This is a genomic window from Nocardia sp. CNS-044 (genome assembly GCF_059570515.1).
Genome location: NZ_JCANSX010000006.1, coordinates 403,701 through 865,073, shown reverse-complemented (window position 1 = coordinate 865,073; position 461,373 = coordinate 403,701). Strand labels below are relative to the sequence as shown.

The window sequence follows — 461,373 nt, the reverse complement described above, 5'->3', positions numbered from 1 at the left end:
CGATCCGAGCGAAGGGCAGTACACCCCGTGGGCGCTGCCGGACGCAGTCCGCCGTCAGTCCGCGCGTGGCGGAGCGAAGGCGGAGTACATACCGTCCGTTTCCGAGTACGCCGGTATGCGATCCCCGCCCGCGGTCCGGCAGCGACGAGGTGTGATTCGGGCGGTGTCCGGGTCACCGATGCGGGACCTCGGGGCGTGTACCTAATACGATCGGGGCGTGACCCAGGTGACCTCCCGCGCGACCGTACCCGGGGCCGTGCCCACCTGGTCGAGCCCCGCGCCGCTTCGGCCGTCGCCCGATTTCGGGCCCGTCGACACCCTGCGCGGCTGGCTGGTCACCGCCTTCCTGACCGCGATCGCGGCGGTGACTCGGTTCACCATGCTGAACTACCCGACCGACGCGGGCACCCCCGTCTTCGACGAGAAGCACTACGCGCCGCAGGCCTGGCAGATGCTGACCGGCGGCGGCGTGGAGGACAACCCCGGCTACGGGCTCGTGGTGCATCCGCCGGTCGGCAAGCAGATGATCGCCCTCGGCGAATTCCTGTTCGGCTACAACGGCTGGGGCTGGCGGTTCACCGCCGCGCTCGCCGGAACCGTGCTGGTCTTGCTCGTCATCCGGATAACGCGCAGGCTCGCCCGATCGACGCTGATCGGCGCCATCGCGGGCATCCTGGTGATCGCCGACGGGCTGCTCTTCGTCTCCTCCCGCATCGGCATGCTCGACATCTTCATGGCGCTGTTCATCACCGCGGCCTTCGGCTGCCTGGTGCTGGACCGGGACGACGTGCGGGCCAGAATGGCGCGGGTCGACCTCGAAGGACGCATCGGCGCGACGCCGTGGGGTCCGCGACTAGGCGTGCGCTGGTGGCGTTTCGGCGCGGGCGTGCTGCTCGGCCTCGCGTGCGGCACCAAGTGGTCCGGCATCTATTTCATCGCCGCGTTCGGCATCCTGAGCGTCTGCTTCGACGTGGCGGCGCGCCGCGCGTACGGGGTCCGCAAGCCTTGGGTGGGCACGGCGCTGCGCGACGTGGGTCCCGCGCTCTACGCGCTGGTGCTGATCCCGCTCGGCGTCTATCTGGCCACCTACTGGGCCTGGTTCGTGAGCGAGACCGGCGTGTACCGGTACGCGGTCGGCAATCAGATCGGATCGGACGGCCCGTGGTCGTTCCTGCCCGAGCCGTTGCGCGCGCTGTGGTTCTACAGCGGCGAATCGCTGCACTTCCACGAGGGACTGACGAATTCCGCGGGCAACCACCACCCGTGGGAGTCCAAGCCGTGGACGTGGCCGATGGGGCTGCGGCCGATGCTGTACTACTACGCCGACACCAATGTCACCGGTTGCGGGCAGGCGCAGTGCGTGAAAGCCGTGATGCTGATCGGCACCCCGGCGATCTGGTGGATCGCCCTTCCGGTGGTCGGCTGGCTGCTGTGGCGCAGTATCGTCCGGCGCGACTGGCGCTACGCCGCGGTGCTGACCGGCTACGGCGCGGCACTGCTGCCCTGGTTCCTGACCCTGGACCGGCAGATGTACTACTTCTACGCGGTGCCGCTCGCGCCCTTCCTGATGATGGGCGTCGCGCTGGCGCTCGGCGACGTCCTGGGACCGGCGCGCTCGTCGCCGCTACCGCGCAGCCCGCTGGGCACCTTCCTTCCCGAGATGCCCAGCGAGCGGCACAGTCTCGGCCTGCTCGCGGTCTGCCTGTATCTGGGCTTGGTGGTCGCGAACTTCATCTGGCTGTGGCCGATCCTGACCGCGCTGCCGATCACGCCCGCCAGCTGGCACGACCATCTCTGGCTGCCCAGCTGGCGTTAGGGCGTACCTCAATACTCGAGCGCGGATTTCACGTAGCGCAGCGCGGTTTCGTCGTCCAGGCCGAGCCGCCGGATGGCCGAGACGTACGCTGTCGCGGCGCGTCCGGCCGCGTCGCGGGTCGGGTCGCCGGAGGACGCGATGAACGAACCCTGCCTGCCTCTGGTCTCCAGCACGCCGTCGGCCTCCAGCTCGCGGTAGGCGCGCGCGACGGTGTTGGGCGCCAGGTTCAGCTGGGCGGCCAACGCTCGCACGGTGGGTATCTTCGTGCCCGCGGTCAGCTCGCCGGAGCGCACCTGCGCGATGACCGCGAGCCGCAGCTGCTCGTACGGCGGGATGGGCGAATCGTGGCTGATCGTGAGTGTGAACATGGGCGGCTCACACGTCGTCCCTGGACAGCGGACAGGACAGACACCGCGGGCCGCCGCGCCCCGAACCCAGCTCCGAGCCGGGGATCGGCAGCACCTCGATGCCCGCGTCCAGCAGCCGAGCGTTGGTCATCTCGTTGCGTTCGTAGGCGATCACGACGCCGGGGGCGACGGCGAGGGTGTTGTTGCCGTCGTCCCACTGTTCGCGTTCGGCGGTGACGCCGTCGAGTCCGGTGTCGATCACCCGCAGCTTGCCGATGCCCATCGCCTCGGCCGCCGCGGGCAGGAACGGATCGGGTCCGCGCATCGTCACCCCGCCGCCGCCCTCGTGGCTCACGTAGTCGTCCTCGCGGTGAATCGTGAACGCGCGCAGCTCGTCTCGGACGGCCGGGTACATCACCACGGCGTCGGTGTCGACCATCGTGCACACCGTGTCCAGGTGCATGGTCGCCCGCGTCTGCGCGATCGGGATGACCAGCACGGTGTGCGCGAGTCCGTCGTCGAACAGGCTGCGCGCCAACGCTTCCGCCCCGGCGGGCGTGGTCCGCTCGCCGACGCCGACGGCGACCACGCCCGGCGCGAGCAGCAGCACGTCGCCGCCTTCGATCGGCGCGGTGTGCGATTCGTAGGCTCGCCGCACCCCGAGGAAGCGCGGGTGGAAGGCGTAGATGAGATCGGTCAGCGAGGTCTCGCGGATCCGGGCGGGCAGGGCGAGCGAGGTGATCGCCACGCGCGGTCCGACCCAGAACGAGGAATCCCTGGTGAACAACAGGTTGGGCAGCGGGTCGATGACGAAGTCGTGGCCGTGGTGCATCCGCCGCACCAGCGAGGCCGCGTCGGGGCCGAACGGCAGTTCGTCGAAGGTCATGCCCGCCATCAGGATCTCGGCCAGCTCCTCGGCGGGCACCCCGCGCAGGTAGGCGGCCAGCTCGTCGGCGAGCACGTGACCGAGCCTGCGCGCGTCGACGGCGGCCGAGATGCCCTGGATGCGCGCCGCGCCGCTGGCCGCGATGGTCTCGGCGAGCAGATCCGCCAGCAGCAGCACCTCGACGCCGCGGTCGCGTAGCACGTCGGCGAAGGTGTCGTGCTCCTGTTGCGCCCGCTCTACCCAGGGGATGCCGTCGAACAGCAGCTGGTCGTTGTTGCGCGGGGTGAGTCTGCGCAGTTCGGCGCCGGGCCGGTGTAGCAACACCGTGCGCAGGGCGCCCACCTCGGAAGTAACCCCGTAACGCGGTTCGCCGGCGCGGTCGGGCCCGCCCCCGCGCCAGTCCTTTGCATCGTCGACGGGCACAGCGTCTGCTCCCATCCTCCGACCGTAGTTCGCGATCGGCGTAACAGGATGGAAATCGGCCTCCCAATGCCGTGGGGTGTCCGAATTCGTCCCGAGCACCTCTAACCTGAAGTATTGTTCAGGTGAATGGAGGAGTGTGATGTCGACAGCCGATTGGCGAGCAAAGGAACTGACCCCCGGGCAGCTGTCCGAGCGTAGCGGCGTGGCCGTGTCCGCGCTGCATTTCTACGAACGCGAAGGGCTCATCTCGAGCCGTCGTACCAGCGGGAATCAGCGCAGATACCACCGCGAGACGCTGCGCAGGGTCGCGTTCATCCGCATCTCGCAACGGGTCGGCATACCGCTCAGCGAGATCCGCGAGGCGCTGGACAAACTGCCCGAGAGCCGCACCCCGACCCGGCGCGACTGGGAGACCCTGTCCACCGCGTGGCGGGAGGATCTCGACGACCGCATCAGTCAGCTGATCCGGCTGCGCGACAACCTCACCGGCTGTATCGGTTGCGGCTGCCTCTCGCTCGGCAGCTGCAAACTCGTCAACGAGCGCGACCGGCTCGGCGAGGAAGGTCCCGGCGCCAGGGTGCTCGACACGCACCTCAACTGCCCGACGAAGCCAGCAGCCTGTTGAACTGGGCGCTGGCCCGGCGGATCACGAACTCGTACGGGAACGCGAACTTGCGCGCCCACCAGTAGCCGAAGCGGATGTCGAACGAGCTGTAGATCAGGAACCGGTTTCGTTCGACACCGCGCAGGATCGCCGCGGCCACCCGCTCGGGCGGCACGGCGTGCTTGGTGAACGCCTTGGTCATCCTGCGCACCCTTGGATCGTCCCGGTCCACCCCGACCAGCTCGACGGTGTGCACGAGCGGGGTGTTCACCGCGCCCGGCGCCACCAGGTGCACCGAGATGCCGTGCCGTGCGAGGTCGAAGCGCAGCACCTCGGAGACGCCGCGGATACCGAACTTGCCCGCGCTGTAGGCGGCGTGCCAGGGCAGCGCGAGCAGCCCGGCCGCCGAGGACACGTTCACCAGCGCGCCGCCGCGGCCCGCGCGCACCATGGCGGGCACGAAGCTCTCGATGACGTGGATCGGCCCCATCAGATTGATGTCCACCATGCGCTTCCAGTGCCGGTGCTCGAGGTTCTCCACGGTGCCCCACGCCGACGTGCCCGCCACGTTCATCACCACGTCCATGCTGCCGTGGGTGTCGTGGACGTCCGCGGCGAAGGCGGCCACGACGTCGTAGTCGGTGATGTCGAAGGGCCGCGAGTCGAGCACGGTCCCGCCCGCGCGCCGGATCTCCTCGACCGTGGCGCTCAGTCCCTCGGCATTGATGTCGGTGAGCACCAGCTCGGCGCCCTGCTCGGCGGCCGCGATCGCTGTCGCCTTGCCGATGCCGCTCGCCGCGCCCGTCACCAAGACCTTCGCGCCGCGTACCGTCTTGCGGCGTCCTCGCCCCACTGTTCGCACTTCGGATCCCATCTCGCTAGCCCGACTCGGCCCATGCAGGCTACTTCGCCCGCCGCGCAGGCTACGGCAGCTTGCCGATTCCAGGGATGGGGTGTGTCACACTGCGACGGGCTCGGGCGGGGTCCATGATCGGTGTATGACCACTGTGGAAAGCAAGGCCAAAGAACTGCTCGCGCTGCACCGTCCGGGCGACCCGGTCGTCCTGCCCACCGTGTGGGACGCGTGGTCGGCGAATCTCGCTGTCGCCGCGGGCTTTTCGGCCCTCACGCTGGGCAGCCACCCGGTCGCGGACTCGATCGGGCGCAGCGACAACGAGGGCATGACCTTCACCGAACTGCTCACCAGGGTCCGCCAGATCACCGACGCGGTCGACGTGCCGGTCTCCGTCGACATCGAGGCCGGATACGGCCTCGAGCCCGCCCAGCTGATCGAGGGACTGCTCGACGCGGGCGCGGTCGGCCTGAACATCGAGGACACCGTGCACAGCGAGAACGGACGCCTGCGTGGCGACCAAGAGCACGCCGACTTCGTGCACGGGCTACGGGAATTCGCCGACGCCGCCGGGGTGCACGTCGTGGTCAACGCCCGCACCGACCTGTTCATCAAGCAGGTCGGCGACGAGTCCGATCGTCTGGACCGCGCCATCGCCCGGCTGACGCTGGCCGCCGCCGCGGGCGCCGACGTGCTGTACCCGGTCGGCAGGCACTCCGACGCCGACATGCGCCGCCTGACCTCGGAACTGCCGCGGCCCGTCAACGCGATCGGCCTGCCGGACAAGTCGGATCGCGCGGAACTCGCCGCGCAAGGCGTGGCCAGGATCAGCTTCGGACCCTACCTCCAGTTCGCGCTGGCGACCGAGGCCAACCGGCTGCTCGAGCGGTGGAAGTAGAGCCCGCGCGGCACGAAAAACGCGGAACGGCACGGTGATTCCTCCGGGAATCGCCGTGCCGTTCCGGTTTCGTCAGTCCTTCTTCTCCAGGTAGCGCGGGTACACCGGCTCCGGCGCGGGCAGCGCGACACCCGGCGTGAGCGGAGTCGCGATGTCGGCGAAGGTGCGGCCCTGCTGGGCGAGCAGGTCGAGGATCTTGGCCGACGACCCGGGCAGCACCGGCTGCACCAGGATCGCGACGATGCGGACCACCTCGAGCGTCACGTACAGCACCGTCGCCATGCGGGCGAGGTCCTCTTCGGTGCCCGACTTGCGCAGCGCCCACGGCGCCTGGGCCGAGAAGTACTTGTTGGTCTCGCCGAGCGTCAGCCAGATCGCCTCGAGCGCGAGATGCATCTGCTGGGCGTCGAATTCGGCGCGGCAGCGTTCCAGCAGACCGTTCGCGCGGTCGAGCAGTTCGCGGTCCTCCGCGGTGAACTCGCCCGGCGTCGGCACGGCCGCGTCGCAGTTCTTGTTCACCATCGTCAGGCTGCGCTGCACCAGGTTGCCGAACTCGTTGGCCAGGTCGCTGTTGATCCGGCCGACGATGGCGTCGTGGCTGTAGCTGCCGTCCTGGCCGTAGGAGATCTCGCGCAGCAGGAAGAACCGCACCGCGTCGACGCCGTATTCGTCGACGAGCTCGAGCGGGTCGACGACGTTGCCGACCGACTTCGACATCTTCTCGCCCTTGTTGTACAGGAAGCCGTGCACGAACACGCGTTTCGGCAGCTCGACCCCGGCCGACATGAGGAACGCGGGCCAGTACACCGTGTGGAAACGGGTGATGTCCTTGCCGATGATGTGCACGTCGGCGGGCCAGAACTTCTGGAAGGCAGCGGATTCGGTGTCCGGGAAGCCGACGCCGGTGATGTAGTTGGTGAGCGCGTCCACCCAGACGTACATCACGTGGTCGGGGTGGCCGGGCACCGGCACGCCCCAGTCGAAGGTGGTGCGCGAGATGGACAGGTCCTTCAGGCCCGCCTTCACGTAGCTGACGATCTCGTTGCGACGCGTTGCGGGCGCGATGAATTCGGGATGCTCCTCGTAGAGCGCGAGCAGCCGGTCCTGGTACTTCGACAGCCGGAAGAAGTAGTTGGACTCCTCGGTCCACTCCACCGGCGTCTTGGTGTCGGTGGAGACGCGGCTGCCGTCGTCGAGCAGCGTCGTCTCCTCCTCGGTGTAGAAGGCCTCGTCGCGCACCGAGTACCAGCCCGAGTAGTTGTCCAGGTAGATGTCGCCGTTGGCGAGCATCCGTTCCCAGATCGCGATGCTGGCCGTCTGGTGGTCGGCGTCGGTGGTGCGGATGAACCGGTCGTAGGAGACGTCGAGCGTCTTGTCGAGCTGCTCGAAGACGTCGGAGTTGCGCGCCGCGAGCTCTTCCACCGGAATGCCCTCGGCGGCCGCGGCCTGCTGCATCTTCTGGCCGTGCTCGTCGGTGCCGGTCATGAAGAACACGTCGTAGCCGTCGAGTCGCTTGAATCGGGCGATGGCGTCCGCCGAGATGTACTCGTAGGCATGCCCGATGTGCGGCGCACCGTTCGGGTAGGCGATGGCCGTTGTGATGTAGAAGGCGGGGCGTTCAGCTGCGCTCATGGTGTGTCTACTGTAATGCGCGTGCTTTCCGTCGCCCACGTGAATATCCCCGCAGGACCCGGTCGTCGCCCGGCGGCGATCCCGGGTGGAAGCGAATGCCGATGAGCGAGCGTCGGCGAGCGAACCATCGACACAGCGCCCCGCAGCGCACGACGCAGCCGAGCGCTGGCGAGGCGGAGTCGTGAGCAGCAAGCGCCCCGCGCCCGATCTGCCCGAGCCGCTCGCGCCGCTGGTGGACGCGCATACCCATCTGGATGCCTGCGGCGCCACCGACGCCGAGTCCACCGCCGCCATCGTGGACCGCGCCGAATCGGTGGGCGTCGGCAAGGTGGTCACGGTCGCCGACGATCTCGCCGCCGCGCAGTGGGCGGCGCGGGCCGCGCACTGGGACTCGCGCGTCTACGCCGCGATCGCGCTGCACCCCACCAGGGCCAACGCGCTGGACGACGCGGCGAAGGCCGAGTTGGAGCGGCTGGCGGTCGACCCGAGAGTCGTCGCCATCGGCGAGACGGGTCTGGACTACTACTGGCCGGGCAAGCTCGACGGTTGCGCCGACATCGAGACCCAGGTCGAGGGGTTCCGCTGGCACATCGAGCTGGCCAAGCGGGTGCGCAAGCCGCTGATGATCCACAACCGCGAGGCCGATCACGACCTGCTGACCGTCCTGCTGGACGAGGGCGCGCCGTCGACGGTGATCTTCCACTGCTTCTCCTCGGACGCCAACATGGCGCTGTCCTGCGTCGCCGAGGGCTATGTGCTGAGTTTCTCCGGGACGGTCAGCTTCAAGAACGCCCACGAGCTGCGCGAGGCAGCGAAGGTGGTGCCGGATGAGCAGATTCTGGTGGAGACCGACGCGCCGTATCTGACGCCGCACCCGTTCCGTGGCGCGCCGAACGAGTCGTACTGCCTGCCCTACACGGTGCGTGCGCTCGCCGAACTGCGCGAACAGGATCCGCGCGAACTGGCCGAGATCACCACCGCGAACGCACGGCGCGTCTACGGAATCTGAAGGCGAGTGCGCGTACCCGCGTAAGGGGACTGGAAACCCGTTGTGTGGCTCAGGTCACTTCGTGTCTCGAGGCTGTTATCTACCTGCGGCGTCGATATCTCCCCGTGATCTGAGCTTCTCCAGCTCGCCCAGATGCGGTTGTCGGGGCAAGGTCGCTTCGTTATCGTACTGTGACCATGTCGCCCTTCACGAGGATCAACCAGTCGCGGTCGCCACTGCTGTACGCGGCCGTCGCGGCGCTGCTGCTGACGCTGATCGTCGGCGCCTCGCTGGCGATCGTGAACCGCAAGACGGTGACGGTGGTCGTGGACGGCGAACGGTCCATTCTGAGCACCATGTCCCGCAACGTCGACGGCGTGCTGCGGGCGGCCGGGTTCGACCTGACCGAACGTGATCTGGTCCGCCCGGGCCGCGGCTCCACGGTGACCGATGGCGCGACGATCGTGCTGAACCGGGCGCGTCAGGTGGCGCTGACCGTGGACGGCAGGGCCGAGACGGTGTGGACCACCGGCCTCACCGCGGGCGAGGCGCTCGCCCAGCTGAACCTCCCCGCCGACACCTACGTCTGGCCCGCCCGCGACGAGCGGCTGCCGCTGGACGGCGCGGCGCTGCGCATCTCCAGCCCGCGCTCGGTGTCGCTGCTCGACGGCATCGGCAACGCGGTCGACGTGCGGCTCGCCGCGCCGACCGTCGGCGAATTCCTCTCCGTCGCTGGCATCCCGCTGATCGAGCAGGACACCGTCGAGCCCGCGCCGAGCACTCCGCTGACCGACGGCCTGCGAATCGTGGTGACCCGCAAGCGCGTCGAGCACCACACCGAGACGCTGCCGCTGGATCCGCCGGAGAACGTCATCGAAGACCCCGAGATGAACATGAGCCGCACCGTCGTCGAGAACCCCGGTGTGCCGGGCGTGCACGACGTGACCTTCGCGGTGACCAGGGTCAACGGCGAGGAAGTCGAGCGCAAGCAGGTCGAGTCGGTGGTCTCCGTGCCCGCCCAGCCCAAGACCGTGCGCAAGGGGACCAAGCCGGGCACCGAGGTGCCGCCGGTGCGCGACGGTCAGATCTGGGACGCGCTCGCGCGCTGCGAGTCCAACGGCAACTGGGCCATCAACACCGGCAACGGCTACTACGGCGGCATCCAGTTCGACCAGAGCACCTGGGAGCGGCAGGGCGGCCTGCGCTACGCGCCGCGCGCCGACCTGGCCACCCGTGAGGAGCAGATCGCCATCGCCGAGGTGACCAGGGCCCGGCAGGGCTGGGGCGCCTGGCCCGCGTGCACCAGCAGGCTCGGGCTCGGCTGACTTTCGGATCGTCGCGCGGCCGGGTGGGTCCGGTGGGCGTGGCGGATTGGTAGGTTCTTCGCGTGTCCGATGCCGATGTTTCCGCCAGGGGGAGTGCCGCGCTGCTCGGGCCCGCCGAGGTGCGGGTCCTCGCCGAGCGGTTCGGTGTGCGGCCGACCAAGCAGCTCGGGCAGAACTTCGTCCACGACGCCAACACCGTGCGCCGGATCGTCGCGGCGGCGCGGGTCGGTCGCGCCGACACCGTGCTCGAGGTGGGACCCGGCCTCGGCTCGCTGACGCTCGCCCTGCTGGACGTGGTGGACTCGGTGATCGCGGTCGAGATCGATCCGGTGCTCGCCGAGCACCTCCCGGTGACGGTCGCCGACCGTGCGCCGGACCTGGCCGACCGGCTGCGCGTGGTACGTGCCGACGCGCTGCGGGTCGCCGCCGCCGACCTGCCCGCCGCCCCGACGGCACTGGTCGCCAACCTGCCGTACAACGTCGCGGTGCCGGTGCTGCTCCACCTGCTCGCCGAATTGCCCAGCATCACAACCTCTTTGGTGATGGTGCAGGCGGAGGTCGCCGACCGTCTGGCCGCCGAGCCCGGCAGCCGCGTCTACGGCGTGCCCAGTGTGAAGGCCGGTTTCTTCGGCAAGGTGAGCCGCGCGGGCGCGGTCGGCACCCAGGTGTTCTGGCCGGTGCCGCGCGTGGAATCGGGGTTGGTGCGCGTGCAGCGCTTCGCCGAGCCCCCGTGGTCCATGGACGACGAACACCGCCGCCGCGTCTTCGAGGTCGTCGACGCCGCCTTCGCCCAGCGCCGGAAGACGCTGCGCGCCGCGCTGTCCGGCTGGGCGGGATCACCCGCCGAGGCCGAGCGCCGACTGACCGCGGCGGGCATCGATCCGACCGCGCGCGGGGAGACCTTGGATACCGCGGCCTTCGTCCGGCTCGCCGCGCAGGCGTAGCGTCGCCGCACCAGGAGCTGGCGGCCCGTTGCACCAGGGCATGCGCCGACTCCGCTCGCGCACGGAACTCTGGACACCGCGGCCTCGCTCGCCCCGCCGGGCTAGCGGCCGCCGTCACGCACAGGTAGTGCGACTGCACCGTCGTGGCGCACGCCGAGTCGGTTCGTGTAGCTCGGTTCGGCCAGCGTGCGGCACTAGCGGTGATGGCCGCCCGAATGGTCCGGCTGGGAAACCGCTACGAACTCGCGGGTGAACTCGGCCGTGTGCACCGAACCGCCGTGGGCGAACTCGAAATACAACCGGTAGGCCCCCGGCATCGGCGGCTCGGCGTGGAACGACACCTCCGGTCCCGGATTCGTCCGGCCGACCTCACCCTGTGGGTGCGCGTGCAGATAGGCGAGCGATGGTGAGTGCAGGCCGACCAGGTGCGCGTAGGCGCCGAGGTACGGCTCGAGATCGGTGACGGGGCGGCCGTCGCGGGTCACGGTGAAACGCAGGTCGTCGGAATCGCCCTGCAAGCGGACCTGGTAACCGTCCACCGACGCGGTCTCGGCGGCGGGCGGCAGCGGCCGGGCGGTCACGTCTCCGGCGACCGTGACGGTGCCGCTCAGCACCAGGTCGTCCGATCCGTCGCCCGGCGCGAAGTCGGCGAACACTCGATAGGTACCGGGCGCGGCCCAGGTCCAGTCGACGGACCAGGTGCCGTCGGCCGCCATCGTCGGGTGCGCGTGCCGGTACTCGGCCGTGTCCGTGCGGGCGACGACGAGATGCAACGGCTTCTCGTGCCGGATGGCGAACCGGGTGACCGGCGCGCCGTCCGGACCGGTGATGCGAAAGCGCAGGGGACCGGCGCGGTTCGGCGAGGTGGGCGCGCTCAGGTCGGCCAGGACATAGCCGGACTCGGAGTCCGACAACCCGGTCGACCGGTGTTGTGCGGTGTCGAGGACCCGGGTCTGCCCGCCCGGATCGCCCACCAGGGCGCCGATGCCGAGCGCGGCTCCGAGCAGCACGACGAGCCCGCCACCGAACGCGGCGAACCGCAGCCGATCCCGCATCAGACAGCTACCTCGTACCCCGCCTCGTCGACGGCGGCGACGACGTCGGCCTCGGCGAGCGGCGCGGCGCTGTCCACCCGAACGGCCCCGGTCGCCAGGTCGACGTCGACGCTGGTGACGCCGTCGATCTTGCCGATCTCCGTCTTCACCGAGCTGACGCAGTGCCCGCAGGTCATTCCCTTGACGGTGTAAGTGGTGGTAGCCATCTCCAACTCCTTCGGTCGCTGCGATCGTACGGTGCCGGGGTATCCGACGAATGTGAACATACCCCCCAAGGGTATATGGACGCAAGTGGCCAACGGCGCGGCGCCGTGGTAATCGCACGCAGCGCTGTTGTGACCGAACGGATCACAGCGGGTGAATGGCGGATATCGAGCCCCGCGGTTGTCGGACCCACCCACTAGGCTTGAACACCGTGTTGTCAGTTGTGCCCAGTCCCGTCACCGTGCGCGCGCCGTCGAAGGTGAATCTGCACCTCGGCGTCGGCGACCTGCGCGCGGACGGGTACCACGACCTGACCACGGTCTTCCAGGCGCTCTCGCTCAGCGACGACATCGAGCTGGCGCCCTCGGCCGCGCTGACCGTCCGGGTGACCGGCGAGGGCGCGGCCGAGGTGCCCACCGATCGCAACAACTTGGTGTGGAAGGCCGCCGTGCGCCTCGCGCATCTCGCGGGCCGGGCGCCGCTGGTGGAAATCACCATCAGCAAGGGCATTCCGGTCGCGGGCGGCATGGCGGGCGGCAGCGCGGACGCGGCCGCCGCGCTGGTCGGCCTGAACGAGCTCTGGGACATCGGCCTGTCCCGCGACGAATTGGCCTCGGTCGCAGCGGAACTCGGCAGCGACGTCCCTTTCGCGCTGCACGGCGGCACCGCGCTCGGCACCGGTCGCGGCGAACGGCTACTTCCTGTGTTGTCCCGCAATACGTTTCACTGGGTGCTCGCGCTCGCCAAGGGCGGGCTTTCGACGCCCTCGGTCTTCGCCGAGCTGGACCGGCTCCGCGAGCACGGCGACCCGCCGCGGCTCGGCGAGCCCCAGCGGCTGATGCAGGCGCTGGCCTCCGGCGACCCGCATCAGCTCGCCCCGCTGCTCGGCAACGACTTACAGGCGGCCGCGGTCTCGCTGAAGCCGGAGCTGCGGCGAACCTTGCGCGCGGGAGTCGGCGCGGGCGCGCTGGCCGGGTTGGTGTCCGGCTCCGGGCCCACCTGCGCGTTCCTCTGCGAGAGCGAAGACGCGGCCGTCGCGGTCGCCGCTGAGCTGGCCGGGGCGGGCGTCGCCCGCAGTGTTCGCACGGCGAGCGGACCGGTGCCCGGCGCGCGCATCCTCGACACCGACACCTCGGGCAAGCGCTGATCGCATCGCCGCCGACGCGCGCGCGGGCGCGCGACGCCGGGTGAGTAGGCTCGTACGGTCGGTAAATCACCCGGAGAGGCGGGCTAGCAGCGTCCATGTCCAACCTGATCAACCTCGAGCAGGTCTCCAAGAGCTTCGGGATCAAGCCCCTCCTGGACAACGTCTCGCTCGGCGTGCACGCGGGCGAACGCATCGGTGTCGTCGGTCTGAACGGCGGCGGCAAGACCACGTTGCTCGAGGTGCTCACCGGCATCGAGGAGCCCGACAGCGGCCGGGTCAGCAGGCTCGGCGGGTTGCGCCTCGCCGTGGTGACCCAGCGCGGCACGCTGCCCGAGGGCGCGACCATCGGCGAAGTGGTGCTCGCCGGTCTGGCCGACGACCAGATGACCGACGGCGTCGCCGAACACGAATGGGCGGCGAACCCGCGGATCCGCTCCGTCCTGGACGGCATCGGCATCCAGGGCCTCGGCATGGACACCCCGGTGACGAACCTGTCCGGCGGTGAGCGCCGCCGCGTCGCGCTGGCCGCGGCGCTGGTGCGCGAGCTCGACCTGCTCGTCCTCGACGAGCCGACCAACCACCTCGACGTCGAGGGCGTGCAGTGGCTGGCCGAGCACCTGCTGAGCCGCCGCTCCGCCCTGGTCGTCGTCACCCACGACCGCTGGTTCCTCGACACCGTCGCCACCAACACCTGGGAGGTCGTCGGCGGCAAGGTCGAGAGCTACGAGGGTGGTTACGGCGACTGGATTTTCGCGCGCGCGGAACGGGCGCGGCAGGCCGACGCCAGCGAGGCGCGGCGACGCAATCTGGCCCGCAAGGAACTGGCCTGGCTGCGGCGCGGCCCGCAGGCGCGCACGTCCAAGCCGCGCTACCGGGTGGAGGCCGCCGAGGCGCTGATCGCCGACGTGCCGCCGCCGCGCGACAGCGTGTCGCTGGCCGCGTTCGCCAGGAAGCGGCTGGGACGGGTCGTCATCGAGCTGGAGGACACCACCCTCACCACGCCGGACAACCGCGAACTCGTGCGCGATCTGACCTGGCGCCTCGCGCCGGGCGAGCGGGTCGGCCTGGTCGGCGTCAACGGATCGGGCAAGACCACCCTGCTGCGCGCGCTGGCGGGTGACGTCGAGCCCGCGGCGGGCAAGCGCGTCCAGGGCCAGACGGTGCAGATCGGCTGGCTGCGCCAGGAACTCGACGACCTGCCGACCGAAATGCGCGTGCTCGAAGCGGTGCAGCAGGTCGCGCAGCGAATCATGCTGGGCGACAAGGAGATATCCGCCGGGCAGCTGGCCGAGCGGCTCGGTTTCACCCCGGCCCGCCAGCGCACCCCGGTCGGCGATCTCTCCGGCGGCGAGCGGCGCAGGCTGCAACTCACCCGCATTCTGATGTCCGAGCCCAACGTCCTGTTGCTCGACGAGCCGACCAACGACCTGGACATCGACACCCTGCAACAGCTCGAGGACCTGCTCGACAACTGGGCGGGCACCCTGGTGGTCATCAGCCACGACCGCTACCTGATCGAACGCATCTGCGACTCCACCTGGGCGCTGTTCGGCGACGGAAAACTCACCAACCTGCCGGGCGGTATCGAGGAATACCTGAAGAAGCGAGCCGCGCTGAGCGCACCCGCGCCCGCCCGCGCGTCCGCCGACAAGCCCGCCGCCGCGGCCACCGATTCCGCGGCCTACCGTGCGGCGCGCAAGGAACTCGCCAAGCTCGAGCGTGCCATCGACAAGCTGAGCGAGCGCGAGGAGCGCCTGCACGCCGCCCTCGCCGACGCGGCCACCGAACCGGACAAGCTCGTCACCCTCGGCGCCGAACTCAAGCAAGTCCTCGCCGACAAGGAAACCGCCGAGGAGCGCTGGCTCGAACTCGCCGAAGGCGTCTGACCGCCGCGGCTGTCCCACACACCGTTCGCGCGCCTCACATAGTCGATGCCTATGTGAGGCGTGTGCGAGATGTGTGGCACCTGAGCCGCGCGGCGGGGGTGGTCAGCTGGATTCGGCGCGGCCTTCGGTGACCACCGGCAGGCAGGTCTGGACGAAGTCCGCGCCGAAGGTGGTGAGCACGATGCTGCGGTAGTGCACCTTGGTGCCGAACCCGGAGCGCTTCAGCAACTCTCGCACCGGCGACTGCGCTTCGAGCAACTGGTAGCGGTTCGGGTTGTCGACCGGTTCCTTGGCGAACTCGATCAGCCCGAGCCTGCGCAGGTTGGTCAGGTATTGCGGCACCCGGTTCGGGAAACGCAGCCCCGCCTGGTCGCCGATCAGCGTGAGCCCGGACAGGTAGCGCTCCGCGCCGAGCGCCCTCGGCCGTCCGACGCGGATGTCGATCGACGGCTGCGGGCCGTCCACGTGCAGGAAGCGCAGGATGCGCGCCTCGTCGGGCGTCAGTTCGGCGAGCATTCCGGCGAACGCCGGGTGGATCTCGGACGCTTCGGCGTGCGTGCTCGCCGAGAGGCGTAGTAGTGCGGCGCCCTGTTCGCGCAGCGTGGGCACTGCCGGGTCGGTGCGTTCGGGTGTCGCGGGAGGCAGACCGAGGGCCCGGCGCACCGCGTCGCGGACCTCGGCTTCGGCCTCGGCGAGCACCTCGCGCGGCGGTACACCGGCGATGCTGCCCTTGACCACGGTTCCGGTGACGCCGAGCGCGGTGTCCACGGTCCATGCCGTGACCTCGGACGCGGCCGTGAACGCGACCTTGGCCACCCCGCCCGCCGCGCGCACGGTCTGGCGCGGGGTCGGCACGCGCCGCCGGGCGGGCTTCTCGGTCACGGGTTCGATATCGGATAGCGGCCACCGGGCGAGTTCCGTCGACGGCGCGACGGACTCGGAATGCTCGGTGGCCTGGATATCGTCGCCGACCGCGTCGGCGTCCGATCCCGCGTTGTTCTCGCCCGAGCCCGTCATACCCATGTCGTCGCCACTCCCGTTCCGAAGATCAGAATGTGAGCGTATCCGGCCAAGAGGCCCAGCGCGCCGCCATGGACGAAAAGCAACCATTCATCCTGTTTGATGGCCGAGCGCAGCATTTCCACGAAGTCCGGAGGCTGCAGAGCGGACATCTGTTTGGCGATGTAATCGTTGATCTGTTTGCCCTGCTGGAGGTTGAAGTCCGGATCGGCGAACGCGATCGGCGCGATGGACATCGCCTCGGTGGTCAGCGTCGCCTGCAACGAGTCGTACTCGCGGCTGCCGAGCATGAATTTCACCGCGGGCCGCGCCGGGCCGAGCGCCCGGTCGGCGGCGGGTCGCAGGGTGTCCTCCAGCATCTGCATGGTGCGATCCGAACGCGGACCGTTGAGCAGTTCGTCGCCGATGTTGGCCACCGTCATCACCTGGCTCGACACGAGTTCGGCGTAGCCGTCGGTGATCTCGGACTGGCGCTTGATCAACAAACCCTGCCGCCACGGGCACCACCACTTCGGGTAGGCCGGGGCGAAGATCATGTTGATGCCGATCCAGTTGACCACCCACCCGATGATCACACCGCCGATCGGCAGCACCACCCAGGTCGACCACCCGGTGACGTGCAGGACGAGCACGAGCAGCGCACCCATCGGCGCGCCGAAGTAGAAACCGAAGTTCTGCATGAACCGAAGCTCTTTGGCGCCGAGCACCTGGAACAGCGTGTTGAGCAGATGCGGCCGGGCCTGGAAGTAACGGATCACCATCTGCTTGACGTCGATCAACTGATCGATGTTCGCGCCGAGTTCCTGGGTCAGTTCGCGCAGGATGTCGGGCAGCTGCTGACGCACCCGCGCGTGCACCATGTCGCGCACCTGACTGGGCAGGTTGTACCAGAGCTGCGGATGCTCGCGGCGCAGGATCTCCTCGACGATGTCGGTGATCTGCGCGTCGGCGATGCTGGCCAAATGTTCGGCGAGCTTGTCGGGTTCGAGCTCGCGATAGAAATCGGAGACGCTACCGAGCTTGGCGAGCCCTTTGTCGACGGCGATGCTGGCCATTTTGTCGGCGCGTGAGGGGACGATGCCCTGCCAGCCCATCCTGCCGTCGTAGCTCAGCAGCGGGAGGACCTGGATTCGCTTGGGCAGGAAAGGATAGAGCGCCCGGAGGCCGGGTACTCGGACGCCGTGAAAGGCGATGGGCTGGAACAGCATGAGCACGCCGGTCCAGTTGGTGATATAGCCGATCACTCCTGTGAAAAGCGGAATGGTCAAAAGCTCGAGGAGGATCGTGGGGTGAACTCCGAAAACACTCTCTAACAACGACACCCTCCTGCCGAAAAACCGGTGATCGCCGCCTCACCGGCACCCCAAACTAGCACCCTGTCGGCAGCTGGACCCTATTGTGAGACGCGACGCCGCGTCCACCGGAGGACGCGGTAGTGTCTGAGACATCAGTCACAGTACGTGCCTCGAATGCCGCATTGTCTCGGTCGGGGCGAGAGAATGGCGTCCGCCACATCCGTTTCGCGGAATGAAACATGCTGGGGTGCTGGCGATCGGGTCCAACGGTTGGGTCGGCAGGGACGCGCGAACGGTCGGGGTTCGCTATACCTGAAAGCCCATCGGGCAATAATCTGTGGGCGGATTCGTTCACTTGGCGACACTTCGGAGTAGGACGTGGCAGACGAAAGGACCGGACAGGACGTGGCCCGGGCCGGTTCCCGCGCGGTAGAGCGCAGCTCGGATGTCGAACAGCGGCAGATCAGCAACGAGGCGAGGCTGATCCGCGGTGTGTTCCGAGCCGCCGGGCTGGCGGCGGGCACCGCCGTGCGCGGCGGCCAGTGGGCGGTGAACACCTCGTACGAGGTCACCAAGGAGATCGCCCAGGCCGCGCTGGACGGCGAGTCCTCGGCCGAGATCGCCGAGCGGACCGGCAACGCGCTGCGTTCGATCGCGCGCAGCGCCCTCGGCGTGACCGAGGGTTCGGTGCGCGAAATCGTCAGTTACGTACCGACTCCCACGAACGGCCCACAGCAGGCCATCGCGGTGGGTTCGTACCTGCGCTCGGCGACCACCGAGGAACTGCGCCGCCGCGGTGACGCGCTGCTCGCGCGTTCGGCCGACGTCTACTTCACCGAGGACGTGCACCCGGCCTACGACCGGATCCTCGACGAACTGGCTCCCGACGAGGCGCGCATCCTGCGCTTCATGTCGCTGAACGGGCCGCAGCCCGCGGTGGACGTGCGTACCAACCGTCCGCTCGGCATCGGCTCCGAGCTCGTCCAGGGCGACCTGACCTCGGTGCCGGAGCAGGCCGGCGTGCGCTATCCGGACCGGGCGCGGTCGTACCTGATCAACCTCAACCGGCTCGGCCTGACGCTGACCTCCGACGATCCGGTGGTGCTCAGCCGCTACATGGTGCTCGAGGTGCAGCCGGTGGTCGAGGCCGCGCTGAAGAAGGCCGGTCGCGCGCCGAAAATCGTGCGCAAGAGTCTGCGGCTCACCGAATTCGGCGAGGATTTCTGCCGTACCTGCTTTACGATCGGTAGTTGATCTTCCCGGGCGGCAGGCCCGACCGTTGATAGCAATCTGATACAGATCTCCCAAACCGTGAAGCTCGGCGGCTTCGGATGGGATTGTTGAGGTATGGATCAGGGAAGCGGCGAGCAGGGGCGCGGCGACTCGACCGTCGACGCGGCCGAGGAGACCGCGGAGCGCACGGAGCAGACCGCCGAGCGCGCCGATCCGGGCAACGGCGCGCAAGCGGAGGAGGGTGACCTCCTGGATCCGCGGCGCGTCATCCGGCCGCCCGCCGATCGGCCGGGCATGGACGACGTCGCGGCCATCAGCCGCCTGAAGTTCCGCTACCTGCGCGCGCTGGACACGAAGTCCTGGGAAGAATTCGCCGACACCATGATTCCCGAGGCCACCGCGACCTACAGCGAATACCTCCAGTTCGAATCGCGGGACGCCTTCCTCGCCTTCATGCGCAACACGCTCGGCCCGCACGTCATCACCGAGCACCGCTGCGACCATCCCGAGGTCGACGTGGACGGCGACACCGCAACGGGCACTTGGTATCTCGCCGACACGGTGCTGATCCCCGCGCACAACATGCTGCTGCGCGGCGCGGCCTTCTACACCGACCGCTACGTGCGCTGCGACGACGGCCACTGGCGGATCGCGCACACGGGCTACGAGCGCACCTACGAGGTGGTGGTCTCGCTGAGCGACCTGCCGAGCCTGCGCCTGACCTCGAGCCGCTGGGGTCTGATCGCCAGGGAAGACGGCATCGCGCCGGTGGAGCGTGATCCGGGCAGCGGGCCGCCGCCGCGGGAACCCGAAGAAGAATGACGGCGGGTTCCGTGCGGACGGCCGAAGCGGAGTTCGAACGGCTGGTCGCCCCGCTGCGCGCGGAGCTGCGCGTGCACTGCTACCGCATGCTCGGTTCGGTGCACGACGCCGACGACGCGGTGCAGGAGTCGCTGGTGCGAGCCTGGCGCAACCTCGACAAGCTGACCGACCCCGCCGGGCTGCGGCCTTGGCTCTACCGAATCGCCACCAACCGCTGCCTGACTCTGCTCGAGACTCGTCGCCGCCGCGAACTGCCGGTGGACCTGAGCCCCGGCGCGCCGCTGACCGATATCGCCTGGCTGGAGCCCTATCCCGATGCCGATGTGCGCGGCAGGGCGCCCGAGGCCAGATACGAGGCGCGCGAGGCGGTGGAGCTGGCGTTCGTCGCCGCACTGCAATATCTGCCCGGGCTCCAGCGGGCCGCGCTGGTGCTGCGCGACGTGCTCGGTTTCTCCGCCCGCGAGACCGCCGAACTGCTGGAGATCAGCGTGGCTTCGGCCAACAGCGCGTTGCAGCGCGCGCGGGCCGGGGTCGAGGCGCGGCTGCCCGCGCAGTCTCAGCAGCGCGCGCTGCACACCATGGCCGACCACGAGATCCGCGACTTGGCGGTGCGATACGCCGCCGCGTGGGAGTCGGGCGACGTGACGGCGATCGTCGCGTTGCTCAGCGCGGACGCGAAGTACTCCATGCCGCCGCTGCCCGAGTGGTACGCCGGGCAGGCCGCCATTCGCGGGTTCCTGCTCGACGGTCCGCTGCGGTACCGCTGGCGTTTTGTGCTCGCCTCCGCCAACGGCCAGCTCGCGTTCGGCACCTATCTCTGGGAGGAGCAGCGCGCGGTGTTCGCGGCGATGGCGCTGGACGTGGTCGCGGTGCGCGAGGGCCGGATCGCGGAGGTGGTCTCGTTCCTCGAGCCCGGGCTCTTTCCGTCTTTCGGCCTGCCGGTCGAACTGCCTTGAACTTTCGCGCGCACCGATGAGTTCGGCGCGGCGCCCGGGTTGTACGGACGACGGGATGGACCCGCACGCCGCCGCACCCGGCGGCCGTACCGAAGGGAATGCCGACCATGAACGACGAAGCGCGGATTCGTGAGCTGATCGAACGATGGGCCGCCGCCGTGCGCGCGGGCGATCTCGCCGGAGTGCTCGCCGACCACGCCGACGACATCGTCATGTACGACGTGCCCCCGCCGAACGACGGCGTGCGCGGCATCGACGCTTATCGGGAGACCTGGCCGCCGTTCTTCCGGTGGCTCGCCGAGGGCGCGGTGTTCGAGATCGTATCGCTGGACGTCACCGCGGGCAGCGACGTGGCGTTCGCGTACGCGCTGCTGCGCTGTGGCAAGCCCGAGGAGTTCCGCGTCGACCCGGCCAACCGGTTACGGCTGACCATCGGCCTGCGCGAGTCCGGCGGCCGCTGGCAGGTCACCCACGAACACCATTCGTTCCCGCTGCCGATCGGCGCGTCGGCCGCCGCCGAAGCGTAAATCCTTGCGCCGCACCGGGATCGCTACGCGAGCAGGTCTGGGCGGTTCCACTTGAAGCGGGCGCCGCCGTCAGTTGTCGGCGGCGGCGACCAGCGGTTCCAGCGTCAGCTTCGGGTGTTCCTTCTCGATGTACTGCAACCGCCACTTGTCGCTGAACAGGGCGAGCAGCGCGCCGTCGCTGCGGGTGAACACCTCGACGCCGCGCTGACGGCCGAGTTCCTCCGCCGAGGCGGCGTCGGTGCGCCTGGCCAGCGAGTAGCCGAGGTGCTCCATGTTCGTCTCGACGTTGAACTCCGCGAGCATGCGCGCGGTGACCACCTCGAACTGCATCGGGCCGACGGCCGCGAGCACGGGGGCGGCGTCACCGCGGATGTCGTTGCGCAGCACCTGCACCACGCCCTCGGAATCGAGCTGGTCGATGGCCTTGCGGAACTGCTTGTACTTGCCAGCGGTCCGCGCGCGCAGCACCGCGAAGTGTTCCGGCGCGAAGGACGGGATCGGCGGGAACTCCACCTTCTTGTCCACGAAGAGGGTGTGTCCGGGCGCCAGCGCGGTCGCGTTCACCAGGCCGACCACGTCGCCGGGGTAGGCGGTGTCGACGGTGGCGCGCTCACGACCGAACACGGTCAGCGCGTACTTGGTGGCGAACGGTCGCCCGGTCTGCGCGTGCGTCACGACCATGCCGCGCTCGAACTCGCCCGACACGATCCGCATGAACGCCAGCCGGTCCCGGTGCGCGGTGTCCATGCCCGCCTGCACCTTGAACACCACGGCGCTGAACGGGTCGGTGGTGGCGCGCGGCGTGCCGTCGACGGCCTTGCGCGATCCGGGCGCGGGAGCCAGCGCCACCAGCGTCTCCAGCAGCTGGCGCACGCCGAAGTTCAGCATCGCGGAGGCGTAGATGACCGGCGAGGTCTGCCCGGCGAGGAACAGCTCCTGATCGTGGTCCTGTCCGGTGGCGGAGAGCAGTTCGCTCTCCTCGACCGCCGTCGTCCACGCCTCGCCCTCGCGGACCTCGGCCGACTCCGGGGTGATCGAGTCCTCCGGCGCGATCGTCGCGCCGCCCGCGGTGCGGGTGAAGTGGATGTATTCGAGCGCCGCGCCGTCGGCGCCGCGGCGCAGCAGACCACGGAAGTCACCGGCGATGCCGACCGGAAGGAACAGCGGCGTGGGGGTGAGGCCGATGCGCTCCTCGATCTCGTCGAGCAGCTCGAGCGGCGCGCGGCCGGGCCGGTCCCACTTGTTGATCACGGTGATCACCGGGATGCCGCGGTGGCGGCAGACCTGGAACAACTTCAGCGTCTGCGGCTCGAGGCCCTTGGCGGCGTCGATGAGCATCACGGCCGCGTCCACCGCCGTGAGCACCCGGTAGGTGTCCTCGGAGAAGTCGGAGTGGCCGGGGGTGTCGACCAGGTTGATGACGCTGTCGACATCGGAGCCCGCGGCGCGGTAGTTGAACTGCAACGCGGTGGAGCTGACCGAGATGCCGCGCGCCTTCTCCATCTCCATCCAGTCGGAGACCGTCGACTTGCGGCCCGCCTTGCCGTGGATCGCGCCCGCCTCGGAAATCATCCTGGCGTGCAGCGCCAGCGCCTCGGTGAGCGTCGATTTGCCCGCGTCCGGGTGGGAGATCACGGCGAAAGTGCGGCGCCGGGCGACCTCGGCGGGCAGTCCGCGCGGGGTGGGCGCGACGACGTCCTCAGGGGCGGTCAACGTGAGCAACCTTTCGCAGGCTCGGCGAATAGACAACCGGTCCAGATTACGCGACCAGGGTTGCGACCCGCCGAACCGCGTCTGACCACCCGATTCATCTGCCGCACGTGAGCTGGGGTATGGTGTTCGGGTTGTCTCGGCGAGGGTGTCCGCAGACGTTTTTGCGACACCGTGATCGACGCGGCGCGGCTTCCGGCCGTCCTCGTTCGGTCTTCGCCCCGACGAGTAGACCAGAACCCCAGCCCAGGGCGCCACCCTCCCTGGCGGGCACCTTTGACAGCCCGGAAGAGCCGTAGGAGTAGATCCAGTCATGTCCGACGTCAACCTTCTCGAAGCCGCCGTACGCACCGAGTTCGGCAAGGGAGCCGCGCGTCGCACCCGTCGTGCGGGCAACGTCCCCGCCGTGCTGTACGGCCACCAGGCCGACCCGCAGCACCTCGCCCTCAACGCCCAGGCCTTCGCCGCCATCCTGCGCGAGCACGGCACCAACGCGGTGCTGAACCTCGTCATCGACGGCAAGCAGCAGCTGGCGCTGACCAAATCCGTTGTGGTGCACCCGATTCGCCGCTACATCGAGCACGCCGACCTGCTCATCGTCAAGCGTGGCGAGAAGGTCACCGCCGACGTCGCCGTGACCGTCACCGGTGACGCCGCCGCGGGCACCCTGGTCACCCAGGAAGCCACCACCATCTCCATCGAGGCCGAGGCGCTGAACCTGCCCGAGGCCATCGAGGTCTCCGTCGAGGGCGTCGAGGCGGGCACCCAGATCACCGCGGGCGAGATCCAGCTGCCCTCCGGTGTCGCCCTGGCCGCCGACGCCGAGACCCTGGTCGTCAACGTGATCGCCGCGCCCGCCGCCGAGCCGGAGGCCGGCGAGGGCGAAGCCGAGGCCGAGAGCGCCGAGTAAGGACGCCCGGAACCGGTTCGTAGATGACCGAATCCACGACCGGGCCCGCGCTCGTCATCGGACTTGGCAATCCGGGTCCGGAGTACGAGCGCACCCGGCACAATGTCGGTTTCCTGGTCGCCGACGTGCTCGCCGAGCGCGTCGGCGGCCGTTTCGCCGTGCACAAGAAGTCCGGAGCCGACCTGCTGCAGGCCCGCCTCGACGGTCGCCAGGTCCTGATCGCCAAGCCGCGGTCCTACATGAATCTCTCCGGCAGGCCGGTGGCCGCGCTCGCCAGGTTCTTCTCGGTGCCGCCCACCGAGGTGATCGTCGTGCACGACGAACTGGATCTGCCCTTCGGCGCGGTCAAGCTCAAGCGCGGCGGCGGGGAGGGTGGTCACAACGGCCTCCGATCCATCTCCAGCGCGCTGACCACCAAGGATTACGTGCGCACCCGGATCGGCATCGGGCGGCCGCCCGGCAGGCAGGACCCGGCCGATTTCGTGCTCAAGCCGTTCTCGGCGCCCGAGCGCAAGGAAGTGCCGGTGATCGTCGAGCAGGCCGCCGACGCGGTCGAGCTGTTGCTGCGCGTCGGGCTGGAGACGGCGCAGAACCAATTGCACTGAGGCACAGGGCTTTCCTGGTCGCTGCCCGCGATCGTGCGGAACCGCCGTGCCACACCGCGTGCAGCTGAGTGGCGTGCTGGGCTCGGTGCGGCGCACGGTGCTGATTCGGAAGATCCGCGGCGTCGACCTCCGCCCGAGGCACGAGGGGGTGTCTCTGGCGCGTTCAGTGCAAATGAACCGCCGTGGCGGAGCGGCGCAGTTTGCCCGACGAGGTCTTCGGCAGGGCGCCGGGGCCGAGAATGGCCACCGTGCGCGGGCGGACGCCGACCTCGGAGAAGACCGCGTGCACGATGTCGTGCTCGATGCGCTTGACCTCGGCCGGATTCTGGTGGTCGTTGGATTCGACGACCACGGCGAAACTCTCGCGCTTCTGTCCCGCGTCCAGCCGGACCGCGACCGCATTGCCGGGGCGCACGCCAGGCACCCGCATGGCGGCGCGCTCGATGTCGGTCGGGAAGATATTGCGCCCGCCCATGATGATGACGTCCTTCTTGCGGCCGCAGACCACCACCAGTCCGTCTTCGGTGAAGTAACCGATATCGCCGGTGTCGAGCCAGCCGTCCGCGTCCTGGGCCGGACGGAAGCCGTCGACCGTCACGTATCCGGAAGTCACTGCGGGACCACGCAATTCGATGACGCCGACCGAGCGGGTCGGCAGCGGTTGGCGTTCGCCGTCCACCACCCGGCCCTCCAGGTGATCGACCAGGTAGCCGAGGGTCGGCAGGCGGCGCACGTTGGCGTGGCCGATGTGCTGCTCCGGCACCGGAACCGCCTTGCCGAGCGCCTCCAGCAGATCGGCGTCGATGACGTCGAGCACTTGGCCGAGGCCGGGGTCCGGGACGGAAACGGCCAGCGTCGTCTCGGCCATGCCGTATACGGGGGTGAGCGCCATCGGGTTGAGCCCGAAGCGCTTTCCCGCCTCGGCCAGCGTGTCCATGGTGTCGGGGTCCACCGGTTCGGCGCCGTTCCACATGTACCGGACGCTGCTCAGGTCGAGCGCGCCGTCCTCGGCCTGCCGCAGCCTGCGGGCCAGCAAGGAATACGCGAAATTCGGTGCGGCGGTGACGGTTCCGCGGTACTTGTCGATCAGCTCGGCCCACAGCAGCGGCCGCGTCAGGAAGTCGAGCGGCGTCACGCACACCACCTCGGCGCCGAATTGCATCGGGACGCTGAGGAATCCGACCATGCCCATGTCGTGGAACAGCGGCAGCCAGCTGATCATCACATCGTTGTCGAGCTGGAACTTCACCCGATCGAACATCGCGTAGGCGTTGACGTAGAAGTTGCCGTGCGTGATCCGCACCGCCTTCGGCGATCCGGTGGAGCCGGAGGTCAATTGCTGAAGGGCCACATCGGATTCGGTGGTCGGCACCGGTTCGATCTCGGGACCCTCCGCCAACTGGTCGATCCGCACGACGGTGATGCCGCGCTCGCGCAGCAGCGGTTCCGCCGCCTCGAACGGCGCACCGAGCACCACCGCGCGCGCCTCGATCATGCCGAGTACGGTCTCGGTGTCGCGGGCCCACACCGCGAGGTCGGTGCGCGGGGTCGGCTGGTGCAGCATGGTGATGGACGCGCCGCGCATCCAGATCGCCTGGCACGCCGGTGCGATGTCGACCGGCATGCCCGCGAGCACGCCCACCGCGTCGCCGTAATCGATGCCCGCCTCCGCGAGTCCGCCCGCCATCCGGCGCGCGATTCGATGGACCTCGCTCCAGGTCTGCCGCAGCGGAGCACCCGGCTCCCCGGTCACCAGGCCGCGTCCGGAGGACCGCCCCGTCGCGTACATCTCATCGGTGAACCTGCTCATTTGTCGATCTCCTCGTCACAGCTCGACCGAGCATCCGGCCTCCTCCCACTATCCCGCCGAATCGCCGCGACGTTAACCCCTCGGCGGTGGTTCATCCCCCTGCCGTGGCAGGCACGGCGGTACTCATGCCCGCGCGACGGTGATTCCGGCGGATCGCCGTGACGTCGATGCCTCAGCGGGGTCGCGAGCGCTGACCTAGCGGCGCATCAGTGGTGGTCGCGAGACCTCAGGTCCGCTCGTGCGGACGACCGGCGCGCGGTCGTGCCGTGGAACGTGGCCGCATAGGAGTCGACGTACTGCCGACCGGATCGCCGCGCCAGCTCCCGCATCAGCGCGTCGGTCTCGGTGCGCGCGTCCGCGCGCGCCTCGGCGGGCGGGTAGTAGCGCGGCGCGCCGAAGTGGACGCGCACCTTGGCGAATCGCCACATCCGGCTGCCCCGCGGATTGACCCGGTCGGTCCCGGACAGCACCACGGGGACCACCGGGGCGCCGGTCGCGATGGCGACCCGCAGCGCGCCGGTGCGCCCGCGATAGACCCGGCCGTCCGGCGATCGGGTGCCCTCCGGGTGGATTGCCCAGACGCCGCCCGCCCCCAGGATTCGGGTCGCGGCCGCCAGGGCGTCAGCGGCCGCGGTGCCGCCGGTCCGGTCGACCGGCACTTGGCCCGCGGCGGAGAAGAACCACCGGTTGAAGCGCCCCTTCCACCCGGTGCCCGTGAAGTACTCCTGCTTGGCCAGGAAGGTGACCCGGCGCGGCAGGACGAGCGCCAGGTACAGCGAGTCGATCACGGCCAAGTGGTTGGCGGCGATGATCACCGGCCCGCTGCGCGGCACGTGCTCCAGGCCGACCACCTCGGGTCGGCCGATGATCCGCAGCAGCGGACCGAGCAGGACGTGCTTGAACAGGCGATACCACACGGGGAACCTTCCGTCGACAAACGTGTAGACAATGTCTACCGGAGTGCGTAGACATTGTCTACCCTGCGTTCGCCGGCCGACGGACCGACGTGCACAATGTCTGCGTGACCGGGAACGAACCCCTGAGCGAACGACTGATCGCCGTCGGCGTCGAACTGCTGGAACAGGAAGGTCCGGATCGGCTCGGGTTGCGCGCGATCACTCGCGCCGCGGGCGTCTCGCACGGCGCGCCGCGTCGGCATTTCCCCACCCACAAGGCGCTGCTCGCGGCCATCGCGGCGCGCGGCTTCGCCGATCTCGCCGCGCGCTTCGCCGCGACCGACGACTCCGGCGCCCCGTCCCGAGATCGCCTGCGCCGCATGGCCATCGGCTATGTCGACTTCGCGGCCACCCGCCCGCAGATGTTCACCCTCATGTTCCGCCACGACCTGCTCGAGGGCTCCGGCGCCAACCTCCGCGCCACCACCCTCCCGCTCTTCGACCGCTTCGCCGACCTCGTCAGCCAGGCAAGCCCCACGGCCCCCGACCGCCCCCTCCTCCTCTGGACCGCCCTACACGGCCTCGCCACCCTCCGCGCCAACCAGAGCCTCACCCTCATCGCCCCCACCGCCGACGACCCGACCCTCGTCGACCAAATCCTCGAACTACACCTTCTCTGAACGCCTTCCGCGCGGCGGTGGCCGAGATCGCCGACGATCTGTTCGTGGATCAGCGGCGCGGGGGGAAGGGGATGCGGGCGAGGTCTTCGGCGATGAAAAGCTCGCCGGTGAAATACTTCTCGGCTTCGGCGCGGTGGCCGTCGAGGGTGCGGTAGCGCTGGGAGAAATGGGTGAGGACGAGGGTGTGGGCGCCGGCTTCGGCGGCGACGCGGGCGGCTTGGCCCGCGGTGAGGTGGCCGTATTCGTCGGCGAGGTGGGCGTCGGCGTCGAGGAAGGTCGCCTCGATCACCAGAACGTCCACGCCGGAAGCCAATTGGTGCACGCCCGCGCACAGGCGGGTGTCCATGACGAAGGCGAAACTCTGCCCTGGCCGTGGTTCGCTGACTTCATCGACCGTGACGGTCACGCCGTCGACGACGAGTGAACCCTCGCGTTGCAGCCGACCGACATCAGGTCCGCGCACGCCGCGGGCACGCAGCCGTTCCGGCAGCATCCGATGCCCGGAAGGCTCGGTCAGCCGGTAGCCGAACGCCTCGACCGGATGCGACAGCGGCACCGCTTCGATCCCGAACGGCGCGTCGGGGGCGGGCAACGCACCGGGCCCCGCGATCGGCCGCGCCCGCAGCTCGACGGTTCGGTAGAACGCCGTCGCATTGCACAACCGCTCGAAATACACCTCGCCGGACGCGGGGTAGTACACGTCCACGGGGTGTGCGACCCGATCCAGATTGATCCGCTGCACGATGCCGGGCAGCCCGAGGCAGTGATCGCCGTGGAAGTGCGTTACCGCGATGCGCGTGATGTCGCCCGCCGCCAGCCCGGCGAACGCCATCTGCCGCTGGGTCCCCTCGCCGGGATCGAACAGCACACCCTCCGCACCCCAGCGCAGCAGATAACCGTTGTGATTGCGGTGTTTGGTCGGCACCTGACTGGCGGTGCCGAGGACGACGAGCTCGCGCTGCGACATCAGAGGGCGGCGACGGCGGCCACGAACCGGTCGAGTTCCTCGAAGGAGACGAAGCAGTGCGGCGACGCGCGCACCACCGAGTCCAGCCCGCGCGCGGTCATGTCCAGCAGGGTGGAACTGGCGAAACTGACCGTCACCGTGATGTTCTGCGCCGCGAGCCGGTCGCGCACCTCGGCGGGGGACACGCCGTCGACCGTGAACGAGACGATGCCGCTGTGCCGAACGCCATTGTCGCGCACGGTGACTCCGTCGATCTCGGGCAGCGCCTTGCGCAGGTACTCCGCCCGCGCGCCGATCGCCGCGTAGACGTCCTCCGGCCCGAGGTCGAGCAGGTATCGAACGGCCGCGCCGAGCCCGAGCCGAGCGGCCACGTCGCACTCCCAGAACTCGAAGCGGCTGGCGTCCGGCGCGAGCCGGTACTCCTCGGGACCGGTCCACTCCGCGCTGTGCAGGTCCAGCCGCTGCGGTTCCATCGTGGCGGCCAATTCCGGTCGCACATAGAGGAATCCGGTGCCGCGCGGCCCGCGCAGCCACTTGCGCCCGGTGACCGAGAGCGCGTCGACGCCGAGCTCGGCCACGTCGATCGGGATCTGGCCCGCCGACTGGCAGGCGTCGAGCAACACCAGCGCTCCCACCGAGTGCGCGATTCTGGTCGCCTCGGCGGCCGGATTCACCAGCCCGCCGTTGGTCGGCGCGTGCGACAACGACACCAGCTCGACCCGTTCGTCGACCAGCTCGGCCATCGCGTCCAGATCGAGCTGTCCGCTGCCGTCGTTGGGGATCTGCTCGACCGTGGCGCCGACCGCGCGGGCCCGCTGGATCGCCGCGATGGCGTTGCTGGCGTAGTCCGAACCGGAGATGAGCACGCGGTCGCCCGGTCCGAGCGGGACGGAATAGAAGAAGTCGGCCCAGGAGCGCGTCGCGCTGTCGCTGAGGGCGATGGCGCTCGGGTCGGCGTTGATCAGCGCGCCGATCGCGGTCTTGACCGCGGCGAGGTCGTCGAGGCGTTCGTTGGCGGCGCGGTAGCCGCCGATCTCGGCCTCCCTGCGCAGATGGTCGACGACGGTGTCCAGAACGATCTCGGGCGGGAGCGAGGAACCCGCGCTGTCGAGGAAGACCAGCCCGGAATCGGACCGGCAGCCCGGTGTGTCTTCGCGTACCCGCGTCTCGTCCAGCATGCCGACGACATTATCGGTACCGAAGTCCCAGCGCAGGCGCTCGGCAGCGCCCCAGGTCGGACCGTCTGTTCGACTGCTGGACGGATATTTGTCGGTATCCGTGGCTACCCTGGTTTGAACGGAACCACGGTGAGAGCGCGTTCGGATCGGTGTTCGGGCGCGGAGACAGCGACACGAACAACGATCATGGTGTTCGGACGGATGTCCGGCCCCGCGCACGAACTCAGGTGGAGGTTGGCATGGCGATCACGCTCGAACATCCGGAATCGGCCAGGCAAGCCATCGAGCCCGGCGAGCTGTCCTCGCGCGCGGTCGCCGAGGCCTACGTCGGCGGCGTCTGCTTCAAGCTGGGGCCACCGACGCTGATCGGCGCCGAGCTCGAGTGGCTCACCGTGCAGGGTGAGTGTTCGGCGTCCGGGTCCGCCGCGGCCCCCCGTCCGCAGCTGTCTGCCTTCGCAGCCGCGCTCGGACCGCACGCACCGCGGTCCATCGCCCCCGATTCTCCGGCGCTTCCGTTGCCAGGGGGCAGCCGGGTCACCCTCGAACCCGGCGGTCAGATCGAACTCTCCAGCGCACCGTATGCCACCGCCGCCGAGCTGTGCGAGCGTCTGATCGGCGACGCCCGCCTGCTGCGCGAGCTGCTCGAAACCCGGTGCATCCGAACACTTTCCCTCTCCGCCGATGCCGACCGCCGCCCGAAGCGGGTGTTGCGGTTGCCCCGCTACCGCGCCATGGAGCAGTCCTTCGGCGGAATCGGCCCCTTCGGCAAGCTGATGATGTGCAATACCGCGGCGACCCAGGTCAGCGTCGACGCGGGCGCCGACCGCGCCGAGGTCACCGCCAGGTGGACCGCGTTGTACGCCATGGGTCCGGCCCTGGTCGCCGCCTTCGCCTGTTCGCCCGCGCTCCGCGGCGCGCCCGAAGGCGCGTGGGCCTCCCAGCGGATGCGCGCCTGGCTGCGCCTGGACAACTCCAGGACCCGCCCGCCGGTGCAGGAATGGTCCGACCCGGTGACCGCCTACGCCCGCTGGGCGCTGGACGTGCCGCTGCTGTGCGTCCGAAGACCCGACGCGCCCTCGGACGGCAATGGCGCAGGGTGGACGGCCCCGCCGGGCGCGACCTTCGCCGACTGGCTGTCCGGCGCGCTGGACGACGAGATCGGCCGCCGCCCCGACACCGCCGACCTCGACTACCACCTGACGACCTTGTTCCCGCAGGTCCGAGCCTCGGGCCACCTGGAGGTCCGCTACCTGGACGCGCAGCCGGGCGACACCTGGACGGTCCCGGTCCACGCGTTCGACGCGCTGCTGTCCGCGCCCGCCGTCGTCGCCGAAGCGACCGCGCTCGCGGCGCCCGTCGCGGGCCGGTGGTTGCAGGCGGCCCGCTACGGCCTCGTGGACACGGAGATCAGGAAGGCCGCCGTCGACCTGCTCGACCTCGCCGCCGCGCACGCCCGCACGCCGTCGGCGGCCCGCGAACTAGGCGACGCCTCGCAACGATGTCGCGGCGGCCGCACTCCGGCCCGCACCCGGGTGGAGGCCGCGTCGTGACAGCGCGAATCAGACACGCGTACAGCATCATTCGACGAGGACGCGGCACGTCCCGCCGCACGACTACCGCCCGGAGAGCGTTACCGTGACAACTTTCGCCCCCACCGACCATTCCGGCACCGAGCGGCTCCGTGAGCGGATCGCCGAGGTGCTCACCACCGCGCGCGCCAGGACGCACGGCCTGACCGACGTCGTGGACGAGGCCGAGCTCGTCGCCCAGCATTCCCGTCTGATGAGCCCGTTGGTCTGGGACCTCGCGCACATCGGCAACCAGGAGGAGTTGTGGCTGGTGCGCGACGTGGGCGGACGCGATCCCGTCCGAGCCGACATCGATGAACTCTACGACGCGTTCAAACACGCGCGGTCCAATCGCCCTGGGCTGCCGCTGCTCGATCCCACCGAGGCGCGCGGCTACGTCGGCACCGTTCGCGACAAGGTGCTCGACGTGCTCGACAGCAGTGCGCTGCGCGGAAATCGTCTGGTAGACGGCGGTTTCGCGTTCGGCATGATCGCCCAGCACGAACAGCAGCACGACGAGACCATGCTGGCCACCCACCAGTTGCGCACGGGCGCCGCAGTGCTCGCCGCGCCGAGCGCGCCCGCCGCGGCGATCCCGGTCTCCGGCGAGGTGATCATCCCGGCGGGCGAGTTCACCATGGGCACCTCCACCGATCCGTGGGCGCTGGACAACGAACGCCCCGCGCACCGGGTTCATTTGCCCGCCTTCGCGATCGACGCCGCACCGGTCACCAACGAACAGTACCTGGCCTTCGTCGAGGACGGCGGCTACGAACGCCCCGAACTGTGGTCCGAGCGCGGCTGGGCGCACCGCACCGCAGCGGGGCTGGTGGCGCCGCAGTTCTGGGACCGCGATCCGGCCGGACACTGGTGGCGGCGGGTCTTCGGCGTGATGACCCCGCTGCGTCCGCGCCAGCCGGTGCTGCACGTCTGCTGGTTCGAGGCCGAGGCCTACGCCAACTGGGCGGGCAAGCGACTGCCCACCGAAGCCGAGTGGGAGAAGGCCGCACGGTACGACCCGGACACCGGCGCCGAACGCCGCTACCCGTGGGGCGATGCCGAACCCGACTCCGCCACAGCGAATCTCGGACAACGCCATCTCGAACCGGCCGAGGTCGGCGCGTACCCGGCGGGCGCGTCGCCCGCGGGTGTGCACCAGCTGATCGGCGATGTCTGGGAGTGGACGTCGTCGGGCTTCGATGCCTACCCCGGCTTCCGCGCGTTCCCGTACAAGGAGTACTCCGAGGTGTTCTTCGGCGGCGACTATCGCGTGCTGCGCGGCGGTTCGTTCGGCACCGATCCGGTGGCCTGCCGCGGCACCTTCCGCAACTGGGACCACCCGATCCGCCGCCAGATCTTCTCCGGTTTCCGCCTCGCCCGCGACCTGGGGCGGGACGAAATCTGATGTGCCGGCATCTGGGTTACGTCGGCCCGCCGACGGCGGTCGGCGAATTGTTGACGCGCGGAACGCATTCCCTGCGCACGCAGGCGTGGGCGCCGAAGGAGATGCGCGGCGGCGGCACCATCAACGCCGACGGTTTCGGTGTCGCGTGGTGGCGAAACGGCGCGGGCGGCGCGCCGGAGGCGAGCCGCTATCGCAATCCCGACCCCATCTGGACCGATCCCGCGGTGGAAGAGGTACTGCCCCAGCTGGTTTCGGGCGCGGTGCTCGGCTCGATCCGCTCGGCCACCGTCGGGATGCCCGTCGAACGGGCCGCGTGCGCGCCCTTCATCGATGGACGCTGGGCCTTCAGCCACAACGGCGCGATACCGGAGTGGCGACGGGTGCTCACCGCGGTCACCTCGGACCTCGACGTGGCCGCGACCCGCGCGGGCGCGACCCGCCTCTTCGAGACCGCCCGGCTGCTCGAGGCCGAAGCGGCGACCGACTCTGCGGCCCTGTGGGTGCTGCTGCGAGACCTGTTGCGCTCCACCGAATCCGCCGACTACGCGAAGACCCCGGCGACCGCGTTGCGTCTGCTTGTCGACGCCGTGCTCCGGCACATGCCGACGGCCCGGCTCAACCTGCTGATCGGCGACGGCGAACAGGTGTGGGCCACCACGGTGCACCACGCGCTGTCCGCGCTCGTCACCGACGACGTCGCCATCCTCTCCTCAGAACCGTACGACGACGATCCGCGCTGGCAGCCGATTCCCGACCGGAAGCTGGTGATCGCCAGGCCCGGGGTGCTCTCGATCGAGGAGCTGATCCCGCCCGATACCGAAAGGTCCACGCCATGACCGCACCGACGCTGGAAGTCCATCTCTCCGACGAGGATCTCACGACGGCACTGCGGACCGACGCCAGGCGCGGGCTCACCGCCGACCCGAAGTGGTTGCCGCCCAAGTGGTTCTACGACGCCCGTGGCAGCGAATTGTTCGAGCGCATCACCGAACTGCCCGAGTACTACCCGACGCGCACCGAACGCGCCCTGCTGGAACGGGTGGTCGGCGAGATCGCGCGGATCGCGCAAGCCGAGGTCCTCGTCGAACTCGGCGCGGGCTCGGCGCACAAGACCCGCCTGCTGCTCTCCGCGCTGACCGCCGAAGGGCCGCTGAAGACCTATGTGCCGCAGGATGTCTCGTCGGCGGCGCTGCGGGCGGCGGCCGAGCAGGTCGCCGCGGAGTTCCCCGCGCTCGGCGTGCACGGCGTGGTCAGCGATTTCACCGACACTCTGCGCAACCTCCCGCGCGGCGGCCGCCGGATGATCGCCTTCCTCGGCGGCACCATCGGCAATCTGGTGCCCGACGAGCGCGCCGAATTCCTCGCGGGCATCCGGGAGGTGCTCGAGCCGGGCGAGCGGCTGTTGCTCGGCGCCGGGCTGGTCATCGATCCGGACGTGCTCGTCCCCGCCTACGACGACGCGGCCGGGGTCACCGCGGAGTTCAACCGGAACGTCCTGCACGTGCTCAACCACCGCCTGCGGGCCGACTTCGATCCGGAGAAGTTCGCGCACGTCGCGCTGTGGGACGCCGAGCGCGAGTGGATCGAGATGCGCCTCGCGGCGACCGAGGACATGACGGTCACCGTCGCCGACCTCGACCTCACGGTGCACTTCGCGCGCGGCGAGCAGTTGCGCACGGAGATCTCCGCGAAGTTCCGCGTCGACGGGCTGGATGACGAACTCGCCGCCGCTGGTTTCCGCACCGAGCGGGTGTGGACCGACGACGACGATCGCTTCGCCTTGGTGCTCGCCGCGCGGATCTAGCGGTGGGAGTCCCCGGAGGCCTCCTCGCGCCGTGCCTCGCCCGGCAGCGCCGACTGCACGTCTGCCGGGCGGTGAGCGTCGTACCGCGCTCGGCGGTGCAGGACTCCACCTACGCGTTGGCCGGTCCGACGATCGAGGTCAGTCGATCGATGAACGGGCGCATCGTCTCCCAGGCCTTGCGGACCTCCTTGGCGGCGCGTGGCGTCTCCAGCCATTCGGGCGCACCGAACTGGCGGCTCGCGGTCAGGGATCTGTGTCGTAGCAAGTCGATGCGCGGGTGGTCGGCGTCGAAGCCCTTGGGCTTGGTCTTGAGCTTGTCGCCGCCGATGGTGAACCCCGCCTTGGTCAGCTTGGCGAGGATCTTCTCGAGCTCCGGGCCGCGCACGTCGTCATCGATCGTGGCGCGCAGCTGGGCGACCTGGGCGGGTGTCCCGGAGTAGAAGCCGCCGCCGACGAACAGCCCGGCGGCGCTGATCTGCACGTACCAGCCGACGCCCGGCGCGGTGCCGATCACCGCGCCCTGCGCCGTCTTGTACGGGGACTTGTCCTTGGCGAAGCGCACGTCGCGATAGGGACGGAAGATCTTCGCGGTGCCGAAGTCGGCTTCCAGCTCCGCGGTCAGCGCGACCATCGGCGCTTTCACCGCGTCCTCGTACACCGACTTGTGCGCGTTCCAGAACGCCTTGGAGTTGTCGGCCTCCAAGTCCTCGTAGAAATCGAGTCCGGCCAACGGAAATCCACCGAAACCACTCATGACCGAGAACTTACGGCGGGCCACCGACTCAATTCTGGTCGGGGACGAAATCGGTGTTGAGTACCGCGAAACTGAGGATGAGCCCGACGATCAGCGCCACGCCCGCGGCGATGGCGGCCCACCGGCCGAGCGGCTCGCCCTTGTTGTGGCCGAGGATGCCGAACACGATGCCCGCGGGGCCGAACAGGATCGGGCACAGGAACAGCGCGAGCGCCGCGCAGACGAAACCGATGATCGACATCGTCTGGGTGCCCGGCTTCCTCGGCTGCTCGGCGCCGAAGGGCTGGCCCTGCTGCGGATAGGAGGGATAGCCGCCTTGGCCTTGCGGATACGCGCCGCCGTGCTGCGGCTGTCCATAAGGCTGCGCCGCCGGGTAGTCGGCCTGATCGGAAGTGGAGTACGAGGACGGGCCTCCGGGCGGATAACCCTGTCCGCCGGGGTATTGGCCGCCGGGATACGACTGCTCGCCCGGCTTCTCGCCGCCGGGATAGCCGTATTGCCCACCCGTCGCATAGCCGGGCTGTCCCGGTGCGCCGGGCTGCTCGCTCGAGGGATAGCTGGCCGGCCCCGCACCGGGGTAGCCGGGCTGCCCGCCGAACGGATACTCGGGCTGACCCGCCCCCGGCTGATTCCATCCCTCCGGCCCGGTCGACTGCGGCGCCGAGCCGGTCACCGGCGGTTCCGTCGCGCTACCGGACGCCGAGGACGGCCCACCGCCCGAGGTCGCCGAGGGTTCGCTCGCCGCCTCGGTCCCACCGGAGACCGACGGCGGCTGCGTCGACTCGCCTGGGACCGGCTGTGCGGACGCGGGAGTCGCCCATTCGGTGCCCGTCGGCTCGGGTTCTTCCGGCTTCTTCGACAGCGACGCCCCCGATTCTTGCCCCGACTGCGGTGCGCTGCCGGTCAGCGGTTTGTCCTCGGACGACTCGTCGGGATTCTTGGGTGTGCTCATCAGCGGCCTCCTGGTCGTATGCGCCTAGCAACCCCCGGGTACCACGTGGTTCGAGCTTTAACGTTCCAAGTCGGATTCGTCGATGATTCCCATCGCCGCCTCTTCGGCGGGCAGGGTCGAGTCGTCCACGTCCTCGGCGCGCTGGCCGCGCCGGGTCCAGCGCTCGTCCAGGTCCTCGCCGATGCCGAGCCTGCCGTCGTCCTCGCTCTCCCGATCGCGGATGGTGAGGTTCTCCGGCGGATTCTCGATGTAGCGCTCGTACTCGCGGATCTCGTCTTCCTGCTCGTCGTCTCCCATGTCCATGTCCAGCGGGTCACGGTTCATGGGTCCCAGTATCGTCCCGCCGATGCCGGGACGGGGGTAACTCGACGCCGCGAATTCGCGGATCCGTCGAGTCCGTGACTAATACGAGTAGCTCGCTATTCCGAAGGCGAAGACGACCAGCAGGACCGCCAGCACCAACACCACGGCGTTGGCGATGGCCGCCCATTTGCCGAGCGATTCGTTCTTGGTGTGCCCGACGAAACCGAGGATGATGCCCGCGGGTCCGGTGAGCAGGATGGGGAAGAAGCAGAAACCGACACCCAGCACGCTGAGGCCGAGGCAGACGAAGCTGATGATCGACAGCGTCTGCGTCTGAGTCGGCCGGTAGGGCCCCGCCGGGTACGGCGAGTAGCCGCCGCCCGGCGCCGCCGGATAACCCGGTGCGGCAGGGTAACCCGGCGCGGCCGGATAGCCCGATGCGGGCGGATAGCCCGGTGCGGAAGGGTGAGCGGGCGCCGCCGGGTACGCGGGCGGGTAGGCGGGCGCGGCGGGGTAGGCGGGCGGCGCGTCGTACGGGCTCGGCTGCTGCGGGTAGCCTCCGGCCGGCGTGCCCGCCGGAGCGCCGTCGAGCGGCGGATACCCGTACACGCCACCGGCCGGATACTGCGGGGCCGCGGGCGGCTCCGGCGGCTGATAGACCGGCGCTTCCGGGAGACTGGGCGAACCGGGTTGGTACACCTTCGTTTCCGGCGCGGTGCCGGAACCGTGCGCCTGCCCGGGCTGGTAGACCTGCGTCTCCGGCGCCGTGCTCGGCGGCTGGTACACCTGGGTCTCCGCCGTCCGGCGGTCGTCCTGCGCCCCCGACTTGCCGATGTCGATGCCAGGTCGCGGTTCCTGCGGCGTGGTCATGACGGCGCCCCCCTCTACGTGTTCGATTGCCCCACATGGGTATCACGTTCGCCCGGCCAACTCCAGCGCGGGCTTGCAGGCGCTATCGGACATAGTCCGTGGGCGGCCTCGCGCGCGGCCGGAGCGAATGCGGCGGTACACCCGGAGGACGCTGCCGGACGGGGGTTGTCAGTAGCCCGCGCAAGGCCGGAGCGAACGCGCAGGACGCGTACCCGGCCGACGAAACGACAGCGGCCCGGGCGCGAAGCCCGGGCCGCTGTGTTGCTAGGGAAGCGTCACGCGTTGCCGTTGAACAGGCCGGTGACCGAACCGTTCTCGAAGACCTCGCGGATCGTGCGGGCCAGCAGCGGCGCGATGGACAGCACCGTCAGCTGCGGGAACTTCTTGTCCTCGGTGATCGGCAGGGTGTTGGTCACCACGACCTCGCGCGCGCCGCAGGCGGCGAGACGCTCGGCGGCCGGGTTGGAGAGCACGCCGTGCGTCGCCGCGATGACGACGTCGCCCGCGCCCGCCTCGCGCAGCACGCGCACGGCCTCGGCGATGGTGCCACCGGTGTCGATCATGTCGTCGATCAGGATGCAGGTGCGGCCGTCGACGTCACCCACCGGACGATGCGACTTCACCTGGTTCGGGACCAGCGGATCGCGGGTCTTGTGGATGAACGCCACCGGCGCGCCGTCCAGCGCGTCGGCCCACTTCTCGGCGACCTTCACGCGGCCCGCGTCGGGCGAGACGACGGTGATGTTCTCCAGGCTGTAGTTGGCGCGCACGTGCTCGGAGAGCTGGAACAGCGCGTGCATGTGGTCGACCGGGCCGTCGAAGAAGCCCTGGATCTGATCGGTGTGCAGGTCGACGGTGATGATGCGGTCGGCGCCCGCGGTCTTCAGCATGTCGGCGACCAGGCGGGCCGAGATCGGCTCACGGCCGCGGTGCTTCTTGTCCTGCCGCGCGTACGGGTAGAACGGCAGCACCGCGGTGATCCGCTTGGCCGAACCGCGCTTGAGCGCGTCGATCATGATGAGCTGTTCCATCAGCCACTGGTTCACCGGCGCCGGGAAGCTCTGCAGCACGAAGGCGTCCGAACCGCGGACGGATTCCTCGAAGCGAACGAAGGTCTCACCGTTGGCGAAGTCGCGCGCGATCTGGGGCGTGACATGGACGTCGAGTTCCTTGGCGACCTGCTCGGCCAGCTCAGGATGGGAGCGTCCCGCGAAGAGCATCAGGTTCTTCTGGTTATCGATCCATGACGCGGTCACTGCTGTTTGCCATCCTTTTGCTCGATTGCCTGACCCGACATCTCGTCGGCCGCGATGGCTGCCGCCGCCGCGATCGCCGCCGCGGTCCCCGGCCGGTACCGCTGCACCCAGTTCTCAATATTGCGCTGTGCTCCACCCGACACCGCGAGCGCCCCCGGTGGAACGTTTCTGCGCAGTACAGTACCCGCCGCCGTATACGCGCCGTCACCCACGGTCACCGGTGCGACGAACATGGTGTCGCTGCCGGTGCGGACATGCGAGCCGACCACGGTGTGATGCTTGCGCACGCCGTCGTAGTTGACGAAGACGCTGGAAGCGCCGATGTTGCTGTGTTCGCCGATCGTCGCGTCACCGACGTAGGTGAGGTGCGGCACCTTGGAGTGCGCGCCGATGGTGGCGTTCTTGGTCTCGACGAAGGCGCCGAGCTTGCCGGAATCGCCGACCACGGTGCCCGGTCGCAGGTAGCTGAACGGTCCGATGGCCGCGCCCGGTCCGACGGTGGACTGCTCGCCGTGCGTGCGCACCACCTTCGCGCCGTCGCCGACCAGCACGTCGGTCAGCGTGCTGTCGGGCCCGATCTCGGCGTCCTCGCCGATGACCGTCGCGCCGAGCAGCTGCACGCCGGGCCGCAGCACCGCGTCCCTGCCGATCCGCACGCTCGCGTCCACCCAGGTGGTGGCCGGATCCATGATGGTGACACCGGCCCGCATGTGGCGTTCCAGGATGTAGCGGTTCAGGGTTCGGGCGGCTTGCGAGAGCTGCACCCGATCGTTGACGCCGGTGACCTTGGCCGCGTCGACCAGGCGGGCGCCGTGCACCGGATGCCCGGCCTCGCGGGCCAGGCGCAGCACGTCGGTGAGATACAGCTCGTGCTGGGCGTTGGCGGTGGACAGCCTGCCGATCATCGTGCGCAGCACGGCGGCGTCGAACGCGTACACGCCGGAGTTGACCTCGCTGATCGCGGCCTGCTCGGGGGTGGCGTCGGCGTGCTCGACGATCTCGACGACCTGACCGTCCTTGTCCCGGATGATCCGGCCGTAGCCGTTCGGGTCGTCCGGGACGAAGGTCAGGACGGTGACCGCGGAGCGCTCGGTGTAGCTGCGGTGCTCGTCGAGCAGCGCGGCCAGCGTGTGTCCGTCGAGCAGCGGCACGTCGGCGGAGGTGACCAGCAGATCGCCGGTGAAGTCCTCGGGCAGCGAGCGCAGCGCGCACTGGACGGCATGGCCGGTGCCGAGCTGCTCCTCCTGCAGAGCTGGGGTGATGTCGCGGCCGAGTTCGGCGGCCACTTCGGCGACCGCGGCGCCGACTTGCTCTCTGTCGTGGCCCACCACCGTGATGAGGTGCGCGGGGTCGATCTCGTTCGCCGCATGCAGCGCGTGCGCGAGCATGCTTCGGCCGGCCAGCGAATGCAGAACTTTGGGGGTCTTCGACCGCATTCGCGTCCCGGCTCCGGCGGCGAGAACGACGACGGCGGTCTGCTGTGGCATGGATCTCCCTCGGCTGCCTGTCATCGTGCTGGCTATGAGTGCTTGGTCAGCGATGTGCGGGGCCAACGATAGTCACCGTGCCGGTGTGCTCCGCCGCCAGGACTCGAACCTGAACTATCTGAACCAAAATCAGAGGTGCTGCCATTACACTACGGCGGATCGCCACACCGGCGGATCAACGGAACCGCCGCTGTGCCTCGGCACGGGTTGAATCCTCGCACGAAGACCCGTCTCACGTCGAACCGATCCCGTCCCACGCGCGCGTTAGCACGTTCGCCGGCCCCGGGGGACTCCGCTGTCTGGAACAGTTGCCGTTTGACGGTAAGGTTCTGCCCGAGGGCGAGGTATCTGCCGGACGCCCCGACACAACGACTGATTTCGCAAGAACATGGACAACTCGCCCGGAACGCCCGGACCCGAGCACGGCCCGCTCGGTGGCTCGGTGCGGAACCGGCGAGGCGCTCAGGACCGGCGACATGACACGGAGAGGCGGAACAGCGTGTCTCGGCCGCGGATGACGGGAACCCAACGGCGCCAGCAGTTGATCGAGATCGGCCGGGCGCTGTTCGCGGAACGCGGGTACGACGCGACCTCGATCGAGGAGATCGCGCAGCGCGCCCAGGTCTCCAAACCTGTGGTGTACGAACACTTCGGCGGCAAAGAGGGGCTCTACGCGGTGGTCGTCGACCGCGAGATGTCGATGCTGCTGGACATGATCACGTCCTCGCTCACACAGAACCGTTCGCGGGTGCGGCTCGAGCAGGTCGCGCTCGCGCTGCTCACCTATATCGAGGAGCGCACCGACGGGTTCCGGATCCTGGTGCGCGACCAGGTCGCGACCACCGACGACGGTCGCTACTCCAGCCTGCTCAACGAGGCGGTCAACCAGGTCGCGCACATCCTCGCCGGTGATTTCGAGCGGCGCGATTTCGACACGAGCCTGGCGACTCTCTACGCGCAGGGGTTGGTGGGTATGGTCTCCACAGCCGCGACGTGGTGGCTGGACGTGCGGGAACCACCCAAAGAGGTTGTGGCAGCGCATCTGGTGAATCTCTGTTGGAACGGCCTGAGTCACTTGGAGGCCGATCCGCGGCTGGTTTCGGAATGGCGCGCGGGCACGTCGGATTGACCGGTTGTTAACCAGCGAATTGCGATGGAGGCTCGGCCGAATGCTCGAATTGACTGTCGTGCGCCCACCTGGTGGTACGGTTCACCCATCCTCTGGGTGCTGTTCGGGCGGTATGTCGGTCTTACTTCGGGATGTCGGTCTACTTCAGGATGGCTGGTTTTAGGGATGACAGGCGGATCTGATGGCTAGGCAAGCGCGCGCGGAGATCACCCGCGATTCCGTCCTTGCGGGCGCTGCCGATGTCTTTCTGCGCTTGGGATATGCGAACGCGAGCCTGAGCGAGATCATCGCGCAGTCCAACGTGACCAAGGGCGCCTTGTACTTTCACTTCGGTTCGAAGGAAGAACTGGCGCGCGCCGTCGTCGATCAGGGCAACGAGAGATTGATCAGCTCGTGCCAGGGCTTCTTCGATCCGCGAGTGCCCGCGCTGGAGGCGTGCATCGGCATCACCTATGTGGTGGCCGACCTGTCGATGAACGACCCGATGGTCGGCGCCATGCTCAAGCTCACCCACCAGATCGGCGACTACCGCGGCGCTCAGGGCGACAACATCGCCAAGACCTGGGGCGATACCTATCGCCTCCTGGCCGAACGTGCCATCGCCCAAGGCGATCTGGAATCCGACCTGGATCCCGAGATCGTCGGCCTGCTGCTGCAGGAGGTCACCGCGGGCGTGCACATCGTCGCGGTCGGGACCGAGTCGATCGACCAGATGGCCACCCGCATGGAACGTGCCTGGTACTTCCTGCTGCCGTCCATCGTCCCGACGGAAAAGCTCTCGTACTTCCGCGAATTCGCCGCGCGACGGTTGCGCCGCTACGTGCCGTAGGGGCGGGAAGCGGCGTAGCGCAACATCTTCGGCGCTCCTGAAAGCCAATGACCGCCTGCGCCAAGGTATGACCGTGATTGGCTTCGCATGGAAGGCGGCGACGTGACCCCCACACTGCCCCTGCTGCACCGCCTGTCCATCGCTCTGGAAGCCGAACTGAACCTCGCGTTCGAAGGCGAGCAACTGGCGGTCGGCTTCAACCACCACGCCGCCTGACCCTCGTCCGACATAGAGGTGATGGCTGGGCGAGGTGCTGTCGGACGACCGGCAGGGGCCGACCCACCGATCCTGGGACAATCCCTCGCGGGTAGTGGTCTGTCCCGTGATCGCGAGGGTGGTCAACGTGGCCCGCGTCCGGAATGGAACCCCTGCGGACTTGCGCGTGTCGGCGCGCCAATAGACTCGGTTCGCCGCTCGAAACGCCCGCTTGAGCTCAGGAGTTGTCGATGTCCACCCACCGTCCACCACTGGCAGGACTGGTCGCGGCGGCCGGGGCGGATGCCGCGCTGCGCACGGTCACCGAGCTGATCGGGAAATCGTCGGTCGAGTTGGTGGCGCCGTCGGCGGTGCGGCCGTTCGTCGCGGCGACGGTGGCGGCCAAGCGTCCGCTGGTCGTGGTGACCGCGACCGGCCGCGAAGCCGACGATCTGACCGTCGAGTTGCAGGAGATGCTGGGCGAGACGGTCGCGCAGTTCCCCTCCTGGGAGACCCTGCCGCACGAGCGGCTGTCGCCGGGCGCGGACACGGTCGGGCGCAGGCTGGAGGTGCTGCGCAGGCTCGCGCTGGACTACGGCAACGCGAAGCGTTTCGATGAGGGGCGGGGGTCGGGCGACGGGCGGGCGGATTCGGTGTTCCCGGAGCCGCTGCGCGTGGTGGTGACGACCGTGCGTTCGCTGATGCAGCCGATGGCGGCCGGTCTCGGCGACATCGAGCCGATCGTGCTGCGGGTCGGCGCGGAGTTCGATTTCGACGAATTGCTCGTTCGCCTGGTGGAATTCGCCTATACCCGGGTGGACATGGTGGGCAAGCGCGGGGAGTTCGCGGTGCGCGGCGGCATCCTCGATCTGTTCCCGCCGACCGCCGACCATCCGGTGCGCGTCGAGTTCTGGGGCGACGAGGTGACCGAGCTGCGGCCGTTCGCGGTCGCCGATCAGCGGTCGATCGGCGAACTCGAGGTGGACGTCGTCGTCGCGCCGCCCTGTCGCGAGCTGCTGCTCACCCCCGAGGTGCGGGCGCGGGCGGCGGAGGTCGCCGAGGCGAACGCCGCCGACGCCGCGCTGGTGGAGATGCTGGAGAAGCTGGCCGAGGGCATCCCGGTGGACGGCATGGAGGCGCTGCTTCCGGTGTTGCAGCCCGGTGAGCTGCGGCTGCTGACCGAACAGCTCGCCGAGGGCACGCACGTGCTGCTGTGCGATCCGGAGAAGATCCGCACCCGCGCCGCCGACCTGGTGCGCACCGGCGAGGAGTTCCTGGAGGCGTCGTGGACGGCGGCCTCGTTCGGCGGCGCCGCGCCGCTCGGCGGGAACGGCCTCGACCTGGCGGCTTCCTCGTACCGCGCGCTGCCGGTGATCCACGAGAGCGCCGATCGGCACGGGCTGCCGTGGTGGAGCCTGAGCCCGCTGGAGTCGGGCGATCCGGCCGAGGTCGTGCTTCCGGTGCTGGCCGGTCCCGCGGCACGCGGCTCCGACGAGCTGGTCGCCACGATCTTCGCCTCGTTGCGCGCGCACGTGGCCACCGGTGGTCGCGCCGTTGTCGTCGTGGCCGGTCACGGCACCGCGCAGCGCGTGCTGGAGCGACTGGCCGACGCGGAGGTGCCCGCTGCGGCGCTGGACGCGGGCGCCGAACCCAACCCGGGCGTGGTCGGCGTGCTGTGCGGCTCCCTGCACGACGGTCTCGTGTTCGACGGCGCCGGGCTGGTCGTGGTCGCCGAGTCCGATCTGACCGGTAACCGCGTCACCGCGCCCGCCGAGGGCAAGCGGCTGCCCGCCAAACGGCGCAACCAGGTGGACCCGCTCGCCCTCACCGCGGGCGACATGGTGGTGCACGATCAGCACGGCATCGGCCGGTTCGTGGAGATGATCGAGCGCACCGTCGGCGGCGCGCGCCGGGAGTACCTGGTCATCGAGTACGCGCCGAGCAAGCGCGGCCAGCCAGGCGACCGGTTGTTCGTGCCGATGGAGTCGCTGGATCAGCTGTCCCGCTACGTCGGCGGCGAGATGCCGAGCCTGTCCAAGCTGGGCGGCTCCGACTGGGCGAACACGAAACGCAAGGCGCGCAAGGCCGTTCGCGAGATCGCGGGCGAGCTGGTGCAGCTCTACGCCGCGCGGCAGGCGGCGCCGGGTCACGCGTTCGGGCCGGATACGCCGTGGCAGCAGGAGATGGAGGACGCGTTCGCGTTCACCGAGACCGTCGACCAGATGACCGCCATCGCCGAGGTCAAGTCGGATATGGAGAAGCCGGTTCCGATGGACCGGGTGGTGTGCGGCGACGTCGGCTACGGCAAGACCGAGATCGCGGTGCGCGCGGCGTTCAAGGCGGTACAGGACGGCAAGCAGGTGGTCGTGCTGGTGCCGACGACGCTGCTCGCCCAGCAGCACCTGCAGACGTTCACCGAGCGCGTCGCCGGATTCCCGGTCACCGTGAAGGGCCTGTCCCGGTTCACCGATCCGGCCGAATCGCGGGCGGTGCTCGAGGGCATGGCCGACGGCGCGGTCGACATCGTGGTCGGCACCCACCGCCTGCTCCAGACGGGCGTGCGGTGGAAGGATCTCGGCCTGGTGGTGGTCGACGAGGAGCAGCGCTTCGGCGTCGAGCACAAGGAGCACATCAAGGCGCTGCGCACGCACGTCGACGTGCTGACCATGTCGGCGACCCCGATCCCGCGCACCCTGGAGATGAGCCTGGCGGGCATCCGCGAGATGTCGACCATCCTCACCCCGCCCGAGGAACGACACCCGGTGCTCACCTACGTGGGCGGCTACAACGACAAGCAGGTCACCGCCGCCATCCGGCGCGAGCTGCTGCGCGACGGCCAGGTGTTCTACGTGCACAACCGAGTGTCCTCGATCGACAAGGCGGCCAAGCGGATTCGCGATCTGGTCCCCGAGGCGCGGGTGGTGGTCGCGCACGGTCAGATGAACGAGGACATGCTCGAGCAGACCGTGCAGGGCTTCTGGCAGCGCGAGTTCGACGTGCTGGTCTGCACCACCATCATCGAGACCGGCCTGGACATCTCCAACGCCAACACCCTGATCGTGGAACGCGCCGACGCCCTTGGTCTTTCGCAGCTGCACCAGTTGCGCGGTCGCGTCGGGCGCAGCCGGGAGCGCGGCTACGCCTACTTCCTGTATCCGCCGGAGAAGCCGCTCACCGAGACCGCCTACGACCGGCTGGCCACCATCGCGCAGAACTCCGATCTCGGCGCGGGCATGGCGGTGGCCATGAAGGACCTGGAGATTCGCGGCGCGGGTAACGTGCTCGGCGCCGAACAGTCGGGTCACGTCGCGGGCGTCGGCTTCGACTTGTACGTGCGCCTGGTCGGCGAGGCTGTGGAGGCGTATCGCGCCGCCGCGGACGGCAAGCCGATCACCACCGAAGAGGTCAAGGAAGTGCGCATCGACCTGCCCGTCGACGCGCACATCCCGCCCGACTACATCGCCAGCGATCGGCTGCGCTTGGAGGCGTACCGCAAACTGGCTGCCGCCCAAGACGATCCGGCTCTCGCCGCGGTGGTGGAGGAGCTGGTCGACCGCTACGGCCCGCTGCCTGTCGAGGTGGGGCGTCTGGTGTCGGTGGCGAAGCTGCGTTTGGTCGCGCGGGAATACGGTGTGACCGAGATCGCCGTCACCGGAACGACTTTGAAGGTCTCGCCGCTGCTGAACCTGCCCGACTCCAAGCAGTTGCGGTTGAAGCGGCTCTATCCGAGCGCGGGCTACAAGGCGGCGAGCGGTGTCGTGCAGCTGCCGCTGCCCAGGGTCGAGGACAGTGTCGGCGCGGAGCGGGTGCGCGACGTGCGGCTGTTGCAGTTCGTCGCCGATCTGCTGCTCGCGCTGGACGGAAAGGCCCAGGGGGCAGTGGATCTCACGGTGGACACCGAGGCGACGGCGGCTCGATGAGTACTCCGGACGGTGCCGCGGGAGGTGGTTCAGGGCGATCCGAGGGTTCCGCCTCGCGCAACGGCACATCGGAAAGCCCGAACGCGTCATCGGCCAGCGACGAGGAACCCGCTGTGGCGGGCCGCGCTGGTTCGGGGAGCAAGGGCGCGTCATCGGCCGGAGTCGAGGAATCCGCTGTGGCGGGCGGCGCCGAATCGGGGACATGTGGTGCGCAGCCAGGGGCCGACGTTGCACTGGTGGCCGCGGGTTTGACCGGGGCCGTCGAGGTCATGGACCGGCTGTGGCACTTCGGCGGCTGGGAGGTCACCCAGACCCACGACTCGCTGCGTCCCTACCTGCTGGAAGAAACCTACGAACTGCTCGACGCCATCCAGCACGAGGACGCCGACACCATCAAGGAAGAACTCGGCGACCTGCTGCTCCAGGTGCTCTTCCACTCCCGGATCGCCGAAGCCGCAGGCGAATTCACCGTCGACGACGTCGCGGCGGCCTTGGTCGCCAAGCTCGTCAACCGCAGCCCGCACCTGATCGATGCCGGCATCGCGCCCGACGCCACCGTCGAGGAGAAGATCGCCGCCCAGGAACGCGCCTGGGAGGAACGCAAGTCCGCCGAGAAGGCGCGCCGCTCCTGCCTCGACGGTATCGCGATGGCCCAGCCCGCCCTCGCCCTCGCCGAGAAGATCGTCTCCCGCAGCACCCGCGCGGGCCTTCCCGACGACCTGATCCCCGCCGACCTGCGCGTCGTCCACCTCGGCGGCCCCGACAGCGCCGAAGAACGGCTCCGCAAAGCCACCCTCGCCTTCGCCGCCACCATTCGCGCCGCGGAAGACGCCGCCGAATCCGCCCGTGGCACCCGCACCGCCCTCACGCCCGCCGACTGGCGCCACTTCTGGACGTGCTGAGGAACTGATTCGGTCCGAATCGGCGGTTCGCCGCCCGGACGCGCCCGCGGTGGCGTTCCTGCCCAGGTTCTGAAGCGCTGAACTGAGCGCCGCGCGCGGCTGAATTCGCGGTGAGGCGGGGGCTCGGCGCGTAGCGTTGGGCGGGTCGATGGCGGCTGGTTGGGGTGCGCCGGTGCCCCTCGAGCGGGAGGTGTCGGATGCTGAGTGTGTTCTCGTCGCCTGGTCACTATGTGCAGGGGCGCGATGCCTCGGCGGCATTGGGGGAGGAATTGCGCCGGTTGGGGATCGAGGGGCCGGTGTTGATCGTCGCGGGGAGCAGTGCGCGGCGGTTGCTGTCCGCGACGTGGGAGCGGTCGTTGGGGGAGGCGAAGATCGAGTATTCGGTGCATCCCTCCGGCGGGGAGTGCAGCAGGGCGGAGATCGCGCGGATCACCGACGCCGTGCGGGCCGGTGGCAGTGCGGCGGTGCTCGGCGCCGGTGGCGGGAAGGTGATCGATTCGGCGCGGGCGGTGGCCGACGATCTGGGGCTGCCGATGATCAGCTGTCCGACCACCGCGTCGAGTGACGCGCCGTGCAGCGCGCTGTCGGTGATCTATACGGACGCAGGGGAATTCGAGGCGTATCAGCTGGTGCGCCGCAATCCCGCTCTGGTGCTGGTGGATACCTCCGCCATCGCGCAGGCTCCCGCGCGGCTGCTCGTCGCTGGTATGGGCGACGCGCTCGCCACCTGGTTCGAGGCGCGCACCTGCCTCGCCGGGCACGTGCGCAACATGCGCGGCGGCGCGTCCACCCGCAGTGCCGGTTCGCTCGCCGAATTGTGTTACCGCACGTTGCTCTCCGACGGACCGCAGGCGTTGGCCGCGGTGCACACAAAGACCGTCACCCCGGCGCTGGAACGCATCGTCGAGGCCAACACCTTGCTCTCCGGCCTCGGCTTCGAATCCTCCGGCCTCGCGGCCGCGCACGCGGTGCACAACGGACTCACCGCCGCACCGCAGACCCACCCGTACCTGCACGGCGAGAAGGTCGCCTTCGGCGTACTCACCCAACTGGTGTTGGAAGGCGCGCCCGCCAACGAGATCGACACCGTCCTGGATTTCTGCGACCACGTCGGCTTGCCGACCTCCCTCGCCGACCTCGGCCTCGCCGACGCCGACCGGGAAACCCTGTCCGCCATAGCGACTCGCGCCACCGCCCCGGGCGAGACGATCCACAACGAGCCGTTCACGGTGGACGCGCCGATGGTGCTCGACGCCCTACTCGCTGCGGACGCCCTCGGCGGTCGCTGATTCGGCGACACTCGTCGGCTGACGATTCGAAAACGCTCGGCGGCCGCTGGTCCGAACGGGCTCGATGGGCTGCTGGTCCGAATGGCCTCGGCGGCTGCTGATCTGGACAAGGTCGGCGGCTGCTGATCTGGACGGGGTTGGCGGCCGCTGGTCCGAATGGGGCTCGGCGCTGCTGATCTGGACGGGGTTGGCGGCTGCTGGTCCGAACGAGCTCGGCGGCCGCGATGCTCCCGCGCCCGGGCACATCCGGGCGGACGAAGCCCTACTTGCGCGGCAACCCCCGCGCCGTGGTGAACGCCCCCACCGTGATCACTTTGTCGCAGACGCGAAACCTCTCCACGGGCCCGGTGCGCAGATCGACGAGCGGAGTGGTCAACGCCACGGTCTCGTCCGGCGGGACGACCCGGATGGCACGCATATCGGCGCAGGTCCCACCCGGTTCGCCGCGGAAAACGAACTCCGCCGCGGTCGATTCGCCGGGGTCGAGCGTCTGCACCGCGCGGGGCGCCGCCGCGGTCGGCGGCACCGGCTCGGTTCGCGCACCGAAGAGTGTGTCATTGTTCACAAAATCCACGCCCGGATGGCCGAACACCGTGCAGGTGCGTCCCGACGCGTTGGTCAGCACCAGGTAGGCGCGGACGGTCCCGCCGCCGCCCTGCGGCCCCGCCACCGAGCGCAGCGAGAGCTCGGCGCTTCGGCACCGCAGCGGGTCGTCCGGCACCCCCGTCGTGGACTGCGCACCCGCCGCCTTCGCGGTCGTGGTCGACGCCCAGATCGCGTCGTCGGCGCCGTATTCGCGCGGACTCGCGCACGCCGCGCAACCGACCAGCGCCCCCACGCAGGCAACGCCGATCGCGACCGTCCGCATGCCCATCAGAACCCCCTCCGAACACCGGCGCGCACCGGCCGTCTCGAGTCGCCCGCAGCGTATCCGACGCGCGGCCTGTACACCGAAACCTCACCTTCCCGCAAGCTTGTCGTCACAACTTGGCGGGAAAGCCGTTGGTAGGGGTTCGCTATCCTGGCTGGAACCCGAAGCCGATGGCGGACCATCCGCCGGGAGGGACGTTCGGTCCGGTGCGCATCAGCAGAGTCGCGGAGCATCCGCGACCGGATCACGTGTTGTTCCATTTCAGTGACACCCACCTCATCGCCGGTGACGGCGAGCTGTACGGGGATGTGGATGCCGAGCAGCGTTTACGTAGGCTGCTCGGTCAGGCAGCGGCCAGCCGCATCCGCCCGACGGCACTGGTGTTCACCGGCGATCTCGCCGACCGCGGCGAGCCTGGCGCGTACGAGAAGCTACGCGCGCTGGTCGAGCCGTTCGCGCGGCACGTCGGCGCGCCGGTGGTCTGGGTGATGGGAAACCACGACGATCGCGGGGTGCTGCGGCACACGTTGCTCGACGAGGCGCCATCGACGAAGCCGTTCGATCGCGTGCACATGATCGACGGATTGCGCATCATCGCGCTGGACACCTCGGTGCCGGGACACCACCACGGCGAGATCTCCGACGAGCAGCTGGCCTGGCTGAGCGACGTGCTCGCCGAGCCCGCGCCGTTCGGCACCATCCTGGCCATGCACCACCCGCCGGTGCCGTGCGTGGTCGACCTGGCCGTCACGGTGGAGCTGCGCGACCAGCGCAGGCTCGCCGACGTGCTGGACGGCACCGACGTGCGCGCGATCCTCGCCGGTCACGTGCACTTCTCCACCTACGCGACGTTCGCGGGCATCCCGGTCTCGGTCGCCTCGTCCACCTGCTACACGCAGGATCTGGCCGCCGCGACGGGCGGACTGCGCGGCCGCGACGGCGCCCAGGCCTTCAACTTCGTGCACGTCTATCCGGACACGGTCGTGCATTCGGTGGTCCCGATCGACGTGGGCGCGACCGTCGGCGAGCCCGCCACCCCCGAGGAGGCGGCGGCGAAACTCGCCGAGGCGGGCATCGCGATTCCACCCGCGGGCCGCATCCCGCACGTCATGCGGCGCCGGGAGCCGACTCCGGAAGCGGACGACGAGGCGGTGCACTGAGCCGTTCCCATGGCGCCGGATCCGGGAACCAGTCCGCGAGGAATTCCGAAACTCGTTGGACTCGTTCGGATTCCGGCACCTCGGGGAAGCTGCCGTCGTTGAGGCAGAAGAAGTCGACGTCCCGCACGGCGGCCAAGTGGTCGAGCAGCGCGAGCCCGTCGCGGCTCGTGGTGTCGACGTAGCGCATGCGCGCCGCCTCCTGCGGTACCGCGCGACCGGTCAGCAGCGCGTAGTAGTGGTACAGCGAGTTGGTGACGGAAATGTCGGTGGCCGAACGGAATCGGCTGGCCATGGTGCGCGCGAAGTCGGCGCCGAACTCCGCCTCCATCTCCAGCAGCACGCTGCGCCGCAACGGCGCGGGGGTGTGCTCGAGGTGCCGGGTGATGACGTGCCCCAAGCGATCGGCGAGCAACGCGCGGTTCACCCGCGCCGCGTTCTCGAATCCGCTGCGGCGCTCGTTGTTCCGGCCCGGCCCGATGCGGGTGTCCGCCTCGATGAACCGGCTGATGCCGCCCGGCGTGAAGAACATCTCGGGCCGCACCGGCCTGGCGAAGAACATGTCGTCGTTGGAGTACAGGAAGTGCTCGCTGAGCCCCTCGATGTGCTGCAACTGGCATTCCACCGCGTGCGAGTTGAAGGTCGGCAGCGCCGCGGGCTCGCTGAAGTGCTCGATCGCGGGCACGATAGTGACCTTCGGGTGCTCGCTCAGCCAGTCGGGGACCGCCGAATCGGTGGCGACGAAGATGCGGCGGATCCACGGCGCGTTCTTGTGCACCGAACGCATGGCGTACTTCAGTTCATCGATCTGGCGGATCCTGGCGTCCGCGTCGTCGCCCTCACCGACGACGACCTGTGTCATCAGGCCCGCGCGCCGGGCGCGGAATTCCGGATCCGAGCCGTCCACCCAGGAGAAGACGATGTCGATGTCGAAGGCGACATCGGTGGCCTGCGGCGCGAACATGTCGGCCAGGGTCGGCCACGTCCGGTCGAACAGCCGGATCTGGGTGAACTCCACGTCGGCGAGGTCGAAGACGCTGCGGGTCAACGCGTTGGGCCGCGGGCATTCGACGGTGTCGCCGTGGTACTCCCACAGCTCCAGCTCGACGTGATGCGCCGGATCGGCGTCGCGGCCGAGCCGGAAAACCTGGTGACCGACCTCCGCGACCGCGAAGCCCGCGGCGCGCGCGGCGTCCGTCACGCGGTGCACCATGCCGCGGTGCGCGGCGTCGGCGGCCAGGATCAGCCGGTGCCCGCTGTCCTTGATCAGCAGAAACGGCACCTCCGCCGCGGCGAGCTGGCCGCGCAGGTAACCGAGATCCGCGATCGCGGCCTCCGAGACCGCCAGATTGCTCGCCGCGATCGCGACGGTGTCGTATCCCACCCGAGCCGTGCCGGGATCCCAACCCCCTGGATTCACTGCCCTGTCCATATCCGCCTCCCTTTGGGCCGTTTCCGACGATGCGCCCGTACTTTCACCCGCACCGCACCGGGAGCCGAGCGAGGTCCCGGCGACGCCGACGCGTCGCAGGACGTGCCCGATGCGGTGCGGAGTCAGAAATGCGGAGCCCTGCCGTAGTGCAGGAACGCGGTGATTCGCGGAAGTCCTGACGATCGGTACACCATCGTTCTCACCTCACTCACGGCCGGACGCGGGAAGCGTTCGTATGGATGGGGAAGTGTTGACCGGGCTCGCGGGGCGATGGGACCTAGCGCGGCCGGGAGCAACACGCAAGGCCGGACAGTCATCGGCCGGCTGATCGGAGAACCCCCGCTGAACAGGGGGTTGCTACTGAATGATGCATCCGTGGCGGCGGTCCGTCAATCGAAAACCGGCACGGATACCGGACAGGGCCGCGACGATGTCCATCCGCCCAGGAATTAGGGTAGCCTTGCCAAATCAAAAGCGGCTATCGGCGCGAGCCGGGAAGGAGCGGGCGCGGTGCGCGTAGTCATTCTGTTCGGGTCGGAGATGGGCACTTCCGAAACCGCGGCCGGGTGCGTCGCGGACGAGCTGGCGGGCGCGCACGACGTCTCGGTCTACGACATGACCGACTTCGACGTCGACGATCTGGACGTCGCCGCCTTCCACGTCGTCGTCTGCTCGACCTACGGCGACGGTGATCTGCCGACCGGCGCGGAGCCGTTCTTCGACGCCCTCGACGCGCGCACGCCCGATCTGACCGGTTTGCGCTTCGCGGTGTTCGGCCTCGGCGATTCCGTCTACGGCGACACCTTCAACCGCGGTGGCGAGATCGCGGCCGAGAAGCTGACCGCTCGCGGCGCGACCCAGGTCGGCGAGCACGCGCGCCACGACGCGTCCACCGAGGTGCGCGTGCGCGACATGGCGCGTGAGTGGGCGCGGTCGCTGCCCGTTCTCGAATTCGCTTCGGCCTGAACGAACTCGCCGCTTCATCGATTCACCGGGGCGTTGCGCGGAGTGTGCCGGAATTAGGTTTGCCTACCCCAGCGTGCAAGTGACACAACGCAAGCGGACGACAGCAACCGCTTCGGTGAAAGAACCCAAGGTCCCGCCGGACAAACGGCACAGCGCCAGCGCGCATGTGTCCCAGCACCTTAGACTGCTATCAGTGCGACACAGCCCGTCGCGCGCGACGATCCATGAGGTGACGAAGATGGCAGCCGGAGCGAGCCCTGCGCAACGACAAGACCACTCGACCGATCATCCCGAACTGGACGTGTTGCCGGAATGGCCGCAGGAAACGATCGCCGTGTTGGTCACCACCGACCCGGCGCCGCATGCGATTCCGGTCTCCTGGCCGGTGCGCGCCGGTGACCGGCGGATTCTGATCAGCCTGAAGTTCGACCGTGGTTCGCTGGCCCGGCTGCGGGAACGGCCCGAGGTCGCGTTGCTGATCCTCGGCGGCGGCAATGTCGCGCTGTGCGCGCGTGGCACGGCCAAGGTGATCGCCGAACAGATGCCCGACGCCGAGGATTACGTCGCGGTGCAGATCGATGTCGCGGTGATCGACGATCACCGCCAGTCCGCGTTCACGGTGGACAAGAGCATCCAGCGCACCGTGCTCGACGCGAGCGAATTGCACGCGTTGCAGGGCCGCGTCGCCACGCTGCGCGGCTGGTCCGACGACCAGAACTGAACCGGTACAACGAGAAAGGCGGCGCCCGCGCGCCGTACGGGAAGGGATCATGAGCGTCACACTCGCCAAGGGCGGAAACGTTTCGCTGTCCAAGCAGGCGCCGAACCTGACCAAGGTCGCGGTGGGACTCGGCTGGGACGTGCGCACCACGACCGGTGCGGACTACGACCTCGACGCGAGCGCACTGGCCACCGGCCCGAACCTGAAGGTGCTCTCCGATCAGCACTTCGTGTTCTACAACAACCTGCGTTCGCCCGAGGGCACCATCGAGCACACCGGCGACAACCTCACCGGTGAGGGCGAGGGTGACGACGAGGTGATCAACGTCGATCTCGCGGCGACGCCGCCGGCGATCACCAACATCTTCTTCCCGGTGTCCATCCACGACGCCGACGCGCGGGGGCAGTCGTTCGGTCAGATCCGCAACGCCTTCATCCGCGTCGTCGACGCCACCACCGGCGCCGAACTGGCCCGCTACGACCTCACCGAGGACGCGTCCACCGAGACCGCCATGGTGTTCGGCGAGCTGTACCGGCACAGCGGCGAGTGGAAGTTCCGCGCCATCGGCCAGGGCTACGCGTCCGGTCTCGCGGGCATCGCCCGCGATTACGGCGTCAACATCTGAGCGGTCGGCCCCGGCGAGATCAGCTGGGGCTCGACAGCTTCTCCGGCAGGCGTTGCGGGTACGCGTGCGCCATGTCGTCGAGTAGACCGAAGTAGCGCCGCACCATGAGGACAGCGGTGGCGGCCAACCCCGCGGTGAGCCCCCACCAGACGCCCGCGGCGCCGAGGTGCAACGGGAAAGCCAGCAGCAGGGCGGTGGGCAGGCCGACCATCCAGTAGCCGATCAGCGATAGTCGGAAACCCGCTTTGGTGTCCTTCAGCCCGCGCAGCAAGCCGGTGCCGATGTTCTGCGCGGCGTCGAAGAACTGCAACACGATGCCGATCAGCAGCAGAGTTCGAGCGATCTCGATCGTCGCGGTGTCGCCTGGCTCCAGGAACGGGCGCAGCACCGCGCCCGGCGCGAGCACGTACACCGCGCCGGTGATCGCGGCGACGATGCCCGCGTAGCGCAGCGCCAGCCAGGCCAGCGCCTTGGCGTGCTGGTATTCGCCGCGCGCCTCCGCGTGACTGACCAGGATGGACGCGCCGTGCGAGAGCCCGATCGCCACCTGGAACACGATGTAGATGATCTGGTAGACGACGTTGTGCGCGGCCAGCGCGGCCGGTCCGATGCTGCCCATCACGAGCGCGAGCACCGAGAACATGCCCGCCTCGGACCCGTAGGTGAGCGCGATCGGGGTGCCGAGCTTCAGCTCCGAGACGACCGTCGCACGGTGCACCGGCCACGGCCGGATCGACAGGGTGGGACCGAGTCGCGAATCGTGGCGCACCATCGCCCAGAACACGCCGAAGGTGATCAGGAAGACCAGCGAGGTCGCCACGCCGATGCCGGTCAGGCCGAGCGCGGGCAGCCCGGCCCAGCCGTGGATGAAGGCGAGAGCCAGCCCCAGATTCAGCGCGACCGAACCCAGCGTCACCAGCAGCAGAGCCTGCGGACGCTGCATGCCCACCGTGTACTGGCGAAGCACCTGGAACCAGAGGCAGGGCAGCAGCCCGGGAGCCAGCGCGACCATGAGCGGCCGCGCGTCGGCGAGCACCCCGGCGTCCTGGCCGAGCCACTGCAACGACCAGCCGAGCCCGATGAGCACCGCGCCGCCGAGCAGACCGGCCACCGTCGCGATGAGGAAACTCGACCGGACCACCTCGCGCACCTCGCGGTCGGCGGAATCGCCGCGCTTGTCCGCCGCGCTCACCGCCGACGCGATCTGGTTGCCGGTGCCGGTGATCAATCCGACGCACATCGTCCGGATCTGGTTGAACAGCACGATCGCCAGGCCGCCCGCCGCCACCTGGCGCACCCCGAGGGTGCCCATCAGCGCGATGTTGGTCGTGGAGACCGCGATCTGGGCCAGCTGGGTCAGTGCGATCGGCGTCGCGAGGGCGGCGAGCCGACGACCGTCTGCGCGGAACTCACCCAGGTTCACCGCGCCTCCACCAACTGCTTTCGGCGGGCGGGGGAGTAGCGATCGAGCAGACCGAGCACCTCGCGCTCGGAGTCGGCGTCGAGCAGATCGCGTTCGTTCATCCAGTCGTCGTCGAAGACGGTGTCCAGGTACTTCTCGCCGCCGTCGCAGACGATGGTGACCACCGTCGAGCCCGCCGGGAACTGCTCGAGCCTGGTCAGCCCCGCGTACACCGAGCCGCCCGCCGAACCGCCCAGCATCAGGCCGAGCTTCTTGGCGACGGCGCGGGCGGTGGCGAAGGCCGCCACATCGGACACCTTCACGCCTTCGTCGAGCAGCGAGTAGTCGACCGCGGTGCCGATGGTGGCGCCGGGCGGCGTGCCCGTGCCGGATTGCCAATACGGTCCGCCAGGCCCGCCGAAGGCGATGGAACCCACCGGTTCCACCCCGATCACGTGCGGCGGACAGCCCAGCTGGCGCAGCCGGGTCGCGGTGCCGAACAGCGAACCGCCGGTGCCGACCGCCGAGAGCAGGATGTCGACCCGCTCCACGTCCTCGAGCAACTCCTCGGCGACGGCGTAGTAGCCGACCGCGTTGGCGTCGTTGTTGTGCTGTTCGGTGAAGTAGGCGTCGTCCTGCGCGGCGGCCATCGCCTCGGCGAGGTCCTCCCGCGCCGAAGTGGCCAGGTTGTCGTCGCCCTCGTCGGCGACGTACACCAACTCCGCACCCATCGCTCGCATCGCGCGCAGCTTGTCCTTACATGCGTGGTGGTCGACCACGGCGGTGAAGCGGTACCCGCGTTCGGCAGCAACCACCGCCAAGCCGAGCCCGGTGTTACCGGACGTGGATTCGATGATATGCCCGCCACTCGGCAGCAAACCGCGCCGCTCGGCGTCGAGCACCATCTCGCGCGCCATCCTGATCTTGGCCGCGCCCGTCGGATTGAACTGTTCGAGTTTGAGCAGCAATCGGGTGCCGGTCGCGGTGGTGGCCAGCTCGAAGAGCGGTGTGCGACCGATCAGGTCCGTCACGCGCGTGACGACAGGCATGAAAGTCTCCTATCCAGGGGCGACCCGGCTCAGGGATCGCCTGCCCGCGCTGCGAGGTTGCGGTGAGCGCGGTGCGATGGTGAGTTGTCGTTCTCGTTGTTGATTACCCGGCGTCGAGCGTCCAGCGCAGCCGATCTTCCCGGCCGTCGGAGAGCACGACCTTCGGCGGGATCGGCAGTTCGTGGAAGGCGGACTCGTTCGAATCCATCTGATAGCCGGCGGTGTTCGGATAGACGAGCAGATCGCCCTCCTCGGCTCGCCTCGGCAGCGGGACGCGCCGCCAGCTGAGCATGTCGGATTCCAGACAGCTCGCCGCGCCGACGCTGGTCGGCGTCGGTTCGCCGGAGCTCGATGGCCAGAGCACCGGATCGGGCAGGTACTCGCTGTCGAACCACTGCTCGGACAGGCTGAGGCTGGTGCCGTCGACGGTGAGCAGCTGGTACGGCTGCCCGTCGGCGTGCCGGATCTTGCTGCCCTGCACACGGAAGACGGTGCTGCCCGCGCGATCGAGCAGCGCCCGGCCGGGCTCGACGGCCAGGCGAATATCTTTGTCGCGCAGGCGGCGAGCCAGGTCACCGTGGGCAAGGATCTCCGCGAGCATGGCGGGCCCCGGCGCGGGGAAGTGGTACGGGTAGTACGAACCGAACGACTTCCCGGCGTGGAACCACGACCGGTCGACGCCGTCGGTGAACTCGCGCCACGCGCGCTCCGGCACGTAGTCGACGCCGAATCCGCCGCCGATCGAGATCGTGCCGACCGGATGCCCGAGCTCGCGCGCCGCCGCGCAGCGGTCGATCAGGTCGGCGGCCTGCTCGGCTCGGGCGATCGCGTCGTAGCCGGAGAGGTGAAAGCTGAAGCCTTCCAGTTGAATCGGCTCCAGTCCGCGCGGTCCGGCCGCTGCGATCACCGACTGCGCCCGGTCCAGCTCGTCCTCGGTCATCCCGAACCGGCTGGCCGAGCCCGCGGGCAGCACCCGGAGCAGCACCCTCGCCGGATTCGCGGCGGAGGCGATCGCGCCGAGGCGGTCGAGCTCGCCGAGGCTGTCCACCGCGATCAGCGCACCGTGGCGCACGGCGAGCCACAGCAGGTCGTCGGACTTCGCCGGGCCGGTGACCATCAGTTCGCCACCGCGCACACCCGCCGCGAGCGCCGCCGTCAGCTCGCCGACGCTGGACACGTCGACGCCAGCGCCGTTCTCCGCGCAGGCCCGCGCCACGCACGCTGCCTTGTTCGCCTTCTTGCCGTAGTAGACGAGCCCGTCGACGCCCGCCCGCGCGAACGCGTCGCGGAAGCCGCGGATGTTCTCCGCCACCCGCGCGGGATACATCAGATGGAACGGTCCGCCGACCGCGAACGCGATATCGGCGAGCAGGTGCGGGTCGGCGAGCACCCGGCGCTCCCAGTCGTCGATGTGCGCGGGCATCGCGGGAGCCACGATGCCCGGTGCGCGCTCGGCCGGTTCGTCGGCGATCTCCTCGACGAGCAGCTCGAGGAAGACGTCGTCGGAATCGGTGTCGTCCCAGTCCGGTTCGGGGTAGTCGTCGAACTCGTCGGGGTCCGAGGTGTGCGCTTCGCCGGTCGACTCCGCTTCGGCGTCCGCGGTGAATGGGACGTCTCCTTGCGGCGACATCGTGCCGTCCTCGAGCGCTGTCGCTTCGGTACCGAGTGCTGACGCACCCTCGTCGAGCGGACTCGCCTCGGCGTCCGCGGGGGACGGCGTTTCCGCTTGCGGCGATGTGGTGGTGGCCTCCAGCGCCGTCGCTGCGGTATCGAGCGGCGACGTGTCTGCCTCGGGCGCCGCCGCCTCGGTATCGAATGGCGGCCTGTCACGGCCGAGCGTCTGCGCCCCGGTATCGAGCGACGTCGTCTCCGCGTCGGACGGTGAGGAGGCGGCGCCGGCCGGTGACGTGTCCGTGTCGGGTGGTGAGGAGGCGGCGCCGACCGGTGACGTGTCCGCTTCGGGCGGCGTCGTGCCGTTGCGGCGAAGGGCCGTGCCGGTCTCGGGCGGCGTGATCTGGTCGGACGTCTGCGGGTCGGACAAGATTGGCGGCGTGCCGAAGTCGGTTGGCGCCACGGTGTCCGCGAGGGCGTCGGCCGGGCGGGGCGTGGCATGTTCGCGGGTTCGGCTCCCGCGGGCACCGCCTCTCGCCTTGCGGGGCGCGGCGATGTCGAACAGCACCATGGCGTCCGGGTCGACGACCTCCGGCTCGACGGCGGCCTCTAATCCCACAGGGGCACCTCCGTGCCGCGGCCTTCGGCGATGGCGCGTTCGGCGAGCGCGTGCGCGACGGCGACGTCGGTGAGGACGAGGCCGCTGTTGTAGACGAAGATCTTCTCCTCGTCCGAGCGACGCGCCACGGCCCTGCGATTGAGGATCTGCGGCAGTTCGGCGTCGACCGCGCGAAGCGTGCCGTCCGGGCCGACCATGTCGGTGCCGGTGAGCTGCATCTGTTCGGCGCTCGTCGCCACCACCCGGTCCGCCTCGACCAGCGCCGACGGCGCGAGGCCGTACCCGACCAGCACGGCGGTCGAGCCGGGCGCGAGATCCTCGGCCTCCAAGGCCACTTCGGTGCCGTGGCCCGCGGTCGCCAGCACCACGTCGGCGTGGGCCGCGGCGGCGCGCGGATCGGCGACGGTTTCCAGCAGCGCCTGCGGATTGTGCTCGGCGAGCTGCTGATGCACCGCGGCGAGACCGTCCGGGTGCGTTCCGTACACCATCAGCTTGCGCAGCTGCGGATTCGCGGCGAGCAGATGCGGCAGCGCGTTGCGGCCCTGGGTTCCGGTGCCGATCAGCAGCACGCTCTCCGCACCGCGGCGCACGGTCTCGCGCACCAGCAGCGCGGAGACGGCCGGTGTGCGCAGCGCGCCGACCCGCGCGCAATCCATCATGGCGATGGGCGCGCCGGTGCTGTCGTCGTAGAGCGTGATGGTCGTGTAGTACCGCTTGGTGCTGCGGTCGTGGCCCGGATCGAACTTGTACGAGGTCTTCATGGCGACCACGCGCCGCCTGCCGTCGCGGCCGAGCATGGCGTAGGCCACCGACCAGCCGTCCGGATTGGCGACGCTCAATTTGCGCGGATTGTCCGAATCTCCCGCCGCGAAAGCCAGATACGCGTCTTCGACCGCACGCACCACGTCGCCCGGCGTGATGGGGACGTCGGCGAGGTCGCTACGGCTCAGCACGCGCAGCGGCGTGCTCCGATCACGAGTGTTCAACGGTTCCTCGATCATCTGGTGTTGTGTCCCGCTCTGCATCCGCTCGGCCAGTTCCCATTCGGAACGGGGCGACTGTTCGTTGCCCGTAACCATTCTCATGGGCCTCGGCGGCTCGGCGCCGACGTTCGGGCAGGCGGATGTTGACCCGCTTGAGCCAGCGGTCGGTGCCGTCGTAACGCGCGGTGAACGGTACCCGACCGTGCACGGCTACGTCATTGTCCACCAGCAACAATTCGCCGGGTGCCAGGGCGGCGGTGTGGCACACCCGTTCGAGTTCCGCGGTGAGCCGGGCGTAGGCGGCGCGAAAATCGGGGTCCGCGTCGTCGAGCGGGGTGTAGGCCGGGTCGTAGCGCAGAGTCGGATTCGTTGTTCCCGAACCGATTTCGAACTCGGACCATACCGTGGGGATAGGCGGCGGAGTGAACCGTTCGTGGCCGCTGCCGTAGGAGACGTCGGGCAGGATCGGCAGTGTCGGGGTGCTGAGCAGCCGGTACTCGTCCTCGGTCAGTTCGACCTGCCGCACCGAGGACACCGTGGTGCCCACCATGTCCGGATTGCGCAGGCAGGCGAGCACGAGCAGGTTCGCGCGGTCGGGGTGGAAGGCGTCTTCGGTGTGCGGGCTGAGCAGCGTCTTGCTGCTCGCGCCGGACTGCTCGTCTTCGTGGCCCGGCGTGGGCACGATGTTGTTGACCAAGCGTCCGTCTTGCTGCCCGGACCAGCCGAACGGTTCTCCCGCGCAGCGCGCGAGCAGCAGCATGGCGACGTCGAGCTGAAAGGAGTTGCCGCGCTGCGGATCGCCGCTCCACCGGGCGGCTTCGCGCCAGCTCGGCGGCGTCGGACCGAACTCGTCGTCGGTCAACGGCAGCCCGCGCACGATGGTCGCGCCCGCGCGGCCCGCGGGCGGGCGCATGGCGAGCCGGACCGAGTCGGGCAGTTCGTGCGCGCCCGCTTCGACCAGCGCGATGAGCGCCGGATCGACCAACGTCCGCGTCATCGTGGCCGCGCCGCCGGGACGGCGGTGGACTGTGCTACAAATCTCACGCGCGAGTTCACGCACCGCACGCCCGGCGTGCGGGGGCAGCTCGCGTCGTTCGATGTCCTGCGGGTGAAGCGTCTTACGTTCGGAGAGAACGCTTTTCACCGGGGATTCCCTTCTTCGCATCGGGTCGAAAAGCGGGTGGGGACGATTCGATCTGCGAAGCTAGTGGTTCTCGCGCGCTTAAGCAAGGCTTACCTAAGCGAGTCGCGGAAAAATAGCGAAGACGCATCAAAAGCCTAAATCTCATGGGAACCGCGCGTCGGGTATTCGTCGGCAACCCGGGTTCGGTGGTCGAGCCGGTCCACTCATTTGGCGGATACGCACTGGTAGACAACGTATTTAGGCTAGCCTGTCCTAGCCTTGTAGTGTCGGGTTTCGGGCCCGCAGTGAACGATGAGGGAAGGCGACACCGATGGGTTTCAACCGACGGCAACTTCTGCGCTCGAGCGTCGGGGTGGGGGCGATACTTTTCGTCGCGTCCTGTACCGACAGCGCCGATCCGAGTGGCCCCGCGAAGCGCGGCGGCACCCTCCGCGTCGGCGCGCTCGGCACCGCGGCGCGCATCGAACGCGATCCGCACGCGAACCTCAGCAACGACAGCGATTTTCTGATCACATCGCTTGTCTACGACGCATTGACCGTGCCGTCCGCCGAGCCGAATACCGCTGCGCGCCTTGCGACTTCGTGGGAGCCGGATGCTGCGCAGCGACGCTGGGCGTTCACCATCGCGGAGGGCGCCACCTTCCACGACGGAGCGCCGGTTACCGCCGAGGACGTGGTGTGGTCGCTGCGCAGATTGCGCTCGGTGGGCGGCGCGTCGAAGATGCCCGTCGCGGCCGAGGACATCGCCGCCGACGGCCCGAACCGGGTCGTGCTCACCGTCCCGGAGCCGAATACCCAACTGCCACTGCTGGTTCGGCTGATGACGTTCACTGTGAGAAAGGACACTACGGACTTCACCAAGGCGAACGGCACCGGTCCGTTCCGGCTCGAGTCCTTCCAAGGCGGCAACGCCCGGCTGGTGCGCAACGAGAACTGGCACGGCGCGGGCGCGGAACCGCGACTGCCGTTGCTCGACGCCATCGAGGTGACGATGTTCGAAAGCGTGACGGCACTGGGTAATGCGGTGCTCGGCGGGCAGATCGATCTGGCGTCCAACGTCGGCGCGATCGCGGGGCGCACCGCGGAGGGTCGCGGTGATCTTCGAGTGGTGCGGCGCGCGAACGACACCATGCTCGGCGTGGCGATGCGCACCGCCGACGGTCCGTTCGCCGATCCGCGGGTGCGCACCGCGGTGCGGCTCGGCGTCGATCGAAAGGCGTTGGTGGATCAGGTGCATTCGGGCTACGGCACGATCGCCAACGACATCCTGGGTACGGCGGACCCGACGTACGACGCGAGCATCCCGCAGCGCACGCGCGATATCGAGCGCGCGAAAACCCTGCTGCGCGAAGCGAATTTCGACACCGGACGCAGTTACCCGCTGGTGACCAAGCCGGAGGCGCCTGGCGAGGTCGAGTCGGCGAAGGTGATCGCCACCCAGCTCGCCGAGATCGGTCTCCGGTTGGACGTGGTCGAGCAGGAGTCCAACGCCTTCTACGACCGCACCTGGTTGCAGGCCCCGCTCTACACCGTCTCCTGGGGCACCAACGATTCGACGATGTTCTACGCGAGCAAACTCATGTCCAGCGGCTCCAATCGCAACGAAACCGCCTTCAAGGACACCGAATTCGATGCGGCGACGGCCGCGGCGCTGGCCGCCGCCGACCCGGCCGAGCTCGAAAAGGCCAGTCGCCGTGTGCAAGCCATCCAGCACGAGCGCGGCGGCTACCTGGTGTGGGGCATGGCCGACGGCATCGATATCGCCACCAGCGCGGTGCGTGACCTGCCGACGCTCGGTGGCTTCGGGCGGGTGCAGCTCGAACGGGTCTGGCTGGCGTGACGACCTTCGCCCGACTTCTGCTCCGGCGCGTCGCCTTGCTGCTCGCGCTGCTCGCCGCGGTGTTCGTGGCCGTGGATCTGTTGCCGGGCAATACCGCCCGCGCGGTCCTCGGCAGGGAGGCGACGCCGGAGCAGGTCGCGGCGAAGGAGCGCGAGCTCGGACTCGACCGGCCGATCGTCGTACGGTTCCTGGACTGGATATCCGGTGTCGCGACCGGCGATTTCGGCCGTACCGCGCGCGGCAGGTCGATCAACGAACTGCTCGCGGCCAAGTTTCCGCCGACCCTGCTGCTCGGCGGCATAGCGCTGACGGTGACGGTCCTGGCCTCGGTGCTGCTCGGCGCTTGGTGGGCGACGCGCTCCCGAGGCGTCGCCGCGCGGGTGTTGCAGCCGGGCAGCACGGTCGCGGCGGCCGTTCCCGAGTTCGTGCTGGCGACCTTGCTGATCATGGTGTTCTCGTTGGCGACGGGCTGGCTGCCCGCGGTCACCCTCACCGGCCGCTCCGGCTTCCCGGTGAGCGCGGACATGCTGGTGCTGCCGGTGCTCGCGCTGGCCATCCCGCAGATCGGCTGGAACACCCGGGTGGTGCGCGCCGCGCTGGCCGACGCCGCCCGCGCTCCGCACGTCGAAAGCGCGGTGCTGGACGGACTTTCGACACCGCACGTGCTGTCCCGCTACCTGCTGCCGTTCGCCGCGCCGACCATCGTCGCCAGCTTCGCCACCACCGTCGGCATGCTGCTGGGCGGCGCGCTGGTGGTCGAGACCATCTTCAACTACCCGGGTCTCGGCGCGGTGCTCGCCGGGTCGGTGGCCGATCGCGACACGTCGGTGGTCGCGGCGGTGGTCGCGCTGTCGGGAGTGGTCATCATGCTGATGCTGGCGGTGGCCGACGGAATTCGCGCCTGGTCGTTGCGGGGGCGGCGATGAGTTGGAGCGGGAATGCGATGACGCGGCTACGACTGCTGATGGTGCTGCCCGGTCTGCTGGTGATCCTGATCGCCGCGGTCGGCCCCGCGCTCGCGCCGCGGCCCGCCGAGGAGGCAATGGGCATACCGTTCGCCGACCCGAGCGCCGACGCCCCGCTCGGCACCGATCGGCTCGGCCGCGATGTGCTGAGCCATCTGCTGTACGGGGGTTGGGGTCTGCTGCTGCTCGCCGCCGTGATCGCCGTGCTGGTGACGGCGGTGTCGAGCGTGCTCGGCGCGGTCGCCGCACTGCGGACGCGGGTCGGTGCGGTGATCGAGACCGCGACCGATCTCGCGATGCTGGTCCCGGCGGTGCTCGGCATCCTGCTCGTCCTCACGACCTGGCCGGACGCGGGTGTTTACGGACTGATCGCGGTCGCGCTGCTGTTCGGAGCGCCGTACTGCGCACGGGTCTTCGCCGCCGCCGCGGCGGGCGTCGCGGCCACCGGCTACGTCGAAGCGGCGCGCGCGAGCGGAGAAACCCTCGCCCACTTGGTCTTTCGTGAGGTCCTGCCGAATCTGCGCGAAGTGCTCGCCGCCCAACTCGGCCTGCGCTTCGTCGCCGCCGTCTACCTGGTCAGCACCGCCTCCTTCCTGCACCTGCCCACCACCCTCGGCGCGAGCAACTGGGCGGTCATGGTCCGCGACAACGCCTCCGGCATGCTGCTCAACCCATGGTCGGTCCTCGCGCCGAGCCTCGCCATCGCCGTCGTCGCCGTGAGCGTGAACCTCGCGGTCACCGAATTCGGGCGCGGCAGACGGGTATCGGCGATGATCGATACGGCGGGTGTCCGGCAGGGTGACGGCCCCGGCCCGGCTGCGAGCACGGTGTTCGACGAGGGGACCGATGTCGCCGTGGGTTCGGCGGCCGCGAAGCTGTCTGAGGTCACGGGCAAGGACAACGGTCGATTTGCCGTGCCGGACGATGTCAGGGTTGACGGCGTGTCCGCTGTATCGGACGACGGTGGCAACTCGCACGACGGCGGCAGCGAACCGGACGCGCTCGTGATCGTCGACGGCCTCTTCGTGCGAGGGCCGGCCGGGCAGGAGTTGGTCGAGCCTGTTTCCCTGCGGATGCGGCCGGGCACGGTAACCGCGCTGACCGGTCCGTCGGGATCGGGCAAGACGACCCTGATGCGGGCGCTGCTGGGCCACTTGCCGCCCGGAGCGGTCCTGACCGCGGGCACGGTCACGGTGGCCGAACAGAAGGTGTTCGCACTGGATCCGGCCGAGCTGCGGCATTTTCGGCGTACGCGCATCACCTACGTCGGCCAAGATCCCGGCTCCGCGCTGAATCCGCTCATGCGCGTGCGAACCCTGCTCGCCGAAGTCGCGCAGGATCGCTCCGAATCCGCCCTTGTCGAAGCCTTGGCGGCGGTCGGCCTCTCCGCCGAGCACCTGCGCCGCCGCCCGGCCGAACTATCAGGCGGTCAGCAACGCCGGGTCGCCCTGGCCAGAGCCCTGGTCCGCCGCACCGACGTTCTGGTGCTCGATGAACCGCTGGCGGGTCTGCACGGCGCACTACGCTCCGAAATCGGCACCCTCCTGGGCGATCTCGCGAACCGCGGAACCACGATCCTCCTCTCCGGCCACGACACCGCCGCCATCCACGCCATCGCCGACCAGGTGATCGAGATCGGCACGCCTCCGCGCCGCACCGCCGCGCCGGATTCCCTTGCGGACCGCCATTTTCCGCCGTCGCCCACCGCCGCGCCGCAAACCGACGCAGGTCCACTGTTCGAAGGCATCGCCGAGGTGCCGAACCGCACCGGCTCCGCGGCGCACGATAGGGGTTTCACCGCCCGCGCCCACACGGATGCCGACACCACCGCGGCCGACAACGAGACCGCCGATGCCGATTCGTCGGCACGCCCGGACGCAGGCACTGCCTCCGCCGCTGCCGCGACAGGGCCGAACCTGCCGCGCGCAGACGGCAACGAGACCGGATCGGATGCCCGCCCGCTCGAGGCATCCACCGAGCGGCCGGACGCAGCGGCGACACAGTCGGCCGAACCGGAGACTGCCGCGCTCCGCGACTCACAGCCCCCGATCGCCCTGCGCGCCAGCGGAATCAGCGCCACGATCGGCGAACACCAGGTACTCGCCGACATCGACCTCGCGCTCACCGCGGGCTCCGCGCTCGCGGTGGTCGGAGCTTCCGGCGCGGGCAAGACCACCCTCGCCAGGGTGATCGCCGGTCTCCGCGCGGCCGAGGGCGGTTCGCTCCTCGTGGCGGAGAATCCGATCGAGATCGGCGGTAAGCGGCGAATCGGGCGCGGCGGCAACGGCATTCAACTCGTTCCGCAGAACCCGATGTCCGCGCTGAACCCGCGTCGCACCGTCGCCCAAACCCTCGGCAGGCCGCTGCGCCGTGTCGCGCGCGTCCGGAAAAGCGCGGCACCGCAACGGATCACCGAACTCCTCGACGCGATGGAGCTGCCTGCGGCATTGGCGGCGCGGTACCCGCACGAACTGTCCGGCGGCCAACGTCAGCGGGTGGCGCTCGCCCGTGCCCTCGCCGCCGAGCCCTCGGTGCTGATCTGCGACGAGATCACCTCGGCCCTCGATCACGCGACCGCGGCCTCGATCATGGCCCTGCTGGACCGGATTCGCGCCGACCGCGGCACCGCCCTGCTGGTGATCACTCACGACATGAATCTGGTGGCCGGACACTGCGCCGAACTGGTCGTGCTCGATCAGGGTCGCATCGTCGAATCCGGTCGCACCGCCGAAGTACTCGCCAATCCCGTCGAACAGGCCACCCATGATCTGCTGGTTTGAGCGGTGACGCGCGCCTCACCGCCGTCCGCGAACGATCGCGGGTGATCTTCGCGACCGGCGAAACGGGAGCACCGCCGCGGATCTGGATGATGGAAGAGTGCTCCCGAAGAAGACCGGCGCTGTCGCCGCCGCACTGCTGGCCCTGGTGCTCGCCGGTTGCGGCATCGGCCCCGATCTGCCGCCCATCCCGGAAGGTATTCCGCCCGGCCCCGGCTCCCCGCTGCCGCTGATCGACGTGGACGGACCCGGCCGCACCGCACTGCAATTGCGCGGCTGGGCGGGAGATCAGGCCGACACGCTCGGCATCCCGCATGTCGCCCTGGAGGCGTACGGCTATGCCGCCGCGGTGATGGCCAGGTCGCGGCCCGGCTGCGGCATCGCGTGGACCACTCTCGCGGGCATCGCCAGCGTGGAGAGTAAACACGGCACGCACCGCGGTTCCGACGTCGACGATCACGGCACCGTCGTTCCGCCGATCATCGGCATCCCGCTGGACGGCTCACCGGGCGTTGCGCTGATCCGCGACACCGACGGCGGAAGACTGGACGGTGACCAGACCTACGATCGCGCGGTCGGTCCGTTGCAGTTCATCCCGGAAACCTGGAAGCGCTGGGGCGTCGACGCCAACGGCGACGGCGTGATCGACCCGCAGAACATCGATGACGCCGCGCTCACCGCCGCGCGCTACCTGTGCGCCAGCGGCGGTGATCTCACCTCCGAGCGCGGTTGGCAGCAGGCGCTGATGACCTACAACCAGTCCACCCGCTACCTGCTGACCGTTCGTGATCGTGCCGCCGCCTACAGCGTCGGCCGCCGGGTGTGAGCGCCTGACCGCACCGGTGCCCCGGAGTGCCGGTTACCTCGTACGCGGCGGGGGCGCTAGGCTCGGCACCGCACGGCCCATCCGTGAGACCTACCGTGCCAGCAGCCGAAGGAGTGTCGTTTTCGTGGCCATCATCGAACAGGTCGGAGCACGCGAAATCCTGGATTCGCGCGGTAACCCCACTGTCGAGGTCGAGATCGCCCTCGACGACGGCACGCTGACCCGCGCCGCTGTGCCGTCCGGCGCCTCCACCGGTGAGCACGAGGCCGTCGAGCTGCGCGACGGCGGCGACCGCTACCTGGGCAAGGGCGTGCAGAAGGCCGTCGAGGGCGTCCTCGACGAGATCGCGCCCGCCGTCATCGGCCTGGACGCGGTCGAGCAGCGCACCGTCGACCAGGCGCTGCTGGACCTGGACGGCACCCCGGACAAGTCCCGCCTCGGCGCGAACGCCCTGCTCGGCGTCTCGCTCGCGGTGGCGCGCGCCGCCGCCGAGTCCTCGGGCCTGGAGCTGTTCCGCTACCTGGGCGGTCCGAACGCGCACGTGCTGCCGGTCCCGATGATGAACATCCTCAACGGTGGCGCGCACGCCGACACCGGCGTCGACGTCCAGGAGTTCATGGTCGCCCCGATCGGCGCGCCGACCTTCAAGGAGTCGCTGCGCTGGGGCGCCGAGGTCTACCACGCGCTGAAGTCGGTGCTGAAGGCCAAGGGCCTGGCCACCGGCCTGGGTGACGAGGGCGGCTTCGCCCCCGACGTGGCGGGCACCCGCGAGGCGCTCGACCTGATCAGCACCGCGATCGCCAAGACCGGCCTGAAGCTGGGCAGCGATGTCGCGCTGGCGCTGGACGTCGCGGCCACCGAGTTCTACACCGCGGGCAGCGGTTACAAGTTCGAGGGCGCGGTGCGCACGGCCGCCGAGATGGCCCAGTTCTACGCCGACCTGCTCACCGCCTACCCGCTGGTCTCCATCGAGGACCCGCTGTCGGAGGACGACTGGGACGGCTGGGTCGCGCTGACCGACCAGATCGGCGACAAGATCCAGCTCGTCGGCGACGACCTGTTCGTCACCAACCCGGAGCGCCTGGAAGAGGGCATCACCAAGGGCGCGGCCAACGCGCTGCTGGTGAAGGTCAACCAGATCGGCACTCTGACCGAGACGCTGGACGCGGTCGAGCTGGCCCACCGCAACGGCTACAAGACGATGATGTCGCACCGGTCCGGCGAGACCGAGGACACCACCATCGCCGATCTCGCCGTCGCGGTCGGCAGCGGCCAGATCAAGACCGGCGCGCCCGCGCGTAGCGAGCGGGTCGCCAAGTACAACCAGCTGTTGCGCATCGAGGACGCACTGGGCGACTCCGCCCGTTACGCGGGTGACGTGGCGTTCCCGCGCTTCGCGTTCGAGGGCTGACAGCCGCGGTGCGAGCGACGGGCCCGGAGGGAGCAACCCGCGTGAGCACCGCAATTTGATACAGGGAGCGGCATGACCGAGCGACGTGCGCGTGGGACCAGTCCGGCCGGACGCGGGGACCGCCGCACGTCGCGCGCCGCTCGATCACGCCCGAGGGCGGGCGCGGACACCGAGACCGCGGCCCGCCCCGCCGCGGTCAAGCGCACGCGCAGGCGCGGCGAGACCGCGGAGAAGAAGGCGCGGCCGCGCAAGATAGCCCCGCGCGCGGGGTCGGACAAGCACGAGCGCACCGTCCTCGGCTTGTCCACCGGCAAGGCGGTGATTCTCGCGGTCGTGGTGTGCGCGCTGGCGCTGACGCTGTCCGTGCCGATGCGCACCTACTTCAGCCAGCGCGCCGAGGCCGCGCAGCTGGCCCAGGAGCGCAGGGAGCTGGAGGCCGATCTGGCCCGGCTGCGGGATCGCCGTGCGCAGCAACAGGATCCGGCCTACATCCGTTCGGAGGCCAGGGACCGGTTGCGGCTGGTGATGCCGGGGGAGACGCCCTACATCGTGCAGGTGCCCGGTATCGAAGCGCCGCCGCGTCCGGCCGCGCCGCCGCGGTCGAAGGCGCCCGACCCGTGGTACACGGATCTGTGGCGCACCCTCTCCGAACCGCAGCCCGCGCCCGCAGCCGAATCGACGACGCCCGCCCCGCCAGGACCGGAAGGACCCAGGTGACCGCACCGACAGACCGCGATCTCGAGATCATCGCCGAACAGCTCGGCCGTGCGCCGCGCGGCGTGCTCGCCGTCGCCTACCGCACACCGGACGGGCTGCCCGCGGTGGTCAAGACCGCGCCGCGGCTGCCGGACGGCACTCCCTTCCCGACGCTGTACTACCTGACCGATCCCCGGCTGACCGCCGAGGCGAGCAGGCAGGAATCGGCGGGCGTGATGCGCGAGATGACCGAGCGCCTCGGCCGCGATCCGGAACTGGCCGCGGCCTACCGCGCCGCCCACGAGAGCTACCTGGCCGAGCGGAACGCGATCGAATCCCTCGGCACCGATTTCACCGGCGGCGGCATGCCCGAACGGGTCAAGTGCCTGCACGTGCTCATCGCGCACAGCCTGGCCAAGGGGCCCGGCGTCAACCCGTTCGGCGACGAGGCGGTGGCGCTGGCCGCCGATCACGGACTGCGCGGCACCGCCATCCCGGCCGACTGGCCGACATATCAGCCCGAGGACGGAGCACACCATGAGTGACCGGGTCGCCGCCATCGACTGCGGGACGAACTCCATCCGACTATTGATCGCCGACGTGCTCGAGAACGGCCGCCTCGCCGACGTGCACCGTGAGATGCGGATCGTGCGGCTCGGCCAGGGCGTGGACGCGACGGGTTCGCTGGCGCCCGAGGCGATCGAACGCACCAGGGTCGCGCTCGCGGATTACGCCGCGATGATGCGGGAGGCCGGTGTCGCGCGGGTGCGGATGGTCGCCACCTCCGCGACCCGCGACGCGTCCAACCGCGGGGACTTCTTCGCCATGGCCCGCGCGGAACTGGGCACCGTGGTGCCTGGCGCGGAGGCCGAGGTGATCACCGGCGATGAAGAGGCGCGTCTGTCGTTCACCGGCGCGATCGGCGAATTGTCCAGCGCGGCAGGTCCGTTCGTCGTCGTCGATCTGGGCGGGGGCTCCACCGAGCTGGTCTTCGGCGACGCGGACGGCGTGCACGCCGCGTTCTCCGCCGACATCGGCTGCGTCCGCATCACCGAGCGCTGCCTGCCCGGCGACCCGCCCACCGCCGACCAGGTCACCGCCGCCCGCGAATTCGCCACCGAGCGGCTCGCCGAGGCGTTCGCCAAGGTGCCCGTCGAGAACGCGCACACCTGGGTCGGCGTCGCGGGCACCATGACCACGATCGCGGCCGTCGCCCTCGACCTGCCCGAATACGATTCGGAGCGGGTGCATTTGACCGCGCTCACGCTGGACCAGGTCCGCGAGGTCTGCGACCGGCTGATCGGGATGAACCACGACCAGCGCGCCGCGCTCGGCCCGATGCACCCCGGGCGGGTCGACGTGATCGGCGGTGGCGCCGTCATCACCGAGGTGCTCGCCTACGAACTGTCTCGGCGCGCCAACATCACCGAACTGATCGTCAGCGAGCACGACATTCTGGACGGCATCGCGCTGTCCATCGCCTGACCGGCGTCGGACAACCGCCCGCCTGATCGGCTCGACCGCTCACCCACCCGAAGCGCCGCAGCCGTGAGCCGAGTCCTGCGCAGCTGCGGGCTGGCGGCGAAAGCTTTGGACGGGCGCCTATTCGGCTCGTGCGCGCGGTGATTCGATCAGCAGCAGCGCGGCCGAGCGGAGGTCGGCGCGCGGTCCCTCGCCGTACAACTCGCTGAGCGCGATCTCCGCGACCATCGCGACCAACAGGTGGGCGACGGCCCCGGGATCGGGCCAGCCGATCGCGACGAGGTCGGGTTCGATCGATGCCGCGACGAGCTGGTTGCGGGCGTGCACCTCGTCGAGCAGGTCGGTGTCGGTGCGGGATTGGGCGAGAAAGGCTTTCGTCCCCTTGGTGGCGAGGCATGCGTCCAGGTAGGCGACAACGCCGACGCGCAACCGCTCCGGTCCGGGTGGCAGATCGGCGATCGCGGCGGCGACGGTCTGCGTCAGCTCGTCGTGATAACGGCGATGCAGCGCGACGACGTAGCTCCGCCGATCCGAAAAGTGATGATAGAACGTGCCTTTCGCCATTCCGGCGAGCTCCACGACCGCGTTGATCGATAGTCCGCGCAGCCCCTTGTTCTCGGCGACGCTGGCTCCCGCGGTCAGCAGGGCGGTGCGACCTGGCTCGGCCGGACGTGGCATACGGGTCCCTTTCGTCGTCCCTCTATCGCAGATCCTACCGACCCGCTACGGTGTGACCGACCGGTCGGTCACGACGGATCGACGGTACCTCACGAGGAGATCGACCATGCGAATTTCCCGACGATGGATCGCGGTGCTCGCGGCCGCGGTGGCCATGGTGACAGGCTGGCCCGCGGGTCCGGCCGCGGCCGAGGAACTACCGACCTACAGCTATCTGTCCGGACTCGCCGCCCAGCTCACCGGACCGAACCAGGCCCCGCCGGGCGCCAACGACTGGTCCTGCCGACCGAGCGACGCGCACCCGAATCCGGTGGTGCTGCTGCACGGGCTGAGCAACGACACCATCACCTGGAACACCCTCTCCCCGGTGCTCGCCGCCGCCGGATACTGCGTCTTCTCCACCACCTACGGCACCGGCCCGCTCGGCCCGATCGGCGCCGTCGCGCCGGTCGCGGACAGCGCGCGGCAGATCGCGGACTTCGTCGACCGGGTACTGGCCGCGACCGGCGCGCGGCAGATCGATCTCGTCGGCCACTCGATGGGCGGCGCGATCCCGTTCTACTACCTCAATCACCTCGGCGGCGTGCCGACCATCGATGACTACATCGCGTTGGCCGCGCCGCTGCACGGATCGACGCTCAGCGGCACCGACGCGCTGTTCTCCTCGGTGCTGGACGCGTTCGGGCTGCGCGAGGAGGTCGCCGAGCGGTGCGGCCCTTGTCAGATGTCGCCGGGATCGCCGTTCCTGGACGTGCTCAATCCCGACCCCGCGATCGCCCCGGACATCGACTTCACGACCATCGTCACCCGATACGACCAGATCGCCACGCCGTACACCACCGGCCTGCTCGACGGCCCCAATGTCCGCAACATCGTCCTGCAGGACCTGTGCGCCACGGATTACACCGAGCACTACGAACTGACGGCCGACCCGGTGGCCGTGCGCGAGGTGTTGAACGCGCTCGACCCGGCCGCCGCGCGACCCGCCGATTGCGCGGTGGTGCTGCCCTACGTCGGGCCCGTCGGCCGATAGCGCTCGTCGGCGCGCCCGACGATGAGCGCGGCCAGCCGGTGCAGCGACTCCTGGTTGCGCGGCCGCAGCGCCGCCCGTTGCAATTGGCTCGGCAGCAGCTTGCCCGGCCCGCTCATGGCGTGCTCGGTCATCCGAATGTGCGTGGTGCCGGGCTGAATCTCGGAGAGTTCCAGCAAGATTCGGGCGGATCCGACCGGCCACAGGCGGGCCTCCAGCTCGATCATCCGCGGTGGGTCGACGTCGCGGACGGTGGTGTGGTCGCGCACGTTCAGCGGCCACAGACCGACGCTGTGGTGAATCCGGGTGCCCACATCGGGCCAGCCGGGGTCGACCTGCCTGATGTGGGAGGCCCCCACCACCCAGCTGGAATACAACCAGCCGTCGGCTAGGACGGCGAAGGCCTGCTCGGGGTCGACCGGCACGGTCAGTTCGGCATCCAACATGTGCGCATCGCTTCCTTCCGGCTCCGACTGTCGCGTTGCTGGGATCTCGCTCGTCCGTCTCTTCAGGGTAGGCGGGAACCTCTGCCGTCGCCCGGCAATGCGCCTCCGCTATCCCTGCCGTGGGCAAACGCCGCCCCAACGTGTCGGGACGGGTGAGTTGCTGCACAGTTGCAATTTGTGTCAAGGTGCTGGGCATGTCCCAAGTAGTGGAATCCGAGCGGCCGATCCCGGCTCGGACTCTGTTCGGCCATCCGATCGGGTTGGCGAGCCTGTTCGGCGTGGAGCTGTGGGAGCGTTTCTCCTTCTACGGCATGCTCACGATCCTCGGCTACTACCTGTATTACTCGGTGACCGACGGCGGCCTCGGGCTGGCGCAGAGCACCGGCGTCGGCATCGTCGGCGCGTACGGCGGTCTGGTGTACCTGTCCACCGTGCTCGGCGGCTGGATCGCCGACCGGCTGCTCGGGATGGAACGAACCGTCTTCTACGGCGGCGTGGTCGTCATGGCCGGGCACATCGCCCTCGCCGTGCTGCCGGGGCTGACCGGGGTCGGGATAGGTCTGGTCTTGGTCGCGCTGGGCAGCGGCGCGCTCAAGGCGAACGCCTCCTCGCTGCTCGGCACGCTCTACCCGAAAGACGACGCCCGCATCGACGGCGGTTTCACGCTCTTCTACCTCGGCATCAACATCGGCGCGTTCACCGGACCGCTGCTGACCGGCCTGTTGCAGACCCACCTCGGCTTCCACTACGGCTTCGGCGCCGCCGCCCTCGGCATGGCGCTCGGCCTCACCCAGTACGTGGTCTTCCGGCGCAACCTCGGCAGCGCGGGCCGCGAGGTGCCGAACCCGCTGCCGCGCAGTGCGATCTGGCCCGCCGTCGGTGTGGCGCTCGGTGTCGCGGTGATCGTCGTCGTGGTCTTCGCGACCGGGCTGGTCACGCTGGAGACCCTGCCCGAGGCGACGACGGTGGTGATTGCCGTGGCCTCGCTCGGGTATTTCGCCGTCATGCTCACCAGCGCCAAGGTCGCACCCGTCGAGCGCAGCAGGGTGCGGGCGTTCATCCCGCTGTTCCTCGCCAACGCGGTGTTCTGGTCCTTGTTCCAGCAGATCTTCACGGTGCTGGCCGTCTACTCCGACGAGCGGATGGACTGGACCATCTTCGGCTGGACCGCCCCCTCCAGCTGGATCGGCTCGGTGGAGCCGGTGTGGATCATCACGCTCTCGCCGTTGTTCGCGCTGCTGTGGACCAAGCTCGGCAACCGCGCGCCGAGCACGCCGCGCAAGTTCGCGCTGGGCGTCGTCGGCATGGGTCTGTCGTTCCTGCTGTTCGTGCCGCTCGCCGGATTCGACGACAAGTCCGTGCCCGCGTTGGCGGTTCTGGTGATCATGGCCGGGTTCGCTATCTCCGAGCTGTTGCTCTCACCGATCGGGCTCGCGGTCACCACCCAGCTCGCCCCCGAGGCGTTCCGGGCGCAAATGATGGCGTTGTACTTCTTTTCCGTCGGTATTGGTACGTCGATGTCGGGCGTTCTTGCTCGTTTTTACGCCCCTGAGCACGAAGTCGCCTACTTTGGCATCACCGGGGCCGTGGCGATAGCGGTGGGACTGATCGTCGCGGCACTGGGACCGTGGATCAGTCGCTACATGGCCGGCGTCCACTAGCAAACCGGCGGCACCCGGCAACCCCGGCGTCCTGCCTCATCATGTTTAAGGAGAACACGTGGCGATTTCGAGCTCGTCTCGGCGAGATGGCCTATTCCGAACCAAATCCGTCGAGCAATCGATTCGCGATACCGACGAGCCAGACTCGAAACTACGCAAAGATCTGACCGCCTGGGACCTCACCATCTTCGGTGTCGCCGTCGTCGTCGGCGCGGGCATCTTCACCCTCACCGCTCGCACCGCGGGAAACGTTGCGGGACCGTCGGTTTCGCTGGCCTTCGTGTTCGCCGCCATCGCGTGCGGCCTCACCGCGCTGTGCTACGCCGAGTTCGCCTCCACCGTGCCGGTGGCGGGCAGCGCCTACACCTACTCCTACGCCACTTTCGGTGAGCTCGCCGCGTGGATCATCGGCTGGGACCTGATCCTCGAGTTCGCGCTCGCGGCCGCGGTGGTGGCCAAGGGCTGGTCGCAGTACCTCGGGCAGGTGATGGGTACCGGGCCCGCGGTCGTGGACCTCGGGCCGGTCACCTTCGACTGGGGCGCGGTCAGCCTGATCACGGTGCTCGGCGTGCTGCTCGCCGTCGGCACCAAGCTGTCGTCCAGGGTGTCGGCGATCGCGGTCGCCATCAAGCTCGGCGTCATCGCCGTGGTGCTCGTCGTCGGCGTGACCTACTTCGACAAGTCGAACCTCTCGCCCTACATCCCGCCGTCCGAGTCGGGCGCGGGCGGCGAGGGCATCCGCCAGTCGCTGTTCTCCTTCCTGACCGGCGCCGGGAACAGCAACTTCGGCTGGTACGGCCTGCTCGCGGCGGCCAGCCTGGTGTTCTTCGCGTTCATCGGGTTCGACGTGGTCGCCACCACCGCGGAAGAGACCAAGGACCCGCAGCGCAACGTGCCGCGCGGCATCCTCGGCTCGCTGCTGATCGTCACGGTGCTCTACGTCGCCGTCTCGCTGGTGCTCACCGGCATGGTTCCCTACACCGAACTGTCCGGCGATGACGCGACGCTGGCGACGGCCTTCGCGCTGCACGGAGCGGACTGGGCGAAGAACATCATCTCCATCGGCGCGCTCGCCGGCCTGACCACCGTCGTCATGGTGATGTACCTGGGGCAGACCCGCGTGCTGTTCGCCATGGCGCGCGACGGGCTGCTGCCCAAGCCGCTCGCGCACACCGGGTCCAAGGGCACGCCCGTCCGGCTGACCGTCATCGTCGGCGTGGCCTGCGCGGTGCTCGCCGGTTTCGTGGACTTCGGCACCCTGGAGGAAATGGTCAACATCGGCACGCTGTTCGCCTTCGTGCTGGTCTCGCTCGGCGTGCTCGTCCTGCGTCGCACCCGCCCCGACCTGCCGCGCGGCTTCCGCGTCCCGCTGGTGCCGCTCGTCCCGATCCTCGGTGTGCTGTCCTGCCTGTGGCTCATGCTCAACCTCTCGGTCGAGACCTGGCTGCGCTTCATCGTCTGGATGCTCCTCGGCTTCGTGGTCTACTTCGCCTACAGCCGCAGGAACTCCGTACTCGGCAAGAGTCTCGCCGAATAACCCGATCGCCGTGCCCCGCCCATTCGGCGGGGCACGGCGTATCCTGAACCCCCGCCGATCCCACAACCCGAGACCCGCCGCGCCACCAATTCCGGTACAGCCGTACGAGTCGGTAGGCTGACCACACGCCCCTATAGCCCAATTGGCAGAGGCAGTGGACTTAAAATCCATTCAGTGTCGGTTCGAGTCCGACTGGGGGCACGAGACAACTCCCGCATTGACACAGCTCGGGGCACGTATGACGAATACCGCCGGATACACTATGAGCCCGCCGCGCGAGGCGGGCGTCCTGGACGCAGGGGTGGGCCGGATCAGGTTGCAACAAAGGAACATCTCACGAAGAACGAGGGTGTTCAGGAGGTCGAGAACGTAAATCTGGGCGGCAAGTTCCCAGACGGGGTTAGTACTCCAGCCGGACTTCGTGATCGATGATGTTGCTGGTCAGCGGGTTGGATGTGGAGCGGCCACTGCGTGATCATGTCGTGTTTGTGTGTGACACAACTGAATTGTCGGTGGCCGTGGCTGTCATCGTAGACCCTGAGCGGTGGCAGCGGGAGTTCGAGGAGTTGACCGGGCGTATCGGTGCCCGATTCGCGCGGGTGGAAACCCGCCGGACCGGCGCGAGGATGCTGGCGGGGATGATGTCGGAGTTGCCGAACAAGAACTGCTGGACGCTGGCCGAACACGCCGGCGACACAAGCCCGGACGCGATGCAGCGTCTGCTGGCGGCAGCGGTGGTCGATTACGACGGTTTGCGAGATGACCTGCGCGACTACGTGATCGAGCATCTCGGCGACGTCGGGGCGGATCCTGGTGGTCGATGAGAGCGGTGGTGTGAAGAAGGGCACCAAGCCAGGCGATGGTGCGTTCGATGACCCACCGGTGACGCCCGAGGTGCTGGCTGGGCTCGAGTCCTTTGGTTGAAACCTCGTCTGTTGCAGCCCCACGCTGCCGCGACTAGGCTGGCCCGTTGGCCTGAGATTGGGGGACGCGTGGCGGGTGAAAATAATACGCCTGGAACAGTTTTCACGATGGTACCGGGCGAGGTGACCGATGCCGGTGTCTATATCCAGCAGGTCGCGGAGTCCCTGATCAACGGGCTCGGCACGCTCGACCGCGAGGTATCGACTGTCCTCGACAATTGGAGCGGTGCGGCCGCAGAGGCGTTCGGGGACGGCTGGACTGAAACCAAGAAGGGTGCCGCAGACGTACTGAACGCCCTTGCGACGATGGGCGAACTTCTGGGCATCGCAAGCAAAGCTGTTGTCGGTCAGGATATCTCGAACTCCGATGCTTTGAGCTCGCTCGACCTACCGCAGTTGAACATGTGATGGACGACTCCCGCGACTTCACCTTCGACATCGATGAGTTGGACCAGCTCATCAGCCGCGCCAATGGATTCATCGGCTTCCTCACCGAAAGCCTCGACGGCATCAACAACCGAATCGCATCCATCCAGCAAAACTGGCAGGGGGCCGCTGCCGACGCTCAAGAGCAAGCCTACCGAGAATGGGCTGCCGGGGCTGCCACGGTAATCGAAGGACTCACCCAGATGTACAACGCCGCCGTCACCGCCCGCGACGCCTACAGCGCGGCAGGGAAGGCCAACTTGAGAATGAGCGGTGGCTGACGCCTATGGCCGCAGTCTCGCCACAGTCCTATGAAAGCGCGGCCACGGCATGCTACGACTTGTCGGAGAAGTTTCAAACCGTTTACGAAACGCCGCAAACCGTACTCTTAGAAACAAATTCGATGGCCGGCGGCTATGAAGCAGTCAAGTCGTGGTCGAAGCCCTACGACGACCGTGCCGCCGCATTGACAATGGTCGCGACCAACTTCGCGCGAGCCCTGCAACACTACGGGGACATACTGACTGCGTCCAGTTACAACTGGAAGGCCGCAGAATACACAGCCAACCGCAATTCCAACAAAGGCGACCCACCGTCATTGCCCACCGGCATCCCGTCCGAGCTACCCTACGGCACGGGCACGGTCGTCGGAATTGCGTCGTCAGGAGCCTATACCAACGGACTTCAGACAGATTGGATCGAACTGCAGGACAAGGTCACCACGCTTGTGGCCGGTGGCCAAGTCCCCGACGGAGATACCGACAAACTCGCACGCGCCGCAACCATGTGGAAGACCTTCGCCAATTCAGACCCTCTCGAATACGGCGTGGCACGACTACTAACCGTTGCCTCCGGGCTGGAACAAGGCTTCGGACCTAAAGTCCCGGACGACATCCCGAACCACACAGCCAACCTCCGCAAGCTCGCAGACAAACTCCGCGAAATCCGCACCGCCGCGCACGACATCGCCAATTCAGTCGAGGCCCACAACACGGCGTTGGCGAAAATGCGCGCGGACATCAATACCCAGTTCGCAGCGGTAGTTGCCGTCACCGCCATATCGATCGGGCGTTCGATGGTGAATGTCAAAGAGCAACCAGCGAAGGAAAAGGCGCCGAGCAAGCAGCAGTCGCCCAACGACAACAAAGTCGAGATAGATATCGACTTCCTCAACGACGCGGCTTGGGCCATAGCCGGGCCCGCCAATACATTCCTCACCACCCTTAGCGCCCTCACTTTCACCACACCCACGCTGACAAACGGCGACCTCCTGGCCATCGTCGAGCTGCCGATAGTTGTCACCACGGTGGACTCGCCAAGACCTGGCCAGCCAGGAACGGACCCAGCATTCAACGGCAAGCAGGAAGCTCAGGAGGTACGTGACCGGCTTGCTGCGAGCGGTCAAACCATAGCGGCTACCCGAAATGTCGCAGTGATCCGCGGTCAGGTCGACGGACAGAGTGTTTCGCTGGACGCGGTGAGCGGAAAGAATTCCCCCGCCGGGACAGTAGGCGTTCCTGACAAAACGATGTTCACACCCGTGTCCGAGGATGGTGATGTTGTACGACCAACTGATTCCGAGTACAAGCTTCTGGAGACTCTCGCTCAGCAACTCAGTCCCGATTCGAAGGGTACCATCGAACTGTATACTGAACGGAAACCATGTAATGCCTGCTTAAGTGTAATAAAACAGTTCGAAGAACAATTTCCCGGAGTGAAGGTAAACGTAACCAGTGAGTAATGACAGGAACTTCGAAGGCATGAAGCACCTGCGTCAAGAATTGTTGGCTTCTGGAGTCGCGTCAGAAGATGAGATCGTGGGATGTTCGGTCAGCGAAATAGAAGATGTATCTTCCAGGGCCGGTTCATTTCGCCTACCGGACCAGTATCTTGCATTCTTACAGGTAATGGGCAGGAGGGCCGGAGAGCTGTTCGAAGGCACCGACATTTTCTATCCCAGATCGCTGGAAGCCCGAGAAGCTGCGATCGATGTCGCCAGTGGGGACGGCGAGTCGCTGTCCCTTGAGAATCGTTTCTTCTTTGGCCATCACCAAGGTTACAAGGTATATTTCTTCGAACCTGAATCCCCGGCAGTATTTACGTATCAAGAAGGTAACCCGGAGGTCAGGATGCTTGCAAAGTCATTGCTGGCGTTTCTCCAACACGCACTGGAGGTGCGGATGTCAGCAGACAAGTGAGAGTCACTTGCCGGTGGGCCGTCACAATTGATGAGACCGCCGTAAATGGCACTTGACTACATGGTGGCAGTCGCAACAGATCGAAGCGTGTCAGAAATCGCCACATTGGTGAACTCGATCCCCCTCTCGGGCGAAATTTCTGATCGGACAACTGCGGATAGCCTCATCGATGGTATTTCGGTTCAACGTGGGTTGTATATTCGCGTAAGCACCACCCGATCTCCAGCCTGGGGAGACCCCATAGAGGAGCGATTCGGATTCAAGCCGACAGTATCGATCTTTTTCAGATTGAATAAGACCGAAAGCCTAGATGCTCAAGTCACCGATATGTTGTTCATCGCGACCAAACTGCTTGCCGCGACATCCGATGACATGATCGTATACTTCTTGGAATCCGGCGATGTTTGGGCGATTCGCCGTGCGGGCAGCCTCGAAATAAATTCAGCGCCCTATATGTGGACACCTGAGCGCACCGATATGCTACACCAATCGTACACCCGTATGTCGTACGCTCTATGAAGCCGAGCGCCAGTGCTGCTTCGTCGGATAGTTGATCACGAGCCGCGGCCCGGTCGTCGCGCCGGTCTGCCACCCTTCCAGCCCTGATCAGGGCCACAAGGACTCTAAAACCGAGCGGTCTCATTCACTGGGGATGGGCCACTCCGACTACCGCGCCTGGGTGTCGGTAACGCGACTCGAGTTTGGATCATGAGTGATCGGGCGGTTGCGGGCATGCAACGGACGATGTGCTTCTGGCTGGAGCCGGCCTGGGGGCACCAGGGTCACCGTGTTCGCCCGGTGCAAATGGGCCGAGGGGTGCCCATGGAAGTTTCGCCCAGGGAATTCGGGGCGCTGAGCAGGGGTGTTTTCGCGTAACGGGGTTCGGTGGACGCCGATGTCACAACCGGATCTCGGGGAGCGAAAGGCGGGCCATGCGGATTTCCCTGAAAAGTGTTGTGGCACTGGCTATCACATTCGGAATGGGAGTGGTAGCCGGTGGTTTCGGTGGCACTGCCGCGGCGGAGCCCGGCGGGTTGAAGTACTGCGCGGTGAGTCAGGGGCGGCAGTTTCAGACGGCGACGCCCGAGGAGGTCGGACTGGACTCGGCGGCGTTGGGCCGGGCGATCGCGGCGGCCGATTCGCCGAATCGGCTGAATTTCAAGGTATTTCGGAACAATTGTCTGATCGCCTCGGGGCCGCGGAACGGGCGGACCGGTGCGGTGCCGTGGAATCTGTGGAGTGCGACCAAGAGCGTGGTTTCGCTGGTCGCGGGCGTCGCCGTGGACGAAGGGCTGCTACGGCTCGACGACCCCATCGACAACTATCTGCCGCCCGGCCTCGGCGATGCGGAACATCGGGCGATCCTCGTTCGGAATCTGCTCACCGAGTCCTCGGGCATCGATGTCGCGGTGGTGTCCGAGGGGGTGACCGGGCTGGTGGAGCTCGATCCCAACGTGGTTGCCCAGGCCTTGGCGATGCCGATCGAGCATCCGCAAGGCACGAAGTGGCAGTACAGCCAGCGGGCCGTCGATCTCATCGCCTACGTGGTGCAGCAGGCGGTCGGCGAGGATTTCCAAGCCTACGCGCAGCGTAAACTCTTCGACCCGTTGGGCATTCGATCCAGCGACTATTACTGGGCGCGCGACCGGAGCGGAAACACCTACGGCTACGCGCATCTGGTGATGGCGCCCGACGATTTCGCGAAACTCGGTCTGCTGGTCGCCGATCGGGGAAATTGGGGTAGCACTCGGGTCGTCTCGGCGGATTACCTGGCGAAGGCTTCGATGCCTTCGCCGTCGCACGAGTGCTACGGCTTCTTGATCGTGGTCAACGGCCCCGGATGCGCGCCGGAATTCCCCGCTTTACCGACCGACGCGGTGAAGATGAGCGGCATGATGCGCCAGGACAACTACATCGTCCCGAGCCTGAACTTGCTGGTCAGCTGGACCGGGTTGACCATCCCCGGCGAGGTCGGCTTCGCGTACGACGTGCTGCGCGCCGTCGCAGGTGCGTTTCGGGAACCGCCGCTGCCCGACCCCGGACCGTACGTCCCGCTGCCCGACGTCAGCATCACCGACCCGATGATGACCAACCCGGACGCCACCCTCGCCGCACTCGGACTGGGTCCCTACGCCTACCCGGGCTGCGACCCGGTCACCTGCCTGGGGAAGCCGTTGCCGCCGCCGTTCGCCGACTGGCCCGCGGGGTGCTTCATCGTCGGCTGCGTTACGCCCACGCCCGGTCGGCGGTAGATATCGGCCGACAACGCGATCCCGAGCCGTCGCACCTCCCGAGTGGGTGAGATGCCGAGCAGGCACGGTCTCCGGGGTTGGCCTTGCCGTGACCACCGGCACTCGGCGGCGGGGGAACACCCCCGATTGTCGCGGCGTTGCTCCCAACCGGGGCGGCGACGAAAGCGAGGACGACCGTGCGGGTCGAGATCTGGACCGATATCAACTGCCCGTTCTGCTACCTGGGCAAGGCGCGGTTCGAGCGGGCGCTGGGGGAGTTTCCGCAGCGCGACGAGGTCGAGGTGGTGCACCGCTCGTTCGAGTTGGATCCGACGTTGCCCGCGGGCGAGACCGGTCCCGTCGTCGCGAAGATCGCGCGTAAGTACGGCATCAGCGAGGCGCAGGCCGCCGCCAACGAACGCGGCATCGGCGCACAAGCCGCGGAGCTGGGCCTGCCGTATCTGACCGAGGGCCGCGACTACGGCAACTCCTTCGACATGCACCGTCTCCTGCACTTCGCGCTGGCCAAGGGCCGCCAGGACGAGCTGCTCGACGCCCTCTATCGCGCCAACTTCGCCGAAGCGGCGTCCCTGTTCGGCGATCCCGAGCGACTGGTCCGGATCGCCGTCGCGACGGGCTTCGACGAAGCCGAGGTTCGTGGCGTGCTCGCCGATCCCACCGCCTACGCCGACGCCGTCCGCGCCGACGAACGCGAGGCGGCTCGGCTCGGCGCCACCGGTGTGCCGTTCTTCGTGTTCGACAACAAGTACGGAGTGTCGGGCGCGCAACCGTCGGCGGTTTTCGCGCAGGCGCTGGAGCGCGCATGGGCCGATCGCGATCCGGCGTTGCAGATTGTGGGTGACGCGGAGGCGTGCGGTCCCGAGGGATGCGCGGTGCCTGCTCGGGAGTGAATCTTCCGAAGCGGCCTGGTGATCAGCTGCCGCGGTAGTTGCGCAACACGAGCGCCAAGCACCCCGCCGCCGCAACCGCGAGCCCGGCGTACATCGACGGATAACTCCACTCCACGTTCTGATGCAGGAACGAAAGTGCCGCGGGCACACCGAATCCCACGTAACTGACCGAGTAGAAGACCGCCGTGAGCCCCGCGAGGTCATCCGGCCGGGCAATGCGCTCGATCTCCTGCAACCCGGCGACGAGTCCGATCCCATATCCCGCACCGAGAACGGCGGCGGTGCAGATGGTCGCGCCGAGCGTGAGAACACCGGAAGCCCATGTCGCGGCGAGCATTCCGCAGGTGACCAACGAAAGCCCGACCGCTGCGGCGCGCGCGGTGCCGGGGCGGTCGATGCGCCGAGCCACCGACTGGATCGCGAATCCGCAACCCAGCGTGATGACGGTGATCAACGCCGAGAACGCGATGGGCGCGCCACTCACGTGCGGCAGCATCAAGGTCGGCATCACCGCGTAAGCCGTTGCCGCGGAGGTGAACAACCACAATGCCGCGGGCACGGCGATGCACAGGAACCGGCGGTGGCCCGCGGCGGGGATCTTCAGATCGTCGATGAGCCGCTTCGAATCATCCTGAGACAGAACCGTTTCCGGCGCACGCGACATCCAAGCGGCGGCGAGAACGCACAGCGCCGCATTGATCAGATAGGTGAGCGAGCCGGGGAGCGGCCCCCACTGCGCGAGCACCCCGGCCACACCCGCCCCGACGGCGAACCCGCCGGTCAAGCTCATCGCCGATCGTCGCGCACCGGTTCCCGCGGGCAGCACCGGCCCATGCGGCGGCTGGGAAAGCTCCTTGAGCCAGCTGCTGCCCACCGCCATCGCCAGGCCCAGCGCGACACCGCACAGCACCCGTCCCGCCGCGAGCGCGGGCACCGAATCGGAGCCGACGGCCAGCAGCAAGGAGCCGCCGGCCGCGATCAGCGGCGCGGGCAGCATGAGGCGTCGGCGGCCGTAGCGGTCGGAAAGCGGGCCGCCGATCAGCAGCGCGGGGACGATGCCGAGGACGTAGTAGAAGAGCAGCAGGTCCACCGTCGTCAGCGGAAGGCCGTGGCTCTTGTACATGACCAGCAGCGGAGTGAACTCGTTCCCGCCCCAGGCGATGGCGAACACGGCGGCGGCGACGCCCCACCACCGTCTGGTCGAGGTGGGAGATTCGGTGGGACGTAGACCGGTCAGGGTCGCCATCACAGACCCTGTAGTTCCAGCTGGTGCACACCGGCGAGGTGTTCGACCAGCGTCGTGGCGAAACCGTCGACGTCACCGCCGATCAGCAGCTCCGTGAGGCGGACGTGCTGGTCGATGATCCGGTCGATGTCGAGCGGACCGCGGCGCAGGGCGACGCTGTTCATCCGGCGCTGCCGCTCCCGGAGCGAGTCGTAGAAGCCGGTCAGCAGCGGATTGCCCGCCGCGACGACGTAGCTGCGGTGGAAGTCGGTGTCCTCGACGGCGAAAGAGTCCAGGTCGCGACCCGCGGCGAGGACGCGTTGCCGATCCAGCGAAGCGCGCAACGACGCCTCCACGGCGCCGGGGCCGGTCGCCACCAGCGTGCGAACGGCCGCGGTCTCGACGACGTACCTGGCGTGCGCGACATGCTCGGCTTCGTCGGGCGGTATCGGCACCACCAGCGCGCCGCGCTTGGGGTAGAGCCGCATCCACCCCTCGGTCTCCAGCCGGAGAAACGCCTCGCGGACAGGCGTGCGCGAGGTGCCGAGCGCGGCGGCGATCTCGCCCTCGCTGATCAGCTCGCCACCGGGCAGCGCACCCGACAGGATGCGCTCTTTCACCTCGCGATAGGCGTGCTCGGCCGATGAGTACGTCTTAGACACAAGTTGTATCTTAGGTACGCACGCGGCGCACCTGACCGGCCGCCCTTGGTCAGATCAGCGACACGATTATCGCGATGGCGACCACGGCGAAAACGACCACCAAGGCGATCGTGACCGCCATCGCGGCCACACCCGTTCCGGGGAACCGGTGCCTGGTGCGCGGCTCCGGTGCGGAGAGGCCTGAGGTCTGTGCCGTTTCCGGCGGGGTCGAGCCGGGTGCGACGCCGCCGCCGGGTTCCAGATCGGGGGTGCGCGCGGGATCGGGGTCCATTGCCGACATGGGAATCACTTCCCGTCGTTGCCGGGGGTTTCCGGCGACTCGGGTCGCCGTCCGGACATCTTTCGATAGAGGACCACCGCGCCGACGAGCACGGCGATCCCGATGATCACCAGTAGCTCCATGTCCGCCGGTTACCCGCGATCGCATCCGCCAATCACGTCGCAGGGCGTTGTGGGATCTCCAGGGCGCCGCGCGCCGCACTGGTGATTTCCCCAGCGATCGCCGAACGCGTTGCCGGGGCCCGACCCGCGCAGCGAATATCGAAAGGGATCGCGATGTGGCGGGACGATGTCGCCGCGATCGATTCCACAAGCCTGCCGATCCGTGGAAGGTGGATGGCGACGATGACATTGCGGCAGACCTTCGTGACCTATCGGGAGATGTACCGATTCCCCGTCGCGATCATGGGCACCCAGGTGGTCCTGCGGGTGGGCGTTGCGGGGGTCGTGACGATGCCCGAGCCGCTAGGCGCGCGCCTACAGACCTTGTTGCAGCCCGCGCAGCACGCCGGGCCCGTGTTCGTCGACCCGGACACCGGACGGTGGGTCTTCCTCACCGCGGGCATCCCCACCGGCGAGCAGGCGCACCGGCCCGTGCTCGCCGAGGCCGACGTGCGGATCGTGGAGTGGGGTGAACAGGTCGCGCTGCCGCTGCTCAGCGAAGCCAGCCGGCCCACCTCGGACGAGCGCCGCTGGCTGTGGCCGCCAGGCTACGAGCTGCCGCAGCCGGGTCCGTTTCTCAACGAATTGATCGGCGCTGTATCGAGATTCGGTCACCACGGTGACCTGCGTGGTCGCGCGCTAGCTGGCTGAGCGACCACCCTGCGCCGAAGTGGTTGTCATGCGGACAGTTTCGGCGCGAGAAGGCTGGGCATCCAGCCAGCGACACTATCGATCCGCTGAACGAGGTGGTCGCATCATGGCATCCGACGGAGCGTGGGAGATTCCCCCGCTCGACGACGCACCGGATATCGCTCGCACGGCCGAACCGCGACCCGGGGAGACGGTGGCCGACGCCAGGAACGGGGTCGGTCTCGTGCTGGTCGGGGTTGGGTTGTTCACCGTGGTCGTCACCATTGCCATCGCGGCCCTCGGCGCGGAGGGATGGGCGTTGTTCGCGGCCGTCGTCGCGGGCGCCGCGTTGCTGGCGGGTACGGGGTTGCTCTTGTTCGAGCGACGGAATCGGCTTGCGCAACAAGAACGTTCGAGCTACGAGCAGCAGCCTGCGGCGTGGTGAGGGGGCGGATCAGTGGGCTCGGCAGACCTCGCGTGCGGCGTTCTTGGTCCCGTTGAACTGGTCGATGGCGTCGTTGAGCGTGTCGACGTCGACGCGGCGTTCGAGTAGATCGGCGAGGTTGTTGGTGTCGTCGCGGTAGGAGCGCAGGCTGCTCGCGACGTCCGGGGGCACGTCCCTGGTCAACTTCTGGTCTACGTTGCGCGCGTTGGTACGCAAGGTGTTCACGGCGTCGTTGGCCTTGGCCTCCGCGTCGGGCGCGTTGTTGTTGCTGGCGTCGATGTAGGCGTTGAACGAGTCCACCGAGCTCTCGTTCGCGGCGGCGAAGGCGTCGCAGGCCGCCCCTGCCGCGCGTTCGGCGGCGGCGGCCCGCGACGAGGACGCGGCGGCCGAGGAGGCGGCGACTTCGGAGGTGTAGGCGGCCAACTCGGTCTGGTTGACCTGTGGATTGCCGGTGACCTGCGTGGAGCAGGCGCCGATGAAGATGATGCCGCTCGCGGTCGCCGCCGCCGCGGCGGCCAGGCCCGCGCGTTCCAGTCGTCGCATGTCCGTTCGCCTTCCCCTCGGTGCGTCCAGCCGCGGACGAGACCGGACCTTACGACGTTACTGTGCGCGACCGGGCCGAACAGCTGGCCGTGCTGATATCGATGGCCAACCGATATCGCAGGGGCCGAACCGGTCCGACCGGTCCGCATCGCACCCGGGTCGGCGGCGATGCGGACCGGTCGCACGGTCAGTTCTGGTCGAGCATGGCGCGCATGGTGGCGATCTCCGCTTCCTGCGCGGCGATCACCGTGCGGGCCAGCGCCTGCGCGTCGGGATTGACGCCGTCGGCCAGTTCGGTCTTCGCCATATCGATCGCGCCGGTGTGGTGTTCGATCATCATTTCCAGCCACATCTCGTCGAACGCGGGGCCGGAAGCGGCCTGCAGCGCGGTCATCTGCTCGGCCGACATCATCCCCGGCATGCCGTGACCCTCATGCCCGCCGCCCGCGGTCGGCGCTGGCTTGCCGAAGCTCTGCAATAGGGCACTGATCTGCTCCATCTCGGGCGCCTGCGCCTTCTCGACCTCCGCGGCCAAGGCGCGCAGCTGCGGGTTCTCGGTGTGGCCGGGCACCAGCTTCGCCATCTCGACCGCCTGCGCGTGGTGCGGGTACATCATCTGCAGGAACGTCACATCGGCGTTGTCGAAATCGGTCCGTGCGGCGGAGGTGGCCGCCGCGGTGGTGCTCGACGATGCGCCGTGGTCGGTGCCGGACGTCGAATCGGAATCGTCGCCGCATCCGGCGGCGAACAGCAGGGCGGCCGACGCGACGGCGGCGATCGTGATGCGGGTACGGGTGATGAACATGGTCGAACTCCTTGGGAATTGCGAAAAGCACGGTTTACGAGGGCAGGACGGAACCACGGCCGTGGTTGATCACGGACGCGGTGGACCTGTCAGATCCGCAGAATCGACAATTCGGCCAGGGACAACACGGTCCAGGGCGGTGGGCGTTCACGTCTGGGCCGCCGGTGCCGCGGCTTCGGGCCACCCACGAGGTGATCGCCCGCGATCCGGTACAGCAGAACGAGCAGGACCGCCAGGGCGAGCGCGGTCAGGATGAAGACGCAGGCGTGCAGACCGGCGTGGCCGTCGCCGCACTCGGCGCACCCGGGTTGGGCGGCGGCGCCCGCCGAAGATTCGCTCCGGGCAACCGCGTGGGCCTGGTCGGCGGACCCGGAACGGTGGTCGCTGTCAGAGATCCGCGCGGCCGGGGGCGAGGCAATGGGGGCGGTCGAGGTGGCGGCACCGTGGTGCGCCGAGCCGGAGGCAGCATGGCGGGCCGGTGTGGAGGCGACGGCGGCGGCAGACGCGACCGCAGGCGATCCGGCTGCCGCACTGGTCGAGTGGTGCATGGCAGCGGCGGGGGTGGTGAAGATGCCGACGTGCATGGCCGCGATTCCTGCGATGAGGGCGACCACACCCAGCAGCCGGGTGAACCCGGATGCCTGCTTGGCGGCGTGCGGCGCGGTCACATCGAACAGGGTAGCGGGCGACCGGAGAGGTTACCTGTACCCCCTGTGCGTATGGGTGAGTCGCCGCTGCTCGTATCCGCTTTCCGGCGATTCAGGACGTGGCGATGTCGATCACAAGGCGGGTCGGGTCGGACAGCGTGGTGACCGCGAAGGCAGGGCGATCGGCGTTGACCCCGATGAAGGATTGGGTCGTGCCCTCGAAGACAGTGGTGCGGTAGACGCCCGCGATGCCCGGGGCGCTCGGGTCGGTGGCGGGATCGGGGCCGGAGTAGGGGGTGACGCCGCTGTCGAAGGGGTAGGCCGATCCGGTGATCTGGACTTCGAGCACGGACTGTCCGGCCACCTCGAGGACATTGCCGCTGCCGTCCTGCACCGCCTGATCGGTGTACTGCACGATCCAGCCGGGGGTTCCGGTGCCGCCGAGGTCGTAGACGACGCGGTCGAAGCCGGAATGGTGGCCGATGCGCAGATCGGTGACGGTGAGCGCGGCATTGCCGGACGGGGTGCCGCGCTTGGGACCCGCGTCGCCCGGCGGCTGCACGGGCGCCTCGACGAGCGAGCCGGTCGTCGTCGGCGGCGGAGTCGAGGTGGCCGAGACCGATTCGCCGTCGTCACAGCCCGCGATCAGGGCCGCCGTGACGGCGACCGCCAACACCATCCTGTTGCGCATGGGGCTGATGCTACGCAGCGGCTTCGCCGGATCGGGGGACAATGACGGACCTGGCGTGTGCCCTCCGCGTGTCGCGCGGATTGCTTGTTCGGACGGTGACGACGAAGCCGCCCGGTCCCTACCGCAGCGGCCGGGTGGCCGGTCCCGGCCGGGACAATTGTCGGGAACGTTCAGGATGGTTGCGCGCGGACAGCGGCACGTCGCAGCCGCACGGCCCCGGGTGATCGGTTGCTGGGCAGTAGTTTTGGAGCGCGAACCTGGCTCGGCACCGGAGCTCCGGATACTTGCCGCCGGTAAAGGTCTCTTTCCCGTCGCGTGTCCGCAGCCCGCGTCGCACCCCGACCCTGCGCGAGTTTCCTTGCGACACAGGGTCTCGTACCGAGCAACGAGCCGCGGTGCGACACCGGAATCTCTATTTGCCGGGCCGCGCGCGACTATGCGGCAACGATCTAGCACACTTGACGTGTGGACGATCTCGAGGACGTGTTTGGCCGACTGCGGCGGTATCCGGATGTGGAGGCGCTGAACCTCTATGCCGTCGATGCCGCCGACCGGTTGATCCTCGACGCGGCCGCGGACGCGATCGAGACAGCCGGTAGCGGAAAGATAGCCGTTATCGGTGACAACTACGGCGCGCTGACGCTCGGCGCGATCGCCAGGCACGACCTGCGCGAGGTCCGGGTGCACCAAGATCTGCTCACCGGCGAGCTGGCGCTGGCCAACAACGCCCGCACGCTCGGCCTGGCCGACCGCTATACCGCGCACGCGCTCACCGAGGAACTGCTGAGCGGCGTCGAAGTGGTGCTGCTCCGGCTGCCCAGGGTGCTCGCGGGTCTCGCGGAGGTGGCCGACGCGATCGCGCGGTACGCCGCCCCCGGTGTGAGCGTGATCGCGGGCGGGCGCGACAAGTATCTGACCAAGTCGATGAACGACGTACTCGCCGAGTCGTTTTCGACCGTCCTGGCCAGCCGGGGCAGGCAGAAGTCGCGCACGCTTCTCGTCGAGGGTCCGAAACCCGTTGGCGACTTGCGGTTTCCGGTGCGCGAATGCCTCGACGAGGTCGGCATCGAAGTCGTCGCCCACGGCGCGGCGTTCTCGGGTCCGCGTCTGGACATCGGAACCAGGTTCCTGTTGCAGCACTTGAAGTGGATGAAGCCGGACGCCCGCGACGCCATCGACCTCGGCTGCGGCACCGGCATCCTCGCGGTGGCGCTCGCCAAGGCGCGCCCGGCGCTGCGGGTGGTCGGCACGGATCAGTCGGCTGCCGCGGTGGCCTCGGCGCGGGCTACGGCATCGGCCAACGAGGTCGCCGACCGGGTGACGGTGGTGCGCGACGACGCGATGTCCTCGGCCGCCGACAACAGCGCCGATCTCGTGCTGTGCAACCCGCCGTTCCACGTCGGCGCGGCGGTGCACACCGGCTCGGCCATCAAGATGTTCGCCGAAACCGGTCGCGTGCTGCGCCCCGGCGGCGAACTGTGGACGGTGTACAACACCCATCTCAACTATCGCGGTGTGGTCGAGCGGATGGTCGGGCGCACCGAGGTGATCGGCCGAAACCGGAAGTTCACGGTGACACGGTCGGTGCGTGGCTTGCACGACGTCCGGCAACGGTAGAGTCCGAATTGTCCGCCTCGGCGAACGGCTCGGGAACTCGACGCGAGTGCCGAACGTTGGACCAGGCAGTTGGATATCGAGCGACGGCTCGGCAGACAGCGGCAACGACTCCAGAAAGGCACTCACGGTGCGCACCACAAGCAATCCGGTCTTCAAGAATCTGCCCAAGCAAGAGGGCGGCGGCTACGCCAACTTCGGTTCGGGTGTAGCGGGTGCCGGGCAGTTCGGGCAGCAGTTCGGTAACCAGTACCCCAACCAGTACCAGCAGCAGCCCTATCAGCAGGCCCCGCCCACCCACCGGGCCATGACGATCGACGACGTGGTGACCAAGACCGGCATCACGCTGGGCGTGCTCGCCCTGTCGGCGATCATCGCCTACGGCCTCACCACGGCCAACACCAGCCTCGCGCCGCTGTTCGTCATCGTCGGCGGTCTGGTCGGCCTGGTGCTCGTGCTGATCGCCAGCTTCGCCAACAAGATGGACAACCCGGCGATCGTGCTGGGTTACGCGGTCGCCGAGGGCTTGTTCCTGGGTGCGCTGTCGTTCATGTTCACCGACATCACCTTCGGTGGTGCGGGCGGTAGCACGCTGATCGTGCAGGCCGTGCTGGGCACCTTCGGTGTGTTCGCGGGCATGCTCGTCGTCTACAAGACGGGCGCGATTCGGGTGACGCCACGATTCACCCGCATGATCGTCGGCGCTCTCATCGGCGTCGTCGTGCTCATGCTCGGCAACCTGATCGCGAGCTTCTTCATCGACGGCGGCCTCGGCCTGCGCGACGGTGGCCCGCTCGCCATCGTGTTCAGCCTGGTCTGCATCGCGATCGCCGCGTTCAGCTTCCTGCTCGACTTCGACGCCGCCGATCAGCTGATCCGCGCGCAGGCGCCGGAGAAGGCGGCCTGGGGCGTGGCGCTCGGCCTGACCGTCACCCTGGTCTGGCTCTACGTCGAGATCTTGCGACTGCTGAGCTACTTCCAGAACGACTGACGACCGGCCGCGGGCTGAATCCGCGGCCTCACCGACTGAAGTCGTCCAGCCTGACGGCTGCGGTCGAAATACAGACAAAGGGCGGCCACCGGGTAAACCTGGTGGCCGCCCTTGTCGTCGGCGAAACGAACTATCAGCTCAGCCGCTCGATGACCATCGCCATACCCTGGCCGCCACCGACGCACATGGTCTCCACACCGAACTGCTTGTCGTAGGTCTGGAGGTTGTTGAGGAGCGTGGTGGTGATGCGGGCGCCGGTCATGCCGAACGGGTGGCCGAGGGCGATGGCGCCACCGGAGACGTTCAGCTTGTCCTCGTCGATCTTCAGCTCACGAGCCGAGCCGAGCACCTGCACGGCGAAGGCCTCGTTGATCTCGAACAGATCGATGTCGCCGACCGTCTTGCCCGCAAGCGCCAGCGCGCGCTTGACGGCCTCGATCGGGCCGAGGCCCATGATCTCCGGCGACAGGCCCGAGACGCCGGTGGACACGATGCGCGCCAGCGGGGTCAGGCCGAGTTCCTTGGCCTTGGTGTCGCTCATGATGACCAGCGCGGCGGCGCCGTCGTTGAGCGGACAACAGTTACCGGCGGTGATGGTGCCGTCGGGACGGAAGACCGGCTTCAGCTGGGAGACGGCTTCGTAGGTGACGCCGGCGCGCGGGCCGTCGTCGGTGGAGACCACGGTGCCGTCCGGCAGCGTGATCGGGGTGATCTCGCGCTCGAAGAAGCCGTTCTTGATGGCCTCCTCCGCGCGGTTCTGCGAGCGCACGCCCCAGCGGTCCTGGTCCTCGCGGCTGATGCCGGTGGAGGTGGCGACGTTCTCGGCGGTCTGGCCCATCGCGATGTAGGCGTCGGGGATCAGGCCGTCCTCGCGCGGGTCGTGCCACACGCCCGCGCCGCCCTCGGCGGTCTTCGCGGTCCGGGCCTGCGCCTCGTCGAACAGCGGGTTCTGGGTGTTCGGCCAGCTGTCGGCCGAGCCGCTGACGTAGCGCGAGACGGTCTCGACGCCCGCGGAGATGAATACGTCGCCCTCGCCCGCCTTGATGGCGTGGAAGGCCATCCGGGTGGACTGCAGCGAGGAAGCGCAGTAGCGGTGCACGGTGGTGCCGGGGAGGGTGTCGAATCCCAGCTGCACCGCGACGATGCGAGCGATGTTGAAGCCCTGCTCGCCGCCCGGGGAGCCGCAGCCCAGGATCAGGTCATCGATCTGGGTCGGGTCGAGCGCAGGAACCTTGTCGAGCGCCGCGCGCACGATCTGGGTGGTCAGGTCGTCGGGCCGCATGTCGACCAGCGAACCCTTGCGGGCCCGGCCGATGGGGGAGCGGGCGGTCGAAACGATAACTGCCTCTGGCATGAGGGCTCCTTCGTACTTGCTGCTCAGTTTTGTACTGGCACCTCTATGTGTACCGAACCTGTCGAGCGCCGGGAACGTCGCCCCGGCCATTGCGCGCTTCGGCGTCGTCCGCTGCGACCGCGCCGGATTTCTGGGCAACCAGCCCGCGCAGCCGGGCCGCGAGTCCGCGGCGCAGGCCGTGCGCGCCACGGTCGGTGTTCAGCCCCCGCTGTTCCAGGGCCGCGAGCAGCGCGGGAAGCACCCGCGCCGCGGCGAGTTCGTAGCCGGCGGCCGAGGGATGGAAGCCGTCGGCGGAGAACATCTGCTCGGGCGCGGTGCGAAATTCCCGGCCCAGCTCGCCCAGCGCTACCGGGTGTCCGCCGGCTGCGATGGTGACCGCGAACTGCGCCCTGGCCAGTCGCACGCTCCAGTTCCACACGATGGTGCGCAGCGGCTGCGGAATCGCGGACACCGTCCCCAGATCGGGACAGGTGCCGACCACGACGACGCTGCCCGACAGGTGCAGCCGGGCCACCGCGGCGCCGAGCCTGCGCGCCGAGGCGCCGATGGAGTGCTTCTTGGTGATGTCGTTGGCGCCGATGAAGATCACCGCGGCGTCCGGCGGCGGTCCCGCCACGAACATGGCGTCCACCTGTCCGGCGAGACCTTTGGAGGTGGCGCCGGAGATCGCCTTGGTGCTCAACCGGATTCGTTTCCCGCTGGCCTCGGCGAGCGCGCGGGCGATGCGCACGCCGGGCACGCCGTCGGCGGTCAGGCAGCCGACACCGGCCGCGGTGGAGTCGCCGAAGATCATCAGGTGCAGGTCGGCGTGCTTGCCGGTACGCCACGGCTCGGGCGCGACGCAACCCGCGGTGTAGATGCCGTCCGCCTCCGGCGGCTTGGAGGTGTCGCGGCCGATCACGCCGCGCGCGGCGCCGGCCTGCGCCATGAGCAGCCGATACGCGGCCCACGACGCGGTGCCCGCCCCGGAACCCGCGAGCAACGTCGCAGCACCGGTGACGACGGCCGTTCGCCAGCTGATCCGAGGTGCTCCCACGCCCGAAATTTTACGGGCTCGGCGCGACGAAGTCGGGAGGCCGAGTAACGCCTCAGATCACGTCGAACGTGCCGCGCGCGGGAATGCTCAGCGCATCGGTGGTGACGGTGACTTCGATGCGGCCCGGGCCGGTGTCCTGGAACAGCGCGTACTGGATGCTGCCGTAGATACCGGTGACCACCGTGTTCTCGTAGGCGCCGGTCGCACCGGTGTTCAGGTTGCGCCATGCCACGGTGGTGCGCACCTCGCACAGCGGCGCGAGCGGGTACAGGCCGGGCCCGATACCCGCGACCGGCAGCGCGCGGACGTTGAGAATGGCGCGGCCCGGCCACTCGGGACTGGTGTCGGCCCAGGTTTGAATGGTGGTCCAGCAGAGTCCGCCGTGCGCTGTGGTCGGCACGGGCGGGAACGACACCGTGCCCGCGCTGGCCTGCGCGGTCCCGAGCAGCGCGGCCGTCGCCGTCGCGGCGAGGACGGTTGCGGCGCGAGCGATAGTGGGCTGCCTCATGTTTCCCGATCTTAAGGGCGCTCGGCCGACCATGTGGCGTGTCGCCGAGGGGACGCTCCGGGCTCACGTGCGCGAACTCATAGTGTTTCCTATCCCCGGCGTTCCCGGGCCCCTGCGTGGTCACGGTGCGCTACCGCCTCCGGGACCGTCGCTCATGCCGCGGTGTTGGTTTGGGCGGCATTCCCGGGCCCCTGCGTGGTCACGCTGCGCTGCCGCCTCCGGGACCGTCGCTCATGCCGCTGGGGCCTTCTGCAACGATAGGGCTATGCGCATCGCGGATCACGTCGTGGACCTCATCGGCAACACGCCTCTGGTCCGGTTGAACAATGTCGTCGGCCCGACCGACGGGCTCGTGGCGGCCAAGATCGAATATCTGAACCCGGGCGGCAGTGCCAAGGACCGCATCGCGGTGAAGATGATCGACGCCGCCGAACAGGCGGGGCTGCTGAAGCCGGGCGGAACCATTGTCGAGCCAACCTCCGGCAACACCGGCGTCGGACTGGCGCTCGTCGCGCAGCAGCGCGGCTACAAGTGCGTGTTCGTCTGCCCGGACAAGGTCTCCGAGGACAAGCGCAACGTGCTGCGCGCGTACGGCGCCGAGGTCGTGGTCTGCCCGACCGCCGTGCCGCCGGACCACCCGGACAGCTACTACAGCGTCTCCGACCGCCTGGTCCGCGAGATCGACGGCGCGTGGAAGCCGGATCAGTACTCCAACCCCGGCGGCCCCCAGAGCCACTACGAGACCACCGGCCCGGAGATCTGGCGCGACACCGAAGGCAAGGTCACCCACTTCGTCGCGGGCGTCGGAACCGGCGGCACCATCACCGGCGCCGGTCGCTACCTCAAGGAGGTTTCCGGCGGCAAGGTCAAGGTCATCGGCGCCGACCCGGAGGGTTCGGTCTACTCCGGCGGCACCGGCCGTCCGTATCTGGTGGAGGGCGTCGGCGAGGACTTCTGGCCGTCGGCGTACGACCCCGCCGTGCCGGACGAGATCATCGCGGTCTCCGACGCCGATTCCTTCGACATGACCCGCAGGCTGGCCCGCGAGGAGGGTCTACTGGTCGGCGGCTCCTGCGGCATGGCCGTCGTCGCCGCCATCGAGGTGGCGCGGCGCGACCCGGACGCGGTCGTCGTCGTGCTGCTGCCGGACGGCGGTCGCGGCTACCTCTCCAAGATCTTCAACGACCGTTGGATGAGCTCCTACGGCTTCCTGCGCACCCGCCTCGACGGCAGCCCCGAGCCGCTGGTCGGCGACGTGCTGCGTGGCAAGTCCGGCGAGCTGCCCGATCTGGTGCACACTCACCCGTCGGAGACGGTGCGCGACGCCATCGAGATCCTGCGCGAGTACGGCGTCTCCCAGATGCCGGTCGTCGGTGCGGAGCCGCCGGTGATGGCCGGTGAGGTCGCGGGCAGCGTCACCGAACGCGACCTGCTCTCCGCGGTCTTCGAAGGACGCGCGCAGCTCACCGATTCGGTGGCCGAGCACATGAGCCCGTCGTTCCCGCTGATCGGTTCCGGCGAGCTCATCTCCGCCGCGACCAAGGCGCTGTCGGACACCGACGCGCTGATGGTCGTCGAGGACGGCAAGCCGGTCGGCGTCATCACCCGCCACGACCTGCTCGGCTTCCTGAGCACCGGCCGCATCGGTCACTGACCAGCCACGCCGCGCACGCAGTCCGGGGGCTGTGCGCTCGGTGTTACCGCTAGGCCGTGTCACGAAGTCCGGCCGGTGCGCCGGATGGGACTTCGAGACAGGGCCTGGTCCGCGGTGACGAGGGCCTCGGCGTCCGTGCCCGTATGGTCGGCGTCGGTGCCCGTATGGTCGGCTTCGTCGCGATTTCGCCGTGACGCGAAATTTTCTGGTGCGCAGTCCATTTCGCGCGGCCCATGGGCTTCGATCAGCCCCCGGCGGCGAGTTCGGCCGCGTCGTACGCGCGCCTACTTCGAGGGGTATGTCGAAACGGGCAATTTCTTCGCAAATTCGGGATTTCCGCCGATTTTCAGGGGTATAACCGGCCTGGAAAGTCGCCTCGGCAATCGCCCTGGCGTAATCGGATAGCGAAGGGAAGGGCGCGGTGTATACCTCCAGTTTGGCTATCGATTTCCAGCAAGGGCTTTCGGACGCGTGGAGTTCCATCGCGACGTTCGTGCCCAAGCTCGCGGGCTTCCTTGTCATCCTGCTGATCGGCTGGATCGTCGCGAAGGCGGTGGCGACGATCGTCGACAAAGTGCTGGAGCGGGTCGGTTTCGATCGACTCGTCGAGCGCGGCGGGGTGAGAAAGATGCTCGAGCGCAGTAAATACGACGCGTCGGACCTGCTCGCCAAGCTCGCCTACTACGCGATCCTGCTGATCGCGCTGCAACTCGGCTTCGGTGTGTTCGGGCCGAACCCGGTCAGCGACTTGCTCGACGGCATCGTGTCCTGGCTGCCCAAGGCCGCGGTCGCGATCGTCATCATCGTCGTCGCGGGCGCCATCGCGCACGCGGTCCGCGAACTGGTCACCAATGCCCTCGGCGGCCTGTCCTACGGCCGCATGCTCGGCACGTTGGCCTCGGTGTTCGTCTGGGGTGTCGGCATCATCGCGGCGCTGAACCAGATCGGCGTCGCCACCACGGTCACCACGCCCATCCTGATCGCCGTGCTCGCCACCATCGGCGGCATCCTGGTGGTCGGTGTCGGCGGCGGTCTCGTCCGGCCGATGCAGCGGCGCTGGGACAGCTGGCTGCGCAACCTCGAGCAGGAGGTGCCGGCGATGCGCGGCCATGCGGAGGCGTACCAGCGCGGCCGCGAGGACGCGTCCCGCGAACAGCAGTGGGCGACTCAGCCCGCGAGTGCTCAGCAGTTGGCGCCGGAGGAGGCCATGGCGGGCGGGCGCCAGCAGGGTTACCCGCAGCAGCAGGGCGGTTACGTCGAGGGCCAGGGCGCGGGGTACGGCCAGGGTCCCGGCGGCTACCCGCAGGGTGGTCAGGGTGGTGCCTATCCGCAGGGCGGCCAGCGCGGCGGATATCCCGAGGGCGGTGGTTACCGCGAGGGCGGCAGGCACGGCTACCCGGAGGGCGGTCAGGGGGGCGCCTATCCGCAGCAGGGTGGTCAGGGTGGCGCCTATCCACAGCAGGGCGGTCAGGGAGGCGGTTATCCGCAGGGTGGTCAGGGTGGCACGTATCCGCAGGGTGGCCAGGGCGGCTACCCGCAGGGCGGCAGCGAGTACACCGAGTACGGCGGGGAATCGCCCGAGCCGCGGTAAATGCGGGAATATCGAGACGTCCGCCCCGGGTCCGCCCGGGGCGGACGTTCGTTCTGTGGGTCTCAGCCGGGGCCGCGATTGCCCGTCGCCGAAGGTGTGCCTAGCGTGGGCCGCGATGGACCGAGCTGGTCAGGTGGCGAAGTAGCCCGGTGTCGCCGAGTTCGACGTGCCGAGGCGACAACGCCTACCGGGGAGGCTGATTACCCGCGAATTGGCAGACGCCCGCGAGTCGCATCTGCAACCAGTCGGCCTGGACCCAGCCCGGGGCGTCCACGGGCGCGTCGCTCGTCATGGGCACGGCGTCCGGCTCGCCGACGTGGTCGAGCAACCCGCGGACGTATCCGGCGAGCAGCACCTCGGCGGGCACCGAGGAAGCGTCGTCGACACCGAAGTCGAGGATGTCGCGGACGGCGGCGGCGTGCTGATCGAGCGCCGCCGAGACCGCGGGAAATTCCGCGGCGGCGGTACGCGCCGGCGCCCCGTGCGTCGTGTGCAGGCGGTTCAGCATTCGGCGCGCCGACACTTCGAGCAGCGCGGGTCCAAGCAAAAACACCCGGCAATGCTAGCAATCGGCGGAGGTATATCAAAATGTGATATTCGACCAATTGCCGATCGACGCACGGTAATTGATCCAGCAAATTACTCGCGTGTAATTCAGCGGAACGCGTTGGCGTCGGTGAGCGCCTTGCCGAGCACGAGCTGGTGCACCTCCGCGGTCCCTTCGTAGGTGAGCACCGACTCGAGGTTGTTGGCGTGCCGCAGCACCGGGTAGTCGAGGGTGATGCCGTTGGCACCGAGGATGGTGCGGCACTCGCGCGCGATGGCGATGGCCTCCCGCGTGCTGTTCAGCTTGCCCGCGCTGATCTGCTCGGCGCTGATCTCGCCGCGATCCTTGAGCCTGCCGAGATGCACCGCGAGCAGCTGGCCCTTGCCGAGTTCCAGCGCCATGTCGGCGAGCTTGCCCTGGGTGAGCTGGTAGCCGGCCAGCGGCTTGTCGAACACCTCGCGGGACCTCGCGTAGTCGATAGCGGCGCTGAGGCAGTCGCGGGCCGCGCCGAGTGCGCCGAAGATGATGCCGAAGCGGGCCTCGCTCAGGCAGGCCAGCGGCGAGCTCAGTCCGCTCGATTCCGGAAGTACGGCGTCGGCGGGCAGCCGCACGTCGTCGAAGTCGAGTTCGGCGGTGATCGACGCGCGCAGCGAGAGCTTGCGGTGCATCTCGCGCGCGGTGAAGCCGGGCGTTCCCGCGGGCACCAGGAAACCGCGCACCACGGGCTTGGCGTCGCCGTTTTCGGCGTAGGCCCAGACCACCGCGACATCGGCCACCGAGCCGTTGGTGATCCACATCTTCGATCCGTTGAGCACCCAGTCGTCGCCGTCGCGCTTGGCCCTGGTGCGCATGCCGCCGGGGTTGGAGCCGAAGTCGGGTTCGGTCAGTCCGAAACAGCCGAGCGCGGCGCCCGCGGCCATATCCGGCAGCCACCGCTGCTTCTGCTCCTCGGAGCCGAACTTGTGGATCGCGGTCATCGCCAGCGAGCCCTGCACCGACACCATGCTGCGCACGCCGGAATCGACCGCCTCCAGTTCCTGGCAGGCCAGGCCGTAGGCCGTCGCCGACATCCCGGCGCATCCGTAGCCCTCGAGGTGCATGCCGAGCAGGCCGAGTTTGCCCAGTTCCGGGGCGATTTCGCGAGCCGGGAAGGTGCCCGCCTCGAACCAGTCGGCGATGTGCGGGCGCAGCCGCTGCGCCGCGAAGGCCGCGACGGTATCCCGGATTTCGCGCTCCTCCGCGGAGAGCAGGGCATCGATCGCGAACAGTTCTTCGACAGTAACCATGGCCTCAGCGTAATTGGCCGCCGTGGCGATGAGACCCGCGTCACGGCGCGCCCCGGGCGGATAGCCCGGGAGTGGCTTCTCTACGCTGTCCCCATGAGTGAGCTGGGATTCTCCACACGCGCCGTGCACGCCGGATTCGATCCCGATCCCCAGACCGGCGCGGTCAACGTGCCCATCTACGCGAGCTCGACCTTCGCCCAGGACGGTGTGGGCGGGCTGCGCGGCGGCTACGAGTACGCCCGCACCGGCAACCCGACCCGGACGGCGCTGGAAGCGAACCTCGCCGCGCTCGAATCGGGCCGCTACGGAAGGGCTTTCGCGTCCGGCATGGCCGCGACCGACTGCGCGCTGCGCGCGACGCTGCGGCCCGGCGATCACATCGTCATCCCGGACGACGCCTACGGCGGCACCTTCCGGCTGATCGACAAAGTGTTCAGCCAGTGGGGCATCGAGCACTCGCCCGCGCACGTGTTCAACACCGACGAGATGCGCGCGGCGATCCGCCCGAACACCAAGCTCATCTGGGTCGAGACCCCGACCAACCCGCTGCTCAGCATCGGCGACATCCCCGCGCTCGCCGACATCGCGCACGCCGCGGGCGCGAAGCTGGTGGTGGACAACACCTTCGCCACCCCCTACCTGCAGCAGCCGCTGCTGCTGGGCGCCGACATCGTGGTGCACTCGACCACCAAGTACCTCGGCGGCCACTCCGACGTGGTCGGCGGCGCGTTGATCACCAACGACAAGGAACTCGACGCGGCCTTCGCCTTCCTGCAGAACGGCGCGGGCGCGGTGCCCGGCCCGTTCGACGCGTACCTCACGATGCGCGGCGCCAAGACGCTCGCGGTGCGCATGGAGCGCCACTGCGACAACGCGGAAACCCTCGCCGAGTTCCTCGCCAAGCATCCGGCCATCTCCCAGGTCATCTACCCCGGCCTGCCCGAGCACCCCGGACACGTGGTGGCCGACAAGCAGATGCGCCGGTTCGGCGGCATGATCTCGGTGCGCCTGCACGGCGGCAAGGAAGCCGCGCTGGACTTCTGCTCGCGCACCAAGATCTTCACCCTGGCCGAGTCGCTCGGCGGCATCGAATCGCTGATCGAGCACCCCGGCGCCATGACGCACGCGTCCACCGAGGGCTCGCTGCTGGAGGTGCCCGCCGATCTGGTGCGGCTCTCGGTCGGCATCGAGGACATCAGCGACCTGCTGGCCGACGTCGAGCAGGCGCTCGCGAAGTAAGGACAGAGACAGGGATGGATACGACGAAGCGGCCGCATTCGGGATCGAGTGCGGCCGCTCGCGTATCTGTCGGGTTTTCTCGTGGCGGACCCGGTCGGCGACCGGGCCGGTGTCTGCGCGCCGACGGCGGACGCGCGGCGCGATCAGCTGTGGTACGGCTCGGCGCTGACCAGCGTCACCTTCATGGTGTTGCCGTTCGGCAGCGTGTACTCGCGGGTCTCGCCGACCTTCGCGTCGATGAGCGCGCCGCCGAGCGGGGAGTTCGGCGAGTAGGTCTCCAGGTTGGAATTGCCGCGCAGGCCCTCTTCGCGGGTCGCGATGAGGAAGGTCTCGGTGTCGGACTCGTCGCCGTCGTAGTAGACCTTCACGACCGAGCCCGGCAGCGCGACGCCGGACTTGGTCGGCGCGACGCCGACCTTGGCGGTGTTCAGCAACTCCTGGAGCTGGCGAATGCGGGCTTCCTGCTGGCCCTGCTCCTCGCGCGCGGCGTGGTATCCGCCGTTCTCCTTGAGGTCGCCCTCTTCCCGACGTTCGTTGATCTCCGCGGCGATGACCGGACGGTTGGCGATGAGCGCGTCGAGTTCGCCCTTGAGCCTGTCGTGCGACTCCTGGGTCAGCCAGGTCACGTTCGTCTCGGTCATCTCGATCACTCCCTAGTAGTTGTTCCCGGCGGGCCGGGATTCCCTGATGCACTGCTGCATTACCCACCTTGGGGCGGGCATGCACCAGCCGACGGCTAGAGCGATCCCCGGGGGTTGGTTCCTCGGACCCCAACAGGACGTTCCGGGCAAACCCGAAAACCCGGAACGTGCAGCGCTGGCCGCCAATGCAGCAAACACGGCTCCGGGGTGCGGAACCGTGTATCACGCCATTTTAGCATGAATCACAAACATGCAGGTCGGAGTTTGTTTTGTCGGCGTCGCGCCGCCGATTCGCTTCCGAATGGTCCGATCTGGGCGGGCGATCAGCCCGCGCGGAGGTATTCCGGAACGTGGTCGCTGCACCCGTAGACGTTGCCCGCGGCGGGTCGCGCGGAGGAGCGAACCGTGGTGGTGAGTTCGACGGTTCCGCTCGGCGACGCAGCGATCAGCACCTCGCGGCGGCCCACCTCGGCGCCGTCGCGGTCCATCGCGCGGACGAAGCAGACGACCGGTTCGCCGGGCTCGTCGCGGGTGACCTTCAGCCGGATCGTCATGGTCGAGTCGTCGACGATCGTGTAGCCGAGCTGCTCGGCGTCGATGTCCTTCGGCCCGAACTTCTGGAATCCGAGGAAGGCGACGCCCATGCCCGCGGCGATCACGACGACGCCCAAGGCCAGCGCCAGTGTGCGGCGCGGCGTCCGCGGTTTCGTCCCGTAGCGGTCGGCGTGTCGCGCCGCCTGGTCGGCGGCCGAGTCGCCGCTGCTCGCGGGCGTCGGATCGCTCGTCACTGGTCGCTCCCGGGGGGTACGTCGGAACAAAAGACGGTCGAATGGAACTATAGGGAACGAAGACCCGACACCCGCGACCGAGAGCGACGGTGAACAGACGTGAGTGGCCTTCGCCTCATGGCGGTGCACGCCCACCCAGACGACGAATCCAGCAAGGGTGCCGCGACGACCGCCCGATACGCCGACGAGGGCCACGAGGTCCTCGTCGTGACGTTGACCGGCGGCGAACGCGGCAGCATCCTCAACCCCGCGATGGACACACCCGGGGTGCTGGAGCGCATCGATGAGATCCGTCGCGAGGAGATGGCGGCCGCGGCCCGCGCGCTCGGCGTGCGCCAGACCTGGCTCGGTTTCGTCGACTCCGGCCTGCCGGAGGGCGACCCGCTGCCGCCGCTGCCCGAGGGCTGCTTCGCGCTGGTTCCGCTGGAGGAGGCGACCGAGGCGCTGGTCCGGGTGGTCCGCGAGTTCCGGCCGCACGTGATCACCACCTACGACGAGACCGGCGGCTATCCGCACCCCGACCACATCCGCTGCCACCAGGTGTCGGTCGCCGCGTTCGAGGCGGCGGGCGATCCGGAGCGCTTCCCCGACGCGGGCGAGCCGTGGACGCCGCTCAAGCTCTACTACGACCACGGGTTCAGCATGAAGCGGCTGGAGCTGTTCGCCGCCGAGTACGAGCAGATGGGTGAGCCCTTCCCGTTGCAGGAGTGGCTGGACCGCATCCGCGCCTACGCGGTGGAGCGCGGCGACGTGATGTCCAGGGTCACCACCCAGATCGAGTGCGGCAAGTACTTCCCGCAGCGGGACGACGCGCTGCGCGCGCACGCCACCCAGATCGATCCGAACGGCGCGTTCTTCGCGATCCCGCTGGAGATGCAGCAGCGGCTGTGGCCGACCGAGGAGTTCGAGCTGGCCAAGACCCGCGTGCGCACCGCCATCCCGGAGAACGACCTGTTCGCGGGCATCGAGGACGCGACCCGGTGATGTTGGTCCTACTCGCGCAAACCCCGAACACTCCGACGGGTCCCGAATTCGGCAAGGCCTCGCCGCTGGGTCTGGCCATCATCCTGCTGCTGCTCGCTGGCACCTTCCTGCTGGTGCGCTCGATGAACCGGCACCTGAAGAATCTGCCGCCGACCTTCGAACCCGAGCATCCGGAACCGGATCAGGAGGCCGACGAGGGGACCGACCACGGCGCCGTGCAGCGCGCCGACGGGCCCGACGACGCGGGTGCGGAGGGGCGACCGCAAACCGGTTGAGCGCCGTTGCCGCGGTAGCGTTGTCGCGCTCACCGGCCGGGGATTTCGAGTCCCCCGTGGCACGTTGTCGAGTGGGCTGACACTCGGCGCGAGTGCCGAGTTGGTCACAGCTCGTGCCGGAACCGGTTCCAGAACCGCTCTTTCGAGCGGTCACCGCAGCGATCGCCAATTCTCTTGACGCACAACGCTTTCACCAGCGCAGGTGAATGCTTTCGTCGCCGTGGATTCCCGATTTTCCGCCGGGCACAAGCGTTTTCGCCGTGACGCGGGGCAGGTGTGGTCCCCGCTGCGTCGGCCGACACGTGTCAGCCGGTCGTGCTATCAATGCTCCAACTCCGCTCGACCGAAGGATGCCCATGGACACTCTGATCGGCCACATCGACCGCGCGCTCGACATGACCGGCGCCATCGTCGCCGCAGTCGACGACGACCTGCTCGCCGCGCCGACGCCGTGCAGCGACTGGGATGTGCGGGCGGTGCTGAACCACACGGTGGGTGGGATGCATACGTACGCGGCCGCGCTGAGTGGGAACGATCCGCGCAGCGCGCGCGGCGACGACTGGCTGGGCGGCGACCCGCAGGGCGCCTACGCGGCCGCCGCGGAGGTGGACCGCGCCGCGTGGCGCAGGCCCGACGTGCCGACCGCGACGGTGCATCTCGGTCTCGGTCCGACGCCGGGACCGGCCGCCGCGATGATCCACCTCACCGAGATCGTGGTGCACGGCGTGGACATCGCCTTGGCGATCGACCGCCCCGATCTGGCCGACGACGCGCTGTGCGCCGAGATGCTGGAGACGATGCGGGGCATGGGCGGCATCGACGTCTACCGCACCCCGGGGATCTACGAGGCCGAGGTGCCGATTCCGGCCGACGCGCCGCCGCACCGCAAGCTACTGGCCTACACCGGTCGCAAGTGGTGAATCCGGCCTGATCGGCTGATCAAGCCGAGCGCCGCACCGGGTGCCGCAGGATCGTCCTGGTGCGGTCGCCCGCGCTCTTGCGCGGGTCGGTCAGATAGATCTCGTGATGGCGGCCGCTCACCGCCAGCCCCTCGGCCGCCATGAAGGCTTCCATCCGTGCCAGAGTCTCCGGTTCCGTCGCGTATGGCCCGACGTGCAGCGCTTGGACCGCCTCGCCCTCGACTAGCCGCTCGAAACGCACGGGCCCCTCGCCGATCATCGCCGCGGTGACCCCTTCCGGCATCCGGATCATCATCGTCCAGTGCCACTCCTCGCGCGGCACCGACAGCGGCGGCTCGTCGGATTCGACCCACCACAGGCCCTCGAGCTTGGGCACCACGAAATCTCGTCCGTCCGCCTTGGCGAGCTTCTTGGCCCGGTAGGCGGACCGATAGAGCAGCGCGACGGCCTCGGTGTACTCGGGGCCGGTGGGTGCGCCCTTGCCGGTGATGGCGGCGTAGTCGTAGCCCTCGAAAGTGCGCAGAACCGGGTCGGTCGGCGCGGTGTAGTACTGCTTGTCGCTCTTGGCCAGATCGAGTTTCACGGTGTCTCCTTCTGTAGGGCTTCGATCGAGCCTCGGATTTCCAGCTACGGGAGAGTCAAGCGGTACGCGCCCATGCGTTTCAGAAGACGAAGCCGCGCAGCGCCAGGAACCGCATACCGCCGACCGCCGCCATGATGGCGATCACGGCGCCCGCCTGCGCGAACTCGCCTAGGCCGGGCGCCGAGAACTCGAGCCCGGCCAGCGCCGCCGTGGAGATCAGCAGGCCGATCAGCGCCAGCCCACCGCCTTCCCACTGCGCGGTGAACCAGTCGACCCGTCCGGCCGCGTGGAAGGTGAGCCGCCGGTGCAGTTCGTTCGCGATCACCGTGCTGACGATCGAGCCCGCGATATTGGCGACCAGCGGGCCGAACCCGCTCATGGCCATGAACAGCAGCACGTAGGCGATATTGCTGGAACCGCCGACCAAGGCGAAGCGGATCAGCTGGGCGAAGACGTGCTCCCCGCGCAAGAACCGCGTCCCGCGGGCGAGCCATTCCGTACCGAGCGCCGGGTAGCGGCCGGTGCCGATCCGCAGATCCATACCCGCGTGGATCATCTTGTCCCCGTACACGTTTCGCAGCCCGGAAGCCGCAACTGCTGTGCTGTTCACAGGAATACTGTCGCCAGCGCGGCTGATACCGACCTGACACCCGACTGACACGGCCACTGACACGGGCTTCGGCCTGGAAGACGCCGCCCGACGCCGTGACAGCGGCACGTCGTGGCCACGCCCGACGCCGGGTCGGCGGTCAGGCTTCGTCGATTTCGAGCGCCCCGGACGGGCAGGCGTCCAAGGCCTCCCGCAGTGCCGAGTGGCCGTGCCGCGGGTTCGAATCGAGCAACCGCACCCTGCCGTCGGTGTCGTCTTGGTCGAAGACCGCGGGCGCGAGGAGAGCGCACATGCCCGCGCCGATACAGCGCTCCCGATCCACTGAGATTCGCAACTCTTGTCCTCTCCTTTCGTGACCGACGGCTACGAGGCCGTCCAGGTGACCGGCAGCTCGTGGACGCCGTAGATGTTCATGTCGGTCCGCAGCCGCACCTCGTCGGCGGGGATGGCGAGCTCGAGCGTCGGGAAGCGACGCAACAGTCCCGCGAAACCGGCGCGCATCTCGATGCGGGCGAGTTGCTGGCCGAGGCAGGTGTGGATGCCGTGACCGAAAGCGAGGCGACCGCGGGCCTCGCGGCGGATGTCCAGGGTGTCGGGGTCGTCGAAGCGCTCGGGGTCGCGGTTGGCGGCGAGCAGCGAGACGACGACGGTCGATCCCTTGGCGATCGTTTCGCCGCCGATCTCGATGTCGTCGGTGGCGTAGCGGTAGAAGATGTCGGCGACGGACAGGTAGCGCAGGAGTTCCTCGACGGCATCGGGCAGCAGGTCCGGGTTCGCGCGCAGCTCGGCCAGCTGCTCGGGGTGTTCGAGGAGCGCGAAGGTGCCGAGTCCGAGCATGTTCGCGGTGGTCTCGTGACCCGCGAGCAGCAGCAGGAAGGCGATGCCGGTCAGCTCCTCGACGCTGAGCTCGTCGTGGCGCGCCAGGTCGGACAGTATGTCGTCGCCGGGTTCGGCGCGCTTGCGGACGACCAGTTCGGCGAGGTAGGTGGTCATCGCGCCGTACGCGGCCATCTTCTCCTCGAGCGCCTGATCCTTGACCAAGAACTTGGCGGAGTTGACCTGGAAGGTCGCCCGGTCCGCGTAGGGGACGCCGAGCATTTCGCAGATCACCAGGGACGGCACCGGCAGCGCGAATTCCTTGACCAGGTCGACCGGAGGCGCCATCCGCGCAATCGCGTCCAATTGCCGCTCGGCGACGTCGATGATGTGCTCTTCGAGCTGCTTCATGCGTTTGACGGTGAAGGCGCCGGTGAGCATGCGCCGCAGCCGGGTGTGGTCCGGCGGGTCCATGGCGATGAACAAGCCGGGAATCTGCGGGGACGGTTCGGTGGGGACGGGCATGCCTGGTGTCTCGTACGGCACGTGCAGGACGCCGATGTCCTGGCGCGAGCTGAAGCGGGTGTCGGCCATGACTTGGCGGACCGCGTCGTATCCGGTGACGAGCCAGCCCTCGTGGCCGTCGGGGAACATCAAGGGGCTGACCGGGCGAGCGTCGCGCAGCCGGGTGATCTCGCTGGGCGGGGCGAAGGGGCCCGCATCGCGTTCCATGGGGAGGCCGTGCGGGATGGGAACCGTTCCACTCATCGGATTGCCTTTCGTATCGGTTGTAGCGACCACGGTCGCCGACCGACCTGTCATGCGACTGACACGGCTCTGACACCGGAGACGTGGTCGACAGGCCCCAGACCGCTGTCCGAGCGACGCGTGAATCGTGCGGTGACGAGGCGAAATTCGACGGCGTACCGGCCTTCCGCGCCACATCGGCGGCCGGACGTCCGCCGATGGACCATGGCAAGATCAGCCGGGTGCAGATCGGGATTCTTGGACCATTCGAGGTGCGCACGGACGACGGTGTTCTCGCCGACGTGCCGGGCGCGCGGTTGCGCGGGCTGTTGATCGCGCTCGCGCTCGAACCGGGTCACGCGGTCCCGAAAGCCACGCTCGTCGACTGGATCTGGGGTGAGAACCCACCCGCTGACGCGGCGAATGCCCTGCAACGCTTGGTTTCCCGGCTGCGGAAGGCGCTGCCGGACGGGGCGATCGAGGGCCAGCCGGACGGCTACCGGCTACGGGTGGAACCCGATGCCGTCGACGCGGTGCGGTTCGAACGCCTCCTCGCCAAGGCCCGCAACGACGAGGATTCAGTGCGGCGGCTGCGCGAGGCCCTCGCACTGTGGCGCGGCGCGGCCATGCAGGACATCGGTTTGCGGGAGAGCGCGGCGTTCGACGCGGCGATCACTCGTCTCGAGGGGCTGCGGCTGACCGCCATGGAGGATCGGTTCGATGCGGAGATCGGCCTCGGCCACGGCGCGGAGCTGGTCACGGAGCTGACCGACTTGGTGGCCGCGCATCCGGTGCGCGAACGGCTCGTCGCCGCGTTGATGCGCGCCCTCGTCGCGAGCGGTCGTGACACCGAGGCGCTGCTCGTGTTCGAGCGCACCAGAGAGACCCTGGCCGACGAGCTCGGTGTCGACCCCGCACCGGAGCTGTCCGCATTGCACGTGGCACTGCTGCGTGGCGAGTTGGGACGGCGGGAGGACAACCGCAAGACCAACTTGCGCGCCGAGCTGACCAGTTTCGTCGGCAAGAACGCCGATGTCGCCGCGGTCCGCGAACTCAACGCCGAACATCGGCTCACCACGCTGATCGGACCCGGCGGCTCGGGAAAGACCAGGCTGGCCACCGAAACCGCACGCACGTTGCTCGGTGATCTGCCGGACGGTGTCTGGCTCGTCGAGCTCGCGGCCATCGGCGCCGATGGTGACCCGGGCGGCGGCAACAACGTCGCGCAAGCGACCCTCGCCGCGCTCAAAATGCGCGATGCGCTGCTCGGCGAGGCGCCGGACGCCGAGCCGACCGACCGGGTCGTCGCGGCGATCCGTGAGCGGTCGATGTTGCTGATTCTGGACAACTGCGAGCACGTGATCGAGTCGGCGGCGGCGTTCGCCCATCGAGTGCTCGGGGAGTGCAGGCAGCTCCGGATTCTGGCGACGAGCAGGGAACCGCTCGGCATCACCGGTGAAGCGCTATGGCCGGTCGTGCCATTGGCCCTGCCCGCGGAGGACGCCGACCCCGGCGAGATCGAGTCCGCCCCGGCCATCCGGCTGCTGGTGGACCGAGCGGGTGCGGTGAACAAGGACCTCGCGACCGACGCGGGCACCTTGTCGACCGCGGCGCGCGTCTGCCGGGCGCTGGACGGGATGCCGCTGGCCATCGAACTCGCCGCGGCCAGGTTGCGCACCATGTCCCTCGATCAGCTCGCCCATCGGCTCGACGACCGGTTCCGCCTGCTGACCGGCGGAAGCCGCACCGCGCTGCCGCGGCACAAGACGCTGCGCGCCGTGGTCGACTGGAGCTGGGAGCTGCTCAGCGACGCCGAGCGAGCCGTGCTGCGTAGGCTCGCCGTGTTCTCGGGCGGCGCGAGTTTGGAAGCAGCCGAGCGGGTTTGCGCTGGCGATGCGGTCGACACGGGTGACGTGCTCGAATTGCTGACCGCGCTGACCGAGAAATCGCTTGTGCTCACCGTGGACGACCGGGCGCCGCGCTACCGGATGCTCGGCACGATCAAGGAGTACGCCGAGCAACGTCTCGCGGAGGCGGGGGAGTCGGATCGGGCACGGCGTGCGCATCTCGCGTATTGCACCGAACTCGCCGAAATCGCGGATCCCCATCTGCGCCGCGCCGAGCAACTGACATGGCTGGCCACGCTCGAGGCCGAGCACGACAACATCGCCGCCGCGATGCGCGGCGCGCTGGCCGCCGGTGACGCGGACGGGGCAATGCGGCTCGCCGCCGCCGCGGGCTGGTACTGGTGGCTCGCCGGGCACAAGGCCGAGGCCAACGAACTGATCATGGCGGCAGCGGCGATGCCCGGCGAGGTGGCGGACGAGACAAGGGCCATGGTGTACGCGTTCGTCGTGCAGTTCGTCACCTCCGGGCCGCAGAGCGACCAGTATCAGGCGGAGGAGTGGATCCGCAAAGGCTACGAACTGAGCAGGAAGATTCGGACCCATCACCCGGTGCTGAGGGTGCTCACCCCGCTGGAACGCCTGTTGCACGGGCCGGACGCTTTCTTGCCCGCGTGGGAAGCGCTGCTGGACGACGAGGACCCTTGGGTGCGCGCCCTCGGCAGGCTGCAACTCGGCAAGACGCGCATCCAGCTGGGGCAGGGCGGCCGGGAGGCGGACACATGTCTCGAGAACGCGCTCGACGAGTTTCGCGCGCTCGGCGAACGGTGGGGGATTTCGTTCGCCCAGACCGAGCTGGCGAATCGAATCGCCGTGCGCGGCGAGTTCGCCGCCGCGTGCGAGCACTACGAACAGGCGATCGCGATCGTCGCCGAGATCGGCGCCGTCGAGGACGTCGTGCCGATGCGGTCGCGGCAAGCCCAGTTGTACTGGCTGTCCGGCGATGTGGAGTCGAGCGCGGCGGCGATGGCGGAGGCACAGCGGTTCGCGGAACGAGTCTCCTGGCCGATCGTGCTCGCCGAGCTGGCGCTGTCGAAGGCGGAGCTCGCACGCTGGAGCGGCGACGCCGAACAGCTACACCGGCAACTCGACGTCGCGACCGCGATACTGGGCGATGACGCCGAGCGGGCGAATATCCGCGCGCTGAAACACGATCTGCTCGGTTACCTTGCGGCGGATTTCGACGAGACCCGTGCGCATCGCGTCGCGGCTTTCCGCGCGGCATCCGAGGTGGGGTACCCACTCCTGATCGCCCAGGTGCTCGTCGGGATCGCGGATCTGGCGCTGCGTTCCGAACAATACGAACAAGCCGCACGGCTGCTGGCGGCGAGCGCCGACCTGCGCGGCCTGCCGGATCGTTCCCACCCGGACGTGGCCCGGATCGAGCAGGCAGCGCGAAACCGCCTCGGCGACAAGGGTTTCGCCGAGGCGGTGCGGGAGGGTTCGGAGACGAGCTGGAGCGAGCTGGTCGCGGTCACGCTCGCTTCGTGAATGTGGAACGCGCCCACAGGTATCCGACGACAGCGATACCGACGCACCAGGCGACCGCGGTGAGCGCGTCGCCGGTGTCCGGCGCGCCGACGAGCAGCCCGCGCATGGTTTCGATGATCGGCGTGAACGGCTGATACTCCGCGAACTGCCGCAGACCCGGGCCCATCTTCTCCGCGGGCACGATCGCGCTGCTGAAGAACGGCAGCATGACCAGCGGCACGGACGCCATACCCGCCGTCTCCGGAGACTTCGCCGCCAAACCCAGGGCGATCGTGAGCCAGCCCGCCGCGAAACCGAGCAGCACGACCATGCCGACGACGCCGAGCCAATCGAGGACATTCGCCGACGGATCGAATCCCAGCAGGAACGCCACGCCGAGGAGCGCGGCGATGGCGACCAGGTTGGTCAACACGGTGGCGACGACGTGGCCGGTCAGCACCGCGCCACGGGAGACGTCCATGACCTTGAACCGGTTGATGATGCCTGTCGTCATGTCGGAGTTCACCGCGGTCGCGGTGGCTCCCAGCCCGTAGCAGACGGCCAGCAGGATCAGTCCCGGCGTCGCGTAGTCGATGTAGTCGACGCCGACGTCGAACGCGTCGCCGAACATGTACACGAACATCAACATGATGATGATCGGCATCAGGACCGCGTTGAACACCGAAGTCGGGTTTCGGGCGATGTGTTTGAAGTTGCGGCGCAGCATGACCATCGAGTGGGACTGGGTGCTCATTTCGCGAAAACCTCCGTGGTGTGGCCGGTCAGGGTGAGGAAGACGTCGTCGAGGTCGGGGGTGTGCACGGAGAACTCCTCGGCGCTGAGCGAGTACTCGTCGAGCCGGTCCAGCAGGGCGCGGAGCGACCTCGTCCCGCCATCGCTGGGAACCCGCAGGGTCAGCGCCTCGTCGTCGCGCGCGGAGTCGGGGAAGAGACGCGCGGCCGCGTCGAGCTGGGCGGCCTCGGTGAACCGGAGCCGGACGTGGGTTCCCGGGATCTGGCGCTTGAGTTCGTCGGGAGTGCCCTCGGCGACCAAGCGGCCGTTGTCGAGCACCGCGATGCGGTCGGCGAGCTGATCCGCCTCCTCGAGGTACTGCGTGGTGAGGAAGATGGTCACGCCGTCGGCCACCAGGTCACGGATGTTCGACCACATGGTGCGGCGGCTGCGCGGGTCCAGTCCCGTCGTCGGCTCGTCCAGGAAGATGATCCGCGGGCTGCCGACGAGCGTCATCGCCAGGTCGAGCTTTCGGCGCATACCGCCGGAGTAGGTCGACGCGGGCTTCTGCGCCGCCTCGCTCAGCTCGAAGCGTTCCAGCAGCTCGGTGACGATCCGCTTGCCCTCTTTGGCCGGGGTTCCGGTGAGGTCCACCATCAGTTGCAGGTTCTCCTGCCCCGTCAGCAGCTCGTCCACCGCCGCGAACTGACCGGTGACCCCGATCGCCGCGCGCACGGCCTTCGCCTCGGTCGCGATGTCGTGGCCCGCGACCCGTATCGACCCGCCGTCCGCCGCGATCAGCGTGCTCAGCACGTTCACCGTCGTCGTCTTACCCGCCCCGTTCGGGCCGAGCAGGGAAAAGATCGTGCCCGCACGGACATCCAGATCGATGCCGTCGAGCACGACCTTGTCCCCGTAAGCCTTTCGCAGTCCGGAGACCGCAATCGCTGAATTCGTCATGCGACAACCATCGGCGCCCGACCTGACACCCACCTGTCACGCCGCTGTCACGACCACTGACACGACGATTACTCGTTTCGCCCGGGCTGCGGTGGTGTCGCGAGCATCGACGGGGCTCGTGTCGAACGGTTCCGCGTCCAGGTCAGCTCATGGGCATACGCGGGCCTGACATTTCGCCGCTTCGTGTCGTCGTTCTGGTGAGGCGGTCGAAACCCGGTGTTCCGGTGACTGCCGAATCGCACGCAACCGGGACGTCACGCCGCCCCACCAACGAGGCAGGTCGGGAGTCCCTGCCAGTGAGGAGAAGAACATGTCGTACGAGAGGTCCGCCATCAGCAGGATGGTCAGCGCAATGGCCGGCGCCCTGCTGGTCGGAGGTGGGCTGACCGCCTGCGGCGCGGACACCGCCGAGACGGCCGCGCCGCAGAAGCGGATCGAGATCATCGAGGCAGCCGCTCTGACCGATCAGCTCGCGGGCGCGGACCTCGACAAGCCCGGCGCGAGTCTCGGTGATCTGACTGTCTACTCGGGCGGTATCCACCAAGATGGTCGCCAGATCGGGCACGGTGGTGGAGCATGCCAGAACGTCCATATCGAGGGTGCCGAGATCACCATGCAATGCGTGCTGACCGCTCAGCTCGAACGGGGATCGCTGACCATGCAGGCGGTGTGGGTCCAGGGTACGAGCCCGCTCGATCTGGCGATTACCGGTGGTACCGGCGCATACCGCAACGCGACCGGCATCGCTCGGTTCTGGGAAATCGGGACACCGAACGAGCGGATGCGTGCCGAGATCACGCTTCCCGCGGAGGAGTGACCGGCCGACGAGGGTGACCCTCGCCTTCGCGAGTCGAGTGCGCCACAGGATGATTCAGGGCTCGACAGGGCGTTTCAGGATTCTCGGTGTGGTGCGGCCCAGACCAATCCAGCGGCTTCCGCCGCCTCACCGAGACGTTTGTCGTAGGCGACGAGCGCGGTCAGGTCTGCGGCCAACTCGAGGGCCGTGGCCAGGTGGATCGCGTCCAGACTGCGCACGGTTGCCGGTGATACCGCGGCGGCGTTCGCCCGGACGATTCCATCGATCTCCACCATGTCGACTCGCGCCAGCACTGTGGGAACGTGCACGAGATCTGCGGGTTCGGCGGCCCGCACGGCACGGACCAGTTCGACTTCTACGAGCGCCGACGCGACCCAGGGGAGGTCCGAGTGTTCTTGGAGCCAGCGCACGAGTGCAGCGGTCTCGGCTTCCGGGTGGACCAGCTTGACCAGTGCGCTGGTGTCGAGATACAGCATCAATACCGCTCGTCGTCGCGCAGTTCCTGCAACGTAGCACTGGCGCGGCCCGCATTGTCCACGGGTGCTCGATCGATCCGACGGCGAAGGTCGGCGAGCAAGTCGGCGCGGCCCCTCGACGCGGGCCGCATCCGGCCTTCGGCCGTCAGACGAGCCCGCACATCGCGGGTCGGGTCCACCGGAACGATTCGGCCGATGACAGTGCCACGCTCGGTGATATCGACTGTCTCGCCTGCCTTGACCAGCGCCAATGTCCGTGCGGTGTGATGTGACAGTTCACGGATCGGAATGGCGGTCATGCCATGAGTGTGACACAAAAATGTGTCACAAGTGCGGGGATTGATCGTTCCGGATAGACCCGCGACACGCTGTCGAAGGAGCCGTTTCGGGTCGTCAGTCGAGCACCGGATCTTCGGCGGGAGAGCAGGAGCGGGCCGTGCTGGAGGAGCGGCGCGAGTGGCTGGAATTGTGAGACCGTGGAAGATATGAACCGGCTCGGGAAAGCGACCTCACCGTATCTGCGCCAACACGCGGACAACCCGGTGCACTGGTGGGAGTGGGATGCCGAGGCGCTCGCGGAGGCTCGCAGACGCGATGTGCCGATCCTGCTCTCCATCGGCTACGCCTCCTGTCACTGGTGCCACGTGATGGCGCACGAGTCGTTCGAGGACGAGGCGACCGCGGCGCTGATGAACGACCACTTCGTCTGCGTGAAGGTGGACCGCGAGGAACGACCGGATCTCGACGCGATCTACATGAACGCCACCGTCGCCATGACGGGACAGGGCGGCTGGCCGATGACCAGCTTCCTGACCCCGGACGGCGAGCCGTTCTACTGCGGCACCTACTTCCCGAAGCATCCGCGCGGCGGGATGCCCTCGTTCGGTCAGCTGCTCACCGCCGTCAGTGATACGTGGCGCAACCGGCGCGAGGAGGTCGACAAGGCATCGGCCCAGGTCGTCGAGGCCCTGCGCGCGCAGGCCGCCGGTCTGCCCGACGCCGACCTGAACGTTTCACCCGAACTGCTCGACCACGCGGTGGCCGCGGTGCTGCGCGACGAGGACGCTGAGCACGGCGGCTTCGGCAGGGCGCCGAAGTTCCCGCCGTCCGCCCTGATGGAGGGGCTGCTGCGCAGTTGGGAGCGCACCGGCGACGCGACTGTGCGCGACGTCGTGCACCGCGCGGCCGACGCGATGGCGCGCGGCGGCATCTACGACCAGCTGCGCGGCGGCTTTGCTCGCTACTCGGTCGACAATCGTTGGCTGATACCGCATTTCGAGAAGATGCTGTACGACAACGCGCAATTGCTGCGCGCCTACGCGCATCTGGCACGCCGCACACCGCACGCGCAGGATTCGCTCGCGCTGCGCGTCACCTGCGAGACCGCGCACTTCATCCTCGATGATCTCGGCACTCAGCACGGCGGGTTCGCCTCCGCGCTGGACGCCGACACCCATCTGGAGCCGGGCGGCCCCGGTGTCGAGGGCGCGACCTACGTGTGGACGCCCGCCGAACTGATCGGCGCGCTCGGTCCAATCGAGGGGGCTTGGGCCGCAGACTTTTTCGGCGTGACGACGGCGGGGAACTTCGAGCAGGGCACCTCGGTGCTCACCCGCTACCGCGATCCGCGGGACGCGGGCGAACAAGAGCGGTTCGATCGGGCGAAGGAGGCGCTGCGCGACGAGCGCGACAAGCGCCCGCAGCCCGCCCGCGACGACAAGGTGGTCACCGCGTGGAACGGCATGGCGATCACGGCGCTCACCGAGGCGGGTTCGGCGCTGGGGCGGCCCGATTGGGTGGCCGCGGCGGATCGCTGCGCGCGGTTCCTGCTCGCCGAGCACGTGATCGACGGACGGGTGCGCCGCGCGTCGCTGGGCGGTGCGGTCGGCGCTTCGGCGGGCGTACTGGAGGACTACGCGTGGCTGGTCACCGGCCTGCTCGCGCTGTATCAGGCGACCGGCGACCCGGAACGGCTGGAGCAGGCGCAGCGGCTGCTGGACACCGCCATCGAACGCTTCGCCGATCCCGAAGCGTCCGGCAGCTGGTTCGACACCGCCGACGACGCCGAAACCCTGGTCGCCCGTCCGCGCGACCCGATCGACGGCGCGACTCCCGCGGGCGCGTCCTCGCTGGCCGAGGCGCTGCTCACCGCCGCGGCGGTGAGCGACGTCGAGCGCGCGGTGCGCTATCGGGAACTCGCCGAAGCGACGTTGCTGCGCGGCGCGGTCGTGCTCGCCCGCGCCCCGCGCTCGGCGGGTCAGTGGCTCACGGTCGCGGAGGCGGCCGTGCGCGGCCCGCTACAGATCGCGGTCGCCTCTTCGGCCGAGAATGCCGACACCGCAACGGAATTGCTCGCCGTGGCGCGGGAGCTCGCGCCGGGTGGATCGGTGATCCTCGCGGGAGCGCCGGATTCCGCGCCGCTGCTCGTCGACCGTCCGCTGGTGTCGGGTGCCGCCGCGGCGTACGTGTGCCGCGGGTCGGTGTGCGATCTGCCGGTGACGACGGAGAAGGATCTGCGGGAGTCGTTGGGCGGCAGCTGAAGTCGCGTCCGCGCCGCGGTAGTGCTCGCACAGGCATCGAGCCCCTCGGTCCGGGTGCTAATCCGCTTCCGATGCAGCGCTTCGTATTTCGGTGATCGCGCTGACCGGTGGCTGGTCGTCGGTGGTGTCGGCAGCCGGGGTCGAGGTATCGGCTGACACAGGGCGGTCGGTGGTGTCGGCGATCGAGTCCAGGTTGTTCACGGGCAGCGGGCCGTTGTCGGAGGTTTCCGCGGTCGAAGCCGGGGCGTTGGCGGGCAGCGGGCGGTTGTCGGTGGTGTCGGCGATCGAACCCGGGTTGTTGGCGGGCAGCGGGCGGTTGTCGGTGGTGTCGGCGATCGAGCCCGGGTTGTTGGCGGGCAGCGGGCCGTTGTCGGAGGTTTCCGCGGTCGAAGCCGGGGCGCTCGCGAGCAGCGGGCGGTCGGCGGTGGTTTCGGCCGCGGTGTCAGGGCCGTCGGCCGGTGGCGGGCGGTGGTCGGCGCCGTCTGTCGCGGGCTCCGGGTCGCCTTGCGTCGCAGCCTGTTCGGTGTCGGTCCAACAGGCCGTCGGTTCCCGCATGCCGCGCAACAGGATGTTGTCGTAGAGCGTCCACTGCTCGCGCTCGTGCGGGGCCGCGGCTTCGATCACCGCGCCGCTCACCAGGATTCGGCGGGGCGCGTCCTTGGCTTCGGCCGTCAGGCGGGCGGCTTCGTTGACGGCGTCGCCGATGACGGTGAACTCCAGGCGGGTGTCGGTGCCGACGTCCCCGGCGAACACCTGTCCGCGCGCTACACCGATGCCGATGTCCAGCTCGCCGTTCGCGGTCACCTCGTCGCGGATCCGGCGGGCCGCGCGCAGTGCCGGAGTCGCGTTGTCGCGCAGCGCGATCGGCGCGCCGAAGATGCACAGCGCCGCGTCGCCCTCGAATTTGTTGACCAGCCCGTCGTTGTCCTCGGTCGCCGCGACCACGATCGAGAGCAGGCGGTTCAGCTTGGCGACGAACTCCTGCGGCGGCAGGCCGGTGGACAGCGCGACCGAGCCGGTCACGTCGACGAACAAGGCGGAGACGACGCGCACGTCACCGGTCAGGTCCATGCCGCCGGTGAGCGCCCGCTCGGCCACTTGCGCGCCGACATGCCTGCCGAACACGTCGCGCATCCGTTCGCGTTCGCGCAGATTCGCGGCCAGCTCGTTGACCGAGTGTTCGAGCCGCCCGATCTCGCTGCTGCTGCCGACCGGCACCCGGACGTTCGTCTCGCCCCTGCTGATCAAATCCAGCGCCAGCCGCAGCGTCCGCATCGGGCTGGCCACCGCGCGGGCCAGGATGGCGGTCGCCAGCGCGCCGACGCCGATGCCCACCGCGGACAGGTAGATGGCGGTGCGGATGCGGTCCGACGCGGCCGCTGCGGGGTCGGCGAGCACCACGATCAGCATGGCGAGCGGCATGGCGCCCGCGACGCCCCAGGTGACGATCACCCGAACCAGCACCGACGAGCTCCAGTGCATGGTGCCGCCCAGCACCGCCGACACCACCGGAATGGTCGGTCGGATCAGCCGGTCCACGATCAGGAAGGTCACCGCCGCTGACTGCAACGCGCCGAGCGTGAACAGCGCCGCCGTCACTCCGGGAGTGTCGATTTCGGTCAGGTGGGTGAACGTGGCGGACACGATGATCACGCCCGGTATCCACAGCGCCAGTGCCCGGATTGTGATCGCGATCGGCAGCCGCAGCAGTCTGCGTGCTTCCTCCGCCGTCGGCTTGCGCATCTGATCCAGCCAGCCGAAGTACCTGCCGCGGTCACGCATGGCCAAGCCGACGCCCGCGAGAAGTCCGACGGCCGGGTAGATCGCGACGAGCCCCATGGTGCGCATCCAGTCCTCGCCGAGCCTGCCGAAGAACCCGCTCAACCACAGGCCGGTGCCGATGACCGCCAGACCACTGAGATTCGCGGTGATGACCACGGCCGACAGGCCCCAGCGGGCCTCGAGCGCCCGCACGACGAGCTTGGCGATCACGACGCGCGACCACCCGCCGGAGACGGTGACCGCCGGTGCGGCCGGGGACGGGCGGCGACAAGTGACACGAAAGAGCAGCTTATCCGGCCCGATGGCGCCGAGAGGCGGCAACGGATATCTCGTCTGTCAGCCGCTCCACACGGCGGTCACCCAGCTTTTCGAAAGCTCAACGCAGCACCACCAACCAGATCGCGATGTAGTGACTCAACGCCGCGAGCACCGTCGCCGCGTGAAAGAACTCGTGGTGCCCGAACACCTCCGGCCACGGGTTGGGCCACTTGGTGGCATAGAGAATGGCGCCGCCGCTGTAGATCAGTCCACCGATCACCAGCAGGATCAGCGGCGCGATGCCGATCTGATTGTTCAACTGTCCGGCCACCGGCACGATCGCCCAGCCGAGCAACAGATACAGCGGCACGCCGACCCATCGCGGCGCGGTCGGCCACAGCAGCTTGAGCGCGACACCGGCGAGCGCGCCCGCCCAGACCACCGCGAGCAGCGTCTGCCCGGTGCTTCCCGGCAGGCCGAGCAGCGCGAACGGGGTGTAGCTGCCCGCGATGAACAGGAAGATCATCGAATGGTCGGCGCGCTTCATCCGGATTCGGGTGCGGGGGGTCTGCCAGGTGATGCGATGGTAGACCGCGCTGATGCCGAACAGCCCGCACACGGTGAGCCCGTAGACCAGGGTCGACCAGCCCGCCGTCGCGGAGACGGTGGCCGCCTCGGCGACCAACGCGATCACCGCCAGCGCGGCGATGCCGACCGCCCAGGTGTGGATCCAGCCGCGCATTCTGGGCTTGACCAGCGCGGCGAGCGCCTCGGCCGGGGAGGTGCCGACCAACTCCGCGTCGGCCGCACCGACAGTTTCGGACACGAGCGTGACCTCCTAGTTAACCGATGAGTAACCTACGCCACCGTAGGTTAGCGCCGGATGCCACTGTACCGGGGAAACGCGGCCGATGCCGGAATCGCGCCGCCAAGGCGTACTGTTGGACGCCGTGGAGCTTCGGAGTCGGGTGCGTGGTCTGCCATACCGCATCTACGAGGCCCGGCTGTCCAAGCAGCTGGCCGGTAAACAACACCCACGCCACGTCGCGGTCATGTGCGACGGCAATCGCCGCTGGGCCAGGGAGAACGGGTTCACCGATGTGAGCCACGGCCATCGCGTCGGCGCGCTGAAGATCGCCGAGCTGGTCGGCTGGTGTTCGGACGAGGGCATCGAGATGGTCACCGTCTACCTGCTCTCGACCGAGAATCTGCAGCGCGATCCCGACGAGCTGGAGACGCTGTTCGAAGTGATCACCGACGTCGTCGAGGAGCTCTCCGCGCCCGAACGGGATTGGAGCGTGCGCATCGTCGGTTCGCTGGACGGGTTTCCCGAGCTGATCGCCAAGCGGTTGCGCACCGCGGCGGAACGCACCGAGGGGCGCCAAGGCGTGCACGTCAACGTGGCGGTCGGGTACGGCGGACGCCAGGAGATCACCGACGCGGTGCGCTCGCTGGTGCGCCAGGAGATGGCCGCGGGGGAGACCGGCGAGGATCTGGTGCAGTCGATCACCGTCAACGCCATCGGCCAGCACCTCTACACCTCGGGTCAGCCCGATCCGGACCTGGTCATCCGCACTTCGGGCGAGCAGCGACTTTCGGGCTTCCTGCTCTGGCAGAGCGCATACTCGGAAATATGGTTCACCGAGGTCTACTGGCCGGAGTTCCGCAGGGTGGATTTCCTCCGCGCCTTGCGCGATTACGCGGCCCGACATCGCCGTTTCGGGGTCTGAAACGGCCACACTCCAGTACCGTCCGGTCTGTGCATGTTCTGACGCAGACCCCGCAGGCGCCCGCTCCCGCCGCGCGCGGTGACGGACCGGTCAGGCGCCTCAGCTACGAGGAGTTCGGCCGCCGTTTCCTCGAGTACGCCGTGTCCGAAGAGCGCGTCGCCGCCGCGTTCGGCGAATTGACCGGAGCGGCCTTCGACGTCGGCCCGATCAGGGTCGGGCCCGCCAGGCTGGCCAAGGTCGTCGCCCATGTGCGCCTTGGTATTCCGCGCGTGCACCGGCGCGTCGGCGAGGTCATCGATTTCGAACTGGTCCTGCCATTGCGTGTCGGCATGCTCGTCGATCTCGGCATCGACCGACACCGCTTCGAGGTGGACGGCACGGTCCACCTGCACCTCACCGCCCGCACCGCCGAACCACTCCGGGTCCTCATCGAGATCGCCGAACCCCGTCAGCGCGACGTCCGCGTCAACGTGGCGGCCGGCACCATGCGCGCCCAACTCCTGCGCGTCCTCGTCGGCGTAGACCACGAGATCCGCCGCTTCGTCGCCCGCTACATAGCCACCGAAATCCGCAAACCGCACATCGCCTCGGTACTCGACATCGACGTAGCGACGCGCTTGGACCAAGCCTGGCGGTTGTAGTCGGAGTTCACAAACCGCCTGCGGCGCCGCCGTGCGACTCGTGGATCGCGCGCTCAGGGAGACGGCGGCCCGACACTGCAACGCTCAGGTGCCGCGAGCTTGCGCGGGGCCGAGGAGGGGGACGACCCGTCCCGCTATCCGTGCTGCTTCTGAGCATCGTCGAAAACGTTGCGCGGTAAGTGATTACAACTTCCGCAACCGGAGGCGGTTGATGCTGTGGTCGGCGTCCTTGCGGAGGACGAGGGTGGCGCGGGGGCGGGTGGGGAGGATGTTCTCGACGAGGTTGGGGCGGTTGGTGGAGTTCCAGATCTCCTTGGCCGTGGCGGTGGCCTGCTCGTCGGTGAAGCCCGAGTAGTGGTGGAAGTGGGCGGCGGGGTCGGCGAAGGCGGTCTCGCGCAAGGTGAGAAACCTTTGCACGTACCAGTTTTCGATGTCCTCGATGCGGGCGTCGACGTAGATGGAGAAATCGAACAGATCCGAAACCATAAGGCGCGGACCGGTTTGCAGCACATTCAGTCCCTCGACGATGAGGATGTCGGGCTGGCGCACACAGTGCAATTTGCCTGGCACGATGTCGTAGGAATTGTGCGAATACACCGGCGCGCACACCTCGGTCGCGCCGGATTTCACCTCGGTGACGAAGCGCAGCAGTTTGCGCCGGTCGTAGCTCTCCGGAAAACCCTTGCGGTGCATGATGCCGCGCCGGGTGAGTTCGGCGGTGGGATACAGGAACCCGTCGGTTGTGACCAAATCCACACGCGGATGGTGATCCCAGCGGGCCAGCAACGCCTGCAGCACACGCGCGGTGGTCGATTTTCCGACCGCGACGCTGCCCGCGACACCGATCACGAACGGCACCTGCTGGTCCGGATGCTTCTCCCCGAGGAAGGTCGCGGTGGCGGCGAACAAGCGCTGACGCGCGGCCACCTGCAGGTGGATGAGACGAGCGAGCGGCAGATAGACCTCCGCGACTTCCTCGAGGTCGATCTGTTCGCCGAGACCACGCAGCCCGATCAGTTCTTCCTCGGTGAGCACCAGTGGAGTCGATTTGCGCAGCGTTCGCCACTGCTTACGGTCGAATTCCACATAGGGGCTCGGCTCGCTCATTCGTGCCACTTACCCGACGCTCCGTTTCGGCAAACACGCACACAAGCCGGCTCGGCCCGGTGAGATTCGATCTAGCTTTCGCCGCATGGTCGAATTCTCCTCTGTACCGGCACTGTGTGAAACGGGGGGTGTCGCTACTCGCTGGTAACCACCTCGATACCTCGGCCGGTTGCGGCTACTGTCGGCTGGCATGGAAGCGCACCCGCTCGTCACCGAGTACCTGCGACTCGGCCTGGCTTTCGACCGGCTCGAGGAAGGTTTCGTCGACGCCTACACCGGCGACCCGCAGCTGCGCAGGGAGGTGCAGAACGCCCCCGCGCCGCAGCCGCGAGATCTCGCGAAGCGCGCCGCCGAATTGCGCGCGGCGCTGCCAGACGCGGGCCTGTCGTCCGAGCGCGCGGAGTTCCTCGACGTGCACCTGCGAGCGCTGGAGTGCTCGGGCCGCAAGTTCGCGGGCGACGACATCGGCTTCGTCGACGAGGTGCGCGCCTATTTCGACGTCGACATCGCTCCGGGGGACGTCGAGGACTACCGCGACGCGCACCGCCAGATGGACGAGGTGCTCGCGGGCGACGGACCGCTCGCCGAACGGGTCGCCGCGCACCGCAAGGCGGACGAGATTCCGCCGGAACGGCTGCGCGCCTGCGTCGAGGCGTTCTCCGGTGCGTTGCGCGAACTGGTGCGCGAGCGCTACCCGCTGCCCGACCACGAGCACGTCACCTACGAGGTGGTCGGCGACAAGCCGTGGTCCGGATTCAACTACTACCTCGGAAACTACCGCTCCACGGTCGCGATCAACTCCGATCTGCGACAGCACATGTCGAACTTGCCGCACCTGATCGCGCACGAGTCCTATCCCGGCCACCACACCGAACACTGCCGCAAGGAGGCCGGTCTGGTGGCGGCCGGTCAGGCGGAGCAGACGTTGTTCCTGGTCAACACGCCGCAGTGCCTGATGGCCGAGGGCCTCGCCGATCTGGCGTTGCGTTCGATCGTGGGACCCGGCTGGGGAAAGTGGGCGCAGGAGATCTACGCCGATCTGGGTCTGCGTTTCGACGGCGACCGCGCCGAGCGCCTGTCCACGGCCTCGGCGAAACTGCTCGCCGTGCGCCAGGACGCGGCTCTGCTGCTGCACGATCGCCGTCGCGACGAGACCGAGGTGGCGGAGTTCTTGCAGCAGTGGAATCTGACGACACCGGAGCGGGCGCGGCAGTCGCTGCGTTTCCTCTCCTCGCCGCTGTGGCGCGCCTACATCAGCACCTACGTCGAGGGGTATCGCCTGCTCGGCGGCTGGCTGGACCGGGCCGCCGACGCCGACGAGCGCGCCGACCGATTCCGGCGGCTGCTCGACGAGCCGCTCACCCCCGGCGCGCTGCGCGTCATGTGAACGCACGACCGTCGGCGCGGGCGCGCGCTCGGCTACTAATCAGTGCGGCACGACGTGCCGCCGATCGAAGTGCCGTGCCTGCTCGCCGCGGCCGTCGCTACTGAATGACAGCGCACCCTTCTCCGGAGGACAGCGAACACATCAGCAGGGACAACGTCCGCAGCAGAGCGTCGATCGGATTGTTCGGCACGGAGACGAAATGCGGCATGGTGATTTCCTCGGGTTCGACGGGGACAACGTCACCTGTGAAACCGGTTCGCGCCGTACATGTCGTTACGGTCCGCGCGGCCCCCAAAACTGGTGGCAGGTCCGTCCAGCCGAGCGGTTTTCGATCGCCGTGAAGCGGGCCGTCCCGAACCCCTCAGGCGGCCGAGAAGGTGACGCGCACCGAGATCGGCTCCGTCTCCAGCGCCTTGATCGTCCACGCGAGGACCGGTCGCGCGATCCTGCCCGTGGCGAAGCCGCGTGCCCTTGCCACGACGTCGTCGTCGGGGACGAACGCCGCGGTGCCGGTGTACCAGCGGTCGCCGCGGCGCAGCCGGACCCGCGGGTCGGCGGTGATGTTGCGCGCCCAGCCCGCGCGGGGACCGTGCTGGCAGATGATCCAGGCGCCCTGGTCGTCGAACGAGGCGGTCACCGGAACCCGGCGTGGCAGCCCGGTTTTCGCGCCGGTGGTCTCCAGCTCGGAGACCAGTGCTGTGCGGATGCCGAGCCGATCCAGCGCCGCTACCGCCGGATTCGCGATGTAGCGGCCGATCAGCCTTTCGCGCTTGAACTTTCGCAGTGTGTCGCGTTCGGTCACGGTGGTGCTCCTCAGCGGAAGATGACGCAGGTGGTGGTGGCGTGGGCGACCAGGCGGCCCTGGTCGTCGACGACGCGGCCCTCGGCCGTCGCGGTGGTGCGCCCGACGTGGATGGTGGTTCCGGTGGCGGTGAGCTTGCGCCCGTCGGTGGGCACCGAGCGGATGTAGTTGATCTTCAGCTCCAGCGTGGTGTAGCCGACGCCTGCTTCCAGGGTGGTGTGCACCGCGCAGCCCATCACGGAGTCGAGCAGCGTCGCGCAGATGCCGCCGTGCGTGCTGCCGAGCGGATTGGCGAACTCGGGGCGGGTCGTCAGGCTGAAGACCACTTTGCCGTGCTCGAGCGCCTCGGTCTCCAGGCCGAGCAGGTCGCCGATGAACGGTGGGCGGTCCTCGAGCGACATCGCGGTCTTCAGCAATTCGAGGCCCGAGAGCTGGGCCGGATCGATCTGCGCGGGCGAACTCATGGATTTCCATCCTTTCGATGAACCGATCGGTCCACATCTGTCATGATTGGAGCATGGACCGATCGGTTCACGCAAGGTGACGGAGAAAGGACGGCCATGACGCAGGGCCCACGCGCCCGGTTGATCGAGGGCGCCATCGAGCTGGTGCGCGAGCACGGCGTGCACGGCGCTGGGCTTGCCGCGCTGCTCGACCGGAGCAATGCCTCGCGCAATTCGCTCTACCAGCACTTTCCGGCGGGCAAGAGCGAGTTGGTCGCCGCGGCGACCGAGGTGGCGGGCCGCAGGATGTCGGCGGTCATCGAAACGGTGACCCGCTCGGGGGAGCCCGCGGACTGGGTCGGCGCGCTCGTCGGATGGTGGAAACAGGCCTTGGAGACCAGCGCGTATACCGCGGGATGCCCGATCGTCGGCGCCGCGCTCGCCGAGTCGGAACCGAACGTGCAGGCCGCCGCGGGGAGCGCTTTCGCCGACTGGACCGAGCAGCTGACCGCCGGGCTGACCGGTCGCGGCGTCGATGCCGCGCGGGCACGGTCGCTGGCGAGCTTCGTGATCAGTGCGGTCGAGGGCGCCATCGTCCAGGCGCGCGCGACGAAATCGACCCACCCGCTCGACGACGTCCAGGACAACCTCGCGACCTTGCTGCAGATCCGCTGACCGGCCCGCTGCCGGAAGCTCGACCCTGCCCCAATAGACTGAGGCCCGTGACGCAGACGACCGCCTCTGTCAATACCCAGTCCCTCGGTGAGCTCGATCCGGAGCTCGCTGCCGCGATGGCAGGCGAGCTCGCCCGCGAGCGCGACACCCTGGAAATGATCGCCTCGGAGAACTTCGTGCCGCGCGCGGTGCTGCAGGCGCAGGGCAGCGTGCTGACCAACAAGTACGCCGAGGGCTACCCGGGCCGTCGCTACTACGGCGGCTGCGAGCACGTCGACGTCGTCGAGACCCTCGCCCGCGAGCGCGTCAAGGAACTGTTCGGCGCCGAATTCGCGAACGTGCAGCCGCATTCCGGCGCACAGGCCAACGCGGCGGTGCTGATGGCGCTGATGAACCCGGGCGAGAGGCTGCTCGGCCTCGACCTCGCGCACGGCGGTCACCTGACCCACGGCATGCGGCTGAACTTCTCCGGCAAGCTCTACGAGGTGCACTCGTACGGGGTGAGCAAGGAAGACCACCGCATCGACATGGACGAGGTGCGCAAGATCGCGAAGGAGGCGCAGCCGAAGGTCATCGTGGCCGGCTGGTCGGCCTACCCGCGGCACCAGGACTTCGCCGCGTTCCGCGAGATCGCGGACGAGGTGGGCGCCTACCTGTGGGTGGACATGGCGCACTTCGCCGGTCTGGTCGCCGCCGGTCTGCACCCCTCCCCGGTGCCCTACGCCGACGTCGTCTCCTCGACCGTGCACAAGACCCTCGGCGGTCCGCGTTCCGGTCTGATCCTGGCCAAGCAGGAGTTCGCCAAGAAGCTGAACAGCTCGGTGTTCCCTGGCCAGCAGGGCGGTCCGCTCATGCACGCCATCGCCGCCAAGGCCGCCGCGTTCAAGATCGCCGCGACCGACGAGTTCCGTGACCGCCAGCAGCGCACCCTCTCCGGCGCCAAGATCCTGGCCGAGCGCCTCAACGGCGCCGACGTCAAGGACAAGGGCATCAGCGTGCTCACCGGCGGCACCGACGTGCACTTGGTGCTCGTCGACCTGCGCAACTCGCAGCTGGACGGCCAGCAGGGTGAGGACCTCCTGCACGAGATCGGTATCACGGTGAACCGCAACGCCGTTCCGTTCGACCCGCGCCCGCCGATGGTCACCTCCGGTCTGCGCATCGGCACCGCCGCCCTGGCCACCCGCGGCTTCGGCGACGCGGAGTTCACCGAGGTCGCCGACATCATCGCCACCGCGCTCGTCGGCGGCTCCGATGTGGAGACCCTGCGCGGCCGCGTCACCAAGCTGGCCCAGAGCGTTCCGCTCTACCAGGGCCTGGAGGACTGGCGCCTGCTCGGCTGAGCCGTAGATTTCGCGAACGCCCCTGCGGAATACCGTGGGGGCGTTCGCTTTCGGTGCGCCGCACAGCCGCGCCCAAATGGGTGCTGCCCGTCGGTGTCGATCCGTGTAATTCGCCGAGCTCATCGACCGTCGCACTCACGGTCGACGCTGATTTGCTCAGGCGTCGAACGGCAGCAATGTGAAGTGAGGGACTCCCCACAACGGCTTCAGTGTGCGAAAGTGGCGCTGATCGAGCGTCATCACATTCGTGGTCCGGTACCGGTCGGCGAGCACGACGATGGATGCGTCGGCCATGCCGATGTAGTCGTCGTCGCCGAAATTGGAGGCGACGGCCAGGGCTGCGGCATGGTAATCCTGAGTCCATTCGGCCAGTTCGAAAGCACCCACGGAAATATCTTCGGCGAACTGGCGGGCCGCCGCAGCACCCAGTCGTGTGGCGAGCATGTAGTCGGCTTCTGCCACGATGAGCGGCGAGACGATCAGTAGTCCGGTCGCCGCGGTCGCGATCTGGGTCAGAGGCGCGTGCTCAGGATAGGTTTCGTCGTACATCGCGAGGACCGCGCTGGTGTCGACGACGATGTTCTCACCACTCACCGAAGCCGCCGGCGAGCTCACGATCGATCTCCTCCGCCGACAACGGCCTGTCACTGCGGAACCCGCCGAACTTCGGCTTCGGACGTGGAGCATGCTCGTCCAGCAGCTTCTCGATCGTTTGTGACAGTGTGAGGCCCTCTGCGGCGGCCAACCGGTGCAGCCGGTCTCTGGTCGGCTTCGGGACCTTGATGGTCGTTGAAGTCATACTCGCAAGTATACCGACGGTTGGATGCGGGCTCCATGTACTTTGCATGGCCGGAGCGACGGCGGAGTGGGGCTAGCCCGCCGATAGATCGATGCCCTTCTGCGCGGCGAGTTTCGTGAGCTTCTCCATTTCATCGATGGCCACCGCGACGTAGGCGTGCAGGGCGTTGTCGTCGCGCCGCAGCAGGTACTCGTAGTCGCCGTCAGTGAGCAGGTTGTCGTTGTCGTCGTAGAAGTGCCAGCGGACCCGGACCCGCGTGATGAGCGACGTCAGATCGACGTGCTCGAGCAGTGTGTGGCCGACGCGGCTGAGGCCGAGCCGCTGGTAGAAGGGATAGGACTGTGCGAGGCCCTGCGCCATCTCGGCGTTGCTGGACAGCGAGCCCACGAATGCGTCACTGAGAATGGTGCCAGGCGTGCCCCAGAGGGCCGCGGACCGTTCGGCGTCGAACGCGCTCAACGCGGCCTGATACTCGTCGAGGAACGACTCGATTTCATCCCGTGTTGTCATTTCTCCAACCTACGGCGAACCTCCGCCTTCGCTGCGGACCTCGACCTCATCCATCCATGCGGGCACGGGCTCGGATGATCGATTCGTCCAAGTAGCGGGCAATGTCGGCGGTGGTGGCGGGGCGGATCATGAGGGCACGGTTGGCGGGGACTTCGCAGTAGCGGCCGTCGTCGGTGTCGATCCAGCGGAGTTTGCCGGTGCGCAGTGCATCGGCGTTGCGTGGTCCGAGCAGGACGGTGACGGTGCCCCGGGTCGTGCACGGCTGGCGCCAGAAGCGGCGGTAGCGGTCCCGGGTCGTGGCGGCCGGGGTGGTGCCGAACGGGTCGGGGCGTTCATCCGCGAGATCGTCCAGGAGATAGGTCCTTTCGGCGACGGTGCCCGGCTTGTGGTCGGGGAGCAAGCGGACGAGTTCGGTGGCGAGCTGGTCGGTTCGGCAGCGGCGCAAGCGGATTCGGCCGCCATCGGGCGCCGAGTTCTGCACCGCGACGACTCCGGAGCCACCCCGGTGAGCGCACCCGATGGCGCGCAGCTCCGCGCCGCCGCGCCGGTTATCGATGCCGAGAAGCTCGATGCGCCAATCCGGTCGGGCCAGCACTCGAGCGGCGCGTCGCAGCGGCATGTGCTCGTCGTGTTCCAGCTCGGTGCGGAAATCGCGCTGGTACGCCTGGTATTCGCGGAGGCCGGGGAAGCGGCTGGTGAAGCGGAACGGGAACGGCATCCGATCGAGTCCGGTGCCGAACCACACCGCGGCGAACTGTTCGGCCGAGAGTATCCACTGCGCCATCAGTCGGCTCCCAACGCGGGCGGGACGGTCTTGGGCGTCTCGCCGATCAATTCCCGGCCGTGCTCCTCGGAGCGCAGGTACTTCGCCGACCGGTGCTCGCCGTCCTCCTCGGCGCGGGTTCGCGGGGCGGATGGCATGAGGCTCGCGTAGCCGGTGGAGCCGGGGACACCCGGGCGGGCCGGAACACCCGGTGGCGGTGCGGGATTCGGGGTTGCCGCGGGCTGGGCGGGTACCGAGGAGCCGGGGCTCGGTGGTGGCGCGGGAGCGCTGGGTGGTGGGGTAGGCGCGGACGGACGCGCGGGGTCGTTCAGCGCGGCGGACGCGAGTGGGGGTGGTGGACCCGAGATGGGGGATGGGCCGCTGGGCGCGTTCGGTGCCGAGAATGTGGGTTGTGACGCGGCAAGGGGCGGGAAAGCCGTGGACGGTGCGGCGGGCGCGGGGCCCACCGACGTCGGAGGTGGTGCTGCAGGCGTGGGGCCCACGGACGGTGGATGTGGTGCGGTGGGCGGGGAAGTCGGAGACAGGGCGGATGAGCTCGGCGGCGAGGCTGGTGCGGATTGTGCGGAAACCGACTGTGCCGCAACGGCATCCGTATCGGCATCGGTTGGCTTCGGGGGACGCGCGCCGTTCTCCCCGGATGACAGGTCGTGATTCGACGCTGCCCCCTGACCGGTAGACGCTTCCGACTGTGTCGCCGCCGCGCCTTGTGCGCCGCTCAGGTCCCCGACGAGGTGATCGGGGTCAGACCCGGGTTGTCCCTCGGTCCCCGGTTTCGCGCCGTTCTCGGATTGTGCGCCGGTCTCCGGCTGCGCACCGCTATCGGGGCGATCGCCGGTCTCCGACTCCGCACCATGCCCGGCTTGTCCTTCGGCACCCGACTGCGCCTCGCCGCCCGGCTGTTCCCTGTCTCCGGACCCGGGCTGCCCTTCGGCGCCTTGCTGCGCACCGCCTTCCGGCTGCGCACCGGACCCCGGCCGTTCGCCGTCCTCGGGCTGGGCGCCGTTCCCAGTCTGTGCGCCGGTTCCAGGCTGAGCCCCGCTTCCCTGCTGGGTACCGGTCCCGGACTGCCCTTCGGTATCCGGCTGCGCGCCGCTTCCGAGATGAGCTCCGGACCCCAGGTACGCGCCGTTCTCGGACTGGGCTTCGGCACCCGCCGAATGCGGCTGCGCCAGGTACTCCGCCCCATTCCCGGAGTGCGCTCCGGTTCCGGCCGGTCCTTCGGCGCCCAACGCTCCAGCCTCGCTTTGCGAGTCGTCCCCGGCCTGCGTTCCCGCCCCGGGGCGCGTCTCTGGTCCGGTGTCGGTCGTGGAGGTCGGCGACCGGACCGATTCGTCGCGGCCCGGATCCGAAACCTGGTCTCCCGCAACGGACTCGGTTTCCAGATCCGTACCCGGCAGTGCTTCGACGCCACCGAGCCCACCGCTCCCGAGGAGCCCGTCAACCGCCGAACCACCCGGCACCACCGGCGACGGCAACATCGGAATTCGCGACGCCGTCGCACCGTACGGCTGGATGTACAGCCTGTTCATATCGTCGCGCGCCTGGTCCTCTCGCGCGTTGCGCTCCTCCGGCGCGACCGAACCCCCGCTTCCCGCAGTCACATCCGGTATAGCCGCCTTGAATTGCGCGGCCGCGCTCGCCGCCGCCGCGATCGGCTCCGATTGCCGCCCCAGCGCCGCCCCGAGTTCCCCCAATCGGCCGAGGAAGTCGCGGACACCGCGCACCGCAGCATCGGCCGCCGCACCTTCCCACCGCTGGTCGACCGCCCGCTGTAGCGCCGAGCCGAACTGCTCACCCGCGGCGATCACCACCGCGGACAGCGCGGCCCATGCGTCCTGGGCGGCGACGGATCCGCCCGGATTCATCCCGTCGGCGGCCGCTTTGATCTCCGCGTGGGAAAAGCTCTGCGCGTTCTCGGGATTGGTGATCGCGCGGCCGTCGGTTCCGTGCACTGCCATCGCGGTGGCCCCTTCCGTCAGTGCCGTTTGAACCTAATAGACGCACCCGCGCGCGGAGCGGTTCCACCGAATCTCGGGAAATCCGTTCAGCGTGTGGCCAACAGGGCGGGGTAGTCGCGCAGGTCGATGTCGTTGGCGGCGTTGTCGCCGTATTTCGTCATCAGCGTGAAGAGGCGGGAGCCGAGGAACCAGTTGCGCAGCCGGATGCCCAGCGTGGTGGTCGGGGCGAGGAACCGGCCCGCGTTGGAGTTGCCCGCGATCTTGGCGTACCGGCGCATGATCTCGTCGTAGCGGGCGAAGGCGACGGCGTGGTCGCCGTTCGCGAGCGCGAGTTCGCCCGCCAGCACGTACGCGCCGACCACCGCGAGCCCGGTTCCGAAGCCGCCCAGAGTGTTTCCGTACGCCGAATCGCCAACCAAAGCAACCCGGCCCGCGGTGTAGCGGTCCATCCGCACCTGCCCCATCGAGTCGAGGTAGACGTCGTCGAACTCGGCGAGCTCGGCGAGCATCCGCGGCACCTCCCAGCCGAGCCCCGCGTAGTGCTCGGCGACGATCTGCCGCGGGGCGTCCATGTCCTCCCGCGCGTACTCCAGTTCCGCTGCGGCGAACAGGTACAGCTGCTGGGCCTTCGAGCCGCCGCTGATCGCGAGCCGACCAGGAGCGTTGTAACCGTAGGCGACGGCCCGCTCGCGCGGCGTCGACGAATCGCTCCATGGGCTGGCACCGGCGACGCAGTAGTAGTGCCCGAGGTGCCGCACGAACTCGCGCTCCGGCCCGAACGCCAAACGCCGCACCCGGGAATGCATTCCGTCGGCGCCGACGACGAGGTCGAAGGTGCGCTCCGGTCCGCGCTCGAAGGTGGCATGCATGCCCTCGGCGGTCTCGGTGAGCCCGGTGATCGAATCCCCGAAGACGTATTCGCAGTCGCCCGCCGTGCGGCGGTACAGGATCTCGGCGAGATCGCCGCGCAGGATCTCCACGTCGCCGCCGGTGAAATCGCCGGACATGAGTGCGAGCCGGGAGCCGCGTTCGTCGACGAACACCACGTCCGATGCGCCGGTGCGTCGCTCCCAGACCGCTTCCCACACGCCCATCCGCTCGAGCACGGTGCGGTGCGTGCGGCCCTTGAAATCGACGGCCTGCCCGCCGGGGCGCGGCGCCGCGGCGCGCTCGACGACGGTGACGTCGAACCCGTACCGGTCCAGCCAGTACACGAGGGCGGTGCCCGCGATACCGGCGCCGGAGACGAGAACGGACTGGTGGCGCATGGTTTCTCCCGAGAATCGAATTGCGTCCGCCGTATTCTGTTTCCACCGGACGCAAATCAGCGTATGGTAGACACAATTCAGGGGTCAAGCCGTTAGTCCTGGAGGATTCGCCGATGTCGTCACCCACCACCGTGGAACTGCTGTGGGGCACCAGGCAGCCGCCGCGGCGCGGACCGAAGCCCTCGCTCACGCTGGCCGGGATCGTCGCGGAAGCAGTCGTGCTCGCCGACGCCGAGGGCCTGGTCAACCTGTCCATGCAGCGCCTCGCCGAACGGCTCGGCTACACCAAGATGTCGCTCTACCGCTACGTGCCCGGCAAGGAACAGCTCATCGCGCTGATGCTCGACACGGCGCTGGGCGAGCCGCCGGAACCGCCCGAACCGGCTGGCTGGCGGGAAGCCCTGCGGGGCTGGGCGCTAGCCATCTTCGAGCGCTACCGGGCGCACCCGTGGACGCTCGAGCTCGCCATCGGAGCGCGCCCGATCGGCCCCAACGAGATGGGCTGGCTGGAGGCCGCGGTGGTCGCGATGGACGGCATGGGGCTGACCGGACCCGAGCGGCTGGACACGGTCGTCCTGCTCAACGGCCATGTGCGCAGCCTCGCACAGCAGGTCGGCGCGGCGGGCAACTCCGACATGGGCGAGCAGATACTGCGGCAGTTCACCGACACGATGGCCGCCGCGGCCGATCGCTATCCCGCGCTCGAGGCGGCCTTCGCGGAGGAGGCGGCCCGCTCGGCGAACCCGCCCTACGCAGGCGAACCCGGCGACGCGCTGTCCTTCGGCATCGAGCGCGTCCTCGACGGCCTCGCCGTCCTCGTCGCGCGCCGTGCCGCCGAAAACGACACCCCATCGAGCGGCCCGGCGGCATAAAGTCGAAGCATGTCCGACGAACTCCAACTTCAGCAGGACGCGATCACCACGGTGCGAGAATTCTTCGCCGCGCTGGAGCTCGGTGCGGTCGGCGAAGCGCTGGAACTGCTCGATCCCGACATCGTCTGGAAGAACACCTCGCTACCGGACGTGCGCGGCATCCGGCGCGTCGGCGGTGTGTTCCGTGGGCTCGATCGCCCGATGTTCGGCTTCCGCGTCGATATGCACCACATCGCGGGCAACGGCGACATGGTGCTCACCGACCGCACCGACTACTTACGGTTCGGTCCGGTGGAGATCGGGTTCTGGGTGACCGGCACCTTCGAACTGCGTGACGGCCGAATCGTGCTGTGGCACGACCACTTCAGCTGGGAGAACTTCCTGCGCGGCACTGCCGTCGGACTCTTCCGCGCGGCCTTCGCCCGCCGCTGAAGCCCGGCTGCCGATCGCCGTCGCAACCAACGACCTTCGCTGGCGCGAACCCGCGACCGTCACCGCCGACCGGCCCGGCGCTGGTTCGCCGTCGCGGTTCGCGCTCCGCCGCCTGTTTGCCCACCACGTGCAATCAGCCCGGCGCGCACCACCTTTCGGCGCTGTCGCCGCCGGTCGCGGCCGCGTTGCCGCGACCACGCGGTGATCACGAATGCGCCACCAGGTAGTCCAGGTAGAAGGGCCGTAGCTGCTCGGCCACCGCGCCGTCGCCCGCGTGGATGTAGTCGTCGATCAACGGCAGCACGAACTTGATGTCCGCCTCGCTCTCGCCGACGTTCCCGGCGGCCGCCTCGGCGGCGGGAATGCGGGTGAGCAGCTGCCACAGGTATTTGATGTCCCCGCGGCGCACGGCCAGCTTCACCGCCCGGTCGTGCAGCTCCTTGGACGACAGGTTCTCGAATTCCTCGTTACCGGCCATGATCCGACTCTAGTCGCGCTGCCGGACGAAGTCCGTCGAAAGTCCGCGCACGGCCGGAGCGACGGCGGAAGTACCCGTAACTGCCCCGGTGAGCTGCGGCGACAACCACTTCGGCGACTCCGCTGAGCCGCGCGTTAACGGGATCTTCACCGACACGACGGACCGTCCCCGAGCGCAGACCGGCCAGTCGGCGGTAACTTCGGAGATGCGGACCGCGTCGGTGTGGTTCGTACGGGAGGTCCTGACCGTGACTGAGCTACTCAGTACGAGGGGGCCGGCACCCGGCCCTCGTGGCATCTGACGCAAGTCGGATCCAGAAGGACGGACCGGTCCAGCGAGATCGTCCACGCGGGTGCCGTGTGGACACAAAAGGAGCCCACCGTGACTGCTGCACGCTCCGTTTCCGCCCCCTCGGCGCACTCCCGTTCTGCTGGCACAGGAAAGCGCGCCGCTGTCTCTTCGGACACCAAGGGGGCCCGCCCCTCGCTCTCCCACACTCCCGGTGCCAAGACCTTCGTCATCGACACCTCGGTCCTGCTCTCCGATCCCTGGGCGTTCACCAGGTTCGGCGAGCACGATGTCGTCCTCCCGCTGGTCGTCATCAGTGAACTCGAGGCCAAGCGGCACCACCACGAACTGGGCTGGTTCGCCAGGGAAGCCCTGCGCAACCTGGACGACCTCCGCCTGCGGCACGGCAGGCTGGACGAGCAGGTGCCGATCGGCACCGAGGGCGGAACGCTGCAGGTGGAACTCAATCACACCGACCCCACGGTTCTGCCGGTGGGCTTCCGCACGGAAAGCAACGATTCCCGGATCCTGGCCTGCGCCTTGAATCTCGCGGCCGAAGGTCGCGAGGTCGTCATGGTGTCCAAGGACATTCCGCTGCGCGTCAAGGCGAGCGCGGTGGGTCTGCACGCCGACGAGTATCATGCGCAGGACGTGGTGACCTCCGGCTGGTCCGGGATGGTCGAGGTCGACGTCGCCTCCTCCCAGATCGACCAGCTCTACGCCGAGTCCGTGATCGACCTGGATCAGGCGCGGGAACTGCCCTGTCACACCGGAATCCGGTTGCTGGGCACCAGCTCCAGCGCGCTCGGCCGGGTGACGCCGGACAAGCGCGTGCAGCTGGTGCGTGAGCGCGAGGCGTTCGGGCTGCACGGGCGTTCGGCCGAACAGCGCATCGCGCTGGATCTGCTGTTGGACGAGAGCGTCGGCATCGTCTCGCTCGGCGGCAAGGCGGGCACCGGTAAGTCGGCGCTGGCGTTGACCGCGGGCCTGGAGGCCGTGCTGGAACGGCGCACGCAGCGCAAGGTCGTGGTGTTCCGTCCGCTCTACGCGGTCGGCGGCCAGGATCTCGGCTATCTGCCGGGCAGCGAGAGCGAGAAGATGGGGCCGTGGGCGCAGGCCGTCTTCGACACCCTCGACGGCCTCGCCTCGCCGGAGGTGATGGAGGAGGTGCTCAGCCGCGACATGCTGGAGGTGCTGCCGCTCACCCACATTCGCGGTCGCTCGCTGCACGACTCCTTCGTGATCGTGGACGAGGCGCAGTCGCTGGAACGCAACGTGCTGCTCACGGTGCTCAGCAGGCTGGGCACCGGCTCGCGGGTCGTGCTCACCCACGACGTCGCCCAGCGCGACAACCTGCGCGTGGGCCGGCACGACGGCGTGGCGGCGGTGATCGAAAAGCTGAAGGGACACCCGCTTTTCGCGCACATCACGCTGACACGCAGCGAGCGCTCGCCGATCGCGGCGCTGGTCACCGAGATGCTCGAGGAGTACGGACCGAACTCCTGAGCTGAGATCGAGGTGCACCCGAGCTAACGTTCAGGGTGTGTTTCACCTCACATCGAGTGGGTAATATCCGCCGAGTTACCAGTTGGGCGACGGTCCGGCGCGTCGTATTCGATTCGCCGGGTCGTTGCCGAACATCGGCCTAGGCTGCGCGCGGCGCCGGTGTCAGGGCGCCGTCGGAGCCACACTCGAGAGGGGACGACATATGCACCACGCTCGACGCACGGCTGGATTCACGGTGGCGCTCGCGGCCGCCGCGCTGCTCATCGCGGGATGCGGTGACGACGACACGAACGACTCGGACACCGTCCTCACCACCCCGACCCTCGGCATGACGCCCAGCCCGATGGCGACCACGCACACCGAGGCGCACGGCACCGACAATCCCGATACCGATGACCGCGACACCGGGGATATGACCCCCGACGCCGCGGACCAGACCAGGATTCCGGCCCAGGGCGGCGGCGAAGAGGTGACCGTCTCCGGCGACATCTACGACAAGTACATGGAGGCGGGCGGCCCCACCGGCCCGCTGGGCGCGCCGCTCGAGGCCCAGGAGAGCGCCCCGAACAACGGCAAGTACCAGGACTTCGTCGGCGGCACGATCTACGAGCCCGAGGACGGCGAGCCGCACATCGTCTGGGGGGAGATCCGCAAGGCGTGGGAGGAGAACGGCGGCGCGGCGGGCGAGCTCGGCTACCCGATCAGCGACGAGACCGACATCCCCGGCGGCAAGCAGAGCGAGTTCAGCGGTGGCACCATCACTTGGGTGAACGGGCAGACCACCGTCACCATGAAGTAGTCGAACCCCCTGCGACGCCCGAGACAGCGCACCCGGCGCGTCTCGGGCGTCGTCGGCGATTCCCACCGGTAGAGTCCCGCGCCGCGGGCCGAACAGCTAGGTTGTGAGCGTGCAAAATCTCTTGACCGACCGCGAACTGCTCGAGGCGCTCGCGGATGAGGTGGAATCGAATCTGCGACGCCACATCGACGTGGCCGACGGTTGGCAGCCGCACGATTACGTGCCGTGGGACGACGGCCGCAACTTCGCCTTCCTCGGCGGTGACGACTGGACCCCGGAACAGTCCGAGCTCGGCGACGTCGCCAAGCTGGCGCTGACCGTGAGCGTGCTCATCGCGGACAACCTGCCCTCCTACCACCGCGAGATCGGCAAGTACTTGCGCACCGGTGCGTGGTGGCGCTGGGTCGGCCGCTGGACGGCCGAGGAGAACCGGCACGAGATCCTGATCCGCAACTACCTGATGGTCACCAGGTCGGTGGATCCGGTCGACCTGGAACGCCAGCGGATGGCGCACATGACGGCCGGATTCCGCCGTCCCGCCCTGCACCTGCTCGACGTTCTCGCCAACGCCGCGTTCGAGGAGGCGGCGTCGGCGATCCGGCACCGCAACACCGCCGCGCTGAACGAGAACCCGATGGTCACCGCCATCGCCGCGCGCATCGCGGCCGACGACGAGCTGCAGTCGGTGTTCTTCGCCGACCTGGTCGCCGCGGCGTTCGCGATCGCGCCCGACCAGACCATGCGCGCCATCGCCGACCGGGTCGCCGGTTTCGAGGTGCCGAGCGTGGCCCTGCCGGACGGTCGCAGCAGCGACGAGGTGCTGGCCGAGGCGGGCATCTACGACCGCGCCAAGGAAGGCGAGCTGGTCTTCGCGCCGCTGCTGCGCCGCTGGAACGTCTTCGACCGGACCGATCTCGGTCCCGAGGGCGAGCAGGCCCGCGCGGAGCTGGAGCACCTGCGCGCGTTCTCGCCCGCCTGATCGCTCAGGAGATTCTCCAAAGCGCACTGAATCGCCGAGGGCGCCGGACGAATTCGCTTCGTCCGGCGCCCTCGTGCGTTACTTCGTGTCTTCCACCTTCGCCATGGACAGCACGTCGAGGCGGCGGTCCAGCTCGGCCTCGGTGAGCTGGTCGCCGAGCAAGCCGCGATCGATCACCGTCTGCCGGATGGTCTTCTTCTCCTTCAGCGCCTCCTTGGCCACCGCGGCCGCTTCCTCGTAGCCGATCGCCGAGTTCAGCGGGGTGACGATGGACGGCGAGGACTCGGCCAGTGTGCGCAGCCGCTCCACGTCGGCGGTCAGCCCGCGCACGCACTTGTCGGCGAAGAGCCGGGACACGTTGGCCAGCAGGCGGATCGACTCGAGCACGTTGCGCGCCATCACCGGGATGTAGACGTTCAGCTCGAAGTGGCCGTTCGCGCCGGCGAAGGCGACCGCGGCGTCGTTGCCGATGACCTGCGCCGCCACCTGGGTGACCGCCTCGGGCAGCACGGGATTCACCTTGCCCGGCATGATCGAGCTGCCCGGCTGCAGGTCCGGCAGCTGGAGTTCGGCCAGACCCGTGAGCGGGCCGGAACCCATCCAGCGGATGTCGTTGGCGATCTTGGTGAGGCTCACCGCGACGGTGCGCAGCGCGCCGGAGAGCTCGACGAGACCGTCGCGCGCCGCCTGTGCCTCGAAGTGGTCGATCGCCTCGGAGAGCGCGTCGATGTCGGTCGACTTCACCAGTTCCGCAACGACTTTCGCACCGAAACCGGCGGGCGCGTTGAGGCCGGTGCCCACCGCGGTGCCGCCGATCGGCAGCTCGCCGAGGCGCGGCAGCGTCACCATCAACCGGTCGATGCTCGCGGCGACCTGGCGGGTGTAGCCGCCGAACTCCTGGCCCAGGGTCACCGGGACGGCGTCCATCAGGTGGGTGCGGCCCGACTTGACCACGGTGCGCCATTCCTCGGACTTGTCCAGCAGCGCGAGCCGCAGGTGCTCGAGCGCGGGAACCAGGTCCTTGATGACGCCCTCGGTCGCCGCGACGTGCGTGGCGGTGGGGAAGGTGTCGTTGGACGACTGCGACATGTTCACGTCGTCGTTGGGGTGCACGTCGACGCCGTTGGCCTTGGCGATCGAGGCGATCACCTCGTTGGCGTTCATGTTGGAGCTGGTGCCCGAGCCGGTCTGGAAGACATCGATCGGGAACTGGTCGTCGTGCTCGCCCGCGGCGATCTCGTTCGCGGCGGCGACGATGGCGTCCGCCTTCACGGCGTCGAGCAGGCCGAGATCCTTGTTCACCTTGGCGCACGCGGCCTTGAGCAGTCCGAGCGCGCGGATCTGCGCGCGCTCCAAGCCGCGCCCGCTGATCGGGAAGTTCTCCACGGCCCGCTGGGTCTGCGCACGCCACAAAGCCTGCGCCGGGACCCGTACCTCGCCCATGGTGTCGTGCTCGATGCGGTACTGCGTCTCCTCGGTCATGATTTCGACCCTATGCCGCACGAGGTCCGCGTGGGGCAGCCACGCCTGAGCGGAATCCCACACCGATCCGGCGGAATACCGTCCACCGGACCGGTGCCGCCGACACTCAGGAGGAGAACAGGACCTTGCCGAACGAACGGTGCTTGTGGTGGTGACCGTGCCCGTAGTGCGGAGCGGGCGCTCCCCACGCGGGCGCGGGGGCGGCCGGTGGTGGCGGCGGTGCCGCGTAGCCGGACTCGAGCCGGGTGAGGTTCTCGAGCTCGCCGTAGTCCAGGAAGATCCCCCGGCAGTTACCGCACTGCTCGATGTGCACACCGCTGCGGTTGTACGTCTGCATCAATCCACGACATTTCGGACACTGCATTTCCGCCACGCTAGTCGATTTCCGGCATGTATGCGGGCATCACGATATGACGGATGCGGTGGCTATCCGTCGGCACGCGTCCACCAAAGCCGTGTCCAGATCATCGAGTTCGCGGTTCTCGCGTGCGGCGGCGACCAGTGCCAGAGCGGCTGCTTGGACGGCGACGGCGCGCGCCGGAGTATCGAGCGCGGTCCACTCGTCTCCCTCCCGCGGCACCGCGACACCGTCGGCTGCGCGATAGGCGTCGAGAAAACGGAGCCAGGTCACGGGCTCGAGAATGCCCGCGGCGAAGAGGGCGGCGGGGCGGGCCAGATCCCACGCGGGATCGCCGGAGCCGAGGTCGTCGATGTCGATGAGCCGCCAGGAGCCGGTGTTCTCGTGGGGGTCGCGCACGAGCTGACCGAGGTGGAAGTCGCCGTGCACGAGCGTGCGTCGCGGCGCTGCCGGTTCGGGGAGCCGGGCCGATCCGGCTGGTACGGCGAACAGGTCGGGCAAGGCAGCGAATGCCTGGCACACGGTTGCCGCGGCAGCTCGGTCCGCTGCCGCGCCGGCCGCGCGCAGCCGGCGCATCGCCCGATGGACCCGGGCCGGGCCGCCTGCGGCCGGCAGGTCTCGCCCCGGTTCCGGTCGGTCGCGTCCTGGTTCCGGTAGGTCGCGTCCTGGTTCCGGTAGCGCGTGCAGCCGGGCGAGCAGCGTCGCGGCCGCTTCCCACGGCGCGGCGTCGGGGTCGTCGGGGTCGACCGGTTCGCCGTAAGGCCAGGCGGTGATCGTGTGGCTGCCGCGGTGTACCAGGAGCGCGTCGCCGATCGGCAAGGGCGGCAGCAGGATTCCGCGCCACCGCGGCGCGCTCGCCAAGCAAAGGCGGGAGAGTAGTGCCGCCGCATCGGTTTCCGCCGGGTGAGCTTTGACGACGACCGCGCCGATCCGGAGCACGAGCACGTCGGCGCGTTCGGTCAGCACGACAGGCGTTTGGCGCTGCGCACCCACCCGCGCGGCAATCTCGGCCATCGCATCGATGAGTTCGGGTGTGCTCGACCGTGATTCCCGGCTGGTATCGATCCCCACCTAGTCATCGTCCTGGGTAATCTGCCGCCGGGCCACGGCTCACCGATGTGTTCATCCTGGCGCTGACCGGAACCATCGCCCGTCGACCAGGACCGCGACCGGCGTACAGCCGCCGCCATAGTGCCCAACCCCGCGCGCCGAGAGTCCCTCTATGTCAGCGGCCGCACCCGGCGGTACCGGATGCGGCCGCGAGGCGAAAGCCGATCAGGGCATCGGAGGAACCGCGTGCTCGTCGCCGTGGAAGTCGACCGAGGAGTACTCGCGCAGCTTGGTCAGACGGTGGTAGGCGTCGATCATGCGGACGGTGCCCGACTTCGAGCGCATGACGATCGACTGAGTCGAGGCGCCGCCACCGTAGTAGCGAACGCCGCGTAGTAGGTCGCCGTCGGTGACGCCGGTGGCGCAGAAGAAGACGTTGTCGCCCGACACCAGGTCCTCGGTGGTGAGCACCCGGTCCAGGTCGTGGCCCGCGTCGATGGCCTGCTGGCGCTCCGCGTCGTCCTTCGGCGCCAGCATGCCCTGCAGCGCGCCGCCCATACAGCGCATGGCCGCCGCGGCGATGATGCCCTCGGGAGTACCGCCGATGCCGACCAGGATGTCGGTGCCGGAATCGGGGCGGGCCGCCGCGATCGCGCCGGCGACGTCGCCGTCGGAGATCAGGCGGATGCGGGCGCCCGCGTCGCGGACCTGCTGGATGAGGTCGGCGTGCCGGGGCCGGTCCAGGATGCAGACGGTCAGATCGGACACCGCGGACTTCTTCGCTTTGGCCACCTTGCGGATGTTCTCGCCGATCGGCGCCGAGATATCGATCACGTCGGCGGCGTCGGGGCCGACCGCGATCTTGTGCATGTAGAACACCGCGGACGGGTCGAACATCGCGCCGCGCTCGGCGACCGCGAGCACCGAGATCGCGCCGGGGGAGCCCTTCGACATCAGCGTGGTGCCGTCGATCGGGTCGACGGCGAAGTCGACGTCCGGGCCGGTGCCGTCGCCGACCTCCTCGCCGTTGTACAGCATGGGCGCTTCGTCCTTCTCGCCCTCGCCGATCACCACGATGCCGCGCATGGAAACCGAGCTGACCAGCTGCCGCATCGCGTCCACGGCGGCGCCGTCGCCACCCTCCTTGTCACCGCGGCCGACCCACCGCCCAGCGGCCATGGCACCCGCCTCGGTCACCCGGACCAGCTCGAGTGCAAGGTTGCGGTCCGGCGCCTCGCGGCGGCTTGGTGCGGGCGAAGATGCCGTCATGGCGGGGTGCCTCCCTCGGGTTGTACGTACGGGACGATTGTCTCATTTCGCGGTCGACCTCCCGTACACACCTGGTCGGGGCGGGTGGGGGTGCCTGGCCGCGCACCCGGCCCGCGAGTGGATACTGGGAGCGTGTCCTACCAAAAGCCACGCATCCTGCACGACTACAAGGATCTGTTCTTCTCGCTGATCCCCCTGGTGCTGATCGCCGTGGTCTTCGCCGGACTGGCCAGCCAGTGCAGCTTCGCCGCCAAGGGGCCGACGCCCGGTCGGATCCCCGCCTTCGATGTGAAGGCGGCGCTCGAGACCGACGCGCGCACGCTGACGTTCCCGATCCGCAACCCGAGCGTGCCCGCCGACTGGACCCCCAACTCCGGCAGCCGCGACACCGTCACCGGCCAGGGCGGCGGTCCGGTCAGCACGGTCGGCTACATCACCGCCCAGGGCACCTACATGCAGCTGACCCAGAGCAGCGCCACCGAGGAGTCGCTGGCCCGCTTCGTGCTCGGCTCTCGCTACGCCAGCGGCGCGCAGCAGATCGGTGACCAGAAGTGGATCGTCTACGCCGAGCCGACCGAGGAGACGGCGTGGATCGCCGACCTCGGCGGCGTCCGGGTGCTGATCAAGGGAGCCGGGAACGAGGCCGCGTTCACGACGCTGGCCCAGGCGGTGACCGCCGCCCAGCCGATCAGCCGCTGAATTCGATTGCCGCCCGTTCGGTTCCCGATTAGGGTTGGCGCGACGCGAGATACGCGGATTCGAGGGTGCGGAGGTCGATGAATATGGCTGTCAACAGCCGTATTTCGCATGCCTTCCCTCCGGTCCGCTGAGTACGAGACGCGGGCCGGTCCTTTCGATGACCAGGAGTGTCACGTGTCTTCCCACATTTCCACCGGTGAGCACATTTCTACCGGTGAACTGAGCACCGAGAGCCTGATCCTGCGCCGCTGGACCCCCGACGACGTGTCCGCCGTACTGGCCGGACGCCGCCTCGCGCACTGGGCCGAGGACTTCCCCGCCGCCGGCGATCGGGCGATCGCCGGGCTGTTCGCCGACCATCCGCAGTGGTACGGCGAGTACGGTCACCGATTGATCATCGAGCGCGAGACCGGTCTCGTGGTCGGTTCGATCGGCCTGTTCTGGCCGCCCGGTGCCGATGGTCTCGAGATCGGCTACGGCACGATCCCGTCTCGGCGTGGGCGCGGGTACGCCAGTGCGGCGACCAGAGCGCTGACCGAATTCGCGCTGGGCGCCGGTGTGCACGCGGTGTACGCGGACGTGGAGCCGTCGAATCCCGGATCGGTGCGGGTGCTCGAGAAAGCCGGGTTTCGTCGCACCGGTGCGGCCGACGGCTTGATCCGCTTCGAGATGACGACGAACAGGCTCGGCTGACGCCCAGCCGACGGTCCGCGGCGGTGGTGTGCTCTCAGTAGCGCGCGCCGTCGCGGGCCACGACGTCGACGATCCGTCCGCTCGGGTCAGTCCTCGTCGGCCGCGCCGCGCGCGAGCGCGTCCTCGACCCGCTTGCGCGCACCGGCCAGGTGTTCCTCGCACCGGTTGGCCAGCGCCTCGCCGCGCTCCCACAGGGCGAGCGAATCATCGAGATCCATGCCGCCCTGCTCGAGCATCTTGACGACGTTCACCAGTTCGTCGCGGGCGCGTTCGTAGCCGAAGTCCGCGATCTCGGCCAGCTCGTCCTTGCCGGCGTCGGCCAAGGTCAGTTCCCTCCTGTGCGTTCCTCGTCGTCCCGGCGGGCGCCGGAATCGCGGGTGTTCGGCTTCCGAGCGCCGAGCGCCTGGGTGCCGAGCGCCGCCGCGGTCACGGCGCCGTCGGCGACCCGGATGCGCAACTGGCTGCCCGCGGGCGCGTCCTCGATGCTGCGTACGACGTGCCGTTCGGAACCGGTCACGCGCTGCACGACAGCGTAACCGCGAGACAACGTCGCGGCCGGGCCCACCGCCGTGAGCTTTTCGCGCAGGTGTCGCGTCGCGGTGGCTTCGGTGCGGACCGCGTGCTCGGCGCAGCGCCGCGCGGACACCCGCAGCCGTTCGATCTCCTCGGCGCGCCGGTCGACCTCGCGCAGCGGATCGGCGAGCACCGGACGCGAACGGAGCTGGGCCAGCGCCCTGGTCTCGCGGTCCACCCAACCGCGCAGTGCGGCGGCCGAACGGCCGCGCAGCTCGCGCACGCAGGCCAGCTCCGCGGCGGCATCGGGCACGACGCGCTTGGCGGCGTCGGTCGGCGTCGCGGCGCGCAGGTCGGCGACGTAGTCGGCGAGCGGGTTGTCGGGTTCGTGGCCGATCGCGCTGACGATCGGCGTCGTCGCGGCCACGATGGCGCGGCACAGCGCCTCGTCGGAGAAGGGCAGCAGGTCCTCGACGCTGCCGCCCCCGCGGGCCAGCACGATCACCTCGACGGCGGGGTCGCGGTCGAGTTCGGCCAGCGCGTCCAGGATCTGCGGCACCGCCGTCGGCCCCTGCACCGCGGTGTTGCGCACTTCGAAACGTACTGCGGGCCACCGATTTCTGGCGACGGTGCGGACGTCGCGTTCGGCGGCGCTCGCGCGGCCGGTGATCAGGCCGACGGTGCCGGGCAGGAACGGGAGCGGCCGCTTGAGCCGGGGATCGAAAAGGCCTTCCGCGGCGAGCAGCGCTTTGAGCCGCTCGATGCGGGCGAGCAGTTCGCCGACACCGACGGGCCGAATCTCGATGACCCGCAACGACAGCGTCCCGCGCCCGGTGAAGTACGTGAGTTTGCCGTAGACCACCACCCGGCTGCCTTCTTGCAGCGGGATCGGGGAGCGGCGCAAGAGATCGGGGTCGCAGGTCACCTGCAACGACATGTCGGCCGACGGGTCACGAAGCACGAGGAACGCGGTGCGCGCTCCCGGGCGCGCGTTGATCTGGGTGATCTGCCCCTCCACCCAGATGGAGCCGAGGCGGTCGATCCACTGCATGACCTTCACGGCGACGGAGCGCACCGGCCACGGGTGTTCGGCGGAGTTGGCGGGGGCCGCGCCTGCCTCGGCGGACGGCTGGGGACCGCTCTGTGTCATACGGACAGGTATACGCGGCGGGGTTGGCCGGACCGTGCCCGGCCAACCACCGGCGAGGTCGTCGCGGGTGCGATCACTGGGCCCGGACGGTGGCGATCCGGTTCGTCAGCATGGTCACGAACGGGGCGCGCGCGAGGGTCCGCTGCTCGTAGTCCAGCAGCGCGGTGAGGTCCTCGACGGTCAGCATGCGCAGGCGGGCGCGGAGCTGGGCGAGGGTCATGTTGGCGTAGTCGTAGCGGGTCGCGACCTCGGGCTCGGCGATCTCGGCGGGCTCGTCCTCGACAGAGGCCGTCTCGTCGGAAGCGGGTTCCGCGACGGGCTCGGGGTCGGTGATTTCCGGCACAGTGATGGTCTGCACCGGGGCGACGTGCCCGTTGGTCGAGCTCGCGGTCGATTCTTCGGCGGTGTAGAGGTCGAAGCGGCTGGTGCGGCCCGCGGTCGCGAAATCGTCGCCCGAGGATTGCTCGTCGCCGAGATCCTCGTCGAAGGTCGCCCACTCCGGCTGTTCCACCGGGCTGTTGGACAGCCGCTCGAACACCGCGTCGCCCTTGAGCGCGAGGCTGGTCACGAACTGCTGGACGTGCATGGTGGTCTGCAACATCTGGCTGATCGCGGTGATCGGGAAGTTCATCGCGGCCGTGGGTAACCGACGGGTTTCTTCGAGGGCGTAGACGGCGGCTCCGGCGGCGACCCGGGCCAGAAACGGTGGTCGAAACATGCTCATAGCCTGCCCGATACGCCATGATCTGCAAAGAACTAGTGTCACAGACACTATTGTCCAGGGCCTGGATCACATTCGATGACCCGGCCGATCCGGTCGATGCGACCATTCGGCGGTCCCCAGGTGCACGTACTCTGGGGGACATGTCTTCGGCCATCCCTTTGAACGTCGGAATCGCCCGCTCGGCGGGCGCCGGAACAGTCGATGCCGACGGTGGTAAGCGCGTGCTGCTAGCCGAGCCGCGCGGATACTGCGCGGGCGTCGACCGCGCGGTGGAAACGGTGGAGAAGGCGCTGGAGAAGCACGGTGCGCCCATCTATGTGCGCAAGGAGATCGTGCACAACAGGCACGTGGTGGAGACGCTGCGCGATCGCGGCGTCGTCTTCGTGGACGAGACCGACGAGGTGCCGAACGGCGCGGTCGTGGTCTTCTCCGCGCACGGCGTCTCCCCGGCGGTGCACGAGGCGGCCGCGGCGCGCGACCTGCACACCATCGACGCCACCTGCCCGCTGGTCACCAAGGTGCACCAGGAGGCCAAGCGCTTCGCGCGCGACGATTTCGACATCCTGCTGATCGGCCACGAGGGCCACGAGGAAGTCGAGGGCACCGCGGGCGAGGCGCCCGATCACGTGCAACTCGTCGACGGTCCGGACGCGGTCGACCGGGTCACCGTGCGCGACGAGAACAAGGTGATCTGGCTGTCGCAGACCACGCTCAGCGTCGACGAGACGATGGAGACGGTGCAGCGGCTACGCGAGCGTTTCCCCGCGCTGCAGGATCCGCCGAGCGACGACATCTGCTACGCCACCCAGAACCGCCAGGTCGCGGTGAAGGCGATGGCGCCGGAATGCGACCTGGTCATCGTGGTCGGCTCGCGCAATTCCTCGAACTCGGTGCGGCTGGTCGAGGTCGCGCTCGGCGCGGGCGCGCGGGCCGCGCACCTGGTCGACTTCGCTCGCGAGGTCGACCCGGCCTGGCTGGACGGCGCGCGCACGATCGGCATCACCTCCGGCGCGTCGGTGCCCGAGATCCTGGTGCGCGGCGTGCTCGACATGCTCGCCGAGCACGGTTACGCCGACGTGCAGCCGGTGACCACCGCCAACGAGACGCTGGTCTTCGCGCTGCCCAGGGAACTGCGCACCGCACGGAGCTGAGCCGCGGTCGCCGGTGCGGGGCTGCTCTCGGACGATTGTTCGCGCTCGTCGGCGCTGTCTTCGGACCGCCGTCGATTACTCGGCGAAGGTGCGTTGTGTGAGGCCGCGCGGTGGGTGGGCATGTCGTCTGCCGCTGGTCTTTCGGCGGTGCCGGTAGGCGCTGTCTTCGGACGACCGCCGATCTCTCGGCGAAGGGCGCTGTCCGAGGCCGCCCGGTCGGTGAGCGTCGGTGTCGATCGCCGCTGATCTTCCGGCGCGGCGCTGTCTGATACCGCGCGGTGGGCGGCGTCGCTGTCGTCTGCCGCTGGTCTTTCGGCGGTGCTCGTCGGCGCTGTCTTCAGACCGCCGCCGATTACTCGGCGAAGGTGCGCTGTCCGGGGCCGCCCGGTCGGTGAGCGTCGGTGTCGACCGCCGCTGATCTTCCAGCGGCGCTGCGTTGTCTGATGCCGCGCGCTGGGTCGGTGTCGCCGTCGACCGACGCTGATCTTTCAGCGGTGCTGCGCTGTTCGGGCTGTGTGCGTCGGCGCCCGTATTAGTCGGCCCGGCGTCGAAGGTCGACGGTGTCAGAGACTTTCCGGCTTGCGCCGCTGGGTGCGGCTCGAATCGCGCTCGCGATACCGCACATTCGGCTGCGGATGCGGCGGCACCTCGGCGCGTCCGCGCGCGCCGCGTGGCGGTTCGCCCTCCGTGCGCGGCACCGGCGCGGGACGCGCGCCACGCGCCGCCGGTCGGCCGCGACCCGACGTGCCGACCCGGGGCGGGGCGTCGGCCACGGTCTTCGATGGGCGGCGGCCGGGACGCGGCGGTTCGTACTTGTCGGTGACCGGATCCTCGTCCACTTCCGGCTGCGGTCGGCGCGGGCGGCGGCGCGCCGATTCCGCGGGCGCGTCTTCCTCGCCGCGCTTGACGCTGCTGCGTCCCCAGCTCGAGCCGCGACGCGACTCCTTGGAGCGCTCGGCGGCCGACTCGCGCCTGTCCATGAAGATGCGGGCGCCGCCGATGGCCAGCACCAGCGCGGTGGCGAGCATCATCGTCGGGAACCGGTTCACCAGCGGGATGGCCAGGTTCAGCAGGATGTCCTTGAGGCCGGTCGAGACGCGGCCGGTCAGGTGCTGGTAGGCCAGCGGAACCGCGAGGAAGAGCAGCAGCGGCGGCAACACCATGGCGGTGAACAGCCCGCGGAAGCGCACGGCGAGCACCGCGGCGACACAGCCGACGATATACAGCGTGGCGAAGCTGGCGGTGAGTTCGGCGTTGTCGCCGCTGGCATCGATCAGGAATCCCAGCAACGTGCACGCGACCGCGATCAGGACAGCCGCCCAGGCCGGGATTCCCGGCACCGAGGGCAGGACCGAACGTTGCGGCGCGGGCACCCGGGAACGCACACGTTGGGTAGCAGCCACGATATGAACAGTAACTGCCATACCGTTCGGTGGGGTTACGGCGGGGCCGTTGCCGACTCGACCGGATCGACTCGGGCTGCGTCGGCTAGGCCGAATCGTCGGCGTCGGCGAAGCCGACGACCCGCGGGCGGCTGTCCACCCGCTGGATCACCGGAGCCTCCTGCTCGGCTATCTCGAGCTCGTGCAATTTGCGCGCGGTGACCATGACCCGCGACTCGACCGACGCGACCGCGTAATTGAAAGCGTCGACCGCCTTGCCGAGTTGGTTGCCGAGCCGGTCCAAATGCCGTCCGGTCATGCCGAGGCGCGCCGAGAGCTCCCGACCCAATTGCTGGACCATTGCCATATCCCGGGACACGGCCTCCTGGCGCCACCCGAACGCCACCGTGCGCAGCAGCGCGATCAGCGTCGTCGGCGTGGCCAAGATCACGTTGCGGCCGAACGCGTACTCCAAAAGCCCGGAGTCCGTGGTCAGCGCGGCGTCCAGGAACGGGTCGCCGGGCACGAACAGCACGACGAATTCCGGAGCGGGATCGAAAGCCGCCCAGTACGCCTTGTCGGCCAACTGGTCGACGTGCGCGCGCAACTGCTTGGCGTGCCGCACCAGCAGATCGGCGCGCACGTCGGGGTCCTCGGCGGTGCTCGCGTCGAGGTAGGCGGTGAACGGGACTTTGGCGTCGACCACTATGTGCCGACCCCCGGCCAGGTACACCACCAGATCGGGCCGCACCGAACCGATGCGGTCCGGTCCGCCGTCGCCGCGCACCGCCCTGCTCACCTGCGTGGAGAAGTCGCAGTGTTTGGTCATCCCGGCGAGTTCCACCACGCGCTCCAACTGGATCTCGCCCCAGCGCCCGCGCACCTGCGGCGCCCGCAGCGCGGCGACCAGCTGACCGGTCTGACTGGAGAGCTGATGGGAGGTGCGCTGCATGTTGGCGACCTGTTCGCGCAGACCCGAGTACGCGTTGATGCGATGGTGCTCGACCTGCTGGATGTGCTGGTTCAGCGCGCCGACCGCCTCGCGCAGCGGTTCCACCATGGCGCCGACCGCGCTCGAATGCCTGCGCGCCGCATCCTCGTTCGCCGCGTTGAGCGATTGCCGTAGCAAACGCTCGTTGTCAGCGGCGGCCGCCAGTCTCGCCTCCGCGACCGCCGCCCGCTGCCCGGCCCGGGCACTGTGGCCCAGCCAGCCCACTCCGACCCCAGCGGCGAACACCAGCAGCAGCGCGAACAGCATCGGTGCGGTCATAGCCCAGATAGTGCCGCACCCCACCGACATCCGAGCAACCAGCCAGCGGCCGTGCGGCCGCGCCGGGTGTCAGCGCTACGAATCACACCGCATCCGACGCATTTCCCAGCCAGCTCGAGGGCGAGTCTTACGAACAGACGCGCGCCAGCGCGCCGACAACACAGCCGCGAACACGCCGTGCCGCGGGCGCGGCAAATTGAACTCTGTCGGTGGGTGGCTCTACGGTTTCGGGCCATGCGGATGTTGCACACCTCGGATTGGCACATCGGGCGTACCTTCCACGGCGTCGATCTGCTTGCCGACCAGGCACGTTCGCTGGCCGCCATCGCGGAGCTCGTGGCGGCCGAGTCGGTGGACGTGGTCGTCGTACCGGGCGACGTGTACGACAGGTCGATTCCGAGCGCCGACGCGATCGCGGTGTGCAACCGAGGTTTCGAGGCCATCCGCGCCGCGGGCGCGGTGATCGTCGCGACCTCGGGAAATCACGATTCGCCCGCCCGGCTCGGCGCGGGCGCGAGTTTCGCCGCGGCGGGCGGGCTGCACCTGCGCACCACCGTCGCGGACTCCGATCGGCCGGTCCTGCTGACCGACGAGCACGGCGAAGTGGCTGTCTACGGCATCCCGTATCTGGAACCGGAGATCACCCGAGCCGAACTCGGTGTCCCGCAGGCGCGTTCGCACGCCGAGATCCTGGCGGCGGCGATGGGCCGGATTCGCGCTGACGTCGCGACGCGGCCGGGAGCGCGCACCGTGGTGCTCGCGCACGCGTTCGTGGTCGGCGGCGCGGCGACCGGCTCGGAGCGCTCCATCTCGGTCGGCGGGGTGGAGACGGTGCCCCTCGCGGAGTTCGACGGCATCGACTACGTGGCACTCGGCCACCTGCATTCGCCGCAGACGCTGTCCGAGTCGGTGCGCTATTCCGGCTCGCCGCTGCCGTACTCGTTCGCCGAGAGTTCGCATCGCAAGGCCGTGTGGATCGTCGACCTGGATGCCGACGGCCTCTCGTCCGTGCAGCGCCGTGACCTGCCGGTGGTGCGCGGTCTCAGCCGCCTCACCGGGACGCTGGACGAGCTGCTCGCCGACCCGGCGCACGAGGTGGCCGTCGACCACTACGTGTCCGCGACCCTCGTCGACCAGGCCCGTCCGATCGACGCGCTGCGCAAACTGCGCGAGCGCTTCCCGCACGCCGTGCACGTGGAATGGATACGCCCCGAAGGCAACCCGGAACTGCGTTACCGTGAGCGGGTGCACGGCCGCCGCGACACCGAAGTAGCGCAAAGCTTCCTCACCGACGTGCGCGGTGCGCCGAGCGCGGGAGAGATGAAGTGGATCGAGCGGGCGCTGGCCGCCGCCGTGGCCGAGCCCGAGCGGGTGTCCGCAGCGCCCGCGCAGCTTCCGCTCTCCGGCGAGCTGACCGCATGATCACGGAGAACGGAAGGCGCTTGTCCGAGCTGAGTGATCGGCGTGCGGCTGCGTCGAGTGGATGGCGCATGACCGCGCGGAGTGAATGGCGCGGGGGCGTGCGGACCGAAAGGCGCGGGGGCGCACGGAGTGAATGGCGCGGGGGCGCACGGAGTGAATGGCACGGGCGTGTGCGGACCGAGTGGCGCGGGCGGTCGCGGAGGGTGTGGCGCGAGGCCGCCGCATGAGACTGCATCGGTTGGAGATGACCGCCTTCGGCCCGTTCGCCGACACCACGGTCGTCGACTTCGACGCGCTCGGCGCGGACGGGCTCTTCCTCCTGCACGGGCAGACCGGCGCGGGCAAGACGACAGTGCTGGACGCGATCGCCTTCGCCCTCTACGGCCGGGTGCCCGGCGCACGCGGTGAAAGCAAGCGCCTGCATTCCGATCACGCGCCGGAACAGACGCCGCCGCAGGTCGTGTTGGAGGCGACGCTGGGCGGACGACGCTTGCGGCTCACCAGGATTCCCGAATTCGAGCGCCCCAAGCTGCGCGGCACCGGCACCCGCACCGATCCGCCCAAGGCCACGCTGACCTGGTTGGACGGGCGCGGCGAGAACCTCTCCCGCATCCCGGACATCGGCGACGAGATCATCCGTCTGCTCGGCATGAGCGCCGACCAGTTCTTCCAGGTGGTGTTGCTGCCCCAGGGCGACTTCGCGCGTTTCCTGCGTGCCGACAACGAGGATCGCGAGAAGCTGCTCGAAAAGCTCTTCGACACCGAGCGTTTCGGCACCGCCGAACAGTGGCTCGCCGACAAGCGACGCGCCTCGGCGGCCGAACTGGAGTCCCGCAGGCAGGGCATCGAACGGCTGATCGCGCAGATCCGCGGTGCGGCGGGTCTGAGCGTGACGGAGTCGGTCGGCGCGTTGGAGGCGGTGGCGTGGTCGCAGGATCTGCTCGCGACGGCTCGCACCGATCTGGCGCAGGCGAGTACGGAAGCCGAACGTTGCCAGCAGAATTCGGTCGAGCTGCGGAAGTTCGCCGACGAGCAGCGGCGGCTGGCGGAGTTGCGGCGCCGGATGGAGTCCGCGCGGGCTGACCTCGACGAGTACGCGGCGCGTGCCGAGCACCGTACCGCGCTGCGTGCGGAACTCGAAGCTGCCCGTCGCGCCCAGCCGGTCGCGGAGGCGATCGACGAGGCGCGCGCCGCCGTCATGACCTCGCGTCGTCGCGAGAACGAGGCGAGCGCCGCCGCGGCGCGATTGGCTTCCGCGCTGCTGGATCCGGCCGCGGCCGACATCGGTGGGTCCGAGCTGGTCGGCTCGGAAGACATCGAAGCGGAAGATGATTCGGACGCGGTCGCGACCGGTCCGACGATTCGGTCCGACGCGGACCTCGACGACGTGGTCCGTCGCTGGAGCGCCCAGATCGGCGCGCTCGAAGAGGTGCGGGCCGACGCGTCGGCGGCCGACCGGCTTCGTCGCGAAATAGATGATCTGCGTACCGAATCCGCCGCCCTGACCAAACGGATGACCGAGCTGACCGGTCGGCGCGAGCGCCTGCCCGCGACGATCGCCGCGGCGGAGGCGCGGGTGCGCGAGACGACCGAAGCCGCCGCGACTTTGCCGTCGCTGATCGCCGAATGCGAACGCCTCCAGGCCGCCGCCACGGCTGCCGTCGAATTGGCCGGTCGTAGAACGGATCTCGATCGCACGCGGATCGAGTTCGAGACCGCGCGCACCGCGCACAACGACGCGAAGGAGCGGGTGCTCGACCTGCGCGAGCGCCGCTTGGCAGGCATGGCCGCGGAACTGGCGGGTCAGTTGGTCGAGGGGGAGCCGTGCGCGGTGTGCGGCGCGGCGGACCATCCGGCCCCGGCTCGGCCCGCGCCGAGCGCCGTCTCCAAGGAAACGGAGGATGCGGCGGTGGCCGCCGAGCGCACCGCCGAGGAGAACCGCGACCGCGTCCACGCCCGAATCACCGGACTGGAACGCGAGATCGAGGCGCTGACCGCCCGCGGCGGCGACGCCGACCGCGTGGAACTCGCCGCCGCACTGCGCTCGGCGACCCACCGCTACGAGGACGCCGCCGAACTCGCCGCGCTGGCCGACGGATCGACGGCCGAACTCTCCCGGTTGCGCACCGAGGAAACGCGCCTGCACGACGACTTGCGCGCGGCCGAAGCCGGGGCCAGCACCGTCATCGCCCGCATCACGGCGTCGATCGCCCGCCTCGACGAACTCTCCGAACGTCTGCGCGCCGCCGCTGGCGCCGACGAGACCATCGACCGTCGCCGCGCCCGCCTGAACGGACTGGTCACCGACGCCACCGCGCTGCGCGCCGCACGCACCGCCGCGGCGTCCGCTCGCGAGCAGGTCACCGCGGTCGCGGATCGCGTCGAAAGTCTGGCGCGCGCCGCCGGTTTCATTCCGCAAGAATGGAACCACGACGCCGCCCGCGACGATGTCGCCCTGCTCACCGCCTACGCACGCGTCGTCACCGCCGCCTCGCGAACCCCGCAGCGGCAGCAGGAGATCGACGCGGAACTCCTCGCCGCCGAGAACGCCCGCGCGCACGCCGAGAAGGTGCTCGCCGAGCCCGAGATCCAAGCCGCCGCCACCGCCGAACTCGGCGACTTCGCCGAGCTGGAGCGCGGACTCGCCGACGCGCAGACCAGGCTCAACACCGCCGTCGCCGCGCAGGCCGAGGCGGGACGGCGGGTGCAACTGCTGGAAGAACTCGGCGGCCAGCTGTGGGCCGAGGTGGACCGGATCGCGCCCCTCCAGCGCACCCACGAAGAGCTGGCCGGGCTCGCGGAAGTGGTCGCGGGCCGCGGCGAGAACAACCGGCGCATGTCGCTGCGCTCCTATGTGCTCGCCGCCCGCCTAGAGGAAGTGGCGCTCGCCGGTTCGGTGCGGTTGCGCCGAATGTCCGGCGGCCGTTACGAATTCGTGCACTCCGACAAGGCGGGACCGCGCGGCAGGCGCGGCGGTCTCGGCCTCGACATCCGCGACGACTACACCGGCGCCGTGCGCCCCGCCAAAACCCTCTCCGGCGGCGAGACATTCATGGCGTCCCTCTCGCTGGCCCTCGGCCTGGCCGACACCGTCGCCGCCGAATCCGGCGGCCTCGTCCTGGACACCCTCTTCATCGACGAAGGTTTCGGCGGCCTCGACGCCGACACCCTCGACGCCGTCATGGGCGTCCTCGACGAACTCCGCGCAGGCGGCCGCGTCGTCGGCCTGGTCAGCCACGTCGACGAGATGCGCCAACGCATCCCCAGCCGCCTACACGTCATCCGCGGCCGCACCGGCTCCCACCTCCAAACCACCGTCGCCTGAATTACCGGCGAAGGTCGTCGGGGTGCGTTACGGGGTGAACGTCGATCAGGCCGCTCAGGCCCTCGAAATCGGCTGGGTTGACGGTGAAGAGTGGCAGGTGGTGGACCGATGCGATCGCGGCGATCATCAGGTCTACCCTGCGCGGCTTGGGGTTTCGTCCCGCGGCGAGGACCGCCGCGATGACGTGGCCGTAGCGGCGCGCCGCACGCGTGTCGAAGGGCAGCGGCTCGAAGATGGCTTCGGCGTTCTGCAGCCGTTCGATCCGCCGAGCTCGTTCGGCGGGGTCGCGGGCATAGTGCGGGCCGGAGGCGAGTTCCGCCATCGTCGGGGCGCTCACCACCAGCTCGGCGGGGAGTTCAGCGGGTGCCAATGCGTCGATGAGTACGAGGACATTGGTGTCGACCAGTCCTCGCTCCGGGACAGATGTCATTCGCTCTCGCCAGGCGCGAACTGTCCGAGCCGGTGGGCGCGGTCGTACGGATCGAAGATCGAGTCGTCCACTACCTCGGCCGCTTCGGCTGCCCAGTCGTGCGCGGCGGGAGAAAGTCCGACGAAGGCCGCGAGCACTTCGTCCCGTGGCACCGCGGTCCGCCGACGGGTGCGGCGGTGCGGGATGAGATCGGCGACCGGGGTGCCGTCGACCGTGATGGTGTACGAGTGCCCGGAACGAACTTCCCGGAGCACCCCGCTGACATTGTTCCGGAGTTCGCGCTGGGGTATCTCGGATTGCGGCTCGGGCAGTTCGGCGGGGGCGGACATATCACCAGGTTAGCCGCCCCTCGGTCGAACTGCTACGGGTTTTCTACAGACTTGCTACACGGCTCACCGGTCAGTCTGCTGCGCTCGACGCCGCATCGTCGGCTGCGGTGGTTGCCGCAGCGGTAGCCGCTGTGCCGCTGCTGCGAGTGTTCGCGTCGGCCGTGGCCGCGCCGCCGCTCGGTGTGTCCGCCGTGGCGCCTTCTTCGTCGACCGCGGCTGTGGTTCTGGAACGACTGGCCGTCGTGTCCTCGGTTGCACTCTCCGGCGCCGCACTCCTCGACCGCAGTAGAACCACCGTGAGTGCCACGCCGAGCGCGGCCAGGGCGGCGGCGGTGGCGAAGGCTGTGGTGAGGCCGGTGCGGTAGGCGGTGTCGGGGGAGGTGGTGGCGCGGGTGCCGATCAGGTCGGCGAGCAGGAGGAGGGCGGTGACGCCGAGGCCGGAGCCGACGCGCTGGGCGGTGTTGACGATGCCAGCGGCGATGCCCGCGTCGGCGTTGTCCACGGAGGTGACGGCGGGTGCGGTGACGCCGACGAAGGCGGCGGGGAGGCCGATGCCGAGGAGGATCGCGCCGGGGAGGACGTCGATCGGGTAGTCGGCGTGCGCGGGGAGGCGGGCGAACCAGCCCATGGCGACGGCTTGCAGCGCGAGGCCGATCGCCAGCACGCGGGCCGGGCCGAGGCGGTCCATGAGGTAGGGGATGAGGGTGCGGGAGGCCAGGATGTTCACCGCCGCGACCGGGAGCACCGCGAGACCGGAGCGGGTCGGACTGTAGTCCTGGGTGTTCTGTAGGTAGAGCGCGAGCAGCGCGAAGGTGGGCACGTGCGCCGCGCCGACCAGTGCGTTCACCACCGCCGAGCCGCTCACTTGGCGAATCCTGAAGAGCCGCAACGGCATCAGCGGATGCGGGCTGTGTGCTTCGACCACCACGAAGACGGCGAGCAAGGCCAGTCCGAGCGCGAGCAGCCCGGCCGCGAACCCGCGGGTGCCCGCGTCGCCGAGCGCCCCGATCGCGTAGCCGACGAGCAGCAGCGCCGTCGTGCCGGTGAGCGCACCGGGAACGTCGAGCCTGCGCACCCCCTCGCCCGCCCGCGCGGTGTCGGGCGGCAGCAGCCGAATCCCGGCGAGCGCGACGAGTCCGACCGGAACGTTGACGAGGAAGATCGACGGCCAGCCGAACGCATCCGTCAGCGGCCCACCCACCGCGGTGCCGATCGCCGCGCCCGCCGCACCCATCGCGCTCCACACCCCGAACGCCCGGTTCCTGGCCGCCTCAGCGGTGAAACTCGCGGTGAGCAGGGCCAATTGGGCCGGGATCAGCACCGCGGCGCCGACGCCTTGCAGGGCGCGCGCGGCGATCAGCAGCGCGGCGGAGTCGGCGAAGCCCGCCAGCGCGGAAGCCGCGGTGAACACGATCAACCCGCCCGTGAACACCCTGCGCGGTCCGAGCAGGTCGGCGGCCCGCCCACCGAGCAGCATGAACCCGCCGAACGCCAGCAGGTAAGCGTTGGTCACCCAGCCGAGCCCGGCCTCGCCGAGATCGAGGTCCGCGCCGATGGCGGGCAGCGCCACGTTCACCGCGGTGGTGTCGAGAAAGACCACCAGTTCCACGACGGTGATCAGCAACAGGACCAACCGTTCCCGGCGGTCGAAGACTTTCGCGGCCATGAGCCGTCCTCTCGCTAGAGCTTAACTCTAGCGAGAATGTCATTAGAGTTGAACTCTAGTCAAGTGGGCGATCCCAACTCTGGAACGCAAACGCGCCGGTCACCCGATGGATAACCGGCGCATGCGAATCCGCGAATCTCACCCCTCGTGATCGAGCAACCACCGCTTCGCGTCCAACCCCCACCGGAACCCGCCGAGCGCCCCACCGATCCGCAGCACCCGATGGCACGGCACGAACAACGCCGCCGCGTTCCGCGCGCACGCGTTGGCCGCGGCACGGGTCGCTTCCGGCCGCCCGGCGATGGCGGCGAACGCCGTATAGGTCACCGGATCTCCCGCGGGCACCTTCCGCAGCACGTCCCAGGCGTGCATGAGGAACTCCCCGGACCGCTGGCGCACCGGAACGTCGTCGATGGCGTGCACCTCCCCGCGGTGATACGCGACGATGGCCTCGGTGACGGCGCCGAGCGAATCTTGTTGGCGCAGAACGGGTGGACGCAGCAGCGGGTGGATCAGCAAGCGCAAGTTCTCCGCGTCGGCGGTCCAGCCGGAGGCCAGCACCGCGCCCTCGTCGTCGGCGATCGCCGTGAACGGGCCGATGGGGGTGTCGACGACGGCGAAGTCGGCGGCGCGGGTCGATTCGATGCTCATGGTGTGCTCGCTTTCGAGGGTGCGGCAGGAATGTTCAGTCGGTCTTGCTTGCCGAGCGGGCAGGCCGCTTGGGTGCGGCCGCGCGCCTGCTCAGCGCGGTCTTCCACAGGTGCATGGACAGATAGGAGCGCCACGGCGCCCAGCGTGCGGTATCGCTCAGGTCGATGCCGAGCAGGTCCGCGCCCTGCCGGACGACCAAGTCGGTGTCGAGCAAGATATCGGGATCGGCCAGCAGCCGCATCGTCACGTAGTCGGCGGTCCACGGCCCGACGCCGTCCAGCGCCAGCAGGTCCCGGCGCAGGTCCGTCGCGGTGCGACCGGCGTGCAGTGGCAGATCTCCCGCGGCGAGCGCGGCGGCGGCGCCGATGATCGAGCGAACGCGCCGCGCCGGACCGGTCAGCACCTCGGCGCCCCGTTCGGCGATGACGGCCGGTGTTGGGAACAACCGCGGCACGGGCCCGTCGACCGGTTCGCCCAACGCCGCCACCAGCCGTGCGGTGTGGGTAGCCGCCGCCGAGACCGAGATCTGCTGCCCGATCATGGTGCGCAACAACAGTTCCGGGCCGTCCAGGCAACCAGGCACCCGGATGCCGGGGGTGAACAGCAGCCGTCCGCGACCGTTGCGCGCGGCGGGTCCGTCGGACGCCGGGGCGCTGCCGATATCGGGCAGGGTGTCGGTGGCCAGGCGCCGCGCGTCCTCGGTGTCGAACGCGTCGGCCGGTGCGCCGAGCGGCGTCGCGCCGAGCACCTCGTCGATGCCGACCGGATCGGCGTCCAGGTCGAGCAGGTGCCGCAGCCGCGCCACGGTCGGCGCCAGATCGCGCATGTCGTGCAGCGCGAGTTCGGCGCGCACGTGGTCGCCACGGAAGCCGATCCGTGCCGTCGCGTGGCCGTGTGGGGTGCGCAAATTCCTGGTGTAGACGCGGTCTTCCCACGACTCCATGCCTGGCACGACATGCGCGGAAAGGAACCACTCCAGCCACGCGCGATCCAGCGGCTCACGGAACGGAAGACGAAGCGACAGTGTGCCGTTCGCCGACGGAGAAGCCTGCGCCGGATCTTTGCGCGCGCGCTGCGCTTCGGTGCGCATGGTTGTCGGGCTGACCGCGAACACCTCGCGCACGGTGTCGTTGAACTGCCGGATGCTGGCGAAACCCGCCGCGAAGGCGATATCCGACATCGGCATGGCGGTGGTCTGGATGAGCAGCCGCGCCGTGTGCGCGCGGTGCGCCCTGGCCAGCGCCAGCGGTCCGGCCCCGAGCTCGGTGGTCAGCACCCGGGTGAGCTGGCGCTGGGAGTAGCCGAGCGTGGCGGCCAGCGCGGGCACCCCGCCCCGTTCGATGACGCCGTCGCCGATCAGCCGCATGGCGCGGGCGGCCAGATCGGCCCTGGTGTTCCACAGCGGTGAGCCGGGCGCCGCATCCGGCAGGCAACGGCGGCACGCGCGGTATCCCGCGTGCTGCGCGGCGGCCGCCGTCGGGAGGAAGCTGACATTGGCCCGCTTCGGCGTGATCGCCGGACACGAAGGGCGGCAATAGATTCCGGTGGTGCGCACCGCCGTGAAGAACTGACCGTCGAAGCGCGAGTCGCGCGTCGACACCGCCCGATAGCACTGCTCGAAGTCCAACGCCGTGATCGTCACGCAATCCACAATGGCAGTTCCCACCGCGCCGTGCTAGCGGAAATCGGCCACCATCCCGGCCATCGCCCCCCACCCTCGCCGCCCCCCACAGCCCACGACCACAAAGCCCACGCGGGCCTTCCCACACGTCTCGCACACGCCTCACACAGCCGGTGCCTATGTGCGGCGTGTGGAAAGTGTGTGGCACGGGTGCCCGCGAGGTCAGCAGCAGCGATTGGTGGGGCTGCGGTCGGCTTCGGCGTGCCGGTCGCGCCAGTATTGGCGCTCGCTGGGGATGGGGCGGTCAGGGTGGTTGCGCTGGAGGTGTGCGACGTAGCGCTGGTAGTCCTGGCCGCCGAGGATCGAGTCGAACCACCAGACGACCGCGCGCACCGCGTCGAGCGCACGCCGCGGGAGGGCCGGTCGCGCTGACCTGCCCTCCCGCGGCGCGAGCGATTCGCCCATTACGCGGGCGCTTCCGCCTTGGCCGCGTGGGCCGCGCCCGGTGCGCGCACCTTGCCCGTCGCGATCAGCTCGTCCCATTCCTTCTGCACGGCCTTCTCCGTCGCGGTGGCGAGGAACCCGCTCGGCGCGAAGATCTTCGACGGCTCCTCCGGGGACTCGGTCGTCTCGCCGCCACCGGAACGCCAAGCACGGAAGCACACCAGCGCGCCGACCACCGCGACGATCAGCACCAGCACCGCGAACACGATCGAGAGCGTGCCTTGGATGAAGGTGTTGCGAATCACGGTGTCCACGTCCTCCGGCGTCTTCGCCGTCAGGCAGAGCTTGCCCGCCTCCTGCGCCTGCTGGCAGAGGCTGTGCTGCTTCCAGTAACCCACCTTCGGGTCGGCGGAGAAGATCTTCTGCCAGGACGCGGTCATCGTCACCAGCAGATCCCAGGCCAGCGGGATGCCCGGAATCCAGGCCCACTTCGCCAGGCCCTTCTTCACGATGATGGTCATCACGACGGTCAGCGCGACGGCGGCGAGCAGCTGGTTGGCGATGCCGAACAGCGGGTAGAGCGCGTTGATGCCGCCGAGCGGATCGGTGACGCCCATGAGCAGGATGGAACCCCACGCCGCGACCACGACGAACGAGCACAGCCACGCGCCGACCCGCCAGGACGGATCCTTGAACTTGCGCAGCGGGCCGCCGAAGTTGCCCAGCGCGTCCGAGGTCATGAACCGCGCGACGCGGGTGCCCGCGTCGATCGTGGTCAGGATGAACAGCGCCTCGAACATGATCGCGAAGTGGTACCAGAACGACTTCATGCTCTCGCCGCCGAGGAACTGGTGGAACACCTCGGAGATGCCGACCGCCAGGGTCGGCGCGCCACCGGTGCGCGAGATGATGCTGTTCTCGCCGACGTCCGCGGCGGCGCCGGAGAAGGTCTCCGGCGTGGCGGGCGGTCCGGCCAAGCCGAGCGAATTGGTGTACGCGGCGGCCTTTTCCGGAGTGCCGCCGGTCAGGCCGAGCGGCGCGTTCATGCCGAAGTACAGGTGCTGATCGATGATCGAGGCGGTGATGATGGCCATCACGGCGACGAACGACTCCATCAGCATGCCGCCGTAGCCGATCATCCGCGCGTGCGATTCCTTCTCCAGCAGCTTGGGCGTGGTGCCGGAGGAGACCAGCGCGTGGAAACCGGAGAGCGCGCCGCACGCGATGGTGATGAACAGGAACGGGAACAGGCTGCCCGCGAAGGCCGGACCGGTGCCGGTGGAGGCGAAATCGGAGATCGCGGGGGCCTTCAGCACCGGCATGGTGATCAGGATGCCGACCGCGAGCAGGCCGATGGTGCCGATCTTCATGAACGTCGACAAGTAGTCGCGCGGCGCGAGCAGCAGCCACACCGGCAGCACCGACGCGAGGAAGCCGTAGGCGATCAGCAGCCAGGCGATGGTGGTCCGTGACAGCGTGAACCAGTCGGCGCCCCATTCGGTTTCGGACACCCAGCCGCCGGAGACGATGGCGAGCAGCAGCAGCGCGATGCCGATCGCCGACACTTCGCCGACCTTGCCGGGCCGCAGGAACCGCAGGTAGACGCCCATGAACAGGGCGATCGGAATGGTCATCGCGATGGAGAACACACCCCACGGGCTTTCGCCGAGCGCGTTCACCACGACCAGCGCGAGCACCGCGAGCAGGATCATCATGATCACGAGGATCGCCACGATCGCCGCGACGCCGCCGACCGCGCCGAGCTCGTCACGCGCCATTTGGCCGAGACTGCGCCCGCGCCGCTTGGTGGAGGCCCACAGCACCAGGTAGTCCTGCACCGCGCCCGCGAAGCAGACGCCGACCACGATCCAGATGGTGCCCGGCAGATAACCCATCTGCGCGGCGAGCACCGGACCGACCAGCGGACCCGCGCCCGCGATGGCGGCGAAGTGGTGCCCGTAGAGCACCCGCCGGTCCATCGGCATGAAATCCTTGCCGTTCTCCAGGATTTCGGCCGGAGTCGCGACGTCGTCGCGCGGCTTGGTGATCTTCCATTCGATGAATCGCGCGTAGAAGCGGTACGCGATGATGTATGTACACACCGCCGCGATCACGATCCACACCGCGTTGACGTTCTCACCGCGCGCGATGGCGAGGATGGCCCAGGCGACCGCGCCGAGTATCGCGATCCCGGCGAAAACAGCCTTCTTGGCCGGGGTTATCGGGGACCGATCGACGACACCGACCGGTGGCAGGTCGGGATCGGTCCGCAGATATTCGATTGTCGCCATCTGCCTACTCTCCTGTGAAACGCGCAGGATCTCGACGTGCGGGATCTTGCTGAAACACGAGACAAAGTAGCTGATCGCCGATCGCCACTGCGCGGATTCCGGCCATCGATGGACGACCGTTAAATATTGTTCGTGTGTCGGCCGTCACCTGAGTGATAGCCGGACGTATGCTGCGATGCTGTTCGTCACACTCCATGTCCGCCCGAGGAGGGCTGTGCTGGATTCGACTTCGCCTGCGCCCGCCGCGCGTTCACCGGTTGTCGCCCCGCGCGGGATTCGCAGGCGCACCCTGCTCGGCTCCGCGCTCGCCGCGCCCTTGCTCGCGAACGCGTGCGGCTCCGACGACGACGCGCTGACCTTCTTCTTCCAGGCCCGTCCCGAGGAGGCGCGCGTCCGGCTGCGCATCATCGACGAGTTCCGCAAGCGGCACCCCGACATCCCCGTGCGCACCATCATGTCGGGCCCCGACCCGTTGCAGCAGATGCTCACCTACTGCGCGGGCGGCAAATGCCCCGACGTGCTGATGGCCTGGGAACTGCTCTACGCGGGGCTGGCCGAGCGCGGTGTGCTGCTCGATCTCGGCACGCTGCTCGACCGGGATCCGAGCTATGCCGCCGAACTGCGGCGCGACAGCTTTCCCACGCTGTACGACACCTTCAGCTACGGCGGCGGCCAGTACGCGCTGCCCGAACAGTGGTCCGGCGTCTTCCTCTACTACAACCGCGCGATGTTCGCCGAAGCCGGGCTGACGCCGCCCGCCCGGTGGCGTGACGCGTGGAGCTTCGAAAAGTTCCTGGACGCCGCCCGCGCGCTCACCCGCCGCGACGGCGACGGGCGCACCACGCAGTGGGGTTTCGCCGACGCCTGGGTGCCGTACTTCTCGGCTGCCTGCTTCGGGATGAACAACGGCGCCGAATGGTTCACGCCCTCGGTGAATCCGACCCGCACCAATCTCGGCGATCCCCGCTTCGCGGAAGGCTTTCAGTTCTACGCCGATCTCGCGGTGCGGCATCGGGTCGCGCCGAGAGTCGCCGACCAGCAATCGGTTTCGGCTCCGGATCTGTTCCGGCATGGACGCGCGGCCATGGCGCTCGGCGGGCACTGGCTGTACTCCGAATTCGCGGGCAACGAAGGGGTTCCCCTCGATCTGACCGTGTTGCCGGTCGGCCCGCACGGTGGCCCCGGGGCGATCACGGACGTCGGCTGCACCGGACTGTCCATCGCCGCCGACAGCCCGCGTATCGAACAAGCCTGGGAATTCGTGAAATTCGCGACGGGACCGGTCGGTCAGGCCATCGTGGCAGCGTCCGGCTTGTTCGTTCCGGTGCTGAAATCCGCAATGGCCACACCGGGATTCGCGGCGGCGCACCGCGAAATCCGCAATCTGGACGTGATGACCGATGGTCCCGCCAGTTCCCGTCCGCTGCCCGTGACGCCGATGTGGGGCAAGGTGTCGGCGCTGCTCGAACGCGGCGGGAACCGGGTGCTGCGCGGTGCGGCGACGGCGCAGTCGCTCGGTGGACGGCTCGCCGCGGATGTCGACGCGTTGCTGGGGGCGCAATGAGGGAACGCAGTGAGCGAATCGTGTGCCAGCGCGCTTCGCGCATGCTGGAGTCGAGCGTCAGCGAGGCGCAAGCATGAGCGAACGCAGTGAGCGAATCGTGCGCCAGCGCGCCTCGCGCATGGTGGAGCCGAGCCTCGGCGAGGCGCAGGCATGAGCGAACGTAGCGAGGGAATCATGTGCCCGTTGCGCATGCTGGAGCCGAGCGTCGGCGAGGTGCGGGCATGAGCACTTCCGTCGACGACACTGTGGTGGAAGCAGCCGACGACGCGCCGCCGCCGCGCTCACGAGGTACGGCGCGTCCCGGTCGGCTGGCGCGCCGACGTGAGCGCGCCGGATGGTTGTTCATCGCGCCGAATCTGTTGGCGGTTCTGGTATTCCTGCTGTTCCCGCTGGGCTTCTCGCTGTATCTGAGCTTCCACTCCTGGGATCTGTTCAGCCCGCCGCGGTTTGTCGGGATGGCGAACTTTCGGCGGCTCTTCACCTCCGATCCGCTGTTCCTCATCGCGCTGCGCAACACCGCGGTGTTCACCGTGCTGACCTTGGTGCCGACGGTGGTGATCGGGCTGGTCGTCGCGGCCGTGCTGAACCGGAAAGTGTTCGGAATAGGCCTGTTTCGCACCGTGGCGTTCCTGCCGCTGGTGGCTTCGACGGTGGCGATGGCGGTCGTGTGGCGGTTCATCTTCACCACCGACGACGGGTTGCTCAACATCGTGCTCGGCTGGTTCGGCGTCGACCCGGTGCCGTGGTTGACCGACCCGGACTGGGCTCTGGTCTCGCTCAGCATCGTGACCGTGTGGAAGAGCGTGCCGTTCGCCACCGTCATCCTGCTCGCCGCCATGCAGGGCGTGCCGCAGACGCTGTACGAGGCGGCCGAGATCGATGGCGCGGGGGCCGTCCGCCGCTTCCGTTCGGTGACGCTGCCGCTGATCCGCGGGCCGCTGTCGTTCGTCTTCGTGATCACCGTCATCAACTCGGTGCAGGCCTTCGACCAGGCGTACGCGCTCACCGGCGGCAACGGCGGGCCGGAGACGGGCACCTATCTGCTCGGGATCATGCTGTTCCAGCACGCGTTCGGGTTCTACGAGGTGGGCTACGCCTCGGCGCTGGCCTGGGTGATCTTCGCGATTCTGTTGGTGCTGACGGTTCTTCAGTTGCGTCTGTCTCGGCGAGAGGAGACGGAATCATGAAGAAACACAAGGTCCTGCCCAGGCCCCGCCTGCGCGGCGGCAACGCGACCAAAGGTCACCTGCACCGCGTCGGACGCGGCGGTGGTTACCTTCAGTCGGTTGGAATCGTTGAGCGGGGGCGTGATTCAGTCGGCCCGGACGATCGCGCGCGACGGGCGGCCGTGCGCAGGCTGGTGCGCGGCATCGGGATCTACGCCGCGCTCGCCGGTGTCGCGTGGTGCGCGCTGGCGCCGATCCTCTGGGCACTGTCGGGTTCGCTGAAGCGCGACGGCGAGATCACCGAACCGGCCTTGCTGCCGGAGGATCCGCAGTGGTCGAACTTCGGCCGGGTTTTCGAGCTGTTGCCGATGGGGCGCATGCTGCTCAACACCACCGTCTACGCCGTGTGCGTGACCGCCGGGCAGGTGTTCTTCTGCTCGCTGGCCGGATACGCGTTCGCGCGCTTACGTTTTCGCGGCAGCGAGGCGTTGTTCCTCGCGTATCTCGCGACGCTGATGGTGCCGCTCACCGTCACGGTCATCCCGCAGTTCCTGCTCATGCGCGCCTTCGGCTGGGTGGACACCGCGTGGTCGATGATCGTGCCCGGCCTGTTCGGCAGCGCCTTCGGCACCTACCTGATGCGGCAGTTCTTCCGCACGCTGCCAATCGAATTGGAGGAAGCGGCCATCCTCGACGGCTGCTCGACCTGGCAGGTGTACTGGCGCGTGCTGCTCCCGCACACCCGCCCGGCCCTCATGGTGCTCGCGGTGCTCACCTGGATCACCGTGTGGAACGACTTCCTCTGGCCGCTGGTGATGATCCAGCGCAACGAGCTGGCGACGGTCACCCTCGGATTGGTCCGCTTGCAGGGGCAGTACTACTCCCAGTGGCCGCTGCTGATGGCGGCCGCGGTCGTCATCCTGCTGCCCCTGCTCGCGGTTTACGCGATCGGTCAGCGGGCGTTCATCCGAGGCATCACGCTGTCCGGTCTCGGCGGTCGGTGAATGCTGGGGCGCTCATTCACCCCAGTACGTGCCGAAGCTCCAGAGATTGCCCTCGGGATCGCGGACCGTGAACCCGCGCGACCCGTAGTCCTCGTCGCGCAGTCCGCGCACCACCTCGGCCCCGGCGGCGGTGGCGCGCTCGAAGAGCTCGTCGGGCTTGTCGCAGACCACGTAGATCGAATCGTTGCCGGGCTTGCGCTGGCCGAACGGGGTGTCGTCCTTGCCCGCGGAACCGAACATGATGCCGCCGCCGAGCGGCCAGCGCAGCTCGCCGTGCTCGACGATCGACGGATCGTCCTCGCGGGCGTAGACGCCCGAGACCTGGAAACCGAAGGCGTTCACCAGGAAATCGGTCATCGCCCGTGCGTCGCGGAAGGCGAGGCAGGGCCAGATAGCGGTGCGGGTGGTGGTGTCTGTCGTCGTGGGATTCGTCATGCGTCCAGCCTCATCCTCCGAGACCCGGCTCGTCTTGGACGGATGGAATCTCCTCGGCCAGCCAGGTGGTCGGGCTGCATCCGGCGAGGTCGAGGAAATCGCGGTTCAGGTGTGCTTGGTCGTAGTAGCCGCAGGTCGCGGCGACCTGGGCGATGGAGACGAACGACGGCGTGTGCTCGAGCATCCGCCTGGCCCGCTCGAAACGGGTGACGCGGGCGGCGAGCTTCGGGCTCAGTCCGAACTCCGCGCCGAACTTGCGGGTCAGATGCTGGCGGGTCCAGCCGATGCGTTCGGCGAGCGGGCCGATGCTCGCGGTGCCGCCGCTGGCCACCACGGCACGCCAGGCCCAGGTGAGCTCGGGGATGACGAGGCGATCCGGGCAGGCGAGGCGCGTCAGAATCTCGTCGCAGACGGCGAACCGACGCGACCACGGGGCATCGCCCTGTAGGCGCTCCCACAGCTCGTCACCGGTCGGTCCCGCGACCTCGGCGCATTCGAGCGAAATGTTCCAGATCTCCGCGGCGGGCAGGCCGAACAGCGTCCGGCAGCCGAGCGGAGTGAGCGCGATGGCCACGCCCTCCTGGGTCCCGTTGTGCGCGATGGCGGCCGAACTTGCCTGCAAGCCGCTGAGCACGCAGCGATAGTCGCGTGGATCCTGGGACGGATCGGTCTGCGCCACAACGTCGATGGTCGGTCCGATGGCGACGATGAACGTGAGGTGGCGCGACGGCAGGCCCCGGTGCGTGCCGGGTCGGTATCCCGTCATCCGGTAGCCGAGGTAGTGATCGATGAACGCCGCCAGCGCGGGCGCGGGGCGGGCCGTCACCACCTCCGTGGTCGGCTCCATACGGGTCACGGTACGCCCGCGCGGGCAATTCGCGTACCGATCGCCCGCCGTGTGAACGTGGCGCACACCTCGGCGCGGGGTGCGGTGAGATCGCGCACACGGGGCGCCTCGAGTGTGTGAGTTCGGGTTGCTACCCGGTTACCGTTACGCCTTCAGACGAGGAGTGGAGGTGTCATGCGTCGAATCCGATACGAGCGCAGTGGTGGTCCCGAGGTGCTCGAGGTGGAATCGGCCGAGACACCGACACCCGGGCCCGGCGAACTTCTGGTGAAGGTCCACGCGATCGGCGTGACCCTGCCGGTGGTGCGCAAGGTGCGCGAACAGCGCGAGCCGATCCCGCTCGGCGGTGAGATCGCGGGCGAGGTGATCGCCGTGGGCGAGGGCGTCACCGACTTCGCGCCCGGCTACCGCGTCACCGGTCTGTGCTTCGGCCACGGCTACGCCGAGTACGCCCTGCTGCGCCAGGAGATGGCGTCGCCGATTCCCGACGGGGCCTCCGCCGTCGACGCGGTCGCGCTGGTGCGCAGCGGACTGGTCGCGCTCGGTGCGCTGGACGCCGCGAAGCCGCAGTCCGGTGAATCGGCGCTGGTCACCGCGGCAGCGAGCGGCGTCGGTCATCTCGCCGTGCAGCTGGCGCGGGTGCGCGGGGCCAAGCGGGTGGTCGCCGCCGTCTCCGACCCCGCCAAGGGTGAGTTCCTGCGCGAACTCGGCGCCGACGAGGTCGTCGTCTACGGGGAGCCGTGGGGTGAGCCCGTCGATTACGTGCTCGACGCCGTCGGCGGCGAACTGCTCGGACCCGCTCTCGCGGCCGTCGCTCCGGGCGGACGTCTCGTCGCCTACAGCTCCGGCGGCGGCACCATCCAGGCCTACGACCTGCTGTCCGGCGCCAAAGCGGTGATCGGTTTCCAGATGGCGCGGGTCGCGCGCGAGACGCCGGAGGTGTACGAGCACTGGCGGCAGGAGCTGTGGCAGTACTTCGCGTCCGGCCAGGTGCGGCCGGTGGTGCACGGGGAGTTCGCGCTGGAAGACGCGGCCGCCGCGCACGCGCTGATCGAAAGCCGCGGCAACCTCGGCAAAGTCGTGCTGATTCCTTGATCGACGCCGACCGCCTGTCGGCCGCGCCGCAAATGTGCGGCCGACAGGTGATCGCTGCCCCCGATCGGCATGGCCGCACCGCCCATGCCGGGCCGACGCGCGCCGTCGGCTCGCGACGTTGACGTGCCGGTGAATCGTCCGCGAGTCGGTCGCCAGATCGAGCACGATCAGCGGCGTGGGTCCGGCGGCCGCCGGGACGATGCGGCAGGCGCGAGGAGGGCAAAGGTCCGCGGCGCGTAGACTCTGTACCTCGTGAGTCTCACCCTCGGAATCGTCGGCCTGCCCAACGTCGGAAAGTCGACGCTGTTCAACGCGCTGACCAAGAACGACGTGCTTGCCGCGAACTACCCGTTCGCGACCATCGAGCCGAACGTCGGCGTGGTCCCGCTGCCCGATCCGCGGCTGGACAAGCTGGCCGAGATCTTCGGTTCCGAGCGCATCGTGCCCGCCACCGTGTCCTTCGTCGACATCGCGGGCATCGTGAAGGGCGCGTCCGAGGGCGCGGGCCTCGGCAACAAATTCCTCGCCAACATCCGCGAGGCCGACGCCATCTGCCAGGTGGTGCGCGTCTTCGCCGACGACGACGTGGTGCACGTCGACGGCCGGGTCGACCCCTCCGCCGACATCGAGGTCATCGAGACCGAGCTCATCCTCGCCGACCTGCAGACCCTGGAGAAGGCGGTCGTGCGGCTGGAGAAGGAAGCCAAGGTCAAGAAGGACCGCAAGCCGGTCGCCGACGCGGCCAAGGCGGCCCAGGAGATCCTGAACAGCGGCAAGACCCTCTTCGCCGCGCAGGATCAGGTGGACACCGAACTGCTCAAAGAGCTTTCGCTGCTCACCATCAAGCCGTTCCTCTACGTCTTCAACGCCGACGAGTCCGTCCTCACCGACGAAGCCAAGGTCGCCGAGCTGAAGGCCTCCGTCGCCCCCGCCGACGCCGTCTTCCTCGACGCCAAGGTCGAAGCCGAACTCCTCGAGCTCGACACCGAATCCGCCATGGAACTCCTCGAATCCATCGGCCAGACCGAACCCGGCCTGCACGCCCTCGCCCGCGCCGGCTTCCACACCCTGGGCCTCCAGACCTACCTCACCGCAGGCCCCAAGGAATCCCGCGCCTGGACCATCCACCAGGGCGACACCGCCCCCAAGGCCGCCGGCGTCATCCACACCGACTTCGAACGCGGTTTCATCAAGGCCGAAATCGTCGCCTTCGACGACCTGGTCGCCGCGGGTTCCATGGCGGCCGCCAAGTCCGCGGGCAAGGTGCGCATGGAGGGCAAGGACTACATCATGTCCGACGGCGACGTCGTCGAATTCCGCTTCAACGTGTAGCTGATCGAAGAGTCCAGCGCCGCGGCGCAGCCAGCTGGCATCAACTGAGCCCATCCGGAGATTCGGGTGGGAACTCACCGAGCTGCACAGGACGCCCGCCTCATCCGGATAACCTTTGACCCCCAACAGCGATTCAGGACGTGTCGACTGCCGCGAACCGTGAATGGCGGCATTACCGGAGAGCCGCGAGCGAACGTTCGTCCAGGTCGTTTCCGAAGAGGCCCGCGAGTTCGCCGAACCCGGATCGTACTTGCGTGGGCCTGGTGGTCGGTGAACGATTGACCTGGCGACGGCGGCGTTCGCGGGCCGCGCGGTGGCACACGCTCGGTGGACCGCGACGCTTCGGCCTCGCGACCTTCGCGGAGCGATCGCTCCACCACGAGGAGGACAGATGTTCATCCAAGTGATTCAAGGCAAGGTGTCCGACGTCGACCAATTGCGTCGGTGCATGGATCGGTGGACGACGGAACTCGAACCCGGGGCCGTCGGCTATCTCGGCACGACATACGGACTGTCCGATGACGGCACATTCATCGCGCTGGCCCGTTTCGAATCCGAGGAGGCGGCGCGACGCAACAGTGCGCGCCCAGAACAGGGTGCCTGGTGGGCCGAAACCGAACGGTGCTTCGACGGGCCGGTCACCTTCATGGACTGCCCCGAGGTGACGCAGTGGATGGGCGGCGGCTCCGACGAAGCCGGCTTCGTACAGGTCATGGAGGGTCACACGACCGATACGCGACGGATGCGCGAGCTGCTGGCGCAGACCGGTGATCGCGTGCACGAGCTGCGCCCGGAGATTCTCGGCGGCACCTTGTCGACCTATGGCACCGACGGGTACGTCGAGGCGGTGTACTTCCGGTCCGAAGCGGAGGCCCGCGAACACGAGAAGGTCGAGATTCCGGATGATCTGCGGCCTCTGTTCGAGGAGGAGCGCAGGCTCATGGGTGAGGTCACCTACTTCGACCTGCACGAGCCGATGCTGCTGTCGGCGCGGACGTAGGGGCGCGGCCGCCTTGGACGTGCGTGCGCGTGGGCCGCGCGTTTGCGGCCGGGAATCGCAACGATGGCTGCGACGCCAACCGAGACGGCGTCGAATCGCGCTTCAGCGCATCACCGCCTGTGAAGAAGTAACGCAGCTCGTTATCGCTGTTGGTAGAGGTTCTCGTGAGCCCCCATCCGGACAGCCGGTGGGGGCTTACTCGATGGCATTTAATTCTCTCGGTCTTCCTTGAATTTCGCCTCCATTTCCGCGGCGATCTGCGGCTCCTCGACCTCCATCTTCTGGACGTAGGCAACCGCGTCGCCGACGGTTCGCAGGCTCGCCAAGTCCTCGTCGGGGACCTTCACGGCGTACTTGTCCTCCAGTTGCACGGCGATCTCCACCAGCGACAGCGAGTCGATTTCCAGGTCGTCGACGAAGGACTTCTCGATCACCACCTCCGAAGCGTCGATGCCGGTCACCTCCTCGACGATCTCCGCGATGCCTGCGACGATTTCTTCCCGCGTGGTAGCCACGAATCAACCTCCTCGGTGTAATCACATATCCGCACAACGCCTCTCGCCTTCCAGCACGGCATTGGTTCCTCCGTGTGGGGCCGAACGGCGGTACCAGTACGCTAAAAGCTCCACCGGGGTGGAGGTTCAACAGGTTGTGACGGACGACACACAGGCCGGCGTGCTGGTGAGCATTGGGGAATTGGCGCGCAGCACCGGGCTCGCGGTGCGCACAATCCGGTTCTACTGCGACGAGGGCATTCTGGAATCCCGCCGCAGCGCCGGCGGGCATCGGATGTTCGACGCCGACAGCGCCACCGAACGACTGCTGTTGGTCCGGCGGTTGCGCGCGCTCGGTCTCGGGCTGAGCTCGATCACCGCAGTGCTGCAAGAAGAGCGGTCGATCACTGAGGTCGTCGCCGCCGAAAGTGCCCGACTCGACATCGAATTCAGGTCGCTGGCGTGGCGGCGGGCGTCACTGCGGGCAGTCGAGACGGCCACCCCACCGCAGCGGGCCGAGCGACTCGCGTTGCTGGCCGCCGCACAGGACGGTAGCGCGGCGCACGATTCCCTCGTACGGTTCTGGCGGCGCGTCCTCGCACGGATACCTCGGCGCGACGTCGATATCTACGTGGGCTGGAATGTCCCGGAGCCGCCCGCCGACCCGTCCGCTGACGAGGTTGTCGCGTACGCCGAGTTGGCCAGGCTTGTCGCCGATCCCAAGATGAAGAGTGTTGTGCAGCAGCAACTTTTGCGGAATCGCCCAGAGCTGATCCGCGATCATCGAGGTCTGTATGCCGACGTGGACCACGCACTGCGGGAGGTGGTGCCGCTTGTCGCGGACGGTGTGCGGCCGCGTGGTGGCAGCGAACTCGATCGGTTCGTCAACGCCCATGCCCTCGCGCGAGGGGAACGCGATTCCCCGCGGTTCCGCGAGCAATTACTGATCGACGCAACCGATACCGACTGCCGGATTCATCGTTATTGGGCGCTGACGGGCCAGTTGCTCGGAACTCGTATCACTGTGGGGCGAGCGCACAACTGGCTGTACACCGCATTGGCCCACTCCACCGACGTGGCCGAGGCCCCGGCGGCCCAGCGGCAGGGCAACGAGCGATCACGCCGAAATCGGCGAGTCAGTGCCCCCGAGTAGGTCCGTCCGAGTGTGGAGGATCAGTGGCATCGGTGGGGGCGCTGTCCTGAGAATCGTCGGTGCTGGACCTGGTTCCAATGCGGCGCGGTCTGGCGATGCGCCGAATGCCGGCGGCCGGAGCGTCCTCGCCAGCTCGTTTCCGCCGCATCGCGCCGAGATCGATGACACTCCCATGGTGGTCGGCGCTGCCCGGATCATCCTCCGCAGCGGCGTGCCGCGCGGCACTCGGGTCGACCGGCCACCGTCCTGTCTCGGCTTGCAGTTCCGAGCGCAGCACGGGCCTGGTCGGAGCCGGATCGTAGACGGAGCCGCCTTCCGAACGCCAAGGTTGGTTGGGACGCTCACCGGATTCTGAAACGCGCCGCGGTCGACGTGGGAGCCGGGTGACTTTCGACGTGCCGTCTCCCGCCTCGGCGGAACCGGTCTCGGCAGCCCTCAGGCCTTCGAGCCTTCTGCGCAACCGTTCCACCGCGTCGAACCTCGTCCCGCCGGGCTCCGGAGGGGATCCGCGTCCCGGTTCTTCCCGGTCCGACATCGAGCTAGCAGCCGACGAGTGCCGTCGCACCCGTCGGAGTCACGATCGACGGCACCCCGGGTCGATCTCTCAACTTCTTCCTGATTGCATCGATCACGTCCGAATTCTCCCTCAACCGCGACACTCGTTTCCTGATCGGTCACACTGAGCGCCGGAGCCAGGCTTGCGGGCCGTCGCTCACGTGATGAATCAACGATAACCGGCTCTATCGCTCTACCCTCAGCCGCTTCGCTGCGCCGCATTTTCGGAACTCCGCTCAGCACCTGAACCTCACCATAGGATCTTCGCAACCTCAGTCATGCGCTGGCTTGTCACGTATGGGAAACGCAGTCGGCCTCGGTCGATCGAATCGGCGCACGCGGCGCGGCGCGGCGCCGCCGAGGCCCACGAGCTGATCGATCCGGATGTCTGATCGCAAATTGGTCTTCACCGCCTATGGGTGGGGTGGAAGACCTACACCTCATGGTTGGCCCGCGACCGCACGATCCTGAAGGCGGCGAACAAGGTCATGAACGCTGCGCTTGCGGACCGTTCGTCGGCATTGGCAAGCCCGAGCCGCTGAGCATCACTTGGCGGGGCACTCGTCGCGGCGAGTCACCCGCGAACATCGGCTGATCTACTACGTCACGGACAGTGAGTTGGTTGTGATTGGAGTCGGCGGGCGCTACGACGACTGACCTCGGCGGTTTCCGACAGTGTCTGCCCGACCGAACGCGAGCACCCGCGTCTTCAGGCCACGATGTCGAACAGGGTGAGCTCGCGCGCTGCGGCGGCGCGCTGTTCGGCCCGCTCGCGGATGGCGCACGTCGGACCGATGCCCTGCGCGACCGATTCCGCCGACACCAGCCAGCCGTGACAGCGGCGGCAATGGGCTACCAGCCTGATCTCGGGACGATCGTCGGTCTCGGCCATTTCGCGCTCCTTCGGCCGCTGCTGCTCCGACCTCGAGAGTGACACAGGGGGCCGACACCTTTTGGGCGATCACGGCCGCTGGATATCAGGAAAGGACGCTTGTAGGAGGCGTTTTCGTTCGGACACCTTCGGTGATCGCGTGAGCAGTCTGCTCCTATCTCGATATAGCGTTGTGCTGCAACGTAAACCATCGCCGCACGGACACGGATGGTCCGATTCAGGTGTCGTCGAGTGGGTTCGGGATCGCGTGGTGTCGCTAGAAGTGACGTCGCCGACTCGGCGTGCCTCAGGCTTTGAACGAGTGCAGGCTTGCCAGGCAGAGGGTCTGCTCGGCGTCGAACCATTCGAAGGTGCGGACCGGCTGGGACCTAAGGCGGGCCGCGAGTCTGAGCGAGCGTTCGTTGGCGGTCTGGGTCGCGATGAGGACCGGCTGGTCGGGGAGCTCGTCTGCGGCTGCGCGTAACGCGGCGGTGGCGGCTTCGAACGCCAGTCCCGCGCCCCAGGCGTGGCGCCGCATCAGGTAACCCAGTCCCTGACCGTCGTCGGTGACGTGGCCGGGCTCGTCGGCGGCGCGCCGTTTGAGCTCGAATGTTCCGATCAGTGTTGTCGGTGGCCTTATCTGTCTTGCTTGGACGTTGATCCATCAGATCATGGCATCGCCGCGTGGACGCCTTCGACGATGCGGTTGCTGCGGACCGGTGGTCGTCCACTGATCGGGACGCGGGCCAGTGGACGACCACGGACCGGAGCGATCAGAGCCGGAAGATGCGCGAGCCCACGGCCCATCCGGCGCTGGACCAGTTCGGGCCGAAGCAAGCGACCGTGCCCGGCTGTCCGACGGGCAAGTCGACGCGCGTGGTGTACGGGCCGATGGCCGGAGGGAAGGCCGCGAAGTTGTATCCGACGCAATCGATTTCGAGGCGGTAGGTGCCTTCTCCGCCTCGGCACACGCCGTTGTACGCCCATGAACCGTTCATCGACCCCTCGCAGCCGGACGAGTCGGCGGCGGCGGTTCCGGCGATCGCTGCTGTCGCGGTGAGTGCGAGAACGGGGGCGGTCAGGCACATCGCTACTGCCCGTGGCGAGATCTTCACGAAGTCTCCGATCGTGTAGTGGTCGATTTCATAGGATGTATCCGCCGCTGTGTCGTGGGATGTTACATGCGACCGCGACTCCTGCTGCCGGACAGTCCAATTCGTGCAATGGGTCGGCCCGCGCATCGCACTGTCGACAGAGGCGAACCGCGGTACGTGAGGTGCGCACCTGTTATCGGCGCCGAAAGGGGCAGCAGGGCGCGGTGATGGCGGCCAGCTGGTCGTCGGCGAGGGTGCGCTTCGAGGCAGACGGAAGCGGAACTCGAGTCCCGCCAACGTCATTGCCCATTTCTGGTCGCTCAGCGGGAAGCCGGGGGCTAGTCACTGCCGGAACTTTCGGAAGCGTTCGGCGGTGGGCCGTATGACTCTCCGTAGCAGGTGGCGACCGCGGCGGCGCGATCGCGCAGGGAGGTACGCAGCCATTGCGGGGCAAGGACTTCCGCGTCGGCGGCGAGCTGCCACAGCGCCCATTCCGCATGTCTCGAATCTTGGAATGTCGCTTCCAGTCGCAGTCGGCCGTCTGCGTCGGCTTCTTCGGAGCGGACGGCCAGCGCGGTGCCCACCAGCTCCTCCCTCCGCGCCGGGGCCACCCGTGCCAGCACGCTGACCTGGTCGCCGCCGGTCCGAAACCGCGTGCTGCGTTCCTGCCAGGCCCGGTCCAGGTCGACCCGGTCCGGTCGCTGTGCGGGTTCGGGGAGTTCCTCGGCGGCCAAGATTCGAGACAGTCGGTAGGTGCGGTCCGCGCCGGACCGCGTGGCCAGCAAGTAGCCGTGCCCGCGGGCGGTGACCAGGCCGATCGGGTCCACCGTGCGCCATTTCGGGGTCTGGTTCACGGCCGCGTAGTGGATGCGCAGCTTGCGTCCGGCGAACACCGCGCGCCGAACCTCGGTCACTACGGCGTCGGGCGCCTCCTCGGTGACCAGCCGGCGCGAGAGGAGATCGGTCTCGGGATCGATGAGCAATCGCTGGGCCGCACCGGCCGCGGTGGCCCGATAACTTTCGGGCAGCGCGTCGACCACCTTGCGCATGGCCGACGCTAGCGCCGAGCCGAGGCCGAATGCCTGTGCGCCACGCCGGGATCCGGCCACCAGCAGGGCAAGTGCCTCGTCGTGGTTCAGTCCGGTGAGCTCGGTCTGGAAGCCGGGCAACAACGCGAAACCGCCGTGCCTGCCGCGTTCGGCGTAGACCGGGACACCGGCCGCGGACAGCGCCTCGATATCGCGCAGCACGGTGCGGGTGGACACCTCCAGCTCGCGGGCCAGCGCGGTCGCGGACAGTCGACCGTGCTGGCGCAGCAGCAGCACCAGCGAGACCAACCGGTCAGCGCGCATACGAAAATTATGTCAGCAATACACGACACAAGATGTCGTGTATTGGCTGAGAGGCTGTCCAGCATGACAAAGAAGATGGTTACCGAGCCGATGGACGTACGGACTCTCGAGGACTCGACCGGCGCTGACGAGGCGATGGAGCGGACGGCGATCAATCCGTGGCCGTGGTCGGTGAAGTTGGGGTACAACCAGGGTGAGATCGTCTCGGGGCACACCCGGACCCTGTATTGCGCCGGACAGACCGCGATGAGCGGTGACGGCGAGCCGCAACACGCCGGTGACATGGCGGCGCAGTTGGCGCTGAGCCTCGACAACCTGGAGGCCGTTCTGGGTGAGGCGGGCATGTCCCTCGCGAACCTCGTCCGGCTCAACGTCTACACCACCGACGTCGATCTGCTTTTCCAGCACTACGGAGTGCTGGCGTCGCGATTGGGCGCCGCCGGGGTGGCGCCGGCCACCACGATGCTCGGGGTGACACGGTTGGCGATCCCTGTCCTGATGGTGGAGCTCGAGGGGACCGCCGTCGCCTGAGGCGATCGCGCCACCTCGGCGGGACAAGCGGAACCGGCACGATAGCAGGCAGGTGGGTGATATCCGGTGGTCGGAATGGTGACGATCGGCGTCTACGGCTTTACCGCCGAAACCTTCCTCGACGAGCTCACCGGCGCAGGCGTGGGGTTGCTACTCGACCTCCGCCAGCGCCGGGGGGTGCGGGGCCCCGACTACTCCTGGGCGAACTCGGCACGGCTCCAGAGCATGCTCGCCGCGGCGGGCATCGGCTACCGGCATGTGAAGGGGCTGGCGCCGACTACCGAGCTGCGTCAGCTCCAATATCGCGAGGACGACCGGCAAGGCGTGGGCAAGCGCAACCGCATCGCGCTCGCGCCCGAGTACGCCGAGCGCTACACCCGTGAGATCCTCGACCCGTTCGACCTCGGCGCGCTCGTGGCCGAGCTTCCGAGCGACGCGGTGACCGCGCTTCTCTGTGTCGAGTGCGATCCGGAGGCATGTCACCGCTCGCTCGTGGCCGAGCGTCTGCGTGTCGAGCACGGGCTGCCGATTACGGACCTTCGCCCGGGTTGAGCCAGGCCTGTCACCGGTCGTCAGATCCGACGACGCCGAACCCGCCGCCGAGCCGGAGGCGAACCCGCTGCCGAACCCGCCGCCGAGTCGAGGCCGCCGCCGCGTCGGGGCCGAGCCCGCCGCCGAGCCGGAGGCGAACCCGCTGCCGAGTCGGGGCCGAACAACCGCTGCCGAGTCGGGGCCGAACACCGCCGCCGAGTCGGGGCCGAACAACCGCCGCCGAGTCGGGGCTGACCCCGCCGCCGAGCTGACGCCGAGCGCGCCGTTTCGCGACGCATGACGGCGTCCAACTGCCCAAGTCCGAAGAGGAGGCGCGGCGTAGAGGGGGCTGATCAGATCCCAATGCCTGATGCGCAAGCAGGTCGGAGCGGCCGGTTGACGAAGCTGGGCGGAATGGATTCGAGTCGGCTCCGTGTCCCTGGTCGAGGGCAGCGACAAAACCGACGAAGTGGTCGCTCCGCGTGATTGGTGAGATTGCTGTCGGTCGAGACCGTTGCACCGCGCCAGCCGAATTCGACCGTTCGGAAACTCGCCGAGTCTGGTCGAGAACGGCGTACTCGCTCTTCTGTTCGCCCTCGCGCCATGCGCGGACCACGCCACCTCAGGCTGCGCGGCGCAATTGTGCCATCGTCACGGCGAGTCCGCGTCCGCTGCGCAGCACTCGCCCCAAAAACACTGGGCGGCAACAAAGTTTGCGAGCACGAGCGCGCATGGATAGCTGTGTAGAGCCTACCGGTACGAAATGAATCCTGCAGCGCGAGTCTTCCGCATTGTGGGCAACCTAATTTCGCAAAGCGAGATGACAAAAGTCCCTTAACTACCGGTAGGTTTCAAATACCGGAGGGTATTCTTTTCTCGTTTCCATGGGAAATGCGTTGTGTGCTGAGAAATTTCCCGGCGATAGCTGTACATCGGTCACTGGGCGTGTGTAGCGTCGGGACTCGCTGAATCCCTCACAGACAAGCGGTGGCACGGTGATCGGAATTGAGGGCTGCCTGAAACGCATCATGGACATTCCGGGTGCGCGCAGCGTGACGATGGTGGACGGCGCGAGTGGTCTGGCGATCGCCGCTGCCGGGGAGCACGACCTGGTCGACGAGCACGAAGATGCCGCGGCCACAACGGATGTGGTGCGCGCCGTGCTCGGCTGCTCGGCGCTGGCCACCGGTCGCGACGGTGACGATCTCACCGAGATCATCGTGTGCGGTACCCGCGGATTTCACTTGCTGAATCTGGTGGACGGCGATTTCGACGGACGGCTTTTCGTGCACCTCCTGTGCGACGACGACACCGGGAATCTGGCTATGGCGCGATTCCAGCTGCGAGCAATTCTGGCGGAATTCGCCGAGGACGGTCATGGGCGTTGAACTCGCGGTCGAGCTGCGGCGGCTGGAAAAGGAAGGGAGTACGGGTGTGTTGCGCGCGGGCGATGGCGCGTTTCATCTCACCGGCGGCGTGATCGCCTCCGCCGATTGCCGCAGGGCGACCGGATTGGACCGGCTCGTGGTGGAGGCGGGCGTGGCCACCGCGGAGGATTGGCGGCAAGCGGGTTCGGGCGACCCGGGTCAGGTGCTGAACCGCCCGCGACTGGAAACCCTTGCACTGCTTTCGGTTTTCGATGCGGCGTATTTTCTGCTCGCGTCGTCCGCCGTCCCCGAGTTCCGGCCCGCTCCGCCGCACTGGCTCGCCCCGGTCTGTCACATCACGCCGCGCGCACTGGTGCAGGAATGCGCGCGGCGCGGTGATCCGGAGTCCGGACCCTGGCCTGCCGAGCTGGTCGACCGGGCTCCGGTAGTTCCGGTGCGGCGCGTCCGGCGGCGGCAGGTGGTGCTCACGGCGGGCCAGGCCGAGGTGCTCGCGGCGGCGGATACCCAGCGCAGTATCACCGGAATCGCGCGCGACCTCGGCCGCACCACGTACGGATGTCTGGAGGCGGTGCGGGAATTGACCGCGGCGGGCTTGATCAAGCCGCCCAGTCCAGTCGTCGATCGAGGAAGGCACACTGCCCACTGGGGTGCGGGGTTCGAGCCGTACAGCGGATCGCAGGGTGCTCGCACCGACACGCGAAATGGCAAGCACGCCAAGATGACCGGGCCGGGCGTTACCGAATTGGCCACGCGTACCGGGGCGCCCGCCGGAGGGCGCGTCATCGAGATCGAGTCGCCGGCTGGAGATTTCGGCCGTGCGCGAGAAGACGAGCCGTCCGCGCCGATACCTCGGATCAGCGACCCCACCGCCCCACCACTACGCCGCCGGGTGCGGTCGGCCCTGCCGCCGACCGCGGAACAGTGGGAGCCCGTGGACCGCGATGTGCTGGTTCGCCTGCGGGCGGCGTTGGAGGAGCTTGCGTGACCGCGCGAAAGAAATTGCTCGGCGATTGGATGGGAAGGTTTACCAAGGTGGCGATGTCCGGACCCGAACCGAACGCGGCGGTGCTCGCGGAACTGAAGATGCTGCGGGATCGGGTGCCGCAATCGACCGGCGCGCTGGTCTCCTCCGGCGATGGATTGCTGATCGCCCACGACCTGCCCGCACACATCGAACCCGACGGAATGGCAGCGCTGTCGGCTTCGCATCTGGCGCTGTCGTACCGGCTGTCCGCCACCGCCAACGGCGGCGGCTTCCACGAGGTCGTGGTGCGCGGCACCGAGGGACACGTGGTGATCTACGCGGCGGGCTGGGCCTCGCTGACCGTACTGGCCGGACCCGAAGTGAACGTCGGCCGGCTCCACCTGGAGTCGCGTCCGGTGGCCCGCGCGATCGTCGATCATCTGGCGGCGCTGGCGACAAAGCCCGGAAAGGACCGGGCAGTGCACACCCATCGAAAGGAATGAAATGACGAATCTCGATCTGGCGCTCAAGGACATGATGGTGATCGACGGTGCGGTCGGTGCCGCCGTCGTGGACTACAACAGTGGCATGGCGCTCGGAATGCTCGGGAGCTCGAAGTCGTTGGACCTGCAGGTCGCCGCGGCGGGTAACACCGAAGTGGTGCGCGCCAAGCTGCGGACCATGGAGCAGCTCGGTCTCAATGACGACATCGAGGACATCCTCATCACCCTCTCCGGCCAGTACCACATCATCCGCCCGATGACCGGCCGCAAATCCAAAGGCCTCTTCCTCTATCTCGCCCTCGACCGCGGACGGGCCAACCTGGCGCTCGCCAGGCACCACCTGCGCGGCATCGAAGAGGACCTGGAGGTCTGACCCGCTCGCGGCGGTCAGTGCGCCGCCGCCGCGGCCGGGAACCATTGGGGGTTTTCAGGGTTGGGCAAGGCGGCGGCCGTGTGGAAGTGGACGAAGCATGTCGTCCAGGTCGTTCCGCCACAACCGGTCACGCGCAGGGCACACCAGGTAGCCCGAAGCGGCCGAGTCAGCGATGTTTCCGGGCCACAAGCACGGCGTCGCGAAGCTCGATTTGGTGACTGCCGTGCGTCACCGTTCGAGATCTGTTCTCCGCCACCATGATTTCCCAGCGGGTGGGATCCAGCTCCGCCGCCAGGCTTTCCGCCGTGACGTGCACTCCGGAGGCGTGCGCTGTCGAATGCGCGTCCGTCGGATGATGGCCGACGATGAGGAGTGTGCCGCCGGGCGCGACCGCGGGGGCCAGTCGGCGCAGCAAGGTTTCGGCTCCGGTGACGGGGTGGGCGTAGTGGGAGCAGACCAAGTCGAAGCTGCTCTCCGGCGGCGTCCATTCGGTCAGATCCGCTGTGAGCCAATCGATTCGATCGGCCACCTCGGGACCGCGGATATCGGCGCGCTCGCGGGCGCGCTCGAGTGCCGCGGTGGCGAAGTCGACGGCCGTCACCCGCCAGCCGTGCGCGGCGAGCCAAACCGCTTCCGCGCCTTCGCCGCAGCCCGCATCCAGAGCGCGCCCCGGCGGCAGTTCCGCCGCCTCCACCGTCAGGTGTGGGTTGGGTTGGACGTGCGGAGTCGTCGTGCGGTAGCGGTTCTCCCAGAAGGCGTGGTCGAGTTGTTCGGACACGGTGCTCCTTTCGTCGTTCACAGGCCGTGGCGGCTGGCGCCGGAGTTCGCCTCGCTCAGGCGCGCTTCGGTGTCGGCCGAGAACGGTTCCGCGTACCTCGGCCACGTGCGGTGGTCCGGTGCCGGACCGCGTCCGTCGGCGCTCGAGTAGGCGGCGACCGCGTTTCGGGTCTCTTCGGCGACCAGGTCGGCGTTGATCTGCGCGCCCGCTGTGGCACCCGCGGCGGCCGCAGCACCGACTTGGGCGGCCAAGTCGGTGATATTGCCCGCTGCCCACACGCCGGGCACCTCGGTGCGGCCGGTTGGATCTGCCGCGATGAACTCGCCCATCGGGTGCTCGCTGGTGCGCAATCCGAGCGTCGCGAGGAACTGGGCCCGCGCCACCATGCGCGACCCGACCGCGACGACCTCGCGTTCGATCACCGTGCCGTCGCTCAGCCGCACGCCGGTGATGCGATCGTCGGCGATGACCAGGTCGGTGATCCCGCCCTCGACCAACCGGATGCCGCGCGCGGCGAGCTGCACCGTCTCCTCGTGTGTCGGTGTGGTCGTGTCGGTGAAGAACACCACGTCGGTGCTCAGCTGCCGGAACAGCAGCGCCTGGTGGACCGACATCGGACCGGTGGCGAGCACGCCGATCGCTCGGTCGCGCACTTCCCAACCGTGGCAGTAGGGGCAGTGCAGCACGTCGCGACCCCAACGTTCGCGCAGGCCTGGGACGTCGGGCAACTCGTCGACCAAGCCGGTGGCGAGCAGCAACCTGCGGGCGCGGACCGTCCGGCCGTCGGCCGTCGTGAGCGTGAATCCGTCGCCGTCCCGGCTCGCGTCGCGCACCTCGCCGGAAACGAGCTGAACGCCGAACTGCCGGACCTCAGTGCGGCCGCGTTCGAGCAGCTCGGCGGGCGGCATGCCCTCCCGCGCGAGCAGGCCGTGCACGCCGTCGGCCGGTGCGTTGCGCGGCGCGCCCGCGTCGATCACCAGCACCGAGCGTCGCGATCGGCCGAGCATGAGCGCGCCGCTCAGTCCCGCGGCGCCGCCGCCGATCACTACCACGTCATAGCTGTCTCTCAGTTGATCGGTCACGTGACCACCTCCTGCGACGACTATGCGAGCCCCGCCGCCGAACTGGCAACTTTGTTTGCCACTCTGGCAAACTGGTCCCATGGACGACGGCCTCGACCGAGCACTCGACGCGGTCGGTCCCCGACTGCGTGCCCTGCGTCGCCAGCGCGAAACCACGCTGGCCGATCTTTCGGCGACCACCGGGATATCCGTGAGCACCCTCTCCCGACTGGAGTCCGGCGCGCGGCGGCCCACTCTGGAACTGCTGCTGCCGCTCGCCAAGGCGCACGGCGTCACGCTGGACGAGCTCGTCGACGCGCCGCCCACCGGCGATCCGCGCATCCACCTGCGACCGGTCACGCAGCACGGCATGACCATGGTTCCGCTGACCCGTCGCGCGGGCGGCATCCAGGCATACAAGATCGTCCTGCCGCCCGCCGACCCCCGCGTGCAACCTCGGCCCCAGACCCACGAAGGGTACGAATGGGTCTACGTCCTGAACGGACGCCTCCGCGTCATCCTCGGCGAGCACGATCTGAAACTGGTCCCTGGCGAAGCGGCCGAATTCGACACCCACATACCCCACTGGTTCGGCGCCGCCGACGCCGAACCAGTCGAATTCCTCAGCCTCTTCGGCAAACAGGGCGAACGTGCTCACTTCCGCGTCCGACCGAAGTCGAAACGCGGAGAGTGACAATTCGATTCAGGGCAGGAGTTGGTTGAAGAAGGTGCGGTAGGCGCGGAGGGTGTTGCGGAGGTCCTCGGTGTCGGGGTCCTGGGACCAGCGGGTGGTGAGGCCGCGGCGGTGTTCGGAGTAGGCCGCGGTGAGGTGGTCGATGGTGTTGGCGACGAGGTTGTCGGCGCGGGAGACCGCGTCGCGGGGGTTGTCGATGAAAGAGCCTTGGACCGTGCGCCATTCGGTGCGGAGGCGTTCGATCTCGGCTTCGGTGAAGAGGGGGATGGGTTCGTCGTGGGCAGCGGTGGATTTGCCGTTCGGGGTCGCGGCGGTGGTGTTGTCGTGGGCTCGGTCGCCGCCCACGGCCTCCGCGGTGCTGGCATCGCGTGTGCCGGTGCTCGGGGCTGCGTGGTCGCTGTTCGGGATGTCGCCCGACGTGTTCAGGTGCGCGTCGGTGGGCGTGAGGTGGGCGGCGGTGCGCGCCTCGCGGTCCGTGCTCGATGCCGAGTCGGTGGTGCCGGGCGCATCGATGGCGTTGCCCGGCGCGGGGTTGGCGCCGTGTGCTTCGTTGTCGCCCAGCGCGGAAGTGGCGCCGCGTGCCTCGTTGTTGTTGCCCGGCGCGGGGCTGGCGCTGCGTGCTTCGTTGTTGTCGCCGGGCGCGGGGTTGGCGCTGCGTGCTTCGATGTTGTCGCCGGGCGCGGGGTTGGCGCTGCGTGCTTCGATGTTGTCGCCGGGCGCGGAGTTGGCGCCGCCAGCTTCGATGTCGCGCGGCGCGGAGCTGGCGCCGCGCGCGTCGCGGTGGTCACCCGGCGTGGGATCGTTTGGAGCGGTGCGCGATTCGGTGGTAGCGCGGCGGGTTTCGGTGTGATCGGTGTTCATGAGAGGGCGTCCTTGGTCTGGCGGGTCCGGCCGTTGAGGAGGTCGTGGAAGAGTTCGCGGTAATGCACGATGGCGGTGCGCATGTCCTCGGTGTTGGTGTCGCCATTGCTGCGGGTCGCGATGGCGTGAGCGCTGCGGTAGTGGCCGAGGGCGGGGGCGTGCTCGACGGAGAGGTCGGCCAGCTGCTGGTCGTAGCTTTCCGCGGGGTAGCCGCGATCGGACATGACGCTGGTGACGAGGCGGTCGGCGTCGGCGAGCGCCGCGGCGGGGTCGTCTACGAAGCGTTCCTGCACGTCGGCCCACCGAGCGGTGTACTGCTTCCGCTGGTCCTCCGAGAGGTCCCGTAGCTCGAGTTCGGCGTGGCGGAGCTCGCGTTCGCGTAGTTCGCGTTCGGCGGCGCGGCGGCCGTCCCGCTGCTCGACGGCCCGGTCGTATTCGGGTCCGAATCGTTTGCGCAAGCGGCGAGTTCGCAGCAAAGGCCAGGACAAGAGCAGTACGGCCGTGAGCGCGACGAGCACCGCCACGATCGCCACGGCCACCATTGCGGATGACACGGGTTTCTCCTTCGACGAGTCTGTCGAAGCGGTAGTGCCTCGTTCCGCCGCATCCAAACCTCCGACCTTCGAACCGACCGGTCTCGAATGCTGTTCGATCGCGGCGATTCTCAGCCGCGCCGCCGCTTGCGACCACCCGGAGGAGCGAAGCGCCGACGGCCGCGATCAGCTGCTCGGCAACGGTGTCCGGCGCGGTCAGTGCCAGGTGATGACCGGAGTACTCGATGGCTGGTTGTCCAGCAGCCCGCACCACCGCGGCCCGCTCCCCCTCCTCAGTGCGGCGGCAACGAGACGCCAGGAAATCCGTCCGATGAGCGGGATGTGCACGGGGTCGAGCAAGGATGATCCACGCGATCACCACCCTGCACCGGACCGGTTCGATCCATCCGATGAATCTAGTTCGGCCGCACGGAATCGGCCGCCGCCGAGACGGAGTCGTCCGCCGCCGAGACGGAATCGTCCGCCGCCGAGACGGAGTCGGCCGCCGCCGAAGCGGGATCGACCGCCGAGGCGCAACGCTCGTCCGACCGCGTCCCGGAACTCGCCGCCACACAATCGTCTTCGACGACGACTCGGCCAGGATCCGCCGTCGTGTGCACCGAATCATCGATCGCCGGACGCGTATTCACCCACGCCCCAACGAACATCAACCCGGCCCCGATCCCCTGCAACGGAGCAATGGACTCCCCGAGTACCACCCATGCGCACGTCAACCCGAAGGCCGGGACGAGGAACATCGCGGAGGTGGCGGTGGTCGGCCCGACCTGGCCGACCGCACGGTAGTACAGGACGTACGCGAGCGCCGTCGGCAGCGCGCCGAGATACGCCTGGTTGAGCCAGAATCCGGGGCCCAGTTCCGACCATCGCACGTCACCGAAGGCGGGTATGGCGAGCAGCCCGAGGGCGGCGGTTCCCGCTGCGGTCGCGTAGACGGTGACGGTGGCCGCGGGCATTCGGCTCAGTAGCGGCGCGCCGAGCAGCGTGTAGGCCGACCAACAGGCCGCTGCGCCGAGAAAGGTCAGGTCGCCGAGCAGGCGGGTGTTTCCGGTATCCGGAATGCCGAGGAAGAACACGAACCCGCCGCTTACCGCGAGAACCAGCCCGAGCAACCGCATCCCGGACAGTCGGACGCGCCCGAGCAGGACGCCGACCGCGACCGTGAAGATGGGCGCGGCCATCGGCACGATCACACTCCCGTCGGCCGCGGGCGCCAAGGAAAGGCCGAGGAAGAACAGCGCGTTGTAGCCGAACACGCCGACCATGCCGACGCCCGCGACGCGCGGCACTTCGCCGGCGGGCAGCCGGGGCGCGCGCAGGACGGCCAGCAGCACGAGGGTGCCGCCGAGGAACCGCAGGAACCCCGCCACCTCGTGCGGGACTTCGCCGACGGCGGCTTTGGACGAGGCGAAAGCGCTGCCCCACAGGGCCATGACCAGGATCAACAGCAGACGGATACGCACGTCTCGATACTCGGCGCGGACCGCCCGGGCGTCTTGAACGCTGGTGCGGGGAGAATGGGGCGGTGAGCGAATGGGTCGAATATCGGCGGATGCCGGACCGGCCGGTGGAGGTGATGCGCGCCCACTTCGAGCGGCACGTCTACCACCCGCACGCGCACGAGACCTACTCGTTCGGCCTCACCGACTTCGGCGCGCAGAGTTTCGACTGTCGCGGCGCTGCCCGGGTCAGCGCGGCGGGCATGGTGATGGCGTTCAACCCGGACGAACCGCACGACGGGCACAGCGCCACCGAGGCGGGTTTCACCTATCGAATCGTGCACATCGGCACCGAGCTGATCACCGACCTGCTGTCCGACCGGGCCGGTCGCCCCGCTGGCCTGCCGCTGTTCGCCGAACCGGTCCTGCACGATCCGTTGCTCGCTGGCGCGCTCGGCAGGCTGTACGCGAGCCTGACCTCGCCCGCCACCGAATTGGCGAGGGACGAAGCGCTTTCCGCCACGGTGGCGGCGCTGGTGCAGCGCGGCGCACGTACTCCGCGCACCAGAACAGTGATCGGCGGCGGCAACGGCGCGATCGCGCGCCGCGTGCGCGATGTGCTGGACGAGCGCTATCTGGAGACGCTGTCGATGGACGATCTCGTCACCGCGACGGGCGCCAGCCGCTTCGCGCTCTACCGCGCCTTCCGCGCGAATTACGGTCTGGCGCCGAGCGATTACCAGCGCATCCTGCGGCTGCGGGCGGCGCGGCGGTTGATCGCGGCGGGCCGCCCGGTCGCCGAGGCCGCGGTGGCCGCTGGCTTCGCCGATCAAGCGCACCTGACCCGCTGGTTCCGCCGCTGCTACGGCATCACGCCCGGCGTGTATTCGCGCGCGGGCTGAACGCTCAGGCCGTGGCCCGCGCCCAGCGCCGCTTCGCCCAGCGGCGCACGGCCGGGCTGACCAACAGCGCGGGCAGTAGCACGATCGAACCGAGCAGCATGCCCACCAGCATCAGTCCCGAGAGCAGTTCCCCGATCGCCTGCACCGCGGCGGGTGCGGCGAACAGCGCCGCGAACGCCGCGACCGCGAAGGCGGGCGGATAGTGCCCCGCTTGGGCGAGGATCGCGGCGGCCGTGCCGAAAGCGACGGCGAAGGCGAGACCGACGACGCCGATCAGGTAGTTGTCCCAGGCGAACCAGCTCGGTCGGACCGTGCCGTGGCGCCGGGAATGCCGAAGTTCTCCCATCGTCGGGAGCATAGTGCGCCCCTGCTGCGCCGCAGGGGATTCGGCGAAGTCGAGCTCAGCGCGCCGCGGGCGGCCGCGGCCACGGGTTGTGCTCGAGGTGTTCGATGGACTCGTTGAAACGCGCGACCAGCGCGCTGAGCTGACCGATATCGGACTCGGACCACTCGGCGACCACGGCGCCGATGCCGTCGCGGCTCTGGGCGCGGTCGGCGGCGAGCAGCTCCATGCCCTTGGCGCTGGCTCGGATCTTGCGCGCGATACCGCCTTCGGGATCCGGAACCCGTTCCACCAGACCGTGTTTGAGCATGGCGCCGACCTGCCGGTTGATGGTGGAGATGTCGAGGCGGAAGGCGTCGGCGAGTTCGCGAAGGGTGAGCGGGTTGTCGATCTCCAATCTGGTCAGGATCAGAAAGGCCGAGCGGTCCAGCTGAAATCCTGGTCGGCGCAACACCGAGGCGGGGAAGTGCCGGGAGAGCAGCGCGAGCTCGAAGGCGAGGCGCGTCAGCGCCGCGGGGTCGGCGGGTTCCCGGTCTGGCATGGCACTCACTATGTCGCCTGGATCACTTCTATGACAAATTGTGCAGCATACACACGATGTGTACCGTACACATGCATGTCCATTGCCGCGTCCTCGCCCGCCACCGAGGCCGATACCCGCCGCCCGGCCCCCGGCCTGCTCATCGCCACGCTCGGTGCGGTCGGTGTGGTCGTCTCGCTGATGCAGACGCTGGTCATCCCGATCATTCCCGCGCTGCCGACATTGCTCGACACCTCCGCTTCGAACGCGTCCTGGGTGATCACCTCGACGCTGCTGGCGGGCGCGGTGTTCACGCCGATCGCGGGTCGTCTCGGCGACATGTTCGGCAAGCGCCGCGTGCTGTTCGCGAATCTGCTCGCTCTCATCGCCGGTTCGGTGGTCTGCGCGAGCTTCTCCTCGTTGGTGCCGGAGATCATCGGGCGCTCGCTGCAAGGCGCCGCCGTCGGCGCTATTCCGTTGGGGATCAGCATCATGCGCGACGAACTGCCGGTCGAGCGGGTCGGTTCGGCGATGGCGATCATGAGCGCGACGCTCGGCGTCGGCGGTGCGATCGGCCTGCCGGTGGCCGCGGCGATCGCGCAGAACGCGGACTGGCACGTGCTGTTCTGGAGCTCCGCGGCGCTCGGCGTGCTGTGCCTGGTTCTGGTCTTCCTTTTCGTGCCGGAATCGCCGGTGCGTACTCCGGCCCGCTTCGATTTCGGTGGGGCCGTGGGTCTTTCGGTGGCGCTGTTGGCGCTGCTCGTCGCGATCACCAAGGGCGCGGACTGGGGTTGGTCCAGCGCCTCGATCCTGACGCTGTTCGCGGTGTCGGTGGTGGTCTTCCTCGGCTGGGGCTACTACGAACTTCGGCAGGGCGCGCCGCTGGTCGACCTGCGGGTCTCGGCACGACCGCGGGTGCTGTTCACCAATCTGGCCTCGATCGCCGTCGGCTTCTCGCTGTACGGCATGTCGCTGACCTTCCCGCAGCTGCTGATGGCTCCGAAGGAGACCGGCTACGGCTTCGGTCTCTCCATGGTGAGCGCCGGATTGGCGCTGGCCCCAACCGGTTTGGTGATGATGGCGCTCTCGCCGGTGTCGGCGCGTTTGTCGGCGGCGCGCGGACCCAAGGTGACCCTGATGCTCGGCTCGGCCGTGATCGGCGTCGGCTACCTGTGCGCGGTGCTGTTGATGAACAACGTCTGGGAGATCATGCTCGCCGCCGTGATCGTCGCGGGCGGTGTGGGTTTGGCCTACGCCGCGATGCCCGCGTTGATCATGGGCGCGGTGCCGATCACCGAGACCGCCGCCGCCAACGGGCTCAACTCGCTGATGCGCTCGATCGGCACCTCCACCTCCTCCGCGGTGATGAGCGTGGTGCTCGCGCACATGACGATGTCGCTCGGCGCGCACCTGCTGCCCTCCCGCGAGGGCTTCCACACCACCTTCTTCATCGCCATGGCGGCGGCGGTGGTGGCCATCGCGCTGACGGCTTGCGTTCCGATGGGCAAGAAGGACTGACCGATCAGTCCGGCGCCTCCCGGACCGAGTCGGTGTAGCGGCGGGCCAGCGTACGCAGGTGCGCGACGAGTTCCGGTGGGCCGTCTACCCGAAAGTCCATCATCAGCATGCTGAGGTAGATGGCGATGGTCTCGAGCGCGTCGGCGCCGGTGTAGAGGACGCAGGTGTCCGCGTCGACCGCCTCGACCACGCCGACCGCGGGGTTGATCCTGGCGATGACGCGCTCGGCCGGAGCGAGCACTGTGACCCGCGCGTGCACGCGCCAGCCGGTGCTCGCGACATGGCGCATGACGAAGGCGACGAGATCGTCGTCGGGCAGCGCGCGGGCGGCGAAGCGGCGTGTGCCCGCGGCCGCGCGGCGCACCCTGGCGACGGGTATCGCGCGCCAGGTGTGGCTGTCGAGGACGTAGGCGACGAGGTACCAGCGGCGCTGCCAGTTGATCAGCCGGTACGGCTCGACCTCCGTCGGATCGCCGAATTCGTCCGCCGCCGTGTCGATGTCGAGCCGCACCGTGGCGCGGTCGCGGATCGCTCCCGCCAGGGTGGTGAGCACCTCGGCCGGTATGGGGGCGTCCGGCTCGCGCGAGCCGGTGGTCGCCGGACCGACGGCGGTGGCGCTGCGCAGCGCGGTGACCTTGCGCTGCAAGCGTTTCGGCAGGATCTGCTCGAGTTTGGCCAGCGCGCGGCCGACGTGCTCGGTGATGTCGGCGATGCCGGTCGCGCCGTCCTCGGCCAGTCCGACCGCCACGGCCACCGCGACGGCCTCGTCGTCGTCGAGCAGCAGCGGCGGCATGGTGGAGCCGCGCCCGAGCCGGTAGCCGCCGATGGCGCCGCGCTCGGCATGCACGGGATAGCCCAGGTCGCGCAATCTGCGAATGTCGTTGCGCAGCGTGCGATCCGTGACGCCGAGCTTTTCGGCCAGCTCACGGCCGGAATAGGCGCGGTCCTGGAGGAGCGAGAGCAGGCGCAGGACGCGGGTGGTTGTCTCGGCCATGCACATCTTCCGATCTATTAGGAACGAAAGCAGCCTAATGGACTCATAGGCTCGGTATCAGCACCGAGAAACCCGAAAGGCCAGCCATGCATACCGATGTCGCCCTCACCTCCGTCTGGCGCGAGACCCTCGCCGCCGCCCACCGCGCGCTCGCCGACACCGTCGCCGGTATTCGCGACGACCAGTGGCACCTGCCGACACCGTGCTCGGAATGGAATGTGACACAGGTGATTCAGCACGCCGCGGGCGATCAGCTCGCGTACGCGAAATTCCTCGGCATCGGAAACGGCCCGGCCGAGAACCCCTTCGAGCCATCGGGCACCATCGATGGCTCGCCGACCGCGCTGGTGCGCGACGCGATCGAGCAGACCGCCGCCGCGTGGGACACCGTCGCCGAGCACACGCCGACGGTGCCGACGCCGTTGCCGCACGGCGAACTTCCGACACCGGTCGCCGCAGTGCTGTGCGCGTTGGACGCGGCCGTGCACGCCTGGGATCTCGCCGTCGCCACCGGTCAGGCCTCGCCGCTCGACGAGGAACTGGCCGCGGCTCTACTGACGGCGGCCCGCACGGCGAATCCCGCGCCCGGCGGCGGGCCGGAGACGGCGATCGTGGAACCGCTGCGGCAGTGGGGCGCTTATGCCGCGGTCGTCGACGGAGCGCCGAACGACGACGCGGTCGCGGAACTGTTGCGCTATCTGGGGCGCGATCCGGGAACCGAGAGCCGCGTCCGTTCGTCTTAAGGATGAATGGTCGTAAAAGCGATTGGGGGGCGAATGTCCGCACCGCAGAGAACCCGGGGGCGGCTCGGTCTGTTGCTGGCGCTGGGGCTGACCGTGGTCGCGGCCGTCGCCGCGGGCACGGTCTGGTGGTGGACCGGCTCGGATCGCCCCGCCGTGGTCGGCGAGAGTCCCGCCGCCTTCCCCGCCATCGACCGCTCCGCGCTCGACCCGGCGCAGATCCGGCTGGTCGAGGTGTTGGAGCGCGAGTTCGCCGAGCCGGGCGGGGGCCCGAAGTACGCCGAGGGAGTGATCGAGCCCTGGTGCGCCGACTTCGTGAGCTGGGCGATGCGGGAGGCCGGGCGTCCGCTCTCGAATCCGAACTCCGGATCGTGGCGGATCCCCGGTGTCTACACCCTCCAGGAGTACTACGAGGACGCGGACCGGTTCGCGCCCATCGGCAGCGGCTATCGCCCGCGTACCGGTGACGTGCTGCTCTACGGCCCGGAGAGCCAGTTCACCCAGCACACCAACATCGTGCTCACGGCGGCGAACGGCGAGGTGACCACGATCGGCGGCAACGAGTTCGGCGAGGTGCGTATCCACCGATTCCGGGTTGCCGACGTGAAGGACGTCGTCGGGTATGGGCGATTCTGAGAATCATTGCCGCTCAGGGCGTCCCGTTCGGCGAGCGCGTTGCTCGGCGCGTCCCTTCCGGAGCCTTAGTATGGAGTCGGCGGCGCCCGGCAGCGCTGCCATCGCGGACCCTGTCCTGCTACCCCCTCATCAGCAGGACAGGGTTCCCTGACGTTCCGATCTCCGGAAACTTTCGTCGCGTACCGTGTCGGTTGTCCGTTGAAAGGTGAGGGTTTCGGAATCTCTGATGCAGCCGACCGAGGAAACGACGAACGACCCGTCCTGGATCGACTACGCCGCCTTCGGCGAACGCTTCGTCACCCACGCGGTGACCGAGGAACGCATCGTGGCCGCGGTGTCCTCCATGGCGGGGCGCGGCATGGCCATCGGACCCCTCAACATCGGTCCCCCCGGACTCGCCGGATTCATCGCCGAGGGCAAGGTCGGCGAACCCACGGTTCTGCGCCATGATCCGCACGTCGTCTTCCAGGTGACGGTGCCGCTCACTCTCGCGGTCAAGGTCCGGCTCGGCGGCCGGAAGCTGCGGCTGGAAGCGGTCGTCGAAATCGACCTCACACTGCACGCCCGCACCGCCGACCCGCTGCTGATCGTCATCGACATCCCGCCCATCACCACCCGCGACGTGAGTTTCGTGCTGCGCGCCCAGACGGTCGAGTCGGCCTGGGAGTGGCTGCTCGACCCGATCGCCGGACTGGTGCAGCGCGAGGTCGCCAACCGGGTCAACAGCATGCTGGCCGAACCGCAGGCCAAGAGCGGGCGAGTCTTCGACGTCGAGGCCATGGTCGCGGGCACGCCGTCGCGGCACCGCGCGCAGGAGGAGTTCGACTGGATCGATTACGGCGAGTTCGGCCACCGATTCTTCTCCCGCATCGTGACCAGGGACCGGGTCTTCGAGGTGGTGGACAAGATGGCGGGGCGTCCGATCGAGGTCGGGCCGCTGAAAACCGGGCCTAGAGACCGGGCGACCGTCACGGTGCGTGGCGCGATCCGCCAGCCGCGTCTGGTCGATCGGCCCGAAGGGCCGGACGATCTCGTCTCGTTCGATCTCACGCTGCCGGTCGGCCTGGACATCACCGTGCAGGTCTTCAAGGCGAACGAGTACCGCGCCGATGTCGAGATTCCGCTGGTACTGATCGCCAGGGCGGCCGATCCGCTGCTGATCGTCATCGACGTGCCGCCGCCCGCGACCGGGGACATCCGGATGGACTTCAAGGCGAAGGGCGTGCGCGCGGCGACCCTCGGCGCGCTGGCCGGAATCAAGAAGCAGGTCGTCGCGCAGGTGGCCGGGGTGGTGCGCGAGCAGCTCGGCGACAGCTCCGGCCGCACCATCGACGTCGCGGCTCGAATCGACGGCGTCGCGTAACTCCTGTGACAAGTGGGGTAACTGGGTCGAATGGGTCTAGCGGTTCGAATGTGAAATGTGGTGGAATGAGTGCACGTTCGAGGCTCCCGGCGCGCGTGTGAGCCTTGGGGAAGGTGCGCCGGGCCCGCTGCCAGCCAATGGGGGTTGCGCGAAGGAGTCCTGCGATGCGTTCTCTCGATCTGTCCCGCCGCAAGCTTTTCGCCTATACCGCCGCGGCCGCCGCGCTGGGGGTAACCGGCACCGCCGCGTCCGCCTCCGCGACGGGATCACTCGGCACGCTGATCGACTATTCCGGTGGCGTGCCCTCGGCCGACGCGATTCTCGAAGCCGGTCATGTCGGCGTCATTCGTTATGTCTCGGATCGGCGGCCCGGCGCGGAATGGATGGTGGGCAAGCCACTGCTCGCACGCGAGGCCGAGGCGCTCACCGAGGCCGGACTGAAGATCGTGTCCTGCTATCAGTTCGGCAAGGGGCCGACCGCCGACTGGCGCGGCGGACTCGAGGCGGGCAAGGAGCACGCCGAGCGCGGGCTGGAGCTGCACCTGGCCGCGGGTGGCCCCGAGGGCAGACCCATCTACGCCTCGATCGACGACAATCCGACCCCGGTCGACTTCGCGACCATGATCGCGCCGTACCTGCTCGGCTGGGAAGCGGTGCTCGGCAAGCAGAACGTCGGCGTCTACGCCAACTCGCCGACGATTGATCTCGCGCGGGCGGCAGGCCTGGGTTCTTGGTACTGGCAGCACAATTGGGGCACCCCGAAGGGGTATGTGCACCCCGCCGCGCACCTGCACCAGTTCGAGATCGACAAGCGCGCCATCGACGGCGTCGGCATCGATCTCAACAACATCCTGAAGCCCGAATACGGGCAGTGGTGAGCGCGGGGCGGAGGTACGCCTAGGTCTGGCAGTGGCAGACCGGGGCGACGCGCAGATCCGGTTCGTCGTCGGGCACCACGCGCAGATTCGGCCGCGTCTCCGGCGCCTCGTGATCACCCATCCAGGACAGCAGCGACCAGCGGGACAGGCCCGACAGCGCCGAGCCGAGGCTGGCGAAGGAGCCGGAGGAGATCACGGACGCGAACGATCCGACCGATCCGACCGAGAGCACCGAACCGACGCTGCCGATGGACAGGATCGAATAGGCCGATCCGATGGACAGTATCGAGCCTTCGGACCGGATGGACAGGATCGACCGGCGTGAGCGCCTGCTCCGGATCGAGCGGGGTCGTACCGTTCCTTCGACAGTCGGCATGCCTTCGGTCTACCACACCCCGGACCCGGCCGGGGACTATCGCCGCGATTGCCGCGGTGTGTCGGCCGGACATGCCGAAGCCCGGCGGTCGCGTACGACCGGCCGGGCTTCGAAACATCAAGCGACGGTGAAGAAACCGAGCGTCGGCAGGAACGAGCAGGTGCGCGGCGCGGCGTCGGGAGCCTGGGTGGTGAGCGAGCCGCCGACCACCGCGACGATCCGGCCGCGGCCGGTGTTCACGATGGCGGACAGGGTAGCGGGGCCGTCCGGGTTGATCTTCGACTCGCCCGTCAGCGCCTGCACGCCGGACTGCCGGGTGTCGAGGTTCAGCCACTGCACGGTCATCGGCGGGTTCTGCTGCGCGGTCGGCGCCTTGGTGCCGAGCGCGGTGAACACGAAGCCGGTCTGGCCGGACTCCGGTCCGGGCGGGGGCAGCGTGGCCGGGCCGGGCACGGCTAGGGCGGTGCCGACCGAGTCGGCGGTCGGGCTGATGCAGCCCTTGCCGATGGTCGGGTAGAGGAACTGCGCGATGACGGGGCCGTCCTGCGGCAGTTCGGGACCGCCGCCGCCGCTGCCGTCGAGGAACGTGATGATCCGTTCCAGGGTCGACTTGATCTGCGGCGGCAGATTCAGGGTGTTGAGCAGGATGCGCGCCTGATCGAGGATCGCGGACTGCGGCCCGTTGGCGATATCGGCCGGGCCTGCGATGGCGCCGACGATGGCGGGGGTGAGCGCGGCGATCGCGTCCACCGGGACGCCCTCGGGCACCATCGGAACGCTGTTCGAAACCGCGGCGTGGGCGGGCGCCGGTGCCGCTATTGCGGTCGGCGCGGCGAGCGAAGCGCTCGCCGCCAGGGCGAGTGCGGTCAATGCGATCCGCGATCCTCGGGTGCGAAGCACTGGTCTAGCCGTCCTTACCTCGGGTACATCTGGGTCAACGGGGGAAAACCCATTGTTTCGGGGGTCACTCTAAGGACACGACCACCGAGTTGTACAGCCGTGGTCGTTATCACGTTGTGCTGTGGACGATCAGTGTTATCGGAACGTAGCGCGGCGGGGCGTTACCAGTGTGAAAGGTGATGCAAATGTTATCCCTTGTGCATAGCGTGCACAGAGAAGAGCAGCGCTCCGGTTAATCTAGTCGCAGCCTTCGGCATTTGTCGCCGACACACCGGACACCGGCGGGTCGCGTTTTCGCGACCGCCCCCCGACCCGAAAGCCCGCGATTTGAACCGAGACAGCGCTCGGTCGGACCAGCGTCCGGCCGCTGCCCACCTGCGACTGGCGGTGTTGCTGCTCGGTCTATCCGTTCTGGCCAGGCTGCTGTGGATGCTGGTGTCGCCCAACGGAATGAACCTGGTCGACCTGCACGTCTACGTGGACGGTTCGGCGGCGCTGCTCACCGACCGGCTCTACGACTTCACCTACGCGGAGAAGACCCCGGATTTCCCGCTGCCGTTCACCTATCCGCCGTTCGCCGCGCTGGTCTTCTTCCCGTTGCATTTCCTGCCGTTCAAGGTGATCGCGGTGGGCTGGCTGCTGGCCACGGTGGCGGCGCTGTACGGCGTCGTCTGGATCGCGCTGGAATTGATCGTCGGCGCCCGACGGCTGCGCGAACCCGGTTGGCGAGCGGCGGCGATCGGCTGGACGACGGTCGGCGTGTGGCTCGAGCCCGTCCGCACCACGATCGACTACGGACAGGTCAACGTCTTCCTGGTGCTCGGCGCGATGCTCGCGGTGCGCAGTTCGCGATGGTGGGTCTCGGGCGGGTTGGTCGGCATCATCGCGGGCATCAAGCTGACGCCCGCGATCACCGGCCTCTACTTCGTCGCGCGGCGGCGCTGGGGGACCGCGCTGTGGTCGGCGGTGGTGTTCGGCGCGACGGTCGGCATCAGCTACCTCATCAACAACCACGAGGCGACCCGCTACTTCGGCACGCTGCTCGGTGACGCGGACCGGATCGGCCCGGTCGGCTCGGTGTGGAACCAGTCGCTGCGCGGGACGCTGAGCCGCATCCTCGGTCACGACGTGGAGTCCGGCCCGGTGTGGATCGCGGCGGTGCTCGCGTTCGCGGTGCTGGCCTTCTTCGCCTGGCGGGCGCTGGAACCGGACGACCGGATGGGCACGCTGCTGATGGTGCAGCTGTTCGGGTTGCTGATCTCGCCGATCTCGTGGTCGCACCACTGGGTCTGGCTGCTGCCCACGGTGCTGTGGCTGGTCTACGGTCCGCTGCGGCGATCGCCGGGCGCGCGAATCCTGGCCGGTTATTGGCTGGTGACGATGTTGATCGGCGTGCCGTGGGTGCTGTCGTTCGCCCAGCCGACGATCTGGGAGATCTCCCGGCCCGGCGTGCTGTCCTGGCTGGGTGCGGTGGATGTGCTCGGCGTGCTCGTCCTGTTCGCGTGGATCATCTGGTCGGGTGCGCGGCGCGAGCGGTCGGGTGAGCCCGCGGCGAGCGAGATGGTGGCGGAGGATTCCGCGCGGGCGTAGTCCGGCCCCGCCCGGGGTCGGCGCGCGCGGGCGATCGGGGTGAGCTGGGCAGCGGTGGCCCGGTCTCAGCCGATCGGAGGTGAGCCCGGCGGCGGTGGTCCAGCGCGCGTAGTTCGGCCGCCTCCCGGGTCGGCGGTTGTCCGGGTGCGCGGCGGTCAGGGGACCGTTCGGTGCGGGGCTGTCCCCCGCGGCTAGTCGGACTGCGACGCGAGCAGATCGATCTCGCGGGCCAGGCCCAGATCCAGGGCGGTGAGTCCGCCCGCCGAATGGGTGGACAGCGTGAAGGTCACATTTCGCCACCGGATATCGATGTCGGGGTGATGGTTCGCGGCCTCGGCCGCGTCGGCGACCCGGCGCACCAGATCGATGCCCGCCGGAAACGAGGCGGCCTTGATGGTGCGGGTGATGTTGTCGCCGGACCGGCTCCAATTCGGCAGTCCGGCCAGCGCGTCCGCGATCTCGGCTTCGGATAGCAGTGGAGTGCTCATATGCCGGTTGTACCCCCGTTTGCCGGAGGTGCACCGGGATCGGTGAAACTCAGGCCGCGCGAGCCTGTTTCAGCGCCTTCTTCAAATCCTTGCCGGTCAGGCCCGCTGCCTCGGCCTTCTTCATCCGCATGATGACAACGGGGCATTTGAAGCAGCGCGTCTTCTTACGACAGCACTTCTTCTTCGGTTTCAGACTCGAAACCTTCTTCGCTTTGACCTTGCCCACGACGGTTAGCATACCCTTACTCGAGCGCCTGAATCGGAGGGGTCACCCGGTTGCCGGTACTGTGTAGCTGGCCGAGATGCCCGGTGAGTTTCCATTCTCCACCTGTTTGCAGGGGGCCCGGCGTGTGAGTCAGGACCCGGAGGCAGCAGCCTGCGTAACCACGGAGGGTCCCGCACACGCCGGACACCGAGCACCGTCGGCACCAACACCAACAGCAGGAGGATTCAGGCGTGTCGTCTGCACGCGATTTTCGCAACGTCGCCATCGTGGCCCACGTCGACCACGGCAAGACGACGCTGGTCGACGCCATGCTGCGCCAGTCGGGCGCCTTCGCCGAGCGGGCCGAACCGGTCGACCGGGTGATGGACTCCGGCGACCTGGAACGCGAGAAGGGCATCACCATTCTCGCCAAGAACACCGCGGTGCACCGGCACAACGCGGACGGTTCGGTCACCGTCATCAACGTCATCGACACCCCCGGCCACGCCGACTTCGGCGGTGAGGTCGAGCGCGGTCTGTCCATGGTGGACGGCGTCGTGCTGCTGGTGGACGCCTCCGAGGGGCCGTTGCCGCAGACCCGGTTCGTGCTGCGCAAGGCGCTGGCCGCGTCGCTGCCGGTGATCCTGGTCGTCAACAAGACCGACCGTCCCGACGCCCGCATCGAAGAGGTCGTCGAGGAGAGCCACGACCTGCTGCTCGATCTGGCCTCCGACCTGGACGACGCCGCCGCCGAGGCCGCGGAGCTGGCACTCGACCTGCCGGTGCTCTACGCCTCCGGTCGCGAGGGCAAGGCCTCCAAGGAGCGCCCCGAGAACGGCAGCGCCCCCGACGCGGAGAATCTCGACGCGCTGTTCGACGTGCTGATGGAGTGCATCCCGGCGCCCAAGGGCGATGCCGCCGCGCCGCTGCAGGCGCACGTCACCAACCTCGACGCCTCGGCCTTCCTCGGCCGCCTCGCGCTGGTGCGCGTGCACAACGGCGAGCTGCGCAAGGGCCAGAATGTGGCGTGGATGCACGCCGACGGCGTCAAGCAGGTCAAGATCACCGAGCTGCTCCAGACCATCGGCGTCGAGCGTCAGCCCGGCGAGGTGGCCGTCGCGGGCGACATCGTCGCCATCGCGGGCATCCCGGAGATCATGATCGGCGACACCCTCGCCGACATCGACAACCCGGTCGCGCTGCCTCGCATCACCGTGGACGAACCCGCGATCTCGGTCACCATCGGCACCAACACCTCGCCGCTGGTCGGCCGGGTTCAGGGCCACAAGCTGACCGCCCGCATGGTGAAGTCGCGCCTGGACCAGGAGCTGGTCGGCAACGTGTCGCTGCGGGTGCTCGACATCGGCCGCCCGGACGCCTGGGAGGTGCAGGGCCGCGGTGAGCTGGCGCTGGCCATCCTGGTCGAGACCATGCGCCGCGAGGGCTTCGAGCTGACCGTCGGCAAGCCGCAGGTGGTGACCAAGCAGGTCGACGGCAAGGTGCACGAGCCCTACGAAGAGCTGACCATCGACTGCCCCGAGGAGTACCTCGGCGCGATCACCCAGCTGCTGGCCGCCCGCAAGGGCAAGATGGTCCAGATGAACAACCACGCCGCGGGCTGGGTGCGGATGGAATTCATCGTTCCCTCGCGCGGCCTGATCGGCTTCCGCACCGACTTCCTCACCGAGACTCGCGGCACCGGCATCGCCAACGCCGTCTCGCACGGCTACGCGCCGTGGGCGGGCGAGATCCGGGCGCGCCACACCGGTTCGCTGGTCTCCGACCGCGCGGGGTCGGTGACGCCGTTCGCGATGATCCAGCTCGCAGACCGCGGCCAGTTCTTCGTCGAGCCGGGCGCGGACACCTACGAGGGCCACGTGGTGGGCATCAACCCGCGCGCGGAGGATCTGGACATCAACGTCACCCGCGAGAAGAAGCTGACCAACATGCGCAGCTCCACCGCCGACGTCATCGAGACCCTGGCCAAGCCGTTGCAGCTGGACCTGGAAGGCGCGATGGAGTTCTGCGCCGCCGACGAGTGCGTCGAGGTCACCCCCGAGGTGGTCCGGGTGCGCAAGGTCATCCTCGGCCAGAACGAGCGGGCCCGCGAGCTGTCCAGGCGGAAGGCGCGGGACCGGGCCGCGCTGTAGAGTGCCGAACGTGAGCTCGGGGGCAAGACGACGCGCGATGCTGCGCGCACTGACGGTTCTGCTGGCGGCCTCCGCGACGGTGCTCGCCGGATGCACCGCGAACCCGCCCCCGCCCATCGAGAGCACGGACAGCCCGAAGACGACGCCCGCCAAGCCGGGCAAGAACACCGTCGTGGTGGCGATCGACGACATCGGTATCGGGTTCAACCCGCACCTGCGTTCCGATCAGTCGCCCGCCACCTCGGCGGTGAGTTCGATGGTGTTGCCGAGCCCGTTCCGTCCGGTGCCGAGTCCGTCGGTGCCGGGCGGCACGGACTGGGTGCCGGACACCGCGCTGGTGACCGCCGCGGAGGTCACCAGCCAGGAGCCGTTCACCATCACCTACACGCTGCGCAACCAGGCCAACTGGTCCGACGGAGCGCCCATCGCCGCCGAGGACTTCCGTTTCCTGTGGCAGCAGATGCTGACGCAGCCCGGTGTCGCGGATTCCGCCGCTTACCGGTTGATCTCGGATGTGAACTCCTCCGGCGGCGGCAAGACGGTCACCGTGGTGCTGACTCAGCCGTACCCCGCGTGGCGCGAACTGTTCGCGAATCTGCTTCCCTCCCATCTGATCAAGGATCAGCCGGGTGGTTTCGCCAACGGACTCGCGGAGGGAATCCCGGTGTCCGGCGGCAACTTCGCGATCAAGTCGGTGGATCCCGGTCGCGACGAGATCCTGCTGGAACGCAACGACCGCTACTGGGGCACCCCGGCCGCGCCGGATCAGATCCTGTTGCGCCGCGGCGGAACTCCCGCGCAGCTGGCCGAGTCGCTGCGCACCGGTGACGCGCAGATGGCGCTCGTGCACGGCGGCGTCGCGACCCAGGCGCAGCTGGCCGCGATCCCCTCGGTGCGCACCGTGATCATGCCGCAGTCGCGCGAACTGCAATTCGTCCTGAACGGGCGCACGACCGAACTCGCCGACCCGCGGGTGCGGCGCGGGCTGCTCGCGCTGCTCGATCCCGCGCTGCTCGCCACCGTCGGCGCGCAGACCGGCGGGTGGGTCGAACCGGTGCGCGCGCAGATCCTGACGCCGTCGGATCCCGGTTACGCGCCGACCGCGCCGCCGCGACCCACCGCCGACGAGGCGTTCGCGCTGCTCGCCGAGGCGGGTTTCGCGCGCGCACCCGAGCCGCCGCCGGTGATCTCGCCGACCTCGCCCGCGCCGCAACCGCGCCCGATCGCGAAGAACGGCAAGACCCTCGCGCTGCGGATCGGCGCGGTGACCGGTGACGCGACCGCGCTCGCGGTGGCCAGCACCGCCGCCGACCAATTGCGCAGCGCCGGAATCGATGCCAGCGTCCGCAGCCTCGCCGCCGACGAGCTGTACGGCAAGGAACTGGTCGAGGGCGGCGTGGACGCGATCGTCGGCTGGGAGGTCGCGGGCGCCGATCCGGCCACCGTGCTGGCGTCCCGCTACAGCTGCCTGCCGCCGGATCCCGGTCTCGGGGACGGTGAAGCGCAGGCCGCGGTCGAGGCGGCGCGGCGTGCGCCGAGCAACCTGTCCGGGGTGTGCGATCCCGTGCTGCAACCCGCGATCGACGTCGCGCTGCGCGGTATCGACGTGCCCAAGGTGCTCGCCGATGCCGAGCCCGCGCTGTGGGGACTTGCCACCGTGCTGCCGATCGTGCAGGACAACGTGGTCGCCGCCGCGGGTCCCCGGGTGGACGGCGCGTCGCTGAGCGGGGCCATCCAGGTGGGCATCTTCGGTGATGCCTCGATGTGGCGCAGGATCCCGTGACCAAACCGGACGGGCCCGGCGGCATCGTGCTGGTGCACGCGCACCCGGACGACGAATCCATCACCACCGGCGGCACCATCGCGCACTACCGCCGCCGCGGCGTTCCGGTCACCGTGGTGACCTGCACCCTCGGCGAGGAGGGCGAGGTGATCGGCGAGCAGTGGGCGCAGCTGACCGCCGCGCACGCCGATCAACTCGGGGGCTACCGCGTTCTCGAATTGACAAGGGCGCTGGCCGCTTTGGACGCCGCGCCGCCGCGCTTCCTCGGCGGGGCGGGCCGCTGGCGGGATTCCGGCATGGCGGGGACGCCCTCGGCCGAACACCCCAGGGCGTTCGTGAGTTCCGGCGCCGAGGCGGTGGACGCGCTCGTCGGGATCCTGCTCGAGCTGCGACCGCGGGTGGTGATCGGCTACGACCCGCGCGGCGGATACGGCCACCCCGATCACATCCGGGCTCACGAGGTCGCCACAGCCGCGGTCGAGGCGGCGGCCGAGCGCGGCTGGGACGTGCCCAAGTTCTATTGGACGGTGACCGACGCCGACATGCTGCGGCTGCACACCGAGGCACTGGCCCGCCGCACCGTCGAAGGCTTGCCCGGCGCGCTGCCGCGCGGGTGGCGGCTGCCAGGGGCGGGGGAGTTGGCGAGCGTGCCGAGTCACACCGTCACCACCACCGTCGAGGTGTCGGACGCGTTGGCCGCCAAGCGGGCGGCGTTGCGGGCGCACGCGACGCAGGTGACGGTCGCGCCTTCGGGGCGAGAGTTCGCGCTGTCCAACAACATCGCCCAGCCGGTGCTGCCCGAGGAGCACTACGTGCTGGTTCGTGGCACGCGCGGGCCGGTCGGGCCGGATGGGCGCGAACACGACCTGTTTGCCGGGATTGTCTGAATCCGCTGTCTGCACCGGCCGGGTTCGACTGATCGGTCGGCGGCTGGACCATCGCGCTGATCGTCCCGGCGCTGATCGACGACTGGTTCGCCGCGGCTGTACGGGGTAGTTCCGGGTGGTCACGAACATCCCGGTCGATGGTGCGTGATCCGAGCCGAGCCGCCGGGCATAGACTCCTGGACGTGTACAACTGGGACCTCCAGAACGCCATCTCGGCCTTCGTGGACAGCTTGCGCCCCGGCGCGGAGCACCAGCACGAGCTGTACATGTCGGTGCTGTACGCCTTCGTCGACATGCAGAGCCACCTGCTGACGCTCCTCGGCTACCCGCCGGTGCCGTGACGGCGCTCGACAAGCGCGTGGACGCGCCACGTACCGATGATCGAGGGTGGATCGCCGAACCCCTGCGGCTGGCGCTGATGGCCGTGCTCACCCTGAGCGGGTTGTTCACCCTCGCCTTCGAGGTCCTCTATCTGCCGGTGTACCTGGGCACCTCGCATTTGCCGCCCGACGAGGAGCCTACCCTGGTGGCCGCGCCGCTGGCCGCGGTCGCGAGTTCGGGCACGTTCGCTCTACCGGTGACGGCTCTGCTCGCCGCCGGTTTGAACGTCCTGCTGATCGCGGCTATGCGCACCCTCACCGACAGCACCCGCGTCGCGTTGCTCCCGGTCATCGTCTGGACCTTCGGCTTCCTGGCGTGCACCTTCGCCGGGCCGGGCGGCGACCTCATGCTGTTGAGCGACTGGCCCACCCTGCTCCTGCTCCTCTGCGGTTTGGTCCCACCGCTGGCCTACATCTACCTCCGCCCCGCCCACGACTGACTCCGCAGACCTTCGCGCGCCTCGCATGGGTCGCGAGGCACGCCGCGGATCGGGCGGGCCCGATGCATCTGGCCGCGGACCCCGGTGGTCGATAGCCGAACGGTCGACGACCGCAGCCTTTGTGTGCCGCGCAGCAGGGCCGCGGGCGTGTTGTGACTCTGCGACGACGGGCCGAGGTCGCAGACCTTTGCGCGCCTCGTGGTGATGACCTGGGCTGCGGGGCGCGCGGTGGCTCGGTGAGGACGCTGGGTGGGCGCGGCCAGCGGGTCGGTTCAGTCGACGCGGATCGGGAGGGTGGCGATGACGGCGTCGGTGCGGGCGCGCAGGGCGGCGCCGAGGACGGGGCCGCGCGGGTTGTGCAGGGGGCGGTGCCACCAGTGGCGGGCTTCCACGTGGGCGAGGAGGACGGTGACGTCGCGGCCCGCGGCGGATTGTTTGCGCACATAGCCGACGAGGGTGGCGATCAGGCTGCGATGCGGGCACGGCAGCACGGTGAGCGGGACGCCCGGATCCCATTCCTTCCATCGCGCGCTCAGGCGTTTGGTGGCGGCCGGGTCGATTTCCGCTGCCACGGCGACGATTTCGCCGCGCATGCGCAGGGCGGCGGCGAGGGCGCGAGCGGTCGCCTCGCTGACGGCCACCACCGGGACGATGACGAGAGCCGCTGTCTCGGAGCCCTTTTCGGGTCGCGCCGGTATCTCGCCGAGGCGCAGTTCCGCCGCCACCGTGCGGTAGTAGTTCTCGGTCCGCGCGAACAAGGTGATCAACAGCGGGATGATCACCAGCAGCAGCCACGCGCCCTCGGTGAACTTCTCGCCGAGCAGCACCACGGCGGCGACGGCGGTGAGACACGCGCCGAATCCGTTGAGCGCGGCGCGCGGCGCCCATCCCGGATCGCGCTGCCGCTTCCAGTGCCGGACGAGTCCCCATTGGCTCAGGGTGAATCCGATGAAGACGCCGATCGCGTAGAGAGGAAGCAGGTCGTGCGTCTCCGCGTCCACCACGATCAAAATCGTGCCCGCCGCGATGGCGAGGGCGGTCACGCCGTATCGGAAGACCGGCCGCTCGGAACGCAGCGTGAACAGCGAGGGCATCCGGCGGTCCTTGGCCAGCAGCGCGAGCAACACCGGCAGTCCGCCGAAACTGGTGTTGGCCGCCAACCCGAGCGTTATCGCGACGGCCACGTTCACGATGTAGAACGGCCACCCCGTGCCGAACGCGCCCGCCGCGAGCTGGGCCAGGATCGTCACTCCTTCCCGTGGCACCACGTGATGTAGGCGGATGAGGAGCGCCAGGCCCAGCAGCATGACGCACAGCAGTACGCCGAGCGCGACCTCGGTGTGCTGGGCGCGCCGGACGGCGGGCGTGCGGAACGAGGGCACCGCGTTAGCGATCGCCTCCACACCGGTCAACGCCGCACAGCCCGCGGCGAAAGCCTTGAGCAGCAACCACACTCCGAGCGCCTCGTACGGAACCAGTGGCCCGGGAGCGTCGCCGACCACGGCCACCGGCTCCGGGCGCAGCAGGCCGACCGCGATCACGCCGAGGACGCAGCCGACGAACAGCAGCATCGGCGCCATCAGCACCCTGGCGGATTCGGCGACACCGATCAGATTCACCACGGCGATGAGCGTGAGCGCCGCGAGCGCGACCGCCAGCTCCTGGTCGCGCAACGCGGGAAACGCACTGGCCAAGCTCGCCGCGCCCGCCGAAAGGCTGACCGCGACCGTCAGCACGTAGTCGACCACCAGACTGGCCGCGGCCAGCAGGCTGGCCCCCCGGCCGAGATCCTTCTTCGCCACCGCGTACGCCCCGCCGCCGTCCGGGTGCGCCGCGATCACCTGGCGGTAGGACAGGACGAGCACCAGCAACAGGGCCGCGATCGCCAGCGCGACCGGGAACGTCCACTGCACCGCCGCCGCGCCCGCCGCGACGAGCACCAGGACGATGGCCTCCGGCCCGTAGGCGACGCTGGACAGTGCGTCCAGCGACAACGCCGCCAGACCTCCGAACGCGGTGAGCCGGTAGGCGTCGCCGCGCTGCATCCGGCGCATCCGCCGATCGGCGATCCGTGACTCGTCCCGCGCTACGGTCTCGACCACACCCACATTCAACGCCGCACCCTTGCGCCCACCGTCGAACGACACGTCCCCGCACCGGGGTGTGCCTCATCGGCCGCGCCGCAAACTTCTGGAACGCCGCGCCTCGGCAGCGACGCGTGCGGCGAGGTTTCAGCGGGAGCCGAGCGCCCCGGGAGTGACGGATTCGATGAGCGTCCAGGCCTGGGCGATCGGAATGTCGATGACGAGGTAGCGCTTCTTGCCCGCCGCGGTGGCCGCGATGACGGTGGCCAGACCGGCGCGGCGCTGCCAGAAGGATTGGCGGACGGTCCAGCCGATGACGCCGGGGGCTTCGAGGCAGTCGCGGTCGCGGTCGAGGCTTCCGGAACGGGTGATGAGCCACGCGGGGGAGGTGGCGGTGCGGGGGAGGACGACGTGGCCGAGGCCCCGGTAGCGGTCTTCGGCCAGGGCGATCGCGATGATCGCGGCAATGCCGGGCAGCAGCCACCACAACGGCGGGACCGGGCCTTCGAGGGCGAAGGCGAGCACCGCGAAGGTCAGCAGAACGACGGGCGACAGCGCCCGGAAGTAGCGGCGACGGCGCGCGGCGGGACCGTGGCGGGTGAGCCGCGCGGACATCTGCGCCAGGGGTTCGCCCGCGGAAGTGCGGCCCGACGCGTCGCCGGTGCTCAGCGCAGGAGCAACGGGCGCACCGGTGGCACTCGGGCTCGCCGCAGCATCGTGGAGCTCTGGCGTCGCCGGTCCACTCGGAAGCGGCAGCCCGACAGCGGCCGCACCTGGCTCGGCGCTCGGTGGCGTGCGATCGGGCTTCGCGCCCCCATCCAGCAACTCCCCCAACGTCCGTTCGACCGCGGCGCGCGGGGCTTGCGGGAGGATCTTCTGGCGCGGGTTCTCCCCGACCATGATCGCCTCGAGTTCGGCTGCGCCCGAAAGACGAAGCAGCAGTGGCTCGTTCACCGTGGCGCCGCGGAACCGGGCCAGGTCGAGGGTGATCTGTCTGGTGGTGAACAGGCCGTGGCGCACGTGCAGGGTGCGGCCGTTGTGCAGGACGCGGAGGCCGAAATAGGTTGTCAGGTACCGCGTGCAGGCCGCCAGGCTGACCACGAGCACGATCGCGGCGAACAAGCCGAGCACGACGAGTGCGATGGCGAGGGCGGTGCCTTCCCCGATGTCGTGCGCGGCGTCGGATTCGAACAGCCGCTGGCCCAACCCGTATTGGAACGCCGCGCCCACGATCGGCGCCATGACGGCGAATCCGGTGAGCGAGAGTGGCGCGTACCGCACCCACTGCGGCCGCCAGTGGCCGATCTCGCGCTCGGCCGAATGTTCTTGTGCCGCTTTGTCTTCCGATAGGCCGACGGCGGGAGTAGTCGGCGCCGGTCGGTCTGTGTGCGCGAGCAGTTCCGCGCGCAACGCGGGTACCACCCGCGCGTCGAGCGAGTCCAGCTTGAACTTCTCACCGCTGTCGGCCTGCTGCCCGGTGCCGATGACCACGACGGAAAGTCCGAGCGCTCGGTGCAGCAGGTCGGATTCGATGTCGACGGACCTGATCCGGCTGCGCGGCACCGAAAGCTCCCTGCGCTGCAACAATCCGGTGCGCAATTCGACATGTGTCGGGCCGACCCGGTAGGTCGTGGTGAACCACCGGGTCAACGCGAACCCGACGATCAGCGCCAGCGGGATGATGCTCCAGGCGGGGTTGCCGCTGCTCGTGCCGAGGATGATCGAACCGATCAGCACCGGGATGAACTTGACCACCTCGGTGACCGGATGCACCAACAGCATTCGCCGATCCAGGCGCGCCCACGGTGGTCCGGCGTCGGCGGGCAGGCGCTCGGTCACGTCGCGTCCCCGCGATGCCGCGCGGCGATCTCGGTCAGCCGCGTGACGGTCTGTTCGGCGACCGGCAGATCCAGCGCCGAGATCTGCACCGCGCCCGCCGACGAGGCGGTGGTGACCGTCACCGTCGCCAGGCCGAGCAGCCGCTCCAGCGGACCGCGTTCGGTGTCGACCGTCTGTACCCGCGAGATCGGCGCGACCCGGCTCTCCTGGGCCAGCCAGCCGACCCTGGTGTACACGGCCTCGTCGGTGACCTCCCACCGGTGCACGGCGTAGCGCCACCACGGCACGACGGCGATGCTGAACACCGCGCACACCAGCCCGATCGCCAGCGCGGTCAGCTGCAAGCCGCGGTGGCCCGAGTCCACCGCCATCCACACGAGCAGCGCGAGGAACGGCAGCACCCAAGCCAGCCCCGCCTGCACCGTCCACAGCAGTTTCGCCTTGGGGCTTGGACGCCAGGCCGGGTCGGCCATGATCGTGCGCGGCTGCGACATGGTTGTCATGGTTGCACGAACATTCACCGCCCCGCGCCACGCCGGTGGAATAACGGTGAGGCGCGGTGAGGTTGTGAACGCTCACGACGGGCTTCGCGGAACTCGCCGTCGCGGTGAGCTGACTACGCTCACACACGAGCACTGGAGGGAGACAGTCCAGGATGGGTAGCGCATGATCGAGGGCGTGACCGAGCTAGCGACACCGAGCGTCCCGCCAGTCCCGCCCAGCCCGTCGGCCATGCGCCGCGCGCTGCGCAGGGCCCGAGACGGGGTGACACTGAACGTGGACGAGGCCGCCGTGCTGCTGCACGCGCGCGGCGAGGACCTGGTCGAGTTGTGTCGCAGCGCGGCGCGGGTGCGCGACGCCGGTCTGGAATCGGCGGGCAGGTCGAAGACCATCACCTATTCGCGCAACGTGTTCATTCCGCTGACCCGCTTGTGTCGGGACAAGTGTCATTACTGCACGTTCGTCACCGTGCCGGGCAAGTTGCGGGCCGAGGGCAAGGGCATGTTCCTGGAGCCCGACGAGGTACTAGACATCGCTCGCCGCGGCGCCGCGCTCGGCTGCAAGGAGGCGCTGTTCACCCTCGGCGACCGGCCCGAGGCGCGCTGGCCGGAAGCGGCCCAGTGGCTCGACGAGCGTGGCTACGACTCCACGCTGGACTACCTGCGCGCCGTCTCGATCATGGTGCTGGAGGAGACCGGTCTGCTGCCGCACCTCAACCCCGGCGTCATGAGCTGGGAGGAGATCGCGCGGCTCAAGCCGGTGGCGCAGTCCATGGGCATGATGCTGGAGACCACCTCGACGCGGCTGTTCACCGAGAAGGGGGAGTGCCACTACGGCAGCCCCGACAAGGACCCCGCGGTCCGGCTGCGCGCCATCACCGACGCCGGTCGGCTCTCGGTGCCGTACACCACCGGCATCCTGGTCGGCATCGGCGAGACGCTGACCGAGCGCGCCGAGTCCATCATGGCGATCCGCAAGCAGCACAAGGCTTTCGGACACATCCAGGAAGTGATCATCCAGAACTTCCGCGCCAAGGACGACACCGCCATGCGCGACGCGCCCGACGCCGGTCTGGAGGAGTTCCGCGCGACCATCGCGGTGACCCGCCTGCTGCTCGGCCCGGATGTGCCGGTGCAGGCCCCGCCGAACCTGGTGTCGCTGGAGGAATGCCTCGCGCTGATCGACGCGGGCATCGATGACTGGGGCGGCGTTTCGCCGGTGACCCCGGATCACGTGAATCCCGAACGGCCGTGGCCGAATTTGGACACGTTGCGCGAGATCACCGAGGCGGCGGGCTACCAGCTCGTCGAAAGGACTTCGGCGCACCCCAAATACGTGCGTGCGGGCAACCCGTGGGTGGATCCGCGGATCGGCGCGCACGTGGCCGCGCTGACCGATCCCGCGACCGGACTGGCGAACCCGGACGCGCTGCCGGTCGGCCTGCCGTGGCAGGAGCCGGACGAATCGTGGGAGTCGGCGGGCCGGATCGACCTGAACACCTCGATCGACACCGAGGGCCGCAACACCGAGAGCCGCAGCGACTCCGCGCTGGGCCAGGACGTGGTCGGCGCCTTCGGCGACTGGGACACCATTCGCGAACAGGCGCGCGACCTGGCCGCCCCCGAACGGCTCGACGGGGACGTGCTCGCCGCGCTGCGCGCCGCCGAACGCGATCCCGCGGCGCTGTCCGACGCCGACTACTTGGCGCTGGCCACCGCCGAGGGCGTCGATCTGGAGGCGGTCACGGCGCTGGCCGACCAACTGCGCCGCGACACCGTCGGCGACGACGTCACCTACGTGGTGAACCGGAACATCAACTTCACCAACATCTGCTACACCGGCTGCCGCTTCTGCGCGTTCGCCCAGCGCAAGGGCGACGCCGACGCGTTCACGCTGAGCACCGACGAGGTCGCCGACCGGGCCTGGGAGGCGCACGTCGACGGTGCCACCGAGGTCTGCATGCAGGGCGGCATCGATCCGGACCTGCCGGTCACCGGCTACGCCGACCTGGTGCGCGCGGTGAAGCAGCGGGTGCCGTCCATGCACGTGCACGCCTTCAGCCCGATGGAGATCGTCAACGGGGCCTCGCGCGGCGGGCAGAGCATCCGCGACTGGCTGGTGGCGCTGAAGGAGGCCGGGCTCGACACCATTCCCGGCACCGCCGCCGAGATCCTGGACGACGAGGTGCGCTGGGTGCTCACCAAGGGCAAGCTGCCGACCTCCGCGTGGATCGAGGTGATCACCACGGCGCATCAGGTCGGGCTGCGCTCCAGTTCGACGATGATGTACGGACACGTCGACAACCCGAAGCACTGGGTCGGCCACCTGCGCGTCCTCCGCGGAATCCAGGACGAGACAGGCGGTTTCACCGAATTCGTGCTGCTGCCCTTCGTGCACCAGAGCGCGCCGCTGTACCTGGCGGGCGCGGCACGTCCCGGCCCGACGATCCGCGACAACCGCGCCGCCCACGCGCTGGCACGGATCATGCTGCACGGCCGGATCGACAACATCCAGACCAGCTGGGTCAAGCTCGGCACGGCGGGCACCAGGATGATGCTCAACGGCGGCGCGAACGACCTCGGCGGCACGCTGATGGAGGAGACCATCTCCCGCATGGCCGGCTCCCAGCACGGCTCCGCGAAGACGGTCGCCGAGCTCACCGAGATCGCCACCGGCATCGGCCGCCCGGCCCGGGAGCGCACGACGACCTACGGGCGGGTAGAGCGCAAGCCGCACACGTTGTCGCTGTCGGTGAGGTAGGCCCCCGCCGCGCGCGGGTGCGAAACTCGCACTCGCGCGACGGAAGGGTCGATGGGCGATTACCATCGTCCACTGGACGTCGGTGCGGATGCGAAGGCTCGGCACACCGGCCGCGACCGGGGGCGGAGCCGGTGAAGTTAGGGCAGGCTGACCAGTAGTAACGTGGGGTGGTCGGGATAGGGTTTCGCGTGGCGGACCATCCCCGCAGGTGAGGACAGACTAGGAGAGCGGCAGTGCCGTACATCATCGCTGAACCGTGCGTTGACGTGAAGGACAAGGCATGCATCGAGGAATGCCCCGTGGACTGCATCTACGAGGGTGGTCGCATGCTGTACATCCATCCGGACGAGTGCGTGGACTGTGGTGCATGTGAGCCGGTGTGCCCGGTGGAGGCGATCTTCTACGAAGACGACACGCCGGACCAGTGGAGCGGGTACGTGAACGCCAACGTCGACTTCTTCGACGAGCTGGGCTCGCCGGGCGGCGCGACCAAGGTCGGCAAGGTGGACTACGACCCGCCGTTCATCAAAGAACTTCCTCCGATGGGCGAGTGAGACCGTAAGTGAGTTCGCGTGGCCGGGTCAGCGCTTTGCTACCCGATTTTCCTTGGGACACCATCGCGTCGGTGAAGGCGAGAGCCGCGGCGCATCCCGACGGGATCGTCGATCTTTCGGTCGGCACCCCGGTAGACCCCGTCGCCCCGCTGATCAGGGCGGCATTGAACGCGGTCGCGGAGGTGCCCGGCTACCCGACCACGCACGGCACGCCCGAGCTGCGCGCCGCCGCGGTCGACGCGCTCAAGCGTCGGTACGGAATCACCGGCCTCGATCCGGCGGCAGTGCTGCCGGTGATCGGCACCAAGGAACTGATCGCGGGTCTGCCGCGGCTGCTCGGCCTCGGCTCCGGCGATCTGGTGGTCATTCCCGAGATCGCCTACCCGACCTATGAGGTCGGCGCGCTGCTGGCGGGCGCCCAGGTGCTGCGTGCGGACGGGCTCACCCGGCTCGGCCCGCAGTCGCCCGCGCTGATCTACCTCAACTCGCCGTCCAACCCGACCGGCCGGGTGCTCGGGCTCGAGCACTTGCGCAAGGTGGTGGCCTTCGCGCGGGAGCGCGGCGCGATCGTCGCTTCCGACGAGTGCTACCTGGGCCTGTCCTGGGACAGCCGCCCCCTCTCGATCCTCGATCCCGAAGTGTGCGACGGCGACCACACCGGTCTGCTGGCGGTGCACTCGCTCTCGAAGACCTCGAACCTGGCCAGCTACCGCGCCGGTTTCGTGGCGGGCGATCCCGAACTGGTCGCCGAGCTGCTGGAGGTGCGCAAGCACTCGGGCATGATGGTGCCCTACCCGATCCAAGCCGCGATGACGGCCGCGCTCGGCGACGACGCGCACGAGGGCCAGCAGCGCGAACGCTACCGCGCCCGCCGCGAGCAGCTGCGAAACGCCTTGCAGGGCGCGGGTTTCCGCATCGACCACTCCGAGGCGGGGCTGTACCTGTGGTCCACGCGCGGCGAGAACTGCCGGACCACCCTGGACTGGCTGGCCGAGCGCGGCATCCTCGCCGCGCCCGGCGACTTCTACGGACCGACGGCCCGTGAACACGTGCGGATCGCGCTGACCGCGTCCGACGAACGCATCGCCGCCGCCGCGGAGCGCTTGCGCGCGAACTGATTTCGCCCGGTCGAGCTGGCTCCGGTGCGCTTACACTCGAGGCGCTCGATCGGCTCGGCGAAAGGTTTGCGATGCAGGGGGTGGGGCTCGCCGTCGGCGAGGTGTTCGCCGGATACCGGATCGAGCGGGTGCTCGGTCGCGGCGGGATGGGCACCGTCTACCTGGCCGGTCATCCCCGGCTGCCGCGACTGATCGCACTGAAGCTGCTCGACCGCGAGCTCTACGCCGACGAGGAGGCGCGGCGGCGGTTCGAACGCGAGGCCGATGTGGTCGCGCGGCTGGATCATCCGAACATCGTGTCGGTGCTCGATCGCGGCGCCGACGACGGTGTGCTGTGGATTTCCATGCAGTACGTCGACGGCGGCGACGCGGCCGCGTTTCGCGGCAGGCCGATGGACCCGGCGCGGGCCGCCGGGATCGTCGCGCAGACCGCGGCGGCACTGGACTACGCGCACGACCGCGGCGTGCTGCACCGCGACGTGAAACCCGCCAACATCCTGTTGAGCGCCGCGCACGGCGGCGGCGACCGGGTACTGCTCAGCGATTTCGGCATCGCGAGGATGCGCGAGGACACCCGCCAGCTGACCAAGACCGGCGAACTGCTCGCCACGCTGGCTTATGCCGCGCCGGAACAGCTTTCGGACGAGGCGGTCGATCAGCGCGCGGATCAGTACGCGCTCGGCTGCACGCTGTTCGCCTTGCTGACCGGACAGGCGCCGTTCACCGCGACCAACCCCGGCGCGATCATCGCTGCCCACTTGACTCGACCGGTGCCGAATGCCAGTGCGCTCGTGCCGGGTCTGCCGCCCGCGGTGGACGAGGTCATCGCCAGGGCGATGGACAAGGACCCGGCGCGCCGGTTCGCGGGCTGCGGTGAATTCGCCGACGCGGCGGCACGGGCGTTGGCTGGGCGCGCGGCTGCCGCAGTGTCGCAAAGTCCAGCCGACTGCTCGCCGCCCGCGCCCGCGTCAGTGTCGAACTCGGCTGACGCTCCGGGGTGGCAGGACGCGTCAGTTGCGAGTACGCCGCCCGCGGTTCCGCATCCCGCCGACGCGGTTGTCGCCCGCCGGCCTGCGTCCGCGCACAACTGGGCGAGCGATGCCGTGAGCCGAGCGCCAGGACGGCAGGTCTCCTCCGGCTGGCGGACGTTCTCCGTGCTGCTGCTCGTCTCGGCACTGATGCTCGGGGTGGGCGGGGTCGCGGCTGTCGGCGTGTACTGGAAGTTCGTGCGCCCGAACCGGCCGCAGCCCCTGCCGTGGGGCGCGCAGCATTCCATCGCGATCGCCTTTCCCGAGCTCATCCCGGCGAGCCCGGAGGGAACGGGCTGGCGTGGCGCACGCTGTCACGCGGCCGCGACGGTGGTGACCCAGCCCGGCGACCCGGTGCCGCTGCGCCAGATCGTCTGCACCGATCCGGACGGCGTCACGGCGTGGTACACCGAGTACGCGGGATTCCGCGATGTCCAGGCGTACCTGACGGCGCACGCCACGCTGACGGGTGAGCGCGAATTCAGCAGGCCGGGCGGGCTCCAGGTCTTCCGGCCGACCGATCCCGCCGCGCCGTTCGCGCTGGCCACGCACGGCTGGGTGGCCCCCATGGTCTCGTCGGTCTTGGTCGAGGTCGCCTGGCCGGGGCACACCTTCGACGAGGTCCGCGACCTGTGGTGGGCGCAGGCTCCGTTCTGATCGACTCCGACACGCGGAAGGGCTGGCGTCCGGACGTCGATTTGGGGCTAGCCTGAGTTATGGACGCTGTCACGGTTGTCCCTACGCCAGGCAACGAGCCGGTGCACACGTACGCGCCGGGGAGTCGCGAGCGCGAGCTGCTGGTGGCCGAGCTGGCCGAGATCTCCGCCGAATCCGTCGACGTGCCGCTGGTCATCGGCGGCAAGCACCGGCCGGGCATCGGCGAGCGGCACGAGATCGTCGCACCGCATCGGCATCGGCACGTACTGGGGACCTACACCGATACCACTCATTCCGAAGCACACGGCGCCATCGAGGCCGCCATCGCGGCCGCCCCGGGGTGGCGCACCATGCCCTTCGACGATCGCGCCGCGATCTTCCTGCGCGCGGCCGATCTGCTGGCCGGGCCGTGGCGGGAGACGCTGGCTGCCGCGACGATGCTCGGCCAGTCCAAGTCGGTCGCGCAGGCGGAGATCGACGCGCCCTGCGAACTGGTCGACTTCTGGCGGTTCAACGTGGCGTTCGCGCGCGACATCCTGGCCCAGCAGCCGCAGTCGAGTCCCGGCGTGTGGAACCGGATGGACTATCGGCCGCTGGAGGGGTTCGTCTACGCGATCACGCCGTTCAACTTCACCGCCATCGCGGGCAACCTGCCGACCGCGCCCGCGCTGATGGGCAACACGGTGGTGTGGAAGCCCTCGCCGACGCAGACGCTCGCCGCGTTCTACACCATGCGGCTGCTGGAGGCGGCGGGCCTGCCGCCCGGCGTCATCAACATGGTCACCGGCGACGGGATCCAGCTCTCGGAGGTGGCGCTGACCGATTCGCGCTTGGCGGGTATCCACTTCACCGGTTCCACCCGGACCTTCCAGTCGCTGTGGCAGCAGGTCGGCGCGAATATCGGCCGCTACCAAGGCTATCCGCGGCTGGTCGGGGAGACGGGTGGCAAGGACTTCATCGTCGCGCACCCGTCGGCCGATCCGGACGCCCTGCGCACCGCGCTGATTCGCGGAGCCTACGAGTATCAGGGCCAGAAGTGCTCGGCGGCCTCGCGCGCCTACATCGCGCGTTCGGTGTGGCGGACCATCGGCGACGACTTTCTCACCGCGACCGCCGAGCTGAGCTACGGCGACGTGGCCGATCTGTCGAATTTCGGTGGGGCGCTGATCGATCGGCGTGCCTACGACAAGAACGTCGCTGCCATCGAACGGGCCAGAGCCGCGGGCGTCACCATCCCGGTCGGCGGCACCTACGACGACAGCGAAGGCTGGTTCGTCCGCCCGACGGTGCTGCTCTCCGACGACCCGCGCGACGAGTCGTTCACCACCGAGTACTTCGGCCCGATCCTCTCGGTGCACGTCTACGACGACGCCGAACCCGGTTCGTACGCGGCGATTCTCGCCGAGGTGGAGTCGGCCGCGCCCTACGCCCTGACCGGCGCGATCTTCGCCGACGACCGCAACGCCGCCGAACAAGCGGGCGCCGCACTGCGTTTCGCGGCGGGCAATTTCTACATCAACGACAAACCCACCGGCGCCGTCGTCGGTCAGCAGCCGTTCGGCGGTGCGCGCGCCTCCGGTACCGACGACAAGGCGGGCTCGCCGCTGAACCTGCTGCGCTGGACGGCGCCGCGCACCATCAAGGAGACATTCGTGCCACCGGTACAGCACCGGTACCCGCACATGGACTCGTGAGACCGGCGGCGCCGACACGTCGGCCGGAAGAGGGAGGCGTGATGCGTGACATTCTCGAGGACCGATGAACCCGCTGCGCCCGGCGATTCTCGCGGCGGCCGCTTCGCCGCGGATGAAGCGCGCGCTCACCGGGACCAAGCTCACCGCCGATATCGTCCGCCGGTTCGTGCCGGGTGAATCTCGGGCGGAATTGGCGCCGGTGGTGCGGGCGCTGCTCGGCAGCGGCAGGCTGATCAGCGTCGACTACCTCGGCGAGAACACCACCGATCGGTCCCGCGCCGATGCGACCGTCGCGGAATATCTTTCGCTGATCAACGAGCTCGCCGCGGCCGACCGGCCCGTCGAGCCGGAGGGCGTCGCGGTGCCGGTGGAGGTGTCGGTCAAGCTGTCCGCGCTCGGGCAGGCCTTGCCAGGCGACGGTCCCGCCATCGCCACCGACAACCTGCGCATCGTGTGCACCAAGGCCGCCGAGGCGGGGGTGTGGGTCACGGTCGACGCGGAGGACCACACGACGACCGACGCCACGCTGGCCACCGTGCGCGAGCTGCGGCCGGAATTCCCGTTGCTCGGCGCGGTTCTTCAGGCGTACCTGCACCGCACCAGGGACGACTGCGCCGAATTCGCGGGTCCCGGTTCGCGAATCCGGTTGTGCAAGGGCGCGTATCGCGAACCCGCGGCGGTGGCGTATCAGCGGGATGTCGAGGTGACCGATTCGTACCTGCGCTGTTTGGAGATCCTCATGCGCGGCGCGGGTTACCCGATGGTGGCCACCCACGACCCGGCACTCGTGCTGGCCGCCGAACACCTGGCCGCCGAAACGGTCCGGAGCGCAGGGACATTCGAGCATCAGATGCTGTACGGAGTGCGCGACGCCGAGCAGCTGCGGCTGGCGGCGGCTGGGCACGCGGTGCGGGTGTACGTCCCGTACGGCGACGAGTGGTACGGCTACCTGACCCGCAGGCTGGCCGAGCGACCGGCCAACATGCGGTTCTTCCTGCGCGCGCTGGTGGCGGGCCGTTCGGACACAGCCTGAGGGACCGGTACGCCTCAGACGAGCGGCTTGCCCAACCTGCGCCGTCTGCGCAGATCCCACAGGTAGAAGTTCATCGGAAAGAGCCTGAGCCGCTGGGGAAGTCGGCGGTGCACCGCGCCGATCGCGCGCAGCAGCAGAGCCAGCGCGCGATCCTGGCGCGGCGTCCAGCGCATCCCCATCTCGGCGCGCAGGTGCGGCGGCAGCAGGCCCGCGACGATGAATCGCTGCACCGGTGCGAACAGGCGCAGCGGCGGCGCGACCATCTTCAGCTCGACGAGACCGGTGAAGTATTCGCGGGTGCGGGCGTCGATGGTCTTGGTGGCCAGGTTGGTGGTCCAGTACTCGTCGAACGCGGCGCGGTCGGCGGGCCACAGCTCCCCGCGCATTTGCAAGGTGGTGCCGAGCCGGGCGGCGTACTGGTAGAACGCGTCCGCGCTCGCCGCGTCGAGCGGGCCGTGCAGCCGTTCCTCCAGGTCCACGATGCCCCAGTACAGGCAGGCGGCCACCCACAGCTGGAGCTTGGGATCGAAGGCGTTGTACTTCACCGGACTCTCGGCGCTGGACCGAATGCTGCGGTGTGAGGTGTCGACCGCCTCGCGGTACGCGGCGCGCTCCTCCTCGGTGCCCATCAGGGCGACGGCGAGATAGGTGAGCGTGGTGCGCAGCCGCTTCCACGGGTGCAGGGTGACCTTGCCGGAATCCACGGTGCTCTCCAGCACGCCGTAGGCGACCGGGGTCAGGCTCAGCTGCATGATCACGTTCGCGGTGCCGCCGAGGAAGGCGGCGACGCCGCTCCAGTACTTCTCGATGTCGAAGTCCTCGGCGGTGCCGTAGCGGCTGCCGGGCACCGGCTCGGGCGTCGTCGCACGAAGGGGCGCGGTCATCGTCGTCCTCGTCTTTCCGTTCACCGGAGTGAAGTGATGAGAAGGTCAGGGGCTCACCTTGTCATCTGAGGGCGGACGCTGTCAATTGCGGACCTCCGCATTCGCACCGCCAAGGCGCGTGCCACTCGGGTCCGGTGCGGTGAAGGTATGCGATGCTGACGTTGTCATCGTTTCGCCGGACGATAGGGTGGGAGACATGGCGAGCTTCACCAAATTGCTGCCGCTGGTGCGCAACTCCGGCCCGGAAGATCGCAATCAGGCGCGGGTGCTGGACGCCGCGCTGGTGGCCTTCCTGGATTTCGGCATCAAGCGCACGAGCATGGTGGAAGTGGCCCGGCGGTGCGGTCTCTCGCTGGCCACGCTGTATCGGCGCTTCGCCAGCAAATCCGATCTCATCCAGGGCGTCGCGCTACGTCAGACGCGCGAGTTCATCGATGAGGTGGACGGCGTGCTCCAGGGTCAGGTGGACCGGGACGCCAGCGCCGAAGATCAGATCGTCGCGCTGTTCGTCGCGTTCGTGAACGGCCTGCGCGGCAACCAGCTGGTGCACCGGCTGCTCGCCACCGAACCCGAGCTGGTGCTTCCGTTCCTCACCGTGAAGGGCGCGCCGATCATCGAACTCGGGCGCGACTACGTCGCCGAATTCGTCACGCGTCTTCAAGAGGAGGGCAAACTCCCCGCGTACGATCCAGCTCCGCTGGCCGAGATGATCGCGCGGACCGCGGTGTCGCTGGCGCTGACACCGCAGACCGTCATCCCGTTCGGCGACGACGCCGCCCTGCGCGAGTTCGCCCGCGACCACGTGGTCGTCTCGTTCCGGGTGCGCTGACGCCCGGAACCCAGCGATTCGAGCCGCGCCGACTCAGCGCGGAACGAGCCAGACTGGCACGCCGAGCACATCGGCCACCACGCTCGGCAGTGCGCCGAGTACGTCGGCGGTCTGGTCGGCGGACGTGCCCCAGGTGAGCGCCGCCACGGTGAACCCGGTTCCGTAGGAGGCCGAAGCCACCTCGGGCGCACCGACATCCGACCATCCCCACTTGGTGCCGAGCACGCCGGGCAGCTGCGCGGTGCCCCAGTTCTGCGCGGTGCCGTCGGCGGCGGTGTCGCCCGCCGTGGCCATCCACTGGAAGATCGGCGAGCTGGGATCCTGGAGTTGCTTGGCGTGCAGGAAGTCCGCGACATCGGCGCTGGTCGTGGTCGCGGTACTCCAGTCGCCCGCGCCGGAACGGGTGTTGGCGAGGCCGTACTCGGCGGCGATGGCATCGATGGCCTGCGGGTACTTGCCTTCCATGGCTCCGGCCGCTCCGTCGTCGGAGAAGCGGATCATGCGCTCGCCCCATTCGCGATCGGTCGCGGAACCGTCGCCGTGGCGCAGCGCGTAGTCGACGAGGAAGAGCTTGGACAGCGAAAGGGCGCCGCGAATCTCGTGCTGGTTCGCGGTTCCCCACGACGCGCCGACGCTCGATCGCACGGCGATCGAGGTGCGCGACGGGGTCTCCTCCCCATTTGGCTGAGCGTTTGCGGGCGATGTGCCCGATGCTGCGGCGCCCAGGGCGTACAGCGCTCCCGCGGCGAGTGACGCGACGATCATCCGATGGATCACGATTGCCTCCCGGCGTTCGACCTCCGATGTCGTGCCTTCATTCAGGAGGCAAAGCGTACGCGGGCGCTCGGTTCCGGCGTGGCGTAATGGGGATGCTGTGTATTAACTGATATAAGCGCGCGCCCACGCACGGCCGGAGCGAAGGCGGCGGTTCGCTCAGACGAGCGGAAGTCCGAGGCGGCGGCGCAGGCGCATGTCCCAGAGGAAGGCGTTCACCGGGAAAGCCTTGACGGCCTTGGGCATCCGGCCCTCCACCGCGCCGACGGCGGTGAGCAGCGTGGCGAGGAGTCGGTCGTCGCGCTCGGTCCAGGTCATGCCCATCTGGTCGCGCAAATGCTCCGGCAGCAGCCCCGCGGTCACCCAGCGGTGCAGGCCGCCGAAGGCGAGCTGAACCGGACGCGGGAACATCCGCAGGTTCACCAGGTCCCAGAAGTAGTCGCGGACCGGCGGATCGATGACGGTCGCCGCGAGATGCTCGGCCCAGTACCGAGCGAACGCGGCGCGGTCGGCGGGCCACTGGCCGGGGCGCATCTGCAACGTGGTGCCGAGACGTTCGGCGTTGCGGTAGAACGCGTCCGCCGTGGCGTCGTCCATCGGTCCGTGCATGCGCTCGTGCAGATCCCGCGCGCCCCAATACAGGCAAGCCGCAACCCAGAGCTGCAACCGGGAGTCGAAGGCGTTGTACTTCACCGGACTGGTCGGGCCGGACCGAACGGTGTGGTGCGCGCGATCGACGGCCGCCCGGTACGCCGCGCGTTCGTCGTCGGTGCCGAGCATCGCCACGGCCAGGTAGGTCAGCGTGGTGCGGGTGCGCTTCACCGGGTGCAGCGTGATCTTGCCGCTGTCGACCGTGCTCTCCAGCACGCCGTAGCCGACGGGACGGGCGCTGAGCTGCATGATGACGTTCGCGGCGGCGCCGAAGAAGGCGGCGGAGCCGTCGAGGTGGCCGCGGATGTCGAAATCGTCGTCGGACTTGGTGAGCGCGGGTGCGCGAAGGGGGCTGGTCATCGTTCGACCCCGTTCTCCTCGTTGAGAAGGATGTACTATGACCTTCTCACCGTCTCTTCGGTGTGTCAACGGTCACAACGCGTCGAAGCCGAGCTGTGACGCGCTGACGGTCCGCGGCGCGCACGCAGTAGGTTGGGCGAATGTCGTTCGGTCCCTCCCTGCTGCTCCGTTCCCTGAATTCGGCCGCGGTCGCTGCGGGCGCGGACATTCCGGACGCGGTCACCATCGATGGCGTGACGCTCTCGCGCAGCGACCTGCTCGGCGCGGCGACCTCGGTGGCCGAGCGCATCGCGCGCGCCGACCGGGTCGCGGTGCTGGCCCGGCCGACCGCGCGCACCGTCCTCGCGGTGGTCGGCTGCCTCATCGCGGGCGTCACGGTGGTGCCGGTACCGCCGGATTCCGGGGCCGCGGAACTCGCGCACATCCTGGCCGACTCCGGCGCGCAGGCATGGCTGGGTGACGCGCCCGAGGGCACCGATCTGCCGGTGGTTCCGGTCCGCATGCACGCGAGGTCGTGGCACACCTATCCCGAACCCGACCCGGCGACAACGGCTTTCGTGCTCTACACGTCCGGGACCACCGGTGCGCCGAAAGGTGTCGTGCTGACTCGCGGCGCGATCGCCGCCGGACTGGACGCACTCGCCGAAGCCTGGGGCTGGACCGCGAAAGACGTTCTGGTGCACGGTCTTCCGCTGTTCCATGTGCACGGGCTCATCCTCGGCGTGCTCGGCGCGCTGCGCGTCGGCAGCCCGCTGATCCACACCGGGAAGCCGACACCGCAGGCCTACGCCGAGGCGAACGGCACGCTGTACTTCGGCGTGCCGACGGTCTGGTCGCGCGTCGTCGAAAACCCCGATGCCGCACGCGAACTGGCCAGCGCTCGATTGCTCGTGTCGGGCAGCGCGCCGCTGCCGGTGCCGGTGTTCGAGCGGCTGCGTGAACTCACCGGGCACGCACCGATCGAGCGCTACGGCATGAGCGAAACCATGATCACGCTGTCCACCCGCGCCGACGGCGAACGTCGTCCGGGGTGGGTCGGCACGCCGGTACGCGGCGTGGAGACGAGGCTGCGCGACGAGACCGGAGCGCCCGTGCCGCACGACGGCGAGAGCATCGGCGGGTTGCAGGTGCGCGGGCCGATGCTGTTCGGCGGATATCTGAACCGGCCCGACGCCACGGCCGAAAGCTGGACCGAGGACGGGTGGTTCAAGACCGGCGACGTGGCCGCCATCGACGACGGCGGCTTCCATCGCATCGTCGGCCGGGAATCGGTCGACCTGATCAAGTCCGGCGGCTACCGGATCGGCGCGGGCGAGGTCGAGACGGCCCTGCTCGGGCATTCGGCGGTCGCCGAGGCGGCGGTGGTCGGTCTGCCCGACGACGATCTCGGGCAGCGGGTGGTCGCGTTCGTCGTGTTACGGGGCGAGGCGGAGGCGTCGATCGAGAAAGAGCTGATCGATCACGTGGCCGAGCAGCTTTCGGCGCACAAGCGGCCGCGCGAGGTCCGCGTTGTCGCGGCGTTGCCGCGGAACGCGATGGGGAAGGTGCAGAAGAAGCAGCTCGGCTGATGGTCGTTGTCGCCAGCAGCTGATTCAGATAATCTGATTCTATGACCACGATGACTGCAGCCGAAGCCTCCCGTAACTTCTCGGCTGTCCTGAATCGGGCAGAGCACGGCGAAACGATCACGATCGTCCGGCACGGAAGGACGGTGGCGACCATCGCGCCGCCCACGAAGAAGACCGGCAGAACCCTGCGGCATTCGTTGGAGAATTCCGAGGTGCCGCCTTTCGACGACGACTTCGCGGCCGATATAGCCGCGGGCGTGTCGATGGTCATTGATGACATGGGGGACCCGTGGGCCGACGCCTGATCCTCGACACTGGCGTGCTGATCGCCTATGAACGGGGAACTGTCGACCGCGCAGCTCTCGACGACGACGAACTGGCGGTCGCCGCGGTGACAGTCGCCGAGTTTCGCGTGGGTATCGAGCTGGCTGATACGGCCGAACGGGCGGCTGCCCGAGCACGACGACTGGACCTACTCCTCAGTGAAATCGAGGTGCTCGAATACCACGAGCGCACGGCTACCTACCACGCGCAGCTGTTGGCCCAGGTCCGGCGATCCGGTAGACCGCGCGGTGCGCACGATCTCATCATCGCCGCCCACGCGGTCGAGACCGCACGCACCGTCGTATCCCTTGATGTCAAGGCGAAGTTCGATGATCTGCCAGGAGTTACCGCCATCACCCCTTAAGGCCGCAACCGTCCTTAATCGTTGGCGTGCAAGTCCGCGTTGAGCTCGATGCCGGTGCCCTTGCGGTGGACGACCTCGACCGCGCCGGTCTGGGAGTTGCGGCGGAACAGCAGGTTGTTCTGGCCGCTCAGCTGGGCGGCCTTCACGACGGTGCCGTCGGGGGTGGCGACCTTGGTGCCCGCGGTCAGGTAGAGACCGGCCTCGAGCACGCAGTCGTCGCCCAGCGGGATGCCGAGACCCGCGTTGGCGCCGAGCAGGGAGCGCTGGCCGATGGAGATGACGGTGGTGCCGCCGCCCGAGAGGGTGCCCATGGTGGACGCGCCGCCGCCGATGTCGGAACCGTCGCCGACCACGACGCCCGCGGAGATCCGGCCCTCGACCATGGAGGCGCCGAGGGTGCCCGCGTTGAAGTTGACGAAGCCCTCGTGCATCACGGTGGTGCCGGAGGCCAGGTGCGCGCCGAGGCGGACCCGGTCGGCGTCGCCGATGCGCACGCCGGAGGGCACCACGTAGTCGACCATGCGCGGGAACTTGTCGATGCTGTAGACGGTCACCGGGCCGCGGGCGCGCAGCTTGGCGCGGGTCGCCTCGAAGCCCTCGACGGCGGCCGGGCCGTGGTTGGTCCACACCACGTTGCTGAGCAGGCCGAACTGGCCGTCGAGGCTCACCTGGTGCGGCTCGACCAGCCGGTGCGAGAGCAGGTGCAGGCGCAGGTAGACGTCGTGCGCGTCGACCGGGGCGGCGGACAGGTCGGCGATGACGGTGCGCACCGCGACCACGTCGACGCCGCGCGCCTCGTCGAAGCCGAGCAGCGCGGCGTATTCGGCGGGCGCCTCGTCCAGGCGCTTGGTGCCGGTGTCGCCGAACTCACCGAGCTCCGGGTTCGGGTACCAGGTGTCCAGGACGGTTCCGTCCGCGGTCACGTTGGCGATACCGATTGCTGCTGCTCCCTGAATGCTCACGTCATGAAAGGTTACCGACCGATCGCTCCCAGCGGTGCGCCACCTCCGGGCTGGGGAGCCGCGGTACCTCGCTCGTAGGCTGAGAGCGTGACCATCGACCTGTCTGCCGATCCCATCGCTCTCACCGCCGCGCTCGTCGACATCCCGAGCGTGTCACTGGACGAGAAGGCGATCACCGATGTCGTCGAGCGGGCGTTGCGCGAGCAGACCAAGGGCTTCGAGGTCGTGCGGCACGGGAATGTGGTGCTGGCCAGGACCGATCGGGGCCTGCCGACGCGGGTGATCCTGGCCGGGCACCTGGACACCGTGCCGATCGCGGACAACGTGCCCAGCCGGTTCGACAAGGACGAGAACGGCCAGGAGCTGCTCTACGGTTGCGGCACCGTCGACATGAAATCCGGTGACGCGGTGTTCCTGCATCTCGCCGCGACGATCGCCGAGCCGGTGCACGACCTGACACTGATCTTCTACGACGGCGAGGAGATCGCCGCCGAACACAACGGCCTCGGCCACATCGAGCGCGACCTGCCCGAATGGCTCGAGGGCGACCTGGCGATCCTGGGCGAACCTTCGGGCGGCTGGGTCGAGGCGGGCTGCCAGGGCACCCTGCGTGCCAGGCTGGCCACCACGGGCGTGCGCGCGCACTCGGCGCGTTCGTGGATGGGCGACAACGCGATTCACCGACTGGCCCCCGTTCTGCAACGGCTGGCCGCCTACCAGCCGCGGCAGGTCGACATCGATGGCTGTCTCTACCGCGAGGGCCTCTCGGCGACCAGCATGTTCGCGGGTGTGGCGGGCAATGTCATTCCCGACGCCGCCGAGATGGAATTGAACTTCCGCTTCGCGCCCGACCGCGATATCGACCAGGCCATCGGCCACGTGCGCGAGGTCTTCGACGGTATCGACGCCACGATCGACCTCGTCGACGCGGCGCCCGGCGCGCTCCCGGGTCTCACCGCGCCCGCCGCCGCCGATCTGATCGCCTCGGTGAACGGCCACGGCGGCGGCGGGGTGCGCGCGAAGTACGGCTGGACCGACGTGTCCCGCTTCGCCGCCCGCGGCATCCCCGCTGTCAACTTCGGCCCCGGTGACCCCAACCTCGCGCACAAGCGCGACGAGCACCTGCCGACCGCCCAGATCACCGCGGTCGCCGCCATGCTGCGCAACTACCTGACAGGCGCAGCCTGATCCTTCGCGAGCTGTTCGGCGAGGAATTCCGCCCAGGTGCGCTTGCCCTGTTCGGCGGTGTCCAGGTTCAAGTTCGCGCCCGCACGATAGAGACGGCCGACCTTCCCCGGAACGCGCACCGGCAGCAGCGCGCGACGCTTGCCCGTGGCACGCAGGTAGTCGCGGATCATGTCGCTCAGCGTGCGCACCTCTGGCCCGGCCAGATCGGCGACGCGTCCGGCGGGCTCGTCGAGGGTCAGGTCGACCAGCCGCGCCGCCACTTCGCGCGAATCCACCGACTGCCACCGCAACCCGCCCGGCGCCGGAACGACCGGTAGCTTCGCCATGGCGCGCACGGTCTTCAGCGCCAAGTCGTGGAACTGGGCCGCGCGCAGGACGGTGTACGGCACACCCGAGCCGATGACGGCCTGTTCCGCCTCGTACTTGGCGCGGAAATAGCCGAGCGGCAACTCTTCCGCGGCGATGACGCCGATGTACACGAGGTGCCGCACCCCTTGCGCGGCCTGGACCAGATTGTGGGTTGCCACATCGTCGCCCTTGGGCCCGCCCGCCAGGTGCAGGATGGTGTCCACGCCCGCGACTGCCGCGGTGATGCCCGCGCCGGTCAGCAGATCGCCGGTCACGTACTCGATGCCCGCGGCGGCCGGACGCGGTGCGCGGCTGAGCACCCGGACATCGCGGCCCGCGGCGCGGAGCAGCGGGACGACGTGCTTGCCGAGGGTGCCGGTGCCGCCGGTAACGAGAATGGTCATGGTGATCTCCCATCGTCGGATTCGCTGCGCCGGTGTCGTTCCGACTCACCAAGACGACGACGCGGGACCCCGGAGTGTGACACCGGTATCCGACACCGCGGGTGTGCCGCACGTTCACCGACTCGCACCGCCCGCGGCGCGTACGGCCCGGTAGCGTGGAGCGCATGTCCACCGACGCCGCCGATCACGAGGTCGCCAGTAAGCCGAAGTCGACAGCGAAATTCCGCGGACCGATAATGTTCCGCCGCGATCGCAAACCCGGGGGTACCGCCGACCGGAACCTCCTCGATCAGCGCGGGGACAGCGACTGGGTGCACACCGACCCCTGGCGGGTGCTGCGCATCCAGGCCGAGTTCGTCGAGGGTTTCGGCGCGCTGGCCGAGGTGCCGCGCGCGGTCACGGTCTTCGGTTCCGCGCGCACGCCGATCGACCACCCCGAATACCAGGCGGGCATGGCCATCGGCGGCGCGCTCGCCAGGGCCGGTTTCGCGGTGATCACCGGCGGCGGCCCCGGTGCGATGGAGGCCGCCAACCGCGGCGCGTGCGAGGCGGGCGGCTACTCGATCGGCCTCGGCATCGAGCTGCCGTTCGAGCAGAGCCTCAACGAATGGGTCGATCTCGGCATCAACTTCCGCTACTTCTTCGTCCGCAAGACGATGTTCGTGAAGTATTCCGAGGCCTTCATCTGCCTGCCCGGCGGTTTCGGCACTCTGGACGAGTTGTTCGAAGCGCTCACGCTGGTACAGACCCGCAAGATCACCCGCTTCCCGATCATCCTCTTCGGCACCAAATACTGGTCGGGACTGGTGGATTGGCTGCGCGGTTCGCTGCAAGGGTCGGGCAAGATCGCACCGGCCGATCTCGACCTGATCCACGTCACCGATCACGTGGACGAGGTCGTCGAGATCATCATGCGGGCGGCCGCCGAACGCTCCGACATCGACACCCTCGGCACGGAGGACAAGTGGTGACCGAGGTTCCGCTCGAGGTCACCGTCCCGTATGCCGTCTGCGTCTACTGCTCGGCGAGCACCGCCGACTCCGGTGCACTGGCGCTCGCCGCCCGGGTCGGCACCGAGATCGCCCGGCGCGGTTGGCAATTGGTGTCCGGTGGCGGCCACGTCTCGATGATGGGCGCCGTCGCCACCGCGGCACGGGCGGGCGGCGCGAACACCATCGGCGTGATCCCGAAACCTCTGGTGCACAAGGAAGTCGCGGACGTCGACGCCGACGAACTGGTGGTCACCGACACCATGCGCCAGCGCAAACAGGTCATGGAGGACCGCGCCGACGCCTTCCTCACACTGCCCGGCGGGATCGGCACGCTCGAGGAGTTCTTCGAGACCTGGACCGGCGGCTATCTCGGCCAGCACGCCAAGCCGGTGGTCGTGCTCGATCCGAACGGCTTCTACGACGGCCTTTTCCGGTGGATCGACGAACTCTACGAGCGAAAGTTCGTCTCCCGCTTCGCCATGGAGCGGATCACCGTGGCCAACGACCTGTCCGCCGCGTTCGCGGCGCTGAAACCGGAACCTATGCCGGGCCTGAGCTAGCGCGTCGAGGACGAGACGCGCAGACGGCGCGACGGTCGGCTGCTCGACTATCACCACCGTGACCAGGTGCTTGTGCGTACTGCTGGACAGTGTGGTGAACGCCGTGGCCACCCGCCGAGGTCGAGGGCGCGCTCGGCGGGCACGAGGCCGTCGAGCGCACTGGTGTTCGGCGTCGACGGCACGACGAAAAGCGGTGCGGCGATCGTGCTGCGTACGACGACTGCGCCGCGGGCCGCGTGCCGAAGAGCCGAGCCGCTACAGTCGAGGGCATGTTCAGCCCGCCCGCCGTACCGCCTCCCACGCTGTGCGGCAAACCGGTGGCGACGGATCGGGCGCTGGTCATGGCGATCGTCAACCGGACCCCCGACTCGTTCTACGACCGCGGAGCGACCTTCACCGACGCGGCGGCCATGGACGCGGTCGCCCGCGCCGTCGACGAAGGCGCCGATCTCGTCGACATCGGGGGAGTGAAGGCGGGACCAGGCACCGTGGTCGACGCCGCCGAGGAGACGCGCCGGGTGGTGCCGTTCGTCGCGGCGATCCGCGCCGCCTTTCCCGAGCTGCTGATCAGCGTCGACACCTGGCGGTCGGAGGTGGCGCGGGCCGCGGTGGCCGAAGGCGCGGACCTGATCAACGACACCTGGGCGGGCGCGGATCCCGATCTGGTCGCGGTGGCCGCCGACCTCGGTGTCGGCATCGTGTGCAGCCACACCGGCGGCGCGGTGCCGCGTACCCGCCCGCATCGGGTCCGCTACACCGATGTGGTGAGCGAAGTCACCGACACTGTGGTCCGGGCCGCCGAGGACGCGCTCGCGGCGGGGGTGCGCAAGGATTCGATCCTGATCGATCCCACCCACGATTTCGGCAAGAACACCTATCACGGGCTCGAACTGTTGCGGGGAGTAGACGTTCTCGTAAATACCGGATGGCCGGTCTTGATGGCGCTGAGCAACAAGGATTTCATCGGGGAGACTCTTGGTGTCGGGCTCTCCGAGCGGCTGGAGGGCACCTTGGCGGCGACAGCGTGGTCCGCCGCCGTCGGCGCCCGAGTCTTCCGCGTCCACGAGGTCGCCGAAACCCGGCGTGTCGTGGACATGATCGCCGCGATCCAGGGCATCCGGCCCCCCGCACGAACCCTGCGAGGTCTGGTATGAAAATCCAACACCGCGAGTCCGCCTGGGTAAGCACGAATACCTGGGACACCCCCGAGTGGACGGTCGACGAGCTGGTCGACGCGAAGGACGGGCGCACCGTGTCGGTGGTGCTGCCCGCGCTGAACGAGGAGCGCACGGTCGCCGAGGTGGTGGCCAGTATCCGGCCGCTGCTCGGCACGCTGGTCGACGAACTGGTCGTGCTCGACTCCGGCTCCACCGACGCCACCGCCGAACGAGCCCGCGCTGCGGGCGCCGAGGTCATCAGCCGTGAGCAGGCGGTGCCCGAATTGGATCCGCTGCCCGGCAAGGGCGAGGTGCTGTGGCGCTCGCTCGCGGTCACCGGCGGCGACCTGATCGCGTTCGTCGACTCCGATCTCATCGACCCCGACCCGGCCTTCGTGCCGAAACTGCTCGGCCCGCTGCTGCTGAACGACGACATGCACCTGGTGAAGGCCTACTACCGCCGCCCGCTGCGGCAGGGCGGCGCGGTGGACGCGCACGGCGGCGGACGCGTCACCGAGCTCGTCGCGCGTCCGCTGCTCGCCGCGCTGCGCCCGGAACTCTGCGCGGTCCTGCAACCGCTCAGCGGCGAATACGCTGGTACTCGCGAACTACTCACCTCGGTGCCCTTCGCCCCCGGCTACGGCGTCGAGATCGGCCTGCTGCTCGACACCTACGACCGCGTCGGCATGTCGGCCATCGGCCAGGTCAACCTGGGTGTGCGGACCCACCGCAACCGCCCGCTCGGCGACCTCGGCGTGATGAGCCGCCAGATCCTCGGCACCGTTCTCGGCCGCAGCGGAATCGCCGACTCCGGCGCCGCCCTCACCCAATTCCCTCTCGTCGGTGACGCGTTCACGGCGCACAGCACGGAGGTCTGCCTGACCGACCGGCCGCCGATGAACACGCTGCGCCCGTCGCGAGCAGCGGCGTAAGTCAGGACTCGCTGCGAGACTCCCCGCCGGACACCTCGGCCGCCGCCAGCTCGCCTTCGGCCTGCGAGTCGGCCGCCTCTCCGCAGTCCCGCCCCTTCTCGTCGGCGAGCCGAGCTTGAATCGCCGCGACGGTCAACTGCTCCGAAGAATTCGGCCGCCGCAGCACCGCGACGAGCACGCCGACGGTGATGGCGACGAAGACGGCCAGACCGACGATCACGATGGTGTTCATCGCGTCCTCCCCGAACGAGCGCCCGGATCAGCCTCGCGCGCAACCGATCCCCGGAATGCGCGGCTTTCGATAGTGGAAGACATTGGGCACTCACCTACTCGAACAAATAGTTATCTACTAGCTATCTAAACATCGAGCGGGTATCTGTAACCCACAGGGTCGCGTGACATGCGACACACTGCGGAAATAGCCGGTCATTCCGCGCAAACCCGGCACGCGACAAGGGAAACGGCGGTCCTCGGTTATCGATTCGCATCACCGCCGCGGCCGGGCGTTGATCGGCCGGGGATCGGCGTCGTGCCGGTACACGGGCGTGAGCAGGTCGACGTCCACGGGCTCGCCGGTGGTTCGGTCGTAGCGCACCGCGATGAGGACCGAGAAGAGGTGGTTGGCCGCCCGCTCGTGCAGCGTGGCCAGCCGGGTGGCGAGCAGCCGCACCGCGCCGAGTGATCCGGGCGGATGCAGTCCGTCGATGATCAGACACGTTCCGCGACCGTCGGGCCGGGGCAGGCGGGCCAGGTACGCGATGTCGTGCGGGTCGGGGCCGCCCGGGCGGTACACGCGCCGAGCGGCCCTGTCCTCGATGCCGCGGCGCGCGTCGCCCGCCCTGGCCACCGCACGGCGCAGCCGAGGATCGGCGGCGATGAGTTGTCGCACGCTGGGGGACAATTCGGGTCCGCCGACGACGATCAGCCCGTCCCGGTTCAGGTCCACCGGCCTGCCCGGGAGGAACCGTTCGATCGAGGCGGCGAACCCGAGCTCGTGCAGTAGTTCGACAAGCCGGTGTGCCGCACCGGGATCCGGCGCGCCGAGCACCCGGCCCGCGCGCACCTCCGGTACCAGCACGGTGAGCGTCCCGTGGCCGAAGAACAGCCCTTCCGGGGCCGGGCCCTGGGTGCTCACCTGATGGATGCGGGCACGGGAAAGACCCGCCGCCGCACCGATTCTGGCGAAGGTCCAGCCCTCGGCGTGAAGTTCCCGGATGACCGCCCTGCGGATCCTGGTGAGTTCGTTGATCGTCTGCTGCGCCGCCGCCACCCCGTCGGTGGCCGCCTTGAGTCTCTCGACCTTGTCCTCGATTGCGAAGACTCGCGCCACGTCATCGGCCGACATGTGCGAAGTCTAGACAGCTCGACAGCCTCGCGGGTCTAGTCTCGTTGACATCGCGTACTACCAGACGGCTCAGTCTGTTTCGGCTCGACGGCGTTTCGCGCGGACTCGCCGGGCGAAACGCCGATCAGGTGGCGTCGGAGTCGATCGGCGGACGTTCGTTGCGCTCCAACGGTTTTTCCAGCTTCGGCATCGGATAGTCCGGCATGCCACTGCTCGTGCCGTACAGATCGTCCTTGGTCGGCACGGCCTTCTCCAGGTTGCGCAGCACCGAATCGTCGCCGTTCAGCAGGTGCTTGGTGACCATCGAGCGCGGCGTCATCCCGCGCAGTTCGTTCAGGTCGGCCAGTGGCTTGCGCAGATCCTCGAAATCCGGACCGAGTTCGTCCTTCAGCTGCGCTGTCGCCCCGCTGGCGTAGTCGCGGACCTTACGCAGACTGTCGATGGTCCAGCGCACGGCGCCGGGCAGACGCTCCGGGCCGAGGATGACGAGGGCGGCGACGAGCAGAATCATCATCTCGGGCCAGCCGATGTTGCTGAACACGAATCCAGGCTACCTGTGCGTCGGACCAGCGGTTCAGTCGGATTCCAACGTCACAGGCACGTCCACCTGCCTGCCATCGCGGATCAACTGCACGTTCACCGTCTCACCGATCTCGCGGGACTGCACCGCGACGGTCAGCTCCTCCGGCCCGGTGACCTCCCGATCGCCGACCCGCACGATCACGTCGCCCTCGACGATGCCCGCCTTCGCCGCAGGACCGTTCGGCGCGACATCGGCCACCGCCGCGCCGCTCATCACTTCGTTGGCGACGGTCTTGGTGCGCGCCGAGATGCCGATCACGGGGTGGTTCATCTTGCCGGTCCGGATCAGGTTCTGCGCGACCTCGGTCATGGTGTCGACCGGGATGGCGAAGCCGAGGCCGACCGAGCCGCCCGTCTCGCTGCGGATGGCGGTGTTGATGCCGACGACCCGGCCGTCCATGTCGACCAGCGCGCCGCCGGAGTTGCCCGGGTTGATCGCGGCGTCGGTCTGCACGGCGTCGATTACCGCGTTGGTGTCGCTGCCCTCGCCGGACAGCTTCACCGGACGGTGCAGCGCGCTGACGATGCCAGAGGTGACGGTCTTGCTCAGGCCGAGCGGTGAACCGACGGCCAGCACGTCGTCGCCCACCTGCACGTCTTCGGACTTGCCCAGCTTGGCGACCGTGAGGTTCTTCACGTCGACCCTGAGCACGGCGAGATCGGTCTTGGGATCGCGGCCGACGATGTCGGCGGGCACCCGGCTGCCGTCGGAGAAGGTGACCTGGATCGCGGCGCGGTCGCTCTTGTCCTGGGCGGCCATCGAGATGACGTGGTTGTTGGTCACCACATAGCCCGCGCCGTCGATGACGACGCCCGAGCCGGTCGCGCCGTTGTCACCGACGGTGACGCGGATGGAGACCACCGAGGGCAGCACCGCGTTGGCGACCTGCGCGATCTGACCGTGCGGACGTTCGATGTCGTCGGTCTGCTCCAGCGTGACCTTGCGCGAGGTGAGATTGGTGGTCTGCTCGGCGGTGAGCCTGCCGACCAGCCCGCCGAGCACGCCGATGCCGAGCGCGATAGCGGCGAGCAGGGCCAGCGCCTTGGGCGCGACCCTGGACCCGAAGAGCACCTCGCGCACGCTCAGCTTGCGGGACCGGGGCAGCGGCTCCGGCCGCGGCGTCGGCACCGCGGGCGCGCCGAGGCGGGCGCCCGCGGTCGGATCGCGCCAGGGGTCGGCGGGGCCCGCGGGCGCGGGAGCGTTCTCGACCGCGTCGGGATCGCGCTGGAGCAGCTCGTCGGAGCCCTCCGGCCTGCCGAACGCCTCGGCGAGCACCGCGTCGGGCGGACGGTTCTGCAACTCGGGGCCGAGCGCGGGCGCGCCGGCACCCGCGCGCGGCGCGGTGTACTCGGCGAAGGAACCGGACGTGCCCGTCGGGCGCCGGAAGGCGCGAGCGGTATGCGTGTCGACATGGGGCCGGACGACCGGCCGCGGACCGAGCACGGGCGCGTCCGACGGCCTCAGGTTCCCCCTGCTGGCCGCCGAATCGGAGGTGTCACTGGCGGTGGGGCGCGAGTCCGACACAGATCCGGTGTTCGTCGATTCGGTGGTCACGCGGCAAACTCTACTTGCGCCACCACGTGGTCCACCGGGTCGCGGTGAACGAATCCGGCAGAAAACCGAAAACTGCCTCGTTGCGGGCGTTCCCGGACGGATGACCCTGGTTGTTCGACGCGCCGCCGGGCAACTCGGCGAGCGGAATCCGGGTCAAGCTGTCGTGCAACCCGGTGGGGACCGCGATGGGTCCGGACTGGCGCAGCGCGAACCGCGCCTGCTGCTGCGCGTCCACCTCGGCGGCGCACTCCGGGCAGACCGAAAGATGCTGGGCGGCGCGCAAATAGGCGTTCATGCGCAGCTCGCCGTCGACGTAGGCGACGATGGCCTCGCTGGCCAGATGTTCGGTGGGCGCGAAGCGCGGTGACCTGCCTGGCGTCCGTCGGTCCCCGCGAGCGGGACGACCGGACGTGCTGGACTCGCCACTCATGCGGTGCTCACCCTTCCAACGACATCCTTCGGCCCGGGCGTCGCCGGTGCCCGGCGAATCACCCGATGTTCGTGTCAGCGGCCAACCGCTGCTGAGATCCATTATGCGCAAGATGCTCGCGCAGTGCCTGACGCCCGCGGTGGATCCGGCTGCGCACGGTGCCCAGCTTCACACCGAGCGTAGCGCCGATCTCCTCGTACGACAGACCCTCGATGTCACACAGCACGACGGCGGCGCGGAACTCCGGCGCCAGCGCGTCCAGAGCGGATTGCAGGTCGGGATCCAGGCGCGCGTCGTGATAGGCCTGCTCGGGGCCGGGGCCCTCGGCGGGCACGCGGTCGTAGTCCTCGGGCAGCGCCTCCATGCGGATGCGGTTACGACGGCGCACCATGTCCAGGAACAGGTTGGTCGTGATGCGGTGCAGCCAGCCCTCGAAGGTGCCCGGCTGATAGTTCGACAGCGAGCGGAACACGCGGATGAAGGTCTCCTGGGTGAGATCCTCGGCGTCCTGCGCGTCGCCGGAAAGACGGTAGGCCAGCCGGTAGACCCGGTCGGCGTGTTCGCGGACCAGATCGTCCCAGGACGGCATGACCGAGCGATCGCCCGTCGCGTCGAACGCGGCCGTTCCGGTCAGTTCGACATCGAGGTCCTCGGCCTGCTCGGCCTCGAACGGCATGATGTGGTCGGGGAGGGTGGCGTACTCGGAGTGCCCATGCGGAGCCGCAAACGAACCTTTGACCATGTGGATGGGGCTACCTCCTGCTCGGGACCGTAAACTCGGGACTCCCGTTTCGGTCCGGATCTCGAACCGTCGCGTACGGAATACAACCGACTACCCGTATGTCGTTGTTCCCGCGTCCCGCGTATCGCGGTCGGCTGGTCTTGCGTGCCCTTACTCTTTCCTGTCCCGATATGGCGGGGATATGGAGATCCTGAGGGACACCTGAGAAAACCGATCCGCCGCGAAAGCGCGTTGTCGGAACGCCGAGACAACGCGCGCCGCATTAGCCTCTTAGGCGTGGCATCGAACCTGGAGCGAAATCTCTCCTACGTGGAGGAATCCGTCGTGGAGGACGAGATCCTCGTCAGCGCGCGCGAGCGGGCCACCGAGCTGGGCGCGGCACCGGTGCCGCCGTCGGTCGGGGCCCTGCTGAGCATGTACGCCCAGCTGCTCGGTGCGCGCGCGGTCGTCGAGGTCGGGACCGGCGCGGGCATCAGCGGCCTGTGGCTGCTCGACGGCATGCGCGAGGACGGCACGCTGACCACGATCGATTCCGAGCCGGAGCATCAGCGCGCGGCCAAGGAGGCGTTCCGCACCGCCGACATCCCGCCCGCCCGCACCAGGCTGATCAACGGGCGCGCACTCGACGTGCTGCCCCGCCTCGCCGACGGCGCCTACGATCTGGTCTTCATCGATGCCGCTCCACTGGAGCACCCGCAGTACGTCGCCCAGGCGGTGCGGCTGCTGCGCGACGGCGGCGCCATCATCCTGCACAACGCGCTGCTCGGCGGCCGCGTTCCCGACCCGAGTCAGCGCGATGCCGCCACCCAGGCGGTGCGCGCCGCGACCCGCGCCATCGCCGAGGATCCCGAACTCACCTGCGTGCTGATCCCCGTCGGCGACGGATTGCTCTGCGCCTCACGCGGTTAGGCAGGGCCGGGGCCTACCTCCGCTCGGATTTCCGCGGTGATCCATCCGATACGACCGCTGACCGGATCGGGAAAGCGCCTCGGCGGTAGGGCAGTTGACATTCCGCTGATTCGGCGCGCCCGCTCCGGGTAACCGACGACCAGCCGGGGTGCGGGCGACCCCGTGCGACAGTCGTGCGAATCGTGCCGTAAAAACCCCGGCGCCGCAAGCGAATTCGGAGGTGTGCGGTGACTTGGGAACGGGCGGAGGATATCGTCCATTACGGCCATGTCGGACATGTGGTCGAGGAAAAGGGTTCACTGAATTGGGTGGTCGCCGGGTTGGGCTTTTTCGCCGCGGCGATTCTGCTCGTCGTGCTCGTGCTGCTCGTGGTGAGCAATGCCGATTTCGACACGGGGCCCGCGAAGGTGGTGCCGACCACCGGACCGTGTGAGCCCTTCTGCACCGGAACGCCCCCACCGCCCGCGCCCTGATTCCGGGCCGGAATTCTGGTAGGGCGCCACACTATTGGCGGTTTCGGTAACCGGGTGTCCCGTGGTGTGCTTGGGTGGGCCGGGGCCGTGCGGAGGACGAGCCGATGTTCTGGAACGACGACGATGACCGATCGAGGAACCGCGCACAAGACTGGGCGGGCGCGACTGTCGTGTTCGCCGTCCTGCTCGTGCTGGCGATCATGCTCGCGATTCTGGTCAGCACCGCCGATTTCGGCGAGGGCTCACGGTCGACGGTTCCGCGCACGCCGGGCTCCTGCCAGCCGTTCTGCACCGCGCCGCCGAGCGAGCCTTGATCAGCGGACGCGTCACACCCAAACGCCCTTGCCGACGGTCACCACACCGCGTTTGCTCACCGCGAACCGGTCGCGGTCGCGCTCCAAGTCGACGCCGATGATCTCGCCCTCGCCGACCACCACGTTCTTGTCCAGAATGGCGTGGCGCACCACCGCGCCCCTGCCGATGCGCACGCCGGGCATCAGCACGCTGCCCTCGACGGTGGCGCCGTCGTCGACCATCACGTTGGAACTCAGCACGGAATTGCGCACCGTCGCGGCGGACAGGATGCTGCCGGCGCCCACGATGCACTCCTGGGCGAGGCCGCCCTGGGCGAACTTGGCGGGCGGCAGGTTCTCGGCGGCGCCGCGGATCGGCCAGTGCTTGTTGTAGAGGTTGAACACCGGGTGCACCGAGACCAGATCCATGTGCGCGTCGTAGAAGGCGTCGATGGTCCCGACGTCGCGCCAGTAGCCGCGGTCGCGCTCGGTCGCGCCGGGCACCTCGTTGTCGGCGAAGTCGTATACCGCGGCCTGACCCGCCGCGACCAGCGCGGGAATGATGTCGCCGCCCATGTCGTGGTCGGAATCGGAGTTGTCCGCGTCGGCGCGGATCGAGTCGACGAGCACCTTGGTGGTGAAGACGTAGTTGCCCATCGACGCGAAGGTCACGTTCGGGTCGTCCGGCGTGCCCGGCGGATGGGCGGGCTTCTCCAGGAACTGGGTGATGCGGCCGGACTCGTCGGAATCGATGCAGCCGAACGCGCTCGCCTCGCTGCGCGGCACCCGGATGCCCGCCACGGTGACGCCCGCGCCGGAATCGATGTGGTGGGAGACCATCTGCTCCGGGTCCATCCGGTACACGTGGTCGGCGCCGAAGACCACGATGTAGTCCGGGTCCTCGTCGTAGATCAGGTTCAGCGACTGCATGATCGCGTCGGCGCTGCCGGTGTACCAGCGCGGGCCGAGGCGCTGCTGGGCGGGCACCGGCGTGATGTACTCGCCGGCGAAACCCGAGAGCCGCCAGGTCTGCGAGATGTGCCGGTCCAGCGAATGCGACTTGTATTGGGTGAGTACGCACAGGCGAAGGAAGCCCGCGTTCACCAGGTTGCTGAGCACGAAGTCGATGAGCCGGTACGCGCCCCCGAACGGGACCGCCGGCTTGGCGCGGTCGGCGGTGAGTGGAAACAGGCGCTTGCCCTCGCCACCGGCGAGCACGATCCCGAGTACGTGCGGCTGGCTCCTCACAGTGCCCAAACTACCGTGTCGTCAGGCCGCGGGTGGCCCCTGCCGAGCCGAGCGTCTAGTTTGGATCGGTGAGTTTCGGCACGGACGACGGGCACTCGGCAACGGGATCCGGCGAGCCGGGGGGCTTCCAGGACCGGTTGCGTGTCGCGATGTTGACCCGCGAATACCCACCCGAGGTGTACGGCGGCGCGGGCGTACACGTGACCCAGTTGACCGCCGAATTGCGGCGGCTCTGCGAGGTGACCGTGCACTGCATGGGCGCCGAGCGCGCCGATGCCGTGGTGCACCAATCGGATCCGACGCTCTACGCCGCCAACGCCGCGCTGCAGATGATGTCGGCGCAGCTGCGGATGGCCGACGCGGCGGGCGAGGTCGACGTGGTGCACTCGCACACCTGGTACACCGGCCTGGCCGGGCACCTGGCCGGTACCCTCTACGGCATCCCGCACATCCTCACCGCGCACTCGCTGGAGCCGCGGCGGCCGTGGAAGGCCGAGCAGCTCGGCGGCGGCTACCGCATCTCCTCGTGGTCGGAGCGCAACGCCATGGAGCACGCCGACGCCGTCATCGCGGTGAGCGAGGGCATGCGCCACGACGTGCTCGACGCCTACCCGGCGATCGACCCGAGCCGGGTCCACGTGGTGCACAACGGCATCGACGCCTCGCTGTGGCGGCCCGGCCCGCCCGCCGAGGGCGACCGGCAGATCCTGGACGAACTCGGCGTACGGACCGACCGTCCGATCGTCGCCTTCGTCGGCCGCATCACCCGGCAGAAGGGCGTCGGTCATCTGCTCGCCGCCGCGCGCGAGTTCGAGCCGGAGATCCAGCTGGTGCTCTGCGCGGGCGCGCCCGACACCAAGGAGCTGGAGGCCGAGACGGCCGCGGCGGTCGCCGAATTGCGGCGGCGGCGCGGGAACGTCCACTGGGTTCGGGAAATGCTGCCCACCGAGCAGATCCGGCAGATCCTCGCGGCGGCGAGCGTGTTCGTCTGCCCGTCGGTGTACGAGCCACTCGGCATCGTGAACCTGGAGGCCATGGCGTGCGCGACCGCCGTGGTCGCCTCCGATGTCGGCGGCATCCCCGAGGTGGTCGCCGACGGCGGCAATGGCAGACTCGTGCACTACGACGCGGGCGCGGCCGAGGAGTACGAGCGCGGCCTCGCGGCGGCGGTCAACGAGATCGCGGGCGATCCGATCCTGGCGGCCGAGTTCGGTGCGGCGGGCCGGGCGCGGGCGATCGCGGAATTCGACTGGTCGCGGATCGCCGAGCGGACCGTCGAGGTGTACGAGTACGTCCGCAAACCCTGAACGCCGCGCCCGGGTCGTTGCCGGGGTGACTATGTGCGAGCACGTGCGCAAACCGTGCATCCTCGGGCGTGACCGGCGCTGAACGATGCGTGCTGGCAGGGGCCGAACCGTGAATGATTCCCGCGTGGTCGGCACCGAAGTCGACATGTGCGAGCACGACGACAAGCTCTGAATGCTCCGTGCGTGGTCAGCCGGGGCCGATACGTGCGAGCCCGTGCGCAATGCGGGCCCGGACGCGGTCAGCGGCGGGGACGATACGTCGACACGGTGACCGAAGCGGTGACCTCGAGCTGCTCCGGCAGCGCGGCGAGACGCGGATCGCGCGCGTTCTCCGCGTGGTGCGCGGACGGACCCATGCCGACCACCTGCGCCACCGCCGCGTGGTCGAGTTTCATCGAATACTCCACGGCGACTCGCTCGACCGGCTCGAACAGCCCGGACATCGCCTCGGTGATGCGGCGGTCCTTGTCCGGGTCGACGGTCACCATGCCGAGCGGATCGATCAGCTCGCCGAGATGACGCGCGGTCGGCGCGGCGACGACGAAGCGGCCGTCCGCGTCGAGCACCCTGGCCACCTCGGCGGGATTGCGCGGCGCGAACACCGAGAGCACTCCCGTGAGTACGCCGTCGCGGACCGGCAGGCCGCGCCAGGCGTCGGCGAGCACCGCGGCGGCGCGAGGATGGGCGCGCGCGCAGCGGCGGGCGGCGGGTTTCGCCACGTCGATGGCGACGCCGCGGGCGTTCGGTGCGGCGTCCAGGGCCGCGGCCAGGTAATAGCCGGTGCCCGCGCCGATTTCCAGCAGACTCGCGGACCGGTCGTCGACCGGACCGACGGCGGTGGCGACCGCGTCGGCGATCGGGGCGAAATGCCCCTCGCCCTGGAAAGCGGCGCGGGCGTCCAGCATTGCCGCGGTGTCACCGGTCATTTTGGTCGACGCACCGGTCAGCAAGCTGACATAGCCCTGTTTGGCGATGTCGAAATTGTGGCCGCGGTCGCAGCGCAGCGCCCGATCCACCGCCTCGAGCCCGAGGCGGCATTCCGGGCAGGCCAGCAGACCCGCCACGTCAGCGAGTGCCGAGGGACTAGCTGGTGACACTCTTCAATTCGTCACCAAGCGCCGCTGCCTCATCCGGCGTGAGTTCGACGACCAGACGCCCGCCACCCTCGAGTGGAACCCGCATAACGATTCCACGCCCTTCCTTGGTTGCCTCGAGGGGACCGTCCCCGGTGCGGGGCTTCATGGCCGCCATCCTCTGCTCCCTCCAGATCTGCGCGGTTTTCTGCGCACTTTCTTGGAACTACAGTTGTCACCAACCAGGTAGCTCACCGGTATTTGGCGAGCTACACCGGTCCTATTCTTCCCTATCGCCGATGTGGACGGATACCTGAGTTCGAAATGTGATCGCTCGGGCGGTGTTGTGCGGGTCACTTCCGACCCAGCAATCGGCCAGGTGATCGTCCACCATTCCCGTTGCTTGCATCAGCGCGTAGGCGGTGGTCGGTCCGACGAAACGGAACCCGCGCCGCTTCAATTCTTTTGCCAGAGCGATGGATTCGGGACTGGTCGCGGGAACGTCGGCGATGATCTTCGGACGCGGTCGAGGCGGCGGCGCGAACGACCAGATCAACTCGTCGAGGCCGCGGTCGAGCGCGCGGGCAGCGCGCGCGTTGGCGATGGCGGCTTCGATCTTGGCGCGGTTGCGGACGATGCCGGGATCGTCGAGCAGGCGGGCCACATCGGCGTCGTCGAACGCGGCGACCCTCTCGATGGCGAAGTCGGCGAACGCGGCACGGAAGGCCGGGCGCTTGCGCAGGATCGTGATCCACGCCAGACCCGATTGGAACGCCTCGAGGCAGACCCGCTCGAACATCGCGTCGGGGCCGCGCAGCGGCTCGCCCCATTCGAAGTCGTGATAGTCGCGGTAGAGCTGAGAGGACTCCGCCCACGGGCAGCGGATCCTGCCGTCGGCGGCGAGCGGGGCGGTCACGGCTGTTCGCGGGTGCTCGGCGCGGGCCACGGCGTCGCCGTGCGCTCGGTGTCGTCGCGGGAGGTGACCATCGCGTCGGGACGCGCGGAATTCCCGGCGTCGAGACGCGCGGAACCCCCGGCGTCGGGGCGCGCCGAATTCCCAGGGTCGGGACGCGCCGAATCCGCGGTGTCGCGATGCGGTGCCGGGGTCTCCTGACGGGACGCCGCCGCTTCCGCGCTCGCCTTGCTCATCCGCGGCGTCTCACCGCGGGCATGGGCCAGTTGCAACTGGAGTTCGTCGATGCGCGCGGCGAGCCTCGCCAACGCCCAGTCCACCTCGCCCGCCTTGTAGCCGCGCACCACCTGCTGGAACCGCAGCGCGCGCACGTCCGCGCCGGTGATGCCCTCGGCGGGCAACACGGTGGCCGTCGTGCCCTCGGGCAGCGGACCGAGTTCCTCCCCGCGCCCGAAGACCGCACTCGCGAGCAGGAACAGCACCGCGGCCACCAGGCCGACGATCAGCACGTACAACAGCAGCGTGAGCATGACACGAGCTTATTCCGCCGCTCCGACATGCTTGTTCACGACCGAGCGCTAACCCGCGGACGCAACCGACGCGGCGCCCGAGGCGCGTTTACAGGTGCCGCGTGGTGTCGATGCCGAGCGACATGCCCGCCAGCCCACGGCGGCGCACCGCGAGCTTGTCGGCGACCTCGATCAGCGCCTTGGCCGACGCGCTGTCCGGATCGCTCAGCACGATCGGCGTGCCTTCGTCCCCCGCCTCGCGCAGCTTCTGTTCGATCGGGATCTGACCGAGCAGCGGGACGGTCGCGCCGACCGCGCGGGACAGGCTGTCGGCGACGGTCTGCCCGCCGCCGGAGCCGTAGAGCTCCATGCGGCTGCCGTCCGGCAGGTCCAGCCAGGACATGTTCTCCACCACGCCCGCGATCCGCTGCCGGGTCTGCAGCGCGATCGAGCCCGCCCGCTCGGCGACCTCGGCGGCCGCGAGCTGCGGGGTGGTGACGACCAGGATCTCCGCGTTCGGGATCAGCTGGGCGATGGAGATGGCCACGTCACCGGTGCCCGGCGGCAGGTCGAGCAGCAGGATGTCCAGATCGCCCCAGAAAACGTCGGCGAGGAACTGTTGCAGCGCGCGGTGCAGCATCGGGCCGCGCCACACCACGGGCGTGTTGCCCTGGGTGAACATGGCGATCGAGATGACCTTCACGTCGTGCGCGACCGGCGGCATGATCATCCGCTCGACCTGGGTCGGCCGGGAGTCGGTGCCGAGCATGCGCGGCACGGAGTGTCCGTAGATGTCGGCGTCGAGCACGCCGACGGAAAGGCCGCGCGCGGCCATGGCGGCCGCGAGATTGACCGTCACCGAGGACTTGCCGACGCCGCCCTTGCCGGACGCGACCGCGTACACGCGGGTCAGCGAGCCCGGCTGGGCGAACGGGATGACCGGATCGGCGGAGTCGCCGCGCAGCTGCTTGCGCAGGGTGGTGCGCTGCTCGTCGTTCATCACGTCGAGGTCGACGGAGATCGCGCCGACGCCGGGGACGTCGGCCACCGCCTTGGTGACCCGCTGGGTGATCTCCGTACGCAGCGGGCAGCCCGCCGTCGTCAAGTAGACCTCGACATGGACATTGCTTTCGGCGTCGATGGCGACGCTTTTCACCATGCCCAGTTCGGTGATCGGTTTGCGGATCTCCGGGTCGTCGACCTTCGCGAGCGCACCCCGTACATCCGTTTCCGTTACCACTGGCATAACGGAAATTTTAGGCGGGTCAGATCCGAGGCAACTGCGCGGGCTTCGGTGCGACCCCCGAGCCGTACGAATTCGCCCACGCCATGACGTTGGCGACGTAGGCCATCGAGTTGTTGTAGCGCAGGATGGCGCGGGACTGCTGGGCCGGGTCGCTCATGTTCAAGCCGCCTGCGCACAGGTACTTGCCCGCCGTGAGCGCGGCGTCGTAGAGGTTCTGCGGGTCGGCGATGCCGTCGCCGTTGCCGTCGGCGGCGTAACGCTTCCAGGTCTCGGGCAGGAACTGCATCGGGCCGACCGCGCGGTCGTAGCCGCCGAGTCCGTCGAGCGCGCCGTCGTCGCTGTCGTGGATGACGTTGTTGCCCGCGAGCGAGCCGTCCAGCACGGGGCCGTAGACCGGGCTGAGCGGATTGCCGTCGGTGTCGGCCTTGCCGCCGAACGCGTGGGTGGACTCGACGCGGCCGATGCCGGCGAGCAGGTTCCACGGCATGTTGCACGTGGGGTTCTCCGCGTCCAGCGTGCGCTCGGCGTTCTGGTAGGCGGCGATCGCGACGCCCGGCACGCCGAGCGCTCCGGCGGGCAGATCGGCCTTCGTCCGATCGGCGGACAGCGCAACGGTTTTCACGACTGGCGGGGCGACGGAACGCTGCTCGGCCATGGCGTGCGCGACCAACTCGATCGAGTCGACGGGCTTGGCGGCGAGCGCGTCCTGGTCGTCGGGGATCTGCTGAACGGCGGCCTGATCGGAGTCCAGATCGGATGCGGCGGCGCAGGCCACGAATCCGGCGGGAACCAATCCGGTCAGTGCGATTACGGAGCCGCGCCTGACGGTGTTAGGCGATTGCTTGCGGTGACGCCCCACGGTGTGGTGACCCTCCTCGGTTACACAAAGGCTCGCTGACGAGCCCTTCGTGGACGAAGGAGAGGCTACCGTATTCGAGATCTTTTTGTTACTGCTTCGTGATCTGGATTCGGGTTTGGTCTCAGCCCTGCGGCGGAGCGGGCGGCAGCGGGATCACGATGCCGAACGGCAGTGTGATGCCGGGCTGTTCGGTCGGGGCGGGCGCGGCGGGCGCGGGCTCGGGGGTCGTGGCGACCTCCGGCTCCGGGTTCGGCTGCTGCGGGGTGTTCGGCTGCTCGGGGGCGTTCGGCTGGACGGGTGGATTCGGCTGCGCCGGGTTGGGCGCGGGAGCGGGAGCATCCGGCATGGGCGCGGGCAGGGCCTGCACCTGCGGTGCGCACGCCGGATACGGCTGCGGTTGCCGAGCCTCGGCCCGGGCGGGATCCTCGGCACGTGCAGGGTCCTCGGCCAGCGCGGAGTCGTTCGGATCGAGTGGATCGGCGCCGAATTCCTGTCGCGGGCCGAGCGGACGTCCCGACTCGCCGGGGCGTGGCATCGGCGCGGGCACCGCGACCGGCGAGCACGGGTTGGCGGGCGGCGGCGGTGGCGGGCAGAAGATTCCGCACGGGATCGGCGGCAGGCCGGGGATCGTGATCATCATCTGGGCCGGCGCCGGGGCGGGCGCGGCGGGCGCCGTCGACGGGGGCTGGTCCGCGGGCGAGGTGGGGGTCGGCAGGGTCCTCTCGACCGCGCTCATGTCCGGGTTCGCGGCGATGATCGGCGCCGAGCCGGGCGGAACCAGCTCCGGCGAGATGGTGACCTGGCTCGGTCGGCCACCGGTGCGGTAGGCCGTCGACCAGCTCAACACGTTGGCCGCGTAGGACATCGAGTTGTTGTAGCGCAGCACCGCCCGTAGCTCTTGCGCGGGATCGCGTAGGTCCAGCCCGCCCGAGCACAGGTACTTGCCCGCGCCAAGCGAGGCGTCGAAGACGTTGTGCGGGTCGGAGACTCCGTCACCGTTGCCGTCGGCGGCGTACAGACTCCAAGTCCCTGGCAGGAATTGCATGGGGCCGATCGCCCGCACGTATCCGCCGTCCGTGGCCTTGATGACTTCGTTGCCCGGCAACGTGCCGTCCAGCGCCGGTCCGAAGATCGGGGTCACCGTCGTGCCCGCCGCGTCGGTGCGACCGCTTCCGGCGTGTCCGGACTCGATCCGCCCGATCCCCGCGAGCAGGTTCCACGACAACCCGCATCCCGGCATCGAGGACTGTATCGCCAGTTCCGCGTTCCGGTACGCGGCGAGCACGATCTCCGGAATGCCCAGTGCCCCACCGACCGCGGGCAGCGTGACGTCGTGCAAGGGGATCGTGCCACCGAACATCGGCAGCCCGTCCTTCAGCGGAGTCATTGCTCGAAGTTTGCGGGGCGTCTCCGGTGTGACCGGCAACAGACCTACTGTCCGAGACAGAGGGCCTTCTGGGTCGGTGTCCGTGCCGTTGCCGGCGCCGCCCTGACCGCTGGACGCGGCGAGCCGCGCCTCCGGCGCCTGCGGCGGCGCACTCGCGGTCGTGTTGTGGGGCGCCGAGCCGGAGGCGACCAGACCTGCGACAACGAGGGCCGACATGGTTATCGGAGCGGAAACTCGCATTCGGCCACACCAATCCTCTACGTCATGGGTGCGGTGTCCGGGACATCCCACACCCCGGCCCGCTCAGGACAACGTTGTCCAGGTTACCCAGCGGTCAGAAGGTTGTTGAGCATTTCCGGTCAATCATCAGCAACGGGCGGCGAAACCTGAACCTGGGACTGCTTTCCACCGGAGGTTTTCTTGCGATTCGCCTTGCCGGACTTCAACTCACGCGGCGTGTTGCCGTCCTGGCCCGACGCCTCCTCGATGCGGTCGAGAACCTCACGCATCTCCTCCAATTCGCGGCGCAGATAGTCACGAGTCGCCACCTCGCCCACCGCGATACGGAGCGCTGCGAGTTCGCGGGCGAGGAATTCGGTGTCCGCCTTGGTCTGTGCGGCGCGCATCCGGTCCTCTTCCAGCGCCACCCGATCGCGGTTGTCCTGACGGTTCTGCGCCAACAGGATCAGCGGCGCCGCGTAGGCGGCCTGCGTGGAGAACGCGAGATTCAACAGGATGAACGGGTACGGATCCCAGCGCAGCGCGACGACGAAGACGTTGAGCAGGATCCAGATGATCACCACGATCGTCTGCAGCGCGAGATAGCGTCCGGTGCCTAGGAATCGGGCCACCCGCTCGGAGCTGCGCGCCAATGCCTCGGCGTCCCAGTCGAATCGGAAACGGGACTCGACCGGCGTCTCCAAGCGCTGCCGCGCCGAGCCCGGCCCCACTCTCCCGACGCCCGCCGCCGGGTTCTTCTCACTCATGCGCCGCGACTCCTTCGTGCTGCTCTTCCTCGCGCCAGTCCTCCGGCAGCAGATGGTCGAGCACGTCGTCGACGCTGACGGCGCCGAGCAGATGGTTCTCGTCGTCCACCACCGGACCGCAGACCAGGTTGTAGGTGGCGAAATACCGGGTCACCGCGGAGAGCGGCACCTCGGCGCGCAGCGGAGCGAGATCGGCATCGATGATGCCCCCGACCAGATGCGCGGGCGGTTCGCGCAGCAATTGCTGGATGTGCACGCAGCCGAGGTAGGGCCCGGTGGGCGTGGCGGTCGGCGGGCGGACCACGAAAACCATCGAGGCGAGCGCGGGCGTCAGGTCCGGATTGCGCACCCTGGCCAGCGCCTCCGCGACCGTGGTCGAGGGCGTCAGCACCACGGGCTTGGTCGTCATCAGACCGCCCGCGGTGTCGGGGGAGTGCGCGAGCAGCCTGCGCACCGGCTCGGATTCCTCGGGATCCATCATCGCCAGCAGCGATTCACGTTCCCCCGTCGGCAGTTCGCCGAGCAGGTCGGCCGCGTCGTCCGGGTCCATCGCCTCGAGCACGTCGGCGGCGCGGCGCACCTCGAGGTGGCCGAGCAGGTCGACCTGATCGTCGTCGGGCAGTTCCTGCACCACGTCGGCCAGTCGCTCGTCGTCCAGCGCCTCGGCCACCTCGATGCGGCGCTTCTCCGGCAGCTCGCGCAGCAGGTGCGCGACGTCGGCGGGCCGCAAGCCCTCGAACTGTTCGAGCAACTGGGTGACGTCCTGGCCCGGCCTGCCGATCTCGTACGGGGTCAGACCCGACACCGTCGTCCAGTCGACGACGTGCACGGTGCGCCGCCGTCCGATGCGCCGGTGTCCGCGCACCGCGACCCGGGAGACCCGCCAATCCCTGGTCCTGGTCAGTTCGATGCCGAGATCGACGACGAAGACGTCGACGCCCGCGAGGTCGGGCAGATCCGGATCGTCCACCCGCACCTTGGAATCCACGATCTGCGCCAGCGCCAGCATCTCGCCAGGTCGTTGCTGGAAACGGCGCAGGCTGACGGTGCCGGTATTGAGCGTGACATTGCCCGGTTCGATCGTGGTCACCCGCAACATCGGCACGAAAATCCGGCGCCTGCTCGGCAATTCGACGACCAGTCCGTGTACGCGCGGTACCTGACGGTCGTAGCGGATCGCCACGACCGCGTCGCGGACCCGGCCGATAGACTCCCCGTCCGGTCCCAGCACCGCCAGGCCGGCAAGCCTGGCGACGTACACCCTGGTAGCTGCCATGCTTGCCAGACTAGACAGGAGGCTCCATGAAGCCGCGCCGATCGGTGCTCGCCGTGCCGGGCAGCAACCCCAAGATGATCGAGAAGGCCAAGGGGCTGCCGGTCGATGAAGTCTTCCTGGATCTGGAGGACGCGGTCGCGCCGGTCGCCAAGGCCGCCGCCCGCGCCAATATCGTGGCCGCGCTGAATCAGCCGGGCTGGGGCACGCAGCTGCGCGTGGTGCGGGTCAACGACTGGACGACCGAATGGACCTACTCCGACGTGATCACGGTCGTCGAGGGCGCGGGCCGGGCCATCGACGCGATCCTGCTGCCGAAGGTCACCGACGCGGGCCAGGTGCGCGCGCTGGATCTGCTGCTCACCCAGGTGGAGAAGGCCAACGGGTTGGAGGTCGGGCGGATCGGCATCGAACCGCAGCTGGAAAACGCGATGGGCCTGCGCAATATCGATGAGATCGCGACCGCGAGCCCGCGCGTCCAGGCGCTGGTCTTCGGCCCGGCCGACTTCATGGCGAGCATCAACATGCGCACCCTGGTGGTCGGTGAACAGCCCGAGGGTTACGACACCGGCGACGCCTACCACCACATCCTGATGACCATCTTGCTCGCCGCGCGCGCCCACGGCCTCCAGGCGATCGATGGCCCCTACTTGCAGATTCGCGACGTCGACGGTTTCCGCAGGGCCGCCGCGCGCACCGCCGCGCTCGGCTTCGACGGCAAGTGGGTGCTGCACCCCGGCCAGATCGACGCGGCCAATGAGATCTTCAGCCCGCGTCAGGCCGACTACGACCGGGCCGAGGAAATCCTGGACGCCTACGCCTTCCACACCTCCGCCGCGGGCGGCGCGCGCGGCGCTGTCATGCTCGGCGACGAGATGATCGACGAGGCCAGCGCCAAGATGGCCCAGGTGATCGCCGAGAAGGGGCGCGCCGCCGGAATGACGCGCACCACGCGTTTCACATCACCGAACGGCCGCTCGGAATAGCAGAATGGAGCCATGACGAATCCCTTGGGGAACACGAACCGCGCCCGCCAGGGGTTGCCGACCCCGCCGTCGGGCTGGCCGGTGGGCTCCTATCCGACCTACGCCGAGGCGCAGCGCGCGGTCGACTATCTGGCCGACAACCAGTTCCCGGTGCAGGACGTGACGATCGTCGGCGTCGACCTGATGCAGGTCGAACGGGTTCTCTACCGCCTGAACTGGGGCAAGGTGATCGGCGGCGGCGTGGTCTCCGGCGCGTGGCTCGGCCTCTTCCTCGGCCTGCTGCTGAGCCTGTTCACCACCAGCGGCGCGTTCGGCCCGCTGCTGGTCGGCTTGGTCGGCGGCATCATCTTCGGCGTCATCTCGACCTCGATTCCGTACGCGGCCACCAAGGGTCAGCGCGATTTCGCCTCCACCATGCAGTTGGTGGCCGGTCGCTACGACGTGCTGTGCGACCCGAAGTCGGCCGAGCAGGCGCGGGACATGCTCGCGCGGTTGGCGATCTGAACGCATGAACGTGATGGACAGGGTCCGCACCGGCGTGCTCGACCACTACGGCGTGCCCGAAAGTGGCGTGGATTCGGCCTCGGTGACGTTCCTGGGGCTTGAGCCGATCGAGATCCTGCGCATCGTCGACGGTGACGTCGTGCACTACGCGACGCTCGGCGGCTCGCGCCACCCGATGGGCGATCCCGGTGACCTGCACGCCGATCCGATACGCGGCCCGCGCGCGGAGCTGGTGCTGACGCTGCGCTCCGGCACTGCGATGCCTGGGCTGCCCAAGGCACTCGGCATCCTGGTCGCCACGCCCTCCGTGGAAGGCGTTGTGCTGCAAGCCGACGCGCTGCTCGATCTCGGGGAGCCGATGTGGCAGGGCTCGACGTTCACCGCGGCGCTGCTCGGCGACAGCGAGATACCGCAGATCGTGCTGCCCGAGCCCGCCGAGCCGGTCAGGTACCTGACGGTGACGCCGGTGACCGCGACCGAGGCGGCCTGGGTGCGGGTGCGCGGTGCGCAGGCACTGCGCGACGCGTGGACCGAAGCGGGCATCGACGTGCGCGATCCGGGTCGCGGTGCGGCGACGCTGTAGCGGCGGTCAGAGCCAGTTGTTGCGGCGGAACGTGATGAACAGTCCGATGCACACCGCTAGGACCAGCAGCCACCATATGCCGTAGCTGTAGGTCCACCTCAGTTCCGGCATGTGGTCGAAGTTCATGCCGTAGACACCCGCGACCATGGTCGGGACCGCCGCGATGGCGACCCATGCCGAGATCTTCCGCATGTCGGTGCTCTGCTGCATGGTGATCTTGGCCATGGCGGCGCCGACCAGTTCGCTGAGCGATTCGTCGAAATCGGAGATGCGCTCGGCGACGGTCGTGTGGTGGTCGGACACATCACGCATGTAGCGCCGAATCTCCTTGGGCACCGGCAGATCCGGGTTGTGGGCCAGCAGTCGTAGCGGCGCGGCGAGTGGGTTCACCGCGCGACGCAACTCCACCACTTCGCGCTTGAGCTGGTAGATCGACTCGATGCTGACGTGGTCGCGCGGGGTGAAGACCGCCTCTTCCATCTCGTCGATGTCGTTCTCCACCAGCGCCGCCACCTCGATGTAGGAGTCGACGACGTGGTCGGCCACCGTGTGCAGCACCGCGTACGGGCCGTGGCTCAACTGGTCGGCGCGGTCCTCGAGTTCGCGGCGCACCCCCGCGAGGCCGGTGTGCTCGCCGTGCCGGACTGTCACCGCGAAATCCGGTCCGGTGAACACCATGATGTCGCCGGTCTCGACGATCTCGCTGACGCTGTCCATTTCGTGCGGCACATAGGAGACCGTGCGCAACACCAGGAACAGCGTGTCGTCGTAGCGTTCCAGCTTGGGCCGCTGGCGGGACTTGACCGCGTCCTCGACGGCGAGCGGATGCAGGTCGAAGGTGGAAGCGATATCGGCCATCTGCGTCTCGTCCGGATCGTGCAGCCCGATCCACACGAAGCCCGTCCCGCGCGAGCGGACTTCGGCCAGCGCCTCGGCGTGGGTGAACCGCCCCGGCAGCCGCTGCCCGTCGACGTAGACGGCGCAGTCGACGATGGCGCGCGCGGTGGGAACCGGAATGCGCGGCCGCGGCATCGCCGCGCGGCCCTGCCCGCGGAAAGACGGCATGGGCGGGATGGATGGCACGACGACGATGGTAGAGGCCGCGGCCGGTCGAGGCCGTCGGCTGCCGTGCCCGCCGCGGATCACGCACTGTAAGACTGGAGGACGTGCGCATCGACCTGCATACCCATTCGACCGCGTCCGACGGCACCGACACCCCCGCCGAACTGGTGCGGAACGCGGCGGCCGCCGGTCTGGACGTGATCGCGATCACCGATCACGACACCACGGCCGGATGGACCGAGGCGGTCGACGCGCTACCGAAGGGCCTGACCCTGGTACGCGGAATGGAGATGTCGTGCGTCGGTCTCGGTGAGGACGGCTGGCCGGTGCCGGTGCATCTGCTCGCCTACCTCTTCGATCCGACCGACCGTGGTTTCGCCGAGGAGCGCGAGCGGCTGCGTGCCGAGCGGGTGGACCGGCTGCGCGCGATGGCCGAGCGGATGGCCGCCGACGGACTGCCCATCGACCCGGACGCGGTGCTCGCCTCCGCGGGCCCCTCGGCTGGGCGGCCGCACCTGGCGCGCGCGTTGGTCGAGGCGGGTGTGGTGCCGAGCGTGGACGCCGCCTTCACCGAGCTGCTCGCGCCGCGCGGTCCGTACTACGCGGAGAAGGCCGACACTCCGCTGCACCGCGCCGTCGAGATGATCGCGGGCGCGGGCGGGGTCAGCGTGCTCGCCCACACCAGGGCCCGCAAGCGGGGGCGGCTGCTCGCCACCGACGACATCCGCGAGCTGGCCACCCTCGGGCTCGGCGGCCTGGAGGTCGACCATCCCGACCATTCCGCGTCCGATCGCGCGGTGCTCACCGGCCTGGCCGAGGAACTAGGCCTGCTCACCACCGGCTCGTCGGACTACCACGGCGCGAACAAGACCATCCGTCTCGGTGAATTCACCACCGACCCAGCGCAATTCGAGGAGCTCGCGGGCAAGGCGACGGGCGTGCCCGTGATCACGTCGTGAGATATCTGCGTGCGATCAGCGGCGTGGTCGCCGCGGGCACGGTGTTGCTGACGCTGGTCGTGGTCGGCGCGGCGTTGATCGGCGGGCAGCGCGGCTTCCCCGGCCCGGGCACCGAATCGGTAACCTGGCATCTGATCGCCTCGGCGACAGTACTTGCGGCGCAGATGTTTTCGGATAGGCATCGGGGTTTTCTCGCCTTTTTCGGGTCCGCGGTAGTTTTCTTGGTCACCGGTGTATTGCTTTGGACACAGTGGTGGGGCTGATAGTCCGGTACTGGTTGCGGCCGGGTGAATTGTGGCCGAACATTTTCTTGTGAGTGAGATCGAGACGGATGTGCTGGTTCTCGGCGGCGGCCCCGCCGGAACCTGGGCGGCCGTCTCGGCTGCCGCCCGAGGGGCGAGGGTGGTGCTCGTCGACAAGGCCCGTTGCGGAAGCAGCGGGCCTTCTGCGTTCGGGAGCACCACGGTCTGGAACATCCCACCCGGCGCGGCCAGGGACGCGGCGGTCCGCCGATCGCACGCGGACGGCGGACACCTCGGCGATCCGGAGTGGCTCGACCGGGTTTTCGACGAGACGCACCGGCGGATCGAACAGCTGGTCGGCTGGGGCTACCGGTTCCCCGACGACCCGCGCGGCGGCTCGCCGCGAGTTCGCATGGACGGCGCGGGATACCTGCGCCGGATGCGCCGCACCGTGATCGAGGCGGGAGTGCGCGTCCTCGATCACCATCCCGCGTTGCAGTTGCTGCGCGACGGCGACGGCGTAATCGCGGGTGCGGCGGGCGTGCGGCAGAACGACGGTTTCGGTTCCTGGACGATCCGCGCGGGCGCGGTGGTGGTGGCCACCGGCGGATGCGCGTTCCTCTCGGGTGGCGCGGGGACCGACGTGGCCACCGGCGACGGTCTGCTGCTCGCCGCCGAGGTGGGCGCGCGACTGTCCGGCATGGAATTCTCCAGCGCCTATTCCCTCGGCCCCGCGCTGAATTCGTTCACACCCGCCATTCATCCGAGTTTCGCCTCGGGTCTCGCGCTGCGTCTCGGGACGCTCTACGACGAGAACGGCGACGTCGTCGCGGGCGGTCGGCACGGGGCGTTCGCGGCCATCGCCGACGGGCGGCGGGTGTTCGCCGCGCTGGAGGACGTGCCGGAGACGGCGCGCCACTGGCTCGCCAGGCAGGGCGCGGTCGACCGATTCCGGCGGGTGCCGCTGCACGCGGTGCTCGAGGGAACGGTGCGCGGAACGGGCGGCCTGGCGCTCACCGGTCCGGACTGCGCGACCACGGTGGCGGGGCTGTACGGCGCGGGCGACGCGACGAGTCGCGAGGTGGTCACCGGCGCGGTGAGCGGAATCGGCGGTCACAGCGGAGCGTGGGCCATCGCGTCCGGCGTGTGGGCGGGCGCGGGCGCCGCCCGTTTCGCTCGGAAGAGGGGCCCGGTGCGCGCGGTGCGTCCGGTGCCCGGCGCGGGCCTCGCCGCGCGGGCGCGCATCGATCCGCGCGCGATCGTCGGACTGGTTCAGGAGCACACTCTGCCGCTGCGCCGTAGTTATTGGCGCAGCGCGGGCAGCCTGCGGGACAGCATCGCCGAACTCGACGGCATGTGGCCCGGCGCGGCGTACGCCCTCGGCGGCATCGGCGCCGATCGGGTGCGCGCCAGGCAGGCCGCGGCCCTGCTCGCGGTGGCCAGATGGACCAAGCACAGCGCGCTGGCACGCACCGAGACCCGCGGCATGCACCGGCGCACCGACCACCCCGACGCGGGAGCCGAGTGGCGAGTCCACTTGATGTCGGGTGGGTTGGACAGCGTCTGGGTGAGCGCCGAACGATCGCGGCGAGTACCGTCGGAGCCCGCGCCCATCGTGCGCGCGCCGTCCGTCGTGCGCGGCCAGGTGCCGGTCGGCTCGGAGCCCGCTCCGGGGCTGCCCGAGATCCCGCGGATCGTCCCGGACCAGCGGGGGCCGGACCTCACACCGCCCGACCGTCTGGCGATATGACAACTCACCGTCGCCTGATGTGCGGATGCGAGTTTCCCCTAACTTCGGGGTAATTACAGCCACCTACCCTCGGAATATGACGCGCAACCGGGATCCGACACACCGGTTTGGCAAGTCATCGGACCGGCTGGCAGAATGTGTCGGATTCCCCTCCTACGCCACCGCCGGGTTCGGGAATCACGGTGCTCCGAGCCGCGCAACGTACCGTTGTGCCCCGAGGATCGCCCCGCATGTTCCGTCCGGACCCACCCGTCCGGCTCCCGCTCTGCGGATCAGTGCAGCGCCACGTCTCGAGCTGATCATCGGGTTTCGACACCGCAATCCCGACTCGAAACGTCCCGGTCAGCGCACTCGATGAGCGGTACGAATCACCTATTACGAAATACCCGGCGGTAACCGTCCCCCGGTTCAGCCCGACCCGAGCAGGAGTGAAATCGTGTCACCTGTGACTGACGCACCGAATGCCACCGCGAGTTTGTCCGAAATCACCAACGACGAAATCTTCGCTGGACACCTCGGCGGCAAGCTCTCGGTCGAGCTCTCGGCTCCGCTGGAGACGCAGCGCGACCTCTCCATCGCGTACACGCCCGGCGTCGCTCAGGTCAGCCGCGCGATCGCTCAGGACGAGACGCTCGCCAAGCGATACACCTGGACCGACCGGCTGGTGGTCGTGGTCAGCGACGGCACCGCCGTGCTCGGCCTCGGTGACATCGGCCCGCGCGCCTCGCTGCCGGTGATGGAGGGCAAGGCCGCGCTGTTCAAGAAGTTCGCCGGACTCGACTCCATCCCGATCGTGCTGGACACCAAGGACGTCGACGAGATCGTCGAGACCCTGATCCGGCTGCGCCCCAGCTTCGGTGCGGTCAACCTGGAGGACATCTCCGCGCCGCGCTGCTTCGAGATCGAGAAGCGCGTCATCGAGGCGCTCGACTGCCCGGTCATGCACGACGACCAGCACGGCACCGCGATCGTGGTGCTCGCCGCCCTGAACGGCGCGGCTCGCGTGCAGGGACGTGACATCAGCGGTCTGAAGGTCGTGGTGTCTGGCGCGGGCGCGGCGGGTATCGCGTGCACCAACATCCTGCTCGCCGCGGGTGTGCAGGATGTCACCGTGCTCGACTCGAAGGGCGTCGTGAGCCGCGATCGCGCCGACCTGAACGAGGTGAAGGCCGACCTGGCCCAGCGCACCAACCCGCGCGGACTCACCGGCGGCGCCGCCGAGGCGCTCGCGGGCGCGGACGTGTTCCTGGGGCTCTCCGCCGGCCTGATCGCCGAAGAACTCATCGCCTCGATGGCGCCGGAGGCGATCGTGTTCGCCATGTCCAACCCGGACCCGGAGATCCACCCCGACGTGGCGCGCAAGTACGCCTCCATCGTCGCGACCGGCCGTAGCGACTTCCCGAACCAGATCAACAACGTGCTCGCCTTCCCCGGCGTGTTCAAGGGCGCGCTGGACGCCGGCGCCCGTCGCATCACCGAGGGCATGAAGATCGCCGCCGCCGACGCCATCCTGAGCGTGGTCGCCGACGAACTCGGCCCCGACAAGATCGTCCCCAGCCCGCTCGACCCGCGGGTCGCCCCGGCCGTCGCCGAGGCCGTCGCCGCCGCCGCGCGTGCGGAGGGCGTTGCGTAACAACTGATTACGCAATCACAGGGCGCCCCGTTCAACGGCGAACGAGGCGCCCTGCGTCGTTTTGCGCGCAGCTAGGTCGTCTGCGCCCCGTGGTTGTTTGCCGCATCCTGCGACGGTCAGTGCGGCACGGAAACGGCCGAGATGAATTCGGCCAGCTGGGCGTCGGTGACGTTCCTGGCCAGGTCTGATTCGCAGATCATGCCGACGAGGCGCTTGTTCTCGATGACCGGCAGCCGCTTGATCTGGTTCTGCTCCATCATGTCCAGCACCTGCCGCAGTTCGGCGTCGGCGTCGACCCAACGCGGGGTGCCCTTGGCGAGATCACCGGCGCGGACGCGGCCGGGATCGTGTCCCTCGGCGATGCAGTGCACGACGATGTCACGATCGGTCACCATGCCGACCAGGCGGTCGTTCTCGCAGATGGGCAGCGCGCCCACGTCCAGGTTGCGCATCAGTTGAGCGGCGCGGTCGAGCGTTTCGTCCGCGGGGATACACGTGGCATCGGCGTGCATGATGTCGCGTGCCTTCATCGGTGCGTTCATGCTCACGGCAATCCTCCTGTCTCGGGTTGGGGTGCCCGTAGGACTCGAGGTTGCGCAGGGTCTCGACACGGTGTGCCACAGTCGCGTCGAGCGCGTGCACGGCTGACGACTCCTACGGCCACAGTCATCGTGACCTAGATCACACTCGTGGTCAAGGCGTCTGTCCGCGCTCTACGGGAGTGCGGTCGTCACCGTGCGGCTTGCGGCACGTCGTCCTGGGCCGGTGTCCTGCGCAGCCGACCGGTCCCGGGCGTCGTCGCCCAGACCACGAGCGCGAGCAGCCCGTCCAGCAGCATCGCCAGCGCGGCCACCAGCAGCGCGCCCACCAGCACCCGGTCGTATCGGTGCAGGCCGAGCCCGTCGAAGATGTAGCGGCCGAGCCCGCCGAGGTTCACGTACGCCGCGATCGTCGCGGTGGCCACCACCTGGAGGGTGGCGCCGCGCAGGCCGTTCACCAGGATCGGCATGGCGTTGGGGACTTCCACCCGGAACAGGATCTGCCGCTCCGTCATGCCCATAGCCCGCGAGGCGTCGACCACGTCGGCGGGCACGTTGGCCACGCCCGCGTACGCGCCGGCGAGCAGCGGCGGGATGCCGACGGTGAGCAGCGCGAGCAGCGGCGGAATCAGGCCGAGGCCGAGCAACAGCACCAGGAAGGTGAGCAGGCCGAGGGTGGGCAGCGCGCGCATCGCGTTGGCGAAGCCGACGAGCACCGCGGCGCCCCGCCGTCGATGGCCGATGACGAGGCCCAGCGGCACCGCGATCAGCGCGGACCCGGCCACGGCCAGCAGCGTGTACCAAAGATGTTGCGCCAAGCGGAATTCGATACCGGTGGGACCGCCCCAGTTGGCGCCGTCGGTGAAGTAGTGCCAAGCGTCGACGAACAGGTTCACGTGCGCGCCCCTCGCCTGGTTCGCCCGTCGGCCCTGGTCCACGGCGTCGCCCAGCGCCCGAGCAGGTACACCAGCCGGTCGAAGACGAGCGCGAGCGCCAGCGTCACGATGATGCCCGCCACGATCTCGTCCGGGTAGTCGCGCTGATAGCCCTGGGTGAACAACTTGCCGAGACCGCCGACGCCGATCAGCGCGCCGACCGAGACCATCGCGATATTGGTGACCACCACGACGCGCAAGTTCGACACGAAAACCGGTACGGCCAAAGGCATGTCGACGGTCAGCGTGCGCCGCAGCGGCCCGAATCCGACGGCGTCGGCGGCGTCGACCACGGCGGCGGGCACCGAGTCCAGCGCCACCGGCACCGCGATGACCAGCAGCGCGGTCGAGTAGATGGTCAACGCGATGATCACGTTCCACGGGTCGATCGCCGAAATGCCCACCAGCGGAGGGATTATGACGAACAGCGCGAGCGAGGGCACGGTGTAGGCCAGGCTCGCCGCGGTGACGGTGATCCGCCGCAGCCACGGGATTCGCCGGATCACCGCGCCCGCCGGGATGGCGATCACCAGACCGAACAGCAAGGGCAGCAAGGCGAGATACAGGTGCGTCTTGGTGATCTCGAGGATCTCGGAGAAGTTGTCGATCAGGTATCGCACGCGGTCTCCCGCTCCTCGACCGGACCCGGGACGAAGTCGGCGCGGTTCACGAACCGGTCCCGTCGCCGTCGGAAAGCCCCTGCTCGTTGGCGATCCGGTTGCGTTCGACGTCCTCCGCGCCGCGCTGTTCGGCGAGCTGGGCGATCACCTCGGTGGCGAGTACGCCGCCCCGCAGCAGACCGGAATCGTCCACGGCCACACCGATTCCGGATGGCGAGGAGATGGCGGCGTCCAGCGCCTGACGCAGGTCGCCGGTGGGAGTGAACAACGAACCGCCCGCCGACATGCAGTCCGCGAGCGGCCTGCCCGCCCGCCGCGCTTCGACGGCGGTCGCGTCGACCCAGCCGAGCGGCTTGACCGCTTCGTCCACCACGAGCACCCAGTCGCCCTGCTCCAGACGCAGCGCGCCGACCGCGCCCGCGGTGGCGGTCGGAATGTCGTGCAGCGGAACGTCGTCGGCCGAGCGGAAGGAAAGACCGCGATAACCACGATCGCGACCGACGAACTCGGCGACGAAATCCGTTGCGGGACCAGCGAGTACGCGCTGCGGCGGATCGTACTGCTGGAGCACGCCGGCGCGGCCGAAGACCGCGAGTCGGTCGCCGAGGGTGATGGCCTCGTCGATGTCGTGGGTGACGAACACGATGGTCTTGTGCAATTCGGCTTGCAACCGCCGCATTTCGCTTTGCAACTCGGCGCGCACCACCGGGTCGACGGCGCTGAACGGCTCGTCCATCAGCAGGATCGGCGGGTCGGCGGCCAGCGCCCGCGCCACGCCGACTCGCTGCTGCTGACCGCCGGAGAGCTGCGCGGGGTAGCGCTGGGCCAAGCCGCGGTCCAGGCCCACTCGGTCCAGCACTTCGAGCGCCGCCTTGCGCGCCGCCCGCCGCGAGTCGCCGCGCAGCACCGGAACTGTCGCGACATTGTCCAGCACGGTGCGGTGCGGCAGCAGGCCGCCGCTCTGGATCACGTAACCGATGCCGAGGCGGAGCCGGACCGGATCTGCGGTCGAGATGTCTTGTCCGGCAACGGTGATCGTGCCCGCAGTGGGTTGGATCATCCGGTTGATCATCCGCATCGAGGTGGTCTTGCCGCAGCCGGACGGTCCGACGAACACGGTGAACGAGCCGGAGTCGATGTGCAGATCGAGGTCGGTGACGGCGTGCGTGCCGTCCGGATAGGTCTTGCTGACGCCGCGGAACACGATGTCCGACACTGCTGCTCTCCCTTCACCCGCGGGCTCACCCGACGGGTGTGTTCAACCCCTGCGCCGCGACCCATGCCTTGGCGGCCGCCGCCGGTTCGGTCTTGCTGCTGCCCGACACGGCCTCGTTCAGCTCGATCAGCTCCTCGGTGGTGAGTTTGGCCGAGACCGCGTTGAGCGCGGCAACGGCCTTGTCGGACTTCTTGGCGGAGTTGAACAGCGGAATCACGTTCTGCGCCGGGAAGTTGTGCTTCGGGTCCTCCAGCACCACGAGATCGTTCTCGGCGATCGCGGGGGAGGTGGTGAAGATGTTGGCCGCGGTCACCTGCCCCTCCACCAGCGCGCGCACGGTGGCCGGACCGCCGCCGTCGGCGATCGGGACGAAGTTGTTCGCGGCGATGTCGAGACCGTAGTTCTCCTTCAGGCCGGGCAGGCCGCCCTGCCGTTCCTGGAATTCCGCGGGCGCGCCGAACTTCACCTCGGCCGAATGCGCCGCGAGATCGGCGATGGTGCGCAGGTTCCAGCGTTCGGCGGTGGCCTTGGTGACCACTACCGCGTCGGAGTCCTCGCCGGGCGCCGGTGCGGCGGTGGCCAGCTGGTCGCCGAGCGCGCCCGCCAGCGCGGCCTCGACGTCGGCGGCGCTGGTCGCGGTCGAGTCGTTGTCCAGGTACTGCAACAGGTTCCCGGTGTACTCGGGAATCACCGAGATCGCGCACTGGCGCAGCGCCGGAATGTAGGCCTCGCGGCTGCCGATATTGAGCCGGGTGTCGACGTGGAAGCCGTTGATCCGCAGCACCTCCGCGTACACGTGGGCCACGGTCTCGGACTCCGGGAAGTTCGCCGAGCCGACGATCAAGCTCTCGCCCGCACAGTCGCCGTCGGCGGCGAGCGGATCGGAATCGCCGCAGGCGGACAGGATCATGCCGACGGCGAGGAGTGTGGCGGCGGCGAAAAGCTGGGAGGCGCGCAGCGCGAGCCGCAGCGCCGATCGCCCGGCAAGGGGGGTGATCGTGGTCTTCACGGGAGTCCTTCCGGCAGATGCGGACGGTGCGTGCGGCCTTGGCCGGACGGGCACCGGTACATTCTGGTTGTCCATACTGCCCGCAACTGGGTGTTTCTGTCGGCTGTAGTCGTCTTCGGAGAGTTGGTGTCGCCGGTGGTTCTGGCCGCGTCGAGGCGGGTGCTTGCCCGGGTGCTGGTCGTCGCGGCCGCGGCGGCGACGGTCGTATCCTGCGGAGACGACGACGCCGGTCCGCCCTTCGTGGTCGGCGCGGGAGACGCGGTCGAATCGCGGGTGCTCGCGGAGATCTACGCCGGTGCGCTGTCCAGGACCGGGCTGCCGGTCGCCGTGCTGCCGGATCTCGGTGCGCGGGCCGAATATCTGGCCGCACTCGACGCCGGTCGGGTCGCGCTGGTCGGTGAGCACACCGGCGAGCTGCTGGCCCACTACGACAGCGGGTCCGCCGCGCGCACACCTTCCGACGTGGTCAAGGATCTGAATCGTTCGCTGCCGGAGGGTTTGGTCGTCTCGGATCCGGCCGACGGGACCGACCTGCGGCCGCGGGTGCTCGTCACGGCGGAGGCCGCGCGTAGGGACGACGTGGATTCGGTCGCCGAGCTCGTGCCGCGGTGCGCGGAGCTGCGGGCCGGGCTGGCTCCCGCACCGGATGTGTCGCGTGGTCCCGCGGTGGCGCAGGTGGCGGGGTGCGACTTCGCGGGGGAGACGCCGTTCGCCGATGCGGAGGCACTGCGAAACGCCTTGCTGGACAGTTCGATTCAAGCGGGCGTGGTCGGCGGACCGTCCGCGCTGACGGCCCCGGTCACCGAGGGGCTGACGGTGTTGACCGATGCCGACTACGCGGTTCGCGCCGAGAACGTGGTGCCGGTGTTCCGCAAGGGGCTGCTCGACGATCAGCGCGTTCGGAAGTTGAACTATGTGGCGGGGGAGCTCACGACCGACGAGTTGGTCGACATGATCCGGCGGGTTCGGGACGGCGCTGCGGCGGGGGAAGTCGCGCGAGCCTGGTTGGACGCGCACGGGTTGTAGGCGTCGCGCCGCCGCCGTCCTGTGCGCGGGGTCGTGTCGGCCGTGCTCGCCGGGACCGCCGGTTTCGTTCGCCACCTCGCTTCGGTTGGGATCGCTCGGTTCGCCGCTCCGTCTCGGGGGTGCAGAGCGCTTCCGCCGCTCGGCATGACGGACTCGGCGGCGGGTAGTCGAGTCGCGTCCGTCACGGGGCCGCTGATCATACGTTCACTGGCGTTTCACACTCTTGCCTCCCCAATGCTCCGGGCCGTATATTCCAAGTGGAATATTCGGTGTGGAGCATGTCGGAGCCCGCAACTACCGTGCGCGTTCAGGTTCGGCGGCTCGTCTCCCGCGGCGCGGCGGGTGGATTCCAGCGGGAGGTGATCACATGGGCGAGGCGCGTCCGACGTTGACCGCGTTGGCGGTCTCGGTGCTCGCGCTGGTCGAGGAGCGGCCCATGCATCCGTACGAGATGTATCAGCTGATGCTGCGGCGGGGCGAGAACCTGGTCGTGAAGCTGCGGCCGGGTTCGCTCTATCACACCGTGGCCCGGCTGGCCGACCAGGAACTGGTGTGCGCCGAGGGCGTCGACCGCGCGGGCAACCGCCCCGAGCGCACCATCTACCGGATCACCGCGTCCGGGCGTGCGGCGCTGCGCGCCAGGATCGCCGAGATACTGCGGTATCCCACCCGGGAATACCCGCTCTTCCCCGTCGCGCTGGGCGAAGCGCACAACCTGCCGAAGGACGAGGTGCTCGCGCTGGTGCGCGAACGCGTCGCGCACCTCGAGAACGATCTCACCGACCTCGCCACGATGGCCGAGTGGGCCCGCGCCCACGAGGTGCCGCGCCGCTACTGGATTGTGCTGCCTTATCTGCGCGCCACCGTCGCGGCCGAGCACGCGTGGCTGGTCGGCTTCCTCGACGAAGTCGCCGGCGGCGCACTCGAGTGGGAGGAGTTCGACCCGCGCACCGGCGAACGGCTCGACGGGCCCGAACACCCCTGGGGTGACGGCACCCCTCCGACACCGCCGCCCACACCGCGGCGCCCGACTGGGTGGTCGCCGTGACCTCGACGACCGACCGCAGCCGACGACCCTCCTGGAGAGGAACGAAATCCATGTCCACCCAACGCAATCCGTGGCCGGCGCTGTTGGCGCTGGTGATCGGCTTCTTCATGATCCTGCTGGACATGACGATCGTGGCGGTCGCCAACCCGGCGATCATGCAGGATCTCCAGGCCGACATCTCCCAGGTCATCTGGGTCACCAGCGCCTACCTGCTGACCTACGCGGTGCCGCTGCTGGTCACCGGCCGCCTCGGTGATCGCTACGGGCCCAAGAACATCTACCTGATCGGCCTCGCGGTCTTCACCGCCGCCTCGCTGTGGTGCGGGCTGTCGCACACCGTCGGCATGCTGATCGCGGCGCGCGCCCTGCAAGGCATCGGCGCCGCGCTCATGACGCCACAGACCATGGCGGTGATCACCCGCACCTTCCCGCCGGACAAGCGCGGCGCGGCCATGGGTCTGTGGGGCGGCGTCGCGGGTCTGGCCACCCTGGTCGGCCCGATCCTTGGCGGCGTGCTGGTCGACGGGCTGAGCTGGGAGTGGATCTTCATCGTCAACGTGCCGGTCGGCATCATCGCCTTCGTATTGGCTGTGTGGCTGGTGCCCGCGCTGCCGACGAACCCACACAAGTTCGACATCCCCGGCGTGCTGCTCAGCGGCGTCGGCATGTTCCTGCTCGTGTTCGGCATTCAGGAGGGCAACACTTACGACTGGTCGGCCCGCATCTGGCTGACGATCGGCGCGGGTCTGGTGGTGCTCGGCCTGTTCGTGCTGAACCAGGCGCGCAATACCGGCGAGCCGCTGGTGCCGCTCGCGCTGTTCCGTGACCGCAACTTCGCGCTGTCGAACGTGGCCATCGCCGCGATGGGTGCGACGGTCGTCTCGGTGATGGTGCCCGCGTACTTCTATCTGCAGGCGGTCCGGGAGATGTCGCCGACCAGGTCGGCGCTGGTGTTCGCGCCCATGGCCATCGTGACCGGCGTCTTCGCGCCGTTCGTCGGCAAGTTCGCCGACCGGCTGCACCCGCGCGTCGTGCCGACCCTCGGCTTCGCGCTGTTCGCGGTCTCGATCTTCTGGTGGTCGGCGATCATGACGCCGGACTCGAACCTCGCGTGGTTCCTGGTGGCCGCCGCGGTGGCCGGTTTCGCCAACGCCTGCATCTGGGCGCCGCTGGCCGCCACCGCCACCCACAACCTGCCCGTTCAGCAGGCCGGCGCGGGAGCGGGCATCTACAACACCACCCGCCAGGTCGGTTCGGTGCTCGGCAGCGCCGCCATCAGCGCCCTGATCGCGGCCCGCATGTCCGCCAACGGACTCGCGGGCGGCGCGCCCACCGCGGAAGGCGTCGGCCACGGCCCCATTCCCCCGCAGATCCTGGGCGAATTCAGCTCCGCTCTCAGCGAATCCATCCTCCTCCCCGCCGCCATCCTGCTGATCGGCGTCTTGGCCTCGGCCCTCTTCATCCGCCACGGCGCGGCCACCCCCACCGACGAACCCACCAAGGTCGACACTGTCAAGGCCTGACTCTCGGCTGACCGTCGCATCCCGCAAACTCCGAGATGCGGCGGTCAACCTACGAGCCCGGAAAGTCTTTCCCAGTCCACCTTCAAACGCACTGGCATATCGATGATCTCGGTCCCGCCCGGCTCCAGCACGACGTGCGGCCGGTACTGGTTCAGCGCGTGGTCCAGCACGAAGATCAGCCGATGGTGAGGGTCAGGGTGGGGTGGCCGGTGGCGCCGTCGGGGATGACGTCGCGGCGGTCGGCGGTTTGGGTTTCGCCGGTGCCGTCGGTGGCGCGGGCGCGGAGGGTGTGGGTGCCGGGGGTGGCGTCCCAGTCGTAGACCCATTGGCGCCAGGTGTCGATGGACTGTTCGGTGGACAGGCGGGCGGGGCGCCAGTCGCCGTCATCGATCTGGACTTCGACGGCGGTGATCCCGCGGTGCTGGGCCCAGGCCACGCCCGCGACGGGGACGCGGCCGGGTGGTCGGCGAACGCGGCCGCGCGGTGTGTCGATGCGGGTGCCGGTCTTGATCGGGCCGTGGGCCGACCAGCCGCGGCGGGTCCAGTAGGCGGTGGCGCGGTCGAACCGGGTGACCTCGAGTTCGGTCACCCATTTGGTGGCAGAGACGTAGCCGTAGAGGCCGGGCACCACCAGCCGGGCCGGGTAGCCGTGGGAGACCGGCAGCGGTTCGCCGTTCATGCCGACCGCGAGCAGGGCGTCGCGGCCGCCGGTGAGCACGGCCAGCGGGGAGCCCGCCGTCCAGCCGTCCTTGCTGCGGGAGAGCACCATGTCGGCGTCGGCATGCGGACCGGCCTCGGCGAGCAACTCATCGAGGCGGTAGCCGCGCCACAGCGCGTTCCCGATCAGATCGCCGTTCACCGGATTCGAAACGCAGGCCAGCGTGATCAGCCGCTCCACGACCGGCCGCCGCGCGAGATCCGCCCAGCCGATGCGGATTTCGCGGTCCACCATGCCGTGGATGCGCAGCGACCAGTCCTCGATCGCCACCTGCGGAAGGAACAGCGCCGTGTCGATCCGATAGAAGTCGTCGTTGGCGGTGATGTACGGCGTCAGCCCGGGCACCCGCAGATCGGCGTCGGGCAGCAAGGAGATCCCCGGCTCGGTCGGTCTCGGCAGTACCACCGCCGCCCGCTCTGCGGAGACATCCCCGCGCCGGGCTCCGAACAACCGCCCACCCACTCCGGCCAGCACCGCCACACCCCCGGTGACAGCCAGCCCTCGCAACAGATCCCGCCGCTGCGGTCCCGGTGTGCGGCTGGAACCGTCCCCTGCTTCGCTGGGCGGGTCGGCGGGGGTGTCGGCCCTCGCGGCCGCGGCGGTGTCCGTGTGAGCCGCGGTTCCGGCATCGCTGCGCGTCGAACCCGGTGCCTGCAACCGATCGGCACGTTCGGGCGCATCCGAGTCGGACTGTGCGCCAGAGGTTTCGGATGCGATGCTCGCGGTGGAGCCGGGGTGAACCTGTGGGGATGACGGCGATGGGGAAGTCGGGCGGCCGGACGGTGGCGTGGCCGGGGCGGACACTTCGGATGGTGCGCCGGGAAACGCGTCCGCGATCTGCTCGGTCAGCACGCGGAGCGCGTAAACGCCTGCGGCCACGCCGATTACGGTAGGTATCGCGGCGAGAAAACCGTAGCGCTCGGCCGCGAGGAAGGCGGCGACCAAGCCGAAGAAGACGAGCAGCGTGGAGCCTGTCGCGCGATCGACGCGTTCGAGTGCGCCCGCGAGACCCGCGACGAGAACCGCGCCAATCCCCATGCAGACGAAAAGCACCGTCTTGTCGGCCGTACCGAACGTGCTGATCGCCCATTCGCGCAGTCCGTCGGGGGTGTGGTCGACCACGGTCGAGCCGAGCACATACATCGGCGCGCTCTCCGACCTGATGAACGCCGCGACAAGCTCCGCCACGCCGAGCGCCAACCCGGCGGACAGTATCCCGGCAGCCACCCGCCACCGCAGTACGGCCATGCCGCGAGCCTACTGCGCCCACCCCGCCCGCGCCCGACCCGAAGTCCACCGACCACCATTTCGCTCGCGTCGACCGGGCGGGCCCGCCAGCCCCGCTTACTCCTTGTGCTTGCGGTAGTAGCGCGCCACGCGGACGCGGTTGCCGCAGCGGTCGGGGGAGCACCAGCGGCGTTTGGGGTGAGCGGGGAGGAAGAGGAGTACGCAGTCGTCGGCTTCGCAGCGCTCGAGTTCGGTGAGGGCGGAGTCGGTGAGGAGTTCGGCCGCGGCTTCGGCGAGGACCGCTGACAGGCGCGCGGCGGAGGCGGCGGCCCGGTGAGGGGTAGCGACGATCGCGGCGCCGTCCCAGTGCAGACGGCGGACGGCTGGGGCGGCGGACTGGGCGGCGGTGAGGGCGCGCAGTGCGTCGGCGGGCGGGCGGACACCATGCAGGAGCGCGTCGAGAGCGGCCGCGACGTGGTCGCGTACCTCGTGAATACGCTGCGAAACGCGAAAGGCGCTGTCCGCGAGACGAACCCGCGAACAGCGCCCTTCGGCGATCAGCCGATCAGCTGTAGATCTTCTCCACTTCGGAGGCGTACTGCTTCATCACGACGGCGCGCTTGAGCGACATCTTCGGGGTGAGCTCGCCACCCTCCTGGGTCCAGTCGACCGCGAGGATGCGGATCTTCTTGATCTGCTCGGCGTGCGAGACCTTCTTGTTGGTCTCGGCGATCGCGGCGTCGATTTCGGCGACCAGCTCGGCGTTCTCGATGAGCTTCTCGATCGCGGTGTCGGCGGGCACCCCGTGCCTTTCCTTCCAGCCGGGCAGCGCCTCCGGGTCGAGGGTGATCAGCGCGCCGATGAACGGCTGGCCGTCGCCGACCACCATCACCTGGCTGATCAGCGGATGCGCCCGCAGCGAGTCTTCGAGCAGCGCGGGGGAGACGTTCTTGCCGCCCGCGGTGACGATGATTTCCTTCTTGCGGCCGGTGATGGTCACGAAGCCGTCGGCGTCGATGGCGCCGAGGTCACCGGTCTTGAACCAGCCGTCCTCGAAGGCTTCCTCGGAGGCCTCGGCGTTGCCCCAGTAGCCGCCGAACACCACGGAGCCGCGCAGCAGCAGCTCGCCGTCCTCGGCGATCTTCGCCGCGTGACCCTCGACCGGACGGCCGACGGAGCCGACCCGGATGTGCTCGGGGGTGTTCACGGTGATGGCGGCCGTGGTCTCGGTGAGGCCGTAGCCCTCGTAGATGGTCACGCCGACGCCGCGGAAGAAGTGGCCGAGGCGCGCGCCCAGCGGGCCGCCGCCGGAGACAGCCGCCTCGCACTGCCCGCCGAGGGCCGCGCGCAGCTTGCTGTAGACCAGCTTGTCGAACACCGCGTGCTTGAGCTTGAGCACGAGGCCAGGGCCGCCGTTGTCCAGCGCTTCGCTGTAGGCGATGGCGGTGTCCGCGGCGGCGTCGAAGATCTTGCCCTTGCCGCCGTCGTGCGCCTTCTGCTTGGAGGCGTTGAACACCTTCTCGAATACGCGCGGCACCGAGAGGATGAAGTGCGGCCGGTAGCTGCCGAACTGGTCGACCAGGGTGGACCAGTCGGAGGTGTGCGCGACGATCACCTTGGCGTCGAAGGCCGTCAGCGCCACCGCGCGCGCGAACACGTGCGCGAGCGGCAGGAACATCAGGGTCTTCCTGCCCTCGATGATGTACTGCTTCAGCGCGATCCGGTCGGACTTGGACTCCGCGTAGAGGTTCGCGTGGGTGAGCATGACGCCCTTGGGGCGGCCCGTGGTGCCCGAGGTGTAGATCAGGGTGGCGGGCGAGGCCGCGCCGACCTGCGCGCGGCGGTCGTGCACGGCTTGGTCGTCCAGCTCGGCGCCGCGGGCGATCAGCTCGTCGACGGCGCCCTTCTCGATCTGCAGGGTTTCCTTCAGATCGGGCAGCGAGCCCGCCTCGATCTCGTCGATGGTGGCGCGGTGCTTGTCGTTGTCGACGACGAGCAACTTGGTCGCCGAGTCCTGCAGGATCCACTTGGCCTGCTCGGCGGCGGAGCTGTCGTAGATCGCGACGGTGCAGCCGCCCGCGGCCCAGATGGCGAAGTCGAGTACGGCCCACTCGTAACGCGTGGGGGCCATGATGGCGACGCGGTCGCCGAGTTCGATGCCGGAGGCGATGATGCCCTTGGCCACGCCGGTGACAGTTTTGGCGAACTCCGCCGCCGTGACGTCGCGCCACCCGCCGCTGCCATTCGGCACGTTGAACAGCACCGCGTTCGGCGACTGCTCGGCGTGGCGGAAGACGTTGTCGGAATTGTTCGCGTCATCCGGAATGGTGTAGGAAGCCGGGACTTCGAACTCTCGCATCAGTGCCCTTCCACGTGGGTTTACTCGCCAGTAATCTACGACACCTTGTGCCGGGCTGTGTCATCGACCACCGAAAATCTCGCTGCTCGGTAATCGGTCGACACTTCCAGGACTCCTTTTGTCGTCTTATCCTAGGTCGCTGGCCGACACCGGTTGGACGGCATCGCGCAGGAAATCGGATAGTTCGCGCAGCGCGACGGCGGCGGGCCGGAACAGCCCGGCCTGCAGTTGCGCGACGTGCCATAGCCCGCGGCTCTCGGTGAACCGCACGTGCACGCCCGCGCCGCGCAGCGCCGCGACCAGCGCGACGCACTGCGCGTGCAGCAGCTCGCTGACGTCGACCTGCACGTAGGTCGGCGGCAGCCCGTGCAGCACTCCGCGCAGCGGCGCGTAGCGGGGATCGTTCCCGTCACCGTCGCCGAGGTAGGCGGCGGCGCAGGCGCGCGACCACGCCTTGTTGATCACCGTGTCGCCGTCGCGATCGGGGATCTCGTTGGGATCGGTCCACGGCGCGATCAGGCCGAGCGCGGCGGGTGTCATCCCGTGCTCGGCGATCAGCCGCTGCGCGGTGGCCATGCTCAGGCCGCCGCCCGCCGAATCGCCCGCGAGGGCGATCTGATCGGGCCGGAAATTCTTCTCCGACACCAGCTCCAGGAACGCGGCGACCGCGTCGTCCAGGCCCGTGGGGAACGGGTGTTCCGGCGCCATCCGGTAGTCGATGACGTACACCGCGCTGCCGGTGTCGCGGGCCAGCCGCGCCGCCAGCGAGCGATGGGTGGCCATCGAGCCGACCGCGTAACCACCGCCGTGCAGGTAGAGCACGGCGGTGGTCGGGCTGGTCGAGTCGGCGATGTGCAGTTCGGCCGGACGAGCGCCGAGCCGCGTCTTGCGCATCGTGACGCCCGAGGGCATCAATTGCAGTGGCGCACCGAGATCCATCAGCGTGCGCTGCACCGTGAACGGCAGCCGAGCGTTCAGCATCATCCGGAAGACCGGCTTCAGCAGCACGCGGCCGACGGGCAGCGGAATGTCGAACTCTCGCATGGTCGTCAGGGCAGGAAGGGCCGGTTCACCGCGGCGGCGATGCGCTGGTAGCCGGAGGCCGTGACGCGCACGAACATATCGAGCAGCTTCGCCTCCCAGCCGATCAGCACTCGGCCGTGGCCCTTGCGCACGCCCTCGGTGATGGTCTGCGCGGCCATCGCCGGGGTGTGGATGGCCAGCTTCTTGTCGAACATGGACGCGGCGTTCTTGCTGTCGATGCCCTCGGCGTAGGTGGCGTTGCGGGCCACGGCGGTCTTGATGCCGCCCGGGTGCACGCAGGTCACCCGCACCGGATGCCTGGCGACGAGCATCTCCTGGCGTAGCGACTCGGTGAAGCCCCGCACCGCGAATTTGGCCGAGTTGTAAGCGCTTTGGCCGGGCACGGCGATCAGGCCGAACAGGCTGGACACGTTGATCACGTGCCCGTCGCCGGACTCGATGAGCATCGGCAGGAACGCCTTTGTGCCGTTGACGACACCCCAGAAGTCGATGTCCATGATCCGCTCGATGTCCTTGAACTCCGAGCGGAGGACCTCGCCGTGGAAGGCGATGCCCGCGTTGTTGTAGACCTGGTGCACCACGCCGAAGTGCTCCTGCACGGCGTCGGCATAGAGCAGCACCGCCTCGCGCTCGGCCACGTTGAGCCGATCCGACTTGACCTTGGCTCCGAGTTGTTCGCAGCGGCGAACGGTCTCGGCGAGGCCGTCGGTGTCGATGTCGGAGAGCGCGAGCTTGGCGCCGCGCTTGGCCAGGTTCTCGGCCAGCGCGCGGCCGATGCCGGAGCCGGCTCCGGTGATGACACAGACCTTGTTCTGGAAGTAAGCATCGTTGCTCACTGGTTTCACACTGCTTTCAGATCGGCGGGCGCGGTTGTCGTCGCGTAGGCCGAGACATCGAAATGCTTTGTCAGCCTACGGAATTGGAAGGTGAAGTCGGGCCACAGCGTCGTATTGTTGCCGTGCTTGTCCAGGTACCAGCTCGCGCAGCCGCCGGTGTTCCACACCGTCTTGCTCAGCTTGGCCTGCAGGTCCTTGTTGTAGGCGTCCTGCACTTCGCGGCGCACTTCGACGGTGCGCAGACCCAGGCGATCGACGGTGGCGAGCGCGTCGGCGATGTAGTTGATCTGGGATTCGATCATGTACACCATCGAGGTGTGGCCGAGGCCGACGTTCGGGCCGAGCAGGAAGAACATGTTGGGGAAGTTGGCGATCGTCGAGCCCTTGTAGCCCTGCTGGCCGATCTCGTCGAAGACCTCGCTCAGCGTCCGGCCGTCCTTGCCGGTGATGGTCTCGTAGGTCGGCGAGTCGGTGACGTGGAAGCCGGTGGCCACGATCAGCGCGTCGATCTCGCGCTCGGTGCCGTCCTTGGTGACGATCGAGCCCGCGCGGACCTCGCGGATGCCGTCGGTGACCACGTCGACGTTGTCGCGGCTCAGCGCGGGGTAGTACTCGTTGGAGATCAGCATCCGCTTGCAGCCGATGCGGAAGTCCGGCGTGACCTTTTTGCGCAGCTCGGGGTCACGGATCTCGTACTGCAATTTGGCCTTCGCGAGTAACTGGAAGCCCTGCATCAGCGCGGGGAATTTGGCGAGGCCGACGACCTGGGTCTCGCGGGCGGCGTAGATGGCCGCGCGGGAGAGCCGCTGCACGCCGGGCAGATACTTGAACGCCAGCCGCTCGGCCTTCAGGTACGGCCGGTCCATGCGGGGCAGCAGCCACGGCGCGGTCCGCTGGTAGACGTCCAGCGAGGCGACCCGCGGCGCGATCGAGGGCACGATCTGGATCGCCGAGGCGCCGGTGCCGATGATCGCGACCCGCTTGCCGGTCAGGTCGGCGTCGTGGTTCCAGCGGGCCGAGTGGAAGATCTCGCCCTCGAAGGTGTTGATGCCCTTGATGTCGGGCAGGTTCGGCTCACAGAGCGCGCCGACCGCGGAGACGACGGTGTCGGCGGTGAAATCGCCTTTGCTGGAGGTGATTTCCCACTGCGCGGTGTCGTCGTTCCAGCGGGCGCCGGTCACGTCGCAGTCGAAGATGTGCTTGTCGAGGACGCTGTGCTTCTTCGCGACGCCCTGGATGTAGGACTGGATCTCGCCCTGCCGGGAGAACGAGCGCGACCAATTCGGATTGAGTGCGAAGGAATACGAGTACAGGTGCGAGGGGACGTCGCACGCGGCGCCGGGGTAGGTGTTGTCCCGCCAGGTGCCGCCCACATCGCTGCCGCGCTCCAGGACCAGGTAATCGTTGCGGCCCTGCTGGCTCAGCCGGATGGCGAGACCCAGACCGGCGAAACCGCTGCCGATGATGATCGTCTTGGCGTGGCGGACGGACCGGTCGCCGACAGCTTTGTCTGTAACCTTGCGACTCATGTAAGTGAGACTACGAGCTTATTGAGCGTGAGTCAACAGCAATTGAATTCCGTTCAGTAGCATGAGTCCGTGAGCAAGAGCCACGGCGAGAACGGCAAGCGGACCCGGCTGAGTCCGGACGAACGCCGTCAACAGCTACTCGCGCTGGGCGCCACGATGCTCGGCGAGCGCACCATCGAGGAACTCTCGGTCAGCGAGATCGCGGCCCAGGCGGGGATCTCGCGCGGTCTGCTGTTCCACTATTTCCCCACCAAGCAGGACTTTCAGCGCGAGGTCGTCCGGCACGCGAACGCCGAACTGCTCGAGCGGGTGGCGCCGGACCGGTCGCTGAGCATCTTCGACATGCTGCGCGATTCGATCGAGCGCTACGTCGACTACGTCAGCGAGAACCGCACGTCCTACCTCGCGCTGTTGCGCGGCCCGACCAGCGTCAGCCCCGACCTGGTCCCGCTGGTCGACCAGACCCGTGACGCCATCATCGGCATCATCCTCGCCGAGGCGCCGACCCCCATCGACCCCGCCGACCACCCGCGCCTGATGCTCGGCATGCGCGGATGGATCGCGTTCGTCGAGGAAACCACCCTCACCTGGTTGCGCACGGAGCCGATCAGCCGCGAGGAACTCGTCGAACTCCTGGTGGAATCGCTGCTGACCTTGGCGCTCGCGTTGAGCCCGGAGCTGGCCTCCGCGCTCCGAGGCTGAGCGGACTCGGGTTCGCCACGCTGCGCTACGGGTGTGCTCGAGGAGCCGAACCGGTCGCTGGCGCGTGCGATCGGGCTAAGTCGGGCGCTTGCGGTTCTCCCGGGCAGCGATTTCGTCGTCGGTGAGGAAGGGGTTGTGGTCCATGGCCGCGAGCTGATCGAGCGCTGAACGCTGGCGAGCCGGATCGACGTCGTGCGCTGGGTGATCGTCGGGTCGATCGGCCCACATCTCGCGCACGATCGCATCGATATCCCAGGTCGGTCGCCAGCCGAGTTCCCTTGCGGCGCGGGAGTTGTCGGCGATCAAGGTGGGAGGTTCCTGGGCGGCGGGGTGGTGGTCGACCGGGATGGGGCGGCCGGCCAGGCGGGAGGTGAGGTCGATCAGGTCGTTGATGCTGGTGCCGGTTCCGCTGCCGATGTTGTAGCGGTGGCAGGCGCCCGGGGCGGGGAGGTGGGCGAGGGCGGCGGTGAAGGCGCGGGCGGCGTCCTCGATGTGCAGGTAGTCGCGGGTCGCGGTGCCGTCGCCGTTGACCGGGAGGCGGGCGCCGGTCCCGGCCGCGACGGCTCGCAGGCGGGGAAGCAGGCGGGTGGGGTCGGTGTCGGCGCCGCCGACGAGGTTGGACATGCGCAGGACTATCGCGGCGAGGCGGCCGGTCGCGGCCTGGGCGGCGATGGCGGATTCGGCCGCCTGCTTGCTCGCGGCGTACGGGTGGGGCGGTGCGTCGGGGAGGTCTTCGGTCATCGGCTGGATAGCGGTGGCGTAGATCGCGACGGTCGACGCGAACACCAGTTTCTCGACGCCCGCCCGTGCCATCGCGTCGAGCAGCGCCACGGTGCCGCCGACGTTGACTTGGAAGTACGGCAGCGGGTCGGCGACCGATTCCCTGGCGCGGGTGAGTCCGGCCAGGTGGCAGACGGCATCGACATCCCGCACGGCCGCCGTAAGCCGTTTCGGCTCACGAAGATCGGCGAACCGGATCGGCAATCCCTTTGGAAGACGGTCTTGTTCGCGATGCACCAGTCCGACGACCTGGTGTCCGTCGCGTGGCAACCGCCCGGCGACGGCGCTGCCGAGGTAGCCGTTGGCGCCCGTGACGAGGATTCGCATTCAGACGAGGAACGGGGCGAGTTGTGGCACCGCCTCGACCGGATGCTCGGCCTGGATCTCCTCGTCGATCGAGCGGAACTCCCAACCCTGTTGGAAACGAACGAGTTTGCCCGCGAGGAAGCCGGTGTGCGCGTGCAGCTTGCTGAGGTTGTAGCGGGCGATCTCGGTCTCGGTCATGCCGTCGATCACCCGGCAGTAGGCGTTGTCGATCTGCTCGAAGGTCTGGCCGGTGTAGCAGGTCACCAGGAGGATCACGGTGTTCACCTGCGGCGCGATCCTGGTCAGGTCCATCGTGATCAGCTCGTCGTCACCGTCCCCCTCGCCGTTCGTGCTGTCGCCGAGGTGGCGGACCGACCCGTCCTGCGACATCAGCTGCTCGTGGTACACCACATCGAGGATCGCGTCGTTCGCGAACAGCAATGCCGCCGCGTTCAAATCGATCTCCGCCGGTTTCCCGGGCAGCCACCGCCGCTTGGCCGCCGCGTCCCAGCCGATACCCATCGTCACGAGGGCCAGGGAACCCCCACCCGCATCGGGAACCACGCTCCACCAATCCCTTCCGTCACGCGACGCGCGCAACGCCCCCACCCTATGAGCCGCGACCCCGTCCCGTCGGCACATCCACCCGCGTCGCCCCGCAATTTCCTGTCGAGCCGAGAGAAATGATTCCCGCACCCCCGCCAGCGAAGCCGCGCCCAGCACCCGGAAACGGCGAACGCCGGGCCGAAACCAACTGGGAACCAGTGGTTTCGCGCCCGGCGTTCGAGGCAGCTGGGGGTCAGCTGGTGGGCAGGAACGCCTCCGCGACGATCTCCGCCTGCTCGACGGCGTGCACCTTCGACGAACCCGAGGACGGGGCGGACATGGCGCGGCGGGAGATGCGACGGAGTTTGCCGAGGCGCTCGGGGAGCAGCTCGGGGAGGTTGAGGCCGAAGAAGGGCCAGGCGCCCTGGTTGGCCGGTTCCTCCTGCACCCACGCGATGTCGGTCGCGTTCGGGTACCCCTCGAGGGCTTCGTTCAGGCGGAACTTGGGCAGCGGGTAGAGCTGCTCGATCCGCACGATGGCGATGTCCTCGCGCTTCTGCTTGGTCTTCTCGGCGACCAGCTCGTAGTAGAGCTTGCCGCTGGTCATCAGCACGCGCTTCACCTTGCCGCGGTCGCCGATGCCCTGCTCGTAGGTGGGCTCGTCGAACACGGAGTGGAACTTGGACTCGGTGAAGTCCTTGAGATCCGACACCACGGCCTTGTTGCGCAGCATCGACTTCGGGGTGAAGACGATCAGCGGACGACGGATGCCGTCGTGCGCGTGGCGGCGCAGCAGGTGGAAGTAGTTCGCCGGGGTGGACGGCACCGCGACGGTCATCGAGCCCTCGGCGCACAACTGCAGGAAGCGCTCGATGCGGCCGGAGGTGTGGTCCGGACCCTGACCCTCGTGGCCGTGCGGCAGCAGCAGCACCACGTCGGAGAGCTGGCCCCACTTGGCCTCGCCGGAGGAGATGAACTCGTCGATGATGGACTGCGCGCCGTTGACGAAGTCACCGAACTGCGCCTCCCAGAGCACCAGCGCGTTCGGGTTGCCCAGCGAGTAGCCGTATTCGAAACCGACGGCGGCGAATTCGCTCAGCGCCGAGTCGTGCACCGCGAACCAACCCGGGTTCTCGCTGCCGATGTTGTGCAGCGGGGTGTACTCGTCGGCGGTCTTGCGGTCGATGATCACCGCGTGCCGCTGGGTGAAGGTGCCGCGGCGGGAGTCCTGACCGGTCAGGCGCACGGCGCGGCCCTCGTCGATCAGCGTGCCGAAGGCCATCAGCTCGGCGAAGGCCCAGTCGACCTTGCCCTCGTAGGCCATCTCGCGGCGCTTCTCCAGCACCGGCTTGACGCGCGGGTGCACGTTGAAGCCGTCGGGCACGTTGAGGAAGGCGTCGCCGATGCGCTGCAGCACGGCCTTGTCGACCGCGGTCTGCACGGTCGCGGGCACCTTCTGGTCGTCCTCGACCGACTCGCTCGGCCCCGGCGGGAACTTCTCCAGTTCGCGGACCTCGTTGAACACGCGCTCCAGCTGGCCCTGGTAGTCGCGCAGCGCGTCCTCGGCCTCTTTCATGGAGATGTCGCCACGGCCGATCAGGCTCTCGGTGTAGCTCTTGCGCACCGAGCGCTTGGTGTCGATGACGTCGTACATGTACGGCTGGGTCATCGACGGGTCGTCGCCCTCGTTGTGGCCGCGACGGCGGTAGCAGATCAGGTCGATGACCACGTCCTTGCGGAACTTCTGGCGGAAGTCGACCGCGAGACGCGCCACCCAGTCGCAAGCCTCCGGGTCGTCGCCGTTCACGTGGAAGATCGGCGCGCCGATGAACTTGGCGATGTCGGTGGAGTACTCGGTGGAGCGGCTGTTCTCCGGTGCCGTGGTGAAGCCGATCTGGTTGTTCACCACGATGTGGATGGTGCCGCCGACCCGGTAGCCGCGCAGACCCGAGAGGTTCAGCGTCTCGGCGACCACGCCCTGGCCCGCGAACGCGGCGTCACCGTGCAGCATCAGCGGCATGACGGAGAAGCCCTCGGGGCCGTCGCCCTTGTCCAGCAGGTCCTGCTTGGCGCGGACCAGACCCTCGAGCACGGGGTCGACCGCCTCCAGGTGCGAGGGGTTGGCGGTCAGCGAGACCTCGATCTCGTTGTCGCCGAACATCTGCAGGTAGGTGCCGCGCGCGCCGAGGTGGTACTTCACGTCACCGGAGCCGTGCGTGGCCGCCGGGTTCATGTTGCCCTCGAACTCGGTGAAGATCTTCGAGTACGGCTTGCCGACGATGTTGGCGAGCACGTTCAGGCGGCCGCGGTGCGGCATGCCGATGACGACCTCGTCGAGCGAGTGCTCGGCGCACTGGTCGATGGTGGCGTCCATCATCGGGATGACCGCCTCGGCGCCCTCCAGCGAAAAGCGCTTCTGGCCGACGTACTTGGTCTGCAGGAAGGTCTCGAAGGCCTCGGCCGCGTTCAGCCGGTTCAGGATGTACTTCTGCTGGGCGACGGTCGGCTTGACGTGCTTCTGCTCGACGCGCTCCTGGATCCACTGCAGCTGGTCGGTCTCCAGGATGTGCATGTACTCCACGCCGACGTGGCGGCAGTACGCGTCGCGCAGCACCGAGAGCACGTCGCGCAGCTTCATCCGCTCCTGACCGTGGAAGCCCGCGACGTTGAACTCGCGGTCCAGGTCCCACAGGGTGAGGCCGTGCTGGGTGACGTCCAGGTCCGGGTGGCTGCGGAACTTGTCCTTGATCAGGCGCAGCGGGTCGGTGTCGGCCATCAGGTGGCCGCGGTTGCGGTAGGCGGCGATCAGCTCGAGCACGCGCGAGCTCTTGTCGACGCCGCGCTCTTTCATGTCCTTGCGCCAGCGCACCGGCTCGTACGGCACGCCGAGGCCGTGGAAGATCTCGTCGTAGAACTCGTCGGAGATCAGCAGCTGGTGGATGGTGCGCAGGAAATCACCGGACTCCGCGCCCTGGATGATGCGGTGGTCGTAGGTGGAGGTCAGCGTCATCAGTTTGCCGACGCCCAGGTCCGCGATGCGCTCGTCGCTCATGCCCTGGAACTCGGCCGGGTACTCCATGGCGCCCGCGCCGATGATCGCGCCCTGACCGTTCATCAGGCGGGGCACCGAGTGCACGGTGCCGATGGTGCCCGGGTTGGTCAGCGAGATGGTGACGCCGGAGAAGTCCTCGGCGGTCAGCTTGCCGTCGCGGGCGCGCCGGACGATGTCCTCGTAGGCGGTGTGGAACTGACCGAAGGTCATTTCCTCGGTGCCCTTGATGGCCGCCACGACCAGCGAGCGGTTGCCGTCCTTGCCGGGGAGGTCGATGGCGAGGCCGAGGTTGGTGTGCGCGGGGGTGACCGCGTTCGGCTTGCCGTCGATCTCGGCGAAGTGCCGGTTCATGTTCGGGAACGACTTCACCGCCTGCACGATGGCGTAGCCGAGCAGGTGGGTGAAGGAGATCTTGCCGCCGCGCGTGCGAGCGAGGTGGTTGTTGATGACCAGACGGTTGTCGATCATCAGCTTGGCCGGAATGGCGCGGACCGAGGTCGCGGTCGGGATGGCCAGCGACGCCGACATGTTCTTCGCGACGGCGGCCGCGGCGCCGCGTAGCACCTTCGCCTCGTCGGCGGCCTCGGTGGGCTTCGGCCCGCCGGAGGTCGGCGCGGCGTTGGAGATCGGCGCCGGGGTGGTCTGGGGGGCGCGCGCGGCGGTGGCCTTCGCGGCGGGCGCGGGCTTCGCGGCGGGAGCCGGAGCGGGCGCGGGCTTGGCGGCGGCCGGAGCGGGCTTCGCGGCCGGGGCGGGCGCCGGGGCGGAGTTCTTGGTCGGCGCGGCGGTCTGGGTGGGCGCAGCGGTCTGGGTCGGCGCAGTGTTCTGAGTCGGCGCAGTGGGCTGCGAGTTCGTGGCGTCGCCGCTCGCTTCGGGGGTGTAGTCGGCCAGGAACTCGTGCCAACTCTCATCGACGGATGATGGATCTTGCTTGTACTTCTGATACATCTCGTCGACTAGCCACTGGTTCTGTCCGAACTGGGAAGTTGAGCTGCTCACAGCAGGTGTTCGCCTCATTTCGTTCTTCGCGCTGCGACGTTTGTGACGTGCCCGGCATGGGGATCAGCGGATGCGCGCCGATGGACCCTCTGTCGAGGATATGCCCAGCGGCAAATCGACGAAGCTACCCACCACCGGACAGACCCAAACTCTTCTGTGCAGACTCGTCCGGGTCCGAGAATATTCCTCCCGTTTCGCGGGCCGCCGCCCAGAGGCGGGTATAGGTTCCGCCCGCCGCGACCAGGTCGGCGTGCGTCCCGAATTCCGTGATCCGGCCCCGCTCGACGACCGCGATCCGATCGGCTCGCGCGGCCGTGCCGAGCCGGTGCGCGACGACGACCGTGGTGCGCCCTCGGGTCAGCGATCTGCTCGCTACCAGCACCGACGACTCGGTTTCCGGATCGAGCGTCGCGGTGGCCTCGTCCAGCAGCAACAGGTCCGGACGGACCAGTTCGGCCCGGGCGAGGGCGATCAACTGACGTTGTCCGGCCGACAGTCCGCGCCCGCGTTCGCCGACCGGTTGCCGCAGTCCGAGGGGTAGCGCCGCGATCATGTCGGTCGCACCGACCGCTGCCGCCGCGTCGCGGATCTGTTCCGGGGTTGCGGATGGTTGTCCGAATGCAATGTTGCTGGCGACGTCGCCGGTGAAGAGGTGAGCTTCTTGGGGGACGATGCCGAGCCGGGAACGGTAATCGGCGAGGCGGTAATCGCGGAGGTCGACGTCGTCGACGACGATCGCGCCGGTGCTTGTCGCTGTGCCGGACGCGTCCGCGTCGGACTTCGCGCGGACGGTCCCGGCATCGCGTTGTTCGGTGTCCGCCTCGTCGGTGACAGCGGCGACGCCGGACGACCGCGGCAGGTCGTAGAGGCGGGCGAGCAGCTTGACGATCGTCGATTTGCCCGCGCCGGTCGGCCCGACCAGCGCCAGCGTGGACCCGGCCGGAATGCGCAGCTCGACATCGTCCAGTGCCGGAGTCTCGGTTCCGGGATAGCGGAAACGCACGTGATCGAGCGCCACCTCGCCGCGCAGACCGTCGGCGATCGTCACCGCGTCCGGCGGATCCGCGGCGATCGAGGACGGCGTGCGCAGCAGCTCGCCGATGCGGCGCAGCCCGACCCTGGCCTGCTGGTAGCCGTCGAAGACTTGAGACAGCTGCAGGATCGGACCGAACAGCAGCTGGAGATACAGCACGAAAGCGACCAGCGTGCCCGCGCTGGTCGCGCCGACGGCGACCTCGCGTGCGCCGACGAACACCACCGCGGCCAGCGCCAGGTCGGCCCAGGCGATGACGAAGGCGAAGTACAGCGCGATCGCTCGCTGCGCCCGCATCCTGGAGTTGCGGTAGCGCTCGGAGTATTCGGCGAACCGCCGCGCCGCGCGCGGTTCGTGCCGGTTGGCCTGCACCGCGCGCAGGCCGGTGACGTTCTCCTGGAAATCGGCGTTCACCGTCGACACGCGTTCCCGCGACACCGTGTAGGCGGTCGAGGAGAAGCGCCGGAAGATCACCGTCGCCACGATCAGCGGCGGCAGGGCGAGCAGCGCGACCACGGCCAGGGAGAGATCGATGACCAGCAGCGCCACCGCGATGCCGAGCAGGGTGAGCACGCCGATGAGGGTGGTCGCCACGCCGGTCTGCAGGAAGCTCGACAGCGCGTCCACGTCGGTGGTCATCCTGGTCATGATCCGGCCGGACAGTTCCCGCTCGTAGTAGTCCAGTCCGAGTCGTTGCAGATGCGCGTAACTGCGCACGCGCAGGCCGTAGAGGACGCGTTCGCCGGTGCGCGCGGTGAGCACGATGGTCGCCGCGCCGACCGCGAAGCCCGCCGCGACCAGCCCGCCGCCGAGCACCGCCGCCAGCACGAGCGCGTCGGATTGTCCGGCGCTGACACCCGTATCGATGGCGTAGCGCACCAGCGCCGGGAAGGCCACGCCGACGAGCGCGTCGAGCGCGAGCAGGCTCACCACCGTCAGCACCAGCCAGCGCACCGGGCGCATCAGCCGCGTCAAGCGGAAGCCTGGGTCGGGTTCGCGCAGCGCGCGGTCATCGAGGCCGGGTTCCTCGGTGGCGGGCGGGAGTTCCTCGATGGTCCGGCGCAGTTCGGGTGTCTCGGCAAGGTCCGCGGCCGCCGCGCCGAAGCCGCCCGCCCGCCCGGTGGCGCGCGGTGTTCTCGTCGGCTCCTCGGGTTCGATCGTCGCGGGGGTCGGCCGGTGAGCGGGCGCGGGCAGGCGGATGACCCGGTCGGCGTGGGCGAGCGTCGACTCGCGGTGCGCCAGGATGATCGTGGTGCGGCCGCCGCGGTCGGGCAGGGTGTCGAAGATGGCGGCCTCGGTGACCGCGTCCACGGCGGAGGTGGCGTCGTCCAGCACCAGGATGCGCGGGCGGGCCAGCAGTACCCTGGCCAGCGCGATGCGCTGCCGCTGGCCGCCGGAGAGGGTGAGCCCGCGCTCGCCGACGACGGTGTCGTATCCGTCGGGCAGTTCGCCGATGAAGTCGTCGGCGGCGGCCAGCTTGGCGGCCTGCCTGATCTCCGCGTCGGTGGCGCTCGGGCTGCCGAGGGCGATGTTCGCGGCGATGGTGTCGGAGAACAGGAACGGATCGTCGAACACCACGCCGACGGCCGCGCGCAGGTCGGCGGCGGCCACGTCGGCGATGTCGACCGGTTTCCCGGCGTCGGGGCCGTCGCCGAAGAGCCGGATGTGCCCGGCGTCGGGCGCGTAGAAGCGCGGCAGCAGCAGCGAGAGCGTCGTCTTGCCCGACCCGGCGGGTCCGATGATCGCGACCGTCTCGCCGGGGCGCACGGTGAGGTCGAGATCGCGCAGGATCGGCAGGTCCGGATCGAATCCGAAAGTGAGCGAATCCATCTCGATCCCGAGCGGGCCGTCCGGCAGCGCGGCGGGTACGGGCGGATCGGCGATCACCGGCGCGGAGTCGATGACCTGGAAGACGCGCTCGGCGGCGGCGCGGGTCAGCTGCGCCAGGATCACCACCGAGGACATGGCGCGGGTCGCCGAGGTCATGGTCGCCACGTAGGCGGCGAAGGCGAGGAAGGTGCCGAGCCCGATGGAGCCGTGCAGCGCCAGCCAGCCCCCGAACGCGATCACCCCGACAAGTCCGGCCTGCGGTATCGCCGCGACCACCGGCGCGAAGCGGGCGTCCACCCGGGCCGCGCGCATGCGTTCGGCGTAGAGCTTGCGCCCGTGCCCTTCCAGCACGTCGACCATCCGGGCCTCCTGCCCGAAGCCCTTCACCACCCGCACGCCGGTGACCGTCTCCTCGACGTGCTGAGCCAGATCGGCGGCCCGCTGCTGGGCCGACCAGGTCGCCGCGAAAAGGCGCGGGCGCATCCGATAGACCACGGCGGCGATGCCGGGCACCACCAGCAGCGCGACCACCGCCAGCGGCGGCGAGAGCCACAGCATCACCCCGGCCGCGAGCAAGAACTGCAACAGCGCCATCCCGGAGAGCGGCACCATCGCCAGCAGGCCCTGCACCAGCTGCAGATCCGTGATCGAACGGGAGACCACCTGACCGGTACGCAGCGCGTCCTGACCCGCGCCGTCCAGTCGCTGCAGCGATCCGAGCAACCGCACCCGAAGGCCGTGCTGGACGTCGAGCGAGAGACGGCCCGCGAGCAGTCGCCTGCCGAACGCCGCGGCGAACCGTCCGGCGGCGAGCAGCGCGAGCAGTGCCGCGATCACGCCGATCACCTCGGTGTCGCCGACACCGGCCGCGTCGACCGCGCGCTTGGTGAGCAGCGGCGCGGCCACCTCCACCAGCGCGCCCGCCAGGACCGCCGCCGCGACACCCGCGATGGTGCCGGGATGCGACCGGCTCTCGGCCCACAGCCGACGTATCCAGCCCCGCCCCGCCGTGCTCTGCTCAGTCAATTGCGCTGTTCACCGTCCTGTTCTCGAACTCCCCCGGACGCCTGCGTGTGCAGGCGGTACTTCTTACGAAGGTAACGACGCGCGGCGACACACCGCTTGTTCCCGGAGTCTGCCCACCGGTCTTGGCGTGTCCTCGAGCGCGGATCTAATCTCGCCGCTATGACATCGCAGGGGGATTTCACACGACGCTTTCACCAGCTCAGGCACGACGTCGATGACGTCTACGAACAGGTCGGCGAACTGCAACGCCAGGTACACGAGGGATTCCGCGAGGTCGACGAGCGCTTCGGCAAGATCGATTCGCGGCTCGACGGGATGGATTCGCGGTTCGATGGGATCGATTCGCGGCTCGACGGGATGGATTCGCGGTTCGATGGAATCGATTCGCGGCTCGACGGGATGGATTCGCGGCTCGACGGGATCGATACACGGCTGGACGCGATGGACGCTCGGTTCGACGGGATGGACGCTCGGTTCGACGGGATGGACACGCGGTTCGACGGGATGAATACGCGGCTGAACCAGATCGAGCACGGCGTCGGGGAGGTGCTCCGGATGCTGCGGGGCGGGCGCGGGATCGCGCCCTCGGGTGACGGTCGCGGCTCACATATCGCGGCCGCGCAGCTGCCACCAGCCCGCGCCGGCGATTCCGATCGTCCACAGCAGTAGGACGACGAAGGCGGCCGGGGTCGGCGCGAGGATGTCGCTGTCGGGGAAGGAGCCGACCGCCACGGTGGCGACGGTCGCCGACCCCGGCAGCAGGGTGACCACGCCGCCGAGCCCGATCCCATTGGCCACCAACCAGACCAGCGGCTCGAAGACGAGCAGCCAGCCGAGGATCAGCGCGACCGTACCGGTCGATTGGCGCAGCAGCAGCCCGAGTCCGGCGCCGAGCAGCGACCAGCAGACCGCGGCGAGCAGGCCGGTGCCGAACACCGTCAGCAATCGGGTGCCGAATTCGAACTTGCCCCGGCCGAACGCCAGCAGGCAGGCGAACGCGCACACCTCGACCAGCACCGTGACCGCCAGCGTGTACGCGCCGGTGACCAGCAGCTTGGCCGCCGCGAGCCGATCGCGATCCGCGGTGAACAGCGAGGTCACCGGCATGGTCCGATAGCGGAACTCACCGCCCGCACCCGCGGCGCCGAACACGGCGGCGGCCAGGATCGTCGCGGCCAGCGCCAGATACAGCCCGATGGTCGCGGCCCCGGTGGCCAGCGCGGACTTCGGGTCAGCCGGCCCGGCCAGCACCGAGGTCACCGTGGCGGCCACCAGCGCGATGGCGGGCAGCGTCACCCCGAGCGCCAGGCACCAGCGCAGCGTGTAGACCTTGCGGACCTCGGAGTTGACCGGCGGCACCAGGTCCGGTGGCAGAGTGATCATCGCGGAATCCCGTAGGGCGTCGGCTGCGGATGGGGTGCGTGCGCCGCGGGCGGCGGGAACATCGGCGCCGCGGTCTTGTTCGTTTTCGTCAGCGAGGCGAGGACTCGGTCGGGGTGGATCGGATCGGGCGTCACGCTGTCCAGCCGCACACCGGCGGCCTTGGCCGCGTCGGTGATCTCGGCCTCGCTCGCCTCGGCCACCGCGAGCCGCCCGTCCGGCCGGATGACCGCGTCCGTGTAGCCGCGCGCGGCGAGCATCGTGGCCAACGCCACCGGGGTGGACGCGGCGACCACCAGCCGGTCGGGGTGATTGCGGCGCAGTTTCGCGGGAGTGCCCTGGTAGACCACCGCACCCTCGCTCACCACGATCAGCTGATCGGCCATCGCCACCACCGAGGCGAGGCTCGCGCTGGTCAGCAGCACCGTGCCGCCGCGGCGGGTGTGCCTGCGCAGGAAATCGTGCAGCCAGCCGCGTTCGGCGGGATCGAGTCCCTCGGTGGGCTCGTCGAGGATGAGCACCGGAGGATCGGTGAGCAACGCGGTGGCCAGCGCCAGCCTGGTCTGCTGACCGATCGAGAGCGCGCCCGTCTTGACGCGCGCGGCATCCTTCATGCCGACCGCCTCGAGCGTCGCGTCGGCCCGCGCGTCCGGAACTCCGGCCGCGGCCGCGTACACCAGCAGGTGGTCCCGGGCGGCGCGCTTCGGATGCAGTCCACGCGGCGCGAGCATCCCGCCCACCGGCGACGCGCTGATCTCCGCGCTCCCCGAGGACGGTTCCAGCAGACCGAGCAGGATCCGCAGAATGGTGGTCTTGCCCGAGCCCGCCGGACCGACCAGCGCCGCGGTGCTCCCCGCGGGAACGCTGAAGCCGACGTTCTCGACGGCCGAACCGAGTTCGTACCGCTTGCTCAGGCCGCGAACGACCAAAGCCGTTTTGGCTGGGGTCATTTCGGGTCGGCGGGGAAGCGTGGCGGGGTGGCGTCGAGCGCGGGCAGCGGATCGGCCTCGACGACGAGCTGCCGGTCGACCGGCCAGAAGGCCGGCGCGGGCCCGAAGGCCTTCTGCGCGTTGTGCACCGTGGTCTTGCCGAGGGCGCGGTTACCGACGCCGCCGATGACCGCGCCGATGCCCATCGGGATCACCTTGCCCGCCATCAGCGCCATCCGCTTGGTGAGGAACCGCACGATGAACCGCTTCATCAGCGAGTCGTTCATGCCGGACAGGCCCGGGACCCGGTTGGCGAGCAGGGTGCCCCAGTTCTTGGCCGACTGCCCGACCGAGCGCTCCACGATCTCCATGCCGGAATCGCCGAGCACCACCGCGAGGACCAGCGCCCTGCGCTGCTCCTTGGCCTCCGGCGCGATTCCGTGCACCGCGGCGACCGCCAGCGTGTACAGCGCCGAGGCCTCCAGGAAGAACGCCGTCTCCGCGGTGATGGTGGCCAGCGAGGCGACCGTGCCGACGCCGGGCATCGCCGCGGTCGCGCCCGCCGCGGTGCCGCTACCGGTCACCGCGAGCAGGTACTGGCGCTCGATCCGGTCGAGGATCTGCGCCGGGGTCTCGTCGGGATGGGCGCGCCTGACCCGATCGATGTACTTCTCGACCGCGGGCGCCTGCAGCTTCGACCCGTTCTCGAGCAAGGCGACCACGGTCTTCTCGAACGCGCCGTGCCTCATCGGCAACACCCCTTAAGTCTCAGCCTTCGCTGCCAGAACTCTATGGCACCGAACCATCGTCGGCCCAACACGACAACGAACCGGCTCGTGTTCCGGGTTCCCGTGGCGCGCCACCCGAAACGACGACCTCCGCCGGTCAGGCCGGACCGCGCAGGGCGGGCACCCGCTCCGACAGCGGCGGCGGTGGCGGCGGGGTGCCCTCGCCGAACGGCCTGCCGCCGAGCTCGTCGCGGCCGTGCGGGGTCAGCCAGTCGCTCAGGTCGGGTCCCTTCGGGACGACCTTCGTCGGATTGATGTCGGTGTGCACCACGTAGTAGTGGGTCTTGATCTGGGCGAAGTCGACGGTGTCGCCGAAACCCGGGGTTTGGTACAGGTCGCGGGCGTAGGCCCACAGCACCGGCATCTCGCTCAGCTTCTGCCGGTTGCACTTGAAATGGCCGTGGTAGACGGCGTCGAAGCGGACCAACGTGGTGAACAGCCGCACGTCGGCCTCGGTGATGGTGTCGCCGACCAGGAAGCGTTGTCCGGCAAGGCGATCCGAGAGCCAGTCCAGCCGCGCGAAGAGCCGGTCGTAGGCCGCCTCGTAGGCGTCCTGGGCGCCGGCGAAGCCGCAGCGGTAGACGCCGTTGTTCACGTCGCGGAAGACGACGTCGTTGACCTCGTCGATCTCGGCGCGCAGCGGCTCGGGGTACAGCCGGGGCGCGCCTTCCCGGTGGAGCTTCGTCCATTCGGTGGAGAAGTCCAGCGTGATCCTGGCGTAGTCGTTGGTGACCACCTGACCGGTCGAGATCTCGACCACCGCGGGGACGGTGATGCCGCGCGGATAGTCGGGGAAGCGGGCCAGGTAGGCGTCGCGCAGCCGGGGAATGCCGAGCACCGGGTCGACGCCGCCGGGATCGAGATCGAAGGTCCAGCTCAGCTTGTCGTGGGTGGGGCCGCAGAGGCCGAGCGAGAGCGCGTCCTCCAGGCCGAGCAGCCTGCGCACGATGAGCGTGCGATTGGCCCACGGGCACGCGCGCGCCGCGACCAGCCGATACCGGCCCGGCTCCACCGGATAACCGTCGCGTCCGTCGGCCGTGATGCGGGTGGTGATGTAGTTGGTGTCCCGCTTGAACTCACCCGGTTCGACGTACGAACCGCTTTCCGATGCCGCCTTGGTCACACGATCAGTCTGGCAGACGGAGGTTTTAGGCTGGCGCAATGAGCGAACGAAGTGAGCGAATCATGTGCCAGTGCGCCTCGCGCATGCCGGAGCCGAGCGTCAGCGAGGCGCGGGCATGAGCGAAACCAGGGCCACTCGGCTGGAACGGGAAATCACCGACGGCGGCGCGGAGGTGGCCGTCCTGACGCTGGCCCATCCGCCGCTGAACCTCTTCGATCGGGCGATGTTCGACGCGTTGGTGCAGGACATCGCCGAGCTGAGCGCGAATCCGCCGCGCGCGCTGTTGCTGCGCGCAGAGGGCAAGGTGGTCTCCGGCGGCGTCGACGTGCACGTGTTCGACGGCCTCACCATCGAACAGGGCGCCGAGCTGTGGCGTTCGCTGTTCGCGCAGATCATCCATCCGCTCGAGGCATTGCCGTGTCCTGTGCTGTTCGCCGCGCACGGCCTCACTTTGACCGCCGCCTTCGAGATCGCGCTGGCCTGCGACATCATCCTGGCCGCGCCGAAGGCGAAGTTCGGTCTGGTGGAGACGGTGGTCGGACTGACCCCGTCCATGGGCGGCCCGCAGCGGCTCGCCGAACGCGCCGGGTCGGGCCGCGCGCGGGAATTCGTGATGACCGGCGATCTCTACGACGCGGCGACCATGGCCGAGTGGGGCGTGGTCAACGGCGTGCACGAGGACGTCGACGGTGCGGCGCGGGAACTCGCGCACCGGCTGGCGCAGGGCCCGACCAAGGCGCACGCGGCGACCAAGCGGATCGTCGAGGCCTGGCGCTCCGGCGGTGTGGCACACGCCGATTCGGTGACCCCGGAGGTGTCCGGCGAACTCTTCGCGACCGACGATCTGCGCGGCGCGGTGCGCAGTTTCCTCGAGGTCGGACCGGGCAAGGCGACGTACACGGGCCAGTGACGGCGGGGACACGGTAATTCGACTATTCCCGCGAAATTGTGATCCGCGTCATATAGTCGCAGGTGCCTGGCAGCTAAAGGCATCTCGCGGAGGACAAATGTCGCAGCTCTTGGTCGAATACCCCCTGACTCAGTCGCCCGCGTGTGGAAACCCGCTGGCCCGCGGCGCGGACGGAGTGTTGCGCTACGGCAACCTCACCCCGGCGCTCACCGAGCTGCTCGATCTACAGGTGCACGCCTTCGCGGCGCGCGAGGCGGTCGTCGAGCTCGGTGGGCCCCGGCTCACCTACCGGGAGCTGTGGCACTCGGCCTCGCGCATCGCGGGCGGACTGCAGGAACACGGCGTCGGCTACGGCGACCGGGTCGCCATCCACATGCCCGCGGGCGCGCGCTGGGTGCAGGCGTTCCTCGGGGCGCTGCTCAGCGGCGCGGTACCGGTGCTGGTGCACGACGGCCTTCCCGCGAAGGTGGCCGAGCAGGTGATCGCCGACAGCAAGGCGGATTTCGTGCTCGGTGGCGGTTCGCGCGGCGGTGAGGTGGAACTGCCCGACGGCGCCGCGTTCATCGACGACGGCGCGGCGCTCAACGATCTCGCCCTGCTCTGCTACACCAGCGGCACCCGCAAGGGCGTCGAACTGACCAACGAGAACCTGCTCTCGGCGGTCCGCTCGGTGGTCGCCGCGCTGGACCTGCCCACCGACGGTGTGCGCAACCTGGTCCTGCCTCCGCTGGCGCACGCCAGCGGATGCGTCGACCAGCTGCTGCCCACCTTCGCGGTCGGCGGCACCGTGGTGCTCGCCAAGGACGGCCGCGGTCTCGCGGAAGCCATCGTGGCCGAACGGATCGACATGGTCTCGGGCACGCCGCGCATCTTCGCGGGGCTACTTCCCGAGCTGGCCGCGCTGCGCGCCGACGGCGTGCCCACCGAGGGCATCAGCCGGGTCAGCAGCGCCGGGCATCGCGCCGAACGGACCGCGAGCGGTCTGGCGGCCGCACTGCGCGACGCGTTTCCCTCGGCCCGGCACTGGTCGGTCTGGGGCGCCACCGAGACCAGCGGCATCGGTCTCGCCGTGGACGACACCGAGACGCCCGCCGACGCGGGCCGCGTCCTCGGATTCCCGTTCGGCGGTACCGAATTGGCGCTGTGGGGTCCGCGGGCCGGGGCCGGGCACGGCGAATTGCTCTGTCGCGGACCGAATGTCACCCCGCGGTACTGGAACGACCCGGAGACCACCGCGCACCGATTCACCGGCAGCTGGTTCCACACCGGCGACCAGGTGTCGATCGACGCGCACGGTCTGGTCCGGCGCGACATCGCCTGAGCGGTGACCTATTCCAGCAGCCGGTCGCGCAACCGCGCGCGCAACTCGGGCGTCAGCCCGACGACGTCGAGGTAGCGGTCGAAGTCCCCGTGCAGTTGCCGTACCGATTCCAGCGACATGCCCAGGTACTCCTCGCGCACGCCGAGCAGGTCTTCGGAGAAGCTCGCGCCCGGCGGCAGGGTGGGCTCGATCAACGCGCGCAGCGGTGCGACGGCCTCGTTGCTGAGCAGGTAGTCGGCGAGCACGTCCTCCTCGACGACGTCCACCGCGCGCAGCAGCGTCGCGACCGCCCAGCCGGTGCGGTCCTTGCCCGCCGCGCAGTGCACCAGCACCGCGCCGTCGCCGCGCACGATGGACTCCGCGATCGAGACGATCGCCGAGTTCGCCTCCGGCAGCGCGGGGAACTCGCGATAGACCTCGAGCATGTGGTCGTACGCGGAGCCGGTGCGCGTCTCGTGCGGCGGCGCCTCGCCCATCCGCGAGTCGAAGGGCGTCACGCTGCGCCGCACGCCGTCGGGCAGGTTGTCGTGGCCCATGTGGTCGATCTCCCGCACCCCGCGCAGGTCGAAGACCTCGCTGACGCCGATTTCGCGCAGCGTGCGGTGGCCGTCCGCGTCGAGACCGCTGAGCTGCGCGGAACGCAGCAGCACACCGCGGCGCACCTTGGCGCCGCCGACCGTGCGCAGGCCGCCGGTGTCGCGGAAGTTGAACGTGCCGGAGAGGAAGAACTGATCGGCGGGAGGGGGGAGAGTCACCGATCCAGGCTATCCGCCACCGGAGTCGTCCCCGGATCGAACGCCGGACACCGGGGCGAACCGGTTACACGGGGCTATTGTGCGCTTCGCCACAGTGGTGACAGGTGCGTCGCAGCGGACCGTAAGGTGGAGCATTGTGTGTCTTCCGGCCGCGAGGGTCCGGGAGTCGCCCAGGAACGCCGATCGGTGGGGACACTGCAGCGTTGCAGAGTCATTCCGTTTGGGTAACAAAACATTCTTCCAGTCTGGAATACCCGCTGAACCCGTTCTCAAACCCCGAAAACCCTCTACCATTGATGAACGTTGGACCGGGCAGCCTGGGGATTTTCTGGCAGCTCGCCCACGTTCAGCGAGTCGCGCCAATGGAGGTGCGCGAGTTCTTTCGCCGAGGGAGTCGTCGTTGAGCGCACGTGGAGAAATAGTGGAGAGTCGGTTGCGGCCGACGATCTGCGAGGCCGTGGAGAAGGCGGCCGCCTCGCTCGATATCACTGGAGTGCGGGCACTGCGGGTGCTGTTGCATGCCGGTGTCACCGCGTACTGGCCGCTGGTCAAGGCCGCGCCGACCAAACAGATCCGCGCCTACGAGGCGGCCGTGCAGACGCTGCGCGAGCGCTGGGAAGTGCGGTCCGAACCCATGCCCGACCCGGCGGTCGCCGCGGCCATGTTCCGTGAGATGGACGCCGAGGTCGGCAACTTCCTGCAGCTCTGCGCCGATCGCTCCGGCACCCAGTGGCTGGAGCCGGTGGACGACATCGCCACCTACGTGGTGTCCGTCCTGCAGGGGGCCGTGCTGCGCTGGCTGGCCGACTGCAACGACGAGACCACTTTGGTGGTGTCGGACGACCTGGTCAGCGGCCTGGCCACCCGGGCGGCCGAAGTCTGATCCCGGCCAATACTGGACGTGTGACCAGTTTGGTGGTTACGTTGTTCGGGTGAGCGAGACATCGCCGATCGCCGGACTGCACGCCGCCACCGCCGACCTCGACCCGCCGCTGGCCGCGCTCGATCTGACCGCGCTGCGCGCCAACGCCGCCGACCTGGTCCGCCGCGCGAACGGCGTCCCGATCCGGGTCGCCAGCAAGTCCGTGCGCTGCCGCGCCGTCCTGGAAGCCGTGCTCGGTGGCGAGCTGACCGCGGCCGACGGCTTCGCGGGCATCATGTCCTACTCCCTGCGCGAGGCGCTCTGGCTTGTCGGTCTCGGCGCCCGCGACATCCTGCTCGGCTACCCGACCGTGGACCGCGCGGCCCTGGCCGAATTGGCCGCCGACGCCACCTCGCTCGGTGCGATCACCCTCATGATCGACGACGTCGAACAGCTCGAGCTGATCCGCCTGGCCGTCGGTAACCGGGTGCGGCCCCGCGTCTGCCTGGACGTGGACGCCTCGCTGCGGATCGGACCGCTGCACCTCGGCGTGCGCCGCTCGCCGGTCCGCACCCCCGAACAGGCCGCCGCGCTGGCCCGCGCCGCGCTCGACCGCGGCTTCGACGTGGTCGGCGTGATGACCTACGAGGCGCAGATCGCCGGGCTGCCCGACAGCAATGTCGCGGTGCGATTGGTCAAGCGCGCCTCGGCCGCCGAGATCGCCAAGCGCCGGACGCGGGTGCTGGACGCGGTGCGCTCGGTGGCCGGCAAGCTGGAGATCGTCAACAGCGGCGGCACCGGCTCCATCGAGGTCAGCATCGCCGATCCGGATGTCACCGAGGTGACCGCGGGATCGGGGCTCTACGTGCCGACGCTGTTCGATCACTACCGCGCCTTCACCCCGCGGCCCGCCCTGTTCTTCGCCACCCCCGTGCTGCGCAAGCCGACGCCGTCCATCGCGACGGTGTTCGCCGGTGGCTACATCGCCTCCGGTCCGACCGGCGCGTCCCGAGTGCCGAAGCCGGTGTGGCCCAGCGGCTTACGGCTGATCGGCACCGAGGGCGCCGGTGAGGTGCAGACCCCGCTGACGGCCGCCGCCGAACTGCGCATCGGCGACCGGGTGTGGCTCCGCCACGCCAAGGCCGGTGAACTGTGCGAGCGGTTCGACCGGGTGCACCTCGTCGAGGCGGACGGCAGCCGCAGCACGGTGCCCACCTACCGCGGCGAAGGCAAGAACTTCGGCTGAGCCGAGCGCGTTTCAGCCCAATTGCAGGAAGCGGGCCAGGTCCGGCAGGTCGTCGGGCGCGGCGGGCAGATACTCGGTGAGCAGCGGTGACCGGATGATCACCGCGCGCCACATGGCCCGCGACACCGCGGCGCGAACCAGGTTGGGCGACAACAGGAACGGCATGCCGTGCGGCGCGTCGGCCGGGCTCGACGTGGTCATCGACAGCAGCACCACCGCGGCCTCCCTGCCGCGGAAGCGGTCCACGGTGCCGACGAGCACGTCCTCGATCTTGGCGCGCGCCAGCATGGTTCGGATCCGGCCGACCTGAGCGCCGTACGGCGCGACGACGAAGATGTCGTGCGGGTGCAGCCGCCGCGTGGTCGCGCCCATCGTCCACGGCAGGCCGAGCAGGGCGCGCACCTGGCGCACCACCTCGCGTGCCTCGGCCGCCGATTCGGTGGCATCGCCGTAGTGATCGACGAGGACGGTGCCGATCCCCGGCTCGACGCCGTCGAGTCGCCTGGCCAGCGTGACGGTTTCGTTGGAGCGCAGCCTGCCGTCGTAGAACAGGCGGGAGATCGGCTCGCACACCCGGGGATGCATCCGCCAGGTGCGGTCCAGGAGGTACCCGCGCTCGGGCGGCACGGTGCCGCGGTCGGCGAGCAACCAGCCGAGGACCGATTCGCCCACCGGCCCCGGATGCGCGCTGCGCGCCGCGGTGGGCTGTGGGTCGCCGAGCAGCAGGAGATTGCGCGCGCTGCCCGCCACCGTCGCGGTCTCCGCCAGCGGGAACCGGCCCGCGTCCGCGATCACCAGCAAGTCGAGACTGTCCGGGGGAATCATCGCGTCGTCGGCGAAGTCGGCGGCCAGCCCGCCGATGACGCACCCGTTCACGGCGTTGTCCAGGAACCTCGGATAGCGAGCGCCGTCGATCACCGCCCACTCCGGCGCCACCGCCTCGGCGTCCTTCTTCGCCACCAGTTCCGGAAGCACTCCGACCGCGACGATCGCGTCCAGCAGGCTCTCCACCGTCGAATGCGCTTGCGCCACAACGCCGATCCGCCACTTGTCCCGGACGACGAGCCGTTCCAGCACCCGCGCGACGGTGGAGTTCTTCCCGGTCCCCGACGGGCTCTGCACCACCAGGTAGGACTCGTCCAACGCGCGGGTGGCCGCGGTGATGGCGGCGGCATGGTCGCCGTGCACCTCCGGCAGCGGCGCGCCGCCGCGCAGTCGCGGCGCCCGCCGGGCCAGGATGTCGAACAGCGGGCAATCCGGGATCTCCGGCAGTGTCATCAGCAGACTCTGCGCGGCCGATTCCATGGCGGCCTCGGCGTTCTCGTCCCAGGCGGGCAGGCCCGGCGCGATGGCGATGGGTAGGTCGTCGTAGGGTTCGCAGCCGTCCGGTAGGAGTTCCTCCAGCCGGACCGTGTCGTCGAAATCGGCGTCCACCGCGCAGCCGAGCACCGTGGCCGTCGCGGTGCCGCGCTCACCTGCCGCGGTGCGCATGCCCGCGGCCACCGGGCGGTCGTAGTAGGTGTAGACGGTCGCGCCCGGCGCGAGGGCGTCCGCGCCGCCACCGTCGCGACCGGTGCCGATCCGGCCGGTCAGCGTCAAATACCTGCGCATGGACGGGCGATTGGGACTGTGATGCCACTTGGTGTCCACCGTGCCCCAGTCGGCGATCAGGACGCCGGAGGCGTCGGGCCATTCGTGCACGGGGTGGCTGAGCCGGTCGGCGTGCGAGTACCACAGCGGCTGACGTTCGCGCCGGTGGTAGCCGAGCGCCGCGGCCATCAGCGCCGCGGGATGGTCCGGGTTCCCTTGGGCCGCCGCGTATTCCGCGAGCGCCGCCTCCACCGAGGACGGGCCGGACATGGGCGCGAGCCGCGGCGGTTCGGGGGGCGGATACCGGTCGGCGCGCACTAGGGGATCGGTGTGTTGGTCGGCCAACTCCAGCAGCCAGTCGCGCAGACGAAGCACCGTGACGCAGGCGGGTTCCGGCGCCTCCGCGGTCTCGGGCAGCAGGCGCCGCAGCCGATCCAGACCGTACGAGTCCTCGCCGACGAGCAGCGCGTTGCGCACGATCGGATACAGGTCGACGAGCACACCATCGCGCAGCAACTCGTCGGCGACCTCCTCGCCGACGCCCGACTCCCCGGTCCAGCGCAGCAGCGCCGAGCGCACCTCGGCGGTGTAGTGGTAGACGCGCATGTCCGGGAAGGACCGTCGCCGGTGCGCGAGCAGGTCGAGTACCCGGCTCAGCGCGTCCCGCCATCCCGCGTTCTCGTCGACGGCCGCCGCGGCGAACGGCGCGCGCAAGGACAGGTGCACAGTGCCCGGCGCGCCGATCTCGATCGCCGCGAGGCGTCCCCGTTCGTCGGTGTCCACGGTCAGCGAGAGATCGCCCGGTGTCGCGGGCGGCAGCCCGGCGAGCGCGAGCGCGTCGACGAGCGTGTGCGCGGGACGGCCCGAATCCTCGCTGCGCCGTTGGATTTCCGCCTGCCTGCGCAGCGTGGTCACGGTGCGCGGCGGCAGTCCATGCACCGCGCCGTCCAGCCCGCCCAGCCGGTCGATGGTGCTCACCCCGGCCTCGCGCAGCCTGGCGCGCGCGGCGGGAGACATGCCCGCGACCAGGAGCAGATCGCGCGCGGCGGTCAGCTCGGCCGTGCAGGTGGGGCAGTGGCCGCAGGCCAGATACCGCGGATCGCCCCACTGGACGGGGAGCAGTTCGCCGAGCTTGTCCTCCACGATCCGTTCGACGCGCCGCCGCCTGGCCAGGTAGACCGGAACCAGATCGGTGAGCGGATGGTCGGTGCTCTCCGCGCCGAGATGCAACCGGGCCATGGGTGCGGTGAGACCGCCGCCCGCGTCCAAAGCCACAGCGCAGGCGGCCGATTCGAGCGCCGTGACCACCCGGTCCCACGGTGTGGCCGCGGCGCCGTGCACGGTGTAGCGCACCCGATGACTCGCACGGACCAGGTACTCGCACGCGCACGCGAACCCGCCGTCGAAGAAGGTGGCGTTGTGCACCACCGCCACGCCCTCGCGCAGCGCGGCCTGTGTCCGCTCGTGCGCGTCCCGCAGCGCCGCCACCCGTCCCTCCGGATCGTCCGGATTCTGTGGCGGCTGGCGGATCTCGACCATGCCGCTGCCGTAGCGGTCGCGAAAATCGGCGAGCCTGCGTTCGCGGGAATCGTCGACGCGGTGCGGCTCGGCCGCGAAAGTTCGCGCGGCGGAGGCTTCGATGTCGTCCGGAAGCGCGCCCAGTTCGGTGTCGAGGGCACGCAGCAACGCGAATTCACAGCGCGCCGCGCGCACGAGATCAGCGGCGGCGCATACGACACGATCACCGAACACGAACAAACGCGCCCCTCCTGTGTCTTCGCCGGGACACCCGCACCAGGCGCGCTGGCGTGCGCGCCGGTCGGCAACACCTTAGCTAGCCCTAGCTAGCCTGCGTGACCTCGGGTTACCCCGCCCGGCTCAGGAGCGTGGCTTGCGTCGCTCCGGGCGCTTGCCCGCGTCGCGGTCGCGGCGCGGACCCCGGCTGAACGAGCGGTGCGAGGGCGGGCCCTGGTCCAGTTGCAGCTGGATGAGCTGGCCACTGATCCTGGTGCGCCGCAAGGCTTCCAGCGTCTCGGCGGGCAGCTGCGCGGGCAGCTCGACCAGACTGTGGTCCGGCCGAATGCTGATATGCCCGAAGTCGCTGCGCCGCAAACCACCCTCGTTGGCGATGGCGCCGACGATCGCGCCGGGCACCACGCGGTGCCGCTTGCCGACGCTGATCCGGTAGGTGGCCAGCTCCGTGCCGGTGCCGCGGTGGTGCGACGCCGCGGGACGGTCCTCGTCGAACCGGCGCGCGGGCCGTTCCCTCGGCACCCGCTCGCGCCGCTCGGGCTCGGGCTCCGGCTCCATGAAGAAGTTGTCGCCGTCGTAGGAGCCGACCGCCAGCGCGGCGGCGATGTCGACGAGCGGGATGTTGTGCTCGCGCTCGTAGTCCTCGATCAGCTTGCGGAACAGCGGCAGATTCGCCGAGGACAGGTTCTCGGTGATCGCGTCGCCGAACTTCGCGACGCGCTGCGCGTTCACGTCCTCGACGCTGGGCAGCTGCATCTCCTCGAGCGGGTGGCGCGTGGCGCGCTCGATCGCCTTGAGCAGATGGCGTTCCCGCGGGGCGACGAACAACAGCGCCTGTCCGCTGCGCCCGGCGCGGCCGGTGCGGCCGATGCGGTGCACGTAGGACTCGGTGTCGTGCGGGATGTCGTAGTTGACCACGTGCGAGATGCGGTCCACGTCCAGGCCGCGCGCGGCGACGTCGGTGGCCACCAGGATGTCCAGCGCGCCGGACTTGAGCTGGCCGATGGTGCGCTCGCGCTGGTTCTGCGCGATGTCGCCGTTGATCGCCGCGGCGGAGAAACCGCGGGCGCGCAGCTTCTCGGCGAGCTCTTCGGTGCCCTGCTTGGTGCGCACGAAGATGATCATCGCCTCGAAGGACTCGACCTCGAGGACCCTGGTCAGCGCGTCCAGCTTGCGCTGGTGCGAGACCTGCACCCAGCGCTGGGTGATGTTGGTGTTGGTCTGAGTCTTGGCCTTGACCGTGATCTCGACCGGGTCGTGCAGGTACTGCTTGGAGATCTTGCGGATCGCCGAGGGCATGGTCGCCGAGAACAGCGCGACCTGCTTGTCGGTCGGCGTATCGGCGAGGATCCGCTCGACGTCCTCCTGGAAGCCCATCTTGAGCATCTCGTCGGCTTCGTCGAGCACCAGGTACTGCAGCTGGGAGAGGTCGAGCGTGCCTTTCTCCAGGTGGTCGATGACCCGGCCCGGCGTGCCGACGACGACGTGCGCGCCGCGGCGCAGACCCGACAGCTGCACGCCGTAGCTCTGACCGCCGTAGATCGGCAGCACGTGCAGACCGGGCATGTGCGCGGAGTAGCGGCCGAACGCCTCGGCGACCTGGATGGCCAGCTCCCGGGTCGGCGCGAGGATCAGCGCACGCGGATGCTTTCCCTCGGGCTTCAGTCCCATCAGGATCGGGATCGCGAATGCGGCGGTTTTGCCGGTGCCGGTCTGGGCGAGGCCGACCACGTCGGCGCCCTCCAGCAGCGGCGGAATGGTCGCCGACTGAATCGGCGATGGCGATTCGTAACCGACGTCGGCGATGGCCCGCAGGATGCGGTCATCGATACCCAGATCGGCGAACGACGGGCCGGCAGCCGGGGAAGCCGTTTCGCTCCCAGCCGGGTCCCTGTCATTGTCGCCAGGAACGCTGTCGACCTCATTGTTGTTCATTGACCAGGAGTTTACTGCCTGGCGGTGGTCGTCCCGGCCACCGGGCCAATACGGTGAGACCTATGCAACTGAACAACGTGCCCGAACATCAGGATCAGCCCGTCTCTCCGGTGGCGGTCGCCGTCGTCCAGTTCGCCCCGGGGAAGGATCCGGCGGGCAATCTCGCCGCGCTGCGCGAGCACGTCGGGACCGCCGCGAGCCGCGGCGCGCGGCTGGTGGTCGCGCCCGAATACTCGATGTTTGCCGTGACCCGGCTCGACGAACGCGTCGTGGCCGTGGCCGAGCCGCTGACCGGCCCGTTCGCCACCGGACTCGGTGCGATCGCCAGGGAGTTCGCGGTGCATCTCGTGGCGGGCATGGTCGAGCAGGTCGCTCCCGGCGCGGACCGCATCCGCAACACCTTGCTGGTGTTCGGGCCGGACGGCGAACTCGTGACGCGGTATCGGAAGGTGCACCTCTACGACGCCTTCGGCTACCTGGAATCCAACGTGGTCGAGCCCGGCGCGATCGAGGCGCCGCCGATCTTCGCGGTCGACGGCGTGCGATTCGGCGTGCAGACCTGTTTCGATCTGCGCTTCCCCGAGGGCTTCCGCCGCATCGCCGCCGCGGGCGCGCAGGCGCTGGTGTTGCCCGCGCAGTGGATCCCCGGCCCGGCCAAAGTGGACCAGTGGACGACCCTGCTGCGGGCCAGGGCCATCGAGAACACGGTGTACGTGCTCGCCGCCGACCAGTGCGCGCCGCGCGGCGCGGGCGCGTCGATGATCGTGGACCCCACCGGCAGCGTGCTGGCCGAGCTCGGCGACGAACCCGGCGTGCTCACCGCGGACATCGACCTCGCGCACCTGGCGACGGTGCGCACCGCCAACCCGAGCCTGGCCTTGCGCCGATTCGCGATCACCGAGCGCGCACCGGAGTAGCGTTCGAATCGATGATCTACGCCGATCGGACCGCCGCCGGTCGCGCGCTGGGTGCCCAGCTGGAACACCTGCGCGCGTCGAAGCCGCTGGTGCTCGGTCTGCCCCGCGGCGGTGTCCCGGTCGCCGCGGCGGTGCGCGAGATCATCGGGGGCGATCTGGACATTCTGCTGGTGCGCAAGCTCGGTGTGCCGTGGCAGCCGGAGCTGGCCATGGGCGCCATCGGCGAGGAGGGCGTCCGGGTGCTCAATTCGGACGTGCTCTCGCACACCGGCGTCACCCAGCGCAGGCTGGCGGCGATCGAGGAGGAAGAGCGCGCCGAACTCGAGCGGCGCAGGGAGGTGCTGCGCGGCGACGCGAAACCGGTGCCGATCGCCGGGCGCACCGTGGTGATCGTCGACGACGGGATGGCGACCGGCGCGACCGTGGTGGTCGCCTGCCGGGTCGCGCGCCTGCACCAGCCGACGCGGGTCGTCGTCGGCGTTCCGGTGTCTTCCATCGAGGCGATCCGCCGGGTGGAGGCCGAGGCCGACGAGGTGGTGTGTCCGCTGGTGCCGCGAAGCCTCGGCGGCGTCGGCGTCGCCTATCGGGACTTCCACCAGCTCGCCGACCACGAGGTCACCGATCTGCTGAACTGAGCGCCGCCGCCGAATCGGTCAGCCGACTTCGCTGATGCCCTTGCGGTGCCGCTGCGCGAGTTCGGCGTAGAACCCCGGGTTCAGCTGCACCCACATCTGCGCCTGGGTGCCCTCGATCGGGCGCTTCACCTCCGCGGGGGCACCGGCCGCGAGCACACCGTCCGGGATCTCGGTGCCCGGCGGCACCAGCGAATGCGCGGCGATCATGCTGCCCGCGCCGATCTTGGCCAGGTCGAGCACCGTGGTGCCGTTGCCGACGATCGCCTCGGCGCCGACGGACGCGCCGTGGAAGACCACGCTGTGCGCGATGGTCGCGCCGGGGCCGATCTCCATCGGCACGTCCGGCGGAACGTGCAGCACGGCGTTGTCCTGGATGTTGGCGCGTTCCCGGATGGTGATCGGGGCGAGGTCGGCGCGCAGCACCGCGCCGTACCAGATCGAGGCGCCCGCCTCGACCCGCACGTCACCGATCAGCGTCGCGGTCGGCGCGACGAACGCCGTCGGATCGACCTGCGGTCGCTTGCCTTCGAATTCGTAGAGTGGCACGGCTACAGGTCTACCAGCGCCGGGGCGGACGCTACCACCGCTCGGATCGCGCGGTGGTCTTCTCGGCGGCGGTCAGCATGGGGCGCAGGTGGGCGGCGAAGGTCTCCGCGGTCACCGGCGCGATGTGTACGTCGGCGCCGGTGCGGACGGCGTAGCGACCGTCCTCGGCGACATCGATCCAGCACAGCACCCCGAACGGCTTCAGCTCGTCGGCGCGGCGGACGGACACGACGATCTGGCCGATGCCGTCGCGCGGACGGGCGAGCAGGCGGCGGATCCGCGCGGGCGCGGACGGACCCGACACCGGAACGGTCACCAGATCGCGGCTGTCCTCTTTGACCCGCGACAGCGGCGAACTGAGCCGGGCAACGGTGCCGGGCGGGTTCTCCGGGAGCATCGAGATCACCCGGGCGGGCAGGCTTTTCGGGCTGCCGACGACCAGGCGGATGTCGCCGCCGCGGTCGGGTGTCGGGCCAGGGCGTTGTGTGGCGACCACCGCGACGTTGCCGGAGGCGACGCCGAGGACACGCACGGGCTTGACGGCGCCGTGGACGGGGGCGTCCGACGGCTCCGCGGACGCACCGATGGCGAATTCCGCTGCGTCCGTGAGTTGTTCGTCGTCCGGCGCGGCGGTGCGGCTGGTCGGCCGGTGCTCGCCGAACACCTCGACCCGCACGGTCGGCCGGGCGAGCAGCCGCAGCGCGGCCTCCAGATCGGCGTCCAGCGTCCGCTCGCACCACGCGTCCAGTGCGGGCAGTTGGGCCGCTCGCTCCACCGAGTCGCGTGCCGAGAGCCGAACGGCCAGCGGGTACGGGATACGGTCACCGTCGGTGCGCTCCCAGGCCATGGCGAACTGGTCCGGGGTCAGCGTCCAGTTCACTCCAGCTCGGTCCATTCGCCGACGACCGGTGGCGTGGTCGGATCGAGTTCGCCGATCAGCTCGCCCGTTTCGTCCGCGGGTTCGAGGAAGGTCAGGTCGTCGTCGATCCAGTGCAGCTCGTCGTCCTCGTCCTCGGCGCGGGCGGCCGCGGCCTTGGACGCGACGCTGGAACCGTGCCGAGTGGTGTCGGCCGCGGCGAGCGCGCCGCCCATCAGCCCGCCGACGGCGCCCGCGCCCATACCGGTGACGGCCTCGCTGTTGGCCTCCCTGCGCCGTTCCTCGCGCTTGCGCTCGTCCTCGGCGGCGGTCGTGCCGCTGCCGGGCAGCGTCGCGCCGGGCAGCGCGGCGGAGGCGGCGCTGACCGGTGCCGAAAGGCCTTGGCGCGGTGCGCGTTCCGTCGTCGAGGCGGCAGCGGCCGCCAGCGCGTCGGCCGCGACGGTGACGGGCTTGGCCGCGGCGGGCGTCGTGTCCGCGACGGATGGGGCGGTGAGCGGTCCGGCGGACGCCGGGGTCACCGTCGCCGGGGTCGTGTCGGTCGCCGCTGACCGCTCCGGTTCGGATTCGGTCTCGCGCACCGGTTCCGCGATCGGCGCGGGCGTCGGCGCGAGTGTCGAAACAGGTTGGGCTCCAGGGTTGTTCACCGTGCTGGCCGGAATGCCCTGAGCAGTGCCCGGTGTGCTGCCGCCCGGAGTGATGCCCGTCGGGACGATCGGCGCGTCGTCCGGGAACGCCGGGACCCCCGAACCGCTTCGCAGGAACGCGTCGGCGTAGATGGTGTCCATGGCCTGCACGACGTCTTGGCGGTCGTGCTCGGTGGTCTTCTGGGTGGTGATGTTGCCGGTCGCCTGATTCGGATCCAGCAGTGCCGCAGCGAGATCCGGCTCCGCGCCGGACGGCGAACCGACCGCGGACCGCAACGTCTCGGCGGCGTCGCCCGCTTGGCCGAGTCGCTGCGCCACCGCCGCCATCACATCGGCGAGCTGCTGGCCGCGCTGTTCGAAATCACGCACCGCGTCGGCGGCGGTCTGCGCCGCGCCGCCGCGCCAGCCGTCGGCGATGGTGGAGCGAATCTCGTTGTGCGCCTGCGCGACCGACTCGGTCAGGCCGGTCGCCGAGGTCTGCCAGGCCTGCTGACCGGCGTTGAGCACCGCCGGGTCGAGCAGCTGCACCTTGCCGTGGATTTCCTGGTGGGTGAGGTTGTCGAAGACCTCGACGCTCGGCGCGTAGGCCGGATCGACGCGGGTGTGCGGCGCGCGTTCGGTCTGGTACGGAATCTCACGCATGCGCGGCTCCCGTCGCGTCCACCCGGGCGACAGCGGCCGCGAATTCGGTGTCGGCCTCGGTGTAGGCCGTCGCGGCGGCGCGGAAGGTCTGGGCGAGCGCCCGCGCCGAGTCGGCGTAGTCGCGCAGCCGCGCGATCGCGCCCTCGGCCTTGTCCTCGAAACCGCTCCGCAGTGCGGCGCCGGAGGCGAAACCGCCGAAACCGGGGAGCGATACGGCCGCGCTCAGCACTCCGATCTGCGCTTCCACCTCGTCGGCGAGCTGCTCGTAGCGCCGGGCGCACCGTTCGGGCGCGCCGTCGGCGACCAGCACGCCGTCGATCCAGAGCCTGCCCTCGTCGACCGCTTGGTTCAGTGCCGTGACCTGTGGTCGCATCGCGCTGTCTTGTGGTTGCACCGCCCCGTCCCCCTTGTCTCCTCATCGTGCCGCGTCGTGCGGCCGTACTCGGTTCACGCGTGCCGTGCCAACCCCACGACGACGCTCTGCATCCAGTCCGCGATGTCGGCGCCGACCCGCGCGTGCACCGGCTCGTGCAGCAGATCGTGCCCGGCGTCGGCGTACTCGCGTAAATCTACCCATTCGTGGCGTCCAGTCCAGACCCGCATCGCATCGATCGGGGCGCGGCGGTCCTCCGTCCCGTGCACCGCGAGGATCGGAAGGTCGGACGGAAGCGGGGTGCCGGGAGCACCGGGCAGACCGCTGCCGAGCGCGCGGCGCGGCACGGCCGAAAGCACCAGACCGCTCAGGGTGCCGGGGTCGATGCTCGGGACGGTCGGGAAGTTCGCCTCGACGGCGTTGAGGTCGGTGGCCGTGCTCGCGTCCGGGACCGCGGCGCCGAGCATGCCGAGCGCGGTGACCGCGCCGAGCGAATGGCCCATCAGCACCAACGGCGTGTCCGGCAGTTCGACGCGCGCCAGTTCCACCAGCCTGGTCGCGTCCGCGACCAGCTCGGCGAGGGTGCCGGGATGCGCGGGATCGCCTTCGCTGAGGCCGTGGCCCGCGGTGTCCAGCCCCCACACTTCGGTACCGATCGTCCGTAGGTATCGGGCGAACCGGTGGTAGTGGCCGCTGTGCTGGCCGATACCGGGCAGTAGCATCGCCACCGCCGCGGGGTGGTCGACCGTCCAGCGCCGATAGTGCAGCCTGCCGCGCGTGCCGTCGAAGTAGAGCATGCACTGATAGTGCCAAACCTTCTGCACTTCAGGGGACTTCACCATCCCAGGGAAATAGGAGTTACACTGCGCGCGTCGCGGTGCAGATCAGGAGGTCCCAGGTGTCGATCGTCGAGTTGCCCGCGCTTTTGCGGCGCGCGGTTCCCGCGCTCGCCGTCGCTCTGGCCTGCGCCGGAGTCGCCGCCCCGAGCGCGATCGCGGAACCAAGCCCCGCTTGCGCGCACGCGACGTCGACGACCGCGCTGCCCGCTGCCGTCGCGGTGCTGGACTGGTCGGAGAACCTGGCCTTCGACCGGCAGGGCAATCTCTGGGTGTCCCGGCTGTACCGCAACGAGGTGCAGCGCTACGACGACGCCGGGCGGTTGACCGCCACGGTCCGGGTGGAGTTTCCCGGCGCGGTCCGGCTCGGACCCGACGGGCTGATGTACGCCGTCTACGGCGACTCGCCGACCAGCGTCGTGCGCCCCGGCGGCGTCGTCCGATTCGACCCGGCAGCCGCCGAACCCCGCCCCGAGATCTTCGTGTCCGGATTCACGATGCCCAACGGCGCGGCCTTCGACGCCGACGGCACGCTCTACGTCGCCTCCGCGACCGGCGTGATCCGCATCGGTCGCGACGGCGTCGTCGACGCGGGCTGGACCGAGCGAGCCGAGCTCAACGCCAACGGCATCGCCGTGCGCGACGGCACGGTGTACCTGACCTCCAACGGCGGTCCGCTCGGGCGGGTCCTGCGTTTCCCGGTCACCGAACCGGAGCACCGCACCGTCCTCGCCGATCTGACGTCCGCGCTTCCCGGCGTCCCCGATTTCGCCGACGACCTGCTGGTAGACGACGCGGGCGCGGTCTATGTGACCACGCTGTCCGGCCAGCTGGTCCGGATCGATCCGAGCGGCCAGTCCTGCCAAGTTCTCACGGCCGAGCCGATGACGTCGGTCGCGGCGGTGCCCGGCCGTCCCGGTGAATTCCTCGCCGGTACCGAGCGCGGAACGATTCTGCGCATCCAGCTGGCCCCCTGAGGCAACCCCGTCTCGGCTGGCGGCCGGACATCGTGAGTTTGCTCGGCCACCATTTCTCTCCCGCCGATTTCCGCGACCCAGCCCGGTGCTCTCCGCGCGCAACCGTCCGGCCGTCAGCGTGCGCAGGCCGCTGTCGAACGGCGTTCTGCTGCCCGGTGATTCGTCCTCGACCACCCGAGCTGGGACCGCGCACGCTTCGACGCGGCGATATCGTCCAACTCGACGCGGGAACGCCGGTGCGAATCCGGGGCTGTCCCGCAACTGTCACCGAGCAGCAATCCGCCGATGCTCACCGGCGAAACCGATTGCTAGGACAGCGGTGCGGGTTCGACTGGGGGGAGCGAAGATTCGATTCGAGACGCGATGGTGCGGAGTTGCTCGGTCAGCTCAGGGGATGCGTGTACTCGGAAGGGAACGCCGAGCGCGAGTAGGCGGTGGGCCAACCATTCGGGGGAGTCGTCGCGGGTAGCGGTCAGGCGGCAGGTGTCCTCGTCGAGGGGAGTGAGGTCGCCCGGGTCGTCGCCGAGGCGGCCCGTCACCCGCGCGACCGGCGCGGAGATCGTCACTTGCACGCGGTAAGACGGTGCGCCCCAATCGGTTCGGCGGCCCGCGACGTAGTCGGCAGGGGAGGCGGCAGGTAGTGGACGCGGGGTGAATCGTGCGCCGGTGGGTTGCGGACGTTCGATCCGATCCACGCGGAAGACGCGCCAGTCCGCGCGATCGAGGTCGTGGCCGAGGAGATACCACCGGCGGCGGATCGGAACGAGGCCCACCGGCTCCACATGGCGCCGGGAACTGCCGCCCGCGTACCCGAAACGGGTTCGCTCCCTGTTGGTTACGGCCGCGGCCAAGGTGCTCAACACTTCCGGGTCGACGGTCGGCCCCTCGTGCGCGGGCGTCGCGGTGGCCGCCCCGAGGACGCGCACCCGGCGGCGCAGCTTGGCGGGCAGGACCTGCTCCAGTTTGGCGAGCGCACGCACCGACGCCTCCTCGATGCCCGCGACCGCGGATCCGGCCGCCGCCCGCAATCCGACCGCGATGGCGACAGCTTCGTCGTCATCGACGAGCAGCGGCGGCATGGCCGTGCCCGCCACCAATCGATAGCCGCCCGTCGCGCCCATCGTCGCCTCCACCGGATAGCCGAGTTCGCGCAGCCGGTCGACGTCGCGGCGCACGGTGCGGTCGGTGACGCCGAGGCGTTCGGCCAGTTCGCTGCCGGAGAATTCGCGCGGGGTCTGCAACAGCGAGAGCAGCCGGAGCAGCCGGGCCGGGGTGTCGTTCACGAATTCCAGAATCCCAGAAAACTAGGACATAGATGGTCCTATATGGTTTCTAGCGTAGTTCTCATGACGAACCCCATCCGCCCCTTCCGCATCGACATCCCGCAGGCCGAGCTCGACGACCTGAACGACCGGCTCGCCCGCACCCGCTGGTCCGCGCAGTTGCCCGGCTCGGATCGCGGTGTAGCGGTCGATTACCTGCGCGAGCTCGCCGAGCACTGGCGCACCCGTTTCGACTGGCGCGAGCAGGAGGCGGCGCTCAACGAACTCCCGCAGTTCGTCACCGAAATCGACGGTCTCGACGTGCATTTCGTGCACGTCGAGTCGCCCGAGCCGGATGCGCTTCCGCTGCTGCTGACCCACGGCTGGCCCAATTCGTTCGTCGAGTTCACCAAGACCATCGGCCCGCTGGCCGACCCGAGGGCGCACGGCCTCGACCCCGCGCAGGCGTTCCACGTCGTGGTGCCCTCGGTTCCGGGTTTCGCGTTCTCCGCCGCGCCGACGGACGAGATGACCACCGGCCGAGTGGCGCGGATGTGGGTGGAGTTGATGGACCGCCTCGGCTACCGGCGCTACGGCGTCCAGGGCGGCGACCTCGGCGCGTATGTCGCACCGGAGATGGCGCTGGCCGCGCCGGATCGAGTGGTCGGCGTGCACCTCGACGGCGGCATCGGCATGCCGACCGCGGCCGACGTGCCGACCATGTCCGCCGAGGAACGCGCGGAATGGGATCTCATGCAGCAGTGGATGACCGGCGGCGTCGACCACCACACGCTGTTGCGGGCCGCGCCGCAGACCTTCGCGCACGCGTGGAACGATTCGCCGGTCGGGCTGCTGGCCTGGCAAATACAGAAGTTCCAGGAATTCACGCCGCTGGTCGACCACCTCGAGGAGGCGATCGACCGCGACCACCTGCTGACCAACGTCAGCCTGTACTGGTTGACCGCCACCGCGGGCACCTCGTCCTGGCCGATGTACAACGGACTCGGCGAGGACGGTTTCGCCTGGCCCACGGGACAGAAGCTGGTCCCGACCGGCGTCTACGGCGGCGGCTCCGCGCTCATGCGGCGACTCGCCGAACAGGACAACGACATCGCGCACTGGCCCGAGGGCAACACCGGCAACCACTTCGTCGCGATGGAGGTCCCGGACATGCACGTCGCCGACATCCGCGCGTTCTTCGCGAAGCTCGCCTGAGCGTCGCGGCCGACTACACCCTGCGCGATGCGTGACGGCAGTCGGCGTCCCTGCCCCCCGCGGTTTCGGCAGGCGGCGCCGGCGTCTGTCGGCATACCCACAGATCATAGACATCTGTCCATGTATTCTAGACATCTGTCTATGAAATGGAGAGGATGCGAGATGGAGACGACTGCGAATGTGTTGGTCGGCCTGGTTGCCGCGCTGCACGTGTACATCTTGGTTCTGGAGATGTTCCTGTGGGAGAGGAAGCCGGGCCGCAAGCTCTCCGGCTTCGATGCCGCGATGGCTCGTGCCAGCGCTCCGCTCGCCGCGAACCAGGGTCTCTACAACGGATTCCTGGCGGCCGGGCTGATCTGGGCTCTGATCGCCGAGAATCCGACCAGGTTCCAGGCCCAGGTCTTCTTTCTCGGCTGCGTGATCGTCGCCGGGCTGTACGGCGGCTTCACCGCCAACCGGCGGATTCTGATCGCCCAGGCATTGCCCGGGGCGCTGGCGCTCGGCGCCGTTCTGCTGGCACGGTGACCGCCGTGCAGGCAGATCCCCGGACGGCACGGACCCGGGCAAAGCTGCGCGAGGCACTGCTGGAGGAGTGCGCCAGCCGTCCACTGGCCGAGGTCAGTGTCGCCGCGCTGGTGCGCCGGGCCGGGGTCGGCCGCGCCACGTTCTATCTCCACTACGCCGACCTGGAGGCGGTCGCCGTCGACGCTTGCGCCGATGTCGTCCGCGATGCGGTGGACGCCCTGCACGCCTGGCGCGGCACACCCGACCCCGCCAGCCCGCCGCCGGCCCTGCTCGCCTTCTTCGACCTTCTGACCCCGCACGCCGGGCTCTATCGGGAACTGTTGCGCCCGGGCGGCGGCGGTCCGCTCGGGCGCGTACTCCATCACGATCTGCGTGCCCGCAGCCATGCCGAGCGCATCCTGGTCGGCGCGCCGGAGCCCGCCCTGGTCGCCTCGGCTGTGGCCGCGACCTTCGCCGGGGTGCTCGCCGACTGGCTACACGGGCTGATCGAGGCGACCCCCGCCGAGATCGCGCAGCGGGTATGGCGCCTGCTCGTCACCCTGCACCGCACCCCGCTGCCCGAATGACCGCGGCCTGCCGCGGAGTTCACCCAATCCGTCGCCGGAAGCGTTAGGGCCTAAGAGGTGGGGATGCCGCTTGTGGGGGCGGCGCTCGGTGCGGATTGCGGGGCGGGCGCGACCGGCGCATCGGGCACCACGAAAGTGCCGACCGTCGGCGTCATCACGCAGTGCGCGCCGGGATATCCGATGATCCCCCACATCGACGCGATGACGGTGCCGGGTCCGCTGTGCACAGTCTTGGACAGCGTCGGCAGGTTGAATTCGGTGACGTCGTCGAGCGCGTCGAGGCCGCTGCGTCCGTTGTTGACGTTGACCCACGCCACGACGAGTCCGGAGGTGAGCGGGGCGCCCGAGTGCGACGGGGTGGCGCTGAAGCGCAGGGTGCCCGGCTCCGGGTTCGCGCCCTGGTGCGGGTTGACGCCCTCGGTGGTGCCCGCCGCGATGATCGTGGTGATGGGGCCGTGCGTGCCGCAGCCGAAGGTGGGCGCGGCGTAGGCGAAGGGCGCCCAGTTGCCAGCGATGTCGCGCAGCTGGGCGACATCGACGAGCTTGGTGTAGTTGCCGAGCGCTTCGACGCCCGCGCGTGCGGCCTGGTCGGTTCCGGCTCGCTCGGTGAGGTGGGCGACGGCCTGATCGATCGACGCGTCCGGCGCCGCGGCGGCGGGTCCGGCGAAGGTCAGAACGGCGCCGATGCCGAGGGAGGTCACAGTCGCGGCCGCGCGTGCGAAGGTTCTGCCGTTCACCTTGTTCTCCTCGAATACCAACCCGGGGCTTCCCCGACCCTGGCCAGCAACGTACCAGTTCGCCATGACCGCCGCCGAGTGGGCCGAGCGAGATTTCCCGGTCGCCTGACGGGTTGCATGGCCGCCCGTGGATCGATGTCGGCGACGTCTTCTGCGGACCGGACCGCGAATGTGATCCACTCGACAGTGGCGGATTACCGCGGGGTAGGTTTGACTCGGAAGTACGAGACACAACGGGAGTTGCGTATGAAATTATCCCTGTCCCCCGACGAGGTGGCCTTCCGCGACGAGCTGCGGCAGTTCTACCGCACCGAGATCCCCGCGGAGATCCGTGAGCGCGTCAAGTACGGCCATGAGCTCTCCCGCGAAGACGTCGTCACGGCCCACAAGATCCTCAACGACAACGGCCTCGCCGTGCCGAACTGGCCGGTGGAGTGGGGCGGCAAAGACTGGACTCCGATGCAGCGCCACATCTGGCAGGACGAGATGCAGCTGGCCTCGGTGCCCGAGCCGCTGACGTTCAACGCCCAGATGGTCGGCCCGGTCATCGCCCACTTCGGCTCGCAGGAGATCAAGGAACGCTTCCTCCCCGCGACCGCGGCCCTCGACATCTGGTGGTGCCAGGGCTTCTCCGAGCCGGACGCCGGTTCGGACCTGGCGTCGCTGCGCACCACCGCGGTGCGCGACGGCGATTCCTACATCGTCAACGGCCAGAAGATCTGGACCACGCTGGCTCAGTACGCCGACTGGATCTTCTGCCTGGTCCGCACCGATCCGACCGCGCAGAAGAAGCAGGCGGGCATCTCCTTCCTGCTGTTCGACGTGAAGAGCCCCGGCGTCACCATCCGCCCGATCAAGCTGATCGACGGCGGCTACGAGGTGAACGAGGTCTTCTTCGAGAACGTGCGGGTGCCCGCCGATCAGCTGGTCGGCGAGGAGAACATGGGCTGGACCTACGCCAAGTTCCTGCTCGGCAACGAGCGCACCGGCATCACCGGCGTCGGCCGCACCAAGGTGAAGCTCGGCGTCGCCAAGGACTACGCGCGCCAGATCAAGTCCGGCTCCGGCTCGCTGCTGGAGGACCCGGTGTTCGCCGCGCGGATCGCCGAGCTGGAGAACGAACTGCTCGCGCTCGAGCTCACCCAGCTGCGGGTGGTCTCGAACTCCACGGAGGGCAAGCCGAACCCGGCCTCCTCGGTGCTCAAGCTGCGCGGCTCGGAGCTGCAGCAGGCCGCCACCGAGCTGCTGCTCGACATCGCGGGACCGGACGCGCTTCCGGTCGACGCGGAGGACATCGCCTCCCCCGGCTGGGCCCAGCGCAGCGGCCCCAGCTACCTCAACTACCGCAAGACAACCATCTACGGAGGTTCGAGCGAGGTGCAGCGCACCATCATCGCCTCCACGATCCTCGGATTGTGAGGCCTGGTCATGGAATTCGAACTCACCGATGAACAGGTCATGCTGCGCGACACCGTGCGCGACGTGCTGGCCCGCAACTACGACCCGGAGTCCCGGCTGAAGGTGACCGACACCGAGCTGGGCTGGAGCCGCGACGTGTGGCGCCAGCTCGCCGAACTCGGCGTGCTCGGCCTCGGTTTCGCCGAGGAGGACGGCGGCGTCGGCGCGGGTCCGGTGGAGACCATGGTCGTGCTCGAGGAGATCGGCCGCCGCCTCGCGCCGGAGCCGCTGCTGGACGCGGTGCTGGTGCCCGGTGCGTTGATCGGTCTGGTCGGCAGCGCCGAACAGCGGCAGCGGATCCTGCCCGACGTCGCTTCCGGCGAGAAGCTGCTCGCCTTCGCGCACGCGGAGCCCGGCGTGCGTTGGCCGTCCACCGATCTCGCGACCAGCGCGGCCGCCGAGGGCGACGGCTACCTGCTGACCGGCGTGAAGAACCCGGTGGCGCACGGCGATTGCGCCGACGAGCTGGTGGTCAGCGCGGTGCTGCCGGGCGGCGGCGTCGGGCTGTTCCTGGTCGCCGCTGACGGCGAAGGGGTGTCCCGCAAGGTCTTCCGCACCGTCGACGGCCAGCGCGGCGCGCAGATCACCTTCGACAAGGCCCGCGCCGAACTGCTCGGCGACGCGTCCGACGCGTCCGAGGCGGTGCAGATCGCGCTCGGCCACGCGCACGCCGGTCTGTGCGCCGAATCCATCGGCGCGATGGAGGAGTCGCTGCGGCTGACCACCGAGTACCTGAAGACGCGTAAGCAGTTCGGCGTCACGCTGTCGAAGTTCCAGACGCTGACCCAGCGCGCGGCGAACATGTACGTCTCGCTGGAACTGGCGCGCAGCATGAGCCTGTACGTCACCGCGTCGCTCGCCGACGGCGCCAACGACCCGGTGGTCGCCTCGCGGGCCCGCCTTCAGGTCGGACGCGCGGCACGGCACGTCGGGCAGGAAGCCGTTCAGATGCACGGCGGCATCGGCGTCACCGCGGAGTACCCGGTCGGCCACTACGTCGCGCGGCTCACCGCGATCGGCCGGACGCTCGGCGGCGATCTCGACCATCTGAAGGTGCTCAGCGCCCAGGTCGGCGGCTACGACCTGCCGGAGCTGTAGGACCGCTCGGATCGGGCGGCGGTGCGGGCGAAAGCGCCCGTGCCGCCGCCTTATTCGTCTTCGGACTCGGAGGTGTCCGACCGCGGTGTGGTGGTCGGGCGGCGGGTCGTCGGTTCCTCGTCCTCGGTCGGCGGCGGTGTCGTGGCCGACAGCGTCCGGCGCGTGGTCGTCGGTTCCTCGGTTTCCCTTGGCGTTTCGGTTGCGGCGGTGCGCGGCTCCGTGGTGCGTGGCTCCGTGGTGCGTGGCTCCGTGGTGCGCTCGGGCGAGGTGCCGCTGATCTCCGATTGCTCTTCCGGCGGAACGGTCATCGTGCTGTATCCGGCGGGCCTGCGCGGCGGTCCGGCGGGCGCCACATGCCAGCTCGGCGAGGGCGGGATGACGATGCGCGGCACCGTGGCGCTGGAACCGTCGTCACGGACCACGGCCGCGGCGGCCGGGCCGTCCTTGAGCGGCGGTGGCGGGACGTAGGTGTCCTCGCCGCCGATCCCGCAGGAGCCGATGAGGACCAGACCGAGCGAGACCGCTCCCACTGCGATCGCCGGACCCGCGATCTTGGCCCTGCTGCTCTCCATCCGGGACACTCCTCGTGTGTTTCGAGTGGCCTCACCATAATCCACGTGTGCCCACCCGGGCCACGCGAGCGGGTCACCGTCGGCGGGCTTCTACAGCACTTTCAAACATCAATGATTCAGATATCGAATTGATCTCGTCGGCGTGTCGCGGGCACGTGTCGCGGCACAACCGCGTCTACGGGCCGTAGCGTATGTGATCGAAGTTACGCGTGAGACGCCTATACCAGGATGAGAGACGCGCTGGTCGAGCTGCGCGAAGGCAATACTCTGATCGGCGTCACCGAGGAGAAGATGATGGGAGCATACTCGACCTCTCCGCTGCCGGCGGCCGACGCGACCGCCGAAACGGCAGAACCTGCGAAGCAGGAAGTGTCGAAATCGCCCACAGGCGCTGTGTCCACGATCGTGGCGCGGGCATTGGGCTGGCTGTTCTTCCTCGGCGGTATCGTCGGGGCAGTGCTCGGCATTGCGGGGCTACACGTCGAGATCACCGTCGCCGGATTGATTCTGGCGTGCACCGCGGGGCTCGTGCTGCTGAAGATCCGCGCCGACGGCGGGGGGCGAAGCGGCGCGGACTGACCCGGGACCATCTGTCTTCGGACGGCGTTGCGCGAGACTTCGCTTGCGGGAGCGAAGTCGAGCCACCGAAAAGTTGTTCGCGGACCTTCGCTTGCGGGGCGAGGATACGACGTGCGTAGTCCGTCGGTACTTCGGGTACGGCCGAAGCGAATTCAGAGGTACGCCGAATGCGAATCGAGATGACGGAAGACCCCGTCGCCTACCGTGCCGCGACCGAGTCCTTCCTCCGCCGTGATTTCCTGCGGCACACCGTGATCGCTACGGGTATCGCCAACTTCACCGATCTGGCGAATCCGACCTCGAACAAGATCTATCGCGCGATCGGCTACCGAGCCGTCCACGATTTCGCGAACTACGTGTTCGAGTAGCCGACGACCCATTCGAAGGCCGCGGCCTTGGAACGCGCTCCCTCCGCGGTGCGCGAACGGTTCGGTTCGCCGAGCTCGGCGAGCAGGCTCTCGGTCAGCTCGACGAGCTCGGCCAACGTGGCCGGGGCGAACCAGTCCGGGCGGGTGGCGAACAGGATGTCCTCGCTGGAGGTGTTGCCGCTCGCGCCGGGCGCGAACGGGCAGCCGCCGAGGCCGCCGAGCGAACCGTCGACCATGCCCGCCCCCGCGCCGATCGCGGCCAGCGTGTTGGCCACGCCCATGCCCCAGGTGTCGTGGCCGTGGAACACGATGCGGCGCTGGGGAGTTCGCTTCCGGACCGCCGAGATCAGCGCGGCGACCTGGGCCGGATGCGCTTGGCCGAGGGTGTCGGCGAGGACGATGTCGCCCGTTCCCTCGGTGCGCGGATCGTTCGCGATCGCGAGGACCCGCTCCGGATCGACCGGGCCGTCGAACGGGCAGGTGAAGCTGGTCGCCAAGCACAACTGAATGGCGCCGCCCACCTCGTGCGCCAACCGCACCGCCTCCGGCAGCACGGCCATGCTGTCCTCGGTCGCGCGGCCGATGTTGGCCTTGTTGTGCGCGTCGGACGCCGAGAAGCAGTACTGGAAGTTGCGCACGCCCGCCGCCGCGGCCTTGGCGACGTGGCGCGGGGTGGCCACCCACACCCAGCAGCGCTCGAGCTCCTCCGGGCTCAGGGCCGCGACGAGGTCCATGGTGTTGGCCATGGGCGGCACCAAGTCGGGCCGCGCCATGGAACCGATCTCCAGCGCGGGCACGCCGAGCGCGAGCAGGCGGCGCACGATCTCCACCTTGCGCTCCACGGGCAAGGTCTTGCCGGTCAGCTGGAGGCCGTCGCGCAAAGTCACATCGCGCAACACCACGTCGTGCGCTTCGGTCATCGCCGGTCCTCTCGCGCCTGCGGCGGCACGCACATCACTCCCGCCCACGGTTTCTGGTTCGCGCCCGCCGGATTGGGGTGCACCGTCGGCCGCGCGTGCCCGGGCGCGCGCTGCTCCCACACGTTGCGACCCGTCGGCCTGCGACGACCTCGCCTGCGAGTCATGCCTGCACCTCGCTCTCACCCGTGGCGGCCGCGATCTCGGCTTCGCTCATGCCGAGCAGGCCGGAGAGCACCTCGTGGGTGTGTTCGCCCAGGTCGGGGCCGACATTGCGGATGGGAAGCGACTGCTCCCCGATCACGGGCACGATGCCGGGGAATCCGACCGTCTTCGGCTCCGGCTCGCCGACGTCCACCGGAAACGGCTGAATCATGTTGCGGGCCTTGTACTGTTCGTCGGCGACGATGTCGGCGGCGGTGTAGATCGGGCCGCACGGGATGGCCGCGTCCTCCAGGATCTTCAGCGCCTCGTCCCTGGTGTATTGAATCGTCCATTCGCCGATCGACGCGTCCAGCCGCTCGCGGTGGCGCCAGCGGCCCGCGTTGTCCTGGAGTTCCGGGTCGGCCGCCAAGTCGGGCCTGCCGATCACCTGCATATAGCGCTGGAAGATGGCGTCGCCGTTGCCGCCGATGATGATGCTGAAACCGTCCCGGCACGGATAGGCGTTGCTCGGCGCGATGCCTTCCATCCGCCCGCCGACGCGTTCCCGGTTGATGCCGTAAGCCAGGTAGTCGGGGACCAGCGATTCCATCACCGAGAGGATGGCCTCGTTCAGCGCGACGTCGATCACCCGCTCGGCCAGCGGCACGGCGTCCGTGCGCTCCCGCTGGAACAGCGCCATCACGGTGCCGAAGGCGGCGTAGATGCCCGCGATGGAATCACCGATGGAGACGCCGACGCGCACCGGGGGACGGTCCGGGTCGCCGACCAGTTCGCGCAGCCCGCCGACCGCCTCGGCGACCGCGGCGAAACCGGGCCGCGACGACATCGGTCCGGTCTGCCCGTAAGCGGAAATCCTGGTGATCACCAGATCGGGATTGGCCTTGTTCAGCGCCTCGGGCCCGAGTCCCCACTTCTCCAGCATGCCCGGCCGGAAGTTCTCCAGCAGCACGTCGCAGTGCTCGACCAGGTCGAGCACCACCGCGCGGCCCTCGTCGGTGCGCAGATCCAGGGTGATCGACTTCTTGTTCCGGTTGACGGTGCGGTACAGCATCGAGGTGTCGCCGCCGTAGAGCCGCCAGTTGCGCAACTCGTCGCCGGCCTTCGGCCGTTCCACCTTGATGACCTCGGCGCCGAAGTCGCCGAGTATGCGCCCGGCGGTCGGCGCCGCGATGTAATTGCCGAGCTCGAGGACGCGAACTCCGTCCAACGGCCGAATACTCATGGCCAATAGTGTGGACTAATCCAGCTCCCGACCTCGGCCCGCCCTCGGTCTCGCGCCGGGCGCGGGTACCGCGCACCGGGGGCGGGCTTCGGCGTATTTCGCCAATCAGGCGGCGCGCGAGACCTCTTCGACGATCGAGTAGTGCTCGGCGTTGCCCGCGACGACGGTGCTCGGGGCGCCGTCCACGCCGACCGGGACGTCACCGGCCAGGGTGATGCGGGTCAGCTTGCGCGGCTGGTCGTCGTAGTCGTCGACGGCGTAGTGCTGGGTGGCGCGGTTGTCCCAGATCGCCACGTCACCGAGCTGCCAGTTCCAGCGGACGGTGTTCTCGAGGCGGGTCACCCGATCCTGGAACAGCCGGAACAGCGCCTGGGACTCGGCGCCCGACAGGCCGACGAAATTCTTCACGAAGTGCCCGACCAGCAGCGCCCGCTCACCGGTCTCGGGGTGCACCCGCACCACCGGGTGCTCGGTCTCGAAGTAGGTCGACTCGAACTCGGCGCGGTACTCGGCGGTGTTCGGCCGGGCCTTGCTGCCGTGCGCCGCCGCGTAGTCGTACACATTGGTGTGCACCGCGCGCAGGTGCTCGGCGAGCAGCTTCAGCGGCTCGGGCAGCGACTCGTAGGCGGCCACGGTGGAGGCCCAGGTCGTGGATCCGCCGTAGGTCGGCAGGGTCACCGCGCGCAGGATCGAGGCCTTCGGAATGCGGTCGACGAAGGTGACGTCGGTGTGCCAGCTGTTGGCCCGGCCGTACTCGGAGTCGATGGCCAGGCTCTTCACACCGTGCGAGCTGACCGTCGGGTGCGGGGTCGTCGGCGTGCCGAGCAGCTGCGCGAACTCGTACTGCGCGTCCTCGGTGAGGTGCTCCTGGCCGCGGATGAAGACGACCTTGTGCTCGAGCAGGGCGCGACGGATCACGTCGACCGACGCCGCGTCCAGGTCGCCGCCGAGCCGGACGTTGTCGATCTGTGCGCCGATGCGGGCGCCGAGCTTGGTCACCGAGACCGTGGGGGCGGGTGCGATCGTCATGTGTGGTCACCTTCGCTGATCTGGAACGGGAGTGCGTGGTAGAGCACATCACCTGGAAAAGGGGCGTGACCAGGGTTTTCGTCGGGGTGATCGCAAGGGGTGGGGTTGTGGCTCGGCACGCGCCCAGCGCCGTTCGAGGCAAACCTGGGTAGGAGTGCGTGAACGCGCAGGTCCAGCCCTCGGAACCACGTCAACCGACGCAACCACCAACCCGAACCGGACGATTCCTGCCTCGCCGCCCCAGAAGAACCGGGCCAACCGCACCCGAAGTGCGCGAGGTGCGTGCTAAATCACCCCACGTGCTCCCGAAGGTAGGCGAGATCGTCCGCGACCCCCTCGCCCGGAGTCTCCAGCACCACCGGCGCGTCCGCGCTGCGGCAGACTTCGGCGAGCAGCTGCGGGTCGATCGTGCCGTCGGCGAAGTTGGCGTGGCGGTCGGCGCCGGAGTTGAACTCGTCGCGCGAGGAGTTGAGGTGTACCAGGTCGATGCGGCCGGTGATGGCCTTGATCCGGTCGACGACGCCGAGCAGTTCCTCGCCGCCCGCCCAGGCGTGGCAGGTGTCCAGGCAGAAGCCGGCGCCATAGTCGCCGACGGCGTCCCACAGCCGGGCGATGGTGTCGAAATGCCTGGCCATAGCGTGGTTGCCGCCCGCGGTGTTCTCGATGAGGATCGGCACCGCGAAGCCGCCTTTGTCCTGCTGGCGTTCGAACAGCTTGCGCCAGTTGTCGATTCCGGTCTCCACCTCGGCGTCGGAGCGGACGTGGCCGCCGTGCACGACCAGGCCGAACGCGCCGAGATCGGCGGCCGCCTTCGCCTGCTGGGCGACCGCGTTGCGCGAGGGCATCCGCAGCCGGTTGTTCAGGCTCGCCACGTTGATTTGATAGGAGGAGTGCACCACCACATCGATCGGGCTGGCGAGGATCTCCTCGGTCCTCGGGTGCGGGACCGGTTTGTCCCAGCTCTGCGGGTCGACGACGAACATCTGGATGACATCGGCGCCGAGTTTCTCACCGAAGCCGATCGGATCGCTGTCGAGCCGGACGTGTGCTCCAATGCGCATGGGGCTCAGCGTAGTGGGCGGCACCGACATCGCGGGAAACCGGCGATACGGCGGCGAATAGCCGAGAATCGAAGGACTGTTGCGCCCACGTGGTTCCGCGAGATACATCGGTAGGATCCACGTGCTCGACCCGATGAGGGGGGTGAATCACCTTGCTGCGTACTGGCGAGATCTTTGCCGGTTACGTCATCAAGCGCGTGCTCGGACAGGGCGGCATGGGCACGGTGTATCTGGCCCAGCATCCGCGGTTGCCGCGGATGACCGCGCTGAAGCTGCTCGATCGCGAACTCTACGGTGATCTCGAGATCAGGGGACGCTTCGAGCGGGAGGCTGATCTGGTCGCCCAGCTCGACCACCCCAATATCGTCACCGTCTACGACCGCGGCGCCGAGGACGAGCAGCTGTGGATCTCCATGCAGTTCGTGGCGGGGTCCGACGCCGCGAGCGCCGACGTCGACGTGCTCGCCGCCGGACGGGCGGTGCAGATCATCGCCGAGACCGCCGCCGCGCTGGACTTCGCGCACGCCAACGGGGTGCTGCACCGCGACGTGAAACCGGCCAACATCCTGCTGGCCAAGGCGCCCATCGGGCAGCCCGAGCGGGTGCTGCTCACCGACTTCGGCATCGCGGGCATGCGCAACGCGGACACCACGCTGAGCTCGGCGGGCACCATCACCGCCACGCTGGCCTACGCCGCGCCCGAGCAGCTCAGCGGGCAGCCGCTGGACCACCGCGCCGACCAGTACTCGCTGGCCTGCACGCTGTTCTGGATGCTCACCGGCAATGTGCCCTTCCCCGGCACCACCCCCGCGGCGGTGATGAACGGGCACATGTACACGCCGGTGCCGCCGCTGTCCCGCACCCGCCGCGGTCTGCCGCCCGCCCTGGACGCGGTGATGGCTCGCGCCCTGGCCAAACGCCCCGCCGACCGGTTCCCCAGCTGCACCGATTTCGCCACCGCCGCCCGCCGAGCCCTGGCCTCCGGTACGCCGGGCCCGCATCGCCCGCACCCCATGACGGGACCCGTCCCACCGCACACCGGCTTCGCCACCCAGCACCAGGGCGTGCCGCCTCGCACCGGGGTCGCCCCCGACGCACGTCCTCCGCACACGGGCACCCCGACACATGCCGGTGCACCGGGCGGTGTGCACCCGCACACGGGCGGCCCCACGCACGCGGGTGGCCCGACGCACGCGGGTGGCCCGACGCACGCGGGTGCGCACCCGCCAAGCAGCGGCTCGGCTCACCCCGGCTCACCGGCGCACGCCAGTGCGCATCCGCGCCCCGGCGTGCCGCGCACTGGATTCGTGCCGCCCGCGACTGGCGCGCAAACACATTCGCCGTACGCGAGCGATCCCTCACATCCAGGTGTGCCTCCGCAGTCGGGTGGAGTGTTGCCGCCCATGGGGTTCGGTTCACCTTCGAACGGTGCGCCGCGTGCTGCTCGTCCTCCGCACGGGACTGATCCGTCGCATCCGGGTGTGCCTGCGCAGTCGGGTGGAGTGTTGCCGCCCACGGGGTTCGGTCCACCTTCGAACGGTGCGCCGCGTGCTGCTCGTCCTCCGCACGGGACTGATCCCTCGCATCCGGGTGTGCCTGCGCAGTCGGGTGGAGTGTTGCCGGCCACGGGGTTCGGTCCACCGCCGAACGGGACGGGCGCGGCTCATCCGTCGTACGCGAGCGACCCGCCGCATTCCGGACGACCGCCGCAATCGGGTGGTTTCGCGCCGCGCGCGGACAATGCGCAGTCGAGGAGGGTTCCGCCGCAGGCGAATTCGCTTCCGCATACCGGTTCGCCGCCCCATGTCGGTGTCCCCGGACATCGAGGTCCGACCGCGCCGGGGCCGGGCCGGAGCGGTCTCCCGCCACACACCGGAGCCCCCACCGGTCCGCAGCGCGCGGTGGATCTGACCCGTGGTGCAGGCCCGCACGGGACCGCCGCGTATCCGCTCCCCGCGACCCCGCACCCGCGGACCGACCACCCGCAACCGGTGGACGACCGAGCCCAGGCTGGTACGCCGTATGCCGGACGCCCGACGAGTCTGCCGCGGACACTGCCATTGCCTTCGGACGCGGCCATGCCGGTCGGTGGCGCCGAACAGGCGATCGTGCCCGGCACGGGGATAGAACAGGCGGCTCCGCCAAACGTCCGGCCCGGGCAGTCGAATACGACGTCGCCCTCCGCTGGCGGCCAGCGGTCGAACCACGGTCGGCCTACCGCCGGTGTCGGGCGGGCGGACATGTCGTCGCCATCGACTGGGGCCGGGCAGCCCAATACGACGTCGCCCCCCGCTGGCACCACACGGCCAGACACCTCATCACCAGGCGCCGCCGCTGATCAGTCGCCGAACTCAGGGCGAAATTCCTTGCCGCACGGCGAATCCGCGCCGCCCAACGGAGGACGGGCAAGTGCCGGAGCGGATGCGCGGCACACCTCCTCGGCGGCCGGAAGCGCGGAAGGCTCGGCGACATCCGACGGCGGACAGCCAACCCCATCGGTGCCGCCGCGAGCACGGACTCCCCGCACCGCCCGACCGATCACCATCGCCCTGCCGGACAGGGTGCGCCGGGGGCGGAGCGCACCCGCCGGTCCGGGGGCCGGAAACGGCCCGCAACCGCCCGAACCACGCCCTCCGCCATAGCTTTTCGCTATTGATGTCGCCTGGCATACCCCCGTCTCCTCGGGCATCCTGAGGCCACGCGACTGCTGCTAAGGTTTCGATGTTTTCCGTGGTCGGGTAAGCGCTGACCGCGCATTCTTATGCTGTACGCCTGTTCCCGGCGGGTCCCGGTGCAGGCGGGAATTGGAGCAGACATGCTGGCCAGCGGTGAGGTTTTCGCCGGCTATGTCATCGAACGGCAATTGGGTCGCGGTGGCATGGGTTCGGTGTACCTGGCGAAACATCCGCGGCTGCCGCGGATGACGGCGCTGAAGCTGTTGAACCGCGAATTGTTCTTCGACAAGGAGGTGCGGGCGCGGTTCGAACGGGAGGCGGATCTGGTCGCCCGGCTCGATCACCCCGGCATCGTCACGGTCTACGACCGCGGTCTGGAAGACGAGCAGCTGTGGATCTCGATGCAGTTCATCGACGGCATCGACGCCGCCTCGGTGGATCCGAAGACGCTGCCGCCCGAGCGCGCCGTGCAGATCATCAAGGAGACCGCCGACGCGCTGGACTACGCGCACGGCATGGGCGTGCTGCACCGCGACGTGAAACCGGCCAACATCCTGCTCGCCCGCTCCACCGGCGGCCGCGGCGAGCGGGTCTACCTGACCGATTTCGGCATCGCCCGGCTGCGTGACGACACCGGCCACCTCACCCAGACCGGCACCTTCACCGCCACGCTGGCCTACGCCTCGCCCGAGCAGCTGACGGGCGCGTCCCTCGACCACCGCTCCGATCAATACTCGTTGGCCTGCGCGCTGTTCTGGCTGTTCACCGGCAGCGGTCCGTTCGCGGCGACCAACCCGGCCCAGGTCATCCAAGGACACCTCCAGTCGGCGCCGCCGGCGCTGAGCAGCGTCCGCCCCGGACTGCCGTTCGCGCTGGACGGCGTGCTCGCCAAGGCGATGGCCAAGCGGCCGGACGATCGCTTCGCCAGCTGCTCGGAGTTCGCCGCGGCGGCGCAGGCCGCGTTGTCGGGTCAGAGCGCGCCGTCGATGCCGCTGGTCGGCGGCCAGCGCCCGGTCACCGCTCCGCCGCAGCCGATCTCGGCTCCGCATCCGATTACCGGCGGGCCGATCCCGGTGACAGGCGGCCAGTATCCGATCGGCCCGACGACCAGCGGTTCGCAGCCGCTCACCGGCCAGCCGATGACCACGCCGCAGGGCGCCATGCCGACCGCGACCGGCCCGCACCAGCAGACCGGCCCCAGCGGGCAGTACCCACAGCAGTCCGGGTTCGGATACGCACCGCCGCCCGGCCCGCCGATGGGTGGCGGTCACCCGATGGGCGGTGGCCACCAGCCGCCGCGCAAGTCGAACACCGGCCTGATCGCCGCGCTGGCTGTTGGCGTCGTGGTGCTGATCGCCGTCGTCGTCGGCATCGTCGTCGCGGTGAGCGGCGGTTCGTCTTCCGGTAGCGGCGGCACCACGACCACCGCTCCGGTCACGACGACCAAGCGTCCGGTGGCCGCCGACGCCGCCGCCATCAGCAACGAGTTCCCCGGCATGGTTCCGGCCGACAAGGACGGCGACACCGGCTACAACGGCGCCACCTGCGGCGCGTACTCGCCCGACCGTCCCTCCGTTCCCACCGACGGCACACCGGATTTCGGCAACTGGGCCTACCAGTGGGACTGCTTCGGCGGTGGCGACAACGCCGACCCGTTCTTCACCATCTACGTCTACAAGTCGTCCGCGGACGCGCAGGCCGCGCTGAACAACCTGCCGTCGGACGCCACCAAGTCGACCGACAGCAACGGCGGAAAGTCCTACACCAACTACAAATTCGAGAACAGCGGCCCGAAGATGGTCACCGTCTTCACCGGCGACCCCGACCGGGGGCAGTTCCTGATGTACACCGACGGCATCGTCGGCACCATCGACGAGGTGCTGCGCTGGTGGCGTTCGGCGCCGCTGAACTGACGCATGCTTGACAACGGCGCGGTTTTCGCCGGGTACACCGTCGAACGCCTGCTCGGGCGCGGGGGCATGGGGTCGGTGTACCTGGCGCGGCATCCGCGGTTGCCGCGGTGGACGGCGTTGAAGCTGCTCAATCGAGAGTTGTTCTTCGACACCGAGATTCGGGCGCGGTTCGAGCGGGAGGCCGATCTGGTCGCCCAGCTCGACCACCCGAACATCGTCACCGTGTTCGACCGCGGGGTGGAGGGCGAGCAGCTCTGGATCTCGATGCAGTACGTCGACGGTGTCGACGCGGCGTCACTGGACGCTCGCGCGCTGCCGCCGCGACGCGCGGTGCAGATCGTCACCGAGACCGCCAAGGCGCTCGACTTCGCGCACGGCAAGGGCGTACTGCACCGAGACGTGAAGCCCGCCAACATCTTGCTGGAGCGGGCCGAGGGCGGCCTGGAACGGGTGTTCCTCACCGACTTCGGCATCGCCCGCTTCCGCGACGACACGGGCAAGCTGACCCAGACCGGAACCTTCACCGCCACACTCGCTTTCGCCTCGCCCGAGCAGCTTTCCGGCGCGGTGCTCGATCACCGCTCGGATCAGTATTCGTTGGCGTGCAGCCTGTTTCGCATGCTGACCGGCACCGTGCCGTTCGAGGCGAGCAACCCGGTCGCGGTGATCCAGGGCCACATGACCCAGCCGCCGCCGCGACTGAGCACCGTCCGCCCCGGCCTGCCGCCCGCGCTGGACGCGGTGCTGTCGCGTGCGCTCGCCAAGCGCCCGGACGACCGGTTCGACTCCTGCGCGGAGTTCGCCGAGGCGGCCCGGCGGGCGCTCGCCGATCCTGGCTCTGGTCCGTTTCCGCTGGCGCACAACGATTTCGGCCATCGTTCATCGGCAACCCAGCGCCCGTCCCCGCAGACGATGCCCGGGTACTCGATACCCGCCGAGGGCTACTCCGCAACGCCTACCGGCTATTCGACCCCACCGGCACCCGGTCACCCGAGTCCGCCCGCTGGTCCGCGCGGGTATACGTCCTCGCCTGCCGCCACTTCGGGCACTGTGCCCGGGCAGCAAGCAAACCATTGGGCGCACGGTTCCGGTGCAGCGCCTTCGCAGGCCGCGAGATCGAACGAGCAGGCCGCTTGGCGGGAGTACCCGGATCAGTCGGGCCCACAGCACGCCTCCGCATTCGGCAACGCGGCACCCGCGGTCGACACGCCCAACTCTCCGCAGACGCGTATGGGCGTGGGATCGGGATTCTTACCAGGTTCCGCTGGGGCGCAGGCGCATTCGAGGCAGCACGCCCGGGGTCGCGGACGCGGACGCACCAGGTCTCGCCGCACCGCGGTGATCGTCACAATCGGAGCGGCGCTCGCCCTCCTTACCGCCAACGGAATCGTCCGCGATCGCGGTTCATCCGAACCGGAAGCCTCGGTTTCGTCGACCAGCGCCGTCGAGGTGGCGTCATCGACTCAACGCCCCGCGAAGACCAGTGCGGCGCCGACGACCTCGGAGCAATACGACGACGACGCTCACACCGACAACATCGCGTCGATCAGCAGGGCGTTCCCCGGTATGACCCCCGAGGTGGACGAGGACAACGTCGTGCACACCGGCCCCGGTCACAACGGCTCCACCTGCTTCGCGCACGAGGAGGGCTCCGCCAACGCGATGGACGCGGGCGCACCTGATTTCGGCAACTGGACCGCGTACTGGTACTGCTTCGGCGGTCCGAACAAAGCCAGCTACGAGCTGTTCGTCTACCGCTCGCCCGAGGACGTGCAGGCCGCCGTCGACGCGCTGCCGGGACACGCCAGATCCACCGCGAAGCACGGCCGTGAGACCTACACCAACTACCTGCTCGAAGGTCATCCCGCCGCCAAGCGCCCGCGCATGATCACGGTGTTCACCGGCGCGAAGAAGCGGGAAAACTTCCTGATGTACAGCGTCGGCTTCATCGCGACCCAGGACGAATTCATGAACTGGTGGCGCACCGCCCCGCTGAGTTGAGCGCATCCGATCCTGAACTTGCGTCTCCACCAAGGGGAGAAGCCAGGCTGTCGGACATGGACGACAAGACGCTCCTCTCGATCGGTGCGGTGGCCGAGCGCACCGGCTTGACGGTCAAGGCCATACGCTTCTACGCCGACCGCAAGATCGTCGCGCCGTCCGCCATCGGCCCGAACGGTTTCCGCCGCTACGACTCCGATGCCATCGCCCGCCTGGAACTGGTCCGCACACTGCGCGCCCTCGGCCTCGACCTCGACACCGTCCGTCAAGTGCTGGCACGGGAACGCACCGTGCCGGAGGTCGCCGCGGCGCACGCCGACGCGCTCGATGTCCGCGGATGGCCGAGTACCAAGCCAGCGAGCGCGCGAACGGCGACACCACCGGACTGCACCACGAATTGACCGAGGCCGTCCGCGACCTGGTCGGCGCCGCCTTGGCCGCGGGCGTGCGCCCGGACGAACAGGCCGCCGTCGCCGTGGTGGACGAGCTGACCGCGCGTTACGCCCACACCTTCGGCCGCGCCGACGACACCGACCTGCGCCGCTGGATGCTCGAGCGCCTGGCGATCGCCAATGACATACGGGTGGAGCGGTATTGGCGCCTCGTCGCCGCCGTCAACGGCTCGCCCGCGCCGCAGGAACTCGCGGAGGTATTCGACTGGTTCGCGGCGGCGCTGCGAGCGCGGGACTAGCCGCGGTGAGCGCGCGGCCCGGAAGAGGGCCGCGCGCAACGAGACCGACTGGTTCTAGAGAGCCGACTCGATGGCCGAAACCACGCTCGGGTCTTCGGGTTTCACGGTCGGGCGGAAGCGCGCCGCCACCTTGCCGTCGCGATCGATGAGGAACTTCTCGAAGTTCCACTGGATGTCGCCCGCGGCGCCCTCGGCGTCGGCGGTCTCGACCAGCTCGCGGTAGAGCGGGTGCCGGTTCTCGCCGTTCACGTCGGTCTTCTCCAACAGCGGGAAGTCGACGCCGTAGGTGATGGAGCAGAACTCCTGGATTTCCTCGGCCGAGCCGGGTTCCTGACCCATGAACTGGTTGCACGGCACGCCGATCACGGTGAACCCGCGCGGACCGTAGGTCTGCTGCAGCTCGACCAGCGCCGAATACTGCGGCGTCAGACCGCATTTGGACGCCACGTTGACCAGCAGCACCGCCTTGTCACCGGCCAGCTCGCCCAGCGTCGTCGACGCACCGGTCAGGGTCCGTAGCGGAATATCCCGAATGCTCACTCGTCTCGCACCTGCCACTTCTGATCTCGTCGGTCCACCCCGAGCGCCACGCTACCGGATCGGCGGGGCGGACGATCTTCGGCGAAACGATCGCGGTCTCAACGGAGGCGGGTGCGCCGCATCAACCGCAGTGTGGCCAGGGTGGTCTTGACCTGCATCTCGTAGGACAGCCGGGCGCGGGCGGCCAAGACCTGGAGTTTCACCACGCCGATGTTCACCGTGTCGGTGTACTTCAGCAGGCCTTGGTCGCCGTGCCGAGTGCCGACGCCGGACTGCTTCACCCCGCCCGACGGTGTGGTCTTGGCGGAGTAGGTGGCGACGAAGCCGTCGTTGATATTGATGTTGCCCGACTCGAGCCGGTCCGCGATCCGCCTGCCCCGGGCGAGGTCGGTCGTCCACACGCTGGCATTGAGTCCGTAGTCCGTGTCGTTGGCGAGGCGGATGGCCTCGGCGTCGTCGCGGAACGGATAGACACTCACCACTGGCCCGAAGGTCTCCGCCGTCGCGTGGACCATGTCGGGGGTGACGCCAGTCAGCACAGTCGGCTCGTAGAAGGCGGGTCCGATGTCGGGGCGCGCCCGGCCGCCGGTGTGCACGGTGGCGCCCTTCGCGCGCGCGTCCGCCACGTGTTCGGCCACCCTGGCGAGCTGGTCGGTCGAGACGAGCGAGCCGAATTCCGGCGCGTAGTCGTAGGCGGCCCCCATTTTCGACCCGAGTTCCTCGGCCGCCGCGACCAAGCGGTGGAGGAATTCGTCGTGGATTCGCTCGTGCACATAGATCCGCTCGATGTGCATACAGGCCTGGCCCGAGTTGCCGAACACCGCGAACATCGCGCCCGCGATCGCGTCGTCGAGATTCGCGTCGTCCAGCACGAGCATCGGATTCTTACCACCGAGTTCGAGGCTGCATCCGATGAGGTGGCGGCCCGCTTGCTCGCCGACCACCCGCCCGGTAGCGGTGGAACCGGTGAACATGACGAAATCGGAGCCGCCGATCAATGCGGGGCCGACGTCGGGACCGGTGCCGCAGACGACCTGGAACAGCCCGTGCGGCAAACCCGCCCGATACAGCAGTTCGACGCCGAACAGCGCGCACAAGGCGGTCTTGTTGTCCGGCTTGAGAATGACGGCGTTGCCCGCGATGAGGGCGGGCACCGAGTCGGAGATAGCGATGGCCAAGGGGAAGTTCCACGGCGCGATCACCGCGATCGCGCCCTTGGGACGGTGTTCCTCGAACGAACTGGTCACCAACGGGATCGGGCCGCCATGTCGACGGGGGCGCAACACCCGACGCGCGGTCTTCAGGTAGTGGCTGATGACCATCGGCACGTCGCACGATTCCTCGAGCGCCATGCGCCGGGTCTTGCCGGAGCCGATCTGGATGAGGTCGGCGATCGTCTCGCCCTCCCGCAGGAACAGCTCGTGCGCCCGCTCGAACACCGCGAGTCTGCGGCGCAGCGGCCAGCTCGCCCACTCCCGCTGCGCGGCGCGGGCGGTGGCGAAGGCCGCGGTGACGTCCTCGGGGCGGGATTGCGGCAGGTCGCCGACATGGGCGCCGGTGTAGACCTCGGTCATCGGGAACGGTGGCCGAGCCTTCGCGTCGGCGGCGACCATGCCGGTCAGTCGCGCGATCAGCTCCGTGGTGATCCGGGGCGGCAGGCTTGCGGTCAGCTCGTCCGTGGCGTGCGTTGTGCTCATCGGGTGTCTCCCAGGCGTGCGATTGCGACGCGCGCCCGCGGTGCGCCGCGCGCGTCCCTCGGTGTGGAATTAGAACACGTTCTTATTGTCTCACGCCAGGCTCTGCCGGACAGGGCGCCGCAGCGCTGGATATCGAGCGCCGCTGCGCTGCGGATTCAGCGCAGCGGCGCCTCGGGCTGCACCTCGACGAGCACCAGATGCGCCCCGCGCGGCGCCGACACCACGGCTACCACCGCCGCCGCGAGATCACCGGCGCGCAGCATGTGCGGGTGTCGGGCGAACCCCCACACCTTCCAGTCCTCGAGCAATGGACCGACGACTTCCGGCGTCGAGTCCATGCCCATGTTGGTCAGCGTCGGTCCGGGCCGCACCACCGAGGCGCGAATCCCGCTGCCCTCCAACTCCATTCGCAGCTGCACCGCCATCGCCTCCAGTCCGGCCTTGGCCGCGCTGTACGCGCCGGTGCGCGGCCGGGGCTCGGGCGCGCAGTCGGAGCCGATGAGCACGACGTCGCCGCGCCGCCGTTCGAGCATGCCGGGCAGTACCCGGTGCACCAGCCGCTGCGCGCCGACGAGGTGCACGTGGACCTGGCGCAGGAAACGTTCGGGGTCCATCTCCTGCACCAGCGAGAATTCGATGTCGCCCGCGCCGGACACCAGGATCTCGGTGGGTCCGAGCTCGCGCTCCGCGGCGGTGACGAACTCGTCCACCGAGTTCGCGTCGGTGACGTCGAGCCGGTGCGCGTAGGCGGCGCCGCCGTCGGCGCGGATCTTGGCCGCCAGCTCCTCGCACAGTTCGACGCGCCGTGCGCCGAGCGCGACCGGGTGGCCGAGTTCGGCGAGCGCGAGCGCCGTCGCGGCGCCGATACCGGAGGAGGCGCCCGCGATCAGCGAGGGCCTGCGGTCGGGGTGGGGTTCGTAGCGGGGCATCTACCTCTCCACGGTCAGGGGAAGGGCGGCGAAGCCGCGGACATTGGTCGAGTGCACGCGCACGATGCCGCTGTCGGCGACGCGGTAGGCGGGCACCCGAGCGACGAATTCACGAAGGGCGACAACGGTTTCCAGGCGAGCAAGGTGGGCGCCGAGGCAGAAGTGCACGCCCGCACCGAAACTGGCGAGCTTGCCCTTGTCGGGTCGATCGATGCGGTAGGTGTCGGCGTCGTCGAAAACGGCGGAATCGCGGTTGGCCGAACCGATCAGCAGCAGCACCTTGGCGCCCGCGGGAATTGTCGCGCCGTGGTAGTCGAGGTCGACGGTGGCGGTGCGCGCCACGATCTGACTGGAGGTGTCGTAGCGCAGTGTCTCCTCGACCCAGTCCGGCACCAGGCCGGGCTCGGCCACCACCTTCGCGTATTCGGCGGGGTGCCGCGCGGCCCAGTACAACGCGTTGCCCAGCAGTTTCGTAGTCGTCTCGTTGCCCGCGACCACCATCAGGAACATGAAGCCGATGACTTCTTGATCGCTGAGCTGGTCGCCGTCGATATCGGCGTCCAGCAGCGCGGAGACCAGATCGTCGCCGGGATCGCGGCGGCGCTCGGCGACCATGTCGGTGTAGTAGCCGAACAGTTCGATCGAGGCCTCCACCGCGGCCATCGGCACGTCCAGCACGCCGTCCTCGCGATGCACCACGAGATCGGCGAGGCGGCGAATCTCCGCGCGGTCCTGTTCCGGAACGCCCATCAGTTCGGAGATCACGTCCATCGGCAGCTTGCCCGCGAAATCCTCGATCCAGTCGAAGGATTCGCGTGCGAGCGCGGGCTCCAGGTAGGCGAGGGTGATCTCGCGGACGCGCTCCTCCATCTCCGCGACCCGGCGCGGCGTGAAGCCCTTGTAGACCAGCTTGCGCATCCGCATGTGCCGCGGATCGTCCATGGCCAGGAAGGACATCACCCGGTGCGCGTGCGGTCCCCACGCCGCCGGGTCGAGCGAGACGCCGTTGGCGCTCGAGAGCCGGGTGGCATCACGGAATCCGGCCGTCACGTCGGCGTGCCTGGACAGCGCCCAGAAGTCCAGATCGGGGTTGTGGAAGAGCGGCGCCTCGGTCCGCAGCCGACGGTAGGTGGGGTACGGGTCGTCGTGGAAGCCGTAGTCGTACGGGTCGAAGGTCAGCGGTTCCAACGAGGCTGCCGTCATGGTGCTCTCCGATGATTCCGTAACGAGTTCTCGCGCCGGGCAGCGAAAGCCGCCGTCCGCGAAGACACATAGCTGGACATGTGTCTGGACACTACCAGCGCTCGAATATCGAGACAATGGATCGGTCGTATCCAGTACCGGGTCGGCGTCGCGTCGATCGTCGATAGTGAAACATGTTCTTGCATCGTGGAGCGTGCCCGGACTATATTCCGTACACCTGTCCAGACAGTATCGGAGCAACCATGAACAGTCTCCTGCCCGCCGACGGGTCGCGCCTGTTGATCGACGGCAAACTCCGCCAGGGCGGCGACGGCGTGTTCGAGACGGTGAACCCCGCGACCGAGGAGACCCTCGGGCTCGCCGCGAACGCGGACGCCGCCGATATGGACGACGCGATCGCCGCCGCGCGCGCCGCCTTCGACGACACCGACTGGTCCCGTGACCACGCCTTCCGCGCCCGGTGCTTGGCGCAGTTGCGCGTCGCTCTCCAGGCCGAGGTCGAGGCGCTGCGCGAGATCACCGTCGCCGAGGCGGGCGCGCCCGTCATGCTCACCAAGGGCCCGCAGCTCGAGGGGCCGATCGCGGACTTGGCCTTTCCCGCGAATCTCGCCGAAAACTACCAGTGGGAAACCGATCTCGGCGTCGCCGAGCCGATGGGCATCAAGACTCGCAGGACGCTGCGCCGCGAACCGATCGGCGTGGTCGGCGCCATCACCCCGTGGAACTTCCCGCATCAGATCGGTTTCGCCAAACTGGGTCCCGCGCTCGCGGCCGGAAACACGGTGGTGCTCAAGCCCGCTCCCGACACGCCTTGGTGCGCGGCGGCGGTCGGCGCGATCATCACCGAACAGACCGATATCCCGCCGGGCGTGGTGAACATCGTGACGTCGTCGGATCACGCTCTCGGCGCCCGGCTTTCGGTCGACCCGCGGGTGGACCTGGTCAGCTTCACCGGCTCGACCCAGACCGGCAGGTTGGTGATGGCCGCCGCGGCACCCACTCTGAAGAAGACCTTCCTCGAGCTTGGCGGCAAATCCGCGTTCATCGTGCTCGACGACGCGAACATCGCCGGAGCCGTCGGCGTCGCGGCGTTTTCGGTGTGCGTGCACGCCGGGCAAGGTTGTGCGCTGACCACCCGCCTGCTGGTGCCGCGCGCGTCCTACGACGAGGCGGTGCAGGTGGCGGCGGCCACCATGGGCCGGATCGTGCCGGGCGATCCCACCGACCCCGGCACCGTATGCGGGCCGCTGATCTCGCGGCGTCAACGCGATCGGGTGCTCGGTTACCTGGACATGGCGCGGGCCGAGGGCGGGCGGATCGTGGTCGGCGGCCGTCGGGCCGAACGGGAGCGCGGCTGGTTCGTCGAGCCGACGCTGATCGCCGACCTGCCCAACAGCGCGACGGTCGCGCGCGAGGAGATCTTCGGCCCGGTGCTGGTGATCATCCCGCACGACGGCGACGAGGACGCCATCCGCATCGCCAACGATTCGCCCTACGGGCTGTCCGGCTCGGTGTGGGGCGCCGATCCCGAGCGAATCCGGCGCGTCACCGAGGGCGTGCGCACCGGAACGCTGAGCGTCAACGGCGGCGTCTGGTACTCCGCCGACGCGCCGTTCGGCGGCTACAAGCAGTCCGGCATCGGCCGCGAGATGGGCGTGGCCGGGTTCGAGGAATACCTGGAAACCAAGCTGATCGCGACCGCGGGATGAAATCCGCTGGAACGCAAGCCGATCGGCAGAGAGTTGTGGAGGACCCCATGGGGCGTTTCGCCGGAAGATCCGTCATAGTCACCGGTGCCGCGCAGGGCATCGGCGCGGTCTACGCCAAGGCGCTGGCCGAGGAGGGTGCGAAAGTCGTTGTCGCCGATCGCAATGTCGAGCGCGGCAAGTCCGTCGCCGCCGAGATCGCGGCGACGGGCGGCACCGCGGTGTTCGGTGAGGTAGATGTCGCCGACCCCGAATCCGCCACGGCCCTCGCGGAATTCACCGTCGGCGAGTTCGGCGCGATCGACCACCTGGTGAACAACGCCGCCATCTACGGCGAGATGAAACTCGACCTGCTGCTGACCGTACCGTGGGACTACTACAAGAAGTTCATGTCGGTGAACATGGACGGCGCGCTCAACATGACCAGGGCGGTGTTCCAGCACATGGTGCGCGCGGGCGGCGGCTCGATCGTCAACCAGTCGTCCACCGCGGCCTGGGTGTACTCCGGCTTCTACGGCCTGGCCAAGGTCGGCGTCAACGGACTCACCCAGCAGCTGGCCTTCGAACTCGGCGGCTCCAAGATCCGTATCAACGCCATCGCGCCCGGGCCCATCGACACCGAGGCGACCAAGACCGTGACGCCGGGCGTCATCGTGGACGACATGATCAAGCGGCTGCCGCTCAAACGGATGGGCACGCCGGAGGATCTGGTCGGCGCCTGCCTGTATCTGCTCTCGGATGACGCCGCGTGGGTCACCGGGCAGATCTTCAATGTCGACGGCGGACAGATCTTCCGCTCATGAACGCACCGCTGCGCGTCGGATTCGTCGGCCTCGGCAATATGGGCGCGCCGATGGCCAAGCGGCTGCTGGCCTGGCCGGGCGGCCTCACGGTGTGCGACACCAGGCCCGAGGCGGTGCGTCCGTTCGCCGAAGCCGGTGCGGCGGCCGTCGATTCGGCCGCCGGGGTCGCCGCGGCCGCCGACATCGTCTGCGTCGCGGTGCTCGACGACGCGCAGGTGCGCGCCGTGGTCACCGAACTGTCGGGCGCCGCCGCGCCGGGGACCGTGATCGCGGTGCACTCCACGATCGCCGACCGGACCGCCGAAGAACTGGCGGTCGCCTGCGCCGAACGCGGCATCGATCTCGTCGACGCGCCCGTCAGCGGCGGCGGACCCGGCGCCGAACTGGGTCGGCTCGCGGTCATGGTCGGCGGTAGCGCGACGGCGTTCGAGCGGGTGCGCGAGCCCTTCGGCAGTTTCGCCGATCTCGTCGTGCACGCCGGGGAGGTGGGCGCGGGGACGCGAATGAAGCTGGCGCGCAACCTTTTGCACTTCGTCGCCTTCACCGCCGCCACCGAGGCGCAACGGCTCGCCGAGGCCGCCGGACTCGACATCACCGCCTTGGGCAAGATCGTCCGGCATTCCGACGCGGTCACCGGCGGCCCCGGCGCCATCATGCTGCGCGACCGCACCGCCCCGATCGAACCGGACGATTTCTGGCTGCCCATCCTGCGCCACGTGCGTGACCTCGGCGAAAAGGACCTCGGCCTTGCCCTGGAACTCGGCGACCGGCTCGCGCTCGACCTGCCGCTGGCCCGCCTCGCGCTCGAGCGCCTCGGTCCCGGCCTCGGCGTCGGCGACAACACCTTCGAAAGGCAGAACTCATGACCGACAACGCCAATGGCGCGGCCGACGATGCCAACGGCACGGGAGACACCGTCCGGCAGCGCGGCCTCGCCAAGATGGCCGAGGTCTACGGCACTGAATTCCAGGATTACCCCGGCAATCACTTCGCCATGACCGCCGATCACCTTTTCGCGAACGTGTGGTCGCGGCCCGGGCTCAGCGTGCGGGACCGCCGTCTGCTCCTGCTGGGGGCATTGACCGCGCAGGGTCTGATGGACACCGCGGGCATCCAGATCGGCGCCGCGCTGCGCAACGGCGAACTCACCGAGGAGCAGCTGCACGAGATCGCGCTGTTCCTGTGTCACTACGTGGGTTGGCCGAACGGCACCAAACTCGACCTGTTGGTGGGAACAATCGTGGCGCAGCAGAAGAAAGCCGCGCGGGCCGCCGCCGACAAGTCCGAGACCGCGTGACATCGCACCGAACCACGAGGAAGCGAATATGACCGACGCCGAGTCCATCCGTCCACTGCGCGCCAGTGCAGTCTCCGAATGGGGACACTCCGCCGATGTCGTCGTCGCGGGGTACGGCATCGCCGGGGTGTGCGCCGCCATCGAGGCGGCGCGGGCGGGCGCCGACGTGCTCATCCTGGAACGCTCCGGCGGATGGGGCGGCGCCGCGGCGATGGCGGGCGGGTTCATCTACCTCGGTGGCGGCACGCCGTTGCAGCGCGCGCTCGGGTTCGAGGACAGTCCGGAGAACATGGAGAAGTTCTTGCTCGCCGCGCTCGGGCCGGGCGTCGATTCGGCCAAGATCGCGGACTACTGCCGCAACAGCGTCGAGCACTACAACTGGCTCGTCTCGTGCGGCGTGCCGTTCCGCGAGGCGTTCTGGGGCGAGCCCGGCTGGGAGCCGCCGCACGACGAGGGCCTGATGTACTCCGGCGGCGAGAACGCCGCGCCGTTCAACACCCTGGCCACGCCCGCGCCGCGCGGACACGTCCCCCAGTACGCCGACAAACGGATCGGGCAGCGCAGCGGCGGCTACATGCTCATGAAGCCGCTCGCCGAGACGGCCGAAAAGCTCGGTGTGCGAGTGGAATACGACACGCGCATCCGTCGGCTGATCGTGGACGACGACGATCGGGTGGTCGGCGTGGTCGCCGCGCACTTCGGCAAGGAGGTCGCTATCCGGGCCGAACGCGGCGTCGTCTTGGCCACCGGCAGTTTCGCCTACGCCGCGCAGATGATCGAGGGATACGCGCCGCGCCTGATCGGCAGGCCTGCCGCCGCCATCGAGGAGCACGACGGCATCGGCATCCGGGTGGCGCAGGCGCTCGGCGCGGACCTGGCGCACATGGACGCCACCGAGGTCGCCTTCTTCGGCGATCCACAGCTGCTGGTGCGCGGCATCCTGGTGAACGGGCGCGGCCAGCGCTACATCCCGGAGGACACCTATCCCGGCCGGATCGGCCAGGCCACGCTGATCCAGCAGGAGAACCAGGCGTACCTGGTGATCGATGAGGCGTCCTACGAGGCGGCGCTGAAGACCGTGACCGCGACGCCCTTCTTCCGGCAGCCACCGACCTGGGTGGCGGAATCGGTCGCCGAGCTCGAGGCCGACATGGGCTTGCCGGAGAAGGCGCTGCAATCGACCGTCGAGACCTACAACCGGCACGCGGCCGACGGCAAGGATCCGCTGCTCGGCAAGAAGCCGGAGTGGGTGCGCCCGATCGGTACGCCGTTGGCGGCCTTCGACATGCGCAACTTCACCGCGGGATTCACCCTCGGCGGGCTGCGCACGGATCTGGACTCGCGGGTGCTGCACGTCTCCGGTGAACCGATCGCCGGACTGTACGCGGCGGGTCGCTGTACCTCGGGGCTGTGCGCGGGCGGATACGTCAGCGGGGCCTCGCTCGGCGACGGCAGCTTCTACGGTCGCAGGGCCGGGGTGGCGGCCGCCAAGAACTGATGGGGACTGATAGTGTCTGGACACATGTCCGAAGGTGATTCCATCATGCTGGAGGCGACCCGGCGTCGCCTCAGCGGGAAACAGGCCGACACTGTCGACAAACTGACCAAGTCGGCCGTGGAGGTGCTGGCCCGCGAGGGCTTCGCGGGCATGACCATCCGGTTGGTCGCCGCGGCCGCCGGTGTCGGCACCGCCACGGCCTACACCTATTTCTCCTCCAAGGAACACCTGGTCGCGGAGATCTTCTGGCGGCGGCTCGTCGCCTCGCCGTCACCGGCGAGCGAATCCGACGACCCGCACGACCGCGTCGTCGCCGAACTGCGCAACATCGCCATGCTCGTCGCCGACGAGCAGGAACTCTCCGGCGCCGTCACCAGCGCACTCCTCGGTCGCGACCCCGACGTCGCGCACCTGCGCGACCGCATCGGCGCCGAGATCCGCAAACGCATCCTGCGCGCCCTCGGCCCCGACGCCGACCCCGACATCGTCGAATCCCTCGAACTCCTCTACGCGGGCGCCCTCGTCCGCGCGGGCATGGGCTACGCCTCCTACTCCGAAATCGCCGACCGCATAGAGAAATCCGCGCTCCTCATCCTGAAGTAGACACAGCAAGACGTGGGACGCCGACCAGGCCAACAGCTCGGTGCGGCGCATCCGATCGAAACCGCCGCCGCGACACCCGACATCGGTCACGCCTGCGACGAGATCCGCCCCGGCTACCGCAAACTCGCGATCGCGGCCTCCCATTGTCATTCGCTACCGTATCGACGCCGACGCCGACCTCGAGGTCATCCGGATCCTCCACCAGCGCATGGACGTGGGCTCTCACCTGTGACCCGCCCTGGGCGGCGCTCGTGGTCCGGGCTCCGCCCCCGGCGTCGAGGCGCCGGTCGGGGACGGGTGAGGTCGGCGTGGCGAAGTCGGCGTTTCGCGAGGACACTGAGGACGTAGCGCCCAACTTCGTCCCCAGGAGCATGCGATGCCAGACAACGGGCCTTTCGGCATCGATCCGGAAGATATCGAACGCGCACTGCGTGAGGCGGGAACCGAGCTCCGCGACCTGCTCGGGAAAGCAGGCGTGTACCTGGATCGCGTAGATCACGCGAGCGTCGGTTCCGTGGCGTCGTTTCTCGGTCAGTTCGTCCAACCGGAGCGGTCACGTCCACCGCAACCCGAGACCACGGGTGAGACCGGCAGCGGGGTCTGGGCGATCTACAGCATCGACGACACCGGCGAGGCCAGGGTCGACCAGGTCTTCCCGAGCGAACTCGAGGCCTTACGCGCGCACCGCGACAACACCGATCCACAGCGTCGGGTGCGGTTCCTGCCCTACGGCGTTCCGGCGAGCGTGTTGGATGCCCCCTGACGGCGCACGCTGAAGAAGTGGTGGCGGTCCGCGCCGATCGGTTGAGCCGTACGACCGGGGTATTCGGGGGAATCCCTGATGGCGCGGGGCGGGGTTCGCAGACAGACTGGAGGGCATGACTTCGCAAGCTGTGGGGGCCGAGACCGCCGAGACGGTGACGCCGACCGAGATCGCGGCGCGTGCCGCCGACCTGTCCAAGGTGTACGGGTCGGGTGATACCCAGGTCAAGGCGCTGGACGGGGTGTCGGTCGAGTTCGCGAAGCGGGAGTTCACCGCGATCATGGGGCCCTCCGGCTCCGGCAAATCGACCCTCATGCACTGCCTGGCCGGATTGGACAGCGCCAGCTCCGGCACCGTGCGCATCGGCGAGACCGATCTGACCGACCTCACCGACAAGCAGATGACCCGCCTGCGCCGCGACCGCATCGGCTTCGTCTTCCAGGCGTTCAACCTGGTGCCCACGCTGACCGCGCTGGAGAACATCACGCTGCCGCTGGACATCGCGGGCCGCGACCCCGACGAGGACTGGCTCCACACGGTGATCAAGCGGCTCGGGCTCGGCGACCGGCTCGATCACCGGCCCAGCGAGCTCTCCGGCGGCCAGCAGCAGCGGGTGGCGTGCGCGCGGGCGCTCGCGGGCAAGCCCGAGATCATCTTCGGCGACGAGCCGACCGGCAACCTGGACTCGCGCGCCTCGGAGGAGGTGCTGTCCATCCTGCGCGCCGCGGTGAACGAGTTCGGCCAGACGGTCGTGATCGTCACCCACGAGCCGCACGCCGCGTCCTTCGCCGACCGGGTGATCTTCCTCGCCGACGGCCGGATCGTCTCCGAATTGCGCGATCCCACCGCGGAATCGGTGCTGGACCGGATGAAGTCGCTGGAGCAGGCATGAGGACCGCGGTCGTCGGGCGGGGGGAAGCGTGATGAACGGCAGTCCGATGCGCAAGGTCGCGCTCCGCAACCTCGCCGCGCACAAAGTCCGGTTGGCGCTGACCCTGCTCTCGGTGGTGCTCGGCACCGCCTTCATCGCGGGTTCGTTCGTCTTCACCGACACCTTGCAGCGCACCTTCGACGGCCTGTTCGCCAGCCAGGCGAAAGGCGTCGACGTGCGGGTGAGCCCGAAGGAACAGCAGTCCTTCGGCGTCCCGCTCGGCGTGGTGGACATGGTCTCGGGGATGGACGGCGTGCGCGCGGTCGCGCCGAGCGTGAACGGCCCGCTGGTGCTGCTCGACCCCGAGGGCAAGAAGCCGGTGCAGACCGGCGGCGCGCCCAGCTGGGGCGAGTCCTACGTCCCGCCCGAACACGCGGTCGCGGAACCGCCGACGTTCGTCGCGGGCACGCCGCCCACGAAGGCGGGGGAGGTCGCGATCAACAGCGGGGGCGCCGAGGTCGCCGGTCTGAAGGTGGGGGATCGGACCAAGCTCCTGATCCCGTCGCAGAGCACCCAGCAGCGGCCGGTCCTCGACGTCACCGTCAGTGGCATCTACGAGTTGCCTTCGGACACCGGTGGATTCATCGGCCTCTACTTCGACGACGCGCAGGCCAGGCAGCTGTTCACCGACGGCACGCACGTCGCCTGGATCGACATCGCCGCCTCCGGCTCGGGCGACGAATTGCGCGACCGGATCGCCGCCGCACTGCCGGACTTCAAGGTGCAGAACGGCGAGCAGGTGCGCGCCGATATGAAAGCCCAGGTCTCCCAGGCGCTGAACTTCATCAACTACTTCCTGCTCGCGTTCGGCGCGATCGCGCTGATCGTCGGCACGTTCATCATCTACAACACCTTCGCGATGATCGTCGCGCAGCGGCTGCGCGAGCTGGCGCTGCTGCGGGCGGTCGGTGCCAGCAGCGGGCAGGTCGGCGGCTCGGTGGTGGCCGAGGCGCTGGTCATCGGCGCGATCGGCAGCGTGATCGGCCTCGCGGCGGGCGTCGGCTTGGCGTTCGGGCTGTCGGCGGTGCTCAACGCCTTCGATCTCGGCCTGCCCACCGGTTCCATGGCGGTGCTGCCGCGCACGGTGGTCGTCGCACTGGTTGTCGGTCTCGTCGTCACCGTGATCAGCGCCTACGCGCCCGCGCGCCGGGCGGCGAAGATCCCGCCCGTCGAGGCGATGCGGGAGGAATTCGCTTCCGCCGGTGAATCGTTGCGGATCCGCACCGCCGTCGGCGCGGTGCTCGCCGTGGTCGGCGTTGTGCTCGTGCTGCTCGGCTCCCGCTCGACGGGCGGCAGCGCCGCGGCGACGGTCGGTGCGGGCGCGCTGGCGCTGATCCTCGCCGTGCTGCTCGCCTCGCCCGCGCTGTCGCGTCCCGTGGTCGGCGGCCTCGGGGTGCTGATCCGCCCGTTCGGGCCGATCGGCCGGATGGCGCGCAACAACGCGGCGCGCAATCCGCGCCGCACGGCCGCGACGGCTTTCGCGCTCACCCTCGGCCTGATGCTGGTGTCGTTGATCAGCATGCTCGGCACGTCGGCCAAGGCCAGCGTCGCGGTGCTGGTCGACAAGGGCGTCAAGTCCGAGTACGTGCTCGCGGGCCCGCAGCAGTCCCAGCTGATCGGACTGCCGCTGGGCGTGCCGGACGCGGTGCGCGCCGGCGTGCCGGAGGCCGCCGAGGTGATCGGCTTCCGCGGCGTCGCGGTGAAGGTCGGTGACGATCGGCTGGCGGGCGTCGCGCCCGACGGTCCGATCGACAGCGCGCTGAACTACGAGATCCTGCAAGGCACGGGCACCCTCGGTGAGCGCGGCATCCTGGTCTCCGACGACGAGGCGGCCCAGCACGATTGGCGGGCCGGTCAGCAGATCGAGCTCACCACGCTGGACCGCAATCAGAAGGTGCCGGTCACCATCGCGGGCGTGTACAAGAAGACGCCGCTGCTCGGCGACCTGGTGGTGCCGCCCGCGATCTTCGAAGCGGTGACGCCGACCGCGTTCCGCAACAACTTCTATGTGCTCGTCAACGCGAAGCCGGGCGCGGACGTGGCCGCGATGCGCGCCGACCTGGCGAAGGCGACCGATCAATTCGCGGTCGTTCAGGTGCAGGACCGCGAGCAGTTCAAGGGCGCGCAGGGCCGCCAGATCAACACCCTGCTCGCCATCCTGTACGGCCTGCTCGCCTTGGCCGTGGTGATCGCCATCCTCGGCATCATCAACACGCTCGCGCTCTCGGTGGTGGAGCGGCGCAGGGAGATCGGCATGCTGCGCGCCGTCGGCACCATGCGCTCGCAGATTCGCCGCACGATCTACCTGGAGTCCATGCTGATCGCGGTGTTCGGCGCCCTCGTCGGCGTGGTCCTCGGCATCGGTCTGGGCATCGGATTCCTGCGCACGCTACGGGATTTCGGCATCGACCAGATCGACATCCCGTGGACCCAGCTGGTCCTGGTGCTGATCTCCTCGGCCGTCGTCGGCGTGCTCGCCGCGCTGTGGCCGGGCATCCGGGCCGCACGCACCCCACCGCTGGCCGCCATCGCGGACATCTAGTCGACACAGCCGGACGCTCCGCCGATAGCCTGCGCATGGCCGGAGCGAAGGCGGAGATACGCCTAGGCCTGGTCCCGGCTTTCGAGCCGGGCCAGTCCGCAGGTTGCGACATAGTTGCCAAGGCTGAGACGAGTAGCGAACTACTCGCGCCCGGCGCACCGCGGCGCCGCATGATTCCGGTATGTCCAGGGTCTTCCTGAGTCATTCGAGCCGGGACACGCGGCAAGCGGTCGCGCTGAAGGCGTGGCTCGTCGAGGCGGACCCGGGCCTCGCCGACGAGATCTTCCTCGATCTGGATCGGCGGACCGGGATTCGCGCCGGTGTCCGCTGGAAGGACGCCCTGCGGCGAGCGAGCGAGCGCTGCGAGGCCGTCATCTGCTTGCTGTCCGAGAACTGGGACGCCTCGCACGAGTGCAAGGTCGAGTATCGGTCTGCCGAAACGCTGGGCAAGCCGATCTTCGCGGTTCGATTGCAGCCGCTGAAGGGCCGGGACATCACCAGCGAATGGCAACGGTGCGATCTGTTCGGCGCGGGGCCGCACACCTCGATCTCCGTCGACGACGGTCCGCCGGTCGAATTCCGCACCGAAGGCCTGCTGCGGCTGCGTGACGGACTGCGGGCGGCGGGCATCGGCGCGGACACCTTCGCTTGGCCGCCGCCCGACGACCCGGAACGGGCGCCCTATCGCGGCTGGCAGCCGCTGGAAGCGGTGGACGCTGCCGTGTACTTCGGCCGCGACGCGCAGATCGGCCGGGCGCTCACCGTCATCCGAGCACTGCGCAATTCCGGCGTCGGTCAGTTGTTCGTCGTGCTCGGACCGTCCGGGGTCGGGAAGTCGTCGTTCCTGCGCGCGGGTTTGTTGCCGCGCTTGCACCGCGACGATCGCCATTACCTGCCCGCCGGGATCGTGCGGCCGCAGCGCTATGCCCTGACCGGCGACGGCGGGCTGGCGCACACGGTTCACCGGCTCCGCGTCGATCTGGGATTGCGTCAACCGAGTCTCGGTGTCATCAAGGAGGGCATCCGCGATGTGGCACGGGTGCGGGGCTGGCTTGCCGAGGCGCAGCGGGCAGCGCGAGAGCAAATAGTCGATCCCACCGACGACGAGCCGCCGACCCTCGTGCTTCCCCTCGACCAAGCCGAGGAGCTGTTCGGCGTCGACGCCGACGAGGAAGCTCGGGCCTTGCTCGCCCTCGTCGGCGAGCTGCTCGATCCGCACATCGCGATGTCGATCGTCGTCGTCGCGACCATTCGGGCCGACCGGTACGAGCCGCTGCAGACCGCGCCGGAACTGGCCGATGTCGCGGTCCGCCCGTTCGACGACCTGAAACCGATGCCACAGGCGCAGTTCAAAGAGGTCATCTGCGGCCCTGCGCGGCGGGCGCGCCAAGCGGGCAGCAAGCTCGCCTTCGCCCCGGACCTGGTGGACCGGCTGCTCGACGACTGGTCGCACGGCGCGGACACCCTGCCGCTGCTCTCGCTGACCTTGGCGCGTCTGTACCAGGACTACGGCGATGGCGAGATCACTCTCGCCGAATACGAGGCGATGGGCGGCTTGCGCCGCGTCGTGCAGAGCGAGGTCGACGAGCTGCTCGCGGTCGATCCCGCGGTGCGACAGGAACAACTCGCGGTGCTGCGGACGGCGTTCGTGCCGTGGCTGGCGACCGTCGACCCGGACAACGACCAGCCGATGCGCCGGGTCGCGCGCTGGTTCGACCTGCCCGCGCCCAGTCGTCCATTGCTGGAGAGTTTCATCGCCCAGCGGCTGCTCGTCCGGGACGAGCGCGACGGTGAGATCGTGGTCGAGGTCGCCCTCGAAAGCCTGCTGCGGCAATGGGACGCGTTGGCCGAGTGGCTGCGGATCGAGGCCGCCGACCTGAAAGATGCCGTCAATCTGGAGCGAGCGGCGCTGGCCTGGGATCGCAACGGACGCCACGACGAGTGGCTGCTGGCGGGCAGCAGGCTCGCCGACGCCGAATCGCTGGTCGTCGAACCGGGATTCCGGGACCGGCTCGAGGACGTGCGGGAGTTCCTGTCGGCCTCGCGAAAGCACGAAGACCGGTTACTCGCCGAAGAACAGGAGCATCGGGAGGCCGAGCTGCGGGCGGCCAGGGACCGGCAGGAGGCGGCGGAAGCGTTGGCGGCGGCGGAAAGTCGCGCGAAGGAGGACGCGGAGCGCAATGCCCGCATGTTGCGCAGACGGTCGAGGATTCTGCGGGCGGTGTTGATCGTCGTGGTCGTCGTGGCGGTGGTGGCGGCGGTCGGATTCGTGCGGGCGTTGCGCGCGGAGGATCGGGCACGCTCGAATGCGCGAGATGCGTCGGCGGCGTCGCTGGGCGCGCAATCTCAGCTCATGCTGAGCGAATCGTGGCCGGGCATGAGCGACGACGTGTTGGGAATGCAGATGGCCTTGGCCGCCAGCAGCTTTCCGTCGAAGTCCGATGACCGCTTCGCCGTACTCAATGCGATCCACCAGACGCGCAACGTAACCAAGATTTACGGCTTGAACGGCGCTAGTACATCCAGCGTGAAGTTCAGTCCGGATGGCAGTCGGATCGTCACCACTCGCGGCAACGCGATCGAACTGGTGGACGCGGGAACCTGGCAGCGAATCGGCGATGTCATGACCGGGCACAAGGGCGAGGTGAACGAACTCGCCTTCAGCCCGGACGGCAGGCGCATACTGTCCGGCGGCCGCGACGCGACGGTGCGACTCTGGGATGCGGAAACGCAACACCCGATCGGCGAGCCCATGCGTGGGCATAGCGGGCCAGTCACGAGTGTCGCGTTCAGTCCCGACGGGAGCGCGCTTGTCTCGGGAGGCGTGGACAAGACCGTGCGGTTGTGGGATACCGAGTCACGGCGACCGATCGGCGAGCCGATGTCCGGATCCGAGAAAGAGGTCATATCGGTTGCGTTCGGTGCCGCCGGTCTGATCGCCTCGAGTGGCCTGGACGGCGCGATCCGGCTGTGGGACCCCACATCGCGGCAGCCGGTCGGTGCGATCCCGACTGGCCAGTTCAATGTGAACAGTGTCGCGTTCAGTCCGGACGGCGCCCGGCTCGCCTCGGCGGGCACGGACACGACGATCCAGATCTGGGATCCGCGCACCCGCCTGCCGATCGGCGAACCGATGCGCGGACACACCGCGGTGATCGCAGATGTGACGTTCAGTCCCGACGGCGCTCGACTCGCCTCCGCGAGCGAGGACAAGACGATCCGAACGTGGGATGCGGCGTCCGGGCACCCGGTGGGTGAAGCGCTGCGCGGGCACGAATCCGCGGTCACCAGTGTCGCTTTCCACCGCGACGGGCGACGGATCGTTTCCGGCGGTCTCGATGCCACGGTGCGGGAATGGATCGGAAACACGGGCACTGTGTACCGCGAAGGCCCGGTGATCGGGGTTGCGATCAGCCCGGATGGCAGGCGCATCGTGTCGAGCACGGTGGACGGGACGATCAGCCAGTCGGAGATCGACACCGGCAAACAGGTGGGTCCCGTTGTCCGCGGCGATGCCCTCGAGGGTGCGGTTTACAGCGCCGACGGCAGGCGACTCGAGTCGATCAGCACGAGCCATCTACGAATGTGGGATGCGAATACCGGTGCGCCGGTCGGTGCGCCGATTCCTTTCCCGCCCGAGACGAAGGCAGCTCTCACCAATGGTGATCGCATAGCGGCGTCGTTCACGGAATCGTCCGGTCAGCTGTGGAACCTGCCGTCGATGCGACCGATCGGCCCGTCACTGGACGAAGCCAAGGGGGTCCTGTCCGCTGAGTTCAGTCGTGATGGAAAGGTACTCGCGGCCGGGGGCGCGGACTGGGTGGTGCGATTGTGGGATGCGACGACGGGCCTGCGGGTCGGGAAGTCGATGGAGGGCGCGGGGTGGGTGTCCGCTATCGCCTTCAGCTCGGATGGTCGTCGGCTCGCGGTCGGATACTTCGACAAGTCGGTGCGGCTGTGGAACGTGGACACCGGGGAACAGATCGGTGATCCGATGTGGCACGACGGCTGGGTGATGGATGTCGAGTTCGGCCCGGACGAAAAGATACTGGCGAGTGGCAGTGTGGACGGAAATGTCCGGCTGTGGGATGTCGCATCGCAGCGGCAGATCGGCCCCGCGATGATCGGCCACGCAGGAATGATCGCGGACGTCGACTTCACACCGGACGGCGCAAGCATCTTCTCCGCGGGCGCCGACAAGACGATCAGAATTTGGCCGGGGTCGACGTTCGACACCGACAAGCTTTGCGCCAAGATGACTTACAACATGAGCCGGGAGACATGGAACGAATGGGTCTCGCCCGACATCGAGTATGAAAAGGTCTGCCCGGATCTCCCGATCGTGGGCGAAGAAGGTGGGTAAACCACGACCGCCCGCATCGGGCCCATTCAGCGCCCGGCATTCGGTGTACTGAATCGACGACGACTCCAGAGGAATTGGAGATATCCGGCTTCGTGCCGGAGCGGGCCGTCAACCCGGGTAGCGGGCGTGCCATTCGGCCGTGGGCTCGCCGTGCCTGTCGCGCGGCGGGGTCGGGCCGAACTCGGTGCAGTAGTCGGCGGCCAGGCGGTCGATGATGGGCGCGACGTCCAGCGCGGTGCGCCAAGGTTCGGGAATCGCGGTGCGGCCGTGGCGGGCGCCGAGGATGCTGCCGCACAACGCGCCAGTGGAGTCGCTGTCGCCGGAATGGTTGACCGCCAACAAAACTCCGTGGCGGAAGATGTCCTCCGGCATCCCGCCGACGGACTGCGCGCACAGCGCCGCGTAGACGGCGATGCCGAGCGCCTCGGGCGCGATCCAGCCGCGCCCGAGCGCGTCGAAGTCCTCCGGCTGCGGCATCGCACTTGTGCGGCGCGCGGTGGCGGCGGCCAGCTCGATGGCCGCGGTGAGCGCCGCGGAGGTCTCCTCGTGGTGCTCGCGGCGGGCCAGTTCGGCGCGGACCCGGTCGAGCGCGGCGTCGAGTTCCGCGCCGCGGCCGAGCAGATAGATCAGCGCGGCCACCGCTCCGGCGGGCAGCCAGCCGCTGGGGTGTCCGTGGGTGAGGGCCGCAGCGTCGCAACCCAACTCGAAGACGTGCTCCAGTGCGTCACCTGCCCGGTCCACGGCATAGCCGAAGCCGCAGGGCACCACGCGCACCGCGGCGGCGCAGCCCTTGGAATCGTTGATCGGCTCGGTCCGGGTGCCCAGCGGGCGGGCCGGTTCGCGCCGCGCCGCCGCCTTCTGCAATGCGGTGTAGGCGGCTTGCGTGATGCCGCGGTATCCCATCAACTCCGGGTGCGCGGCCAGCGCGCTGTGCGGCCGGAACTCCTGCTCCGGGATGGTGACGCCCTGCCCCTGCAACCACACCAGGAAGCCCTGCTGCATCATGCCGAGCGTCGCGCCGCCGATACCGCGTGACCGCGCCCGTACCGAGCCTCTGACGAGAGCCTCGACGGTGAACAGCGTCAGCTGGGTCTCCTCGGAGATTCTGCCCTCGTACGTTTCCGGCGAGCCGGTGATACCCCGTGGGCCGTACCGCTGCCGGATGTGGTGCAGCAGCATGTTTTCCACCGGCGCGCCGAGTGCGTCGCCGATGGCGCCGCCGAGCAGACAGCCGTGCACCACGTCGTCCTGGGTGCGCAGGTTCCTGCGGAAGTCGGCCGCGTGCATGGTCACGTCGGGAGCGGTGGGCCGCGCGTGCGGCTCGGACCACGGCCGGGCCTGCGGGCCGCTCGGCGTCGGTCGCGCGGGGGGTTCGGCCAGTGACTGGTCGGTTGTTGGCGCCTTGTCGCGCAAGGCACGGACGACGTCCTCGGCGAATTCCCCACATGAGTCGTACCTGTCGCCGGGGTCCTTCGCCATTCCCCTGGCGAGCACCGAGTCCAGGCGCGCGGGCAGCTCCGGCCGCGCCGCGCGCGGCGACGGGATCGGGCCGTGCAGGTGCCCGAAGAGCACGGCGGGCAGATTCGGGCCGTCGTACGGTCCCGCGCCGGTGAGCAAACGAAACAGCGTGCACGCCAACGCGTACTGATCGCAGCGGTGGTCCAGCGGCGCGTTGGTCAGCTGCTCCGGCGCGGCGTAGGCGAGGGTCGCGGTGAGGTTGCCGGTGCGGGTGAGCCCGGCGGTGTCGTCGAGCAGTTTGGCGATGCCGAAGTCGGTCAGCAGCACCCGCTCGTCGAAGCCCGTGCCGACGCCCGCGGAACGGGACAGCAGGATGTTGGCGGGCTTCACATCGCGGTGCAGCACGCCCCTGGCGTGCGCGTAATCCAAGGCGCCCGCGGTCTGCACGACGATCTGCGCGACCCGCTCCGGCGACATGTCGCTCGGCGGCGCCGCGGCGCTGTCCTGACCGTCCACGTACTGCATCGAGATCCACAGTCGCTCGTCCTCGATGCCGCGGTCGTAGACGGTGATGATGTTCGGGTGGTCCAGCTGCGCGACCAGGTCTGCCTCGCGCTCGAACCGCCGCCGAATCTCGGCGTCGTCGAACATCTCCCGGTGCAGCAGCTTCAGCGCGGTCGTCTTCGGCAGCCGGGGATGGCGCGCCGCGTACACCGCGCCCATGCCGCCGCGTCCCAGCTCGCGTTCGATCACGTAGCCCGCGAACACCTCACCACGGCGCAACATCCGTGCCCCCCATCCAGCGTGCCGAGACCTCGACGAGTCTAGAACGGTCTCATGGCTTTCCGGCGTTCACGTCGGCCCAGGATCGGACGTCGCCGCGATCCAGCGCCACGGCGAGCAGGTCGGGGAAGCGGTCGGGCGTGCAGGCGAAGGCCGGAACGCCGAGCGCGGCGAGGGCGGCGGCGTTGTCGTGGTCGAAAGCCGGTGCGCCGTCGTCGGAAAGGGCGAGCAAGACGACCACCTGCACACCTGATTCCCGCATGGCGTGCACCCGGCGCAGCATCTCCGCGCGGATGCCGCCCTCGTAGAGGTCGGAGATCAGCACGAAGAGCGTGTCGGCCGGGCGGGCGATCAGCGTCTGACAGTAGGCGAGCGCCCTGTTGATGTCGGTGCCGCCGCCGAGCTGGGTGCCGAACAGCACGTCGACGGGGTCGGTGAGCAGATCGGTGAGGTCGACGACCTCGGTGTCGAAGACCACCAGCGACGTGCGCAGCGCCCGCATCGACGCGAGCACCGCGCCGAACACCGAGGCGTACACCACGCTCGCGGCCATCGACCCCGACTGATCGATGGCCAGCACGACGTCGCGCCGCACGCTCTGGGTGTTGCGGCCGTAGCCGACCAGCCGCTCCGGGACGACCGTGCGGTGCTCGGGCAGGTAGTTCGCCAGGTTCTTCCGAATGGTGCGGTCCCAGTCGATGTCTCGGGCCCGCGGCCTGCTGACCCGCGCCGCCCGGTTGAGCGCGCCGGAGACGGCGGTGCGGGTGTGCGTGGCGATGCGCTGCTCGATCTCGCGCACCACCCGCTCGACCACGGTGCGCGCCGTCGCCTTGGTCGTCTCCGGCATCACCCGGTTCAGGCTGAGCAACGTGCCGACCAGATGCACGTCGGGTTCCACGGCGGCGAGCAGCTCCGGCTCCAGCAGCAGTTCGGTGAGTTGCAGGCGGTCGATGGCGTCGCGCTGCATCACCTCGACCACGCTGGACGGGAAGTAGGTGCGGATGTCACCGAGCCAGCGCGCCACCCGCGGCGCCGAATCGCCGAGACTGCCGGAACGTTTCCCGGAGGTTGGCTCGTCGCCGGTGTTGTAGAGGGCGCCGAGGGCACGATCGACGGCCACGTCGTCGGCGCCGCCGAGTCCGCCGACCTCGGGCTCGGCCGCGGCCCCGAGCACAAGTCGCCACCGGCGTGCGAATTCCTCCCCGGCCTCACTCATGTCCCGCCTCCTTCCGGCCGTTTCCCGCCGCTCCGGATGACGACCGAAGGTGACCGCCACGTCGATCGATTCGATGGCGAGCGGTGGGGCCGATATGGGGAATCATCAGGCGACTCCGAGGATCTCGGCGGCGGTACGCATGGCGCGGCGGCCGCGTTCGACATCGACGCCCGCCTGCTCCGGTGCCACGAAACCTGCGGTGTCGTGGATCGCACGGCCGATGGCGCGGCGTTCGCCGGATTCGAAGGCGCCGAAGGTGCGGCGCAGCACCGGCAGCGTCTCCAGGAACTGCTCGTCGTCGAGGCCGCGCAGCCATTCGTCGATGCGGCGCAACAACTCTCGGTCGTGCACCAGCAGCAGGCCGCGGCCGCCGAGGAAGCCGTCGATCCACGCTGCCTTGGAAGCGGGGGTCGCGCCGACCGACAGCGCGGCGGACAGACGGCGTCCGGAATCGGCGTCGTCGATGATGCCCGCGTCGCTGAGCAGCCGCACCGCGCGGCCGACGAGCGCGCCGTGCACGTCCTCGCGGTCGGCCAGCTTGCGCAGCGCCGCCAGCCAGGTCTCGGTGGCCCACGCGTCGTCGCGAGTGTGGATCGCCAGGTGCGCGGCGTCCAGCTGGGTGCGCAGTTCGGCGGCGGCATCGGCGTCCAGGCCGGTGACGGCGCCGGGCAGACCCGCCGCGATACGGACCAGCAGCCCGTCGGCCACGTGCGCGAGCGCCTTGGTGTCGGTGCCGCGCACGTCGCCGTAGCGCAGCGTTCTGATCAGGCCGGGCAGCGCCGCGAGCAGGTGGGTGACATCGTGATCCAGCGCCGCGACGGTCTCCAGGCGCTCGATGAGCCCGGAGGTCGCGCCGCCCAGGTCGGCGAGCAAGGCAAGTTCCAGTGCGCCCGCGAGGTCGGCTAGCGTGCGGTCGGGCCGCCGCGCGGTGTCCAGGATCTTGGTCTCGGCGGCGGTGCGCAACGTGGTGCCCCAGCGCGAGGCCTCGACGACGGCGACCGCGAACTCCGGGCGCCACTTCAGCGTCCACGTCTCGCGGAAGGTGCCGGTGCTGCGCACCTCCCCGGTGGTCGGCGTGCCCCACTCGACACCGAGCAGCCGCAGCCGGTGCAACAGCCGCGAGCGTTCCAGCTCGCGCTCCTTGCGCAGGTCGAGATCGACGGTGCGCGCGGTCGGCTCCAGCTTCATCCGCAGCCTGCGCACCCTGGCGCGCAGGTCGGCGTCGAGCGGCACCGTCGGCGCGTTCTCCGGCACCGCGCCGAGCGCCTCGCCGACGACCAGCTCGGTGGTCACCACGTGCACCATGGTCTCGTCGCCCCCGCACATCACCGCGCGCACCGCCTCGGTGACCTCGGAGAGTCCGGCCAGCGGTCGTTGCCGCAGCGCGGCAAGGGTTTCCGCGAGCCGGACCGCCTCGATGACGTGCGCGCTGGACACCGGAAGATCGTGCGCGCGCAGCACGCCCGCGACCTTGGTGAGCCAGCGCGCGATCGGCCGGTCGGGTGCGGTGAACAGGTGGTGGTACCAGCCGGGCGAGTCGACGCCCGCGCCGTAGCCGGAGGACGCGGCGAGCCGGGAATGGGTATAGGGCACCCAGGTGACGGTGGCCTTCACCTTCGGCATGCCCTTGAGCAGCCTGGCATCCGGCGCGGCCGGGCCGAGCTTGCCCGCCAGCGCGGGCGCGTGCCAGGCGCCGCAGACCACGGCGAGTCGACGCGAGCCGCCCTTGAGCGCCTTGCGCATGGTCTGGCGCATGTACGCCTCGCGGCGCAGGGTGTGCGCGTCGATCGCGGCCGGGGTCGGTCGACGGCGGCGCGCGATCGGTGCGGCGGATCCGCCGAATTCGTCGTCGGGACCGGCGCTTTCGAGCTCGAGCTGTTCGTCCGAGGGTTCGAGGAGCTCGATTTCCTGTGCCTCGTTGTCGGGCGTCTCGCGCAGCGCGGCCATGGCTTCGGTCAGCGCGTCGAAAACATCGATGTCCGTGGTCGATTCGACAACCGCGTCCCACCAGCGTTCGGCGTCGTCGTAACCGGCGGCGGCCGCGAGGTGGGCCAGCGGGTCGACGCTGTCGCCCGGCTCCGCCTCGGCGGCCAGCACCGCGCTGCCCGGCAGGTCGCAGAAGCGCACGGGGACTTCGTGTTCGGCGGCGTAGCGCAGCGCCTGCCATTCCGGCGAGAACACGGCGTAGGGCCAGAACGCCGCGCGGGCGGGTTGATCGGGCACGTAGGCGAGCAACGCCACGGGCGGAGCCATGCCTTCGGCCGTGACGAACCCGACCAGGGGATCGGCGTCGGCGGGACCCTCGATGAGGATGGTGTCGGGCCGAAAGTCCTCCAGCGCCAGACGAAGTGAGCGGGCCGAGCCAGGGCCGTGGTGCCGAATGCCGAACACCCGCGTCACCGCGTCGTTCGAGACGGGGCCTTCATCCCGCCTCCGCGGGTCCGCGGACACAGCTGCGGCGCCTGCCCCACACTCGGTGTCGGTCGGGCCGGTTCCCGAAAGGGGTGCGCCGTCCTCGGGTGCTCGGTCGTTCGCTGGCTCGTCCATGACCTCAGCCGGTGACCTCGCGGCAGGCGCGGTAGAAGTCCGCCCAGTCCGGGCGTTCGCGCACAACGGCTTCCAGATACTCGGTCCACACGGCGGCGTCGGCCACCGGGTCCTTGACCACCGCCCCGAGCAGCGCGCCCGCGATGTCGGTGGCCCGCAGCACCCCGTCGCCGAAGTGGGCAGACAGCGCGATGCCGTTGGTCAGCACCGAGATCGCCTCGGCGGTGGACAGCGTCCCGGAGGGCGACTTGAGCTTGGTGCGGTTGTCGGCCGTCATGCCCGAACGCAATTCGCGGAAGACCCGCACCACGCGGCGCACCTCCTCGGCCGCCGCGGGGACCTCGGGCAGCTCCAGTGCCGCGCCGAGCTGCGCCACCCGCCGCGTCACGATCGCGACCTCGTCTTCCTCATCGGCGGGCAGCGGCAGCACCACCGTGTTGAAGCGGCGGCGCAGCGCGGAGGACAGCTCGTGCACGCCGCGGTCGCGATCGTTGGCGGTGGCGATCACGTTGAAGCCCTTGGCCGCCTGCACCTCGCGGCCGAGTTCCGGTATGGGCAGCGTCTTCTCGGACAGCACGGTGATCAGCGCGTCCTGCACGTCGGACGGGATGCGAGTGAGTTCCTCGATCCTGGCCAGCGCTCCGGTGCGCATCGCGGTCAGCACCGGTGACGGGACGAGTGCGGCGTCGCTCGGGCCCTCGGCGAGCAGTCTCGCGTAGTTCCAGCCGTAGCGGATGGACTCCTCCGCCGTGCCGGAGGTGCCCTGCACCAAGAGCGTGGAGGAGCCGGAGATCGCGGCCGAGAGATGTTCGGACACCCAGGTTTTGGCGGTGCCGGGCACGCCGAGCAGCAGCAGCGCACGGTCGGTGGCCAGGGTGGCGACCGCGACCTCCATGAGGCGGCGCGGGCCGACGTACTTCGGGGTGATCACGGTGCCGTCGTCGAGCGTGCCGCCGAGCAGATAGGTGACCACCGCCCACGGCGAGAGCCGCCAGGAGGGCGGGCGCGGGCGGTCGTCGGCGGCGGCCAGCGCGCGCAGCTCCTCGGCGTAGGCCTGTTCGGCGTGCGGGCGCAGCAGGGTGCTGGCTTCGGTGCTGGTCACGGCAACTCCTCGAGCATGTCCGAGCGGTGGGTGAGGTCGGTGGCGAGCTGGTCGAAGGCGCGGGCCCACGCCACATCGTCGCAGCGCTTGGCGATCGAGGCGACGGTGGCCGCCGCGTCGACCGGCAGGTGCACCGCCGCCGCGGTGAGCAGCGATCGGTGCGCGGTGGGACCGGTGCCGTGACTGCCCGCGCGCTGGGCGGCGAGGCGGGCGCGCTCGAACAGCAGCAGGATCACGTGTTGTGCCAGCGGCTGCGGCCACGGGTGCGGCAGGGCGGGCAGCAGCGCCTCCAGTTCGGACAGCCAGGCGCCGTCCAGGCGCAGCAAGTGCCGGACGCGCTCGTCGACCGGAAGCAGGGCGAACAGCTCGCGGCGGCGCAACAGCGCGGTATCCGAGGGCACGCCGTTGGCGAACAGTGCCGCCGCCCAGGACGAAGCCTGTTGCGCCAGTGCGGCATCCACCCAGCCGTCGAACAGCGGCTGGCGGAACCGGTCGTCCACCGCGACCCGGACGGCCTGCTCCGGCGCGCCGAGCGCGGCCGCCCAGTGCCGCAGCGGCGTCGCGGCGACCAGCTGACGCAGGCGTCCCGCGGTGACGTCCGGGACGCCGTTCCATCGGTAGCTGAATTCGACGGCGCGGTCGGTGATTCCGTCGCGGCGGACGTCGGCGTCCAGCGGGTCGGGCAACTCGATCGATAGCCGCGTGCGGTCGGCGTCCACCGCGATCCAGTCGGCGGCGCGCCGCAGCATTCGCTCCGCGAAGGCCGAATCGGGAAGCAGGGCAAGCAATCCGGCGGCGGTACGGCGCACTTCGGCTCGGCGGTCGTCCAACGCGGTCTCCAGCAGCGGCTCGTCGGCCGCGCCGATGCCGTCGGCGAGGACGGCGAGCAATTCGGCCTTCACCTGGCCGGTTTCCGCTGCCCACGTGTCGGTGAGCGCCGCGCGCGCGGCGTCGGCGTCGCGGGTGCGCAGGCGGGCGAGCCAGTCGCGCCGTTGCGTGGTCGAGCCGTAGCGCCAGATCTCCTCGGAGTCGGTGTCGACGACGAACTCCGACAGCAGGTTTCGCCACTCGGGATGCCATTGCGCGAGCCAGCGCCCGCGTTCGCCCGCCAGTCGCAGCAGAGGTTCGCGCAGCAGGGACTGCGCGTCGGCGGATTCCAGCAACTGGGCGGCCAGCGCGTCGGGCGCGCGGAAATCGTGCGGCGCGGCCGCTTCGAACCATTCGGGCAGGAAGCGAGACCGGTCGCGCAGCATGTCGGCGAGGCGCACGGCGGCGGCGCGGGGGAGCTGCGCGCGATCGTCGTCGGGGGCGGGTGGCGGCACGGTGGCCTTCGGCGGGGCGATCCCGCCGCGTGCGAAAGTGTCACGCAGCGAGGCGGATTCGAGCAGCAGGAAGGCCGGGTCGGCGCGCAGGCGAGTGGCGGCGGCCGCGACCGGCGCGGGCAGCCGCGCGGGATCGAACGTCCGGCGCGCGGTGCCGAGCAGCGCCGCCGAGATCAGGTCGTCGGTCGCGCCGCTCGGCGCTGTGGAGTCCCGGTACAGCGCTGGCTCGCTCTCGAGATCGGTCATCTCGCCCACGGCGAACACCGAGATCGGGACGAGTCCGTCCACGGTCCACTCGCCGAGAACTGTCACCGGATGCCCCCCGGACACCGCGAGCAGCGACCACGGCTGTTCGCCGGGCGCGAGGGGCAGCGCCGCACCCTGGGCGTCGACCACCTGCCAGCCCGCGTCGGTGATCACCGGAATCACGTTGCGCAGCAGTATCGGCCACGAACGCAGCCAAGGGTCCGCGCCGATGGCCGTGGCGTGGGCGTCCAGCGCCTGGCGGACGGTGCTTTCCGTGGTCGGCCCGGCTGGGGTTCCCGCCGTCGCGCCGTCCGCAGTGGGAGGAGCAGGGGGAGCAGTGGGAGCGGCGGCGTCGGCCGTCGGGCCGGCGGGAATAGTGGTGAACGGTTCGTCGGTGCCGTGGCGCTCGCCCCACAGGGCGCGCAGGGGCGCGGCGCCGGGGTAGTAGTGCAGAGTCGCCTCGGCCATGTGCCCGAGGACGGGGGCGGTCGAGGGGAAGGCGGGTGCGCCGAAGGCGTGGTCGACGAGCAGCGCCCAGCGGTGGGTGCGGCGGCCGTAGAGCCAGGTGCGGCGGGTGTAGAGACGGTCGTCCTCGGTGCTGCGCACGCCGAGGGTCATCCACTGGTCGCGGACTACCGGTTCGGCCCGCACCGCCTCGGCCGGGTTGGGATAGCCGATGTGGGTGCGGACACTGGCGCGCAGGGCGGGCGGCAGATCGTCGAGGCGACGGTGCGCGGCAACGAGCAGGTGCAGCCTGGCGTATTCGCGCAGCACCGGCTCTGGCCAGTCGGCGCGGGTCGCCATGATCAGCGGGAGCCTGCGCAGCGCACCGGCGACGCCGGGGGCCTGCGCGTCCACCATGCGCGCCGCGATCGTCTCGAACGCCTGGTAGGACCGGTCGGCCTGGGCGAGACCGGTGCGGACCTGGTCGCCGAGCCAGATGTCGAGTTCCTCCAAGCCCGCGGTCACGCGCACCCGCCGCTGCTCCGCGGTGGCCGGATTCGCCGTGCGTTGCGCGGTGGGCTTCGGGGGATGGGCCGCGCGCCACGCCAGCCATTCCGCCGCGAAGTCCGCGACCTCGGCGGTGGGCGCCACCGCGCCGCGCGACCAGAGCAGCAGCAGCGAGAGCGCGTGCTTGCACGGCGTCTTGCGACTCGGACAACTGCACGAATACGCGGGGCCGGACAGATCGACGATCGTCACATACGGTTCGGGCCCGCTACCCCGGCACCGGCCCCACACGGCATCCGCACGGCACCCGGTGTCGCGCCAGCGGTCCGCGAGGGCGCGCGCCGCCCCGAGCGAGCTCGCGTCCGGCGCGAGCGCGCCGACCCGCTCCTCGGGCCACGGTGCGTTCATCGGGCGGCGCCCGAACGTCCGTGCGTCATCCTCGTCTCCCGTTTTCCTCGTTGTTCGATTTCTACCCGAGCCCGCCGACAGCTCCACAGGTGCCTATCCCTGTACGCCAACCAGATGCCGCCCGCCCAAAACTCCAGGCGCGGCCGAAGCGGAGACAGCGGTACGCCCTTGTGTGCGTAGCCGGACGAGTTCGCTCGAAGCCCCGCGCATGACGGGAGCACAGGTGGAGGTTCTATTGCCCGGAAGTCGCTGCGCCGACGCCGGATTCGTGGCCATCGAAGTATTGCGCCGAATTGCGTTGTCTGGCATCCTGTTCTGTTCGGCTCCGTCCGAGCCACCCAAATCGGGTGACACACCATCGAGCTGCCCGCCGGGGTTGGCCGAGGGGTGGACATCGAGGCGCGGCCGAGCCCGTTCGATGGCCATATCCATCCCCGCCGGGCAGGTTCGCATCCCTTCCGTTCGTCCGCCGCCGGTGGGCCAAACCCGATGTGATCGGGTAGCGTTTCGCTCAGCTTTCGACGGTGACACCGCGCGCGAATGCGGGAGGGGCGCGTCGCGGTGCGGTGTGTAGGGGGTTTTTCACGTGTGCCCGAAGCCCGCGGTCGACACGACGGCGGAGGCCGTACCGCGCCTGACCGAGGTGGTGGCGCGTCGGCTGAACGAGGACCCGTCGGTCACTCCGGACGTGGCGCACGCCGTGCTGCGCGCGCTGGGCGCCATCGATTCCCACGATCGGGCAAGCGAATTCGACGACTCGGGCATCTTCCTGCGCGCGATCCGGGTGCGCGGCTTCCGCGGTATCGGCCCCGAGGTGACGCTGGATCTGCCGCCCGGTCCCGGCCTCACCCTGGTGGTCGGGCGCAACGGCAGCGGCAAGTCCAGTTTCGCCGAGGCCGCCGAGCTGGCGCTGACCGGAGGCAACCGCCGCTGGGAGGGTCGCTCTGCCTCGTGGCGCGAGGGTTGGCGCAACCTGCACGACGGTGACACCGCGCGCATCGAACTGGAATTGCTCACCGGCGGCGAAGATCCGGAACTGATCATCGCCAAGGAGTGGTCGCCGACGGCCGAGCTGACCGACGCGCGCTGGAGCGAGCGGCGAAAAGGTGGCGCGACAAAGGAATTCGACGCCGGACGCTGGACGTCGGTGCTCGAGCTGTACCGCCCGTTCCTGTCCTACAGCGAACTCGGCACCCTCGTGGACGGCAAGCCGAGCGACCTGTTCGACGCGCTGCACCAGCTGCTCGGCCTCGACGAACTGACCTTGGCGCAGGATCGGATTCGCTCGCGCCGACTCGAATTGGAGCGCGCCGCACGGGATTCCCGGCAGGAGCGGATCGACCTGCTCGCGACCATGGAGACGCTGGCCGACGATCGCGCGGTGCGGATGGCGACCCTGCTGCGCCCGGCGCAACCCGACCTCACCGCCGTCGGCCGCGACATGCTCGGCACCACCGACGGCGCCGACGGCCCGGAAGGGCTGCGCGCCATCGTGCGGCTCGCGCTGCCCACCGAGGCCGAGGTGGACGCGGTCGCCACCCGTCTCGAAGCTTGCGCGGCCACGCTGGCGCGCGATTCCACCGCCGACGCCGAGGCCGACTGGCGCGTGTTGCAGCTGCTGCGCCGAGCCCGCGAGCACGCGGCGGCGAGCGGGGACTGCGCCTGCCCGGTGTGCGGGCGCGGCCGGCTCGACGAGGAGTGGTCGCGCCACGCGGACGTCTCCATCGCGCGGCTCTCGGCAAGGGTCGACGCGCTCACCAACGCACGCGACGAGCTGCGCAACGCGGTGCGCGCCGCGCGGGCGCTGCCCGAGCACGTGCCGCCCGAACTCGACTTCGATCCACGCAATCCGCCCACCGTCGACACCACCGCGGTGCGCAGGGCGTGGACGGAATGGGCAGCGCTGAGCGGCGCGGAGTACTCGCCGGAGCTGCCGGATCGGTTGCGCTGGGCGCACACTCGCCTCGTCGACGAGCTGGAACTCGTCCAGCAGGGCACCCGCAAGGAGCTGGACCGGCTGGACGAGGTGTGGGCTCCGCTGGTGCCGCGGATCGCGGCCTGGCTGGACGGCGCCCGCGAGGTGGCGATGCGGTCGGGCGAACTGCGCACCCTCAAGCGCGCCGAGGACTGGCTCAAATCGGCCACGGCGGGTCTGCGCGATGAGCGCATGGCTCCGCTGGAGACCACTGCGCGCTGGGTCTGGCGCACCCTGCGTCAGCAGAGCAACGTCGAACTCGGCGCGATCCGGTTGCAGGGCAACGCGGGAACCGCGCGCCGGGTGCTGCTGGACGTCACCGTCGACGAGGTGGACGGCGCGGCGCTCGGCGTGATGAGCCAGGGCGAGCTGCACGCGCTCGGCCTCTCGCTGTTCCTGCCGCGCGCGACGGTGGAGGACAGCCCGTTCCGCTTCGTCATGATCGACGACCCGGTGCAGGCCATGGACCCGGCGAAGGTGGACGGTCTGGCCAGGGTGCTGGCGTTCGTCGCGTGGACGCGGCAGGTGGTGGTGTTCACCCACGACGAGCGGTTGGCCGAGGCGGTGCGCCGCATGCAGCTGGATGCCTGCGTGCTGGAGGTGCAGCGGCGCGAACGCTCCGTGATCGAGGTGCGTACGTCGAGCGATCCGGTGCGCCGCTACCTGGACGACGCGCGGTCGCTGGTGCGTACCCCGCAGCTGCCGCCCGCCATCGCGGACGAACTCGTCGCGACGTGCTGCCGATCCGCGCTGGAGGCGGCCAGCTTGGCGAGAGCCCGGCGCGAGCTGTTGGCGCGCGGCATGAACCACCGCGAGGTGGAGCGGCACATCGAGGGCGCGCAGACCACCCGCGCGATGGTCGCGCTCGCGACGATGGGCGTGGGCTACAACGTCGACAACCTCAACAAACACCTTGCGCGCGAAGGCAGATGGCTGGTCGGCGCGCTGCGCGACGTGACGGCGGGCGCGCACGTGCCGATCGATCGGGGGATGCGCGAACTGATCTCGAACACCGAACGATTCATCGCCTGGATGGGCCGGTGAGCGAGCGCAGCGCGCCGTCGCGCGCGAGGCAGCGCAGCGGGCGCGGCGAAGTTGTGTGCGAGCGCGTCGCGGTCGGTGGCGAGGTCGAGTCGTGAACGAACGTCGGCGGCAACGGGATCCGCGGCGGCGTCCGCCTGCCCGGTCGCACCGAGCCAAGCCGAAGGCGCCGCGACCGACCGTCGCCGAGCGGCTCGACGCGGTGGACCGCCTGCTGGACGGCGAGGTGACCGCCGCGGGCGGGGTGTGGTCGCGAGCGACGGCCTGGATTCTGCGGCTCGCGCTCGAGCAGGCGGTCGACGAACTGTGGGCGCGCCGCGCGCCGGAACTGGCGCGCTGCCCGATGCGCGCCCAACTGCTCGCGTTGCGCGTCTACGCGGGACCGGAGACCGGCGCCCAAGTGGCCGCCGTCTGGGCGGCACTCTCCCGCGCCGCCCACCACCACGACTACGAACTCGCCCCGAGCGTCACCGAACTGCGCCGCTGGCGCGAACAGACCGCCGCCATCGCGGGCGTGCTGGGCAGAGTCGGCGACGGTGGTTCCGCCTGGGTGCGTACCGAGATCACCCCGGACTGACCGGCCCCCACAGGTACGGGCTGGTTGTGCGAGGTGCGTACAGATCGTCCGCACACCAGCCCGGACGCCGGATATGCGGCCACAGATGTTCGATCAGCGAACGACCGGAAACTGCCCGGAGCGCCAGTCATCGACGCGGCGCCGGATACTCGCGACCATCGGCAGGTCATCGATCTCCTCCGGCGAGAACCACGCGACCTCGTGCGACTCGTCCGAGACGGCCAGCTCACCGCCGACGGGCCGACCGAGCAGACAGATCGAAAACTCTTGGCGCACTTCGCCGTCGTCGTAGGCGAAGACATGGCCCGGGTTCGTGTAGGTGCCCACGATGCCGGTGATCTCGATATCGATCCCGGTCTCTTCGCGCGTCTCCCGGATCCCGCAGCCCGCGAGGGATTCGCCGAGTTCCATCTTGCCGCCGGGCAACGCCCACATGTCGTTGTCGAGCCGGCGCTGCAACAGCAGCTGGCCCGCGTCGTTGACCACCACGACAGATGCGGCGGGGACCAAACTGTTCGGCTCTGGCGCGTCCGGGTCGTCCTCGTAATCACGGCGTCCCACTGTGCGTCTCCTCCCAGATGCTTCGCCCGCGGCTCCAGAGCTCCTCCACGTGATCGTGGAAGCGGTCGAACATTCCCTCGTCTTGCTCCCGCCGGATATGCAGCATGGGCGAGTCGTGGCCGACGCGACGAGCCAGGATCGGCGTCACGATCATGTCGTTGTCGAATCGGAAGACCGACAGGTTGACGTGCCCGATTTCGTACCGGGCCTCGATGCCGTCGATCCCGCGAAGCTTTTGCAACTCGCCGACTGTCACGGCTATGCGTGTGGCGAGGGTGAGCGGGACGCTCTCCTCGCGCTCTCGTTCGCGGGTCACTTCGCTGTTCGGGTCGCCGATCAGAAACCGGATGCGGCACCCCTGTGTCGCTTTGCGGCGCAGCAGATTACCGAGGTTGGCGTGCTCCAGCCACAAGAAGTAGTTGGTGTAGCCCGCGAAGGTCAGCTCATGTTTCGACTTGGTGATGAGGTTTCGCCACAGCGAGGCCGGTGCGGCCGATCGGTATGGGAATACCGAGACGATCTCACGATCTGCGCCTGTTTTGATGGTCATTCGCACGGCTGAAGGCCACAAATCTGCCTCCTCGACTCCGAGGGTTTCGCAGACCGTCCATCGGTGCCGAGCGTGCGGCAGGCGCGTCGGATTGGCGATCCATCGGTGAACGGTCTTGATATCGACGTGACACATTTCTGCAAGCTGTTGGTCCGTGACCTTGGCCGAGGACATCGCTTGCCGTAGGGACTCGTTCACCGTACTCCCTCCTGCACGTGCGGGACAGTACGGACATTAGCTGCGAAACGTCCGAAACGTCCCGCAAACGCAGTAGGAACGACCGCAGCCGCGATGAACCCTTGACCTGTGCCATCAAGTCACATCAGCAGTGCTTCCCCGAAGCAGCAGAAGTATGCCGCTCTGCCGCAGCGGATTCCGGGCGATGCCGCCGATCCGATGGGTGGCTACCAACCGCTCCCCGCCGAGTTGGTGAGGCGGTACGCGCTTGCCATCGCGCGCTGGGCAGCGTCACCAGGGGGACAGGACATAGGGAGGAAGCTCGATGAGAGGTCCTGAACGGGATTCGGCTGTCGCGCAGCCGGATTCGGACGTCATCGCGACGGCGGGCGCGGGAAGGCGAGCTGCCGATACGGCCGACGATACGCTCGCGACGCGTTGCCAGTTCTACCGCCGAGTCTGCGGGTTGCCCGCATTCGTGCAACCCGACTACGGACGTATCGTTTTCTCGGTGGGCGCGGTCGGCGCGATCTCCATGCCTGCGCAGCTGGGAGCGCAGGTCCGAATTGCTCTGCGGGGTAGAGGGCTTCCCGGAGTGCCGATCGTGTCGCATCCGCGGTCGAAGCGGTGGACGTTTCTTTGTGAGCCGAACCTTCCGGACACGTCGCTGTACTTCACCGAAATGTTCCGCCTGAACGCAACAATCGCGAGCCTCGGCGCGCACGTCGCCCTCCCGACACCCTCGGTGGTCAGCGATGCGTTCCGCACGTGGGTGGTGCAGCCGACCAACGCGCTGCGGCCTTCTGGGGAGGAACTGGTGGAGTCGATCAGGCGGCGCGCTGAATGGTTGGCGGTCGCTGGCCGTGGCTGACCGAACATTCAACACGCGGGAGGCTACCGCTGCCGGGGGCCGTCGACGGTCGGTGACCTCTGCCGCTTCGCCGTTGCCGGGCGAACCGGACGTGCACCTGAGTGTGTTCTTGCACGGAGTGCGCATGGACTTCGCCGCCTGCCTGACCGCCGCCCTCGTGTTCGTCAGCGAGCACCGCAGCCGCCACTACTTCGACGCCGTCAGTGTCGACCCCTGCGCTGAGGGCTATCCACGGTTGCCGAACGAGCGGTTGTACCTCCAACCGTGATCGCCCACTCGAGAGCCACGTCCATCGGTCATGGCCGGACAGAGCTATGCATTCCTCGCTTGCACGGTCACGGTCGGGATGCGGCGCGGCAGCGCGGGCAATGCAGAGTGCGGGACGCGGGTAGCGGAGAATCCGGGTATGGCTGATACGCAGCAGTGTCCGTGCCGCCGCGGGGAACCGTTCGAGGAGTGTTGCGGTCCGGCGCTTTCCGGCGTCCGTCCGGCGGCGACGGCGGAGGCGCTGATGCGTTCGCGCTACACCGCGTTCGCCGTGGGCGACGTCGATTATCTGCGGCGGTCGTGGCATTCGCGGACCAGGCCGAAGCGGCTCGAGCTCGATCCCGGGCAGCGGTGGCTGTTTCTGGAGATCGTGCGCACCGAGCGCGGCGGGCCGTTCGACGATACGGGGACCGTCGAGTTCGTCGCGCACTACCGCGCCGAGGGTGGGCGCGGCTCGCTGCACGAGGTCAGCCGGTTCGTGCGGGAGGACGGTGCGTGGGTCTACCTGGACGGTGTCATCGAGCCGTGAGCGGTGGCGTCGGGCATCGTCGCCGGTGCGGGGCGTGAGCCGCGCGCCCGGCATCAGCTGCGGTCGAAGCGCGCGCCCGACGACGCTTCGGTAGCGTCCACCCCTATGCCACGTGTTGCGATCGAGTACTGCACCCAGTGCCGCTGGCTGCTGCGAGCGAGCTGGATGGCGCAGGAGCTGTTGAGCACCTTCGCCACCGACCTGGGCGAAGTAGCGCTGATCCCCGGCACGGGCGGGGTGTTCCGGATCACCGTCGACGGCGAACAGGTGTGGGAACGCAAGGCCGACGGCGGTTTCCCCGACATCGCCGTGCTCAAACAGCGGGTGCGCGATCGCGTCGCGCCGGACCGTGACCTCGGCCACGCCGACCGGCGCGAGACCGGTGACTCCGACTGAGCCGTAAAGGCGTCAGCCGCAGCAACCCCCGCCGCAGCAGCCGCCACCGCTCGGCGGCGGCGCCGAGACCTGCGGCGCACCACCGCCACCACGACCGACCGTGGCGAACGTGGTCAGCAATTTCACCGTGTCGTCGTGGCCCTGCGGGCAGGCCGCCGGGTCCGACGACTGGGCCATGGGGCGATTCACCTCGAAGGTGTCACCGCAGCTGCGGCACCGGAAGCTGTAATTCGGCACCGGCCCAGGGTAGCGCGCGGATCACGGATGACGCGTCCGCCCTGTGGCACTCCGTAACCGCACGTACCCTCGAATTAGAGATCACGACGTGCGGACCCGGGGTGTAGCAAACCCGCAGCGCACCGGCGGGTCGTGGGCAGGAGGTGCGGAACGATGAGCACTCAGTTCGAGATCGAGCCGGGCTGGGATGTGGACGGCGCCGAGCCCATAGTCGAGACGACGTCCGGCCGGGTGCGTGGTTTCCTCGACGGACCGGTCGCCGCCTGGCGCAGCATTCCCTACGCGGCGCCCGTCACCGGCACGCGGCGGTTCCGTCCGCCGACCCCGCCGGAACCGTGGGACGGCGTGCGGGACTGTCTGACCTTCGGCGCGATCGCCCCGCAGACGATGGGCACCATGGTGCCGGTCGATTCGGAGCTACGGATGGGCGAGGACTGTCTGTGGCTGAACGTGTGGGCGCCGCGCGCCCGCTCGGAGGAGCCACGCCCGGTCATGGTCTGGCTGCACGGCGGCGCCTACTGCCTCGGCACCGCGGCCCAGGCCATCTACGACGGCCGCCGGCTGGCCGAGGCGGGCGACGTGGTCGTGGTCGGCGTCAACTACCGGCTCGGCGCGCTGGGCTTCCTCGACCTGTCCTCGCTGTTCCACGGCTTCACGCCGAACCTCGGCCTGCACGATCAACTCGCCGCGCTCGAATGGGTGCGCGACAACATCGCCGGGTTCGGCGGCGATCCGGACAACGTGACGCTGTTCGGCGAGTCCTCCGGCGCGGGCTGTGTGACGGCGCTGCTCACCGCGCCGCGGGCGGCGGGGCTGTTCCATCGCGCCATCGCGCAGAGCCCGCCCGCCACCACCGTCTTCGGTCCGGAGCGGGCCGCGATCGTGGCGCGGCGCTACCTGGAATTGCTGGGGATGTCCCCGACGCAGGCCCTCGACCTGATCGACCTGCCGATCGAGCGCGTGGTGCAGGCGGCCGGGGTGCTGCTCGACGAGATCCCGCTCGAGGAACCAGGCCGCCTCGCCGCGGCGCCGGTGGTGGACGGCGATCTGCTGCCCGGCTATCCGATCGACCGATTCCAGCGGGGTCGCTCGCACCCGGTGCCGCTCATCGTCGGCACCAACAAGGACGAGGCCTCGCTGTTCCGGCTGTTCCGTTCGCCGATCATGCCGGTGACGCCGGACGCGGTGAACCTGATGTTGCGCGACGTGGCCGCCGGTCACCCGGGGCTGTCGGCCCAGCGGATCGCCGAGATCACCTCGGCCTACCCCGATCTGGCCAAGACCCGCGGCGCGCTGGCCATGTCCACCGACGCGGCGTTCCGCATGCCCGCGCACTGGGTCGCCGACGCGCACGCGGCCCACTCGATGACCTGGGCCTATCGCTTCGACCACGCCACACCGATGCTGCGCGCGGCCCGCGTCGGCGCCGGGCACGCCACCGAATTGCCGTATGTCTTCGGCAATTTCGGCACGCTGAACCACGACCCGACGTTCTGGCTCGGCGGCCGCAAGCAGGCGACGGAGGTGTCGGGGCGGATGATGCGCCGCTGGCTGGCCTTCGCGCGACACGGCGTGCCCGCCGCGCTGGACGGTTCCAAGCACTGGCCGCCGTACCGGCCCTCCACCCGCACCACGCTGCTCGTCGACGCCGTCGACCGCGTCGTCGACGATCCGAACCGGGACCTGCACACCGCGTGGGGCGATCAGGCCGTCGGCTTCAGCTGAGCCTCAGACGGAGGTCGGCTCCGGCGCCTTGGCCACCGCGCGGCGGCCAAGCCGCACCGGCATCCGCTCGTAACCGTGCAGCGTGAACAGGCTCCTGCGCCGCGGCTCGCCGTCCAGGCGCAGGTCGGGGAACCGCTCGAACAGCGCGCGCAGCGCGTACACGCCTTCCATCCGGGCCAGGCTGGCGCCCAAGCAGGCGTGCACGCCGTTGCTGAACGACAGGTGATCCTTGGCGTTCGCGCGGGCCACGTCGAAGCGGGTCGGATCCGGGAAGATCTTCGGATCGCGGTTCGCGCCCGCCAGCGAGAGCACCAGAGTGTCGCCCTTTCGCAGCTGCCTGCCGTCGAGTTCCATGTCGGCCAGCGCGGTGCGCGCGGTGGTCTGCACGGGCGAGTCGATGCGCAGCACTTCCTCGATCGCGTTCGGCCACAGCTCCGGTTCGTCGCGCAGTCTATCGAGCTGGTCGGGATGACCGAGCAGCTGCACGACGCCGTTGCCGATCAGGTTCACCGTGGTCTCGAAACCCGCGCCCATCAGCAGGCTCGCGGTGGCCTTCAGCGCGTAGTCGTCCAGTTCGCCCGCGGTGACGAGGGTGCTGAGGATGTCGTCGCCGGGCTCGCGGCGCAGGCGGGCGATGTGACCGTCGAAGTAGTCGTTCATCACCTCCATCGCCTTCATGGCGCGGTGGTGCGCGCGCCACGAGATGCCGACGTCCAGCAGCGGTGTCAGCTGGTCACCCCAGGCGAGGAAGCGGGCGCGGTCGGAATCGGGGAAGCCGAGCATCTCGGAGATGATCGCGATCGGCACCTGCGAGGCGAACGAAGTGATCAGATCGGCCGAGCCGCCGGAGGGCAGCGCGTCGAGCAGTTCCTCGGTGACCGTTTCGACGCGGTCGCGCAGCTTGGCGATGGCGCGCGGGGTGAACGCCGAGGCGACCGGCTTGCGCATGGCCGTGTGGTCGGGCGGATCGATCACCAGCATGGAGGGCGGGTCGACCGGATTGGGTGGCATCGGCGCACGGCCCCCGAGCAGCCGCAACGGCTTGGGGATGTCGAAGCTCTCCGGGGTGCGCACACCGAAGCGGGTGTCACGCAGCACGGCCCTGGCCAGTTCGTGGTCGAAGGTGGCCCAGGACAGCGGCGTGCGCACGATCCGCCCGCGGGCGCGTAGCTCCTCGATGAGCGGATAGGGATCGGAGATGCCGTCCGGCCCGCCCATCAGCCGCGCGAACGGATCACCGCGACGCGCCTGGGTGCGCAGGACCAGCCTCGGCGTGCCCTGCTGCGACAACCAACGGAACGAATACTGCGGCTTCATATCCCACCAACCTCATCGTTGTGCGATATGTCCACCGTACGGACTCGAGGCCGATTCTGGAACGTGCTCCGGTCGGATGCGTTCTCCTACCCGGGTAGGAGAACGCGGCGTCAGCCGACCTGGACGGTGACGCGCTCGCTCTCGATGCGGCGCTCCCGACGGTCGGGGTCCGGATTGACGACCTGCACCAGGGAAGCGCCCGCGGCGAGCACGGCGACGAAACCGTTGATCAGTTCGTCGGCGGTGTCCCACGGCGCGCTCGACAGCACCCGGTCGCCCTCCGCGAACCCTTGGCGCATGGCCGATTTGCGTGCGGCGGCGAGCACCTCTGCGACCTGCATGCCGTCCAGCGCGACGCCGGTGCCGCGCGGGAAGAACTGATCGCCGTGCACGCGCACCGCGGTGGCGAAGTCGGTGATGCCGACCGGCAGGTCACGGACGGGCGCGCCGAGCGGGTCCAGCGAGAGCGCGGCGACCTCGGCGACGCCGTCCGCGTCATCGATGCGGTCGGCCGTCACCAGCGCGAGATCGGCGTCCGGATCGGGACTCAGCACCACCTCGGTGCCCGCCCACCAGCAGCCGAGCAGCACGGCGGCGGTCTGCCAGTGCGCGGGCAGCAGCACCGCGACCCGCGCGCCGGGGCTCAGACCGAATTCGTCGCGGATCAGGTTGGCCGTCTTGGCCGCCCAGTTCGCCAGCGTCAGGCCGGACAGCTCGATCCGGGCGCCGGTGGCGTCGTCGTAGTAGGTGACGCGCGGTCCCGCGGGCTCGCGGGCGAGGATCGGATCGAGCACCGCCTCGGTGAGGGTCAGTGCATGGGTCTTGTCACGCATCAGTGGCTTCACGCTTCAGTTCACGCATTTCGGTCCATTCTGGCCTGCGTCGATCGGTGGGGCGGGCGGAACCGGCGTCGCGGTCGTCGACGTTCCGGAGAAGTCGAACGTGGAGTTCGCGGCCGAGCCCGGCCCAGAATAGTCGCTCGCCAGCACGACGCTCACCGAGTCCGGTGACATCGACGGATCCGCGACCACCGTGAGCTTGCCGAGGGCTTCGGCGACCGCCTTGGCCTTCGGATCCGCGCTGTCCGCCGCGAGCACGCGGCTACCGGTGACACTTCCACCGGAATAATTGCCCACCCGGCCCGCTTGGAAACCCTTCGCCGTCAAGGCCTGCGACACCTGACCGGCCAGACCCCCGACTCCGCTGGCGTTGAGCACGTTCACCGTGACCGTCGCGGGATCCACCGCGGGGGGTGCGGACTCCTCGGCCTTCTCCCCGACGAGCGAGGCCACATAGGACTTGACCGCCTTCGGCTCCACCCGGACCACGGACTCGCCGTCGCTGGTCGTGCCGTTGAGATCGGCCACCGGAATGGTCTCGAACTCGACCTGTCCGCCGGAGAGATCCTGGAGTTGCTGGAGGAAGGCGACCACGTCCCAGCCCTCGTCGAGCACTACCGTGCGCCCGACCGCCTCGCTCAGGTGGCTGAGCCGCGCCGGGCTGCTGAGCGTCTTCGCGCTGAGCACCTGACCGACCAGCTGGGCCATGAACACCTGCTGGCGCACGATCCGGTCCAGGTCGCCGCGCTGCAGGTCGTGGCGCTGGCGCACGAAACTCAGTGCCTGCCTGCCGTCCAGCCGCTGACGGCCCGCGGGGAAGTCCGCGCCCGACATCCACTCGTCCACCGGATTGTTCAGGCACACCTCCACGCCGCCGACGGCGTCGGTGAGCAGCACGAAGCCGAGCAGGCTGACCTCGGCGTAGTGGTCGACGGTGATGCCGGTCAGATTGGCGACGGTCTTGATCAGCGCCTGCCGCCCCGCCTTGGTCGACTTCTGCTCGGCCTCGACCTCCGCGACGCCCTGTTCGATGAGCTTCTGCCGCTCGGTCTCCTTGGTCGCGCCGTACGCCGAATTGATCTTGCCCGTGCCGATGCCCGGGATGTCGACGTAGGAATCGCGCGGCAGCGAGATGGCGGTCGCGGAGCTGCCGTCGTTGGGCACCCGGACCAGCACGATGGTGTCGGTGTTGGTGCCCACCTCGTCGCCCGCGTGCAGCATCGCGCGCTCGGCGTCGGTGAGCGGGTTGCCGTGCGCGTCGGTGCGGCTGTCCACGCCGACGAGCAGGATGTCGACCGCGCCGTCGCGGCCGCCGCCGAGGCCGAGGTCGCCGATGCGCTGGATGTTGGAGATCAGCGAGTCGACGCTGTGCCAGGCGAATCCGGTGATGACGAGCACCACGGCGGCCAGTGCCGCGACGAAGGCGTGCACCGGGCCCCACGAACCGTCGCCGGTCTGCGCGCCGGCTGGTCGCGACGGCATCGATGTGCTCCTCCGCTGCAACTGAGCATCCTCTCGACAAGCCCCATGTTCACCCCGACCACCCCCGCGGCTCCCGCGGCCGATCCGTAGATCCCGCAGCCCCGGAGCCGTCGCTCAAGGCTAACCAACGGTTACCCCACGGGACGGCACCCGCGAGTGTCACGGCGTGCCAGACTTGCGACCGTGACCGCCGCCGTACCGCCCGCCGCCGCTCGTCTCGTCGTCACCGGGGCCGGTGGACAAGTCGGCAGGGAGCTGTTGCGCCTCGCGCCGCGCGCTCGCGGATACGGGCGCGCCGACCTCGACATCACCGACGCCGACGCGGTGCGCGCCGCGATCGCCCCCGGTGACGTGGTGCTCAACTGCGCCGCGTACACCGCGGTGGACAAGGCCGAGTCCGAGCCCGATGCCGCCTTCGCGGGCAACGAGACCGGCCCGGCCGTGCTCGCCGCCGTCTGCGCGACCGTCGAGGCCCGGCTCATCCATCTCTCCACCGACTATGTCTTCCCGGGTACCCAGCGCGCGCCGTACGACACGGACGATCCGACGGGGCCCGCCACGGTGTACGGACGATCCAAACTGGCGGGGGAGCGGGCGGTCCTGGAAAAGGCGCCGAATTCGCATGTGGTGCGGACGGCCTGGGTGTACAGCGGGCGCGGCGGTGATTTCGTCGCGACCATGCTGCGGCTGGAACGCGAGCGCGAGACCGTCGACGTGGTGGACGACCAGATCGGGTCACCGACCTACGCGGCGGATCTCGCCGCGGGCCTGCTCGAGCTCGTCGCGCGGCCGGACGCGCCGCGGCTGCTGCACGCGACCAACGCGGGCGTGGCGAGTTGGTTCGACCTGGCGCGGGCGGTCTTCGCGGAGGTCGGCGCCGACCCGGAACGGGTGCGACCGTGCGATTCCACGGCCTACCCCAGACCCGCACGGCGCCCGGCCTATTCGGTGCTGTCGGACCGGGCTTGGCGATCGGCCGGGTTGACGCCGCTGCGGGACTGGCGCGCCGCGCTGCACGACGCGCTGCGCGCGAGCCGGGAATGACGGCGAGAACCGCTCGGCCCGTGCCCTTTTCGACGCGCTCGGCGGTCCGTCGCCGACCGGCTCGGAAGACCGATCGGTCTGCCATCGGTCCTGCACCGGGGCACGCGCGGTCGCGTCGTTCCGACTAGGCTCGCCCAATGTGAGCGCTTCCGATTCCTTGGCCCCAGGTGGCCTTGCCGTCGTCACGGTGACTTATTCGCCCGGCGAGCACCTCGAGCACTTCATCACCACCCTCGCCCACGCCACCAGCGAGAAACCGCAGGTGATCCTGGCCGACAACGGGTCGGTCGACGGCGTGCCCGAGCTGGTGGCCGAGGCCAACTCGCACGTGCGGCTATTGCGCACCGGCGGCAACATCGGATACGGCGGCGCGATCAACCGCGCCGTGGCCGAGATCGACCCGAGTATCGAGTTCGTCGTCATCGCCAACCCCGATATCCGCTGGGGCGCCGATTCCATCGACAAGCTGCTCGAGGCCGCCAAGCGCTGGCCGCGGGCGGGCGCGCTCGGCCCGATGGTGCTGGAGCCGGACGGCAGCGTGTACCCGTCGGCGCGCTCGGTGCCCGGTCTGCTGGACGGCGCGGGTCACGCCATCCTGGGCACCGTGTGGCCCGGCAACCCGTGGACCCGCCGCTACCGGCAGGAGAACGAGGAGATTTCCGAGCGCACCGTCGGCTGGTTGTCCGGCTCGTGCCTGTTGGTGCGCCGCGCCGCCTTCGACTCGATCGAGGGCTTCGACTCGCGCTACTTCATGTACATGGAGGACGTCGACTTCGGCGACCGCATGGGCAAGGCGGGCTGGCACAACGTGTTCGTGCCGACCGCCGAGGTCACCCACGCCAAGGGCCACGCTGCGGGACGCCATCCCGAGGTGATGCTGCCCGCGCACCACGCCAGCGCGTACCGGTTCCAGGCCGACCGGCATCCGCACTGGTGGCAGGCGCCGCTGCGGCTCGCGTTGCGCGCCGGACTTGCGATTCGCTCCCGGATTGCGGTTCGATCTGCGCTGCGTGAGTTGGCTCGGGAACAGGGTCGACAGGCGTAGCAGCGCGGCCGACGAACTAGGGGAATATTGATGGCAGGACATCCAGGCACCGACGCCGTGATTCTGGTCGGCGGCCAGGGCACGAGGTTGCGTCCGCTGACCCTCTCGGCGCCCAAGCCGATGCTGCCGACGGCGGGCCTGCCGTTCCTCACCCACCTGCTCGCCCGCATCGCCGAGGCCGGGATCACCCACGTCGTGCTGGGCACCTCCTTCAAGGCGGAGGTGTTCGAGGAGCACTTCGGCGACGGCGCCGAGCTCGGTCTCGAGCTGGAGTACGTCACCGAGACCGAACCGCTCGGCACCGGCGGCGGCATCCGCAACGTGCTGCCCAAGCTGCGCGCCGACAACGTGATGGTCTTCAACGGTGACGTGCTCGGCGGCACCGACCTCGGCGCGATCCTGGACACCCACGAGTCCACCAACGCCGATGTGACGCTGCACCTGGTGCGCGTCTCCGATCCGCGCGCGTTCGGCTGTGTGCCCACCGACGAGAACGGCCGGGTCACCGAGTTCCTGGAGAAGACCCAGGATCCGCCGACCGACCAGATCAACGCCGGTTGCTACGTCTTCCGCCGCGAGTACATCGAGAAGATCCCGTCCGGGCGTCCGGTGTCGGTGGAGCGCGAGGTCTTCCCCGCGTTGCTCGCCGAGGGCGCGCGGGTGCAGGGCCACGTCGACTCGTCGTACTGGCGTGACATGGGCACTCCCGAGGACTTCGTGCGTGGCTCGGCCGACTTGGTCCGCGGCATCGCCCCCTCGCCCGCGCTGCCGGGTCAGCGCGGCGAATCCCTGGTCCACCCCGGCGCGGGCGTCGCCCCCGGCGCGCTGCTCATCGGCGGCACCGTGGTCGGCCGCGGCGCGGAGATCGGCGCGGGCGCGCGCCTCGACGGCGCGGTGATCTTCGACGGCGCCGTCGTCGAGGCGGGCGCCACCGTGGAACGCTCCATCATCGGCTTCGGCGCCCGCATCGGCCCGCGCGCGCTGGTCCGCGACGGCGTCATCGGTGACGGCGCGAACGTCGGCGCCCGCTGCGAGTTGCTGCGCGGCGCGCGCGTCTGGCCCGGCGTCGAGATCCCGGACGGCGGTATCCGCTTCTCCACCGACGTCTGAGATCCGCACCGGACGCCAGAGAGTTCGCGGTCAGTCGGTGCGTTTCCAGACGTAGCGGGTTTTGGGGCGGCCCGCGCGGCCGTAATCGGAGCGGCGGACGACCAGGCCGTCGTCGGCCAGCTTCTCGAGGTAGCGCCACGCGGTGATCCGGGAGACGCCGATGCCGGTCGCGGTGTCGGCGGCGGTGATGCCGTCCTCGGCGGTGCGCACGATCCGCGAGATCTCCTCGAGTGTCTGCGGCGCGACGCCTTTCGGGGTGTTGGCGCGCTGGTCCGGAGTGCGCAGCGCGCTGAGCGCGCGGTCGATGTCGAGCTGGGTCAGCGCGGACTCGCCCGCGGGCAGTGCGGTGCGGAACTCCCGGTAGCGCTCCAGCTTGTCGTGGAAGGCGGCGAAGGTGAACGGCTTCAACAGGTAGAGCACCACGCCGTTGGCGACGGCCGTGCGCACCATCGCCAGGTCGCGTGCCGAGGTGATGGCGATGACGTCGGGACTGGGCGCCATCCCGCTGAGCGCCGCCGCGACGTCCAAACCGCTGGTGTCGGGCAGGCCGATGTCCATCAGCACCAGGTCGACCGGTGTGCCCTCGGCCGCGGCCGCGGCGGTCGCCCGCATCGCCTCGCGTCCGGTCTGCGCGATGCCGACCGGTGTGAAGCCGGGAATGCGCTCGACGTAGGCGCGGTGCGCCTCGGCGATCAGCGGCTCGTCCTCGACTATCAACACTCGGATCACGATGCGTCCTTTCCAGCGCCGCGCGGGATCGTCACGGTCACCGCGCTTTCCGGCTCGCGGCGGGCGTCGATCGCCCCGCCGTGCCTGGCGATCACGCGGTGCACCAGCGCGAGGCCGAGCCCGTGATGATCGTCTTTGGTGGTGTAGCCGCGCTCGGCCGCGCGCGCGAAGATCTGTGCCGACATACCGGGCCCGCTGTCGGTGACGCGCAGGAACAGGTCCGAATCGGCTTGGCGCAGCGTGGTTTCCACCCACGCGCCCGCGCTGCCCGCGGCGGCGTCGATGGCGTTGTCGATCAGGTTGCCGACCAGCGTGACCGCCTCGCGCGCCGAGAGCGGCGCGATGGCGTCGAGGGCGGTGTCCTCCGAGATCGTCAGCTCCACACCGCGTTCGGCGGCCTGGTTCACCTTGCCGAGCAGCAGCGCGGCCAGTGCCGGATCGCCGACCGCACCCATCATCCGGTCGATGAGCGACTGGGAGAGCTGGAGTTCGGCGGTCGCGAATTCGACCGCTTCGCGGTGCTTGCCGAGCTCGACCATGGTGACCACCGTATGCAACCGGTTGGCCGACTCGTGCGCTTGGGCGCGCAGCGATTCGGCGAAACCGCGTACCGAGTCGAGTTCGCCTAGGACGCCGCGCAATTCGGTGTGGTCGCGGATGGTCATCACGGTGCCGAGGGTGCGGCCCTGCGAGGTGACCACGTCCTGGTTGACCAGCAGAATCCGGTCGTTGGTCACGTGCATCTCGTCGCGGACCACGCCCCAGCTCATGCGCTGCAACGAGATCGGCAGATCCTCGCGGTGCACGTCGCCCTCCGGCAGATCGAGCAGCCGCCGCGCCTCGTCGTTGACGACCTCGGCCCGCGCGCCCGCGCCGAAGACCACCAGGCCCTCGTGGATCGAATGCAGCACCGCGTCGTGGTGTTCGTACATCACGCGCAACTCGTCCGGCGCGAGGCCGTGCGTCTGGCGGCGCAACCGGCGGCTCAGCAGGAACGAGCCGAGCGCGGCCACGACCAGACCCGCGCCCGCCACGCCGAGGATCTTCGGCAGCTGCGCGGCGACCTGATCGCCGATGCGCGCCCGGGTGACGCCCGCGGACACCAGCGCCACGATGCGGTCGCCGTCGTACACCGGAGTCACCGCGCGGATGGACGGCCCGAGCGTTCCGGTGAACGTCTCGGTGAACGTCTCCCCGGCCAGCGCCCTGTCGATGTTGCCGCTGAACGGCTGGCCGATGCGTTCGGGATTGGTGTGGGTGAACCGCGTCCGGTCCGGCGCCATCACCACGATGAAATCCATCCGGGTTTGCAACCGGATCCGCTCGGTCACCGGTTGTAGCTGCGCGCTGGGATCGGCCGAGAGCACCGCCGCGCGGGTGGACGGCGCCTGCGCCAGGCTCACGGCGACGTCGGTGACTTCTTGCTCGGTGGTCACGTCGCTGGTGTGCCTGGCGTCGAACACCGCGAGCACCGCGGCGCCGGCGATCATCAGCGCGAGCACCACGAGTTGCAGGACGAAGGCCTGACCCGCCAGGGAGAGCCGGAGGCGGCGCGGCCGCTCGTCCCGGCGAGGACGCGCGCGCGACCCGGACCCGGCGGCGTCTGTGAAGCGACGACGTCGCACGAGCTGACCTCCACTGAACGTTATGCACCAAACAGTGACCCGCGTCACGCGGGTCGTCATCATTTTGCACAGGCGGCCGGGACGGCTCGCATTCCGGTACCACTCGGAGGACATGATTCGCCATGAGCGATACACCTCGCGCTGTTCGGCGCGACCGCACCCACTGGCTGTATCTGGCGGTCATCGCCGCGGTCGGCGCGGGCATCCTCGTCGGCTGGCTCGCGCCCGACGTGGGCGTCTCGCTCGCGCCGCTCGGCACCATGTTCGTCGACCTGATCAAGATGATGATCGCCCCGGTCATCTTCTGCACCATCGTGCTCGGCATCGGCTCGGTGCGCACCGCGGCCACCGTCGGCAAGGTCGGCGGGCTCGCGCTCGGCTACTTCCTCGTCATGTCGACGATCGCGCTCGGCATCGGCCTCGTGGTCGGCAACCTGCTGGAACCGGGCAGCGGCATGAACATCGCCAAGACCGCGGGCGCGGGCGCCAAGTACGCCGATCAGGCGCACAGCGCGGGCGGCACTTGGGATTTCATCAACGGCATCATCCCGACCACGCTGGTCTCCTCGCTCACCGCGGGCAGCGTGCTGCAGGCGCTGTTCGTCGCGCTGCTCGTCGGCTTCGCGGTGCAGGCCATGGGCAGCGCGGGCGAGCCGATCCTGCGTGCGGTGACGCTGGCGCAGAAGCTGGTCTTCCGCATCCTGTCGATGATCTTGTGGCTGGCGCCGATCGGCGCGTTCGGCGCGATCGCGAACGTGGTCGGCAAGACCGGCCTGGACGCCGTGGTGCAGCTGGCCACCCTGATGATCGCGTTCTACCTGACCTGCCTGGTGTTCGTGTTCGGCGTGCTCGGCGTGCTGGTGCGGGTGGTGTCGGGCGTGTCGATCCTGAAGCTGGTCCGATACCTGGCTCGCGAGTACCTGCTCATCGTCGGCACCTCGTCCTCGGAATCGGCACTGCCGCGGCTGATCGCGAAGATGGAGCACCTGGGCGTCGAGCGGACCACCGTCGGCGTGGTCGTGCCCACCGGCTACTCGTTCAACCTGGACGGCACCGCGATCTACCTGACCATGGCATCGATCTTCATCGCCGACGCGATGGGCAAGCCGCTCAGCCTGCCCGAACAGCTCGGACTGCTGCTGTTCATGATCGTCGCGTCGAAGGGCGCCGCGGGCGTCACCGGCGCGGGTCTGGCCACCCTCGCGGGCGGGTTGCAGAGCCACCGGCCCGAACTGCTCGACGGCGTCGGCCTGATCGTCGGCATCGATCGCTTCATGTCGGAGGCCCGCGCGCTGACGAACTTCTCCGGCAACGCCGTCGCGACCGTGCTGATCGGCACCTGGACCAAGACCATCGACGTGGAGCAGGTCCGGCTGGTGCTCGACCGGGAGCTGCCGTTCGACGAACGCACCATGGTCGACGAGCACGGTGCGCCGGAGTCCGCCGAACCCGCCGAACCCGCCGAGAAGAGCCTGGTCTCGGCCTGACCCCTGAGACGTCCCGGCCAACGCCGGGGCCGCGGGCGGCATCGCGCTCCATCCACCCCCTCCGCACGGTGCCGCCCTGGCGATCGACGAAGGGCCCGCGTTATCCCGCGGGCCCTTCGTTCGTTTTCGTTGGGGCTCAGGTATTTCCGGCGGTCAGGCGACCGCCCACTTCTCCGGATTCAAGTGGTACTGGACGAGCGCGGTGGCGTGGCCGTGGCCGATGCCGTGCTCGGTCTTCAGCAACTCGACCAGCGCCTTGTGCCCGGCCAGACCCGAATCGCGCAGCACGGTGAACCACTCGTCGATGCCGCGGCCGTACTTGGCCTCGATGTTGGGGAAGTAGGACGCGGGGCCGTGCGGCTTGGTCGCCATGGTCGTCTCCTGTGCTCGAAGTGCGTTCACAGGTAAAGACGGGACCTCGTCGCGGGACTCATCGGCGGGCTGGAGTTTGTGCCCTGGATCACACCGCGGGGACGGCCGCGCCCTTGGCCACCGACCGCTCCCTGATCAGCAGCGCACCGGTGACCGCGACCAGCAGCGCGGTGAGTCCATGGATGCCGAAGGCGGCGCCCGCCGAACCGTCCCAGCGCAGGACCGTGAGCATGTCGCCGAACGGGATCAGCGCGATCACCAGCGTGGCGATGCCGAGCGCGTACCGCTGCTTCGCGACGAGCAGTGCCAGGATGACCAGCCCGGACGCGGTATCGCGGAGCCTGGATAGATTGTCTAGCGGTGCTAGAATTCGGCCATGAGCACCCAGACTCGTAAGGAACGCGAACTGGCCGAACGCCATCGGCGAATCATCGAGACCGCCCGCGAACTGGCCGAGTCCCAGGGCTGGGAATCGGTGACGGTGCGCAGGCTCGCCGACCGCATCGAATACAGCCAGCCGGTGCTCTACAGCCACTTCGCGGGCAAGACCGCCATCGTGACGGCCGTCGCCGAGCAGGGCTTCGCCGAACTCACCGAGGCACTGCGCGCGGCGCATGCCACCGCCGAGACTCCGGCCGCTGCGCTGGAGTCCGTGGCGCGGGCCTACCTCGACTTCGCGGCCGCCAACCCGGCGCTCTACGACGCGATGTTCCTGATGAAGACCGACCTGACCTTCGGGCCGGACGCGCCGCAGGCGCTGCGCGACGGCTGGGCCGAGCTGGAGCGCCTGTTCCGCCCATACGTCGAGGAACCCGATCTCGGCGCGCGCACCGAGGTGGCCTGGAGCTCGATCCACGGCATGGCCACCCTCGCGCGCGGCGGTCGGCTGGTGCCGGAACTCTGGGAGGCGCGGCTGCGGATCCTGGTCGACGAGTGGCTGGCCGGGGTCGGGGCCGAGGCGCGTCGCTGAGTTCTCGCGCGCAGGTAGCGTGGGTTCATGGCTGATGTTGTGGTGGTCGGCTCCGGACCCAACGGACTCGCCGCGGCGGTGGTTCTCGCCTCGGCGGGACTGTCGGTCGAGGTGTTCGAGGCCGAGGCCAAGCCGGGTGGCGGCTCGCGCACCGCGGAGCTGACATTGCCGGGCTTCCACCACGACGTGTGCGCGGGCGCGCACCCGATGGCCTTGGCGTCGCCCTTCTTTCGCGCGTTCGATCTCGGCGCGCGCGGCGTCGAGCTGCTCACTCCCGAGGTGTCTTATGCGCACCCGATGGACGGCGGCCGGGCCGGACTCGCCTGGCTGGATCTGGAGCGGACCGTCGCCGATCTCGGCCGCGACGGTGACGCGTGGCGGCGGCTGTTCGCGCCGCTCGTTCGCAAGTGGCAGGGCGTCGTGGACGTGGCCATGTCCGATATGCGCGCGCTACCCGACGACTTGCCGACCGCGGTGCGTTTCGGCCTGCGGCTGGTCGAACAGGGCTCGCCCCTGTGGAACGCGCGCTTCCACGAGGACATCGCACCCGCGCTGCTGACCGGTGTGGCGACCCACGCGATCACCTCACCGCGCGCCGTCCCCGCGGTCGGCGCGGGCCTGCTGCTCGCCACGCTCGGCCACGCGGGCGGCTGGGTCATCCCGCGCGGCGGCAGCCAGGCCATTCCCGACGCGCTCATCGCCGAACTCGAGGACCTCGGCGGCCGGGTGCACACCGGCCACCGGGTGGATTCGCTGGACGAGTTCGCCGGTGCGCGCGCCGTGCTGCTCGATCTCGCGCCCGCGGGCCTGCTCCGCCTGGCCGCCGACCGGCTGCCCACCCGATACGCCAAGCGGCTGCGCCGGTTCAGGTACGGCGGCGCCGCGTGCAAGGTCGATTTCGCGCTCTCCGGCCCGGTGCCGTGGCAGGCCGAGGGTTGCGCCCAGGCGGGCACCCTGCACCTGATCGGCAGCCGCGCCGAGGCGATGGCGGCCGAGGGCGCGGTCGCCGCGGGCCGCCACGCCGAGCGCCCGTACGTGCTCGCCATCCAGCCGGGCGTCGTCGATCCCGGTCGCGCGCCCGGCGACGCGCACACCTTCTACACCTACGCCCACGTGCCGAACGGTTCCGATCGCGACATCAGCGACGCGGTCATCGCCCAGGTGGAGCGTTTCGCGCCGGGCTTCCGCGACCTGATCCTCGCCACGAATGTGATCACCGCCGCCGAACAACCCGCGCACAACGCCAACTACGTCGGCGGCGACATCTCCGCGGGCGCGATGACGTTGCGCCAGACGGCCTTCCGCCCCGCCCCGCGCTGGAACCCGTACGCCACACCGCTGCCCGGGGTCTACCTGTGCTCCGCGGCGACACCGCCGGGTCCCGGCGTGCACGGCATGAACGGCATGCACGCCGCCCGCCACGTGCTCCGGCACGAATTCGACATCCACACCGACCCGCTCGAACTCCTGCGCGACCGTCAGCCACAGCACCGCTGACATCGCCTGGACGGGTTCCTCCTCGGCGGGGCGGCCTTTCGCCGCCGCCACCGGCCGAAACAGATCGGCTCCAGACGAACGCGATTCACCGTCGGAATCGCAGCGCAGACCCGTGTCTGGGCGGCGCGACCACCCGCCAACACACGCGCCGAAAAACGCGCGAGCACCGCTGTCCTCGGACAACGGTGCTCACGCGGAGATGATCGCTAGACGGGCGCCGTGCGGTAGAGATCGGGCTCGACGTAGATGACCCGCGCGGCGGGCACAGCGCGGCGGACCCGCGCCTCGGCGGCGTCGATGGCCGCGGCGATGGTCGCGATGTCGAGACCCGGCGTGATCGCCACCTTCGCCGCCACCAGAATCTCCTCCGGGCCCAAGTACTGAGTCTTGAGGTGGATGACGCGGTCGATACGCTCGCCGTCGATCAGGCTCTCCCGGATCGCCCTGTCCTCCTCGGGGGTCGCGCCCTCGCCGATCAGCAAGCTCTGCATCTCGATGATCAGGATGATCGCGATGACACCGAGGAGCGCGCCGATGCACAGGGTGCCGATGCCGTCCCAGACCGCGTTGCCGGTAGCCATGGTCAGGCCGACGCCGAGGAAGGCGAGAATCAGACCGACCAGCGCGCCCATGTCCTCCAACAGCACCACGGGCAGCTCGGGGCTGCGCGAGTTGCGAATGAACCGCCACCAGGTGGCGCCGCCCTTGAGCGGACGGGATTCGCGGATCGCGGTGATGAAGCTGAAGGTCTCCAAGCCGATGGCGATCAACAGGATGACGATCGCGACGATCGGCGAGCTGAGATCCTCGGGATGCTGGATCTTGTGGATGCCCTCGTAGATGGCGTAGATCGAGCCGAGCGTGAACAGCACGAGAGCCACGATGAACGAGTAGAAGTAGCGGTTGCGCCCGTAACCGAACGGGTGCAGCTCGTCGGCCTCCTGTTCGGCGCGGCGCTGGCCGAACAGCAGCAAGCCCTGATTGGAAGTGTCGGCCACCGAGTGCACCGCCTCGGCCAGCATCGAGGCCGAACCGGTGATCGCCGCGCCGATGAACTTCGCCACCGCGATCCCCGCGTTCGCCGTCAACGCGGCCAGAATCGCCTTCTTGCCACCGCCAGCAGACATGTCCTGAAGGTCCTCTCTCGTTTCGCCGATCACGGCTAACTTAGCTTGTTCGCCGATCCTCGGCCGAGTGCGTGCGCCCGTCGCTCAGCTGCCCGCGCCGAGGCAGGCGCAGAACAGCTGGGCGGGTCCGTCCACCGTTTGGGCGCGAATATCGCTGTCTGCGGCCGAGATCCAGGCCGCGCCGCCGCGCCCGACGAGCAGCTCCGCGCCGTCCTGGAGCAGCCGCACCGTGCCCGCCGTGCACAGCATGATGCCCGGCCCCGCCGAGGTGAGCGGCACCTGTCCGGAACCCGCGGTGAGATCGAATCGGCGCAGTGCGAATTCGGGCGCGGGGGTGCGATACCGCACCGAGCCGTCGCCCGCCGGTTCCGGCAGCACGACCGGCAGATCGATCGGCTCGAAATCCAGCACCCGCAACAGTTCCGGCACGTCGACGTGCTTGGGCGTCAACCCGCCGCGCAGCACGTTGTCGGAGTTGGCCATGATCTCCACGCCGAGCCCGCGCAGGTAGGCGTGCAGGTTTCCGGCGTCCAGGAACAGTCCCTGCCCCGGCTCCAGCGTGACCCGGTTCAGCAGGAGCGCGGCCAGCACGCCCGCGTCGCCGGGATAGGCCTCGGCGAGCTCGAGCGCGGTGCGTGCCTCGAGGGTGAAGGCGCGCTTGCCCTTTCCGGACAGATACCGCACGCAGCCGTCCAGCACCGCGGGCAGCAACGTGGCGAGCACCGGCTGCGGCAGCGTGATCCAGGTGGTGAACAGTGTTCGCAAGCCCGCCGAATCGGGTTGGGAGGCAAGCATCTCCGTGTACGAGGCGAGCTGGGGGACCTCCAGCGCACGGAACAGCTCGACGGTGCGGCGCGGTTCGCGGAACCCGGCCAGCGCCTCGAAGCGGTCCAGCGCCACCACCAGTTCCGGCTTGTGGTTCTCGTCCCGATAGTTGCGCATCGGCGAGTCCAGCGGCACCCGCGCGCGGTTCTCCCGCTCGAATCCGGCGCGCGCCTGCGACGCCGACGGATGCGCCTGCAGCGACAGCGGCTCCTCGGCCGCCAGGATCTTCAGCAGGAACGGCAGCTTGTCACCGAATTCCGGTGCGGCCGCGCCCAGTTCGCGATGCGGGTTCGCGGCGACGAACTCCAGCAGCGATGTGGTGCCGACCGGCGTCTTGACGTGCGCGGGATCGGCGGGATGGGCGCCGAACCAGAGTTCGGCCTCGGGGTGTGCGGAGGGGACGGGACGGCCGCACAGCTGAGCGAGCGCGGTGCGCGAACCCCATGCGTAGGAACGCAGTGCACCAACGAGTTCGTGCACTAGTAGCGTCCCCCGTCGTACTGTTCGCCGCCGAAACCGCGGGACGTGTCCGCGGCCGCGCCGCGCGAGCCGATCAGCCGCAGGTAGGCCGCGGCCATCTCCAAGCGCAGCGCGAGCACCGCGAGTTGCTCCAGTTCCGTGCCGCGCCCGGACCCGCCGGGCTCCTCGCCGCGCACCGGCGTCGGGGCGGCCGGATCGGTCAGGCTGTTCTGTAACAGGTCGACGTCGGCGCTCACCAGATCGGCGTCGACCAGACCGGATCCGGCGCCGCCGAACACCGCGACCCGGCGCCGTGCGGCGGCCTGATCGGGATCGGCGCTGAGCACGAACACCCGGATTCGCTCCACCGGCGCGGGGCCGTCGAGTTCCTCGTCGTGGAACAGTGGATCGAAGTCGGGTGCGGACTCGCCCGCGGCCTCGACCATGCGCGGATTCGCGGCGACCGCCTCGGCGAGATCGGCCGCCGTCGCCACCTTGCCCGCGGCCTGCAGCAGCACCTCGGCGCCGTGCTCGGCGAGCTCCGCGGCGGCGGGGGAGTCGCCCGCCAGCACGATGCCGCGCTGCTGCATGCGCGCGGCCAGCGTCTTGGCGGGGTTGTGGAAGACCTCGTTGTGCGGTCCGTCGCGCAGCGCTTCGGCGTCGAGCACGTCGGCCAGCGCGGTCAGGTCCGGCACGGCCGCGCCGGTGCGCGTCGGATCGACGATGCGCAGCACCGCGATACCGGCCGCGAGGAAGCGCAGCAATCGGTTGTGGTCGAGCACCGGGACCCGCGGCTCCAGCAGCGCGGCCCGGCCCGCGGCGGCGGCGCGCAGCGGACCCTCGTGCGGTGCGGCGACGACGACCTCGGCGCCGCGGCGCAGCGCGCGGTCCACCGCGTCGATCAGGCGCGGATCGCCCGCGTCGTCACCGGCGACGAGCACCACGTCCAGCGGGCCCACCCACGGCGGCAGCGCGGCGACCGACACCACCGGCAGACCCGCGCGGTCACCGAGCGCGGCGACGAGCAAACCGGCGGCGCGTGCGGCGCGGCCGGAGCCGGAGACCAGGACCACGCTGCGTGGGCGAAGGTCGGCGAGACGGGCGAGCGCATGCTCGCCGATGGCCGCCGCGGTGGCGCGCACTTGGGCGCCACCCGAGGCGGCCGAGCGCAGGGCGCCGCCGCTGTCCGCCGCTTCGAGCGAAGCGGCATCGTCGAGGTCGAGCACCGGTGTTCCAGCGATCATCGGGCGTTCCACCTCCCCTCATCGCGCTGCGTCCGGATCGTCCACACCGAGCCCAGGTCGGGCGAATCCACTGTCAGTGATTCCACTATTCCAGTCGGGAGCGGGCATCGCTCGGGATCTCGCGCTGAGCAGAACCCTCTGCTTCCACGGTCGAATCCCGAGCTTGTGATTCCACTCCGTCGTAACTCCACTATCCCAGTCAGGACCGGACGATGCCCAGAATCTCGCATCAGGCAGAGCCGTCTGCTTCCGCGGTCGAATCCTGAGCTTGTGATTCCACTCCGTCGTAATTCCACTATCCCAGTCAGGAGCGGACGATTCCCAAAATCTCGGTCACGAGTGCGTCTACTTCCTCCGGCGATCTGGCCTCGACGTTCAGCCGCAGCAACGGCTCGGTATTCGAGGCGCGCAGGTTGAACCAGGCGTCGTCGGCCAGCTGGACCGTCACCCCGTCGAGGCGGTCCACCGACTTGGCGCGATCCTCGAATGCCTCGACCACGGCCAGCGTCCGCTCCTTGGCGTCGGCCACCGTCGAGTTGATCTCGCCCGAGGCGGCGTAGGTCTCGTAGGACGACATCAGCTCCGAGATCGGCCGGTCCTTCTCGCCGAGCGCGGCGAGCACGTGCAGCGCCGCGAGCATGCCGGAGTCGGCGCCCCAGAAATCGCGGAAGTAGTAGTGCGCGGAGTGCTCGCCGCCGAACACCGCGCCGGTGGCGGCCATCTGCTGCTTGATGAACGAGTGGCCGACCCTGGTGCGCACCGGGGTCCCGCCCAGCTCGTGCACAAGCTCCGGCACCGCGCGCGAGGTGATCAGGTTGTGGATGATGGTCGCGCCCGGCTCCTTGGCCAGTTCGCGCTCGGCGACCAGCGCGGTGATGGCCGAGGGGGAGACCGGCTCGCCGTGCTCGTCCACCACGAAGCAACGGTCGGCGTCGCCGTCGAAGGCCAGGCCGATGTCGGCGCCGGATTCGCGGACCAGCCGCTGCAGGTCGACCAGGTTCTTCGGGTCGAGCGGGTTGGCCTCGTGGTTGGGGAACGAACCGTCCAGCTCGAAGTAGAGCGGCACGATGGTCACCTGCGCGAGCGTGCCGAGCACCTCCGGCACGGTGTGCCCGCCCATGCCGTTGCCCGCGTCCACCGCGATGGTGAGCGGGCGGATGTTCTCCAGATCGACCAGCCCGCGCAGGAATTGCGCGTAGTCGGCGAGCAGGTCCACTTCGGTGGCGCTGCCGTGCGGGCCGTCGAATTCCGGCACGCCCGCGACGAGCTCGTCCTTGATCGCGGCCAGGCCGGTGTCCTGGCCGACCGGCAGCGCGTTCGCGCGGCACAGCTTGATGCCGTTGTACTGGGCGGGGTTGTGGCTCGCGGTGAACATGGCGCCGGGGCAGCCGAGGCGGCCGGAGGCGAAGTACAGCTGGTCGGTGGAGGCCAGGCCGATGTGCACCACGTCGAGACCCTGGGCGCGCACACCGTCGGCGAAGGCGGCGGCCAGCGCGGGGGAGGACTCGCGCATGTCGTGTCCGATGACCACACGGCCGGCGCCCTCGCCGCGCATCAGCCGAGCGAAGGAAGCTCCCACGTCCCTGACGAATTGCGCGTCGATCTGTTCACCGACCACACCGCGAACGTCGTAGGCCTTGATCACCGCGTTCACGAATTCGGCAGAGCGGGCGACTGTCATGGGCACTACCCTAGTGTGCCCCGCCGACACCGTGGGACCGCTCCCTACCCTCCGCCCCGATTTCACCCCGCGGGGCTGGTGTGGGGCTGTGGCCCCGGCCCCCCGTCGCGCTCGAGAACACGCCGCGGGCAACCGATTTCGCCGGGCGCGCGACAGAGCTGTGGCGACCGGACCGGGAGGAGCGTTCCGACGAGAGGCGTCTGGGTGTCTCGGAACGAGAGCGCGCGAGGTCAGTTCGGCGGATCGGGCAGCACGCGCAGATGCCCGCGTCTGCCGGTACGCGTGGTGCGCTGCGGCGCGGGTGCGTAGTCGCGGTAGCCGCGCTGATCGGGCTCCGGGGGACGGCGTCGCAGACCGGCCTCGCGAACGGCTTCGGCCAGTGCGGTGAGATCGTCGTCGTCCGGGGTGGTGGAGAAGCCGCCCTCGTGGCGGACCAGCTCCCAGCCCTTCGGCGCGGTGATCCGGGAAGCGTGCGTTTCGCACAGGTCCCACGAATGTGGTTCGGCGACCGTCGCGAGCGGACCGACCACCGCGGTGGAGTCCGAGTAGACATACGTGAGCGTCGCGACGGCCGGATTCTTGCAGCCGGGTCGGCAGCAACGACGCATGGGGATCACGCCGATGAGAGTAACCCCCCTGGCCTCCGGATGTGGACAGACACGCGCTAAGAGTGGCGGCTCACACGCGTACTTCCGCCCTCGCTCCGGGCATGCGCGGTCGCGAGCGAACCTCGTCCGGCCACGCCGGTCGGACGCGAATCGCCCGATTCGGGACCTACTCTTCCTCCGCCTCCGGATCGATGACGTCGGGGTCGACGCCGAGGTAGGTGGCGATCTGCTGCACGAGCACCTCGCGCAGCAGATCGACCAGATCGTCCGGATCGCTCGCGCGCAGCTCGAGCGGTTTGCGGAACAGCACGATCCGCGCGCGGGTCGCCTGACCGTGCCGGTCGACGCCCGCGGGGATCAGCCGGGACAGCGGGACCGGTCCGTCGGCCACCACCTCGTCCGGCCAGGTGACCGAATCAGGGTGCAGCGGACGGATTTTCGGTACATCGTCGACGGCGATGTCGAGTTTGGTGAGCCGATCGTGCCAGCGGCTGTCGAGCGGGGCGAACGCCTCCAGCACGAGCCGGTCGAACTGCTGGCCTCGGGTGCGCCAGGCGGGCACCGTCGGCGGCAGCATCGGCCCGCGCACCCCGCGGCCGCGTCGGATCACCGACCGGGCGGTGGGCGGGCGTCGATGGCGGGAACGGGACATACCCAAAATCTAGGTGAACTCGCACCGACCCCGCGCATCGAGGTCGGTGCGACACCTACGTGTCAGCCGATACCGCGCTTGAGGCGCCGGCGCTCCCGCTCGGAGAGGCCACCCCAGATACCGAAGCGCTCATCGTGTGCGAGTGCGTATTCCAGGCACTCGTCGCGTACCTCGCAGCCCATGCAGATCCGTTTCGCCTCGCGGGTCGAGCCGCCCTTCTCGGGGAAGAACGCCTCCGGATCGGTCTGCGCGCACAGGGCACGCTCCTGCCATTGCTCTTCGATGCTTTCGAACATCTCGTCGAAGCCCGTCACGACCAGGCTGAGCCGGGGTGTCGACACCGCGTCACCGCCGTCTTGCTCGCTCCGGCCGATGTCTGCGCAGACGCCACGTGCTGCGCCTGCTGTGGAATCGGGTTGCGAGACCATATCGTTGGCCATCGCTCCGCCTCCTCACTGTGTGTTAGCGCAGAATGATTCTTTCCGTCGGACCAACACGCACACCGACGGCCCTACCCCGCGACGTTGTCCCGCGGACATCCCCGAGCGCGTCACCCCGGCTCGAACATCTGTTCGAAAAGTCGTCCGCGCCTTGCACTCTCGCGCGAACCCGGAATGACATGACTGTGATTAGACACGCCGGACGTGTCGATGGTCAAGCCGCCGACGCTATTCCGTTACTATCCGCGACCGATTTCCGTGCTGATCTTGGTGTATGGCATAGCAAATGACCAGCAAATATGGCCCGAACACCGCTCGCTTCGACACCGCATAGGCTGTGCGGATGTGACTGGACAACAAGCGGACATCGCGCCCGCCAAGGGGCCCAAGATCGCCGTACTGGTCGGCGGAGTCGGCGGCGCGCGCTTCCTGCAGGGCGTGCGGGAACTGCTGCCGGAAGCCGACGTTTCCGCGATCGTGAACGTCGGTGACGACGTCTGGATGCACGGCCTCCGCATCTGCCCCGACCTCGATACCTGCATGTACACCCTCGGCGGGGGGATCGATACCGAACGCGGGTGGGGCCGCGTCGGCGAGACCTGGCACGCCAAGGAGGAGCTGGCGAAATATCACGCGCAGCCGGACTGGTTCGGCTTGGGCGATCGCGATATCGCGACGCACTTGATTCGCACCGAAATGTTGCGTGCCGGGTATCCACTCTCGGCGGTCACCGAAGCGCTCTGCAACCGGTGGCAACCCGGCGTGAAACTGATCCCGGCAACCGACGATCGGTGTGAAACGCATGTGGTTGTCAGCGACCCCGAGAACCCTGGCGAACGCCGCGCGATCCATTTTCAAGAGTGGTGGGTTCGATACCGCGCGAACATCGACACCCATGGATTCGCCACAATCGGGGCGGATGAAGCAAAACCGGCCCCAAATGTGACGGATATCATATCGTCCGCCGACGCGGTGCTGCTGGCGCCGTCCAACCCGGTGGTGAGTATCGGCGCCATCCTCGCGGTGCCCGGCATCCGCGGCGCGCTGCGCACCACCGAGGCGAAGGTGATCGGCGTCTCCGGCGTGATCGACGGAAAACCGTTGCGCGGCATGGCCGACGAGTGCCTGTCGGTGATCGGCGTCGAGACGACGGCCGAGGCGATCGGTCGCTACTACGGCGCCCGCTCGGCCACCGGCATTCTCGACGGCTGGCTGATCCACAGCACCGATACCGCCGACGTGCCTGGCGTCGAGGTGCGCAGCGTGCCGCTGCTCATGACCGACCCGCCGACGACCGCCGAAATCGTGCGCGAGGCACTGGATCTCGCGGGGGTGAAGCCGTGACCTCGATCGACCACGCCGCGGGCGAGCTGAGCATCCTGCCCGTCACCGGCCTGCCGGAGTTCCGTCCCGGCGACGACATCGCCGAGCACATCGCCACACGGGCGCCCTGGCTGGCCGACGGCGACATCCTCGTGGTCACCAGCAAGATCGTGGCCAAGGCCGAGGGCCGAATCGTCGCCGCGCCACTGGATCCCGAGGAACGCGACGCCGCCCGCCGGGCGCTGGTGGACCAGGAGGCCGTGCGGGTGCTCGCGCGCAAGGGCCGCACCCTGATCACCGAGAACAAGCTCGGCATCGTCCAGGCGGCATCCGGCGTGGACGGTTCCAATGTCGAGCAGGGCGAATTGGTGCTGCTGCCCAGCGATCCGGACGGCAGTGCCAAGGCGCTGCGGACCGCGCTGGCCGAACGGCTCGGCGTGACCGTCGCCGTCGTGATCACCGACACGATGGGACGGGCCTGGCGCAACGGGCAGATCGACGCCGCGATCGGCGCGGCCGGGCTGCGGGTGCTGCACGACTACGCGGGCTCGGTGGACGGGCAGGGCAACGAACTGCAAGTCACCCAGGTGGCCGTCGCCGACGAGCTGGCCGCCGCCGCGGATCTGGTGAAGGGCAAACTGGGCGGCGTCCCGGTCGCGGTGGTGCGCGGCCTGCCGTTCGTCGACGACGGTTCGGGCGCGACGAATCTGCTGCGCCGCGGTACCGACGACCTGTTCTGGCTAGGCACCGCCGAGGCCATCGAGCGCGGGCGCGGCGAGGCCGTGCTGCTGCGACGTTCGGTGCGCGAGTTCGCCGACACCCCGGTCGATCCGGAACGCGTCCGGGCGGCGGTCGCCGTCGCGCTGACCGCGCCCGCGCCGCATCACACCCGGCCGGTCCGATTCGTCTGGCTGCGCGATCGGGAACTGCGGAATCGGTTGCTGGAGGCGATGGCCGACAAGTGGCGCGCCGACCTCACGGCCGACGGACGCGACCCCGAGAGGGTGGAGCGGCGAGTGGCGCGTGGCCGGATCCTGTTCGACGCCCCCGAGGTGATCATCCCGTTCTGCGTGCCGGACGGCGCGCACGACTATCCCGACGAACGCCGCCGCGCCGCCGAGCGGACCATGTTCACCGTGGCGGTGGGCGCGGCCGTGCAGGGTCTGCTCGTCGCGCTGGCCACCGAGGGGATCGGCAGCTGCTGGATCGGCTCGACCATCTTCGCCCCCGAGATCACCAGGGACGTGCTGGGTCTCGCCGCGGACTGGAACCCGTTGGGCGCCATCGCCATCGGTCATCCGTTGACGGAGCTGACGCCGCGTCCGGTCACGGGGCCGGGGGAAGGGTTGGTCGAGCTGTGAGCGCTGAGTCGCTGCACGCGTCGGCGACATCGCTGCTGGAGGCCTGGCGTCCCGTAGTGGACCAGGATCGGTCGCTGCGGGAGGCCATGCTGGCCTTCCTCGGTTCCGCGCCGCGCGGCTGTCTGCGCGAGCACGCACCCGGTCACATCACGGCCTCCGCCGTGGTGTTCTCCCACGACGCCCGCGAGGTGCTGCTGACCCTGCATCCGAAGGTGGGGCGCTGGATTCAGCTCGGCGGGCACTGCGAGGAGGGCGACGACACCGTCGCCGACGCCGCGCTGCGGGAGGCGACCGAGGAGTCCGGCATCCCGGGGCTGCGGATCGAGCCCGGCCTCTACGGTGCGCAAGCGCATCCGATCACCTGTTCGCTCGGTGTGCCGACCCGCCACCTCGATCTGCTGTTCCGTATCACCGCGCCCGCCGGTGCGGTGCCGGTGCGCAGCGCGGAGTCGACGGATCTGCGGTGGTGGCCGGTGGACGCGCTGCCGGAGGATGCCGAGGTCTTGTTGTACTGAAGAAGACGCAAGGCGTCCGGTCGGTCTACGGTCCCGACCGGACGCCTTTTGTTATGTCATAACGACTTTACAAATCAGTTCTTTTGTATAGACATGTGACAGTTGTCGTTCTAATGTCCACCCCAGAAGTATTGTGCGTCACACCTCGGTGTGCGCCGCACTGATGGGAGACATCGATGTCGACGGATGCCGACGCGCCGCAGCGCCCGGTCGAAGCCCCGGCCTGGCGTGATCGCAAGCGCTATCTCTGGCTCTGGGGGCTGTTCGCGCCGACCGGCTTGTTCACGATCGGGCTTCCGCTGATCTGGGCACTGAACGAAATCGGCTGGCATCGCCTGGCGCAGGTGCCGTTCTGGCTCGGCCCGATCCTGGTCTACCTGGTGATCCCGCTGGCCGACATCTTCTTCGGCCCCGATGGCGAGAACCCGCCCGACGAGGTGATGACGTACCTCGAGAACGACAAGTACTACCGCTACCTCACGTACCTCTATCTGCCGTTCCAATACGCCTCGCTGATCCTGGCCTGCTACCTGATCAGCGCCGACGACCTCGGCTGGCTCGGCATCGACGGCGGCCTGCACGTCGTGGACAAGATCGGTCTGGCCATCACGGTCGGCACGATCGGCGGCATCGGGATCAACACCGCCCACGAACTCGGGCACAAGAAGGTCGACCTGGAGCGGTGGCTGTCCCGCATCGCCCTGGCCCAATCGTTCTACGGCCACTTCTACATCGAGCACAACCGCGGCCACCACGTCCGCGTCGCCACCCCCGAGGACCCGGCGAGTTCCCGTGTGGGCGAGACCTTCTGGGCGTTCTGGCCGCGGACGGTGGGGGGCGGCCTGAAGTCCTCGTGGCGGTTGGAGAAGGTGCGGCTCGAGCGATTGGGCAAGAAGCCGTGGTCGCCAGGCAACGAGGTGCTCTCGGCCTGGCTGATGTCGGTCGTGCTGTACGCGGCGCTGGTCGCGGTGTTCGGTCTCGGCGTGCTGCCCTACCTGGTGTTGCAGGCCGTGATCGGTTTCAGTCTGCTGGAGGCGGTCAACTACCTCGAGCACTACGGACTGGTTCGTCAGCGCACCGACACCGGTCGCTACGAGCGTCCCGCCCCGGTGCACAGCTGGAACAGCGACCACATCGTCACCAACATCTTCCTGTACCACCTGCAGCGGCACAGTGATCACCACGCCTACCCGACCCGTCGCTACCAGACCTTGCGCAGCTGGGACGGCGCGCCCAACCTGCCGAGCGGCTACGCGAGCATGATCCTGCTCGCCTACTTTCCGCCGTTGTGGCGCAAGGTGATGGACAAGCGGGTGCTCGCGCACTACGGCGGCGACATCACCCTGGCCAACATCCACCCGGGCAAGCGGGATCGGATCCTCGCGCGCTACGGCGCGGAGGTGGAATCATGACCGCATACCGTTGTCCTGTTTGTGATTACATCTTCGACGAGACCAAAGGCGCTCCGCGCGAAGGGTTTCCGGCTGGCACCCGGTGGGCCGACGTGCCCGACGATTGGTGCTGCCCGGACTGCGGTGTGCGGGAAAAGATCGATTTCGAACCGGTAGGAGTGACCTCGTGACCGAATACAAGCTGTACCAGTGCATCCAGTGCGGCTTCGAATACGACGAGGCCAAGGGCTGGCCCGAAGACGGCATCGCGCCCGGCACCAGGTGGGACGACATCCCGGACAATTGGACCTGCCCGGACTGCGGCGCGGCCAAGGCCGACTTCTTCATGGTCGAGATCGAGCGGTCGTGAGATTTTGACTGCGGCGGATGCCCGTGACAACCTCGCGGGTATGCCGCGCAATGGACCGAGGGTTCCGTACCAGGAGGCGGCGCGGGAACTCCTGCGCACCTCCGTCCTCGACGCCATGCGCGAACTGCTGACCGAGCGGGACTGGTCCAAGATCACGCTCGGCGACGTCGCGGCACGGGCCGGGGTGAGCAGGCAGACGCTGTACAACGAGTTCGGTTCGCGCGCGGGCCTCGCGCAGGGATACGCCCTGCGCTTGGCCGACGACCTGGTCGACCATGTCCGCAGCGCCATCGCGGGCAACGAGGGCGACGTCCGCGCCGCCTTCCGGGAAGCGCTGTCCGGCTTCTTCCTCGACGCCGCCGCCGATCCGCTGATCCAGTCGCTGATCGCGGGCGAGGTGAAGCTGGACCTGCTGCGCCTGATCACCCTGGACGCCGCGCCACTGGTCGAACACGCCACCGAGCGGCTGTCCAAGGTGTTCCAGGACAGCTGGGTCGACGCGACGGAGGCGGAGTCGGTCGTGCTGGCGGCCGCGCTGGTCCGGATCGCGCTCAGCTACATTCCGACACCGCCCGCGCCGGGCCGCAACGCGCCCGCCGATCTCGCCGAACTGCTCGGGCCCTACGTCGAGGCGATCCTGGCCGCCCGTGCGGCGCGTCGACCGAGTGCCTCGGATTCGCTCGATTAGGGGAAAGGCCCCCAAGGAATAGGGGCCGCCGACCGCCCTGGTTAGGGGAACCTTAGGGGCGAAGCCCCGATTTGCGGGAGGTGTGCGGTGACTGCTGTCACATGTGAACTCCCTGAAAAACCGACCGCCACGCTTGTAACGGTCGACACGTTTAGTCCGCGAACTCCGGTGTAACGGACTTCAAGCCTGTAAGTATTCTCATACATCGGAGTTAGGATTCTTAATTAGCGGGGCAAACGTGCAAACGGTTGGCAAACCGGCGGGATCGCCAGATCCCAAACGCCATCTGTGGGTTCTCGGCCTGATCGCACCGGCTTCCGCGTTGCTGCCCTCACAGCTTGTGCTGCACACTGGCGCCGCGGTGTTCTGGTGGATCGGACCGATCATCGTGCTGATGGTCATTCCCTTGCTGGACTGGCTGGTCGGCGAGGACGGCAGCAATCCGCGCGACGAGGACTACGAACTGCTGTCCAACGATCGCTACTACCGGTGGTGCACCTACCTGTTCCTGCCGATCCAGCTGATCGGGCTGATCGTCGCCGCCTACATGTGGGCGGGCGACGAACTGAGCGCGCTCGACAAGCTCGGACTGGCCGCCACGCTGGGCTTCGTCAGCGGCATCGGCATCAACGCCGCGCACGAACTCGGCCACCGCGTGGAGCACATGGAGCGCTGGCTGGCCAAGATCGCGCTCGCGCAGTCCGGGTACGGGCACTTCTTCGTCGAACACAACCGCGGTCACCACGTGCGTGTCGCGACGCCGGAGGACCCGGCGAGCGCCCGGCTCGGCGAGTCGCTGTGGGAGTTCCTGCCGCGCAGCGTCGCGGGCGGTTTCCGGTCCGCGCTCGCGCTGGAGAAGGAGCGCCTGGCGCGCAAGGGCCTGCCCTGGTGGACCGTGCACAACAACGTGCTGCAGGCATGGGCGATGACGCTGGTGCTGTTCGGCGCGCTGATCGCCGTCTTCGGGATCGCGGTGCTGCCCTGGCTGCTGTTGCAGGCGGTGATCGGCGCTGCCCTGCTGGAGACGGTCAACTACGTCGAGCACTACGGCCTGCTGCGCGAACGCAGGCCCAACGGCGCCTGGGCCCGCTGCTCCCCGCGCGATAGCTGGAACAGCGACCGGCTCGTCACCAACATCTTCCTGTTCCACCTGCAGCGGCACAGCGACCACCACGCCAATCCGGGACGTCGGTACCAAACCCTGCGGAGCTCGCAGGAGTCCCCGCAGCTGCCCGCGGGCTACGCGAGCATGATCGTCTTCGCGGCCATCCCGCCGCTGTGGCGCTCGATCATGGACCACCGGGTGCTCGCCCACTACGACGGCGACATCACCCGCGCGAACATCCAGCCGCGCAAGCGCACCCGGATCCTCGCGAGCTACCGCGCGACCGCCTGAGCGCCGCGCCCGTGCCCGTCGAGGCGTGCCCCGACGGGCACGCGGTACGTCGCGAGGCGTTCAGCGACTAGCCTTGCATCGGTACAGCCGACCATGGAGAGGCAGATGACGACCTCAGAACTTCCCGCACGCACGTCCATGACCCCCGATGTCCGCAATGGCGTCGACTACAAGGTGGCGGACCTGTCGCTGGCCGAGTTCGGCCGCAAGGAGATCCGTCTGGCCGAGCACGAGATGCCCGGTCTGATGGCTCTGCGCCGCGAGTACGCCGACGTGCTGCCGCTGAAGGGCGCGCGCATCTCCGGCTCGCTGCACATGACGGTGCAGACCGCCGTGCTGATCGAGACCCTCACCGCGCTCGGCGCGCAGGTGCGCTGGGCCTCGTGCAACATCTTCTCCACCCAGGACCACGCCGCCGCCGCGGTCGTCGTCGGCCCGCACGGCACGGTCGAGGAGCCCAAGGGCACCCCGGTCTTCGCCTGGAAGGGCGAGACCCTGGAGGAGTACTGGTGGGCGGCCGAGCAGATGCTGACCTGGCCGGGCGAGCCCGCCAACATGATCCTCGACGACGGCGGCGACGCCACCATGCTCGTGCTGCGCGGCGCACAGTTCGAGAAGGCCGGTGTGGTTCCGCCCGCCGCTGAGGACCACTCCGCGGAGTACACGGTCTTCTTGAACCTGCTGCGCGAGCGCTTCGAGACCGACAAGGGCAAGTGGAGCGCGATCGCCGAGAGCGTCAAGGGCGTCACCGAGGAGACCACCACCGGCGTGCTTCGCCTCTACCAGTTCGCAGCCGCCGGCGAGTTGGTGTTCCCGGCGATCAACGTCAACGACTCGGTGACCAAGTCGAAGTTCGACAACAAGTACGGCACCCGCCACTCGCTCATCGACGGCATCAACCGCGGCACCGATGTGCTCATCGGCGGTAAGAAGGTGTTGATCTGCGGCTACGGCGATGTCGGCAAGGGCTGCGCGGAATCGCTTGCGGGACAGGGCGCCCGGGTGCAGGTCACCGAGATCGATCCGATCAACGCGCTGCAGGCGCTGATGGACGGCTACGACGTGGTGACCGTCGAGCAGGCGATCGGCAACGCCGACATCGTCATCACCTCGACCGGCAACAAGGACATCATCACCCTCGAGCACATGAAGGCGATGAAGGACCAGGCCATCCTCGGCAACATCGGTCACTTCGACAACGAGATCGACATGGCGGCGCTGGAGCGTTCCGGCGCAACCAGGTTGAACATCAAGCCGCAGGTCGATCAGTGGACCTTCGGTGAGACCGGCAAGTCGATCCTGGTGCTCTCGGAGGGTCGTCTGCTGAATCTGGGCAACGCGACCGGACATCCGTCGTTCGTGATGTCGAACAGCTTCTCCAACCAGGTGATCGCTCAGATCGAGCTGTGGACCAAGCCGGAGGAGTACGACAACGAGGTCTACCGCCTGCCCAAGCACCTGGACGAGAAGGTCGCTCGCATTCACGTCGAGGCGCTCGGCGGCACGCTGACCAAGCTCACCAAGGACCAGGCCGAGTACATCGGCGTCGACGTCGAGGGCCCCTACAAGCCGGACCACTACCGGTACTGAGCCGGGCAGTAGAGTCGGCCGACGAAGGCCCGTCGATCCACGGATCGACGGGCCTTCGTGCTATCGGGGCCTTGGAAGCACACCGGAGGTTCGCAGAAACCGCCCGATCCGGTGGACAGGAGCCGCAGGACATCGGCACTGCCGGAGCTGATCGCGCCATCGGACACCTCGGCGGGTGCGCTGTACGGCTCGAGCGGCAGCGGGGCGGCCGTGCGCAGAAGTCTGACCACTGGTCGCGTCGTTGGGGAGCCACGATTTTTAGGGTCGCCCGGCCGGGTAGTCTGCTGGCCATGGGCGTACTGATAGCGGTCGAGGGCCTCGATGGCGCCGGGAAACGGACGCTGATCGATGGGCTGCTCGCCGAGCTGTCCGGGAAGGGGCTGCGCGTCGCGAGCGCCGCCTTCCCGCGGTATGGCCGGTCGATCCACGCCGATGTGGCCGCCGAGGCGCTGCGCGGCGCGCACGGTGACCTGGCAGGGTCGATCAACGCGATGGCCGTGCTGTTCGCTCTCGATCGCGCCGACGCCGCTGCGGAATTGTCGAACATGGTGGCCGCCAACGACATCGTGATCCTGGATCGCTACGTGGCCTCCAACGCCGCCTACTCCGCGGCGCGGGCCGATCAGCAGGCCGACGGCGAAATCGTCGCCTGGATAGGCGAACTGGAGTTCGGCCGCCTGAAACTTCCGGTGCCGCAACTCACCGTGCTGCTCGAGGTGCCCACCGAGGTGGCCGCCGAACGCGCGCGTCGCCGTGGCGAACTGGACGCCGCTCGTGCGCTGGACGCCTACGAGCGTGACGGTGGCCTGCAGCGGCGCACCGCGGCCGTGTACCGCGAGCTGGCGGATCGGGACTGGTTCGGCCCCTGGTGGACATACCGATCCGGCGACGATCGCCCGGCGCTGCTCACCCGCTGCGCCGAACTCGTTGGTGGATAACGTTGGATAGACGTCGGGTTGGTACCAGTGTTTGGCGTGGCAGCCCGATCCTGGCCTGGGAGATGACAACATAGTAATTATGAAGCCGAAGATTCTGGTCGTCGACGACGATATGGCACTCGCTGAGATGCTCACGATCGTCCTGCGCGGGGAAGGGTTCGACCCGCACGTGGTCGGCGACGGTACGCAGGCACTGGCGGCGGTTCGCGAGATCCGCCCCGATCTGGTGTTGCTGGACCTGATGCTGCCCGGCATGAACGGCATCGACGTGTGCCGTGTGCTGCGGGCCGATTCCGGAGTCCCGATCGTCATGCTCACGGCGAAGACCGACACGGTCGACGTCGTGCTCGGTCTGGAGTCCGGCGCCGACGATTACATCGTCAAGCCGTTCAAACCGAAGGAGCTCGTCGCCAGGGTGCGCGCCCGCCTGCGCCGTACCGAAGAAGAGCCCGCGGAGCTGCTGTCGATCGCGGACATCGTGATCGACGTGCCCGCGCATAAGGTGAGCCGGGGCGGAGCGCAGATCTCGCTGACTCCGCTCGAGTTCGACCTGCTGGTTGCCCTCGCCCGCAAGCCGCGCCAGGTGTTCACGCGCGAGGTGCTGCTCGAGCAGGTCTGGGGCTACCGGCACGCGGCCGACACCCGGCTGGTCAACGTGCACGTGCAGCGGCTGCGCGCCAAGGTCGAGAAGGATCCGGAGAATCCCGAGATCGTGCTCACCGTCCGCGGCGTCGGCTACAAGGCCGGACCGCCGTGATCGATGGCGATGCCCAGCAGGCGGACGGCCAGGGCTCGAAAGAGGCCGCGTCCGCCGTGGGTGATCGGGCGGGCACGCCGGGCGGGACGCTGGCGCGTCTCGAGCGTTCGCTCGCCCCGGTGGCCGCCTGGTTCAAAGAGGCGGGCACCGCGCTCGGTCATGTCTGGCGCCGGTCGCTGCAGCTGCGCGTCATCGTTTCCACGCTGACGCTCTCGCTCATCGTGATCACCATCCTCGGTGTGGTGCTGACCAGTCAGATCACCGACCGGCTGTTGGACGCGAAGATCAACGCCGCCGTCGAGGAGATGGACCGCGCCCGCAACTCGGTGGAGAGCCAGCTGGTCGGCGTGCAGGACGCGGGCACCCAGCAGTAGCGTCTCACCGACGCGCGCAATTCCCTGTCCAACCGCGGCGGGACCGGTCAATCCACCGGCGCCGCAGGTAGTTTCGACTCCGCGCTGAGCATGGTCGGCGGTACGCCGCAGCAGCCGATCACCTCCGGCCCGATCACCGAGATACCGGAGGAACTGCGCCGGTTCGTGCAGCGCAATCAGGTCAGCTACCAGTTCGCCACGGTCGAGGACCCGGACGGTTACCAAGGGCGGGCGCTGATCATCGGCAGCCCGAGCGCCGAGGTGCCGACCCTGGAGATCTACCTGATCTTCCCGCTGGCCAACGAGGAACGCAGCCTCGCGCTGATGCGCGGCACCATGATGATCGGCGGTTTGGTGCTGCTGGTCCTGCTCGCCGCGATCACCGCGCTGGTGACCAGGCAGGTCGTGCTGCCGATCCGGTCCGCGGCGCGGATCGCGAGCCGCTTCGCCGACGGTCGCCTCAAGGAGCGCATGCTGGTGCGCGGCGAGGACGACATGGCGCGACTGGCGCAGGCGTTCAACGAGATGGCCGAGAGCCTGTCCAACCAGATCACCCAGCTCGAGGAGTTCGGCAATCTGCAGCGACGGTTCACCTCGGACGTCAGTCACGAGTTGCGCACGCCGCTCACCACGGTGCGCATGGCCGCCGACCTGATTCACGGCAGCAGCGAGGATCTCGATCCCGCGCTGGCGCGCAGCGCCGAGCTGCTGGTCACGGAGCTGGACCGGTTCGAGGGTCTGCTCAACGACCTGCTGGAGATCAGCCGCCACGACGCGGGCGTCGCCGAACTCCAGGTGGAGTCGCTGGACGTGCGGATGTGCGCGCGGGCCGCGATCTCGACAGTGCGGCATCTGGCGAAGGACGCCGGCGTCGAGGTCGTCATCGATCTGCCGGAGGATCCGCTGGTCGCCGAGGTCGACCCGCGCCGCGTGGAACGGGTGCTGCGCAACCTGCTCGCCAACGCCATCGACCACAGCGAGGGCAAGCCGGTGCTGATCCGCATGCGCGGCGACAGCGAGGCCAACGCCGTCGCCGTAGTGGTGCGCGATCAAGGCGTCGGCCTGCGACCCGGCGAGGAGAAGCTGGTCTTCAACCGGTTCTGGCGTTCAGATCCCTCGCGCATGCGCCGCTCCGGCGGCACCGGCCTCGGACTGTCGATCAGCGTCGAGGACGCCAACCTGCACGAGGGCAGGCTGGACGCCTGGGGTGAGGTCGGCGTCGGCGCCAGCTTCCGCCTGACCTTGCCGCTGGTGCGCGGCCGCAAGTTGGGTCCGAGTCCGCTGCCGCTGGAGCCCGGCCGCCGGCGTCCATCCGATGCCGACAGCGATACGCCGACGGTGCCTTTCCCGCACGCCATTCCCGGCTTTGCGGACCCGCTCGGCGCGAACGGGACGCCGTCGACCGGTACGGCGGCGAACGGCGTCAGCGCGCGCCGAGCGGCGGATGACCCCGCTGCGGACGCTGCGGCGGCGAACGGTACCGAGGAGCCGACCCGCGCGCGCAATGGCGTCAGCGAGGCAGAGGAGGGGCCGCACGCCGCCGATACGGGTAGCCCCGGGGCGGCGCGGACGCAAGCGCCGGACGCTTCCGGCTCCGGCCGTGTGCTCACCGAACGCGGAGACGTACAGTCATGAGAATGCTCGGTGCCAGATCGTCCCGACTGGCCGCTGTCGCGGTGCTCGTCACGGCGCTGCTGACGCTCAGCGGCTGTGCGAGCCTGCCGGAATCCTCGGCACCGCAAGCGCTCGGCACGCTCAATCGCGAACCCACCTCCGAGGGACCGCCACCACCCATCCAGGGCCGCGATCCCGATCTGCTGCTGCGAGATTTCCTGCAGGCGACCGCCGACCCGGCGAACCGACATCTGGCCGCCCGCCAGTACATGACGCCGTCGGCCTCGGCGCAGTGGGAGGACGGCGCGAGCACGACGATCGTCGACAAGCCGGATACGCTGCGCGAATCGCGCAGCGGTGACACGGCCACCTACGTGATCCGCGCCCAGAAGGTCGGCGAGCTGGCTCCGGACGGCGCCTACCGAGCCGTCGACGGCACGGTCGAGAACAAGATCGAGATGAGCCGGGTCGACGGCGAGTGGCGCATCGATGAGCTGCCCGACGGTGTCGTGATGGACCGCACGGCGTTCAACAAGTCCTACCGTCGCTACGTTCTCTACTTCGTGGAACCCGGCGGCACCTCGGTCGTGCCCGATCTGCGCTGGATCTCGGTGTCCAAGAATCAGCTCGCCCAGCGCCTGCTCACGCTGCTCACCGAGGGCCCGCAGCCGGAGCTCGCCTCGGTCGTGCGCAATCAGCTCGGCCAGCCGGTCGCGCTGCGCGGTCCGATCACCAAGGCCAACGGCGACCCGGAGGAGGTCGGCATCGGGCTCGGCGGCGTGCGCGTCGACTTCGCGGGCGCGGGCGGGTTGAGTCCGCGCGATCGTGAACTGCTTGCCGCACAGGTGGTGCTGACTTTGGCGGGCGCCGACATCCTGGGCCCGTACATGCTGCTAGCCGACGGGAAACCGCTGGACGACCGGTTCGCGGCCAACGGCTGGTCGGTCGCCGACGTGGAACAGCTGAGCCCTCAGATGTTCGCCCAGAACCGGATCGGACTGCACGCCTTACGCGGCGGTGCGCTCGCCCAGGTGAACGAGCGCGGCGTGGTGAACGCGCCCGGCTACTTCGGGTCGGTGAACAACCTGCAGTCGGTGGCGCTCTCGCCCGACGGGCAGTTGGTCGCCGGGGTCGCCGCGAATGGACGACCGGACCCCGAGCCGCCGCGCACGCTCATGGTCGGCACCTACGGCGGCAATGCCTTTCCGGTCGCCGAGGGCACCACGATCAGCAGACCGTCCTGGATCGCCGACGGCGGCGCCGCCTGGGCCGTCATCGATGGGGAACGGGTGATCCGCGCCGTCAACGACCGCGGCACCGGCAACGTCTCGGTGCAGGACGTGGACACCTCGGCGTTGACGGGGTCGTCGTCCGGGCCCAACTTCCGCGGTCCGATCACCGAACTGCGCATCTCCCGCACCGGAGTGCGGGCCGCGCTCATCGCCGACGGCAAGGTGTACGTCGCGGTGGTGGAACGGCGGCCGGACGGCAAGTACGCGCTCACCTCGCCGCTGCCGCTGGCCGTCGATCTGAGCACCCGCGCGCTCTCGCTGGACTGGCTCGGCGGCGAAGCGCTCATCGTCGCGCGCGAGGGCAACATCAATCCGGTGCTGACCGTCACCATCGACGGTTCCGAGCAGTACCCATTGACCTCACAGAACCTCACGGCTCCCGTCCGGGTCGTGTCCGCCTCGCCGACCACGCAGTACGTGGCGGACTCGCGCGGTGTGCTCGAGCTGACCAACAACCAGACGAGCGAACTGCGCTACTGGACCGAGATCCCCGGTCTCGGATCCGACACCGCGCCGGTGCTGCCCGGCTGAGCCACCCGCCGAATGTCGGTGGGCGGGTGCACACTTCGGCCATGGGAGCCGCCGAACACCTCGCCGCCCTGCTGGACTTGGCGCTGCCCGCCTCGTGCGCGGGCTGCGGGGTGGTGGGCGTCGGATGGTGCGCGGACTGCGCGGCGGCACTGAAGGTGGGTCCCGTACGGGTGCGTCCGCGCACCGATCCCGGCGTCCCGTGCTGGGCGCTCGCGCCGTACGCCGGTCCCGCGCGTCGCGCGGTGCTCGCCGCCAAGGAACGCGGCCGCCGCGATCTGGCCGCGCCGCTCGGGCTGGCGATGGCGTATGGCCTCGCCCGATTGCGAACGCCCGATCGCGTATTGGTGGTGGTGCCCGCGCCGAGCCGCGGCGCTTCCGCGCGACGCCGCGGCGGGGATCCGGTGCTGCGGACGGCGCGTGCGGCGGCGGGGTGGCTACCGGATTGCCGGGTGGTGCCCATGTTGCGGGTGTGGTGGGGTGTGCGCGATTCGGTGGGATTGACAACCGGTGAGCGCCAACACAATCTGCGCGGCAGGGTATCGGTGCGGCGCGGGCCGCTCGCGAGCCTGCCGAGCACGGTCGACACCGAGGTCGTAGTGGTCGACGACGTGCTGACGACCGGCGCGACAGCCCGCGAATCGGTGCGTGCGCTACGCGCGGCCGGAGTCGAGACAAGTGCCGTCCTGGTGACGTGTTCTGCTTGACTCCGGGAAATTTGCGTGAACACTGGCGGACCGCCCGTTGGCGTACTACCGTCGCGATCACACACCCGAACCGAGAGTTTGGAGGTGGCGCCTCGGACAACTTCGTGTCGTGCGAATCCCCGGTGTGAGCCAAGCCCGAAGGCGTCAGCCTGTCTGACAACGAACGGCTCTCGCGCACTCCATGACCTCCGGATTCCGCTCGGCACGGCTCAATCCCGCCGCACGGGAAATCGGTCCGTGCGGCCAGATCCGGGAGGTACGCGTGACGACTTCTTCACGTCCTTCAGTGAAAGACGCAGATCCTTCGGTGCTGGATGCCGGCGCCCTGGATACGACAGAGCAACCCGCAGCGGACCAACCACCGGCCACTCGCGCCGACATCGTGGTAAAAGGCCGCAACGTCGTGGTTCCTGATCATTATCGAATCTATGTCGCGGACAAACTCTCCCGTCTCGAACGCTTCGACCCGTCGATCTTCCTCTTCGACGTCGAGCTGTTCCACGAACGCAACCGTCGTCAGCGCAAAGCCTGCCAGCGCGTCGAGATCACCGCGCGTGGCAAGGGCCCGGTGGTACGGGCCGAGGCCTGTGCGGACAGCTTCTACGCCGCCTTCGAGTCGGTGACCGCCAAGCTGGAAAGCCGGATGCGCCGCATCAAGGACCGGCGCCGGGTCCACTACGGGGAGAAGACCCCCGTCTCGGTCGCCGAGGCCACGGCCGATCTGGTCGACGATTCGCTGTTCACCCTGACGGACGAAACCTCCAGGGCGCACGCGCACCCCGGTGAGCGCGCCGAAAAGGGGGAACCCGAGTACGAGGCCGGTCCCGGCCACATCGTGCGGACCAAGGAGCACACCGCGACACCGATGACAGTCGACGATGCCCTGTACCAGATGGAACTCGTCGGCCACGACTTCTTCCTCTTTCACGACAAGGAGACCGACCGACCGTCGGTCGTCTATCGACGTCATGCCTTCGATTACGGCCTGATCAGGCTCGCATAGCCGAACGTCGAAAGAGTCGCCCGGCCGACGCCCCCGCGGGCGTCGGCCGCTTGGTCTCCGCACCGGCTCGCGCTCGCGGCCACACGCGCGCCAGTTCCAGCAGCTGGCGCAGTTCCGAATCGAGATCGCGGGACGCGGGCGCCACGGTTCTCGGGGTCGCGTTGGCGGGACCGCATCCTTCGGCTTTGGCGCATATCCCGTGCGCGATCCGCCGTGCGTAGCGCTCCGTCGGGCTCGCTCCATCGGGCATCGGAAGATCTTCGGGCGCATACCTGTTCAAGTGCAGCAGGGCGTCGCGGATCTCCACCGTCATCCGGATCAGCCGGACCTCGGGCTCGTCGCGCCCGGTCGCCGCGAGGTCGAGAACGATCTCCGGCACCGCGCGCGTCACATCGGTCCACAGCGGGCGCAGCCGTCGGCAGTAGCGCCGGGACCGATCCCAGCCCGCGCGCGTCACCAGCACGCCGAGCAGCGGCACCGCGAGCACGGCGGCGCTGACCACGATGACGGTGAAGTTCGGCCACGCCCAGCGGATCAGGTCCGGATCCTCGATGCGCACGGCGTCGCCGAGGATCCCGCCGAACAGCAGCGCCGAGAACGGCAGACTGCACGCGCCTGTGGCCAACGCCGCGAGCAGTGACCCGTAGACCAACCGCTCCCGCCGCGTGGTGTCCGCGCGAGCCAGCTCGCGCCACAGGGCGCCCGCCATCACGCGGCCGCAGGCGATCGCGGGCAGGCAAAATGCCAGCGCCGAGATCGCCGACCACATTCCCGGCGTCTGGCCGAGCAGCGTTCCGTTGTGCCGTGCGGGTGTGCCGACGACCAGGATGACGACGGCGCACGCGGCGGCGATCAGGTCGTAGCGGCGCTGCCGTCGCCGCGCGCCCGACGGGTCCGCGCCCGCCCACAGCATGGCCGCGCCGTAGGCGCTCATGATCGCGAACAGCATGCAGCCCATGGAAAGCTGGTGCATGAGGCTGCCGAATCGCGGCGCGATCCCACGCTCCAGCAGCACCATCCCCACCGCCGCCCACGCCAGCGCCCGGTTCAGCAGCCGGTCGGTGATGGTTCGGTGCAGCAGCGTCCACCTGCCGATGGTCACCAGGGCGACGAATCCGATCAGCGGCACGGCGACTACCCCCGGTATGGGGGAGTTCACCTGCGACGGTCGCGGAAGAACGTCCGGTGCAGCAGGGAGTCGCGGCGCGGCGGGCGCATCGCCTGCAGCATCACCATGTCGGCGAAGGTCTCGGCGTCGCGTTCCCTGCTCGTGCCGTAGTCGGTGCGGCCGAGGACGTGCGCGATGGATTCCGGTGAGATCGAGGGCAGCAACTCGGCGACGGCGGCGAGGGTGTGCGCGGTCTGGTCGCTCGGCGTCGGCTCCGCTTCCGGGCCGTGTCCGAGCAGCATGTGCCCGAGCTCGTGGGCGATGATGTGCTCGGCGTGCCATTCGGTGGTGTCGGCGCCGTAGACGATCACATCGCTGTCCTGCTTGGCGATCCACAATCCGCTGCCGGTGCCGCACCCCGCACCCGCGAGCACCGCGGTGTCCACCGGCTGCAAGGTGATCGGGCGGTCACGGAACTCGGCGACGGTATCGAGATAGGTGTTCAGATTCCACGGGTGCGGTATCGGTACGTGCCGGGAAAGCTCCCGGAACCGGGTGTCCATACCGGCCATGCGATGCGATCTCCTACAGCAGTTCCGCGGTTCCGCCCCGTGTAGCTGAGAATGGTACCCAGGGCGGGGTGCCGCGGGCGACCCGCGGGCCGTCACCCGAGGTCAGTGCGAGGGGGCGCCCGATTCGGCGGAATCCTCGGTGCCGCGGATCAATTGGGCGAGCATCGCCCGGTCCACGTCGGAGCCGCGCAGCGCGATACTGGCGACGTTGGCGTCGCGCATGGTGGCCAGCAGCTCGAGTTCTCTGTCGATGCTCGCGGCGGCCTGCCCGGTGGTGGTCAGATAGCGCGGCGCGACGCCGAAGCAACTGGCGATCGCCGCGAGGATCTCGAATTCGACAGCGGCGTCGTCGTGTTCGTCGTCGAAGCGGCCGTCGCGCAGCTCTTCCAGGTAGCTGGCCGCCACCGCGCGGTCCAGCTGGTCGCTGACCTGTTCGGCGACGGATTCGGTGCTGCGTTCCGGCGCGGAGCGCGGGTGCATCACCGCGAAGAGTCGGTTGATCTTGTGGCTCAGCGGTAGGTGCGCGGCCTCGGTCATGTCGATCACCTCAGTGCTTGCCGTTGCGATTCGGCGCGGTCGTGCTGTTGGCGGCCAACCACCTGGCCCGGAACTGGGCCTCGGTCGCGGCGCTCACGTTCTCGGAGCGACCGGCGAGCCAGCGCCGGTAGCGGCGTTCCTCGAGCTCGGTCGCGTCGTCGGCTTCGGCGGGGACCTCGAGCAGGTGCGAGAACGCCATCTCCACCAGCGGGTGCAGCTGGCGGCCCGGTCCTCCGTTGCGTTCCAGCATGATGGTGGCGTAGCGGGCGGAGAGCCGGGACACCACCCGGTTCAGGTCCGAGATCGCCTCGACCACAGCGGGTTCGGCGGCCTGGCCGCGCTCGACGGCGTCGGTCAGCCTGCCGGTCGCGGCGAGCAGGCCGGTGAGGTCGGAGATGTCGAAACGGATGGACGTGGGGCCCGCGACGATCGACTCGTCGGTGGCGTGTTCACCCGACCCGGCCTCTCGCACGGCGGGCGAGCCGCCCGCGTAGGTGCGCGCCGCGCTGCCCGGCAGCCAGCGCAGCGGTGCGTCCAGCTTGTTCAGCGTGTGGGTGCTGATCGCGGCGTCGCCGTCCTCGATCTTCCGGATCGTCGGCGCGGAAGGCCCACCCAGATCGCCGATCTGCAGCTGGGTGAGGCCGAGCTCGTCTCGGCGTTCCTTGATGATTCGGCCGAAGCGCTTCTGCCGCGACAGCTCCGAAGGGCTTCTCATAGTGGGCCTCATAGTAGGCCGGACCGGGCGGTGATGACAACTTCATAGAAAAGATTTGAAAAATCGGTAGAAAGAACGGTACTGTTCTTTCTGCGTCGGATGCGCGATACCGACCACTCGAAGCGTTCCGGGACGAGCAGGGGCGTTCGACGGGACGGGCGCCCCGGCCTGCAGCGCAACGGCGCGCCGCAGGCCGGCTCAGCGGCATCTGGAGGGGATCGCTGAGCCGCCCTGCGGCTCGGGGACGGACAGCCTGCCCGCCCGGTGGGGTGCGGGGAGGTGTTTTCCCCTGCGAGCGTGGACCAGAAACTTACTTCAGAGTAAGTTTGTGGTGTACGTCTCTGGAAAGGAATTCGCATGGCTTCCGACGCCGCTCGCCGTGCCGTCATCGTGTCCGGCGCCCGCACCCCGTTCGTGCGCGCGTTCACCGATTTCACCCGGATGGACTCCATCGCGCTGGCAGACGCCGCCGTGCGCGGTCTGCTGGAGCGCACCGGGCTGCCCGGCGCCCAAGTGCAGGCCATCGTGTGGGGCGGGGTGATCCTGCCGAGTGCCGCGCCCAACATCGCCAGGGAGATCGCGCTCGATCTGCGCCTCGATCCCGGCTGCGAGGGCTACACCGTCACCAGGGCGTGCGCGTCCGGCTTGCAGGCGGTGACCGCCGCGGCGGCCGCGATCGAACGCGGCGAATACGACATCATGATCGCCGGAGGCAGTGATTCCACCAGCAATGCCGAGGTGAAACTGCCGCAGAAGCTGGTGCACGCGGGCGCGCCGCTGGCGCTCGGCAAGCCGAAAGTGAAGGACTATCTTTCCGCCGCAGCGCAATTGGCGCCGTTCACCGACATCCTGCCGAGCAGGCCGAAGATCGCCGAGCGCACCACCGGCGAGGTGATGGGCGAGTCGGCCGAGAAGATGGCGCGGATCCACGGCATCGGCCGGGCCGAACAAGACGAGTTCGCGGCCCGCTCACACCAGCGCGCCGCGGCCGCCATCGCGTCCGGGCGCTTCGACGACGAGGTGCTGCGGGTGCGCACGCCCGAGGGCGTGGACATCGAGCGCGACGGTCTGGTCCGCGCCGACACCAGCGTCGAGAAGCTGGCCAAGCTGAAGCCGGTGTTCGCCAAGGAGGGCACTGTCACCGCGGGCAACGCCAGCCCCCTCACCGACGGCGCCTCGGCGGTGTTGCTGATGAGCGAGCAGAAGGCTCGCGAGCTCGGCTACCGCCCGCTGGCCGCGTTCCGCTCCTGGAGTTACGTCAGCGTCGATCCCACCGATCAGGTCCTCATCGGCCCCGCCATCTCCATGCCGCGCGCCCTCGACAAGGCCGGAATGTCGTTGTCCGACATCGACTTCGTCGACATCCACGAAGCCTTCGCCGCCCAGACCCTCTCGGTGCTGAGCGCGCTCGCCAGCGACGAATGGGCCAAGACGCGGCTGGACCGCGACAACGCCGTCGGCACCGTCGACATCGACAAACTCAACGTGCACGGCGGCTCGGTCTCCCTCGGCCACCCCTTCGGCGCCACCGGAGCCCGCATGGTCACCACGATGGCCAACGAGCTCGCCCGCACCGGAAAGAACACCGCCCTGCTCGGCATCTGCGCCGCGGGCGGCATCGGCGCGTCGGCCGTCCTCGAACGGGTCTGATTCCGGTCGTCGCCGGTGCGGATTTCCTTGAGCGCACCGGCGATGCTCCGCCGTCGCCCTTCGCGGTCCGCCTTTCGCCAGGCCCGCTGGCCGTCCTGGTCATCGTGCGCTTATGCGCGATTCCCAGAATCGCGAGCCCTCGTCTGCGACCGCCGCGCCGCCACCGTGCGGCACGGCAAGCGATGAGCCGTTCTGATCACAGCGCCTCGCCAGATAGGGCATCGGGTGCTCGCCGACTCCGTGGGCGATTGGTCAGGGTGCGGCGATATCCATCGGCGTGCTGTCCGTCGGCAGTTCGGCGGCAAACCTGTTCCCGCCGAACGTTTCCCGGTGCACCGCTTCGGACAGCGGCCGACCGGTGCGCCAGCCGAAGCGCTCCAAGTCTGGCACCGTTTGGAATTCGCGCACCGGGCCGACACAGAGCCAGGCGACGGGTTGGATGCCAGGGGGCAGTCCGACGATTTCGGCGAGGAACACCGGGTCGTAGAACGACACCCAGCCCACGCCGATGCCCTCGGCGGTGGCGGCGAGCCACAGGTTCTGGATCGTTAGAACCGCGGAGTAGACACCGGTTTCGGGAACCGTGGCGCGGCCGAGCACCTGCGGCCCGCCGCGGCCGTGGTCGTAGCTGACGACGACGCCGGTGCCGCTCTCCACGATCCCCTCGATCTTGATCGGCTCGAAGGTCGCCGCGCGTTCGGGCGGCAGCGCGTCGCGGAACTCCACACGCTTGCCCGCCACATGATCGGCGAACCGGCGAAGCGTGCCCGGCTCACGCACCACCACGAAATCCCACGGCTGCGAATTGCCCACGCTCGGCGCCCGATGCGCGGCATCCAGAATCCGCCACAGCGTCTCCTCGTCGACGGGCTCCCCGGTGAATTCGGCGCGCACATCGCGGCGCAACCGAATGGCCTCGTAGACACTCAGGCGATCAGCACTCACCGGCCCAGTCAATCAAAACGGACCGGCGGGTCCACGCCCAGCGGTCGCACGGCGTTTCACGGTCCCGCCATGACGTTCGTTACTGAGGAATGCGGCGCGGCACTCGCTGCCGGTCGATGACGCGCGGGCGCAGCTCGACGGCCTGCCCGCCGAGGCCTTCGCTCTATGAATGAACACTGTATCCAGCGGTTTGAATCGTTCGGCAGCTAGCCATTCGGCCCACGGCTGCACCGCAGGCTGCACGAAATGCGCTGCGTAACAGAAGAATACGTCGTCCGGGCGGCTGGTGGTAGATTTCGGGTGATCGATAGCATGATCCGCGCATCGCCAGATTCAGGTGTTGCCAGGGGCCGGGGATAGCAAGTGGGGGAAATCGAATGATCGTGCGGCGCAACGACTTGGTTGTGTTCTTGGTAGTCGCTTTCGGGCTGTCGTGGCTGTTCGCGCTGTGGCCGTGGATCGGCAACGAGAAGGCGCCGTCGGTGTTCGTGAGTTCCGCGGCCGTCTGGATGATGCTCACACCGACCCTCGCCGTGTTGGCGCTGTGGTGGTATCGCCGCCGGTCGATGCCGGAGCTGGTGGCCGAGACCGGCTCGAGGTTGGGTTCGCGCCCGCGCCGGACCGTGTGGCTGATCGTAGCCGCCTGGTTCGGCACCGCCGCCTTCGTCTGGCTGGCCTTCGGAGTGAGTGTTTTGCTCGGCATGAACGAATTCGACTTCTCGCTCGGTGTCGACTGGACGGTGCTGATAATCCTCGAGGCGCTTGTCGGCAGTACCCTTGCCACACTGCCACTAGCGCTCGGTGAAGAGCTGGGCTGGCGTGGCTGGCTGCAACCACAGCTGACCGGCCGCTTCGGCGTTGCCTTCGGCTTGGTGGCCACCGGGGTGATCTGGGGTCTGTGGCATTTGCCGCTCACATTGCGCGGCTACAACTACCCAGAGCTCGGCGCCTGGGCCGCTGCCGCATTCGTCGTGACCTGCGTCTTCTTCGGCCTGGTGCTGGGCTGGCTGCGGATGCGCTCGGGCAGTGTCTGGCCGTGCGTCGTCGCGCACGCCGCCTGGAACGCGCACGCGATCGGTGTCAGCGCCTTCGGCTCCCTCGACGAGAAACCGAATCAACTGCTCAGCGGCCACGGTGGCGTCGTCGGCTGGGTCCTGCTGGCCCTCCTCGCCGCAATCCTTTTCCTGCTCTTCCCCGTCCGCGGCAACGACCACACCGACCCGAACGCGCCCGCGATCCAGGAACCGGCCTCTCCTGCACCAACCGCCAGCTGAGTCCTTCGCCAGCTGCGTTTGCCTGCACGACCAACGCCTCGGTCACCCTGGCGGACCGCGTGCGCGCGCCTTATGACAGACCCGACCACACCTCGACCGGACGAGCCCGACATCTGCGCTTCATCCTGCACGGAGAGGGCTTGGACAACGTCGCCTGCCGTTCCGTGCCGCTTCGGTTCAACGCGGAATGGCATGCGCGGCAGCAAGAGTCGGTCACAGTGATTCCCGGCCCCACGCACGGCCTCATCCGATTGCCGTGCGAGGGCCTCTATCTGGAGCCCGTGAATTACTTCGCGAGCTGGAGTGCGGGTTCCTGGCGAGTCGCGCGACGGATGCGCCGCTTGCCCTCGGCGAGGGCGGTGCGCAACCCGCGGCGCTTGCCGGTGACCGGGTCGATGGTGGCGACGGCGTTGCCGCCGAACCTGCGCTCGGAGGCCGTCTCCGGTGCGTCGTCGGCGGTGTGGCGCAGGTACTTGTTCGGCAGCGCGAGCTTGAGGATGGTGCGCCACGCCTTGAAGTACTGCACGGGAAGCGATCCCGTGGTGTAGGGCAGGTCGTACTTGTCGCACAGCGCCCGCACCCGGACCGCGATGTCGGCGTAGCGGTTGCTCGGCAGATCCGGGAACAGGTGGTGTTCGATCTGGTGGCTCAGGTTGCCGGTCATGAAGTGCATGACGGGGCCGCCGGAGATGTTGGCGCTGCCGAGCATCTGGCGCAGGTACCACTCGGCCTGGGTCTCGCCGTCGATGTCGGCCTTGGTGAACTTCTCCGCGCCGTCGGGGAAGTGGCCGCAGAAGATCACCGCGTTGGACCACACGTTGCGAATCATGTTGGCGGCCAGGTTCGCGGTGAGCGTGGAGAAGAACAGGGGACCGGTGAGCGCGGGGAAGACCACGTAGTCCTTGAGCGCCTGCTTGCCGACCTTGTTCAGCACCTCGCTGCGCTTGCGCTCGAACTCGGCGCGCTCGGGGCTGCCCGGCTTGTATCGGCCCGCGGCCAGCTTGCCCAGCTCCAGGTGCTGAATCGCCACGCCGTACTCGAAGAACAACTGCAGCAGCAGGTTGTACACCGGGTTGCCGATGTTGAACGGCTTCCAGCGCTGGTCGCGGGTGACCCGCAGCAGGCCGTAGCCGATGTCGTCGTCCATGCCGAGGACGTTGGTGTACTTGTGGTGCAGGTAGTTGTGGGTGTGCTTCCAGTGCTTGGACGGGCCGGTGTTGTCCCACTCCCACGAGCTGGAGTGGATCTCCGGATCGTTCATCCAGTCCCACTGCCCGTGCATGACGTTGTGCCCGATCTCCATGTTCTCGATGATCTTGGCGGTGCCGAGCAGTGCGACGCCCGCGAGCCAGGCGGGCGGAAGGAAACCGGCGTACAGGACCGCGCGCCCGCTGATCTCCAGCGCGCGCTGCAGCCTGATGACATTGCGGATGTACCGCGCGTCCGATTCACCGCGCGAGGATTCGATTTCCCGCCGGATCGCATCGAATTCCGCGCCCAACGCCTCCACATCCGCGGCGGTGAGGTGCGCGTATTCCTTGACATCCGAGATCGCCATGGTGGTTACAGTACCGTAAGTTACGACACCGTAGGTTATGGGATTCGAGTCTCTACCGTGGCAAATCTCGCATTGCGAACGCGACGGCCGAATGCTATATCAAGCGCGCCGCCAGCGCGCGCGGAAGCCCTTCTCCCGCCCGGTCTTCCGGCGCAACGCGGCCTGTTCGACGCGCGCCTTCTCCTGGAGGGCGACCTTGGCCTCCCGCAGCAGTTCCTTCTCCTGGCGGGCCTTCTCCTTCAGCGCCCGCTTGGCCTCGCGCAACACCTCTTTCTCGTGCCGCGCCTTCTCCTCGAGCACCACCTTGGCCTCGTGCAGCGCCGAGCGCAGACCACGCCGCTGCCCGGTCTCGGGATCGGTCAGCAGCCAGTTGTTGTCGGCCCAGCGCTCGGCGTTCGGCAGCGTGATGCCCGCGAACTTGCGCTCCGAGGAGGTTTCCGGCGCGTCGTCGGCGGTGCGCTTGAGGAACCGGTCCGGCAGCGCCAGCTTGTGGATGGTGCGGAAGGCGAGCAGGTACTGCTTGCCCAGCGAGCCGGTCGTGTAGGGCAGGTCGTACTTGTCGCAGAGTTCGCGGACCCGCGCGGCGATCTCCGGGTACCGGTTGCTCGGCAGGTCGGGGAACAGGTGGTGCTCGATCTGGTAGCAGAGGTTGCCGCTCATGAAGGCCATCGCGGGTCCGGCCTTGAAGTTGGCGCTGCCGAGCATCTGGCGCAGGTACCACTCCGCCTGGGTCTCGTCCTCGAGCTGTTCGATGGTGAACTTCTCGGCGCCGTCGGGGAAGTGGCCGCAGAAGATCACCGCGTAGGCCCAGAGGTTGCGCACCAGATTGGCGGTGGCGTTGGCCTTCAGCGTCGACTTCCACGCCGGGCCGGTCAGTGCGGGGTAGAGCAGGAAATCCTTGCTCACCTGGCGTGCGATCTTGCGGGCGAACTCCTTGTTCGGCCCCGACCGGAGCTCCGACTTCGGGGTGCCCGTCAGTTCCTTCTCGATGCTCCAGTCGTGCAGCGCGATGCCCCACTCGAAGGTGGCGGCCAGCAGCAGGTTGGCCAGCGGCTGCACCAGGTGGATCGGGCGCCACTCCTCGTCGCGGGTCATCCGCAGGATGCCGAAGCCGAGGTCCTCGTCCTTGCCGAGGACGTTGGTGTAGGTGTGGTGGGAGTAGTTGTGCGCCCGCCGCCACTGCGACGACGGACCCGTCTGGTCCCATTCCCAGGTGCCGGAGTGGATCTCCGGATCGTTCATCCAGTCCCACTGCCCGTGGCTGATGTTGTGCCCGAGCTCCATGTTCTCGACGATCTTGGCGACCGAGAGCAGCGCCGTGCCGGCGAGCCAGGCCCAGCGGTTGCGGCTGCCGAAGAGCACCGCGCGCCCGGCGACCTCGAGGCCGCGCTGGGCCGCGATGGTGCGGCGGATGTACTTCGCGTCGCGTTCGCCGCGGGAGAGCTCGACGGAACGCCGGATGCTGTCGAGTTCCTGCCCCAGGGTCTCGATATCGGCGGCCGTGAGGTGGGAGAACGTCTGGATATCGGTGATGGCCACCGGAGTCCCTTCTCTGCTCGACTGATGGGGTCGAGGGTACCCGTGTCTCAGGCGGTATCGATGCGGTCCGCCAGGGAGCAGCGCGTGGTCACGCCGCGCGGTGCTCCTTCGACGCGACCGCTCACACGTCCAACGTGCAGTCGCCCGCGGCGGCCGAGATACAGGTCTGCACCTTGTCGCCCTCGCGGCGCTCGTCGCCGTTTCTCAAGTCGCGCGCGTGCCCGGAACTCAAGGTCACCACACACGTCTGGCAGATGCCCATCCGGCAGCCGAACGGCATCTGAACCCCGGCCGACTCGCCCGCCTCGAGCAGGCTGGTCGCGCCGTCGACCTCGACGCTGCGGCCGCTCTTGCCGAAGCTGACGGTGCCGCCTTCACCGACCGCCGAGCGCTCGATCTCGAACCGCTCCACGTGCAGCCGCTCGGCGAGACCCGCCGCGCGCCAGTGCTGTTCGATCTCGTCGAGCATGGCGGCGGGACCGCAGGCCCAGGTGTCGCGTTCCCGCCAGTCGGGGAACTTCGCGTCCAGATCGGCGAGCGCGAACTTGCCCTGTTCGCCGGTCAGGTGCAGGTGCGACTGGAAGCTCGGGTGCCGGTCGTGCAGCGCGCGCAGCTCGTCGCCGAACATCACGTCCTCGACGGTGCGCGCGGAATGCAGGTGCACCACGTCGGAGACGAGACCGCGCCGGTCCATCGCGCGCAGCATCGACATCACCGGCGTGATACCGCTGCCCGCGGTGAGGAACAGCACCTTGGCGGGCGGCGGATAGGGCAGCACGAACCCGCCCTGCGGCGCCTGCAACCGGACGATCGTGCCCGGCTTGACGCCGCCGACGATGTGGCTGGAGAGGAAGCCCTCCGGCATCGCCTTCACGGCGATGGAGATCAGGCGCTTGCCGCCGTGCTCAGGGGCGCTCCAGTCCGGTGGGCAGGTCAGCGAGTAGGACCGCCAGTGCCAGCGGCCGTCCACCAGCAGACCGATGCCGATGTACTGGCCCGGCTGGAACTTGAAGTCGAAGCCCCAGCCCGGCTTGATCACCAGGGTCGCCGAATCGGCGGTCTCCTTGCGCACATCGACGATCCGGCCGCGCAGCTCGCGCGCCGACCACAGCGGGTTGGCCAGGTGCAGGTAGTCGTCGGGCAGCAGCGGCGTGGTCACCCGGGCGACGGCCCCGCGCAACACGTTGAGCCGACCCCCGCGGTCGGCGACGCTCGCCGCGGGCGCTTCGAGCCAGTCGCGGACATTCTTGAAGACCATCGGTGCCGTTTCGTCTTTCTGTCGAGGTGGCGACCGCCGTCGGGGTCGCTTTCGGCTAGGTTACGGCATCGTAGGTTTGCAGGCAGCCCCCGACTGCGACCTGGCAGCTCAGAGCAGGTCGAGCAGGAACGGCAGCTCCTGCGCCGCGTACCAGGCGAGCTGGTGGTCCTCGGCATCGCCGAGCACGAACTCCGCATCGGGGTCGCCCAGATCGGCCGCGTCGACGACGTCCACCGCCTTGGCCACCTCGGGCTCGGCCTCGGCCAAGTCGACGTGGATCGAGGCGATCCGGTCGTAGCCGATCGGTCCCGCGAGCTTGACCACCGCGTCGTCGAGGTCGGGCCGGAGCTTGGCGCCCGAGACGTCCGCGGCGATCACCGCCCGCCGGTACACCGGCCCGCCGGACGGTCGCGCCGCCGCGGGTTCGCCGTCCTCGATGTCCTCGACGACGGCGTCGCGTTCGGCGGCGAGCAGGCGCAGCGAGGCGCGGGCGGCCTCGGCCATGGCCACCTCGGCCAGCTCCTCGTCGTCGCCGGAGGCGTAGGCCTCGCGCAGCGCGGGGGTGACCGCGAAGGCGGTGCCGCCGATCGGGAACAACTCCCGCTCGGCGACCAGCTCGCGCAGCATCGGCACCGTCGCGGGCACGTAGACCCGCAGGGTGTTCTTCTGATCAGACGCAGGCACCGAGCATCTCCTCCATGGACTCGTGCACCGCGGCGGCCAGCACCTCGATGTCGGCCATCGCGTCGCGGTCGGCGTTGAGTCCGTAGAAGACGCGTCCGTCGTAGGACGTGATCCCGATGCTCGAGGCCTGATTGCGCAGCAGCGGCGACACCGGATACATCTCCAGCATCCGCGCGCCGCCGATGTACATCGGCGTCTGCGGACCCGGCGCGTTGGTGATCACCAAGTTGAACGTGTGCTCTGCGAACGTACTCGCCGCCCGCACGCTCATCGCATGCAGGCTGGCCGGAGCGAACCCGGCCATGTGCACCAGCGTGCGCGCCCGCACCCCGCGCCGGGCCCTGCTGTTGGCCTCGGTGGCGTGCGCGATGTGCGAGAGCCGGATCACCGGATTGGGCTCGCCGACCGGCAGATCCAACAGGAACGAGGACACCTCGCTCGCGGGCTCCAGCCGATCGTGGTCGGGACCCTCGACATACACCGACATGGGCACCACCGCGCGCAGCGTGGTCGATTCGATCAGCGCCTCGCCGCGGGAGAGCAGCCAGTTGCGCAGCGCGCCGGTGACCACGGCGAGGATCGCGTCGTTGGTCGAGCAATCGAAGCGCTGGCGGATCTTGCGGTAGTCGCCGAGGTCGGTGCGCACCACGTCGAAGCGGCGGCTGCGCGAGGTTCGCGCGTTGAGCGGGCTGTCCGGCGCGCCGATGGCCGCGGTGCGCACCGCCGAGACGACCGAGTCGACAGCACGGCCCGCGGCGCCGATCATCGCGAAGGCGTCGGCGCTGGCGTCCCGCGCCACCTCCAGCGCCTCGCGCGGCTGGGCCGCCAGATGGGTGAGCGCGCCGACCAGCAGTTCCACGTCGGTGGGTTCGCGCGGCGCGACCCAGGCGTCGTCGGCGAGACCGCGCGGCGAGGGGCTGTTGTCCAGGATGACGTGGCCGATCTCCAGTGCGCTCGCGCCGTCGACCAGCGCCGAGTGGGTCTTGGTGAAGATCGCGCAGCGGCCCTCGGTGAGTCCCTCGATCAGATACATCTCCCACAGCGGCTTGCTCTGGTCGAGCGGCCGCGAGGCCAGCCGCGCGACCAGGTCGTGCAGCTGCTCGTCGGTGCCCGGACTCGGCAGCGCGGAGCGGCGGATGTGATAGGTGATGTCGAAGCGGCTGTCCTCCACCCACACCGGCCTGCCCAGCGCGAACGGGATCTCGCGCACCTTGCGCCGGTAGCGCGGGACCAGCGAGAGCCTGCTCTCCACGAGGTCGACAAGGCGGTCGTAGTCGAGGGCCGCTTCGCCGTCGAGGTCGCCTTCGTCGGTGTTGCGGACGATCGCGAGCGAGCCGATGTGGATCGGATTGCTGCTCGACTCGAGCCGATAGAACGCCGCGTCCTGCGGCGTCAAACGCGTGATCACGCTGCCCGGTGCTCCTTCCGATGCCGTGTCCCCGCCTCATTGTCGTTCGCGACAACCGAAAGGTGGTGGATCCTGTGGCATATCCAGCGAAATCGGTACATTTCTTTACCCATGGCCGCCCGCGTGGCAGGGTTGTCCGCTTCGCTCGAATGGTGGGGACTGCACAGTCGACGACCGCCGCTTTCGCTCGCTCCGCATCGGGGGGATCACGAGCCGCACTGCCCTTGCCCGTCCCGCGTGCCGAGGTGTTGCGGGAACGTTCGGTCCGATCGCACGCCGCCGACGGCGCGCCGGACGTCTGCCATCGTATGGCACCGGCGTTCGAAGCGGTTCGGCTCCAGCGTGATTCACTCGAGGTTCGGCGAAGGGACCGGCCCGACGACACGGTCGCGTGTCGCCGAGCCCCAGGTCCCGGGCCGCTGCGGACGTCGCGCGCGAAGCGAGGCGAGTACGGTGAGAAGCAACGCCACGCGGCCACCGCGGCGATGCCGGGCGACGTGATACGACGCTGGTCACCCGCGCTCGGCATGGTTGCGGCATTACCATGAGGGGTGCTGCGGCTTCCGCCGTGCCCGGCGGAGGTTGTGGGGGCCGAAACATTTGACACACCGACCAGAGGACTGACGAGACCCGTGCCTGCGCTGACACTGACGAGGTTGCTACGGATTGGTGAGGGTCGCACCGTCAAGCGGCTCGCTCATCTCGCCGACGAGGTCCTCGCGCTCGACGCGGAGCACGAGCAGCTCACCGACGCCGAGCTGCGCGCGAAGACCGACGAATTCAAGCAGCGCTACGCCGACGGCGAGAGCCTCGACGACCTGCTGCTCGAGGCGTTCGCGGTGGCGAGGGAAGCGTCCTGGCGGGTGCTCAACCAGAAGCACTACAAGGTCCAGGTGATGGGCGGCGCCGCGCTGCACCTCGGCAACATCGCCGAGATGAAGACCGGTGAGGGCAAGACCCTGACCTGTGTGCTCCCCGCGTACCTGAACGCGCTGTCCGGCGAGGGCGTGCACGTCGTCACGGTCAACGACTACCTGGCCAAGCGCGACGCGGAGTGGATGGGCCGCGTGCACCGCTTCCTCGGTCTCGAGGTCGGCGTCATCCTCGGCGGCATGAGCCCGGCCCAGCGCCGCGGCGCCTACAACGCCGACATCACCTACGGCACCAACAACGAGTTCGGCTTCGACTACCTGCGCGACAACATGACGCACTCGCTGGACGATCTGGTCCAACGCGGGCACAACTTCGCCGTGGTCGACGAGGTCGACTCCATCCTCATCGACGAGGCCCGCACGCCGCTGATCATCTCGGGTCCGGCCGACGCCTCCTCGAAGTGGTACGCCGAGTTCGCGCGCATCGCGCCGCTGCTGAAGAAGGACCTGCACTACGAGGTCGACATCAAGAAGCGCACCATCGGCGTGCACGAGGCGGGCGTGGAGTTCGTCGAGGACCAGCTCGGCATCGACAACTTGTACGAGGCCGCCAACTCGCCGCTGGTCAGCTACCTGAACAACGCGGTCAAGGCCAAGGAGCTCTACCAGCGCGACAAGGACTACATCGTCCGCGACGGCGAGGTCATCATCGTCGACGAGTTCACCGGACGCATCCTGGTCGGCCGCCGCTACAACGAGGGCATGCACCAGGCGATCGAGGCCAAGGAAGGCGTCGAGATCCAGCCGGAGAACCAGACGCTGGCCACCATCACGCTGCAGAACTACTTCCGGCTCTACGACAAGCTCTCCGGCATGACCGGTACCGCCGAGACCGAGGCGGCCGAGCTGCACCAGATCTACGGCCTCGGCGTCGTCCCGATTCCGACGAACCGGCCGATGGTGCGCGCCGATCAGTCGGACCTGATCTACAAGACCGAAGAGTCCAAGTTCGCCGCCGTGGTCGACGACGTCACCGAGCGGCACGAGAAGGGCCAGCCGGTGCTGATCGGCACCACCAGCGTCGAGCGCTCGGAGTACCTGTCCAAGCAGTTCACCAGGCGCGGCATTCCGCACAACGTGCTGAACGCGAAGTTCCACGAGAAGGAAGCCGAGATCATCGCCGAGGCCGGTCGGCCGGGCGCGGTCACCGTCGCCACCAACATGGCCGGCCGCGGTACCGACATCGTGCTCGGTGGTAACCCGGACATCATCGCCGACATCCTGCTGCGCAAGCAGGGCCTCGACCCGGTCGAGACGCAGGAGGAGTACGAGGCCGCCTGGCATCCGACCCTCGAGCAGGTCAAGCAGCAGACCGAGGAGGACGCGGAGGCGGTCCGCGAGGCCGGTGGTCTGTACGTGCTCGGCACCGAGCGCCACGAGTCCCGGCGTATCGACAACCAGCTGCGCGGTCGCTCCGGCCGTCAGGGCGATCCCGGCGAGTCCCGCTTCTACCTGTCGCTGGGCGACGAGCTGATGCGGCGCTTCAACGGCGCGGCGCTCGAGGCGATCATGACCCGGCTCAACCTGCCCGACGACGTGCCGATCGAGGCGAAGATGGTCTCCAAGGCCATCAAGAGCGCGCAGACCCAGGTCGAGCAGCAGAACTTCGAGATCCGCAAGAACGTCCTCAAGTACGACGAGGTGATGAACCAGCAGCGCACCGTCATCTACGGCGAGCGCAACCGGATTCTGCGCGGTGAGGACATGGAGGGCCAGGTCCAGAACATGATCACCGACGTGATCACCGCGTACGTCGACGGCGCCACCGCCGAGGGCTACGTCGAGGACTGGGATCTGGACAAGCTGTGGACCGCGCTGAAGACCCTCTACCCGGTCGGCGTGGACTACAAGGAGCTGACCGGTGAGACCGGCATCGGCGAGGCGGGCGACCTGACCCGCGAGGAGCTGCTCGACGCTCTGCTCGACGACGCGCACGACGCCTACGAGAAGCGCGAGCAGGAGATCGACGGCTTGGCCGGCGAGGGTTCGATGCGCAATCTCGAACGGCAGGTGCTGCTTTCGGTGCTGGACCGCAAGTGGCGCGAGCACCTCTACGAGATGGACTACCTCAAGGAGGGCATCGGCCTGCGCGCCATGGCGCAGCGGGATCCGCTCGTCGAGTATCAGCGCGAGGGCTTCGACATGTTCGCCGCGATGCTCGATGGCCTGAAGGAGGAGTCGGTCGGCTTCCTGTTCAACCTCCAGGTCGAGGTGCAGCAGCCGCAGCCCGCGGGCGTCGCCGTCGACCCGGGCCTGCGTTCCCCGGTCGGCGCCATGTCCGGCGCTCCGGCCCCGCTGCCCACCGAGCAGGCCGCCCCCGCCGCCAACGGCGCCCCGGCCGCCTTGCGCGCCAAGGGCATCGACGAGCGCAGCACCCGCGGCTTCAGCTACTCGGGCCCCGGCGAGCGTGGCGGCGCCGAAGTGCACAGCGACGCCGAGGAGTACGGCTCCGAGTCCGGCGCCCACGCCACCCGGCGGGAGCGTCGTGAAGCGGCGCGCGCCGAGAGCAAGGGCAAGCGCGGGCCGAAGACGCGTCGTCGGCACTGAGTGAACCGAACATTGAAGGCGCCCAGGGTTTCCCTGGGCGCCTTCGCCGTTTCGGGGTTACTTGAGGGCGACGCGGGCGCCGCCGGAGAAGACCGAGTCGTGGAATTCGATGGTGGTGGGGGTGGTGCCCTTCGGGACGTCGAAGGCGAGGACGACGGAAATCCTGTTGCCGGGGTTGATTTCGGTGACCAGGTTCTTGTTGAGGTTCACTTCGGCGGCGGTGTCGTTGCTGTAGAGGCGGCCTTGGGCGTCGACGAGTTTCTGGTTGTCGCCGAAGTAGGTCTGCGGTTGATCGCCGGTGTTGCTGACGTCGACGTACACCAGGATGAATTCGCCCTGGGCGTCCTTCTTCAGGAATTGGTTGTCGCCGACGGAGGCGACCGGCGCATCGACGCGGGTGACGACGAAACCGAATTTGCCGTCGCGGACCTCGGAACCCGCGGGGGAGACGGAGGTCCGTTTCTCCGTGCTCTCGGCGACTTCGTCGGCCGCACTGCTCAACAGCGCGACGCATCCGCCGAACAGCAGCACCACGAACGCGAAGAACCCGCCGAGCACCCACGGCCACACCGCACGTTTCTTCTGCGGCGGCGGCGAGTAATGCGGATTCGGGCCGGGCCACGGCTGTTGGGGCATCTGTGGATTGGTCATGCCGGTATTCCTTTCTCGACTGCGGGGGAGCGCGGTGCTGGGACTGCCGCACGCGACAGCACGGAAATGCGCGGCGGTTCGATGGCGTGCCGTCGGAAGCGACGGTTCGCGCCGGGCGGCTCGAGGTTTAGCCGAAGCCCCCGGTGGAAGTCTGGACGTTAGCGGAAAGCGCTGGACCGAGGGCATTTTCGGGCAGCTGTTAGGGGCCCGTTCGGTGCCTGTCCTGATCATGGTCTGGACACGCCGTCGGCGGCAGGCGCCGTTTCGGTGACAGCTCGGGAAACCGGGTGGCTGCCAGGGAATTGCTCGAGTGCGCTCAGTTCCGAACGGTCCGGTTCACGGGAGGTAGCCGATCGGAGGAGTACCGTCCGGACCATGGATCGCGATGCTGTTCGCGCATGGGTAACGGCCTACGAACGGGCTTGGCGCACACCGGGCACCGACGCGCTCCCCGATCTGTTCGCCGACGACGCCATATACGTGATATCCCCGTGGGCGGCCCCGATCGTCGGGCAAGCCGCGCTCGCCGAGTTCTGGGAAGCGGGCCGGGACGGACCCGACGAGCCGTTCACCATGACTTCCGACCCCGTCGCGGTGGAAGGCGACACCGCAGTGGTCCGGGTCGAGGTCGAATACGAGCGCGACGACCCCGCCCGCTGGCGCGACCTGTGGGTCGTCCGCTTCGACGATTCCGGCCGCTGCGTCCACTTCGAGGAGTGGCCGTTCGCGCCGGGTCAACCCGACGGTCACTGAACACATCCACGCCGACGAGCGGGGCGGTTCAGAGCCGAACGACTACCGCGGTCGTTCCGGCAGGCCCGCGATTCACGCGCTGTACTGGAGTATCTCGCCGGCCAGGGCGGCGGCGGTGTCGTGCGCCTGCGGCAGGCGATCGGCCCAGGTGTCGGCGGCGTCGCCCAGGTAGACGGCGCGGGCGTGGGCGAGTGCGGGGCGGAGTTCGTCGGGGAGGCGGTCGATGGCCCAGCTCGCGGCCTCGGATTTGGCGCGAATCTCGCCGGTTTCCAACGTCATCCAGACGCGGGCCAGGCGGAGCAGGACGTTGCGGGTGTCGCTGTCGAGTTCGGTGAGCAGGTCGGGGATGCCGTCGAGCAACGCGCCGCGCAGATGCTCCGCCGGGACTGGGTCGAGGAGTTCGGCCGGTGGCGGTCCGAGCAACGGGGAGTCGGCCTGAAGGGTCATCGTGATCAAGACGGCGAGGTCGGCGTCCGGCGCGGCGACGGGCAGCGCGCCCCGCACGTAGTCGTCGCGCAACCATTCGCCGTACTGGAAATCGAGGGTCGGCGGATACTGCCACGGCCGGACGTCGGTCTGCGCGACAGTGCTGAGTTCGACGGGCCGCGGCGCACCGGATACGCGCGGATCACCCGAAACGGCAAGCAATCCATCGACCAACGCGCGCCGCTGGTCGGTCTCCAGATGACCATCGGTGACCACCAGAACGTCGATATCGCTGTGCGGACGCAACCCGCCCAGCGCCGCGGAACCGTGGCGGTAGGCACCGAGCAACTGGGGCCCGAGCGCGGCGCGGAGCAGATCGGCGACGGCGGCTTCCTGAGTCACCCGCTCCACTGTAGTTCTGAACGCGGCGATACCGCTCTGCTCATGACTATTCGTAGATGTCGCGGCGGTGTCCGGCGGTGACGACGAGGATGATCAATTTGCCGTCGTCCACCTCGTAGACCAGCCGATAGTTGCCGACGCGAAGTCGAAAGCCGGGCCGACCGGTCAGGGCTTTGACGTCTACTCCGTCGCGTCGGTAGGGATCGTCGCCAAGCAATGTGAGCGCGACCAAAAGCCGTATGGCGTCGTGCTGCGGAATCGTCCGGAGCGCACGACGCGCGGCCGGAGTCCAGCAGAACTCGTATTTCACGCTGCGCCTTCGTGTCCGGCGGCGAGTATGTCGTCCATCATCTGGCCGAGAGTGATGTTTTCCGGCTCGCCGCCCTCGGCGAGAGCCGCGTCGGCCATGCGACCGAGTTGCTCGTCTTCCCACTCCTCGAGCTTGGCGAGCATGAACAGCGGGATGACCGCGGCTGCGGGTTCTCCCCCGCGCGTGATCACGGTGACGTGACCCTCATGGGCCGCGGCGCTGACGACTGCGGGCAACTGGGCGCGGGCGTCGCGGATGCTGAGCTGGTCGTCCATAACGGCAGTGTACACCCAAACGTGTACGCGATAGTGGGGTCGCTCCGCTACCAGGACTCGTTCGAGTTCAATGCGACGAGCAACCGGCGAATGGCCGCGACGCGGCGCTCCTTGTCCGGCAGCGTGTCCAGCGCGCATTCGGGGTCGGCGGGTGGTCCGAGGTGGGTGCACCCGCGCGGGCAGTCCTCGATCGCCTCGGCCAGATCGCTGAAGGCCAGGATGACGTCGTCCGGTGTGATGTGCGCGAGGCCGAAGGAACGCACGCCCGGGGTGTCGATCACCCAGCCGCCGCCGGGCAGCGACAGCGCGATGGACTGGGTGGAGGTGTGCTTGCCCTTGCCGACGCCGGAGACCTCGCCGACCGCCCGATAAGCGTCCGGCACAAGGCGATTCACCAGGGTGGATTTGCCGACGCCGGAGTGGCCGATGAACGCGGTGAGGTGGTCGGTCAGCAGGTCGAGGGTCGGCTCGAGCGGATCGTCGATGCCGCCGTAGATGATGGTGAGATCGAGATCGTCGAAGGCCGAGGCGAATTCGGAGTCGGCGGCCAGATCGTGCTTGGTCAGGCACAGCACCGGTTGCAGCCCACCGACATACGCGGCGACCATGCACCGCTCGACGAAACCGGTGCGCGGCGGCGGGTCGGCCAGCGCCACCACGATGAACAACTTCTCGGCGTTGCCGACCACGATCCGCTCGAAGGGGTCGGTGTCGTCGGCGGTGCGGCGCAACACCGTTCGACGATCACCGACGCGCACGATGCGGGCCAGGGTGTCGGGCTTGCCGGACAGATCGCCGACGACGTCGACCTGGTCGCCGACCACGATCGGTGTGCGGCCCAGTTCCCGGGCCCGCATCGCCACGATCCGCCGTTCGGGATCGCCGCCGAGCACGCAACCCCAACGGCCGCGGTCGACGGAGACCACCATCGCGGACTCGGCGTCGTTGTGCTGCGGACGAGTCTTGGTGCGCGGGCGCGAACTTCGGCCCGGACGAACCCGCACATCGGATTCGTCGTAGCCCGCGGCGGAGCGACGTGGCCGGCTCAGTGTGCGGCTCCGTCGTTCAGCATGTGCTCCCACAGGGACACGAAGTTCGGCAGCGTCTTGGCGGTGGTGCCGATGTCCTCGATCTCCACGCCGGGCACCCGCAGGCCGAGGATCGCGCCCGCGGTGGCCATCCGGTGGTCGGCATAGGAGTGCCAGGACCCGCCGTGCAGCGGTGCGGGCACGATCTCCAGCCCGTCCTCGGTCTCGGTGACCTTTCCGCCGAGGCGGTTGATCTCGGTGGACAGCGCGGCGAGCCGGTCGGTCTCGTGCCCGCGCAGATGCGCGATGCCGCGCAGCCGGGACGGGGAATCGGCCAGCGCGGCCAGCGCGGCGACGGTCGGCGTCAGCTCGCCGACATCGTGCAGGTCGATGTCGATTCCCGCTAGTCGTTCCGGTCCGCGCACGGTGAGCACGCCGTCGAACACGCGCGCCTCCGCGCCCATGCGCACCAGGATCTCCCGGATGACGTCGCCGGGCTGGGTGGTCAGGCGCGGCCAGTGCGGGATCTTCACCTCACCGCCGGTGACCGCGGCGGCGGCCAGGAACGGCGTGGCGTTGGACAGGTCCGGCTCGACGTACCAGTCGACGGCGCGGATCGGACCGGGCTCGACGACCCAGGTCTGCGCCTTGCGGCTGTCCTCGGGCGCCTGCACGCGAACGTCGGCGCGGCGCAGCATCTCCACGGTCATCTCGATGTGCGGCATGGACGGCAGTGCCTTGCCGTCGTGGTGCACGGTCAGTCCCTCGTCGAAGCGCGCGGCCGAGAGCAGCAGCCCGGAGACGAACTGCGAGGATCCGGAGGCATCGATGGTGACGGGGCCGCCGCGCAGCGCGCCCTTGCCGTGCACGGTGAACGGCAGCGCGTCGCCGTCGATGTCGGCGCCGAGCCCGCGCAGCGCCTCCAGGATGGTGCGCAGCGGACGCACCCGGGCCTGCGCGTCGCCGTCGAAGGCCACGTCGCCGGTCGCCAGCGCCGCCACCGGCGGCAGGAATCGCATCACGGTCCCCGCCAGACCGCAGTCGACCGTGCCGCCGCCGAGCTTCGCGGGGGTGACGCGCAGCGTGTCGGCGTCACCGGAGATGCTCGCGCCGAGCGCACGCAGGGCCGCGATCATCAGATCGGTGTCGCGGCTGCGCAGCGCCCCCGTGATCGTGGACGGCCCGTCGGCGAGAGCGGCCAGGATCAGGGCACGATTGGTGATCGATTTGGATCCGGGCAGGGTGACGGTCGCGTGTACCGGGACATCGACGTGGGGCGCTGGCCAGAAAGTCACCAGTCCATCTTGGCCCATCGGGTCCTCGGACACACCGGCGGTCGCGAACTGCGGCCGAATTGGGTCGTACGGAGCCCGGCCCGCGTGGTACGCGCGAACCCGCCGGGATCGCGCGTACCGAGCGCTTCCTACTTGTGCCGCCCGTGCAGGAACGGAACCAGCTTGCGCAGCAGCTTCATCGTGGAATCGGTGCGGGTGTAGCTGAGCAGCGCCATGCCGGGAACCGTGAAGCGCTGCACCGCGATCGAATGCGGCCGCACGAACTCGCGCAGACCCGGCTCGCCGTGGATGCGGCCGATGCCGGAGTCGCCGACACCGCCGAACGGCAGTCCGGGGATGGCGGCGAAGGCGAGCACCGAGTTCACCGACGTCGCGCCGACACGCAACCGCCGCGCGATGTCCAGGCCGTTCTTCTTCGAGTACACCGCGGAGGACAGGCCGTACTTGGACTTGTTGGCCAGCTCGACGGCTTCGTCTACGCCGTCGACGGTGCGGATGGTGACGGTCGGCCCGAAGGTCTCCTCGGCCACCGCCTCCGAGTCCTCGTCCACGTCGACCAGCACGACCGGCTCGATGAACGGACCCTTGATCGACTCGGGCCCGCCGAGCACCGCGGTGCCGCCCTTCTTCAGCGCGTCCTCGATGTGCCTGCGCACGATGTCGATCTGGCTCGGCATGGTCATCGGGCCGTAGGCGGCCTTGTCGTCGGAGCCCGGCTTGATGTCGGACAGGATCCGCTTGACCTCGGCGACGAACTCCTCGCGCACCGAACGGTCGACGTACACCCGCTCCACACCCGCGCAGGTCTGGCCGCTGTTCGCGGTGGCGCCCCAGGCCACCGCGTCGGCCGCGGCCTTGACGTCGGCGTCGCCCGCCACGATCACCGCGTCCTTGCCGCCGCACTCCAGCAGGACCGGGGTGAGATTCTCGGCGGCCGCGGCCATGATGCGCTTGCCGGTGGCGGTGGAGCCGGTGAAGGCGATCTTGTCGACGTCGGACTTCACCAGCGCCGCGCCGGTGGCGCCGTAGCCGTTGATGGTTTCGAAGACGCCCTCGGGTAGTTCGGGGTTGGCCTTCTTGAACGCGTCGGCCAGGAAATTGCCGATGCCCGTGGAGAATTCACTCGGCTTGAACACCACGGTGTTGCCCGCGGCGAGGGCGTAGGCGATGGAGCCGTTCGGGGTGTAGACGGGGTAGTTCCACGGTCCGATGACACCGATGACGCCCAGCGGCCGCTGTTCCAGGCGCGCGCCGAAGTTCGACATCAGCACGCCGGGCGACACCTTCTTCGGCGAGAGCAGCTTCTTGGCGTTCTTGGCCGCCCACGCGATGTGCTCGAGCGCGAGCATCAGCTCCAGGAACGCGTCGTCGAGCGGCTTGCCGTTCTCCTTGTGGATGAGCTGGGTGAACTCCTCGGAGTCGGCGACCAGGCGGCTGGACCAGCGCAGCAGATGCTTGCGGCGCTCGTCGAAGCTCAGCGCGGCCCAAGTGGCGGCGGCGGTGCGGGCCTTGGCGACGGCCGCGCGCACCGCGTCCTCGTCGGCGATGGGGTAGGTGGCGATGACCTCGCCCGTGGCCGGATCGACAGACTTCAGCAGCGTGTCGGGCGCGGTGGGGGTGGTCTCGGTGGTTGTCACGTGGTGCTCTCCTCTTGCCTCTACGGTGGCCGGTCGGTGCGCGTGCCGGAGCGGATGGGTGTGATGGCCGTCCCATCCGTTGAGAGAATGCTAGGTCAAAACTCTCACCAGGTCACCACTCTGTCTCGATTGTCCCCGAGCTTGTCGGTGTGGGGTGGGAGTATCGGAGATATGTGCGGACGATACGCGACGACGACGAACCCCGGCAGGCTCGCGGTCGAGCTCGACGCCATCGACGAGACCGGCAGCGAAAACGATTCGCGCGCTGGTGGTTTCGAGAATTATAACGTGGCGCCGACGAACCGGGTGCTGACCGTGGTCGAGCGGCACGACCACGACCAGCCCGACGACGATCCGAAGCTGCGCATCCGGCGGATGCGCTGGGGATTGATTCCGGTCTGGACGAAGGCGGCCGAGCCGGGCGTCCCGGCCAAGGGCAAACCGCTGTTCAACGCGCGCGCGGACAAGGCGACGACCACTCCCTCGTTCCGCGACGCGGTGAAATCCCGGCGCTGCCTGGTGCCGATGGACGGCTGGTACGAGTGGCTGACCGAACCCGATCCGGTCGGCGGCGGGAAGGGCAAAGCCGTCAAGCACCCGTACTTCATGGCCAACGCCGACGGCTCCCTGCTGTACATGGCGGGCCTGTGGTCGGTGTGGCGGGATCGTTCGGTGCGCGACAGCGAGCCGCTGCTGTCCTGCACCATCCTGACCACCGACGCGGTCGGCGACCTGACCCGCATCCACGACCGGATGCCGCTGCCGATGCCGCGCGAGCACTGGGACGCTTGGCTCGATCCGGATCACCCCGCCCCCGCGGAGCTGTTGGCGACCCCGAGCGAGGACACGGTGGCGGGCATCGTCGCGCGGCCGGTGTCGCCGCTGGTGAACAGCGTGAAGAACAACGGGCCGGAACTGCTCGCCGAGGTGTCCGGCGGAGGCACGGAAAAGGCCGGGCAGATCAGCCTGTTGTGATCGCCCGGCCGTCGAATCCGTCGATCATATCTTGCACTTCACCGAGTCGGTGAAGACGTTGAGCGTGCACTTGAGGATGCCGCTGAGCAGGTCGGCGGCCTCGGTGGCGTTCCCCTTCAGCAAGTCGATGACCTTGGTGGTGACGCCGCCTCCGTTCTTCTCGGCCTTCTCCGCCGTTTCGTCCTTCTTCTCCTTGTCGGGGTCGTCCTGCTGCTCTTCGCCGCCGAAGTCGAACGGGTGGTCCACCTGGGTCGCGGCCGGTCCGCCCGGAACGGCGGTCGCCTCGGGCGCTTGGAGCGCGGCGGAGCCGAATGTCAGCGAAGCGGCTCCGGCGAGGGCGACGATCGCGGTGCGCAGACGGTAGTGCTGGGACATTTCGCATCACATCCTCGGGTCGGACGAATCGGACCTTGTTCGGGTAACGCAGAAAATCAGCAACGCGCGAAGCGGGTCGCGCAGAGACCAGTAACGCACAGATCGGCCGCGAGACCGGCGTTTTCGCGGCGGTGTCGCCCGCAGGTCCGCTCATGTATCTCCGCATTCGCTCGGGTGACGCGCAGGCTCAGGACGGACTCCGTCGGACAGCGTCGATCTCCGCATTCGCTCCGGCCATGCGCGGGCTGAGGACGGAACTTCGCCAGACAGCGCCCTTACGCGGTGATCGGCGCGGTCACCGCCCCGGCGGCCCGGACCAGGTCGGCGGGGGCCAGTTCGATCTCCAGCCCGCGCTTGCCCGCGCTGCACAGCATCCGATCCCAACCGAGCGCCGAGTCGTCGATCACGGTCGGCAACCGCTTGCGCTGCCCGAGCGGGGAGATGCCGCCGAGCACGTAGCCGGTGGTGCGTTCGGCCTTGGTCTTGTCGGCCATGGTCGCCTTCGGCGCGCCCAGCGCCGCGGCGGCGGCTTTGAGCGAGAGGGTGTTCGGCACCGGAAGCACCGCGACCGCGAGCACGCCCGTCGAGAGTTCGACGACCAGCGTCTTGAAGATCTGCGCCGCGACCACCCCGAGTTCGGCGGCCAGTGCGTCGACGGCCTCGGCGCCGTAGGAGTCGGCGCGCGGATCGTGGGCGTAGGAGTGCACGCGGTGCGCGATACCGGCCTTGGCCAGGGTGCGGATCGCGGGAGTCGAGGCGCCTGCCATGGGCGACACCTTAATTGCGGGCCCTATCCGGGCCGCAACCTGATTTCCGACCGTGCGAAACCAGACACGGACCGCGTGGGAACACAGCGTGCGGCGGGCATGTTGCATGCGATACAGGCGCCGCGGCGCCGAGCGAACAGCTCGATGGACGACGTGAAGGAGATGTCGGTGTCCGTACTGCTCGACGAACGTCCGGTGTGGACCGTCGCGTCGCCGACGGAAGCCGGTTTCCCCTCGACGCTGGACTTGCCGGTAGATTTGGCAGGTACAGCTATCGAAGGGACAGGTGTGACGAGCGACGAAGGCGTGGTGCGCGACGACGGCGAGGTCGGCACCACGGTCGATGAAGCCGAGCTGGCGCGGCGATTCGAGCGGGACGCGCTCCCGCTGCTCGACCAGCTCTACGGCGCGGCGCTGCGTATGACCAGGAACCCGGCCGATGCCGAGGACCTCGTGCAGGAGACCTACGTCAAGGCGTTCCAGGGGTTCAAGTCCTTCAAGGAGGGGACCAACCTGCGGGCCTGGCTGTACCGGATCCTGACGAACACCTACATCAACTCCTACCGCAAGAAGCAGCGCCAGCCCGCGCAGTACCCGACCGACGAGATCACCGACTGGCAGCTGGCCGCGACGGCTGAGCACACCTCCACCGGTCTGCGCTCGGCCGAGGTCGAGGCGCTCGACGCCCTGCCGGACGACGACATCAAGGCCGCGCTGCAGGAACTGCCCGAGGAGTTCCGCATGGCCGTGTACTACGCGGATGTCGAAGGTTTTCCGTACAAGGAGATCGCCGACATCATGGGCACTCCCATCGGTACGGTGATGTCCCGGCTGCACCGCGGCCGCAAGCAACTGAAGGGTTTGCTCGCCGACGTGGCGCGCGAACGGGGGTTCAACCGCAGCGAGCGCCAGGAGGTCAAGCAGTGAGTGTGGAGCGGGACCCCGACATGGAGCTCGACTGCACGGCGGTACTAGCCGACGTCTGGCTCATGCTGGACGGCGAATGCGACGACGCGACCCGCGCTCGTCTGCAGCATCACATGGATCACTGCTCGCCGTGCATCGAGGCGTACGGCATCGAGGAGAAGATCAAGAGCCTGCTCAGCCGCAAGTGCGGTGGCGACAAGGCGCCGGACTCGTTGCGCGACCGGCTCACCCTGGAGATTCACCAGCGGTTCACGGTGCTCGAGTCCGAGAGCGAATAGTTGGCGCCGGGCGGCGTTCTCACCGATCGCTGCCCGGAAACGACTGAGCGGCACGCTCTTCCGTTCGGAGGAGTGTGCCGCTCAGTCGTTTGTCAGCGAATCGGCTCAGGCGTTGGGACGCTTGCCGTGGTTCGCGGCGTTGCCCTTGCGGCTGCGCTTCTTACGTCCACGCTTACCCATCGGTAGTCTCCTGGATCACCCCCGCCATCGCGGGGAACACATTTGGTTGAACACATCTGATTGAAGGCCATTGTTTCATATGTGGTTGGCTGTACCTTCAGCGGATACAGGCGCGGTGCGGTGTCGCCGCCGGACCACCGGCGGAGCCGTCCGAACAACCGAGTGAATGGGGTGTCATGGCTGAGGAAGTGCGCGCGGAGATGGTGTCCACGGTGCTGACCGTGGAGGTGGCGGTCGGCGATCATGTCGATATCGATCAGACGCTGATCCTGCTGGAGTCCATGAAGATGGAGATCCCGGTCATCACCGAGACCGGCGGCGAGGTCACCTCGATCGCGGTGGCGCCCGGCCAAGTGCTACAGCAGGGCGATCTCATCGCCGTCATCTCCTAGGGCGGAGCGGTAGACCGAACGTGGCGACACTGAGCGAGCTTCTTGCCGAACACACCGACCTGCCCGGCGTCGCCGTCGACCACCTGCAACGGGTGGTCGGAGATTGGCAGTTGCTCGCCGATCTGTCCTTCGCCGACCTGCTGCTGTGGGTCGGAGCGGGACCGATCGTCGAAGGCGCGGACATCGTGTGCGTCGCCCAGTGCCGCCCGACGACGGCCGCCACGGTGCACGTCGAGGATCTTGTCGGCACCACCGCTCTGCAGGCCGACCATCCCCAGGTCTTCGACGCGCTGATGACCGGCAAGACCGTGCGCGCCGACAGCGACGTCGAGGCCCAGGGCGTCTATCACCCGCACCCGGTGCACGCCATCCGGGAGGCCATCCCGGTGCGCTGCGGCGACGACGTGATCGCGGTGCTCTCTCGCGACACCGACATGCAGCGCTCCCGAGTTCGCAGCACCCTCGAGATCGCCTATGTGGCGTGCGCGGACGACCTGTGCCAGATGATCGCCGACGGCAGTTTCCCCACTCCCGAGGACCGAGCCGCCACGCACTCGAGCCCGCGCGCGGGCGACGGCTTCATCCGTCTCGACACCGACGGCATCGTGGTCTACGCCAGCCCGAACGCGCTCTCGGCCTATCACCGGATGGGCTTGCAGAGCGATCTGGCCGGACAGGATCTGGCCGTCACCACCCGCTCGCTGATCACCGACCCGTTCGACGCACAGGAAGTCGTCGGCGACATCCAGGCCGCGCTGGCCGGGCGCACCGGACGGCGCATGGAGGTCGAGGCGCGCGGCGCGACCGTGCTGCTGCGCACCCTCGTGCTGCGCCCGCACGGCGAACTCGCGGGCGCCGCGGTGCTGGTGCGCGACGTCACCGAGGTGAAGCGGCGCGACCGCGCGCTGCTGTCCAAGGACGCCACGATCCGCGAGATCCACCACCGGGTGAAGAACAACCTGCAGACCGTCGCCGCCCTGCTGCGCTTGCAGGCGCGGCGCACCGAGAACGAGGAGGCGCAGGTCGCGCTGACCGAGTCGGTGCGCAGGGTGACCTCGATCGCCTCGGTGCACGAGATGCTGTCGATGTCGGTGGACGAAGAGGTCGATCTGGACGAGGTCGTCGACCGGCTGCTGCCGATCATGGCCGACGTCGCGACCGTGCACACCACCAGGATCAAGGTGCGGCGCGCGGGCTCGCTCGGCGTCTTCTCCGCCGAACGCGCCACCCCGCTGGTCATGGTCCTGACCGAGCTGGTGCAGAACGCCATCGAGCACGCCTTCGACTCCGGCCAGACGGGTACCGTGACGATTCGCTCGGAACGTTCCGCGCGCTGGCTCGACGTGATCATCAGCGACGACGGCCGCGGCCTCCCGCCCGGCTTCAGCCTGGAAGCCTCCGACCGCCTCGGCCTCCAGATCGTCCGCACGCTGGTCACCGCCGAACTGGGCGGTTCCATCGGCCTGCATCCGGGTGCTGACGTGGGCACGGACGCGGTCCTACGAGTGCCGCTGGGGCGTCGTTCGGGGCGCTGACCGCTCTCACCTGGGCCTACCGTCGGGGCATGGGTAGCCCCGATCGGCCGCTAGTCGCGCTGTGGCAGGCGGCCGCCGTCATGTGACGGTGCCGTGGCTGTCCGCTTGGTATGGGCTGCTCGAACAGGGCATGCACCATGTGCGAGAGCCGTTCGTCGCTGAAGCACCACGACAATCAGCCTGTCCAGCAACAGGTTTCGAGCGAAGCGAGACCTAGCATAAAAGTTCGCGGCCGTCTCGCGCCCGAGCGGTCGAAGCGCACGCGACGCAGTCGCAAGTCTCGACCGCTCGGGCGCGAGACATAAGGGGTCGCGAACCGCCGCGACGAAGTCGCGGCAAAAAATAACTGAGCCCGGCACCTTGGTAGGTGCCGGGCTGAATGCTTTACCGGGCCGGGCTGAGAGGGTCCGGTAAGGCCGGTCGTCTTGTCAGACGACGGTGCGGGTGCGGGTGCGCGCGTTGCGACGCTTGAGCGCCCTGCGCTCGTCCTCACTCATACCACCCCACACGCCGGCGTCTTGTCCGGACTTCAGGGCCCAGGACAGGCAGTCGGCAGTAACGGGGCAGCGAGCGCAGACCAGCTTGGCATCGGCAATCTGCGCGAGCGCAGGACCACTGTTACCCACCGGGAAGAACAGTTCGGGGTCCTCGTCGCGACAGATGGCCTTGTGGCGCCAGTCCATTCCTCTGCTCCTTCGCTGGGCGCCGCAAAGGGCGCCGGTCGTTTGTGGATCGTTCACTTGTGCGACTCGAATGTTTCCGCACGGTTGCTTGTGAATGCTTTCACGAACACCGTAGATGTCAATAGGTATCCGGTGCACCGTGGGGAAGCTCACGCAATCGAGGTGCCCCCATGGGGGACCTGCCCGGTCCTTTGTACTCGCTCGAGGAGGTTTTCGCAGCGCAACCGCGAGTTTTTCGCGGCGTTTCGTCACCGACGGGGTTGCGGCGCCACCACTTCGAGCACGTCGGGCACCGCCGTGAAATCCACCACGTTGCGTTTCCCGATAAAGTCGCCATCGATTTGCAGGCCGATGGGCTCCTTCGTCTCGATATGCACCGACGGAACGTCGTCGTCACGAAACAAATTGCGGGACTTGGGATTTCCGTTCGAGGCGAGGAGCTGACCGGCGAGCCGCAGCGTCGGTAGCACCGCCATGGACCGCACGGCAAACACTCCGAGGCCCGTTTCGAAGCTCGTGCCGGGGTTGGTGTGCACCGGCGTGGCGTTCAGGTAGGTCCACGGACTGGCGTTCGTGACGAACGCGTAGTGCACCTCGTCGACCGCTTCCAGGCCCGGAACTTCGATTCGGATCTGCGGTTCGCGACGCTTCGCGCGGAAGAATTGTCGCACAGTTGTTCGAACATAGCGACCGGGTGTGGCCGCGCGGCCCTTGGCACGGCTCGCGTCTATGGCCTCGCACACGTCGGCGTCCAATCCGACGCCCGCGCTGAAGGTGAACCAGCGGTCGTCGGCCAAGCCGAGGCCGATCGTGCGGTCGTGCTCGAGGGTCAGCAGGTCGATGAGCTGATTGGTCGCGGTCACTGGGTCGGGGGAGATGCCGAGCGCCCTGGCGAACACGTTGGCCGAGCCGCCGGGGATCACGCCGAGCCGGGGTATCCAGGCCTGTCCATCGTTCAGCTCGGGCAGCGGGAGGAAACCGTTGATGGTCTCGTTGACCGTCCCATCGCCGCCGTGCACGACGATCAGATCCATCTCGTTGGTCGAGGCCCACTGAGCCAGTTCGGCCGCGTGGCCGCGATGCTGGGTGTGCGCAACGGTCAGCTGAGTGCGGCTCTCCAAAGCGTGGGCCAGTAGGTCTCGGGTCGCCGGTGTGGTCGAGGTGGCATTCGGGTTCACGATCAGCAACGTCCGCACGTTCGCAGCTTAGTGCGGCGGCGAAGGGCCCCCGGCCGCGCGGCCGTGACCGGGCGCACCCTACGCCGCGTCGTAGGCTTGGCGCGTGGCGGAAAGCGGCAAGGCAGAGGTTTCGGCGGACGCGGTTCCCGCGACGGTGCGCGGCGCGGGCGGGCTGGTCGCGCTGGAGGGCGCTGTCGCGGTGACGGTCGCGATCGTGCTCGTGGTGCGCGGGCTGCTCGGCCACGACCAATCGCAGGCCAGCGGCTACGGCACCGCGGCATGGTTCGGCATCCTCGGCGGCGCGGTGCTCGCCGCGGGCATCGGACTGCTGCTCGGCCACCGCTGGGGTCGCGCCATCGCGGTCATCGCCCAGGTGCTGCTGCTGCCCGTGGTGTGGTCGCTGCTCACCGATTCGCACCAGCCGGTCTACGGCGGGCTGCTCGGCGTGGTCGTGGTCGCCGCGCTGATCCTGCTCTTCGTGCCGTCCTCGACCCGCTGGATGGCCAGGGAGTACGGGGCGGAGCCGGAGTAGGACCTCGCACGCTGCCGGACGCTGTCCGCCGCGTGGAGGGCCGGAGTGGAGCGGCGTACGCCCTGACCGGACCCAGTGCGTCGAAATCCGCGTATGCCGGAGCGGAGGCGGAGGTACGACTACCGCGCGGACGCGGTCGCCGCGCGCAGGGCCTGTCGGCACAGGGCGTCGGCTCGGCGCGTCGTCTCCGGCTGGCGGTAGTGCGGAGTGAGCGCGAGTACCTGCGCGCACGCCGTGTCGAGATCGATCAGGTGTCCCACCGAAACGAACACCGGCTTCACGCCCGTCCTGGTGCGCAGCGCCCTGCCGACCACCCCGCCGTCGAGGACCAGATCCGTCGCGTCGCCACGCGCGGGCCCCGGTTCGCTGTAGTCGCCCCACGCGTTCTTGGCGACCCCGATCGTCGGCACCCCGGCCAGCACGCCGACGTGACAGGCCAGCCCGAAGCGGCGCGGATGGGCCAGGCCCTGGCCGTCGCAGATCAGCAGATCCGGTGCGGCGCCGAGCCGTTCGAGCACGCCGAGGGTGGTGGGCAGCTCGCGGAAGGCGAGCAGGCCAGGCACGTACGGGAAGCTCACCGCGCCGTGCGCGACCGCGGTGTCGACCGTCGTGAGCGTCGACGCGTCGAGCACCACGACGGCCGCGGCGACCACACCGCTCGCGTCGTCGTAGGCCGAGTCCAGCCCGGCCACCGTCCGGAACCGCGGCGGACGCGGATTCGCCGCGACGACGCGCGGCCGCAGCTCGTCCTGGATCGCCATCGCCGCCGCGGCGTCGGCGGGCCAGCGATCGGGTGTGTCGATCAGCAACCGATCCTCCGCGGCTCAGGACGCTTCGGCGGCCAGCTTCACCAGCTCGCCGCCCGCCAGTCGATACCCGACCCACTCGTCCTGCTCGACGGCGCCGATCGAGCGGTAGAAGTCGATGGAGGGCGTGTTCCAGGTGAGCACGGACCAGGAGACGCGGCTGTAGCCCTTCTCCAGCGCCTCCTTGGCCAGTGCCGCGATGAGCGCCTTGCCGTAGCCCTTGCCGCGCGTCTCCGGCTTGACGTACAGGTCCTCCAGGTAGATGCCGTGCACCCCGTCCCAGGTGGAGAAGTTCAGGAACCAGATCGCGCAGCCGACCACGCCGGTCTCGTCCTCGGCCACGTGCGCGAACAGCGCGGGCGACGGACCGAACAGCGCGGCCCGCAGCTGCTCCAGTGTCAGCGCGCACTCGTGGCGAGCCTTCTCGTACTCCGCGAGGTCGTAGACGAGGTCGACGAGCGCGGGGACGTCGGCGGGGGTGGCACGGCGGATCGCGGCGGTCACTTGGCTCCCTCGTTGGTCGAAACGATGTTGTGCGCGTGGATGGTTCGCGCGTCGTGCTCGTAGCCCAGCAGGCTCACGGCGGCGGTGGACATCGCGAAGCGGCGGCCCTCGACCACCTCGAACTCGGCCCACCGGGCGATCAGCACGCGGGAGAAGTGCCCGTGTCCGACCAGCACCACGTCCCGCTCCGGCAGGACGGGTTCGACGGCGGCGAGCAGCCGATCGGCGCGCGCGCGTACCTGGGCGGCCGTCTCGCCGCCGGGCGCCGTGCCGGTCCAGATCGTCCACCCTGGCGTGGTCTCACGAATCTCAGGGGTTGTCAGGCCCTCGTAGTCGCCGTAGTCCCATTCGGCGAGATCGTCGTCGACAGTGGTCTCGGTGCAGCCCGCCAGCTCCGCCGTGCGCACCGCGCGCTGCCGCGGGCTGGTGAGGACGAGCGGATCCCGCAGCTTCAGCTCCGCGAGCAACCGCCCCGCGGCCTCCGCCTGCCGCTCGCCGCGCTCGGTGAGCGGCAGATCGGTGTGGCTCGTGTGCCGCCGCTCGCGCGACCAGGACGTCTCGCCGTGCCGGAGTAGAACCAGCCGGGCGTCTTCGTGTGCGGACATGCCCTCCATCATGGTCAGAAACGCGCCGCGCCGCCCGGACCGGGTTCGTTCCGCCTCAGATCGGCTCGCCCAGCTCGAGCACCACCAGCGGCAACGGGCGCGTGACCTTTGCCTGGTACTCGGTGAGCAACGGATTGTTCGCGAAGACCCACGCCGCGAATTCGTCGTACTCGGCGCCCGAGAGCGCTCGCGCGGTGCCGCGGTAGGTGGTGGACCCCCATTCGATGGTGACGTCGCGGTTCGCCTTCACGTTGTAGAACCAGGCCGGGTACTTGTCCTCGATGAAGGAGCTCACGTACACGGTCTCGTCGCGTCGCAGCAGGCCGAGCGGGACCACGTGCGGTTCACCGCTCTTGGCTCCGGTGGTGGTGAGCAGCACCAGATCACTGCCCTCGTACGCGCCGCCGACCTTGCCGCTGTTCGCGCGGAACTCCTCGATCACGCCGTCGTTCCAGTGCGCGATCTCGGTGTCGGTGTATTCCTGGTTCCATGGCGCGTCGGGATCGTCGTAGGACGTGATGGCGGGCTTCGATTCCGGTGCGGTGGATTCGGTTTCGGACATGCGGCCAGTGTGACGCAAGGCACCGACAAGTTCGGGCGCCGACGAGACCGGCGGCCGTCAGCCTAGGGCGTGCAGTTCTCCGTCGCGGTGTTCGAGCACGATGTTTCCGACTACGGCGAGGGAGATCGGGCCGCCCGTGTAGCCCGGGCGCTGGAACGGGACGCGGCCGACTTCCGCGCCGGAGGTGGGATCGAGGACGGCGAGGCCGTCGGCGACCGGCAGCAGCAGGCGTCCGGCCATCATCGCGGGGGAGCCGAGGGCGCTCGGCGCTGCCCAGAGCGGATCGAAAGTGCTCGCGTTCAAGGCGATCACGCTGTTGCCGGTGAACACGAGATACGCCGAGCCGATGCGGGTGGTCGTCGCGTTCTCCGCGAGCGGAGCGGAAAGTTGATGCGCCACAACGGGATTGCCGGTGCTGTCGTACACGCCGAGGCGCGGCGGCGTGGATTCGCCTGCGCCGGAAACGGTTCCGCCCGGGAGGTAGAGCACGATCCGGCTGTCCGACACCGCGATCACCCGGGCGCCTGGCACATCGGTGCCGGGACCGGAGAGCACGTGCGAGCCGTACTCCTCGGGCACCGTGTTGTCCTTCGGCGCCGGGTTGAGCACCGTCAGCCGGGGCGCCGGGTCGTCGGGGCAGCGTTCCAGCACGGCGAGCCGGGACGAGCTGGAACCGGCCGAGAGCAGCGTGCAGCCTTTGCGTGGTTGGGTTTTCACGTTCACCGGCGCGTCGACGTAGCCGTACTCCAGCGTGCGCACCAGATCCGAGCGCCACATCTCCAGTCGCCGTTCGCCGTACGCGAGCACGTAGGTGCCGTCGACCGAGAGCCGCACGCTCGGATCCATGTAACTGCTGCGCGCGGTGCGGCGTTCCCCGGTGTCACCGGCCAGCAGGGTGGCCTGGCTGCACCCGCGCTGATCCCGGTACACCGCGATCACCATGCCGAACTGCGCTTCCACACCGCACAGCGGCATATCCCGCCGGTAGCGCCACAATTCGGCGCCGGTGGCGGGATCACGCCCGGTGACGGTGCCGCCCGAACCGGTGATCACCGCGCCGCCGGAGGCCAGCGCCCGCGCGCTGGCGTCGTCCGGCGCGTGCCACAACTCCCGCAGGTTCGCGGGGATCTTGTCGGCCGTCGGCGGGGTGGTCGCGGGCGTCGCCGCGGTCACCGATTCGGTGCCCGTCGCGTCGCCGCGCGCCCACACCACCAGCCCCGCGACCGCCACGAGCACAGCGATCGCGACTGCGGAGATGATGTCGGCGCGCGTCCGCCGCTCGGGTGCGAGCACGATTGCGAGACTAGCGGATCCGCCGAACTATGCCGAAGCAGCCGTTCCCGCGGTCGCGGCCACGGCCTCGCTCGCCTCGGCCTCGTCGGCCTTGCGACGACGGCGGCGCACCGGCTTCTCGGCGGCCTCCGCGTCGCCGTTCGCGTCGACCGGCGCGTCGGCCGTCTTGCGGGTGCGGCGGCGCTTGACCGGTTCGGCCGGTGCCGCGCCGTTCTCGGCGGTGCCGTTGTCCGTCGACTCGGCCGCGGCGGTCTTGCGGGTCCGTCGCCGAACGGGCTTCGCGGGCGCATCCTCGGCGGCCGCCGGGGTCTCGTCCGCGACTGCCGCCGCGGTCTCGGGCTGTGCCGGAGCCGCGGTGTCGTTCGCGACCGCCGCCGTCGGCTCAGCCTGGGCCGCCGCGGTGTCGTTCGCGACCGCCGCCGTGGGCTCGGACTGTGCCGGAGCCGTGGCCTCGTTCGCGACTGCCGCCGTGGTCTCGGCCTGGATCGCAGCTGCGGTGTCACTTGCGACTGCCGCAGTGGTCTCGGCCTGGACCTGAGCCGCAGTGTTACCCGCGTCGGCCGCAACCGGAGCCGCGGTGTCGTTCGCGACCGCCGCCGTGGCCTCGGCCACGACGTTCTCGTTCTCGCCGGCACCTTCCGAGGACTTCCGACGACGACGCCTGCGCCGCGCCGGAGCCTCGGTGGTCTCCGCCTCGGCGCCCTCGCCCGCGTTCTCGGTCGACTCGCCCTCGGCGACGACTTCCGCCGCGCCGTTGTCCACGCCCTCGGCGCCGCCGGAGCGACGCCGCCTGCGCCTGCGGCGCGACCGACCCTCGTCCGCGTTCGGCTCTGTGCCGTTCGGCTCGGTGTCGTTCCCGTCGGCGTCGATGGTCGACTCGGCGCCGACCTCGGCCCCGTCGACGGGCTTGCCGCCACGGGTGCGCCTGCGGTTGCGCTTGCGCGGGCTGCGCGCCTCGCGCTCGACCACCACGTCGTCCTCTTCGCGGACCGGCCGCGGCTTGCGGACCGTGCCGGTGACGCCCTCGGGGATGCCGAGATCGGCGAACAGGTGCGGGGAACGCGAGTACGTCTCCACCGGGTCCGGGATGCCGAGGCCGAGCGCGGTGTCGATGGCCGCCCAGCGGTTGAGCTCGTCCCAGTCGATCAGCGTCACCGCGACGCCGGTGCGCCCGGCCCGGCCCGTGCGCCCGATCCGGTGCACGTAGGTCTTCTCGTCCTCGGGGCACTGATAGTTGACGACGTGCGTGACGTCGTCGATGTCGATGCCGCGGGCGGCCACGTCGGTGGCGACCAGCACGTCGATGGTGCCCTTGCGGAACCGGGTCAGCGCCTTCTCACGGGCGATCTGACCGAGGTCGCCGTGCACCGCACCCACGGCGAAGCCGCGTTCGGCGAGGTCGTCGGCGACCTTCTGCGCGGTGCGCTTGGTGCGGGTGAAGATCATCGTGGCGCCGCGGCTCTCGGCCTGCAGCACCCGCGAGATCAGCTCGCTCTTGTCCAGCGCGTGCGCACGGTAGACGAACTGCGCGGTGCGGTCGTGCACCGCAGAGTCGTGCGGCTCCTCGGCCCTGATGTGGGTCGGGCGGGTGAGGAAGGTGCGGGCCAGCGTGATGATCGGACCCGGCATGGTGGCCGAGAACAGCATGGTCTGGCGCTTCTCGGGCACCATGTTCAAGATGCGCTCGATATCCGGCAGGAAGCCGAGGTCGAGCATCTCGTCGGCCTCGTCGAGGACGAGCACGCCGATCTTGCCGAGGATGAGATGGTTCTGCTTGGCCAAGTCCAGTAGTCGGCCGGGCGTCCCGACCACCACGTCGACGCCGTCGCGCAGCGCGGCGATCTGGGACTCGTAGGGACGGCCGCCGTAGATCGAGGCGACCTGCAGCTTGCCCTTGTGGTTGCGCAGGTGCTTGCTCGCGTTCTCCAGGTCCTCGGTGACCTGGATGCACAGCTCGCGGGTCGGCACGATGACCAGCGCCCGCGGCGTGCCGTCCAGCGGCGTCGTGCCGGAATCGGCGGTGGCGATGCGGTGCAGCAGCGGCACGCCGAAACCGAAGGTCTTGCCCATGCCGGTGCGTGCCTGACCGATGAGATCCTCGCCGGCCAGCGCCAGCGGAAGGGTCAGTTCCTGAATAGCGAATGTTCGTTCGATGCCGATCTCGGCGAGCGCTCGGACGATTTCCTCGCGCACCCCCAATTCGGCGAATGTCGGGGCGGTATGCGTCGCGTCCAGTTCGGCCGTCAACAGCGTGTCCGCCACACCGGGTTCCTGCTCGACAGTGATCTTGCTCAGGTTCGTGCCTTCCTCGTTATCGCGTCACGCGCGCCCGAGGCGTGGGGCGGACCGGTCGGTCCACGACGACCACGTATCCGCCGGTAATGCGCGCCGCAGCCGGATGTCGTCGGGTGCCGTCCGATGACGGCAACTACCTGGGAACATCGGCGCAGCGCAGTCGGATGCGGATCTGGTGCGCGCACATTTTCCTGGACGACGGAAGCCCTGGCGCCACACCTCGTGGCGGACGCATGGGTAACGAAAGTTTCCGTTGTCCGCAGTGATTGTAGCGTGATATTGTGCGCGGCTCGAATTGCCGCCGCCGTTATTCCAGGGCAAAACTCCGGTTTCCGACTCGATCGTCGCCGACCGACGCTGCGCGACTTGACAATTCATCACCGAGCCGGAATCCGCCCGGCGCCGAAAAAGCGGCCGTCCAGTGCTATTCGCGTGCGCCGCGTCCGGCGGGTCGCGCCGGTCCGCGGCACCGGTCTCGGCGCCGCCGCGAACCTCGCAAACCGGACTTGCCTGTTACCGGCGGTACTGGCATGTGAGACATTCTTGTGGTGAGCATCGCAGAGACCGTCACCACCGCCGCCCGCAACGCCTGGGCGCTGACCTTCGGCTCGGGTGTCGAGGCGCCGGACCCCGCGCCGTCGACGGTGCTGTGCGACGAGCCGCACCGGCAGCTGCGCCGCTACGAGGGCGGCGCGACCGACGGCGCTTCCGCAGTGCTCCTCGTGCCACCGCTCGCGGCCCCGGCCACCTGCTTCGACCTGCGCCCCGGCCAGAGTCTGGCGCGCTTCCTGCGCGACAGCGGCCGGGCCACCTACGTCGTCGACTACGGCGACATCACCTTCGCCGACCGCAGGATGGGCTTCGAGGACTGGCTCGACGACATCCTGCCGGAGGCGATCCTGCGCACCTCCGCGGATGTCGGCGGCAAGCCGGTCGATCTGGTCGGCTGGTCGATCGGCGGAACGCTGGCGTTGCTCACCGCCGCCGCGCACGCGCACCTGCCGATCCGCTCGATCACCGCCGTCGGCTCGCCGCTGGACTACGACAAGATGACCGGCATCCCGCAGCTGCGCGCGGTCGCGAAGCTCACCGGCGGCATCGCCACCTCGACCGCGGTCAGGGCGGTGGGCGGCATCCCGGCCGGGCTGACCCGCGCCGCCTACCGGGTCACCGCGTGGGACCGCGAGCTCACCAGGCCGTGGTTCGTGGCGAGCAACATCGCGCGCACCGAGACGCTGGCCAAGATGGAGTCCATCGACCGGTTCATGGCGGCGATGCCGGGCTACCCCGGCCGCTTCTACGGCCAGCTGTGGGGCCGCTTGATCCTGAACAACGACATCGGCCGCGGCGTCGTGCGGCTCGGCGAGCGGCGCATCGCGCTCCCCGACGTGACCGCCCCCGTGCTGCTGGTCGGCGGGCCGAGCGACGTCATCACCCCGGCCGCTGCCGTCGAGGCGGGCACCCGCACGCTGACCGGCGCCGCGGACGTCCGCTACGAGACCGCCCCCGGCAGTCACCTCGGCATCCTCACCGGCGAGACAGCCCGCGACACCACATGGGCCTACCTCGACAAGTTCCTCACCGAACTGGGTTGACCGCAGCCTGAGCCGGTCAGGCGCGAGCCAAGGTCCGGCGGACGCCACGGCGCAGCCCTGCCGACCTGATCAGGGGCCGAGTGGAGACGAGGTGAGTGTTCGACCCGGCCGCGCGACACCGAGCTGATCAGGGGCGAGCAAATGTGGGGCGGACGCCCGACCGGCCCGTGACACCGATTCGATCAGCGGCCGAGCGAAGGTGCGGCGGACGCTGCGCCGCGGTCTCGCGACACCGACCTGTGAATGTTCGGGGAGACGAACACTCGCGCCGGGACGCCGCTACGCTAGGGCTCATGGGAGCACAGTCAGCGCTTGGCGTTTCGTTCGATCCGGCAACCTCGCCCATCGCCGCGGACCACTCCGGCGTGACCGACCTGTTCGCCGTGCTCGCCTACGGTGAGATCTCCGCGTTCTACCGGCTGGCCGAGGAGGCCAAGCTGTCGCCGACCCTGCGCGGCAAGGTGGCCGTCGCGAAGATGGCGGCCGCCGAGATGGACCACTTCAAGACGCTCGAGGCGGCGCTCGCCGACCGCGGCGTCGAGGTGTTCGACGCGATGGCGCCGTTCGTCCGCGCCCTCGACGCCTACCACGCCTCCACCGATCCCTCGACCTGGCTCGAGTCGATGGTGAAGTTCTACGTCGGCGACGGCATCGCGGCGGACTTCTACGGCGAGATCGCGGGCGCGCTCGCGCCGGAGGTCGCCACCGTGGTCCACGACGTGCTCGCCGAGACGAGCCACTCCGAGTTCGTGGTCGAAGAGGTGCGCCGCGCGGTGTCGACCAGCCGCTCCGAGCGCGACCGGCTCACGCTCTGGGGCAGGCGGCTGCTCGGCGAGGCGATCACCCAGGCGCAGTACGTCATGGCGCAGCGCGACGAGCTCACCGACCTGGTGCTCACCGCCACCGGCGATCTCAACGGCATCGCCGCGCTGTTCGAGCGCATGCAGACCAGCCACGCCGAACGCATGGCGGTCCTCGGCATCTAGGCCCTGCGTAGCGCGGACGTTCGCCGCAAAGGACCTAGTTGTCGGTCCGCGCACGGCGGCTCGTCGACAGCCCACGCGGTCGCAGCGGTAACGGCCCGCGTCTACTCGTTCGCGGCTCGGTTGTGCACCAGCCGCAGCCCCGTCGCACGGGCCGCGGCCTGGTCGAGCAGCCAGACGACGACGCTCTGGTCGCGGTCGGTCTCCATCGTCTCGAACGGGACGTCGACCGCGCCGTGCACCGGGTGCTCGAACTTCAGCACGCTCGACACCGGCCCGCCGCTGACCCGGTGCGGCTTCCACCTGACGCGGAACTCGGGCTCGCCTTGTAGCGCGTCGATCATTGCGAGCAGTTCCCCGTCGCCGGGCCAGCGCACCTTCGCGCGCAGCACCGCGTCCGCGAAGGTGTCGGCGGCGGCGGGCCAATCGCGCAGCGTTCGCCTGGCGCGCGGGTCGGTGAAGACGTACCAGGCCAGGTTCGCTTCGCCGTGCTCGTCCAGCAGACCGAGTGGCGCCGCGAAGTCGGCCCACGCGGTGTTCCAGCCGAGCACGTTCAGCCGCCTGCCGACGACGAAGGCGGGCGTCGGCTGGAGCGCGTCGAGCACCGCCGTGATCGTCTCACCGAGCTGTTCGCGCGGGGATTCGCTCCCCGGACAACGGGACTCGTTGCCGGAGGCCATCGCGAGCAACCCGAAGTGGTGGCGCTGCGCGCCCTCCAGCAACAGCGCGTCGGCGAGCGCGTCGACCACCGCCACCGACGGATTGGTGTCGCGACCTTGCTCCAGCCGGGCCAGGTAGTCGGCGCTGACTCCCGCACGCACCGCGACCTCCTCGCGGCGCAGCCCCGGCGTGCGGCGTCGGCCGCCCTCGGGCATTCCGACGTCGGCGGGCCGGAGCTCACCGCGGCGAGCGACGAGGAATTCGGCGAAACCGTTACGTGCCATGTGTTCCATCGTGCCCGGTCCGCGGACGTTCAGCCTCGCCCTGAGGGGTCCAGGATAACGGCGGTCTGGTTGCCGGACCGCGGTCCGGACAAGGTCGATGGCATGACGAACACTTCCGCAACCACCGCCACCCAGCAGCTGAAGCCCGGATCCTGGGCGCTGGACACCGCCCACTCCTCGGTCGCGTTCACCATCCGCCATCTCGGCATCTCCAAGGTGCGCGGCGGGTTCACCCGCTTCGACACCGAGTTCGTCGTGGACGAGACCGGCGCGGCCACCCTCGGCGCGACCATCTACCTCGATTCCTTCGACACCGGCAACGCCGACCGCGACGCCCACGTCCGCAACGCCGACTTCCTCGACGTGGCCAACCGCCCGACGCTCACCTTCCGCGCCCCGCGGCCGGTGGCGATCGCCGAGACCTTCACCGTCGAGGGCGAAGCCACCCTCGGCGCGATCACCAAGCCTGTCACCCTCGAGGTCGAATGGGGCGGCGTCCAGGACTTCGGCCCGACCGGCGACCGGCACGCCGGATTCTCGGCCACCGGCACCATCAAGCGCACCGATTTCGGCGTCGGCGGCCCCATGCCCGGCATGCTCAGCGACGCGGTGAAGATCGAGCTGGATATCGAGCTGATCGAACCCCAGTGACCAGCGCTGGGTCGGACCGCTGTTCGCGATCAGCGTAGGCAGTGCGGTGCCGCGCGGCCGTTGCCCTGCACTAGCCTTGGACCGGACAGCAAGAGCGCTCGGGCGGACGCGACGTCCGACCGCCGCACAGGACTCTAGGTTCGGAGGTTGGCCGTGGAGGTCAAGATCGGTATTTCGGATAGCCCGCGCGAACTCGTGATCAACAGCGGGCAGACCCCGGAAGAGGTCGAGGCGATGGTGTCCGAGGCGCTGAGCGGCACCGGCGGCGTCGTGGCGCTCACCGACGAGAAGGGCCGCAAGTTCCTGATCCAGGCTTCGAAGGTCGCCTACGTGGAGATCGGCACCGCCGCCAGCGGCCGGGTCGGTTTCGCCGCGGTCTGACGACCCAAAGCAACGAGCCCTCGGGTTCCGGTTGATTACCGAGAACCCAAGGGCTCGTTCGCGTTCGGGGGGCGCCGCGCAACCGCGGCGCGAATCAGAGGCGAGTGGGGTCGATCGGGTGCAACGGGACGTGCGACAGACCGCCCCAGGCCAGCGCGACCGTGGTGTCGACGGCCTCGTCCTTGGGGATCGGACGGTCCGCCTCCAGCCAGTAGCGCGCGGTGAACTGACTCGTGCCTACCAGGCCGACGGCGAGGATGCGCGCCCGATAGGGATCGAGGCCGGAGTCGTGCGCGACCAGGTCGAAGACCGCGTCCACGCACGCCTCGGTGGCCTGCTCCACCCGGCGCTGCACCTGCGGCTCGCTGGTCAGGTCGGATTCGAAGACGAGCCGGAAGCCCTGCATCTCGTTGTCGACGAAGTCGAAGTAGGCCTGCACGGCGGCCCGCACGCGCTGGCGGTTGTCGGTGGTGGAGCGCAGCGCCTGGCGCACGCTCGACACCAGCATGTCGACGTAGTTCTGCAGCACCGCGAGGTACAGCTCCAGCTTGCTGGTGAAGTGCTGGTACAGCACCGGCTTGCTGACGCCCGCGACCTGCGAGATCTCGTCCATGCCCGCCGCGTGATACCCGCGGAGCACGAACACCTCGCTCGCCGCCTGGAGTAGCTGCTGCCGCCGTTCGTCGCGCGGCAACCGGGTACCGCGCTTGGTCGGCACCATGGCCTCGGACGACATTCTGCGGGACGTCATCCGGTCCACGAGGTCAGTCATTTCGGCTCTCCCAGTCGAGTCCCCGGCAAAAGGGGTTGTGCACCGGGTATCCAATGAACGATACCCGGTTGTAGCTCACATGCCGATCGGGGTTGTCGATCTCGTCCCGCGGGTGAGATGTGGCGCACAGTGGAGTTCGGTCCCCATTGGCTCTCAGTCGTCCGGTTCCGTAGGCTCAGAACTCGTGGCAAGGTCCGGTCCCGAAACTCGTTCGGGTGCGGCTGCCCGATCGGGCGCTGTACCGCGGTCCGGGACCCCAGATCGGCCCGGCCGATCCAGACCCGAGCGCGGGGCTCGCACCGACCCGTGGCCGCGGAAACCCGACGGCGACGACGCGGCACCCGCGCCCACACCCCCGACGGCACGCGACGCCAACGGCGTCGAGATCTACGACCCTCTCGGTCTCTACCCGGCCGCCGACCGCTCCCATCAGCCGCTTCGGGCGCGCTGGGATCCCACGGCGCCGGATCCGAATCGCTCCCGCGGCCCGCGGCCCGATCGCAACGCCAAGAAACAGAGCGCGCTCGGCCGTTTCGTGTCCACCTACGGTTGGCGCGCGTACGCCCTCCCCGTGCTGTTCGTGGTCACCGTGCTCGTGGTCGCCGACGCGGTGCGCGGCGGCGGGGGCGGCGCCGGGTCGATCATCGAGCCGAGTTTCGGTCGGCTCAGCCCGCGCGCCACGAACACCGGCGTCATCGGCGCACCACCCGGCGACGGACAGTTCCCCGCCGACCTGCCCGCGGGCGCGCTGCCCGAAGGCGGTCCCTTCACCGAGAACGGCGCGGGTACCTGGCGGGTCGTCCCCGGCGTCACCGCCGAGATCGGCGCGGGTACGGAGTACCACTTCAGCTACACCGTCGAGGTCGAGAACGGCGTCGATACCTCCGGCTTCGGCGGCGACGAGTCGGTGGCCAAGATGATCGACAGCACGCTGGCCAATCCGAAGAGCTGGGCCCAGGACAAGCGGTTCGCCTTCCGCCGCGTCGATCAGGGCAAACCGGATTTCCGCATCTCGCTGACCTCGCGCCAAACCACCCGCACAGCTTGCGGTTTCGACATTCCCATCGATTCCTCGTGCTTCAACGCGGGCCTGGACCGGGTGGTGCTCTCCGAGGTGCGCTGGGTGCGCGGCGCGCTCGCCTTCGAAGGCGACATCGGCTCCTACCGTCAGTACCAGATCAACCACGAGGTCGGTCACGCCATCGGCTACCACCAGCACCAGCCGTGCGAGACCGACGGCGGACTCGCGCCGATCATGATGCAGCAGACCTTCGGCACCGAGAACAACGACATCGCCGCGCTCGATCCCGACGGCGTGGTCCCGATGGACGGCAAACGCTGTCGCTTCAACCCCTGGCCGTACCCGCGCGGCTGATCGCGGACGCGGTACGCGACGATACTGGGGAAGAACGGTTCGGTCGCCCGCGTTGCACATCGTGCGATCGGCCAATTCGATTCGAGGAGTCCTGGACGTGTCATCACCGAAGTCCCTGCCGCCGCTGGTCGAGCCGGCCGCGGAACTGAGCAAGGACGAAATCGCCCGCTACAGCCGTCACCTGATCATTCCCGACGTCGGTGTGGACGGGCAGAAGCGTCTGAAAAACGCCAAGGTGCTGGTGATCGGCGCGGGCGGACTCGGCTCGCCCGCCCTGCTCTACCTGGCCGCGGCGGGCGTCGGCACGCTCGGCATCGTGGAGTTCGACGAGGTCGACTCCTCGAACCTGCAGCGCCAGATCATCCACGGCGAGTCCGACATCGGCCGGCCGAAGGCCGACAGCGCGCGCGACTCCATTCTGGAGATCAACTCCGGCATCGACGTGCGCCTGCACAAGCTGCGCCTGGAGCCGGAGAACGCGGTCGAGCTGTTCCGCGACTACGACCTGATCCTCGACGGCACCGACAACTTCGCGACCCGCTACCTGGTGAACGACGCCGCGGTGCTGGCGGGCAAGCCGTACGTGTGGGGTTCGATCTACCGCTTCGAAGGCCAGGTCTCGGTCTTCTGGGAGGACGCCCCCGACGGCCGCGGCCTGAACTACCGCGACCTCTACCCGGAGGCTCCGCCGCCCGGCATGGTCCCGTCCTGCGCCGAGGGCGGCGTGCTCGGCGTGCTCTGCGCGTCCATCGGCTCGATCATGGTGACCGAGGCGATCAAGCTGATCACCGGCATCGGCGACCCGCTGCTCGGCCGTCTGATGGTCTACGACGCACTGGACATGAGCTACCGGACCATCAAGCTGCGCCGCGACCCGGAACGTCAGCCGATCACCGAACTGATCGACTACGAGGCGTTCTGCGGTGTGGTGTCCGAGGAAGGCCAGGCCGCCGCGGCCGGGTCGACCATCACCGCGCGCGAGCTGAAGGAGCTGCTGGACGCGGGCAAGGAGATCGAGCTCATCGACGTGCGCGAGCCCGTCGAATGGGACATCGTGCACATCGAGGGCGCGCGGCTCATCCCCAAGGACCGCATCCTCTCCGGTGAGGCGCTGTCCGAGCTGCCGCAGAACCGCCCGATCGTGCTGCACTGCAAGACCGGCATCCGTTCCGCCGAGGCGCTCGCGGTGCTCAAGAACGCGGGCTTCTCCGACGCCACGCACGTGCAGGGCGGCATCGTCGCCTGGGCCAACCAGGTCGACACCAGCCTGCCGGTCTACTGAGCGACGACGGGTTCGGCCCCGCGCCCGCCGTGGCGCGGGTTCGCCCGGCGGACGCGCATGCCCGGACTGCGCCGGATCCGCGCCGTACAGGACCATGATCCGCGCGATAGCCGAGCGCGTGACCGGACGGCGCGGCGTCCGAATCCGGCCCCGCACCGGCGGTACCGTACGGCCGTGACTTCTGTGGAACCCCCCGAGCACGTGCGCGCCACGTTCGGTCTGCGCGAAGTGACTCCGGTCCCGCTCGGCGACTGGGACGGCGGTTGGCGCTGCGGCGACGTGGTGCTCAGCCCGGTCGCCGATCACGCGCGGGCGGCGTGGTCGGCCAAGATCCGCGAGACGCTGAAGGTCGACGGGCTACGCGTGGCCCGTCCGGTGCGCGCCACCGACGGTCGCTACGTGGTCTCCGGCTGGCGCGCCGACACCTACCTGGACGGCTGCCCCGAGCCGCGCCACGACGAGGTCGTCTCGATTTCCCTGCGGCTACACCAGGCGACCACGAGGTTGGAGCGCCCGCGCTTCCTCGTGCAGCCGCCGGCCACGCCGTGGGTCGACGTGGACGTCTTCGTGGCCGCCGATCGCGCGGCGTGGGAGGCGGTGCCGCTGCGCAGCCTGCGCGCGGGCGGCGCGGTCCCGACCACCTCGCCCGACGGGCAGCGCAGCATGGAACTCATCGGCCAACTCGCCACGCTGCGCAAGCCGGTGCGGACCCCGGCCCAGCTGGTGCACGGCGACTTGTTCGGCACCATCCTCTTCGCGGGCGCGGACGGCCCTGGCCTCACCGACATCACCCCGTACTGGCGCCCCGCCGCCTGGGCCGCGGGCGTCATCGTCATCGACGCGCTTTCTTGGGGCGGAGCCGACGAAGGCCTGCTCGACCGCTGGTCCGATCTGCCGGAGTGGCCCCAAATGCTCTTGCGCGCCGTCATGTTCCGCCTCGCCGTACACGCGCTGCACCCCCGCTCCACCCCCGAAGCCTTTCCCGGGCTGGCGCGGACCGCCGATATGGTCCGGCTGATGCTGTGATTTTCCGATAGCGGTTCGCTCTGGTAGCACCTCTTCGGTGCGTTAAGCTCTCTGCGCCGCGCACATGGGTCGACTCGTGTCGCGGCGTTCGATCCGGTTTCGTTCGGCTCATGGCCAGACCCGGTTGCCCGCCCGTGCGATGGGCTCGCCCGGTAGCTCTAAACCTTTGTAAACAAAAAGGATTCGCGGCGCGATGTCCAATCGGCGCCCGTATCATGTTGTGCGCGAGATCGCCGCCGGGCTCCTTCGGATTCCGGGAATCCGTGCGATCGGCGACGAGGGGTGAGGACTTCGGCAGGTGAGAATTCAACCGAGACAACAGATCCTGAATGTGTGGAAGGCGCTCGTCGCCACCTGCTGGGACGGTAGTTCCTGGAAGTGGGACGGCCAAGTGGCTTCCAATTCCATCAGCGACTCCGAGCAGCTGCTGTGCCTGCTCTATCCGGCGACGGAGATCGACACGTTCGCGCTGGACAATCCGGACAGCATGGCCGACGACGTGCTCGCCGCGCTCGCGCCGATCGGTGACTCCACGCAGATCCGTGGTTTCGTGCTGTGGCTGCTCGAACAGTACGTCGAGAAGAACACCAAGGATTCCGGCGAGCCCGACTTCGCCGCGGGCAGCTATCTGCGTGCGGCGGACGGCGAGCCGACGCCGGAGCAGTACCGGATCGAAGTGGTCGACGCCTATTCCATGTCGCTGACCGTGTGTATGGCCGGGCTGCGCTTCCTGCGCGCCTATTCCGAGCGGACGCGATCGGAGGATCTGAAGGCGCGGATCAAGCTGCTCTCCGATCAGCTCAGTGTCCGGCTGACGGCGGCCATGACCGGCCTGGTGCGCAGCTTCGTCGTCAACACCGTGCGGCAGAAATCGCCTGAGGGCCAAGCGATCCTGAGCATGCTCGATCAGAGTGGGCCCGGTGAGGACGCCGGACTCGTCGAGGGCGTACGCCGTGCGCTCGCGCGCGTGCGGGCCCGGCTGCGCAGCGATGTCGTGCTCGGGCAGGAAGAATCGGTCAAGGCGCTCGAGGACGAGAACCTGCTGTTCGAGTGCGGCTGGAGCTGGGGCGTGGTGCGCAACGCCACCGAAGTCGACTTCGTCGAAGCGCGGATCGGCGATCAGCCCGGCATCGCCGATCCTCGGCCCTACCTGTACTTCACCATCGTCGCCCTGGACGGCATCAACGACCTCGTCGCCCCGAGAACCGGCGAGCTCGGTCTGCTCAACGAACAGCAGCACCGGCTGGCGCAGGCGCTGCGCACGCGATGGGAACTCACCCAGCGTTATTGGTCCACCGTCGCTCGCTTCGGCACGGGATCCTGGCCGCTGGAAGACATTCCGTGGCGGACGTCGGACAACGAGCAGTCCGACTACTTCAGTCTCACCGTGTCCGCGGTGCTGATCCAGGACCTGGTCGCCCGCACCGCCACCGACGACGACTTGACAAGGGCCGTGGCCATTTTCGACGAGCTGGCCGGGCGCGGCAGGATCATCCGCAGGCCGACTGTCGGCGATCCCGCCATCGCGCTGCACAATCCCGGTGTCCGTCTTCGCCTGCGCGGCAGCGAGCAGGTGGACAACGGAGCGATCCTGCAGTGGGAAGTATCGGACTTCGCCGCCGTGCTGCTCAAGCGCATGTTGCAGGCTGCGCGCCTGTCCAACAACGTCGCGGCGCGGGACAAGCTGATGGAACTGTCCAAGGCGGCGATGGACCATTTGCACCGGCGCATGCTGCGGGTCGGCGCCGTCGGGTTGTGGGACGACCCCACAAGGATTTTCGGCGGCAACGGCGCCGCGCCGGTGTCCGAACCGTCGTGGTACATGACCGAACGCATCATCGAATGCATGGTGGCCGCGGAGCAGACCTATCGGCAGTCGCCGCCCAATTGGCCCGAGTTGCAGGCGGTGGCGCGAGTCATGTTGAACACCGCCGAGCACCGCTTCGATCAGGAATTGCTCGGCGCCAGCGTCCTCGACGCCTCGTCCAACCGCGAGACGTTGGAGGAGGTCGAGCGCAACATCGACGAAGCACGGCAACAGATCCGGGAGGACGCCGCGACGACGCTGGTGCACACGCTCGACGCGCTGCGCGAACTCTACAAACTCGCCGCCGCGCGCAACGACGCGACAAGGAGCCCCTGATCGCATGATCGTCTTCGCGACCTCCGACAAAGGGGGCACCGGCCGGTCGGTGACCAGCTGCAACCTCGGCTACCGACTGTGCTCGAAGATGGGCAGGAACGTCGCCTATCTCGACTTCGATTTCGGATCGCCCACCGCGGGAGCGCTTTTCGAGATCGGCGGCATGGAGCGCGGCATCCCGAGCGGCTCCGGACTGCATTCGTATCTGCTCGGCAAGATCGATGTCGCGAGCCGAGTCGACGTGCGGGACAACACCGATCGGACCGATCTGCGCAAGCTGCCCGGTCGCACCGGCAAACTCGTCCTGCTGCCCGGCGATCTCGGCGGCGGCGAGTTCGACAAGAAGGCGAACGACGACGTCGTCGAGCGCTGCGCGCGTCTGCTGCTCGAGCTGGACCAGGCGTTCGACGTCTGTCTCGTCGACCTCAGCTCGGGACGTTCGGTCGCGATGGACATCGCGCTGAAGGCGACCGCGCTGCCGCAATTGGCGACGCGAACCGTTCGCTGGCTCGTCTTCCATCGGTGGACCCGGCAGCACATTCTCGCCGCCAATGGTCTGGTGCACGGCGAGCACGGTCTGCTGGAATGCGGTGCCCGCGTCGGACACGACCGAGAGACATTGTTGGACAACCTGAGATACGTGCGGACCGCGGTGCCACAATTGAACATGGCCACGGGCGGTTCCGGGCCGCAGGCTGCCTGGCTGCACCAGCAGGACGCGATGTTGAAGCATTTGGCGTCGACCAAGGAGGTCGGAGCGAGTTTGCTGCTCGGCGAGACCCCGGTCGAACCGGTTCTGCAATACCGCGAGCAGCTGATCCTGGATATCGATGTGAAGAAGGAAATCGCGAACAGGCCTACCGTCGTCGCGTTCGACCTGCTCGCCAAGCGCTTGATCGACGAGGCGACCTGGATTCGGTTCTGACCTGACCCGCATGAATGCCAACCCGGAAAGGGCCGTTGAACACGGTGGAGAACGCCACAGGCTACAGCGAGGCGACCGAGAGCGCTCGGCTCGCCAGGGTGCCGCTGTCCCATATGTCCATCGAGGTGGGGCATTTCTACATGAACGATCTCACCAACGGTGAGGATCGTATTCGCACCCAATTTCGCCGTATCGTTCCGCTGGTCGGCGCCTATACCGAGATCGCGAAGGCCGAGTACGGTCCGCGCGCCAGGGTCAGCACCTGTTTTCTCATCGATGACTATTTCCGCTCGGATACCAATCCCGGAGAGATTCTGCGCAAGCTGCTCGGCATCGCCGACGAATGCGGTTTGCGTATCGACTATCTGGCCAGGGAAGCCGGCTGCTTCGAGGTCCCGGTCGCGGGTCCCGAGGGGGTGAGCGTGACGCGCATTCCGCTCGCCGACATGGTGCGCAGCCGCATCGTTCCGGAGCCGTACGAGGGCACCAACGGGCGACGACCGCCGACGCTGGAATCCGGCTGGCTGTGCAACGGAAAGCGCGCGAACGAAGGCGATTCCGGCCAGGCGATGCACGAGGAGTCCTACACGCCGCCGGAAGAGCTCGGGCGGCGCGAGCATTCGATCTTCCTCGACGTGGAGATGTGGAGCAGGCGAACGAAAGTGAACGGGCGCGCCGACGGCCACACCAAATGGTCCTGCCCCTATCTCGCCTCGATCTGGCAGCTGCTGCGCTTGGGAATGCTGCGCATGCAGGGGGCGCCGGTCGTGGAACCGCAGCCGTGGGGACCGGGGGACGAGTGGCCGGAGAACTGGTGGGACATGCCCGCGGTGCTCCAGCTTCAGCCGAAGGCCAAGCCGTTCGCGGCGTATCGGTCGATCTCGCTGCTGCCGAAGCGCTATCTGAAAATCGAAGCCGCCGTACAACTGATCCTCGACCACATCCAACTCGACGACGACGTGGTCGACCAGATCGTGAGCCGGGGCCGGGAAGAGGGAATCATCCTGCCGCGCAAGGTGACCGATCGCATCGGTCACGTACTGCTGGACGGGGTCTGAGTTGACCGAGCCGACGAGTTCCGACGGTGCGCCCGCGCGGCGCGGGGTTCGAGCGAACCGCTCGTCGGCCCCCGCGCGCGGCCGGGGGCGCCCGGCGCGACTGGTCGCGCGCGGTGCGCGGGCGCAACCGCGGACACCGCCGCCCGAACTGCCCGTCGTGTTGGGGGAAGTCGAGACCTGTCTGCTGCCGACCGGTACCGCGTTGCGCCGCGACGAGACGATCGATCTGCTCGGTCAGCTGATGCCCGACAGCACGATCTTCTGGCGGGAGCGCCCGATCTCACTGGCCATCTCGCCGCCGACGGTCGAAGGCGTCGACTGCCAGCTGAAGGTGCCGACGCGGCCGAGCGTGCGAGCCATCGGGACGGTCGCGACGCGCTCGCTCGTGTTCGGCGGCCGCGTGCTGCAGAGTTCGTCGATGACCAGGGTGGAGGCGGGCGCGAACGGGCAACGCCAGACCTGGTCGCACTACCTGAGCCGGGCAGGCGTGCTCGAAACGGTCACCAAGATCGCGAAGGACACCGGAACCGGCCTGGCCGAAGGATTTCTGGTGCCGGGGTCGGCCTCCGACAGCACGCTCGATCTGACGTCGATCGCGAATCGGCTGCTCGGCCGGATCCGGATGGACGGCCGGCTCGATCAGCGGGTCCCGTTGCCGTCGGAGGCCACCCGGCTGCGCTGGTCGGCGCGGGTCGACCGGAAGAATCCGCCGTCCGTGCGATTTCGGCTCCAAGACGACCGTGTGCGCGCGGTCCTGGTGACCGTCGGCAGCGCACCGGAGCTGGACGACGTTCAGCGCTTCTGTGAGGATCTCGCGGTGCACGACTGGCTGTTGACGGCCACGTCCGCGGCGATCGACCAGTCCGACCTCTTCCCGCCGGGGAGTACGGAGTCGGTCGCGGTGTTGGTGCCCGTGCTGCGGCACCTGGCCCACGTCTGGATGCCGCGCGCGCATACCCCGCCCGGCTTGCGCGCACTGTGGGACGAGCTGGAGGAGGCGCCCGGCTTGACGGCGGGGCGGCGGGGGCTGGTCGACCAGGTGCGCGACCGAGTGCTCGTCGCGGCTCTGGACGCGTTGCGGCACAGCAGAACAATGCCGCAGGACTGAGGCCCTGTCTGGTTCACAGCCGGAACCAGCGCCGCACGAGCAGCGCGAAGAACACGGACGTGAATACGATTCCGGTGTAGGACTCGACGATCAGTAGCACCCGGCCCGCCCGCCCGATGTCGGTGAGATCGCCGATCCCGACCGGATTGAGGTAGTTGACCAGGCACAGGTGGAAGGTCGTCGAGATCGGCTCGCGGTCGGTCAGCCACAGCACCGCGGTGAAGGCGAGCAACTGTAGCGCGATCCAGCCGAGCAGCTGGAAAGGGCGAAAGCCGTATCCGCACAACAGATCCGAGATCACGCCCGGGATGCGCTTCCACACCGGATAGGTCGCGCGCCGCCGGGCCCTGGCCAGCGCGAGACGGCAGCGGTCTTGTTTGCCGAAATCCTCCTCCAACGCGTGCAACGCGGTGGCGCGCTTGAACGCCAGCGCGGCGTGCGACGGCAGGTCGGCGTCGGTGAGGCGCTGCCCGAGCTGTTCGTAGATCTCGGCCAGCCGCATGTTCTGGGTGCGGCTCAGGCGCCGCGGTCCGCGGAACTCCACCTCGGCCGCCAGCAGCGCGGTCAGGATCGTCAGCGGCGTCCAGCCGGGTTGCCCGCGGTGGCCGATCGGCAGTTCGGCCGCCTCGTAGATGTGCCGGAAGATCAGGGTGTCTCCGCCCGGCGCGATGGGCGCCGAATCGTAGTCCAGGACGAGATTCTCGACGTGGTTGTGAAACGCCCTGAGCATCAGCTTCTCCGGCGTTCGCGCCGGATCGTCGTGATCCTGGTTCAGGTACTTCAGGATGTCGGTGGCGTACCGGTCGGCGTGTCGGTCGATCAAGGTGGTCATCGACAGCACCGCGTGCGGCAGCTGGGACTGTCCCAGGTATTCGGTCATGTGTGTGGTGCCCCCCGGCATCGTCCGCGTCGTCTCGACGTGACATCCACCATAGCAATGTGATTCGGCTATCGGCCGGGCCGCTGTTTGAGCCAGTGCGGGTCGGCCGGCTCGGGTACCCGGCCGGCGGTGGGCTTCGGGGTGAGCCGATAGCGCAGCACGTCGCGTGGCTCGCCGGGGCCGAAATACTGGTCCTCGTGACCGGTCACCTCGAAACCGGCGGTCTTGTACAGGTTCGTGGCGAGTTGATCGCTCGGGCGCACGGTGATGTAGACCGAATCCGCCGCGGCGGTGCGGCAGCTGTGCACCGCTCGTTCCAGCAGTCCCCGGCCGATCCGGCGTCCCCGATACTGCGTGGCGACGGCCAGCCCCATCACCCAGCCTCGGCTGCGTGAACCCAGGCCGACCAGTGCGTATCCGCAGACGCGGTCGTCGAGTTCGGCCACCACCCAGTGCGATCCGTGCAAATCGAACAGTTGTCGCAGTGCGGTGTACGGGTAGGCGTGGTCCGCGAACTGTTCCAGCTCGAGCGCGGCGATGTCCGTGAGGTCGTGCACTGTCGCGGCCCGGTAGACAGCCCCCGGCCTTGCCCCGATATCCAACGGCTCACCTCTGTCTCCCCTGCGTGAGTCTGAACTCCAGCGTAAAGGCGTGTGCCGCTGCGAGGTTCGGAATCGGTGGGGCTGATCAATCCGGGCGAGGTTGCTCGACGGTGACCCACAGACGCCGAATGCCGCTGGGAGGACACTCTTCCCAGCGGCATTCGGGTCGAACGGGGGCGTGGCGGTCACGGAGGGGAATCGGAACCGCCTGGCCCCTACCGGCGTTCGGGGTTCGGTCCGAACGCCGGAAGGCGGTGCGGGTTTACACCTTCGCGTAGGCCAGCGAGGGGACGCGGCCGATGGCGAACGAGGAACGCAGGTAGAAGAACCAGGTGACCCCCGCCATCACGATGAACGTCGCCGCGTAGGCCCAGAAGGCGGGCGCCATGCTGCCGAAGTTGATGTTGGACAGGCGAAGTGCCTGCTGCAGCAGGTAGCCGCCGGAGGCGCCGATCGCGCCGATGACACCGATCGCCGCGCCCGCCTGACGCTTGGCCGACGCTGCGGCTTCGGCGATGTCCATGCCGTGCTCGGAGGCGTACTTCTTGGCCTCCGCGTTGAAGATGGACGGGATCATGCGGTAGGTGGAGCCGTTGCCGATACCGGCGAGGACGAACAACGCGAGGAAGGCGACCAGATAGAGCGGGAAGCTCTTCAGCTCCAGCCCCGCCATGATCGCGGCGACCGCGACGGCCATGCCGCCGAAGACGTACACGGTGATCTTCGCGCCGCCGACCTTGTCGGAGACCCAGCCGCCGAACGGGCGGCTGAACGAGCCGACCAGCGCGCCGAGGAAGGCCAGGTTGCCGAGCGTGGTGATCCAGCCGATCTTGGCCAGATCCGGGAAGTTGGCCTTGATCAGCGTGGGGAAGGCGAAGGAGAACCCGATGAAGGAACCGAACGTGCCGATGTACAGGAACGACATCACCCAGGTGTGCCGGTTGGTGAGCGCGAGCTTGTAGGACTTGCCGTCGGACTTGGCGGTGCCGATGCTGTCCATGTAGCGCAGCGCGCCGAAGGTGGCGATCAGGATGAACGGCACCCAGACCAGCACCGAGAGCGTGATGCCGAAGCGATAGCCCGCCGGATCCTTGGCCATCAGGTGGGTACCGAAGGTGATCAGCAGCGGCAGTATCAGCTGGGTCTGCGCGACGCCGAGATTGCCGCCCGCCGCGTTGATGCCGAGGGCCGCGCCCTTTTTCCCTTCCGGGAAGAAGAACGAGATGTTGGCCATGGACGAGGAGAAGTTGCCGCCGCCGAAGCCGGCCAGCGCCGCGAGGACCATGAACACCCACATGGGCGTGCCCGGCTGGTTCACGAAGTAGGCAAGACCGAGTGTCGGGATCAGCAGCATCGCCGCGCTGAACGCGGTGAACGCGCGCCCGCCGAATTTCGGTATGGCGAAGGTGTACGGAATGCGCAGTGCCGCACCGACGAGCGTCGGGGTGGAGGTGAGCAGCAGGGCGTTGCTCACCGCGGTGGGGTTGCCCTTGCCGAGTCCGGCCAGGAAGTCGAAGCCCGCGGCGCCCATGCTGGTGACCACGGTGCCCCAGATGACCCACACGCTGAAGCCGAGGTTCTCCGCGAATACGGAGAAGATCAGGTTCTTTCGCGCGGTGAGCTTTCCGCCCGACTCCCAGAATTTCGCGTTGTCCGGTTCCCAGTGGTCCAGCCAGCGTCCACGCTTCTGGTGGGTGAACGATTCCGACTGCTGGCCGGTGGCAGCAACTGTGGCAGTCATCGGCTTCCTCTCGATTAGGCTCGACCGACCCTCATCGCGGCAATCGTCGCGCCATTGCGACGTTGATTCGTCTCGGGACGCCCATCCAAGTCGGGGAGGGGCCGTCGAGTTGCCTTTGTACGGTCGAGACAAAGGTAGAAGCCGGTTGTTGCGGGCCCGTGGCCTTCGGTGACGTTCCCGGCAAATCCGACTCACATGGGGGAAGCGCCCTCGGTGACCAGTTGGTTACCTGGCGATCTGGCCGCGGGACCGGTCGGAACTATCGGGCGTCCGGGTATTCCGCGATGAGCGAACCGAGGAAGCAACGCGCGGCCTGCGCGGCGCGATCGGCGTCGCCGTCGACGACGGCCTGCACCAGTTCATTGTGCTCGGCGTCGTAGGAATCGTCGGATTTCGAAGTCCGCGACCGGATCACCTGTTCGATGGTGGGCAGGAGCGAGTCGTAGAACTCGAGGTACACCGCGTTGTGGCTGGCGACCACGATCGCCCGGTGCAGCGCCACATCGGCGGCGATCGCGCTGTGGGTGTCCGCGTCCCAGTGGTGGCTGCGTTCTTCCAGCAACCTGTGCAGGTTCGCGATGTCGGCGTCGTCGCGGCGGCGCGCGGCGAGCGCGGCTGCGGTGGTGTCCAGCGCGAGGCGTAGCTCGAGGACATCGCGTTCCTCGGCGTCGGCGAAGTACTTGCCGAGGGTGCCGCCGACTTCCGAGGCGGCGATCACATAGGTGCCCGAGCCCTGGCGCCGTTCCAGCATGCCCGCGTGCACGAGCGCCTGGACGGCCTCGCGCACGGTGTTTCGGCCGGTGCCGGTGAGCTCGGTGAGCTCCGGTTCGGTCGGGATGCGGGAGCCGATAGCCCAACGGCCGGAACGGATTTCGGCACGCAGCTGTTCGGTTACCTGGGCGATGAGGCTGGTGCGCCGGACGGGTTGCACCGAAACAGAGTACCGCCCGTCACAAATTGTTGCCGACGATCATGGGGTCATCCTATGATTTCTCGGTGACAGCGACCCTTCCGGACACCGCGACCCGCCAGGATTCCGCCGCCCTCCAGCAGCGCAAGCGCGCGCTCGTCGAGGGTCGACTGCTGGTACTCACCGCGATCGTGATGTCCGCACTGGTCCTACGCGTCGCCGTCACCGCGTTCAGCCCGCTCGCCGAGCGGATCGGCGCGGATATCGGCTACTCGACCGCGGTCGTCGGCGTCTTCGGCATGATCCCGACCGCGATGTTCGCCCTCTCGGGCCTGCTCACCCCGATCCTGGTGCGCCGCCTCGGCCTGGAGCGGACCGCGCTCACCGCGATGCTGATGGCCGGTCTCGGCATGCTGATCCGGGCCACGACGCACGGCACCGCCGAACTGCTGATCTTCTCCGCGCTCGCGCTCGGCGGCATGGGCATCGGCAACGTGGTGATCCCGCCGTTGGTCAAGCGGTACTTCCCGGACCGGCTGGCGGTCATCAGCTCGCTCTACATCACCATGGTGCAGCTCGGCACCGTGGTGCCCGCGATGATCGCCGTGCCGGTCGCCGAGGCGCACGGCTGGCGGATCTCGATCGGTCTGTGGGCGCTGCTCGGCTTCGCCGCCGCGCTGCCATGGCTGAAGGTGCTGCGCGATCGGCGCGGTCGCGACATGGCCGACACCACGGGTTTGCCCGCCGAAGGCGCCGAGTCCACGGGCCGGGTCTGGCGTTCGCCGGTCGCCTGGGGCATGGCGGGCATGTTCGGCATGACCTCGCTGACCACCTACGCGATCTTCGCCTGGCTGCCCAAGATCTTGAGCGAAGCGGGCGCGAGCGCGGCGTTCGGCGGCACCATGGTCGGACTGTTCGCCCTGGTCGGTCTGGTGGCCGCACTCTCGGCACCGACGATCGTCGCACGCTTCCGCAATCCGTTCCCCGTGGTCGTCGGCTGCGCGGCCTTGTTCTTCATCGCCTTCGCTGGCTTACTGATCGCGCCGATGAGCGCGCCCGTGCTGTGGGTGGTGATCCTCGGACTCGGCCCGAGCACCTTCCCGATGGCGCTGACCCTGATCAATCTGCGCACCAAGACCCCGCGCGGTTCGGCGGCGCTGTCCGGGTTCACCCAGGGCGTCGGTTACGCGGTGGCGTGCGCGGGCCCGTTGCTGTTCGGCATGCTGCACACCGCCACGGGCGGCTGGCTCGCGCCGTTCGCGATGCTGAGCGTCGCGGTGCTGGTGTTGCTCGCCGGTGCGTGGCAGGCGTGCAAGCCGCGCATGCTCGAGGACACCTGGAACTGATCGGAACCGATCGCGCCGTTCGGGTTGCGGCGCGGTGCGGCGCGGCGCATGCTGTGCGCGTCACACCTCACCGGCCGCTGTGCGCGAGATCGGCTGTTTGTCACCCGTGGAAACGCTTGTGTCACACGGGTGAAACATAACGTTGAAACTCACCCCGGAATCCGGGGAATCGTGAGCAACCGTTGATTTGGCGGTCATTTCCCGCATCATTTCGGCAATACCTGTTTCCTACCGTGGGGGCCAACCGATTTTGGGAGGCCCTTGTTGAGCACGCTGACGCGTAACCACAACATCGAGCACTGGGATGCCGAGGACGTCGCGGCCTGGGAGGCGGGCGGCAAAGACATCGCCAAGCGCAACCTGATCTGGTCGGTCTTCGCCGAGCACGTCGGGTTCTCGGTCTGGTCGATCTGGTCGGTGATGGTGCTGTTCATGCCCGCCGACAAGTTCGGCATCGATCCGGCGGGCAAGTTCTTCTTGGCCGCGGTGCCGACGCTGGTCGGCGGCTTGCTGCGCATTCCATACACCGTGGCCACCGCCCGGTTCGGCGGACGCAACTGGACCATCTTCAGCGCGTTCCTGCTGGTCATCCCGACGCTGCTGACGCTGTACTTCGTCAACCAGCCGGGCACCTCCTACACCACCTTCCTGATCGTGGCCGCGTTCGCGGGCTTCGGCGGCGGCAACTTCGCCTCCTCGATGACCAACATCAACGCCTTCTACCCGCAGCGACTCAAGGGCTGGGCCCTCGGTCTGAACGCCGCGGGCGGCAACATCGGCGTTCCGGTCATCCAGCTGCTCGGCCTGCTGGTCCTCGCGACCCTCGGCGACGGCTACGGCGCCCTGATCTGCGCCATCTACCTGGTGCTCGTCGCGCTGACCGCTGTCGGCGCCGCGCTCTACATGGACAACCTGAAGAACCAGAAGGCCGACCTGTCCTACATGGTGACGGCGCTGAAGGTGCCGCAGTCCTGGGCCATCGCCTTCCTCTACATCGGCACCTTCGGTTCGTTCATCGGCTACAGCTTCGCCTTCGCCCAGATCTTGCAGATCAGTTTCAAGGCCGGCGGCGACACCGCAGCACAGGCCGCCGTGCACGCCGCGTCGATCGCGTTCATCGGCCCGCTGCTCGGTTCGCTGGCCCGCCCGTACGGCGGCAAGTGGGCCGACCGGATCGGCGGAAGCCGGGTCACCTTGGTCGTCTTCGGCGCGATGATGGCCGCCACCCTGGTCGTCGGGATCGCGAGCGCCGTCGCCGACGGCAACAAGGGTGTCGCCAGCGGCGGTGTGATGACCGTGCTGGTCATCGGGTTCATCGCCCTGTTCGTGCTCTCCGGCTTCGGCAACGGCGCGGTCACCAAGATCATCCCGTCGGTGTTCGACGCCAAGTCCAAGAGCCTGGACGCGAGTCCCGCCGAGCAGGCCGCCTGGTCGCAGAACACCTCCGGCGCGCTCATCGGCGTCGTCGGCGCCATCGGTGCGCTCGGCGGCGTCGGCATCAACCTGGTGCTGCGCTCCTCCTACGCCTCGACCAACTCGGCCACCACCGCCTTCTGGGTGTTCCTGGCCTTCTACGTCGCCTGCGCCGCGGTGACCTGGTTGGTCTTCCTCCGCCGTCCCACCATGACCGTCGACAGCGATGTCGTGCACGAGGCCGAGGCGCTGGTTCTCGAGGCCGAGGCCGCCGCAACCAAGTCCAACTCGTCGGCTCGCGCCTGACGCCCGAACCATCCCCAGGGAGGTCACCATGAACCCCACAGTCGATCCCGCCCAGCGCAAGACCGCGGTGGTCGTCGGCCACGGCATGGTCGGGCACCGTTTCGTCGAGGCACTGCGCTCGCGTGACGAAGCCGACCAGTGGCAGATCGTCATCCTCAGCGAGGAGCAGCTGCCCGCCTACGACCGCGTCGGACTCTCGTCCTACGTCGGCACCTGGGACCCGACCCTGCTCGCGCTGCCCGGCAACGAGTACGCCGGTGACGCACTCGTCGAGCTGCGCCTCGGCCAGCGCGCCGAGAGCATCGACCGCGCCGCGCGCAAGGTCGTCACCTCCGCGGGCGACACCATCGGCTACGACGCGCTGGTGCTGGCCACCGGCTCCTATGCTTTCGTGCCGCCGGTGCCCGGCCACGACCTGGACGGGTGCTACGTCTACCGCACCATCGAGGACCTGGACGGCATCCGCGCCACTGCGGAGGCGGCCGGTCCCGGCGCGGTCGGCGTGGTGATCGGCGGCGGTCTGCTCGGCCTGGAGGCAGCCAACGCGCTGCGCCTGCTCGGCATGACCCCACACGTCATCGAATTCAACGACCGGCTGATGCCCGCGCAGGTCGACGCGGGCGGCGGCGCGATCCTGGAGCGCCTGGTCAGCGACCTCGGCCTGAACGTGCACACCGGCGTCGGCACCCAGGCGATCGAGGCCGCGGGTGACGGCAAGCTGAAGCTGACCCTCTCCGACGAGTCGACCATCGACGACGCCTCGCTCGTGGTGTTCTCCGCGGGCATCCGTCCGCGCGACCAGATCGCCCGCGACGCGGGCATCGAGGTCGGCCCGCGCGGCGGCATCATCACAGACCTGGGTCTGCAGACCTCGGACCCGAACATCTGGGCCATCGGCGAGTGCGCCGCGGTCGAGGGCGTCTGCTACGGCCTGGTCGCCCCCGGTTACAGCACCGCCGAGGTGGTGGCGGACCGGCTGCTCGGTGGCGCGGGCGAATTCCCCGGCGCCGACATGTCCACCAAGCTGAAGCTGCTCGGCGTCGACGTGGCCAGCTTCGGTGATGCGCACGGCACCACCGAAGGCGCGCTGTCGGTCGTGCTGCACGACGCGGCCAAGGGCACCTACGCCAAGCTCGTCGTCTCCGACGACGCGCAGATCCTGCTCGGCGGCATCCTGGTCGGCGACGCGTCCGCGTACTCCGCGCTGCGCCCGCTGGTCGGTCGTCCGCTGCCCGCCGATCCCGCCTCGCTGATCTCCCCGGCGGGCGCGGAACTCGGCGCGGACGCGCTGCCCGACGACGCCCAGATCTGCTCCTGCAACAACGTCAGCAAGGGCTCGATCTGCGGCGCCATCGCGGAGGGCGCCTGCGACGTGCCCGCCATCAAGAGCTGCACCAACGCGGGCACCTCCTGCGGTGGCTGCGTGCCGATGCTCAAGAAGCTGCTCGAGCAGTCCGGCGTCGAGGTCTCCAAGTCGCTGTGCGAGCACTTCAGCCAGTCGCGCGCCGAGCTGTTCCAGATCGTCCAGGTCACCGGCATTCGCACCTTCTCGGGCCTGATCGCCAAGTACGGCAAGGGAACCGGCTGCGACATCTGCAAGCCGACCGTCGCCTCCATCCTGGCCTCCACCTCGAGCGACCACATCCTCGACGGCGAGCAGGCCGCGCTGCAGGACACCAACGACCACTTCCTGGCCAACCTGCAGAAGAACGGCACCTACTCGGTGGTGCCGCGGATGCCCGGCGGTGAGGTGACCGCCGAGCAGCTGATCACCATCGGCGAGGTGGCCAAGGAATTCGGCCTCTACGTCAAGGTCACCGGTGGTCAGCGCATCGACCTGTTCGGCGCGCGCGTCGAGCAGCTGCCGCAGATCTGGCAGCGCCTGGTGGACGCGGGCATGGAATCCGGTCACGCGTACGGCAAGTCGCTGCGCACCGTCAAGAGCTGCGTCGGCTCCACCTGGTGCCGCTACGGTCAGCAGGACTCGGTCGGCATGGCCGTCCTGCTCGAAAAGCGTTACCGCGGACTGCGTTCCCCGCACAAGCTGAAGCTGGCGGTGTCCGGCTGCGCCCGCGAGTGCGCCGAGGCGCGCGGCAAGGACGTCGGCGTGATCGCCACCGAGAACGGCTGGAACCTCTACGTCGGCGGCAACGGCGGTCTCACGCCGAAGCACGCGGTGCTGCTGGCCGGTGAGCTCGACGACGAGACGCTGATCAAGTACATCGACCGCTACCTGATGTTCTACATCCGCACCGCCGACCGGCTGCAGCGCACGGCGCCGTGGCAGGAGGCGCTCGAGGGCGGCATGGACTACCTCAAGGCGGTCGTCTGCGAGGACAGCCTCGGCATCGCCGACGAGCTCGAGGCCGCCATGGCCAAGCACGTCGACGGTTACAAGGACGAGTGGGCCGCGGTGCTCGAGGACGAGGAGAAGCTCTCGCGCTTCGTGTCGTTCGTCAACGCGCCGGAAGAGGCCGACCCGACGATCTCGTTCGACGACAGCGGCGAGCGGAAGGTGCCGGTGCTGTTGGGTGTGCCACAAATGCCGGCCGCCACGCACGGGAAATAACGACTTAACCGTGCGGAAACAGGACGCCGGTACCAATGAGTAAGGCGTTCGGAGGAGGAACCCGATGACCGTGATCGATACACCCAGCATCTCGCCAGCTACGGCCACCGGTTGGACGCAAGCGTGCCGACTCGACTATTTGATCCCAGGCCGCGGCGTTGCGGTATTGCTGAAGGGTGGCCAGCAGGCCGCTCTGTTTCGACTGACCGACGGCAGCGTGTACGCCGTCGGCAATATCGATCCGTTCGGTCGCGCGGCCGTCATGTCGCGCGGGATCGTCGGTGACCGCGGCGGCGTCCCCGTCGTCGCCTCGCCGCTGCTGAAGCAGGCGTTCTCGTTGCTCGATGGGCGTTGCCTGGACGATGAATCGGCGGCGCTGCCGGTGTACGCGGTGCGGGTCGACGACGGCATCGTTTCGGTTTCCAACGAGCCGGTCGCGCTCGATTCCTCGGACGGATGAACCTCTATGACGACAACTGAAGCGGGCGCCTGTCTCGCTGGATTCACGGTCGGCGTCACGGCGGCTCGGCGAGCCGAGGAGTTCTCCACCCTGCTCAAAAGGAGGGGCGCCACCATCGTCACGGCGCCCGCCATCCGGATCATTCCGTTGGCCGACGACACCGAACTGGAGCGTGTCACAAGGACTTTGGTCGCCGAGCCGCCGCAGATCACCGTCGCCACCACCGGCATCGGTTTCCGCGGCTGGATGGAAGCGGCCGAAGGCTGGGGCCTGGCCGAGGAACTGCGCAGCACGCTGGCCGCCACCCGCATGCTGGCGCGCGGCCCGAAAGCCAAGGGCGCCATCCGCGCCGCGGAACTGCGCGAGGAGTGGTCGCCCGCCTCCGAGTCGTCGGCCGAGGTGCTCGATCACCTGCTGGCCGAGGGCGTGGAGGGCGTGCGCATCGCGGTGCAGCTGCACGGCGCCACCACCGAATGGGAGCCCGTCCCGGACTTCTGTGAGGTATTGCGTTGCGCCGGAGCGGATGTCGTTCCGGTGCCGGTGTACCGCTGGACTCCGCCCGCCGATCAGGGCCCGATGGACCAGCTGATCGAGGCCATCGTCACCGCGAGCCTGGACTGCGTGACCTTCACCAGCGCGCCCGCCGTGGCGTCGATGTTGATGCGCGCCAAGGAAACCGGTCTGCTGGAGGGCGTGCTGCACGCCCTGCGCGGTCGGGTGCTCGCGGCCTGCGTCGGTCCGATCACCGCCGCGCCGCTGGAAGAGCTCGGTGTGCCGACCTCGATGCCGGGGCGCGCGCGTCTCGGCGCGCTGGCCAGGCACGTGGCCGAGGAATTGCCCAGGCGCGCCAACCGGATTCAGGCCGCCGGACACAACATCAGCGTGCGCGGCGCGTGTGTCGTCGTGGACGGCGAGGTGCGTCAGCTGGCGCCCGCGCCGATGGCGCTGATGCGTTCGCTGGCCCGCCAGCCCGGTCGGGTGGTCTCCCGCGAGGACCTGCTCTCCGCGCTGCCCGGCGGCGGTGACGACACGCACGCCGTGGAGACCGCGATCGCCAGGCTGCGCGCCGGACTCGGCACGCCGAAGGCGATCCAGACCGTGGTCAAGCGCGGCTACCGGCTCGCTTTGGACGCCGCCGAGTGCACCGACAACAATCCGCGCCAGGTGCCGCAAGCGCGGCCGCAGGTGCCCGGTATCGGGTCGCCCGTGCGTGCTCCCAAGTACGCTCCGCAACCGATGGGGAGCTGGTGAGCACCCCCGCCCTGGTGCTGGTGGCGCACGGCACCCGAAGCACCAGGGGCGTGGAGATGATCGCCGCTCTTGCCGAAGCGGTCTCCCGTGAACTCGCTGCGGCGCAGGCTCTTTCGGAAACGGACGCCGCGATTTCGGGGCGCGGCGACCGTACCGACGCGCCCGCGGTCCGCACCGCCTTCGTCGACGTGCTCGGCCCGTCGCCGTCGGAGGTGCTGCGGGCTCTGACCGGAACGACGGAATCTGTTCCCGCCGTGCTGGTTCCGGCGTTCCTCGCCTCCGGCTACCACGTCTACCAAGACGTGCCGCGCGAGGTCGCCGAGAGCGGGCACGACGCAGTGGCCGTCACCCCGGCCATGGGGCCGGATCCGGCGCTGGCCAGGATCATGGCGGTGCGGTTGCGCGCGGCGGGCTGGCGGCGCGGTGACGCGGTCGTGTTCGCGGCGGCGGGGTCCTCGGATGCCCGTGCGCGGCAAGACGTTCGGCGCGCGGCCGCGATGCTGGCCGAGCACCTGGATGCACCGGTGCGCATCGGCTACGTCGCCACGGGCGCGCCGCGCGTTCCGGAAGTCGTCGCCGACCTGCGTGCCTCCGGTGCGCGGCGGGTGTTCGTCGCGTCCTATCTGCTGGCGCACGGGCTGTTCCAGCAGCGGCTGCACGACGCGGGCGCGGACGGCGTGGCGGAACCCATCGGCGTGCATCCCGCGGTCGTCCGGCTCATCGCGGACCGTTATCGCGCGGCCGTGCGCGAAATGGTCGATACTCGCGTGCGCTGAGTGTCGTTCGCCCCCGAGGCTCGCGGCGGCGCCGTCGGTGGCCTAGGTAAGGAGTCGGCGCGCCGCTGCCGTGGTGGGCATCAATCGCCCCCCGGCGCCACGAGTGCGGGGAACCAGATGTCGGTGAGCACCTCGGCCGCCTGGCCCGCGGAGACGTCGATCGTGCCCTGCATGGCCCAGCGGGTGAAGAACCGTTCCAGTTGCGCGACAAGTAGTTCGATGCGCAGTCGCGCTTCGTCCCTGCGTTCGGCGGGCCAGCGGGACAGGTAGGCGGGCATGCTGTCGGCGAGCGTCATGATGCCCTCGCGCGCGACCTCGCGGAATTCCGGCTCGAGTGCGGTCGCCTCGTCCCATGCGGGCAGCATGTCCTTGTTCGCGAAGAACCAGTCGATGGCCCGGGTCATCCAGTCCGCGAACTCTTCTCGTGATCCGGTGGTGAGCACCCGGTCCAGGTCGGCGTAGAAGAGGCGAACGCTGGCGAGGGTGCCCGCCTCGGCGATGGCACGCAGCACCTCCGGTTTGCCGGTGAAGTGCAGGTAGAAGGTGGCCCGGCTACAGCCGACCGCGGCGGCGATGTCGTCGACGCGGACCGAGGAGTAGCCCTGCGTTTCGAACAGGTGGCGCGCGGTGTCGACGATCCGCGCTCGGGTCAGGCGTTTCTGTTCCTCGCGCAACAAGCCGCGGCGGGCCTCGGTCGGTTCGGTCGGCATGAACTCATCCTAGACGATGCGCAAAGTCACTAGACATGGTGTCTAGCCAGTGCTACGTTGTGGTGCAGGTCACGTCGGCTGGGTTCGCCGACGACCGCGGCTCGAGGTTCTCGCCCCGTGGCCGGATCACCGCGGAACCGTTGCCGCGCACTGCGACCGGCGCGGTCGTGCGGTGCGAGATCGCTTTGTAGGGAGTCAGCGATGTTCGACAGCATCATCAAGGGCGGCCGGTGGTTCGACGGCACGGGCGCCCCGTCAGCGGTTCGCCATCTCGGCATCCGCGCCGGCAGGGTGGCCGAGGTGTCGGCCGTGCCGCTCGACGAGACCGGCTGCGGCCGGGTCGTCGACGCCGCCGGGCACTGGGTGATTCCCGGCATGATCGACATCCACACCCACTACGACGTGGAGGTATTGCTCGATCCAGCGCTGCCGGAATCGGTGCGCCACGGCGTGACGACCGTGCTGCTCGGTTCGTGTTCGCTGTCGACAGTGCACGCCGACGCGGAGACGGCGGGCGATCTGTTCGGCCGGGTCGAAGCCATTCCGCGCGGACACGTCGTCGCCGCGATCGGCGACCTGAAGTCCTGGCGCACCGCCGAGGAGTACGCCGCGGCGCTCGACGCGCTGCCGCTCGGGCCGAATGTGGCCGGCTTCCTCGGGCATTCCGACGTTCGCGCGGCCGTGATGGGGCTCGATCGCGCCACCAGGCGCGAGGTGAAGGCGACTCCCGACGAGCTCGCCACGATGCGGCGCGCACTCACCGAAGCCCTCGACGCGGGCTTCGTCGGCATGTCCTCCCAGCAGCTGCTGTTCGACAAGCTCGACGGGCAGCGTTGCCGCTCGCGCACCCTGCCCTCCACGTACGCGACGAGCCGGGAACGCAGCGTGCTCAACACGATTCTGCGCCGCCGCGGGCGCGCCTTGCAGGGCGGACCCGACGTGGCACGGCCGCAGAGCCTGGTCGCGATGGCCGCGAGCAGCATCGGGCTGTGGCGGGAACCGCTCAAGGTGAGCCTGCTCTCGGCCGCGGACGTGAAGGCGATTCCCGGTGTGGCGCGGGCGTTTCCGGCGCTCGCCCGCGCCGTCAACGCGCTCGGCGGCGATTTCCGCTGGCAGCATTTACCGGTGCCGTTCGAGGTGTATTCCGACGGGATCGACCTGCCGGTGTTCGAGGAATTCGGATCGGGCGCCGCGGCATTGCATCTCGCCGACCAGCTCGAAGAGCGTGCGGACCTGCTGAGCGATGAAGGCTATCGCCGCTGGTTCCGCAAGGACTACGACAAGAAGTTCGGTCCCCGCGTCTGGCATCGCGACTTCTTCGACGCCGAGATCGTCGAATGCCCCGACGAATCCGTGCTCGGCAAGACCTTCGGTCAGGTCGGTCTCGACCGCGGCGGCCTGCATCCGGTCGACGCGTTCCTCGATCTCGTCGTGGAACACGGCACCAAAGTGCGTTGGCGCACAACCATTTCCAACCACCGCCCCGCCGTGCTCGACCGTTTCGCGGCGGATCCCGGCATCCAGCTCGGCTTCTCGGACGCGGGCGCGCACCTGCGCAACATGGCCTTCTACAACTTCGGCCTGCGACTGCTGCGTCGCGTCCACGACGCCGAACGAGCGCGCCGGCCGTTCATGACGCTCGAGCACGCGGTCCACCGCCTGACCGGTGAACTCGCCGAGTGGTACGGCTTGGACGCGGGCCGCCTGCGCGTCGGCGACCGTGCCGACGCCGTCGTGATCGACCCGGCCCATCTCGACGCCACCCTCGACACCTACGCCGAACACCCGGCTCCGCACTACGACAACTTGTCCCGCATGGTCAATCGCAACGACGCGACCGTCACCGCGGTGTTCATCGGTGGGAAGTACGTGTTCGGCTCCGGCGCCGCCGGACCCGGGCTCGGCACGGAACAGGCGGGGCGGTTCCTGCGCGCCGGATGACGACGTGACGTTCGCGCCGCCCGCGCGAAGGGGTTGTGGCGTTCGCGCCGCCCGCGCGAAGGGGCGGCACACGGGTTGCGCACCGCGTAAAGGGGCAGCGATCTGTCGGTGCCCAGGTCCACACTGTGACCTATGGCATACGACGAGGAACTGGCCGAGCGGATCCGCGACCTGATCGATCCCGGCCTCGACATGACCGAGAAGAAGATGTTCGGCGGTCTCGCCTTCATGATCAGCGGCAACATGGCGGTGGCCGCCAGCGGCCAGGGCGGCCTGCTCGTCCGCGTCGACCCGGCCCAAAGCGCCACCATGATCGACGACGAAACCGTCACGCCGATGACCATGGGCGGCCGAGAAATGGTCGGCTGGCTCCGAGTGACCGGCACACCGATCCGCGACGACACAACCCTGCGCGAGTGGGTCGACCGCGGCGTCGACTACGCCCGCTCCCTCCCGGCCAAGAGGTAGACGCCCGCGCCGCGCTTGCAACCGCAACTATGGCCGCCGCGCCGCGAGCCGCAGGACTCGCAAGCCACTGACGTCGAACGCATCCGCATCACCACGCCCAGCTGGACGCCCGCGCGGCATCACTTGACGAACTATGCCGCGCCGACCGATTAGTGAATCGGACAGTTTGGACGGATTCGCTGTCGACCCTTTCCCGGCCGTCCCGCGCTCGATACGCTGCGCCGATGACGCCCATTGTGCGTGTAGCCGTCGTTGTGGCGGTGCTCGGCGGGTCGCTGGTTGGCGCGATACGCGCCGAGGCAACACCCGGCTCGGATATCACGGCGACCACCCTGGGGCATGCGCAGATTCCGGCAGGGTTGCTGCCGTTCGTGGCGGGGACCGATCTGGTGGTTCGGGAGATCACCATCGGGCCGGGCGGGTCGACCGGGTGGCACTATCACGACGGCCCGGTCTTCGGCTTCGTTCGCTCCGGCACCCTCACCCATCCCGGGCCGGACTGTGTCGCGCCGGTGTATCGCACGGGCGACTTCATCTACGAACCGGCCGGAGAGTGGAATGTCCACATCGGCCAGAATCTCGGCACCGAGCCCCTGGTCCTCGATGTCGTCTACGTCCCACCGACGGGCGACCCCCTCTTCCGCGACGCCCCGGCCCCGGACTGCGCCTGAACCCGTCGCAACGGTTCTCGAGACCTGCGATGGCTTGGGATCCGAGCCTATTTCGCCAGTTGGCCGATCCGCTGCCGCGCCACATTGAGCAACGTGGCGACATCGACGTCGGGGACGTCTTCGCGTCGAAGCTCTTTGACGAGCGAGCGCTGCTCGGCATTCAGTTCCTCGGTCAGCCGCTCGATCGTCGAGCGGAGTTGTGCGATGTGCTCCACCCGCTCGTTGACGTCGTGCGCGTCCCCGAAATCGTCGACGATCAACCGTGATTCCACCCGGGACAGTGGCACGTCGAGCTTGGCGGCGATGATGGTGCGCGCTTCGTATCCGACGTCGGTGAGATGGCGCGCTTGACCGCAAGGATCGGCTCCGTACACATCGGGGATGGTGATTTCCCACCATCGTCCGACACGGCTCGCGTGCACGTCGTAGGTGATTGCCTTGCTCACTGCTTCTCTTCCTCCTCCGGGCAGTCGCAGGACCCTACGGCCTTGTAGATCGACCTGGCCACGCCCGGC

438 protein-coding genes, 2 tRNA genes and 6 pseudogenes (1 of these 446 cut by a window edge) are annotated in these 461,373 nt (G+C 69.1%); 222 read left to right on the top strand and 224 right to left on the bottom strand.

The genetic code is table 11. From position 1 onward, the window contains the following. Positions 1-217: 217 nt before the first annotated feature. Positions 218-1,816 carry a dolichyl-phosphate-mannose--protein mannosyltransferase gene (locus T333_RS12705; protein WP_496424538.1) on the top strand — a complete coding sequence of 533 codons (1,599 nt, stop codon included), beginning with the start codon at positions 218-220 and terminating at the stop codon, positions 1,814-1,816. A gap of 8 nt (positions 1,817-1,824) precedes the next feature. Here the strand turns inward: T333_RS12705 and T333_RS12700 are convergent, their stop codons facing one another. After that, complete coding sequence (locus T333_RS12700) at positions 1,825-2,184, bottom strand: GntR family transcriptional regulator (RefSeq protein ID WP_355002060.1); 360 nt, start codon at positions 2,182-2,184, stop codon at positions 1,825-1,827. A 7-nt stretch (positions 2,185-2,191) separates the two neighbouring features. Beyond that, positions 2,192-3,487: an arginine deiminase gene (gene arcA / locus T333_RS12695; protein WP_496424537.1), complete on the bottom strand. Its 1,296-nt coding sequence runs from the start codon at positions 3,485-3,487 to the stop codon at positions 2,192-2,194. 124 nt (positions 3,488-3,611) lie between these two features. Between arcA and soxR the strand changes: the two genes are divergently transcribed. Next, on the top strand, positions 3,612-4,097 hold the full coding sequence (soxR, locus tag T333_RS12690) for a redox-sensitive transcriptional activator SoxR (protein ID WP_067784413.1): 486 nt from the start codon (positions 3,612-3,614) through the stop codon (positions 4,095-4,097). On the opposite strand, the gene T333_RS12685 is transcribed toward soxR, so the two are convergent. Next, positions 4,066-4,938 (bottom strand): SDR family oxidoreductase, encoded by an 873-nt coding sequence (locus T333_RS12685; protein WP_496424536.1) that lies wholly within the window; start codon positions 4,936-4,938, stop codon positions 4,066-4,068. The two genes, soxR and T333_RS12685, sit on opposite strands and share 32 nt — an antisense overlap. 136 nt (positions 4,939-5,074) lie before the next feature. Here T333_RS12685 and T333_RS12680 point away from each other — a divergent pair, with 136 nt between their 5' ends. Beyond that, positions 5,075-5,827, top strand: a complete 753-nt coding sequence (locus T333_RS12680) for an isocitrate lyase/PEP mutase family protein (RefSeq protein ID WP_355002057.1) — start codon at positions 5,075-5,077, stop codon at positions 5,825-5,827. A 72-nt stretch (positions 5,828-5,899) separates the two neighbouring features. Here the strand turns inward: T333_RS12680 and metG are convergent, their stop codons facing one another. After that, on the bottom strand, positions 5,900-7,498 hold the full coding sequence (gene metG / locus T333_RS12675; protein WP_496424535.1) for a methionine--tRNA ligase: 1,599 nt from the start codon (positions 7,496-7,498) through the stop codon (positions 5,900-5,902). Between the two features lie 142 nt (positions 7,499-7,640). Between metG and T333_RS12670 the strand changes: the two genes are divergently transcribed. The 3 genes from T333_RS12670 (at position 7,641) to rsmA (ending at position 10,716) form a co-directional block, all read left to right on the top strand. Then, positions 7,641-8,468, top strand: a complete 828-nt coding sequence (locus tag T333_RS12670) for a TatD family hydrolase (RefSeq protein ID WP_496424534.1) — start codon at positions 7,641-7,643, stop codon at positions 8,466-8,468. Positions 8,469-8,644: 176 nt separating this feature from the next. Beyond that, positions 8,645-9,772, top strand: a complete 1,128-nt coding sequence (locus T333_RS12665) for a resuscitation-promoting factor (RefSeq protein ID WP_355002054.1) — start codon at positions 8,645-8,647, stop codon at positions 9,770-9,772. Between the two features lie 62 nt (positions 9,773-9,834). Next, a complete protein-coding gene (gene rsmA / locus T333_RS12660) occupies positions 9,835-10,716 on the top strand; it encodes a 16S rRNA (adenine(1518)-N(6)/adenine(1519)-N(6))-dimethyltransferase RsmA (protein ID WP_496424533.1) in 882 nt (293 codons plus the stop codon). Positions 10,717-10,910: 194 nt separating this feature from the next. On the opposite strand, the gene T333_RS12655 is transcribed toward rsmA, so the two are convergent. Beyond that, positions 10,911-11,771 carry a DUF8832 domain-containing protein gene (locus T333_RS12655; protein ID WP_496424532.1) on the bottom strand — a complete coding sequence of 287 codons (861 nt, stop codon included), beginning with the start codon at positions 11,769-11,771 and terminating at the stop codon, positions 10,911-10,913. Continuing rightward, positions 11,771-11,977 carry a heavy-metal-associated domain-containing protein gene (locus T333_RS12650; protein ID WP_067784434.1) on the bottom strand — a complete coding sequence of 69 codons (207 nt, stop codon included), beginning with the start codon at positions 11,975-11,977 and terminating at the stop codon, positions 11,771-11,773. The genes T333_RS12655 and T333_RS12650 overlap by 1 nt, the downstream gene beginning before the upstream one ends. Before the next feature lie 209 nt (positions 11,978-12,186). Here T333_RS12650 and T333_RS12645 point away from each other — a divergent pair, with 209 nt between their 5' ends. Both T333_RS12645 and T333_RS12640 read left to right on the top strand, forming a co-directional pair. Then, positions 12,187-13,122 carry a 4-(cytidine 5'-diphospho)-2-C-methyl-D-erythritol kinase gene (locus T333_RS12645; RefSeq protein ID WP_355002051.1) on the top strand — a complete coding sequence of 312 codons (936 nt, stop codon included), beginning with the start codon at positions 12,187-12,189 and terminating at the stop codon, positions 13,120-13,122. Positions 13,123-13,217: 95 nt separating this feature from the next. Then, a complete protein-coding gene (locus T333_RS12640) occupies positions 13,218-15,008 on the top strand; it encodes an ABC-F family ATP-binding cassette domain-containing protein (RefSeq protein ID WP_357250264.1) in 1,791 nt (596 codons plus the stop codon). 102 nt (positions 15,009-15,110) lie between these two features. On the opposite strand, the gene T333_RS12635 is transcribed toward T333_RS12640, so the two are convergent. Both T333_RS12635 and T333_RS12630 read right to left on the bottom strand, forming a co-directional pair. Further along, entirely contained in the window at positions 15,111-16,031 is a 921-nt protein-coding gene (locus T333_RS12635) for an Abi-alpha family protein (RefSeq protein ID WP_496424531.1), read from the bottom strand. Beyond that, a complete protein-coding gene (locus T333_RS12630; protein WP_355002048.1) occupies positions 16,022-17,296 on the bottom strand; it encodes a DUF445 domain-containing protein in 1,275 nt (424 codons plus the stop codon). The genes T333_RS12635 and T333_RS12630 overlap by 10 nt, the downstream gene beginning before the upstream one ends. Before the next feature lie 405 nt (positions 17,297-17,701). On the opposite strand from T333_RS12630, the gene T333_RS12625 reads away from it, so the two are divergent. The 4 genes from T333_RS12625 to T333_RS12610 all read left to right on the top strand — a co-directional run bounded on the left by T333_RS12625 (position 17,702) and on the right by T333_RS12610 (position 20,861). Then, positions 17,702-18,577 carry an Abi-alpha family protein gene (locus T333_RS12625; RefSeq protein WP_355002047.1) on the top strand — a complete coding sequence of 292 codons (876 nt, stop codon included), beginning with the start codon at positions 17,702-17,704 and terminating at the stop codon, positions 18,575-18,577. Between the two features lie 273 nt (positions 18,578-18,850). Beyond that, complete coding sequence (locus T333_RS12620; protein WP_355002223.1) at positions 18,851-19,378, top strand: nuclear transport factor 2 family protein; 528 nt, start codon at positions 18,851-18,853, stop codon at positions 19,376-19,378. Further along, positions 19,375-20,334 carry a sigma-70 family RNA polymerase sigma factor gene (locus T333_RS12615; protein ID WP_357250270.1) on the top strand — a complete coding sequence of 320 codons (960 nt, stop codon included), beginning with the start codon at positions 19,375-19,377 and terminating at the stop codon, positions 20,332-20,334. Before T333_RS12620 ends, T333_RS12615 begins: the two co-directional genes overlap by 4 nt. 107 nt (positions 20,335-20,441) lie before the next feature. Further along, the gene (locus T333_RS12610; protein ID WP_496424530.1) at positions 20,442-20,861 is read left to right on the top strand and encodes a YybH family protein; all 420 of its coding nucleotides are present in this window, start codon (positions 20,442-20,444) and stop codon (positions 20,859-20,861) included. 69 nt (positions 20,862-20,930) lie between these two features. On the opposite strand, the gene T333_RS12605 is transcribed toward T333_RS12610, so the two are convergent. Continuing rightward, positions 20,931-22,574 (bottom strand): peptide chain release factor 3, encoded by a 1,644-nt coding sequence (locus T333_RS12605; protein ID WP_355002044.1) that lies wholly within the window; start codon positions 22,572-22,574, stop codon positions 20,931-20,933. Between the two features lie 310 nt (positions 22,575-22,884). On the opposite strand from T333_RS12605, the gene T333_RS12600 reads away from it, so the two are divergent. Continuing rightward, on the top strand, positions 22,885-23,481 hold the full coding sequence (locus tag T333_RS12600) for a 50S ribosomal protein L25/general stress protein Ctc (RefSeq protein WP_355002043.1): 597 nt from the start codon (positions 22,885-22,887) through the stop codon (positions 23,479-23,481). A 23-nt stretch (positions 23,482-23,504) separates the two neighbouring features. Beyond that, the gene (pth, locus tag T333_RS12595) at positions 23,505-24,086 is read left to right on the top strand and encodes an aminoacyl-tRNA hydrolase (RefSeq protein ID WP_355002042.1); all 582 of its coding nucleotides are present in this window, start codon (positions 23,505-23,507) and stop codon (positions 24,084-24,086) included. A 163-nt stretch (positions 24,087-24,249) separates the two neighbouring features. Here the strand turns inward: pth and T333_RS12590 are convergent, their stop codons facing one another. Together T333_RS12590 and T333_RS12585 are read right to left on the bottom strand one after the other, a co-directional pair. Then, positions 24,250-25,896 carry a fatty acyl-AMP ligase gene (locus T333_RS12590; protein WP_496424529.1) on the bottom strand — a complete coding sequence of 549 codons (1,647 nt, stop codon included), beginning with the start codon at positions 25,894-25,896 and terminating at the stop codon, positions 24,250-24,252. Positions 25,897-26,102: 206 nt separating this feature from the next. Further along, positions 26,103-26,813 carry a lysophospholipid acyltransferase family protein gene (locus T333_RS12585; protein ID WP_496424528.1) on the bottom strand — a complete coding sequence of 237 codons (711 nt, stop codon included), beginning with the start codon at positions 26,811-26,813 and terminating at the stop codon, positions 26,103-26,105. A gap of 104 nt (positions 26,814-26,917) precedes the next feature. Here T333_RS12585 and T333_RS12580 point away from each other — a divergent pair, with 104 nt between their 5' ends. Continuing rightward, positions 26,918-27,472, top strand: coding sequence for a TetR/AcrR family transcriptional regulator (locus T333_RS12580; RefSeq protein WP_496424527.1), 555 nt, complete (start codon positions 26,918-26,920; stop codon positions 27,470-27,472). A gap of 49 nt (positions 27,473-27,521) precedes the next feature. Here T333_RS12580 and T333_RS12575 read toward each other — a convergent pair whose 3' ends face one another. Then, positions 27,522-28,439, bottom strand: coding sequence for a ribonuclease Z (locus tag T333_RS12575; RefSeq protein WP_355002037.1), 918 nt, complete (start codon positions 28,437-28,439; stop codon positions 27,522-27,524). Continuing rightward, positions 28,439-29,617, bottom strand: a complete 1,179-nt coding sequence (locus T333_RS12570) for an aminotransferase class V-fold PLP-dependent enzyme (protein ID WP_496424526.1) — start codon at positions 29,615-29,617, stop codon at positions 28,439-28,441. The genes T333_RS12575 and T333_RS12570 overlap by 1 nt, the downstream gene beginning before the upstream one ends. A gap of 239 nt (positions 29,618-29,856) precedes the next feature. Here T333_RS12570 and egtA point away from each other — a divergent pair, with 239 nt between their 5' ends. The 4 genes from egtA to egtD all read left to right on the top strand — a co-directional run bounded on the left by egtA (position 29,857) and on the right by egtD (position 34,394). Then, complete coding sequence (gene egtA / locus T333_RS12565) at positions 29,857-31,167, top strand: ergothioneine biosynthesis glutamate--cysteine ligase EgtA (RefSeq protein ID WP_496424525.1); 1,311 nt, start codon at positions 29,857-29,859, stop codon at positions 31,165-31,167. A gap of 85 nt (positions 31,168-31,252) precedes the next feature. Further along, positions 31,253-32,590 carry an ergothioneine biosynthesis protein EgtB gene (egtB, locus tag T333_RS12560; RefSeq protein ID WP_496424524.1) on the top strand — a complete coding sequence of 446 codons (1,338 nt, stop codon included), beginning with the start codon at positions 31,253-31,255 and terminating at the stop codon, positions 32,588-32,590. Continuing rightward, entirely contained in the window at positions 32,590-33,426 is an 837-nt protein-coding gene (gene egtC, locus T333_RS12555) for an ergothioneine biosynthesis protein EgtC (protein ID WP_496424523.1), read from the top strand. Before egtB ends, egtC begins: the two co-directional genes overlap by 1 nt. Continuing rightward, a complete protein-coding gene (gene egtD / locus T333_RS12550; RefSeq protein ID WP_357250287.1) occupies positions 33,423-34,394 on the top strand; it encodes an L-histidine N(alpha)-methyltransferase in 972 nt (323 codons plus the stop codon). The genes egtC and egtD overlap by 4 nt, the downstream gene beginning before the upstream one ends. A 109-nt stretch (positions 34,395-34,503) precedes the next feature. On the opposite strand, the gene T333_RS12545 is transcribed toward egtD, so the two are convergent. The 7 genes from T333_RS12545 to T333_RS12515 form a co-directional block, all read right to left on the bottom strand. Then, complete coding sequence (locus tag T333_RS12545) at positions 34,504-35,148, bottom strand: DUF2461 domain-containing protein (protein WP_496424522.1); 645 nt, start codon at positions 35,146-35,148, stop codon at positions 34,504-34,506. 28 nt (positions 35,149-35,176) lie between these two features. Continuing rightward, entirely contained in the window at positions 35,177-36,100 is a 924-nt protein-coding gene (locus T333_RS12540; protein WP_496424521.1) for a hypothetical protein, read from the bottom strand. A 57-nt stretch (positions 36,101-36,157) separates the two neighbouring features. After that, positions 36,158-36,424 carry a hypothetical protein gene (locus tag T333_RS12535; RefSeq protein ID WP_355002029.1) on the bottom strand — a complete coding sequence of 89 codons (267 nt, stop codon included), beginning with the start codon at positions 36,422-36,424 and terminating at the stop codon, positions 36,158-36,160. A 78-nt stretch (positions 36,425-36,502) separates the two neighbouring features. Further along, complete coding sequence (locus T333_RS12530; RefSeq protein WP_496424520.1) at positions 36,503-37,273, bottom strand: hypothetical protein; 771 nt, start codon at positions 37,271-37,273, stop codon at positions 36,503-36,505. Positions 37,274-37,548: 275 nt separating this feature from the next. Continuing rightward, positions 37,549-38,529: a ribose-phosphate diphosphokinase gene (locus T333_RS12525; protein WP_067784493.1), complete on the bottom strand. Its 981-nt coding sequence runs from the start codon at positions 38,527-38,529 to the stop codon at positions 37,549-37,551. Continuing rightward, positions 38,526-40,016: a bifunctional UDP-N-acetylglucosamine diphosphorylase/glucosamine-1-phosphate N-acetyltransferase GlmU gene (gene glmU / locus T333_RS12520; RefSeq protein WP_357250299.1), complete on the bottom strand. Its 1,491-nt coding sequence runs from the start codon at positions 40,014-40,016 to the stop codon at positions 38,526-38,528. The genes T333_RS12525 and glmU overlap by 4 nt, the downstream gene beginning before the upstream one ends. A gap of 88 nt (positions 40,017-40,104) precedes the next feature. After that, positions 40,105-40,175: transfer RNA gene (locus T333_RS12515), tRNA-Gln, on the bottom strand. 355 nt (positions 40,176-40,530) lie between these two features. On the opposite strand from T333_RS12515, the gene T333_RS12510 reads away from it, so the two are divergent. From T333_RS12510 to T333_RS12490, 5 genes are all read left to right on the top strand, one after another. Further along, positions 40,531-41,145: a TetR/AcrR family transcriptional regulator gene (locus T333_RS12510; RefSeq protein ID WP_355002026.1), complete on the top strand. Its 615-nt coding sequence runs from the start codon at positions 40,531-40,533 to the stop codon at positions 41,143-41,145. Between the two features lie 181 nt (positions 41,146-41,326). Next, positions 41,327-41,974 (top strand): TetR family transcriptional regulator, encoded by a 648-nt coding sequence (locus tag T333_RS12505; RefSeq protein WP_355002025.1) that lies wholly within the window; start codon positions 41,327-41,329, stop codon positions 41,972-41,974. 446 nt (positions 41,975-42,420) lie between these two features. Continuing rightward, positions 42,421-46,089: a transcription-repair coupling factor gene (gene mfd, locus T333_RS12500; RefSeq protein WP_357250303.1), complete on the top strand. Its 3,669-nt coding sequence runs from the start codon at positions 42,421-42,423 to the stop codon at positions 46,087-46,089. 269 nt (positions 46,090-46,358) lie between these two features. Continuing rightward, positions 46,359-46,991 (top strand): nucleoside triphosphate pyrophosphohydrolase, encoded by a 633-nt coding sequence (locus T333_RS12495; RefSeq protein WP_496424783.1) that lies wholly within the window; start codon positions 46,359-46,361, stop codon positions 46,989-46,991. 197 nt (positions 46,992-47,188) lie between these two features. Continuing rightward, complete coding sequence (locus T333_RS12490; protein ID WP_496424519.1) at positions 47,189-48,280, top strand: glycerol dehydrogenase; 1,092 nt, start codon at positions 47,189-47,191, stop codon at positions 48,278-48,280. A gap of 262 nt (positions 48,281-48,542) precedes the next feature. Here the strand turns inward: T333_RS12490 and T333_RS12485 are convergent, their stop codons facing one another. Then, the gene (locus T333_RS12485) at positions 48,543-49,154 is read right to left on the bottom strand and encodes a DUF4232 domain-containing protein (RefSeq protein ID WP_496424518.1); all 612 of its coding nucleotides are present in this window, start codon (positions 49,152-49,154) and stop codon (positions 48,543-48,545) included. 167 nt (positions 49,155-49,321) lie between these two features. Between T333_RS12485 and T333_RS12480 the strand changes: the two genes are divergently transcribed. Then, the gene (locus T333_RS12480; RefSeq protein WP_496424517.1) at positions 49,322-50,311 is read left to right on the top strand and encodes a phosphodiesterase; all 990 of its coding nucleotides are present in this window, start codon (positions 49,322-49,324) and stop codon (positions 50,309-50,311) included. Here T333_RS12480 and T333_RS12475 read toward each other — a convergent pair. Next, positions 50,259-51,740, bottom strand: a complete 1,482-nt coding sequence (locus tag T333_RS12475; protein WP_355002020.1) for a stealth family protein — start codon at positions 51,738-51,740, stop codon at positions 50,259-50,261. The genes T333_RS12480 and T333_RS12475 overlap by 53 nt on opposite strands. Before the next feature lie 510 nt (positions 51,741-52,250). Here T333_RS12475 and T333_RS12470 point away from each other — a divergent pair. The 3 genes from T333_RS12470 to T333_RS12460 all read left to right on the top strand — a co-directional run bounded on the left by T333_RS12470 (position 52,251) and on the right by T333_RS12460 (position 54,052). Next, positions 52,251-52,706: a flavodoxin domain-containing protein gene (locus T333_RS12470; protein ID WP_496424516.1), complete on the top strand. Its 456-nt coding sequence runs from the start codon at positions 52,251-52,253 to the stop codon at positions 52,704-52,706. Positions 52,707-52,944: 238 nt separating this feature from the next. After that, a complete protein-coding gene (locus T333_RS12465; protein WP_357250964.1) occupies positions 52,945-53,427 on the top strand; it encodes a pyridoxamine 5'-phosphate oxidase family protein in 483 nt (160 codons plus the stop codon). A gap of 49 nt (positions 53,428-53,476) precedes the next feature. Further along, entirely contained in the window at positions 53,477-54,052 is a 576-nt protein-coding gene (locus tag T333_RS12460; protein ID WP_355002017.1) for a TerD family protein, read from the top strand. 19 nt (positions 54,053-54,071) lie between these two features. Here the strand turns inward: T333_RS12460 and T333_RS12455 are convergent, their stop codons facing one another. The 5 genes from T333_RS12455 to T333_RS12435 form a co-directional block, all read right to left on the bottom strand. Further along, positions 54,072-55,475, bottom strand: coding sequence for an MATE family efflux transporter (locus tag T333_RS12455; RefSeq protein ID WP_496424515.1), 1,404 nt, complete (start codon positions 55,473-55,475; stop codon positions 54,072-54,074). Further along, positions 55,472-56,503: a PLP-dependent cysteine synthase family protein gene (locus T333_RS12450; RefSeq protein ID WP_355002015.1), complete on the bottom strand. Its 1,032-nt coding sequence runs from the start codon at positions 56,501-56,503 to the stop codon at positions 55,472-55,474. Before T333_RS12450 ends, T333_RS12455 begins: the two co-directional genes overlap by 4 nt. A 103-nt stretch (positions 56,504-56,606) precedes the next feature. Further along, positions 56,607-58,733, bottom strand: coding sequence for a type III PLP-dependent enzyme domain-containing protein (locus T333_RS12445; protein WP_496424514.1), 2,127 nt, complete (start codon positions 58,731-58,733; stop codon positions 56,607-56,609). Next, entirely contained in the window at positions 58,724-59,734 is a 1,011-nt protein-coding gene (locus T333_RS12440) for an ornithine cyclodeaminase family protein (protein WP_496424513.1), read from the bottom strand. The genes T333_RS12445 and T333_RS12440 overlap by 10 nt, the downstream gene beginning before the upstream one ends. Further along, positions 59,706-60,860, bottom strand: coding sequence for a TauD/TfdA family dioxygenase (locus T333_RS12435; RefSeq protein ID WP_496424512.1), 1,155 nt, complete (start codon positions 60,858-60,860; stop codon positions 59,706-59,708). Before T333_RS12435 ends, T333_RS12440 begins: the two co-directional genes overlap by 29 nt. A 310-nt stretch (positions 60,861-61,170) precedes the next feature. Here T333_RS12435 and T333_RS12430 point away from each other — a divergent pair, with 310 nt between their 5' ends. The 8 genes from T333_RS12430 (at position 61,171) to T333_RS12395 (ending at position 70,860) form a co-directional block, all read left to right on the top strand. Next, positions 61,171-62,700: an ABC transporter substrate-binding protein gene (locus T333_RS12430; protein ID WP_496424511.1), complete on the top strand. Its 1,530-nt coding sequence runs from the start codon at positions 61,171-61,173 to the stop codon at positions 62,698-62,700. After that, entirely contained in the window at positions 62,697-63,626 is a 930-nt protein-coding gene (locus T333_RS12425; protein WP_496424510.1) for an ABC transporter permease, read from the top strand. The genes T333_RS12430 and T333_RS12425 overlap by 4 nt, the downstream gene beginning before the upstream one ends. Before the next feature lie 17 nt (positions 63,627-63,643). Further along, complete coding sequence (locus tag T333_RS12420) at positions 63,644-66,445, top strand: ATP-binding cassette domain-containing protein (RefSeq protein ID WP_496424509.1); 2,802 nt, start codon at positions 63,644-63,646, stop codon at positions 66,443-66,445. A gap of 97 nt (positions 66,446-66,542) precedes the next feature. Next, entirely contained in the window at positions 66,543-67,268 is a 726-nt protein-coding gene (locus tag T333_RS12415) for a lytic transglycosylase domain-containing protein (protein WP_355002008.1), read from the top strand. 124 nt (positions 67,269-67,392) lie between these two features. Next, positions 67,393-68,679 carry a phosphopyruvate hydratase gene (gene eno, locus T333_RS12410; RefSeq protein ID WP_355002007.1) on the top strand — a complete coding sequence of 429 codons (1,287 nt, stop codon included), beginning with the start codon at positions 67,393-67,395 and terminating at the stop codon, positions 68,677-68,679. A 72-nt stretch (positions 68,680-68,751) separates the two neighbouring features. Next, a complete protein-coding gene (locus T333_RS12405; protein ID WP_496424508.1) occupies positions 68,752-69,396 on the top strand; it encodes an FtsB family cell division protein in 645 nt (214 codons plus the stop codon). Next, on the top strand, positions 69,393-69,920 hold the full coding sequence (locus tag T333_RS12400) for a DUF501 domain-containing protein (RefSeq protein WP_357250344.1): 528 nt from the start codon (positions 69,393-69,395) through the stop codon (positions 69,918-69,920). The genes T333_RS12405 and T333_RS12400 overlap by 4 nt, the downstream gene beginning before the upstream one ends. Continuing rightward, positions 69,913-70,860, top strand: coding sequence for a Ppx/GppA phosphatase family protein (locus tag T333_RS12395; RefSeq protein ID WP_496424507.1), 948 nt, complete (start codon positions 69,913-69,915; stop codon positions 70,858-70,860). The genes T333_RS12400 and T333_RS12395 overlap by 8 nt, the downstream gene beginning before the upstream one ends. 117 nt (positions 70,861-70,977) lie before the next feature. On the opposite strand, the gene T333_RS12390 is transcribed toward T333_RS12395, so the two are convergent. Beyond that, positions 70,978-71,535 carry a TetR/AcrR family transcriptional regulator gene (locus tag T333_RS12390; RefSeq protein WP_496424506.1) on the bottom strand — a complete coding sequence of 186 codons (558 nt, stop codon included), beginning with the start codon at positions 71,533-71,535 and terminating at the stop codon, positions 70,978-70,980. 106 nt (positions 71,536-71,641) lie between these two features. On the opposite strand from T333_RS12390, the gene T333_RS12385 reads away from it, so the two are divergent. Then, a complete protein-coding gene (locus tag T333_RS12385) occupies positions 71,642-72,568 on the top strand; it encodes an esterase/lipase family protein (RefSeq protein ID WP_496424505.1) in 927 nt (308 codons plus the stop codon). Here the strand turns inward: T333_RS12385 and T333_RS12380 are convergent. Beyond that, entirely contained in the window at positions 72,544-73,011 is a 468-nt protein-coding gene (locus T333_RS12380; protein WP_355002001.1) for an SRPBCC family protein, read from the bottom strand. The two genes, T333_RS12385 and T333_RS12380, sit on opposite strands and share 25 nt — an antisense overlap. Positions 73,012-73,205: 194 nt before the next feature. Here T333_RS12380 and T333_RS12375 point away from each other — a divergent pair, with 194 nt between their 5' ends. The 11 genes from T333_RS12375 (at position 73,206) to T333_RS12325 (ending at position 82,898) form a co-directional block, all read left to right on the top strand. Then, the gene (locus T333_RS12375; RefSeq protein ID WP_496424504.1) at positions 73,206-74,672 is read left to right on the top strand and encodes a peptide MFS transporter; all 1,467 of its coding nucleotides are present in this window, start codon (positions 73,206-73,208) and stop codon (positions 74,670-74,672) included. A 58-nt stretch (positions 74,673-74,730) separates the two neighbouring features. Next, complete coding sequence (locus T333_RS12370) at positions 74,731-76,209, top strand: amino acid permease (protein ID WP_355001999.1); 1,479 nt, start codon at positions 74,731-74,733, stop codon at positions 76,207-76,209. Between the two features lie 127 nt (positions 76,210-76,336). Continuing rightward, positions 76,337-76,410 (top strand) — tRNA-Leu (locus T333_RS12365). A gap of 227 nt (positions 76,411-76,637) precedes the next feature. Next, positions 76,638-77,033 (top strand): hypothetical protein, encoded by a 396-nt coding sequence (locus T333_RS12360; protein WP_357251029.1) that lies wholly within the window; start codon positions 76,638-76,640, stop codon positions 77,031-77,033. A gap of 207 nt (positions 77,034-77,240) precedes the next feature. After that, positions 77,241-77,540: a WXG100 family type VII secretion target gene (locus T333_RS12355; RefSeq protein ID WP_357250361.1), complete on the top strand. Its 300-nt coding sequence runs from the start codon at positions 77,241-77,243 to the stop codon at positions 77,538-77,540. After that, positions 77,540-77,839, top strand: a complete 300-nt coding sequence (locus tag T333_RS12350) for a WXG100 family type VII secretion target (protein WP_357250364.1) — start codon at positions 77,540-77,542, stop codon at positions 77,837-77,839. Before T333_RS12355 ends, T333_RS12350 begins: the two co-directional genes overlap by 1 nt. A 5-nt stretch (positions 77,840-77,844) precedes the next feature. Then, a complete protein-coding gene (locus tag T333_RS12345; protein ID WP_357250367.1) occupies positions 77,845-79,299 on the top strand; it encodes a deaminase domain-containing protein in 1,455 nt (484 codons plus the stop codon). Further along, entirely contained in the window at positions 79,292-79,756 is a 465-nt protein-coding gene (locus tag T333_RS12340) for an SMI1/KNR4 family protein (protein WP_357250370.1), read from the top strand. Before T333_RS12345 ends, T333_RS12340 begins: the two co-directional genes overlap by 8 nt. Positions 79,757-79,801: 45 nt before the next feature. Next, positions 79,802-80,275 carry a SitI3 family protein gene (locus T333_RS12335; RefSeq protein ID WP_357250374.1) on the top strand — a complete coding sequence of 158 codons (474 nt, stop codon included), beginning with the start codon at positions 79,802-79,804 and terminating at the stop codon, positions 80,273-80,275. A gap of 461 nt (positions 80,276-80,736) precedes the next feature. Beyond that, positions 80,737-82,008 (top strand): serine hydrolase domain-containing protein, encoded by a 1,272-nt coding sequence (locus T333_RS12330; RefSeq protein ID WP_496424503.1) that lies wholly within the window; start codon positions 80,737-80,739, stop codon positions 82,006-82,008. Between the two features lie 176 nt (positions 82,009-82,184). Further along, positions 82,185-82,898 carry a DsbA family oxidoreductase gene (locus tag T333_RS12325; RefSeq protein WP_496424502.1) on the top strand — a complete coding sequence of 238 codons (714 nt, stop codon included), beginning with the start codon at positions 82,185-82,187 and terminating at the stop codon, positions 82,896-82,898. A 22-nt stretch (positions 82,899-82,920) separates the two neighbouring features. Here the strand turns inward: T333_RS12325 and T333_RS12320 are convergent, their stop codons facing one another. The 3 genes from T333_RS12320 to T333_RS12310 are packed head-to-tail and all read right to left on the bottom strand — an operon-like array spanning position 82,921 to position 85,065. Next, on the bottom strand, positions 82,921-84,144 hold the full coding sequence (locus T333_RS12320) for an MFS transporter (protein WP_496424501.1): 1,224 nt from the start codon (positions 84,142-84,144) through the stop codon (positions 82,921-82,923). Next, entirely contained in the window at positions 84,144-84,785 is a 642-nt protein-coding gene (locus tag T333_RS12315; RefSeq protein WP_496424500.1) for a GntR family transcriptional regulator, read from the bottom strand. The genes T333_RS12320 and T333_RS12315 overlap by 1 nt, the downstream gene beginning before the upstream one ends. Positions 84,786-84,834: 49 nt before the next feature. Continuing rightward, complete coding sequence (locus tag T333_RS12310) at positions 84,835-85,065, bottom strand: DUF6480 family protein (protein ID WP_355001991.1); 231 nt, start codon at positions 85,063-85,065, stop codon at positions 84,835-84,837. A gap of 335 nt (positions 85,066-85,400) precedes the next feature. On the opposite strand from T333_RS12310, the gene T333_RS12305 reads away from it, so the two are divergent. Both T333_RS12305 and T333_RS12300 read left to right on the top strand, forming a co-directional pair. Next, positions 85,401-85,877, top strand: a complete 477-nt coding sequence (locus T333_RS12305) for a hypothetical protein (RefSeq protein ID WP_357250389.1) — start codon at positions 85,401-85,403, stop codon at positions 85,875-85,877. Positions 85,878-85,983: 106 nt separating this feature from the next. Continuing rightward, positions 85,984-86,301 (top strand): hypothetical protein, encoded by a 318-nt coding sequence (locus tag T333_RS12300; protein ID WP_496424499.1) that lies wholly within the window; start codon positions 85,984-85,986, stop codon positions 86,299-86,301. Positions 86,302-86,310: 9 nt separating this feature from the next. On the opposite strand, the gene T333_RS12295 is transcribed toward T333_RS12300, so the two are convergent. The 4 genes from T333_RS12295 to T333_RS12280 all read right to left on the bottom strand — a co-directional run bounded on the left by T333_RS12295 (position 86,311) and on the right by T333_RS12280 (position 88,987). Next, positions 86,311-86,844: an Rv2240c family protein gene (locus T333_RS12295; protein ID WP_496424498.1), complete on the bottom strand. Its 534-nt coding sequence runs from the start codon at positions 86,842-86,844 to the stop codon at positions 86,311-86,313. A gap of 187 nt (positions 86,845-87,031) precedes the next feature. Then, complete coding sequence (locus T333_RS12290; RefSeq protein ID WP_355001987.1) at positions 87,032-87,649, bottom strand: DUF305 domain-containing protein; 618 nt, start codon at positions 87,647-87,649, stop codon at positions 87,032-87,034. Positions 87,650-87,738: 89 nt separating this feature from the next. Further along, entirely contained in the window at positions 87,739-88,317 is a 579-nt protein-coding gene (locus tag T333_RS12285) for a DUF6153 family protein (RefSeq protein ID WP_496424497.1), read from the bottom strand. Positions 88,318-88,408: 91 nt separating this feature from the next. After that, positions 88,409-88,987, bottom strand: a complete 579-nt coding sequence (locus T333_RS12280; protein WP_496424496.1) for an AMIN-like domain-containing (lipo)protein — start codon at positions 88,985-88,987, stop codon at positions 88,409-88,411. Positions 88,988-89,452: 465 nt separating this feature from the next. Here T333_RS12280 and T333_RS12275 point away from each other — a divergent pair, with 465 nt between their 5' ends. Together T333_RS12275 and T333_RS12270 are read left to right on the top strand one after the other, a co-directional pair. Then, positions 89,453-90,604, top strand: coding sequence for a class I SAM-dependent methyltransferase (locus tag T333_RS12275; RefSeq protein WP_496424495.1), 1,152 nt, complete (start codon positions 89,453-89,455; stop codon positions 90,602-90,604). A 127-nt stretch (positions 90,605-90,731) separates the two neighbouring features. Next, the gene (locus T333_RS12270) at positions 90,732-91,592 is read left to right on the top strand and encodes a Bax inhibitor-1/YccA family protein (RefSeq protein WP_355001983.1); all 861 of its coding nucleotides are present in this window, start codon (positions 90,732-90,734) and stop codon (positions 91,590-91,592) included. Positions 91,593-91,725: 133 nt separating this feature from the next. On the opposite strand, the gene T333_RS12265 is transcribed toward T333_RS12270, so the two are convergent. From T333_RS12265 to T333_RS12255, 3 genes are read right to left on the bottom strand one after another with little or no spacing between them, the layout of a single operon-like run. Further along, a complete protein-coding gene (locus T333_RS12265) occupies positions 91,726-92,946 on the bottom strand; it encodes an acetyl-CoA C-acetyltransferase (protein WP_355001982.1) in 1,221 nt (406 codons plus the stop codon). Between the two features lie 43 nt (positions 92,947-92,989). Beyond that, the gene (locus tag T333_RS12260) at positions 92,990-93,982 is read right to left on the bottom strand and encodes an SGNH/GDSL hydrolase family protein (protein WP_357250409.1); all 993 of its coding nucleotides are present in this window, start codon (positions 93,980-93,982) and stop codon (positions 92,990-92,992) included. Positions 93,983-94,034: 52 nt separating this feature from the next. Then, complete coding sequence (locus T333_RS12255; RefSeq protein ID WP_496424494.1) at positions 94,035-94,490, bottom strand: hypothetical protein; 456 nt, start codon at positions 94,488-94,490, stop codon at positions 94,035-94,037. 265 nt (positions 94,491-94,755) lie between these two features. Here T333_RS12255 and T333_RS12250 point away from each other — a divergent pair, with 265 nt between their 5' ends. Both T333_RS12250 and T333_RS12245 read left to right on the top strand, forming a co-directional pair. Then, positions 94,756-96,144, top strand: coding sequence for a cystathionine beta-synthase (locus tag T333_RS12250; RefSeq protein ID WP_355001979.1), 1,389 nt, complete (start codon positions 94,756-94,758; stop codon positions 96,142-96,144). A gap of 421 nt (positions 96,145-96,565) precedes the next feature. Beyond that, positions 96,566-97,735: a mechanosensitive ion channel family protein gene (locus tag T333_RS12245; RefSeq protein WP_496424493.1), complete on the top strand. Its 1,170-nt coding sequence runs from the start codon at positions 96,566-96,568 to the stop codon at positions 97,733-97,735. 184 nt (positions 97,736-97,919) lie between these two features. Here T333_RS12245 and T333_RS12240 read toward each other — a convergent pair whose 3' ends face one another. Further along, positions 97,920-98,288, bottom strand: coding sequence for a DUF6401 family natural product biosynthesis protein (locus T333_RS12240; RefSeq protein ID WP_496424492.1), 369 nt, complete (start codon positions 98,286-98,288; stop codon positions 97,920-97,922). Positions 98,289-98,389: 101 nt separating this feature from the next. After that, positions 98,390-99,568 carry an acyl-CoA dehydrogenase family protein gene (locus tag T333_RS12235; protein ID WP_355001975.1) on the bottom strand — a complete coding sequence of 393 codons (1,179 nt, stop codon included), beginning with the start codon at positions 99,566-99,568 and terminating at the stop codon, positions 98,390-98,392. 93 nt (positions 99,569-99,661) lie between these two features. Here T333_RS12235 and T333_RS12230 point away from each other — a divergent pair, with 93 nt between their 5' ends. Then, on the top strand, positions 99,662-100,807 hold the full coding sequence (locus T333_RS12230; protein ID WP_355001974.1) for a cystathionine gamma-synthase: 1,146 nt from the start codon (positions 99,662-99,664) through the stop codon (positions 100,805-100,807). Between the two features lie 143 nt (positions 100,808-100,950). Here T333_RS12230 and greA read toward each other — a convergent pair whose 3' ends face one another. Both greA and T333_RS12220 read right to left on the bottom strand, forming a co-directional pair. Beyond that, on the bottom strand, positions 100,951-101,448 hold the full coding sequence (greA, locus tag T333_RS12225; protein WP_355001973.1) for a transcription elongation factor GreA: 498 nt from the start codon (positions 101,446-101,448) through the stop codon (positions 100,951-100,953). Between the two features lie 323 nt (positions 101,449-101,771). After that, a complete protein-coding gene (locus T333_RS12220; RefSeq protein ID WP_355001972.1) occupies positions 101,772-102,236 on the bottom strand; it encodes a DUF4307 domain-containing protein in 465 nt (154 codons plus the stop codon). A 117-nt stretch (positions 102,237-102,353) separates the two neighbouring features. Between T333_RS12220 and mca the strand changes: the two genes are divergently transcribed. From mca to T333_RS12205, 3 genes are all read left to right on the top strand, one after another. Then, positions 102,354-103,220 carry a mycothiol conjugate amidase Mca gene (gene mca / locus T333_RS12215; RefSeq protein ID WP_357250967.1) on the top strand — a complete coding sequence of 289 codons (867 nt, stop codon included), beginning with the start codon at positions 102,354-102,356 and terminating at the stop codon, positions 103,218-103,220. Further along, positions 103,220-103,495, top strand: coding sequence for a hypothetical protein (locus tag T333_RS12210; RefSeq protein ID WP_355001971.1), 276 nt, complete (start codon positions 103,220-103,222; stop codon positions 103,493-103,495). The genes mca and T333_RS12210 overlap by 1 nt, the downstream gene beginning before the upstream one ends. 356 nt (positions 103,496-103,851) lie before the next feature. Further along, positions 103,852-104,415 carry a TIGR03086 family metal-binding protein gene (locus tag T333_RS12205; RefSeq protein ID WP_496424491.1) on the top strand — a complete coding sequence of 188 codons (564 nt, stop codon included), beginning with the start codon at positions 103,852-103,854 and terminating at the stop codon, positions 104,413-104,415. Positions 104,416-104,434: 19 nt separating this feature from the next. Here the strand turns inward: T333_RS12205 and T333_RS12200 are convergent, their stop codons facing one another. The 4 genes from T333_RS12200 to T333_RS12185 form a co-directional block, all read right to left on the bottom strand. Further along, complete coding sequence (locus T333_RS12200; RefSeq protein WP_496424490.1) at positions 104,435-104,998, bottom strand: GyrI-like domain-containing protein; 564 nt, start codon at positions 104,996-104,998, stop codon at positions 104,435-104,437. 79 nt (positions 104,999-105,077) lie between these two features. After that, positions 105,078-105,539 carry a GtrA family protein gene (locus T333_RS12195; protein WP_496424782.1) on the bottom strand — a complete coding sequence of 154 codons (462 nt, stop codon included), beginning with the start codon at positions 105,537-105,539 and terminating at the stop codon, positions 105,078-105,080. A 208-nt stretch (positions 105,540-105,747) separates the two neighbouring features. Then, positions 105,748-105,942: a ferredoxin gene (locus T333_RS12190; RefSeq protein ID WP_355001967.1), complete on the bottom strand. Its 195-nt coding sequence runs from the start codon at positions 105,940-105,942 to the stop codon at positions 105,748-105,750. Positions 105,943-105,971: 29 nt separating this feature from the next. Further along, a complete protein-coding gene (locus T333_RS12185; RefSeq protein ID WP_496424489.1) occupies positions 105,972-107,192 on the bottom strand; it encodes a cytochrome P450 in 1,221 nt (406 codons plus the stop codon). Between the two features lie 83 nt (positions 107,193-107,275). On the opposite strand from T333_RS12185, the gene T333_RS12180 reads away from it, so the two are divergent. After that, positions 107,276-110,566, top strand: a complete 3,291-nt coding sequence (locus tag T333_RS12180; protein ID WP_496424488.1) for an ATP-binding protein — start codon at positions 107,276-107,278, stop codon at positions 110,564-110,566. On the opposite strand, the gene T333_RS12175 is transcribed toward T333_RS12180, so the two are convergent. Beyond that, the gene (locus T333_RS12175) at positions 110,550-111,299 is read right to left on the bottom strand and encodes an ABC transporter permease (protein ID WP_355001964.1); all 750 of its coding nucleotides are present in this window, start codon (positions 111,297-111,299) and stop codon (positions 110,550-110,552) included. The genes T333_RS12180 and T333_RS12175 overlap by 17 nt on opposite strands. Then, the gene (locus tag T333_RS12170; RefSeq protein ID WP_496424487.1) at positions 111,296-112,237 is read right to left on the bottom strand and encodes an ATP-binding cassette domain-containing protein; all 942 of its coding nucleotides are present in this window, start codon (positions 112,235-112,237) and stop codon (positions 111,296-111,298) included. The genes T333_RS12175 and T333_RS12170 overlap by 4 nt, the downstream gene beginning before the upstream one ends. Positions 112,238-112,547: 310 nt before the next feature. On the opposite strand from T333_RS12170, the gene T333_RS12165 reads away from it, so the two are divergent. Then, complete coding sequence (locus T333_RS12165) at positions 112,548-113,054, top strand: allene oxide cyclase barrel-like domain-containing protein (protein ID WP_357250446.1); 507 nt, start codon at positions 112,548-112,550, stop codon at positions 113,052-113,054. Between the two features lie 74 nt (positions 113,055-113,128). On the opposite strand, the gene T333_RS12160 is transcribed toward T333_RS12165, so the two are convergent. Both T333_RS12160 and T333_RS12155 read right to left on the bottom strand, forming a co-directional pair. Beyond that, on the bottom strand, positions 113,129-113,530 hold the full coding sequence (locus T333_RS12160; protein ID WP_355001961.1) for a type II toxin-antitoxin system VapC family toxin: 402 nt from the start codon (positions 113,528-113,530) through the stop codon (positions 113,129-113,131). After that, on the bottom strand, positions 113,530-113,829 hold the full coding sequence (locus T333_RS12155) for a type II toxin-antitoxin system Phd/YefM family antitoxin (protein ID WP_357250450.1): 300 nt from the start codon (positions 113,827-113,829) through the stop codon (positions 113,530-113,532). The genes T333_RS12160 and T333_RS12155 overlap by 1 nt, the downstream gene beginning before the upstream one ends. 186 nt (positions 113,830-114,015) lie before the next feature. Between T333_RS12155 and T333_RS12150 the strand changes: the two genes are divergently transcribed. Next, positions 114,016-116,070, top strand: a complete 2,055-nt coding sequence (locus tag T333_RS12150) for a thioredoxin domain-containing protein (RefSeq protein WP_496424486.1) — start codon at positions 114,016-114,018, stop codon at positions 116,068-116,070. A gap of 57 nt (positions 116,071-116,127) precedes the next feature. Here T333_RS12150 and T333_RS12145 read toward each other — a convergent pair whose 3' ends face one another. Next, complete coding sequence (locus tag T333_RS12145; protein WP_496424485.1) at positions 116,128-118,062, bottom strand: adenylate/guanylate cyclase domain-containing protein; 1,935 nt, start codon at positions 118,060-118,062, stop codon at positions 116,128-116,130. A gap of 166 nt (positions 118,063-118,228) precedes the next feature. Then, positions 118,229-118,903, bottom strand: a complete 675-nt coding sequence (trhA, locus tag T333_RS12140) for a PAQR family membrane homeostasis protein TrhA (RefSeq protein WP_355002220.1) — start codon at positions 118,901-118,903, stop codon at positions 118,229-118,231. 118 nt (positions 118,904-119,021) lie between these two features. Here trhA and T333_RS12135 point away from each other — a divergent pair, with 118 nt between their 5' ends. After that, on the top strand, positions 119,022-119,840 hold the full coding sequence (locus tag T333_RS12135; RefSeq protein WP_141808890.1) for an isoprenyl transferase: 819 nt from the start codon (positions 119,022-119,024) through the stop codon (positions 119,838-119,840). 38 nt (positions 119,841-119,878) lie between these two features. After that, positions 119,879-120,481 carry a hypothetical protein gene (locus T333_RS12130; protein WP_496424781.1) on the top strand — a complete coding sequence of 201 codons (603 nt, stop codon included), beginning with the start codon at positions 119,879-119,881 and terminating at the stop codon, positions 120,479-120,481. A 183-nt stretch (positions 120,482-120,664) separates the two neighbouring features. Here the strand turns inward: T333_RS12130 and coaA are convergent, their stop codons facing one another. Further along, positions 120,665-121,597, bottom strand: a complete 933-nt coding sequence (gene coaA, locus T333_RS12125) for a type I pantothenate kinase (RefSeq protein ID WP_355001953.1) — start codon at positions 121,595-121,597, stop codon at positions 120,665-120,667. Positions 121,598-121,778: 181 nt separating this feature from the next. Here coaA and T333_RS12120 point away from each other — a divergent pair, with 181 nt between their 5' ends. Then, positions 121,779-122,975: a DUF885 domain-containing protein gene (locus tag T333_RS12120; RefSeq protein WP_496424484.1), complete on the top strand. Its 1,197-nt coding sequence runs from the start codon at positions 121,779-121,781 to the stop codon at positions 122,973-122,975. Between the two features lie 361 nt (positions 122,976-123,336). Here T333_RS12120 and T333_RS12115 read toward each other — a convergent pair whose 3' ends face one another. Then, entirely contained in the window at positions 123,337-123,777 is a 441-nt protein-coding gene (locus T333_RS12115; RefSeq protein WP_496424483.1) for a nitroreductase family deazaflavin-dependent oxidoreductase, read from the bottom strand. A gap of 11 nt (positions 123,778-123,788) precedes the next feature. Further along, entirely contained in the window at positions 123,789-124,241 is a 453-nt protein-coding gene (locus T333_RS12110; protein ID WP_355001950.1) for a PaaI family thioesterase, read from the bottom strand. 96 nt (positions 124,242-124,337) lie between these two features. Here T333_RS12110 and T333_RS12105 point away from each other — a divergent pair, with 96 nt between their 5' ends. Together T333_RS12105 and glyA are read left to right on the top strand one after the other, a co-directional pair. Beyond that, complete coding sequence (locus tag T333_RS12105; RefSeq protein ID WP_357250461.1) at positions 124,338-124,895, top strand: TetR/AcrR family transcriptional regulator; 558 nt, start codon at positions 124,338-124,340, stop codon at positions 124,893-124,895. Between the two features lie 47 nt (positions 124,896-124,942). Then, positions 124,943-126,238, top strand: coding sequence for a serine hydroxymethyltransferase (gene glyA / locus T333_RS12100; RefSeq protein WP_496424482.1), 1,296 nt, complete (start codon positions 124,943-124,945; stop codon positions 126,236-126,238). Between the two features lie 156 nt (positions 126,239-126,394). On the opposite strand, the gene T333_RS12095 is transcribed toward glyA, so the two are convergent. The 7 genes and pseudogenes from T333_RS12095 to T333_RS12065 form a co-directional block, all read right to left on the bottom strand. Next, the gene (locus T333_RS12095) at positions 126,395-126,853 is read right to left on the bottom strand and encodes a PIN domain-containing protein (protein ID WP_496424481.1); all 459 of its coding nucleotides are present in this window, start codon (positions 126,851-126,853) and stop codon (positions 126,395-126,397) included. Beyond that, positions 126,822-127,037: a hypothetical protein gene (locus T333_RS12090; RefSeq protein ID WP_496424480.1), complete on the bottom strand. Its 216-nt coding sequence runs from the start codon at positions 127,035-127,037 to the stop codon at positions 126,822-126,824. The genes T333_RS12095 and T333_RS12090 overlap by 32 nt, the downstream gene beginning before the upstream one ends. Positions 127,038-127,109: 72 nt before the next feature. Further along, positions 127,110-127,547, bottom strand: coding sequence for a DUF6841 family protein (locus tag T333_RS12085; RefSeq protein ID WP_496424479.1), 438 nt, complete (start codon positions 127,545-127,547; stop codon positions 127,110-127,112). A gap of 46 nt (positions 127,548-127,593) precedes the next feature. Next, a complete protein-coding gene (locus T333_RS12080; protein ID WP_496424478.1) occupies positions 127,594-128,331 on the bottom strand; it encodes an ESX secretion-associated protein EspG in 738 nt (245 codons plus the stop codon). Next, entirely contained in the window at positions 128,331-128,468 is a 138-nt protein-coding gene (locus T333_RS12075; protein WP_355001945.1) for a hypothetical protein, read from the bottom strand. The genes T333_RS12080 and T333_RS12075 overlap by 1 nt, the downstream gene beginning before the upstream one ends. Positions 128,469-129,995: 1,527 nt before the next feature. Further along, positions 129,996-130,196 (bottom strand): annotated as a pseudogene (locus tag T333_RS12070) (PPE domain-containing protein); the annotation flags it as partial. Positions 130,197-130,375: 179 nt separating this feature from the next. Beyond that, positions 130,376-131,557, bottom strand: coding sequence for an FAD-dependent monooxygenase (locus T333_RS12065; RefSeq protein WP_496424477.1), 1,182 nt, complete (start codon positions 131,555-131,557; stop codon positions 130,376-130,378). A gap of 113 nt (positions 131,558-131,670) precedes the next feature. On the opposite strand from T333_RS12065, the gene T333_RS12060 reads away from it, so the two are divergent. Both T333_RS12060 and T333_RS12055 read left to right on the top strand, forming a co-directional pair. Continuing rightward, on the top strand, positions 131,671-132,429 hold the full coding sequence (locus T333_RS12060) for a TetR/AcrR family transcriptional regulator (protein WP_496424476.1): 759 nt from the start codon (positions 131,671-131,673) through the stop codon (positions 132,427-132,429). Positions 132,430-132,438: 9 nt separating this feature from the next. Continuing rightward, positions 132,439-132,861: a limonene-1,2-epoxide hydrolase family protein gene (locus tag T333_RS12055; RefSeq protein ID WP_355001941.1), complete on the top strand. Its 423-nt coding sequence runs from the start codon at positions 132,439-132,441 to the stop codon at positions 132,859-132,861. A gap of 205 nt (positions 132,862-133,066) precedes the next feature. Here the strand turns inward: T333_RS12055 and T333_RS12050 are convergent, their stop codons facing one another. After that, on the bottom strand, positions 133,067-133,339 hold the full coding sequence (locus T333_RS12050; protein ID WP_355001940.1) for a hypothetical protein: 273 nt from the start codon (positions 133,337-133,339) through the stop codon (positions 133,067-133,069). A gap of 519 nt (positions 133,340-133,858) precedes the next feature. Here T333_RS12050 and phoH2 point away from each other — a divergent pair. From phoH2 to T333_RS12035, 3 genes are all read left to right on the top strand, one after another. Further along, positions 133,859-135,133, top strand: coding sequence for an RNA 5'-3' helicase PhoH2 (phoH2, locus tag T333_RS12045; protein WP_355002218.1), 1,275 nt, complete (start codon positions 133,859-133,861; stop codon positions 135,131-135,133). 202 nt (positions 135,134-135,335) lie between these two features. Next, the gene (locus T333_RS12040; protein ID WP_355001939.1) at positions 135,336-135,932 is read left to right on the top strand and encodes an LGFP repeat-containing protein; all 597 of its coding nucleotides are present in this window, start codon (positions 135,336-135,338) and stop codon (positions 135,930-135,932) included. Positions 135,933-136,041: 109 nt separating this feature from the next. Continuing rightward, positions 136,042-136,911 (top strand): acyl-ACP desaturase, encoded by an 870-nt coding sequence (locus T333_RS12035; RefSeq protein WP_355001938.1) that lies wholly within the window; start codon positions 136,042-136,044, stop codon positions 136,909-136,911. A 78-nt stretch (positions 136,912-136,989) separates the two neighbouring features. Here T333_RS12035 and T333_RS12030 read toward each other — a convergent pair whose 3' ends face one another. The 4 genes from T333_RS12030 to glpX form a co-directional block, all read right to left on the bottom strand. Further along, positions 136,990-138,393: a class II fumarate hydratase gene (locus T333_RS12030; RefSeq protein ID WP_355001937.1), complete on the bottom strand. Its 1,404-nt coding sequence runs from the start codon at positions 138,391-138,393 to the stop codon at positions 136,990-136,992. Between the two features lie 106 nt (positions 138,394-138,499). Beyond that, positions 138,500-138,757: a TFIIB-type zinc ribbon-containing protein gene (locus T333_RS12025; protein WP_355001936.1), complete on the bottom strand. Its 258-nt coding sequence runs from the start codon at positions 138,755-138,757 to the stop codon at positions 138,500-138,502. 39 nt (positions 138,758-138,796) lie between these two features. Then, on the bottom strand, positions 138,797-139,822 hold the full coding sequence (locus tag T333_RS12020) for a phosphotransferase (RefSeq protein ID WP_496424475.1): 1,026 nt from the start codon (positions 139,820-139,822) through the stop codon (positions 138,797-138,799). 204 nt (positions 139,823-140,026) lie between these two features. Continuing rightward, entirely contained in the window at positions 140,027-141,070 is a 1,044-nt protein-coding gene (glpX, locus tag T333_RS12015; protein WP_355001934.1) for a class II fructose-bisphosphatase, read from the bottom strand. 132 nt (positions 141,071-141,202) lie between these two features. Between glpX and T333_RS12010 the strand changes: the two genes are divergently transcribed. Together T333_RS12010 and T333_RS12005 are read left to right on the top strand one after the other, a co-directional pair. Then, positions 141,203-141,769, top strand: coding sequence for a DUF4245 domain-containing protein (locus T333_RS12010; RefSeq protein ID WP_355001933.1), 567 nt, complete (start codon positions 141,203-141,205; stop codon positions 141,767-141,769). Positions 141,770-141,943: 174 nt separating this feature from the next. Further along, positions 141,944-142,462 (top strand): GNAT family N-acetyltransferase, encoded by a 519-nt coding sequence (locus T333_RS12005; RefSeq protein WP_496424474.1) that lies wholly within the window; start codon positions 141,944-141,946, stop codon positions 142,460-142,462. An 86-nt stretch (positions 142,463-142,548) separates the two neighbouring features. Here T333_RS12005 and T333_RS12000 read toward each other — a convergent pair whose 3' ends face one another. From T333_RS12000 to T333_RS11990, 3 genes are all read right to left on the bottom strand, one after another. Then, complete coding sequence (locus T333_RS12000) at positions 142,549-142,785, bottom strand: exodeoxyribonuclease VII small subunit (protein ID WP_141808918.1); 237 nt, start codon at positions 142,783-142,785, stop codon at positions 142,549-142,551. Between the two features lie 2 nt (positions 142,786-142,787). Further along, positions 142,788-144,125: an exodeoxyribonuclease VII large subunit gene (gene xseA, locus T333_RS11995; RefSeq protein ID WP_496424473.1), complete on the bottom strand. Its 1,338-nt coding sequence runs from the start codon at positions 144,123-144,125 to the stop codon at positions 142,788-142,790. Positions 144,126-144,198: 73 nt separating this feature from the next. Then, positions 144,199-144,843, bottom strand: coding sequence for a lipid droplet-associated protein (locus T333_RS11990; RefSeq protein ID WP_496424472.1), 645 nt, complete (start codon positions 144,841-144,843; stop codon positions 144,199-144,201). 146 nt (positions 144,844-144,989) lie between these two features. On the opposite strand from T333_RS11990, the gene T333_RS11985 reads away from it, so the two are divergent. Continuing rightward, positions 144,990-146,000, top strand: a complete 1,011-nt coding sequence (locus tag T333_RS11985) for a 4-hydroxy-3-methylbut-2-enyl diphosphate reductase (protein WP_355001929.1) — start codon at positions 144,990-144,992, stop codon at positions 145,998-146,000. Between the two features lie 563 nt (positions 146,001-146,563). Here T333_RS11985 and T333_RS11980 read toward each other — a convergent pair. Then, positions 146,564-147,403 carry a DUF6542 domain-containing protein gene (locus T333_RS11980; RefSeq protein ID WP_496424471.1) on the bottom strand — a complete coding sequence of 280 codons (840 nt, stop codon included), beginning with the start codon at positions 147,401-147,403 and terminating at the stop codon, positions 146,564-146,566. Between the two features lie 85 nt (positions 147,404-147,488). Next, complete coding sequence (locus T333_RS11975; protein ID WP_496424470.1) at positions 147,489-148,652, bottom strand: DNA recombination protein RmuC; 1,164 nt, start codon at positions 148,650-148,652, stop codon at positions 147,489-147,491. Positions 148,653-148,886: 234 nt separating this feature from the next. Between T333_RS11975 and T333_RS11970 the strand changes: the two genes are divergently transcribed. Further along, a complete protein-coding gene (locus tag T333_RS11970; RefSeq protein ID WP_496424469.1) occupies positions 148,887-150,074 on the top strand; it encodes an exonuclease SbcCD subunit D in 1,188 nt (395 codons plus the stop codon). Between the two features lie 223 nt (positions 150,075-150,297). Further along, positions 150,298-153,399 (top strand): AAA family ATPase, encoded by a 3,102-nt coding sequence (locus T333_RS11965; RefSeq protein ID WP_496424468.1) that lies wholly within the window; start codon positions 150,298-150,300, stop codon positions 153,397-153,399. Position 153,400: 1 nt separating this feature from the next. On the opposite strand, the gene T333_RS11960 is transcribed toward T333_RS11965, so the two are convergent. The 7 genes from T333_RS11960 to T333_RS11930 all read right to left on the bottom strand — a co-directional run bounded on the left by T333_RS11960 (position 153,401) and on the right by T333_RS11930 (position 160,831). Further along, positions 153,401-153,829, bottom strand: coding sequence for a type II toxin-antitoxin system VapC family toxin (locus tag T333_RS11960; protein ID WP_496424467.1), 429 nt, complete (start codon positions 153,827-153,829; stop codon positions 153,401-153,403). Beyond that, a complete protein-coding gene (locus tag T333_RS11955; protein ID WP_496424466.1) occupies positions 153,826-154,158 on the bottom strand; it encodes a type II toxin-antitoxin system Phd/YefM family antitoxin in 333 nt (110 codons plus the stop codon). Before T333_RS11955 ends, T333_RS11960 begins: the two co-directional genes overlap by 4 nt. 70 nt (positions 154,159-154,228) lie before the next feature. After that, complete coding sequence (locus tag T333_RS11950; protein ID WP_496424465.1) at positions 154,229-155,824, bottom strand: MFS transporter; 1,596 nt, start codon at positions 155,822-155,824, stop codon at positions 154,229-154,231. Between the two features lie 138 nt (positions 155,825-155,962). After that, positions 155,963-156,475, bottom strand: coding sequence for a methylated-DNA--[protein]-cysteine S-methyltransferase (locus T333_RS11945; RefSeq protein ID WP_496424464.1), 513 nt, complete (start codon positions 156,473-156,475; stop codon positions 155,963-155,965). A gap of 34 nt (positions 156,476-156,509) precedes the next feature. Next, on the bottom strand, positions 156,510-158,126 hold the full coding sequence (locus tag T333_RS11940) for a DNA-3-methyladenine glycosylase 2 family protein (RefSeq protein ID WP_496424780.1): 1,617 nt from the start codon (positions 158,124-158,126) through the stop codon (positions 156,510-156,512). Between the two features lie 192 nt (positions 158,127-158,318). Beyond that, positions 158,319-158,561: a YbdD/YjiX family protein gene (locus T333_RS11935; protein WP_496424463.1), complete on the bottom strand. Its 243-nt coding sequence runs from the start codon at positions 158,559-158,561 to the stop codon at positions 158,319-158,321. Beyond that, complete coding sequence (locus T333_RS11930; protein WP_357250518.1) at positions 158,561-160,831, bottom strand: carbon starvation CstA family protein; 2,271 nt, start codon at positions 160,829-160,831, stop codon at positions 158,561-158,563. The genes T333_RS11935 and T333_RS11930 overlap by 1 nt, the downstream gene beginning before the upstream one ends. A gap of 274 nt (positions 160,832-161,105) precedes the next feature. Between T333_RS11930 and T333_RS11925 the strand changes: the two genes are divergently transcribed. The 3 genes from T333_RS11925 to T333_RS11915 all read left to right on the top strand — a co-directional run bounded on the left by T333_RS11925 (position 161,106) and on the right by T333_RS11915 (position 164,565). Further along, positions 161,106-162,395, top strand: coding sequence for an ABC transporter substrate-binding protein (locus T333_RS11925; protein ID WP_496424779.1), 1,290 nt, complete (start codon positions 161,106-161,108; stop codon positions 162,393-162,395). 308 nt (positions 162,396-162,703) lie between these two features. Next, complete coding sequence (locus tag T333_RS11920; RefSeq protein WP_496424778.1) at positions 162,704-163,582, top strand: carbohydrate ABC transporter permease; 879 nt, start codon at positions 162,704-162,706, stop codon at positions 163,580-163,582. After that, entirely contained in the window at positions 163,579-164,565 is a 987-nt protein-coding gene (locus T333_RS11915) for a carbohydrate ABC transporter permease (protein WP_496424462.1), read from the top strand. The genes T333_RS11920 and T333_RS11915 overlap by 4 nt, the downstream gene beginning before the upstream one ends. Before the next feature lie 12 nt (positions 164,566-164,577). Here T333_RS11915 and T333_RS11910 read toward each other — a convergent pair whose 3' ends face one another. Next, entirely contained in the window at positions 164,578-165,000 is a 423-nt protein-coding gene (locus T333_RS11910; protein WP_141808933.1) for a VOC family protein, read from the bottom strand. Positions 165,001-165,010: 10 nt separating this feature from the next. Next, positions 165,011-165,847: an AraC family transcriptional regulator gene (locus T333_RS11905; protein WP_496424461.1), complete on the bottom strand. Its 837-nt coding sequence runs from the start codon at positions 165,845-165,847 to the stop codon at positions 165,011-165,013. A gap of 174 nt (positions 165,848-166,021) precedes the next feature. Between T333_RS11905 and T333_RS11900 the strand changes: the two genes are divergently transcribed. The 3 genes from T333_RS11900 (at position 166,022) to T333_RS11890 (ending at position 169,274) form a co-directional block, all read left to right on the top strand. Then, positions 166,022-166,942, top strand: coding sequence for a quinone oxidoreductase family protein (locus T333_RS11900; protein ID WP_496424460.1), 921 nt, complete (start codon positions 166,022-166,024; stop codon positions 166,940-166,942). A 252-nt stretch (positions 166,943-167,194) separates the two neighbouring features. Beyond that, positions 167,195-168,274, top strand: a complete 1,080-nt coding sequence (gene ychF, locus T333_RS11895; protein ID WP_355001913.1) for a redox-regulated ATPase YchF — start codon at positions 167,195-167,197, stop codon at positions 168,272-168,274. Positions 168,275-168,665: 391 nt separating this feature from the next. Continuing rightward, positions 168,666-169,274: a hypothetical protein gene (locus T333_RS11890; RefSeq protein WP_357250534.1), complete on the top strand. Its 609-nt coding sequence runs from the start codon at positions 168,666-168,668 to the stop codon at positions 169,272-169,274. Positions 169,275-169,483: 209 nt separating this feature from the next. Here T333_RS11890 and acpM read toward each other — a convergent pair whose 3' ends face one another. Further along, on the bottom strand, positions 169,484-169,789 hold the full coding sequence (gene acpM, locus T333_RS11885) for a meromycolate extension acyl carrier protein AcpM (RefSeq protein WP_357250537.1): 306 nt from the start codon (positions 169,787-169,789) through the stop codon (positions 169,484-169,486). On the opposite strand from acpM, the gene T333_RS11880 reads away from it, so the two are divergent. Then, a complete protein-coding gene (locus T333_RS11880; RefSeq protein ID WP_357250540.1) occupies positions 169,755-170,921 on the top strand; it encodes a MerR family transcriptional regulator in 1,167 nt (388 codons plus the stop codon). The two genes, acpM and T333_RS11880, sit on opposite strands and share 35 nt — an antisense overlap. A 1,056-nt stretch (positions 170,922-171,977) precedes the next feature. Continuing rightward, the gene (locus tag T333_RS11875; protein WP_496424459.1) at positions 171,978-172,133 is read left to right on the top strand and encodes a type II toxin-antitoxin system YoeB family toxin; all 156 of its coding nucleotides are present in this window, start codon (positions 171,978-171,980) and stop codon (positions 172,131-172,133) included. A gap of 52 nt (positions 172,134-172,185) precedes the next feature. On the opposite strand, the gene T333_RS11870 is transcribed toward T333_RS11875, so the two are convergent. The 4 genes from T333_RS11870 to T333_RS11855 all read right to left on the bottom strand — a co-directional run bounded on the left by T333_RS11870 (position 172,186) and on the right by T333_RS11855 (position 174,793). After that, positions 172,186-172,368 carry a DUF6011 domain-containing protein gene (locus T333_RS11870; protein WP_141808942.1) on the bottom strand — a complete coding sequence of 61 codons (183 nt, stop codon included), beginning with the start codon at positions 172,366-172,368 and terminating at the stop codon, positions 172,186-172,188. A 286-nt stretch (positions 172,369-172,654) separates the two neighbouring features. Beyond that, the gene (locus T333_RS11865) at positions 172,655-172,966 is read right to left on the bottom strand and encodes a GNAT family N-acetyltransferase (RefSeq protein ID WP_496424777.1); all 312 of its coding nucleotides are present in this window, start codon (positions 172,964-172,966) and stop codon (positions 172,655-172,657) included. A 154-nt stretch (positions 172,967-173,120) separates the two neighbouring features. Further along, on the bottom strand, positions 173,121-173,462 hold the full coding sequence (locus T333_RS11860) for a hypothetical protein (RefSeq protein ID WP_496424458.1): 342 nt from the start codon (positions 173,460-173,462) through the stop codon (positions 173,121-173,123). Between the two features lie 317 nt (positions 173,463-173,779). Next, positions 173,780-174,793, bottom strand: coding sequence for a helix-turn-helix transcriptional regulator (locus tag T333_RS11855; RefSeq protein ID WP_496424457.1), 1,014 nt, complete (start codon positions 174,791-174,793; stop codon positions 173,780-173,782). 135 nt (positions 174,794-174,928) lie between these two features. Between T333_RS11855 and T333_RS11850 the strand changes: the two genes are divergently transcribed. From T333_RS11850 to T333_RS11825, 6 genes are all read left to right on the top strand, one after another. Further along, positions 174,929-175,324, top strand: a complete 396-nt coding sequence (locus T333_RS11850) for a RidA family protein (RefSeq protein WP_357250985.1) — start codon at positions 174,929-174,931, stop codon at positions 175,322-175,324. A 75-nt stretch (positions 175,325-175,399) separates the two neighbouring features. Next, positions 175,400-175,876: a DUF488 family protein, N3 subclade gene (locus tag T333_RS11845; protein ID WP_496424456.1), complete on the top strand. Its 477-nt coding sequence runs from the start codon at positions 175,400-175,402 to the stop codon at positions 175,874-175,876. Positions 175,877-176,850: 974 nt separating this feature from the next. Then, complete coding sequence (locus tag T333_RS11840; protein WP_355001904.1) at positions 176,851-177,243, top strand: hypothetical protein; 393 nt, start codon at positions 176,851-176,853, stop codon at positions 177,241-177,243. Then, positions 177,233-178,228: a hypothetical protein gene (locus T333_RS11835; RefSeq protein ID WP_357250559.1), complete on the top strand. Its 996-nt coding sequence runs from the start codon at positions 177,233-177,235 to the stop codon at positions 178,226-178,228. Before T333_RS11840 ends, T333_RS11835 begins: the two co-directional genes overlap by 11 nt. Continuing rightward, positions 178,225-178,710, top strand: a complete 486-nt coding sequence (locus tag T333_RS11830; protein WP_357250562.1) for a roadblock/LC7 domain-containing protein — start codon at positions 178,225-178,227, stop codon at positions 178,708-178,710. Before T333_RS11835 ends, T333_RS11830 begins: the two co-directional genes overlap by 4 nt. A 1-nt stretch (position 178,711) precedes the next feature. Then, positions 178,712-179,083, top strand: coding sequence for a hypothetical protein (locus T333_RS11825; protein ID WP_355001901.1), 372 nt, complete (start codon positions 178,712-178,714; stop codon positions 179,081-179,083). A gap of 166 nt (positions 179,084-179,249) precedes the next feature. On the opposite strand, the gene T333_RS11820 is transcribed toward T333_RS11825, so the two are convergent. Together T333_RS11820 and T333_RS11815 are read right to left on the bottom strand one after the other, a co-directional pair. Further along, positions 179,250-179,861, bottom strand: coding sequence for a class I SAM-dependent methyltransferase (locus tag T333_RS11820; RefSeq protein WP_355001900.1), 612 nt, complete (start codon positions 179,859-179,861; stop codon positions 179,250-179,252). A 17-nt stretch (positions 179,862-179,878) separates the two neighbouring features. Continuing rightward, entirely contained in the window at positions 179,879-180,943 is a 1,065-nt protein-coding gene (locus T333_RS11815) for an NAD(P)/FAD-dependent oxidoreductase (RefSeq protein WP_496424455.1), read from the bottom strand. 79 nt (positions 180,944-181,022) lie between these two features. Between T333_RS11815 and T333_RS11810 the strand changes: the two genes are divergently transcribed. Then, positions 181,023-181,616 carry a helix-turn-helix domain-containing protein gene (locus tag T333_RS11810; protein WP_355001898.1) on the top strand — a complete coding sequence of 198 codons (594 nt, stop codon included), beginning with the start codon at positions 181,023-181,025 and terminating at the stop codon, positions 181,614-181,616. A gap of 9 nt (positions 181,617-181,625) precedes the next feature. Here T333_RS11810 and T333_RS11805 read toward each other — a convergent pair whose 3' ends face one another. From T333_RS11805 to T333_RS11795, 3 genes are all read right to left on the bottom strand, one after another. Beyond that, positions 181,626-182,477, bottom strand: coding sequence for a hypothetical protein (locus T333_RS11805; RefSeq protein WP_496424454.1), 852 nt, complete (start codon positions 182,475-182,477; stop codon positions 181,626-181,628). Beyond that, on the bottom strand, positions 182,474-183,031 hold the full coding sequence (locus T333_RS11800; protein WP_355001896.1) for a hypothetical protein: 558 nt from the start codon (positions 183,029-183,031) through the stop codon (positions 182,474-182,476). The genes T333_RS11805 and T333_RS11800 overlap by 4 nt, the downstream gene beginning before the upstream one ends. Positions 183,032-183,426: 395 nt before the next feature. Then, positions 183,427-184,491, bottom strand: a complete 1,065-nt coding sequence (locus tag T333_RS11795; RefSeq protein WP_496424453.1) for a DMT family transporter — start codon at positions 184,489-184,491, stop codon at positions 183,427-183,429. Between the two features lie 62 nt (positions 184,492-184,553). Here T333_RS11795 and T333_RS11790 point away from each other — a divergent pair, with 62 nt between their 5' ends. Beyond that, on the top strand, positions 184,554-185,369 hold the full coding sequence (locus T333_RS11790) for an AraC family ligand binding domain-containing protein (protein WP_355001894.1): 816 nt from the start codon (positions 184,554-184,556) through the stop codon (positions 185,367-185,369). Positions 185,370-185,373: 4 nt separating this feature from the next. Here the strand turns inward: T333_RS11790 and T333_RS11785 are convergent, their stop codons facing one another. Both T333_RS11785 and T333_RS11780 read right to left on the bottom strand, forming a co-directional pair. Then, on the bottom strand, positions 185,374-185,715 hold the full coding sequence (locus T333_RS11785; protein ID WP_355001893.1) for a hypothetical protein: 342 nt from the start codon (positions 185,713-185,715) through the stop codon (positions 185,374-185,376). 55 nt (positions 185,716-185,770) lie between these two features. Further along, positions 185,771-186,253 (bottom strand): MarR family winged helix-turn-helix transcriptional regulator, encoded by a 483-nt coding sequence (locus tag T333_RS11780; RefSeq protein WP_355001892.1) that lies wholly within the window; start codon positions 186,251-186,253, stop codon positions 185,771-185,773. A 75-nt stretch (positions 186,254-186,328) separates the two neighbouring features. On the opposite strand from T333_RS11780, the gene T333_RS11775 reads away from it, so the two are divergent. Beyond that, positions 186,329-187,750: an MFS transporter gene (locus tag T333_RS11775; RefSeq protein ID WP_496424452.1), complete on the top strand. Its 1,422-nt coding sequence runs from the start codon at positions 186,329-186,331 to the stop codon at positions 187,748-187,750. Between the two features lie 4 nt (positions 187,751-187,754). Here T333_RS11775 and T333_RS11770 read toward each other — a convergent pair whose 3' ends face one another. Further along, positions 187,755-188,744, bottom strand: coding sequence for a helix-turn-helix transcriptional regulator (locus T333_RS11770; protein ID WP_496424451.1), 990 nt, complete (start codon positions 188,742-188,744; stop codon positions 187,755-187,757). An 86-nt stretch (positions 188,745-188,830) separates the two neighbouring features. Between T333_RS11770 and T333_RS11765 the strand changes: the two genes are divergently transcribed. The 4 genes from T333_RS11765 to T333_RS11750 all read left to right on the top strand — a co-directional run bounded on the left by T333_RS11765 (position 188,831) and on the right by T333_RS11750 (position 192,361). Further along, on the top strand, positions 188,831-189,487 hold the full coding sequence (locus tag T333_RS11765; protein WP_496424450.1) for a TIGR03086 family metal-binding protein: 657 nt from the start codon (positions 188,831-188,833) through the stop codon (positions 189,485-189,487). A gap of 33 nt (positions 189,488-189,520) precedes the next feature. Further along, positions 189,521-190,120 (top strand): CHAP domain-containing protein, encoded by a 600-nt coding sequence (locus T333_RS11760; protein WP_496424449.1) that lies wholly within the window; start codon positions 189,521-189,523, stop codon positions 190,118-190,120. Between the two features lie 226 nt (positions 190,121-190,346). Continuing rightward, positions 190,347-191,483 (top strand): hypothetical protein, encoded by a 1,137-nt coding sequence (locus T333_RS11755; protein ID WP_355001887.1) that lies wholly within the window; start codon positions 190,347-190,349, stop codon positions 191,481-191,483. Between the two features lie 164 nt (positions 191,484-191,647). Continuing rightward, positions 191,648-192,361: a DUF1906 domain-containing protein gene (locus T333_RS11750; protein WP_496424448.1), complete on the top strand. Its 714-nt coding sequence runs from the start codon at positions 191,648-191,650 to the stop codon at positions 192,359-192,361. A 19-nt stretch (positions 192,362-192,380) separates the two neighbouring features. Here the strand turns inward: T333_RS11750 and T333_RS11745 are convergent, their stop codons facing one another. Further along, positions 192,381-192,737 (bottom strand): hypothetical protein, encoded by a 357-nt coding sequence (locus tag T333_RS11745; protein ID WP_355001885.1) that lies wholly within the window; start codon positions 192,735-192,737, stop codon positions 192,381-192,383. Between the two features lie 117 nt (positions 192,738-192,854). Next, positions 192,855-193,637, bottom strand: a complete 783-nt coding sequence (locus tag T333_RS11740) for an Rv1157c family protein (RefSeq protein ID WP_357250599.1) — start codon at positions 193,635-193,637, stop codon at positions 192,855-192,857. Between the two features lie 327 nt (positions 193,638-193,964). Between T333_RS11740 and T333_RS11735 the strand changes: the two genes are divergently transcribed. Further along, positions 193,965-195,227 carry a mannosyltransferase gene (locus T333_RS11735; protein ID WP_355001883.1) on the top strand — a complete coding sequence of 421 codons (1,263 nt, stop codon included), beginning with the start codon at positions 193,965-193,967 and terminating at the stop codon, positions 195,225-195,227. 191 nt (positions 195,228-195,418) lie between these two features. Here the strand turns inward: T333_RS11735 and T333_RS11730 are convergent, their stop codons facing one another. Then, a complete protein-coding gene (locus T333_RS11730) occupies positions 195,419-195,715 on the bottom strand; it encodes a 4a-hydroxytetrahydrobiopterin dehydratase (protein WP_355001882.1) in 297 nt (98 codons plus the stop codon). Positions 195,716-195,764: 49 nt separating this feature from the next. Beyond that, positions 195,765-195,941: a hypothetical protein gene (locus tag T333_RS11725; protein WP_097244929.1), complete on the bottom strand. Its 177-nt coding sequence runs from the start codon at positions 195,939-195,941 to the stop codon at positions 195,765-195,767. A gap of 230 nt (positions 195,942-196,171) precedes the next feature. On the opposite strand from T333_RS11725, the gene typA reads away from it, so the two are divergent. From typA to T333_RS11700, 5 genes are all read left to right on the top strand, one after another. Continuing rightward, the gene (gene typA, locus T333_RS11720; protein WP_355001881.1) at positions 196,172-198,070 is read left to right on the top strand and encodes a translational GTPase TypA; all 1,899 of its coding nucleotides are present in this window, start codon (positions 196,172-196,174) and stop codon (positions 198,068-198,070) included. Between the two features lie 37 nt (positions 198,071-198,107). Continuing rightward, positions 198,108-199,853, top strand: a complete 1,746-nt coding sequence (locus T333_RS11715) for an ABC transporter family substrate-binding protein (RefSeq protein WP_496424776.1) — start codon at positions 198,108-198,110, stop codon at positions 199,851-199,853. Continuing rightward, positions 199,850-200,740: an N-acetyl-1-D-myo-inositol-2-amino-2-deoxy-alpha-D-glucopyranoside deacetylase gene (mshB, locus tag T333_RS11710; RefSeq protein ID WP_357250604.1), complete on the top strand. Its 891-nt coding sequence runs from the start codon at positions 199,850-199,852 to the stop codon at positions 200,738-200,740. The genes T333_RS11715 and mshB overlap by 4 nt, the downstream gene beginning before the upstream one ends. A 182-nt stretch (positions 200,741-200,922) precedes the next feature. Beyond that, positions 200,923-201,081 (top strand): hypothetical protein, encoded by a 159-nt coding sequence (locus T333_RS11705; RefSeq protein ID WP_097245437.1) that lies wholly within the window; start codon positions 200,923-200,925, stop codon positions 201,079-201,081. Next, a complete protein-coding gene (locus T333_RS11700) occupies positions 201,078-201,560 on the top strand; it encodes a hypothetical protein (RefSeq protein ID WP_357250607.1) in 483 nt (160 codons plus the stop codon). The genes T333_RS11705 and T333_RS11700 overlap by 4 nt, the downstream gene beginning before the upstream one ends. A gap of 272 nt (positions 201,561-201,832) precedes the next feature. On the opposite strand, the gene T333_RS11695 is transcribed toward T333_RS11700, so the two are convergent. The 3 genes from T333_RS11695 to T333_RS11685 form a co-directional block, all read right to left on the bottom strand. After that, positions 201,833-203,614: an APC family permease gene (locus tag T333_RS11695; protein WP_496424775.1), complete on the bottom strand. Its 1,782-nt coding sequence runs from the start codon at positions 203,612-203,614 to the stop codon at positions 201,833-201,835. 177 nt (positions 203,615-203,791) lie between these two features. After that, positions 203,792-205,426, bottom strand: a complete 1,635-nt coding sequence (locus tag T333_RS11690; protein WP_496424774.1) for a PH domain-containing protein — start codon at positions 205,424-205,426, stop codon at positions 203,792-203,794. Positions 205,427-205,479: 53 nt separating this feature from the next. Continuing rightward, entirely contained in the window at positions 205,480-205,977 is a 498-nt protein-coding gene (locus tag T333_RS11685; protein ID WP_355001878.1) for a PH domain-containing protein, read from the bottom strand. Between the two features lie 172 nt (positions 205,978-206,149). Between T333_RS11685 and T333_RS11680 the strand changes: the two genes are divergently transcribed. From T333_RS11680 to T333_RS11655, 6 genes are all read left to right on the top strand, one after another. Further along, on the top strand, positions 206,150-208,744 hold the full coding sequence (locus tag T333_RS11680; protein WP_357250610.1) for a bifunctional FO biosynthesis protein CofGH: 2,595 nt from the start codon (positions 206,150-206,152) through the stop codon (positions 208,742-208,744). A gap of 233 nt (positions 208,745-208,977) precedes the next feature. After that, on the top strand, positions 208,978-209,298 hold the full coding sequence (fdxA, locus tag T333_RS11675; RefSeq protein WP_011211287.1) for a ferredoxin: 321 nt from the start codon (positions 208,978-208,980) through the stop codon (positions 209,296-209,298). 8 nt (positions 209,299-209,306) lie between these two features. Continuing rightward, positions 209,307-210,416: a succinyldiaminopimelate transaminase gene (dapC, locus tag T333_RS11670; protein WP_496424447.1), complete on the top strand. Its 1,110-nt coding sequence runs from the start codon at positions 209,307-209,309 to the stop codon at positions 210,414-210,416. 71 nt (positions 210,417-210,487) lie between these two features. After that, positions 210,488-212,101, top strand: a complete 1,614-nt coding sequence (locus tag T333_RS11665) for a serine/threonine-protein kinase (RefSeq protein ID WP_496424446.1) — start codon at positions 210,488-210,490, stop codon at positions 212,099-212,101. A 59-nt stretch (positions 212,102-212,160) separates the two neighbouring features. Continuing rightward, positions 212,161-213,795, top strand: coding sequence for an L-glutamate gamma-semialdehyde dehydrogenase (gene pruA / locus T333_RS11660; RefSeq protein WP_357250619.1), 1,635 nt, complete (start codon positions 212,161-212,163; stop codon positions 213,793-213,795). A 64-nt stretch (positions 213,796-213,859) separates the two neighbouring features. Continuing rightward, complete coding sequence (locus T333_RS11655; RefSeq protein WP_355001873.1) at positions 213,860-214,828, top strand: proline dehydrogenase family protein; 969 nt, start codon at positions 213,860-213,862, stop codon at positions 214,826-214,828. 14 nt (positions 214,829-214,842) lie between these two features. Here T333_RS11655 and T333_RS11650 read toward each other — a convergent pair whose 3' ends face one another. Then, entirely contained in the window at positions 214,843-215,712 is an 870-nt protein-coding gene (locus T333_RS11650; protein WP_355001872.1) for an oxygenase MpaB family protein, read from the bottom strand. Positions 215,713-215,908: 196 nt separating this feature from the next. Between T333_RS11650 and T333_RS11645 the strand changes: the two genes are divergently transcribed. Next, a complete protein-coding gene (locus T333_RS11645; protein WP_355001871.1) occupies positions 215,909-216,541 on the top strand; it encodes a TetR/AcrR family transcriptional regulator in 633 nt (210 codons plus the stop codon). A gap of 33 nt (positions 216,542-216,574) precedes the next feature. Here T333_RS11645 and T333_RS11640 read toward each other — a convergent pair whose 3' ends face one another. Then, complete coding sequence (locus tag T333_RS11640; RefSeq protein WP_357250627.1) at positions 216,575-217,318, bottom strand: hypothetical protein; 744 nt, start codon at positions 217,316-217,318, stop codon at positions 216,575-216,577. Between the two features lie 156 nt (positions 217,319-217,474). Then, positions 217,475-218,326 carry an oxygenase MpaB family protein gene (locus T333_RS11635; protein ID WP_355001869.1) on the bottom strand — a complete coding sequence of 284 codons (852 nt, stop codon included), beginning with the start codon at positions 218,324-218,326 and terminating at the stop codon, positions 217,475-217,477. A gap of 140 nt (positions 218,327-218,466) precedes the next feature. Between T333_RS11635 and T333_RS11630 the strand changes: the two genes are divergently transcribed. Genes T333_RS11630 through T333_RS11620 form a run of 3 tightly spaced genes read left to right on the top strand, consistent with a single transcriptional unit; the run spans position 218,467 to position 220,582 of the window. Next, a complete protein-coding gene (locus T333_RS11630; protein WP_496424445.1) occupies positions 218,467-219,894 on the top strand; it encodes an acyl-CoA synthetase in 1,428 nt (475 codons plus the stop codon). A 41-nt stretch (positions 219,895-219,935) separates the two neighbouring features. Then, positions 219,936-220,199 (top strand): type II toxin-antitoxin system Phd/YefM family antitoxin, encoded by a 264-nt coding sequence (locus tag T333_RS11625; RefSeq protein WP_496424444.1) that lies wholly within the window; start codon positions 219,936-219,938, stop codon positions 220,197-220,199. Further along, positions 220,184-220,582, top strand: coding sequence for a PIN domain-containing protein (locus T333_RS11620; RefSeq protein WP_496424443.1), 399 nt, complete (start codon positions 220,184-220,186; stop codon positions 220,580-220,582). Before T333_RS11625 ends, T333_RS11620 begins: the two co-directional genes overlap by 16 nt. A gap of 14 nt (positions 220,583-220,596) precedes the next feature. On the opposite strand, the gene dapD is transcribed toward T333_RS11620, so the two are convergent. Beyond that, positions 220,597-221,544 (bottom strand): 2,3,4,5-tetrahydropyridine-2,6-dicarboxylate N-succinyltransferase, encoded by a 948-nt coding sequence (gene dapD, locus T333_RS11615; RefSeq protein WP_355001866.1) that lies wholly within the window; start codon positions 221,542-221,544, stop codon positions 220,597-220,599. Between the two features lie 87 nt (positions 221,545-221,631). On the opposite strand from dapD, the gene dapE reads away from it, so the two are divergent. Further along, a complete protein-coding gene (dapE, locus tag T333_RS11610; protein WP_355001865.1) occupies positions 221,632-222,732 on the top strand; it encodes a succinyl-diaminopimelate desuccinylase in 1,101 nt (366 codons plus the stop codon). On the opposite strand, the gene T333_RS11605 is transcribed toward dapE, so the two are convergent. Continuing rightward, positions 222,711-223,490: an SDR family oxidoreductase gene (locus T333_RS11605; protein ID WP_355002211.1), complete on the bottom strand. Its 780-nt coding sequence runs from the start codon at positions 223,488-223,490 to the stop codon at positions 222,711-222,713. The genes dapE and T333_RS11605 overlap by 22 nt on opposite strands. Positions 223,491-223,648: 158 nt before the next feature. On the opposite strand from T333_RS11605, the gene T333_RS11600 reads away from it, so the two are divergent. The 4 genes from T333_RS11600 to T333_RS11585 all read left to right on the top strand — a co-directional run bounded on the left by T333_RS11600 (position 223,649) and on the right by T333_RS11585 (position 227,125). Continuing rightward, positions 223,649-224,455 (top strand): LOG family protein, encoded by an 807-nt coding sequence (locus tag T333_RS11600; RefSeq protein WP_355001864.1) that lies wholly within the window; start codon positions 223,649-223,651, stop codon positions 224,453-224,455. Further along, positions 224,449-225,036 carry an LOG family protein gene (locus T333_RS11595; protein ID WP_355001863.1) on the top strand — a complete coding sequence of 196 codons (588 nt, stop codon included), beginning with the start codon at positions 224,449-224,451 and terminating at the stop codon, positions 225,034-225,036. The genes T333_RS11600 and T333_RS11595 overlap by 7 nt, the downstream gene beginning before the upstream one ends. Positions 225,037-225,305: 269 nt before the next feature. Further along, entirely contained in the window at positions 225,306-226,190 is an 885-nt protein-coding gene (gene folP, locus T333_RS11590) for a dihydropteroate synthase (protein ID WP_355001862.1), read from the top strand. Beyond that, a complete protein-coding gene (locus T333_RS11585) occupies positions 226,187-227,125 on the top strand; it encodes a glucosyl-3-phosphoglycerate synthase (protein WP_496424442.1) in 939 nt (312 codons plus the stop codon). Before folP ends, T333_RS11585 begins: the two co-directional genes overlap by 4 nt. Position 227,126: 1 nt before the next feature. Here the strand turns inward: T333_RS11585 and T333_RS11580 are convergent, their stop codons facing one another. The 6 genes from T333_RS11580 to sigE form a co-directional block, all read right to left on the bottom strand. Further along, on the bottom strand, positions 227,127-227,357 hold the full coding sequence (locus T333_RS11580; RefSeq protein WP_496424441.1) for a hypothetical protein: 231 nt from the start codon (positions 227,355-227,357) through the stop codon (positions 227,127-227,129). 255 nt (positions 227,358-227,612) lie between these two features. Then, entirely contained in the window at positions 227,613-228,470 is an 858-nt protein-coding gene (locus tag T333_RS11575) for a hypothetical protein (protein WP_355001859.1), read from the bottom strand. A gap of 124 nt (positions 228,471-228,594) precedes the next feature. Beyond that, positions 228,595-229,011, bottom strand: coding sequence for a Sec-independent protein translocase protein TatB (gene tatB, locus T333_RS11570; protein WP_067788474.1), 417 nt, complete (start codon positions 229,009-229,011; stop codon positions 228,595-228,597). A 33-nt stretch (positions 229,012-229,044) separates the two neighbouring features. Further along, complete coding sequence (locus tag T333_RS11565) at positions 229,045-230,607, bottom strand: S1C family serine protease (protein ID WP_496424440.1); 1,563 nt, start codon at positions 230,605-230,607, stop codon at positions 229,045-229,047. Between the two features lie 10 nt (positions 230,608-230,617). Further along, on the bottom strand, positions 230,618-231,037 hold the full coding sequence (locus T333_RS11560; RefSeq protein ID WP_355001857.1) for a hypothetical protein: 420 nt from the start codon (positions 231,035-231,037) through the stop codon (positions 230,618-230,620). Positions 231,038-231,095: 58 nt separating this feature from the next. Further along, positions 231,096-231,713: an RNA polymerase sigma factor SigE gene (gene sigE, locus T333_RS11555; protein ID WP_355002210.1), complete on the bottom strand. Its 618-nt coding sequence runs from the start codon at positions 231,711-231,713 to the stop codon at positions 231,096-231,098. Between the two features lie 342 nt (positions 231,714-232,055). Between sigE and T333_RS11550 the strand changes: the two genes are divergently transcribed. The 3 genes from T333_RS11550 to T333_RS11540 all read left to right on the top strand — a co-directional run bounded on the left by T333_RS11550 (position 232,056) and on the right by T333_RS11540 (position 233,475). Beyond that, positions 232,056-232,688 (top strand): O-methyltransferase, encoded by a 633-nt coding sequence (locus T333_RS11550; RefSeq protein ID WP_355001856.1) that lies wholly within the window; start codon positions 232,056-232,058, stop codon positions 232,686-232,688. A gap of 227 nt (positions 232,689-232,915) precedes the next feature. Further along, a complete protein-coding gene (locus T333_RS11545; protein ID WP_355001855.1) occupies positions 232,916-233,161 on the top strand; it encodes a hypothetical protein in 246 nt (81 codons plus the stop codon). A gap of 104 nt (positions 233,162-233,265) precedes the next feature. Next, positions 233,266-233,475, top strand: a complete 210-nt coding sequence (locus tag T333_RS11540) for a hypothetical protein (RefSeq protein ID WP_355001854.1) — start codon at positions 233,266-233,268, stop codon at positions 233,473-233,475. A 12-nt stretch (positions 233,476-233,487) separates the two neighbouring features. Here the strand turns inward: T333_RS11540 and glgC are convergent, their stop codons facing one another. Further along, positions 233,488-234,702 (bottom strand): glucose-1-phosphate adenylyltransferase, encoded by a 1,215-nt coding sequence (gene glgC, locus T333_RS11535; protein ID WP_355001853.1) that lies wholly within the window; start codon positions 234,700-234,702, stop codon positions 233,488-233,490. Positions 234,703-234,839: 137 nt separating this feature from the next. Between glgC and glgA the strand changes: the two genes are divergently transcribed. Continuing rightward, complete coding sequence (gene glgA / locus T333_RS11530) at positions 234,840-236,009, top strand: glycogen synthase (protein ID WP_355002209.1); 1,170 nt, start codon at positions 234,840-234,842, stop codon at positions 236,007-236,009. A 239-nt stretch (positions 236,010-236,248) separates the two neighbouring features. Here glgA and T333_RS11525 read toward each other — a convergent pair whose 3' ends face one another. From T333_RS11525 to T333_RS11485, 9 genes and pseudogenes are all read right to left on the bottom strand, one after another. Further along, entirely contained in the window at positions 236,249-237,106 is an 858-nt protein-coding gene (locus T333_RS11525) for a putative RNA methyltransferase (protein ID WP_496424439.1), read from the bottom strand. Further along, entirely contained in the window at positions 237,093-237,260 is a 168-nt protein-coding gene (locus tag T333_RS11520; protein WP_011211259.1) for a DUF3117 domain-containing protein, read from the bottom strand. Before T333_RS11520 ends, T333_RS11525 begins: the two co-directional genes overlap by 14 nt. Before the next feature lie 102 nt (positions 237,261-237,362). After that, positions 237,363-237,998, bottom strand: a complete 636-nt coding sequence (locus T333_RS11515) for a DNA-3-methyladenine glycosylase I (protein ID WP_496424438.1) — start codon at positions 237,996-237,998, stop codon at positions 237,363-237,365. A gap of 158 nt (positions 237,999-238,156) precedes the next feature. Next, a pseudogene (locus T333_RS11510) lies at positions 238,157-238,525 on the bottom strand (DivIVA domain-containing protein); the annotation flags it as partial. Positions 238,526-238,613: 88 nt separating this feature from the next. After that, on the bottom strand, positions 238,614-239,750 hold the full coding sequence (locus T333_RS11505) for an Mrp/NBP35 family ATP-binding protein (protein WP_355001850.1): 1,137 nt from the start codon (positions 239,748-239,750) through the stop codon (positions 238,614-238,616). Between the two features lie 19 nt (positions 239,751-239,769). Further along, positions 239,770-240,609, bottom strand: a complete 840-nt coding sequence (locus tag T333_RS11500; RefSeq protein WP_355001849.1) for a lytic transglycosylase domain-containing protein — start codon at positions 240,607-240,609, stop codon at positions 239,770-239,772. A gap of 121 nt (positions 240,610-240,730) precedes the next feature. Further along, a complete protein-coding gene (locus T333_RS11495; RefSeq protein WP_496424437.1) occupies positions 240,731-241,996 on the bottom strand; it encodes a lytic transglycosylase domain-containing protein in 1,266 nt (421 codons plus the stop codon). 359 nt (positions 241,997-242,355) lie between these two features. After that, positions 242,356-242,982: a DUF1003 domain-containing protein gene (locus tag T333_RS11490; protein WP_355001847.1), complete on the bottom strand. Its 627-nt coding sequence runs from the start codon at positions 242,980-242,982 to the stop codon at positions 242,356-242,358. After that, positions 242,975-244,258 carry a magnesium transporter MgtE N-terminal domain-containing protein gene (locus T333_RS11485; RefSeq protein WP_355001846.1) on the bottom strand — a complete coding sequence of 428 codons (1,284 nt, stop codon included), beginning with the start codon at positions 244,256-244,258 and terminating at the stop codon, positions 242,975-242,977. Before T333_RS11485 ends, T333_RS11490 begins: the two co-directional genes overlap by 8 nt. 26 nt (positions 244,259-244,284) lie before the next feature. On the opposite strand from T333_RS11485, the gene T333_RS11480 reads away from it, so the two are divergent. Genes T333_RS11480 through T333_RS11470 form a run of 3 tightly spaced genes read left to right on the top strand, consistent with a single transcriptional unit; the run spans position 244,285 to position 246,328 of the window. Next, positions 244,285-245,241 carry an HpcH/HpaI aldolase/citrate lyase family protein gene (locus tag T333_RS11480; protein WP_355001845.1) on the top strand — a complete coding sequence of 319 codons (957 nt, stop codon included), beginning with the start codon at positions 244,285-244,287 and terminating at the stop codon, positions 245,239-245,241. 12 nt (positions 245,242-245,253) lie between these two features. After that, the gene (locus T333_RS11475) at positions 245,254-245,745 is read left to right on the top strand and encodes a YflT domain-containing protein (protein ID WP_067788497.1); all 492 of its coding nucleotides are present in this window, start codon (positions 245,254-245,256) and stop codon (positions 245,743-245,745) included. Between the two features lie 4 nt (positions 245,746-245,749). Further along, positions 245,750-246,328, top strand: coding sequence for a suppressor of fused domain protein (locus tag T333_RS11470; RefSeq protein WP_496424436.1), 579 nt, complete (start codon positions 245,750-245,752; stop codon positions 246,326-246,328). A 6-nt stretch (positions 246,329-246,334) separates the two neighbouring features. On the opposite strand, the gene T333_RS11465 is transcribed toward T333_RS11470, so the two are convergent. Beyond that, positions 246,335-247,411 (bottom strand): magnesium and cobalt transport protein CorA, encoded by a 1,077-nt coding sequence (locus T333_RS11465; RefSeq protein ID WP_496424435.1) that lies wholly within the window; start codon positions 247,409-247,411, stop codon positions 246,335-246,337. An 83-nt stretch (positions 247,412-247,494) separates the two neighbouring features. Here T333_RS11465 and T333_RS11460 point away from each other — a divergent pair, with 83 nt between their 5' ends. The 4 genes from T333_RS11460 (at position 247,495) to T333_RS11445 (ending at position 251,974) form a co-directional block, all read left to right on the top strand. Continuing rightward, complete coding sequence (locus T333_RS11460; protein ID WP_355001843.1) at positions 247,495-248,349, top strand: PHP domain-containing protein; 855 nt, start codon at positions 247,495-247,497, stop codon at positions 248,347-248,349. A gap of 23 nt (positions 248,350-248,372) precedes the next feature. Further along, positions 248,373-248,612 carry a hypothetical protein gene (locus tag T333_RS11455; protein ID WP_496424434.1) on the top strand — a complete coding sequence of 80 codons (240 nt, stop codon included), beginning with the start codon at positions 248,373-248,375 and terminating at the stop codon, positions 248,610-248,612. A gap of 49 nt (positions 248,613-248,661) precedes the next feature. Further along, a complete protein-coding gene (locus T333_RS11450; RefSeq protein ID WP_496424433.1) occupies positions 248,662-250,341 on the top strand; it encodes an FAD-binding protein in 1,680 nt (559 codons plus the stop codon). A gap of 436 nt (positions 250,342-250,777) precedes the next feature. Continuing rightward, on the top strand, positions 250,778-251,974 hold the full coding sequence (locus tag T333_RS11445; RefSeq protein WP_496424432.1) for an NAD(P)-dependent malic enzyme: 1,197 nt from the start codon (positions 250,778-250,780) through the stop codon (positions 251,972-251,974). Between the two features lie 116 nt (positions 251,975-252,090). Here T333_RS11445 and T333_RS11440 read toward each other — a convergent pair whose 3' ends face one another. From T333_RS11440 to T333_RS11420, 5 genes are all read right to left on the bottom strand, one after another. Further along, positions 252,091-252,516, bottom strand: a complete 426-nt coding sequence (locus T333_RS11440) for a CBS domain-containing protein (protein WP_355001840.1) — start codon at positions 252,514-252,516, stop codon at positions 252,091-252,093. 188 nt (positions 252,517-252,704) lie between these two features. Next, a complete protein-coding gene (locus tag T333_RS11435; protein WP_496424431.1) occupies positions 252,705-253,409 on the bottom strand; it encodes an ABC transporter permease in 705 nt (234 codons plus the stop codon). Further along, positions 253,406-254,068 carry an ABC transporter permease gene (locus tag T333_RS11430; protein ID WP_496424430.1) on the bottom strand — a complete coding sequence of 221 codons (663 nt, stop codon included), beginning with the start codon at positions 254,066-254,068 and terminating at the stop codon, positions 253,406-253,408. The genes T333_RS11435 and T333_RS11430 overlap by 4 nt, the downstream gene beginning before the upstream one ends. A gap of 46 nt (positions 254,069-254,114) precedes the next feature. Next, entirely contained in the window at positions 254,115-255,284 is a 1,170-nt protein-coding gene (locus tag T333_RS11425; RefSeq protein ID WP_496424429.1) for an ABC transporter ATP-binding protein, read from the bottom strand. Positions 255,285-255,309: 25 nt separating this feature from the next. Next, a complete protein-coding gene (locus tag T333_RS11420) occupies positions 255,310-256,194 on the bottom strand; it encodes an ABC transporter substrate-binding protein (RefSeq protein WP_496424773.1) in 885 nt (294 codons plus the stop codon). A gap of 225 nt (positions 256,195-256,419) precedes the next feature. Between T333_RS11420 and T333_RS11415 the strand changes: the two genes are divergently transcribed. From T333_RS11415 to T333_RS11405, 3 genes are all read left to right on the top strand, one after another. Next, entirely contained in the window at positions 256,420-257,319 is a 900-nt protein-coding gene (locus T333_RS11415) for a glycine betaine ABC transporter substrate-binding protein (protein WP_496424428.1), read from the top strand. A gap of 367 nt (positions 257,320-257,686) precedes the next feature. After that, positions 257,687-258,367 (top strand): PadR family transcriptional regulator, encoded by a 681-nt coding sequence (locus tag T333_RS11410; protein WP_355001835.1) that lies wholly within the window; start codon positions 257,687-257,689, stop codon positions 258,365-258,367. A gap of 50 nt (positions 258,368-258,417) precedes the next feature. Next, positions 258,418-259,890 (top strand): MFS transporter, encoded by a 1,473-nt coding sequence (locus tag T333_RS11405; protein ID WP_496424427.1) that lies wholly within the window; start codon positions 258,418-258,420, stop codon positions 259,888-259,890. A gap of 44 nt (positions 259,891-259,934) precedes the next feature. Here the strand turns inward: T333_RS11405 and T333_RS11400 are convergent, their stop codons facing one another. The 8 genes and pseudogenes from T333_RS11400 to T333_RS11365 form a co-directional block, all read right to left on the bottom strand. After that, positions 259,935-260,060 (bottom strand): hypothetical protein, encoded by a 126-nt coding sequence (locus T333_RS11400; protein WP_496424426.1) that lies wholly within the window; start codon positions 260,058-260,060, stop codon positions 259,935-259,937. A 5-nt stretch (positions 260,061-260,065) separates the two neighbouring features. Further along, on the bottom strand, positions 260,066-261,856 hold the full coding sequence (locus T333_RS11395) for a molybdopterin-dependent oxidoreductase (RefSeq protein WP_496424425.1): 1,791 nt from the start codon (positions 261,854-261,856) through the stop codon (positions 260,066-260,068). 96 nt (positions 261,857-261,952) lie between these two features. Continuing rightward, positions 261,953-262,027 (bottom strand): annotated as a pseudogene (locus T333_RS11390) (CGNR zinc finger domain-containing protein); the annotation flags it as partial. A gap of 132 nt (positions 262,028-262,159) precedes the next feature. Beyond that, positions 262,160-262,330: pseudogene (locus tag T333_RS11385) on the bottom strand (ABATE domain-containing protein); the annotation flags it as partial. Positions 262,331-262,400: 70 nt separating this feature from the next. Next, positions 262,401-264,194, bottom strand: a complete 1,794-nt coding sequence (locus T333_RS11380; protein ID WP_496424424.1) for an AMP-dependent synthetase/ligase — start codon at positions 264,192-264,194, stop codon at positions 262,401-262,403. A 126-nt stretch (positions 264,195-264,320) separates the two neighbouring features. Further along, positions 264,321-265,238, bottom strand: coding sequence for an alpha/beta hydrolase (locus T333_RS11375; protein WP_496424423.1), 918 nt, complete (start codon positions 265,236-265,238; stop codon positions 264,321-264,323). A 5-nt stretch (positions 265,239-265,243) separates the two neighbouring features. Next, a complete protein-coding gene (locus T333_RS11370; protein WP_496424422.1) occupies positions 265,244-266,074 on the bottom strand; it encodes an SDR family NAD(P)-dependent oxidoreductase in 831 nt (276 codons plus the stop codon). Positions 266,075-266,079: 5 nt separating this feature from the next. After that, on the bottom strand, positions 266,080-267,603 hold the full coding sequence (locus tag T333_RS11365) for a flavin-containing monooxygenase (protein ID WP_355001830.1): 1,524 nt from the start codon (positions 267,601-267,603) through the stop codon (positions 266,080-266,082). Positions 267,604-267,672: 69 nt separating this feature from the next. Here T333_RS11365 and T333_RS11360 point away from each other — a divergent pair, with 69 nt between their 5' ends. Then, entirely contained in the window at positions 267,673-268,305 is a 633-nt protein-coding gene (locus T333_RS11360) for a TetR/AcrR family transcriptional regulator (protein WP_355001829.1), read from the top strand. Positions 268,306-268,380: 75 nt separating this feature from the next. Here T333_RS11360 and T333_RS11355 read toward each other — a convergent pair whose 3' ends face one another. The 4 genes from T333_RS11355 to T333_RS11340 form a co-directional block, all read right to left on the bottom strand. Further along, positions 268,381-269,412 carry an NAD-dependent epimerase/dehydratase family protein gene (locus T333_RS11355; protein ID WP_496424421.1) on the bottom strand — a complete coding sequence of 344 codons (1,032 nt, stop codon included), beginning with the start codon at positions 269,410-269,412 and terminating at the stop codon, positions 268,381-268,383. After that, positions 269,413-269,919: a TerD family protein gene (locus tag T333_RS11350; RefSeq protein WP_355001827.1), complete on the bottom strand. Its 507-nt coding sequence runs from the start codon at positions 269,917-269,919 to the stop codon at positions 269,413-269,415. A 271-nt stretch (positions 269,920-270,190) separates the two neighbouring features. Next, on the bottom strand, positions 270,191-274,003 hold the full coding sequence (locus T333_RS11345) for a multifunctional oxoglutarate decarboxylase/oxoglutarate dehydrogenase thiamine pyrophosphate-binding subunit/dihydrolipoyllysine-residue succinyltransferase subunit (RefSeq protein ID WP_357250711.1): 3,813 nt from the start codon (positions 274,001-274,003) through the stop codon (positions 270,191-270,193). 106 nt (positions 274,004-274,109) lie between these two features. Next, the gene (locus T333_RS11340) at positions 274,110-277,874 is read right to left on the bottom strand and encodes an ABC transporter ATP-binding protein (RefSeq protein ID WP_496424420.1); all 3,765 of its coding nucleotides are present in this window, start codon (positions 277,872-277,874) and stop codon (positions 274,110-274,112) included. Positions 277,875-278,033: 159 nt separating this feature from the next. Here T333_RS11340 and T333_RS11335 point away from each other — a divergent pair, with 159 nt between their 5' ends. Continuing rightward, positions 278,034-278,543 carry a hypothetical protein gene (locus tag T333_RS11335; protein WP_496424419.1) on the top strand — a complete coding sequence of 170 codons (510 nt, stop codon included), beginning with the start codon at positions 278,034-278,036 and terminating at the stop codon, positions 278,541-278,543. Here T333_RS11335 and T333_RS11330 read toward each other — a convergent pair. The 4 genes from T333_RS11330 to T333_RS11315 form a co-directional block, all read right to left on the bottom strand. Next, positions 278,478-279,257 (bottom strand): ABC transporter permease, encoded by a 780-nt coding sequence (locus tag T333_RS11330; RefSeq protein WP_496424418.1) that lies wholly within the window; start codon positions 279,255-279,257, stop codon positions 278,478-278,480. The two genes, T333_RS11335 and T333_RS11330, sit on opposite strands and share 66 nt — an antisense overlap. Then, positions 279,254-280,204, bottom strand: coding sequence for an ABC transporter ATP-binding protein (locus T333_RS11325; RefSeq protein ID WP_357250723.1), 951 nt, complete (start codon positions 280,202-280,204; stop codon positions 279,254-279,256). The genes T333_RS11330 and T333_RS11325 overlap by 4 nt, the downstream gene beginning before the upstream one ends. After that, the gene (locus tag T333_RS11320; protein ID WP_355001820.1) at positions 280,201-280,932 is read right to left on the bottom strand and encodes a hypothetical protein; all 732 of its coding nucleotides are present in this window, start codon (positions 280,930-280,932) and stop codon (positions 280,201-280,203) included. The genes T333_RS11325 and T333_RS11320 overlap by 4 nt, the downstream gene beginning before the upstream one ends. Positions 280,933-281,068: 136 nt before the next feature. Then, on the bottom strand, positions 281,069-282,094 hold the full coding sequence (locus T333_RS11315) for a glutathione S-transferase family protein (RefSeq protein WP_496424417.1): 1,026 nt from the start codon (positions 282,092-282,094) through the stop codon (positions 281,069-281,071). Positions 282,095-282,209: 115 nt separating this feature from the next. On the opposite strand from T333_RS11315, the gene T333_RS11310 reads away from it, so the two are divergent. Both T333_RS11310 and T333_RS11305 read left to right on the top strand, forming a co-directional pair. Continuing rightward, the gene (locus T333_RS11310; RefSeq protein WP_355001818.1) at positions 282,210-283,004 is read left to right on the top strand and encodes an enoyl-CoA hydratase/isomerase family protein; all 795 of its coding nucleotides are present in this window, start codon (positions 282,210-282,212) and stop codon (positions 283,002-283,004) included. Between the two features lie 97 nt (positions 283,005-283,101). Continuing rightward, a complete protein-coding gene (locus T333_RS11305; protein ID WP_355001817.1) occupies positions 283,102-284,325 on the top strand; it encodes a class I adenylate-forming enzyme family protein in 1,224 nt (407 codons plus the stop codon). Between the two features lie 8 nt (positions 284,326-284,333). On the opposite strand, the gene T333_RS11300 is transcribed toward T333_RS11305, so the two are convergent. Beyond that, positions 284,334-285,080: a tyrosine-protein phosphatase gene (locus tag T333_RS11300; RefSeq protein ID WP_355001816.1), complete on the bottom strand. Its 747-nt coding sequence runs from the start codon at positions 285,078-285,080 to the stop codon at positions 284,334-284,336. Positions 285,081-285,480: 400 nt separating this feature from the next. On the opposite strand from T333_RS11300, the gene T333_RS11295 reads away from it, so the two are divergent. Beyond that, on the top strand, positions 285,481-285,963 hold the full coding sequence (locus tag T333_RS11295) for a TetR family transcriptional regulator (RefSeq protein ID WP_355001815.1): 483 nt from the start codon (positions 285,481-285,483) through the stop codon (positions 285,961-285,963). Positions 285,964-286,012: 49 nt separating this feature from the next. Beyond that, a complete protein-coding gene (locus T333_RS11290) occupies positions 286,013-287,188 on the top strand; it encodes an amino acid deaminase/aldolase (protein WP_496424416.1) in 1,176 nt (391 codons plus the stop codon). A gap of 12 nt (positions 287,189-287,200) precedes the next feature. Here T333_RS11290 and T333_RS11285 read toward each other — a convergent pair whose 3' ends face one another. Further along, positions 287,201-290,530, bottom strand: coding sequence for an AAA domain-containing protein (locus T333_RS11285; protein ID WP_496424415.1), 3,330 nt, complete (start codon positions 290,528-290,530; stop codon positions 287,201-287,203). Positions 290,531-290,656: 126 nt separating this feature from the next. Then, a complete protein-coding gene (locus T333_RS11280) occupies positions 290,657-292,465 on the bottom strand; it encodes a DEAD/DEAH box helicase (protein WP_355001812.1) in 1,809 nt (602 codons plus the stop codon). A gap of 62 nt (positions 292,466-292,527) precedes the next feature. On the opposite strand from T333_RS11280, the gene T333_RS11275 reads away from it, so the two are divergent. Further along, complete coding sequence (locus tag T333_RS11275; protein WP_357250742.1) at positions 292,528-293,382, top strand: carbon-nitrogen hydrolase family protein; 855 nt, start codon at positions 292,528-292,530, stop codon at positions 293,380-293,382. Positions 293,383-293,393: 11 nt separating this feature from the next. Next, positions 293,394-294,017 (top strand): phosphoribosyltransferase, encoded by a 624-nt coding sequence (locus T333_RS11270; RefSeq protein WP_355001810.1) that lies wholly within the window; start codon positions 293,394-293,396, stop codon positions 294,015-294,017. 18 nt (positions 294,018-294,035) lie between these two features. Here the strand turns inward: T333_RS11270 and T333_RS11265 are convergent, their stop codons facing one another. The 5 genes from T333_RS11265 to T333_RS11245 form a co-directional block, all read right to left on the bottom strand. Beyond that, complete coding sequence (locus T333_RS11265) at positions 294,036-294,563, bottom strand: gamma carbonic anhydrase family protein (RefSeq protein ID WP_355001809.1); 528 nt, start codon at positions 294,561-294,563, stop codon at positions 294,036-294,038. A gap of 31 nt (positions 294,564-294,594) precedes the next feature. Further along, complete coding sequence (locus tag T333_RS11260; RefSeq protein ID WP_496424414.1) at positions 294,595-295,458, bottom strand: ESX secretion-associated protein EspG; 864 nt, start codon at positions 295,456-295,458, stop codon at positions 294,595-294,597. Continuing rightward, positions 295,440-296,726, bottom strand: coding sequence for a WXG100 family type VII secretion target (locus T333_RS11255; RefSeq protein WP_496424413.1), 1,287 nt, complete (start codon positions 296,724-296,726; stop codon positions 295,440-295,442). The genes T333_RS11260 and T333_RS11255 overlap by 19 nt, the downstream gene beginning before the upstream one ends. Beyond that, positions 296,719-297,099 carry a hypothetical protein gene (locus T333_RS11250; RefSeq protein WP_496424412.1) on the bottom strand — a complete coding sequence of 127 codons (381 nt, stop codon included), beginning with the start codon at positions 297,097-297,099 and terminating at the stop codon, positions 296,719-296,721. The genes T333_RS11255 and T333_RS11250 overlap by 8 nt, the downstream gene beginning before the upstream one ends. 74 nt (positions 297,100-297,173) lie before the next feature. Beyond that, the gene (locus tag T333_RS11245; protein ID WP_357250752.1) at positions 297,174-297,896 is read right to left on the bottom strand and encodes an alpha/beta hydrolase; all 723 of its coding nucleotides are present in this window, start codon (positions 297,894-297,896) and stop codon (positions 297,174-297,176) included. Positions 297,897-297,997: 101 nt separating this feature from the next. Here T333_RS11245 and T333_RS11240 point away from each other — a divergent pair, with 101 nt between their 5' ends. Beyond that, positions 297,998-298,912 (top strand): SMP-30/gluconolactonase/LRE family protein, encoded by a 915-nt coding sequence (locus T333_RS11240; protein WP_355001804.1) that lies wholly within the window; start codon positions 297,998-298,000, stop codon positions 298,910-298,912. A gap of 308 nt (positions 298,913-299,220) precedes the next feature. Here T333_RS11240 and T333_RS11235 read toward each other — a convergent pair whose 3' ends face one another. Continuing rightward, positions 299,221-300,195 carry a helix-turn-helix transcriptional regulator gene (locus T333_RS11235; protein ID WP_355001803.1) on the bottom strand — a complete coding sequence of 325 codons (975 nt, stop codon included), beginning with the start codon at positions 300,193-300,195 and terminating at the stop codon, positions 299,221-299,223. Positions 300,196-300,258: 63 nt separating this feature from the next. On the opposite strand from T333_RS11235, the gene T333_RS11230 reads away from it, so the two are divergent. The 3 genes from T333_RS11230 (at position 300,259) to T333_RS11220 (ending at position 302,480) form a co-directional block, all read left to right on the top strand. Continuing rightward, positions 300,259-301,389, top strand: a complete 1,131-nt coding sequence (locus tag T333_RS11230; RefSeq protein WP_496424411.1) for an epoxide hydrolase family protein — start codon at positions 300,259-300,261, stop codon at positions 301,387-301,389. 162 nt (positions 301,390-301,551) lie between these two features. Next, complete coding sequence (locus tag T333_RS11225) at positions 301,552-301,914, top strand: DUF1304 domain-containing protein (RefSeq protein WP_355001801.1); 363 nt, start codon at positions 301,552-301,554, stop codon at positions 301,912-301,914. 5 nt (positions 301,915-301,919) lie between these two features. Next, the gene (locus tag T333_RS11220) at positions 301,920-302,480 is read left to right on the top strand and encodes a TetR/AcrR family transcriptional regulator (protein WP_357250764.1); all 561 of its coding nucleotides are present in this window, start codon (positions 301,920-301,922) and stop codon (positions 302,478-302,480) included. Positions 302,481-302,530: 50 nt separating this feature from the next. Here the strand turns inward: T333_RS11220 and T333_RS11215 are convergent, their stop codons facing one another. Further along, a complete protein-coding gene (locus T333_RS11215; RefSeq protein WP_496424410.1) occupies positions 302,531-303,217 on the bottom strand; it encodes a hypothetical protein in 687 nt (228 codons plus the stop codon). 246 nt (positions 303,218-303,463) lie between these two features. Here T333_RS11215 and T333_RS11210 point away from each other — a divergent pair, with 246 nt between their 5' ends. Next, positions 303,464-304,636: an acyl-CoA dehydrogenase family protein gene (locus T333_RS11210; RefSeq protein ID WP_355001798.1), complete on the top strand. Its 1,173-nt coding sequence runs from the start codon at positions 303,464-303,466 to the stop codon at positions 304,634-304,636. A 9-nt stretch (positions 304,637-304,645) separates the two neighbouring features. Next, positions 304,646-305,773 carry an acyl-CoA dehydrogenase family protein gene (locus tag T333_RS11205; protein WP_496424409.1) on the top strand — a complete coding sequence of 376 codons (1,128 nt, stop codon included), beginning with the start codon at positions 304,646-304,648 and terminating at the stop codon, positions 305,771-305,773. A gap of 50 nt (positions 305,774-305,823) precedes the next feature. Here T333_RS11205 and T333_RS11200 read toward each other — a convergent pair whose 3' ends face one another. Further along, entirely contained in the window at positions 305,824-306,345 is a 522-nt protein-coding gene (locus T333_RS11200; RefSeq protein WP_496424408.1) for a hypothetical protein, read from the bottom strand. A gap of 228 nt (positions 306,346-306,573) precedes the next feature. Between T333_RS11200 and T333_RS11195 the strand changes: the two genes are divergently transcribed. Both T333_RS11195 and T333_RS11190 read left to right on the top strand, forming a co-directional pair. Further along, positions 306,574-306,924, top strand: coding sequence for a hypothetical protein (locus T333_RS11195; RefSeq protein WP_355001795.1), 351 nt, complete (start codon positions 306,574-306,576; stop codon positions 306,922-306,924). 167 nt (positions 306,925-307,091) lie between these two features. Further along, positions 307,092-307,292: a GNAT family N-acetyltransferase gene (locus tag T333_RS11190; RefSeq protein ID WP_355001794.1), complete on the top strand. Its 201-nt coding sequence runs from the start codon at positions 307,092-307,094 to the stop codon at positions 307,290-307,292. On the opposite strand, the gene T333_RS11185 is transcribed toward T333_RS11190, so the two are convergent. The 5 genes from T333_RS11185 to T333_RS11165 all read right to left on the bottom strand — a co-directional run bounded on the left by T333_RS11185 (position 307,277) and on the right by T333_RS11165 (position 311,686). Then, positions 307,277-308,212 (bottom strand): hydroxymethylglutaryl-CoA lyase-like TIM-barrel protein, encoded by a 936-nt coding sequence (locus tag T333_RS11185; protein WP_496424407.1) that lies wholly within the window; start codon positions 308,210-308,212, stop codon positions 307,277-307,279. The genes T333_RS11190 and T333_RS11185 overlap by 16 nt on opposite strands. Beyond that, positions 308,209-308,376: a hypothetical protein gene (locus tag T333_RS11180; protein WP_355001792.1), complete on the bottom strand. Its 168-nt coding sequence runs from the start codon at positions 308,374-308,376 to the stop codon at positions 308,209-308,211. Before T333_RS11180 ends, T333_RS11185 begins: the two co-directional genes overlap by 4 nt. After that, a complete protein-coding gene (locus T333_RS11175; protein WP_496424406.1) occupies positions 308,373-309,596 on the bottom strand; it encodes a CaiB/BaiF CoA transferase family protein in 1,224 nt (407 codons plus the stop codon). The genes T333_RS11180 and T333_RS11175 overlap by 4 nt, the downstream gene beginning before the upstream one ends. 105 nt (positions 309,597-309,701) lie before the next feature. After that, complete coding sequence (locus T333_RS11170; RefSeq protein WP_496424405.1) at positions 309,702-310,625, bottom strand: TauD/TfdA dioxygenase family protein; 924 nt, start codon at positions 310,623-310,625, stop codon at positions 309,702-309,704. A gap of 290 nt (positions 310,626-310,915) precedes the next feature. After that, the gene (locus tag T333_RS11165; protein WP_141809043.1) at positions 310,916-311,686 is read right to left on the bottom strand and encodes a deoxyribonuclease IV; all 771 of its coding nucleotides are present in this window, start codon (positions 311,684-311,686) and stop codon (positions 310,916-310,918) included. A 152-nt stretch (positions 311,687-311,838) separates the two neighbouring features. On the opposite strand from T333_RS11165, the gene T333_RS11160 reads away from it, so the two are divergent. From T333_RS11160 to T333_RS11140, 5 genes are all read left to right on the top strand, one after another. Next, positions 311,839-314,328 (top strand): serine/threonine-protein kinase, encoded by a 2,490-nt coding sequence (locus tag T333_RS11160; protein ID WP_496424404.1) that lies wholly within the window; start codon positions 311,839-311,841, stop codon positions 314,326-314,328. Positions 314,329-314,501: 173 nt separating this feature from the next. Next, entirely contained in the window at positions 314,502-316,274 is a 1,773-nt protein-coding gene (locus T333_RS11155; protein WP_496424403.1) for a serine/threonine-protein kinase, read from the top strand. 3 nt (positions 316,275-316,277) lie between these two features. After that, positions 316,278-318,275, top strand: a complete 1,998-nt coding sequence (locus tag T333_RS11150) for a serine/threonine-protein kinase (protein WP_496424402.1) — start codon at positions 316,278-316,280, stop codon at positions 318,273-318,275. A 56-nt stretch (positions 318,276-318,331) separates the two neighbouring features. Further along, on the top strand, positions 318,332-318,676 hold the full coding sequence (locus T333_RS11145; protein WP_496424401.1) for a helix-turn-helix domain-containing protein: 345 nt from the start codon (positions 318,332-318,334) through the stop codon (positions 318,674-318,676). Continuing rightward, the gene (locus T333_RS11140; protein WP_496424400.1) at positions 318,613-318,966 is read left to right on the top strand and encodes a hypothetical protein; all 354 of its coding nucleotides are present in this window, start codon (positions 318,613-318,615) and stop codon (positions 318,964-318,966) included. The genes T333_RS11145 and T333_RS11140 overlap by 64 nt, the downstream gene beginning before the upstream one ends. Before the next feature lie 54 nt (positions 318,967-319,020). On the opposite strand, the gene T333_RS11135 is transcribed toward T333_RS11140, so the two are convergent. The 4 genes from T333_RS11135 to T333_RS11120 form a co-directional block, all read right to left on the bottom strand. Continuing rightward, positions 319,021-319,506, bottom strand: coding sequence for a glutathione peroxidase (locus T333_RS11135; protein ID WP_496424399.1), 486 nt, complete (start codon positions 319,504-319,506; stop codon positions 319,021-319,023). A 98-nt stretch (positions 319,507-319,604) separates the two neighbouring features. Further along, positions 319,605-321,203: a succinic semialdehyde dehydrogenase gene (locus tag T333_RS11130; protein ID WP_496424398.1), complete on the bottom strand. Its 1,599-nt coding sequence runs from the start codon at positions 321,201-321,203 to the stop codon at positions 319,605-319,607. Positions 321,204-321,358: 155 nt separating this feature from the next. Continuing rightward, positions 321,359-322,132, bottom strand: a complete 774-nt coding sequence (locus tag T333_RS11125; protein ID WP_496424397.1) for an SDR family oxidoreductase — start codon at positions 322,130-322,132, stop codon at positions 321,359-321,361. After that, a complete protein-coding gene (locus T333_RS11120; protein WP_496424396.1) occupies positions 322,133-323,335 on the bottom strand; it encodes a cytochrome P450 in 1,203 nt (400 codons plus the stop codon). A 242-nt stretch (positions 323,336-323,577) separates the two neighbouring features. Between T333_RS11120 and T333_RS11115 the strand changes: the two genes are divergently transcribed. The 11 genes from T333_RS11115 (at position 323,578) to T333_RS11065 (ending at position 337,841) form a co-directional block, all read left to right on the top strand. Continuing rightward, positions 323,578-325,044: an aldehyde dehydrogenase gene (locus T333_RS11115; RefSeq protein WP_355001780.1), complete on the top strand. Its 1,467-nt coding sequence runs from the start codon at positions 323,578-323,580 to the stop codon at positions 325,042-325,044. Between the two features lie 47 nt (positions 325,045-325,091). Next, positions 325,092-325,844 (top strand): SDR family oxidoreductase, encoded by a 753-nt coding sequence (locus T333_RS11110; RefSeq protein WP_357250807.1) that lies wholly within the window; start codon positions 325,092-325,094, stop codon positions 325,842-325,844. After that, a complete protein-coding gene (locus tag T333_RS11105; RefSeq protein ID WP_496424395.1) occupies positions 325,841-326,710 on the top strand; it encodes an NAD(P)-dependent oxidoreductase in 870 nt (289 codons plus the stop codon). Before T333_RS11110 ends, T333_RS11105 begins: the two co-directional genes overlap by 4 nt. Then, a complete protein-coding gene (locus T333_RS11100) occupies positions 326,707-327,141 on the top strand; it encodes a carboxymuconolactone decarboxylase family protein (protein WP_496424394.1) in 435 nt (144 codons plus the stop codon). The genes T333_RS11105 and T333_RS11100 overlap by 4 nt, the downstream gene beginning before the upstream one ends. A gap of 28 nt (positions 327,142-327,169) precedes the next feature. After that, positions 327,170-328,639: an FAD-dependent oxidoreductase gene (locus T333_RS11095; protein WP_496424393.1), complete on the top strand. Its 1,470-nt coding sequence runs from the start codon at positions 327,170-327,172 to the stop codon at positions 328,637-328,639. A 24-nt stretch (positions 328,640-328,663) separates the two neighbouring features. After that, the gene (locus T333_RS11090) at positions 328,664-329,242 is read left to right on the top strand and encodes a TetR/AcrR family transcriptional regulator (protein WP_067791578.1); all 579 of its coding nucleotides are present in this window, start codon (positions 328,664-328,666) and stop codon (positions 329,240-329,242) included. A gap of 40 nt (positions 329,243-329,282) precedes the next feature. Then, complete coding sequence (locus T333_RS11085) at positions 329,283-329,474, top strand: type II toxin-antitoxin system RelE/ParE family toxin (RefSeq protein ID WP_496424392.1); 192 nt, start codon at positions 329,283-329,285, stop codon at positions 329,472-329,474. Between the two features lie 144 nt (positions 329,475-329,618). Beyond that, the gene (locus T333_RS11080) at positions 329,619-330,005 is read left to right on the top strand and encodes an Rv0313 family protein (protein ID WP_355001775.1); all 387 of its coding nucleotides are present in this window, start codon (positions 329,619-329,621) and stop codon (positions 330,003-330,005) included. Positions 330,006-330,120: 115 nt separating this feature from the next. Beyond that, a complete protein-coding gene (locus tag T333_RS11075; protein ID WP_355001774.1) occupies positions 330,121-330,897 on the top strand; it encodes an ABC transporter ATP-binding protein in 777 nt (258 codons plus the stop codon). Between the two features lie 31 nt (positions 330,898-330,928). Continuing rightward, entirely contained in the window at positions 330,929-333,478 is a 2,550-nt protein-coding gene (locus T333_RS11070; RefSeq protein ID WP_355001773.1) for an ABC transporter permease, read from the top strand. A gap of 181 nt (positions 333,479-333,659) precedes the next feature. After that, entirely contained in the window at positions 333,660-337,841 is a 4,182-nt protein-coding gene (locus T333_RS11065; protein WP_496424391.1) for an nSTAND1 domain-containing NTPase, read from the top strand. Positions 337,842-337,949: 108 nt separating this feature from the next. Here T333_RS11065 and T333_RS11060 read toward each other — a convergent pair whose 3' ends face one another. From T333_RS11060 to T333_RS11040, 5 genes are all read right to left on the bottom strand, one after another. Beyond that, positions 337,950-340,085: an ADP-ribosylglycohydrolase family protein gene (locus tag T333_RS11060; protein ID WP_496424390.1), complete on the bottom strand. Its 2,136-nt coding sequence runs from the start codon at positions 340,083-340,085 to the stop codon at positions 337,950-337,952. A gap of 49 nt (positions 340,086-340,134) precedes the next feature. Further along, a complete protein-coding gene (locus T333_RS11055; RefSeq protein WP_496424389.1) occupies positions 340,135-341,298 on the bottom strand; it encodes a VWA domain-containing protein in 1,164 nt (387 codons plus the stop codon). Positions 341,299-341,403: 105 nt separating this feature from the next. Beyond that, positions 341,404-343,698, bottom strand: coding sequence for a DUF5682 family protein (locus tag T333_RS11050; RefSeq protein ID WP_496424388.1), 2,295 nt, complete (start codon positions 343,696-343,698; stop codon positions 341,404-341,406). A 151-nt stretch (positions 343,699-343,849) separates the two neighbouring features. Beyond that, on the bottom strand, positions 343,850-344,947 hold the full coding sequence (locus T333_RS11045; protein ID WP_355001768.1) for an ATP-binding protein: 1,098 nt from the start codon (positions 344,945-344,947) through the stop codon (positions 343,850-343,852). After that, positions 344,944-347,874 (bottom strand): DUF5691 domain-containing protein, encoded by a 2,931-nt coding sequence (locus tag T333_RS11040; RefSeq protein WP_496424387.1) that lies wholly within the window; start codon positions 347,872-347,874, stop codon positions 344,944-344,946. Before T333_RS11040 ends, T333_RS11045 begins: the two co-directional genes overlap by 4 nt. A 586-nt stretch (positions 347,875-348,460) precedes the next feature. Here T333_RS11040 and T333_RS11035 point away from each other — a divergent pair. After that, a complete protein-coding gene (locus T333_RS11035) occupies positions 348,461-350,893 on the top strand; it encodes an AAA family ATPase (RefSeq protein ID WP_355001766.1) in 2,433 nt (810 codons plus the stop codon). A 91-nt stretch (positions 350,894-350,984) separates the two neighbouring features. Next, a complete protein-coding gene (locus T333_RS11030) occupies positions 350,985-351,467 on the top strand; it encodes a hypothetical protein (RefSeq protein ID WP_496424386.1) in 483 nt (160 codons plus the stop codon). A gap of 93 nt (positions 351,468-351,560) precedes the next feature. Here the strand turns inward: T333_RS11030 and T333_RS11025 are convergent, their stop codons facing one another. Then, complete coding sequence (locus tag T333_RS11025; protein ID WP_355001764.1) at positions 351,561-352,028, bottom strand: NUDIX hydrolase; 468 nt, start codon at positions 352,026-352,028, stop codon at positions 351,561-351,563. Next, on the bottom strand, positions 352,015-352,776 hold the full coding sequence (locus tag T333_RS11020) for a DUF5919 domain-containing protein (protein WP_496424385.1): 762 nt from the start codon (positions 352,774-352,776) through the stop codon (positions 352,015-352,017). Before T333_RS11020 ends, T333_RS11025 begins: the two co-directional genes overlap by 14 nt. Positions 352,777-353,080: 304 nt before the next feature. Here T333_RS11020 and T333_RS11015 point away from each other — a divergent pair, with 304 nt between their 5' ends. From T333_RS11015 to T333_RS11000, 4 genes are all read left to right on the top strand, one after another. After that, complete coding sequence (locus T333_RS11015) at positions 353,081-353,626, top strand: DNA-directed RNA polymerase subunit beta (RefSeq protein WP_496424384.1); 546 nt, start codon at positions 353,081-353,083, stop codon at positions 353,624-353,626. 52 nt (positions 353,627-353,678) lie between these two features. Then, positions 353,679-353,894: a hypothetical protein gene (locus T333_RS11010; RefSeq protein ID WP_496424383.1), complete on the top strand. Its 216-nt coding sequence runs from the start codon at positions 353,679-353,681 to the stop codon at positions 353,892-353,894. A 138-nt stretch (positions 353,895-354,032) separates the two neighbouring features. After that, complete coding sequence (locus tag T333_RS11005; protein WP_355001760.1) at positions 354,033-354,422, top strand: YchJ family protein; 390 nt, start codon at positions 354,033-354,035, stop codon at positions 354,420-354,422. Positions 354,423-354,527: 105 nt separating this feature from the next. After that, the gene (locus tag T333_RS11000) at positions 354,528-354,818 is read left to right on the top strand and encodes an Rdx family protein (protein WP_355001759.1); all 291 of its coding nucleotides are present in this window, start codon (positions 354,528-354,530) and stop codon (positions 354,816-354,818) included. A 12-nt stretch (positions 354,819-354,830) separates the two neighbouring features. Here the strand turns inward: T333_RS11000 and T333_RS10995 are convergent, their stop codons facing one another. Then, on the bottom strand, positions 354,831-355,055 hold the full coding sequence (locus tag T333_RS10995) for an FmdB family zinc ribbon protein (RefSeq protein WP_355001758.1): 225 nt from the start codon (positions 355,053-355,055) through the stop codon (positions 354,831-354,833). Between the two features lie 153 nt (positions 355,056-355,208). Here T333_RS10995 and T333_RS10990 point away from each other — a divergent pair, with 153 nt between their 5' ends. Then, entirely contained in the window at positions 355,209-356,780 is a 1,572-nt protein-coding gene (locus T333_RS10990; RefSeq protein ID WP_496424382.1) for a carboxylesterase/lipase family protein, read from the top strand. A 3-nt stretch (positions 356,781-356,783) separates the two neighbouring features. On the opposite strand, the gene T333_RS10985 is transcribed toward T333_RS10990, so the two are convergent. The 3 genes from T333_RS10985 to T333_RS10975 form a co-directional block, all read right to left on the bottom strand. Beyond that, on the bottom strand, positions 356,784-358,097 hold the full coding sequence (locus T333_RS10985) for a cytochrome P450 (RefSeq protein WP_496424381.1): 1,314 nt from the start codon (positions 358,095-358,097) through the stop codon (positions 356,784-356,786). Between the two features lie 110 nt (positions 358,098-358,207). Next, positions 358,208-358,930 (bottom strand): TIGR03089 family protein, encoded by a 723-nt coding sequence (locus T333_RS10980; RefSeq protein ID WP_355001755.1) that lies wholly within the window; start codon positions 358,928-358,930, stop codon positions 358,208-358,210. A gap of 15 nt (positions 358,931-358,945) precedes the next feature. After that, positions 358,946-360,418, bottom strand: a complete 1,473-nt coding sequence (locus T333_RS10975; protein WP_496424380.1) for an LCP family protein — start codon at positions 360,416-360,418, stop codon at positions 358,946-358,948. Between the two features lie 183 nt (positions 360,419-360,601). Between T333_RS10975 and rfbD the strand changes: the two genes are divergently transcribed. The 3 genes from rfbD to manB all read left to right on the top strand — a co-directional run bounded on the left by rfbD (position 360,602) and on the right by manB (position 363,617). Further along, positions 360,602-361,462, top strand: a complete 861-nt coding sequence (gene rfbD / locus T333_RS10970) for a dTDP-4-dehydrorhamnose reductase (protein WP_496424379.1) — start codon at positions 360,602-360,604, stop codon at positions 361,460-361,462. A 139-nt stretch (positions 361,463-361,601) separates the two neighbouring features. After that, positions 361,602-362,507: a glycosyltransferase family 2 protein gene (locus T333_RS10965; protein ID WP_496424378.1), complete on the top strand. Its 906-nt coding sequence runs from the start codon at positions 361,602-361,604 to the stop codon at positions 362,505-362,507. A gap of 30 nt (positions 362,508-362,537) precedes the next feature. Further along, positions 362,538-363,617, top strand: coding sequence for a mannose-1-phosphate guanylyltransferase (manB, locus tag T333_RS10960; RefSeq protein WP_496424377.1), 1,080 nt, complete (start codon positions 362,538-362,540; stop codon positions 363,615-363,617). 30 nt (positions 363,618-363,647) lie between these two features. Here the strand turns inward: manB and T333_RS10955 are convergent, their stop codons facing one another. Both T333_RS10955 and T333_RS10950 read right to left on the bottom strand, forming a co-directional pair. After that, positions 363,648-364,346: a response regulator gene (locus T333_RS10955; RefSeq protein ID WP_355001750.1), complete on the bottom strand. Its 699-nt coding sequence runs from the start codon at positions 364,344-364,346 to the stop codon at positions 363,648-363,650. Next, a complete protein-coding gene (locus T333_RS10950) occupies positions 364,343-365,836 on the bottom strand; it encodes a sensor histidine kinase (RefSeq protein ID WP_496424772.1) in 1,494 nt (497 codons plus the stop codon). Before T333_RS10950 ends, T333_RS10955 begins: the two co-directional genes overlap by 4 nt. Positions 365,837-366,093: 257 nt before the next feature. Here T333_RS10950 and T333_RS10945 point away from each other — a divergent pair, with 257 nt between their 5' ends. Then, positions 366,094-367,458 carry a cation:dicarboxylate symporter family transporter gene (locus T333_RS10945; RefSeq protein WP_496424376.1) on the top strand — a complete coding sequence of 455 codons (1,365 nt, stop codon included), beginning with the start codon at positions 366,094-366,096 and terminating at the stop codon, positions 367,456-367,458. 153 nt (positions 367,459-367,611) lie between these two features. Here T333_RS10945 and T333_RS10940 read toward each other — a convergent pair whose 3' ends face one another. Both T333_RS10940 and T333_RS10935 read right to left on the bottom strand, forming a co-directional pair. Continuing rightward, positions 367,612-367,830: a DUF4287 domain-containing protein gene (locus T333_RS10940; RefSeq protein ID WP_355001748.1), complete on the bottom strand. Its 219-nt coding sequence runs from the start codon at positions 367,828-367,830 to the stop codon at positions 367,612-367,614. An 88-nt stretch (positions 367,831-367,918) separates the two neighbouring features. Next, entirely contained in the window at positions 367,919-368,251 is a 333-nt protein-coding gene (locus tag T333_RS10935; RefSeq protein ID WP_496424375.1) for a DUF4267 domain-containing protein, read from the bottom strand. Here T333_RS10935 and T333_RS10930 point away from each other — a divergent pair. Beyond that, on the top strand, positions 368,207-368,800 hold the full coding sequence (locus T333_RS10930; protein WP_496424374.1) for a TetR/AcrR family transcriptional regulator: 594 nt from the start codon (positions 368,207-368,209) through the stop codon (positions 368,798-368,800). The two genes, T333_RS10935 and T333_RS10930, sit on opposite strands and share 45 nt — an antisense overlap. 27 nt (positions 368,801-368,827) lie before the next feature. Continuing rightward, positions 368,828-370,297: a phytoene desaturase family protein gene (locus tag T333_RS10925; protein ID WP_357250873.1), complete on the top strand. Its 1,470-nt coding sequence runs from the start codon at positions 368,828-368,830 to the stop codon at positions 370,295-370,297. Positions 370,298-370,503: 206 nt separating this feature from the next. Here T333_RS10925 and T333_RS10920 read toward each other — a convergent pair whose 3' ends face one another. From T333_RS10920 to T333_RS10890, 7 genes are all read right to left on the bottom strand, one after another. Continuing rightward, complete coding sequence (locus T333_RS10920; protein WP_355001744.1) at positions 370,504-371,424, bottom strand: cation diffusion facilitator family transporter; 921 nt, start codon at positions 371,422-371,424, stop codon at positions 370,504-370,506. Between the two features lie 84 nt (positions 371,425-371,508). Further along, the gene (manA, locus tag T333_RS10915; protein WP_357250877.1) at positions 371,509-372,729 is read right to left on the bottom strand and encodes a mannose-6-phosphate isomerase, class I; all 1,221 of its coding nucleotides are present in this window, start codon (positions 372,727-372,729) and stop codon (positions 371,509-371,511) included. Continuing rightward, a complete protein-coding gene (locus tag T333_RS10910) occupies positions 372,729-373,952 on the bottom strand; it encodes a tobH protein (RefSeq protein WP_357250880.1) in 1,224 nt (407 codons plus the stop codon). The genes manA and T333_RS10910 overlap by 1 nt, the downstream gene beginning before the upstream one ends. Positions 373,953-374,256: 304 nt before the next feature. After that, positions 374,257-375,633, bottom strand: coding sequence for a phosphomannomutase/phosphoglucomutase (locus T333_RS10905; RefSeq protein ID WP_357250883.1), 1,377 nt, complete (start codon positions 375,631-375,633; stop codon positions 374,257-374,259). A gap of 230 nt (positions 375,634-375,863) precedes the next feature. Continuing rightward, positions 375,864-376,250, bottom strand: a complete 387-nt coding sequence (locus tag T333_RS10900; RefSeq protein ID WP_185757013.1) for a DUF3499 domain-containing protein — start codon at positions 376,248-376,250, stop codon at positions 375,864-375,866. Positions 376,251-376,407: 157 nt separating this feature from the next. Continuing rightward, complete coding sequence (locus tag T333_RS10895; protein WP_355001740.1) at positions 376,408-376,893, bottom strand: metallopeptidase family protein; 486 nt, start codon at positions 376,891-376,893, stop codon at positions 376,408-376,410. Positions 376,894-376,955: 62 nt separating this feature from the next. Beyond that, a complete protein-coding gene (locus T333_RS10890; RefSeq protein ID WP_029901515.1) occupies positions 376,956-377,189 on the bottom strand; it encodes a WhiB family transcriptional regulator in 234 nt (77 codons plus the stop codon). A gap of 348 nt (positions 377,190-377,537) precedes the next feature. On the opposite strand from T333_RS10890, the gene cofD reads away from it, so the two are divergent. The 15 genes and pseudogenes from cofD (at position 377,538) to hpf (ending at position 393,180) form a co-directional block, all read left to right on the top strand. Further along, complete coding sequence (cofD, locus tag T333_RS10885; protein WP_357250887.1) at positions 377,538-378,677, top strand: 2-phospho-L-lactate transferase; 1,140 nt, start codon at positions 377,538-377,540, stop codon at positions 378,675-378,677. Further along, complete coding sequence (locus tag T333_RS10880) at positions 378,674-380,017, top strand: coenzyme F420-0:L-glutamate ligase (RefSeq protein ID WP_355001738.1); 1,344 nt, start codon at positions 378,674-378,676, stop codon at positions 380,015-380,017. The genes cofD and T333_RS10880 overlap by 4 nt, the downstream gene beginning before the upstream one ends. Next, a complete protein-coding gene (locus T333_RS10875) occupies positions 380,014-380,532 on the top strand; it encodes an NUDIX hydrolase (RefSeq protein WP_496424373.1) in 519 nt (172 codons plus the stop codon). Before T333_RS10880 ends, T333_RS10875 begins: the two co-directional genes overlap by 4 nt. A gap of 176 nt (positions 380,533-380,708) precedes the next feature. Continuing rightward, positions 380,709-381,944 (top strand): alkane 1-monooxygenase, encoded by a 1,236-nt coding sequence (locus tag T333_RS10870; protein WP_496424372.1) that lies wholly within the window; start codon positions 380,709-380,711, stop codon positions 381,942-381,944. Then, on the top strand, positions 381,941-382,114 hold the full coding sequence (locus tag T333_RS10865) for a rubredoxin (protein ID WP_355001735.1): 174 nt from the start codon (positions 381,941-381,943) through the stop codon (positions 382,112-382,114). Before T333_RS10870 ends, T333_RS10865 begins: the two co-directional genes overlap by 4 nt. Then, positions 382,111-382,293: a rubredoxin gene (locus tag T333_RS10860; protein ID WP_068061951.1), complete on the top strand. Its 183-nt coding sequence runs from the start codon at positions 382,111-382,113 to the stop codon at positions 382,291-382,293. The genes T333_RS10865 and T333_RS10860 overlap by 4 nt, the downstream gene beginning before the upstream one ends. 40 nt (positions 382,294-382,333) lie before the next feature. Beyond that, on the top strand, positions 382,334-382,981 hold the full coding sequence (locus T333_RS10855; RefSeq protein ID WP_355001734.1) for a TetR/AcrR family transcriptional regulator: 648 nt from the start codon (positions 382,334-382,336) through the stop codon (positions 382,979-382,981). Between the two features lie 340 nt (positions 382,982-383,321). Continuing rightward, complete coding sequence (locus tag T333_RS10850) at positions 383,322-384,377, top strand: alkane 1-monooxygenase (RefSeq protein ID WP_496424371.1); 1,056 nt, start codon at positions 383,322-383,324, stop codon at positions 384,375-384,377. Between the two features lie 105 nt (positions 384,378-384,482). Continuing rightward, positions 384,483-385,967, top strand: coding sequence for an adenosylhomocysteinase (gene ahcY, locus T333_RS10845; RefSeq protein WP_496424370.1), 1,485 nt, complete (start codon positions 384,483-384,485; stop codon positions 385,965-385,967). Positions 385,968-386,257: 290 nt separating this feature from the next. Beyond that, positions 386,258-386,905: a dTMP kinase gene (locus tag T333_RS10840; RefSeq protein WP_355004324.1), complete on the top strand. Its 648-nt coding sequence runs from the start codon at positions 386,258-386,260 to the stop codon at positions 386,903-386,905. A gap of 79 nt (positions 386,906-386,984) precedes the next feature. Continuing rightward, positions 386,985-387,662 (top strand): MtrAB system response regulator MtrA, encoded by a 678-nt coding sequence (mtrA, locus tag T333_RS10835; RefSeq protein WP_039800350.1) that lies wholly within the window; start codon positions 386,985-386,987, stop codon positions 387,660-387,662. Positions 387,663-387,781: 119 nt separating this feature from the next. Then, positions 387,782-389,671, top strand: a pseudogene (gene mtrB, locus T333_RS10830) (MtrAB system histidine kinase MtrB). Further along, complete coding sequence (gene lpqB, locus T333_RS10825; protein WP_496424369.1) at positions 389,668-391,473, top strand: MtrAB system accessory lipoprotein LpqB; 1,806 nt, start codon at positions 389,668-389,670, stop codon at positions 391,471-391,473. The pseudogene mtrB and the gene lpqB overlap by 4 nt, the downstream one beginning before the upstream one ends. Positions 391,474-391,514: 41 nt before the next feature. Continuing rightward, a complete protein-coding gene (locus T333_RS10820) occupies positions 391,515-392,177 on the top strand; it encodes a ComF family protein (protein ID WP_496424368.1) in 663 nt (220 codons plus the stop codon). Between the two features lie 262 nt (positions 392,178-392,439). Continuing rightward, positions 392,440-393,180 carry a ribosome hibernation-promoting factor, HPF/YfiA family gene (hpf, locus tag T333_RS10815; RefSeq protein WP_496424771.1) on the top strand — a complete coding sequence of 247 codons (741 nt, stop codon included), beginning with the start codon at positions 392,440-392,442 and terminating at the stop codon, positions 393,178-393,180. Here the strand turns inward: hpf and T333_RS10810 are convergent. The 4 genes from T333_RS10810 to T333_RS10795 form a co-directional block, all read right to left on the bottom strand. Next, entirely contained in the window at positions 393,167-394,309 is a 1,143-nt protein-coding gene (locus tag T333_RS10810) for an MAB_1171c family putative transporter (RefSeq protein ID WP_496424367.1), read from the bottom strand. The two genes, hpf and T333_RS10810, sit on opposite strands and share 14 nt — an antisense overlap. A 26-nt stretch (positions 394,310-394,335) precedes the next feature. Further along, a complete protein-coding gene (locus tag T333_RS10805; protein ID WP_355004319.1) occupies positions 394,336-394,860 on the bottom strand; it encodes a hypothetical protein in 525 nt (174 codons plus the stop codon). Between the two features lie 102 nt (positions 394,861-394,962). Next, positions 394,963-395,397 carry a hypothetical protein gene (locus tag T333_RS10800; protein ID WP_355004318.1) on the bottom strand — a complete coding sequence of 145 codons (435 nt, stop codon included), beginning with the start codon at positions 395,395-395,397 and terminating at the stop codon, positions 394,963-394,965. 10 nt (positions 395,398-395,407) lie between these two features. Continuing rightward, a complete protein-coding gene (locus T333_RS10795; RefSeq protein WP_355004317.1) occupies positions 395,408-396,112 on the bottom strand; it encodes a helix-turn-helix domain-containing protein in 705 nt (234 codons plus the stop codon). A gap of 357 nt (positions 396,113-396,469) precedes the next feature. Between T333_RS10795 and T333_RS10790 the strand changes: the two genes are divergently transcribed. After that, positions 396,470-397,762: an acetyl-CoA C-acyltransferase gene (locus T333_RS10790; protein ID WP_496424366.1), complete on the top strand. Its 1,293-nt coding sequence runs from the start codon at positions 396,470-396,472 to the stop codon at positions 397,760-397,762. Positions 397,763-398,014: 252 nt separating this feature from the next. Here the strand turns inward: T333_RS10790 and bluB are convergent, their stop codons facing one another. Next, the gene (gene bluB / locus T333_RS10785; protein WP_496424770.1) at positions 398,015-398,692 is read right to left on the bottom strand and encodes a 5,6-dimethylbenzimidazole synthase; all 678 of its coding nucleotides are present in this window, start codon (positions 398,690-398,692) and stop codon (positions 398,015-398,017) included. 392 nt (positions 398,693-399,084) lie between these two features. Between bluB and T333_RS10780 the strand changes: the two genes are divergently transcribed. Further along, on the top strand, positions 399,085-399,981 hold the full coding sequence (locus T333_RS10780; protein ID WP_496424365.1) for a CPBP family intramembrane glutamic endopeptidase: 897 nt from the start codon (positions 399,085-399,087) through the stop codon (positions 399,979-399,981). Positions 399,982-400,267: 286 nt separating this feature from the next. On the opposite strand, the gene T333_RS10775 is transcribed toward T333_RS10780, so the two are convergent. The 5 genes from T333_RS10775 to T333_RS10755 form a co-directional block, all read right to left on the bottom strand. Then, complete coding sequence (locus T333_RS10775) at positions 400,268-401,539, bottom strand: fatty acid desaturase family protein (RefSeq protein ID WP_355004314.1); 1,272 nt, start codon at positions 401,537-401,539, stop codon at positions 400,268-400,270. A 99-nt stretch (positions 401,540-401,638) separates the two neighbouring features. Beyond that, positions 401,639-403,078, bottom strand: a complete 1,440-nt coding sequence (locus T333_RS10770) for a fatty acid desaturase (protein ID WP_496424364.1) — start codon at positions 403,076-403,078, stop codon at positions 401,639-401,641. 121 nt (positions 403,079-403,199) lie between these two features. Further along, positions 403,200-404,336 (bottom strand): ferredoxin reductase, encoded by a 1,137-nt coding sequence (locus T333_RS10765; RefSeq protein WP_496424363.1) that lies wholly within the window; start codon positions 404,334-404,336, stop codon positions 403,200-403,202. A 108-nt stretch (positions 404,337-404,444) separates the two neighbouring features. Beyond that, positions 404,445-404,993, bottom strand: a complete 549-nt coding sequence (locus tag T333_RS10760; RefSeq protein WP_496424769.1) for a DUF6912 family protein — start codon at positions 404,991-404,993, stop codon at positions 404,445-404,447. Positions 404,994-405,006: 13 nt separating this feature from the next. Continuing rightward, positions 405,007-406,428, bottom strand: a complete 1,422-nt coding sequence (locus tag T333_RS10755) for a WS/DGAT/MGAT family O-acyltransferase (RefSeq protein WP_355004311.1) — start codon at positions 406,426-406,428, stop codon at positions 405,007-405,009. Positions 406,429-407,060: 632 nt separating this feature from the next. On the opposite strand from T333_RS10755, the gene secA reads away from it, so the two are divergent. Further along, positions 407,061-409,907, top strand: a complete 2,847-nt coding sequence (gene secA, locus T333_RS10750) for a preprotein translocase subunit SecA (RefSeq protein WP_355004310.1) — start codon at positions 407,061-407,063, stop codon at positions 409,905-409,907. A 57-nt stretch (positions 409,908-409,964) separates the two neighbouring features. Here secA and T333_RS10745 read toward each other — a convergent pair whose 3' ends face one another. Beyond that, on the bottom strand, positions 409,965-410,558 hold the full coding sequence (locus tag T333_RS10745; RefSeq protein ID WP_496424362.1) for a DUF4352 domain-containing protein: 594 nt from the start codon (positions 410,556-410,558) through the stop codon (positions 409,965-409,967). Between the two features lie 375 nt (positions 410,559-410,933). Between T333_RS10745 and T333_RS10740 the strand changes: the two genes are divergently transcribed. Continuing rightward, entirely contained in the window at positions 410,934-411,311 is a 378-nt protein-coding gene (locus tag T333_RS10740; RefSeq protein WP_496424361.1) for a YybH family protein, read from the top strand. A gap of 72 nt (positions 411,312-411,383) precedes the next feature. On the opposite strand, the gene T333_RS10735 is transcribed toward T333_RS10740, so the two are convergent. The 6 genes from T333_RS10735 to T333_RS10710 all read right to left on the bottom strand — a co-directional run bounded on the left by T333_RS10735 (position 411,384) and on the right by T333_RS10710 (position 416,684). Beyond that, a complete protein-coding gene (locus T333_RS10735) occupies positions 411,384-412,139 on the bottom strand; it encodes an aminoglycoside adenylyltransferase family protein (protein WP_496424360.1) in 756 nt (251 codons plus the stop codon). 46 nt (positions 412,140-412,185) lie between these two features. Then, positions 412,186-412,449 (bottom strand): type II toxin-antitoxin system RelE family toxin, encoded by a 264-nt coding sequence (locus T333_RS10730; RefSeq protein ID WP_496424359.1) that lies wholly within the window; start codon positions 412,447-412,449, stop codon positions 412,186-412,188. Next, a complete protein-coding gene (locus tag T333_RS10725) occupies positions 412,446-412,724 on the bottom strand; it encodes a type II toxin-antitoxin system Phd/YefM family antitoxin (protein WP_496424358.1) in 279 nt (92 codons plus the stop codon). Before T333_RS10725 ends, T333_RS10730 begins: the two co-directional genes overlap by 4 nt. A gap of 47 nt (positions 412,725-412,771) precedes the next feature. After that, positions 412,772-413,773 carry a ribosome small subunit-dependent GTPase A gene (gene rsgA / locus T333_RS10720; RefSeq protein WP_355004326.1) on the bottom strand — a complete coding sequence of 334 codons (1,002 nt, stop codon included), beginning with the start codon at positions 413,771-413,773 and terminating at the stop codon, positions 412,772-412,774. Then, positions 413,770-415,065 carry a 3-phosphoshikimate 1-carboxyvinyltransferase gene (gene aroA / locus T333_RS10715; RefSeq protein ID WP_496424357.1) on the bottom strand — a complete coding sequence of 432 codons (1,296 nt, stop codon included), beginning with the start codon at positions 415,063-415,065 and terminating at the stop codon, positions 413,770-413,772. Before aroA ends, rsgA begins: the two co-directional genes overlap by 4 nt. Before the next feature lie 110 nt (positions 415,066-415,175). Next, positions 415,176-416,684 carry an aldehyde dehydrogenase family protein gene (locus T333_RS10710; RefSeq protein ID WP_496424356.1) on the bottom strand — a complete coding sequence of 503 codons (1,509 nt, stop codon included), beginning with the start codon at positions 416,682-416,684 and terminating at the stop codon, positions 415,176-415,178. A 171-nt stretch (positions 416,685-416,855) separates the two neighbouring features. Here T333_RS10710 and T333_RS10705 point away from each other — a divergent pair, with 171 nt between their 5' ends. After that, on the top strand, positions 416,856-417,659 hold the full coding sequence (locus tag T333_RS10705; protein ID WP_357250946.1) for an SOS response-associated peptidase: 804 nt from the start codon (positions 416,856-416,858) through the stop codon (positions 417,657-417,659). 24 nt (positions 417,660-417,683) lie between these two features. Here T333_RS10705 and T333_RS10700 read toward each other — a convergent pair whose 3' ends face one another. Both T333_RS10700 and ybaK read right to left on the bottom strand, forming a co-directional pair. After that, entirely contained in the window at positions 417,684-418,034 is a 351-nt protein-coding gene (locus T333_RS10700; RefSeq protein ID WP_496424355.1) for a hypothetical protein, read from the bottom strand. 275 nt (positions 418,035-418,309) lie between these two features. Further along, complete coding sequence (gene ybaK, locus T333_RS10695) at positions 418,310-418,801, bottom strand: Cys-tRNA(Pro) deacylase (RefSeq protein WP_496424354.1); 492 nt, start codon at positions 418,799-418,801, stop codon at positions 418,310-418,312. A 144-nt stretch (positions 418,802-418,945) separates the two neighbouring features. Between ybaK and T333_RS10690 the strand changes: the two genes are divergently transcribed. Together T333_RS10690 and rsrA are read left to right on the top strand one after the other, a co-directional pair. Further along, entirely contained in the window at positions 418,946-419,728 is a 783-nt protein-coding gene (locus tag T333_RS10690; protein WP_355004299.1) for a sigma-70 family RNA polymerase sigma factor, read from the top strand. A gap of 20 nt (positions 419,729-419,748) precedes the next feature. Beyond that, positions 419,749-420,006: a mycothiol system anti-sigma-R factor gene (rsrA, locus tag T333_RS10685; protein WP_355004325.1), complete on the top strand. Its 258-nt coding sequence runs from the start codon at positions 419,749-419,751 to the stop codon at positions 420,004-420,006. 105 nt (positions 420,007-420,111) lie between these two features. On the opposite strand, the gene T333_RS10680 is transcribed toward rsrA, so the two are convergent. After that, positions 420,112-420,186 carry a 50S ribosomal protein bL37 gene (locus T333_RS10680; RefSeq protein WP_022597109.1) on the bottom strand — a complete coding sequence of 25 codons (75 nt, stop codon included), beginning with the start codon at positions 420,184-420,186 and terminating at the stop codon, positions 420,112-420,114. A 176-nt stretch (positions 420,187-420,362) separates the two neighbouring features. Here T333_RS10680 and T333_RS10675 point away from each other — a divergent pair, with 176 nt between their 5' ends. Next, on the top strand, positions 420,363-420,578 hold the full coding sequence (locus T333_RS10675; protein WP_141809113.1) for a biotin/lipoyl-binding carrier protein: 216 nt from the start codon (positions 420,363-420,365) through the stop codon (positions 420,576-420,578). A 20-nt stretch (positions 420,579-420,598) separates the two neighbouring features. Next, on the top strand, positions 420,599-422,113 hold the full coding sequence (locus tag T333_RS10670; protein WP_496424353.1) for a sensor histidine kinase: 1,515 nt from the start codon (positions 420,599-420,601) through the stop codon (positions 422,111-422,113). A 428-nt stretch (positions 422,114-422,541) separates the two neighbouring features. Here T333_RS10670 and T333_RS10665 read toward each other — a convergent pair whose 3' ends face one another. Both T333_RS10665 and T333_RS10660 read right to left on the bottom strand, forming a co-directional pair. Next, positions 422,542-422,796, bottom strand: a complete 255-nt coding sequence (locus T333_RS10665) for a WhiB family transcriptional regulator (RefSeq protein ID WP_011211115.1) — start codon at positions 422,794-422,796, stop codon at positions 422,542-422,544. Between the two features lie 248 nt (positions 422,797-423,044). Continuing rightward, positions 423,045-423,992 (bottom strand): diacylglycerol/lipid kinase family protein, encoded by a 948-nt coding sequence (locus T333_RS10660; protein WP_355003953.1) that lies wholly within the window; start codon positions 423,990-423,992, stop codon positions 423,045-423,047. An 85-nt stretch (positions 423,993-424,077) separates the two neighbouring features. Between T333_RS10660 and T333_RS10655 the strand changes: the two genes are divergently transcribed. Next, positions 424,078-424,506 carry a hypothetical protein gene (locus T333_RS10655; RefSeq protein ID WP_355003952.1) on the top strand — a complete coding sequence of 143 codons (429 nt, stop codon included), beginning with the start codon at positions 424,078-424,080 and terminating at the stop codon, positions 424,504-424,506. Between the two features lie 119 nt (positions 424,507-424,625). Here the strand turns inward: T333_RS10655 and T333_RS10650 are convergent, their stop codons facing one another. The 6 genes and pseudogenes from T333_RS10650 to T333_RS10625 all read right to left on the bottom strand — a co-directional run. Continuing rightward, positions 424,626-425,315 (bottom strand): endonuclease V, encoded by a 690-nt coding sequence (locus tag T333_RS10650; protein ID WP_355003951.1) that lies wholly within the window; start codon positions 425,313-425,315, stop codon positions 424,626-424,628. A 15-nt stretch (positions 425,316-425,330) separates the two neighbouring features. Further along, positions 425,331-425,816: a GNAT family N-acetyltransferase gene (locus T333_RS10645; RefSeq protein WP_355003950.1), complete on the bottom strand. Its 486-nt coding sequence runs from the start codon at positions 425,814-425,816 to the stop codon at positions 425,331-425,333. Continuing rightward, entirely contained in the window at positions 425,813-426,421 is a 609-nt protein-coding gene (locus tag T333_RS10640; RefSeq protein WP_355003949.1) for an acid phosphatase, read from the bottom strand. Before T333_RS10640 ends, T333_RS10645 begins: the two co-directional genes overlap by 4 nt. A gap of 55 nt (positions 426,422-426,476) precedes the next feature. Further along, positions 426,477-426,983, bottom strand: coding sequence for a nitroreductase/quinone reductase family protein (locus T333_RS10635; protein ID WP_355003948.1), 507 nt, complete (start codon positions 426,981-426,983; stop codon positions 426,477-426,479). Between the two features lie 57 nt (positions 426,984-427,040). Continuing rightward, positions 427,041-428,276 (bottom strand): Rv3212 family protein, encoded by a 1,236-nt coding sequence (locus T333_RS10630; RefSeq protein WP_355003947.1) that lies wholly within the window; start codon positions 428,274-428,276, stop codon positions 427,041-427,043. An 887-nt stretch (positions 428,277-429,163) separates the two neighbouring features. Beyond that, positions 429,164-430,591 (bottom strand): annotated as a pseudogene (locus T333_RS10625) (DEAD/DEAH box helicase); the annotation flags it as partial. A gap of 528 nt (positions 430,592-431,119) precedes the next feature. Between T333_RS10625 and T333_RS10620 the strand changes: the two are divergent. Together T333_RS10620 and T333_RS10615 are read left to right on the top strand one after the other, a co-directional pair. After that, complete coding sequence (locus tag T333_RS10620; protein WP_355003946.1) at positions 431,120-432,166, top strand: alpha/beta fold hydrolase; 1,047 nt, start codon at positions 431,120-431,122, stop codon at positions 432,164-432,166. A gap of 293 nt (positions 432,167-432,459) precedes the next feature. After that, a complete protein-coding gene (locus T333_RS10615) occupies positions 432,460-433,152 on the top strand; it encodes a ferritin-like fold-containing protein (RefSeq protein ID WP_355003945.1) in 693 nt (230 codons plus the stop codon). Positions 433,153-433,253: 101 nt separating this feature from the next. On the opposite strand, the gene T333_RS10610 is transcribed toward T333_RS10615, so the two are convergent. Then, complete coding sequence (locus T333_RS10610) at positions 433,254-434,093, bottom strand: helix-turn-helix transcriptional regulator (protein WP_355003944.1); 840 nt, start codon at positions 434,091-434,093, stop codon at positions 433,254-433,256. Positions 434,094-434,195: 102 nt separating this feature from the next. Here T333_RS10610 and T333_RS10605 point away from each other — a divergent pair, with 102 nt between their 5' ends. Further along, positions 434,196-434,744: a YceI family protein gene (locus T333_RS10605; protein WP_355003943.1), complete on the top strand. Its 549-nt coding sequence runs from the start codon at positions 434,196-434,198 to the stop codon at positions 434,742-434,744. Positions 434,745-434,897: 153 nt separating this feature from the next. Beyond that, on the top strand, positions 434,898-435,125 hold the full coding sequence (locus T333_RS10600) for a DUF3107 domain-containing protein (protein WP_141809126.1): 228 nt from the start codon (positions 434,898-434,900) through the stop codon (positions 435,123-435,125). A gap of 94 nt (positions 435,126-435,219) precedes the next feature. Here the strand turns inward: T333_RS10600 and fasR are convergent, their stop codons facing one another. Further along, on the bottom strand, positions 435,220-435,897 hold the full coding sequence (gene fasR, locus T333_RS10595; RefSeq protein WP_355003942.1) for an HTH-type transcriptional activator FasR: 678 nt from the start codon (positions 435,895-435,897) through the stop codon (positions 435,220-435,222). A 385-nt stretch (positions 435,898-436,282) separates the two neighbouring features. Here fasR and T333_RS10590 point away from each other — a divergent pair, with 385 nt between their 5' ends. The 7 genes from T333_RS10590 to T333_RS10560 all read left to right on the top strand — a co-directional run bounded on the left by T333_RS10590 (position 436,283) and on the right by T333_RS10560 (position 444,814). Further along, on the top strand, positions 436,283-437,272 hold the full coding sequence (locus T333_RS10590; RefSeq protein ID WP_496424768.1) for a DUF3152 domain-containing protein: 990 nt from the start codon (positions 436,283-436,285) through the stop codon (positions 437,270-437,272). A gap of 97 nt (positions 437,273-437,369) precedes the next feature. After that, positions 437,370-438,554, top strand: coding sequence for an adenylyltransferase/sulfurtransferase MoeZ (gene moeZ, locus T333_RS10585; RefSeq protein WP_355003941.1), 1,185 nt, complete (start codon positions 437,370-437,372; stop codon positions 438,552-438,554). Positions 438,555-438,728: 174 nt separating this feature from the next. Continuing rightward, positions 438,729-439,580, top strand: a complete 852-nt coding sequence (locus T333_RS10580) for a TIGR02569 family protein (protein ID WP_357256252.1) — start codon at positions 438,729-438,731, stop codon at positions 439,578-439,580. 298 nt (positions 439,581-439,878) lie between these two features. Next, positions 439,879-441,723 (top strand): SCO2524 family protein, encoded by a 1,845-nt coding sequence (locus T333_RS10575; RefSeq protein WP_355003939.1) that lies wholly within the window; start codon positions 439,879-439,881, stop codon positions 441,721-441,723. 4 nt (positions 441,724-441,727) lie between these two features. Beyond that, positions 441,728-442,648 (top strand): SCO2523 family variant P-loop protein, encoded by a 921-nt coding sequence (locus T333_RS10570; protein WP_496424352.1) that lies wholly within the window; start codon positions 441,728-441,730, stop codon positions 442,646-442,648. Positions 442,649-442,692: 44 nt separating this feature from the next. Continuing rightward, complete coding sequence (locus T333_RS10565) at positions 442,693-443,706, top strand: SCO2522 family protein (RefSeq protein WP_355003937.1); 1,014 nt, start codon at positions 442,693-442,695, stop codon at positions 443,704-443,706. Positions 443,707-443,863: 157 nt separating this feature from the next. After that, positions 443,864-444,814 carry an SCO2521 family protein gene (locus tag T333_RS10560; RefSeq protein WP_355003936.1) on the top strand — a complete coding sequence of 317 codons (951 nt, stop codon included), beginning with the start codon at positions 443,864-443,866 and terminating at the stop codon, positions 444,812-444,814. A gap of 13 nt (positions 444,815-444,827) precedes the next feature. Here the strand turns inward: T333_RS10560 and T333_RS10555 are convergent, their stop codons facing one another. The 4 genes from T333_RS10555 to T333_RS10540 all read right to left on the bottom strand — a co-directional run bounded on the left by T333_RS10555 (position 444,828) and on the right by T333_RS10540 (position 448,968). After that, positions 444,828-445,694: a hypothetical protein gene (locus T333_RS10555; RefSeq protein WP_355003935.1), complete on the bottom strand. Its 867-nt coding sequence runs from the start codon at positions 445,692-445,694 to the stop codon at positions 444,828-444,830. Positions 445,695-445,762: 68 nt separating this feature from the next. Further along, positions 445,763-446,296 (bottom strand): GNAT family N-acetyltransferase, encoded by a 534-nt coding sequence (locus T333_RS10550; RefSeq protein WP_355003934.1) that lies wholly within the window; start codon positions 446,294-446,296, stop codon positions 445,763-445,765. A gap of 262 nt (positions 446,297-446,558) precedes the next feature. Beyond that, positions 446,559-448,037: an MFS transporter gene (locus tag T333_RS10545; RefSeq protein WP_355003933.1), complete on the bottom strand. Its 1,479-nt coding sequence runs from the start codon at positions 448,035-448,037 to the stop codon at positions 446,559-446,561. A 259-nt stretch (positions 448,038-448,296) separates the two neighbouring features. Beyond that, positions 448,297-448,968: a FadR/GntR family transcriptional regulator gene (locus T333_RS10540; protein WP_355003932.1), complete on the bottom strand. Its 672-nt coding sequence runs from the start codon at positions 448,966-448,968 to the stop codon at positions 448,297-448,299. A 65-nt stretch (positions 448,969-449,033) separates the two neighbouring features. On the opposite strand from T333_RS10540, the gene T333_RS10535 reads away from it, so the two are divergent. The 6 genes from T333_RS10535 to T333_RS10510 all read left to right on the top strand — a co-directional run bounded on the left by T333_RS10535 (position 449,034) and on the right by T333_RS10510 (position 457,068). After that, positions 449,034-450,293, top strand: coding sequence for a CynX/NimT family MFS transporter (locus tag T333_RS10535; RefSeq protein WP_496424351.1), 1,260 nt, complete (start codon positions 449,034-449,036; stop codon positions 450,291-450,293). A gap of 261 nt (positions 450,294-450,554) precedes the next feature. Next, entirely contained in the window at positions 450,555-452,012 is a 1,458-nt protein-coding gene (locus tag T333_RS10530) for a nitrate/nitrite transporter (protein WP_496424350.1), read from the top strand. Positions 452,013-452,040: 28 nt separating this feature from the next. Beyond that, positions 452,041-454,581 (top strand): nitrite reductase large subunit NirB, encoded by a 2,541-nt coding sequence (gene nirB / locus T333_RS10525; protein ID WP_496424349.1) that lies wholly within the window; start codon positions 452,041-452,043, stop codon positions 454,579-454,581. 64 nt (positions 454,582-454,645) lie between these two features. Continuing rightward, positions 454,646-455,041, top strand: coding sequence for a nitrite reductase small subunit NirD (gene nirD / locus T333_RS10520; protein ID WP_253811247.1), 396 nt, complete (start codon positions 454,646-454,648; stop codon positions 455,039-455,041). Positions 455,042-455,047: 6 nt separating this feature from the next. Next, entirely contained in the window at positions 455,048-456,292 is a 1,245-nt protein-coding gene (locus T333_RS10515) for a uroporphyrinogen-III synthase (protein ID WP_355003929.1), read from the top strand. Beyond that, a complete protein-coding gene (locus T333_RS10510) occupies positions 456,289-457,068 on the top strand; it encodes a sirohydrochlorin chelatase (protein WP_496424348.1) in 780 nt (259 codons plus the stop codon). The genes T333_RS10515 and T333_RS10510 overlap by 4 nt, the downstream gene beginning before the upstream one ends. A gap of 80 nt (positions 457,069-457,148) precedes the next feature. Here T333_RS10510 and T333_RS10505 read toward each other — a convergent pair whose 3' ends face one another. Next, on the bottom strand, positions 457,149-457,778 hold the full coding sequence (locus T333_RS10505; protein ID WP_496424347.1) for a TetR/AcrR family transcriptional regulator: 630 nt from the start codon (positions 457,776-457,778) through the stop codon (positions 457,149-457,151). Positions 457,779-457,979: 201 nt separating this feature from the next. Between T333_RS10505 and T333_RS10500 the strand changes: the two genes are divergently transcribed. From T333_RS10500 to T333_RS10490, 3 genes are all read left to right on the top strand, one after another. After that, entirely contained in the window at positions 457,980-459,719 is a 1,740-nt protein-coding gene (locus tag T333_RS10500; RefSeq protein ID WP_357256257.1) for an N-acyl-D-amino-acid deacylase family protein, read from the top strand. A gap of 132 nt (positions 459,720-459,851) precedes the next feature. Next, positions 459,852-460,187: a TfoX/Sxy family protein gene (locus T333_RS10495; RefSeq protein ID WP_496424346.1), complete on the top strand. Its 336-nt coding sequence runs from the start codon at positions 459,852-459,854 to the stop codon at positions 460,185-460,187. Positions 460,188-460,411: 224 nt separating this feature from the next. After that, positions 460,412-460,858 (top strand): cupin domain-containing protein, encoded by a 447-nt coding sequence (locus T333_RS10490; RefSeq protein WP_496424345.1) that lies wholly within the window; start codon positions 460,412-460,414, stop codon positions 460,856-460,858. A 47-nt stretch (positions 460,859-460,905) separates the two neighbouring features. Here the strand turns inward: T333_RS10490 and T333_RS10485 are convergent, their stop codons facing one another. Together T333_RS10485 and T333_RS10480 are read right to left on the bottom strand one after the other, a co-directional pair. Further along, entirely contained in the window at positions 460,906-461,304 is a 399-nt protein-coding gene (locus T333_RS10485) for a hypothetical protein (protein WP_357256260.1), read from the bottom strand. Further along, positions 461,301-461,373 carry the end of a type II toxin-antitoxin system HicA family toxin gene (locus tag T333_RS10480; RefSeq protein ID WP_355003920.1) on the bottom strand. Its footprint extends 152 nt past the window's final position, so 73 of the gene's 225 nt are visible here — the last part of the coding sequence; the start codon falls outside the window, past its right edge; it ends in the stop codon at positions 461,301-461,303. Before T333_RS10480 ends, T333_RS10485 begins: the two co-directional genes overlap by 4 nt.

Bases quoted from the DNA above. Each gene is read 5' to 3' on its own strand.
- T333_RS11665 (WP_496424446.1), top strand. From the start codon at position 210,488: ATGCAGGGGGTGGGGCTCGCCGTCGGCGAGGTGTTCGCCGGATACCGG.
- T333_RS11405 (WP_496424427.1), top strand. From the start codon at position 258,418: ATGTCCACCCAACGCAATCCGTGGCCGGCGCTGTTGGCGCTGGTGATC.
- T333_RS11810 (WP_355001898.1), top strand. From the start codon at position 181,023: ATGGACGACGGCCTCGACCGAGCACTCGACGCGGTCGGTCCCCGACTG.
- T333_RS10495 (WP_496424346.1), top strand. From the start codon at position 459,852: ATGGCATACGACGAGGAACTGGCCGAGCGGATCCGCGACCTGATCGAT.
- T333_RS11185 (WP_496424407.1), bottom strand. From the start codon at position 308,212: ATGACCGAAGCGCACGACGTGGTGTTGCGCGATGTGACTTTGCGCGAC.
- T333_RS11120 (WP_496424396.1), bottom strand. From the start codon at position 323,335: ATGACGGCAGCCTCGTTGGAACCGCTGACCTTCGACCCGTACGACTAC.
- T333_RS12420 (WP_496424509.1), top strand. From the start codon at position 63,644: ATGACGCGGCTACGACTGCTGATGGTGCTGCCCGGTCTGCTGGTGATC.
- T333_RS11575 (WP_355001859.1), bottom strand. From the start codon at position 228,470: ATGTCGGCCGATGACGTGGCGCGAGTCTTCGCAATCGAGGACAAGGTC.
- T333_RS12265 (WP_355001982.1), bottom strand. From the start codon at position 92,946: ATGCCAGAGGCAGTTATCGTTTCGACCGCCCGCTCCCCCATCGGCCGG.
- T333_RS12440 (WP_496424513.1), bottom strand. From the start codon at position 59,734: ATGATCGAGGAACCGTTGAACACTCGTGATCGGAGCACGCCGCTGCGC.
- T333_RS11845 (WP_496424456.1), top strand. From the start codon at position 175,400: ATGGTGACGATCGGCGTCTACGGCTTTACCGCCGAAACCTTCCTCGAC.
- T333_RS10870 (WP_496424372.1), top strand. From the start codon at position 380,709: ATGTCGACGGATGCCGACGCGCCGCAGCGCCCGGTCGAAGCCCCGGCC.
- T333_RS10975 (WP_496424380.1), bottom strand. From the start codon at position 360,418: ATGCCGTCGCGACCAGCCGGCGCGCAGACCGGCGACGGTTCGTGGGGC.
- T333_RS11900 (WP_496424460.1), top strand. From the start codon at position 166,022: ATGCGTCGAATCCGATACGAGCGCAGTGGTGGTCCCGAGGTGCTCGAG.
- T333_RS11955 (WP_496424466.1), bottom strand. From the start codon at position 154,158: ATGTCCGCCCCCGCCGAACTGCCCGAGCCGCAATCCGAGATACCCCAG.
- T333_RS11380 (WP_496424424.1), bottom strand. From the start codon at position 264,194: ATGCGAGAGTTCGAAGTCCCGGCTTCCTACACCATTCCGGATGACGCG.
- T333_RS10515 (WP_355003929.1), top strand. From the start codon at position 455,048: ATGACGACAACTGAAGCGGGCGCCTGTCTCGCTGGATTCACGGTCGGC.
- T333_RS10800 (WP_355004318.1), bottom strand. From the start codon at position 395,397: ATGACCGAGGCCGCGCACCTACCGCTGAGCCACAAGATCAACCGACTC.
- T333_RS12250 (WP_355001979.1), top strand. From the start codon at position 94,756: ATGCGCATCGCGGATCACGTCGTGGACCTCATCGGCAACACGCCTCTG.
- T333_RS12255 (WP_496424494.1), bottom strand. From the start codon at position 94,490: ATGAGGCAGCCCACTATCGCTCGCGCCGCAACCGTCCTCGCCGCGACG.
- sigE (WP_355002210.1), bottom strand. From the start codon at position 231,713: ATGCCGTTCGAGGCCGAGCAGGCCGAGGACCTCGATGTCGAACTGACC.
- T333_RS12475 (WP_355002020.1), bottom strand. From the start codon at position 51,740: ATGGACAGGGCAGTGAATCCAGGGGGTTGGGATCCCGGCACGGCTCGG.
- nirB (WP_496424349.1), top strand. From the start codon at position 452,041: ATGAACCCCACAGTCGATCCCGCCCAGCGCAAGACCGCGGTGGTCGTC.
- T333_RS11355 (WP_496424421.1), bottom strand. From the start codon at position 269,412: ATGCGAATCCTCGTCACGGGCGCCAACGGCTACCTCGGCAGCGCCGTC.
- T333_RS12575 (WP_355002037.1), bottom strand. From the start codon at position 28,439: ATGTCGCAGCGCGAGCTCGTCGTCCTCGGCACCGCCAGTCAGGTGCCG.
- T333_RS10705 (WP_357250946.1), top strand. From the start codon at position 416,856: ATGTGCGGACGATACGCGACGACGACGAACCCCGGCAGGCTCGCGGTC.
- T333_RS11490 (WP_355001847.1), bottom strand. From the start codon at position 242,982: ATGAGTGAGAAGAACCCGGCGGCGGGCGTCGGGAGAGTGGGGCCGGGC.
- T333_RS11775 (WP_496424452.1), top strand. From the start codon at position 186,329: ATGTCCATTGCCGCGTCCTCGCCCGCCACCGAGGCCGATACCCGCCGC.
- T333_RS12060 (WP_496424476.1), top strand. From the start codon at position 131,671: ATGTCGTCACCCACCACCGTGGAACTGCTGTGGGGCACCAGGCAGCCG.
- T333_RS12055 (WP_355001941.1), top strand. From the start codon at position 132,439: ATGTCCGACGAACTCCAACTTCAGCAGGACGCGATCACCACGGTGCGA.
- T333_RS12320 (WP_496424501.1), bottom strand. From the start codon at position 84,144: ATGGCGACCCTGACCGGTCTACGTCCCACCGAATCTCCCACCTCGACC.
- T333_RS10610 (WP_355003944.1), bottom strand. From the start codon at position 434,093: ATGGCACGTAACGGTTTCGCCGAATTCCTCGTCGCTCGCCGCGGTGAG.
- T333_RS11105 (WP_496424395.1), top strand. From the start codon at position 325,841: ATGAACGCACCGCTGCGCGTCGGATTCGTCGGCCTCGGCAATATGGGC.
- T333_RS11715 (WP_496424776.1), top strand. From the start codon at position 198,108: ATGCTGCGCGCACTGACGGTTCTGCTGGCGGCCTCCGCGACGGTGCTC.
- T333_RS12195 (WP_496424782.1), bottom strand. From the start codon at position 105,539: ATGGATCTGCGGATCGGCACCGGCCGCTACCCGGCGCTCGGTACGGAA.
- T333_RS11015 (WP_496424384.1), top strand. From the start codon at position 353,081: ATGAGAGGTCCTGAACGGGATTCGGCTGTCGCGCAGCCGGATTCGGAC.
- T333_RS10665 (WP_011211115.1), bottom strand. From the start codon at position 422,796: ATGGACTGGCGCCACAAGGCCATCTGTCGCGACGAGGACCCCGAACTG.
- T333_RS11625 (WP_496424444.1), top strand. From the start codon at position 219,936: ATGACCACGATGACTGCAGCCGAAGCCTCCCGTAACTTCTCGGCTGTC.
- T333_RS11065 (WP_496424391.1), top strand. From the start codon at position 333,660: ATGTCCAGGGTCTTCCTGAGTCATTCGAGCCGGGACACGCGGCAAGCG.
- glmU (WP_357250299.1), bottom strand. From the start codon at position 40,016: ATGCCACAGCAGACCGCCGTCGTCGTTCTCGCCGCCGGAGCCGGGACG.
- mfd (WP_357250303.1), top strand. From the start codon at position 42,421: ATGTCCACCCACCGTCCACCACTGGCAGGACTGGTCGCGGCGGCCGGG.
- T333_RS11175 (WP_496424406.1), bottom strand. From the start codon at position 309,596: ATGAGTATTCGGCCGTTGGACGGAGTTCGCGTCCTCGAGCTCGGCAAT.
- T333_RS10690 (WP_355004299.1), top strand. From the start codon at position 418,946: ATGGACGACGTGAAGGAGATGTCGGTGTCCGTACTGCTCGACGAACGT.
- T333_RS11280 (WP_355001812.1), bottom strand. From the start codon at position 292,465: ATGAACAACAATGAGGTCGACAGCGTTCCTGGCGACAATGACAGGGAC.
- ybaK (WP_496424354.1), bottom strand. From the start codon at position 418,801: ATGGCAGGCGCCTCGACTCCCGCGATCCGCACCCTGGCCAAGGCCGGT.
- T333_RS12430 (WP_496424511.1), top strand. From the start codon at position 61,171: ATGGGTTTCAACCGACGGCAACTTCTGCGCTCGAGCGTCGGGGTGGGG.
- T333_RS12150 (WP_496424486.1), top strand. From the start codon at position 114,016: ATGAACCGGCTCGGGAAAGCGACCTCACCGTATCTGCGCCAACACGCG.
- T333_RS11080 (WP_355001775.1), top strand. From the start codon at position 329,619: ATGCCAGACAACGGGCCTTTCGGCATCGATCCGGAAGATATCGAACGC.
- T333_RS11890 (WP_357250534.1), top strand. From the start codon at position 168,666: ATGTTCATCCAAGTGATTCAAGGCAAGGTGTCCGACGTCGACCAATTG.
- T333_RS11115 (WP_355001780.1), top strand. From the start codon at position 323,578: ATGAACAGTCTCCTGCCCGCCGACGGGTCGCGCCTGTTGATCGACGGC.
- T333_RS12170 (WP_496424487.1), bottom strand. From the start codon at position 112,237: ATGACGAATTCAGCGATTGCGGTCTCCGGACTGCGAAAGGCTTACGGG.
- T333_RS11180 (WP_355001792.1), bottom strand. From the start codon at position 308,376: ATGACTCGCAGGCGAGGTCGTCGCAGGCCGACGGGTCGCAACGTGTGG.
- egtC (WP_496424523.1), top strand. From the start codon at position 32,590: ATGTGCCGGCATCTGGGTTACGTCGGCCCGCCGACGGCGGTCGGCGAA.
- T333_RS11635 (WP_355001869.1), bottom strand. From the start codon at position 218,326: ATGACCAGCCCCCTTCGCGCACCCGCGCTCACCAAGTCCGACGACGAT.
- T333_RS11245 (WP_357250752.1), bottom strand. From the start codon at position 297,896: ATGCTCTACTTCGACGGCACGCGCGGCAGGCTGCACTATCGGCGCTGG.
- folP (WP_355001862.1), top strand. From the start codon at position 225,306: ATGTTCAGCCCGCCCGCCGTACCGCCTCCCACGCTGTGCGGCAAACCG.
- T333_RS11855 (WP_496424457.1), bottom strand. From the start codon at position 174,793: ATGCGCGCTGACCGGTTGGTCTCGCTGGTGCTGCTGCTGCGCCAGCAC.
- T333_RS10725 (WP_496424358.1), bottom strand. From the start codon at position 412,724: ATGGACGACCAGCTCAGCATCCGCGACGCCCGCGCCCAGTTGCCCGCA.
- T333_RS11785 (WP_355001893.1), bottom strand. From the start codon at position 185,715: ATGGGAGAACTTCGGCATTCCCGGCGCCACGGCACGGTCCGACCGAGC.
- T333_RS11275 (WP_357250742.1), top strand. From the start codon at position 292,528: ATGCAACTGAACAACGTGCCCGAACATCAGGATCAGCCCGTCTCTCCG.
- T333_RS12230 (WP_355001974.1), top strand. From the start codon at position 99,662: ATGAGTGAGCTGGGATTCTCCACACGCGCCGTGCACGCCGGATTCGAT.
- T333_RS12085 (WP_496424479.1), bottom strand. From the start codon at position 127,547: ATGACAACACGGGATGAAATCGAGTCGTTCCTCGACGAGTATCAGGCC.
- T333_RS12210 (WP_355001971.1), top strand. From the start codon at position 103,220: ATGTTGGTCCTACTCGCGCAAACCCCGAACACTCCGACGGGTCCCGAA.
- T333_RS12655 (WP_496424532.1), bottom strand. From the start codon at position 11,771: ATGCGGGATCGGCTGCGGTTCGCCGCGTTCGGTGGCGGGCTCGTCGTG.
- T333_RS10740 (WP_496424361.1), top strand. From the start codon at position 410,934: ATGGATCGCGATGCTGTTCGCGCATGGGTAACGGCCTACGAACGGGCT.
- T333_RS12030 (WP_355001937.1), bottom strand. From the start codon at position 138,393: ATGACCGAGGAGACGCAGTACCGCATCGAGCACGACACCATGGGCGAG.
- T333_RS12545 (WP_496424522.1), bottom strand. From the start codon at position 35,148: ATGAGTGGTTTCGGTGGATTTCCGTTGGCCGGACTCGATTTCTACGAG.
- T333_RS12495 (WP_496424783.1), top strand. From the start codon at position 46,359: ATGGACCGGCTGTGGCACTTCGGCGGCTGGGAGGTCACCCAGACCCAC.
- T333_RS12615 (WP_357250270.1), top strand. From the start codon at position 19,375: ATGACGGCGGGTTCCGTGCGGACGGCCGAAGCGGAGTTCGAACGGCTG.
- T333_RS12700 (WP_355002060.1), bottom strand. From the start codon at position 2,184: ATGTTCACACTCACGATCAGCCACGATTCGCCCATCCCGCCGTACGAG.
- T333_RS12330 (WP_496424503.1), top strand. From the start codon at position 80,737: ATGGGAGTGGTAGCCGGTGGTTTCGGTGGCACTGCCGCGGCGGAGCCC.
- T333_RS11935 (WP_496424463.1), bottom strand. From the start codon at position 158,561: ATGGGCGAATCGCTCGCGCCGCGGGAGGGCAGGTCAGCGCGACCGGCC.
- T333_RS11440 (WP_355001840.1), bottom strand. From the start codon at position 252,516: ATGAACGCACCGATGAAGGCACGCGACATCATGCACGCCGATGCCACG.
- lpqB (WP_496424369.1), top strand. From the start codon at position 389,668: ATGAGAATGCTCGGTGCCAGATCGTCCCGACTGGCCGCTGTCGCGGTG.
- T333_RS11195 (WP_355001795.1), top strand. From the start codon at position 306,574: ATGAGAGACGCGCTGGTCGAGCTGCGCGAAGGCAATACTCTGATCGGC.
- T333_RS12355 (WP_357250361.1), top strand. From the start codon at position 77,241: ATGGTACCGGGCGAGGTGACCGATGCCGGTGTCTATATCCAGCAGGTC.
- T333_RS12065 (WP_496424477.1), bottom strand. From the start codon at position 131,557: ATGCGCCACCAGTCCGTTCTCGTCTCCGGCGCCGGTATCGCGGGCACC.
- T333_RS11915 (WP_496424462.1), top strand. From the start codon at position 163,579: ATGAAGAAACACAAGGTCCTGCCCAGGCCCCGCCTGCGCGGCGGCAAC.
- T333_RS11150 (WP_496424402.1), top strand. From the start codon at position 316,278: ATGCTTGACAACGGCGCGGTTTTCGCCGGGTACACCGTCGAACGCCTG.
- T333_RS10985 (WP_496424381.1), bottom strand. From the start codon at position 358,097: ATGAAGCCGCAGTATTCGTTCCGTTGGTTGTCGCAGCAGGGCACGCCG.
- T333_RS12165 (WP_357250446.1), top strand. From the start codon at position 112,548: ATGTCGTACGAGAGGTCCGCCATCAGCAGGATGGTCAGCGCAATGGCC.
- T333_RS12535 (WP_355002029.1), bottom strand. From the start codon at position 36,424: ATGAACCGTGACCCGCTGGACATGGACATGGGAGACGACGAGCAGGAA.
- T333_RS12155 (WP_357250450.1), bottom strand. From the start codon at position 113,829: ATGACCGCCATTCCGATCCGTGAACTGTCACATCACACCGCACGGACA.
- T333_RS11190 (WP_355001794.1), top strand. From the start codon at position 307,092: ATGCGAATCGAGATGACGGAAGACCCCGTCGCCTACCGTGCCGCGACC.
- T333_RS10675 (WP_141809113.1), top strand. From the start codon at position 420,363: ATGGCTGAGGAAGTGCGCGCGGAGATGGTGTCCACGGTGCTGACCGTG.
- T333_RS11520 (WP_011211259.1), bottom strand. From the start codon at position 237,260: ATGGCGGCCATGAAGCCCCGCACCGGGGACGGTCCCCTCGAGGCAACC.
- T333_RS12160 (WP_355001961.1), bottom strand. From the start codon at position 113,530: ATGCTGTATCTCGACACCAGCGCACTGGTCAAGCTGGTCCACCCGGAA.
- greA (WP_355001973.1), bottom strand. From the start codon at position 101,448: ATGACCGAGACGAACGTGACCTGGCTGACCCAGGAGTCGCACGACAGG.
- T333_RS11695 (WP_496424775.1), bottom strand. From the start codon at position 203,614: ATGCGCCGGATGCAGCGCGGCGACGCCTACCGGCTCACCGCGTTCGGA.
- T333_RS11580 (WP_496424441.1), bottom strand. From the start codon at position 227,357: ATGAACACCATCGTGATCGTCGGTCTGGCCGTCTTCGTCGCCATCACC.
- T333_RS11945 (WP_496424464.1), bottom strand. From the start codon at position 156,475: ATGAGCATCGAATCGACCCGCGCCGCCGACTTCGCCGTCGTCGACACC.
- T333_RS12450 (WP_355002015.1), bottom strand. From the start codon at position 56,503: ATGCCTGTCGTCACGCGCGTGACGGACCTGATCGGTCGCACACCGCTC.
- T333_RS11600 (WP_355001864.1), top strand. From the start codon at position 223,649: ATGTCCACCGACGCCGCCGATCACGAGGTCGCCAGTAAGCCGAAGTCG.
- T333_RS10930 (WP_496424374.1), top strand. From the start codon at position 368,207: ATGAGCACCCAGACTCGTAAGGAACGCGAACTGGCCGAACGCCATCGG.
- T333_RS11985 (WP_355001929.1), top strand. From the start codon at position 144,990: ATGTCTTCGGCCATCCCTTTGAACGTCGGAATCGCCCGCTCGGCGGGC.
- T333_RS10945 (WP_496424376.1), top strand. From the start codon at position 366,094: ATGAGCGATACACCTCGCGCTGTTCGGCGCGACCGCACCCACTGGCTG.
- T333_RS11745 (WP_355001885.1), bottom strand. From the start codon at position 192,737: ATGCCGACTGTCGAAGGAACGGTACGACCCCGCTCGATCCGGAGCAGG.
- T333_RS11325 (WP_357250723.1), bottom strand. From the start codon at position 280,204: ATGACCCCAGCCAAAACGGCTTTGGTCGTTCGCGGCCTGAGCAAGCGG.
- T333_RS12295 (WP_496424498.1), bottom strand. From the start codon at position 86,844: ATGCGACGACTGGAACGCGCGGGCCTGGCCGCCGCGGCGGCGGCGACC.
- T333_RS12380 (WP_355002001.1), bottom strand. From the start codon at position 73,011: ATGTTGGATGCCGAACTGACCGTGCCGGTCGACCCCGAGCAGGCCTTC.
- T333_RS10765 (WP_496424363.1), bottom strand. From the start codon at position 404,336: ATGGTCTTCAAGAATGTCCGCGACTGGCTCGAAGCGCCCGCGGCGAGC.
- T333_RS12665 (WP_355002054.1), top strand. From the start codon at position 8,645: ATGTCGCCCTTCACGAGGATCAACCAGTCGCGGTCGCCACTGCTGTAC.
- T333_RS10950 (WP_496424772.1), bottom strand. From the start codon at position 365,836: ATGATCGCCGGCGCCGCGGTGCTCGCGGTGTTCGACGCCAGGCACACC.
- T333_RS10505 (WP_496424347.1), bottom strand. From the start codon at position 457,778: ATGCCGACCGAACCGACCGAGGCCCGCCGCGGCTTGTTGCGCGAGGAA.
- T333_RS10745 (WP_496424362.1), bottom strand. From the start codon at position 410,558: ATGACCAATCCACAGATGCCCCAACAGCCGTGGCCCGGCCCGAATCCG.
- T333_RS11200 (WP_496424408.1), bottom strand. From the start codon at position 306,345: ATGGAGAGCAGCAGGGCCAAGATCGCGGGTCCGGCGATCGCAGTGGGA.
- soxR (WP_067784413.1), top strand. From the start codon at position 3,612: ATGTCGACAGCCGATTGGCGAGCAAAGGAACTGACCCCCGGGCAGCTG.
- T333_RS11990 (WP_496424472.1), bottom strand. From the start codon at position 144,843: ATGTTTCGACCACCGTTTCTGGCCCGGGTCGCCGCCGGAGCCGCCGTC.
- T333_RS11070 (WP_355001773.1), top strand. From the start codon at position 330,929: ATGAACGGCAGTCCGATGCGCAAGGTCGCGCTCCGCAACCTCGCCGCG.
- T333_RS11305 (WP_355001817.1), top strand. From the start codon at position 283,102: ATGTCGCAGCTCTTGGTCGAATACCCCCTGACTCAGTCGCCCGCGTGT.
- T333_RS11585 (WP_496424442.1), top strand. From the start codon at position 226,187: ATGAAAATCCAACACCGCGAGTCCGCCTGGGTAAGCACGAATACCTGG.
- T333_RS11330 (WP_496424418.1), bottom strand. From the start codon at position 279,257: ATGATCACTCTGCCACCGGACCTGGTGCCGCCGGTCAACTCCGAGGTC.
- T333_RS10920 (WP_355001744.1), bottom strand. From the start codon at position 371,424: ATGTCTGCTGGCGGTGGCAAGAAGGCGATTCTGGCCGCGTTGACGGCG.
- T333_RS11095 (WP_496424393.1), top strand. From the start codon at position 327,170: ATGACCGACGCCGAGTCCATCCGTCCACTGCGCGCCAGTGCAGTCTCC.
- rsrA (WP_355004325.1), top strand. From the start codon at position 419,749: ATGGAGCTCGACTGCACGGCGGTACTAGCCGACGTCTGGCTCATGCTG.
- glpX (WP_355001934.1), bottom strand. From the start codon at position 141,070: ATGACGGCATCTTCGCCCGCACCAAGCCGCCGCGAGGCGCCGGACCGC.
- T333_RS12175 (WP_355001964.1), bottom strand. From the start codon at position 111,299: ATGAGCACCCAGTCCCACTCGATGGTCATGCTGCGCCGCAACTTCAAA.
- T333_RS10640 (WP_355003949.1), bottom strand. From the start codon at position 426,421: ATGTCCGCACACGAAGACGCCCGGCTGGTTCTACTCCGGCACGGCGAG.
- T333_RS12395 (WP_496424507.1), top strand. From the start codon at position 69,913: ATGAGTGACCGGGTCGCCGCCATCGACTGCGGGACGAACTCCATCCGA.
- T333_RS12090 (WP_496424480.1), bottom strand. From the start codon at position 127,037: ATGACTTCAACGACCATCAAGGTCCCGAAGCCGACCAGAGACCGGCTG.
- T333_RS10990 (WP_496424382.1), top strand. From the start codon at position 355,209: ATGAGCACTCAGTTCGAGATCGAGCCGGGCTGGGATGTGGACGGCGCC.
- T333_RS11480 (WP_355001845.1), top strand. From the start codon at position 244,285: ATGAAGCCGCGCCGATCGGTGCTCGCCGTGCCGGGCAGCAACCCCAAG.
- egtA (WP_496424525.1), top strand. From the start codon at position 29,857: ATGGCGATCACGCTCGAACATCCGGAATCGGCCAGGCAAGCCATCGAG.
- T333_RS11100 (WP_496424394.1), top strand. From the start codon at position 326,707: ATGACCGACAACGCCAATGGCGCGGCCGACGATGCCAACGGCACGGGA.
- T333_RS11395 (WP_496424425.1), bottom strand. From the start codon at position 261,856: ATGGCCGTACTGCGGTGGCGGGTGGCTGCCGGGATACTGTCCGCCGGG.
- T333_RS12280 (WP_496424496.1), bottom strand. From the start codon at position 88,987: ATGCGCAACAGGATGGTGTTGGCGGTCGCCGTCACGGCGGCCCTGATC.
- T333_RS11410 (WP_355001835.1), top strand. From the start codon at position 257,687: ATGGGCGAGGCGCGTCCGACGTTGACCGCGTTGGCGGTCTCGGTGCTC.
- T333_RS10940 (WP_355001748.1), bottom strand. From the start codon at position 367,830: ATGGCGACCAAGCCGCACGGCCCCGCGTCCTACTTCCCCAACATCGAG.
- T333_RS11125 (WP_496424397.1), bottom strand. From the start codon at position 322,132: ATGCCCCGCTACGAACCCCACCCCGACCGCAGGCCCTCGCTGATCGCG.
- T333_RS10490 (WP_496424345.1), top strand. From the start codon at position 460,412: ATGACGCCCATTGTGCGTGTAGCCGTCGTTGTGGCGGTGCTCGGCGGG.
- mca (WP_357250967.1), top strand. From the start codon at position 102,354: ATGGCGGTGCACGCCCACCCAGACGACGAATCCAGCAAGGGTGCCGCG.
- aroA (WP_496424357.1), bottom strand. From the start codon at position 415,065: ATGGGCCAAGATGGACTGGTGACTTTCTGGCCAGCGCCCCACGTCGAT.
- T333_RS11960 (WP_496424467.1), bottom strand. From the start codon at position 153,829: ATGACATCTGTCCCGGAGCGAGGACTGGTCGACACCAATGTCCTCGTA.
- T333_RS11655 (WP_355001873.1), top strand. From the start codon at position 213,860: ATGAACCCGCTGCGCCCGGCGATTCTCGCGGCGGCCGCTTCGCCGCGG.
- T333_RS11905 (WP_496424461.1), bottom strand. From the start codon at position 165,847: ATGGAGCCGACCACGGAGGTGGTGACGGCCCGCCCCGCGCCCGCGCTG.
- T333_RS11835 (WP_357250559.1), top strand. From the start codon at position 177,233: ATGGGCGTTGAACTCGCGGTCGAGCTGCGGCGGCTGGAAAAGGAAGGG.
- T333_RS11870 (WP_141808942.1), bottom strand. From the start codon at position 172,368: ATGGCCGAGACCGACGATCGTCCCGAGATCAGGCTGGTAGCCCATTGC.
- T333_RS12385 (WP_496424505.1), top strand. From the start codon at position 71,642: ATGCGAATTTCCCGACGATGGATCGCGGTGCTCGCGGCCGCGGTGGCC.
- T333_RS10925 (WP_357250873.1), top strand. From the start codon at position 368,828: ATGGCTGATGTTGTGGTGGTCGGCTCCGGACCCAACGGACTCGCCGCG.
- T333_RS11850 (WP_357250985.1), top strand. From the start codon at position 174,929: ATGGAGCGGACGGCGATCAATCCGTGGCCGTGGTCGGTGAAGTTGGGG.
- T333_RS12510 (WP_355002026.1), top strand. From the start codon at position 40,531: ATGACGGGAACCCAACGGCGCCAGCAGTTGATCGAGATCGGCCGGGCG.
- T333_RS12105 (WP_357250461.1), top strand. From the start codon at position 124,338: ATGACGCAGGGCCCACGCGCCCGGTTGATCGAGGGCGCCATCGAGCTG.
- T333_RS11475 (WP_067788497.1), top strand. From the start codon at position 245,254: ATGACGAATCCCTTGGGGAACACGAACCGCGCCCGCCAGGGGTTGCCG.
- T333_RS11950 (WP_496424465.1), bottom strand. From the start codon at position 155,824: ATGGCCGCGAAAGTCTTCGACCGCCGGGAACGGTTGGTCCTGTTGCTG.
- T333_RS10790 (WP_496424366.1), top strand. From the start codon at position 396,470: ATGGCTTCCGACGCCGCTCGCCGTGCCGTCATCGTGTCCGGCGCCCGC.
- T333_RS12465 (WP_357250964.1), top strand. From the start codon at position 52,945: ATGGCAGCCGGAGCGAGCCCTGCGCAACGACAAGACCACTCGACCGAT.
- T333_RS10545 (WP_355003933.1), bottom strand. From the start codon at position 448,037: ATGACTGCCACAGTTGCTGCCACCGGCCAGCAGTCGGAATCGTTCACC.
- T333_RS11110 (WP_357250807.1), top strand. From the start codon at position 325,092: ATGGGGCGTTTCGCCGGAAGATCCGTCATAGTCACCGGTGCCGCGCAG.
- T333_RS12540 (WP_496424521.1), bottom strand. From the start codon at position 36,100: ATGAGCACACCCAAGAATCCCGACGAGTCGTCCGAGGACAAACCGCTG.
- T333_RS12485 (WP_496424518.1), bottom strand. From the start codon at position 49,154: ATGGGCATGCGGACGGTCGCGATCGGCGTTGCCTGCGTGGGGGCGCTG.
- T333_RS12185 (WP_496424489.1), bottom strand. From the start codon at position 107,192: ATGAGTGGAACGGTTCCCATCCCGCACGGCCTCCCCATGGAACGCGAT.
- T333_RS10780 (WP_496424365.1), top strand. From the start codon at position 399,085: ATGATCGTGCGGCGCAACGACTTGGTTGTGTTCTTGGTAGTCGCTTTC.
- T333_RS11825 (WP_355001901.1), top strand. From the start codon at position 178,712: ATGACGAATCTCGATCTGGCGCTCAAGGACATGATGGTGATCGACGGT.
- T333_RS10500 (WP_357256257.1), top strand. From the start codon at position 457,980: ATGTTCGACAGCATCATCAAGGGCGGCCGGTGGTTCGACGGCACGGGC.
- T333_RS11170 (WP_496424405.1), bottom strand. From the start codon at position 310,625: ATGACGATCGCACCCGCCCCCACGGTCTCGGTGACCAAGCTCGGCGCC.
- T333_RS11770 (WP_496424451.1), bottom strand. From the start codon at position 188,744: ATGGCCGAGACAACCACCCGCGTCCTGCGCCTGCTCTCGCTCCTCCAG.
- T333_RS11560 (WP_355001857.1), bottom strand. From the start codon at position 231,037: ATGAGTGGCGAGTCCAGCACGTCCGGTCGTCCCGCTCGCGGGGACCGA.
- T333_RS12040 (WP_355001939.1), top strand. From the start codon at position 135,336: ATGCACCACGCTCGACGCACGGCTGGATTCACGGTGGCGCTCGCGGCC.
- T333_RS11760 (WP_496424449.1), top strand. From the start codon at position 189,521: ATGTCCGCACCGCAGAGAACCCGGGGGCGGCTCGGTCTGTTGCTGGCG.
- T333_RS11680 (WP_357250610.1), top strand. From the start codon at position 206,150: ATGATCGAGGGCGTGACCGAGCTAGCGACACCGAGCGTCCCGCCAGTC.
- T333_RS11805 (WP_496424454.1), bottom strand. From the start codon at position 182,477: ATGAACACCGATCACACCGAAACCCGCCGCGCTACCACCGAATCGCGC.
- T333_RS11225 (WP_355001801.1), top strand. From the start codon at position 301,552: ATGGAGACGACTGCGAATGTGTTGGTCGGCCTGGTTGCCGCGCTGCAC.
- T333_RS11965 (WP_496424468.1), top strand. From the start codon at position 150,298: ATGAGACTGCATCGGTTGGAGATGACCGCCTTCGGCCCGTTCGCCGAC.
- T333_RS11750 (WP_496424448.1), top strand. From the start codon at position 191,648: ATGCGTTCTCTCGATCTGTCCCGCCGCAAGCTTTTCGCCTATACCGCC.
- T333_RS11910 (WP_141808933.1), bottom strand. From the start codon at position 165,000: ATGACGAATCCCACGACGACAGACACCACCACCCGCACCGCTATCTGG.
- T333_RS11420 (WP_496424773.1), bottom strand. From the start codon at position 256,194: ATGATCCTGTCCGCCTGCGGCGATTCCGATCCGCTCGCCGCCGACGGC.
- T333_RS10980 (WP_355001755.1), bottom strand. From the start codon at position 358,930: ATGCGTGACAAGACCCATGCACTGACCCTCACCGAGGCGGTGCTCGAT.
- T333_RS10805 (WP_355004319.1), bottom strand. From the start codon at position 394,860: ATGGCCGGTATGGACACCCGGTTCCGGGAGCTTTCCCGGCACGTACCG.
- T333_RS11230 (WP_496424411.1), top strand. From the start codon at position 300,259: ATGACGAACCCCATCCGCCCCTTCCGCATCGACATCCCGCAGGCCGAG.
- T333_RS12080 (WP_496424478.1), bottom strand. From the start codon at position 128,331: ATGGCGCAGTGGATACTCTCGGCCGAACAGTTCGCCGCGGTGTGGTTC.
- T333_RS12075 (WP_355001945.1), bottom strand. From the start codon at position 128,468: ATGCCATCCGCCCCGCGAACCCGCGCCGAGGAGGACGGCGAGCACCGG.
- T333_RS12135 (WP_141808890.1), top strand. From the start codon at position 119,022: ATGCCGGAATCGCGCCGCCAAGGCGTACTGTTGGACGCCGTGGAGCTT.
- T333_RS11040 (WP_496424387.1), bottom strand. From the start codon at position 347,874: ATGAACGCACCGTGGCCCGAGGAGCGGGTCGGCGCGCTCGCGCCGGAC.
- T333_RS11310 (WP_355001818.1), top strand. From the start codon at position 282,210: ATGAGCGAAACCAGGGCCACTCGGCTGGAACGGGAAATCACCGACGGC.
- T333_RS11930 (WP_357250518.1), bottom strand. From the start codon at position 160,831: ATGGCGACAATCGAATATCTGCGGACCGATCCCGACCTGCCACCGGTC.
- T333_RS11365 (WP_355001830.1), bottom strand. From the start codon at position 267,603: ATGAGTCGCAAGGTTACAGACAAAGCTGTCGGCGACCGGTCCGTCCGC.
- T333_RS11255 (WP_496424413.1), bottom strand. From the start codon at position 296,726: ATGCGTGAGATTCCGTACCAGACCGAACGCGCGCCGCACACCCGCGTC.
- T333_RS12590 (WP_496424529.1), bottom strand. From the start codon at position 25,896: ATGAGCAGGTTCACCGATGAGATGTACGCGACGGGGCGGTCCTCCGGA.
- T333_RS11335 (WP_496424419.1), top strand. From the start codon at position 278,034: ATGACATCGCAGGGGGATTTCACACGACGCTTTCACCAGCTCAGGCAC.
- T333_RS12635 (WP_496424531.1), bottom strand. From the start codon at position 16,031: ATGGGTATGACGGGCTCGGGCGAGAACAACGCGGGATCGGACGCCGAC.
- T333_RS12310 (WP_355001991.1), bottom strand. From the start codon at position 85,065: ATGTCGGCAATGGACCCCGATCCCGCGCGCACCCCCGATCTGGAACCC.
- T333_RS12345 (WP_357250367.1), top strand. From the start codon at position 77,845: ATGGCCGCAGTCTCGCCACAGTCCTATGAAAGCGCGGCCACGGCATGC.
- T333_RS12480 (WP_496424517.1), top strand. From the start codon at position 49,322: ATGGCGGACCATCCGCCGGGAGGGACGTTCGGTCCGGTGCGCATCAGC.
- T333_RS10895 (WP_355001740.1), bottom strand. From the start codon at position 376,893: ATGTCCCGTTCCCGCCATCGACGCCCGCCCACCGCCCGGTCGGTGATC.
- T333_RS10700 (WP_496424355.1), bottom strand. From the start codon at position 418,034: ATGTCCCAGCACTACCGTCTGCGCACCGCGATCGTCGCCCTCGCCGGA.
- ahcY (WP_496424370.1), top strand. From the start codon at position 384,483: ATGACGACCTCAGAACTTCCCGCACGCACGTCCATGACCCCCGATGTC.
- T333_RS11755 (WP_355001887.1), top strand. From the start codon at position 190,347: ATGCAGCCGACCGAGGAAACGACGAACGACCCGTCCTGGATCGACTAC.
- T333_RS11975 (WP_496424470.1), bottom strand. From the start codon at position 148,652: ATGACCGCACCGATGCTGTTCGCGCTGCTGCTGGTGTTCGCCGCTGGG.
- T333_RS12205 (WP_496424491.1), top strand. From the start codon at position 103,852: ATGGACACTCTGATCGGCCACATCGACCGCGCGCTCGACATGACCGGC.
- T333_RS10935 (WP_496424375.1), bottom strand. From the start codon at position 368,251: ATGGCGTTCGGCCAGTTCGCGTTCCTTACGAGTCTGGGTGCTCATGGC.
- fasR (WP_355003942.1), bottom strand. From the start codon at position 435,897: ATGACTGACCTCGTGGACCGGATGACGTCCCGCAGAATGTCGTCCGAG.
- T333_RS11205 (WP_496424409.1), top strand. From the start codon at position 304,646: ATGGAATTCGAACTCACCGATGAACAGGTCATGCTGCGCGACACCGTG.
- T333_RS12025 (WP_355001936.1), bottom strand. From the start codon at position 138,757: ATGCAGTGTCCGAAATGTCGTGGATTGATGCAGACGTACAACCGCAGC.
- T333_RS12610 (WP_496424530.1), top strand. From the start codon at position 20,442: ATGAACGACGAAGCGCGGATTCGTGAGCTGATCGAACGATGGGCCGCC.
- T333_RS11270 (WP_355001810.1), top strand. From the start codon at position 293,394: ATGATCTACGCCGATCGGACCGCCGCCGGTCGCGCGCTGGGTGCCCAG.
- T333_RS10635 (WP_355003948.1), bottom strand. From the start codon at position 426,983: ATGTCCGAAACCGAATCCACCGCACCGGAATCGAAGCCCGCCATCACG.
- T333_RS11685 (WP_355001878.1), bottom strand. From the start codon at position 205,977: ATGTCGCAGCCGCGCACGATCATGGCCGACCCGGCCTGGCGTCCAAGC.
- T333_RS12620 (WP_355002223.1), top strand. From the start codon at position 18,851: ATGGACGACGTCGCGGCCATCAGCCGCCTGAAGTTCCGCTACCTGCGC.
- T333_RS12375 (WP_496424504.1), top strand. From the start codon at position 73,206: ATGTCCCAAGTAGTGGAATCCGAGCGGCCGATCCCGGCTCGGACTCTG.
- arcA (WP_496424537.1), bottom strand. From the start codon at position 3,487: ATGGGAGCAGACGCTGTGCCCGTCGACGATGCAAAGGACTGGCGCGGG.
- T333_RS11000 (WP_355001759.1), top strand. From the start codon at position 354,528: ATGCCACGTGTTGCGATCGAGTACTGCACCCAGTGCCGCTGGCTGCTG.
- T333_RS12110 (WP_355001950.1), bottom strand. From the start codon at position 124,241: ATGAGTTCGCCCGCGCAGATCGATCCGGCCCAGCTCTCGGGCCTCGAA.
- T333_RS11060 (WP_496424390.1), bottom strand. From the start codon at position 340,085: ATGTTGCGCCGTGGTGAGGTGTTCGCGGGCTACGTGATCGAACGCGAG.
- T333_RS10890 (WP_029901515.1), bottom strand. From the start codon at position 377,189: ATGTTCGAAAGCATCGAAGAGCAATGGCAGGAGCGTGCCCTGTGCGCG.
- T333_RS11130 (WP_496424398.1), bottom strand. From the start codon at position 321,203: ATGAGCACAACGCACGCCACGGACGAGCTGACCGCAAGCCTGCCGCCC.
- T333_RS12360 (WP_357251029.1), top strand. From the start codon at position 76,638: ATGATGTTGCTGGTCAGCGGGTTGGATGTGGAGCGGCCACTGCGTGAT.
- T333_RS11345 (WP_357250711.1), bottom strand. From the start codon at position 274,003: ATGAGGCGAACACCTGCTGTGAGCAGCTCAACTTCCCAGTTCGGACAG.
- T333_RS11690 (WP_496424774.1), bottom strand. From the start codon at position 205,426: ATGCTGTTGGTGCATCCGGTCACCGAGGTGGTCAAGTTCATCCCGGTG.
- T333_RS11730 (WP_355001882.1), bottom strand. From the start codon at position 195,715: ATGAGCACTCCACTGCTATCCGAAGCCGAGATCGCGGACGCGCTGGCC.
- T333_RS11250 (WP_496424412.1), bottom strand. From the start codon at position 297,099: ATGCGACCACAGGTCACGGCACTGAACCAAGCGGTCGACGAGGGCAGG.
- T333_RS11970 (WP_496424469.1), top strand. From the start codon at position 148,887: ATGCGGATGTTGCACACCTCGGATTGGCACATCGGGCGTACCTTCCAC.
- T333_RS11155 (WP_496424403.1), top strand. From the start codon at position 314,502: ATGCTGGCCAGCGGTGAGGTTTTCGCCGGCTATGTCATCGAACGGCAA.
- T333_RS12300 (WP_496424499.1), top strand. From the start codon at position 85,984: ATGGCATCCGACGGAGCGTGGGAGATTCCCCCGCTCGACGACGCACCG.
- pruA (WP_357250619.1), top strand. From the start codon at position 212,161: ATGGACGCTGTCACGGTTGTCCCTACGCCAGGCAACGAGCCGGTGCAC.
- T333_RS10855 (WP_355001734.1), top strand. From the start codon at position 382,334: ATGCCGCGCAATGGACCGAGGGTTCCGTACCAGGAGGCGGCGCGGGAA.
- T333_RS12505 (WP_355002025.1), top strand. From the start codon at position 41,327: ATGGCTAGGCAAGCGCGCGCGGAGATCACCCGCGATTCCGTCCTTGCG.
- T333_RS11630 (WP_496424445.1), top strand. From the start codon at position 218,467: ATGTCGTTCGGTCCCTCCCTGCTGCTCCGTTCCCTGAATTCGGCCGCG.
- T333_RS12460 (WP_355002017.1), top strand. From the start codon at position 53,477: ATGAGCGTCACACTCGCCAAGGGCGGAAACGTTTCGCTGTCCAAGCAG.
- T333_RS12120 (WP_496424484.1), top strand. From the start codon at position 121,779: ATGGAAGCGCACCCGCTCGTCACCGAGTACCTGCGACTCGGCCTGGCT.
- T333_RS11485 (WP_355001846.1), bottom strand. From the start codon at position 244,258: ATGGCAGCTACCAGGGTGTACGTCGCCAGGCTTGCCGGCCTGGCGGTG.
- T333_RS11645 (WP_355001871.1), top strand. From the start codon at position 215,909: ATGGCGAGCTTCACCAAATTGCTGCCGCTGGTGCGCAACTCCGGCCCG.
- T333_RS12390 (WP_496424506.1), bottom strand. From the start codon at position 71,535: ATGCCACGTCCGGCCGAGCCAGGTCGCACCGCCCTGCTGACCGCGGGA.
- xseA (WP_496424473.1), bottom strand. From the start codon at position 144,125: ATGACACAGAGCGGTCCCCAGCCGTCCGCCGAGGCAGGCGCGGCCCCC.
- T333_RS11880 (WP_357250540.1), top strand. From the start codon at position 169,755: ATGCCTGCGACGATTTCTTCCCGCGTGGTAGCCACGAATCAACCTCCT.
- manB (WP_496424377.1), top strand. From the start codon at position 362,538: ATGGCAGGACATCCAGGCACCGACGCCGTGATTCTGGTCGGCGGCCAG.
- T333_RS11055 (WP_496424389.1), bottom strand. From the start codon at position 341,298: ATGAGTGAGGCCGGGGAGGAATTCGCACGCCGGTGGCGACTTGTGCTC.
- T333_RS11320 (WP_355001820.1), bottom strand. From the start codon at position 280,932: ATGAGGCACGGCGCGTTCGAGAAGACCGTGGTCGCCTTGCTCGAGAAC.
- T333_RS10615 (WP_355003945.1), top strand. From the start codon at position 432,460: ATGGGAGCACAGTCAGCGCTTGGCGTTTCGTTCGATCCGGCAACCTCG.
- T333_RS12650 (WP_067784434.1), bottom strand. From the start codon at position 11,977: ATGGCTACCACCACTTACACCGTCAAGGGAATGACCTGCGGGCACTGC.
- T333_RS11765 (WP_496424450.1), top strand. From the start codon at position 188,831: ATGCATACCGATGTCGCCCTCACCTCCGTCTGGCGCGAGACCCTCGCC.
- T333_RS11375 (WP_496424423.1), bottom strand. From the start codon at position 265,238: ATGCGAGAGTTCGACATTCCGCTGCCCGTCGGCCGCGTGCTGCTGAAG.
- T333_RS10840 (WP_355004324.1), top strand. From the start codon at position 386,258: ATGGGCGTACTGATAGCGGTCGAGGGCCTCGATGGCGCCGGGAAACGG.
- T333_RS11260 (WP_496424414.1), bottom strand. From the start codon at position 295,458: ATGGACCGAGCTGGAGTGAACTGGACGCTGACCCCGGACCAGTTCGCC.
- T333_RS11005 (WP_355001760.1), top strand. From the start codon at position 354,033: ATGGCTGATACGCAGCAGTGTCCGTGCCGCCGCGGGGAACCGTTCGAG.
- T333_RS12600 (WP_355002043.1), top strand. From the start codon at position 22,885: ATGTCCGACGTCAACCTTCTCGAAGCCGCCGTACGCACCGAGTTCGGC.
- T333_RS11075 (WP_355001774.1), top strand. From the start codon at position 330,121: ATGACTTCGCAAGCTGTGGGGGCCGAGACCGCCGAGACGGTGACGCCG.
- T333_RS12680 (WP_355002057.1), top strand. From the start codon at position 5,075: ATGACCACTGTGGAAAGCAAGGCCAAAGAACTGCTCGCGCTGCACCGT.
- pth (WP_355002042.1), top strand. From the start codon at position 23,505: ATGACCGAATCCACGACCGGGCCCGCGCTCGTCATCGGACTTGGCAAT.
- T333_RS10605 (WP_355003943.1), top strand. From the start codon at position 434,196: ATGACGAACACTTCCGCAACCACCGCCACCCAGCAGCTGAAGCCCGGA.
- T333_RS12335 (WP_357250374.1), top strand. From the start codon at position 79,802: ATGGCACTTGACTACATGGTGGCAGTCGCAACAGATCGAAGCGTGTCA.
- T333_RS12305 (WP_357250389.1), top strand. From the start codon at position 85,401: ATGGCGACGATGACATTGCGGCAGACCTTCGTGACCTATCGGGAGATG.
- T333_RS12640 (WP_357250264.1), top strand. From the start codon at position 13,218: ATGTCCAACCTGATCAACCTCGAGCAGGTCTCCAAGAGCTTCGGGATC.
- T333_RS10795 (WP_355004317.1), bottom strand. From the start codon at position 396,112: ATGAGAAGCCCTTCGGAGCTGTCGCGGCAGAAGCGCTTCGGCCGAATC.
- T333_RS12235 (WP_355001975.1), bottom strand. From the start codon at position 99,568: ATGGTTACTGTCGAAGAACTGTTCGCGATCGATGCCCTGCTCTCCGCG.
- T333_RS11470 (WP_496424436.1), top strand. From the start codon at position 245,750: ATGAACGTGATGGACAGGGTCCGCACCGGCGTGCTCGACCACTACGGC.
- T333_RS10775 (WP_355004314.1), bottom strand. From the start codon at position 401,539: ATGGCGATCTCGGATGTCAAGGAATACGCGCACCTCACCGCCGCGGAT.
- T333_RS10910 (WP_357250880.1), bottom strand. From the start codon at position 373,952: ATGATCGCTGGAACACCGGTGCTCGACCTCGACGATGCCGCTTCGCTC.
- T333_RS12405 (WP_496424508.1), top strand. From the start codon at position 68,752: ATGACCGAGCGACGTGCGCGTGGGACCAGTCCGGCCGGACGCGGGGAC.
- T333_RS10865 (WP_355001735.1), top strand. From the start codon at position 381,941: ATGACCGCATACCGTTGTCCTGTTTGTGATTACATCTTCGACGAGACC.
- T333_RS11210 (WP_355001798.1), top strand. From the start codon at position 303,464: ATGAAATTATCCCTGTCCCCCGACGAGGTGGCCTTCCGCGACGAGCTG.
- T333_RS11540 (WP_355001854.1), top strand. From the start codon at position 233,266: ATGTTCTGGAACGACGACGATGACCGATCGAGGAACCGCGCACAAGAC.
- T333_RS11495 (WP_496424437.1), bottom strand. From the start codon at position 241,996: ATGACTCCGCTGAAGGACGGGCTGCCGATGTTCGGTGGCACGATCCCC.
- T333_RS11650 (WP_355001872.1), bottom strand. From the start codon at position 215,712: ATGACCGCGCCCCTTCGTGCGACGACGCCCGAGCCGGTGCCCGGCAGC.
- T333_RS11505 (WP_355001850.1), bottom strand. From the start codon at position 239,750: ATGCCAGTGGTAACGGAAACGGATGTACGGGGTGCGCTCGCGAAGGTC.
- T333_RS12570 (WP_496424526.1), bottom strand. From the start codon at position 29,617: ATGCTGGACGAGACGCGGGTACGCGAAGACACACCGGGCTGCCGGTCC.
- T333_RS10820 (WP_496424368.1), top strand. From the start codon at position 391,515: ATGGGAGCCGCCGAACACCTCGCCGCCCTGCTGGACTTGGCGCTGCCC.
- nirD (WP_253811247.1), top strand. From the start codon at position 454,646: ATGACCGTGATCGATACACCCAGCATCTCGCCAGCTACGGCCACCGGT.
- T333_RS10570 (WP_496424352.1), top strand. From the start codon at position 441,728: ATGATCGTCTTCGCGACCTCCGACAAAGGGGGCACCGGCCGGTCGGTG.
- T333_RS12490 (WP_496424519.1), top strand. From the start codon at position 47,189: ATGCTGAGTGTGTTCTCGTCGCCTGGTCACTATGTGCAGGGGCGCGAT.
- T333_RS12530 (WP_496424520.1), bottom strand. From the start codon at position 37,273: ATGACCACGCCGCAGGAACCGCGACCTGGCATCGACATCGGCAAGTCG.
- T333_RS10555 (WP_355003935.1), bottom strand. From the start codon at position 445,694: ATGACCGAATACCTGGGACAGTCCCAGCTGCCGCACGCGGTGCTGTCG.
- T333_RS12350 (WP_357250364.1), top strand. From the start codon at position 77,540: ATGGACGACTCCCGCGACTTCACCTTCGACATCGATGAGTTGGACCAG.
- egtD (WP_357250287.1), top strand. From the start codon at position 33,423: ATGACCGCACCGACGCTGGAAGTCCATCTCTCCGACGAGGATCTCACG.
- T333_RS11165 (WP_141809043.1), bottom strand. From the start codon at position 311,686: ATGCGCATTGGAGCACACGTCCGGCTCGACAGCGATCCGATCGGCTTC.
- T333_RS11145 (WP_496424401.1), top strand. From the start codon at position 318,332: ATGGACGACAAGACGCTCCTCTCGATCGGTGCGGTGGCCGAGCGCACC.
- T333_RS10905 (WP_357250883.1), bottom strand. From the start codon at position 375,633: ATGACAGTCGCCCGCTCTGCCGAATTCGTGAACGCGGTGATCAAGGCC.
- T333_RS12050 (WP_355001940.1), bottom strand. From the start codon at position 133,339: ATGGCCGGTAACGAGGAATTCGAGAACCTGTCGTCCAAGGAGCTGCAC.
- T333_RS11140 (WP_496424400.1), top strand. From the start codon at position 318,613: ATGGCCGAGTACCAAGCCAGCGAGCGCGCGAACGGCGACACCACCGGA.
- mtrA (WP_039800350.1), top strand. From the start codon at position 386,985: ATGAAGCCGAAGATTCTGGTCGTCGACGACGATATGGCACTCGCTGAG.
- T333_RS11090 (WP_067791578.1), top strand. From the start codon at position 328,664: ATGTCCGAAGGTGATTCCATCATGCTGGAGGCGACCCGGCGTCGCCTC.
- T333_RS11780 (WP_355001892.1), bottom strand. From the start codon at position 186,253: ATGCCAGACCGGGAACCCGCCGACCCCGCGGCGCTGACGCGCCTCGCC.
- T333_RS12290 (WP_355001987.1), bottom strand. From the start codon at position 87,649: ATGTTCATCACCCGTACCCGCATCACGATCGCCGCCGTCGCGTCGGCC.